This window comes from Brevibacterium sp. SMBL_HHYL_HB1, from assembly GCF_018208375.1.
Taxonomy (GTDB): Bacteria; Actinomycetota; Actinomycetes; order Actinomycetales; family Brevibacteriaceae; genus Brevibacterium; species Brevibacterium intestinavium.
Window position 1 is genome coordinate 3,564,493 of sequence record NZ_CP062936.1, and the last position, 461,373, is coordinate 4,025,865.

Consider the following 461,373-nt stretch of genomic DNA (forward strand, 5'->3'; position numbering starts at 1 on the left):
GAGCTGCGCTCCGACCTGAGGCAGGTCATCGGCGATCACGCCATCGAGCAGGCCTACAGCTTCGTCGGTCCCGTCTCAGTCGACTTCGCCCTCGCCGACGACCTCGACACGGGCATGTACCGCGTCGTGTCCTCGACCGAGCGCCCCGACGGCACCCCGGCTGCGCAGCCGGCCAACCGCGGCGGCTACGACCCCGCCTCCCGGGCCAATCCGATCGTCGGCGAGTCACCGAACTCCGGGGCCCGGCCCGCACCTGCCCGGCGCAGTCCCGAAACCGCGCGTTCGAGCCCGCCCTCACATCCGACCCCCACCGTCCGCCCGGCCGGATCCAGCCCGCCTGCGCGCCAGCGCACCATCGAGGCCAGTGTGAGCATCGACGGCCGCACGCAGACGCTGCGCCAGGGCACGAACACCTTCGGCCGCTCCTCGTCGAGCTCGGACTTCGTCATCGACGATCCGGGGGTCTCCCGGCGCCACTTCGAGATCATCGTCGAAGGCGATCACGCCGTGGCCAATGACCTCGGCTCGACGAACGGCACGCTCCTGCACGGACGCAAGCTCACCTCGGCGAACCTGTCCGACGGCGATGTCCTCCTCGCCGGTGAGGCCGAGATCCGCTACAGCGAGCGGGACGCCCAGTGAGCGAATTCACCGTCACCGTCTTCCGGCTGGCCTTCTTCGTCATCCTCTGGCTCTTCGTCCTCGGAGTCGCCGGAGTGCTGCGCCGGGACATCTTCGGTCCCCGACGCAGCCGCAAGTCCCGCCGAGGCGGCTCTCGGTCCGCACCCGCACCGGCCTCCCGGCCGGCTCCCGCGCCCCGTCCCGCCGCAGCCCCGGTCGCCCACGCCCATCCGGGCACCATCGCCGTCACCGACGGCCCGCTGGCCGGAACCTCCCTCATGCTGTCGGGGGCGCCGGTGACCTTCGGCCGAGCACCGGACAACACGATCGTCATCGACGACGACTTCGCCTCCAGCCACCACGCCCGGATCTCCGCCCAGCGCGGTGCATGGATGCTCGAGGACCTCGGTTCGACGAACGGCACCATCGTCGACGGCTCGCCCATGACCGGACCCGTCCAGCTGCGCATCGGCACCCGGATCACCATCGGACACACCACCTTGGAGACCCGCTCGTGACGACCGACGGCACCATCACACTCCGTTCGGCAGCCCGGTCTCACACGGGGCTGGTGCGTAAGAACAACCAGGACTCCGGCTATGCGGGTCCGAACTTCCTCCTCGTCGCCGACGGGATGGGCGGCCATGCCGGTGGAGACGTCGCCTCGGCGATCACCGTGTCCCGGCTGGCCGAACTCGACCGCGAACCCGCTGGTGACGACGCCCTCGAGCTGCTGCGCACCTCGATCCTCGACGCCAATGATCGGATCTGCCGCGGAGTCGGCGAACAGCCCGAGCTCGCGGGCATGGGCACCACGGTCACCGCGGTGCTGCGCGCGCCGGGCAACCGGTTCGCGCTCGCCCACATCGGCGATTCGCGCGGCTATGTGCTGCGCGACGACAAGCTGCAGCCCATCACCCACGACCACACCTTCGTGCAGATGCTCGTCGACGAGGGACGGATCACCGCCGAGGAGGCCGAGACCCACCCGCAGCGGTCGGTGGTGATGAAGGTCCTCGGCGATGTCGGTGCCTCCCCCGATCTCGATCTGTCCCTGCGCGAGGCCCAGGTCGGCGACCGCTGGATGCTCTGCTCCGACGGGCTGACCGGCTTCGCCGACTTCGACGACATCTCCCGTGTGCTCACCGAGGTGGCCGACCCCGACGAGGCCTGCCGTCAGCTCATCGACCTGGCCCTGGCCGGGGGCGGGGCCGACAATGTCACAGTCGTCGTCGGCGACGTGCTCGAAGGCGAGGTCGAGACCACCGCCGGCGTCTCCGTCGGCTCCGTCCATCTCAACCCCCGCTACGCCGCGATCGGGGCGAACCCCGAGACCGAGGCCCCCACCGACACCGTGCCCCTGCAGGCCGTGCCCGGAGACGAGGACGGCAAGACCGGACACGAGGACACCAAGCCCCTGCGGACCGGCTCCGGCGAGGGTGAGGAGGACGACGACCTCGGCGAAGAGGTCGGCAAAAGATCCTTCCTCGGCTGGATCATCACCGGGCTGGTCATCATCGCCCTGATCGTGGGGGGATTCTTCGCCTACAACTACGTGAGCAACCAGTACTACGTCGCCGACGACGACGGCAAGGTCTCGCTCTACCGCGGACTCGACACGACGCTGGGCCCGATCGAGCTCAGTCGTCTCGAGGACACCACGGACATCGAGGTCGGAAGCCTCAACAGCTATTCGCAGGACCGTCTGCGCGGGTCCATCCCCGCCGGCTCCCGCGATGAGGCCGACCGCATCATCGACAACCTGCGCAAGGAGGCCGAGCGCTCCACAGGGGTGACGGGCAATGTCGAGGACTCCACGAGCCCGACCGACCCTGCTCCCTCCCCGCCGAACTCGTCCTCGGCCGACCCCAGTGACGCCATCACCCGGGAGTCGCAGTGATGAACCAGGCTCAATCGCAGATCGCGCGCCCCAGACCGTACCGCCTGGCCGAGCTCGGTCTCCTGATCCTGGCCATTGCCGTGGCCACCAGCGCCTATGCGCTCGTCGGCCTCGGTGTCGAGGACACGATCCCAGCCAATGTCTACGGCTACGCCGGCTGGCTGGCGGCATTGGGCCTCATCCTCCACGTCGTCATCTGGATCAAGGCGAAGTACGCCGATCCCGTCCTCGTGCCGATCGCGGTCCTGCTCAACGGTCTCGGGCTGGCGATGATCTACCGCGTCGACCTCGGTCGCGATGAGTACCTCGGCTCCGGACTCACCCAGCTGATCTGGATGACGCTGGGAGTGGGCCTGGCCATCGCGGTCATCTTCGTCGTCAAGGACCACCGCTGGCTGCGCCGCTACACCTATGTGTCCGGGTTCGCCGCCCTGGTCTTCCTCCTGCTGCCGCTCATTCCCGGCATCGGCAAGACCATCAACGGCGCCCGCATCTGGATCGGCGTCGGACCTCTGTCCTTCCAGCCGGGTGAGATCGCGAAGATCCTGCTGGCGATCTTCTTCGCCGGCTATCTCGTCAGCTACAAGGACCAGCTCGTGGCCGCCGGGCCGAAGATCCTCGGCATCCGCTTCCCCCGCCTGCGCGACTTCGGCCCGATCGTCATCGCGTGGGTCGCCAGCGTCGGCATCCTCGTGTTCGAGAAGGACCTGGGCACCTCCCTGCTCTTCTTCGGCCTCTTCGTCGCGATGCTCTACGTCGCCACGTCCAAGGTCTCGTGGATCATCCTCGGACTCGGCTTCTTCGCCGCCGGGGCGGTCGCGGCGACCTTTCTGTTCTCCCACGTCGGACAGCGCGTGTCCGGGTGGCTCAACGCGCTCAGCCCCGAGGAGTACAACAAGACACCCGGCGGGTCCTACCAGCTGGTCCAAGGGCTGTTCGGCATGTCCAACGGCGGACTCGTGGGCACCGGCTTCGGCGAGGGCCGACCGAACATGGTCCCCTATGCGGAGTCCGACTTCATCTACGCGAGCTTCGGCGAGGAGATCGGCATGGCCGGGCTCTTCGTCATCCTGCTGTGCTACCTGTTCATCTTCCAGCGCGGCATCCGCACCGCCCAGCAGCTGCGCGACGGCTTCGGCACCCTGCTGGCCACGGGACTGTCCTTCACGATCGCCCTGCAGGTCTTCGTCGTCGTCGGCGGCGTCACCCGCCTCATCCCGCTGACGGGTCTGACCACGCCGTTCCTCGCCCAGGGCGGATCCTCTCTGATCGCGAACTGGATGATCATCGCCCTGCTGCTGCGGATCTCGGACAACGCCCGGCGACCCGTCGAGGACTTCCACACCGGAGTCCTCAAGATCACCGAGGACCCGGAGCCCTCGGGAGCGCCCGGGCGGGCGGAGACCTCCCGTACTGCGGACACGAGCGACGAGGAGGCGCCGACCACGACTCTCGGCCGCGCCGATGAGGAAGCACCGACTGACTACCTGGGACCTGCCGGAGGTGAACGATGAAGAAGCCATTGACGCATATCGCCGTCGTCGGATTCGTCATGTTCGCGCTCCTGTTCGGATCGACGAGCTGGGTCCAGTACGTCACCGCGGATTCCCTCAACCACAATCCGCTCAACAACCGGCAGGTCCTCGATCAGCTCGCCCGCGACCGCGGACCGATCCTCGTCGACGGCACCCCGATCGCCTATTCCGAACCCGTCGACGACAAGTACAAGTACCAGCGCAAGTACGGATCCGAGGGTCTCGACCCGCGCGCCTACGCCTCGCTCACCGGCTACTACTCGGTCGTGTCCGGGGCCTCGGGCATGGAACGCGCCGCCGGGGACTACCTCTCCGGTGACTCCGACGCCCTGTTCTACGACAAGGTCGGCAGCTTCTTCACCGGTGAGCAGCCCCGCGGTGCAGCCGTGGAGCTGACGGTCGATCCCGAGGTGCAGAAGGCGGCCTGGGACGGGCTGGGCAATCAGAACGGTGCTGCCGTAGCGCTCAACCCGAAGACCGGGAAGGTCCTGGCCATGGCCTCGACTCCCGGCTGGGACCCGAACGCCTTGGCCAGCCATGACGCGGGCGAGGCTCGCTCGGCCTTCGAGAATCTCGAATCCGCCGACGGCAAACCCGCCTACAACCGCGCCATCGGCGGCAACCTCTACCCGCCGGGATCGACCTTCAAGGTCCTCGTGGCCGCGGCCGCCCTCGAGTCCGGGGACTACACACCGGACTCCACCCTCAACGGCCCGGCGGCGCTGGACATGCCGCAGACGAACCTGCAGATCAAGAACTCCCATCCCGGGGCCTGTCGCAACGGCGGCCAGCCGACCCTGGCCGATTCGCTCGCCGAGTCCTGCAACACCTCCTTCGCCTCGTTGGGCATGGACCTCGGCGAGGACACGATCCACGAGCAGGCGGAGAAGTTCGGCTTCGGCAAGGACCTCGAGATCCCGCTGAACGTGACGCCCTCGACGTTCCCGACCGACCTCGACCCGCCGCAGCTCGCCTACTCCTCGATCGGACAGTACGACGTCAAGTCCACTCCGCTGCAGATGGCGATGATGACCGCGGGCATCGCCAACGGCGGAAAGATGATGAAGCCCCAGCTCGTCGACCGGGTGCTCAACGCGAACACCCTCGAACCGATCTCCGAGACCCGCCCCGAGGAGCTCTCCCGTCCCGTCTCCGGTGACACGGCCGAACAGCTGACCCAGATGATGACCGGAGTCGTCGACAACGGCACCGGCTCGGTGGCGAAGATCAACGGAATGAAGGTCGCGGCGAAGACCGGCACAGCTCAGCATGCCGAGGGCGCGGCGCCTCACGCCTGGTTCATCTCCTTCGCCCCGGCCGACGACCCCGAGGTGGCCGTCGCGGTTGTGGTCGAGAACGGCGGAAACGCGGGCAATGAAGCTTATGGTGCGACGGTCGCCGGGCCGATCGCCAAGAACATGATGGAAGCGGTGGTCGAGAAATGAGACCCGTTGAAGGCACCCTGTTGGGCAACCGATACAAACTCACCTCCCGAATCGCCGTCGGCGGCATGGGCGAGGTCTGGAAAGGTGTGGACTCCGTGCTCGGCCGTGAGGTCGCGGCGAAGATCCTCAAGGACGAATACCTGTCCGAGTCGACGTTCCTCGCCCGCTTCCGCGCCGAGGCGCAGAACATGGGGCGGGTCTCCGATCCCGGAATCGCCGGGGTCTACGACTACGGTGACGAACAGGGCTCGCCCTATCTGGTCATGGAGTACGTTCCCGGTGAGGCGCTGTCGGCCATCATCGAACGCAGCGCCCCCCTGTCCGAGACCGATACGCTGAGCATCGTCTCCCAGGCCGCTCAGGCGCTGGGGGCCGCGCACAAGGTCGGTGTCATCCACCGCGACATCAAGCCCGGAAACATCCTCATGACCCCGGACTTCCGGGTCAAGATCACGGACTTCGGCATCGCCCGGGTCACGGATCAGGCCCCGCTGACGAAGACCGGCCAGGTCATGGGCACCGCCCAGTATCTGGCTCCCGAACAGGCCACCGGCAAGGGCTCGGGCCCAGGTTCGGACCTCTACGCCCTGGGCATCATCGCCTATGAGGCCCTGGCCGGGCAGCGTCCGTTCACCGGCGATTCGCAGGTCGCGATCGCCATCGCCCAGGTCAATCAGCAGCATCCGCCGCTGCCGGACACGGTCTCCGAACCGCTGCGCCGCTTCGTCGACTGCCTGCTGGAGAAGAAGCCCGACCGCAGGCCCGCCGACGCCATGAAGGTGGCCAAGGCCGCCGAGGCGCTCTCGGCCGGTGATGTCGCCGGGGCCGAGGAGCTGCTGCCGCAGATGCGGCACGGCAATGCCGCCTCCGAGGCCCTGACCCAGGTCTTCAACAATCCCGAGCCCGTGCCCACGACGAAGGCGATGCCCGTCACCGCGTCCAATGACGCCACTCAGGTCTACCCGAACGGGGCCGAGGCCGCCGGGGCCGCAGGTGCCGGTGCGGCAGGCGACGGGGAGCTCGACCCGCAGAACCAGGACGTCGAGAACAAGGCGTCGAACAAGGGTCGGGTGCTCATCTGGATCCTCGCGATCATCGCCCTCATCGCCGTCGGCTCCCTGCTGTGGTACTTCCTCGGCGGGAACAATGCCGAACCCGAACCGGATCCATCCACCTCGGCGCCGACCTCGCAGGCCCCGAGCACGATCGAGATCGATCCGAACGACTACATCGGACTCACCGAGGCCTCGGCGACGCAGAACCTCGAGAACAAGGGACTCGAAGTCGATACCACGACCATCGACTCGGATCGTGCCGCCGGCACCGTCGCCGATGTCGGCGAGGGCGACAACGGCTACACCTTCGAAGAGGGCGACACCGTGACCCTCTACATCTCGGGCGGTCCCGTCGAGGCCCCGGAGGAGACCGGTTCGGACTCCGGATCCGATCCGGGTCTGGGCAATGACTCGGGATCGAACTCGGACTCCGACTCGGGATCGTCCGGTTCGTCGAGTTCGTCTTCGCAGGGCTCGGACTCCGGTTCCGAGGGCAGCCAGTCGAATTCCGGTTCGGACTCGGAGTCGGGAGGCTCCTCGGAGTCGGGAGGCTCCTCGGAGTCGGCGAACGAAGCCGATTCAGAGAGTTCCTCGGACTCGACCGGTTCGGACGCCGACAGCTCCGTGGGCCAGGATTCCGGCAGCGATTCCGGCTCGAACAGCGGTTCGAACGGCGGCGACACCGGGTCCGGAGGCGGTTCCGAATCGTCGAACAGTGCCAGCAACGCCGACGCCGGAGGTGGAGGCACGGACGGGAACAGCGGCGATGAATAGACCCTGAACGATCAGCCGAGAGTTTGAAATACTGAGACTCGACCCGGCGATGGGTGAGAATGAACCCAGCGGGTGAGATAAGCGGAGGACATCAATGACTGAACCCAAGGTGCTGTCGGGGCGTTACGAGATTCGTGCGCTCCTCGGCCGTGGGGGCATGGCAGAAGTGCACGAGGGCGTCGACAATCGGCTCGGCCGCCGGGTGGCGATCAAACTTCTGCGGTCCGATCTCGCCCGCGATCCCTCGTTCCACACCCGCCTCAAGCGGGAGGCCCAGTCCGCGGCCGGTCTCAACCATCCCGGCATCGTGGCCGTCTACGACTCCGGTGAGGAGGAGTTCGTCGAATCCGGCGGCTCGAGTGTGTCCGTGCCGTTCATCGTCATGGAGTACGTCGAGGGCCAGACCCTGCGCGAGGTGCTCAACGAGCACGGCACGCTCACCGTCGACGAGGCGCTCAACGTCATCGCCGGCGTCCTCGCCCCGCTCGAGTACTCCCACCGCAACGGCATCGTCCACCGCGATATCAAACCCGCGAACGTCATGCTCACACCCGAGGGCGACATCAAGGTCATGGACTTCGGCATCGCGCGGGCGCTCAAGGACAACTCGGGTCTGACGCAGACCCAGTCCGTGGTCGGCACCGCCCAGTACCTGTCCCCCGAACAGGCCCGCGGGGAGGTCGTCGACGCCCGCTCCGACCTCTATTCGACCGCCTGCCTGCTCTATGAGCTGCTGGCCGGACGGCCGCCCTTCGTCGGCGATTCCCAGCTGGCCGTGGCCTATCAGCACGTCGGAGAGACCCCGCAGCCGCCGAGCGCGTTCAACTCGACCATCCCGCCGGCCGTCGACCGTCTCGTCCTCCACGCCCTGCTCAAGGACCGCGACACCCGCTACCAGGACGCCTACACCTTCCGTGAGGACGTGCTCGCCGCCCGCGACGGTCGTCCCATGAGCTTCGAGGACGACGCGGACGCCACCCAGGCCTATCCGATGATGGCCCCGCCGATGACCGGGCAGACTCCCTATGCCTCCGACGCCGAGGCGGCCCCGGAGACCGGTCCCATGTCGACGATCATGGCCAAACAGGAGGAGAGGCCCCCGCAGAAGCGGTCCCGGGCCTGGATCTGGATCGGCAGCATCTTCGTCCTGCTGGCCCTGGCGGCCGTGGCCCTGTGGGTGTACGAGATCAACAAACCCGAACCGATCGTCCAGGTCGAGGTCACGGATGTGGCCGGCATGGACGCCGACGAGGCCGAGGACGCGCTCATCCAACAGGGGCTGAGAGTCGACACGGACGAGAAGTACAGCGCCGAGGTCGACGAGGGCAAGGCGATCGAAACAGATCCTCCCGGCGGTCAGAAGGTCGAGCAGGACAGCATCGTCAAACTCATCGTCTCCTCCGGCCCCGAATCCGTGAAGGTCCCCGACGTCTCCGGCAAGACCGAGGAGGAGGCGCGGAAGATCATCAACGACGCGAAGCTGCAGGCCGGCACCCATATCTCGCAGAACTCTCCGGATGTGGAGAAGGGCGTGGTCATCGAGACCAAGCCCGGTGACGGTCAGGAGGTCGATGTCGACTCGAACGTCGATCTCGTCGTCTCCTCCGGCATGGTCGAGGTTCCCGATGTCACGGGCAAGTCCGCCGACGAGGCCTGCAAGATCCTCGAAGGCGATGACTATCAGCTGAAGTGCAAGACCGAAAAGGTCGAGACCGACGACGAAGACGAGAAGAAGGTCTTCGAGCAGTCGGCCACCGGCGGCACAGAGGTCAAGCAGGGAACGGAGATCACCGTGAAGGTGGCGAAGAAGCCCTCGGAGCCCTCACCGACCATGCCGTCGGTGCCCGGCGGGATCCCGACGTCTCCTTCCGATGACGGCGGCAGCGACGACGACGGCAATGACGACGGCGACGAAGATGACAAGGACAAGGACACCGACTCGATGGGCGGCTCGGGCGGCCTGTTCGACGGCTGGGCAGATTCCGCGGGCAGGGACTGAGCCCGCAGCGCGTTCTCGGGAGTCGACAGGACGTCAGTCGAGGGTGAGGAAGAGATCCGTGCGCAGACTCGCCGGATCCGCCTCGGCGCCGGGCTCGGTGACATAGAGTTCGATGAACGGCAGACCCGGATGATGGCCGGCCTCGATGGCCGCCTCGAGCAGCTGCGCCCAGGCCTGTTCCAGACCGTCATAGCCGCCGATGTGACTGCGGACGGCCATCGATCCGGCGGGCAGCTCGGAGGGGATGACCAGCAGGCCGTGCGCGATCGGCTCCGCCCGGGTCAGGCCCTTCGAGATCGCGATCCCCACCTGCAGGTCGACGGTCTCGCTCGGCTGCCTCGTGTAGAGGGCGAACGCCGGCCCGGCGGGTTCGGCCCCGGCCTCGGTCAGGACCGGGAAGAGACCGGAGAAGGTGTGGTCGAACAGCCTCGGCAGGTCCTCCCAGGACACGTCCCGGGCCTCGACGACCGCGGCCGGACAGGCCGGCACCTCGAGGACGGTGAATTCGGAGAACGGGTCTTCTCGCAGATAGCTCGGTTCTGACATCGCGGGTCCTTCCCCAGTCAGCGCGGCTCCATCGGATGCGCGAACTGTGTGCCCCCGATTTTAGCGACCGGCGGCCTCGGGCAACACCCTTCGAGCGTCAGGAGATCGCTCTGGGCTCTCAGGAGATCGCGGAAGCCAAAGGGGACATCTGCGCGGCGGAGGCGGCCGCGCCTTCCAGCCCGCACACCTCGAGCCAGTTGCCGAGCATGAGATAGCCGCATTCGGTGAGCACGGACTCGGGGTGGAACTGGACGCCGAAGAGCGGCTTCTCGCGGTGCTCGATGGCCATGACGATGCCGTCCTCGGTGCGCGCGGTGACCTCGAACTTCTCGAGGTCGAGCGTCTCGTCGACGATCGCCAGCGAATGGTAGCGGGTCACCGTCAGCGGGTTCGGGCAGCCGAAGAAGAGGCCCTGCTCGTCGTGGGTGATGACCGATGTCTTGCCGTGCATGAGCACGGGCGAATGCGTCACCTGCGCGCCGAAGACCTCGCCGAGGGCCTGATGGCCCAGGCAGACGCCGAAGACGGGCAGATCGGCGGTCTCGGCCCAGGCCAGCAGGGACGGGCAGACGCCGGACTCGGCGGGGACACCGGGCCCCGGGGACAGGAGGACTCCGTCGTAGGCGCTCACGGTCTCGGGCACATCGACTGCCGGGATGTCGTCGTTGCGGACGACGTCGACCTGGGCCCCGAGCTGGCGCAGATAGGACACGAGCGTGTAGACGAAGCTGTCGTAGTTGTCGATGACGAGGATCTTGGTCATTGGCCACCATCGGTCACGGTTGCGTTGTTGAAGGGCATATAGGGCGCGATGACGGGGAACACGTACTGCATGAGCAGCAGCACGACCGCCGCGATGAGGATGAGGGCGAAGATGAGCTTGACGAACCAATTGCCGGGAAGCAGACGCCAGATGAATGCGTACATCCTATGCACCACCGTTCTCAGTGACCTTGTCGTATGCCTTCGAATCCTCGATGCTCTCCGGCGGTCCGTCCTGGGCGGGGGTCCAGTCGGTGAGTTCGGCGTAGGCGACGTAGCGCTCCCGGGCCGAGAACATCGGGTTGCACGCCGTCATCGTCAGGATCCGGTCCTTGCCCTTGTACTCGGGCTCATCGGGGACCGGCGAGAGCACTTCGACGGCATCGGGCAGGATGATGTCGAAGTTGCGGAAGGTGTAGGTGTAGAAGCCGTCCTTCGTCTGGACGATGATCTCATCGCCGGGGCGCAGCTCCGCGATCTGATTGAACGGTTTGCCGTAGGTCACGCGGTGACCGGCCACGGAGAAGTTGCCGACATCGCCGGGCATCGCCGAGTTCGGGTAGCGGCCCACGCCCATCCGGTTGAGCACGGGTTCGAGGTCGACGCCCTCGGCCACGGTGCGGTAGTAGTCGTCGCCGAAGCGCGGGATGTAGAAGATGCCGAAGGCGCTGTTCTTGTCCACCGGATCGGCGACCACGGGTTCGTCCGGGTCATCGGGAAGCTCGTTCGGGTCCTGGTTCGCCCAGTCCTGGGTCAGCTCGTCGGCGAGGACCTCGTTGTCACGGTTGGCCTGGATGTCCGTCCACCACAGCTGCCAGACGACGAAGAGGATGAGCACGAGGCCGGCGGTGATGCACAGTTCGCCGAAGGTCCGCACGGTTGCCCGGATCGGTCCCAGCCGCTCCCGCTGCGCGGGCCGGCGTCGCCGACGGCGACCGGATTCGTCAGGTCGGCCATCACCGAGGTGGCCCCCACCTGCCGCAGGCATCGCCTGGGAGGCTGCGGGCATCGCCTGGGTCGCCTGCTCGGCGTACATGGGCGGGGCATCGGAGTAGACGGCGGTCGGCCTGCCCTGGGCTGCGGCCGCCTCGGCCTCACGTCGGCGCAGTTCGCGTCGACTGGGCAGCGACTGCTGATCGTGGGCACCTGAGAGGTGGTCGGCACCGGGGTGGCCGGTGGAGTGAGAGGCGGGGCTCTGCCTCTGCGCAGGCCGAATGGTGGGTCGCGAAGGCGGATTCGCGCTCGGCTCGTCGGCCGAGGAGGAACTATTCACCACTGCTGCTCCGTGACTGTCACTGCATTGTCAGAGCCCGTCTCAGCGACAGGCGGGGACACCCCTATGCACTTTATCCTATGGGAATCACCGTTCGGGGCGCTCTCCGGCGGCTTTCAGGGTAGTCGGAGTTTTTCCCTGCGACCCCCGTCGGCAGTAGACTGGTCGCGATTGTCCCCAACCATTGACTCGGCGGCCCCTTCCGAGGTCGACCGTTAAAGGAGTACTCGTGGCCAAGTCCAAAGGACGGACCCAGCGCCCCCAGCGCACTTCTCGCACATCGGCTGCCAAGAGCAAGCAGTTCGAGTCCGGCGACGAGGTCGAGGCAGTCGAGACCGAAACAGTCGACACCGAGTCGGCAGACACCGAAGCCGCAGACACCCAGGCGGCGGAGGAGACCACGGCAGACGAGTCCGCAGCACAGAGGGCCGAGTCCGCCGAGGAAACCGACGCAGCCGAGTCCGGCGAGGACGAGAAGACCGAGTCGAAGGACTCCAAGGCTTCTGAGACGAAGGCCTCCGCGAAGTCGTCGAAGACCGCGAAGTCGTCGAAGGGCTCGGACTCCAAGTCCTCCGGGTCGAAGAGCTCAGGTTCCAAGTCCTCCAAGGGCGCAGGCTCGAAGGCGGGGACCGCCAAGCGCACCTCCCGTTCGGGCAATCCGGCCAAGCGGTCGAAGGGGCGCAAGACCGCGAGCTACACCTCGACCTCGGGGCAGCAGACGATCAAGCCGAATCCGAGCTGGTTCCTGCCCGTGCTCATCGGGCTCCTCCTCGTCGGTCTGATCTGGCTGGTCACCTTCTACGTCTCCCAGGGCGCATTCCCCGTCGAGGCCTGGGGCAACTGGAACATCCTCATCGGCTTCGCCTTCTTCGTGGCGGGGCTGATCATGTCCACACGCTGGCGGTAGCTGCAGCTATCCACAAGGCGCAAGTTATACCCAAGCCGGGTGCGTCTCCTGTGGATAAATTATTTTAAGGCTCTGACCAGGGTAAATACACCCGTGTAAGTTATCCACCATGTGGATAAGGCCTGTGGACAACTGTTTTTCCACCGCCGGATGCACACAAATCGCCCTGTGTCTGGTACAAATGGCCGGTTCGGTCAGGACTCTCAGTACCCCGCGCCGACCAGGCGCCATGCCCCGGCTGCCAGCATGAGGACGATCAGCCCCGCGGAGGCTGCCGCGAAGATCGCCGTCGACGCGACGGTCCTGACGGGACCGGTTCCGCGGATGCCGGCACTGCCAGCGCCGTCGTGCCGCCGCGGGACGAGCAGTGCCGCACAGCCGAGCACGAAGCCCGTGATCAGCCCGCCGAGGTGGGACTGCCAGGAGACTCCCTCGACGAGGAATCCGTAGCCGAAGTTGAGCGCCACGAAGGCCACGACCCCGGTGAGGTTGCGGTCGAGGCGCCGTGTGGGCACCAACAGGACCCCGATGATCGCGAACACCGCCCCCGAGGCCCCGATGTGGTTCGTCACCCAGTCGCGGCTGAAGGGCTCGGCGAGAAGCAGCACCATGGCCGAACCGCCCACCGTGCCGATGAGGTAGACGGTGAGGAACCGCCAGTGGCCCAGTGCCCGCTCGACGAAAGTGCCGAAGAAGAACAGCCCGATCATGTTCGCCAGCAGATGGAACGGTGAGGGCTGCGCATGGACGAGCGCCACGGTCAGCACCCGCCACGGCTGTTCGATCGCCAGAGCGGGAACGAAGCTGAGCCGGTGGAGCAGGTTGAGCCCAGGCACCAGCTCGACGAGGAAGGCCACGGCGGTGACGATGAGGATCGTGCGGGTGACCAGCGGCGGGGACACAGAAAGGGCCCGGCCGGTTTCCCGTGCCGAGCCCTTGTCCGGTGTGTCCATCACACCATGGTACTCATTCGGCGCCGATGCTCACCTCAGGGCGGTGCTCACTGCTGGGAGATGTCGACCTTTTCGATGACGACGGGCTCGGCCGGCTTGTCCATCGCGCCGGTGGGCACGCCCTCGATGGCGTCGACGACCTTCTGGCTCGCTTCATCGGCGACCTCGCCGAAGATGGTGTGCTTGCCGTTGAGCCACGGGGTCTCGGCGGTGGTGATGAAGAACTGCGAACCGTTGGTTCCGCGTCCCATCTGCTTGCCGGCGTTGGCCATGGCCAGCAGGTACTTGCGGTCGAACTGGAGCTCCGGGTGGATCTCATCGTCGAAGGTGTATCCGGGGCCGCCGGTGCCGGTGCCCAGCGGGCAGCCGCCCTGGATCATGAAGTTCGAGATGATGCGGTGGAAGCCGAGCCCGTCGTAGAAGGGACGCTTGGTCGGCTCGCCGGTCGACGGGTCCGTGAATTCGCGCTCGCCCTGGGCCAGCTCGACGAAGTTGGCCACGGTCTTCGGGGCGTGGTTGCCGAAGAGGTTGATGGTGATGTCACCGTGGTTGGTGTGCAGGACTGCTGTGTGCGTAGAGACTGTAGTCATAGGCTCATTCTTCCACGCCGAGACGGCGAATGCAGTTTCGCACCGGCCCGGACCCGAGTCTGTCAGGCTATCCGCAGACAATTCGATGACGACCGCCTCCCCTGCGCTTGCCCCGAGGCCGTAGACTGGACACGATCACTTGACCACCGAAATCTAAGGATTGGGAATGTTCATGTCGAAGAACCCAACTCGAGATCAGCTCACTTCGAAGCTCGATTCCGCGAAGCAGACGTCGCTCCGAGTCCTGGCCGATGCCAGCGAGACCGCGGCGCCCAAGCTGCGCGAGGCTGCGGACAGGGCACGCCCACAGGTCGAGGCGCTGGCCGGCAAGGCCGAAGAGTTCGCTGAGAAGGCTCGTCCCCAGGTCGAGGCTCTGGCCGATCGTGCCAACGATCAGGTCCATGAGTGGGCCGACAAGCTCGAGGCCTACCGCCCCGAGGCGACCGAGCGCGCCGGCAAGTTCGCATCGAACGCCGCGACCTCCCTGTCCACGGTCGAGACCCCGAAGCTCATCGACGATCTCGCCGTCCGTCTCACCGGCGACAAGAAGGCCATGAAGAAGGCCCGCAAGGCACTCGCCAGCGCCGGGAAGAAGATCGAGAAGGATACCGCTCGCAAGTCCGGTCGAGGCAAGACCGCGCTCGTGTGGACGCTGGTCATCGGATCGGCCGCCGGAGTCGGCTACTACGTGTGGAAGAAGGCGCAGCCGGTCGAGGATCCCTGGTCGACCCCGCTGCCGAACAACCGTCCGGCCGATGCCCGGCCCGTCGGTTCCACCCCGGCCTCGCGTCAGTCCACCACACCCCAGGTCTCGCAGACCGCGGTGCCCGAGTCCAAGTCCGAGGACGAGACCCCGGCTCCGAAGACAGCCGTCAAGCCCGCCGAGGCTCAGGCCGAACAGGCCGACGACGCCAAGCACTGAGCGAACCCATCATCCTGCGCCGAGGCGACCCACCGAAAGGGTGGGCCGCCTCGGCGCTTCTGTGCCCGGAATCCGATCGCGTGCTTGGAACCTAATCGTCTGCGTCGAGGATCTCGCGGGCGCCGGCTCCCCCGCGGCGGAAGCGACCGGCTCGGCGGGCGGCCAGCAGTCCCGTGATCGCAAAGGAGGCCGTGGCCGCGAACACGAGCAGCAGCGGTGCCGTCCACCCGGAGGTGGCGGTGTTGAGCCAGCCGGCGAACGGCGGGGCCAGGGTGGCGGCCAGATAGCCGCCGCCCTGCACTCTCGCCGAGGCGGAAGCGGTCTGGGCGTCGCTGCCGGCGGTGCGGGCGATGATCGAGAAGATCGCAGTGAAGCCGCCGCCCTGGGCGATGCCGCCGGTGATCGCCCACAGCCCATAGGCTCCCGGGGCCAGAAGCAGCCCCACCGGCAGGGACAGCCAGAGGAGCGCGACGATCGCCACGGGCGTCCAGGCCTTCGATTGCGCGGCCAGCAGCGGCACACCGAAGGCGCCGAGGAGCGCCGAGATCTGGAACAGGGAGGCCGTGGCCCCTGCCGAGGCCGAGGCCAGCCCGATCGTGTCGGCGAGGTAGCTCGGCAGCCACGTGGTCGTCACATAGTAGGCGATCGACTGCCCCGAGAACGTAACGACGAGCAGGGCGATGATGCCCCGGAAGGCCGCCGGCGCCTGGCTCCAGGGCTGCTCGGCCTCGGGCTCAGACGATGCCTCGGGGCCAGATGATGCCTCGGATGCCTCCTCGGCGCCTCGGACTGCCGCACCCTCCCGGCGCACACGGAAGCGGATGAGCACGATCCAGAAGCCGAGGCCGATGAGGGCGAGCACACCCCAGGTCGCCAGCGCCCAGCGCCAGCCGAGGGCCGCGGCCAGGGGTCCGGTGCCGATCAGGGTGGCCATCGACCCGATGTTCATCATCGCCGAGTACAGCCCGGTGACCATCGACACCTGTTCCCAGGGGACCTCACGGCGGATGATCACGGGCACGACGATATTGCCCAGCGTGATCGCCAGACCGATGATGCCCGTGCCCACGAGCACCAGCCAGGGCGGGCCGGCCGATCGCAGCACGGTTCCGGCCAGCACCCCCGACAGGCAGGCCAGCACCGTGGCCTCGGCGCCGAGGCGGGTGATGAAGCGACCGGCCACGGGGGTGGCGAGCGCGAAGAGGAACACCGGCAGTCCGGTGAGCAGGCCGAGTCCGGCGGAGCTGAAGCCCGTTCCCTCCTGGATCCGCGGCAGGATCGCGGTCGGCGCGATGATCGGGGCGCGCAGATTGAGTGCGAGGACGACGATGCCCAGAACGATCCAGGGCAGCATCCTCCGGGTGTGGGAGGAGATGCTCACATCCGTTCGGGGACGCGGATGCCGAGCACCCCGAGGCCGGTCTCGAGGACCTCGAGCACGATCGCCGACAGGCGCAGGCGGGAGTTCCGCAGCTGCGTGTCGGCGATGAGCACCGGGCACTGCTCATAGAACGAGGTGAAGGCCTGCGCGAGATCGAACAGGTAGGTGCACAGACGGTGCGGCTGGGAGCCGGCGGCCACCTCGGCGAGGACATCGGCGAACCCGAGGATCGACAGCGCGAGCTCGCGTTCGGCCGGCTGATCGAGGCTGATCGTCGCGGTTGCCAGCTCTGCGGCGCTGACGCCCTCGGCCTCGGCCTTGCGGCCGATGGAGCGGATGCGGGCGCCGGCGTACTGCAGGTAGGGGGCCGTGTTGCCGAAGGGGGCGAGCATCCGGTCGAGGTCGAAGGTGTAGGAGGTGTCGTGGGCGACGGAGAGATCGGCGTACTTGACCGCACCGATGCCGACGATGCGCGCGACCTCCTCGGCCTCCTCGGCGCTGAAGTCCGCGCTCGATTCCGCCAGCGTCGTCTTCGCCCGGGCCACGGCCTCCTCGAGGAGTTCGGCCAAACGCAGCGGGGCCCCGGAGCGGGTGCGCAGGATCTTGCCGTCGGAGCCGAGCACATTGCCGATCTTCACATGTTCGGCGCTGACGCCCTCGGGCAGCCAGCCGGCTTCGCGGGCGACGGTGAAGACCATCTCGAAGTGCATGGCCTGCGGAGTGCCGACGACGTAGAGGGCTCGGTCGACGCCGAGCCCCAACGCCCGGTTGCGGATGGCGGCGAGGTCGGTCGTGGCATAGCCGTAGCCGCCGTCGGATTTGCGGATGATCAGCGGCAGGGGTTCGCCCTCGCGTCCGGTGAAGCCTTCGGGGAACACGCACAGGGCGCCGTCCGAGATGCGGGCCAGTCCCTTGGCCTCGAGTTCGTCGCAGACCTCGGCGAGGACGTCGTTGTACGTGCTCTCACCTGCCAGGTCGGCATCACGCAGGGTGACGTCGAGGAGGGAGTAGATGCGGTTGAAGTAGGCGCGGGAGTATCCGACGAGCGTCGTCCACAGCTCAAGGGTCTGCTCGTCGCCGCCCTGGAGGCTGACGACGCGGGCGCGGGCGCGGGTGGCGAAGGCCTCGTCCGAGTCGAACTTCGCCCGGGCCGCCTGGTAGAAGGCGTTCGGGTTCTCGGAAACCTCGGCCGCGGCGGCGGAGTCGACGCCGACATCGAGGAGATGTTCGATGAGCATGCCGAAGGGGGTGCCCCAGTCACCGATGTGGTTCTGGCGGATGACCGTGTTGCCGAGGAATTCGTGGGTGCGGGCCAGGGCGTCGCCGACGACGGTGGTGCGCAGGTGGCCGACGTGCATCTCCTTGGCCACGTTCGGCGCCGAGTAGTCGATGGCCACCGTCTGTGACCCGGCGTCCTCGGGAGGTGCCGTCGCGTCTCCGGCTTCGAGGGTGCGGGCGAGGAATCCGGGCGTGAACTTCAGGTTGATGAACCCGGGTCCGGAGATCTCCGGCGGCTCGCACATATCGGTCAGGTCGAGGTTGTCGACGATCTTCGCGGCGATATCGCGCGGCTTCGACTTCAGCTCCTTGGCCAGCGGCAGGGCCACATTGGCCTGGAAGTCCGCGAACTGGCTGCTCCTGATCACCGGGTCGCGCCGGGCGAAGTCCTCACCGAAGGCATGAGTGAGGGCGGCGGCGAAACGAGCGCTGAGCAGTGAAGTCAAAGATGGCATGGGCCCATTCTATTGCCGCGTGCAAGTTGCCTGGGCATCGGTTCCGGGCTCCTGTGCCGCCGCATGATTGCTTGTAATGTGTCTCACGTGACTTATCTGCGCTATCCCCACGTCCATGCTGATCTCATCACCTTCACCGCAGACGACGATGTCTGGCTGGTCCCTTCCTCGGGAGGCCGTGCCTGGCGACTGACCTCGGACCATGTGCCGGTCCGCTCCCCGCGGTTCTCGCCGGACGGGACGCAGGTGGCGTTCGTGTCCTTCCGCACGGGGCAGCCCGAGCTGATGGTCGCCGAGGTGGCCACCGGTGCCCTGCGCCGGCTGACCTGGTTGGGTTCGACGACCATGACGATGCTCGGCTGGCAGGACTCGTCCCATGTCCTCGTGGCCTCGAACGCCGGTGAGTTCGAGATCCGCAACCAGGTCGTCAAGGCTGTGGGCCTCGACGGAGACGTCGAGCGGCTCCGGTTCGGACGCGCCTCGGGCCTGGCCAGGCACCATTCGGGGGTGACCGCGCTGACGACGCCGTTCTCCCGCCCGCCGGCGCACTGGAAGCGCTACCGCGGAGGCACCGCGCCGAGGCTGTGGCTCGACCGCGCCGGTGCCGACGATGGAACCGGGGCGCAGTGGCAGCGGGTGCTGCGCGAGGAGACGGCGCCGCTGACCGATCCGCTGTGGGTCGGCGATTCGCTCGTCTTCACCTCGGACCGGGCCGCGAGCTTCCCGCATCATGCCGAGCAGCAGGCGAACCTGTGGATCATCGACGGTCTGGCGACCTCCGAGGGCTTCGAACCCCGACGACTGACCGATCAGGGCGAGGCCGAGGGCTATGTCCGCGACGCCACCACCGACGGCACCCGCATCGTGTGGCATTCCCACGGTGAGATCAAGGTCCTCGACAGCCTCGACGCGCAGGTGCGCACCCTCGAGGTGACTCTGCCGGGCACGCAGGTGCAGCCGCTGAGTCTCGATCCGACGACCGGGATCAACCGCATCAGCCCTGATCGCGACGGCAACGCCTCGGTGGTCGAGTGGCGCGGGAAGACCTTCTGGCTGGCCCACCGCGAGGGCCCGGCCCGGGCCCTGTGCGCCGACTCGTCGATCCGCACCCGTGAACCGGTCGTCCTCGGAGCCACCGGGCAGGCCGCCTTCATCACCGATGTCGAGGGCGAGGACGCGATCGAGGTCGCGTCCCTGGCCGGGGACAGGCCGCCTCGGCGGATCGGGGCCGGGGCACTCGGCCGGGTCCTCGACCTGCGGGCGGACCCGGCGGGGAAGATGCTGGCCACGATCTCCCACGACGGGTCGATCAGGCTCGTCGAGGTCGGCAACGGCCGCACCCGGCTGGTCGGCCATTCGGGCTTCGGCGAGGCGCGTCACCCGCGGTTCTCCCCCGATGGGCGGTACCTCGTGTGGTCGCAGCCGACGCAGGGTGAGGAGCTGCTGGCTCAGCTGATGGTCGTCGATGTGAAGTCCGACAGGCAGGCCCAGCCGGTCACGACCGGCAAGTACAACGACTTCTGCCCGACGTTCACCCGCGACGGGAAGTACATCGCCTTCCTCTCCGACCGCACCTTCGACCCGGCCTACAACCAGCATGCGTTCGATCTGTCCTTCAACGGCGTCACCCGGCCCTGGCTGCTGCCGCTGACCGCCGACGAGCCCGCTCCCTTCGGCCCGAGCGCCACCGGCTGGGCGATCAGCGAGGCCGCCGAGGATCCGAAGTCCGAGCGGACGCGGGGTGAGAAGCCCGCGACCACCGCCGAGATCGAGTTCGACGGGGCCGAGGAGCGGATCGTGCCCTTCCCGGTCTCCTCGGGTGTCTTCCGCGATCTCGAGGCCGTCGAGGCCGGGCTGCTCTGGATGCGCGCGGGAGATGCCGAGGGCGGAGAGCTCGGTTCCAAGCATGCCGGCGATACCGGGGACAAACCCGCCGAGGTGATCCAGTTCTTCGACTTCGCCAAGCGCAAGCTCACCACAGTCGTCGAATCCGCCGATGACTACGAGGTCTCCGGCAACGGCAAGCACATCGTCGTGCGCAACGAGGGTGAGATCACCGTGGTCCCGGCCAACCGGAAGGTCGAGGCCGATGACGACGACAGCGTCTCCGTCGATGTGACCCGTCTGCGCTTCGAACTCGACCGGCGGGCGGAATGGCTGCAGATGTTCGAGGAGAACGCCCGGATCATGCGCGACCACTACTGGCGTGAGGACATGAACGGGGTGAACTGGGAGTCCGTGACCCTGCGCTGGCGGTCCGTGGCCGCGAAGGCGCTGACCCACGATGACCTCGTCGACATCCTGTGGGAGACGGTGGGCGAGCTCAACACCTCGCATGCCTATGTCATTCCGTCCACCGGCCCGGGTGATCAGTCGAAGAAGCTCGGCTTCCTCGGCGCGGATCTGGCCAAGACCGCGCAGGGGTGGACGATCACCCGCATCTTGCCCGGTGAGAGCAGCGACCCGGATGCCAGGTCGCCGCTGCGGCAGGCCGGGGTCGGTGCGCAGGCCGGCGATGTCATCGTCGCCGTGAATGGCCAGCCCGTCGATGCGGCGGTCGGACCGGCCGCCCAGCTGCAGGGGGCGGCGGACACGATCGTCGAGCTCACCCTGCGCCGCGGCCGCCGCAAGGACCGCACGGTCGCCGTCATCCCCCTGGCCAGCGAGGAGACGCTGCGCTACCAGGACTGGGTGCGATCACGGCGGGAGTACGTGGCCGAGAAGTCGGAGGGACGCATCGGCTACGTCCACATTCCCGATATGGCCTCCTCGGGCTGGGCACAGCTGCACCGCGACCTGCGTCAGGCGATGGGCTGCGAAGGCGTCATCGCCGATGTCCGGTTCAATCGGGGTGGGCACACGAGTGCGCTCGTGGCCGAGCGCTTCGCCGATCGGGTCGTCGGCTGGAACTCCGCCCGCAGCTACGACCGGATGATCCCCGATCCGGAGGACGCACCGCGCGGGCCAGTGGCCTTCGTGGCCAATGAGTTCTCCGGCTCCGACGGCGACATCATCAACGCCCGCGTCCAGGCCAAGGGGATCGGCCCGGTCATCGGCGTGCGCACCTGGGGCGGTGTCGTCGGCATCGACGGCCGCTACGAACTCATCGACGGCACCGAGGTCACCCAGCCCCGCTATGCATTCTGGCTCGAGGGCAAGGACTGGGGCGTGGAGAACTTCGGTGTCGAGCCCGATATCGAGGTCGAGCACGCTCCCGGGCAGCTCTTCGCCGAGGACGATCCGCAGCTCGATCGCGCCATCGCCGAGGTGTTCGCCCGTCTGGAGGCCAGTCCCGCCGCCCAGCCGCCGCAGTTCCCGCCTCCGCGAGTGCAATCGCTGAAGAGTCAGGAACCGCCGACGGAGGGATGAAACACCTGCACAGGGCTGAGGTTCACCTCGGCACGAGTGCCCACATCGCGAAGGCGAGCAGCACGAAGCCCGAGATCACTCCGCTGATCACCGGGATGAACGCCGGTGCCGCGGCGAAGAAGGCGATGAAACCGCCGATCCCGCAGAGTGTGACGACGGTGGCGAGCACGTGGAAGCGGTCGAGCCCGAATACCCTGCCGAGGGCGTAGAAGTGCGTGCCGACGACCACGGCCACCCAGGCCACCCCGAGCTCGGAGTGGCCGAGGGCCGAGAGCAGGCGTGCACCCGCGAAGAGGGCGATCGCCTCGATGGCGACGATGATCCAGTAGGCGCGACCGAACGGGGGCTGCCTTCGGTCGCGCTCGGCTGTTCTGACCGGCTGAGGTTCCTCGGCAGCGGCGACTCTGCGCTGCTGCATGAGGCCCCGCACGGCGAAGACCGCGATTCCTGCGAACGTGACGATGCCGAGGACGAGGACGACCGTGCGGCCCAGTGAGGAGAACTGCGTGCTGTTGATGATGAGGAACAGCAGCCCGAAGCCGGCGCCGATGAGCGCCCCGATCTCAGCCCCTTCGGCCGGCTGCTGTCGTGTCGGTCGCGGCGCGGATGGTTCCGGTTCTTCTGTGGTCATCGTTGTCCGTTCCTGATCATCGTCCGTTCCGGGCAGGGTTCGATGTGGCGCTGGTCGACGACTTCATTGTTGCACCGTCGTGCTGACGAAACCCAGCTCGGCGCCCGACCCGGACCGCCGGATCAGAACGGTGGTGGTTTGCCGGAGTCCCAGTCGATCGTGCCGACGTGCCTGCCCGACCAGGGGTCGATCGATTGCCCCGGCAGACCCGATCGGTTGGGCCCGCCCGCCTGCGCTGATCGACGACCCCGACGCCCGGACTGCTCCCCCGGTTTCGTTCGCCCTCCCGGGCGGTTCGGGCGCGGACGATTGCGGCCGGTGGGCGTGTTGTCGGGCCGGCTGGGTGGTTCGGGCGGGTGGTTCTCGGGCTTCCGGACAGCATCCGGCGGAGGACCGAGGTCCTCGAAGAGTTCGGCGTGCCGTGCGTTGATCGGATTGTCCGGCGGCAACACCTCGGTGGTCACATCATGGGAGAAGGCATACTCCACCGACCCGCCCGAGGTCTTCCGGACACTGAACTTCCGGTCCGTTTTCGCCTGGTGGTGTGGTCGGCACAGATTGTGCGTGTTCTCGAATGTGGTCTGCCCGCCGGCTGCCGGGCGATCATGGTCGAAGGGGATGATGTGGTCGACTTCGGCTTTTTCCGCACTGCGCGTGCAGCCGGGCATCGTGCATGCCTGCCACTTGGCCGTCAACGGCAGTCGCACATCTGCGGGGATGCGGTAGCTCCGGGCCCGCGCGTCCAGCGGAGTGCCGGTGACGGGGTCCGTCATGATCCGCGCCCAGGTCGAGCACTCTCCGGCGATCGAGCGGGCGACGGTGGCCGGGATCGGTGCACCGTCGGAGAAGATTCCGGGCAGATGCGACTGACCGGCCAGGGTCAGGAAGGGGACCGTGACCAGCATCTTCGCCTGTTCGCGGATCCACTGCCCGTGGGTGGGCATGACGAGTCTGATGACCGTCGAGATCTCCTCGCCGGCTTCTGCCTGCGCGGCGGTCGCCGCATCATTGACGATGTTGACGATTCGGGCCGCGGTCGGGACTCCCTGGTCGGGCAGCTTCACGGGGATCTCCTTGGCCGAAGGGGTCCCGCTCCCCTGCGCGGTGACCTCGACGGTCAGCTGCGGCGTCACCCGTGTCGCGATGTCGAACATCAGCGAGTTGATGCCGCCGCCCAACTCGCTGACGTCGACATCACCGGGGTCTGTGGCGGTCAGAGAAGCGAAGTTCCCGTGACTGATCGCCCGGGCGAAGGCCTCGAGGCGCTGATGGAAGGCTTTGAGCTCTGCGGCCGGGCCGGTGAAAGTCACCGAGGCAGTCCCGTCGTCATAGGTGGTGATCGACACCCGGCGGCGCTTCGACGCCAGAGCGGACCGATCGTCCTCGTCCTGCAGGGATGCGGCCTTCATAGCCAAGGACTTCTTGAAGGTGTCGATCGTGACATCGGCTCGGCGCCGTCCCAGGTACTTGTCGAGTTCGGGCAGCTCCTCGAAGGGGAGGTCCTTGGCCACCCTGGCTGCGGCGTGCACGTGTTCGATGGTGAATTCCTGGGCCTCGCAGCGCGCGAAGAACTGCGGCAGACCGTGCACGAGCGTGACGGCGATGATGATTCGGCTGAACGTACGGGTCGATGTCGAACCCAGAACTGTCGCCAGTTCGGCCACGTCCTCGGTCCGGGCCAGTTCGTGCACCCACGTGTCGAAGGTGCGCCCGAGGCGGAAGCGAGGAAAATCCGGCAGCGCTGCGAAGACCGCCTGCAGTGCGGCCTCGGTGCCGGGCTCGCCTGCCTCACCGGGCGCGCACGCCTCACCGGGCGCGGCGGACTCCTCGCTGCGGACCGGGGCTCCGCGCTGAGCCGTTCCGGCCTTTGCCGCCACAGCGGCTTCGTCAGCGGCGAGGAAGCGGTCGACGGTAGCGGCGAATGTGGCGTGCTGGTGGGCATCGCGACCGGAGGTCGAGCCGCCGTTGAGCTGCTCCACCACCTCGGCGAGGAAGGCCTTCGCGATGCTCTTGAGTTCGGCCAGCTGGACGGTCGTGCTCAGACTGAGCACCTTCGCCACCGAAGCCATGGGGGAACCGGGATCGATCGAGAGTCGCCTCGGCGAGTCGGGACCGATGCTCGACGGGCGCTGCACATAGCCGAACTGACCGGTGTCGAACGCCGGCTCGGAGGAAGAGGAGGAGGAATCGGACGCATCCGAGGCAGGGTCGAATTCATCGTCGTCGTTCGGACTCTGCTGATCCTTCACCGGTCCCACTGCCCTTCACGTCACTGTGAGTGCTTTCTCTTATTGTATTTCACATCTGCATTCATCGTCAATAGATTTTCGGGACTGAATCGAACAATTTTGACTTTGACAGTACTCCGCTGACCGATTTCCGAGCGACTGGCGTACCGAAAACACCCTCCCGATCCGTTCTTCCGCCCTGGCTCGACCGGCCCCTTGACCAGGCACAGACACAGACAAGCCAGGCACAGACACCGCAGGACGGACGGGGTCACAGACCTGCAGACAGAGTCATACACTGAAGGAGAAGCGAGCGAAGGGAGCAGTTCGAGGATGTCCGAGAAGAAGTCCACCGCACGGCATGTCACTGTCCGCCGCATCTACGACGAGGCGCAGAAGTCCGACGGGACCCGGATCCTCGTCGATAGGGTCTGGCCGCGTGGAGTGAGCAAGGACAAGGCCGAACTCGACGACTGGTTCAAGGCCGTCGCACCCTCGAGTGAACTGCGGAAATGGTATTCGCACGATCCCGAGAAGTTCGACGAGTTCTCGCGCCGCTATCGCAAGGAGCTCGAGGACGATGACGCCGCCGAGGCACTCGACGAGCTCCGCGACTATGCGAAGAAGGGCACGCTGACCCTGCTCACCGCCTCGAAGCGCGACGACATCAGCCAGGCCACGGTGCTGGCCGAGATCCTCAACGGCAGTGACACCAAGAGTGGCACCAAGACCAGCACAGACACCGAGAAGACAGGCAAGAGCAAGGACTCCGAGAGCGAGGACGACAGATGAGCGAGATCACCCCCGACACCCGCGATTGGGCCGATGTTCTCGAGGGCGGCTGCCCGGACTGCGGTTTCACCGGCACCGAGGACGTCACCGCTGTGCCCGCCACCATCACCGAGGCGGCCGAAACCTGGCAGAAGGTCCTGACCAGGGACGACGCCAGCACCCGACGGACGCCGGGCCGCTGGTCGGACCTCGAGTACGCCGCCCACATGCGCGATGTCCTCGATCTCTTCCACCGTCGCACCGAACTCATGCTCACCGAGACCGATCCGACGCTGGACAACTTCGATGGGGACGCCGTCGCCATCGCCTCCGACTACGAACATCGGAACCCCGCCGAGGTGGCCCGCGCCCTCCGTGCCGCCGCCGAGGCCTACGCCGGCCGCCTGTCCCAGGTCACCGGCGACGAGTGGAACCGTCGCGGCTACCGCTCCGACGGTCGGGAATTCACCGTCGCCTCTCTGACGCGGTACGGACTGCACGAAGTCCGGCACCACCTCGGCGACGTCGGGGCCTGAGCGATGTCACTCGAGTGGGAGCAGATCATCATCGATTCGCCCGATCCGCTCAGGCTCGGCCGCTGGTGGGCGCGGGCGCTGGACTGGGTGATCGTCGATGAGAACGACACGGAGATCGAGATCCGAGCCTCGGCCGACCGTCTGCCCGGCATCCTCATCGGCGTCGATCGGGAAGAGAAGGTCGTGAAGAATCGTCTCCACCTCGACTTCCGACCCGACGATCAGGCCGCCGAGGTGGCCCGCTTCCTCGAACTCGGGGCACGACACGTCGATGTGGGACAGACCGGGGACGGACCCTGGGTCGTCCTCGCCGATCCCGAGGGCAACGAATTCTGCATCCTCTCCTCGGCCGCCGACTGAGCCTGCGGACCGGCCGCCGACTGAGCCTGCGGACCGCCGGTGTCCGAACCATCGGACCGGCTGCGCGCGTCCCAGGGGTGGACACGAGTGTTGCGGAATGGCCGGAGACGATAGTTTGTTACAGGGCACAGATCGTCAATCCGTGAAAGGACGTTCCATGAGCAAGTTCGCTGTCACCAATGCCAACACCGGTGAGGTCGAGGAGGAGTTCGCCTCCGTTCCCGTCGAGGAGATTCCCGCGTACATCGACCGCGCCCATGAGGCGTTCCTGTCGTGGAAGGAGACGCCGCTGCACGAACGCGCGGCGATCCTGCGCAAGTTCGCCGACCTCGTCGACGCGAATGCCGATGAGATGACCGACATCATCGGTCGCGAGATGGGCAAGGTGAAGAAGCAGGGGTACGCCGAGGTGGACAAGGTCGCCCGCACGGCGCGCTGGATGGCGGACAATGCCGCAGCGAACCTGGCACCGACGCAGCTCGAAGCCGCCGGAGCCGCCAGCAGCTATGTCGAGCATCAGCCCCTGGGCGTGCTGCTGGGCATCATGCCGTGGAACTTCCCCTACAACCAGATCGCACGCTTCGCGCTGCCCAACCTCATGGTCGGCAACCCGATCATCATGAAGCAGGCCTCGATCTGCCCGAAGTCCTCCCAGTACTTCGAGGACCTCCTCACCGAGGCGGGTCTGCCGAAGGGCGTCTACCAGAACATCTACCTCGACAGCTCGAACGCCGAGGAAGTGCTCAAGGACTTCCGCGTCAAGGGCTTCTCGCTCACCGGCTCCGAGGGTGCCGGTGCCTCGGTGGCCGCGATCGCCGCGAAGTACTACAAGCGCGCCGTTCTCGAACTCGGCGGCAACGATCCGGCGGTCGTCCTCGACTCGAAGGACGTGCCGGCCCTGGCGAAGAAGCTCGTCGGTCTGCGTCTGGCCAATGCCGGGCAGGTCTGCACCTCGCCGAAGCGCTTCATCGTCGTCGACGACCTCTACGATGAGTTCCTCTCCGAGACGATCAAGGCCGTCGAGGCCACGAAGGTCTCGACCTTCGACGACCCCGAGGTCGGCATGGGACCGCTGTCGTCCGAAAGCGCTCGCGACGAGATCGTCGAGCGCATCCAGAAGGCCGTTTCCGACGGTGCGACCCTGCACACCGGCGGCGAGAAGCTCGACCGTCCCGGCTGGTTCATGTCGCCGGCCGTGCTGTCCGATATCGATCCGAAATCGGATCTCGGCTGCAATGAGCTCTTCGGTCCCGCCGTCATGGTCTACCGGGCCAAGGACGAAGAGGACGCTCTGCGCCTGGCCAACGACACCGAATACGGTCTGATGAGTTCGGTGTGGACCGATGACCTCGAGAAGGGGCAGGCGTTCGCGTCGAAGATCAATGCCGGCATGACGCTGATCAACGGGCACATGGAGTCCGGCCCCGAATACCCCTTCGGGGGCATCAACCGTTCCGGTTACGGCCGCGAGAACGCCAAGTGGGCCTTCCAGGCCTTCACCAACGAGCACCTCATCCGCGTGCACGCCTGAGGCAGGCGGCAGAGGCGCCCAGCCGAGGCGTGCTCAGTGCCTGAACAGTCGGCCGGTGACGATCGTCGCCGGCCGACTGCCGTTCATCGGTCATAGGTGATCAGCAGCTTGCCGCGTCCGAGGTCCTGGTCCCTCTGCAGCACCGTCGGCAGTGCGCCGAGGCCGACCTCCTGAGCGATCCGGGTATGCAGGAGCCCGTTTCGCAGATGCCCGAGAACGGGTTCGAACAGGGCCGGCAGCTGCGCACGCGGACAGGCATGGACGATGTCGCGGAGCCGGAACATCTCGACGCGCCGACCTTCACTCCGGTCGAAGCACTCGGCCGGGATCGGGCGACCTGAGAGAAGCCCGAAGTGCACGAGCACACCGCCGGGTCGGAGCAGCCGCATCAGAGATCGCGCCTGATCCCCGCCCACACTGTCGAAGATGACGTCAAAATCGCCTGTGGACGATCTCTGGCGCAGGCGCTGCGGCCAGGTCGGCTGGGATGTGCTGAGAACGTCGACCCACTTCTCGGGCCTCGTTGCTCTTCTGCCGGATACTCCACGCGTCAGGCCCACGGGTCGAATGCCCTGCTCAACGAGAAGCTCGGCAAGGTGTCCGGCGATCGTCGACGTCGCCGCTGTCACAGCGACGTGGCGTGTGTGCAGCGCTGAACCATCAGGAGCGCGGTGAGTGGATTGATGTAGGCGAAGCAGGCGAGGGTGTCAGGGATGTCGTCCGGCACCGGCACGCACCAGGAATGGGCGGTGCGCTTGATCTCCTGCTAGTTGCCCGCGGACCCGATCGGCAGTACGCGCTCGCCGATCGCGTTCGCGGGCACGCCGACGCCTTCGAAGCCCGGGACGAATGGGAATTCGGTGCGCGAGGCGTAGGCGCCGGAGACCGTGACGGCGTCAGAGGGATTGACTGTGCTGGCAGTCATTCGCACATCGATCTGACCTTCGCCCAAGGGCTGGGACCGAGTGATCTCTCGCTGAGTCAGCACTTCGCTGAGCTTCCCGGGTCGCGGTGCGACGATCGTCTTCACTGACATCCTCCCGCCGATCGCATGAGCTCATTCCTCTTCCGCACCGTCACGGTCAAGGCCCGCACCGTCAAGGTGCGATGAGAGGTATCGTCCGGTCAGACTTCCGCTCTGCCGGGCAACCGTGTGCGGGCTGCCGGTGGCGATGATGCGACCGCCGTCTGCCCCACCGCCGGGTCCCATGTCGATGACGTGATCGGCGTTGGCGATCAGATCGAGGTCGTGCTCGATCACCAGTACGGTCCCGCCCTGGTCGAGGAGTCGTTGGAAGACCCGGATGAGCACTCGGACGTCATCGGGGTGCAGTCCCACGGTCGGCTCGTCGAAGACGAACAGGGTGCGCTTCTGCGTCCTGTCGAGCTCATGGGCGAGTTTGAGACGCTGCGCCTCGCCGCCGGACAGCGCCGGTGTGGCCTCGCCGAGGGTGAGGTACCCCAGTCCTACGTTCTCGAGCGCCTCCAGGTGCGAGCGGACCTTGCGCATATCGGCCACGTGGGGAAGGGCTTCGGCGACGGTGAGGGCGAGCAGATCGGGAAGGCCGAGAGCGCCTTCGCCGGTCGCCGAGGGACGGAGATGCTCGTCCGCGTCGGAGGCGTAGCGGCGCCCGCCGCACTCTGTGCAGGGGATCTCGACATCGGGCAGGAACTGCACGTCGAGTCTGATCTCACCGGTTCCCTCGCAGCGGGGGCAGCGCAGAGTGCCGGTGTTGTAGGAGAAGTCGCCGGTGGTCAGCCCGGCCGCCCTCGCGGAGTCGAGTCTCGCGTAGGACCGGCGCAGATCGTCGAGCACTCCGCTGTAGGTCGCGACGGTCGAGCGGACGTTGGTGCCGATCGGTGTCGCGTCCACGACATTGACCTTCTCGATGCCGCCGGAGTCGATGCCGAGCACGTGCTGCGGCAGCGGCCGGTCCCCGGCCCGCAGCGCGGGCACGAGGCTGTCGAGCACCAGCGTGCTCTTGCCCGACCCCGAGACGCCGGTGACCACCGTGAGCCTGCCGCGCGGGATCGCGACCTCGGCCGGGTGCACGGTGTGGAGCTTCGCCGTGCGCAGACCGATCGTGCCGTGTGAGAACATCTCCGCCTCGGAGGCGGCCGAACGCACTCTCACCTGTTCGCGACCGGTGAGATACCCGCCGATCCGGGACTGCGGATGCGCGTCGACCTCGGCGACGGTGCCGGTGGCCACGACCCTGCCGCCCTCGCGCCCGGAACCGGGTCCGATCTCGATGAGGTGCTCGGCCTGCCGGAGCACGAGGGGGTCGTGGTCGACCATCACCACGGAGTTGCCTTCGTCGAGGAGGTCGGCGATGACGCCCTTGAGGCCGCGGATATTCGACGGGTGCAGTCCGATCGAGGGTTCGTCGAGGACATAGAGGACGCCGGTGGTCTCGTTGCGGACGGCGCGGGCGAGCTGCACACGCTGGCGCTCCCCGGTCGACAGTGTGGAACCGGCCCGGTCGAGTGCGAGGTAGCCGAGTCCCAGATCCAGCAGACGGCGGGCCATCCGAACAAGGGTATCGACGAGGCCGGCGGCCAGGGTGCGCATCTCCTCAGGCAGGGCGGCCGGCACCTCGGCGGCCCACTCCACAAGCTCCTCGAGCGTCTTCGCGGTCGCCTCGGCGAGGCCGATCCCGCCGATCCGCGGGGCCGCCGCGGCGGGCGAGAGCCGGGTGCCGTGACAGGCGGGGCAGACGCGTTCGCTGAGGAACCGGCTCACACGGGCCAGTCGCTTCTCGTCCTCGGCGCGCTTGAGCTCCTCGGTGACGGTCAGGCGGGCATTGCGAAAAGTGAAGTCGAGCTCGTGAACGCCCTTCTTCGAGGTGACCGCGATGTGCTTCTTCTCCTCGGGTCCGTTGAGCACGATCTCCTTCTCCCACCCGTGGAGATCCCGCCAGGGCACATCGGTGCGGACACCGAATTCGCGGGCGATCTGGGGTTGGACGTTGAAGCCGAACGTCTGCCATGGAAGGACCGTGCCGTCGTCGATGCTCTGGGCCTCGTCGCGGATGAGAACGGTGTCGTCGACCTCACGGACCGTGCCGGTTCCCTCGCAGTCCGGACAGGCACCGAGGGAGTTGAAGGCGAGCGCCTCCGCACCCGGTGGGTCGAAGCTCACCCCGCAGACCGGACAGACGATCGGCTCGCCGGCGGCGACTGCCAGCGTCGGCTCCTGCCGGTGCCCGTTCGAGCATAGGTGCGAAGCCAGCCGCGAGAACATCAGCCGGACGAGGTTGAGCAGTTCGGTCGACGTGCCGAAGGTGGACCGCACGCCGGGCACTCCCGGACGCTGTCGCAGTGCGAGCGCGGCGGGCACATGGCTGACTCGGTCGACATCGGCGCGTGCCGCCTGCCCCATGCGACGACGCGTGTAGGTCGACAGGGCTTCGATGTAGCGACGCGAGCCCTCGGCGTAGAGCACACCCATGGCCAGTGACGACTTACCCGAGCCCGAGACTCCGGCGATGGCGACGAGAGTGTCGAGGGGAACGTCGACATCGATGTCGGCCAGATTGTGGACGCGGGCTCCGCGCACCTCGATCGCCCGCGGGTGGGTTCCGCGCGTCGATTCGGCCGATTCGAGGGGCTGATCCCGTCTGACTTCGTGCACGGCGCTCACTCCGGTGCGTCGCCGGGTTCGGACCCGAGCAGACTGTGTGCCTGCTCGGTCGTCAGCGGGGGAATCGGCAGGGCGGAGGTGTCGGCGCGATGAGGACGCAGACCATCGAGGGCGACCCAGAGGCAGCGGCGGTAGAGTTCCGCGATGTCATCGCGGCCGTCGACGCTGCGATCCTGGAACGTCGCGGCGAGACCGGTCAGAGCCACTTGCAGGAAGATCAGGTCGGTGCCGACCACGTCCTCGCGCAGCAGACCCGCTTCCCGGGCACGATCCGCGACCCGATTGACCAAGGGGGCCAGCCGATCGCGGCTCCAATCGTATCTCTGCGGCTGAGTATGGCGGCCGGAGAGGATCTGTGCCATGCCCCGGTCCCTGGCCTGGATCGCCAGCGACCGTTCGAGGTAGGACACGACACCGTCCCACGGGTCCGGCTCAGCCAGTGCGTCATTGAGGATGGCCTCGAGCTCCTCGGCCTGCCGCACATGGATCGCGTCGATGAGCTCGTCCTTGTTGGAGAAGCGCCGGTAGGCGGTGCCGACCCCGACTCCGGCATGGTGGGCGACATCGTTGAGCGAGACCTCCAGCCCGTGCTGGGCGAACAGCTCACGACCGGCGACCAGCAGCCGCTCGCGATTGCGGGCGGCGTCCTTGCGAAGTTTCGGTTCCTCCATAGCGCCATCCTAGCAAGCGGATATCATCCATCCGAATATCTTCCGGTCTCGGGCTCACTCAGCGACGGAGACCACGCGGATGGCGTCGGCGGAGTCGAGTGCCAGCACGAGGTCCGCGCCGTCGATGGACACTGTGATCACCGAGGCGGCCGTGCTCACCGAGACCACGCGCAGTTCGGCCCCGATGACGATTCCGCGCTCGTGCAGATAACGCAGCAGCTCGGGTGACCGGTCGGAGACGCGCACGACCTCGATGACGGCCCCGGGCCGCGCCTCCCGCAGCGGCCGATCGGGATGATCCGCGGTGCGTCCCGCGGCATCGGGAATCGGATCCCCGTGGGGATCGCGGTCGGGGTGGCCGAGGGCGGCGTTCATCCTCTCGAGCACGAGATCCGAGACCGCGTGCTCGAGGCGGTCGGCCTCCGCGTGGACCTGGTCCCAGCTCAGCCCCAGCGCTTCCACGAGGTAGGTCTCGACGATCCGGTGACGTCGCACGATCTCGACGGCGATCGACCGCCCCTGCTCGGTCAGCGTGATCTGCCCATAGGGTTCGTAGTCGATGTACCCGTCGCGGGCGAGCTTCTTGAGGTTCGCCGACACCGTTGACGCGGTCACCGCCAGCCTTTCGGCCAGATCCGTGGTGGTGGGACGGCCGCCGGGCCATTCGTAGGCCTTCCAGATCAGGGTGACGTAGTCCTCGACCATGCGAGTCAGGGCGGGGCGCGGCATGATGGCCATTCTACGCACGCACCCGTGTCGCAGGGTCGCCACCGTCGGTAGGATCTCGGCCCACTGCGGAGCCCCGGACACCTGCGGCCTGGACGCCGCCTACGGCCGGCGACGGAGTCGCCCGGGCGAATGGGGCACGCAGCGTCGGGAGGATGTCGCGCCGGTGGACGATGAGGAAGACCAGTGCGAGGCCGGCTTGGATCGCGCAGAGCACATAGCGGCCCGAGGTGTCCGTGACGATGAACTGCAGGCCGAACAGGCCGGCCAGACCGAGCGCGGCCGCCCAATGGAAGCGCAGACTGAGGATGAGAGCCACGCCGAGGAGACTCTGAGTGGCCGTGAGCGCGAATTCCTCGATCTGCCGTCCGTCCAGGGGCAGACCGGTCCCGCCTCCGCCGAGCAGGTGAGCGATCGGCAGGGAGCCCACCAGCAGGCTCCACTGGTTCACCTTCGCCGCGATGAGGGTGCCGATGGCCGCACTGCCCATCCCGCGCAGGGCGAACATGGCGGCGATGATGAACTCGGGGGCCTCCGAGGCGGCCGGCGCCAGCCATTGGACGAGGAAGTAGCTGTCGATGCCCAGAGCCGAACCGGAGGCCACGAGCGCCTCGGAGAAGGGTTCGGCGCAGGCGAGGATGATTCCCGCCGAGACGGCGAACAGGACCACCACAGTGAACCGTCGGGCGGTTCGCGGCAGATCGGCGATGAGGGCGGCGGCACCGAGGAACTCCGCATCGTCGCCCACCTCGCTGCGTCCGGCCCGCCACAGATAGGCGACGAAGAACGCGACGAGGCCGATGCCCAGCCACAGGGGGATGCTACCGAGGACGGGGATGGCGAAGGCGATGATGCACAGGAGGACGAGGAAGCCGATGTCCAAACGGCTGCCTGGGTCCAGGCGCAGGGCCTCGACGGTTCGTGAGCTCTCCGGCGGAGCCGCGCGCCGGGCGCGCAGTGCGCAGATGATGACCACGAGCGGCCATCCGATACCCAGCAGGAGGCGGTTCGACCCGGTCATATTCGCCGCCGCGAAGTGGGCGTACTGGGCCTCCGAGCCGGAGCGGAAGGCGAAGTAGAAGTCGACGGCGTATTCGGGCAGCACCGCGATCAGCGCCAGGAGGGCGATGGCCAGTGCCCCGGAGATGTCCTTCTGGGCGGCCTCAGCGGCCCAGGCCAGGAGGAATGCGGCGGCCACGACGGCCGCACCGTAGGCGAGCAGCTCGATGACAGGTGCGAGCTCAACGTCGGCGATGCGCAGGGTGATCGCGGGCGCCGCAATGATCAGGCACACCACGACGCGACGGATGAGGGCAACGGGCATTCGGACTCCGGACGGCTTCTCGGCGGGAGGATTCCCCGCCCGCCAACCAGGCTTTCGGACACCCATCCGGTGTGTCTACGCACAACTGAGACTTGGACGTGCCCAACAATCGATCGAGCCCCGCCCAACCGCGTGATCATGCGGATGGACGGGGCTCGGATGGGCTGGACCGTGTCTCGGATCACCCGCGCAGAAGAGGCGGCTTCAGTCCCTCGGTGCCGTCTCGACCGGGTTGACCTCCTCGGCGGGGTGGTCCTCCTGATCCTCGGGCTTCTTGATGAGGAACGCGAGGACGACAGCGACCAAGGCGATGATCGCGGCCAGCAGGAAGGCGGACTGCGCTCCCGGCGCACCCGCCTCGACGACCGTCCGGCCGGCGGCCTGCCCGGAGTGCAGGGCTGCGGAGTAGATCGAGATGAGCAGGGCCGTCCCAGCCGCCCCGGCGACCTGCTGCAGAGTGTTCAGCGCCGCCGAACCGTGCGAGTACAGGTGTCGATCGAGCGAACCGAGCGAGGCCGAGAACAGCGGGGTGAACGAGGCGGCGAGACCGACGGACATCCCTGTCTGCACGACCACGAGCACCCAGGTGGGCGTGCTCGGCGAGACGATCGAATACGAGAACATCGCCGCAGCGATGAGGATCGTGCCCGGCACCAGCAGGGTCTTCGGGCCCTTCGCATCGTAGATGCGGCCCATCACCGGTCCGAGCAGACCCATGAGGACCGATCCCGGCAGGAGCACGAGACCGGATTGGGTCGCGTTGAGGCCGGCGACGTTCTGCAGGTACAGCGGCAGCAGCGAGAAGGTCCCGAACATCGCCAGCGCGACCACGGCCATGATGACGACGGCGATGACATAGTTTCGCGAGCTGAATATGCGCAGGTCGAGCAGGGCCCCGTCCCGGCGCTGCAGGATCAGCTGCCGCCAGACGAAGAGTCCGAGGACGACCACTCCGCCGGCGATCGCGGACCAGGCCAGTCCGGTCGCCGTGGAACCGGTCTCACCTCCGCTGCCGAACTGGCTGAGGCCGAAGACGATGCCGCCGAAGGCGAACGCCGAGAGGACGATCGAGAGGACGTCGATCGGAGAATGGGTCGACTCGCCGAGGTTGGTCATCCACTTCGCGCCGAGAGCGAGGGCGATGAGCCCGATCGGCAGGACGATGCCGAAGAGCCAGCGCCAGCCGAGGCTGTCGAGCACGATGCCCGACATCGTCGGCCCGATCGCCGGGGCCAGCGAGATGACGAGACCGACGCGGCCCATCATCCGTCCGCGCGAGTGCGGGGGCACGACGTTCATCATCGTCGTCATCAGCAGCGGCATCATGATGCCCGTGCCGCCGGCCTGCACGACGCGTCCGATGAGCAGCACGGTGAACCCGGGCGCGACCAGGCAGATGAGGGTGCCGGAGGTGAACAGGATCATCGCGGCCAGGAAGATCTGGCGCGTGGTGAAGCGCTGCAGGAGGAAGCCGGTGGTCGGGATCACCACCGCCATGGTGAGCATGAACGCACTCGTCATCCACTGACCGAGCTCCGGCGGGATGCCGAGTGAGGCGTTGAGTTCGGGGATGGCGATGGCCATCGTCGTCTCATTGAGGATCGCGACGAAGGCCGCCACCAGCAGCAGCCAGATGACCCGCATGCCGGCAGGGTCGATGGTCTCGGGCTGGCTGGGCTGTGCGCGTGAGTGTGAGCTGTCGCTGGACAAAGAGGAACTCCGATCGAAGAAGGTCTGCCATCGCCCCGGCGCGGGCGGAACTCCGTGCGCAGCAGCCGACGCTGCGCACGGACAGAGGGAACAACGAAGAACTACGCTAGCCTATTCCGCACTCGTGGGAACAGGGGGAGATCCCCACCATCCGACGTGCGCGATCTCAGCGCGGAAGTGCCGCCGAATGCGGCTGTCGCGATCGCTGATGTGTCGGGTCGGGCTGATCGTCCTGGTCCTGATCCGCCGATCAGCCCGAAGAGTACCAGCTGCTTCAAGACCACCGCGGCTGCCCATAGCGCGAACAGGCGCAATGCGTTCACGATGCTGCCCAGACGTCGATGATGACCAACGTCGTCATCGACAGCACCGCGACAGTGATCAGGACTCTCAGTCTGCTCCCTGTGGTCATGGGCTCGTATCTCCTCGGGGTTGTCGGTGTTCGGCAGCCCCTCGAGGGGACGAACTGCGGCCATTCCCAGCTGCCTCGCCGACTCCCGTGCTCTGCTGAAACAGCGGCGGCAGGCATCCTGCCCATGACGCTATCGCCCACTTGCGAGCCGAAGAAGGAACTGCTGGTTCACCCATCAGCAATACATTCCGAACGGTTCTTCGGCGCGGTTCAATGGAGAGGCTCCCGGACAGGATCGGCAGACCTCGCTGACCGACTGTCGCTGGAGTGACGACCGAAGAAGACGATCTGAGGAATCGGAATGACATCACGTTTGGGGCCGGCTCGGCCGTGGACGATCTGAGCGGCGCGGAGCTGACAGGCACGCCAGCGGATCGGGAGATCTCACCGGCAGCATCGGCTGCGGCAGACGGCACCGAAGATCCGCAGGCACCACGGCCGAACGACGGTTCGCTGCGAGTCGATGAGGATACTCCGTTGACCGCAGTGATGAGGGCAGACGAGTTCGAGGGCTTCGGGAATCTGATCTTTCCCGCGTCGGACCGCATCACCGAAGGCATGACGGTCTCGGACACCGCGAGATTGCTGCCCTTCCACAGCAACGTCAACCCGGCAGATGTCGCCAGGACCGTCGATCGCATGCTCATCGCGGTCCGATCAGGCCAGCTGACATTCCACCCCCTCTATTCAGAGGATCAGATCGCTGACGATCCTGACAAAGCCGTTGTCGGCCTCTTCTTCCGAGGAGGTACGAACGCACCGTTGTCGATCATCTCCGCTGGCGGCGGGTTCTCCTATGTCGGTTCGTTTCACGAGGGCTTCCCCCACGCCCAGACGATTGCCGACCACGGAGAGAATGCGTTCGTACTCAACTACCGGACCGGTTCGGGAGGCCGCCTCGCCGCCGAGGATCTCGCCGTCGCAATCGACTTCGCATTCGCAAACGCCCACGAGCTCGACGTGGATCCCACCGGGTATGCGCTGTGGGGAAGCAGCGCCGGAGCTCGGATGGCCGCCGTCCTGGGCAGTCACGGGACGATCGCCTTCGGTCAGGGCCACAGGCCACGACCAAGCGCTGTCATCATGGCCTACACCGGCCACTCCGATATTTCGGGCACAGTCCCGCCGACATTCGCCGTCGTCGGCAGCGATGACGTCATCGCTCCGTCATGGTTGGTGCGGCAGCACATCGATCGCCTGCGGCTGGCCGGAGTCAGGACTGAGTTCCACGCATTTCCGAATATCGGGCACGGCTTCGGCCTGGGCACAGGCACAGCCGCCGAAGGGTGGATCGATGATGCACTGGCCTTCTGGCGGACGAACCGGATTCAGCGGGGGTAGGAAACGACGCAGGCTCCGGACCGATCACGGTCCGGAGCCTGCGTGCACGAGTGCTGTCTCAGAGCTGCTCGAGTGGAGGTAAGGGGACTCGAACCCCTAACCCTCTGCTTGCAAAGCAGATGCGCTACCAATTGCGCCATACCCCCGTGCGGGTTCTCACCCTCACACCGAATCGGTGTGCTCGGACCATTCGGCCTGGGCGGCTTGGTTCCCATGCCGCCACCGGAAGAAGATTCCGAGTCCCACGAGCGTGAGGCCGCCCAGAATCCATCTCTTCATGATCCTCCTCGAAAGGAAGTGGGCCTACCTGGACTTGAACCAGGGACCTCTTCGTTATCAGCGAAGCGCTCTAACCGCCTGAGCTATAGGCCCTTATCAGGGTGAACCCGAAGTAAAACAATACCCAACCGTGCCAGCCGAAGACAAATCCGGCAGCTGTGACGCCCCTCACAGCCGCCGGATCGATATCAGTCGTCGGTCAGCGTGAGGCTGAAGCCGCCGGCGATGAGCGAGCCGATGTTGTATATGAACGCGGCCAGGGTCGACAGCGCCGTCATCAGCACGATGTTGATCACGGCGATGATGAAGCCGGCCGCCACGACCCGGCCGAAGCCGAAGATGCCGACGATCCGCTTGGCCGACTCGGCGCCGGCGAGTTCGCTCATGGTCGATTCGAGTCCGCTCATCACACCGGTCGCCTGCAGCACGATCCACAGCACGATGAAGGCGACGATGGTGGCGATGCCGATGGCCACGGACATGAGGAACGACATCTTCATCACCGACCACGGATCGACCGCGGAGACGGTGAGTCGGACGGTGCGGGGGCCCTTCTTCTTCTTGCCCTGACCGTTGTCGACCATGTTCTTCACGCCCATCTTCACGCCGCCGGAGCTGGCGCGGACGGTGTTCGCGGCATTGCCCATCACCGAGGTGGCCGTGCGATCACCGCCGGAGGACCGGCCGCCTCCCGATCCCTGGGAACCCGTGCCCTGGGAGCCGGCACCCGATCCCTGGGAACCCGTGCCCGATCCCTGGGAACCGGCGGAAGGTGCGCGGCTGGGCTTCGGCGAGGCCTTCGGGGCGGGAGGAGCGACGACGGTGGCCTTCTGCTCGGCCTGGCCGGATCCCTGGGAACCCGACTTCTGGCCCTGGCCGGTCGACTCCGCGGGCTTCGATTCGTTCTTCGACGATCCCGCCGTCAGACGGGTCGAGCCGCTCGACGTGCGTATGATCTTCCCTGAGCCTGGCTTCTTGCTATCGCTCACTCTTCCACATCCTCGCTGCCGGTCTGAGGCGCTTCGACCTCACCTTCCGGGACTTCGGCATCGTCTTCGTCTTCGACCTCCGCCTCGGGCCCACGGGTCACTGCGATAATACGGTCTTTCTTGTCCGGTTTCGCGAACACCACACCCATGGTGTTGCGTCCCTTCGCCGGAACCTCGTCGATACTCGACCGAACGATCTTACCCTTCTCCATGACGACGAGGACCTCTTCGCCGTCCTCGACGATGAGTCCTCCCACCAAGTCTCCGCGCTGCTCGGTGATCTTGGCAACCCGGATTCCCAGACCGCCGCGGCCCTGCAGACGGTATTCGTCGACGGGAGTGCGCTTGGCGTAGCCGGCCTCGGTGACGACGAAGACATAGGTATCGGGCTGGACGACGTCCATCGTCAGCAGCTCGTCGTCACCCTTGAACTTCATGCCGGTGACGCCTCCGGTGACCCGGCCCAGCGGTCGGATCGACTCGTCATCGGCGGCGAAGCGGATCGACATGCCCTTGCGCGAGATCATCAGCAGGTGATCATCGGATCCGACGATCCGGGCCGAGACGAGCTCATCGGGCTGTCCCTTGTACTCACGCAGGTTGATGGCGATGACGCCGCCGGTGCGATTCGAGTCGTATTCGCTCAGGCGCGTCTTCTTCACCACACCGGAGCGGGTGGCGAGGATGAGGAACTCCGCTTCCTCGTAGTCCCGGATGGACAGCACCTTCGCGATCGACTCACCGGGCTGGAGTGCGAGCAGATTCGCCACGTGCTGGCCCTTCGCGTCCCGCGTTCCCTCGGGCAGCTCATAGGCCTTGGCCCGGTAGACTCGACCGGTGTTCGTGAAGAACAGCAGCCAATTGTGGGTGGAGGTGACGAAGAACTGCTCGACGACGTCGTCGCCGCGAAGCGCGGCTCCCTTGATGCCCTTGCCGCCGCGGTGCTGGGCGCGGTAGAGGTTCGTCTGCGTCCGCTTCGCATAGCCTCCGCGGGTGATCGTGACGACGACCTCCTCTTCGGGGATGAGGTCCTCCATCGACACGTCCCCGTCGAAACCGGCGAGGATCTTCGTCCGACGCTCGTCCCCGTAGCGGTCGACGATCTCGTCGAGCTCCTCGGACACGATCTCGCGCTGCCGGGAGGGCGTGGCGAGGATGTGGTTGTATTCGGCGATGAGGGCCTCGATCTTCTCGGCCTCCTCCTGGATCTTCAGGCGCTCCAGGGCCGCGAGCCGGCGCAGCTGGAGATCGAGGATCGCATTCGCCTGGATCTCGTCGACTTCGAGCAGCTCCATCAGACCGGTCCGGGCCTCGTCCGACGACGGTGACCGGCGGATCAGGGCGATGACCTCGTCGAGGGCGTCGAGGGCCTTGAGGTAGCCGCGCAGGATGTGGGCGCGCTCCTCGGCCTTGCGCAGTCGGTACTGGGTGCGCCTGACGATGACCTCGATCTGGTGCTTGACCCACAGGCGCAGGAAGGAGTCGATGCTCAGCGTGCGCGGGACGCTGTCGACGAGCGCGAGCATGTTCGCGGAGAAGTTCTCCTGCAGCGAGGTGTGCTTGTAGAGGTTGTTGAGCACGACCTTGGCCACCGCATCGCGTTTGAGCACGATGACCAGACGCTGACCGGTCCGGCCCGAGGACTCATCGCGCAGATCCGCGATGCCCGCGACCTTGCCGTCCTTGACATAGGAGGCGATCTTCGCGGCCAGGGTGTCGGGGTTGACGAGGTAGGGCAGCTGGGTCACGACCAGGCAGGTCCGGCCCTGGATCTCCTCGACCTCGACGACGGCGCGCTGAGTGATCGAACCGCGCCCGGTGCGGTAGGCGTCCTCGATGCCCTTGCGGCCGAGGATCGTCGCACCCATCGGGAAGTCCGGTCCCTTGATGATGCCCAGCAGCGCCTCGAGGGCCTCCTCCTTGCTCGCATCGGGGTGGGCCAGCAGCCACTGCGCACCGGCGGCGATCTCACGCAGGTTGTGCGGGGGGATGTTCGTGGCCATGCCCACGGCGATGCCCGCGGAGCCGTTGACCAGCAGGTTCGGGAACCGCGAGGGCAGGACCATGGGCTCCTGGTTGCGCCCGTCGTAGTTGTCCTGGAAATCGACGGTGCCCTCTTCGATGTCCCGGACCATCTCCATGGCCAGGGGCGCCATCTTGCACTCGGTGTAACGGGGCGCGGCCGCACCGTCGTCACCGGGGGAACCGAAGTTGCCCTGGCCGGACACCAGCGGATAGCGCATCGTCCACGACTGCACGAGGCGGACCATCGCATCGTAGATCGCCGTATCGCCGTGCGGGTGGTACTGGCCCATGACGTCGCCGACGACGCGCGAGCACTTCGAGAAGTTGCGGTCGGGGCGGTAGCCGCCGTCGAACATCGCGTAGAGGACGCGGCGGTGAACGGGCTTGAGTCCGTCGCGGATGTCCGGCAGGGCGCGACCGACGATGACGCTCATCGCGTAATCGAGGTAGGACCGCTGCATCTCGAGGTTGAGATCAACCTGTTCGATCCGGCTGATTTCTGTTCCGATATCGTTCTCGTCGGCCAATGTGGGCTCTTCCCTTATGTCTTAACCGCGGCCGGCTGGGTCTCAGCCGGGTGCGGAGATTGGTCAGTTCAAAGAGTGCGGGTTCGTTCGATCCCGATCCACCGCCGAGGCGGGGCCTGGGTGCGGGTGGGATCAGATGTCGAGGAAGCGGACGTCCTTCGCGTTCTCCTGGATGAAGCGACGGCGCGAGTCCACGTCATCGCCCATGAGGACGGTGAAGATCTCGTCGGCGACGATCGCATCGTCGAGGGAGACCTGCTTGAGCAGACGATGGTCGGGATCCATCGTCGTCTCCCACAGCTCCTCGTAGTTCATCTCGCCCAGGCCCTTGTAGCGCTGGATCGCGAGGTCCTTGGGCAGGCGCTTGCCCTCTGCCCGTCCGGTCTCGAGCAGTCCGTCGCGCTCCTTGTCCGTATAGGCGAACTGGTGCGCGGCGTTCGACCACTTGATGCGGTAGAGCGGTGGGGTCGCCAGGTAGACGTAGCCGTGTTCGATCAGCGGTTTCATGTACCTGAAGATCAGGGTCAGCAGCAGGGTGGTGATGTGCTGACCGTCGACATCGGCGTCGGCCATGAGGACGATCTTGTGATAGCGCAGCTTGTCGAGGTCGAACTCCTCACCGATGCCGGTGCCGAACGCGGTGATCATGGCCTGGACCTCGTTGTTGCCCAGCGCCCGGTCGAGGCGGGCCTTCTCGACATTGAGGATCTTGCCGCGCAGCGGCAGGATCGCCTGGGTGTTCGGGTTGCGGCCCTGGGTCGCCGAACCGCCGGCCGAGTCGCCCTCGACGACGAACACCTCGGATATATAGGGGTCCTTCGACTGGCAGTCCTTGAGCTTGCCCGGCATGCCCGAGGACTCGAGCAGGCCCTTGCGGCGGGTCGCCTCACGGGCCTTGCGGGCGGCCATCCTCGCTTGTGAGGCCTGCAGGGCCTTGCGCACGACGTCCTTGGCCTGAGCCGGATTCGACTCGAACCAGTGTCCGAGTTCGTCGCGGACCACGCGCTGGACGAAGCCCTTGACCTCGGAGTTGCCGAGCTTCGTCTTCGTCTGGCCCTCGAACTGGGGATCGCCGAGCTTGACGGAGATCACCGCGGTCAGTCCCTCGCGGATGTCGTCGCCGGTGAGGTTCGGATCCTTGTCCCGCAACAGCTTCTGCTCTTTGGCGTAGTTGTTGACCAGGGAGGTCAGCGCGGTGCGGAAGCCCTCCTCGTGCGTGCCGCCCTCATGGGTGTTGATGACATTCGCGTAGGTGTGCACGGCTTCGCTGTAGGACGTCGTCCACTGCATCGCGATCTCCAGCGACAGCGTCTGCTCGCCCTCCTCGGCTTCGAACACGATGACCTCGGGATGGACGAGCTCGGCCTTCTTCGCCGAGTTGAGGTACTGGACGTAGTCGAGCAGACCGTGCTCGTACTCGTAGGTGACCGAGCGCGGCTTCCATTCCTGGTCCTCGTTCTCGTCGATCTGGACCTCATCGTCGTCGACTTCGTTGTGCCGCTCGTCGGTGAGGCTGATCTTCAGACCCTTGTTGAGGAAGGCCATCTGCTGGAACCGGGCCCGCAGGTACTCATAGGAGAAATCCGTAGTCTCGAAGATCGTCGAGTCCGGCCAGAACTTCACCGTCGTGCCGGTCTCCTCCGTCTGCTCACCGCGCTGGAGTTCACCGGTGGGCACACCGCGGAAGAAGTCCATCGTCCAGATGTAGCCGTCGCGCTTGACCTCGACCTCGAGGCGTTCGGACAGGGCATTGACGACGGTCGAACCCACACCGTGCAGGCCGCCGGCCACGGCGTATCCGCCGCCGCCGAACTTGCCGCCGGCGTGGAGGATGGTCAGGATCACCTCGACGGTCGGCTTGTTCTCCGTCGGGTGCATGGCCACGGGCATCCCGCGCCCGTCGTCGGAGACTTGGACGCCCCCGTCGGCCAGCAGCGTGACCTGGATGTGGTCGCAGTACCCGGCCATCGCCTCATCGACGGAGTTGTCGACGATCTCCTGCACGAGGTGGTGGAGACCGCGTTCCGAGGTCGAACCGATGTACATGCCGGGTCGTTTCCGGACTGCCTCGAGACCCTCGAGTACCGTGATGTCGCCGGCATCATAATGAGGCTGATCCTCGGTCGTCATGTGACTCCTTGTTCGGATGGTCGCTATCAGCTCCCCATTCTACCGCGCCGGAGCGTGAAATGCCCGTAAGCGGCCTGTGAAGGCGGATTTCCCGAATTTTCGAGCCGCAGATGTACCCCCGGGCACGAACGACAGCGGCTGTGGCCGTTTAAGGCCCTCTGTGTTCTTCCTGAAGATCCGCGTTCGTCTCGGAGATTCGCCGAGGCGGTCGGACCCGAGCTGAGGTCGTCCCTGCTCAGCCGAAGGTGTCCCTGGGCCCGCGGCCGGGCACCGAGCGCCGACCCCGCTTGAAGCTGCGTCCCTGCGGACCCCTGATCTCGATCTCCGTGATCGTGCGCGAGCCCAGACCTTCTTCGAGTCTGCGCAGGATCGTCGGTTTGAGCACCCGCAGTTGGGTCGCCCAGGTCGTCGAGTCCGCGGCGATGACCAGCAGCGGAGGTGAGAAATCGACCGGAGTGGCGTGCTGGGCGACCTGGTCTCCGACGAGTTCGGGCCACCGTCCGAGCACCTTGCCGATGTCGAGGGAGGAGGACCAGCCGCGATCGGAGATGAGCGAACCGAGCACCGTCGACACCGATTTCGGATCCCGGCTGTCACGGCCCGATCCCGAGTAGACGACCTCGCCGCGCAGGCGTGAGCGTCGTCGGCTGCGGACGAACTTCGCCTCGCTGGCCTCCATGCGGCGCACGCGGTCGAGGGCTTCGAGTGCGGCGACGGGAGTGGAGAAGTCCCGGATGATGCCGCTCATGATCCGGCCCCGGTCAGCAGCGTGGACTCGTCGATCCGGGTGCCCTCGAGTCCTTCGGGCAGGTCCGAGTCGACGGCGGCGGTGATGAAGACCTGTTCTGCGGCCGTGATCCGCGACGCCAGGCGGCTGCGCCTGCCGGTGTCGAGTTCGGCGAAGACGTCGTCGAGGACGAGCACCGGCTGTTCGGCTGCCGAGTCCGCATCGGCCGAGAGCAGATCCCAGCCGGCCAGCTGCATCGCCAGGGCCAGCGACCAGGTCTCCCCGTGGGAGGCATAGCCCTTGGCCGGGTGGGTGCCGATCATCAGCGACAGATCGTCCCGGCCCGGTCCGTGCAGGGTCAGTCCCCGTTCGATCTCCGTGGTCCGACGCCGGTCGAGGGCGGAAAGCAGCAGCTCCCGGCATTCGGCGGCGGATTCGGCCCCTTGGTAGTCGACGCGGGAATCGTAGGCGATGTTCGCCCCCTGCCGCTCGAGGCGGGCATCGGCGGCGATATAGGCGAAGTTCTCCTGCAGGGGACCGGCGATATCGGAAAGGATCCGCTGCCGGGCGAAGACGATCTCGGCCGCGGCATCGGCATAGGCCATGTTCCAGATGTCGAGGGTGGCCTCGAGGCCGGGATCGCGGTCCTCGCGCAGCCGTTTGAGCAGGGCGTTGCGCTGTTTCAGTGCCCGTTCGAAGTCGGTGATGACCGAGGAGTAGCGAGGATTGCGAGCCACGACGAGGGTGTCGATCCACGACCGCCGTTCGGCCGGTTCACCGCGGACGAGGCTGAGGTCCTCGGGGGCGAAGACGACGCAGGAGACGAGCCCGAGGATGTCCTTGAGCTTGACCGCATTGCGGTTGACGCGGGCCCGATTGGCGCCCTTGGCCTGGATGGTGACTTCGACCGTCGCATGCCGTTGGTCCCGGTTGACCAGGGCCGATACGGTCGCTGCCGGTCTGCCCTCGTGCACGAGCGGGGCGTCGAAGGCCACCCGGTGGGAACGCTGATGAGCGAGATATCCGATCGCCTCGACGATATTGGTCTTGCCGGTCCCGTTGTCGGCCACGAATGTGGTGATCCCGGGAGTGAACTCGAGGTCGAGCTCCGGATAGGACCGAAAGTCACGCAGGGAGAGTCGGGATATCCACATTCAGATGCGGGTGGGCATGAGCAGGTAGCGATACGACTCGTCGGCGGGAGCGTCGAGTTCCTTCTGCCCGGCGATGATGACCGGCTTCATCGGCTGGGTGAATGAGAAGTTGACATACGGGCTCTCGACCGCGGCGAGTCCCTCGGCGATGTAGTGCGGATTGAATCCGACGGTGATCTCCTCGCCCTGAAGGGTTGCCTCGACGGCCTCGGAGGCCTGTGCATCATCACCGGTTCCGGCGTGGAGGGTGAGCATGCCGTCGGTGACCTCGAACCGCAGCGGGGTGTTCCGCTCGGCCACGAGCGAGACTCGGCGCACGGCCTCGCGCAGCACCGCGGTCTCGACGATCGCATGGATCGGCACGGATTCGGGGAACAGCGAGCGGACCTTCGGGTATTCGCCCTCGACGAGCAGGGAGGTCGTCACCCGTCCGGCCGAAGTGAACGAGATGAGGTCCTTGCCGGCATCCGTGCTCAGGCCGATGGTCACGTCTCCGCCGAGCGACTTCGAGACATCGGACAGGGTGCGTCCACGCAGCAGGGCCACGGCCGAGACGTCCGGGCGTCCCGGGTTCCAGGTGAATTCGCGAACGGCCAGACGGTAGCGGTCGGTGGCCAGCAGTGTGACCTTCTCGCCCTCGATCTCGACGCGGACGCTGGTCAGGATCGGCAGCGTGTCGTCCTTCGAGGTCGCGATCGTGACCTGGGAGACGGCATTCTGGAACTCACCGGCGGACACCGTGCCGGAGTCCTCGGGCACCTGCGGCAGAGCCGGGTACTCGGCCACCGGCATGGTCATCAGCGAGAACCGGGAGGATCCGCAGGTGACGTCGACCTTCGCATCGATCTGCTCGAGGGTGACCTCTTGGTTCGGCAGGGCCTTGGAGATGTCGGCCAGCAGTCGTCCGGAGACGAGGACGGTCCCGGCGGAGACGACATCGGCGGCGATCTCCACGCGTGAGGAGACCTCGTAGTCGAAGACGGCCAAGCGCACGGTGCCGCCGGCCTCGGCGGTGATGAGGATTCCGGTGAGGACCGGAGCGGAAGGGCGGTTGGGCAGAGTCTTGGTTGCCCAGGTGACCGCGTCGGCGAGAACGTCGCGATTGACTTTGAACTTCAAGGGGGATGCTGATGCTTCCGCGTTCACTTTACTCCTTCGGGGTGGCCACCCGAACTGCTCAGGGCATCTGGCACAAGACTCCGGGTTTGGAAGGCACTGGCTCGATACTGCTCGGAAAACTTTACACAGCCTATCCGATTTCTGCCTAGCTCAGCAGGCCCGGGCGAAAAGGACGCGATGGACAGCGGATCTCGGATCCGAGAATCGTCCGAGATCCTGTGTTCGAATATCAGCAGGCTCGTCCGTCTGTGCTCGCTCCGAACTCAGTGCCTCCTCCACATCGAGCGAAGCAGTCGATGGCGGTCGCCCTCTTGAGAGTTGAATTCACTTGGCAGAAGTATCAGCACCTGTGGATATTGTGGACAAGTGCTGTCTACCTCTGAGTAATCAGGGGTTGCGGCCATCTGTGAGCATGTGGATGCCCTGTGCACCACGACGGGGGCGTCGGTGGGCGCTTGGGTAAGCACAAGCGTGTAGTTCACATTTTTCCACTCGCGCAGCCGCTCTGTCCACTGTTTCGTCCCCAGCTGTGGGCGATTGTCCCCAGGGTTATCCACAGATGTGCATGACGCGTTCTATAGGCGGTGCTGTTGTTTAATGCGGTTTGTGAGTTCGGTGACCTGGGTGTAGACGGCCCGTCGTTCGGCCATCTGAGTTCGAATCTTCTTGTTCGCATGCATCACGGTCGTGTGGTCGCGTCCGCCGAAGGCCTGGCCGATCTTCGGCAGGGACAGATCGGTGAGCTCACGGCACAGATACATCGCGATCTGCCGAGCCGTGGTCAGTGTCCGTGAGCGGGAGGTCCCGCACAGGTCGTCGAGGGTGAGGCTGAAGTAGGCAGCGGTCTGGCCCATGATGTCAGCGGCCGTCACAGCAGGAGTGTCGTCCTGGGTGATGAAGTCCTTGAGGACGGTCTCGGCCAGGGACGCGTCGATCTGCTGATCGTTGAGGTTCGCGAACGCGGTCACGCGGATCAGGGCGCCTTCGAGCTCCCGGATGTTCGACGACACCCGGGAGGCGATGTACTCGAGCACGTCGTCGGGGACGTCGAGGTGCTCGGCAGCGGCCTTGCGACGCAGAATCGCGAACCGCGTCTCCATGTCCGGCGGCTGCACGTCGGTGAGCAGACCCCATTCGAAGCGGGAGCGCAGCCTCTCCTCGAATCCCTTGAGCATCTTCGGCGGCTGGTCGGAGGTGATGACGACCTGCTTGGCCTCGTTGTGCAGGGCATTGAAGGTGTGGAAGAACTCCTCGACCGTGGCGTCCTTGCCCTGGAGGAACTGGATGTCGTCGATCATCAGGATGTCGACTTCACGGTAGCGGCGCTGGAACGCCGGGCGCAGCGCATTCGAGGTCTTCGAAGAGCCGATCGTGTTGATGAAGTCGTTGACGAACTCCTCGCTCGAGACGTACTTGACGCGGATCTCGGGGAACAGCTGTGTGGCGTAGTAGCCGATCGCGTGCAGCAGGTGGGTCTTGCCCAGTCCCGAATCGCCGTAGATGAACAGAGGGTTGTAGGCCTTGGCCGGAGCCTCGGCGACGGCGAAGGCCGCGGCATGGGCGAACCGGTTCGACGCACCGATGACGAAGGTGTCGAAGGTGTACTTCGGATTGAGCTGAGCCACGCCCGGGGCATCGACGGGCGGACCCATGGGGGCGGCGGTCGCCTCGGCGATCTTGAGCTCGCGCTCTGTCATCCGTGAGGTGGCCGGGGCGCTCGGTGCCTGGGCGGGGCTCTGCGACTGCGTCGGTGTCTCAGCGGCGGGGGCCGACGTGGGGCCGGGGTGGGCGGCCGGCGCCGGATCTCTCATCGGACCCGCCTCGGTGGGGGTGACCTGGCCCGTGCTCGCGGGATCGGCCGTGGGCTGCGGATTCGAATCGTGTCGCGGCGCCGTCGTCGAGGTGGAGGTGACCGGATCGATGGGCACCTGCGGTCCCGGGGTCGATTCCCCGATGAGGTCCTCGAAGCGGATGGGGACGTCGAGCTCGGGGTCGACGACGAACCCGAAGGTCACATCGAAACCGAGGACCTTCGAGAACTCCCTGGTCAGCGGCCCGAGTAGCCGGGTCTCGATGGTGCGGCGCGTGTGTTCGTCGCGCACGGCCAGCAGGACCAGGGCGTTGTCCACGAGCGCCTTGGGCACGGCGAGGGAGAGGAATCCCTTCTGATGGGCCGTGAGTTCCGGGTCCTGATCCAGGGTTGAGACCACCGTGCGCCAGCGGCTGATGAGCTCATTCTTGGAGTTCGACACCGTCACTTCTCCTCAACTTCCTTCGAAAACATTCTCGGCGTGATCCACACCTGTGCATGACTTCCACACAGTTTTCCACAGTTTGTGGACTCATGCCGACTCGGTCCAGCAATTCTCCACACTCGTGGATAAGCTTGTGGAAAACTACATGGGTGTGACTTGTGGATGAGGCTGTGTGGCGAGGATGTGGACAGCGGGCGATCTGCGGCCGGAGTGACGGGGGCCATGCCGACCGCGTTTGACCGGCGGGAACGGGCCTCGCTAAGATAGAGTGTCCTGTGTACCGGGCTTCATCCGATTATCCTGATCATCTTTAGGCTCTTATGCACAGGAGTGCTCGGCGGTCGAGACTCTCACCGCCGTTTTTTGTGAGAACGCACCGGCGTTCACCCGCAACCTAGAAATCGGAGACTGAAGTGAGCAAGCGTACATTCCAGCCCAGCAACCGCAAGCGCGCCAAGAAGCACGGCTTCCGTCTGCGTATGCGCACGCGTGCGGGCCGTTCGATCCTGGCCGCACGTCGTCGCAAGGGACGTTCCGAAGTTTCGGCCTGAGTGTGCTCACCGCAGCACACCGGATCCGCAGCGGCGAAGACTTCAGACGAGTCTTCCGCGCCGGCGTCCGGGTGCGCTCCGAGCATCTCATGGCCCACAGCCTGAGAGATCACGATGATGCCCACGCCACTCGCGTGGGTTTCATCGTATCCAAGGCCGTCGGCAATGCCGTGGTGCGCAACCGCACGAAGCGGCGCCTGCGCGAGATCATGAGAGTGCGACTGGATGAGCTGAGTGCGGGTGAGCTCTTCGTCCTCCGGGCGCTGCCGCAAGCGGCCGAAGCCGACTTCTCGACCCTCGAATCCGAAGTCGACGAGCTGATCGTCAAGGCACGGAAGAAGCTGGACCGCCGTGGACGCCGAGCATGATCTCAAGCACGTCTCCGAGGTGCCCCGGCGGCCGTCCGGATTCTGGCCGAGCCTCGGATGGATCCTGCGGATCGGGCCGAGGATGCCGTTCGTCTGGTTCATCCGGGCCTGGCGCATCGTTGTCTCACCGCTCTACGGCCAGGTCTGCCGCTACTATCCCAGCTGCTCCATGTACGGCCTCGAGGCCTTCGAGATTCACGGAGTTCTCAAGGGAATGGTGTTAACTGGATGGCGCATACTGCGATGCAACCCGCTCACGCACGGCGGGGTCGACCATGTGCCGGGTTCGGCGCGGGAAGCCAGATCGAAATCCATCCACCGCGGCGACGGCCGCAACTGAAGAACGTCAAGTGCACAGTCCCCGTCCGAGAGCGGATCGGCGGGCTGCCTCGGGGCACAGATGTCGTGTCGCGAAGACCTGTGAACAATGGCAAAATGAACGATCGTGAAAGATCGTTGTAACGAGGAGAACTGAATGGAATGGATCGACAACCTGCTCTACCCACTGCAGTGGGTAGTTGCTTGGATCCTCGCGATCTTCCACGAGATCTTTACCGCCGTCGGCCTGCCCGCGGCCAGCGGTTGGACCTGGGTGCTGTCGATCGCCGGACTGACCGTGGTCATCCGTGCTCTGCTGATCCCTCTCTTCGTCTACCAGATCAAGTCGCAGCGCAAGATGCAGCTGCTGCAGCCGGAGATCCAGCGCCTCCAGGCGAAGTACAAGGGTAAGAAGGACCAGTACTCGCGCCAGGCGATGGCCGAGGAGCAGATGGCGCTGTTCCGCGACAACAAGACGAGCCCATGGGCGTCCTGCCTGCCGCTGCTCGTGCAGATGCCGATCTTCTTTTCCCTCTTCCGCGTCATCCGCAATATGCCGCAGGTCGCCGATGGGTCGATGGACGCCATCGGCGGTTTCACGAGGGACCTCGCTGTCCAGGCCGAGCAGTCCTCGGTCTTCGGCATCCACCTGTCCGCGGTCTTCACCGACCCGGGGATCGGAGTCAAGCTCCTCACCGGTGTCCTCATCGTCATCATGGCCGGCACCATGTTCATCACGCAGAAGCAGATGATGGCGAAGAACATGTCGGAATCGGCCATGGCCAATCCGATGATGCAGTCGCAGAAGATGCTGCTCTACGTCATGCCGCTGATCTTCGGCTTCGGCGGCATCTACTTCCCGCTCGGTGTCCTCATCTACTGGCTGGTCTCGAACACCTGGACCATGGCCCAGCAGCACATGGTCATCCGGAACATGCCCGCTCCCGGTTCGAAGGCCGAGAAGGAGATGCTTGAGCGCAAGGCTCGCAAGGGCAAGCCCGTGAAGCAGGAGGAGATCAAGGGACAGACCGTCGCCGAGGAGGCCCCGAAGAAGAGCGGCCAACGGCAGCAGCCCGTGAGCAAGAACCGCAAGAAGAACAAGAAGCGCTGAGGACGATCATGACCGAAGAGAGAATCGAAGACACCGCCGAGCAGGCTCCGGAGGAGACCTCGACGAAGCCCAGCCGTGCCGAGATCCTCGAGGAAGAGGGTGAGATCGCCGCGGACTACCTCGAAGAGCTGTTGGATCTGGCCGATATCGACGGCGATATCGACATCGACGTCGCCGACGGTCGGGCACAGCTGTCCATCGTGTGTGAGGACGAGGACTCGAACCTGGGCACGCTGGTCGGCAAGGAGGGACGCACTCTCGGAGCCCTGCAGGAGCTCAGCCGCCTGGCCGTGCAGACCCAAACCGGGCAGCGGTCCTGGCTGATGCTCGACATCGACGGTTTCCGCGACAACCGCCGCGAAGAGCTGATCAAGAAGGCGAAGCGGGCGATCGAGCAGGTCAAGGTCGGAGGCGAGGAATTCGCCTTCAAGCCGATGAACAGCTTCGAACGCAAGATCATCCATGATCAGGCCGCCCGTGCCGGTCTGGTCTCGGAGTCCGAGGGTGAGGGCGACGGCCGTCATGTCGTCATCCGGCTCGCCGATGACTGATCTTCCAACAGGTCGTTCCGATCTGCCCGAGATCGAAACTCCCCCTGCCGGCACCGAGGCGTACTTCGGTGCCGCATTCCCCGTGGCTCAGCGCTACGCCGAGCACTTGGCCACCACCGGCATCGAGTGGGGACTGATCGGTCCGCGTGAGGTCGATCGTCTGTGGACCAGACACATCCTCAACTGTGCCGTGGTCGCCGAGTTCATCGGCGATGACGATGTCATCGGCGACGTCGGCAGCGGTGCCGGTCTGCCGGGCATTCCCATCGCGCTGCTGCGGCCGGAGGCGAAGATCGTGCTCATCGAACCGATGGAACGCCGCGTGGAGTGGCTGACCATGGTCGTCGAGGACCTCGGTCTGAAGAACGTGCGGATCGTGCGGGCTCGGGTCGAGGAACTCGTCGACGAGGAGATGTTCACCGTCATCACCGCACGGGCGGTCAAGGCGATGACGACGCTGATCGAATGGACACGCGACGTCATCAGCCCCGGCGGTCGGATCCTCGCGCTCAAGGGCGCCTCGGTCGAAGGCGAACTGGTCAAAGCGAAGAAGCTGCTCAAACGGTATCGCCTGTCTGCTCCGAAGATCTACGTCGTCGACGCGGGCGGCATCCTCGAAGTCCCGAGTCGTGTCGTCGAGATCGTGAAGAAATAGTACGAAGTAGAGTTGGTCTAGGCTGAATAGAGCTTTGTGAAACCGATGGAAGATGGAGTGCGCCCTATGCCGATCATGGATGAGTCGTCTCCCATTGGTGCCGCGATCGCACGGGACAACCGGCGTGCGGATCGACTGTCTCAGACGACGTTTCCTCGGCCGGACTCGACCCGCATCTTCACGATCGCGAACCAGAAGGGTGGTGTCGGAAAGACCACGACGGCGGTGAACATCGCAGCGGCGCTGGCCAATCAGGGCCTCAACGTTCTGCTCGTCGACATCGATCCACAGGGAAATGCGAGCACAGCCCTGGGCATCGACCACTATTCCGAAGTGACGAGCATCTACGACGTCCTCATCGATGATGTGCCGATGCGTGAGGCTGTGGCGCAGTGCCCGGACTTCGACACTCTCAGGTGCGTGCCCGCCACGATCGATCTGGCCGGTGCGGAGATCGAACTGGTCTCCCTGGTCGCACGCGAACAGCGTCTGCAGCGGGCACTGGGCATCTACCTCAGGGAAGAGGAGGAGGCCGGAGATCGAGTCGACTACGTCATCATCGACTGCCCGCCGAGTCTCGGCCTGCTCACCGTCAACGCCTTCGTCGCCGCACGCGAGGTCCTCATCCCCATCCAGTGCGAATACTATGCGCTCGAGGGTCTGAGTCAGCTGCTGAAGAACATCCAACTCATCCAGAAGCACCTCAATCCCGAACTGGCGATCACGACCATTCTGCTGACGATGTACGATGCGCGCACCAATCTCAGCGCTCAAGTGGCCGAGGACGTCCGTACGCATTTCCCGGGGCAGGCCCTCGGCACAGCGATCCCGCGCTCGGTGCGGATCTCCGAGGCCCCGAGCTACGGGCAGACCGTGATCTCATATGACCCACATTCCAGCGGCGCGCTGTCCTACCGCGAAGCCGCCGAGGAAATAGCGAATCGAGGAGTAAGTGGTGGCTGAACGCAAGAAACGGGGCCTGGGTCGAGGGCTCGGGGCATTGATCCCCGACGCGAACTCCACTGATCGTCCGGTCGATGTCTTCTTCTCCGGCAGCAACGCGGAAGAGGGCAAGGGTGAGGCCGAGAAGGAGAAGACCTCACGGGCGGCCCGCAATGATCCGGCCGCATCCATGCAGTCGTCCCGGCGACGCAAGACGAAGGCCGCGGCCTCGAACACGACGGCGGATGCACCAGAGGACAAGAACGCGACGGGCAAGGCGAGCGGATCGGCGTCGACGACGAAGAAGTCGACGACGCGGTCGACTGCGAACGGGACGAAGACTGGGAAGACCACCGGCTCCCGTGGGACGGCTGCGACGTCAGGTGCGCGGAAGAGCTCGGCTGCAACGGCTTCGACGAAGAAGTCCTCTCCCGCGAAATCGTCGGCCAGCAGGACGACAGTCGATGCGAAGAGCAAGGATACGAAGACTGCGGGCAGCAAGACCACAGCCGCCCGGGCCACCGAAACGACGCCTGCCGCGTCGCAGAGTTCGGGAACGAAGTCTGCGAAGAGCGGTCGATCGACGACCACTGCGGCTCAGTCCGGTGCTGGCGCCGAGTCGACGCCTGCGAGGAAGTCTCCTTCGTCGGCGAGTACGACAGATTCGTCGACCGGCCCGGCAACAGCTGCTGAGACCGAAACGTCGAGTGTGAAGACCTCCGCACCTGCAGAGGAGGCGACGTCCTCGGCGACGAATGTCAGTGAGTCGAAGCTGGAGACCGCTTCCGTCGCCGATGCGGCAGCGGCATCGTCTGAGGCTGGCAGCGCGGAAGTCAACGCCGAACGCGGGGTTGTCGAGGATCAGGCGGTGGGCGGCTCAGCGGCGTCCACGGTCACCGATGGTGGGAACCGGACTGAGAAGACTGATTCGTCACCGAGTGATGCTCGTGATCAGAGCGAAGACGTGCGTGAGACACACCCGGGGGTTTACACCTCCTCCGCATATGGGGATCAGGCTGAGACCGAAGTTCCGGGGAAAGCAGCGCAAGCAGATGACACTACCGATGTAGTTTCACCGTCACCGGAAGCCTCAAGCCGTGGTGATCACGACCATCAGACATCCGGACTGAGTGACAAGGCGTCGGCGACTGATGAAGAGACTGGCCAGGCGCAGGCATCTGCGACATCGTCTGAGGACACTGGCGACGAAGGCTCGGCTGCTTCGACGGCCGAGAAGGAATCGGACGAGGAATCCATTGACGAAGTCGAGTCGATTCCCGACACAGAGTTCGGCGAGATCCCTGTCGACCTCATCGATACCAATCCCCGTCAGCCCCGAACGGTCTTTGACGAGGATCTGCTCGCCGAACTCGTGCACAGCATTCGCGAGATCGGCGTACTTCAGCCGGTCGTCGTTCGGAAGAAGCCGAGTGATCGTTCTCGCTTCGAACTCATTATGGGTGAGCGTCGTCTGCGCGCCGCAAAAGACGCGGGATTGTCGACGATTCCTGCGATCATCCGTTATGTCGATGACACAGATCTTCTTCGCGACGCCCTACTTGAGAATCTCCATCGTGCAGAGCTCAACCCCTTGGAAGAGGCTGCGGCTTATGGGCAGCTGCTGGAGGACTTCGGCTGCACCCAGGAGGAGCTGTCGGAACGAATCGGTCGATCTCGTCCGCAGATTTCAAATACACTTCGACTGCTGCGTCTGCCTCCCTTGGTGCAGCGCCGTGTCGCAGCCGGAGTCATCTCAGCGGGACACGCCAGGGCGATCTTGGGTCTGCGCGATCCTGAGCAGATGGAAGTCCTGGCACAGAGGATCGTGGCCGAGGGTCTGTCGGTGCGCGCTTCCGAGGAAGCAGTTGTCCTCCTCAATCGCGGCGACTCGGTCAATGTTTCACGTGCAACGACGAAGGTTTCACCCAAGTTCCTCGCTGTTGCCGAGAGACTGGGCGATCGACTCGATACGAAGGTCAACATCTCCGTCGGAAAGCGAAAAGGCAAACTGAGCGTCGAGTTCGCTAACCAGGAAGATCTCGATCGCATTCTCGGTCTTCTCGGTATCGATGATCAGGACGGAATTTAGGATCGGGTTTCGATCTTCCGTACGTGACCGACAAAGGGGCCAGCGACAGCAGTCGTTGGCCTCGTCTTCTTAGCGGTGGAATTGATCCGCCACTGCTTATTGTCTGCGGCGCCAAAGGTCGGATTTGAGGCGGATTCCGGTCCATTTCCTACTCTCGAGTGCTCCGGAATTCACGTGGTGTGTGGGGATGATGTTCCGCGTGAAACGCTGTCATGTTCACCGATATTCAAATTTAGCCTGGCAACGCCACATCGAATCGCTGGGTACTAGGGGTCCAAAGATTGCTTGGGCTGGCTGAGTTGGCATATGACCGCTGGCCTGCGTTGGCTGATTCTGAAACCGAAACACGACTGCAGCGCGCTTCCGTGATTGTCCGGGTCTCGTCAGGGTCGAGTGAATTCCGGAGCCGAATCGGAGCACCGGACCATACCTTCGTTTGAAGGGGATCAGAGGAGAGTTGAGACACGTTGTCCAAACTGGCGCACTTTGAACTCCTATTTTGAGGCTAACCGGACTACATCATCATTCGGGGCTTACAGAGGACTACGCTGCGGGAGGTACCGTCACTCCGTGTGGATATGCAGACAGTCCGTTCCCGTCGTGGCCGGCGGCGTTGAAGGGTGCCGATATTTTGTTTCATGTGAAACATGTCGTGTGCACCTCTCCCAAACCGTAACATCATGCTTCAGCTCGAGGCATGTATGTTTCCATAAGCGGTCACGGGGCTCCACTGTTCGTTGTTCCACGTGAAACTGTTAACGGTCGGTCTGCATTGTGTCTCATGTGCTCCTCCTCGCTGCTGATCCGAGACCTTTGAACTTTGTGTTTCAGCCGGACACAGAGCTCGTCCCGTTTCATGTGAAACGCCCGGATAGAGGATAGGTGAACGAAACACGAATTGATCCCAAATTGGTATGTCGTTTGGGGCGTATTCGTCGCAGGGGTCATTGGTTTAGTCGTTCACGAAGATTTCTATTTCGCGCCGTTTGAGTTTGGTTCCAAATAGGCCGTTATTCTTGCCGCTATCTGTTCCAGTTGGGCCGGACGAGACCACTGGAGTGGATAGCAGTCGTCTTTGGAGATTCAAACAGGTGTTTCACGTGGTACGCAGAAGTTGGACCGCATCTAATTCGTGTTGGTCTGCTCAAGGGTTTCACATGGAACAATTTGCCGTTTGACCAACACGGCCTCGGCAGAAACGGCTAGATCACTCGTGAACAGCTCTGTAAAGGTTTTCGACCGAAGGGAGTCGAGGTACAGCCAATGATCGAGCGGAATAGGAGGAAGCGTGAATGGCACATGACAGCGCCCGGTGACGGAACGCAAGGGTTGCCCGACAGAGCGGCAGACACATCTTCCGATCGGTGGAATGAACTGTGGACGACTGTTTCACGTGAAACAGTTGACCCATCTTGGTTGCAACGATCGGTTGCACGATTGTCGTGCTCTGTCCGCTGCGCGTAGGAGACATATCCGGTCTTGAGCCCTGCGCCGATTTCAGCAGGCTTGATCGATGTCGTGTATCTATTCGTCCACACAGGGGTTTGTCATTGCCTCAACGATACTTCAAATCAGGTCGGCCCCGATAGTTCGATAGTGGGCTCACCACGAGGGATCGTCAAGAATGGGAGCCTGCGGGGCTTCCCTCTGATTGGGACCGGTGGCGCGGTCATCGCCTGTTCGGAGCATGAGTCAAAGCATTGTTGGTTGAAGAGGCCGGTCCGGGCCAACGGCCAGTGGCCAGATTGCGAAGTTTAGATACATGATTTGTGGCCCACAATATGTCGCGTTCCACGTGAAAGGCTTTCAATTCCACGTGGAGCAGCCGGGCTGTCACACGGCTGCACACGTGTCAGTGGTGGATAAATGTCTGGTGGGGCGTGGGCACGTCAATTCATTCGGACGGACGGATTTCGCCGGAATGGATTTCTGCAGATGCTTGAGGGAGACTCCCACTGGGCTGGGACTGCCGCAAATCCAACTCGTCAACCTGGTACCGGTTCCGTGGTGTCCGGGTGTGCGCGTCAATATGCTTCGTATAGCGGATGAATGATTCTTAGACCGTTTCATGTGAAACGCATTGCCTGAGGCCGTGAGAGTTCTTGGGCTGTACCTGACTTTAGGGCCGCAGGCCTTTCCGCAATGACGGAGCGCTGCCAACCCTCCACCATAGGAGACCAACCCTCCACCAGGGGACGAAGCCTTCATCGGAGGACGCGGATGAGGATCCGCCGCCTGTGTTGTTGGTAGATGCGTTCGGACTGTCTGTCCGGCCTACTAGGCGTTTCACATGAAACGGGGGAAGAGAAGCCCGAGATTGCCCGTAATACCCTGCCGGAGTGTGCTTCCTAAGGCTCACTGATTCCGAGTGTGTTCTTACTGTTGGTCCCCTTTTGTGGCGTTATGCGCCATGCGTTCACGATCATCGCCGTTCGATGTTGAGACTCGGTAAACCGTTACGTTGCTGACATTGGCTGGGAACTGAGTCATCACTTTGTCAGCACCCGTACCGATAGAAGTAAACGGCCTGTCGGAGACCGAGGCCGTGATGTAGGCAGGGTTGCCAACTGTCGACGTGCTGAAATGTGGGGGCCGTTCAGCTTCGTTTGCAGCTTGCCCGCGAGTGACGATCAAGGAGCGGTCCACTGTCACGCCTGAGCTTTGTCACGGCCGATTCGTTTCTCGTGGAACGGCGGCACGGAGGTGAAGTGAATATCGGCGGCTTCAGTGATCGTCGATAAGCGAGAAATCCCGGTACGATCCCAAAGTCACTCACTGAGCCATGCATCCGGACTCCATTTCGTCATCAGGTAGGCCCCTACTTTCGGATCGTGGTTCTGCCCGCTAACGTCGCTGAGGTCGGTGCGATATTCCTGTCGTGACGGTCAGAACCGGTCAGCATACCAACCTGGGCAATACACGGTCCCCGAGGGAGTTCGGATCTTGTTGATGGAGGCTCGTGAGCCCTCATCCGAGAGCTTTGATGGCCTCCAGGCTGAGTGTGCCGGTCTGCGGGTCCTTGTCTTCTCGGATGTAGAGGCGCTGCAAGCCCGCCGCGATTCCATCCGCGATAGCATTGCGAACGTAGGGATCCTGAAGGCTCTCTAGATCACTGGGATTCGTCAGGTATCCGGTCACGACGTGGACCTTCGGGGTCTTCAGCCGCTTCAACGACGACCAAGTACGAGCATGCGACCGGCAGTCGAGCATACCGGTGCGCGCAACCACCTCGCCCTGAATGAGTTCGGCGAGCTTCTGACCGGTCGGCGAGTTCATATCGGCGTTGTTCTCATGTCCGAAATAGAACGTCGCGACTCCATTGGCGTCTTTCGACTTGCTGACGTCCGCAGTCACAGTGATCACAGCGGAGGCACCGAGAGAGTCGGCACGATTGACCTCCACCGCGTCGCCTTCGAGCATGACGGCACCGGCGCCGATCGCTTCCAGGCGACCGACAAGGCGGCTTGCTATATCGAGTGTGAGCTGGCGTTCGAGAGCCGCCTGCTGCTCAGTCATCGGCAACGTCTCGAAATCTACAACTGTAGTGGCTGCTTCGATGATGAACGTCCGGCCGACGAGTGACGTCCCTGAGGCCGCGACTCGAGCGCGCTCCTGGAGCGCGAACAGGTTTCCGGTGTCCTGGTTGCGGTCGATGGCCTTGAGCCCACGCAATGTCTGCGGGCCAGTGATCCCGTCCACCTTGGTTCCCAGGCTCATCTGGAGCTCCTTGACGGCCGCCTCGGTGCGTGATGCGTATTCGGAGTCGATTCGGCCGGGATAGAACCCGAGGCCGGCGAGTTTGGTCTGCAGACGCATGACATCGTCGCCCGTGAGTACTCGGACGGGATCGAACCGGAGCACACGGTCGCCCAGCTGGTACCGCGCCTGCTCGAGTTCTGAAAGCGTCTCAGCGCCGAGGACACCGTCACAGAGAATGCCACGGTCCTGCTGGAACTGACGGACTCCGAGTTCGAACGGGCGGTCGAAGTCCGCTGATTCGGTGTCTCCGACTGCGAGCCCCAGTCGTGCCATCTGCGATTTGATGTTGGGCAGCATCTCAGAAATGTCGCCACGCGTGTAGCGCGGTTGGGTGGTGTTCGTCAATGCGGTGCCAATCTTCGGTGAAGCGAGTCGAGGGTCGGGTACATAGGTTCAGATACGTCTAAAGCGCCTGTTGATCCTACAACAGGCGCCTTAGAACTTGATCAGATGAACTCTGAGAGCTCTTCCTCGAGGGCAGGCTTCGGACGGGCACCGATGATGGTCTTGGCCACCTCGCCGTCCTTGAAGACGTACAGAGCCGGGATCGACGTGATGCCGTAGGTGCTCGCGGTCTCGAGATTCTCGTCAGTGTTGACCTTGACGACATTCAGCTTCTCCGCGTGCTCCTCCCCGATCTGGTCGACGATCGGGCTGACCATGCGGCAGGGTCCGCACCAGGGCGCCCAGAAGTCGACGAGCACCGGCTTGTCGGACTTCAACACGGTCTCTTCGAATGTGGCATCGGTGACTTCGGTCGACATGGGTAACCTTCTTTCGGAGCGGATTTCTCTGGCAGGAACAGTGGGACAGGGAGTTTCATTCCCCGCCCGCAAGTGGGCGGATGGTGCTTCAGGACGCGGCGGCTGCCACTTCGGCCGCTGCCGGTTTCGCAGCGGATTCGAGGTCGGCGATGTAGTGCTCGGCGTCGATGGCCGCAGAACAGCCGGAACCGGCTGCGGTGATGGCCTGGCGGTAAACCGGGTCGATGACATCGCCGGCGGCGAAGACTCCCTCGACGGAGGTCTTCGACGAGCGTCCCTCCACGGTGAGGTAGCCATCGGGGCGAAGTTCGAGCTGATCGGCGAACAGATCGGTCCTGGGGTCGGAGCCGATGGCCACGAACATTCCGGTCACGGGCAGTTCCGAGGTCTCCGAAGTGACGGTGTTGCGGATCGTCAGCCCGGTCAGCGAATCCTCGCCGTGGATCTCGGCCACCTCACTGTCGAGGAGGAACTCGAGCTTCTCGTCCGCGCGGGCGCGGTCCTGCATGGCCTGGGAGGCTCGCAGCTCCTGGCGGCGGTGGACGAGCGTGACCTTCGAAGCGAAACGGGTGAGGAACGTGGCTTCCTCGAGTGCCGAGTCGCCACCGCCGATGACGGCGATGTGCTGGTCGCGGAAGAAGAATCCATCACAGGTGGCGCACCAGCTCACACCGTGACCGGACAGCTGCTTCTCATTGGGCAGACCGAGCTCGCGATAGGCCGAACCGGTCGCCAGGATCACTGCCTTGGCCGTGTAACGGGCACCCAGGGCAGTTTCGATCTCATGGGCTCCGGGGTTGAGCTTGAGGTTGGAGACGTCGTCGTAGACGACCTCGGCACCGAACTTCTCAGCCTGCTCGCGCATGCTCTCCATCAGCTCAGGTCCCTGCACCCCCGTGGGGAAACCGGGGTAGTTCTCCACATCGGTGGTGTTCATGAGTTCGCCGCCTGCGGTCACGGAACCGGCGATGACGACCGGTGAGAGGTTCGCACGCGCTGCGTAGACAGCTGCGGTGTAACCGGCCGGACCCGACCCGATGATCACCAGTTGAGTATCAGTCATGTGAAAGGATTCCTGTTTCTGCTTGCTGTGGCCGACGCGTCACGGCGTGTCGCGCGGAATGACTTCGTACCTATAACCGTACGGTGCCGGAAACTATTCCGCACCCTTCGTGAACCGGGTCGTGCCTGTGATCGTGGATGATCGAACACGGTCGTCGGCCCATCGTGCCAGGCTCGGGACGGGCTATCCGAAGATGACGGAACTGATCGTGGCCTTGTACCCGCCCTCGCTCTGAGGCAGTTCGGTGACCCAGAGGATCAGTTTGTCGGTGGTGACGTCCTCATCGAATTCGATGGTGGCACCTTCATCGGCGTCGAAGACTCCCTCACCGATGACCTCGGCATCCTCAGGGTCGTCCCCATCGCGGATCTCGAACTTGCCTCCGGAGTTGCCGGACTTGACCTTGACCTTGCTGACGGTCGACTCGTCCTCGAACTCGATGAGCAGACCGACACCGGATTTGAGGTTGCCGAACTCCGCCGAGTTGTAGCGATCGGTGTTCCACGAACCCTCGGTCTTCGGAATCACGTTCTCGGTCTCGCTGTCGTGCTCCTCACCATCACCCTGTGGGTCGAGCGATTCGACGGATGCGATCTTCGGCGGCTCGGGCTTCGGCGTCTTCTTCGTCTCCGTCTCCGTCGGCTCCTGGCTCGGCGTGGGGGTCTCTGTCACCGGGGCGGACTCATCCTCGCCGGAGTTGAGGTTGCTGACCACGATGCCCACGACGATGGCGGCGACGATCACGAGACCGAGCACCAGCCACAGGAAGGGCTTGCGCGTGGCCGCGGGAACGCGATCGTCCGTACCCGCACCACCGGATGAACCGCTCCCGCCGGCAGCAGAACCGCCTCCGCCTCCGGAACCGGCCGCTGCGGCAGTGTCGGAACCGTTCGACGCTGCCGCAGCGCCGGCTGCGCCTGCCGCCCCGGCCTGGCCGGCCGCTGCTCCGGTCGCAGAGCCCGATCGCTTCGACGAGGTCGTCGTACGGGCCTCGCTGTGCTGCTGACGCGGGGTGCCAGCGGCCTTGCGCTCGGTCGGCCGGATCGGCTCCGAGCCGGCAGCCTCCTCGGTGGTCTGAGCGCTCTGGTCGTCGACTGTGTCGGGAGAGAGCCGACGCATCTCCTTCGGCGGGACGGCCTCATTGGCTTCCTGCTGTCTGGCAGCCGAACTCGCCTCGAAGGCGGCCAGACGCCTGCGCGCCTCTTCTTCCTTGGCCTTCGCGATGCGGCGCTCGCGTTCGTACTCTCGCCGCTGATGCTCTCGCTGCTGCTCAGTCGTTTCGAACATGCCCCCGAGGAACCAGGACCCGTCGTCGTCATCCTCGTCGTTGTCCATGATCACGCGCGTGTCGTTCTCATCGTCCTCGTCCTCGGGCACGATCTCGAGTGCCTGGGTATCGGGATCGGATTCGTCCTGCCGGCTCATGATCGGGGTCGTGGAGTTCATGTCATATTCGTGCGCGGCGTACTCCGAGTACTCGGAGTAGGTCTGCTCGGGCTCCCACTCGTCCCACTCCTGAGCGGCGTTGTCGAGCTCCTCCTTGGCGATGGGAAAGCTCGAGGCTTCCCGCATCTGCATCCGATCCGCGTAGCGTCCCGTTGTGTGCCCGACCACTCCGGCAGCCAGACCGCGGGTGCCGGGGCGGGTGATGCCGATGCGCACCAGAGCCGCCTGCACTTGGTCCTGGCTCGCGCTCTCGGTCTCCCCGGGCCCGCGCCCGATGGTATTCGACCGCGGGGTCGGCAGCCGGGTCGCTTCCTCGAAGCTGCGTGGTGACTGCTTGAACAGAGTCTCGTTCTCGGCCACGGGCGCGCGATTGACGTAGCGCAGCAGCTCCGGGTCCCAGGAGTCGATGTAGCCGAGGATCTCGGCCACCGAACCGGGACCGGGATCCGTGCCCGTGATGATTCCGCTGACGAAGTCATCGAGTTCGTCGGTGACCTCGGGGTTGAGCGTCTTGACCCGGGCGATCCGCGCATTCTCCTTCTGGGCAGCGGGAATGCCGTCGCAGGCCTCCTCCGCCGGCCAGTAACCGGTCAGAGCCGAATAGAAGAGCCGGATGAGATCGAGTGCGTCCTGACGCGAGGCCTTCGTCGGTGTGTATTCCTTCGGATCGATCAGTCCGGTGTCCAGCGCCAATGCGGCATCGATGCCGATGCCGGCGATGACCACCGCACCCTTCGAGGTCAGCCCCACGACGCTGGGGCGCAGGAACATGTGGAACAGTCCCCGCCTGGCCGAGGTCACCAGTGCGGATCCGACCTCGCCGACGAGCGCGCAGGCGGCGTCGACGGGCAGCGGCGAACGGGGCAGGATCTGATTGAACGGCGTGACTGCGATGCGCTTGATGACGATGTAGTCGAGACCGTTCGAATGACCGACGTCGAGGGTCGGAGCGATGCGCGCGTCACCGAGGATCGAGACGCGGCGGGCGGCCTCGAGCACGTCATTGGACCCACCGGCATCGGCGACGAGGATGAGCACGGGTTCGTCGAGGATCGCATCCAGACCCGTGCAGACGGCACCCACCTCGGGCTTCTCGGGCAGCCACCGGCGGTCGACGGACGATACGACGTAGCGGCCGGCCACCACCATGCCGGGTTCGATATCGATCAGGGCGACCACCTCCGGTGGGGATTCAAGGGCTCAGGCTGCTCTTCTCAGTTTTCCAGCAACCACGTCAATAATCGAATGCAACTCTCTGGCTCTGAGCAAATAACAAGCTCCGATGAAGAATACGAGCATCACGCTTCCGACGAGGGCCGTCGTCGCGAACGCCTGCCAGCGTCCGGCCAGAGCGAAGTCCGGGAAGAAGTAGAGCAGACCGCAGCCGGCCCCGCCGGCGACGATCGCGGCGAGGAGGAACTTCAGGTGCGCGGTGAGGATCTCCTTCAGATCGATCTCGCCGAGGCGCTTCTTGAGGATCGAGAACGACAGGATCATCGCGAACAGGTAACCCAGACTCATCACCAGGCCGATGATCGCCACCGTCACCGATTTCGGGAAGATCGATGCCGAGAGCACGGCCAGTGACTGAAAGATGATCTGCGGCAGCTGGATGAAGAAAGGGGTCTTCGCATCCTCATAGGCGTAGAAGACTCGTTGGGCCAGATAGTTCGCGCTGAAGGGGACGAGTCCGAAGACCATGGTGATGATGACCAGCCCGATCGCCATGGCCTGTTCCCGCCCGGTGCCGGCGATGACCATGGCCACCGGTGAGGCCAGCACGATGAGGGCGGCGGTGGCGAAGGCATTGATGAGGCCGACCATCCGCACACCCATGGAGAAGTCACCGATGACCGCCGCGGTGTCCTTTTCGGCAGCGTCTTTGGCCAGGGAGGTGAACAGCGCCGTGGCCAAGGACACGGCGATGAGCGAGTGGGGGAGCATGAACACGAGGTAGGCGTTCGTGTACGCGGCATTCGAGGCGTTTCCGTCCCCGGGAACCGAGGCGCCTGACGCGACCCTGGAGATGACGAGGAACCCGAGTTGGCCGATGAGCATGGCTGCAAAGGTCCAGAACGCGACCTTGCCGGCCGAAGCGAGACCGACGCCGCGGAAGCCGAAGGTCGGTTTGTACTTGAAGCCGATCCGCTTGAGCGGCCAGATGAGGATGAGGGCCTGGGCGGCCACGCCGAGGGTGGCGGTGCCGGCGATGAGTGCGATCTTGTCCGGGGTCCAGGTGGACAGTTCGTGGGGTGAGGCGTTGTTCGTGCCAAAGATGAGGATGAAGACCGCGAGCCCGCCGATCGCGACGATGTTGTTGAGCACCGGTGCCCACATGTACGGGCCGAAGGATGACTTCGCATTGAGCACCTGGCCGAGCAGCGTGTAGAGGCCGTAGAAGAACAGCTGCGGCAGGCACCAGTAGGCGAACGCCGTGGCCAAGGCCATCTGTTCGGGGCTCCACCCCGAGGAGTAGAGCCATACGAGCAGCGGTGCTGCGAGGGTTGCGAGGACGCTCACGGCGGCCAGGATCATGAACGACAGGGTGAGCAGGCGGTTTGTGAAGTCCTCACCGCCGTCCTCCCGTTTCGAAGCCCGCACGATCTGAGGGACGAGCACGGCATTGACCACACCGCCGGCGAGCAGCATGTACAGGGTGTTCGGCACCTTGTTCGCGATGTCGAAGGCATCGGCCTGGACGGCGGTCACACCGATCGCGGTGGCCAGCAGCGAGGCCTTGACGAGTCCGAGCACTCGCGAGGTCAGAGTGCCTGCGGTCATGATCGCCGAGGACTTGGCCAAGGAAGAGAAACTGGACAAGCGCTACCTCTTTTCGGGGTCGTCTGTCTGGGCACGAGCCATGGCGTCGGCCAACTGCTGTTCGGGGATCTTCGGTCGTCCGCGCGAGATGGTTTTGACCAACCCGATCACGAACACGGCGGCCAGAGCCAATCCGATCACGGCGGTGCCGATGTTCTCCCAATCGGCGCGGACCCTGACCATGAGCGACTCCTGCTTGGGCAGGACGACATCGTCGGCAGTGACCATTTCGATCGTGGTCGGCACATCGGCATTGGCCAGGCCCTCGACGGGAACGTCGACGCGCGTCGTCTCCTCGGCCGGCACCTGCACGGTCTCCGTGGTGTGCGCTCGCAGCTGCGGAGTGGCCGGTTTCATCCGGATGTGCAGGGTCGCCTCGGCGGGGGAATCATTGACGATCGTGACCGGGATCGTCGTCTCCTCCCCAGTGACGAGGAGGATCGATGACCCCTTGCGCAGGTGCAGGCTGTCCATGAGATCCCGACTCTGCTCGCGTGCGGCGTCCGCGCAGATGTTCGCGTTCCTGCCCAGGGTCCACGCCGCCGAAGTGCAGCTGAGCAGCTCCCGATCCAGGCGGATGTCGGCGGCTTCCTGATCGGTGAAGACGCTGTTGAAGTCCTCCTGGTCGGCACGGGTCTCGGCCAGGGACTTCACCGCCTTCGTCCGGATGTGCGGCGCATCGGAGGGCGTGTGCAGCAGTCCGCGGGATTCGACGGACGAGTCGAGGAGCTCATCGACCCCGGTCGGGTCGATCCAGGGTGCGGAGTTGAGCGCTTCGACCGTCTGCTCCCACCCCTCCGAGGCGGCCGCGCGCGGCAGAGGGACGAACAGGTGGCGCGAGCGGTAGGGAGCTTCGGATTGGATCGCGGCCGATTCGGCGACGAGCTCGGACAGCACCGAGGCGGGGTGATCCGAGGCGATCGCCTCGGCGCTCAGGTCCGTCAGAGTGGTATCGCTGACGAGGGTGTCGATCGTCGACTGACCGTCATCGGTCGTCGTCGTATTCGAGTGCGCGTCATCGTGGATGCCGCTCGTCGACGGCTGCTGCTCATCGCTGATGATCGCGGTGGTGTTGCCGGTCTTCGTCAGCGCCCGCAGCCCGCTCTTCGTGGCACTGCCGGCCACGGGCCAGGCGATGTCGGTGCGTGCCTCGGGGAACACGTCCTTGACGATTCCGCGCTGCTTCTGTGCGAATTCGGCCAGCCGGTCGATCTCGGTCCCGCGCAGGGCGCTGAGGTCCGGATCCCCGAAGGGCAGAGCGATGATCGTGTGCTTCTGGGCCGCGGAGACGAAGTCCTCGTACCAGGAATTCAGGCGTTTGCGCTGGTCCTCTTCGGCTTCGATCTCGGCTGCGCTGGCATCGTCGTCGCTGTCTGCGACCGCCGCCTGCGGCGTCTCGGTCCCCTCATCGCCGGGTCCCTCGGTGTCCTCGGGTTCCTGGCCATCGGCGGGCGGTTCGGCGACCGCGGCTTCGAAGGAGGCGATGACTCGGGGGTCGACGGCCAGTCCGAGTTCCTTGTTCTCGAGCAGCTTGCGGATCCGCGACAGCTCACCGCCTTCGCCGATGGCCTCGTCGAGCCGATCGGGGTCGATGATCCCGCCGGTGGAGTGGCCGGGCAGGGTGACGGGTGCGAGCATGCTGATCTTCGTCTGGTCGAATTCCGGGTCCGGATACCAGGTCGTGAAGCCGATCTCGGAGGCGCGCAGACCGGACTCGTCGCCGAGTTGGACCGCGAGGCCCCGCGGACCCCAGGAGTCCACGGGTGAGGACTTGCTCAGACCGAGGTCGTCGGCCGGAACGGTGAAGGTGAACTCATAGGAGGAGCCGGCGTCGATCCTGTCGTCGAAGGTCGCGTCCACGGCGGTGCCGGTCGACTCCTCGTCGTCGCCGTCCTCCTTCGCCTTCTTGCGCGCCTCAGGACCGTGGTCGTCGAGGTCGGCGATCGTCCGGTGCTGTGCCTGTCCCTTCTTCCAGGAGCTCAGGCGGGAGCCCGAGTCGAGTGTGCGCGTCGACAGCTCCAGATCCAGACTCGGTTTCTCGATCGGCTTCTCGGTCGGGTTCGAGATCAGCCCGCGGACCGTCAGCGTCCCCTTCTCATCGATCCACGGAGTCACCTCGTCGAGGGTGATCGACACGTCGTCCTGCCCGTCGTCGGCGGAGGCCGAGTCCGTCGTGGCCGCGGCTGCCGGGGCGGCCGAGAGTGCGAAAACCGGCCCTGCCAGCAGGAGGAGTGTGCTCAGCAGGGCGGTGATCAATCGCAGGCGGCGGATGGGAATGGCTTTCACGGCTCCAGTCGGGACACCATCGGAGATGCGGCGGCGACGATGCGACGTTCATTGGCGAACGACAGTCGCGAACGCAGGTCGGAAAAGGGCACCCACGCCGCATCGATCGCTTCTTGGTCAGGATCATTATCCACCGTCAGGGCCCCCGACTGTGCACGCAGGAGGAAATGGTGGACGAGTTTGTGGATCCGGATCCCGGCCACCGTGAACCAGTAGTCGACGGTGCCGAGCGGGCAGATGATGTGACCGCGGATGCCGGTCTCCTCCTCGATCTCACGGCGAGCCGCCTCGGCGGGGGTCTCCGTGCCCTCGAGGTGGCCTTTGGGCAGGCACCATTCGATCCGGCCGGCCCGATTGATGCGGGCGATGACCGCCACGGTCAGACCAGGATCCGAAAAATCGACGACGATGCCACCGGCGGAGATCTCCTCCACCGTGGTTCGGCGGGACGTGCGGGGTCCCGGCTTGGGCATCGGTGTGGTCATTCTCCCACCTTAGTAGGCGAAGCTTGGAAGTTCCGTGTCATCGGCTCCCGGTAGGCTTATGGAGGCCAGAACTTCCGCCTGCACCCGGGCGGAGCGTCAAGAGCAGAAATCTGGAAGAAGGAGCTCGGTGGATCCGCAGATCGCGCACACCCGACTGCACGACAAGCTCGATGAGCTCGAGCACATTCTCGGCCCCCTGGGTCAGAGGTTCTCGGACGCAGGCTTCGAGCTCGCCCTCGTCGGCGGTTCCGTCCGTGACGCGCTGCTCGGCCGGCCCATGCCCGATCTCGACTTCACAACGGATGCCCGGCCCGATGACATCCTCGATCTGATCTCGGACTGGGTCGACACGCACTGGGACATCGGGCGCGAGTTCGGGACCATCGGGGCCGTGAAATCCGGTGTGCAGATCGAGATCACGACCTATCGGGCCGAGGCCTATGAGGCGGATTCGCGCAAACCGGTCGTGCGCTTCGGCACGGACCTCGACGCCGACCTCGTCCGTCGCGACTTCACCATCGGGGCGATGGCGATCCGTCTGCCGGGCAAGACCTTCGTCGACCCGTACGGCGGTTTCGAGGACCTCATCGCCGGTCGCATCCGCACCCCCGGCGCGGCATCGGATTCGTTCTCCGACGATCCGCTGCGGATGATGCGGGCGGCCCGCTTCACCTCTCAGCTCGGACTCGACCCCGTCGCCGAGGTCGAGGAGGCGATGAGCGCGATGGCCGAGAGGATCGAGATCATCTCCGCCGAACGCGTCCAGGTCGAACTCGTCAAGCTCATGACCGGCATCGACCCGGCGGCCGGCATCGACCTGATCGTGCGCACGGGCATCGCCGACCATGTCCTGCCAGAGGTGTCCGGACTGCGCCTCGAGACCGACGAGCACCACCGCCACAAGGACGTCTACCAGCATTCGCTGACCGTGCTGCGCCAGGCCATCGACCTCGAAGACCGCTACGCCGCCGCGCAGCGCGAGGCCGGCATGGACGATGACGATCCGCAGCGTCTGATCGTCCCGGACTTCATCGTCCGCTTCGCCGCGCTCATGCACGATGTTGGCAAACCCGCGACCCGTCGCTTCCAGCCCGGTGGGGCGGTGACGTTCTACCATCACGACGCCGTGGGCGCGAAGCTCACGGCGAAGCGGATGAAGGCGCTGCGCTTCGACAAGGACACGACGAGGGCAGTTGGCCGCCTCGTCGAGCTCCACCTGCGCTTCTACGGCTACGGCGACGCGGGATGGACGGACTCGGCGGTGCGCCGTTACGTCACCGATGCCGGTTCCCTGCTGACCCGGCTGCACATCCTCACCCGCGCCGATGTGACCACGCGGAACAAGAAGAAGGCCGACCGCCTGGCCTTCGCCTACGACGATCTCGAAGAGCGCATCGAGGCCCTGGCCAAGCAGGAGGAGCTCGATTCGATCCGCCCGGATCTCGACGGCCGACAGATCATGGCGATCCTCGACATCGAACCATCACCCCTGGTGGGCAAGGCGTACAAACACCTGCTCGAGCTGCGGATGGAGCACGGACCGCTCGGTCCCGAACGCGCTGAGGCGGAACTGCGGGAATGGTGGGAAGCCCACGGACAGTGATGGGCCCTCGCTGGGCCGTGGGCCTCAGATGAGGGTCAACCGGGGTGGAGAGCCGTTCCTGAATTGTTAGTGAAAGTATTTCCGTAGTAATCTGTATTCGGCGGTAATCTGCCGATGACAATGAGCATTGTCGCTGTAGTAATTGAAATCTTCACTTTTGCAATGACCAGTTGACTGGGGAGACCTCTGTCTCCCCGCTGATCGTTTTGGAGAGAGTACATGGACGTACCATTCAGACGCGGACGCGTCGCCATCACCGCGGGGGCAGCCGCTCTGGCTCTCGTCGGTATGAGTGCCTCTTTCGCCCAGGCCGCTCCTGCCGACCTGCGCGAACAGTCGGCTCAGCAGCAGGTCGGCAGCCAGGCCTCCCCGGGCCAGAGCGCCGCCGATCTCACAGGCGGCCTCACCGCTGAAGGGCTCGTCGAACAGATCGTCGGCTCCGGAGTCGACGTTTCGAACGTGACCTACACCGGTGCCGATACTGCTGCCGGCACGGTCTCAGGTGTCACCGACCTCGGCATCGAATCGGGTGTGGCGCTGTCGTCGGGAGCCGTGAGCGGGGAGTACTCCTCACTGCTCGGCCCGAATTCCGATGATTCGATGTCGACCATCTCAGGCACCGCCGGAGATGCCGATCTCGATGCGATCGTCTCACCCAATTCGACGAACGACGCGGCGGTGCTCGAATTCGACTTCGTGCCCGAGACCGATCAGATCGCCTTCACCTATGTGTTCGGCTCCGAGGAGTACAACGAATACGTCGACAGCTCGTTCAACGATGTCTTCGGCTTCTTCGTCAACGGTGAGAACTGCGCCGTGACCGATTCAGGTGACCCGGTCACGGTCAACACCATCAACAACGAATCCAACGCCGGCCTCTACAATGACAATTCCCAGGAGGCCGACACCCCGTTCGACACCGAGCTCGACGGATTCACCGATCCGCTCGTCTGCGCAGCTGCGGTCACGGCCGGTGAAGCCAACCACATCAAGCTCGCCATCGCCGATACCTCCGACGAGATCCTTGACTCCGCTGTCGTGATCGAACAGGGCACGTTCAAGGCGAACACTGCTCCGGTGGCCGAGGACAGCGACTTCACGACGACGCTCGACACTCCCGTGGAAACGCCGCTGGATGCCAGTGACGTCGACGGCGACGCCCTGAGCTACACCGTCGTCGATGAACCTGCGAACGGCACGCTCACCGGCACCGGGGCCGATCTCACCTTCACCCCCGACTCGGGCTTCCTCGGCGAGACGAGTTTCACCTTCCGGGCCAATGATGGAGCCGCCGATTCGAACCTGGCCACGGTCACGGTCACGGTCGCCGAGGAGCCCACCGAGGCTCCGACGGACGAACCCACTGACGAGCCCACTGACGAGCCCACCGAAGCTCCGAGCGATGAACCCAGCGATGAACCGACCGAGACCCCGGGTGACGAGCCCAGCGATGAGCCCACGGACGAACCGACTCCCGGCGGTGAGCTCCCGCGCACCGGTGTGGACGCCGCGGTGACGATGGGAGCGGCCGGCCTGCTGCTGCTCCTCGGCGGTGCTGCAGTGTTCCTCACCCGCAGGAACCGTCGGAGCTGACCGAGTGACCTCGGCAGCGAACTGAGCGACCTCCATTACGGTCACTGACAAGGGCATCGGCCCCGGACGAATCCGGGAGCCGATGCCCTTGTCATCTGTGTGCGGCCGAAGAAATCCCACCCCGGCGGAAGTCGGATCAGACCGACTGGTAGATTCGATACCACAGACGAATGTGCCAGACATCACATGACGACACAGTCGGTGGCGTGGCCGATGACGTGAGGAGATCACAATGACAGTGACCGACGAGTTCAGGGCAGCCCGAGATCAGCTGATCGAGCTCCGCAGCGACTACGATGCCGCCCGCGAACAGTTCGAATGGCCGCGCTTCACCCACTTCAACTTCGCCCTCGACTGGTTCGACAAGGTCGCGGAGAACAATGACAGTCCCGCCCTGTGGATCGTCGAACAGGACGGTTCCGAGGGAAAGTGGTCCTTCGCCGAGCTCTCGGCCCGGTCGAACCAGGTCGCGAACTACTTCCGCCGGGCCGGGGTCAAGCGCGGCGATCACGTCATGGTCATGCTGAACAACCAGGTCGAGCTGTGGGAGACGATGCTCGCCGGCATCAAGCTCGGGGCCGTGCTCATGCCTGCGACCACACAGCTGGGTCCGATCGACCTCAGCGACCGAGTCGAGCGCGGTCGGGCCGAATTCGTCGTCGCCGGTCCCGACGATGCCGCGAAGTTCGACGAGGTCGAGTCCGAGGTCGTGCGCATCGTCGTCGGCGGTCAGGCCACCCGCCAGCAGGACTACACGTACTCGGAGTCCGCCGAGGAGTCCACCGAGTTCGACCCGCAGGGCAAGTCGCGGGCCGATGACCTGCTGCTGCTCTACTTCACTTCGGGCACGACCTCGAAGGCGAAGATGGTCGCCCACTCGCACGTGTCCTACCCCGTCGGCCATCTGTCGACGATGTACTGGATGGGACTGACGCCCGGCGACATCCACCTCAACGTCGCCTCTCCCGGCTGGGCCAAGCACGCCTGGTCGAACATCTTCACCCCGTGGATCGCCGAGGCCTGCGTCTTCCTCTACAACTACTCGCGCTTCGATGCGAACGCTCTGATGGAGACCATGGACCGGGTCGGAGTGACGAGCTTCTGCGCCCCGCCGACGGTGTGGCGCATGCTCATCCAGGCCGATCTCGGTCACCTCAAGACCCCGCCGACGAAGGCCCTGGGCGCGGGAGAGCCGCTCAATCCCGAGGTCATCGACCGTGTCAAGAGCGACTGGGGCGTGCTCATCCGCGACGGCTTCGGTCAGACCGAGTCGACTCTGCAGATCGGCAATCCGCCGGACCAGGAGCTCAAATACGGGTCGATGGGCAAGGCGCTGCCCGGCTTCGACGTCGTCCTCATCGATCCGGCCACCGGTGAGGAGGGCGATGAGGGTGAGATCTGCCTCCGACTCGATCCCCGTCCCATCGGTCTGACCAGCGGGTACTGGTCGAATGAGGAGAAGACGGCCGAGGCCTTCGCCGACGGCGTCTACCACACCGGTGATGTCGCCGAACGCGATGAGAACGGGTTCATCACCTATGTCGGTCGCGCCGATGATGTGTTCAAGGCCAGTGACTACCGTCTGTCCCCGTTCGAACTCGAGAGCGTGCTCATCGAGCACGAAGCCGTCGCCGAGGCCGCCGTGGTCCCCTCCCCGGACCCCCTGCGTCTGGCGGTGCCGAAGGCCTATGTCGTCGTGTCCGAGAAGTTCGCCGCCGATGCCGAGACGGCACGGTCGATCCTCGCCTACTGCCGGGAGAACCTCGCACCGTACAAGCGCATCCGCCGCCTCGAGTTCGCCGAGCTGCCGAAGACGATCTCGGGCAAGATCCGTCGGGTCGAGCTGCGGGCGCGCGAGGACCAGCTGCATCCCTTCTCCGGCGAACCGGTCGTCGAGGGCAACGAGTACGCGGACACGGACTTCGACCTCAAGGGCTGAGGGCGAGGCTACGCTCGTTCAAGCCGGTGGACTGTTGAATGTGAGCAAACACGCACCCGTCATAGTTGATTCTCATGTCGTGAATTAAAATTCCTGGTGAGATGCCGAATGCAGGGTTAGTCGGAGAACTATTCGGTAACCCGGCAAGTCTGCAGGGCCTCAGGCTCAGCACTTTTTCATCCTCTACTAATGAATGCGTGCGAAACTGATTGGCGTCTTTGACCTTTTTCGGACCTCGTCGCCACGCATTGCGGCAGGCTGACTGACCTGGAGGACCTTGGGTGGCTAAGGGACAACACACAGCCAAGAACATCGGCAGGAATACGAAGAATCTGCTCAACTACCCCAGAGCGGGTGTGAGTGGATGGACTCGCTTCCTGCCGAGCATTCGCATACTCGTCGTCGGCGGGCTCAGCCTCGTCATCGCCCTGTGCGTGGCATTCGCCGTCGGGTATGCCGCAACGGACATCCCCGAGCCCAACCTCGAGGCCACCGGTCAGACCTCGACGATCTACTACAACGACGGCAAGACGCCGATCGGTCAGTACAAGGTCGAGGACCGCAAGTCGGTGGACATCGAAGAGATCTCCAAACCGATGCAGAAGGCCGCGATCGCCGCCGAGGACACCTCGTTCTACGAGAACCGCGGCATCTCGATCAAGGGTCTCTCCCGCGCCGTCGTCGGTGTGGTCACGAACCAGTACGCGGGTGGCGGTTCGACGATCACCCAGCAGTACGTGAAGAACTTCTATCTCACGAACGAGCACTCGCTTGATCGCAAGATCAAGGAGATGTTCATCTCGCTCAAGATCGACCAGCAGCAGTCGAAGGACGAGATCCTCGCGAACTACCTCAACACGATCTACCTCGGCCGTCGTTCCTACGGTGTCGAAGTGGCAGCGCAGAACTACTTCGACAAGCCGGCCTCGGAACTCGACGTCAGCGAGTCCGCTCTGCTGGCCGCGATGATCCAGCGCCCAGGTGCCGCCGACCCCTCGGACAACCCGGAGATGTACGAAGACCGCTTCAACTACGTGGTCAAGAACATGGTCGACGAAGGTTTCATCACCGAGGAGCAGGCCGCGAAGGTCGAGATGCCCGAGGTGCGGAAGCAGAACAAGGAGTCCTCCCTGTCGGGTCAGAAGGGCTACATGTGGGACTTCGTCCGCCGTGAAGCTCTGCGCAAGCTTGATATCGACGAAGCTCAGCTCGACCGCGGAGGCTACAACATCGTCACCACATTCGACAAGGATCGGATGAAGGCTGCGGAAAAGGCGATCGAGACGCTCCCGCAGGATCAGCCGGAAGGCATGCAGGCCGGACTCGTCTCCATCGACCCGGATGACGGCGGAATCGAAGCCTTCTACGGTGGCAAGAACTACCTCGATCAGGCGTTCAACGCCTCGACGCAGAGCCATGTGCAGGCCGGTTCGACGTTCAAGCCCTTCGCGCTCGTCGCCGGTCTGGAGAACGGTGTGCGGCTGACCGATTCGTACCCGGGTGCCAGCCCGACGACGCTGAACAACGACGGCACTCCGTGGGAGGTCAACAACTTCGCCGGTACGAGCTACGGCCCCGTCAGCCTGCTCAAGGCGACGCAGTCCTCGATCAACACCGCTTACGCTGCACTCAATGTGCAGGTCGGGCCGGAGAAGACCGTCGACGTCGCAGAACGTGCGGGCCTGAGTCCGAACTGCACCGACAAGGAGAAAGCGTCCGGTGATACCGGCGGCTGCTCGATCGATCTGACCAAGAACCCCTCGAACGTGCTCGGTACCCCCAGCGTGAAACCCATCGACATGGCGTCGGCGTACGCGACATTCGCCGCGAACGGCGTCCACCACGAGACCCACTCGATCAAGAAGGTCACAAAGGGTGCCGAGGACGAGGAAGTCTACAAGGCCGAGACCAAGGGCAAGCGCGTCTTCGACAAGGCCGTTGGTGCTGAGACCTCGTACGCCCTGAGCCAGGTCGTTCAGGGCGGTTCGGGCAGCTACGCCCAGAACCTCGGACGCCCCGCGGCCGGTAAGACCGGTACTACGACGGGTAATACAGCGGCTTGGTTCTCCGGTTACACTCCGAACCTCGCGACATCTGTCGTGCTGTACCGCGAGGTCGACGGCAAGCAGACGTCGATCGGCGCGTATGGCGGTCGCGGCGAAGTCACCGGTGGTTCGTTCCCGGTCCAGGTCTGGACGGACTACATGCAGACGGCGCTCGAGGGAGAGAAAGTCGAACAGTTCCCGGCACGCGGCGAACTGCCCGACAAGCCCAAGCCGAAGAACTCGAACCCGGCTCCGGCTCCTAAGCCCGAACCCAAGGAAGAACCTGAGCCCGAGGCTCCCGCCGATAACAGCGACGGCGACGAGGGCAAGGAGACCGAGGCTCCGATCGAAACTCCGAAGGACGACGAGGACAAGGACAAGGATTCCGACGGAGACGAGAAGGGCAAGGAAGAAGGCTCGAAGGACGGATCGGACGATTCGAAGGACTCCGAAGGTTCGGCGGACGGATCGAACGACGATCCGCCGAAGGACGATCCGCCGAAGGATGATCCCCCTAAGGATGATCCCCCTGAGGATGATGGGGCGGAAGGGGGCCACCCCATCAAGCCACCGAAGTCGCCTGGTGACAACGGCTAGTAACCTCGAGTCATGCCCTCGAAGTCCAGCACCCGGATCGCCGAGCCACTGCTCGGCGGTCCGGTCGGCATTCACCTTGGTGCCGCCGGCCGCCGGTTCCGCAGCGCCCAAGCCTCTGTGCTGGCTGCGGTCCTCGGTGTCACCACCTTCCTCGCCCTGGCTCTGCAGGGTCCGTGCCTGAGCTCGGGATACGAACAGCCGTCCGCCTCGGCGAGGATGTGCGCAGGACCCCTGTCCACGGCGTTCCTCGGTGACACCAACCCCGAGGTGCTCGGCCGGTCACACGGCGGGGCGGCGGCCCTGGCCCCACTGGAAGCCCGCCTGGTCGACCTGTTCCACCTCTTCACCGACGACGTCTCCCTGTTCATGGTCGGCGTGCTCCTGCTCAACACCGCAGGCATCGCGGCACTCGGCGCCGGACTCCTCGTCCTCGCCCGCTTCCGCGGGTGGCTGGTCGCGCTGTTCGCCTCCCCGCTCATCCTCTTCACGCTCGGCTCGACTCTCGACCCGCTCGCCCTGGCCCTGGCGGTGTGGGCTGTGGTCCTCTTCGTCGGAACGCCTCCGCTGCGCCCGCGAGGGTGGTTGGCCGGTGTGCTGCTGGGCATCGCGACGTTCATCAATCCGCTCGCCCTCCTCGTCCTCGTGGCGCTGACCCTGGCCGGACCGAATCCGGCCCGGGGACTCAAATCCCGCAATCCGCGGATGATGCTCGCCGCGGCCACGATCACCTCGGCGCTGCTGCTCGTTGTCGACCTGACCGCGATCGACCGGATCATCCATTGGTACTCCGATGCCGTCGACGGCGGATCCTTCGCCTCGATCCTGGTCATGGCCGAGCTCGGAGACGTAGCCCTCTGGGCGCCGCTGTGGATCATCGCCAGCGGCGGGGTGACCCTGGCCGTTGCGGTCAGTCTGTACATGGTCCGAGCTTCCGGACTCGATCCGGCCGTGTCCGCCTGTCTGCTCATCGGCGGCTGCCTGCTGCTGGCTCCCGGCCTCATGCCCTGGGACAGCCTGTGGCTGCTGCCCTTCGCCGCCCTGGCCATCCGCCGCTGGTGGGTGCTCATCGTCTGGACCGTCGCCGAGGCGGTCTTCGCCATCGGCATCCAACTCGGAGACGTCTCCGGCTTCGAACCGTCGAAGGGGCTCGACCCCTCATTCGTCGCCCTCTTCGCCCTGCTGCGACTGCTCGCCCTCGTCCTCGTCGTGATCATGGCCGGTGAGAACCTCTACCGGCGACGGATCCGCGGTGTGCCGGCGTCGGCGGACCCGCCTCGGCAAGGGCAGGGCCACGGGATCGAACATGACAGCGCACGCACCGCTGGATTAGACTAGGGAGGTCTGTTTCCAATTCGTGACCGGCACGGAGTCGGAACGGGCATGCATATTCCCTCCTGCCATGGACCGACCATGGCCGCAGAGACCAGAGGAGGTGGGTGACATATGCGTCAATACGAGCTCATGCTCATTCTTGATAACGACCTCGAAGAACGGACGCTGGCTGACACCGTGAACAACCTGATCAAGGTTGTCCCGGCTGAGAACGGCACCGTCGACAACGTGGATATCTGGGGACGTCGTCGCTTCGCGTACGAGATCCAGAAGAAGACCGAGGGCTACTACGTCGTGGTCGATTTCCACGCCGAGCCTGCAACGACCAAGGAACTCGATCGTCAGCTCGGACTCAACGAGTCCGTTCTGCGCACGAAGATCCTCCGCCCGAACGCCAAGTAAGGCGCTTCAGCTACCTCGCTTCAAGGAGCATTCAATGGCAGGCGAAACAGTCATCACGGTCGTCGGGAACCTGACCAGCGATCCCGAACTGCGCTTCACACCCAACGGTGCGGCAGTCGCAAACTTCACCGTGGCCTCGACGCCGCGTATCTTCGACCGCCAGGCCGGCGAGTTCAAGGACGGGGAGACCCTGTTCCTGCGCTGCTCGGTGTGGCGTGAAATGGGAGAGAACGTCGCCGAATCCCTGCAGCGTGGTACTCGGGTCGTCGTTCAAGGGCGACTGAAGTCCCGGACCTTCGAAACCAAGGAAGGCGAGAAGCGCACCGTCATGGAACTGGACGTCGACGAAGTCGGCCCCAGCCTGCGACGCGCCACCGCCCAGGTGACGAAGAACACCCCCAGCGGTGGAGGATTCTCCGGCGGAGGCAACTTCGGCGGAGGCCAGGGCGGCCAGCAGGGCGGCTTCGGCAACCAGCAGTCCTCCGGGTGGGGCAACAACCCCCAGCAGGGCGGCCCCCAGGGCGGCCAGCGTCAGGGTGGTTACGGTCAGGGAGGCGGCGCACCTGCCAACGACCCGTGGGCATCATCGAATCCGCAGAGCGGAGGCGGCGGCTGGGGCAGCCCGGGCGCCGATGAACCCCCGTTCTGATCCACGTCTCAAGACATTTCGTTAACAGGAGATACTCATGGCAAAGCCAGAGATCCGGAAGCCTATCAAGAAGAAGGCTAATCCGCTCAAGAAGGGCGAAGCGGCGACCATCCACTACAAGGACACCGCTACGCTCCGCAAGTTCATTTCCGACCGCGGCAAGATTCGTGCACGTCGTGTCACCGGTGTGACCGTGCAGGAACAGCGCGTCATCGCAAAGGCTGTCAAGAACGCCCGCGAGATGGCACTTCTGCCCTACTCGAGCTCAGCTCGCTGATCGGAGGGAAAGAAACATGCCTAACCGCAAAGTGATTCTCAACCAGGAAGTCGACGGCCTCGGTGCCGCCGGCGATGTCGTCGAGGTTCGTGCCGGATACGCACGCAACCTGCTGCTGCCCCGTGGCTGGGCATCCGCATGGTCCGCAGGCGCGGAGAAGCACATCGAGGCTCTCCGCAAGACCCGCCGGGCCAAGCAGATCGCCGACCACGACGAGGCTGTGAAGGCCAAGAGCGAACTCGAGTCGACCACGGCTCGCATCGACATGAAGGCCGGCAAGAACGGTCGCCTCTTCGGCGCCGTCACCCCGGCTCTCGTGGCCGAGGCGCTGCACGAGGTCACCGGGCGCGATTTCGATCGCCGTCAGATCGCTCTGACCGGTCACGTCAAGACCCCCGGCAGCTACAGTGCTGTCGTGCGCGTCAGCGACGAGATCACCGCGAAGATCAAGTTCGAGGTCATCGGCAAGGCCTGATCCGGCCCCGATCACCTCACCATCGCCGAGGCGGCACCCGAGTTCGGGTGCCGCCTCGGCGCTTCTGCTCCGGGCGCCGGCGACACCCGGTTCAGTTCGCCGGGTAGGTGAGCATGCCGTCGGAGTCGACCGCGGCGCCTTCGCTCAGCTTCGCCGCATCGATATGACCGGGACCGAGCACATGGGACACCGGCAGCTGCTGGGCCAGCAGATGGTCGGCGATGAGCCGACGATGGCAGCGCCACCACACGGCTTCGGAGCACATGAGCGCACAGCGGGCGGTTCGGCTCCAGTCGATGACGGTGGCGAGGTCGGTCCGGAACTCCTCGGACAGGCAGTGGTCGGCATAGTTGTGGAAGCTGCGGTTCTGCCACCAGGCGTTGGTGTCGAAGGGAACTGTGCGGCTCACCGGCCGACGACCGGTCAGTCCGCCGAGGCGACGCAGCTCGATGCCGATTTCGTCGAGATCGGCTTCGAGCGCGTCGGCGTTGAACTGCGGATACCGATTCGAACCGGGCAGTCTGCGGACATCGACGACCACCTCGGTGCCGGTGTCCGTCAGCAGTTCGGTGAACTCGTTCAGTGATCGGTTCGAATGCCCGATCGTCAGCAGCCGCGGCAGTTCGTCGGCGTCCGGGCAGCTGCCTGCTGACGACGTCGATGCCGGAGAGCTGTCCGTCATCCTTCGTCGATCAGATGCAGGGCGCTGCCCTTGTGGGCGGCGATGTGATCGGTCTTGTCGCTCTTGATCTCGTACTGCGGTTCCTGCGCCGAAGCACGGCGACGGTGGCCCTTGTAGTCGAAGTCGGAGGTGTGGACCTTCGTGATGGTCCCCGAGACCTGCCCGGCCTCGGAGTTCCATCCCACATGGTCACCGACCGAGAATTCGCTCGCCATGATTCCTCCTCGTCGTCACGGATGCTCTGCTTCCATCCAAGCACGAAGGGACCAGGAGCGAAACCGGTCGGCTCCCGCCTCGGTGCGGCCGGGCTGTGCGGATCAGTCAGCGGACAGGTCGACGATGAGGGCGTCGATGAAGGATTCGCAGGCGGCGATCTGCTCGAGTTCGATGAACTCGTCGGGTGCGTGGGCCTGGGCGATGTCCCCGGGCCCGCAGACGACGGTCGGGATGCCTGCCTCGGAGAACAGACCCGCCTCGGTGCCGTAGGTGACCTTGTCATCGGTGGCGATGCCGCCCCAATTCGCAGCCAGGGACACGATCGCGGCGTCGTGCGGGGTCTCGCAGCCGGGGGCTTCGGCCTCGATGGCGAAATCGACTCTGGCATCGGCGTTCTCCGCGGCCATGGCCCGGCCCAGCCTTTCGGCCTCGGCGCGGAAACGGGCGATGAGGGACTGACGGTCGACCGAGCCAAGCGAGCGGAACTCGAACTGGACGCTCGCCTCGGCGGGGATCGTGTTGACGGCGATGCCGCCGGTGAACGTGTTCGCCGTGACCGTGGTGTAGGGCACGACATAGGCCTCGTCGAAGGGCCCTTCGGTCCGGAACTCGGCGGCGACCGCGTGGACGAAGGCGACGAACTCGGAGGCATAGGCGATGGCGTTGACGCCCTCGGGGGTCAGTGAGGAGTGGGCGGCGACGCCGTGGAAGTCGACGCGGAAGACGTTCATCGACTTGTGCCCGCGGATGACGCGCATGCTCGAAGGCTCGCCGACGATGCAGCCGCGGGGTGCGAGCTCGGCGGCGGTGATCGCCTTGACGAGGTCGATCGCGCCCACGCACCCGACCTCCTCGTCATAGGAGAAGGCGAGGTGGACGGGTTCGCGCAGCTTCGCGGCGGTCAGCTGTTCGAGGCGGGAGAGGATGACGCCGACGAAGGACTTCATGTCCGCGCTGCCGCGGGCGTAGTACCTGCCGTCGCGGATCTCGGGGATGAACGGATCCGAGGACCAGTCCTGGCCGTCGACGGGGACAACATCGGTGTGACCGGACAGCACGATTCCGCCGGTGGTGGTGCCGTCGGCGGCCGGGATGGTGGCGAGCAGATTCGCTTTGGTGCCCTCGAGGTTCGGGATCCGCTGAGAGGTGATGCCCGCCGCCTGGAGGCGGGATTCGACATGGTCGATGAGCGGGAGGTTCGAATCCCGGCTCGTGGTGTCGAAGGTGATGAGGTCGGTGACCTCGGCGAGGGTGGCCTCTGCGGGCTGAGCTGACACGACTGCTCCTGTTGGTCGGCTTTCTGTGGAGACGGTCCGGTCGCGTGGTCTGCGGGCAGTGCCGTGGACGGCCCGGTGGACGACGGCGGCGATCAGACGACTTCACTCTACTGTCCGGGTTCCGGGCGCATGTGCACCGGCCCGCTGTGCGAGACTGCAGCGGTGGTGACGACGGGCGGCCGGATGGCACAGCACTGTGGGCTCTGCCCCGTCCCAGCGATGCCCACGAGACGGTTGACAGCCTGGCTGAGCATTGGCGGACAGTATGGGACGCTGCGAACACGGGCGACGAGTCGGATCAGCCGTATGAGACCAACGGTGGGGGATGCTCAGCGCTCGGCGAGGATGAGCAGGGCTGAATTGGCGGCGTCGAGGCCAGCGGCAGGGATCTCGGAAGACATGTCCTCCCGCATGATCGCGCGTTTGACCGGATCCATCGTCAGCTGAGCCGAATAGGTGAAGACCATCGACAGCCAGTCGTCCCTCGAGTAACGGAGCTCTTCGACGAAAGTGGATTCGTGTGCGGTGAAGCCGGTGGCGCGCAGCTGAGTGAGAGCCGGATGCTCGACGGATGCGAACCTGTCCTCGGCCGCCGTGCCCAGACTCGCGGTCGTCCCCTCGGCGTGGTATCTGGCGGCGACCGCCGCGAGCCGAGTCTGCAGTTCACCCTGGGCCTCGATGTCGTTCCAGGCCAGGGCCAGACTTCCGCCGGGTTCGAGCAGGGTGTGGATGCGCGGCAGGGCGATCATCGGATCGACCCAGTGGAAGGACTGGCCGAAGCTGACGAGATCGAATGTGCGGCCGCGCCGGTCCCAGTTCTCGAAGGACGAGACCTCGACCTCGAGTCCTTTCGCTCGAGCCACGGCCGCCATCTCGGCATCTGGTTCGACCGCGAGGATCTTCGCACCCGCCTCCCTGAGCTGCGAGGCGAGAATACCGGTGCCCGAACCGACGTCGAGGATGCGCGGGACTCTGGCGTCGGGGTCGGTGCCAGTAACGGTGCCGGGGTCGGCATCGGTGCCCGTCCCGGAGTCCGTCGCGGCATTCGAGGAGGTCTGCGTCCGAGTTTCGGCAGCCGCCTCGGCGGCCTGCATGATCGCAGCGATCAGCGCGGCAGGATACCGCGGTCGATAGGCGTCGTAGTCGGAGGCGACCTCGCCGAAGGATTCCGCCCGCCGCCGATCGTCGAAGTACTCCATGGACCGAGCGTATCGTCCGCGACCGGCGTCTGCGGTCATTGTCAGCGACCGCTCGAGCGGGACTCCGGCCTGCCCAATGGAGCCGTCGCCCACTCCCGGTCAGCTGTGGCATGGGAGATCACCGCGGGGTCTCGCCCGGGCCCTGCTGAAATCTCAGCTGTGACCCGGGCCGCGAATGCAGGTCGAACGCCCGGATTTCGCTAGAGTCGGTGACCAGGGGGTAACGATGTCGATCGACAAAGCAGCATCCGTGCCGCACTTCGGCGGAGGCGGCACCGGAGGGCCCGGCGAACTCGGGCCGGAGGATCAGAAGCGCGCTCGCGGACTGAAGAAGATGCGCACGCTTGCGCTGTCCCTGCTCATCCTCGCCACGCTCATCTTCCTGTCCACCCACATCTTCACCGACAACACCGGTGTCTGGGGCTTCGTCTCCCGGGCCTCCGAGGCGGCCATGATCGGCGCGATCGCCGACTGGTTCGCCGTCACCGCGCTCTTCCGCCATCCTCTGGGGCTGCCGATCCCGCACACCGCGATCATTCCGCGCAAGAAGGACACGCTCGGCGCGAGCCTCTCGGCCTTCGTGGCCGCGAACTTCCTCCACGCCGAGGCGGTGTCGACGAAGATCCGATCCGTCGAAGTCTCTCATCGCGCGGGAGAGTGGCTGGCCAAACCCGGCAACAGGGACATCGTGGTCGAACGGGCTGCCGGCGGCTTGGAGTATGTGCTCGCCCGCATCGATGACGATTCCATCAAGGCGCTGACCAGGAACGTGATCGTGCCACGGCTCGTGGCCACGCGGAAGACCCCGGTTCTGGCACAGCTGCTGCGTCAGATCGTGCTCGACGGGGCCCATCACAGACTCGTCGATCTCGTCATTTCCGAGGCCCACACCTGGCTGCACGACAACCCGCAGGTCATCGATGAGATCGTCCACAACCGGGCGCCGTCCTGGGTGCCCGACTTCGTCAACGAACAGTTGGCGAACAGGCTGCAGCGCGAGGTGCTCGGATGGGTCGCCGATGTCCGCGACAACGAATACCACAAGGCGCGTCAGGCCCTCGACGCCTGGCTCGTCGACCTCTCCGACGACCTCGAGTCCGACTCATCGCTGTCCGCCCGAGCCGAGACCATCATCAACGACCTGCTCAGCCAGGAGGGAGTCGTCGATTCGGTGCTCGAGATCTGGACCTCGCTCAAGCAGCTGCTGCGCGAGGCCATCATCGACACCGACGGCGAGGTGCGCGCCCGCATCTGGCAGCTCATCGGCGAATTCGCCGAACGCCTGCAGACCGACTCGGACTTCTCCCGCCGCATCGACGACCGTATCGCCACCACAGCAGGTGATCTGGCCGAGAGCTTCGGCCCCGAGATCGCCAGCGTCATCTCAGATACGATCGAACGCTGGGACGCCAAAGAGGCCGCCGAGCGCATCGAACTCTATGTCGGCCGCGACCTCCAGTACATCCGCATCAACGGAACCGTCATCGGAGCTCTGGTCGGACTCGCGATCCACACCGTCATCGTGCTGCTGCCCGGGTGAGGAACGGCGCAGCAGTGCCGCTGCCCGGGTGAGGAGTGCTGTGGGTCGGGAGAACCCGGAACCGGCGCTGACTCAGGCCTCGGGCGGCTGGGCAGTGGCCTCGTCGACGTGGATGAGCTGGATGAGGTTGCCGACGGTGTCGTCGAGGATGGCCGTGGTGACCGGACCCATCGTCTTCGGCTCCTGAGTGAAGGCCACTCCCAGGGCGGTCAGCCGCTCGAATTCGGCCTGGACGTCATCGACGGCGAACTGGTTGAGCGGCACACCATCGGACTTCAGCGCGGCAGTGAAGTCATCTGCGGCAGGGTGTCCCTTCGGCTCGAGCACCACCTCGACACCATCGGGGTCCTCCGGCGAGACCACCGTCAGCCACCGGGCGTCGTCCCCGACGGGAACGTCGACCTTCGGGATGAATCCGAGCCGGTCTGTGTAGAACTTCAGAGCGCGAGCCTGATCATCGACGGGAATGCTGATCCACTGTGCTCTCATATTGACTCCTCGAAGAGTGAGGTGAACGGGTTGCGGGTTCTTGAGCATACGCGGGATTCGACTCCTGAGGAACCGAGAGGAGAAACCGAGGACCGATGTTGGGTTTTCCTCTCCCCGAACACCGGATGACTCCATGGTGCCTTGCTACTGTCTGCGCCACGATTGAGACATGACGACTTCTCAGCGCCCCGCAATCATCACCGCCCGGCACCTCGCCAAACACTACGGCCAGACCTACGCCCTGACCGGTGTGGACCTCGACATCGGCCACGGCGAATCCCTGGCCATCATGGGGCCCTCCGGATCGGGCAAGACGACCCTCCTGCACTGCCTGGCCGGGATCATCCGCCCCGATCAGGGCGAGATCCGCCTGAACGCCACCGATCGCACGAGCGCCGTCGACATCACCTCGCTGAAGGATTCAGGGCGCACCGCACTGCGCCGCGAGGTCTTCGGCTTCGTCTTCCAACAGGGTCTGCTCCTGCCGGAACTCACCGCGGTCGACAATGTCGCGCTTGCGGCCATGCTCGCCGGAGTGACTCGCGCTCAGGCCACGCAGCACGCCCACGCCTGGCTGCAGCGACTCGGCCTGACTGACCATCTCGACAAGCGCATCGGCCAACTCTCCGGCGGTCAGGCCCAGCGCGTGGCCATCGCCCGCGCCCAGGTCACGCAGCCCGTGGTGACCTTCGCCGACGAACCCACCGGCGCCCTCGACTCCCGCACCTCCACCGAGGTGCTCTCGGAACTGCTCAACTCCACGACGGGACGCGGGGCCACGCTCGTTCTCGTCACCCACGATGAGAGCGTGGCCGCGCGCTGTTCGCGTGTCGTGCGGCTCGCCGACGGGGCCATCATCGCCGATTCCGCCCAGGCTCCTGCGCATCAGGCGTCGGCAGCACAGGGCCAGGGGGCACACGCTGATCAGGTCCCGCCGCGTCCCGACCATCCGGCACCCACCCGCTTCGCAGCTGGGCCCGAGCACATGTCGATGGGCCGACCCGGGCCGAACGACCGGTGATGGACACCGGCCTCGCCCGGCAATCGCCTCCCGATATCCATCTCCAAGGAGTCCCTGTGACAACCGCAACTCGCGTCGTCCCGCTCGTCCTCGGGCGCCGAACGATCACCTCGGCCAGCGCACTGCTCGTCCTCAGCGCGTTCTTCGCCTGCACCACTCTCTTCCTCACCGTCGCCGCCGGCGCCTGGATGTTCTTCCAGACCCCGCCCTCGCCCGACCCCGATCTGCAGGGCATGGACGCGATGTACAAGTTCCTCGCGAGCTTCGCGACCATCCTCCTCATCATTCCCGCCAGCACACTGGCATCCGCCTCGGCGACGCTGTCGGCACGTCGGCAGGACGAACGGCTGTCGACGATGTCCCTGCTCGGAGCCAGGCGCTCGGCCATCGTGGCCCTCGCGGTGGCCGAACCTCTGGTCCCGGCCATCTGCGGAATCGTCCTCGGCGTGCTCGGATACCTGGGTCTGGCCTGGCCCGTGAGCTTCATCCACTTCATGGGTGAGCCCATCGGATATGCGAACATGCTCATGCCGGCCTGGCTCGTGGCCGCCGTCATCGTCTTCCTCATCCTCGTCTGCATCGCCTCGGCGCTCATCGGCCTGCGCAAGGTCGCGATCTCACCCTTGGGTGTGCGGACGAAGGCACTCGAGCGCAAGTTCCCGCTCGCACGAGTCATCATCGCCGTCCTGCTCATCCTCGCCCTGCCGGTGGCCCTGTCCGTCTCACAGGCCGGCGGCCTCGGCATCGGTATCGTTCTCTCCGCGATCGTCGTCGTCTTCGTCCTGGGACTTCTCGTCGTCGACCTCGTCGGCGGGCTGCTCATGCGATGGTTCGCCTACCTGAGCGGAAACCGTGCGGCGACACCCGCGAAGCTGATCGCCGCACGACTGGTCTCGGACGATCCGAAGCGCTTCTGGCGGCGGGTCTCCGGTGTGGCCATGACGGCCTTCGTCGCAGCGGTCGGCGGCACGGGCATCGCACTCATGCAGCTGGGAATGGACACCGCCGATGACCCCGAGGTCGCGATGGCGCCGGAGCAGATGCATCTGCTGCAGGACATCTTCACCGGAGTCCTGCTCGTCCTGGGCATCTCGATCCTGCTCATCGCGGTCTCCGCCCTGATCAACCAGGTCGCCGACATCTACGATCGGGCGGACACCTTCCAGGACCTCTATGCCGCAGGCATGGAGCCCGGCACCATGCACCGGGCCATGGTCCGCGCGGTGATCGGTCCCGTCATCTGGGTCTCGCTGCTGGCCGGCGGCCTCGGTCTCCTGCTCGTCCTGCCCTTGGCCGGAGCAGCGCTCGTGTTCAAGCCGGTCACCTTCCTCACGATCCTCGCCGCGGTCGTCCTCGGCGTCCTCATCATCCGACTCGGACTGCAGGTGGCGAAGCCGATCCTCGTCTCCGTGGCCACGGCGGGACGATCCCGGGACTGAGGGCGCCGATCGGCGCCCTGCCGGACCATCACCGAGGCGGCCCCGCAGATCCGCGGGGCCGCCTCGGCGGTGTCAGGAGCGTCTCCTATCCTTGTGTCGAAGACCCCGGCCCTGGTCCGGGTACAGTTGGAGGGCGCTGAAGGCGGATGACCGCGATCGCGGGTGAGTGCCGATGAGCTTGAAGGAAGAGGAACTTAAGTGAGCAACGATCAGGGCTATGACGGTCTGAGGACCCCGCCGCAGGACGTCGAGGCCGAGCAGAGCGTGCTCGGCGCGATGCTCCTGTCGAAGGACGCCATCGCCGACTGCGTCGAGTCGATGAAAGGCGATGACTTCTACAAGCCTGCTCACGAAACCATCTATGAGGCGATCCTCGACCTCTACTCCCGCGGTGAGCCCGCGGACTCGGTGACGGTGGCGAACTATCTGACGAAGACCGGCGACCTCGCCCGCATCGGCGGCGCCGCCTACCTGCACACCCTCATCTCCTCTGTGCCGACCGCGGCCAATGCCGGCTACTACGCCGCGATCGTCAGCGAGCAGGCGGTGCTGCGCCGCCTCGTCGAGGCCGGCACCCGCATCGTGCAGATGGGCTACGACGCCGAAGGCGACACCGACGATGTCGTGAATTCGGCACAGGCGGAGATCTACAAGGTCACCGAAACCCACACCACCGAGGACTACGTCGTCCTCTCTGACATCCTCGGCGAGGTGGCTCAGGAGATCGAACGCAACGGCAACATCGACGGCCAGACCGCGGGTGTGCCGACGGGGTTCATCGAATTCGACAACCTCACCAATGGTCTGCATCCGGGCACGATGATCGTCATCGCCGCCCGCCCGGGTGTGGGCAAGTCGACGCTGGCGCTGGACTTCATCCGTTCGGCGGCGATCCACAACGACAAGGCCGCCGTGTTCTTCTCCTTGGAGATGGGCAAGAACGAACTCGTCATGCGACTGCTGTCCGCCGAATCCGAGATCCCGCTGCAGAACCTGCGCCGGGGCGAGCTCAGCCCGCATGACTGGACGACTCTGGCGGCGACCGAGGCCCGCATCAACGGTGCCCCGCTGTTCGTCGACGATTCGCCGAACATGGCGCTGACGGAGATCCGTGCGAAGTGTCGCCGGCTCAAACAGCAGCACGATCTCAGCATGGTCTGCGTGGACTACCTGCAGCTGATGTCCTCGGGCAAGCGCGTCGAATCCCGTCAGCAGGAGGTCTCGGAGTTCTCCCGCTCGCTCAAGCTTCTGGCCAAGGAACTCGAGGTCCCGGTCATCGCCCTGTCCCAGCTCAACCGCGGCAGCGAGCAGCGCACGGACAAGCGTCCGATGATCTCCGACCTGCGTGAGTCCGGTTCGATCGAGCAGGATGCGGACCTGGTCCTGCTCATCCATCGTGAGGACATGTACGACAAGGAGCACGAGCGCGCCGGCGAGGCCGACATCATCGTCGCCAAGCACCGTGCGGGACCGACCATGGACATTCCCGTGGCGTTCCAGGGCGCGAAGTCCCGGTTCGTCAACATGCCGCAGTGAGTCAGCGCCTCGCCGGAGTTGCTCAGCCGAGATCGCACCATCAGGATGGGGTCATGGAGCCCTCTCGTGTCGAACTGACCGGCAAACTGTCCGGACGTCGCATCGTGCTGACAGCACAGCGGCGGGCCGAGCAGCTCGCGTCCGCACTTCAACGGCACGGCGCGTCGATCGTGCATGCGCCGACTCTGTCCGTCATCCCGCACATCGATGACCCCGAACTCATTGCCCGCACCCGCGCACTCATCAAGCACAGGCCCGATATCGTCGTGGTCACGACCGGTGTCGGATTCACCGGCTGGGGCGAGGTGGCCGAGGCTGCGGGTCTGCGCGAGGAATGGCATGAGATGCTCACCGGCGCTCGGATCATCGCTCGTGGCCCCAAGGCGCGAGGAGCGATTCAGGCGGCCGGACTCGTGCCCGAGTGGGTCGCCGAATCCGAGACCAGCGCCGAGATCGAGGAGGCCCTCCTCGGCGAGGGAGTGCGCGACCTGCGGATCGCGATGCAGCACCACGGTGCCGGCGCCGACGGCCTCGACGAGTCCTTTGCCGCCGCGGGTGCCGATGTCTGCTCGCTCGTGGTCTACCGGTGGACATCCGCTCCCGATCCGGAAGCTGTGGTCGCCGCGGTCCGCTCGGTTGCGGAACGTCGGTGCGACGCAGTGGCGTTCACTTCGGCTCCCGGGGCCGCCGCCTTCCTCGAGGCGGCTGCCGATGAGGATCTGCTTCCTCAGGTGATCGATGCGTTCACTGACGATGACGGCGGTGTGCTGGCGGCGGCGGTCGGCAGCGTCACGGCGAGGCCGCTGCAGGAGAAGGGGATCACTCCCGTGATCCCCGAACGGTTCCGCCTCGGTGCCCTTGCGCGCATTCTCATCCGTGAACTGGAGACAGCGCAGCCGAGCAGAGTCGACGACTGAGGACTTCACCCGCAGTCGCGGCCTCAGGCAGGGGCACCCCTCGCCGTCTGTCGGGAACGGCACCGCGGAACATCCCCGGAATGCGGGAGAAACGTCAGCGAAACATCGTCTCGGTACTCTGATCGCATGACCGTGACGCCACCGACCACCGCAGACACCCCTCGAACCGAGGGCATGAACTTCTATACCCGCAAATGGGTGCGGCCCGAGGATCTCAACGCCAATGGCACGCTCTTCGGCGGCAGTCTGTTGCGCTGGATCGATGAGGAGGCCGCGATCTACGCGATCATCCAACTCGGCAACCACCGGGTCGTGACGAAACTGATCTCTGAGATCGACTTCCGGTCCTCGGCACGGGAAGGCGACCTCATCGAGATGGGGCTCATCGCCACTCATTTCGGGCGCACTTCGCTGACGATGAAGGCGGTGGTGCGCAATATGATCACGCGCAAGTCCATCCTCAGCATCGACCGGATCGTCTTCGTCGGGGTCGACGAGCACGGCTGCGCGATTCCCCATGGCTACTCGACGATCACCTACGATCGGGACCGCATGCCCCAGCCGCGGTCCGAAGAGTGCGGTGCCGGCGCGGACACCTGAGCCCCTCGGTGCCGAATCCATTCCCCTGTGCGCTCGCCTTGACGTGATAGCCGACTTCCACATGAGGCCGGCCGTTGACGGCCTGCCAGGTCAGGCCGCAACCTGGCCCAAAGGGAACTGAGCACACGAACGGCACAGGCGAGACCGGGAGGCCAGCGGTATGGGACGGACGATGCAGATCAGCGACAGTGTGGTCATCAAGGCGGACGCGCAGTCGATCTGGGAGCAGGTCGCCGACCCGCAGCAGATGCCGCGGTGGAGTCCGGAGAACACCTCGGCTCGCACCCAGTCACCGGTCCGACCGCTCGAAGTCGGAGAGGACTTCGAGGGCAGCAACCGTCGGGGACCTGCGACGTGGGTGACCGAGTGCGTGGTCATCGAGTCGGAGCCGGGCCGACGGTTCGCCTTCACCGTGCGCAGGATCGGACCGCGCTCGCCGGTGCTCCAGGGCGGCATTGCCACCTGGTCCTATGAGCTCGAAGATCTCGGCTCGGAGACGCGAGTGACCGAGACCTGGACCGACGACCGCCGGAAGTGGCCCGATTGGACCGCGTGGCTCTTCGACCGCATCGTCACGCGGGGACGCAGCTTCGCGGACTTCCAGCGCCTGAACGTCCACCGGACCCTGATGGCGATGAAGGACGACTTCAAAGCCGGACGGTGATGCGTCCGGGCCGAGGCGAGATGGGCTCTCCCGCATGCAGGTCGACTATCCCCCGAGCAGACCGAGATCCCGGAGATCGCCGCGCAGCCTCGGCGCATCGGTGAAGACCAGTCCGAGGAAGCCGAGGGACCGAGCAGCCTCGACGTTCGCGGGCAGATCGTCGATGAAGACCGTCCGGACGGGATCGAGGCCGAAGCGTTCGCGGAGGATCTCGAAGATCGCGGGATCGGGTTTGATGAGCCCTTCACGCCCGGAGACGACGACGTCCTCGAGCTGTGTGATCGCCGGTGCGACCTGCGGCGCATGGTGGAAGGTCTCGGCTGACCAGTTCGACAGGCCCAGCAGCCGCGTTCCGGAGTCCTTGAGGTCGGTGACGACCTCGGCCATGCCCTCGATCGGGCCGGTCAACGATTTCTCGAAGCGTTCGAAGTAGAGGGAGACGATCTCTGCGTGCCGGGGATCGGTCGCGCCGGCCCGGGAGACCACCTCGGCGACGGGAACACCGCTGTCGGAGGCGGAATTGAGGGCGGCGAAATCGGCCTCCTCGGCGAAGGCGCGCCACTGTTCGGGACTCATGCGGTCGGCCAAGGGCCTCGTCTGGTCCCAGCCGATGAGGACGTTGCCGAGGTCGAAGACGACTGTCGTGGGGATGTCACCGGTGTGTGCGGTCATGGCACCTGCTTCTCTGAGGGGCGGATCGGTCAGAACCCACGCTACCTGGGCAATCGGCTTCCGGGCATGGAAACAGCGACCCTCCGCTGCGCACAGCCGGAGCGTCCGAAGTCTCGGACGCTGCCGGTGCGGAGCGAAGGGTCGCTGTGATTCTCAGAGGTCTCGGGTGAGACTCACCGAGGTCTCAGAGGCCGCGGACGCGAATCGCCTGCAGTCCCTTAGCACCCATCTCGGAGTCGAATTCGACATTCTGACCCTCGGTGAGCTCGCGGTAGCCGGTGGCTTCGATCGCGGAGAAGTGGGTGAAGACATCTGCCGAACCGTCGTCAGGCTGGATGAATCCGAAACCCTTTTCCGCGTTGAACCACTTCACGGTACCTGTAGCCATAATCTTTGTATCCTTATTTTTCAACTGACGACCGCATCAGCGGTCTTGATGGTCGGATCCGTGACCGGATCCGGCTTTCCCGTTGGATGGACTGAATCCTGGGACGCAGGTCCAACGAAAATCTGTGGGGGCACCGAGGCTGCCCGGACTTGAGCCGAGCACAGCGTGTGCTGGCGGGGAATCCATGGCGGAAGTGAAGACGGGAAACTCTCGGTATCGATGATGCACGCCGAGGTGCGGGATGGAGGTCGATGGGGAATTGGATGAAGAGAACGTGAGGGGCGCGGACGGTAGACACACACCAGTTGGGCAACAGCACAGCACCGAGCGAATCTACCTACGCCGTCGGCACCACGTGTTCGTTGATGATCAGAGGCACTGATCTCATGCACGAACACGATCAAGTCTAACAGAGCCTCGGGAGCTTCGGTGACCAGTCGAGAGGCCGGACGGGGTGACCGCGCACGGATCGGGCGAGTCGTCGTCGCGCCGCGTCGGGTGGAAGGCTCGCGATCTGAGCGTCTAGGATTGTATGCAATCTGCTCACGGCCCCGGATTCAGGAGCGAAGAAAGTTGGAGCACTCCCACGGCACAAAGCCGATCGGCCCGAGGCGGCGACGTCGGCTGGCAGCGAAGTACCGCAGGCGACGCACGGTCGTGGCCACCCTGGCGATCCTCGTCATCGCCGTGCCGGTGACCATCGTCGCGGCCGTCGACAACCTCAGCTCGAACATCTCCTCGGCCCCTCTGCGGGCCGGCACCGGCAGCGGTGTGCCCGAGAAGCTCACGGACGAGACCAACGTGCTCATCCTCGGCTCCGACACCAGGGACCTCGATTCCGGCGAGGACGAGGACTCCGCTGAAGGTGCGAGCCCCGCCGAGGGCGATGGCTCCGCCGAGGGCACGGATGCCGGGCCCGGCTACGGCAGTGCCGAAGGTGCGCGCAGCGATGCGATGATCCTCGCCCACGTCGCCGCCGACACCTCACGCATCGATGCCGTCCAGATCCCGCGTGACACGATCACGGACGTCCCGGCCTGCGACGACACCGGCCACGGGGCCTCGTCGGCGTTCCACGGCATGATCAACTCCGCTCTCAACGCCGGCCCGGCCTGTTCCGTCTCAGCCGTCGAGGAGCTCACCGGAGTGAGGCTCGACCACTTCATCGAGGTCGACTTCGACGGGTTCGCCACGATCGTCGACGCCCTCGACGGCATCCCCGTCGACCTCGACGAACCCCTTCACGACGACAAGGCGCAACTCGACCTCCCGGCCGGTGAGCAGGTACTCGACGGCACGGACGCCCTCGCGCTGGCCAGAACCCGCCATGCCGTCGGCGACGGCAGCGACATCTCCCGCATGGACAACCAGCAGATGGTCATGGAAGCCATCATCGACCGGGCGAAGAGCACCCGGACGCTGACCCGACCCGACAGGCTCTACGGCTTCCTCGACGCCGTCACCTCCTCACTGCGCGTCGATGAGGACCTCGACTCGGTCTCGGCGCTCGCCTCCTTGGCCTCGACAGTCTCCTCGGTGCCCGAAGACGAGATCAACTTCGAGATCATGCCCTGGGCTCCGGCGCCGGAGAACCCCAACCGCGTCGTCAGCGCCCCGGAGGCCGAGGACGTGTTCACCGCCATCATCGACGACGAGCCGATCGCCGACCTCGTAGACTGACCAGGTGACGGTCGACGAACTTATGCACTTCCTCCTCGGCGTCGTCGTGCTCGTGACTGCCGCCGTTGTCATCCTCAGGCTCGCCGAGGTGGGGCTCGGCTGGCTGCCGATCGTGGCGATCGTGCGCGCGATCGTCCAGCTGGCCCTCATCGCGCTCATCCTGCAGGGCGCGCTCAACGCCTGGTGGTCCGTGGCCGCCTTCATCGCGCTCATGCTCACCACCGCCTCGCTGACCTCTCTGCGACGCGCCCGAGATCTGCCGCGCGGGCCGGTCGGCGCCGTGGTGGGAGTCGTCGTCGGTGCGCTCGTGACCCTGACTCTGGTCCTGGCGCTCGGGCTCGTCGACCGGGAGTTCGAACGGGTCATCGCCATCGCCGGGATCGTGATCGGGAACTCGATGACGATCGCGACGCTGTCGATGCGCCGCTTCGCCGCCAACCTGCGCACGGGCGTCGGTGAGGTCGAGGCCTGGCTGTCCCTGGGCGCCCGTCCGCGACGGTCCGTGCAGCGTCTGCGGCAGGATTCGATCCGCGAGGCACTGCTGCCGGGCCTCGACCAGACGAAGAACACCGGTCTCGTCACCCTCCCGGGAGCATTCGTCGGCGCCCTCTTCGGAGGTGCCTCACCTCTCGAAGCCGCGGAATTCCAGATCGTCGTCCTCGCCGCGCTCGTACTGGCCGGAACCGTCACCGCCGTTCTATCGACCTCCTTCGCCGCCGGTGCCGGCCGGCTGCCGGCACCGGCGGCGGTGAGCCGCTGACCGCCGATCGGCAGGACCCCGTGTTCACGACTGTCCAGTGAGCACTCATCCGCACCCCCTAGACTGACCCGCATGTCTACGATCGAAATCACGCAAGACAACTTCGAGTCGACCATCAACGACAACGAAATCGTCCTCCTCGACTTCTGGGCCGATTGGTGCGGCCCGTGCAAGCAGTTCGCCCCCGTGTACGAACAGGCCGCCGAGGCCAACTCCGACATCGTCTTCGGCAAGATCGACACCGAAGCCCAGCAGCAGCTGGCCGGACTCTTCGCGATCTCGTCGATCCCCACCCTCGTCGCCTTCCGCCAGGGAATCGTCGTCTTCGCCCAGCCCGGCGCGCTGGCCGCACCCCAGCTCGAACAGGTCATCACCGCCGTCAAGGGCCTCGACATGGACGAGGTCCGCGCCGAACTGGCCAAACAGGAAGCCGCAGGCCCAGACACCGACGCGAACTCTCCCGATTCGATCCCGGACGATCCGAGCACCGAACAGTGAACGACGACACCGCGAAGGAAACAGCACAGAATACGGCCGAGGGAGTGCCGAACTCCGTCGCGGCCTGGGAGGAGCGCTACTCGGAGTCCGAGGACGCCGTATGGTCGGGCAACCCGAACGAGGCCCTCGTGGCCACCGTTGCCGAGATGACCCCCGGCCGCGTCCTCGACGTCGGCTGCGGAGAGGGCGCCGACGCCATCTGGCTGGCCGAGCACGGCTGGGACGTCACCGGCATCGACCTGTCGACAACGGCCATCGACCGTGCCCGCACGGCCGCTGAAGCCCGCGGAGTCCACCCGGAGTTCGCCGTCGGCGACGTCTCGACCTGGGAACCCGAGACGGCATCGGGCAGCGACGAGGCCCGAGGCGACTTCGACCTCGTCACCGCATTCTTCCTCCACACCCGTCTGCCCGACACCCGGGAGGAACTGCTGAGCCGAGTCGCCGCGCAAGTGGCACCCGGCGGTTCACTCCTGCTCGTCTCGCATGCGACCATGCCCCCATGGGCGGCCGAGCACGATGAGAAGTTCGACCACGGGATGGACCACCATCACGAGCGCGTGAGCCCGAACGGGGACTTCGCTCTGCTCATCGGGGCCAGTCCCGACCGGTGGGAGATCGAACTCGCCGAGATCCGCACCCGGCAGGTGACCTCGCCCGAGGGCGAACCCACCGAACTCGAGGACGCGGTCCTGCTTGCCCGCCGAGTCTGAGGTGCTCACCAGGTAAGGCACACCTAGGGCGTGTCTGATAAATTTCCCGGTGGGATTCTGAAACCCTGGAATCGTGTCTCGATTCCAACTACTCACTGATGACCAATGGGCTCTCATCGCCGACTACCTCCCGGCACCGACCGGCCGACGAGGCCGCCCGTTCTCCGATCCCAGACAGATGGTCGAGGGCATCATCTACCGCTACCGCACCGGTATCGCTTGGCGCGATCTGCCCGAGACCTTCGGCAAATGGCAGACCGTGTGGACCTGGCACCGCCGCCTCGCCGCCGACGGCACCTGGGATGCCATCCACCAGGCTCTGACTGTCCACGCGGCAAAGAATGACAAGGTCGACTTCACCGTCTCAGTCGACTCCACGATCGCTCGCGCACATCAACACGCGACGAACATCAGCCGCGTAAAAAAGGGACTCGTCGAATTACAAGGATCTACTGACAGAGTCGCCTGACCACGCTTTCGGCCGCTCGCGCGGAGGCTTGTCGACAAAGACTCATCAGCTCGTCGATGGCCACGGGCTGCCGCTGGTGTCGATCTGCACCGCTGGTCAGGACGGCGACAGCCCGATGCTCGCCCCTCTGTTGGACAACCTTCAGGTCGGTCGACGCACCCGCCCGGACGCCGTCCTTGGCGACAAGGCCTACTCATCGAGAGCGAACCGGTCACTGCTGCGGTCGCGGAAGATCGAGGCAGTCATCTCCGAACCGTCCGATCAGCAAGGCCATCGTCTCCGGCGAGGATCAAAGGGTGGCCGTCCACCGAAGTTCGACGCGATCAAGTACAAGGGTCGCAATGTCATCGAGCGCGGTTATGCCCGTTTGAAGCAGTGGCGAGGACTGGCCACTCGCTATGACAAACTCGCCGTCGTCTATCGAGCCGCTGTCGTGCTCAACGGTGTCATCGCTTGGTTACAGCATTTATCAGACACGCCCTAGTGCACATTCGGCGCACTTGGGTCTATGGTTGAGCCATGGCTCGGTTCAGCTTCCTCGAGTGGCCGGTGCTCCGGCAGCTCCGCACGTCCGACAGTACGGGCCGCGGAGAGTCAGTGGTGTCGCAGAAGACACGGGAGACCGCACCGCGGACCACCACGGCCGACAAGGTCGTCCAGTCCGTGTGCCCCTACTGTGCCGTCGGCTGCGGGCAGAAGGTCTTCGTCAAGGACGACAAGGTCGTCCAGATCGAAGGCGACCCGGACTCGCCGATCTCACGCGGTCGTCTGTGCCCGAAGGGCGCGGCGAGCGAACAGCTGGTCAACTCCCCCGGACGCGTCACCGATGTCCTCTACCGGGCCCCGAGGGCCAAGGACTGGACGAAGATCGACCGCGGCACCGCGATCGACATGATCGCCGACCGCTTCCTCGAAGCTCGTCGCAACCACTGGGAGGACGTCGACGAGCACGGCCATCCGCTGCGTCGGACGATGGGGATCGCCAGCCTCGGCGGGGCGACCATCGACAACGAGGAGAACTACCTCGCGAAGAAGCTCTACACGGCGGCCGGGGCGATCCAGATCGAGAACCAGGCGCGCATTTGACACTCCGCCACGGTTCCCAGTCTGGGAACCTCGTTCGGGCGAGGCGGCGCCACACAACCCGTCCAGGATCTGGCGAATGCGGACTGCATCATCATCCAGGGTTCCAATATGGCCGAGTGCCACCCCGTGGGCTTCCAATGGGTGACCGAGGCCAAGGCCCGAGGTGCCCGCATCATCCACGTCGATCCTCGTTTCACACGCACCACCGCGATCGCCGATAAGCACGTTCCCATCAGGGCGGGCTCGGACATCGTGCTGCTGGGCGCGCTCATCAACCGGGTGCTTTCCGAAGGCGAGCATTTCGACGAGTACGTGCGTGCCTATACGAACGCCGCGAATCTCATCAGCACCGACTACGTCGACACCGAGGACCTCGGCGGGCTGTTCTCCGGCTTCGACCCGGACACGAACTCGTACGACAACTCCACGTGGTCGTACCAGACCGACGAGAACGGTGCGCCGCTGACCGACCCGAGCCTGGAGGACCCGAACACCGTCTTCCAGATACTGGCGCGCCACTACTCGCGCTACACGCCCGAGGTGGTCGCGGACAGCTGCGGCATCAAGCCGGCCGACTTCGACTATCTGTACGAATCGGTCACGCAGAACTCCGGGCGGGAGAGGACGACGTGCTTCGCCTACGCGGTCGGGTGGACGCAGCACAGCCTCGGCGCGCAATTCATCCGCACTGCCTCGATCCTGCAGCTGCTGCTGGGCAATATGGGCCGCCCGGGCGGCGGAATCATGGCTCTGCGCGGGCATGCGACGATTCAGGGGTCGACCGATATCCCGACCCTGTTCAACCTGCTGCCCGGCTACCTGCCGATGCCCAGCGCAGGTGTCCACGACAGCTTCGACGACTACGTCGCCGCCGTCGGCACCCCGGAGACCCACAAGGGCTACTGGGCCAACGGCCGCGCCTATGCCACGAACCTGCTCAAGGCCTGGTGGGGTGATGCGGCGAACCAGGACAACGACTTCGCCTTCGACTATCTGCCGCGGATCAACGGCGCCCACGGCACCTACCAGACACAGGCGAGGATGCTCGCCGACGGCGTCGACGGCTACTTCCTGCTCGGGCAGAACCCGGCCGTGGGTTCGGCCAACGGGCGGATGCAGCGGATGGCGATGAGCCATCTCAAGTGGATGGTCGTGCGCGATTTCAGCCTCATCGAATCCGCCACCTGGTGGAAGGACGGGCCGGAGATCGCCACCGGCGAGATGAGGACCGAGGACATCGAGACCGAGATGTTCTTCCTCCCGGCTGCCAACCACACGGAGAAGGCCGGCACCTTCACCCAGACCCAGCGGCTCGTCCAGTGGCGGCACAAGGCGGTCGATCCGCCCGGCGACGCGCAGAGCGAACTCGACTTCTTCTTCGAACTCGGTCAGCGCATCCGCGAGAAGCTCGCCGACTCCGATGACCCCAGAGACCGTCCGCTGCTGGACCTGACCTGGGACTACCCGATCGACGAGGCCGGAGAAGTCGACGCCGAGGCCGTGCTGGCCGAGATCAACGGCTATTTCATCGGCGGTGAGCGCGACGGACAGCCGTTGGACAACTTCAACCAGATGACCTCCGACGGCACCACGGCCGGCGGCTGCTGGATCTACGCCGGCGTCTACTCCGGCGGTGAGAACATGGCCGCCCGCCGCAGACCGCGCACCGAACAGGACGAGACCGCTGCCGAATGGGCGTGGGCGTGGCCGGCCAACCGCCGCATCCTGTACAACCGCGCCTCGGCGGCCCCCGACGGCACCCCCTGGTCCGAACGCAAGAAGTTCGTCTGGTGGGATGAGGACGCCGGGAAGTGGACGGGCAAGGACGTGCCCGACTTCCCCATCGACCGTGCCCCGGCGGCGAGGTCGGACCAGGCCTACGGCGGTCCCGCACACCTCGACGGCGACGACCCGTTCATCATGCAGGCCGACGGCAAGGGCTGGCTGTTCGCACCCAGCGGCATGGTCGACGGACCGATGCCCACTCATTACGAGCCGCAGGAATCGGGCGTGCCGAATCCGCTGTACCCGCAGCAGAACAGCCCCAACCGGATGGTCATGCGCCGCGGGGACAACCTGTCCGCACCCGGCGCCGGCTTCCCGGGCTCCGAGGTCTACCCCTATGTGTTCACGACCTACCGGCTGACCGAGCATCACACCGCCGGCGGCATGTCCCGCTGGCTGCCGTACCTGTCCGAGCTGCAGCCGGAGATGTTCTGCGAGATCTCCCCGGAACTCGCCGCCGAGGTGGGGCTCGAACCCTACGGCTGGGCGACGCTGATCTCCCCGCGAGCGGCGATCGAGGCCCGGGTGCTCGTGACCCGGCGGATGACTCCGCTGACGATCGGCGGGAGGACGGTCCACCAGATCGGTCTGCCCTACCACTGGGGTGTCGGCGGCACCGGAGCCGTGATCGAGGGCGACTCGGCCAACGACCTGCTGGGCGTGACGATGGATCCGAACGTCTACATCCAGAACAGCAAGTACGTCGCCGGATCGATCATCCCCGGCCGACGTCCCCGCGGGGCCGAGCTCGTCGACTTCGTCGAGAAGTACCAGCGCGAGGCCGGTCTGACTCCGGAATCGGGCAATCAGCAGGTCACGGTGTCCGCCGAGGACCTCGCTGCCTCCCAGGGGACCAGCCACGGAACCAGCCGAGGAGGCCACGCCCATCGCGGAGGCGATTCGGCCGTCGGCGTCACCCCGGCACGCACCCACGGCGGGGATCCGGCAGACGACACGGCCGCCTCGGCGACGGTCGACAGTGCCGATGACCGCAGCGGCCGGGTCGATCTCGAGCCCGTCGAGACGGCAGTGGCCAACCGCGCCGACGACGGTGACCCGACCGACGGCGATCCCGATCACGGACGGCATGCCGACGGCAGCCCGATCACCGCCGCCGAGGTGGCGGCCGCGGAAGCACGCGCGATCGCCGCACGGGCGAGGTCGGTCGAGGCGGCATCCGAGGATGCGCGCAGCGAGACGGCCGAGGGCCGGCAGACGCAGGATGAGGAGAAGGAGGGCGACTGATGTCGACACCGACGATCGATGACGATGCGTTGGCCGATGGTCACTGGCACGATACGCAACACCATCGCAAGGGGTTCTTCACCGACACCTCGATCTGCATCGGCTGCAAGGCCTGCGAGGTCGCGTGCAAGGAATGGAACCACAACCCGCAGGACGGCACCTTCGAACTGCTGGAGTCCTCCTACGACAACACGGGCAGCCTGGGCGCGAACACCTGGCGCCATGTCGCCTTCATCGAACAGGATTCCGACCGGATCGAGCAGGCCCGGGAGTCCGGGCGCAAGCTCGTCAACCTCGGCATGCCGAAGGTGCGGCCCCGAACCGAGGAGTCCACCGACGGCGGGTCGCTCGACGGGGCGCTCGGTGCCGCCGCCGAAGGCAGGAGCAGCGCCGGACTGCCGACGACCCCGCAGATGGACGTCGATCTGCTGGCCCCCGGAGCGCTGGAGCCGACGGACCCCGATGACTTCACCGGCGTCGACACGACCCCGCCGGACACCGCGGACTTCCGCTGGCTGATGTCCTCGGACGTGTGCAAGCACTGCACTCATGCCGGCTGCCTCGACGTATGCCCGACGGGAGCGCTCTTCCGCACCGAATTCGACACCGTCGTCGTCCAGAACGATGTCTGCAACGGCTGCGGGACCTGCGTGGCCGGCTGCCCCTTCGGCGTCATCGAACGCCGCGACGACGGCACGATCAACACGCCCACCGACCGCGGGGATCGCAAGGCCGCGGACATGGACGTGCCGGATGCGGGCACCGCGAACAAGTGCACGCTCTGCTACGACCGCCTCGTCGATGGGCAGGAACCGGCCTGTGCGCAGACGTGTCCGACCCAGTCGATCAAATTCGGCGATCACGAGGACATGGTCGACCAGGCCCACGATCGCGTCGCCGAACTCCACGCCAAGGGGCTGACCGAGGCCCGGCTCTACGGAGCGAACCCGAACGACGGCGTCGGCGGCATCGGATCGGTCTTCCTCATCCTCGACGAGCCCGAGGTCTACGGTCTGCCTCCGGACCCGCGGGTGCCGACGAAGGACCTGCCCGGCATGTTCGCCCACGCCGGAGCCGCTGCTCTGGGCATGGTCGCCGCGGCCGGACTCGCGTTCCTCGGGAGCCGCCGTTGAGCACATCAGAATACGATTCCTACCGCCCACCCGAGCCCGAAGGCGGACGCCGGAAGCGTCGCCGAGGCGGTGGCCCGGGTGCCGGAGGCGGCCGACGCGGTGGTCGTCGGGGCGGGGGTTGGAAGAACCGCGGTGCCGAGGGCAATCGTGAGATGCCGATGGTCGAGGACGTCGAGTTCACGTCCTACTACGGCAGACCCATCGTCAAGGCCCCGCCCTGGGGTGATGAGATCGGGGCCTACCTGTTCCTCGGCGGCCTCGCCGGAGGTTCGTCCCTGCTGGGCCTCGGTGCGCAGATCAGCGACCGGCCCGGGCTGCGTATCGCGAGCCGGATGACGGCGATCACCGCGACCGCTGTCGGCGGAGCGGCACTTGTCGCCGACCTCGGCCGGCCCGAGCGCTTCCTCAACATGCTGCGGGTGTTCAAGGTCTCCTCACCGATGAGCCTGGGCACCTGGATCCTGTCCGGGTTCGGTGCCGGTTCGGGCGTGCTGGCCGCCATCGAAGTCGATCGCCTGACCGGAGAGAGGGTCCTGCCGCTGGGGCCGCTGCGCCGCGTGCTCCATGCCCTCGAAACACCTGCCGCCATCGAGTCCGCTGTCTTCGCCACACCTCTGGCCGCCTATACGGGAGCGCTGCTCGGCGATACCGCGGTTCCCACCTGGAACGCGGCCGGTCGCAACGGTCTGTCGTATGTGTTCGTGGCCTCGGCCTCCGTGGCCGCAGGGGGCGTGGGCATGGCCCTGGCTCCCATCGGTGAGACCGGACCGGCTCGACTGCTGGCGCTGACCGGTGCCGCCGGTGAGATGGTGGCGATGGATCGGATGAAGAAGGGCATGCATCCGGCCGAGGTCGACCCCCTCGAGGACGGCGAGCCCGGGCGCAAGCTCGACCGGGCGGACAAGCTGCTCATCGCCGGTGCTCTCGGCACCGCCGCCGTCGAGGTCGGGGCCAGAGTGTTCGCGAAGAAGCTCGGCGCTCGGGCCGGGGCTCCCGGCAAGCGCAGCTGGAAGACCCGAGCCGCGCTGCGCGGACTGTCCGTCGTCTCCGGTGCGGCACTCGCGGCCGCCTCGGCGTACACGCGCTTCGGCGTGCTCGAGGCCGGCATCGAATCGACGAAGGATCCGCGCCACGTGGTCGAACCGCAGCGCGCTCGCCTCGAGGAGCGTCGCGCGGCCGGCATCGTCGACGACTCGATCACCACCGGCCGGTAGGGTCGCTGCCGGTCAATCTCCCCCGCGGCACCGGGGCGCCGGCGTTCAGTGCTCGGCACGCCCCGGGCGCCCTGGCGGACGTCCTGCCATAACGCACCGGTGCAGCAGGTAGTTATGGCAGTCCGGGCGCGGGGTTGTGGCGGCACAGCTCGGTGAGGAAGTCGGTCGCCGAGGAGGAACGATCGCGGCGAATTCGCCAAGGCATGTTGCGGAATGCGACGTCTCGGGTAGCGTGAGAAACCTATGAAGAAGCTGCTCAGGGACCGTCAGAGCCTCAGAGAGGCCGTCATTGTGGCGATTCTCGTGCCCGTGATTCATATCGGCGTGAATCTGTTGGGCTGGGGCAACGGAATGTTCTCTTGGTGGGAGGTCCTGCTGGGCGCTCCTGTGGTGGGAGTCTTCTACTGGTTCTTCATGTCCAGCTTCCGCCAGTTCCGCGACGAAGAGATCACTCCCGGCTGAGCAGGGTCGGAGAAGCGGTCGGTGGCTGTCGCGGCCGTCCTCACCGCACATGCATGTCCACTCACCTCACGTGGACGCCCGAACCTGCGACGATCTCGCCGATGACCGGGTGACCGGGCAGCTCGCCGACGACGAGGAGGCCGCCGGAGGTCTGGGCATCGGCCAGGAGCAGCAGGTCCTCCTCGGTCACTGAGTCATCGGTAGTGAGATCGGGGCGCACCCAGTCGAGGTTGCGCCTCGTTCCGCCCGAGACGTATCCGGCGGCGATCGACTCGTCGACACCGTCGAGGCGGGGCACCGCGGCCGCGTCGATGACCGCCCCCACGCCTGAGGCCCGGGCCATCTTGAACAGGTGCCCGAGCAGACCGAAGCCGGTGACATCCGTGGCTGCACGGATCCCGGCGGCCACGGCGGCGCGCGCGGCTTCGGCGTTGAGCGAGGTCATCGTCGCCACAGCCTCCTCGAAGTCCTCGCCGGTGGCCTTGTGCCGGTTGTTGAGGATGCCCACACCGATCGGTTTGGTCAGAGTCAGGGGCAGGCCGGCCTCGGCGGCGTCATTGCGCATGAGTTCGTCCGGGTGGGCCACCCCGGTCACCGCCATTCCGTACTTCGGTTCGGGATCGTCGATCGAATGCCCGCCGGCGATCGGGCAGTTCGCGGCTGCGGCGACGTCGAGCCCGCCGCGCAGCACCTCGGTCAGCAGCTCCATCGGCAGCTTCTCCCGCGGCCATCCGACGAGGTTGATCGCCGTGACCGGAGTCCCGCCCATCGCGTAAACATCGGACAGCGCATTCGCCGCGGAGATCCGACCCCAGTCGTAGGCATCGTCGATGACCGGGGTGAAGAAGTCCGCGGTCGACAGCACTGCGAGGTCTTCGCGAACACGCACGGCCGAGGCGTCATCGCCGTCATCGAGGCCGACGAGGACATCGGGACCCGGCTGCCCGACCAGTCCGCGCACGGCGTCCTCGAGCTCGCCGGGCGGAATCTTGCAGGCGCACCCTCCACCGTGAGCGAATGAGGTCAAACGATCATGATTGTCAGTCATATCGTGAGACTAACACCGCGAGTCACGGGGCTGAAGAGCCATCCGAGTCATCATCGCCGCGATATTCTCGTTGCGGCATCAGTGCTTCCCGAATTTTCGGCCGACTCCACGGAGCCGTGCGACGCGGACGGTGCCGAGGCCGACGACGATGAGCAGAGCACCGAGAGCCGCGGTGAGCAGACCCGGGCCGCCAGTGCGCGGAAGGTCGCCGCCACCGTCTGAGGAGCCTGTAGAGTCTGCACCGCCGCCCGACGAGCCGTCGTTCGCAGTTGCCGAATCGGAGTCGCCGGAATCGTTGCCGGCACCTCCCGATGCGGCGTCGGACGAAGAGCCCCGACCCGCGTCAACTGTCGACCCACCGGACGATGAGGTGCCTCCGTCGTTTCCATTCGATCCGTCGTTTCCGTCCGCGGAATCGTCGCCGTCCTCGGTCGCTTCGGCCGAGGCATCCGACGAAGCTCCGTCCGCCCCGGTGTCTTCGTCCTCCCCGGTGGAGGCGCCGCCCTCATCGCCGCTGCTGTCCTCGGACCCATCGTCATCACCTGGTTCCGGCGGCGGTTCCTCACCAGTGACCTCGACAGTGGCCTTCGCGGTCTTGCCGTTGACGGTGACCTCGAGTGTTGCGGTCCCCGGGTTCTCGGCCGTGATCTCACCCGTTGACGGGTTGACCCGGACGACGTCGGACGCGGCCTCGGGGGCACCGGATGCAAGCGCCTGTGCACTGAGCTTCGCGCCCATCGCCTTCTGCATGTCCACCTCGGCGCCGGAGTCGATGACGACGCCCTCACCACCCCACTGAGCCGTGGCCGGCCACCCCACGGGGACGGTGCGATCGCCCTGCGTGAACTCGGCGGACACGTCCGCGGACTGGCCCGGCGCCAACGAGTCGGGCGCTTCCAGCGAGATCGAATCGACACGCGGCTTCGTCTCCGCGGCCAGCCAGCTGACCCGATCGGACGTGGTCGGATTGTCTCCGATCTTGCCCAGGCCGGGATCGACACCGAGCATCGTCCACCCGGTGAACCCGCCGGTTGCCGGGGTTCCGGCCGGATCCTTCCCGGAGTTGCCGTTGATGAGATAGGTGACGCCTTCGACCGCGGAGCCGTTGAACGCGCCCACGTGTCCGTTGATCACGGCCGCCGACTTACCGCTGTCCTTCCGGAATTCGCCGAGCTTCTTCTCAAGTTCTTCCGCCTCCCGCCTGTCGCCCAGCTGGCTCGTCTTAGAAGGCAGAGGATCCTGCGGTGGATGGTGGAAGAACACGGTGATGCCGGTCAGGTGAGCGCTGTCAGCCACCTCATCGAGGGCGTCTTCGAGCATATTCAGCTGTTCGTCGTCACTGCCGTTCAGCGTCCCGTCCGAGGAATTCAGGGTCACCATCTTCGTCCGTCCCACCGTGCGCTCACCCGTGGAGGCGCCGAATGCGGACTCGAAGTTATCGATCTCCCCGCCCATGATCTCGTGGTTTCCGGGCACATAGACGTAGGGGATCGACTCGTCCCATTCCTCGTCGAGGATCGTCTTCGCGAGTTCGAAGTCGGCTGTGGAGGCCTCGTCGACGAAGTCGCCGTTGATGACGAGCAGGTCCGGCTTCGCTGCTCGTATCTCGCTGAGTGTCCGACGTGCTCCCTCGACCGCCGCGGAGTCGGGATCTGTGGCGACGAACTGGGCATCGCTCATCACCGCGATCTTCTGCGGTCGATCTGCGACGGATCCGGTCGACAGCAATGCTGGATCATGACGTGCCGAGGTGGTCGGGTCTTCGATCTCGGGGGTCGAGATGGCGTTCAGGTCAGCGACTGAGACGTTGCCCTTGTACTTCTCGGCCGAACGGGTCTCCAGTATCCTGATCCGCTCGAGGGTGAGAGGCTGAGACAGTCCGTCGGGGACTTCGAAGCGGATCTTCTGCCACCCGTCGAAGGAGATGTGATCGCCGTCGATGTTCGTCACCGTGCCGTCGGCCGTGCTCACCTGCAGCCTGGGCCATGCGCCCGAACCGTCTCCGCGGACCTTCATCTCGAGGGCCAGGGTGTTCCCGTCGAGTTCCACCGGCTCCTTCGGGATGAGGTAGTATCCCCGCGTCGCCGAGGAGGTGGAGAAGTCGTAGTCGAGTTCGATGCTCGGCTGCCCCTCAGGTGTCGGTTCGCCGGCTGCGAATGAGCCCGTGGCGCGGTCCGCGCCATCGGTGAACGCCGAGGGGTCGGAGAAGTCGAGGACTTCGGTCGATTCCGTGCCGACGGTGACTGGGATGGACGTCGAGACGTCGCCGACCGTGAGCTTCACGTTCCCGGACGCGGGCCCCTCGTCAGTGGTCGCCTTCCGGTCGGTGGAGACGACGAGTTCGCCGAGGCCGTCGGTGTCGACGGTCAGACCGTCATCGGCCTCGACATCGATGTCGCCGGTTTCGATGAGTGAACGTCGGCCTTCGGAGTCGAAACCGGTCAGGGACACCGTTGCGGAGTCGTTCTCGTCCTCGAGGTTGATCGTTCGGGCACTCGGCCACAATCCGACCGGTTCTCCGAGGACATCGAGTTCGGTGCGCGCAGTGTGGCCTTCGACCTCATAGCTCACGCGGCCTTTGCCCGCAGCATCACCGGTGACGCGAGCGCTCGATTCGTCGAAGTCTTCGAGTGTCACCCCGTCATCGGCGGTGAACGTACCCGAGGCGGCCACCGGTTCGAGATTCGCGCCGAGGCCCGTGCCTTTCAGCGTGCGCGACAGTCCAGTGAGCACGGTGGTCTGATCATCGAGTTCCGGTTCGATCTGCGCATCGGTCAGTGTTTCGGCAGGTGCGTCGGAGTAGAAGACGAGGGCATTGGCGACAGTGCGCTGCTCGCCGTCGGACGGGTCGTTCTGCACTACGGGGGCATCCTTGCCGGCGGTGCGTGCCAGCATCGTTGTCGATCCGCCGCCGTCGAGGTTGACCGCGTTGTAGGCGCCGATGTCGGAGAAGAACTCGCCCATGTCCTTCAGGCTCATGCCGCCGGAGGATTCGCTGCGACCGTCGATGGTGGTCACGAACAGTTCCGAACCGTCCTTGCTGATTCCCACGGCCGTCCGCGGATGCGCCGTAGTCGAGAGATCGTCGTCGAGCGTCGGGACCTCACCGTCCTTGAGGATCTGGTGGCTGCCGGCGATACCGACATCGATGTCTTCGTTCGGTCCGATCTCGATGTCGACCTTATCGCCGACCTCGAGTTCGGACAGAGTCTTCGCTCCGGCATCGCGGCCCAGCAGAACCTGGCCGTCGGTGGGGATATCGGGATCGCCCGCCTCGTCGTCGAGACCGGAGACCTCTGTGACCGTGCCGTCGACGACGGTGGCCCGGGCGATTTCGGCGGCCATGTCGTCAGGACCGCCGACTGGACGGTTGAGGGTGTAGTCGCCCCACGCCTCGTTGTAGACGCCGATCTCGTCCGGACTCAGCTGGGGATTGTTCAGCCCCCCGAGCTCCGTCTCCTGGCCGTCGTGGGTGAGCGTTCCGGCGGCCGAGAGCATCGTCACGGCTGCCTTCTTATCGTCAAGGGTGAGCGCGGGTTTGGGCACTTGGGAGCCGATGCGCATCCCGTCCTCGGCCACCGAGGTGTAGATCGGCGCCCACGACTGGTTGATGTCGAAGAAGGTGCCGTTGACGGCGGCGACCGCGTTCTTCCCGTCGGCACCGCCCGCCATGATGTCGCCGGTGGTGCCACCGGCAGCGACCTTGCCTGTGTCGCGGACGTCAACCGACAGGGAATCCGTGGTGAGGTCGGCGGTGAGGACGTTGCCGTTGTTCCATCCGCCGTCCTCGAGACGGGAGAAGTTCGTCAGTTCGAGGCCCGGGGCGACGCGTTTGGTCTCCGAGGTGCGGAGGACCGAACCGTCCTTTCCGAGGTCTTCGTCGCTGGGCGGGGCGGCGAAGCCCGGCGACGAGGCACCCGGTGTTCCGGGGATCGCCCCCGTGGGCGCGATGAGGGCGGCGAGGACCGCCAGCGTGCTGAGGAATGCGCCGAAGCGAATGCGCGACCGGCGGAGCACAGAGGCATCGGGGCAGGGGTGTGACCAGTGATGATGGAACGATGACGGCATGACGACCTTCGACGATGTCGGCTGGGAACCTTGCCACCTTAAAGCGATCATGGAGAAGTATGAGTGAACGCTGATCAAACTCGGTTCGAAGATTCGGATCAGCCCTCTCCCGCCCCCGCCTTTCCCTGCTCGCGATAGGATTCTCAAGTGGAGGCGTCCGTGTCCTGGTGGGCGCCCCGGTCTTCAAAACCGGTGAGGCCGAGCATCTCGGTCTGGCGGGTTCGATTCCCGTCCGCCTCCGCCACCCACATCGGTTCCGTCACTGACACGGAACCACCGGCGAACCCGCACCGAGGAGGGGCCCATGGACGCATCCGATCCGCGACGGTCCATTCCGCGCACGGACCGTCTCCTTGCCCTTCCGGACGTCATCGCTGCAGGTGAGCACCTCAACCAGGCGACGATCAAGGCGCTCGTGAACGAGGTGCAGACCGCCGCCCGCACCGGCCGGATCCCCGTCGCCGAGGTGGTCCCCACTCTCGTCTCCAGGCTCGGCACCCGCACGGCGTCCTCCCTGACCCCGGTGCTCAACGCCACCGGCATCCTCGTCCACACGAACCTCGGCCGGGCCCCACTGTCACCGGCCGCGACCCGAGCCGTCACCGAGGCGGCCGGCTACGTCGACGTCGAGATGGACCTGGCTGCGGGCAAGCGCAGCAAGCGCGGAACCGGGGCGAAGGCCGCACTGTTGCGAGCCTGCCCGGCCGCCGAGGACGCCCTCGTCGTCAACAACGGTGCCGCGGGCCTGCTGCTGGCGGTCACGGCCCTGCGGGGCGCCGTCTCGGGCGGTGAGATCGTCGTCAGCCGCGGAGAGCTCATCGAGATCGGCGCCGGCTTCCGCCTCACCGACCTCATGACGACCACGGGAGCGCGCCTGCACGAGGTCGGAACGACGAACCGCACCCACCTGGCCGACTACGCCGAAGCCATCGGTGAGGACACATCGTGCCTGCTCAAAGTGCATACGAGCAACTTCCGCGTGGAGGGCTTCACCGCCTCGGTCGAGGTGTCCGAACTGTCCGGGCTCGCGACCGAGCACGATCTTCCGCTCATCGTCGACCTCGGCTCCGGACTCTTCACCCCCGATGAGGCGCTGCCCGACGAACCGGACATCGATGCCGCGCTGCGGGCCGGTGCCGATCTCGTCATCGTCTCCGGCGACAAGCTCCTCGGAGGTCCCCAGGCCGGAATCGTCCTCGGCCGCGCCGAGGCGGTGCAGACACTGGCCGAGCATCCACTGGCTCGGGCACTGCGCACGGACAAGCTCACCCTCGCCGCCCTCGAAGCGACGATCACCCACACCGCCAACCCGATCCACGACGCTCTCCATATCGACCCCGACCGGCTGCGGGCCCGCACCGAAGCCCTCGCCGAGGCGGCCGGTGCCGCCGTCGTCGCCCACGACGGTCGGGTCGGCGGCGGGGGAGCCCCGGGGGTGCCCCTGCCCGGCTGGGCGGTCGAACTGCCCGAGGACTGCGCGGCCGGGCTGCGGCACGGCGAACCGGCCGTCGTCGCCCGCGTCCACCAGGGCCGATGCCTCGTCGACTTGAGATGCGTGCCCGAGGCCGATGACGAGTCCATCGCCGCCGCCATCGCCCGGGTCCTGGACCGCCGCCATGACTGATACACCACCCAATGCGGCCACGCCCAACGCACCCGTACCGCCCGCGGCCCCGGGCACCTTCGTCATCGCCACCGCCGGACATGTCGATCACGGGAAGTCGACCCTGGTCAGCTCCCTGACCGGGATGGAACCCGACCGCTGGGCCGAGGAGCGGAAGCGCGGACTGACCATCGACCTCGGCTTCGCGTGGACGAGCCTGCCCTCGGGCCGCGAACTCGCCTTCGTCGACGTGCCCGGGCACGAGAAGTTCCTCGCGAACATGCTCGCCGGACTCGGCCCCGCCCCCATCGCCTGCTTCGTCATCGCCGCCGACAAGGGATGGCAGGCCCAGTCGAGCGATCACAGGGACGCGATCGCGGCCCTCGGAATCACCCACGGCCTCGTCGTCATCACCCGCGCCGACCTCGCCCCGGACACGATCGACGCCACAGAAGCCGAGGTCAGGGCGCATATGCGCGGCACGCCACTGGAGACTGCGCCCATCGTCACGGTCTCAGCCACGACCGGGGAGGGCCTCGACGAACTCATCACCGTCCTCGACGAGGTCACGGACGCGGCCCAGGCCCCGGACGCCTCGGCGCGGGTGCGCCTGTGGGTCGATCGGGCGTTCACCATCAGGGGCGCCGGCACCGTCGTGACCGGAACGCTGACCGCCGGCCGGCTGCGCACCGGTGAGACCGTCCGACTGCACGGTGAGAGCATCGACCGGACGGTGAGCGTGCGCGGCCTGCAGTCGCGGAACTCCTCCACCGCCGAGGTGGTCCCGCAGGCCCGCGTGGCCGTGAACCTCCGCGATGTGCCCGCCGAGGAGCTGCATCGCGGAGACGCTCTGCTCACCCCCGACGCCTGGCCGATCGTCGACGTCCTCGACGTCCGCCGCACCATGGGCCAGCCGCTGGACGCCGGCGTGGTCGAGCTCATGGCCCATATCGGCACGGCCGCCGTGCCCGTGCGCCTGCGCGCCTTCGACGCCGAACACGCCCGGCTGACACTCGCCAGACCACTGCCGCTGCAGGTCGGCGACCGGATCGTGCTGCGGGCACCGGGCAGTCGCAATGTCTTCGCCGGACTCCTCGTCCTCGACGTCGACCCGCCCGAACTCAGCCGTCGCGGCGACGGTGCCCGCCGCGGCCGGGAGCTGGCCGAGCGTCCGGCCACCGGCGACATCCTCGCCGAGGTGGCCCGCCGCGGCGCCGTCGAACGCTCAGTCCTCACCCGGTTCGGGCTGCCGGTGCCGAGCCGGTCGGTGCCCGAGACCGAGGCTCTGCCCGACGGGGTCGAGGCCGTGGACGGCTGGCTCGTCCACGCCCCCGGACTCGCCGTATGGGTCGAAGCGGCGAAGACCCTGGTCGCACGCGAACTCCAGGCACGGCCGATGGCCGCAGGAGTCCCCGTCAAGGCACTGAGCGAGGGCTCTGCGGCGGGGGAGCCCGCCCCTGCCCGAGGCTCAGAACGCGGACACCCGCCCCCTGCTGACACAGATCATCGCTCGTGCCGGACTCGAGACGACCGACGGCATGGTGAGACCGCCCGGCCACTCCGCCGATCTCGGCGCGGCCGAGGCCGGGGTCGCCGAGCTCGAAAGACGTCTGGCCGCCGCGCCGTTCTCGGCTCCCGAGGCTGATGTCCTGCGTGAACTCGGGCTCGGAGCGCGGGAGCTCGCGGTCGCCGAGCGAGCCGGTCGGCTGCTGCGCCTCGGCGACGGTATCGTCGTCTCTCCTCGCACGCCCGCCCAGGCGATGCGGATCCTCGCCGGGCTGGACCAGCCCTTCACGACCAGTCAGGCCCGGCAGGCGCTGGACACGACGCGAAGGACCGTCATCCCGCTGCTCGAACACCTCGACGGACGCGGGTGGACGCGGCGGATCGACACCGCGCATCGAGAGGTCGTGCGGTGAGCTCGCGCCCGCCTCGGCGATGGATCGCTGGGCCGATCCGGCCCCACGCGAGCAAATATTGTATTACAATCGAGGGTGACATGATCGTTCGCGTCCCTTCCGGGCGCTACCGTCGATGGCATGGGTGATAACTGACTGCGATGAATCCTCGACCGTCCAGGTGAGGATCGGCGATGCTGCCGCACATCGACGCCGCGGCCTCCGGCGATGCCTCACACGTTTCCCTTCCGCGAACACATTCTCGAACCCCGCGCGAGCCGCCGGGCACCACTGCCGCCGAGCTCGCGCCGATCTGCAAGGAGCTGCATTCCATGTCGAACTACCGTGTCCAGAACCCCGCCACCGGCGAGATCGTCGAAACCTTCCCCGAGGCGACCGATGCTGAGATCGAAAGCACCGTCGCCGCCGCTCACAGCACGTACCTGACCTGGAAGGACACAGATATCCAGGACCGCGCAGGAATCGTGCGCCGGGCCGCGGAGATCTTCCACGAGCGCAAGGACGAGCTGGCCAAGACGATCTCGACCGAGATGGGCAAGTCCTACGAGGAGTCCGTCGACGAGGTCGAATTCGCCGCCGACATCATCGAGTACTACGGCGTCCACGGACCCAGCCTGGCCACGGACTACCAGATCCCGTCCACGATTCCCGGCACCGCCCGCATCGAGGCCCTGCCCATCGGTGCGCTGCTCGGCGTCATGCCGTGGAACTTCCCGTACTACCAGGTGGCCCGCTTCGCGGCGCCGAACCTCGTGCTCGGCAACACGATCATGCTCAAGCACGCCGATGTCTGCGGTCGTTCGGCGCTGCTCATCGAGGAGATCTTCCGCGCCGCCGGTGTCCCCGACGGCGGTTACTCGCACCTGTTCGCCAACCACGACCAGATCGCTGCGCTCATCGCCGATGCGCGCGTGCAGGGTGTATCGCTGACCGGGTCCGAGCGGGCCGGAGCGATCATCGGCGCCCAGGCCGGTCAGAATCTCAAGAAGGCCGTGCTCGAACTCGGCGGCATCGACCCGATGGTCGTCCTCGATGCCGACGATGTCGCCGCCGTCGCCCGCGAGGCCTGGGAGTTCCGCGTCTACAACGCCGGCCAGGTGTGCAACTCGAACAAGCGCATGATCGTCATGGACGACATCTACGACGACTTCGTCGCCGAGCTCGTGCGTCTGGGCACCGGACTGAAGCCGGGCGACCCCCTGAACCTCGGTGAGGACGAATACGTGCCGCTGTCCTCACGGGCCGCGGCCGAGACCGTCGACGCCCAGGTGAAGAAGGCCGTATCCGCTGGAGCCCGGGTGCTCGTCGGCGGCGAACTCTCCGAGGGGCCTGCCGCGTACTATTCGCCGGCGGTGCTCGTCGACGTCCCGCGCGACTCCGAGTCCTATGGTGAGGAGATCTTCGGGCCCGTCGCCACTGTGTACAGGGTCAGCAGCGACGAGGAGGCCCTCGAGCTGGCCAATGACTGTGCACTCGGTCTGGGCGGATCGGTGTTCTCCACCGACGAGGCGCGTGCCGATCGTGTCGCGGCACGCCTCGAGGTCGGAATGACGCATGTGAACACCATCGCCGCCGAGGCCGCCGAGATCCCTTTCGGCGGGGTCAAGCGCTCCGGCTTCGGGCGTGAGATGGGCCCGATCGGCATGGGCGAGTTCGTCAACAAGCGCCTCCACTTCGTCGCGAAGTGAAGCTGCCGCGCCGTCCGCGGGTGCGGCCCGCGGGCGGAGCGCGTCTGCGGGATCGCGGTCTCCCGGGGTCGCGGTCTCGCGGGGTCGGTCAGGAGTAGGAGGGCTTGTCCACGCTGGTCACGGTGGTGAGCAGGAATACGCAGTCCTCCAGGGCCAGCACCGAGTGGCGCTCATGTGTGAGGATCCAGAGTTCGCCGGCCCCGAACTCCCCCTGCATCTCCTCATCGAGCTCGACCCGGATGCTTCCGGTCAGCACCTGGATGCTGGCCGCGGGCGGCGAGTTGTGAGCCGGAAGTCGCACACCGTCTGCCAGAGCGATCACGGTCTGGCGCAGTTCGCCGTCGTGGGCGACGAGTTCGGCGCTGCGGCCGTTCTCGTTCTCGCGTGCAAGCGCCAAGTGGGATTCGGTCAGTTCATTCAGGTCAGCCACGTCAGTCCTCACAATCGTCGGGATGCGATCCACGATACCCGAGCGGGCCCGCGCCGCGGGGTTCGCCGGTCAGCAGCCGCGTGAGCGTCTGAAAGCGGTCTGGCCCGTTCCTGCACGTGACCCGATGGGCCGTTCGAGACCCGCGTCACGGGCCCGTCCGGGCGCCGCTTGCCGCCGCGGGGAACTCAACGAACTCTGATCACATGCACACGCGTCCGTGACGATTCGTTGCGACGAGACGGAGCCACCTATCAGCCTCTCTGCATTGCACCGGCCCCTCGCGTCGGGGAGTGTGGTGTGGGGCGATTTCCGGTTCACCTCCTGTGCCGAAAGACAGGAGATCGCAGTGGACCGAGAACCCGGGCACGACTTCGCCCGGACCGCTCGCCCGACCCCAGAGGAAAGTGAGAACAGATGAGAAGCGTGCGCACACTTGCGGTGACCGCACTGTCGGCTGCCGTCATCGCTGGGGGCGTCACCCTGGCGACGGCGACCTCGGCCACGGCCGACCCGATGTCCGGGGGCGTCGACCAGACGAGCGAGAGTGCCTCGGGCACCGACCAGGGTGACGGCACGACCGGCGGCATCGACGACCCGGATGAGCTCAGCTCCGAACAGGTCGACAACGCCCGCACCATCATCGGCGTCGGCAAGGGCGCAGACCTGTCGAAGGACGCGCAGACGATCGCCGTGATGACCGCACTGCAGGAATCGAGCCTGCAGAATCTCGACGGCGGAGACCGCGATTCCGCCGGTGCGTTCCAGCAGCGACCCTCGATGAATTGGGGATCGGTCGACGAAGTCACCGATCCCGTGTACGCATCGAAGGCCTTCTACGGAGTCGACTCCGGAAGCGCCAATCCGGGCCTGACCCAGATCGACAACTGGGAGAGCATGGCCCCGGGCGATGCCGCACAGGACGTGCAGGCCTCGGCCTTCCCCGACGCATATGCGAAGTGGGAGCCGCTGGCCGAGCAGCTCGTCGACGAGAACCAGGACGTCGACGACATCGACTGAGCGGTCGGCCCGAACTCGAGCCGACCTCCACGGGAGCCGGTCCCCTCCTGTCCCTCTGCCGGCCCGGACTCAGGCCAGGGCGCCGGCGGCCAGCCGTCGAACCACCTCGGTGAGGTGACGCAGGCCGGAGACGAGGTCCTCGTCCTTCGTGAACTCGTCCAGACTGTGTGAGATCCCGTCCACGCTGGGGACGAAGAGCATGACGGTGGGCACCGTGTCCTTCATATTCGTCGAATCGTGCCCGGCCACGGTCATCACCCGCGCCGAGGTGAGCCCCAGGTCATCCGCGACTGTGCGGGCCAGCTCGACCCCCTCGGCCGAGTACGGGTTCCGATCCCAGCTGTGCTCGGCGACGATCTCGATCTCGACCCGGGCGTCCTGACACACCCGTGCGACCGTGGCCATGAGCGAATCATGGGCGTCGGCGATCACCTCGGCGCTGGGCGAGCGCAGGTCGAGCAGCAGACTGACCTCGCTGGCGACGACGACCGGCGAATTCGGGTAGACGGTGAGCTGGCCGCAGGCCGTGTGCAGCGCACCGGGCTCGAACTCGTCGGCCAGATCACGCGCGGCGACGACGAGGCGAGCGGCGCCGAGCAGCGCATCCTGACGGTCGGCCATGAGCGTCGACCCGCTGTGGGCCTGGGCTCCGGTGACCTTGAACTCGTACTTGTGGGCAGCCCAGGTCGCGTTCACCAGCCCGATGCTCACCCCGTCCTCTTCCATGCTGCGACCCTGCTGGACGTGGATCTCCGCATAGGAGGCGATGTCCGGGGGTGTGAAATCACCGCGCTCACCGAGGGCATCGAGTGCCTCGGCGACGGTGATCCCGGCGGCATCCTCCGTGGCCAGAGCCGCCTCGAGCTCGGCCTTGCCGGTGAAGACATTGCTGCCCATCATCGAGGGCTTGAACCGCGAGCCCTCTTCGTTGAACCAGTTGACCACGGCGAGGTTGAACCGCGCCTTCGTCGGATCCGCCCGCAGCTCATCGGCGACGGCGAAGCACGCGTGCGCCGCGGCCATCACCCCGTAGGCGCCGTCGAAGCGCCCGGCCGTGGGCTGCGAATCCAGATGCGAGCCGGTGAGCACATAGGGTGCGCCGGGCACGAGCTCGAGGAGTCCGAACTGGTTGCCGATGGCATCGCGTTCGACGCGGAAACCGTGCTCGGTCAGCAGCTCGGCGAACCACTTCCGCTGCTGACCGTCCGCCTGGCTCGCCGCCTGCCGGTCGACGCCGTTCGTGCCCTCGACCGCGCCGAAACGCGAGTGCACGGCCCAATCAGCGAGGAAGTCGGCTTCGCGATCAGCACTGGTCAGGAAGTCGGTCATGAAACGTCCTTTCGAGGGATGTGCCGCGGACGGAAGTTCCGCAGCGGTGGGGATGGTGGAGTGAGTCTCGTCCGCGGTCGCAGTCAGGACGTCTCGTCGGCGGCCGGCGGCATGGTCGCAGGATCGATGAGCACGTGGATGAGCGCCGGCCCGTCCGCGGCCAGAGCCCGGTCGAGCGCGGGCGCGAAGTCCTCGGTCGTCTCGACGCGCTCGCCGTGACCGGACACACCCGCTCCCACCGAGGCGGCCCCGTCGAACGCCCGCATCCACGTGGCGAAGTCCGGGTTGACCATCCGGGTGCCCGAGGGCCTGCCCGGATAGTGGTTCTCCTGATGGGACACGATCGTGGCGTACACACCGTTGTCGATGACGATGATGAGCGGAGTCGCACCGTGAGCGAAGGCCGTGGCGATCTCCTGACCGTTCATGAGGAAGTCCCCGTCGCCGCAGATCGCGACGGCACGCCGGTCCGGGAACGTCAGGGATGCGGCCACCGCTGCCGGGACGGCGAGTCCCATGGCCCCATTGCGCGCCCCGACGAGGCTGGCCGCCTGGTGGTGGCGGATGAACCGGTGCCCCCAGATCGTCGCATTGCCGGCGCCGTAGGTCAGGATCGCCTCTCCGGACAGGCGATCGTCGAGGATCCCGAACGCCACGCCGAGGTCGACCCCGCTCCGGGGTGTCTGTGTCGCTTCGGTCGGCGGCTGTGCCTCGGCGTCGGGCCGATGGGCGGCGAACCGGGCCTGTGCGGCAGAGCGCTCCTCCATCCATCCGTCTGAGCGCCCACCACGCAGCGCATCGGCATCAACACTGGTCAGCGCCTCGGTGAAGGTGCCCGGTGAGGCGAGGATGTGCTGGTCGATGCGCCCGGCGTGCTGAGTGGCCTCGGTGTCGAGGGAGACGAGCACGGTCTCGGCGCCGAAGCCGATGGTGAAGCCGTCACTGGCCACATCGGACCGGGTGCAGCCGATGAAGATCAGCAGGTCCGCCTCGGCGAATCCTCCGGCCACGGCATCGGCGCGACCGTAGCCGAGCCAACCGGACCAGGCCGGCGAGTCATGGGGCACGGCGTCATAGGCGCGCCAGTCGCAGAAGATCGGGATCCCGGACGCGGCGGCGAGGCCGGCGAGATCCGCTCCGGCCCCGGACTGCCAGCCGTCGCCGCCGAGGACGAACGCCGGACGTGAGGCGCCGGCGAGGCGGGCGGCCAGCGATTCGAGTTCGGCGGGGGCAGGCTTCGGTTCGGCCGCCTCGGCGAGGGTCGGGATGGGGGCCTCGGTGAGGCGGACGAGGACGTCCTCGGGCAGACCGACGACGACGGGACCGGACCGGCCGGCCGCGGCGATGCGCAGCGCTTCGGCGGTGAGCTCGCCGGCGCGGTGCTCGTCGTCGATGGTGATCACGCGTTTCGCGGTCGAGGAGAACCACTCGGGCAGGCTGAACTCCTGGAAGGATTCGCGCGCCCGGTCCGCGGTCGGCACGAGGCCGACGAAGAGGACGAGCGCCGTCGCGTCCTGCCAGGCGGTGTGGATGGAGATCATCGCATTCGCCGCACCCGGACCGCGCGTAACCATGGCGATGCCCGGACGCCCGGTCAGCCGGGCCTCGGCCAGGGCCATGAACCCGGCACCGCCCTCCTGACGGCAGACGATCGTGTCGATGGGGGAGTCGTAGAGTCCGTCGAGGACGTCGAGGTAGCTCTCACCGGGCACCGCGTAGACCCGTTCGATGCCCGCGGTCTCCAGGGTGGCGACGATGAGATGGCCGGCCGAACGCGGCATGATCGGGAGTCCTTTCGACAATGGGAGCGGAAGCGCGGTGGGACCCGGCTCAGTGCTTGAAGCCGGGCAGGTCGACGCTCAGCCGCGGGGCGACGAGGCCGGCGAAGGCGGTGAACAGCGACAGGAACGCGAGCATCGCGGCGGCCGGCCACCAGTGATCGCCGGCCGAGGCGACGAAGCCGGTGGCCAGCAGCGGGATGAAACCGGAGATCATGCCGGCCGCGTTCTGCGACATTCCCACACCGGTGTAGCGGGTGTTGGCGGGGAACAGACCGGTCATCACGGTGCCCGAGGCCGCGTACGGCAGTGAGAGCGTGCCCACCGCAAGAGTCATGGCGATCACGACGAGCACCGGTTGGCCGGACTCGAACAGGAGGAACGCGGGAACGGAGACCACCGCCGAGGCGACCCCGCCCCAGAGGATCACCCTGCTGGCCCCGTACCTGGCGCCGAGCATGCCGCCCCAGAGGAGGACGAAGATCTCGACGGCGGCGGCGACCATGCTGCCCAGCAGCAGGAGTGAATCGTCGTAGCCGAGGATGTTGACCCCGTACCAGACGCAGAATGCGGTCACGAGGTAGAAGCCGCCGACGCCGAGGAGGGCCGCGGCCATTCCCACGATGATCTGCTTCCAGGACTCGGTGAACGTCGTCCGGATCGGGCTCTTGGAGACCTCGCCGGACTCCTCGAGCTGACGGAAGACCGGTGATTCCTCGAGCCGGCTGCGGATGTAGACGGCGACGAGGAGGAGCGGGATGGCCACGAGGAAGGGGATCCTCCAGCCGAAGGAGTCGAAGTTCTCCTGCGAGAACAGCAGCGTCATGACGAAGAACCCGCCGGAGGACAGGATCGTGCCGATCGGTGAGCCGATCTGCGGGATGGCGGCGTAGCGGGCGCGCAGGTGGAGCGGGGCGTTCTCGACGACGAGGGTCATCGCGCCCGACCACTCTCCGCCGACGAACAGTCCCTGGAGGATGCGCATGAGCACGAGCAGGGCCGGTGCGGCGAAGCCGATCGCGGCGTAGGTCGGCAGGAGTCCGATGAGACCGGTGACGATGCCGATCCCGACGATCGTGATCAGCAGGACTCGGCGGCGACCGATCCTGTCGCCCATGCGGCCGAAGATGAGACCGCCGACCGGGCGGGCGGCCAGCCCCACTCCGAAGGTGGCGAAGGAGGCCAGCGCCGCGGCGGTGGCGTTCTCGTTCGTGAAGTACTGAACATTGAAGATGAGCGCGGCGGCGGCACTGAAGAGGAAGAAGTCGTACCATTCGAGTGCGGTGCCGATCAGCGCCCCGATGGCCACCTTGTTCGCGTCCTTGACGCTGAGTTCCTGGGTGGCACTGAACTCGGCTGCGGCGGTGGGGGCTCTTTCGCTCATTGTTGTCTCCGTCGCGGGTTGGGGACTCGGTGACGAGTCGGGAACTGGTCGAGTTGTTCAGGTCGCCTGATCGAAGGATCCGACCGGCATCCCATGACACTCATCCGATGACATTACAGAGTGTTCCAGGTCTCATTCCAGACGCATTTGTCGCCGAAGACAGGTGCGTGCTTGTGCATATGCACATATTCTGGGGTGATGGTTGACTTCCACGACCGTCAGCTGAGGGATCGGCCGCTGCCCGGGGACGAACGACGCTGGCTCGAACTCCTCGACTCCCTCGACCTCGACGAGCTGACCGAGAGGTTCATGACCCGCGTGGTCAGAGTACCCGGCTACGACCCGGCCCCGATCCCCGTCTCCGAGCTGCGGCGCACCGGACGGCTGTCCTTCACCACCCTCATCGAGGGACTCCGGGCAGGAGGCTTCGACGGGCCGGTGGCGATCTCGACCGAGGTCGGCGTCTCCCGGGCGCGGGCGGGCATTCCGCTGGAGGCGCTGATGACGGCGATCCGGCACGATTTCAATGTGCTCTGGGAGGTGCTGACCCGGGTGGCGGAGCCGACCGACGCCGAACTCGTCATCCGCCATACGGGCATTGTGCTCTCGACCGTCGACGAATACGTCTCGCAGGTGCAGCAGGCCTATACCGCCGAGCTGCAGAGGATGCGGGCCGAGGAGTCATCGGTGCGTGCCGGACTCATCGCGAGCCTGTTCCAAGATCCCGACCCGACAGACGAGCGTCTGGCCACGATCGCCTCCGGCCTCGGCCTCGACGTCGACGCCCCGCTCCTGGTCGTCGCCGCCACAGGTGACGACGTGCGGGCCCTGCGCGTGCTCATCTCCGACCACGTCCGGGCGGGTGGGACGATGTTCACGCACCACCTCGGCGAGGTGCTCATCGCCTTCACCCGCAGCTCGGACGCCCCTGGACACCCTGATGAGTCCCTCGAACGCGGAATCGCCGAGGCGCGGGTGGGGGTCGTGCACGCACCCGGTATCGGCTCCCTGCGGCGATCGGCGCTGACGGCCCGCGAGCTGGCCGAGGTCCTCACCGCCGATGAGGACTCGGCGATGACCTGGCGTCGCGGCTGGGCGCGGTTGGCGGCCCGGTCCCTCAACGCCGCAGGCAATCCGATCCTCGCCGATGTCGAGACCGCGCTGTCGGCCTGCGGCCCGGTCGAACGGCAGCGCCTGGTCGAGGCCGTGCAGGCGTACCTGGCCTCGGGCAGCATCGGCGCCAGCGCCGCCGAGCTGTTCTGCCACCGCAACACCGTGGCCAATCGACTGCGACGATTCTGCGAACTCACCGGAGTCGACCCGATGATCCCCGCCGAGGCGGCCCGACTGGTCGTCGGCTGGGCGTGAGATGTTGGCTGGGCGTGAGGCGACAGCCGATGACCGGGCGTGAGGCGTCGACCGGGCGTGATTTCGCCATTGCACCGCCTCGTTCAAGGCTGAGAGCGCGGCCGAGGCGTCGTTCAAGGCGGCGCTCAGATGTCGAATCGTGCACGTTTGCATATCTGCGCGGCCGCTTGAACGAGCCTTCCCGAGAGCGCAGGTGACCTCTCACGAGCGGTCGAGGTCTTCGTAGCTCTGCCCGTGCGGCCCGGTCAGCGCCTTCGCGACACCGTCCACGCTGAGGACGAAGCGTCCATCGGCGTCGACCCCGCGTGACTCGAGCTGAGCGAGCGTGCTGGGCAGGACGCCCGCGCCTTCGTTGCTCAACCACTTGACTTCCGGGTGGGCGTGCATGATGGCGGCGAATTCCTCCCGCTTTCGCGCATCGACATAGGCGAGGACCGCACTGTGGAAGACAACGATCTGCGAGTTTGCCGGCGCCTCGGTGATGAGGGACTCGACGCGTTCGCACAGGTCACCGGACACCAACCTGGGCGGGTCGGCGGCGACGAGCTCGGCTGCTGCGGTCAGCCGTTCGCGTCGGGCATCGTGTTCGGGCCAGACCAGGGAACGCAGCCAACTGCGCTGGTCGGACTCGGTGATGTCGATCGGGTTGAGATCGATCCCAGCTCGCCAGGCGACCTCGGGGATGTGCTCCGGCGCCGAGGTGTTTCTCAGTGCGCACTCGATGACGACACTGCTCGGACCCTCGGCCGGGTCGAGGGCGAGTGAACGCACCGATTCCGAGCCAGACGCAACGGTGTCCGCCCTCGGCCGGCCCGTTTCGGCGGTGCGGTACCGGTAGCTGTAGCGGTCGGGATAGAGACACAGCCCGGCGGATGCGCCGACCTCGATGAGCGAGAGTGGGCCGTCGAGTCGGGCCAGCTCCGGCAGGAGCACAGCGCACCGGCCGGCCTCGTTCGTTTGGGTGGACCGTTCGAGCATGAGGGCTCGTGTCGAGTCCCAGTGCTCGAGGAGCCACGCTCGCAGCTGTGCGAAAGTTCCGGTGCCGGAGCCGAGGTGGCGGGCGGCGGCGAACAGGAGATTGGCCTGGCGCTTCGATTGGGGCAGGTCGAGGAGGAGGTCGATGATCGCATCGTCGTCGGCGACGCCCTGCGCCCATTCGGCGTACACGGGGGAGGTGTCGGCGGCCTCGACGCGGGCGAATGTCCGGTAATAGCGGCGCAAGCGGTCGGCCTCGAGCTCGGACATCGGCTGCATATCGTCCTCCTCGGCGCGGTGGACTCATTGTAGCGAACCGTTGCCCGACGATGCTTCTGCCCCGTTCAAGCCGCCGCGCAGACGTCGAATCGTGCACGTTTGCATATCTGCGCGGCGGCTTGAACGAGCCTTCTGCGGCGGCGTCGCCTCCCGCGCTCGCCAACTCCCCGCCCGCCCGGTGCGGCCATGGTCGCCGCCGGCATCGTGACCCTCGTCCTCAAGGCCGCACCGGCTCCCGATAACCTGGAGCCGACGCTGAAATAGGGCAGAGGCACCTGCCGGTCGCCACGAAAGGCGCGACCACCGGCACCTGCCGACCATGCCGGCGTCGCCATCGATCCGAGGAGCACCAATGTCGAACCTTCCCACCGCCACGGATTCACCTGCCGAGGCAGTCGCACGCGAAGACGGCGTCCCCGTCTTCGACCCGGCGGCGCTCGCAGACCTGGGATCGCGCCTGAGCCCCGGCTCCCTGACGACGGACCCCGATGTCGTCGACGCGCATTCGAGCGACGAAGCTCTGTTCTGTCCGCGAGAGGGCGCGATCGCCCTGGTCAGAGCCGCCTCGACGGAGGACGTCCAAGAGGTCATGCGGTTCGCCACCGAGCATCGTGTGCCCGTCGTGCCGCAGGGCGCGCGGTCGGGAATCTCGGGCGGGGCGAACGCGGTGCCGGGAGCGATCCTGCTCAACGTGTCGAAGATGAAGGACATCGTCGCCGTCAACGAGGCCGAGCGCCTGGTCACCGTCCAGCCCGGCATCATCAACCAGGACCTCAAGGACCGCCTGGCCCCGTACGGTCTGTCCTATCCACCGGACCCTGGGTCGGTGGCGCTGTCATCGATCGGCGGCAACATCGCCACCAACGCGGGCGGACTGTGCTGCGTGAAATACGGGGTGACCAGGGATTATGTCCGATCGTTGAAGGTCGTCCTCGCCGACGGGACGCTCACCACCCTGGGGCCCGCGACCGCGAAGGGCGTGGCCGGGCTCGACATGCGTCACCTCTTCATCGGCTCCGAGGGCACGCTGGGCATCGTCGTCGAGGCGACCCTGCGCCTCATCCCGGCACTGCCCGATCCCTTCACCGCGATCGCGACCTTCCCCGACGAGCGCAGCGGACTCCAGACCGTGGCCGACTTCATGGCCGGAGGCGGCGTGCCCAGCCTGCTCGAATTCCTCGACGGATCGTCCCTGCGCATGCTCAACGACTACGGGGACTTCGGCCTCGACGCCGAGGCCGGAGCGATGCTCATCATGCAGGTCGATCAGTCCCCGACCGAATCGGAGGCGGCGATGGAGACCTTCGCCGAGGTGGCCCGCCGCTGCGGTGCCCTCGACGTCGCGTACTCCGACGACCCGACCGACTCCGCGGCGCTCATCACCGCCCGGCGGATGATCCAACCGGCGTATGAGAAGTTCGCGGGCGCCCACGGGGGAGGTCAGCTGCTCGACGATGTGTGCCTGCCGCGCACGGCCGTGCCCGAATTCTGCGACCGACTGAGCGCCCTGCGGGAATCCTCCGGACTCGAGATCGCGCTGGTGGCGCATGCCGGTGACGGGAACATGCACCCCTCGGTGTTCTTCGACGCCGGCGACGAGGCCGCGACGGCGACCGCGCAGGAGGTATTCGAGGAGATCATGCGCATCGGCATCGAACTCGGCGGCACGATCACCGGCGAGCACGGGGTCGGCTACCTCAAGCGCGCCTGGCTGCCGAACGAGCTCGACGAAGGATCCCGTCGAATCCAAATGGCGGTGAAGAACGCTCTCGACCCACTTGGCATCCTCAATCCCGGCAAGATGCTCGCGCAGGTCTGAGGGTTCTGCCCGCGAGGGCTCGGCCCCTGAGGACTCTGCCCTGGAGAGCTCGGCCCCGAGGGTTCAGCCCTCGGCCCTGCCCTGCCGCCAGTAGCCCATGAACGCGATCTGCTTGCGGTCGACCCCGACTTCCTGGACCAGGTAGCGGCGCAGGCGCTTGACCGGTCCCGCTTCGCCGGCGATCCAGGCATAGAACGGGCGGTCGTCCTTCTCCGTGGCAGTCGAACTGCCCTGGGCGGCCTGGGTCAGCGCGGCCGGCACGTCCCAGAGGATCTCCTCGTCGATGTTGACATCCTCGAGTTCACGGTCCGTGTCGGTCGGACCGGTTGGGCCGGCCCCCACCTCGGCGTGCACGCGGGTTTCGGCACGCACGGCCTCACGGACGGCCGGTTCGAGCAGCTCACCGAAATCCGCTCCGCCGCGCGGGAGCCACTGGATCTCGAAACCGACCGGAGCTGCGATGTCGATGATGTCCTCGGCCCGGGGGACTTCGAGGACGGCCTTGCCCTGAACCGAACGGTCCCGCAGCGAATCGAGGATCGACGCGATGGCGGGAACCGCCGTTTCGTCACCGGCCAACAGGATCTGGTCCGCCTCTCCCGGGGCGAACTCGATGCCTCCGGCGGGGCCGTCCGCATCACGAGCCGGCCCGATGAGATGCAGTCTGTGGCCGACCTCAGCCGATTCCGCCCACTGTGCCGCAGGGCCCGAGTGGCCCTCCTCATCGCTGTGCAGCACGAGGTCGACGACGAGCTCCCGATCGGCATCGCGCCACTGCCGCACGGTGTAGGTGCGCATGTGCCCCCGGACCTCCGGATTGACCTGGAGCCACGCCTGGTACCACGAGACTCCCGCTTCCTCCTGCTCGGCGAGGAAGCCCGGCAGGTCGAAATGAGGCTCAGCGGCCCCTGCCGGGGGGATGACGAGCTTGATGCGCAGATCGCGCGGATGGGCGCCGGGGCCGAAGTCCTGCAGTCCAGCCCCGCCGAAGGTCACGCGGCGGAAGGACGGGCTGAGGTCTTCGACGGCGAGGACCGTGGCTTCGAAGGCGCCGATGGGTGCTCGTGACACAGAGTCTCCTTCGTTTCCCGGACTCGTGAGTCTCAATGGGCTCGCGGGTCCGGGTGCGTGCCTCAGGTGAGGACGCGTCGGGTTCATGGGTTCAGCTGTCGACGATGATGGACCGTCTGCAGACCACCCTACGCCAAAATAGTAAGGCAAGCCTTTCCAAATAGTGTTAACGTGGTTGCGGCGTTGTTGACATCGATCACATGAGGACCGTGATCGGGCCGTCCGACAGGCCTGCCACCAGCGATTTCACTTTCCGGTCCCGGGCCGCCCGGAACAAGCAGCCCTGCGCTCATCTGGATCCGCGCAGCGGCGCCGGAAGCAGCGCCCACCTCGTCCCGCACCGAAACACGACCACTGAAAGGCTCTCGATGCGTCGCCGTCAGCTCCTCACTCTGTCCGTTCTCGCACCGTTCGCTCTCGTCGCCTGCGACGGCCGGCAATCCGAAGTCTCCGGCGGGCAGGCCGCGGCCCCGAACTTCACCTATTCGCCCGAAGGCTACGAGGGCGTGACGATCGAGCTCGACAGGCCCGTCGAGCGCATCGCCGCGGACTTCTACTCGGCGGCCGGTCTGGCGCAGTACGGAATCACACCGGTGGCGGTCTTCGGGTTCGGACAGAACGAATCGCCGGGGAAGGCGTTCGACTCAGAGGGCGTCGAGGTCGTCGGCACCGATATGGAGCTCGACATCGAAGCCCTCGCTGTCGCCGAACCGGACATCCTCGTCGCCTACGGCAATGAGAAGGGCGACGGATGGACCTGGTGGGATGAGAAGGTCACGAGCCAGGTCGCCGAACTCGTCGACTTCGTCCCGGTCAAGCTCGGCCAGAGCCCGGATGCGATGTTCGCCCAATATGCCGCCATCGCCCGTGCCCTGGGCAAGGACACCGAAACGGGCGAGATCGCGGACAAGGCCAAGGCCTTCGAGGACGCTCGCGAGCGGATCCGCGAGGTCACGGCGAAGAAGGACGGGCTGACCGTTCTGCTGGCGAACTTCAGTGCGGAGATGAACTACACCTCGAAGACCTCGGGGATCGCCGAGATGCTCAGCGAGGACGGACTCGAACTCGTCGGACCCGACTCGAGCGACGACAGCAGCTGGGCGGAGGTGTCCTGGGAGAAGATGTCCGACTATCCCGCCGATGTCATCCTCGTCCACGACGCCTCGGCCGATTTCGAGGACAACCCCGTCTACGAGAGCCTCCCCGCCGTCCGGGCCGGTCAGCTCGGCACCTGGGACGACAAGCGCGCCTACACCTACGACGGCTACGCCGCCTGGCTCGGCGAACTCGCCGAGGTGCTCGACGGGGCCCGGGAGATCGTCGAGAAGTGAGCCGCTGATCCGGCCCGGCTACCATCGGTCCATGACCGATCTTCCCTCCGACCTCGCCGACGACGAGCTCATCCGCTCGCTGGCCGAAGGCACACCGACGACATGGATCCGTTCCGCCGAGGCGGCCTTGCCCGAACTCGAGGACGTCATGGACTCCGCCGCGGCCCGGTTCGACCGCTTCGCCCCGTGGTTCGCCGAGACCTTCCCCGACACCGCGACGACGCAGCTCGGCGCCGCGGACGCCGGGGGCACGATCGAGTCGCCCCTGGTCGCGGCCCCGAGGGCCCGGCAGCGACTCGATGGCCTGTTCGGTGCCCGACTGCCGGGCAGGCTGTGGCTCAAACGCGATGATGAGCTTCCCGTGAGCGGATCGATCAAGGCCCGCGGAGGATTCCACGAGGTGCTCGAATACGCCGAGGCGGTCGCGGCCGAGAACGGCCTCGATGCCGCGGATCACTCTGCGTACTCGAGTGCGCAGTTCCGTGAGATCGCCGCCGCGCACCGGATCGTGGTCGGATCGACGGGCAACCTCGGACTGTCGATCGGGATCCTCGGCGCCGCCCTCGGGTTCGCCGTGACCGTGCACATGTCCGCCGACGCCCGTGAGTGGAAGAAGACGATGCTTTCCGACCACGGGGTCGACGTCATCGAACACACCGGTGACTTCGTCGCGGCCGTGGAGGCCGGCCGTGCCTCGGCGATGGGAGCCGAGCGCGCGCATTTCGTCGACGACGAGGACTCGGTCAGCCTCTTCGCCGGGTACTCGGTCGCCGCCCTGCGCCTCAAACGCCAGTTCGATGCGGCCGGGGTCAGGGTCGATGCGCAGAATCAGCTCGCCGTCTACCTCCCGTGCGGGATCGGCGGGGGACCCGGCGGTGTGGCCTTCGGGCTCAGACGCGTGTTCGGCGACAACGCCCACTGCGTGTTCGTCGAACCGAGTCAGGCACCGGCGATGTTCCTCGGCGTCCGCTCCGGACGGCATAGCGGCATCGCCGTCCAGGACATCGGACTCACCGGTCGGACCGCGGCCGACGGACTGGCCGTCGCCCGGCCCTCACGCTTCATCGGACCGGCCATCGGATCGCTGATCTCGGGCTTCGCCTCGGTGCCGGATGAGGTCATCCGGGCAGGGGTCGGGGTGCTGCGCGAGACCGAGGGCATCACTGTCGAACCCTCGGCGACCGCGGGACTGACGATCCCGTGGCGACTGGGTGCTGCCGAGTCCGATGATCGGCCGGCCGAAGCAGCGAGCCCCGAGCGGGCGGCGGTTCCGTGGTCGGATGCGGCCACGCACCTCATCTGGCTCACCGGCGGGGCGATGGTCCCCGCCGAGGAGCGGGCCCGCTGCGTCGACGAGGGGATCGACCTCATCGAACGCATCGCGAGCCCCGCCTCGGCGGTCTTCTCAGACTGAGACTCACCAGTCCCAGGGGTCGTCTTCGACGTTGATGACGACCTTGCCGTCGACGATCTCAGCCGTGCCGCTGAGCGAGATGGACACTGTGTCGTCGAAGGACTCGGTGTCATCGAACATCTCGTAGCTGCCGGTCACGAGTGCTTCGCCGGTGGTGTCCGAGGAGATCGGCCACGCCGGGCCCCCGTTGGGCCCGGTCGCGGACTCGGGATCCGCGTAGGGATCGGATCCGACCGCCTCGTCGGCGACGGTCACCGTCGGATACGACGAGATCGACCACTTGAGACCGGTGGCATCGTAGCTGTCGGCCAAGGAGGAACCGAACGGGCAGCCGTCGGGCTGGGCCGTGGTCTTCTTCGCACAGCTGTCGATGAGGGTCTTGACCTGGTTGTCGACTTCGGTGCGGAAGGCGTCCGAGGGCTGGGCGGTCAGCTGAGGAACGTCCTCGCCCTCCATATCCGCGTCGTCACCGAGGAAGGCGCGCACTTCGACGGGATCGGCACTGATGAGATCCGTCTTCTCGGCCAGCCCGATCGTGTAGAGGCCGGGGAAGGCCGGCAGCGCCAAGGACGAACCATCGGTGTCGACGTCGATCCCGTTGACCTTGACCGTGCTCAGTCCGGGGGTGTCGACGGCGAGGGTGAGCAGCTCGGGGGTCTGGAGCGCCCAGTCGTCGAAGAACAGCGCCTTCTTGCCGGCCTTGTGCAGCGTCAGGGTGCTGTTGCCCTTGGCTCCGCCGACGTCATAGGTCACGGCTACCGTGGCCGTATCGCCGGAGACCTCGGCCTCGTCGACGGTGACGTCGTCGGGCAGGGCCTTGGAAGCGCTGAGGACGTCATTGGTCAGCAGGGCGCGTGCCTCCTGCGGAACATCGACGTCGGCGACCTTGAGCGCACCCTCGGCATCGCCGTCGGAGAGTTCCGCGAAGTACTTCTCCACGGTCGCCTCGGGGCCGAACATCCGGCCATTGACCTGGTTGACGACGATGAGCGCGGCCACGAGGAGGATGACCGCCCCACCGGCGACGACCGTCACGAGCGTCGCCTTCTTCCGGTCGAAGGGCTTGACGGGACCGCCGTAGGGCTGCGTCGCGTCAGCGCCCGGCGCCGAAGCGTACTGCTGTGGGCCGGGTGTGCCCTGCGAGAAGGCATAGGCCTGCTGGCCGGTCGGGGTCGGTTGCGCCTGCTGGTCGGTCGGATGCGCCTGCGGCCCGACCGGGGCCGAGTACGCCTCCGCGCCCGGAAGCCCGGACGGCTGCTGGGCTCCCGGACCGGCAGAGCCCGGCTGACCGACAGCGGGCGGATTCGACCCCGATGCCGGATGCTGTGGTTGGGAACCCGGCTGCGGCTGCGAACCGGGCTGGGGCTGCGAACCGGGCTGCGGTTGCGAACCGGGCTGTGGCTGCGATCCCGATTGAAGCGGATGACCGGGCTGGCCCGGTTGCCCGGGGTCTCCCGGCTGGGCCTGCGGTCCGAATTGGCCGGGGGCAGGGGCGATGGGCGGAGCCGATTGGGCGGTGGCCCGAGTCAGATCGGGGTGGACGAAGGCGAAGCGCGGTTCGCTCATTCCCAGGTACGGACCCCAGTGCGGATGCACGGTCCGGCCGGCGGCAATCCGAGCGACGGCCGGGAAAGTGAGCACGAGCCTGGGTCCGAGCGTCCGGGACAGCACCTCGATGATCCCGCCCCACACGGCGAAGACGAGGAAGGTCCAGGCCAGCGGGCCGATCCCCAGGCGGGCGGCACCTGCTCCGCCGAAGATCATGGCCGCCTCGTCCGATCCCGACATCGACATCTGCATCGGAATGGTCAGAAGAGACAGGAGCCCCCACACCAGGCAGAAGGCCAGGGGCAGCTTCCAGGCGCTCGACCACTGCAGTTTGTCCTGTTCGAGCACGGTCCACGATGGGCGACGGGTGACCGTGGCGACGAAGGTCGAGATCAGCACCGCTGCCACGACCACGAGCAGACCCAGCCACAGCTGGCCCGGAGCGGTATGGCTGAAGAGGGTGAGGTTCTCGGAGAAGCTGTCCGAATAGAACCCGAGGTCTCCCTGCGCCGAGGCGCTGATCCCACCGAAGTGGCTCAGGGAGGTGAGGATGAGTCCCATGTTGATGAACATCAGCGGCACCAGCTGACCGGGCATGTCGATCGAGAACGGGAGGACGAAGAGTGCCACGATCGAGAACACACCGACACTGACGACGAGGTGGATCCACGTCACCAGCAGCGGGGGGACGGCCCAGCGCAGGAATGGTGCGCCGATCGCTTCGGTGCCCTTGAAGTGTCCGGCGACACGGCCGGCGATGCTCGTGATGAGGATGACGAGCAGGGGCAGGAAGAAGGACCTGGCCGTGATCGCCGAGAGTGAGAAGGTGAAGGTGCCTTCGTCCTCGAATGTGGAGAAGCGGGCGGCGAAGAGGAGCTGCAGGAAGAAGAGCACGAGGGTCATCGACAGTGTCGAGATGCCGATGCGAACCCATGTGGCGACGCGGTTGGGGGACGGGGATCTGAGTTCGCTGCGCTTCGTCAGCCACCACAGCAGACCGACGATGATGATCGTCACCACCAGCGGTGCCCCGACCATGAAGATGCTCAGCTGGGCGTCGAAGGCATCAGTGGCCTGGATGGACAGCCGCAGCACCGCCGACCCGAACAATGACAGCGCCAGGAGGATGAACGGCATGGCATAGCTGATGCCGTCGAGGCTGAAGCCGGTGTCCTCGGTCAGGGAGGTGAAGTCCGACATCGACGACACCAGCATCGTGAGGATGATGGATGCGACGATCCCGCCCAGGAGGGCGATTCCCGGTGGGATCAGAGCCGCTTTCCAGGTGGCGCCCTTCGCCAGCGCAGAGGTGAACTTCGACCTCGGACCGTGACCGGGCTGACCGGGCGCGGCCGGGTAGGGCATGGGGCCCGAACTCGGAGCATAAGCGCCGGCGCCAGGAGGGTAAGGGCCGGACGGTCCGGCTGCGGCGGAGGGGCCGGACCCCTGTGGGTAGGGGCCGGACTGCCCGTAGGGACCCGACTGATGGTAGGGGTCTGCCTGCTGGTAGGGACCTGGGCCCTGCGGGTGGGGGAATGAGGCCTGCCCGTAGGCGCCTGCCTGCGGATACGGACCCGAACCCTGCGGGTGGTGGCCCGCATCCTGTACGTAGGGGTCAGCGCTGGGAACATAACCACCGGCTGCCTGCGGATGGGGGCCTGAACCCTGTGGGTGGGCGCTCGTATCCGGTGGATAGGCATCGGCCGCAGAGGCGTGGTCCGCGGGGTCGGCGGATCCGTCTTCTGTCGGAGGCGCCCAGCGGGAGGGCTCTTCGCTCGGCTCGTCCGAAGCGTCGGCGTCGTCCGTGTCGGCCGCCTCCAGCCGTTCGGTCGGTGCTTCGGTCACCGGTTCGGTCACCGCCTCGGGTGCGGCTTCGCCCCGTGGTTCGGCCCCGGCTTCGCCCTGTGGCTCGGCCCCGGTGCCGTTCGGCTGTTCGGGGCCGCGGGCCTGCGGGTCCTCTGGCGCCTTCGGATTCGTCTCGTCGGATGCGTCGTTCATGCCCTGTCCTCAAATGCCGTGGCCCGACGGTCCCCGTCAAACGGTGCAGAATCCGAGGTTTTCCGGGGCGCATCAGGCCAGTTGTAGTACACAACTTATATTAAGCTGATAATGCAAGAGAAGTTTTCTTCGAGACTTTCGCTGAAATATTGCGTGATCGATCTGGAGTTGCGGATGAGTGCGAATCCTCCCGGGCGCGGAGATGACAACGAGTGGGACGTCAACGACCAGTCCGGCAGCCAATGGGCCGCGCAGCCCGGGCCGCAGTCGAATACCGGTTGGGGCCAGCAGCCAGGCCAGCCGCAACAGCCAGGCCAGCCGCCGTACCCACCGGGCCAACAGCACGGCCAGCCGCCCCGGCCTCCCTACCCGCAGAACGGGCAGCCCCACGCACAGGGCCAGCCGCCTCAGCAGCCTCATCCGCAGGCCCAGCCCTACCCGCAGGGTGCGGCCGGTTACGGGCAGCCGGCCGCAGCACCGAAGAGGCGCTGGGGACTGATCGCACTCTTCGCCGTGATCGTGATCGTCCTCGGCGTGGGCATCGGCTGGGGAGCGGCGACGCTGTTTCCGAAGGACTCGGACGATCAGACCACCGTCGCCTCCACCGAGGAGCCGAAGGATGAGGCAAGCGGAGGCGAGAGTTCGGCCGCCGCGAGTCAGTCCGCCGAGCCCACCGAGACCGAGTCCGAACTGCCCGACGATCCGAAGAAGGCACTCAAGCAGCTCGCCGCGACCGACGGCAAGGAGGTCAAGAGCGACCTCGACGGCAAGTGGGTGCCCCAGCTGAGCTCGAAGAAGCCCGGAATCGAAGCCGAAGGCAAGACCTGGGACGAAGAGGCGATCCTCGATGAGCATCAGGAGATGCGCGAGGAGTTCCCACGGGTCAAGCTCGTCTGGTCAGGTGACTTCGACAGCTTCAAGGAGGACAACTTCTGGGTCACGGTCGTCGGCATCGGCTACGACGATGCCGAGGATGCACTGTCCTGGTGCTCTTCGCACGGACTCGGCCCCGATTACTGCTACGCCAAGCAGCTCAACACCACCGGCGGCCACGAGGGAACCACCCGGCTGCAGGACTGAGGCACCCCGCCGAGGCGGGGCCCGGTGGAATGCCGACTCAGATCAGCGCCCGGTGCGCAACCTCCGCCGACACCTCACCGAGCACCGCGAGGGCGGCGGCGATGATCGGCTGTCCGCCTGAACCGCTGCGGATGCCGGTGAGGATCTTCCGCGAAGGCACCGGGTCCCCGCGCAGGGGAACCCGCACGACGTCGAAGCCGTCGGGCAGGCGGGCCAGACGCGGAATCAGCGCGACACCGAGCCCCGCCGAGACCAGTGCCGCTCCCGTCTCCCATTCCCGTGACTGATGCGCGTTCTCGGGTTGGAAACCGGCGGCCGCGCACGCGGTGCGGACCAATCGGTGATACGGGGAGCCGGGCCGGTCGAGGATCCAGGCCTCCTCGGCGGCGTCGCTCAAGGACACCGCCGACTTCTTCGCCAAGCTGTGGTTGGTGGGCACGAGCAGGTCGAGGCGGTCGCTGAAGAGCGCGGACTGCTCGAAGCGGGAATCACCCCGCGGAGGCAGCGGATCGGTGGCCACGACGACCGCGACATCGGCATGTTCGGACACGAGCAGATCGAAGCACTCCTCGGGCTCGGCCTCGATGATGGTCACCTCGGCGCCGGGGAAGTGCTCGGAGATGGCCAGAGCGGTCGGCGGCAGCAGGGTGGCGGCGGCCGTGGAGAAGCCGCACAGACGCAGCTGTCGTCGTCGCGGAGATGACCCGGAATCCAGCTCGTCGAGCTCACCGCGGATCTCCTCCCATCGGGTGAACAGCTCCTGGGAGCGGTCGAGCAGGAGCTGACCGGCCCGGGTGAGGACGAGGCCTCTGCCGCGCGGTTCGACGAGCCGGACGCCGAGATCCTTCGACAGGGTTCTCAACTGGTGCGAAACCGCTGACGGCGTGTATGCGAGACGGTGGGCGACCTCGGTGAGGGTGCCGACTTCGGCGAGGACGCGGAGGACCTGGAGGCGTGGATCGATCATGCAACATTATTGCATGATTCGGGTGAAGAAACTTCGCTTTTCTTCGTCAGCCCGGTGGCGGACACTGTGGGTACAGAGCACGTCCCTCGATTGCAGCTGAGGGGCGGCATCGGAGATCACGAAGAGGTGGTGGACGAATTGACCCTGGCACCAGAGAACCGCATCGCGGAGGGCGATCGCGAGACCAGAAACGAAATCGACCGGCTCATAGACGGCCGCCGTCCCGGTTACTCGCTCCCCTCGCCCTTCTACACCAGTCCGGACTTCTTCGCCCGCGACCTCGAGGCGATCTTCGCCTCGACGTGGATCTTCGCCGCCTCGGTGGCTGAGGTGCCCGAGGCCGGTGACTTCGTGACCGTCGACATCGGCACCTACTCGGTCATCATCATCCGCGACGATGACGGCGCGATCCGGGCCCATCACAATGTGTGCCGCCACCGGGGCACCCGGTTGCTCAACGACCTGACCGGCTCGGTGGGCAATATCGTCTGCGGCTACCACCAGTGGACCTACACCCCCGGCGGGGAACTCATCTCCGCAGGCGTCCAAGCCCCCGGATTCGATATGGCCTGCTTCTCCCTGCGCCCGGTCGAGGTGCGCGTGATCGGCGGTCTCATCTTCATCTGCCTCAGCCCCACACCGCCGGAGGACATCGACGAGGTCGCCGCCGTGATCGAGCCCTATATCGCAGGCCACGACATCGCCGGAGCCAAGGTGGCAGCCCAGAGCGACCTCATCGAGGACTCGAACTGGAAGCTCGTGATGGAGAACAATCGCGAGTGCTACCACTGCGAGGCCGGCCATCCGGAGCTGACCTGCACCTTCTTCCCCACCTACGGTTACGCACCCGAGGAGATCCCGAAACGGCTGCAGCCGGCATACCAGCGCTACCTCGACGCCGAGGAGCAGCTGCATGAGAACTGCGAACGCAACGGTCTGCCCTATGCCCTCGTCGAGGAGCTCAGCGGACGGCCCACCGGGTTCCGGATCGAGCGTGCCGCCCTCGACGGCAAGGGTGAGTCGTACACGATGGACGGCTCGGCCGCCTCGGCGAAGCTCCTCGGGGATCTCGACACCTTCGTCCTCGGTCGGGCATCTCTGCACGTGCAGCCGAACACGTGGTTCCATGCGATGGGCGACCACGTCGTGACCTTCAGTCTGCTCCCGCTGGCCGCGGATAAGACCCTGGTGCGCACCACGTGGCTCGTGGCCCCCGACGCCGAGGAGGGGGTCGACTACGACCTCGAGAACCTTACGACCGTGTGGATCAAGACGAACGAGCAGGATGCGCACTTCTGCGAACTCGCGCAATCGGGGGTGTCCTCGCCGGCCTATGAGCCCGGGCCCTATGCCCCGACCGAATCGCAGGTCGATGACTTCGTCACCTGGTACATCGAACGGCTCAAGGCCCACCGGGACGCGACTGACTCGAGGGGAGAGTGAAACAGCGATGAGGTACCGTCACTCGAATCTGCCGTCGGGAGACGCAGCGTCGGTCGCCGGAGCACCGCCGGCGGCGAAGGCGACATTCCGCGTGCCTGGGCGCGGCACTCACCCGAGGTCGGTGGCACAGCCGACAGCGTCGGCCGTGAGGTCTGCCGTGCCGACCTCATCTGCGGCGCAGTCGGCCGCGCCGACTGATCCTGCGGCGTCGGTCGACCCCGATCTGCTCACGGGACTGGTCGATGTCGTGGCCATCACCGAGGTGACCCACGACGTGAAGACCTTCGAGCTGCGGGCGGCCTGGATGACCTGCGTCGACTTCGAACCCGGCCAATACGTGACCATGCGCGTGCCCGAGCTCGGCCTCGAGCGGTGCTATTCGATCTCCTCGGCGCCGTTCGGGACGAATACGTTCACCATCACGGTCAAGCGCGTGGCCGGAGGACCGGTGTCGAACCACCTCCACGATGCCGTGGCCGTCGGCGACCGACTCCATGCCGATGGGCCGTACGGGCTCTTCAGCACCAGCTTCCACCCGGCGGAGAAGCACCTGTTCCTCTCGGCCGGCTCGGGCATCACACCGATCATGTCCATGGTCCGCAGCCTGCTGGCCCGACCGAGCGGCGAGGCCACCGATATCGTCTTCGTCTACAGCGCCTCCAGCCCCGCGGACATCATCTTCCGCCCCGAACTCGAGCAGCTGGCCCAGGTGCCGGGGGTCAGGGTCGAGATCCTGTGCTCCCGCGATTCGCCGATCGAGACCTGGCCTGGCCGACGCGGACGCATCACTGCCGAGACCCTCGCCGAGGTGGCCCCCGACCTTCGGGACCGCGAGACCTTCGTCTGCGGCCCGGGCGGGTACATGGATGCCGTCCGTTCCCTGTTGTTCGAGCTCGGTTCTGCGGGGGCGCATGAGGAATCATTCGTCTTCGCCACCGCACCCTCGGCCCGGCTGGCCCGGGCCTCGACGCAACAGGCGGGAACTGCGCATGCCATCGACTTCAGCGCCAGCGGCCGGACGGTCGTCTGTGAGCCGGGCTCCACGGTCCTCGAGGCCGCCCACCAGGCGGGACTGCCCGTCTCCTCCTCCTGTTCCGAGGGTATGTGCGGAACCTGCAAGTCCGGGCTGGTCAGCGGTGAGGTCGAGATGAATCATGCGGGCGGAATCCGCCCGAAGGAGATCGCGGCCGGCAAGTTCCTGCCCTGCTGCTCCACGCCGCTGACCGACCTCGTCGTCGACCGGTGAGCTCACAGGGAATGTTCAGCTTCACTCCACGGGAATCTTCAGGGACGTGGTGCCTATGGTCGAGACATGCCGAAGCTGAGAATAGAGATTGCTGCGACCGATCAGATCGAGGCGAAGCGGGTGCAGTCCGTGTACCAACGTGGGGGAGCGAGTCGTGACGCTCGATGCCGAAGCCACAGATGAAACGTGGAGAGCCGGATACACGCCCGTCGGCCGCCCGATCTTCGTCGGTCTGACCAATGGCGAACTGATCAGCTACCGCTTCGACGTTCCGGTCGATACATCGGCCCGGTAGCCTCCGCTCATCCCCGACCGACATGTGGAGAAGCCGCGGAATGGCGAGCCGCCGTCCGGACCCGACTCACCTCAGTACGAATCCGGGCACGAGGGGATCGTGCGGATCGACCTCGAAGTCCGTGCTCGCGACCCGGTGCGCGGTGCCCGCGATGATCGGCACGACTCCCTCGGCTGTGTCCTCGAGCACCCGGGCGAGGAAGCGCGTGCCGATGATCGACTCGTGGATGAGTGTCTGCCCCGGGGCGAGCTCGCCTGAGGAATGCAGCGCGGCGATGCGGGCGGCTGTGCCGGAACCGCACGGCGAGCGGTCGACCTGACCGTCGGCGAAGACCGCGACATTGCGCTGGTGCAGCTCACCGGTGTCCGCCGTGCCGAGGCGGTTGACGAAGATTGTGCCGTAGACCCCCGACAGGCGTTCGTCCTCCGGATGCACGGTCTGCGGATGGCCGGCCAGTGCCGCCTTGACCTCGCGCCCGAGGTCGATGAGCCGTCCGAGGCCCTCGGGCGCGACCTCGAGTCCGAGACCGTCGCCGTCGACGAGGGCATAGAGCGCCCCGCCCCAGGCGAGGTCGACGGCCAGCCGACCGCGGCTCGTGGACACCGTGATCGCCGTGGCGATGAGTCGGCTGGGCACATTGACGAAATCCACCGAGGTCACCCGTCCGGTCGACTCCGTGTGCACCTGCGCACGCACGCGCCCCGAGGGCACATCGATCGTGACCTCGGTGATCCCCGCAGGCTCGGGTGCCACGAGCCCGGATTCCACGGCCCATGCCCCCAGCGCCATCGTCCCGTGACCGCAGGCGGTCGAGAAGCCGTCCTTGTGCCAGAACAGCACCCCGAAATCGGCGCCGTCATCGTCGGGCGCGGTGATGAAGCCGCCGTACATGTCCGCATGACCGCGCGGTTCGAAGCACAGCAGCCGCCGCAGATCGTCGACGGCCGATCCCGGCACCGCACGGGCGCGCTTTTCGGCCACCGTGGCACCGGGGACCTCGGCCGGAGGGTCGGCGATGATGCGGAAGGGCTCACCGGCCGTGTGATAGTCCACGCTCGTGCAGATTCGACTGCCCGCCATCACAGTCCCATCCCCACCCGCAGCCCTTCGAGCACGGCCGCATGGACATTGCGAGAGGCGACGGCGTCCCCGATGCGATAGAGCCGGAACCCCGCATCCGATCCGTCATCGGGCTGCGCTCGCCCCCGCACCCACGCGTCGAGATCGGTCGCCCCGTGATTGCTCGACCGGGGTTTGAGCGCGAAGTAGACCTCATCGTTCGGCGCGGTCCCGAAGTCGACGACCACGGCATCGGTGGTCAGCTCCTCCACCCGATCCGAATACTCGTGGCGCAGGCGCGCCACGATCTGCGCACCGTCGATCCGCGGCTTCTCAGCCAATCGCTCGCCGAGGCGGACCTCGACCCCGAACTCGGAGAACACCTGCAGATAGGCCGGGGAATTCATCGACCCGACATCGATGCCGATCGTGCGTTCGGGACTGACATAGGTCACCTGCTGACCGGCCCGGGCCAGGCGTTCGACGGCGTCGAGGGCGGGATAGAACCCGTGATCGTCGAAGACGAGCACCCGCTGCTTCGACCGCAGTCGATCATCCATGACGTCCCAGACGTCGAAGGACGGGCCCTCCTCCCGGAAGGGATAGCCGGCGTCGGGGATCCCACCGGTGGCGACGATGACGACATCGGGTTCGAGATCGAGGATCTCGGCCGCCTCGGCGAAGGCATTCAGCCGCAGATCGACACCGTGCTTCTGACACTGCTGGACGCGCCAGTCGATGACGCCGATGAGATCGCGGCGGCGCTGCGAACGGGCGGCGATGCGAACCTGCCCGCCGGGAGCGTCATCGGCCTCGAGCAGCGTGACTCGGTGCCCGCGGAGGGCGGCGACCCTGGCGGCCTCGAGCCCGGCAGGTCCGGCACCGACGATGACGACGTGCTTGGGGCTCTCGCCGGCATCGTGGGGGACCTCCTGGGGCAGGTCGGCCTCCCTGCCGCTGGCGGGATTGTGGATGCAGGTCGCCGCTCCCGAGGTGTAGATGGAATCGAGGCACATGTTCGCGCCCACGCAGGGGCGGATGTCGTCCTCGCGCTTCTCCTCGATCTTTCTCACCAGATAGGGGTCGGCCAGCTGTGCCCGGGTCATGCCCACGAGATCGAGGCACCCGTCCTCGATGGCGAACCTGGCGGTCGCGGCATCGGAGATGCGGGCGGCGTGGAGGACGGGGATGTCGATGGCCTCACGGATCCGGCGGCAGGTCTCGAGCCACGGGGCCGAGGGAGTGCCCATGCCCGGTATCGCCTCGGCGAGTTCGCGGTCGGAGCTGATGGTGCCGACGTTGAGGTTGAGGAAGTCGATCCCATGCGCGGCATACTCACTCAGCGCCTCGACCGCGAGGTCCTCGGTCAGGCCGTCGTCGACCTGCTCGAGCACCGACATGCGCACGCCGAGGGCCATGCCGTCCGCCTCGGCGCGCATGGCGTCGATGATGCGCAGCGGGAAGCGCAGTCGGGCCGTGAGGTCGCCGTTGTACTCGTCCTCGCGGTCGTTGAACCGGGAGGCGAAGAAGTAGTCGATGAGGTGCCCGGTGTGGAGGAACTCGAGACCGTCGAATCCGGCGGCCCTGATCCTCGCCGTGGCCGCCGCGAAGTCGTCGACGACCCGCTCGATGTCGAAGTCCTCCATCGCCTTCGTGAAGGACCGGTGCGTGGGCTCGCGGTGGCGCCCGGCAGAGATGAGCGGCAGCCAGTCGGCGGTGAAGTTCGAGTTCCGCGGACCCAGGTGGGTCAGCTGGATCATCACGGCCGTCCCCTCCGCATGGCAGTCCTCGGCGATCGCCGACAGCCAGGGCACCACCTCGTCGGTGGATGCATCGACGTTGCCGAAGGCGGCGGGAGAGTCCTTCGACACGGTGGCCGAGCCGGCCGTCATGGTCAGGCCCACGCCGCCGCGCGCCTTCTCCCGGTGGTAGAGGCGGTAGCGGTCCTTGGGCATGCCGAGCTCGGTGTACGCGGGCTCATGGGCGGTGGAGACGATCCGGTTCTTCAAGTGCACCGGGCCCAGCGTGAACGGCTGGAGCAGCGGATCGTGGGACATGGGTTCCTCCTTCATCGCAGGAACGACAGGGTCAGCGGACCGACCACGACGGGTGCGACAGCCCCTCGGAGAGGGGTAGTCGATAACCGATTACTTCCCTCAAGCGTGAGACTTCGCGGTTATGCTGTCAATAGTCATTGAAGGAGAGAAGTGATCAGCAGCGAATCACCCGCCCGGACGAAGTCGGCATCGGCACCTTCGCGACCCGAGTCGACCCCGGCGAGACCCGAGTCGGCTCCGTCATTGAGGGAGCACGCCCTCGTGGTGATCCGACATGCGATCACCACCGGCGACCTCGACGAGGAGACGATCTACTCCGCGGCCGGATTGGCCAAGCAGCTGGGGATCTCGCTGAGCCCGGTCCGAGAGGCCATGATGTCGCTGGTCGCCGAGGGCACCGTCGAGGCCGTGCCGAACCGCGGGTTCCGCCTCGTGCCGGTCACGCGCGAGGATCTCGAGGAGATCGTCCACATCCGGGCGCTGCTGGCCGGGCCCGCGGTCGAGGCCCTGTGCGCTCGGGCCGTCGAGGACCCCGAGCGGCTGGCACCGCAGCTTGAGGATCTGCGCGGGCACGCCGAGGACGCCCTGGCCAGTGCCACCGATGACGACACGACCGGGTTCATGACCGCAGATCGTGTCTTCCACGAGCACCTGCTGGAGTTCGGCCTCGGCCGCCGGGCCGCTGAGATCAGCCTGCGGCTGCGCGACCAGTCCCGCGTCTTCGCCTCGCGTCAGGACGCCGCCGTCGTCGACGCCGAGTCGGCGCGCCAGCTCATCGACCTCGTCGATCTCATCGAGTCGGGTCGAACCGGTGAGGCGAGGGAGCTCGTTGTCGACAACCTCCACTACTTCAAGCGCGCCGAAGCCCGGGAGCCGTGACGACGGATCGAACTCCGGCAGCCGCGTTCGACCTCACGCGCCGTGGATGACCGGGATCGGCATCGTGTCCGGGTCGAGATCGGGGTTGTCGTCCTGCCCGGCCACGAGCTCGACGGCCTCCTCGCGCGTCTCTACCGTCGGGAAGGACCCGAGGAGCGGACGGCGGGCGGATTCCTTGATGAAGCACACGGCGATGAAGGCGATCACGGAGAAGAACATGATGTAGAACGCCGGCATGTACGAGTTGCCCGTGACATCGATGAGCGCCTGTGCGAACAGTGGGGTGGTGCCGCCGAACAGGGACACACCGAGGTTGAACGTCAGGCCCATCGCACCGTAGCGAGAGGCAGTCGGGAACAGCGCCGGCAGCGTCGAGGCGAGGCAGGCGATGTAGAAGCCGGCGGGGATCGCGACCATGAACAGGGCGATGATCACCGCTGTCATCGTGCCGATCTGCATGACCGCGAAGGCCGGGACGATGAGGACGATCGTCGCACCCGAGGCGACCATGAAGACGAACTTGCGGCCCATCCTGTCCGAGAGCCTGCCGATGAGCGGCAGGCAGAGCGACATGATGACGAGCACCGGGATCGTGGCCACGGCGGCCTGGACGTTCGAGACCTTGACGGTCTCCTCGAGATAGGTGGGCATGAAGCTCGTGAGCGCGTAGCCGACCGTCTGCGAACCGGCGACGATCGCGATGCCCAGCAGGATCTCCTTCCAGAAGTGGCGGACGACGCCGAGGAGGCCGTGACGGGCGTACTGGTCGGCCTTGTCCTTCGTGATGAGTCCCGCGTCCTCGTTGGCTTCGAAGCTCGGGGTCTCGGGGATCTTCAGGCGGAACCAGATCGCGACGGCACCGAGGGGGATGGCGACGAGGAACGGGATCCTCCAGCCGCCGTCGAGCATGGCGTTCTCGCCGGCGATGGACGTGGAGATGACGGTCGTGATGGCCACGGTTCCGGCACCGGCGGCGAAGCCGAGGTAGGAACCGACATCGAGCCACGAGGCCCAGTACCCGCGGGACTTGTCGGGCGCGAACTCCGAGACGTAGGTCGTGGCGCCGGCGTACTCGCCGCCGGTGGAGAAGCCCTGGATCATCTTGAGCAGGTAGAGCGGGACGATGACCCACAGGCCGACCTGTGCCGCGGTCGGCAGCACGCCGATGAGTGCGGTGGCGGTGGCCATGGTCGCCATCGTGAAGAACAGGACCTTCTGGCGGCCGACCTTGTCGCCGAGCGGTCCGAGCACCATGCCGCCGAGCGGGCGGACGAGGAAGGAGACGGCGAATCCGAGCAGGGTCACGAGCAGACCCATCTGACGGTCCATGCCTTCGGTGAAGACCGAGGTCATGGTCACGGCGAGGTAGCCGTAGACACCGAAATCGAACCACTCCATGAAGTTGCCGACGGTGGTTCCCCCGATCGCGGTGCGAATCGACTTGGGTTCGACGAGGATGCAGTGCTCCTCTTCGAGCCGCTTCTTCATCGCCTTCCGCGCTCTGCGCGAGGGCCTGTTGCCCTCCGCGGCGGGTTCAGCATGTTCAGTTGTCATGAGTGGGTCCTCATTTCGACAGATTCATGGCCTCCGAGACTGGCCCGAAGGCGAGGCGTTCGGTTTCGAACAGCGCGAAATATCCTTGCCTGATCGATCGGGCATGTCAATAAACTTCGTGATCGGCATCACAGAAATGAATATGGCAGACGAGCAGTCCTCCGGCGGACGGTGCAGCGAATTCTCAGGAACCGACGAAGCCGTTGTCCCCAGTCGGGACAACGGCCTGCGCGGGTGAACGCTGAGTGATCTCCGGGGCGCTCGACGGTGCGGTTCGTCGCCGACCGGCACCGCGGGAAGTCGTCAGAATTTCGTCACGCGGAAATGCTGTAATTCGGCGTCGGCGGACCCGCGGACATGACCCGAGGGGCTGGCGGCCACGGTCTGGAGGAAGTCGATGGTCTCGACGGTGATCTCCTCGCCGGGCAGAACATTGGGAATGCCCGGCGGGTAGGCAGCCAGCGAGCTGACGCTGACCCGACCGACCGCCTCGGCGGCGGGGACGAGTTCGGACTCGGCGAAATAGGCCGCGCGCGGCGTCAGCGCGAGCCGACCGGGGGTCGGCAGCGGCGGAAGCGAACTCGTGGTCCCGGCCTCGGCGTGGGCGGCGGTGTCGAGGCGCAGGGTCTCGAGGGCGTCGATGAGCCGTTCGATATCCGGGGACTTGCCGATGCCGATGAGGGCGACGAGCGTGGTGGCCGTCGACATCTCGGGGAAGATGTCGAAGTCCTCGGCCAGGCGTTTGCGCACCGTGTGCCCGTCGAGTCCCGTGGCGGTGATGTCGATGGGCAGGCGGAAGGGGTCGATGTCGACGACATCGGCATAGCCCAAGAACTCGCCCGAGAGCAGGTGGTAGCGTTCGGTGGCCTCGAGCTGGGCGCGGACGCAGCGGATGTTGTCCAGCGATTCGCTGATCGCCTCGCCCGAGGTCATGAGTGCGCGGCGGGCCAGATCGATCGAGGCCAGCAGGTGGGCGTTCTCACTGGTCGACGCCGTCATCATGAAGGCCTGGGCCAGCGCCGGCTCGAGCCGGTCGGCGAGTTCGGTGTCGCCGAGGTGGAGCACCGCCGACTGAGTGAGCGAACCGGCCAGCTTGTGCGTGCTCATGATGACGATGTCGGCCCCCTGGGTCACCGGGGAGGCGGGCAGGTCGGGGTGGAAGCCGAAGTGCGCCCCCCAGGCGGCGTCGACGATCAGCGCCGCACCGGCGGCGTGGGCCACCTCGGCGAGGGCCTCGACATCGGCGACGGCACCGAAATAGCTCGGGGTCACGAGGTAGACGGCGGTGACGGGCTCCGTATGGCTGCGGATGGCCCGATCCAGGGCTTCGGGGGTGACGCCGTGGGCGATGCCGTTGGCCTCGTCGACGTTCGGGCTGACGAAGGCGGGGTTGAGCCCGGCCAGCACGATGCCGTCGATGAAGCTCGAATGGGCGCTGCGCTGAGCGACGATGCCGCGGCCGAGGCCGGCGATGGCCAGGGCCGCCATGCGATTGCCCTGCGAGGAGCCGTTGGTGAGGAACCAGGTCCGCCGCGCGCCCCAAGCCTCGGCGGCCAGGTGCAGGGCTTCGTCCTTCGGGGTGTGTGAGCCGAGGTCGATGCCGTCGAAGAGCGGGGGGATGTCCAGGGAGAGGGTGTGCTCGCCGAAGAATTCGGCCTGACCTGCGGAGATTCCCTCATCCGTGCCTCCGTGTCCGGGCGTGGACAGGAACAGCGAATTGCGGTCGGCCGCGTGCGCCAGCGCTTCGGCGTAGGGGGCGCGGGACTGCGCCTCGGTGGGATGCGGCGCGGTTTCCGGGTGGGAGTGCGGGGCCGGGGTGAAGGGGAATCGTGGTGCACGGTCATGGTTCCACACTAGGGAGGCGAGCAGGGCGAGGAGAATAGCAACTTTCCTCGATTGCTCTATAGTCAGTATTGAACTGGAGAGGGGAGAGCAATGGAACCTCTGGACACTCGCGGGCTCACCGCTCTGCGCGCCGTCGCGTCGGCCGGATCCGTGGCCGCGGCGGCTGCGGACCTGCAGTGGAGCCAGCCGACGGTCAATCATCATCTGCGCAACCTCGAACGCAGCCTCGGCGCCACACTCATCGAACGCACTCCGCGCGGATCGCATCCGACGACCGTGGGCAGCCTCGTCGTCTCGCGAGCCGTGGAGATCCTCGGACTCTGCGAACGGCTCGGCACCGAGGTGGCCCTGTGGCGGGAGTCGCAGGCCGTGCCGGTCAGGATCGGCGCGGTGCCCACCGTCGGCGCCCGTGTGATCCCGCCCCTGCACGATCAGCTGCAGGTCCGCCCCCGCTGGCTCACCCGCGACGAGGCGGTCGCCGGTGAGGGGACCGAGGTGCTCACCGCGGCTCTGGACGTGACGATGGACGAGCATGCGAAGCTCGTGTCCCGGCTCGAGTCCGGTGACCTCGACCTCGCGCTGCTCGTCTCGACCGATATCGACCGGACCTGGATCCCGGCGACGCTGAGCGCTGACCATCTGTATTCCGAAGGGCTGTTCCTGTGCGCGCCGAAGTCCATCGGCCCCATCGCCGTCGACGCCCACGGACTGCCCGATCTCACCGCGCTTGTGTCCCAGACCTGGGCGTTCAGCATCGATCCCGGTGACGCCATCGACGAGGTGGTCCGGTCGTTCTGCCTCGCCGCGGGCTTCGAGCCGCGGGTGGGGATGCGGATGGACGACTATGCGGCCATCAACCGGATGATCTCGGCGGGTCTGGCCGTGGCGATGATCCCCGAGTCCTCGCTGTCGACCGATCCCGACATCGAGGTCATCCCGATGCCGCTGAGCGCCTGCCGCCGCGACGTGCTGCTCGTCTCCCGGTCCCAGCGTCCGTCCTCGTCCGACTCGCGGACCCGCCACGATCCGATCGTCGCCGCCCACGATTCCGCCATCGCCGAGGTGGTCGCCGACGTCGCCACGGTCACGCAGCGCTGGCGGTGACGCTGCGCGGCGGGGCGCGGCGGGGAGAAACCTGCGTTTGTGGTCACTCCACCGAGGGGAATTCGCTGATTTCCCGGATTCCCCTCGGCGGAGTGACCACAAACACGGGCTGTTGGCAAGATCCACGTCGGCCGGCCGTGGGCAGGCGGGCAGATCGCCAGGCCAGCAGGGCCGGCGGGAGGGGCCAGCGGCGGGCGGCTCAGAGGGCCAGCAGGGCCGGGACGGTGAGCACCGCGACGTAGTAGCCCATGAACTGGACCCCGGCGTGCATGCCGATCATCCGATTGAACAGGCCGCCGACGAGGCCGACGGTGATGGTCACGCCCAGGGCCAGCAGCCCGCCTTCGTAGAGGCAGATGACGCAGATGAGCGCCGCGAAGCCGGTGATGATCGCCTCGTGGGAGACCGACCGCATGACCCAGGTCGCTGCCCGGTGGGCATTGGTCATCACGAACGGGTAGGCGATCGCGATGGCGATGACGGCCGCGATGATGGAGAAGAGCGCGAACTGGCCGGTCGAGAGGAGATCGTGCAGGTTGTGGCTCGTGCCCGACTGGGAATCGAGGGTGTAGACCGGGGGAGCGTTGAACAGCGGCGCGGCCGGGCCTGCGGCCATGGGCGACAGCGGCAGACCGATCGCGATGAGCGGGATCAGGGTCTCGGCGATATAGGTCGACTCCGTGGTGCCGTTGCGCACGCTGATGACGGTCGTCAGTCGGTGATAGCCGTTCTTGATCCGGCTGCCGGCGATCTCACCCATGAGCACGGCCATGGCCACGGGGGAGAAGACGAAGGTCGCGCTCGTGATCGCGGCCGATCCTCCGGTGTAGGCCAGCTGCTTGCCGTCCAGGGCCCTGAACGGGTTCGGCAGCCCTCTGCCGCCTGCCGGTCGGACGTCCGGGGCGAGGTTGAACTCCCGTTTGCCCTCCTGCGCCATCGCCCGCCGTCCGACGGGCGAGAGGGCGGAGAAGAGGTCGAAGATGAGCGGGCCGGTGGCGATGCCGAGGAAGAAGGAGGTAGTGAACGTCGCTTCCTTCTGCTCCATGATGAATGCCTGCAGGCCGACGATGAGCAGAACGAACGGGATGAGCGCGGCGACCGCGGCGAGCTTGCCCTTCGAGGTGTAGGCGACGAGGACGGCTGCGGCGATGAAGATCCAGGGTGCGGCCGCGCCGATCGCCTCGGCGAAGGGGGTGAGCACCAGGGCGAAGATGATCGACAGCGGGATCGCGATGATCACGGACACCACTCCGCCGGAGATCGCCTTCTGCAGAGCGATGTGGGGAATGCCGAGCGAACGCAGCAGCTGGGCCTCACGCAGCATCGGCACCGCCGTGGTGTCGCCGGGTATGCCCAGCAGAGTGGTGGGCACGGCATGGGAGATGTGCTTGGAGATGATCGCGGCGAGGAAGAAGGCGATGACTCCGGCCGGCGGAACCCCGATGAGGATGACCAGCAGGGCCAGAGGCGCGACGATCGCGGTCTCATCGGTGCCGGAGATGAGGCCGATGCCGGTGAACAGCACCGCGGCCAACAGCGCCATTCCGATCGCCCAGAGAACGGGTTCGAGCAGTTCCGGACTCACTGGTGGCCGCCCTTCTCCCGCAGCCGGGTCTCGTGGTTGTCGACGAGGGCGTCGAAGAGCCCGAGGGCGCGGATCTCCTCCTGGGCCTTGGGTCCCAGCTCACGCGGATCGCCGAGGGGGCCGTATTCCTCGACGATCTCGTCGATGATCTCCTGCCGATTGCGCGTATCGGCGGCCGAGGTCGTGATCACTCGCTTGGGTTTGAACAGCACGCCTGCGATGACGGCGCCGAGGATGCATCCGACGATGCCGATGAGCAGGGCATAGGAATGCGACAGTGCTTCATCACCGCCGGAGGAGCTGAAGAGGTGATCGGAGATGAGGAACGCGGGAACGGCGATTCCGACGCCGATGGCGATCCCTCCGATGAGGTGCTTGGGGTCGACGGTGTCATTCCACACCTCGATCAGTTGCGGCATCCTTGCCTGCCTTCTTGTTGGTCGATTTCGGTCAGGGACGGACGGTCATGGTCCGACCGCAGGTCAGCGGCCGGTCACGGCGGCGGAGGTCGCGGAGGGCAAAGCGTGTCCGAGCTGTTCGCCCAGCCACTGACTGGTCGCCGCTACCGCGTCGATGTCGACTCCGGTCGAGATGCCCAGGCCGTCGAGCATCCACAGGAGGTCCTCGGTGGCGAGGTTCCCGGTCGCACTGCCCGCGAACGGGCATCCCCCGACTCCTCCGGCAGAGGCATCGAACTGACTGACTCCGCGCTGCAGTGCCGCATAGACGTTCGCCAGCGCTTGACCGTAGGTGTTGTGGGTGTGCAGGCAGAGACTCTCGATCGCAATCCCGGCGCCGACCAGGGTATCAAGGACGGTGGTCACATGCCCCGGGGTCGCGGTCCCGATGGTGTCGCCGAGCGAGATCGTCGTGCAGCCGGCATCGCGCAGCGCCCGTGCGGCGCCGGCGACGGTGTTCGGATCGACCGCCCCTTCCCAGGGGTCGCCGAAGACCATCGACAGGTACCCGCGCACGCGCAGCCCCGCCGCCGAGGCGGCCCGTGCCGTGTCGATGCCGCGCTGAGTGGTCTCGTCCAGCGATCCGCCGAGGTTGGCCTGCGAGAACGACTCCGTGACGCTGATGAACACGGAGACATCGGCCGCGCCCGCGGTCATGGCGTCCTCCAGCCCCCGTCTGTTCGGGACGAGGACGGGATAGGACACCGACGAGTCGAGATCGAGCCCGGCGAGGACGGAGGCCGTGTCGGCCATCTGCGGCACCGCCCGAGGCGAGACGAAGCTGCCGGCCTCGATGGAGCTCAGTCCCGCCTCGGCGAGGCGGCCGATGAGTTCGAGGCGCACGGGCACGGGAAGGGTCCGCGGTTCGGCCTGCAGCCCGTCGCGGGCGCTGACCTCGCAGATGCTGACCCGGGCGGGCAGAGCCGGGTTGAAGAACCGCTGCGGCAGGTCCGTCACCGGGCACCACCGGAGCGCAGTTCGGCCAGAAGGGACTCGGCGCGGTCGAACCGGAAGGCCTTCTCCTCGATCAGCCGGTCGACGATGATCTCTGCCTCCTCGGCGCTCGCCCCGACCGAGGCCGCGAGGTTCTTCGCGTGCAGGGACATGTGCCCGCGCTGCACGCCCTCGGTCGCGAGCACCCGCAGAGCCGCGAGGTTCTGAGCCAGACCCACGGCGACGATGATCTCGCCGAGATCCTGCGCCGTGGTCACCTCGGCGATCCGCAGGCCCGCGCGGGCGGCCGGGTGGACTTTCGTGGCGCCGCCGACGAGGCCGACGGGCATCGGCATCTCGAGGGTGCCGACGAGGTCGCCCGCGGCGTTCTTCTCGAACCTCGACAGGGACGAGTATCGACCGTCGACGACAGCGTGGGAGTGGGCGCCGGCCTCGACCGCGCGGGTGTCGTTGCCGGTGGCCAGGACGACGGCCGAGACCCCGTTCATGATGCCCTTGTTGTGCGTGGCCGCACGGTAGGGATCGGCGGCGGCGAGCTCATAGGCGTGGAGGATGTTGTCGACGACCTCCTCACCGCCGAGCAGCTCCTTGTCGAAGACAGCGCGGGCCCGGGCCAGACGACGGTCGGCCTTGTTCGTCAGGATCCGCAGGAGCGCATCGCCCTCGGCGATGGCGGCCACGGCCGACGACACGGCTTCGGCCATGGTGTTGACCGCGTTCGCCCCCATGGCGTCACGGACGTCGACGAGGAGATGGACGAGGACGTAGGTCGTCGACCGCGCCTCGACGAGGCGGACCTCGAGGTCGGTGACACCGCCGCCGACCTCGACGAGTTTGGGGTCGACGGCGTTGGCGAGATCGATGATCTCGGACTGACGCTCGAGGATCCGGGTGCGCGCGGCATGCGGGTCGGCGATGTTGATCAGTTGGATCTGGGCCTGCATGAGGGGGCGGGTCGAGCTGGTGGAGAAGCCGCCCTGCGGGCGTGCCATCCGGGCGGCATTGCTCGCGGCGGCGATGACCGAAGCCTCTTCGGTGGCCATGGGCACGAGCACATCGGTGCCGTTGATCGTGAAGTTCGTGGCCGCGCCCAGCGGCAGGGAGAACACTCCGAAGACGTTCTCGCTGAGGTCGGCGGCCGCCTCGGCGTCGAAGGCAGAGGCATCGACCTGGGCGAACAGCTCGGCCCCACAGCCGGTGGCATCGGTCAGGGCCGCTCTGCGGTCGGTGACCGACATGTTCCGGAAGCCTGTGATTCGGCTGTTCTCTGCCATCGTGTGTCTCCAGTCGGGTCGTCTTCGACCGACGAACGCCGTCGGTCTGGGTTCCTTCGCGGAGAACAGTCAATCATCGCGGCCCGGATGCCACCATGTCCGTTGCGGACATGATCATCCCCTGTCCATGGCTGTTTCGGACGTAGAGTTCAGATGGAGGATCGCAGCCGGTCGAGACGAAGTGCGACCTGGAGCCGAAAGGCGTGCTCGGGGGCTCTCCATCCGTGACCGAGCAGGCGGTCGACTCGCTCCAGACGCTGTTTGACGGTGTTGACGTGCACCGACATCCGGGCCGCCGTGCCCCGGATGCTGGTGCCCGAGTCGAAGTACTCCCGCACGGTGGCAAGCAGGTCGGCGGAGTGCAATCGGTCCCACTCACGGAGGTCGGCGAGCATGCGGTCCATGAATCCGGCCACCTGGTCCGGTGCGGTGCCGAACATCGCGGTATAGGGGGCGAAGTCCTCGATCGGGTGGATTCCCTCCTCGACGCCGAGGGAGTCGAGGATGCGGATGCACGACCACATCTCGTCTTCGAGGGTGCGCAGCCGGGTTCGCTGGCAATCGGTGTCGGAGATGACCGCCAGGCAGCCGGCGAGGGTCGGGGACTGCGCGAACAGGGTGGTCAGGGTCGGTCTCTGACGCAGCACCGAACTCGGGATGAGGACCGTGATCCCGGGTGAGCGCTGGGTCAGCAGGATCCGTGGTTCGATCCGCGCCAGGCGGGCGCCGATGCGGTCGTCGATGTCGGCATCGGCTCGGATCGTCATCAGCCGCCACGGGCCGCGGAGGCTGAAGTCGCCGGTGCGGGATCGGGCCTCGAGCTCGTCGAGGTCGCGGGTGCCGGCGATGATGTCGACGGCGAGCTCGCCGCGGACACGGTTCTCGGCGTCGGCGCGGGCCTGCTCATTCATCCGGATGAGGGCCAGTGACTGTGCCGCCTGGGCGACGATGTTCGCGTCCCCGTCGGCCGGATCGCCGTGGAAGCGCACGAACAGTCCGCTGTGCTGACGGCGGTGGGAGGCCACCGAGGCGACGAGCAGATTCCCCGCCTCGTCCACCTGTGCGCTGCGCCCGGTCTCTCGGCTCGAACTCAGTGCCGAGAGCACCTTCGCCCGGTCGAGTGCGATGCCGTCGAAGAAGCGCTCCTCGGCGGGAAAGTCCGGGGAGTCGAGGCGCCCACTGTCGACGACGAGCACTTCGGCATCGAGCATCTGCGAGATCGTGTCCTTGACCGCTGAGACGCCCTGACCCGTGAGGACCAGTTGCGTCAGCTGCTCCTCGACCTCGACGAGGCGCTGCAGCGTCGCGGCCTGAGCCGCGGCCGATTCCTCGGCTTCGGCGGAGGTCCGGGCCGCCTCGGCGAGGTCTGCCATCAGCCGTGCCGTCTTCAGCACCACGGAAGCGTGGTCGGCCAGTGCCGAGAGCAGGGTGATCTCGTCGGAGGTGAAGTCATGCGTGTAGCGGTTGGCGGCGAAGAGGGCGCCGAGGACCTCACCGTCGACGACCATCGGCACTCCGAGGAGCGATTCCATGCGCTCGGCCTTCACCGCCGAATCGACCCGCCTCTCGTGCGGCAGGGTCGTGAGATCGTAGTCGGAAGTCCAATGGGCGGCGCGGTCGGCCACGACCCGGCCGGCCAGACCGATGCCGGGAGGCACGCGCAGCCGTTCGAGAGTGGTCGAGATCGCGCCCCGACTGGCTTGGACCCGCAGATCATCGGTGGCCGGGTAGTACTGGGACAGATAGGCGATATCGCAGCCGATGAGCGTGCGGGCACGATCGACGAGCTTCTGCAGCAGCTTCTTCGTGTCCCTGACGCGGATGAGCTCGGAGGCGCTTTCGAGCAGCGCCGAACGCTCCCGGTCCTTCTGCTTCCACCGGATCATGGTCGCCGAGAGGTCGAAGAAGGAGTCGATGAGCTCCGGCTGGTCGCCGAGCCGCTGGGCGAGCTCGGCCCGGTCGATATCGATTCCGCGCGAGAGCGCTCCCACGATCTCGGCCACCGCCGCGGCCGATACGTCCCTGACTCCATCCTCGCGCTTCGCCATGGCACAAGTGTCTCAGGGATCCCCTGGCTTCGGCTCGGCCGACCCGCTCCTCGGTCGGCCGGGTTCGCCGAGTGCCCGCCTCGCTCGTTCCTCAGCCGGCCGCGGCGGAGCCCGACACCGCAGCAGAGCCCGGCACCGAGGCGGTCTCGCGCACGACGGGCAGCTCGCAGGTGGTCTTCGCGACCTGCCGGTAACCGGACAGGAAGGTGTCGAGCCGCTCGATCGCCTCGGTCAGCACCTCGACCGAGGGCAGGGTGACGAGGCGGAAGTGATCGGGGTTGGGCCAGTTGAAGGCCGTGCCGTGGGAGACGAGGATCTTCTGCTCGCGCAGCAGGTCGAGGGCGAACTGCTCGTCGTCGGTGATTCCGAACTTCTCGACATCGAGCTTCGCGAACATGTACAGAGCGCCGTCGGCACGATGGGCCGAGACCCCGTCGATCGAATTCAGCCCCTCATGGGCGAGCTCCATCTGCGCCCCGAGGCGACCGGTCGGCAGAACCAGGTCCTCGATCGACTGCTTCCCGCCCAGGGCCGCCTGGATCGCGTGCTGGGCGGGAACGTTCGAGCACATGCGCATGTTCGCCAGCAGTTTGATCCCCTCGAGGTAGCTGTGCGCCTCGGCCAGAGGGCCGGTGATGGCCAGCCAGCCGGAGCGGTAGCCGGCGATGCGGTAGGCCTTGGACAGGCCCGAGAAGGTCAGACACAGCACGTCGTCGCCGGTCAGGGTGGCCAGATTGGTCAGTTCGACCCCGTTGTAGGTGATCTTCTCGTAGATCTCGTCGGCGAAGACGATGAGGCCGTGACGGCGGGCGATATCGGCGATCTGCTTGAGCGTCTCCGGTGAGTACACCGCGCCCGTGGGGTTGTTCGGGTTGATGACGACGATGCCGCGGGTGCGTTCGGTGATGCGTGATTCGAGGTCGGCGAGGTCCGGCTGCCAGGCATCCTCCTCGGCGCAGCGGTAATGGACCGGGCTGCCGCCGGACAGCGCCACCGAGGCCGTCCACAGCGGATAGTCGGGTCCGGGCACGAGGATCTCGTCGCCGGGATTGCACAGTGCCTGCAGGCTCAGGGTGATGAGCTCGCTGACGCCGTTGCCGAGGAAGACCTCGTCGGTGCCGAGATTGTGGATCCCGCGGGTCTCGTAGTATTGGACGACCGCGCGGCGGGCCGAGAGGATCCCCCGCGAATCCGAATATCCCTGCGTCACCGGCAGGTGCTGGACCATGTCCTGGACGATCGCGTCGGGGGCTTCGAAACCGAAGGGAGCGGGGTTGCCGATGTTGAGCTTGAGGATCGTGTGTCCGGCGGCCTCCATGGCCTGGGCCTCTTCGAGGACGGGTCCTCGGATGTCGTAGAGGACATTGGCCAACTTCGACGACTGCCTGAACATGTGAATCGTGGAACCTTTCCGTACTGCGTCTGCTATACCCACGCTAAGACCCTCGCCGAGGTGGTCATGACCACACAGAGGCGCGTTTCGCGAACCTTTGGAATCTGCGGCGGATCGTTGTGCATACCTTTGGTGGCCCACGCCACGTTCGTCCTCGTCAGGCGGTCGGTCCTCACCCCTGCGCTGCTGGATGTCTGTGGGACCGGTCGAAATGGTCAGCGACTACAATGCACGAAAGGCATTCGTTGCCGGGAAGCGACCGAGGGCGTCGGCCGGTGAGCACATGGCCGACCCCCTCGCAGCGGCCTCTCGGCAGAACGCCGCCGTTACGAAGGGAGCGCAGTCATGGGTCGAATGGACGAAGTGCGGAAGAAGGCGCAGGAAGTCAACGAACGGCTCGATGAATTCGCGTCGCGGGCCAGCGGGCCCGATGTCTCCTACGGATCCACTCCGGGATACTCGGACGCCGACCCCGAGCAGGAGGCGCAGGAAGCCGCCGAGGCCGAAGGTGTGACTCTCTACCGCAACACCGACGGCTCCCACGAAGCGGTGGACGAGTCGAAGCTGCCCGAATCGAGTGAGGACGAGCCCGACAGCTGACGGGACGGACGACGGCAGGCTGGGCAGAGCGGGACGTCGACGCCCCGCAGGCTCACTCCGTGTCGAACCGCCGCGTCGCGGTCACCCACTGCTCGAGCTTGGCGGTGGCCCGGCCGTCGTCGATCGCGGCCGCGGCCTCGTCCAACGCCTCGCCGAGGCGCTGGATCAGGTTGCGCTGAGCCTGTGCGGGGTCCTGGAAGAGCCGGTAGGCGACGATCCCCGCGGCCGCGTTGAACAGCACGATATCGCGCACCGCGCCCTGCTCACCTGCCAGCGTGCGGCGCAGCACCTCGGCGTTGTGCTCCGGTGTGCCGCCGAGGAGGCTCTCGATGTTCGCGGTCGGCAGGCCGAGGTCGCTCGGGTGCACGTCGAACTCGTGCATGTCACCGTTGGTGATCTGCCAGATGCGGCTGTACCCGGTGGTGCTCAGCTCGTCGAGGCCGTCCTCGCCGCGGAAGACGAGCGCCGTCGCTCCGCGGGTGCGGAACACTCCGGTGATGAGCGGGATGCTCTCCGGCTGTGACACGCCCACCGCGTTGGCCTCGGCCCTGGCCGGGTTGACGAGCGGTCCCAGGTAGTTGAACACCGTCGCGACCCCGAGCTCGGCGCGCGTGCGTCCCGCGTGCTTGAACCCGGGGTGGAACGCCGCCGCCCATGCGAAGGTGATGCCGGCCTCCTCGAGCACGGCGGCGACCCGGTCCGGGGCCAGACCCAGCTCGATGCCGAGTGAGGCCAGGACGTCGGAGGAGCCGGACTTCGAGCTGGCGGCCCTGTTCCCGTGCTTGACGACGGGGATGCCCGTGGCCGCGATGACGATCGAGGCCATCGACGAGATGTTCACGGTGCCGAAGCGATCGCCTCCGGTGCCGACGATGTCGAGCACGTTCGGGTCGACCGGCAGCGGCACGGCGGCCTCGAGGATGGCATCGCGGAAGCCGATGATCTCCTCCACGGCCTCGCCCTTGGCGCGCAGGGCGAGCAGGAAGCCGCCCAGCTGCGCGTCCGTGACCTCACCCTCCATCACACGGCGCATCGCCCACGTGGCCTCGGAGACGCTGAGATCGCGTCCCGCGAGCACGGTGGTCAGGACATCGGGCCAGCTCAGCGAATCGGTCATGCGGCGATCTTAACCGTCATCCATCGATTCGAGCGACCGATCGTGACACGAGGCGCAACCTGGTCGGGAGATGTCTCTGCCGCGCCCGCGGGGCAGGCGCGGCAGCTAAGCTGAGGAGCATGGCCGAGTCAGCATCCGTTCCCCGCCGGCGGGGACGTCCGCACAAAGCGAGCAGCGGGGGATCGAGCCCGCCGAGGCGGATCTGCGGGCCACTCTTGTGCTCACCAAGATGGCCGGTGCGCTCATCATCCGCCACGTCCTCGAACTCGAGCCCCTCGTCTCGCTGTCGGCCGATGAGCTGACGGCCCGTCTGACGCCGGCGGTGCAGGGCCACCTCGACGGGGTCGCCGAGGGAACCGACGCCCCTCTCGCACAGCCGGGACATCACCGTTAGTCTTGACGCGCCCACTGCCCGGGTGTCTGATTCGTCATATGGTGAATAATGCGATCGTCACACGCGGCCTGCGGGTCCGCCGTGGTCGCGCGACCGTCATCGACGGACTCGACCTCGAGGTGCCGCAGGGGGCGATCGTGGGGTTGCTCGGGCCCAGCGGAAGCGGGAAGACGACGCTGATGCGCGCCTTCGTCGGAGTCCAGATCATCGCCGGCGGAAGCGTGCGGGTCTTGGGCGAGTCGGCCGGTTCGACGCCCCTGCGCCGGCGGGTCGGGTATATGACGCAGGCGGCCAGCATCTACGACGACCTCAGCGTGCGGGACAATCTGCGCTATTTCGCGCGGGTGCAGTCCGCGCCGATGGCCGATGTCGACCGCGTCCTCGAACGCACCGATCTCATGGGTCAGGCCGATCAGCTGGCGCGGACGCTCTCGGGCGGGCAGGCCAACCGGGTGTCCCTGGCCGCGGCGATGCTCGGATCTCCCGAGCTGCTCGTCCTCGACGAACCCACGGTGGGCCTCGACCCCGTGCTGCGGGCCGATCTGTGGGAGATCTTTCGCAGACTCGCCGACGACGGCACGACTCTGGTGGTCTCGAGCCATGTGATGGACGAGGCCACGCGCTGCGATCGTCTGCTGCTCATGCGCGAGGGCGCGGTGATCGCGGACACGACCCCTGAGGAGCTGCTGACGAGCACGGGGTCCGCCTCGGCGGAGGAGGCGTTCCTGCGGATCATCGAGAAGGACTCGCAGACCACCCGCTCAGGTCCGACGCATCTGCTCTCGCGGAAGGCAGGCCCGCTCTCGGAGAAGGCGGGCCCGCGCCCGCGGAAGGGAGGCCGGCGATGAGGCCGATGCAGACCCTTGCCACCGCGGGCCGGGTGCTGCATCAGATCCGCAACGACCCGCGCACGATCGCCCTGCTGCTCGTCGTGCCGAGCCTGCTCATCGGACTGGTGGCCTGGATCTTCGACGAGACCGATGTCTTCGCGAGCATTGGGCCGGCGATGCTCGCGCTCTTCCCCTTCATCGTCATGTTCCTCGTCACGAGCATCGCGACCCTGCGCGAACGACGCAGCGGCACTCTCGAGAGGCTGCTGTCGATGCCGATGGGACGCGGCGACTTCATCCTCGGCTACACCCTGGCCTTCGGCCTCCTGGCGATCGTGCAGACGGCCGTGGCCGTCGCCTACGCGACGCTGGTGTGCGGGCTGACGATCGAGGGATCGATCTGGCTGCTCTTCATCGTCGCGATCGCCGATGCCCTGCTCGGCACGGCTCTGGGCCTGCTGGCCAGCGCGTTTGCCCGCACGGAGTTCCAGGTCGTGCAGTTCATGCCGGTGTTCGTGTTTCCGCAGATCCTCCTCGGCGGGATCTTCCTTCCCCGCACGCAGCTGCCCGATGTGCTCGAGGTCATCGGCGACTGGTTGCCGCTGTCGCATGCGATCGATGCCCTGGACGCGGTCTCGACGGGGAACGAGGACGAGGCCTACATCTGGCTGCGCGTGCTGTTCATCGTCTGCTGGATCGTCGGGGCGATCATCGTCGGTTCGCTGACGCTGCGGCGGCGGACGCCGTGAGGAGCGGCAAGCTCGCGGACCGGGACGTCAGTTCCGTCCGGACCCCATGGGTTCGGTGCGGTCACTGAGCGGGTGCGGTCTGCGTCCCTCGCCGCGGACGAAGGCGAGGTAGCACAGCCACAGTGCCCCGACCCACAGCAGACCGACCCACAGGGCCGGTCGTGAGTCGGGGACGAGGCCGACCATGACGACCACGAAGAGGATGAACGCGACCGTGATCCATGAGCCCACCGGCCACATGGGCATGGGGAATTCGCTGGGAAGACGGGCCTCCTCGGCGATCACCCGTTTCATCCGGATATGGGAGACGAGGATGATTAGCCACACCAGCACCGTGGCGAAGGTGGCCAGAGCTCCGAGCAGGAACAGGGCCTGGTCGGGATAGAGGTAGTTGAGGACGACGCCCGCCAGCAGAGCGATGATCATCGTGACCACGGTCATCACAGGCACGCCGCTGCGCGAAGTGCGGGCGAAGGATCGCGGGGCCTGGACCTGTTCGGCCAGTCCGTGGAGCATCCGCCCCGCCCCGAAGATATCGGCGTTGATGGCCGACAGCGCCGCGGTGATGAGGACGACCTGGAGGATGGCGGCCGCTGCGGTGAAGCCGATGGAGTCGAAGATCGCGACGAAGGGGCTGATCTCGGAGGTGACCCGATTCCAGGGCAGGATGCACATGATCACGCCGAGGGTGAGCACATAGAAGAGGAGGATGCGCACCGGCACCGAGTTGATGGCGGCCGGCAGCACCTGCTTCGGGTTCTGCGCCTCGCCGGCGGTGACTCCGATGATCTCGATGCCGCCGAAGGCGAACATCACGATGGTGAACGATGAGAGCACACCCCAGAGACCGTGAGGGAAGAAGCCGCCGTGGTTCAGCAGCGCCTGCGGTCCCATCTGGTCGTGGTCGGCGATTCCGAAGCCGAAGATGATGATCGCAACACCGGCGGAGATGAGGGCGATGATCGCGATGATCTTGATCAGCGCGAACCAGAACTCCAGCTCGCCGAAGACCTTGACGCCGATCATATTGACAGCGGCGATGAAGAAGACGACGGCGAGCACCCAGATCCAGCGGGGCACGCCCGGGTACCAGAACCCCATGTACACGCCGATCGCGGTGGCGTCGAAGACGGCGACGAGGACCATCTCGAAGGCGAAGGTCCAACCGACGAGAAATCCCGCGAAGGGGTGGATGTAGCGGGAGGCGTACTGGCCGAAGGATCCCGAGACGGGGTGGCGGACGACGAGTTCTCCGAGGGCGCGCATCACCATGAACACAGCGGCACCGCCGATGATGTAGACGAGCAGCACTGCGGGTCCGGCCGCTTGGATCGACTCGGAGGAACCCATGAACAGACCCGTGCCGATGGCTGAGCCGAGAGCCATGAAACGGATATGGCGGGCGGTCAGGCCTCTGCGCAGGCCCGCATTCTCCTCGTGTGCGCGAACCTGTCCGTCGACGTGTTCGGTGTCGCGGTCGTCCGCGGGGAGCGCCTCTTTGCGGTCCTTGTCGGCTGGAGCCATCGGTGTTCTCTGTCCTCTTCTCTCGACCGCCCGTGGCCGCCTTCCTGCCCACACAATCGTCTGGTCCGGCGCCACGGCCACCTCAGACTCTCATGCCACAGGGGGACCGAAGTACGGGTGGCGGCACAAAGAGTCCGAGATCTCAGAAAATCGAGTCAGCTGGCTCAGGCGGTCTGCCGGTCGGTTGAGAGCATCCCGAAGATGAGGGTGTCGGTCCATTCGCCCTTCGACCACCAGTCCTTGCGCAGGTGCGCTTCCTGTCGCATCCCGATCCTCCGCGCCAATTTCGCCGAGGCGGTGTTCCGGGCGTCCATCTGCGCGACAACGCGGTGGAGTCCGTAATGGCCGAAGGCGACGCCCAGTACGGCGATGGCGGCCTCGGTGGCGAAGCCGTGACCGCCGGCGGCCGGATCGAGGGTCCACCCGATCTCTGCCTTCTGATCACCGATGTCCTCGAGCCAGAGACCGATGTCGCCGATGACCCGTGACCCTGCGATCGCATCGAGACCCTCGGCGGTCTCGATGACGAGCGCCAGGGCCCGGGATTCGGTCGCCAGACCGGTGCGTGGCAGGCGTTTGACGATCTCGGTCTCGGCCGCCTCGGCGGTCCACGGGTCCTTCAGGAGGTACCGGGCGACGTCCTCGCGGGAGTGGATCGGCAGGAGCGCCTCGGCGTCGGAGGTCCGATGCGGGCGCAGGCGCAGGCGCTCGGTGGTCAGGGGCAGTTCGAGCGATTCCATGGCGTCAGTCTGCCAGGTCGACCTGTGGGCACGACGGACGATGCCGGGCGCTTCGCTGGGAGCGTCCGGCATCGTCCGCGATCAGGCGGGGTGAGACAAGCGGTGCGCTGAAGCGCCGTGGCGGGTCACCCGGCAGTGGTCAGGCAGGGAGCACCCCGCGGCGCTTGGCCATGCGGACCAGAGCCGATCCGCCGATGATCGCGGCGACGCCGAAGAAGATCGCGGCACCGATCTCGACACCGGTGCGCGGCAGCATGCCGCCTCTGCCTCCGGCCAATCCGGGACCCTCATCGCCGCCGGACGAGCCATTGCCCTCTCCGCCCTCGGCGCCGCCGTTCGCGCCGGAGCCTCCGCCGGCTGCGTCGGCGTCGTTCGCGCCTGCGGAGTCGGCGGATCCCTCCGAGTCCTCGGAGCCGCCCGCATCGGACGAGCCATCGGACCCGTCCGTGTCCGAAGCGCCGTCCGCATCGTCGGCACCGCTCGAGTCGTCGTTGCCGTTGGCATCCTCGCCCGGGTCGCCGGGGATCTCGGCGTCGCGATCGAGACCGAGGCCGTCGGCGATCGTAAAGTGCATATCGGTCTGGTCGGTCAGCCCGACGACGTTCGCCGCTCCGGGACCGTAGGCGGCGATGCGGATCTGGGTGCCGGTGTGACCCTGCGACGCACCTTCGTCCGCTGTCGCATAGTTGACCGTCATATCGGTGCCGTCGGCGGTCGTCAGCGTCCGAGTCAGACCCGGAGTGTCGGAACCGGCAGAGACGATCTGGGAGGTGTGGGCGTGGTCGGCGGTGGTGATGACCAGCGTCTCACCGTCCTCCTTCGCGAAGTCGAGAGCGGCTTCGACCGCCTCGTCGAGGTCGACGGTCTCACCGATCTGCCCGCACGGGTTCGCCTCATGATCCTGCTTGTCGATGCTCGCGCCCTCGACCTGGAGGAAGAAGCCCTTGTCATTGTCGAGCAGATCGACGGCCTTGTCCGTCAGCGTGTCGAGGCTCGGAACCTCCGAAGTGCGCTCGGGGTTGTCCTCGCACTTCACGGCCGGTTCGGTGCCGCCTCCATGGGTGGCCTTCGGACCCTTCCAGCGGACGGGGAAGTTGCCCTCGGTGAAGAGACCGAGCACGGGCGAATCCTGATTCGCCTCGGTCACGGCGTCGAGCGAGTCGGCGTCGTCGACGAGCTGATAGCCGCGGTCTTCGGCCTGCTGGAGCAGCGTCTCGTCCTTCCAGTCACCGGCCGCGGCCGTCTGGTCGAAGGAAGCCGCACCGCCGCCCAGGGTCACATCGGGCCGCGCGTCGAGGATCTGCTCGCTGATCGAGCCGAGACCCTCGTTCTCCAGGGCCTCGTCCGAGCAGTCCTCGCTCGTCTCCTCCGGACCGTAGCAGCCGCGATCGCTGATGTGGGCCATCTGCGCGGCCGGAGTGGCGTCCTGGATCTCGGCAGTGGAGACGTTGCCCGTCTTCAGCCCCTTGGCCCGCGCCATCTCGAGCAGCGTCGTCTGCGGTGTGCCGTGCCGGTCGACGCCGATGGCGCCGTTGTACGACTTCGTCCCGGTCGACCAGCCGGTGGCGCTGGCCGCGGAGTCCGTGACGTAGTCGGGTTTGCCGCTGTCCTTGTCGAGCGCGTACGTCGTGTACTGCCCGGTCAGCGGCAGCTCGTCGAGTCCGGCGAAGCGACCATGAGCGCCCTTGGCGTAGTTGCGGGCTACTGTGATCTCCGAATCGCCCATACCGTCGCCGATGAGGAGGATGACGTTCTTCGCGCCGGAGTCCTCGACGGCCTCGCGGACGGCATCCGTGTGATCGCCGTCGAGCTGCCGGGCTCCTCCCGGCTCGTCGATTCCTGCCGCCGAGGCGGGTGCGGCGAACCCGAAGAGCGCGAGGCTGAGCGCTCCGGTCGCCGCGGCGAGACGCTGAGATCTCCTGGCCATGGACTGTCCTTTCGTCGAACTGGGCTATCAGACGACCCCAAGCTACTCAGTCTCTTCACAATGGAGGTGGAGGGAACGTGAAGGTTGGGTGAACTTGGCTCCGCCTTGACGCAGTGGTGACAAATGGCATCACCACTGCCGTTCGCGAGTGCTTAGCCTCATTCCGTGAGCACACAGACAGCACGCACGACCGCCTCGGCGCGGACCGACGACGCGGTTCCGCGCGCCGTCACTCTCAACCACCTGACCAAGAGCTTCGGCGAGCTCAGGGCCGTCGATGACATCGACCTGAGTATCCGCCCCGGCGAGGTCGTGGCCTTCCTCGGGCCCAACGGCGCCGGCAAGACCACAACCATCGACATGCTGCTGGGACTCTCCCGCCCCGACGCCGGAGGGGTCGAGATCTTCGGCATGCCGCCGAGGCAGGCCGTCGGCCGCGGACTCGTGTCCTCGGTCATGCAGACCGGCGGTCTCCTCGACGACCTCACGGTGGCCGAGACCGTGGAATACACCTCAGCGATCTTCGACTCCTCCCTCGACGTCGACCTCGTCCTCGAGCGTGCCGGCATCGCCGACATCGCCGGCTCCACGGTGAAGAAGTGCTCGGGCGGGCAGAAGCAGCGCCTGCGCTTCGCTATGGCGCTGCTGCCCGACCCGGCACTCAGCGTCCTCGACGAACCGACCACCGGCATGGACGTGACCGGCCGTCGCGACTTCTGGCACGAGATGCGTGTCGATGCCCTGACCGGGAAGACGATCCTCTTCGCCACCCACTACCTCGAGGAGGCCGACGAGTTCGCCGACCGCGTCATCCTCGTCGCAGGCGGCCGCATCGTCGCCGACGGTCCCGCCCACGAGATCCGAGCCATGGCGGCCGCGAAGACCGTGAGCGCGACCCTGCCGCTCTTCGATATGGCAACGGACACCGAAACCCCCGCCGAGGCGGCTCCCGGTGTCGCTGGGATCGTCGACCTCCTCGGCGGGCTGGCCGGAGTCGAATCCGTCGAGGTCCAGGGCAAGCGGCTGAAGATGCGGACCACCGATTCGGACACCGCCGCGAAGACCCTGTTCGACAATGCCTGCACCGACCTCGAGATCTCCTCGCATTCGCTCGAAGACGCCTTCATCAGCCTGACCTCGCAGGCGTGAGCGCGAGAACCGAAAGGACTCCGATATGACCGCGAAACCCGCAACCGATACGACGGCGCAACCGCCTGCCGCACCTCGGCCGGCGAGCACCGCCTCGGCGGACTTCCTGGCCTCCTTGGACGAGCGGCGAGCACCGAGCCTCGGCGGATTCTCCGCCACCCTGCTCCGCCTCGAACTCATCCGCAAGCTGCGCAACCGACGCACGCTCATCTTCACGATGATCATGCCCGCGGTCTTCTACCTCATCTTCGGTCTGACGAACAAGGGCCAGATGCTCGGAGACACCGACGCCGCGCTCTACATCTCCGTGTCACTGGCCGCCTACGGGGCGATGGTGGCCACGACCACCGGCGGCGCCCAGGTCGCGGTCGAACGCGCATTGGGCTGGAGCCGGCAGCTGGCGCTGACCCCACTGCACCCGGCCGCCTACATCCTCACCAAGGTGGTCGTGTCGATGGCCCTCGGAGCCGTGTCCGTCATCGTCGTCTTCGTCCTCGCCGCTCTCACGGGAGTCCACGCCCCACTGGGCACCCTGCTGCTGTCCGGTGCGCTCGTCATCCTCACCTCGGCGGTGTTCGCGGCCTTCGGTGTCATGCTCGGCTACCTGCTGCCGGCCGAGAACGCCATCCAGGTCTCGAGCATGGTGCTGGGCATCCTCTCCCTCATCGGCGGACTCTTCGTCCCACTCGAGATCTGGCCGGACACCCTGCAGGCAATCGCCCGATTCACCCCGGCCTACGGAGTCGGCGAGATCGCGCGTGCACCGCTGGGTGCGGGTTACGATCATTGGGCGATCGTCAGCGTCCTCGCCTGGCTCGCGATCTTCGTCGCCGGCTCGGCCTGGGCCCTGCGCCGTGACACCGGGAGAGTGTGAACCCGTACAGTGTCACCGACGAGCGAACGCAGCAGGAACACGGTGAACATTTCAGGAGCACAGTGAGCACGAACGGCACCAGCGGCCGGCCGACGGCAGAGCCCTCGACCGACGGGACGCGGCCGCTGAACTTCATGAGCTGGCTCTTTCCGTTCTTCTGGCTCGTCTTCCTCGCCTATCCGCTGGCGGCGGCGATCCGGCTCGACGGGGCGCCGCGCTTCTGGGGTGTGCTCCTCACGATCGCCTTCGCGGTGATCTTCTACATCGGCATGATCGTCGGCGGCATCGGCTTGGGCACCTTCGCCCGGACGATGCGCAACCCTCACGCTCACCGCACGCGCCGGACCCTGATCGTCGTCAATGCGGCGCTCATCGGCATGATCGCCATCGCCGTCGTGGCCATTCCCCTCGTCGGTGAGGAGGCGCTGTCGTACCTCGCCTACATCTCCGTGCTCGCGGTCGTGTCGGTGCGCCGGGTGATTCCCGGCCTCGTCATCGCGGCATCGACGCTCATCATCGCCGAGGCGACCCAACGGCTCGTGCCCGGCTGGAGCCATGATTGGTCCGCCACCTTCGGAATCTCGATCTCCGGGTTCGCCATGGTCATGGCGCTCATGGCCGGCGACCGGGCCCGCGCCGCGCGGGCCGCGGAAGAGGAGAACCGACGACTCGAACGGGAAGCCGAACGGCTGCGGCTGTCCCAGAACGTCCACGACGTGCTCGGCCATTCGCTCACGGTCATCGCCCTCAAAGCCCAGTTGGCGGCGAAGCTCCAGGCCGCCGGCGCCCCCGAGGCGGCCGACCACATCGGCGAGATCGAAACGCTCGCCCGTGGGGCCCTGGCCGATGTCCGCACCACCGTGCAGGGAGTGCGGCGGATCTCGTTGGCTGAGGAGCTCGTGGCCGCGACCCGCGCGCTGCGCTCGGCCGATATCGAGGTCGAGGCGCCCACCTCGGTCGATGCCGTTGACGGGCAGCTGCGCGAGCTCTTCGCCTGGAGCGTGCGCGAGGGCAGTACGAACATCCTCCGCCATGCGCGCGCCCGACGCTGCGTCATCTCACTCGACACGGACCGTCTCGAGATCCGCAACGACGGCTCGGGTCGCGGCTCCGATCTCGCTGCGCTGGGGGCGGGCACCGGTCTGCGCGGACTGCAGGAGAGAGCGGAGTCCGTCGGCGCCACGGTGCGCACGGAGAAGGCCGAGGACCGATTCGGCCTCATCATCAGCCGTGACCGGGCACCGGCAGACGGGGCCGGGGACGGCACTGAGTCCGGAGGCGACGGCACCGCACCCGAAGACGGGGCCCGGCCATGATCACGCTGCTCATCGCCGACGACCAGCGGATGGTGCGCGAGGCCCTTGCCGCACTGCTGGGGATGGAGACCGACCTCGAGGTCATCGCCCAATGCGCCGACGGCACCGAGGTGCTTCCTGCCGTGGATGACAAGCGCCCCGATGTCGCTCTGCTCGACGTCGACATGCCCGGACCCGACGGTCTCTCGGTCGCAGAGATGCTGGCTGAGAAGCACCCGCAGGTCAGGGTCATCATCGTCACCACCTACGGCCGTCCGGGCTGGGTCAAGAGGGCGATGGACTCAGGCGTCGACGGCTTCATGGTCAAGGACGCCCCGGTCGAACACCTCGCCGAGGGCATCCGCCGGGTGATGGCGGGGCTGCGCGTGATCGACCCGGAGCTCGTCGTCGAATCGGCGATGCACGGGGAGACTCCCCTGACCGAGCGGGAGACCGAAGTGCTCCGTGCGGCCGCCGACGGGGCGAGCGTCGGGGAGGTCGCCTCGGCGCTCTTCCTCTCCGCGGGCACGGTCCGCAACCGACTGTCAGCGACAATCGGGAAGACGAACGCCCGCAACCGCGCCGATGCCGCCCGCATCGCCCGCGAGAACGGCTGGCTGTAGCTCGCCGGGACTCCCTTTTCAGGATGAGGACTTCAGCGCCTGGCCCCACGACAGCTTCGGTCCCGAACGCAGGATCGAGCCCTCGAAGATCCGCGTGGCCAACAGCAGCGCCAGCAGCGTGGTGAGCATGAGGACGGCCAGCGAGACGAGCGGTTCCCACCATTCGATCGTGCCGAGGAAGACCCGCATCGGCACGGCCACGGCCGCCGAGAACGGGATGTAGGACAGCACGGCCATGACCGCTTCGTTCGAGGAGAAGATGATCACGCCCATATAGGGCAGGAAGATGAGCATCATGATCGGCATGCTCGTCGAGGCCAGATCCTCGGGGCGCGAGACCATCGAGGCGGCTGCCGCGTAGAGGGCGGCGACCATGACGAAGCCGACGACGAAGAGCGGGACGAACCACGCGATCGGTTCGGCCACCTTGCCGAGCACGAGGTCGTTTCCGCTGATGGCGGCCCCGGTCATCACCGCGACCGCGGTGAGCCCGATCTGTGCGAAGGCGAGGATCGTGCACGCGATGACCTTGCCGAACATGAGCACCCGCGCCGAGGTGGACGCGAGCAGGATCTCGACGATCCGCGACTGCTTCTCCTCGACCACCGAGGACGCGATCGTGTTCCCGAACGTCATGGCGGCCATGAAGAACACGAGCCCGAGCCCGAGACCGATGAAGGAGGTCAGCGTCGGATCCGGAGCGTCGGGATCGAGGAGTTCGACCTCGGGGGTCAGACTCAGCGAAGCGATGAGCGACTCCGGAGCCGAGCGCAGGGAGAGCACGGCGAGACCGGTCGGCGAGTCCGGGGACTCGACGACGGCCGCTTCGACCTCCTCGGCGGTGACCAGGGCCCTCGCCTCGTTCGCATCGTCGACGTCGACGGGTTCGATGTCATCGATGCCGGCCACGGCCTGCGCCGACGCCGAGGTGACCGCCACCCTGTCCGTGGACGAGAACAGGGACGGCAGCGCCCCCGAGACCCCGACGAGCACACCGAGGATGACGATGGAGAGGATCGTCGAGATCATGAAGGCCTTGGACTTGAGGCGGACCATGATCTCGCGTTCGATGACCAGGCCCATGGCGGTGGTGAACCCGGCCCTGTTCGTGACTGGCCGGCTCATGACTGTGTGACCTCCTGGAAGAGACGGTTGAGCGCAACTCTGTGCGGAGCGAAGGACGAAACCGATGTCAGGCTCAGCGCCCGGCGCAGGACCGCCTCGGCGGCACCGGCGTCCGGGGCCGTGAAGCGGACCCAGTTGCCGTCGAGTTCGACGACGGAGACATCGGGCATCTCGCGCACCCAGCCGAGATCGGAATCGGCCTGCAGAGTCCATTCGGGCAGGCTGCGCTGGCGACGCAGCTCGTCGGTGGTCCCGGTGGCCACGAGACGGCCCTCGTTGATGATGACGAGGTCGTCGACGAGGCGTTCGACGAGTTCGAGCTGGTGGCTGGAGAAGAGCACCGGGGCGCCGGAGGCGGCGAAGGAGGTGAGTACGTCGAGGGTGCGTTCGACGGCGGTTGGATCGAGGCCGGAGAACGGCTCGTCGAGGACGAGGGCCTGCGGGCCGTGGATGAGGGCGGCGGCGATCTGGACCTTCTGCTGGTTGCCGAGGCTGACCGATTCGAGGGTGTCGGTCGGTTCTCCCCTCAGCTCGAGCTGTTCGAGCAGCTCGAGACCGCGGGCCTTCGCCGCCTGTCGGGACAGGCCGTGGAAGCGGGCGAGGTAGACGAGCTGATCGATGATCGGCATCTTCGGGTAGAGGCCGCGCTCTTCGGGCATATAGCCGATCGCACTGCGATGGTCGGCGGTGATCGGTGCGCCGTCGACCGTGATCGTTCCGGAATCGGCGGTCAGCACCCCGAGCAGGATCCGCATCGTCGTGGTCTTGCCCGAACCGTTCGATCCGACGAACCCGGTCATCCGGCCGTCGCCGATGGAGAAGCTCAGGTCGTGCAGCACCTGCTTGTCACCGAAGCTGCGATTGATGTTCTCGAGGGTGATCATGCCTCCACGCTAGGCGCAGATCAGGGGAGGGGGATCAGCCTTGCGGGTGATCTTTCGACCCGCTGTGCGGGGGAGAGGATCGGGGGAGAGCATCCGGCGGGGCCGGTTCAGAGCGTGTCCTCGCGCCGGCCGATCGTGGCGATGCCGTGCTCGTAGGCCCAGATCACGGCGTGGATGCGGTCGCGGAGGTCGAGCTTCGTCAGCAGGTTCGACACATGGGTCTTGACCGTGGCCTCACCGACGAAGAGCCGCCCAGCGATCTCGGCATTGCTGGCACCGGTGGCCACGAGCTCGAGGACTTCGATCTCCCGTTCGGTGAGCTGATACAACTCGGCAGCGGCCGGAGCGGCGGGCTCGGGTTCTCTCACGGACCGTTCGATGACTCTGCGGGTGACCTCGGGGGACAGCAGCCCATCACCGGCGGCCAGGGCGGACACCGCATCGATGAGCTGCTCAGCCTCGGCAGTTTTGAGCAGGAATCCGCTGGCCCCGGCGGCCAGGGCGCGGAAGAGGAAGTCATCGCGGTCGAAGGTCGTGAGCATGAGCACGGCTCCGGCCGCGCCCCGCCGGACGATCTCCGCGGTCGATTCGAGGCCGTCCATGACCGGCATCTGCACATCCATGCAGATGACATCCGGGGACAGTTCGAGCGCCCGGTCGATGGCGATCTGGCCGTTCTCGGCCTCACCGACGACGGTGATGCCGTTTTCGCTCTCGAGGATCGTGCGGAAGCCGGTGCGGACCATGGACTGGTCGTCGACGAGGAGGACTCGGATCATCTCGATGCCTTCGTGGGGTTCTCGGGTGCTGGATGCTCGGACGCGGTGACGCCCGGGGTCTGGCCCGCCTCGGCGCTTCTGCGGGGATAGGGGATGCGGGCTCTGACCAGCCACCCGCCGCGAGACTTCGGTCCGGCTTCGAGGCTGCCGCCGAGCGCGCTCATGCGTTCCCTCATCCCGACGATGCCCAGCCCCAGGCCCTCTCCCGCAGGCAGGGAGCGGGCACCGGCCGGTCCGCTGTCAGGGCGGGAGTCACTGACCTCGACTTCGAGCTCGGTGGTGCCGTAGCGCAGCCGCACGGCGACCTCGGCGCCGGTTCCCGCGTAGCGCGAGCAGTTGGTCAGCGATTCCTGGACCACCCGGTAGATCGACATCTCGGTGATCGGGGTCAGCTCCCGCACAGAGCCGATCGTGCTGAACTCGACCGTCTGACCGAACCGGCGCGCGGATTCGATGAGTTCGGGCAGATCGCCGAGGCCGGGGTTGCCCTGAGTCGCGGTGTCTGCGCGGGCCGGATCGTTCGCCTCGGTCGAACCGTCGGCATCGGCCGAGGCGTTCCCGTCTGTCGAGGAGCCCGTGTCGCGGAGGGTGTAGACGAGGGCGCGGAGTTCGTCGACGGTCTCACGGGTCGAGGACTCGATGACCTGCAGCGATTCCTTGGCCTTGTCGGGATTCCTCTCGAGGCTGCGACGCGCGGCGGCGGCGTGGATGCCGACTCCGGCGATGTGGTGGGCGACGCCGTCGTGGAGCTCACGGGCGATGCGCACGCGTTCGAGCTCGAGTGCCTGCTTCGTCAGACGCTGCTCCTGTTCGCGGACCTCGGCATCGGCCGCCTGCAGTTCGGCCAGCAGGCGTCTCTGCGCGAACGCCCGGTTGCCGAAGAGCCAGGCGCCGCCGAAGAAGACGGCGTTGATGAGGAAGGTGACTCCGGTGGCGGCCGCGAACTGGACGAAGGTCATCTCCCCCAGATCTCGGAACTGGAGGGCCGCCGAGACGACGACATAGACGAAGATGGCCAGGCACAGCAGGCACCGGGAGTAGAACGCGACCCGATTGCTGCGCCGGAACGCACCGATCGCGTAGACGGAGATGAAGAGGATGATCTGCGAGACACCGGGCTCCATCACCTTGAGGATCTGTGCGGTGACATAGAGCGCGGTGATGAACCAGGCCACGAGATTCGGGAAGCGCCGCCTCCACAGCAGCGGAACGGCGATGACGATCGACAGCAGGCACGCGACCCACAGCGGAGCCTTGAACTCCCAGAACCCGCTGCCGGAATAGAGCACGGCGAAGACGATCGAGCCTGCGGCCAACGCCGCGACGAGCCAGACATCGGCCCGCTCGGGGTTCCGGTCCTCCGGGGTGAGGCCGCCGATATCGGCGGCCGCCGGCTCTTCACTGACACTCATCCCTCCAGCTTAGACACCGCGCGGGTGCGCGGGAATCCGCCGTGGAGCGGATTCGGTCGCCGGTTCATCCCGCTGGAGGCGGAGGGGCCTCGGCACTGACCACCGCGAGGTCACGATGGTGCCAGTGCACGCGGGTGGCAAGCCCCGCCTCGGCGAGCCAGTCCAGCTGCTCATCGAGCGCGCTGGGGGTGTCCTCGACCCCATCGATCGGGGTGACGACGTCGGTGGGATCGGCGGGGACGATGAGGTCGGCGAGGACGAACCGTCCGCCGGCGGGCAGGACCTCGGCGATGCGGGTGAACAGATCGGCCTTGCCCGGCCCGTCGAGGTGGTGGATCGCCAGCGTCGACATGACGAGGTCGAAGGGCCCGGGAGGCAGCGGATCCTCGAGCCGGCCGCGACGCAGCTCGGTCCGGTCGGGGTCGAGCGTCCGTGCGGCGGCTGCGAGCATCTGTTCGCTGGCGTCGATGCCGAGGGTGCGGGCTTCGGGCAGCGCCTCGGCGACCTTCTCCGCCGTCAGACCGCTGCCGACTCCGAGGTCGAGGACGGTCCGCGGCGGCCGATCGTGTGCGGCCACCGCGGCGGTCAGTTCGGCCTGCAGCCGTCGGTAGTCGGGGATCTCCTCGGCCATGAGCGCCAGGTAGGAATCCGGATCCCATGCGAATTCGGTCATCGGGTCTCCTGACCTACAGGTCGATCGCGACGATGGGGTCGCTGGTCGGCTGCTTCGACCCGCCCTCGGGTTCGACGGTGATGCCGAAGACGCTGCCTGCTGAGAAGTCCTCGTCGGAGATCGTCACGGGCTGAGCCGGCATGAGGCCGACGCTCTTCGGCCCTCCTGAGTCGATCACCCACATCTGCATCGATTTGCCCGAAGGGGCCGGCCCGACGTCGCGGGGACTGAAGCGGATGAGCTGCTGGCTCTCGGAGGAGAGCACGGTGACCGATCCGCCTTCGGGCAGATCGGCGGTGCTCGTGCGCAGGTCGTCGGCCTCCATCAGGCGAGTGGACTCGTCGAGCTGCTGCTGGGTCTGCTCGAGAGCGGCCTGCAGCTCGTTCTGCCGCTGATTCTGCTGCCAGATCGTCACTCCGAAACCGGCGATGACGATGAGGGCGGCCGCCGCAGCCACATAGGGCAGCCAGGACCGGCGTCCGGCCCTGCGGCCCCGGCGATCGGCCGATGGCGTGGGCTCGGCCAGGGGTTCAGGTGCGGTCGACGACTCAGGCTCGACCGAAGACGTGGTCTCGGTCGAGGCCTCGGCGTCGGTCTCCTGCTCATGGGTCTCGGGGATCCCGAGGATCGCCGCACGAGCCTCGGCGCTGATCTCGGCCGGTTCATCGGAGCCTGCCGCCTCCGCCATGACCTCGCCATAAGCGGCGACCTCGGCTCGGAAGTCCGGATCGGAGTCGGACAGGGCACGCGCTTCGGCTGCCTCGTCGTCGCTGAGCCCGCCCAGGGCCAGACCGGCGGCCAGATAGTCACGATCGGTGCTCATCGGCTCGCCTCCAACTCGTCTCGCAGCTTCTTCATTCCGTCTCTGATCCGTGACTTGATGGTACCCAGCGGCACCTTGAGATTCTCCGAGATCTCGGCGTGGGTCAGGCCCTGGTAGAAGGCCATGACGATCGGAGTGGACTGCTCCGGGGGAAGGACCTTCAGGGCGGTCACGGTGCGGTCCGACTCGGCCCGGTCGATGACTGTCTGTTCGACCTGGTCGCCTGTCTCCGCGGACGAGCGCAGACCGTCGGCGAGGTCGCGATCCTGCTGGGACTGAACGCTGCGCACACAGTCGATGGCTCGCCTGCGGCACAGTGTGATCAGCCACGCTCTGCCGGACCCGCGTTCGGGGTCGAACCCGGAGCACCGCGTCCACACCTCGGTGAAGCACTCCTGGAGAACCTCCTCGGCCAGTGACCGGCTCTTCACGATCCGGAGGATCACGGCCATGAGGATCCGGGACTGATCGGTGAACAGTCGCTCGAATGCGCTCCGGTCGCCTCCGGCGATGCGCATCAGGAGGTCGCCGCTGGGATCCGTCGGGGCGGTCGCTGTCTCTTCGCTGCCGGGTCGGCCGCCATGAGGTCGGCCGCCACTGGGCGGCCCGTGGGCCGAGGCCGAAGGATCATCTGAACTCATCGTCCAATCATGTCATCCGGTCGGCCGGCGACCCGCGACGAATCACAGGCGGAGCCGAAAAGCGCGGCCAGGGACCGAGCGGCATCTCGTCGATCGGTCCCTGGCCGCGGTCGCGATGCGGCGGTCACTTCTCCGGCATCATCACGGAATCGACCATGTACACCGTCGCATTGGCGGTCTTGACTCCGCCGCAGACGAGCTCGGCATCGTCGAATTTCATGTCTTCGCCTTCGCCGGACACATCGACCTTCGATCCTTCAACGGTCTCGTGTTCGCCGGAGACCTCCTCGGGCGAGAGCTGACCGGGGATGACGTGGTAGGTCAGGACCTTCGTGAGCTCGTCCGAGTCCTCGGTCAGAGCATCGAGGTCGTCCTTCGGCACGGCGTCGAAGGCGTCGTCGACCGGGGCGATGACCGTGAATTCGTCGCCGTTGAGCGTGTCGACGAGGTCGACATCAGGGCTGAGCTCGCCCGAGACGGCCTTGGTCAGGGTCGTGAGCATCGGATTGTTCGAAGCCGCTGTGGCCACCGGGTCCTGCGCCATGCCCTCGACGGAACCGGCACCGTCGGGATTCTGTTCGGCATAGGCGCTGCAGCCCGAACCGACGAGATCAGCGTCGTCCATCGACGCGTCGCCGGACTCATCGGGCATCTCGGACTCCCCGGAACCGGACTCGCCGGAGTCGGACTGGGACTCCGAGTTCTCGGACTCGGAACCTCCTGAGTCCGAGCCCATGCCCGAGCAGCCGCTCAGCGCCAGAAGTCCGATGGCGCCGGCTGAGATGAGAGTTGCGGTGCGGGTGCGAAGCTGGGTTTTCATCGTTGTGCTCCTTGAAAGCGGTGAACTGGTCGGCACAGCCGTGGAAGTCGCCTCCCGTGGATGCTGTGTACCCGGTATTCGCAGCCGAATCCGCATCGGATGGGTCTTCGGCGAGAATCCGGTACCGATCTCCGCGCCGGCGCCGGGCCGACGTGCTCATTCGGCCCGGAACTGGATGTGGTGGTGGCCGGTGGCGGAGTTCGGGATCGAGTCCCGACGTTTCGCCGTCTGCACGTTGCCGTCCTTGTCGGTCGCACGAACGGTCAGTGTGTGAGAACCGGGCTCCACCTCGGAGAAATCGGCCCGCCACTGCCGCCACGTATCGATGGTGACCTCCTCGGCGAGGGTGGCTTCGGTCCAGTCGCCGTCGTCGAGGCGGACCTCGACGCGTTCGATCCCCGATCGCTGTGCCCACGCCGTTCCACCGGCCCGGAGTTCCCCGGCCGAGACCGTCGCCAGGGGTTTCGGCACCTCGATCCGGGAGGCCACGAGGATGGGGGCCGAGGCATCCCATCCGCGGTCGGTCCAATAGGCGGTCTTCTCATCGAAGCGGGTGACTTCGAGCTCGGTCACCCATTTGGTGGCCGAGACGAAGCCGTAGAGTCCGGGCACGACGAGGCGGGCGGGAAAGCCGTGTTCGGGCGGCAGGGGCCCGCCATTCATCCCGACGGCCAGAAGCGCATCGCGGTCATCGGTCAGCGCCGGCAGGGGAGTCGAGGCGGTGAAGCCGTCGAAGGAGTGGGAGAGCACCATATCGGCCTCCCGGCGCGGGCGAGCGCGCCCGAGCAGTGCGCGGATCGGATAGCCCAACCACGTGGCCGTGCCGACGAGGTCGCCTCCGACGGGGTTCGACACGCAGGTGAGGGTGATGTGATGTTCCTCGAGGGGCAGGTCGAGGACATCGTCCATCGTCAGCGTGACCTCGTTGTCGACCATGCCGTGGATGCGCAGCGACCACTCGGCCGGCTCGATGGACGGGGGAGCGAGCACGGTGTCGATGCGATAGAAGTCGGTGCGATCGGTGACGAAGGGAACCACTCCGTCGACGTCGATGCTCGCCGAGGCCGGTATCGCCGCTGCCTTCCTCGCCGGTTCCGGCAGGACGAGCCTCGCGACCGCTGCTCCGGCGTCCTGGACCAGTGAGGCGACGGTCTGACCGGCGGCGACGGCGGTGGCACCGGCTGCCCCGATGAGGCCGGCGAGACGGAGGAATTGCCGCCGATCCGCCTGCCCGACAGGCCCGCCTGCGGCGGAGGTCGAGGCACCTGCAGAGGTCGGGGCACCCGCGGCGCGGGCCGGTCCGCCGGGCAGCGGCGATTTGCGCAGGGGTGGGCGGAGAAGCAGACGGAAGGCGATGAGGCCGAGCACGAGGCCGACGAGCGTGGGAACGGCATCGGCGGGCCGGGCATCCGGCTGCAGCAGCACCGCTGTGACGGGCACCAGACCCGCGATCGTCAGCAGCATCATCGCCAGGCGAGTTCGGCCGTGGGCCAGGCTGCCGAGGAGTCCGCCGAGTGCGAGTGCGGCCAGTCCCGTGCAGGCGATGAGGACGGGTTTGTCGTTGTGTCCGAGCAGATCGATGACCGGTCCGATGACCGCAGAGGGTGCCAGCGGGATCAGCGTCTGCCCGAGGGCGAGCAGCGGCGCTGCCGGAGGACCGACGGCACGGGCGAGCAGTTCGGCCGAGCCGAAGAGGAGGAGAGCGGCGGCGATACCGGCTGCTGCACCTCGGGCGCGGCGGCGGTCACGATGACGTCGAATCATGACGATGATTCGGAGCCGCGGGTTCGGCGGATGGGTCCGGCTGCGGCCGGTTGCCCGAGCCCCGCGGTCACGTTCCATTCACCGAAAGCACAGTGAACTTGTTGCGTGCCTGTCGTAGCATGGTGCAATGACTGAGAACCCCGGATACGCCCAACCGCAGGCTCCGAGCGGAGACTCGGACGAACCGAAGAGCCCGAGCGCTCCCATCTACACTGCCAAGGTCGAGAACCTCGGCGGCACCTCGGGCGAGGTGCGCGTCGATGACGGTCAGACCCTGCCCACGGCACCGACATCGAACGTCGATCAGGGCAACAACCCCGAACAGTTCCTCGCCATGGCCTGGTCCACCTGCCTCGGCGAGACGCTGAAGGTCGTGCTCGCCGTCAACGAGCTCGATGTCCTGTCCCGGGTGCGCGTCGAAGTCGAACTGCACCAGGAACCATCGGGCAACGGCTTCTACTTCGCGCCCCACGCCTTCATCTCCATCGACGGAGTCTCGGAGGCCGACGCTGAGAAGTACGCCGCCCGCGCCCACGCTCGCTGCCCGATCTCGAAGCTGCTCATGGGCAAGGGCACGCCGATCGTCGATATCGAACCGTACAAGAACCCGGACAACTTCCAGCTCAGCTGAGTCCGATCCGTCGGGAATGTCGGGAATCGGGGGCCGCGTGATGTGAGGAGTCGGTATGGAGGCGGATCTGCAGGAGATCATCTTCCTCGCCCTCGACCTCACCGGCACTTTCGTCTTCGCCGTGTCCGGAGTGCTGCTGGCCGCCCGACGCAACTTCGACATCACCGGTGGGCTGGTGCTCGGGATGCTGACCGGCATCGGCGGCGGGATGATCCGCGATGTGCTGCTCGACCGGACGCCCAACGCGCTCGGTCAGCCCCTCTATCTCGCGCCCGCGGTGATCGCGACGCTGCTCGTCTACATCATCGGATCGCACGTCTCCCGCGCCCGGATCTGGATCGTGGCCTTCGATGCGATGGGTCTGGCCCTCTTCAGCGTCACGGGCACGACGATCGCGCTGTCGGCCGATGCGAACTACCCGGCCGCGCTGCTCATGGGGGCGCTGACGGCCTGTGGCGGCGGGCTCATGCGCGACGCCGTGGCCAGCGAGGATCCGGCGATCTTCCGCGGCACCGACCTCTATCTCATCCCCGCCCTGTTCGGGTCCGGTCTGACGATCCTCGCCGAGGTGACCGGGCTGCTGGGCGGTGTCACCTCGCTGATCATCGCGGCCGCCGCCTTCGGCTTCCGCATGCTCGCCTGGAGGCTGCAGTGGAGGGTCCCGCAGCCGATGCGGCAGTGGTCGTACCGGGAGACCGGACGGAGGATGAAGAAGCTGCCCTCGGTGTTCCGGAAACCGGACTGAGACCATGCGACGATAGAGGACATGACCGTCCCACCGCCCGAGAGCCCTGAGCCGCCGGAGACCGAACCCGTTCCGACCTGGTCGCGTGACCTCCGGAGAGTGCTCGGCATCAGCCTTGTCGGTGCCCTGTTCATGTCTCTGTTCGTCTGGCTCGCCTCGACCGGACTGATGCTTGAGAAGGGCACACGCGACACGCTCGAGGCCGATGCGGTATGGGCCGGCATCTGTACCGGCGTGCTGGTCATCATGTTCCCGTTCCTGTTCTTCGAGACCAAACGGGTCGACAACGGGTTCCGGCGCCACGGGCTCGCCCCGCTGGTGCTTCTCGGCGTGATCGGCGGCGGGGTGATCATCACAGTGGTGATGATGATCTGGCCCGTCTTCCTCGGCGATCGGGCGCTTCCCGGCACTGTCGCGGCCGAACTGGGCGGTGACCCGGCCAGCATCTTCCTCGTGCTGTTCTTCGTCACCGCCGGCATGGCGTGGTGCCTGGCGTTGCTGCTGCCGATGATGGTCGGCGGGTACAAGGTCGCTCTGGCCCTTCTCCTGCCCTATCTGGGGACGATCTTCGTCTTTCCCTTCGCCGGGGTGAAGATCTTCGGGAACCCGCCGACTCCGGTGAGCACGGTCATGTGGGCCGGGCTCGCTCTGGCCGGGTTGGCGGTGCTGACGATTCTCGCAGGTCTGCGCAATGTCATCGACCGACCGAAGCCGCAGATGACCGAGGCCGAGCGGGCCGAGGCCCATCGGCGGTATCCGGAGCAGCGACACGGGTTCGGTCAGACGAACGGCGGCCACCTTTCGGGCATCGATGACCGGCAGTCGACGTCCAGTCAGCATCAGTCGCCCCCGCGCCCGCCGCAGCGACCCTCGCAGCCGTCACATCTGCCGCGCAGACCTCCGCACCCGCCTCGGTGGTGACGGCGGGGCTGCCTCGGGGAGGTGGAGCTCAGTCGCGGCGGACGGTGAAGTCGACGTTCGTGGGATGTTCGACGGTCCGCGAGACCGTGCAGTACTTGTCGTGGGAGAGCCCGACGAGCCTTTCGATGCGCGCATCGGCCTTGCGTCCGTCCTCGTCGTCGGGGAAGGCGAGATCGAAGTCGAGGTGGACGTCGTCCACGCGCGAGGCGCCGTCCTCAACGATCTTGTCGGCGGTCGCCGAGACGTCGAAGCGTGTCGGTTCGGTGTGTCGACTAGTGACGGTGTCGACGTCGATCGAGGAGCAGCCGGCGACGGCGGCCAGCAGCAGCTCGACCGGTGTCATCAGCCCCTCGCCGCGGCCGAATTCGATGCTCGCCCCGCTCGGAGCGGTGGCCCGGTAGTGGTTCTCGGCGATCCTGGTCAGTTCGATGCTGCGGGTGTCTTCACTCATGTCCCCATGATGCCAGGTGTCCGCGCAGTGCGCCGGGCGATGATCCGCCGATGCGCGCTGCACGGTCTCAGGCCGCCTCGGCGTCCTTCGGGGTGCGGCGTGCGGCGATGAACGAGCGGACGCCGGCGACGATGTAGGCGATGAGCAGGATGAAGGTGAGCGTGCTCGAGACGACAGCAAGGGGGACTTCGGCGGTGCCGGCGAACAGATCACCGAGCTGGAGGACTCGGGAGAACGTGCCGATGACGCCGAGGAGGGCGACGACGAGTGCGATGTGCACACCGATCTTCGGCCGCTTGATGCCGATCCACCCGCAGATGACGAGCACGATGCCGAGGATCGCCGGGATGAGTGCCGTCCAGCTGGCGAAGCCCGTGACGATCCAACCGATCACCCCGATGAGAATGAGGATGATTCCGATCCAGATGGTGGTCTTGGCCATGTCAGCCGTCCTTTGCGCAGAGGTGTCGCTCGTCAGAGAGTCGGTCGGCGGTGAACCAGTCATGATGGATCCAGTCGCCGGGGAATCGCGGTGGCGCCCTGCGCCGTCGAGGCCGCGACTCGTCGTCCATTGTAGTGAAACGGGTGCGTGGAAGGGGCCGAAGTGCTCAACCTCACAGCACCGAGACTTCGCCTGAGGGTTGCCTGCGGCAGTTCCACGAAGTCCTCATCGCTGCGTTGCGGTCGTCGACGACGATGAGGGCGGTGTGTGGGCCTGCGTGCCCCGCCTCGGCGAGGGTGTGAGAATGGGTGGGTGAGCGAGATTACCCCCGGTGTCGACGACGGATCGGCAGCCCCGCGTCGCTTCAGTGTGCTGCGCAGCTGGAAGACCGCACCGTACCTGGTCGGCTCCGGCATGGGGATGATGGGCGACAACATCGAGCACGTCATCACCTACTGGGTGCTGTGGCAGACGTTCGAGTCCCCGGCGCTCGTCGGATTCCAACTCATCAGCCACTGGCTGCCGTTCCTGCTCCTGTCCGTCTATGCGGGTTCCTTGGCGGAGAGGTTCGACTGCCGCAGGCTCATCCAGATCGGGCAGATCATGTTCATGGTCGTGTCCCTGTGCTGGGGCATACTGTTCCTCACCGATTCCCTGCAGCTGTGGCAGGCGTGCGTGCTCCTCGTCGTCCACGGCCTCGCCGGATGCCTGTGGGGCCCGGCGGAGCAGATGATGCTCCACGACTTCGTCGACCGTCGCGAACTGCCCAGCGCCGTGCGGCTCAACGCCACCTTTCGCAGCCTCGGCATCCTGTTCGGACCCGTCGTCGGTTCCGCCCTGCTGCTCGGGTTCGGCCCGACCTGGGGCATCTTCATCAACATCGTCTTCTACCTGCCGCTGACGCTCTTCCTCATCCGCACCCCCTTCACCGGTCATCTGCGCAGCGGAGGTGTGCGGACGGCCAGGACGACGCTGCTGGCATCGCTGAAGGTGCTCGTCGAGGTCCGCCACAACCGGTCGATCATCGGCATGCTCCTGCTCGCCGCGCTCGCCTCGATCACGATCGGCGCGGTGCTCCAGACCGCGATGCCGGTCTTCGGTGGGATCCTCACCCCGACCGGCGGGGACAGCGACTTCACCTACGGGGTGCTGCTCTTCGCCATGGGGGCCGGAGGGGTGCTCGGCGGGTTCGCCCTCGAGGCGACCGGGTGGATCAAGGCGGTTCCGTCCGCGGCGGCGGTGGCGGCCGCGGCCATGGGGCTGAGCGCGGTGCTCTTCGCTCTCACCGCGCAGCTGTGGTTGGCGATCATCATGCTCCTGCTGGCCGGGGTCTCGAAGATCACCGCCGAGTCGACCGAGATGGCGATCATCCAACTCGAGGCCCCCACCGCGATCCGCGGCCGTGTCATCGGGTCCTATGCGATGTTCGGGCCCGGCATGCAGACCTTCTCCGGAGTCACCGTCGGCGTGCTCGGCACGATCGCGACGATCCCGCAGGCCGTCGTCATCGGCGGCACCACCCTGGCCATCGGGGCCATGGCCATTGGCGCCTACGCCGTGACCGGAAGGAGCCGACCATGAGCGGGCAGAGCCTCGACGTCGTCTCGGTCGGGTTCACTCCGGTCAAGGGAACACGACACGTCCGGCAGCCGGAGACGCGGTTCGACGCGGAGGGGCCGATCGGCGATCGCCGCTACTGCCTCGTCGACGTCGCTCGGCGCCAGGTGCTCAAAACCGTGCAGAATCCGAGCCTGATCGGCATCACGGCTGAGCTGCGCGGCGAGGAACTGGCGCTGACGCTGCCCGACGGCCGGTCCGCCTGCGCCGTGCCCGAACCCGATGATGAGGTTCTCACCTGCGAATACTGGAAGCGCAGGACCGACCTCAACCTCACCGACGGTCCCCACTCCGCGTTGGTGTCGAGCTGGCTCGGGCGTCCCGTGCGTCTGGCCCGGGCCCCTCGCGGAGACGTCGTCTACGGCGCGCCGGCAACGATGATCGCCACGGCCTCACTCGCCGATCTCGCCGACCGTGCGGCTCGTCCCGAGCTGATCGCCGAGGCGGCCCGATTCCGCGCGACCTTCGTCATCGATACGGATCTTCCCTACGCCGAGGAGACTTGGCAGGGCCGTGAGATCATCCTCGGCGAGACCGGCCTCGGTGAGATCCGGGTGCGTGTCGGGGCGCCGGTGCCCAGGTGCGCGGTGATGGACCTCGATCCCGTGACCGGTGAGAGGAACGCCCGGGTGCTGGGGACACTCGCCGGTTACCGACCGACGAACGCCGCCGGAGAACCCGTCTTCGGCGTCTACGCCGAGATCGTCGGGTGATCCGGGACTCAGGTGGACCCGGAGCCGCGGTCGGGCAGTCCGCGACTCAGGTGACGGCGCCGCGGACCCTGTGCTCGGGGGCGTCCCAGAGACGGTTGTCGAGGATGTCGCGCAGGGCCTCGACGGTGTCCCAGACCTCGGTGAAGCCGATGTAGAGCGGGGTCAGCCCGAAGCGCAGGACCGACGGTTCGCGGTAGTCGCCGATGATGCCGCGTGCAATGAGCGCGCTCATCACCTCGTAGCCCTGAGGGTGGGCGATGGAGACCTGGGAGCCGCGGTGTTCGTGCTCACGCGGGGTGACGATCTCGATCGGGTGGTCGGACAGTCGGGACTCGACGAGGTCGATGAACAGGTCCGACAGTTCCAGCGATTTCGCGCGCACGGCGTCGATGTCCGCTCGGGCGGCGATGTCGAGTCCGACTTCCGCCACCGACATCGACAGGATGCCCTGCGTGCCGGTGAGGAATCGGCGGATCCCGTCGGCGGGTGTGTACTCCGGTGACATCTCGAAGGGCTCGGCATGCCCCATCCACCCCGACAGAGGCTGGCCGACGCGGTTCTGCAGCGCCTCGGCGACCCAGACGAACGCCGGTGAGCCCGGTCCGCCGTTGAGGAACTTGTAGGTGCAGCCCACGGCCATGTCCGCACCGGACCCGGCCAGATCGATCGGCACTGCTCCCGCCGTATGGCACAGGTCCCAGATGACCAGGGCGCCGCCGGCATGGATCGCCGAGGTGGTCGCGCCCATGTCGAAGAGGCGGCCGGTGCGATAGTTGACGTGGGTGAGCACGACGAGGGCGACCTCGTCGGTCAGCTCCGTCGGGAAGCCGGCGGTGACCTCGGCGTCGTCGACGAGGCGAACCTCGCAGCCGTCGCCGAGCTGCGCGGCCAGGCCTTCGAGCATGTAGATGTCGGAGGGGAAGTTCTCCCGCTGGGTGAGGATGACCCGGCGGCCGGGGGCGTCGGCGGCCTGGATCCTCAGCGCTGCCGAGGCGGCCTTGAACAGGTTGACCGAGGTCGTGTCCGTGACCACGGCGCTGCCGGATCCGCCGCCGATGATCTCGGAGACCGTCTGCCCGAGCCTGACCGGCAGGCCGAACCAGTCCGCGGTGTTCCACGACTTGATGAGCCCGGACCCCCACTCCTCGGCGATGACCTCCTGCGCACGTTCGGCCGCCCCCTTCGGTCGCGGTCCGAGTGAGTTCCCGTCGAGGTAGATCGTCTCCGGCGGCAGGAGGAACTCTTCGCGGAAGGCGCGCAGCGGATCGTTCGCATCGCGATTCTCACAGGCCGCGCGATCGATTCCGGTGGCTCCGACGGAGTCTGCGGAGCTGTCGGTGGTCGTCATCAGGTGGTCCTTTCGGTGGTGGATCTCAGTCCTGCAGGTCCGTCGTGATCCGGGGCTCGGAGTCAGCACCGCAGCACTCGCGCTTGGAACAGGCACACCACGGTGGCGCACAGCGCGGAGACGATGAGCGCCATCGCGCTGGCAGCGGCCGCTTCCCTGCCGACACAGTCATCACCTCTTCGCAGCTTCCTGTCGCATTCGTCGAGTTCGGGGCGCATCGCTTCTGATGATATTCGACGGCGCCGACCGTCACGCCCAGGACGCCGGACAGTCCCATGGGGCCGCGCAGGTCGGCTTGGCTGCCTCAACGTGTTCGGGCCGGCTGAAGGCCATGCGGGAACGGGGGATCATCACGGGCTTCCACGCCGATATCGACCTCGAAGCCCTGGGTGTGTACGTGTTCGGCATGATCTCGGTGCGGATGACGCCGGCGGGCACGTCGAAGATCGGTTCGATCACCATCGGGCCTGGGTCCCCGACATATGCCTCGGGAGTGCGACATCGTCGGAGTGCAGTTCGCGAGTGGGGCAGTGACCGTTCAGGCGGCGGGCCATCAGCCGACCTGCGACTCGAGCACCTCGAGCACGGCGGGCCCATAGCGGTCGAGCTTCTTCAGTCCCACCCCGCTGACCTGGCCGAGACGATCGATCGAACTCGGTTTGGCCTCGACGATGCCGTACAGCGTGGCATCGGGGAAGACGACATAGGCGGGCACACCCTGCTCCTTGGCCTGCTCGGCCCGCCAGGCGCGCAGGGCCTCGAACAGGGAGGCGTCGGCGGGGTCGAGTTCTGCCTCGGGCCCGCCTCGGCGACGGGATCCTGCCTTCTTGCCGCCGGACTTCTTGACCGGATCCACGCGCAGAGAGATCTCCTCCTCTCGACGCAGAACGGGACCGGCGTTCTCACCGACCACGAGCACACCGTAGTCGCCGTGGGATTCGAGCAGTCCGCGGGCCAGGGCCTGGCGGATCACGGTCTTCCACTGGCTCTCCGACAGATCGGCCCCGACGCCCCAGACGCTCAGGCTCTCATGGTCGGCCGCCCGGGAGCGGTCGTTGTCGTTGCCGCGCAGCACATCGATGACCTGGCCGGCGCCGAAGCGCTGCCCGCGTTCCCGGTCGAGCCGGATGACCGTCGACAGCAGCTTCTGCACGGCCACGGTCGCGTCCCAGGTCTCCGGCGGTGTCATGCACGTGTCGCAGTTGCCGCAGGGTTCGGATTCCTCGTCGAAGTAGCGCAGCAGCTGGACGCGGCGGCAGTCGACGGTCTCGCACAGGGCGAGCATCGAGTCGAGGTGGGTCATCGCCCGGCGCTTGAAGGCCTGATCGCCCTCACCGGATTCGATGAGGCGGCGCTGGGAGACGACATCGCCGAGGCCGTAGACCATCCAGGCGTCGGCAGGCAGTCCGTCGCGTCCGGCGCGACCGGTCTCCTGGTAGTAGCCCTCGACGGAGCGCGGCAGATCGAGGTGGGCGACGAAGCGGACATCGGGTTTGTCGATGCCCATGCCGAAGGCGATCGTGGCGACCATGACGATTCCGTCCTCGCGGAGGAACCGGGCCTGGTTCTCCGCGCGGACCTCGGCAGGCAGCCCAGCGTGATAGGGCAGGGCGGTGATGCCGCGGGCGGCGAGAGCCTCGGCGAGTTGGTCGACTCCCCGGCGGGAGAGGCAGTAGACGATGCCCGCGTCGCCGGGGTGCTCGGTGGTGATGAAGTTCAGCAGCTGGGACCGGGCCGAGGCCTTCGGCTCGATCCGGTAGGTGATGTTCGGCCGGTCGAAGCTGGCCACGAAGTGCTCGGCGCCCTGGAGGTGGAGCCGCTCGGTGAGTTCGGCGTGGGTGGCCGGAGTGGCGGTGGCGGTCAGAGCGATGCGCGGGACGTTGGGGAACCGTTCGGCCAGCACCCCGAGCCCGAGGTAGTCGCTGCGGAAGTCGTGGCCCCACTGGGACACGCAGTGGGCCTCGTCGATGGCGAACAGGGAGATCTGCGCCCGCTCGAGCAGAGCCATCGTGCGCGGCAGCACGAGTCGTTCGGGAGCGAGGTAGAGCAGATCGATCTCACCGGCCAGCAGCTGCTGCTCGACCTGCGCGGCGGTGTCGAGATCGAGGGAGGAGTTGAGGTAGGCGGCCCGCACTCCGAGGTTCTCCAGGGCCGCGACCTGATCGGCCATGAGCGCGATGAGCGGGGAGATGACCACGCCCGCCCCGGGCCTGACCAGGGCCGGGATCTGGTAGCACAGGGACTTCCCGCCGCCGGTGGGCATGAGCACGACAGCGTCTCCGCCGCCCACGACCTGGTCGACGATGGCCGCCTGCTGACCCCGGAACTCCTCATAGCCGAAGACATCGTGGAGGACATCGAGGGCGGAGGCCGTAGTTGCGGAGGTCATACCGCCACCCTAGTTCACTCGCCTGACACGAAGCTTCACGCGCCTGACACGAAGCGCGCAGAGGCGGGGACGGCCCCAGCTGCTCGGCTGCGCGACTGCTGGAGGCTGGGAGCTGCAGTCCAGGGCGCTGGAGGCTGCTGAAAGCGAGAGATGGTCGCAATCGGATACTTTGCGCCGAAGAAACTGTCCGAACGCGACCACTTCTCGCCGGGCACAACCCTCAGAGCCACCACTCAGCGGGCAGCGAACCGAGGGGCCGCGACGAGGCCGAGCACGCCGACGGCGGCGACTGCGAGCGCGAAGATCGTCGTCGCTGCGGCCAGCCCCACCTCGGCGGCGAGGAATCCGACACCGATGGCGGGCACGGACATGAACACATAGGCGAGGACGAAGTACGAAGTGGTCGCCTCGGTCCGTCGGTCGGGCTCGGTCGCCGCGGTGATCGCGCGCATCCCGGTCATGAACACGAGTCCCTGACCGGCACCGGCCAGCACCGCCGAGACGACGAGGATCGGCAGGGAGCTCAGCGTCAGGGCGAGCACGAGCGCGCCCATGCTCACGATCATCGTCAGCGTGCCGCCGATGATGAGCTGCCGATCGGTCTGCCCGCGAAAGAGCAGCTGCGCGGTCGCCGAGGCCCCGAAGAGGAGGAAGACGACGCTGCCGGTGACCGCCGTCGAGGTCAGGTGCAGGGACTGTCCGATGAAGCTCGGCGCGACCGCCGAATACAGGCCGCAGATCGCGAAACCGGTGACCGCCCCCGGCGAGGCGGCCAAGAAGATGCTCCTCGACTCAGGTGGGATTCCGGGCAGCTGCAGGCGCACGGCGGCCGGGTTGCCGCGAGTGCGATCGCGGACGAGCAGCAGGGCGGCACCGGCGATGACCAGCGTGATCGCATTGACGAGGAAGGGTGTGAATAGGGGCCCGGAGGCGAATCGGGCGAGGAACCCGGACATCATGATGCCCAGTCCCAGCCCGCCCATGTTCGCGGCCGTCGCCAGGGACCCGGCCAGCCGTTCGCGTCCGGGCGGGGCGTTCTCGAGCACGGTGACGGTGGCCGTGGAAGTGAAGATTCCCGCCGCCAGTCCGGACAGAACGCGCCCGACGAGCAGCAGGCCGACGTTCGACCCGATGAGGAACAGCACCGCCGAGGCGATCGAGAAGACCACACCGGCAGCGAGCACCGGCCGGCGGCCCAGTCCGTCGGAGAGGCGGCCGAAGAGCACGAGCGCGGCGATGACGCCGAGGGCGTAGATCGCGAAGAGCTGGGTGGTGAAGGCGGTGCCGAAGCCGAATCTGTCCTCGTAGAGGGGGTAGAGCGGTGTGGGCAGGGTCGTGCCCATCATCACGACGGTGAATACGTACGCCGAGGCGGCCAGGCCCCATCCCGTGGCGGCGCGTGGTTGCCCCCGGTCGGCCGTCTCATCGGACACTGTCTCTGTGCTCCTCTCCCGGCCCTGCGCGTTCGCCGAGGCGGCTGTGCGCGTCGAGCCGTGAGCGATTGTACGCTGGAACCCGGATATCCATGACCGGGTATCGGCATGGTGGATTGTGCGCACGCGCGAGAAGGAGCAGATTCCGATGGAGACGAGCCCGAGCAGCCCCGACACGGCACGACGGAGGGCGCCGCTGAGCCCCTCTCGGCGCGGAGCGATGAGAACCGCGGGTCTTGCCGGGACGGTGGCGGTCATCGGCTCCTCGGCGGCGGTCACCTCGGCGTGCTCATCAGGGGAGGAGGAGTCGGCGCCGACGGAGGACGCGAACCTTCCGGCGACCGATGTGCCGGTCGGATCGGGCACGGTCATCGAGGACACCTATGTCGTGACCCAGCCGAAGGAGGGGGAGTTCTTCGCCTTCTCCTCCGTGTGCACTCACCAGGGCTGCCAGGTCAAGACGGTCACCGAGGAGGCCATCATCTGCCCCTGCCATTCCTCGAACTTCTCGGCCACCACCGGTGAGGTGCTGTCCGGGCCGGCCGAGGAACCGCTGCCGCAGTACGAGGTCACCGAGGCCGATGGGACCCTGACGATCAAGGGCAAGTGAGGACTCCATCGGGAGGGTGGGGTGACCTGCTGCCCGTGATCATTCGGTGCGCTGGGCTCTCAGAGGAAGAGGCCGGGCACGACCATGGCCGCGGCGATGATGAGGGCGATCACGGCTGAGAATCCGAGCCCACCGGCCTCGCTGCGGCGGGTCTTCGCGTCCTCGGCCCGCCACGGCAGTTCGGGCCAGACGAGTGCCGCTCGGAAGACGGCGACGACGATGGCGGCCATGCCGACGAGCCAGACCCAGACGAACCAGTCGGCCCAGCCGCCGAAGGGTCCGACGAGGCGGATGAGCAGGACGAACATCGCGGCCGTGCCGATGCCGGACAGCAGACCCATCCGGGTGGCCGAGCGGCCGGTGCGCAGCGCTGCGAAGCCGGCCCAGACCACGATGACCGCGCCGATGATCGCTGAGACGAGTTCGGGATTCATGACTGTCCTCTCTGCTTCGGGCTGTTTGTGCTCTCGGCCGACTCTGCTTCGGCTGACCCCGCCTCGGCCGACTCCGACTCCGCCGGGTCGGAGATGAGCGAGGCGGCGGCGTCGACATCGTTCGCCGAATCGCTGACGACGATGACGCCGTGCCCGGTCTCCGCGGAGAAGCCGAGGAAGGACCGGTAGCCTCCGGTGCCGCCGTTGTGCCAGGTGAGGTTCGGGCTCCTGTCCTTCGTCGTGAACCAGGCCCAGCCGATGCGGTCGGAATCGTCGAAGTCGGTCCGGGGCCAGGCCGCCTCGGCGCCGGGAGCGGTTCCATCGCGCACGGCCTCCAGCCAGATCGCCATGTCATGGGCGCTCGAGCGGATCGCACCGGCCGGGGCGTGGCCGCCCATGACCCACGGCGCGGCCGGCAGGCCCGAGGCCGTGAACCCGTGGCCGAGTCCCTCGGGCGAGCCCGGCACGAACGTGTCGTCCATGCCCAGCGGTTCGGTGATCCGCGTCCGCACGAGCTCGGCATAGTCATGGCCGGTCACCTCGGCGAGGGCTTGACCGAGGACGGCGAAGCCGAAGTTCGAGTACTCGGGCTCCTCGTCGCCGAGCTCGACTGAGTCGAGGCCGGCCACGACGTCGGAGGGGGAGGCGCGGTAGGGGTCCGCGCGGACGTAGTTGGCCAGGATGGACGTGAGGCCCTCGGCGAACCCCGACCACGGCTTCTGTGCGGGCAGACCGGAGCGCTGCATGGCGATGGATTCGAGGCTCACCTCGGCGACTTTCCCCTCGAGATCCGGCCAGACCTCGCCGAGGCGGGTGTCCGCGTCGATTTCGCCGCGGTCGATGGCATCGGCGAAGAGGGCGGCGGTGAAGGTCTTCGTGATCGAGCCGATCTCGAACTCCGTGTGCTCATCGGCTCCGGTGCCGGCGAAGGCGACCTCGTCGCCGTCGACGCGGGCCGCGGCGATGTGCTGCCAGTGCTTGCCGCCCAGGGCCTGTTCGACCTCGGCCATGAGCTCGGCGTCTCCGGTGGGCGCGCCCTGGAAGCCGCGCGGCCACGGGGTGAGCGCGGCGAGGGCGACCGCCGTGAGTGCCGCGACGGCCAGCGCGACCGACCGTCGCCGAGGCGACCGCGCGGGTGGTTCGGAAGTGCGGTTGTGCATCGTTCCTCCTGGTGATCCGGCTGGGTGGTGGTCGCCGAGGTTTTCCGGTAGTCGTCAGTGCGTGCCGATGAGGACCAGCGTGAGCAGCGGGATGACCCGCGAGCTGGGGACTCTCCAATGCCCGCGACGGGCACTGGCAAGCCAGCCGGCCCCGGCAAGGGCGTGCACATGGTGGTAGATCTGCCCGGTCGTGCCGAAGCGCTCATCCTTGCTGAGCTCGGCCACCGTGGTCGTGCCCTCGTAGATCGCCTGGAGCAGCTGCAGCCGAACGGGGTGGCCGAGCGCGGCAAGGCCCCCGGCCGCCTCGGCGAAGTCGATCTCGTTGAGCCCCTCACTCGTCAGTCCCATCTGCCAGGCGACGGGCCCCTCAGCGCCCGGGGGAGTGGTGTAGCCGGTATAGGTCACCCCGCCCTCGGCGCCGAAGCGGTCGACGAGCCCGTGCAGGGCCCAGAAGGTGTCCGCGTCGTCGGGCAGGGCATCGGCCGCGGAGCCGACCGGCACCTGGGCAGGCGCAGCCTCGGTGGGAGCGGACTCGGTGCGGCCGGGTTCGACCTGCGTTTCGGCCGGAACTGCGGCTTCGGGGGCGGACTCGCCCGCCGCTTCGAGTTCGTCGACCCTGGCCTCGAGGGCGGCGAGGCGGTCTGCGAAGGACGATGAGGATTCCATACCCTCACAGTACAGAAAATACGTAATTACGTAAATACTGCAATAGCTACTGGTGCGGGGCTGTTCGGCCAGACTCAGGTGGGCCGCCTAGACTGGTGCCGTGATGAGTACCGAAGAACCGCGCACCGAATCCACGCCTCAGCGCTCCGAGTCGTCCCCGCAGGCCATCGCCGCGGCGAAACGGCTCGGCGCGCCCATGATCGTCCGCGGCATCCTCGGCGTCGCCTTCGGGCTCGTCACCGTCTTCTGGCCGCGCGATGACACGAACCCTGCGCAGCTGAGTCTGCCGACCGATGTCGTCGATCACCTCGCCATCGGCTATCTCATCCTCTTCGCGCTGGTCCTCGTCTTCCAGGCCGCACGCTCTCCGCTGAACGTGCGCACCGCGGTCTACGGTCAGGCCGTCATCGCGATTCCGGGCATCGTCTTCCTGTTCATGGCCGATCAGCCCGCCGAGCTGCGTGCCGCGCTGAGCATCTGGGCCCTGCTCCACGGCGCGCTCGAGTTCTACAGCTGGCGTCAGCTGCGGGCCCAGCCCATGGCCTCGGACTTCCTCATCGCCGCGGGCGTCCACGTTCTGCTGGGCATCATCCTCGTGTTCGGCGACGGCATGGAGGCCCTGTCGATCCTCGGCTTCACCGGTGCCGCGACCCTCATCGCCGGCGTGATCTTCATCATCGGCGGGTACTCCCGCCTGAGCAAGGCCCGCCAACTGGCCAAACGCGGTGAGCTGCCGGAGCAGATCGACCCCGAGGAGGCCGATCCCGCCGAGGCGGCCGGCCTGCCCGCCGGGGCAGCCGGGGCAGACCGGCCCGACGAGGCCGAGCCCACCGACGGCCCAGATGGAGCATCCGCACAGAAGAACGAGCCCTGACCGGCACTCAAGACACCCGAGGTGAGATGAGCACTGTCGAGCACGAGACCGCGACCCATTCCCGATCAGCCAGCATCGCCTCCTCGGTGAGGTCCTCCGAACTGCTGGGCGATCTGGCCGAAGCCAGCCGCGAACTCGACCAGGCGCTGTTCCGTCGTCTGTTCGAGCTCTCCCGGACCCCGTCCCTGCTGGTGGCCACCGATTACGACGGCACGATCGCCCCCATCGTCGAGGTGCCCAGCCAGGCCTTCCCGCTCGAGAGCTCGGTCGATTCGCTGCGCGCGCTCGCCCTGCTGCCGTCCACCTCGGCGGGGGTGATCTCCGGGCGCAGCCTGCGCGATCTCGCGGCGATGTCGCGCCTGCCCCGCGAAGTCCACCTCTTCGGTTCCCACGGCGGGGAGACGGACACCCTCACCATCGCCTCCCTCGACGAGACGCAGCGGGCGACCCTGGCCGACTTCCGCGCCGACCTCACCCGCGCCCTGCCCGGCGCGGTCATCGAGCACAAGACCACGGGCGCGGCCGTCCACCTGCGCGGCTTGGACGAGGTCGAGCGGCATCGGATCGAAGCGGCCGTCGACGCCCTCGCCGCCGCCCATCCGATCCACCCGACGCGCGGAAAGCAGGTCATCGACCTGTCCGTCGTGCCCTCGTCGAAGGCCGAGGCGCTGACTCGCCTGCGGGCCCGGACGGGCGTGGAGTCCGTGGTGTTCATCGGCGACGACACGGCCGACGAGGTTGCCCTCGGAACCCTCGGCGACGGCGATCTCGGCCTCAAGGTCGGCCAGGAATCGGTGCCGACCCATGCGGACTTCCGCCTGAGTTCCCCGGCCGAGGTCTCCGTGGTCCTCGGGGCGCTGTTCGAAATGCGCAAGGCCTGGCTCTTCGGCCGGCGGGCCATCCCGCTCCAGCGCCACAGTCTGCTGGGCAACGGGCAGTCGACGGCACTCGTCGACCCGGCCGGCAGCATCTGCTGGATGCCTCATCCGATGCCGCACTCGTCCTCGATGTTCTCCGAGATCCTCGGCACCGAGGCGGCCGGCTTCTTCGCCGTCGGACCCGCCTCGGGGGCGGCGCCCCTGACGCAGCGCTATCTGGGGAACTCGACTCTGCTCGAGACCCGATGGGCGGGGCTGAACTGCATCGACTACCTCGCCCCGGTCGACGGGTACAGCGATGACACGATCGTCATTCGCGTGCTCACAGGAGACGTGCCCACCCGGATCCGCTTCGCCCCCCGCCTCGACTATGCGACGGTGCCCACGCGCATGACCAGGACCGATGACGGCGTGCAGGTGCTCGGCACCTCGGAACCGATCGAGCTCCACGCCCCGGGCCTCGACTTCGAACTCGTCGAGGACGGCGACTCGCAGACCGCTGAGGCGACCGTCGTGCCCTCGGAGCAGCCCGGCGGCGCTGTCGTGCTCGTCCTCGCCTGCGGTTCGGGCACCGGTGACGCCGGCTACATCGCCGCCGGTGGGGAGCGCCATGTGCGCGAACGGGCGCTGAACTTCTGGACGAACTGGGTCGAATCGCTCGGCCTGCCCGGGCATCACCGCGAGGAGGTCATCCGTTCGGCGATCACCCTGCGCGCCCTGTGCCACGAGCCCACCGGGGGAGTCCTCGCCGCCCCCACGACCTCTCTGCCCGAGGGCATCGGCGGCGTCCGCAACTGGGACTACCGCTACACCTGGCTGCGCGACGGTTCGATGACGGTCCGAGCCCTCCTCGCGCTCGGATCGACCGGTGAGGCCGAGGGCTTCCTGTCCTGGCTGTCGGGGATCCTGTCCCGCACGGTCTCACCCGAACAGCTCCATCCCCTCTACGCCGTGGACGGTTCGGCCCTGACCACCGAGGCGGTGCTCGACCACCTGCCCGGCTATGCCGGTTCGCGTCCCGTGCGGGTCGGCAACGCGGCCGAGCATCAGGTGCAGCTGGACGTGTTCGGCCCGGTCACGGAGCTGCTCGACGAACTCAGCGACCACCTCGGCGAACTGCCCGACGACTATTGGCGGCTCACCTGTCAGATGGTCGAGGCCGTGGGAAAACGGTGGTTCGAGGCCGATCACGGGATCTGGGAGGCCAGGCGGGCGCCGAAGCACAATGTCTACACGCGGGTGATGTGCTGGGTGACGGTGGACCGGGCTCTGCGGATCGCCCGTCGCTTCGACCGGGAGCCGCCCGGTGCGTGGAGGCAGCTGCGCGAGGAGATCGCCCACGATGTGCTCACCCACGGCTACAGCGAGGAGGTCGGGGCCTTCACGGTCGCCTACGGTGAGACGGACCTCGATTCGGCGGCCCTGTTCGTCGGGCTCTCGGGCCTGGTGAGCGCCGACGATCCGCGCTTCATCTCCACCGTCGACGCGATCGAGAGGGAGCTGCGGGTCGGCCCCACGGTCTTCCGCTACCGCTACGAAGACGGGATGCCCGGTCTGGAGGGCGGATTCCACATCTGCACGACCTGGCTCATCGAGGCCTTCATCAAGGTCGGCCGGATCGACGACGCCTGGGATCTGTTCCGGCAGGTCGACAACCTGCTCGGGCCCACGGGGCTGCTGTCCGAGGAGTACGACCCCGTCGCCGAGACCCATCTGGGCAACCACCCCCAGGCCTATTCGCATCTCGGCTACATCCGGGTCGCGCAGCTGCTCGATGAGCACCGCCCGAACTGAGTGCGGCAGCCCCGGACGGGTCGAGTGCCGAAAGACAGGTGCGTGCCCCTGGCGACACCCGACCCGCGGGTCGCAGCCTCACTCGACGAGTGGCAGCCTCACTCGATGAGGAGGGTGACCACCTCGGCGATGCAGGCGGGGCGCTGCTCGCCCTCGATTTCGATGGTGTGGTTGAGGATGAGCTGGGTGCCCTTCTGCCCGCGGATGACGTCGCCCACCTCGACTCTCCCGCGCAGGCGCGAGCCGACGACGACGGGCTGGAGGAAGCGGACCTTGTTGAGTCCGTAGTTGATCTTCATCGACACGCCCTCGATGGCGAAGATCTCGGAGGAGAACTTCGGGATCAGAGCGAGGGTGAAGAAGCCGTGGACGATGGTCGCTCCGTAGGGGCCCTCTGCCGCGCGGGCCTCGTCGACGTGGATCCACTGGTGGTCATCGGTGACATCGGCGAAGGTGTTGATGGCATCCTGATCCATCGTCACCCACTCGGAGGAGCCGAGTTCGGTTCCGATGAGCGATTCGATCTCGTCGATGCCGTTGAGTGTGCGCATTCCGGTTCTCCTTTGATCCTGGCGACGTTCGGTGCCGACTGTGCCGCATCTCGCCGGTGCCGGGCCGCGACCTCGCCGAGCGCAACGACCGTGCCGGGCCGCTTCGACCGAGTCGGGCGCAGCGATCCGCCGGGCCGCTGAGCGGACAATCGATTGACAGAAGCTGTCTCTGGCATCATACGTGGCCCGCTGCTCGAGGCCACCCTCGCCATCCGGACTGTGAGCCGACGCTCGGCCGTCCGGCGCGTTAGGTTGGAGATATGGCCGATCCAGCGCGCGACTACCCCAAGACGCTCACCGATCCCCTCTCGCCGAGGTGGATCGAGCGCCCCGATGGCTACCGGAGCTTCGAATCCGCGTACTTCGTGGGACGCGGGCAGGACACCTTCGACCGCTGCGCCGAGGAGCTGCTGCACTGGGAGGTCAAGATCCGCAGCGGCTTCGACATCGAGGTCGGCGGCCGGGGCGAAACCCGGACCGGTGAGACCGGGAGCGAACCGCCCCGCGTCGAGGCAGGGCAGGAGCCGACGATCAGAGTCCGCCTCGGTCCCTTCGGACTGCCGGAGCCCTCACGCGTCATCGACGTGTTCGAGACGACGCGGCGGTGCGGGTTCACCTACGGCACGAAGCCGGGGCACCCGATCACGGGTGAGGAGTCGTTCATCCTCATCCGCACCCCCGACGACAGGGTCTTCCTCGTTCTGCGCTCGGTCTCGCGCGCAGGAGCGGGCATCTGGCGCCTCGGCGAACCCCTCGTCCGGCTGGCGCAGGTGATCTACCGGCGCCGCTACGGCCGGGCTCTGCGCGTCTGATCCCGCTTCTGCCGCGCAGCCGGCAGAGCACCGGTGCTGCGAGCTCAGTTGTCCTTGATCGACTTCCGGGCCGGAGTGTACTCCCAGTGCCAGGGCTCGTACATGCTCGACTTCGCCCAGCCCGGGTTCTCCCAACCGTATTCGTCACCGTGCTCGACCAGCCAGTCCCAGGCCCCTGACTTGCTTGCGACGCCGCCGCCGAGGTCGAGGGCGATGCCCCAGCCGTGCAGCGAGGTGCCGGGCTTGGCCGCCAGACCCGGTTTGCGGCCGGCCACGGAGAGCTGACCGCTCATGTCACGGTAGGAGTCGGTGATCTCGAGTTCCTTGCCGGTGTCCTTCTTGTAGGCCGCGTTCATCTTCGCGAAGGAGACCGCGGCGTCCGCGCGCAGCTGGTGATCCTCGATTCCCAGATCGCACAGCCACTCCTCCGGCAGCTCACCGTTGCTGACGGACTTGTCGAAGTCCTGCTCCGCATCGCAGCCGGGCAGGGCGCTCTTCTTGATGGAGCGGCTGGCGGCCTCGACGTTCTTCTGCTTCGCGCTCGGCGCACCGACCTCGACCGAGGACGAGCCCTTCGAGCCCGAGACCTGGGCGTCGACCTTCTCCGGGCTGACCGCCGCCGGCTGACCGGCGGCCGTGGGGTCGGTCTTGACCTCGGCTCCGGCACCGAGGCTGCTGGCCAGCAGAGACGCCGCGGTCGCGGCCCCTGCCACCGCCACGGCGGTCAGGGTCGACATCGTCCTGATCCTCTGCTTGCGCACGGAACGCAGCAGCGAGCCGTTCGATCCGCGTCCCCGCGCGACGCCGGCGCTGACCCTGCCGGTTTCCGCAGCGTCAAGGGGACCGAATGCTGAGGTCGAACGCGAACGCGCGGTCTCCGCTGCGGCGGCCTCGGCGGCCATGGCTGCCCGGCGCGGCGAAGGTGCCGCGGCGCGTTCCTCGGCGGCCATCGCCTCCCGCCGCGGCGACGGGGAGACGGCGGTCTGGGGCTGTCGGATCGGCCTCTTCGGTGCGTGTCCACGCGAAAGCAGAGACGACCGTCGCCTGTGCAGATCCCGTCGACGCACCGGTTCCGGTGTGGCCGAGGATGACTCTGACATAACTCTCCAGGTGTGCCGCTGACTCGCCGAGAGCGTCGGTCGTCCCGACGCCTCGATCACAACATCACAAAAGCGTAACGGCCATATATAGAAAATGTCATATTCAAGTGACGAATCGCACTTCTGCCCGGGCAGGCCCGGGCGGGAGCCGCCTCGGCGAGGTTATTCGGCCTTGCTCTCGATGTACTGCTTGAGGGCTCGGTCCTGTGCTTCCTCATCGGGGAAGATCGCCTCGGTGCGGGCGCCGCCGGTGACCGGGTCGTTGCTGAAGACGAGCGTGATGCCCAGCAGACGCGCCTGACCCTGGGCGATGACGAGGCCCAGGCCCATTCCGCCGCCGCCGGCGGAGACGAAGCGGGTCGGGCCGGTGTTGACGATATCGGGCGGGTAGCCGGGGCCGGAGTCGGTGATGATGATGCTGCGGGTGTTCGTCTCGAGCCGGATCGGGTCCCCGCCGTGCTTGATGGCGTTGACGAGCAGATTGGAGATGATGCGCTCGAATCGGCGGACATCGGTGACCAGCGTCGAATCCAGTGCCGCCAGCTGCGTGTCGATCGTGTGCCCGGCCAAGGCACCGGAAGCCTCCATGGTGCCCAGCAGCGAACGGACCGCCTGGTCGATATCGACTCGGGAGAACTCGGGATTCGCGCGTCCGGCGTCGAGGCGGGAGACCTCGAGGAGGTCCTCGACGAGGATCTGCATGCGCTGCACGCGGTCCTTGACGAGCTCGGCCGGTCGGGAATCCTCCTCGAGCAGGTTCGCCGCGTTGACCAGTCCCGTCAGCGGGGTCCGCATCTCATGGGCGAGATCGGCGGTGAAGCGCTGCTCGGAGTCGATGCGCTCGGTCAGTCGCGCCACCGCGGTATCCACGGCCGTGGCGAAGGCCCACACCTCCTGGTCGGATTCGTCGATGACATCGGCGATGCGGGTGGAGGTGTCCCCGCCGGCGATCTTCCGAGCCGCCTGCGCGCCGAGGGTCAGCCGCCGGGAGATGCGTCCGGCGACGATCGAGCCGACACCGCCGACGACGAGAGCCGAGCCGATCATGCCCACCAGCAGCGCCTGGTCGATGCGGCCGATGAGCTCCTGACTGTCCTTCGTCGAGGCGCGCACGGAGATCACCTCGGTGTAGGTGCCGACCTCGATCGGGGCGGCGGCCCACACGATCTCCTCTCCGTCGACCTCGGACCGGATCGTCACGCTCTGACCCTTGAGCGCCGAGCTGCGGGCATCATCGGGAAGCTGCGGATCGTCGATCCGGGCGTTGAGGGTGAGCACTCCGGTCTCGGAGAAGATGGCGGTGGCGTTCGTCAGCTGCTCGGTCACCGTTGAGCGCATCCGATCGTCTTCGGCCCGGGCCGCGGATTGGCGCAGCACGATCGAGCAGGAGAGGACGGCGATGATCACCGAGGCGACGATGAGCAGAGAGATCTTCCAGCGCAGTGACATGCGATCAGCCTGCGAAGCGGTAGCCGAATCCGCGAACGGTTTCGATCATGCTCGCCCCGATCTTCTTCCGCAGACGCTGGATGTGGACGTCGACGACACGCGAGTCGCCGGCCCATTCGTAGCCCCAGACGGTGAAGGCGATCTTCTCCCGGGAGTACACATGCTCGGGCTGCTCGGTCAGCAGCAGGAGGACCCGCAACTCGGTGGGGGTGAGGTGGACCTCCTCACCGTCGACCTCCACCGTCAGACGCCCCGTGTCGAGGACGAGAGAGCCGAGGCGGGTGCGGAAGGGCCCCAGCCCGCCGTCGCCGGTTCCCGCCTGCGCCGACGGGGCACCGTCGGGGCGCGGAGGGATCCCGGAGCCGCCGATGGCATCCTCGTCGTCGGCATCCTCGGGGCCGGTGGTGAACCTCCCGCCCGCGCCGAGGTAGGTGTCATCGGATTCGAGCTGGGCCCGCAGTCGATCCTGGGTGTCCATTCCGGGACTGGCGCCGAGCACCTCGGGGATGCCGTCGCCGGTGACCATGCCGCCGGGACCGATCACGGTCTCGTGCTCGTCGTCGGGGTCGGGGGCGGGCGAATAGCCGAGCTTGTCGGTGCCGGTGGTGATGAACCGGCGGACGACGGCGCGGATCCGAGCGTTGAGGACCTGCATGTCGAAGGGTTTGGTCAGGTAGTCGTCGGCTCCGGCCTCGAGAGCTTGGACGATGTCGATGGCATCGGAGCGGGCGGAGATGATGATGATCGGGATCGTCGAGCGCTCACGCACGGCACGGCAGATGGAGGCGCCGTTCATCGTCGGCAGCATGAGGTCGAGGAGGAGGACGTCGGCGCCGTTGGCGGAGACGAATTCGTATCCCTCGCGGCCGTCGGCGAAGGCCGAGACCGTGTAATCGAAGCGTTCGAGCCCGATCTGGGTCGTTTCCCGGATGACCTCGTCATCCTCGACCAGAACAATATGCATTACGTTTCTCCATTTAGCCGCGTGAAGCGTTGACCTGGTTCAAACCTACCGTCGTGCAGGCGGAAGACCTGCACCGACCATCCCGAGGGGCAGCAGGCATCGTCGCCATCGGCGAACATCGCCTCCTGCACCACCAGTGTCCCATTCTTGCCCGGACTGAGTGTGAGCTGATTGCCGGTGGCGATGAGCTCCAGCCGGGGTTTGCCGTCGTGCTTGCTGATCACCGCGCCCGCGATGACCTCGTCGCGCTGCTTCGGATTCGCCACCGTCACGACCTGGAACTTCTCGTCGTCGCTGAGGAAGGGTGTGGAGAACTTCAGGCACTTCTTGCAGTCGGCGACGACCTCCGCCGTCTCGCTGGCGCTGCCGGTGACCGCCACGCCGGAGGTGTCCTCGATCGTCCTGCGGATCTCCTTGAGGGAGAACGGTTCGTTCGGCGGACCGGCGTCGGTGCTGTCGGGGGCGAAGAGAGAGGGGGAGGGGTTGCTTTCGGGAGAGACCTTGAGGCCGCGATCGGGGCCGCACGCGGCGAGCGAGAACGTCATCATGGTGACGAGCAGCAGGGCCGCGAGGCTGCGCAGGCGGGTGCAGGCCGAGGCGACGCGGTCGGCGGCGTGAGCGCGCGGGAGGTCGGCATGAGGCCCCGCGGCAGGCTGGCCGGAGGCGGCGCGGGCGCAGTCTTCGCGACCAGGCCGGGTCGCCTGGCCGGTGCGAAATGGGCGCGACGCCTCCCCGGAGGCGTGTCGAGAGGGGGTGGACACACATTCATTTTTGCCTGTTCGGAGCCTGTAGTCCACCCGATCGATCGTGCAGGCGAGTCGGATCCCGCCCGTGCGGCCCGTGGTCGGGCGCTCTCCAGTGCCGTCAAGGCGACTTGCGCCAACCTCGGCGAGGGCGTCGCGACGCTTCGGCGGCGGTTGTGACCTCTGGCACCGTATGGGTCGGCTCTCAGCTCGGGCCGGTAGACTGGAGGCATGGCGCCAACGAACACACCGAAGAAGAAGTCCTCAGGCGGCAAGCCCACGAGCACCGTGTCGTACAAGGACGCGATCAAGGTCGGCGTCTTCTGCGGCATCGCGACCCTGGTCCTCGCGCTCATCGTCACCCGCTCCTGGCAGGACCCTCGAGCCTTCGGCTACGCATTCATCTATGCCGGCGCGGCCTTCGTGGTGGTCGCCGGCTTCGCAAGCTACCTCAACTGGGTGATGCGCAAGGACACGCAGAACAAGGACCAGTCCTACCCCGTCCTCAAGTAGCACCGTCCTAGTTCCCTCTCCGGAGGATTTCAAGGGAAAGGAGTGTAGGTTTCAGTGACGAAAACCTACACTCCTTTCCCTTGAAATGTCTCCAGCGGCGGAGGGCGGCCCGCCCGGAGCCCGCCTGAGCTGCCGGAGCCCCCTGAGCTGGCCCGGAGCCCGCTTGAGCTGGCTCGGGGGGTTCCGGAACCGGCCCGGTTCTACTCGAAGCGCAGGAGGCGGAGGCTGTTGAGGATGACGAAGACCGACGAGAAGGCCATGGCCGCCCCGGCGATCATCGGATCCAGCAGGCCCAGAGCCGCGATCGGAATCGCCGCCGTGTTGTAGGCGAAGGCCCAGAACAGGTTGCCCTTGATGAGGCTGAGGGTTCTGCGCGAGAGCCGGATGGCCTGTGGGATCTGCCGCGGATCGGACTTGACCATGGTGATGTCCGAGGCGGCCATCGCTGCGTCCGTGCCCGAACCCATCGCGATGCCGAGGTCGGCACCTGCCAGGGCCGCGGCATCGTTGATCCCGTCTCCGACCATCGCCACGGCCTTGCCCCTCTCCTGGAGCTCGGTGACCACGGAGACCTTGCCGTCGGGACGGACGTCCGCCCGCACCTCGGTGATCCCGAGTCTCTCGGCGACGACTTCGGCGGCTTGGGCGTTGTCCCCGGTCAGCAGCACGGTATCGAGGCCCAGCGAATGCAGCTCGGCGATCGCATCGGCCGCCGAGGGCTTGGCCTCGTCGGCGACGAAGCTCAGGCCCCGGAAACGGCCGTCGATCGCCAAGGCCACGATCGTGGCCCCGCGGTGGCCGGAGTCGTCGGGGGCGTGGACGTCGATGCCGTGCTCGCGCAGCAGGCCCGGGCGACCGGCGAGCACATCGGCCCCGTCGATCGTGGCCCGCAGACCGCCGCCGGCGATGTTCTCGAAGTTCGTGATCTCCGCAGACCCGGCCGGCGTGCTGTCAGAAGCCTTCGTCCCCGCCGTCGCGCCGACGATCTCGGGTGCGGCGGCGACGATGGCCCGGGCGATCGGGTGCTCGCTGCGGGACTCGAGTCGGGCCAGGACCTCGAAGTCCGGGGCCGACAGCTCGGTGCCGGCCAGGCTCATCACCCCTGTGGTCAGGGTGCCGGTCTTGTCGAGCACGACCGTGTCGATCGAGCGCGTCGACTCCAGCGCCTCGGGCCCGGAGACGAGGATGCCCAGTTGGGATCCGCGCCCGGACGAGACCGCCAACGCGGTCGGCGTGGCCAGACCCAGTGCGCAGGGGCAGGCGATGATGAGGACCGTGAGACCGGCGTGCAGGCCCATCGCCCAGCCGCCGGTGACCAGCCCCCAGACCAGGAGCGTGGCCACGGCGATGGCGAAGACGATCGGGACGAACACCGCCGAGATCCGATCGGCCAGGCGAGCCACGGCGGGCTTGCCGGTCTGCGCGCGGCTGACGAGATCGGCCATGGCCGCCAGCGTCGTATCCGCACCCACCCGTGTGGCCCTGACCTCGAGCACGCCCGAGGTGTTGATCGTGGCCCCGGTGACCGTGTCGCCGGGAGCGACCTCGACCGGCACGGATTCGCCGGTGAGCATCGCCTCGTCGATCGCCGAATGGCCGGTGAGCACCTCGCCGTCGGTGGCGATCTTCTCGCCGGGGCGGACGAGGAAGACATCGCCGACGACGAGCTCGTCGATCGGCACCTGCACCTCGGTGCGGGGGTCGTGCGCCGTCCCCGATCCCGACGCCGCGCCTGCGGGTCCGGACCCCTCCCGCAGCACGGTCGCGGACTTCGCCCCGAGGTCGAGCAGGGCCTTGAGCGCCGCGGTTGCGCGGGTCTTCGCCCTGTCCTCGGTGAGCTTGCCGATGAGCAGGAACACCGTGATCGCCGCGGCGGCTTCGAACCACACGTGGTACTCGGCGGGAATCGACCAGCCCCAGCCGTCGAGCACCGCACGGCCGAGGGTGACGTAGGAATACCCGCTGGCGACGATGATGCCGACGCTGACCAGGGTGTCCATGGTCGTCGACCCGCCTCGTGCGGCCTTGTGCGCCGCCGAGTGGAAGGGCCAGGCGCCCCAGGTCACCACGGGCAGGGCGAGGACGGCGACGATCCACTGCCAGCCGGCGAAGTGCCAGCCCATGACCATCGAGATCGCCACGATCGGCACGGCCAGGATCAGCGAGCCGATGAAGCGCGGCCGCAGGTGTCGCGGATCGTAGTCGACGATCTCCGGTCCCGGCCCGCTCGTCGAGGCCTCGCGCACCGTGGCCCCGTACCCGGCCTTTGCGACGGCGGCGGTGATGTCGTCATCGGACAGTTCGGAGTCGATGACAACGTGCGCGGTCTCGAGCGGCAGGTTGACCTCGGCGGAGACCCCGTCGAGGCGGCTGAGTCTCTTCTCGATCCGGGCCGAGCAGGATGCGCAGGTCATTCCCGTGATGTCGAGATCGACCTCGCGGGGCATCACTTCACCTCGTAGCCGGCCTCATCGACGGCGGCGCGGATGGCCTCCTCATCGAGCTCCTCCGCCGAGGTGATCGTCACCGGGGAATCGCCCCCGGCGTTGAGCTCGACGGCGACGTCGCTGACACCCGGCAGGCCGCCGAGCTCTTCCTTGACAGCGGCCTCGCAGTGTCCGCAGGTCATTCCCGTCACTGTGATGTTCGTGGTGGTCATTGCATTCTCCTATCAGCTGTGAATGGTGCCCGAATGCCGATCCCCAAGCGTCGTCCCACCCTTCGGGGCGGACGCGGCCGGGCGGTTCAGCTCTTGATGAGTCGGGCGATGGCGGCTGATGCCTCCTCGATCTTCTTCCGCGCGGCCTCGTCGTCGCCGGAGCCGGCGGCGTCGACCACGCAGTGAGCGATGTGCTCCTCGAGGAGGTTGATGGAGACCGCGTGCAGCGCGGCTGTCGCGGCGGAGACCTGGGTGAGGATGTCGATGCAGTACTTGTCGTCATCGATCATCTTCCCGATGCCGCGGACCTGGCCTTCGATCCGCTTCATCCTCCGCGCGAGGGCGTCCTTCTGCGGGGTGTATCCATGGTGCTCAGTCATGTTCACACGGTATACCCCTACAGGGTATGAGTCAATGGACCCCCGCCGAGGCGGCTGTGCGTTTGCTCTCATCGTGGGCCGGGCGTCTGCTGCGACTCCTACAATCGTAGGTATGCGTGTTGCCAGACTCTTCCGTTTCCCGGTGAAGGGCTTCCCCGCCGAGGAGCTCACCGAAGCGAGGGTGGTCAAGGACCGCGGGATCCGCGGTGACCGGGTCGCCGCGTTCACGAACGGCAGCCTCGACGTCCCCGATGATGCCTGGCACTCCTATTCGGCGTTCACGGTTCTCAAGAACGACACCGAGCTGCAGAAGTGGCGCGTGGCCGTCGCCCTCGCCGAGGCGGCCGACGTCGAATCCGCCACCGTGACCCTGACGGACCCGGCAGGGGAGTCGACGACGTTCGCCACCGACGATCGGGAGTCGAGGGCCGCCTCGGCGCGCTTCCTCTCCGAGCGCATACCCCCTCAGGGTGACTTCCCGCGAGGGCTGGCGGTCGCGGACCAGGGGATGTTCGACTCGCAGAAGTCGGGGATCTCGCTCATAAATCCGGCCACGGTCGCCGCGATCGCCGACACCGACGAGGGCCGGGCCGCTCTCGGCGCCGCCGCGGACGGTCTCGACCCGCTGCGCTTCCGCGGCAACGTTCTCCTCGACGGTCTCGAGCCCTTCGCGGAATTCGCGCTCGTGGGTTCGATCATCCGCCTCGGCGGGGTGCGGCTGGCGATCCGCTCGACGATCGAACGCTGCCCGGCGACGACGGTCAACCCCCGGACCACCGCCGTCGATGTCAACGTCCCGCGGGTGCTCAACTCCGCGTGCGGGCACCTGCACTGCGGGGTCTACGGTCAGATCCTCGAGACCGGCGAGGTCGCCGCCGGCGACGAGATCGTCATCGAGGGCCCGGCCCCGCGTGAACTGATCAAGGTCGCCCGCAGCCCGCGGTTCATGACCGTGGTCGGCCGGCAGAGGATCTGCAACGACATCGTCGAGGTGGCTCTGCGTGACGATCTCGGCTGGATCCGCGAATTCGACGAACCGGGTACGAATCTGCGCGTCCACCTCGACCTCGGCGCACCGTTCTGGCGGACCTATACGATCACCGAGGTGGACGACGACATCGTCCGCATCGCCGTGCGCACGCAGGGCAGAGGCTCACGGGCCGTGGCCGAGCTAGCGGCCGGCCAGCGCATCCTCACCTCCGGCCCGCACGGAACCATGACCGCCTCCCGCGTCTTCGGCGGGACGACGGCCCTGGTTACCGCCGGCATCGGCATCACCCCGAGCCTGGGACTGCTGCGGGCCGACGGGCTCGGGGAGCTGCCGGCCACCGACCGGATCCGACTCTTCCACGTCGACCGCGACCACCGGACCGCCTGCCTGTGGAACCGTCTGCAGGAGCGGGCCGGCGGTGGCAGCATCCCCGTCGAGGCCCACCACCGCGACACCGCGACCGCCGGAAGGCCCAGCCACCGGGAGCTCGTCGACTGGGTGGCCGGCTGCGACAACGTCATGGTCTGCGGACCCAGGGACTTCACCGCGGCCGTGCTCGCCGCCAGCGCCGAGGCCGGGGTCCCGGCCGTCCACCAGGAGACCTTCGCCTCCCCGAACACAGGGATGAGCGAGATCATCGCCGGCTGCTCGGCCGCCGAGGTGACGCTGGAGAACTCAGGGACGAGCTTCGTCTGGGAACCGAAGGAGGGCACCCTGCTCGAGTCCCTCGAAGCCCGCGGATTCGGCTCCCCGAGCTCGTGCCGGGGCGGGTCCTGCGGCACCTGCGCGGTGTCGCTGGCAGCGGGGTCCGTGCTCTACCCGATCGAACCGGCCGCCCGCGTCGGCGACGACGAGGTGCTCGTGTGCTCGGCGGTGCCGGCCGGGCCGATCCGCCTCGCGCTCTGACGGGCACCGGTGTCCGGTCCCGTGACCGGACCCGCGCCCGGGCTCTGATCTCGGTTCTCGACTCGGCCGCTGACCAGGGGAGATCCGGCCGCTGATCAAGGATGATCCGGCCCCTGACCAGGAGAGATTCGGTCCCGCCGAGGCGCGTTTCACAGGTGGCACAATGGGTTCCATGCCCAAGCAGAAGCGATCCATCATGTCGAAGGGACCCGCCGGACCGGTGGGACGCCTGAGCCGGTGGGTCCGCTTCGGGGTGGCCGGACGGATCATGTTCGCGAACTCGATCATGCTCGTGGGCATCATGGTCCTGACCACGAGCCTGCTCTACATTCAGCTCTCCCAGCTGAACACGAAGCGCGAACAGGACCTGATGGGTTCGGCCGCGGACAATATGTCGCTGTCCCTCGGGCTCGTCGGCACCGGTGAGGCCGGGCACGACGACTTCCTCGACGCCGAGTCCAGGACCGATGTCGAGACCATGCTCAACAACGTCATCAGCCAATACGGCTTCGATGTGGCCGCCGTCGTGCCCATCGACTTCCTGCTCACCCCGCCCACCCTCGGCTCACCGAATCGGCAGCAGACGTTCGACGAGAAGATCGTCTCGGCGAACTCCGGGAGGATCCCCGAGGACTCGATCGACCAGCTGGCGCAGTCCGTCGACGAACAGGCCCTGGAGAACGGTGAATCGCGCGTGAGCTTCATCGACGACGGCGGACCCGGCGACGGCACCATGTACGTCATCACCCCGGTCCACGCCGAGCACGTCGGCGCCGACGAGGTCAGGCGCGACACGGTGGTCGGCGCCGTGATCGTCGGCAGCTCGGCCGACTCGGTCCGCGAGGGCTTCATGGCGCAGAGCAAATGGCTCATCGGCATCGCCGTGCTCACCCTCGCCCTCGGCATCGGCTCGTCCTGGGTGACCTCGCGGGGACTGCGCAGAGTCACCGGCGACTACGGCGCCGACGAGCTGAGCAGCATGCTCGACTTCTACTCCTCGGTGCTCAAAGCCGTCTCCGAGGGCCTGCTGCTGGTCGACCGGTCAAGGGGGATCGTGCTCATCAACTCCGAGGCCAGGGAGCTGCTCGGCCTGACGGCGGGCGGGGACGATGCGGACCCGGCTCCCGCCTCGGCGGTGGATGCGCCTCCCACCGAGGCCGCGACGGTGGGCACCCCGCTGGACGAGCTCGACCTGCCCGGGGCCCTGCTCGATCTGCTCGCCTCCGGCCGCTGGGCCCGGGACGAGATCCACTACACCGACGATCGGGTCCTCGTGGTCAACCAGCAGCCCACCGAGGCCGCCAGCGACACCTGGGTCGTGACCATGCGCGACCACACGGAGCTGGCCGAACTCTCCGGCGAGCTCGTCTCCGTCCGCTCCTTCTCGGATTCCCTGCGGGCCCAGACCCACGAATACGCGAACCGGCTGCACATGGTCGTGTCCCTGCTCGAGACCGGGCACGTCGACGAGGCCATCGACTTCGCGGCCAAGGACCTCGACGATCTCAACCGGGTCAAGGGGGACGGGTCGATGACCTTCGACCATCCCGTCCTGTCGGCACTGCTGCTGTCGAAGATCGCCCAGGCCGCCGAGGAGGGCATCGAGATGACGGTCGACACCGCCGAACTCACGGGCCGCCTCAGCGGGGACGACCGTGATCTCGCGACGATCCTCGGCAACCTCATCGACAACGCTTTCGACGCGCTGAGCAGGCAGGACGTTCTGCCCGAGGACAAGAGGGTCCATGTCAGCCTGTCCGGATCCGGTGGTGCCGGGGGATTCACGGTCGAGGTCAGCGATGACGGGCCCGGGATCGACGAGGAGCACGTCGACGCGATCTTCGAGCGGGGCTGGTCGACGAAGCACGACGGGGTCGAGACCGACCAGGGGCAGGGCCATCAGCAGACGGGCACGCGCGGGGTCGGGCTGTCGCTGGTCGTCCAGGCGATCCGGCGGCTCGGGGGAGCCGTGGACGTGCAGGGCCGCGGTGAGGAAGGCGACCGATTCAAGGGCGCCGTGCTCACCGTCTGGCTGCCCGACGCCGATCGGGACGCTGACACCTGAGTCCGGACGCCCCCGCGCTTGGATTCGGCGCGCCCGCGCCTGGGTTTGGCACGCCCGCGCATGAGTCCGGCACGCCCGCGCATGAGTCCGGGGCACCCGCATCTGGGTCGACATGCCCGCGCATGAGTCGGGGACGTCCGCGCCGGGGTCTTGATGAATGAGAACGATCGCGGTCATCCGGTCGCGGCGACTTAGACTGCACCGAGGACAGACACGGCCGCAGGAGGCCGAGGAGTGGAGGAGCCATGGACCAGGACATCGTCGTTTGCGAGCCGCTGAGGACCCCGATCGGAGCCTTCGGCGGACAATTCCGGGACATCCCCGCCCACGAACTCTCCGCCACCGTCGTCCGAGAGCTGATGAGCCGGACCGGGCTCGACCCCGAACTCGTCGCCGACGTCATCATGGGTCAGGGCTACGCCACCTCGGAGGCCCCGTGCATCGGCCGAGTCACCGCACTCGACGCGGGACTGCCCGTGACCGTGCCCGGCAAGCAGGTCGACCGGCGCTGCGGTTCGGGTCTGCAGGCGGTCGTCGACGCGGCCATGGTCGTCGGCTCCGGCAACGGCGACTTCGTCATCGCCGGCGGTGTCGAATCCATGTCACACGCCCCGTTCTACAACGACACCATCCGGTGGGGCGTGCGCGGAGGCAACGCGGACTTCATCGACTCGCTCGGACGCGGACGGACCACTCCGGGCGGAAAGTTCCACCCCGTCGAGGGCGGAATGCTCGAGACCGCGGAGAATCTGCGCCGGCAGTACTCGATCGGCCGTGAGGAACAGGACGAACTGGCCTTCAACTCCCATCAGCGGGCGGCCGCGGCGGCAGCCGATGGGCGGTTCGCCGAGGAGATCGTGCCCGTGACGATCCCCGCCACCCGCAAGGTCGCCGAACACCAGGTCGAGACCGATGAGCACATCCGCCCCGACACCAGTCTCGACAAGCTCGCGAAGCTGCGCCCCATCCGCGGCAAGGTCGACGACGAGGCGACCGTGACCGCCGGCAACGCCTCCGGCCAGAACGACGGCGCATCGGCTGCCATCGTCACCACTCGTGCCGCCGCCGAGGCGAACGGCCTCAGACCGCTCGGCCGCCTGGTCAGCTGGGCCGTCGCCGGTGTGCCCCCGGAGACCATGGGCATCGGCCCGGTCCCGGCCACCGCCCGGGCGCTGGAGAAGGCCGGCCTCGAGCTGTCCGACATCGACCTCATCGAACTCAATGAAGCCTTCGCCGCGCAGGCGCTCGCCGTCACTCGCGAATGGGGCCTGGGCCAGGGCGACTTCGATCGACTCAATGTCAACGGTTCGGGCATCTCTCTCGGCCATCCCGTCGGCGCCACCGGCGGCCGGATCCTGGCCACCATGCTGCGCGAGATGGACCGCCGCCAGGCCCGCTACGGCCTCGAGACCATGTGCATCGGCGGCGGCCAGGGCATCGCGGCCGTCTTCGAACGCGTGTGAGTCACGCCGCGGTCTGTTTTCACGGCAGAAGAATGTAGAAATCCGGCCCGAAATCATACATTCTTCTGCCGGCAAATGTGCCTGCCCGGCTCGGCGTGGCGTGCTGCGGGCCCGTGCATGATGCCCCAGGCCCTGAGTGCTGCAGGGCCGCGCGTGTCCCAGGCCCGTGCGTGCCCCAGGCTCGTGAGTGCTGCAGGCCTGGGCCTGCCCCAGGCCCATGCGTGCCACAGGGCCGTGCGTGTGACAGGTCTGTGCCGCTGATGTGGCTGGGCTGGAACACGAACCGAGGAGCCACTGAGCGGGCTGAAGCTAGACTGACAGCATGTCCAACTCAACTGCGTCCGAATCGAGTATCGGTGTGCTCGTCGTCGAGGACGAGGCCGTTGCCGCCCGTGCTCACGCGAAGTATGTCGATCGTCTCGACGGCTATCACGTCGCGGGAGTGGCGAAGAACGCCACTCAGGCGATGGCCGCTCTGACGGGTCAGATCTACGGTCTCGAACCCGAGGGCATCCACCTCGTGCTCCTCGACATGAATCTGCCGGACGGACACGGGATCCAGGTCTGCCGGGCCATCCGCGGCCAGCGTGTCGACGTGGACATCATCGCCGTGACCGCGGCCAGGGACATGCAGATCGTGCAGGAGGCCCTGTCCTACGGTGTCGCCCAGTACATCATCAAGCCCTTCACCTTCCCCGTCTTCAAGTCGAAGCTCGAGGCGTACTCCTCCTTCCGCAATCGCCTCGGCGGGGACTCGAACGACGGCGAGGTCACGCAGACCGAGGTCGACAAGGCGATCTCGGCCCTGCGCACCCACACCGTGGCCGCCACCGCCAAAGGCGTGCCCGATGCCGTGCAGACGGAGGTCAGGACCCTGCTCGGTGAGAACCCGGGACAGTCCGCCGCCGAGGTGGCCGAAGGTCTCGGAGTCTCCCGGGTCACCGCTCGCCGCTACCTCGAATCCATGGCCGATGCCGGCATGCTCGAACGTCGCCCCCGCTACGGCGCCGCCGGTCGCCCCGTCCTCGAATACACCGTCGTCGCCGACGCGACCTGAGCCCGCCCGTCCCCTTCCGAACGGTCCATCGGGCCTGATCCCGTCCACGCCCGAGTCCGTCCACGCCCAAGGCCGCGCAGGTCGAGACCGCGCGTGGCAGACGTCGCGGAATGGACACGGCGGTCGCCTCGGCGCAGGATGGACTCATGTCGAAGAAGTCGCAGGTGTGGTTGTCCGTCTCGCTCGTTCTCGTCCTGCTCATCGGCGCGGGTGCCTTCGCCGTCTTCCGACTCCCGATGCTCAAGTCCACCGCCGCAGGGGAGGCCGCACGCGATCTCGCCGAGGGGCAGCTGTCCTCCGATATCTGGCATGACAGCGATCTGGCCCAGGGGCTGTTCGATCGGGTCACGAAGTCGCTGGGCAAACGGGTGGACCTGCGATCGGTCACCGTCGACGACATCACCGAAGCCGATGGCCAGACCGTGGCAGAACTCGACTGGACCTGGGCGAACCTCGACGGTGAGGCCTGGAGGTACAGCTCCGAACTGCCGTTGAAGAAGAACGGACTGTTCTGGTGGGCCGACCTCACCGAGGCGGCCCTCCACCCCGAGCTCGGCAGCGGTGGCAGCTTCGAGCTGCGCGCGAATCCCGGCCAGCGGGGGAAGATCCTCGGAGCCGATGATGCAGTGCTCATGGAAGAGGGCAGGGTCATCGACATCGGTGTCCACCCGAACCGCCTCGAACCCGACACCCTCGACTCGCTCGTGAGCGGCCTCAATTCCGGCGTCGACTCCCTCGACCTCGATGCCGACGAGCTGGAGGACGAGGTCGATGAGGCCGAAGGGGACCAGCTCGTGTCCGTCGTGACCCTGCGTGAGGACGACTATGAAGACGTCAAGGACAGCATCCACGACCTGCCCGGCGTCCTCTTCTCCGAAGACAGTCAGACGCTGACCCGCACCCGCGGATTCGCGCAGGCGACCCTCGGCTCGGCCGGACCGGCCAGCGCCGAGGACATCGAGAAGTCCCAGGGCGGGGTCATCGCCGGCGACATCGTCGGCCGCACCGGGCTGCAGAAGACCTTCAACGCCCGTCTCAGCGGTCCCGGCAGCGTCGAAGTCTTCGCCAAGGGGGACTCGAGCGACGACAGCGGCAAGACGAAGCTGACGAGCCTGCACTCCTTCGAGCAGAAGGACGGCGAGGACGTTGAGACCACCCTCGATGCGGAGATCCAGAATGCGGCGGACGAGGCGGCCGCGGCCGCGGAGAACCCGGCCGCCGTCGTCGCCATCCGCCCCAGCAGCGGTGACGTTCTGGCCGTGGCCAACCACGACCCGGACGGCGCTGCCTGGGACCGGGGTCTGACCGGCCAGTACGCCCCGGGATCGGTGTTCAAGATCGCCTCGGGCCTCGCACTCTCAGAGGCGGGAGTCTCACCGGGCGACGACATCGACTGCCCGAAGACGGTGACCGTCGGCGGCAAGGAATTCAAGAACGCCGAGGACGAGGTGCTCGGAGACATCAGCTTCGCGAAGAATTTCGCCCAGTCGTGCAACACGGCTTTCGTCTCCTCGGGCGAGGAGGTCACCGGCGACGAGGTGGCCGATGCGGCCGCCCAGCTCGGCATGACCGGCGCGCTCGGAATCGGGGCGAAGATGGCGTCGGTGCCCGCCGCAGACGACGAAGTCACCCACGCTGCACAGATGATCGGTCAGGGCAAGGTGCAGACCAGCCCCCTGTCCGTGGCGACGATGGCCGCTTCGGTGCAGGCCGGTGAGACGGTGACACCGCGACTCGTCCTCGGAGATGCGCTCGAGGACAGCGGTGCCGACGCGTCCGACGACGCGGCTGGCGACGACGAGGCCCCTGCCCTCGATGAGGACGCGGCGCAGGAGATCTCGGATATGATGCGCCGGGCCGTGACCGAGGGAACGGCGACGAAGCTCAAGGACGTGCCCGGCGACCCGGTGCACGGCAAGACGGGAACGGCCGAGTACGGGGATGAGATTCCGCCGCGCACGCACTCGTGGTTCGCCGGGTTCCAAGGCGACCTGGCTGTGGCCGTCCTCGTCGAGGACGGGGGATTCGGCGCCGAGGCGGCCGTGCCCGTGGCCAAGGAATTCTTCGACACCATCAACTGAGGCACAGGCGCGATCCCCGCCGAAGCAGTGGTCGCATCCGGATGCAAAACCGATCTCGTATCCGAACTCGATCACTTCCCACTTGAGGACGAGGGCTGATCTCGGCACTGGCACCCCTGCCGCAGCTATCGCATGCGCAGGGCCCGCATCACCGACAGCGCACCGGTCATGAGGGCTGCGAACCTCTCCTGATCGAGACCGCCCGAGGGTGCGATCGGGTGGAGTCGCTGCTCGGCGATCGTATGCGTGTGCATGAACTGGTGGATGCCCTCGATCCCGTGACGGTGGCCCAGCCCCGAGGCCTTGACTCCGCCGGCCGGTGCCGCAACCGAACCCCAGCTGGCCGGGTAGACCTCATTGACATTGACCATTCCCGCCGCCACGTTGCGGGCGGTCTCGCGCCCGCGGGAGCGCGAGTACACCGAAGCGCTCAAACCGTATTCGCTGTCATTGGCAGCGGCCACCGCCTCGGCGTCCGACGACACCGGGTAGACGGCCACGACCGGGCCGAAGGTCTCCGCCTCGTGCAGGTCGGCTGAAGCGGGAACATCGGTGAGCACGGTCGGGGCATAGAAGAAGGGGCCGCGCTCGGGCACGGTATGCCCGCCGGCGATGACCGTGGCACCGACCTCTCGGGCCTGCTCGACATGAGCGCTGACCCGTTCGAGCTGCTTCGGTCCGGCCAGAGTCCCCATCCCGGGGCCGAACGCGTAGTCGGCGCTCAGGCTCAGATTGCGGGCCGCCTCGGCGAAGTGGGCGCAGAAGACGGGGTAGAGGTCCTCATGGACGTAGATGCGCTCGATCGAAATGCACAGCTGCCCGGCCGAGGAGAAGCTGCCGCGGACGGCGCCCTCGACGGCGGCGGGCAGTTCGGCGTCCGAGAGCACGATCATGGGATTCTTCCCGCCGAGTTCGAGCGCGGTCGGCAGCAGCCGCTGTCCCGCCTCGGCGGCGATCGACCGGCCCGCGGCCGTCGAACCGGTGAATGAGAGCCCGTCGGCTCCGGCCATGAGCGCGGGCCCGACCTCGTCGACGGTGCCGGGCACGAGCTGCCACACCTCGGCGGGCAGGCCGGCGGCGATGGCGAGGCGGCGCATGAGGATCGCGGTCAGGCTCGTCTGCGAATCCGGTTTGTGGACGACGGCGTTGCCGGCGGCCAGGGCCGCGAACAGGTCGGTTGCGCCCAGGGTCAGCGGGTAGTTCCACGGCGTGATGAACCCGATCACGCCCAAGGGGGTGTGGGTGACCTCGGTGCGGGTGAGGACCGGGATCGCCCCGCGTCGCCGCTCGGGTCGGAGGTACCGAGGGGCCATCACCCCGTAGTGGCGCAGGACGTTGAAGGTGTCGAGGACCTCGTCATAGGCGTGGATGCGGGCCTTGCCGGTCTCGAACTGGATGATGTCGAGCAGCAGGGACTCGTGCCGGGACAGCGAGGCGTGCAGTCGCAGCAGCACCTTCGCCCGGTGCTCGGGCGACTGGGCGGCCCAGGCTCGGGCGGCGATGGCCGCGGTCGCATAGGCGGCCTCGACGTCGGCGGCGGTGTTCTGGGCGAAGCGATCGTGCTCCTGGGCGGTGAATGGTTCGGCGCTGCGGAATCGCGGGCCCGATCCCGAGGCCTCGGCATAGGGATCGGTGTCGAGGAAGTCACGCAGGGCCGCGGTGACGTGGGTGGAAGCGGATTCTGATCTCATCGGGTTCCTTCCCGCAGGCTCGGCTCGTCTGCGGATAGACTACCGAACATGGTTCCGAGTGATCTGCGTCTCGCGCTGGACGGAATCGGCGCCCCGACCGCCGTGATCGATCTCGCGGCCTTCGACTCCAATCTCGAGGCCCTGGCGAAGCGCGCCCGCGGGCTGCCGATCCGGGTGGCCACGAAGTCCCTGCGCACGCCGGCGGCGATCGAGCGGGCGCTGAGCCATCCCGCCTATTCGGGGGTGCTCGCCTATTCCGTGCCCGAGGCGCTCACCCTCCACGCGCGCGGCATCCGCGACATCGTCATCGGCTATCCGAGCCTCGACCGTGAGGGACTGGCCGAGCTCCTCGCCGACGCGGAGGCGCTGGGCGATATCACCGTGATGATCGACTCCGTGGCCCACCTCGACGTCATCGACGACGTCCGCAGGCAGATCGCCGAGGCGGGGGAGGGCGTCGCCGAGGCGGGGCGGTCCGCGCCCGCGCAGGATCGGGCACCCGCCGAGGCGGCTGCCTCGGTGCGGGTGTGCATCGACGTCGACTCGTCCTTCCGTCCGGCCGAGTCCTGGCTGGGCGATCGGATCCACATCGGGGCGCGGCGCTCGCCGATCCGGGAGGCGGACTCCGCCGTCGCGCTGGCCGAGCAGGTCGCCGCCCGGCCCGGTTTCTCACTCGTCGGCCTGATGTTCTACGAGGGGCAGATCGCTGGCACCGCCGATGCCGGCCGGTCGGCCAGGCAGGCAGTCGTCCGAGCCCTGCAGAGGGCATCGATGACCGAACTCGCCGAGCGTCGTGCCGCTGTCATCGCCGCCGTGCGCGAGGTCGCCGAACTCGAATTCGTCAACGGCGGCGGCACCGGCTCCTTCGAATCCAGCGCCGTCGAGGGCACTCTCACCGAACTCGCGGCGGGCTCCGGGCTCTTCTCCCCCGGGCTGTTCGACGGGTACACGCACTTCCGTCACACCCCCGCCGCCTACTTCGTCACGCCGGTCGTCCGTCGCCCGGCGCCGGGCTGGGTGACGGTGTTCAAGGGCGGCTACATCGCTTCGGGGGTGGCCGGGGCCGACCGAGTGCCGACCATCGCCTGGCCGCCGGGGCTCGAGTATTCGGGTCTCGAGGGAGCCGGGGAGGTGCAGACGCCGCTGACCGGGCCCGGAACCGAGGACCTGCGCATCGGCGACCTCGTGTGGTTCCGTCATGCGAAGGCCGGGGAACTGGCCGAACACTTCAACGGATTCCTCGTCGTGAAGGGATCGTCCATCGTCGAGACCTGGTCGACGTACCGGGGCGAAGGGCTGGTGCTGTGAGCATGGTGAGCAGAGACGGATCCAATCCGCGAGGCGGGGACCGGACCCGACGCGACGCGGGTTCGCGCGGTGGGAGCCGGCGCGACCGGCGCCGAGCCCGGCAGGCATTCAGGAACTGGTCGGGCCACGTCCACGCCCATCCGCACACCCTGGCAAGACCCGCCTCGGTCGAGGCGCTGTCCGACATCGTCGTTCGGGCATCGGTCGCCGGTGAGCGACTGCGCGTCGTCGGCGCCGGTCACTCCTTCACCCCGGTCGCCGCCGGGGGAGACGTCATGGTCAGCCTCGACGAGCTCAGCGGCATCGTCTCCGTCGACGAATCCCGTCGGCGGGTGCGCTTCCACGCGGGCACCCGGCTGCGCGACATCCCCGCCCTCTTGGAGCCCTTCGGCCTGGCCCTGGCCAATCAGGGCGACGTCAACCCGCAGTCGCTGGCCGGGGCGATCTCGACGAGCACCCACGGCACCGGGCTCGGGTTCACCGGGTTCGCCGGCACCGTGACCGGACTGTCGCTCATGGGACCCGATGGCAGCATCCGCGAACTGTCTGCGGAATCGGCCCCCGAGACCTTCGACCTGGCGCGGGTCAGCCTCGGCGTGCTCGGAGTCGTCACCGAGATCGAACTCCAATGCGCATCCGCCTTCGACCTCATCGCCGAGGAGCGGGTGGTCGGATTCGCCGAACTCCTCGATGGGCTGGTCGAGCGGATGAGCGAAGCCGACCACTTCGAGTTCTACTGGTTCCCCCACACCGATACGGCACTGACGAAGACGAACACCCGTGTGGCGCCGGGCGAGGCCGGGCCCGGACACCTGGCGGCGGCGAAGACGCGCAGCACGTGGATCACCCTGCTCGACAAGGAGATCGTGGAGAACCAGGCCCTGCGTCTGGCCGTCGAGCTCGGCGCCAGGGTGCCGGCCGTGGTGCCCGCGATCAACCGCACCGCCCAGGCCCTGGTCTCGGACCGGATGTACCGCGCGGCTGGCCATGATGTGTTCGTGACTCCGCGCCGAGTGCGATTCAACGAGATGGAGTACGCCCTGCCGTTCACCGCCGGCACCGAGGCGATTCGCGAGATCCGGGAGACGATCGAGGCGAAGGGCTGGTCGATCTCCTTCCCCATCGAGGTCAGATGCGCCGCCGCCGATGATGTGCCGCTGTCGACGGCGACGGGGCGGGAGACGATGTACATCGCCGTCCACCGGTTCATCAAGGAGGACTTCGACGAGTACTTCCGCGTCCTCGAAACGATCCTCCGCCGCCACGGAGGCCGACCCCATTGGGGGAAGATCCACAACCTCGCGGCCGCCGAGCTGCGCGAACTCTACCCGCGCTTCGACGACTTCTGCGCCCTGCGGGCACGCCTGGACCCGGAGGCGATGTTCGGCAACCGGTACACGGACTCGCTGTTCGGGCTCAGCCGCCGCTGACGGGACCGGGCGAAGGGAAGGGGTCTCGGCATCCGTCAGTGCCGCTGGTAGGCTCTGGCCATGACCGAGTTCGAGCGGAACCGTCCTGCCTCACCCGCCACGGGAGAGGACCGAAAGAGGGAGAGGGGCCGCCGCCGGTCGATGTTCGTCGCCGCCTTCGGCACCGTCGTTGAATGGTACGACTTCTCGATCTTCTTCTACGTCGCCACGACCCTGACGGTCGAATTCTTCGGCGATCAGACGGATTCGCTGCTGCTGACCCTCGGTGTGGGGGCGGCGGGATTCCTCTTCCGCCCCTTGGGCGCGATGGTCTTCGGCCACCTCGGCGATCGGATCGGACGCAGATCCACACTCATCATCTCCGCTGTGCTCATGGCGATCTCCATGCTCGGCATCGCCGTGATCCCGAACTACGAAGCGATCGGCATCTGGGCCGGCGTGCTCATGGTCACGCTGCGGTGCCTGTCGGGCTTCTCCGTCGGCGCCGAATACACCGGGATCATGGTCTTCCTCATGGAATCGGCCGGAGCGGGCAGACGCGGACTGGCGGCGAGCTGGGCGGCGGCCAACAGTGAGGTCGGCGCGCTGCTCGCGGTCGGTTCCGGTGCTCTGCTGGCCAACACTCTCAGCTCCGAGGCGATGGACTCCTGGGGCTGGCGACTGCTGTTCGTCCTCGGTGCTGTGCTCGCCGCGCTCATGGTGCCGCTGCGGTCGATGATGGAGGAGACCGACACGTTCAAACGGCTGCAGAGGGAGAAGGAGGAGAAGGAGGAGGAGAAGGACCGCTCTCTCGAGCGCTCGCCGCTTCTCACCGCCTGCCTCGAGCAGCCTCGGGCGATCATCGTCGCCTTCCTCATCTCCTCTATCGGCTCGGTCAGCTATTTCCTCAACATCACCTATGTGCCCACCTACATCGAAGAGGTCGCGAAGGTCCCGAACTCCGGTTCGCTGGCCCTGGGCACCGTGGCCGCCGTCGTGGCCATCGTCGTCACCCCCTTCTTCGGGCTGGCCTCGGACCGGTTCGGGCGGAAACCGGCACTGGCCGCGCTCATGGCCGTCTTCGTCTTCGCGACCATTCCCGCCTATGTGCTGCTGAGCAATCCCTCATCGGGCATCGCCGTCGCCGGCTCCGCCTTCCTCGCGATCCCCGCTGCCGGGTGGAGCGCGGTCGCCGCGGCCATGGTGCCCGAACAGTTCACCGGCACGAGCCGGTTCTCGGGCATGGCGATCGGCTACAACGTCGCCACCGTCCTCTTCGGCGGACTCTCACCGCTGATCGCCACCGCGCTCATGTCCTCGACCGGTGTGTCCCTGGCGCCGGCGATCTACGCCACCGCAGTCATCGTCATCGCCGGCATCCCAACCCTCCTGCTCGCCCGCAGCATGGGGCACAAGACCCTCGCCGAGGTGGACGAGGACCCACGTCTCGTCACCGCCTGAGCCCGGTGGGCTCGGCCGGTTGCTTCTGATCGATGACAGAGGTGTCAGTTCTGGCACACGCAGCGAACAAGCCGAGCCGCAAGCGCCCGTAGTTTGGATTCATGACAGGCATTCGGGGCACTGACTCCCGGGTGTGAGAATCCGAATTAGGAGCCACCATGAAACGCGCGAACCGTGCCGCATTCACCGCCGCCGCCCTGCTCAGCTGCACACTGACCTTCTCCGGCTGCTCCCTCATCAGCCAGGCCCTCCCGCAGCAGGACGGAACGGCCGGTGAACAGGCCGAGGCCGACGGACAGGATCAGGGGACCGGATCGACCGAGTCCGAACAGGCGGGCAGCGATGAGCCCGCATCGGACTCGGGCGCCTCGTCGGCCGATGAGGGCTCAGCCGCCTCGGAGGCGGGGACCACCTCGGATGAGGACGCGTCGGGCACGGACGATGGGGCCGGCGGCTCGGAGGAGGGGCAGTCCTCGGGCAGCCAGGCCGAGGTCAGCATCGGCGAAAGCTTCGAGGACCCGGAGATGCAGGACAAGATCGAGGTGCTCTCGGCCGTGCGGAACTTCGACTCGTCCAAAAAGGCCACATCCATCGAACTCGGCGGCGAAGTCGTCCTCCTCGAAGTCAAGATCACACCGGGGCAGAAATACAGCGGACTCATCCAATCGGGAGCCTTCAAGATCTCCGACGACGGGGGCGCCGACTACCGATACGACCAGACCAGCGGCGTCGAAGCCGAGATGAAGGCTGCCGGATACGACCCCTTTGAAGATGTGGCTCGCCGCGACGGCGGAACCCACCAGGGTTGGATCGCCTATGTTCCCGACGAGAAGCAGGACACCTACAAGATCAGGTACGAGCGCGGAGCCGGCAAGGTGATGGGGACCGATGAGAAGGTGCCGGAGTTCACAACGACCTTCGACATCCCCTCCGCCTGATTCGCGACAGGCGACGCCTTCCGAGGCTGGCGAGGTCGGTGGTTCGCGGCCATACGCATCGGGGCCGGTTTCCGAATTCGGAAACCGGCCCCGATGTCGTTGAGAGGATGCCGCTGATCAGGCTTCGCTGAAGGCCTTCCAGTCGGAGACCTCGGCTTCGGCCAGCTGCGCGGCCACACCGACATAGGTGGCCGGAGTCAGTGCCTTGAGCAGTTCCGCACGGTCCTCGGGCAGCCCGAGACCGGAGACGAATTCCTGCAGGTCGGCCTGGTCGATGCGCTTGCCGCGGGTGAGTTCCTTGAGCGTCTCATACGGGTTCTCCATCCCCGGCACACCCTGGAGACCGGCCGCGCGCATGACCGACTGGACGGCCTCGCCGAGGACCTCCCAGTTCGCATCGAGGTCGGCATTGAGCGCGTCCTCGTTGACGGCCAGGGACTTCAGACCCTTGACCAGGTTGTTCAGTGCCAGCACCGAGTGACCGAAGGCGACTCCGATGTTGCGCTGAGAGGTCGAGTCGGTCAGGTCACGCTGCATCCGCGAGGTCACGAGCGTCGACGCCAGGGAGTCGAGCAGGGCGCAGGAGAGTTCGAGGTTCGCCTCGGCGTTCTCGAATCGGATCGGGTTGACCTTGTGCGGCATCGTCGAGGACCCGGTCGCACCGGCCACGGGGATCTGCTTGAAGTAGTTCATCGAGATGTAGGTCCACATATCGGTGGCCAGATTGTGGGCGATGCGGTTGAACCGGGCGATGTCGGCGAAGAGCTCGGCATCCCAGTCATGCGACTCGATCTGCGTGGTCAGTGAGTTGAAGGTCAGGCCGAGGCGATCCTCGACGAAGGTGCGGGCGATCTGCGGCCAGTCCGCTCCCGGGACAGCGGCCAGATGCGCCGAATAGGTGCCCGTGGCCCCGTTGATCTTGCCGAGGAAATCGGTCGCGGCGATGCGTTCGTACTGTCGGCGCAGGCGGTGGATGAAGACCGCGAGCTCCTTGCCCATCGTCGTCGGGGTGGCCGGCTGACCGTGCGTGTGGGCGAGCATCGGAACCTCGGCCAGCGCCGAGGCGGATTCGGCCAGGGTGTCGATGAGCGCCTTCGCCCGCGGCAGCCACACCTGCTCGGTGGCGCCCTTGATCCCGAGCGCCCAGGACAGGTTGTTGATGTCCTCCGAAGTGCAGCAGAAGTGGACGAGCTCGCTCAGGTCATCGGCACCGATCTCGACTAGGGCCTCTTTGACTGTGTATTCGACGGCCTTGACGTCATGGACGGTGACGGCCTCGTGGGCGGCCAATGTGGCAATGGTCTCGGCATCGAAACCGGCGGCGAAGGCCCGCAGACCGTCGACCTCATCGGGAGTGAGGCGACGCACCGACTCGATCACGTGGTTCTGCGCGAGGTGGATGAACCACTCGATCTCCACGGTGATGCGATTGCGATTGAGGGCCGCCTCGGAGAGATGATCGACGAGGTCAGCGGTGTCTTTGCGGTAGCGACCGTCAAGCGGTCCGAGAGCGATGGCTGGCGTGATATCGGCAAGGGAAACAGTCGGCATGGACCCATTTTCTCATGAGCCGCCGCATGGGGCGGAACTCGACCGCTGGGGTGCGCGAGCGAAGCGCGATCGATTCGGGGGACTGCTGTGGTGCGAGCTCACTTGAGTGTGTTCGCCTGTGGAAACGACGGCGACTCCGACGCCTGCGCCCTGTGGACGCTCGAGGGCTGTCCCCAGCCCCCGGACCGGGCCTTCTCCTCCGGTTCGGACCCCGCCTACTCTCAGGGGCATCGCTGATCGGACATCCGGAATTCGGCATCCGGCCTCGGGGCGGGCAGACGTGTCGGGAGCCGAATCGGGGTGTGGGGAGCCGAATCGGGGCCAGCGGATGCGTCGGGTGACGTTCGGGGGCGAGGCGAAGGGGCCCGTGCCGATGCGAGCCGCAGCGGTGGGAGGTCCACCGGTGAGAGGGGAGAACGGTGATCACGGACGAGTTGGCGCGCAATCGCGAGCAGTGGCTGCGTCGAGCTCAGATGCTGCGCTCGCTTGCGCAGAGCTGCCGCGCGATCGACAGCTGGGACTCTCCGGCTGGGCATCTGCTCGAGGACAGAGTGCAGTCGTGCGCGGAGTCGATCGAGGCCCTCGCCGAATGTGCGGACGAACTCGCCGAGGCCTATGAGCTGCACCTGCAGGTCGTCTCGGTGGGAGGACGGATCCAACTGTGACTGTCGCGCCCGAACCCGCCGAGGGGATCGAGAAGTGGATCGTCGTCGACATCGAACGGATCCTCAGGCTGCCCGAGCGTCTGCGTCGCCTCTGGCCGCGCGAACTGCTGCCCCACACCGGCGACGGCAGCACCGGCCCAGCCTCGGCGAAGGACACGGGGCCCGGCCCTGCGGGTGGGGGAATCGCGGGCGACCTCGCTGCCGACGAACCCTCGCAGCGGGAGCTCGATGTGCTCACGGCCTGGGTCGCGGGCTTCGCCGCTGAACTCAACCGCGTCCATGCGCGCGTCACCGTCGTCGTGTCCTCGGGCACCGAGACCGTCCACCTCGCACTCTGCCTCGGCGGGGATTCAGGCCAGGCGGTGCTGGCGCTGCAGGGCGAGGGCTTCGAGACCTTCTCCGGCCATCAGCTTCTGCGCCGGATCGACTCTGGCCGGATCGGTCCCGTCGTCGAGAGGCTGGCGGGACTGATCGAACACGACTGCGTGCTCACACTCAGCTGGGCCGGACGCGAGGCGGCGACGGGACTCGAGTTCCTGCACCGCAGGGACGGGCGCTGGTACCGTCCGGTCATCGAACGTCGCGGCGGCGCCGTCACCGTCGAGACCGAGACCGCGGCCGGTGAGCCGGCTGTGCGGATGCTGGTGGCCGCTGTGCTCACTCGGGCGCTGAAGACGGGATCGCGGCGATGATCGACTCCCGCACCCGCGGCGGCGGGAGGATCACCGTCGACGAGCGCGCAGAGGCCAGCGGTGATGCGCTGGCCGGCGTGATCACCGATATCGGCGATCTGGCCGTCGACGCGGCTGTCGGCGATTTCGACCTCGCGACCCTGCTGACTCAGGTGCCCTCGCCCGTCACGGCGCTCAACCTCGACGCCCGCCGGATCCGCTTCCACCAGCAGCTGGCGGCTTGTCTGCTCGAACTCGAGGTCACGATGCTCGGCGCTCGGGCAGCGGCTTTGGCCTACCGGCAGGCGGAGAGAGGCCTCAGCGAGGTCTTCGGCGGACTGCTCGATGCCATCGGCTACGCCACCGGTCGGGCCATCGCCATCAGCCTGCCGGTGCTCGTCCCGGTCGCCCTGACGGTCGGGACCCAGATCGTCGTGGTGACGAAGATCCTCGACGTCACCGGAGCCGACGATGCCATCGAGAAGCGATTCGGCATCGACCTCGGCACGACCAAGGCGAAGGCCAAGGAGGCTCTGGTCGCGTTCGTGTTCGAGAACTCCGGTGCCTCAGGCGCGGTCATCGAACATGTGCTTCCGGGAATCGTCGTCGGCTTCATCGGGCTGCCGCCTGTCGTGCTGGACACCGACGCCGACCATGCCTTCTGGCCGCACGACTCGCAGTCGATGACGATGTGGCTGCTGGCGGGGGCGAATCGGTTCGGCCTTCTGCTTCCCTCCGATGTGGAGGTGTGGCAGGCCGATGGGCTGACCCCGCCGCATGAGGCGCCGCCGCGTGACCTCGAGGACCTCTACGTCCGCGAAGCGGACCGTCACAGCGGGGCCGACTCGGGACAGGTCCGCATCGAGGAGATCGTCGGCGCCGATGGGACGACCCGCTACATCGTCTACATCCCGGCGACCACCGACTGGTCCGCGAAATCCGGCGACAGCACCACCGATATGACGACGAACGTGCAGGGCATGGCCGGAAACGACACGGTGATGCGCGAAATGGTGCGCCAGGCCATCACCGATGCGGGGATCGGGTCGAACGCCGAGGTCATGCTCGTCGGCTATTCTCAAGGCGGCATCACCGCCGGGTCCCTGGCCGCGGATCCGGCGTTCCTAGCCGACGTCAACGTCACGGCGCTGATGACGGTGGGCGCACCGATCTCGGATTTCCCCGTCGACTCGGGTGTCGATGTGCTGTCCATCGAGCACGAACAGGATCTCGTGCCCGACCTCGACGGCAACGAGAACCCGGCATCCGACAACTGGTCGACGGTCACCGTCGACTACGACCCCGAACAGCTGCGTCGAGCTCCGAGCCTGTCCGATAAGTCCGAGGCCGAACTCGACGACATGTTCGCCTCGGCCGGGGCCGCCCATTCGTCTGCGGCCTATGCCGCCTCGATCGGTCTGCTGCTGCGGGCGGGAAATCCGGCCTTCAACCGCTTCACTGCGAACCATTCGGGGTTCTTCACCGGAGACCTCAAGGACACACGTGACTACCAGGGCAGACGCAAGCACACGTGATCGGCGAAGTGCTCGGACGTGCGTTGGTCGGACGATGGAGCAACTCGGCGAAGACCGACAATTGTCCTCTTGGGCGTTTGGATCTGGACCACATGTGTCGAACTTGGGTCATAGTCTGTTCCTGACCTGCACTTTTGATACTCAAGCCGCTGGGTGAGAGTGGAAAGCAGTGAGTGGATTCGGTATCGTTGGATCACCTGTGAATCAGATCACTCGAGGGCGAGTTCTCACATCCGAGGGCCTGCCTGACGGACACGGTCCACCACTGGTCACCTCCGGTGAAGATGGACCTCGAACAAAGGAGAACTGAAATGACCTCCAACATTTCAGTGGGAACCGGCGCTGGCCACAGTCAGTCCGCGGAGCCCAGAATGATCCAGATGCTCACCGAAGACGGAAATCGCGTCGAATCGGGTGAGTACGATGCCTTCGCCGCAGAACTCACCGACGAGGATCTGCGCGGGTTCTACCGGGACATGGTCCTGGTGCGACGCATCGACGCCGAGGGTGCCGCACTGCAGCGTCAGGGACAGCTGGGCCTGTGGGCGCCGCTGTTCGGACAGGAAGCGGCTCAGATCGGCATGGGGCGGGCTGCCCGTCCCCAGGACTTCGTCTTCCCCACCTACCGCGAACACGGACTGGCCTACACCCGCGGTGTCGAACCCGAAACTCTGCTCGGCATCTTCCGCGGACAGAACCACGGCGGATGGGACCCGCAGGACCACCGGTTCCACACCTACACGATCGTCATCGGCTCCCAGACCCTGCACGCCACCGGCTACGCCATGGGTGTGGCCATGGACGGCGATGTCGGCACCGGCGACATCGACCGCGACACCGTGGCCATCGCCTGCTTCGGCGACGGCGCCACCTCGCAGGGCGATGTCTCCGAGGCGCTGACCTTCGCCGGCGCCTTCCACGCCCCGGTGCTGTTCTTCTGCCAGAACAACCAGTGGGCCATCTCCGAGCCGACCCACGTCCAGACCGCGGCACCCCTGTGCAAGCGCGGCGAGGGCTTCGGTGTGCCCGGAATCCGCGTCGACGGCAACGACATCATCGCGATGTACTCCGTCGCCCGCGCCAGCCTCGATTCGGTGCGCGCAGGCCACGGCCCGATGCTCATCGAGGCCTTCACCTACCGCCGCGGCGCCCACACCACCGCCGATGATCCGACGAAGTACCGTGACAAGGCCGAAGAGGAGATCTGGGAGGATCGGGACCCGGTCACCCGTCTCAAGGCCTACCTCGACAAGCACACCGATACGAGTGACGACTTCTTCGCCGAGGTCGACGCCGAGGCCGACACCCTGGCCGCGCGGATCCGCCACAACTGCATGTCGATGGAAGATCCCGACGGCGTCGAGATGTTCGCCCACGTCACCTCCGAGCCCCACTCCCTCGTCGACGAGGAGCGCGCCGGATTCCTGGCGTACCAGGCCTCGTTCGCCGATGCGGGTGAGGCCTGATGGAGAAGCTTCCCCTCTCAAAGGCGATCACCGCCGGAATGCGCAAGGCCATGGAGGACGACCCGAAGGTCGTCCTCATCGGCGAGGACATCGGCAAGCTCGGCGGTGTCTTCCGCGTCACCGAAGGTCTGCAGAAGGACTTCGGTCCGCAGCGAGTCATCGATGCCCCGCTGGCCGAGTCCGGCATCGTCGGCACCTCGATCGGCATGGCCATCCGCGGCTACCGCCCGGTCATCGAGATCCAGTTCGACGCCTTCATCTTCCCGGCCTACGACCAGATCGTCACCCAGGTCGCGAAGCTGTACAACCGCACCTTGGGCAAGGAACGCATCCCGATGGTCATCCGGGTGCCCTACGGCGGCGGGATCGGCTCGCCGGAGCACCATTCGGAGAGTCCCGAGACCGTCTTCGCCCATCACGCCGGACTCAAGCTGGTCTCACCGTCGAACGCCCATGACGCCTACTGGATGATCCAGGACGCGATCAGGAGCGACGACCCGGTGATGTTTTTCGAACCCAAGCGCCGTTACTGGCTGCGCGGGGACGTCGACACCGCCGACCGCGGTGGGAAGGGTCTGCATGACGCCGGCATCCTGTCCGAAGGCACCGACGTGACCCTCGTCGCCTACGGTCCTCTGGTGCCGACGGCGCAGGACGTGGTCGCCGCGGCAGCCGAGGAGGGCAAGAGCATCGAGCTCATCGATCTGCGCAGTCTCAACCCGATCGACTTCACCACGATCGAGCGCTCAGTGGCCAAGACCGGCCGCCTCGTCGTCGCGCATGAGGCCCCCACCTTCCTGGGGCTGGGTTCAGAGATCGCCGCGCGCATCACCGAACGCTGCTTCTTCACCCTCGAGGCCCCGGTCATCCGCGTCGGCGGATACCACACGCCGTACCCGGGCTCACGCATGGAAGAGCACTATCTGCCCGACCTCGATCGCATCTTCGACGGTGTCGATCGGGCCCTGTCCTACTGACCTGAGGAGAGTCAAGAATGTCATTCGAGTTCCCTCTTCCCGACGTCGGTGAGGGCTTGACCGAAGCCGATATCGTCGCGTGGAAGGTCGCCGCCGGCGACACCGTGACCGTCAATCAGATCCTCGTCGAGATCGAGACCGCGAAGTCGCTCGTCGAGCTGCCCAGCCCGCAGGCCGGCACCATCGACGCGCTGCTGGTCGACGAGGGCCAGACCATCGAGGTCGGCACACCGATCATCCGCTTCAGTGGAGGTGAATCCGGCGCCGAGGCGGGCTCGGACGGTGCGTCCGAGACCGGCGGTTCCGGGTCCGACTCGGGCGGGCCCGCCGAGGCGACCAGCACAGAGGATGCCGACGGCGGTGCCACTCTGGTCGGCTACGGTGCGAGGACGACCTCGTCGAAGCGCCGCCCGCGCAAGGGCGCTCCTGTGCCCTCCCCGTCGGCCGCATCCGCTGAGTCGGCTTCGGCTCCCGCCGAGTCGGCTCCGGGCGCGTCATCTGTGTCGACGGAGGCGACGAGCCCGTCCCCAGCGGCGAGCACCGGTCAGCCCGGGCCTGCTGGCCCAGCGGCCGTCCCCGCCGGCGCGGCCAAGCCATTGGCGAAGCCGCCTGTGCGCAAGCTCGCGAAGGACCTCGGCGTCGATCTCTCCCAGGTGGTGGCGACCGGCCCCCACGGTGACGTGACGCGCGACGACGTCCGCGGTGCCGCCGACCAGGTGTCCGCCCCGACGTCGGGTGCGACGGCGACGTCGGCCGCCTCGGCGAGTGAGCGAGGCGAAGACGAGGAGCGGATCCCGTTCAAGGGTGTGACGAAGATGATGGCCAAGGCCATGGTCGATTCGGCGTTCACGATGCCGCACGTCACCGAGTTCCTCGACGTCGATGTCACCGAGACGATGGCGATGGTCCGCCGGCTGAAGTCGACGAAGTTCCTCGGCGAGGACGTCAAGGTCTCGCCGCTGCTCATCGTGGCCAAGGCTGTGGCCTGGGCTGTAGGACGCAATCCGCGGATCAATGCATGCCTCGACGGCGACGAGATCGTGGTCAAGAAGTACGTCAACCTCGGAATCGCAGCTGCCACCCCGCGCGGGCTCATCGTGCCGAACATCAAGAACGCCCACAGCATGGGTCTGGGCGAACTGGCCCAGGGGATCCAGGACCTGACGGCGCTGGCGCGGTCGGGCAAGACCCCGCCTGCCGATCAGGCCGGGGGAACCATCACCATCACGAACGTCGGCGTGTTCGGCGTCGATGCCGGCACTCCGATCATCAACCCGGGTGAGGCAGCGATCCTCGCCTTCGGACAGGTGCGGAAGAAGCCGTGGGTCGTCGACGATGAGATCGTGCCGCGAGAGATCACCACGCTGTCGGTCAGTGCCGACCATCGTGTCGTCGACGGCGAGATCATCTCGAGGTTCCTCGCCGACGTCGGGCGCGGTTTGGAGGACCCCACCCTGATGCTGGCCTGAGGGCCTTGGAGGGCCCCACCGTGATGCTGGGGTGAGGGCCGACTGGTGGCTTCAGCGCGGGGATCGCGGCGCGGTTCGCGGGTGGGGCCCGTCAGACAGCCTGAAGTCTGCCAGGTCGAAACAACTACGGAGCGCCGAGACCATTGCGCACGCGGTATATTTCAAGCTGTTTGTGACAGCTCGGTGTTTTCTGGGCTATTGATGCCGGCGTGGGTCGGTGGGCCAGCGGCTATGGGGCTGGTGTGGAATCGTTCCGGATGCGCGCAGTGACGGGCCTCCAGAGTGGCTTGGCGACGGGCCCGGACAAGCTCGGTACGTCCGTGATGGACATCGTTGGGAGTGTAATAATTCAGGCCGCTGTGGCGGTGGTTCGCGTTGTAGTCAGCAATGAACGCGGCCATGTAGTCACGAGCATGATCGATGGATTCGAACCGGGTGGGAAAGTCCAAGTGGTACTTGATGGTCTTGAACGTCGATTCACTAAACGCGTTGTCATTCGACACTCTGGGCCGGGAAAAGGACAGCTTGATCCCCAGCGACTGAGCGAACTGGACAGTCGTTGCCGCGCGCATGGGAGCCCCGTTATCGGCGTGTAGCACGGTCGGGTACTGCTGGTTAGTTGCCACAGCCTGATCGATCATGGTCTGAGCATGGACGGATTTCTCGGAAGTCTCGACCCGGTGGCCAACGATCTTGCGGGAGAAAACGTCCATGATGGCATAGAGGCGATAGATGACCTTGCCGGGACCGCGCAGCATCGTGATGTCCCAACTCCACAGTTGGTTCGGTGCGCAGGCAGCGTGGACCGGCTTAGGCCGTTTGGGCTGGTTACCACGGCGCTGGGCGCGACGGTCTCCGTTCTGCCCGTGTGCGGCCACCACTCGGTGAGCCGTCGACGCGGAGAATGGCACCTGCCCGGCATCGAGCATCCGCCAATACGCCTGGGTGACAGACAGGCTCTCATAGTCTTCAGAGTTCAACAGCGCCATGAACGCATCGGCCTCGGCGGTGGTGATCCGACTCGGGTAGTCGCGTTCCTTCTGCGGCACCTGCACCCCGGCCGGGACCGCCGGATTCTGGTGACGGTACCAACTCGTACGATGCACACCCATCAACTCGCAGGCCGCCGTGATCGACCAGCCGACCCTGATCAGATCGCCGATGAACCTGAACCCGATTGCCTTTACTGTGGCGGGCTCATCCAGTCCGGCCTGGTCGCCTCGACCTCGGGCAGCGTCGGGTCTGTCGCGGTCGCGCTCTTGGACATCGCTTCCAAGAGCGCGGACGCTTTTCCCAAGATATCGACCGCAGCTTCAGACTTGGCCAGTTTGGCCTTCAACGCTTCGTTCTCGGCCTGCAGCTGTGTGAGTTGCTTCTTCTCAGCGGCTTTGAGCTTGTTGTCACTGGGATTGCCATTCAACCGATCCGATCGCGAGGTCAGGCAACCATTTTCGGCTCATCGTAATTGAGAGTGTAGAACCGGTCTGAAGCCACCGGACTCGAGCAGACACCTCGCGATGTAATGCGTGAGGTTGCGGAATCCCAGCGCGGACCCGCGTAGATGCTCGAGTCTGCCGTTGATCGCTTCAGTGGGACCGTTCGACGTTCCCGGTCGGGTGAAGAATGCGAGCACATCAGCAGCTCGACGCTTCAACGTTCGTCCTAACCGTTTGAGCTCGACAAGTTCGGGTGGCAGATTCGTTGTCAGGGCGTCGATGACCGTTTGCAAGAGTCTCTTGCCCTCTTTGCAGTCCGCGGTTCGGTAGGCGCTGACAATGTCTTGGTAGACAGCCCAGGTGACTTCGACTTCGGTGAAGTTCGGGTCAGCGAAGAGGTTCGCGATTCTTTCCTGCTGCTTGGTCGTGAGTAAGCTGCTGCCCGTGTGAAGAGTTCTTCTTGCCCGGTACAACGGGTCCTTTGCTCGTCCGCGATGGCCGGTTGTCTCCTGCTGAACTCGGCGACGTACCTCGTCGAGGGCATCACCGGCGAGTTTGACGACGTGGAAGGGGTCCATGACTTCCACAGCGTCGGGCAGCTCCTCAGCTGAGGCTGTTTTGAAGCCGGAGAATCCGTCCATCGCGACGACGTCGATGCCCTCACGCCATTCTTTCGGTCGGTCTTTCAACCATTGTTTGAACACCTGCTTCGAACGGCCAGCCACCATGTCGAGCAGACGTGCCGAGCCTGTTCCCTCGCTGATCGGGGTGAGGTCGATGATGACGGTGACGTACTTGTCACCACGCCGGGTGTGCCGCCATACATGCTCGTCGACACCAATGACGCTGACCCCGTCGAAACGGGTCGGGTCGTTGATCAACAACCGCTTACCTTCAGCGAGGACGGCGGAGTTCGCGGTGTGCCAGGACACGGCGAGTTTCGCAGCGATGACGGACACGGTGTCGTGATCGATCACGAGGGCACGCAACGCCCAGTCGAGGCCGGTTCGCGAGATCTTCGCTCGTGGTGGCGCCGCAGCTGTGGTGTCTTGACGCCAGACGCGGCCACACTCGACGCATTTGTAACGGCGGAGGCGAATGTGAAGCGTGGTTGGTCGGTGGCCGAAAGGTTCGTGGGCCAGCTGGCGGACGACGGTGTCGCGAATGATCCCGTGGCCGCCGCACCGTCGGCACCAGTCATCTGCCGTGTTTGGCCGGCATTCCAGGATGGCCTTTTGCCCGGTGATGTTTTGGCCGGTGCAGGTCAGATCGAGGGTGTCGAGTCGGCAGAATGTCGTGAGGTCAGGGGTTGAGAAAGTAGGCTTGGCCACGTCGAGGTCTTTCGGATGGACTGTGTGAGAACTTCCATCATCGGAAGACCTCGACGTCTATCCGCGCAGCGACGCGCCGTGTCCTGGAATCACCGATCTACACTCTCTTTTACGAAGAGCCCCATTTTCTCTGTCCACGAACCACTGATAGATCGTTCTGGGATTGACCCCGACAGTCCGAGCCAACTGGGCTTTAGAACCCATCTCGATACATTTGTCATATTCGTCCAGGATCTCGAGTTTCTGGGCCGTGGTGAAATGCCCGCGGCTCGAGGAACGGGACGGAACTTCAAAAGACATAACAGACTTCTCTCCCCGCCAATATTGTCAGATAACTGTCACAAGACAGCCTGACACAGAGGGCACGCACAGTGGTCTCGGCGCTCCATCGTTGTGTCGACGACTGGGCCTGCGACGGCTGGGCAGGGTAGGCGGGGCCGTCATTCACTGGAGAACAGTCGCTGACGGTCCCGTGTGCCCTTCGATGCCGGAGAATCCGCGTCTGGAAGCCGCGAGCAGACGCTGTTTGAAACTCTCAACCGGCTTAGGCAGAGGTGCCTCGGCGAAATGGGTGAGGACCAGTTCTCTTTCAACGACAGGGGAGATCGGAACTTCTACGAGATTCGTGAAGTTCATCAGGGGCACGACGAGTCGAGGCACAGCGGTGATGCCCATACCTGCAGCGACCATTCCTCCCACGGCAGGGATGCTGTCAGCGGTCTGCACCTCGTCGGGCTCGACTCCGGAGTGTGCCAATGCCCGAGTCAGCAACGGCGCGATACTCGTCACCGAGTTGAAGCCGACGAATCTCTCACCATGGAAATCCTTCCACTCCAGCGACGGTCGTAAGGCGAGGGCATGATCAGCAGGAAGGATAGCGACAAAGGGATCAGAGAGAAGATGAGCCACTTCCAAGCCTGGAAGCAGTGATTGAGTGAAGGCGACGAGGCCGATGTCGACCGTCCCCTCGGCGACCATCGGAACGACCTGATTCTGCGCAGCATCGTGGATGAAGAGCTCGACCCTCGGAAACTCGCGACGAAACGACGACACAACCCCGGGTAGGACGGTGGCGGCCAGCGACGGCAGACAGGCGATTCTAACCTGGCCCGAACTTCCGCTGACGAAGCCGGAGATGCGCGAGAGCGCGGAATCGAACGAGCGAACTGCATGCGCCGCGTACAGCGCCACTTCGTTGCCCGTCGCGGTAGCGGCGACTTTGCGTGTGGTCCGTGCGAACAGCGCTGATCCGATGCGTCGCTCTGCCTCGGCGATGGTTCTGCTGAGAGCGGGCTGACTGACCGCAATCTCCTCGGCCGCTCGAGTGAAGCTCTCCGTGCGATGCACGGCCTCGATCGCTCGGAGGTGGTGCATCGACAGATTGATAACCATGAGTCATAAGTGTAGCCGCAAGAGGTATTGGACGAATGCACTCATGCTCAGAAACGATGAATATGTTCATCGAGAAGGGAATCAAAGATGCTTTCACTGATCGGCTATTTCACGATGCTCGTCATATTGACACTTCTGCTCATGCAGAAGGTCTCTCCGGTCGTCGCGTTGGCAGGAGTGCCTCTCGTAGCGGCACTCATTGCAGGAGAATCGCTGTCCGATATCAGCGAATACGTCTCATCCGGAATCGCCGGTGTTGCCGACGTCGTCGTCATGTTCATATTCGCAATCGTCTTCTTCGGGATCCTGCGCAATGCCAAGTTCTTCGATCCGATCATCGACAGGATCATCAGGTTCGGAGGTTCTTCGCCCCGCACGGTTGCGGTGGCGACGACGCTCCTGGCCTGTGTGGTGCATCTCGACGGTGCCGGTGCCACGACCTTTCTGGTCACGATCCCGGCAATGCTTCCGCTCTATCAGCGGCTTGGAATGAGCCGACTGACACTCTCGACATGTGTAGCGTTGGGAGCGGGAGTGATGAATATGCTCCCCTGGGGTGGACCGACAGCTCGAGCAGCAGCCACGATCAAGGCGGATCCGAACGAATTGTGGGTACCGTTGATTCCCGCCCAAATCGCAGGAATCATTGCGGCCTTGGTGGTGGCCTGGTACGTCGGCCACCGCGAAGCGAAGCGACTGGATCGGCTGCCCGTCGTGAGTTCGCCGGAGGTGAGCACCGTTGACTCGGTAGGCCGTGTCGCCGGCCCCAAACGAAATGTGGCCGGCGCCGGAGCACCAGATGAAGCTCCGATGTCCGGAGACTCGGGCGCGGGTGCCTTCGGTGATGTTTCCTCAGCCGGCGCTGGTGGTGGCCGGTTTCATGAAGCTGATGCCGCTGTTGAAGGCGAGGAGGCCTCGGAAGAGCCGGGCCCGTCGACGCTGTCGCTGGTCCTCAATGGTGCCGTGCTTATCGCCGCGCTGGGCACGATGATGTCAGGAGTGATCTCTCCTGCCCTGACATTCATGGTTGCGACTATTCTGGCCCTGCTGATCAATCATCGCGGTATGGCGGGGCAATCCGAGCAGTTCGACCTCAATGCCAAATCCTGCATGCTCATGGCTAGCACTTTGCTCGCAGCAGGCGTGTTGCTGGGCGTGCTGGATGAAAGCGGCATGATCGAAGCTATGGCTACCTCAGCTACGGCGGTCCTTCCCGCGGGAATGATGCCGCTCCTACCAATTGTCGTCGCGGTGCTCGGTGTTCCTCTGAGCCTCTTGTTCGGGCCCGACGCCTATTATTTCGGGCTGCTGCCTGTGCTGGTAAGTGTTGGCAGCACCTATGGGATCGACCCGACCGTGCTCGGTCAGGCCTCGATCATCGGTCAGGAGACACTGGGCTTTCCCATCAGTCCGCTGACTGGGTCCTTCTACCTGCTGGTGGGATTGGCTGGTGTGCCGATCGGCAGGCACATCGTCCGCGCCACCGGGTGGCTGTGGCTGGTCAGTATCGTCGTCAGCATTGTTGCAGTTGTAATAGGAGTGATTCCACTGTGGGTATCATGAAAGCCCAGGATCTCGGTTCCGGGGCCAGAGAAGCCGAACATCCTGCTCCCGGTGTGGTGCGCATCGGCTCCGGCGCCGGCTTTGCAGGAGACCGCCTTGACCCCGCCCTCGAGCTTGCTCAGTTCGGACACCTGGACTTTCTCGTGTTCGAACTGCTCGGCGAGCGGACGGTTGCGAACGCGCAGAAGGCGCGCCTGCACGACCCATCGGGTGGCTTTGATCCGACTCTGGTCGAGCGGATCAGACTAACCGCACCGCATTGTGCAGCACAGGGGATCCGGATCGTCACCAACGGTGGTGCGGCGAACCCGGTGGCAGCCGGCCACGCAGTCCTCACAGCGCTCGACGAAATGGGGATCGATATGGCGGTGGCCGTCGTCACTGGTGACGATGTGCTCGAGGAGGTGCGGGCAGAGAACCCGATGACTTGGGAGGACTCGCTTCCTGCCGTCGACGTCGGGGGGAAGCTCACATCTGCGAACGCGTATCTTGGGGCGGCCGGAATCAGGGAAGCGCTGGGTGGGGGCGCTCAGATCGTTATCACCGGCAGAGTGGCTGACCCCTCACTCTATGTAGGTCCTCTGAGCCATGCCTTCGGATGGTCCGATGACGACCAGCGTCTCACCGGTAAGGCGACTGCCATTGGTCATCTCCTAGAATGCGGCGGTCAGGTCACCGGAGGCTACTTCGCCGATCCAGGGACGAAACCGATCGAAGGCCTGGACCGATTGGGTTTCCCGTTCGCTGACGTTGCAGAGGATGGATATGCTGTCATCGGCAAGCTTCCGGGAACGGGAGGTGCCGTCACCGTTCGTTCGTGTACGGAGCAGCTGCTGTACGAGGTGGCGAACCCAGGCGCCTATATCACCCCAGACGTAGTCGCAGACTTCAGCGGAATCTGCTTTGAAGAGATCGGACCCGACCGGATTGCGGTGGATGGTGGGGACGGCACTGCAAGACCAGCTGAGCTCAAAGTGACATTGGGTTATCTCGACGGTTGGGAAGCCGAAGGGCTGATCACCTATGCAGGACCCCGCGCCCTGGCGCGTGCACAGTTGGCGGCGGACATCGTCACCCGGCGACTGGAGCGCGTCCATGGCATCTCAGGATCGGTGCTTTCTGTTGAATTCATCGGTGCGGGAGCCAGTTTCAGAGGACTGAGCCAGGCGGCAGAACCGTTTGAAGTAAGGCTGCGAGTCGCCGGTCGTGTGCCCAGCGAAGAGCTCGCAGTTGCCATCGGGGCGGAAGTCGAAGCGCTCTACACCAATGGCCCCGCTGGCGGCGGAGGAGCGAGAACAATGGTCAGGGAGAGTCTTGGTATCAAGTCGTGTTCTCTTTCTCGCCAATTGGTCGACACCGTCGTCATTGACTCGGAGACTCTTCAGGCATACCGGAGCCAGGACGAAGCGATCAACGAGTCAGACGATGTTGACCAGACAGACGGACGGGGAGATCTCAGATGACCGCGCATTATGGAGCCGGAATCGAAGTCGACGATATCGCTACGGTGAGAACCGGAGACAAAGGTGACACGCTGATCGTCGGAGTAGTCGCACGAGAAGGCATCGGATTTGCCGAACTCGCCAGTGCGATAACCGAAGAAGCAGTAGCGTCCCACTTCGGGCTGCCTGTCTCCCGGGTCAGTAGGAAGTTGTTGCCGGACCTTCATGCGATGAGCTTCGAACTCAGAGGGATGTTAGGGCAGGGAGTGACCGGTCTGGGCCACCACGATGGTCATGGCAAGACGCTGAGCTATCACCTGCTGGCCATGCCGGTGGCTCACAGATCACCTGCCCATGCCCCCGCTGCCCGCTGAGTCTCTCAGCTGTCAGATCGAAACAACTACGGAGCGCCGAGACCATTGCGCACGCACAGTGGTATCGGCGCTCCGTAGTTGTATCGGGGACTGAGGTGCTTGATGCTCGGACGGGCACAGTGGTCTCGGCGCTCCACCGTTGTCTCGACGACTGGGCCTGAGAGAGGGAGCTTGTCTCGTCATCGGCAATGTGTCGAGGGCCTGCTGGTTGCTTGCCTGATCCAATTGGGTCGTGTCTGATCCAGGTTGGGCGTGCCGGACCTGCTGGGGTCGCGGTTGAGTCATCTGCGGCGAGCGTTTGTGGTCACCGCGCCGAGGGAGAATGATCGATTCGGCGATTCCGCCTCGGTGCGGTGACCACAGATCGCGGAAGTTTGATGCGGTGACCTCGGTGCGGTGACCACAGATCGCGGCAGAGGAGTGGGCTCGCGGAAGAGGGGTGGGCCCAGGCGTTCAGCTGTCGAGGTAGGCGCTGTTGTCCTTCGGGCTGCCGTGCTTGACCAGCCGCTTGGCCAGGCAGTGGTCGCGGTCGAGACCCCAGGATCGGCATTGGTCGAGAGCCGGTTCCGGATCGCTGTAGCCGGTGTCGACGACCGTGACCCAGTAGCTTCCGTCCTGATAGGACGCCCAGTCGCCGCTCTGGATGAGGATCGCTCCCGGATACTTGACCTTATTGGCCTCGTATTCGTTGAGGATGTCTTCCACGGTCCAGGTCTTGCCATCGGCTTCGAGGCCGACGTTCTTCGCGCTCACCTGGGTCACCCACTGACCTTCGAGGTCGGCGGCGCGCTCGGTGCCCTCCTCCGTGTAGGCATTCAGCTTCTCCCGGGGACTCTGTGACGGTTGGACGAGGTTCTCGGACGAGCTGGGCGAGGGCGGAGCGGATTCTTTCGTGCCGACATCGACGGGCACGGTGCCCGAAGAGGGGGCGAGCCAGCGGATGCCGAAGAACGCCACGAGTGCCAGGACCATGATCATGGCGATGATGACGGCAGTGACCTTCAGCCACCTGCGGGGCTTGGCCTCCCCTTGGGCCAGGGCACTGGGAGGAAACTGCGGAGGAGGAGGGGGGGGGAGTCGGCGACCCCGGACCAGCAGAGACACCTGCGCTTCGAGTGTTCGCGGGGACTGGTACTGGTGGCGGCCTGCGTACTGCTGTGGGTGTGCGGGCTGAGAGCGGTCGTCGAAGGGGGAGCACCCTGCAGGAGCGAAAACATTGCCCGACCGCGACTTCGCAGGCGACTGTTCCCCGGTGTGCCGCTCGAGGTATTCGTAATACGTCGAGTTGTCGAACTCGGCAGGCGAAGACCCCGCCTCATTCCCGTACGACGGGTTCTGACCAGCGGAATCCCTGTGATCCTTCTGCCAATCGTCGCTTGTCGCCGGACGAATGCGCGGCCTCTGTGGAACGTCGCTCATCAGTCCTCCTGAGTGCCATATGTCGTGGCAATCATCTACTAACCTTGGCACGAGTCAGGCGGGCGTTCAACACGATCGCAGGCAGGACACGTTGCCGACGAAAGCCTACTGGTGCGACGTGAGGTCGCACACCATGAGCGCAGCGCTCCCTGGGACGGGAGCGCTGCCAGTACTGTGAAGTACGTACTGACCACCGGTCGACATGCGTTGGGAGCAATCCCGGGGTGTGAAGCTCGACGACAACAACCCCAAGGCCTCCGGCTCGCCAGGAGGTACAGGGATGGTGGTAGATCGGACGGGTGAGCGCAAGCGAACCAATCGATGAGATCTCGTGACTTTCGAGGTAAGCCGGCGATAACCAACGCGGCACCTTTAGCAGCCAGAGGCGGAAGGGCCTCAAGCGGATGCGTGACTCCAGTTGAATCGCATTACTTCACCGCTGCTGCCGGGACAGAGATGGCACCCACCCCGATCGCACCTCAGGTGTGCGGAACACGGAAACCCCGTACAGGTCCGCACATCTGCCCAGATGTGCGGTAGTGCGCTGCGCAAGCGGCGTGCAACCCCTGTGCGGGAACAGGATGACAGAAGAAGCAAACGCCGATGGGTCGAAAGGCCACGGGAAAGCGTGCACATATGGAGGTCCCACTCCGCGCACGTATAACCGATCGGATAGCCAGGGTCTCCTGGCCAGCGAAAGCTAAGCCAACGTCTGTCAGGTGAGCCTGCAAAGAGGGCTCTGAATCAATCAACGACAACATCATCTGGGAGTTAGACGATGCTACCTACGGAGAACAAGGGCCCCGGTCCTGAAGCTCCTGCGGGAGCTTCGAATGAACAGATGAGCGACTCGCAGCAATGGGCCTCAGTCAACTGGGGCAAGGAGCAGCGAACCGTTCAGCGATTGAGGCAGCGCATCTTTGCGGCGTCTCAGGCAGGCGACCTCAAGCGACTGAGGCGCCTGCAGAAGCTGGCCCTGCGAAGCAGGTCGGTCGTCCTCGTGGCGACTCGACGTGTGACACAGGACAGCACGGGCCGCATGACAGCTGGTCTCGACGGTGAAACCGCGCTGACACCCACCGCCAGGTGGAGGTTGGCAATGGAGGTCCTCAACGACATCCAAGGTAACACTGTCGGTGGAAAGGCCAAGCCAGTCAGGCGTGTGTACATTCCGAAGAGCAACGGGAAGCAGCGCCCACTCGGGATCCCGGTCATCCGTGATCGGGTACTCCAGGCCGTCGCCAAGACTGCACTGGAACCAGAATGGGAAGCGAAGTTCGAGCCGAATTCGTATGGGTTCAGGCCCGGACGGAGCGCGCATGATGCGATCGGGCAGCTTTGGCTGTCAACCAGCAAGGGCGCCAAGCGTCGCTGGGTACTGGACGCGGACCTTAAGGCCGCGTTTGATCACGTCAACCATGACTTCCTGCTGGACGCCCTCGGTACCTTCCCAGGCAAGACCTGGGTTGCTGAGTGGCTGAAGGCCGGTGTCGTGGAACGTGGGATGAGAGCTCGCACTGAGGAGGGAACTCCCCAGGGCGGTGTCATCAGCCCACTGCTGCTGAACATCGTGTTGCATGGTCTGGAATCTGCTGCCGGAGTGCGTACCTTCGCGGAAAAGGTGAAGGGTAAGACCCACATCAAGACCGCAAGAGACGCACCGGTGCTGGTCCGCTACGCCGACGACTTCGTTGTGCTCGCGCACACGAAGGAAGACGCGGAACGGATCAGAGACGACATCCGGAAATGGCTGAAACCTCGGGGTCTGATCATCAACGAGGAAAAGACTTCGATCAGGCGGCTTGAGGACGGGTTCGACTTCTTGGGCTTCACAGTCCGGTCGTTCCCTAATGGGAGCTGCTACATCAAGCCATCTAGGGACGCTGTCAAGCGGATCAAACGTAGGATCACGGAGATCGTACGAGCCCACCGGGGCTCGAACGCACTTCGGCTGATCAAGGCCTTGAACCCGGTTCTCCGGGGATGGGCCAACTACTACCGGACCATCGTGGCCCAGAAAACCTTCGCGGAAATCGACGACCACGTGTGGAAACGCGTGTGGTGGTGGGCCAAACGGCAACACCCGAAGAAGACCCGGAAGTGGGTCGCAAGACACTACTTCGGAAAGTTCGACCCGACCAGGAACGATCGATGGATCTTCGGGGACAAGCCCTCGGGCGGATTCCTCACGAAGATGGCATGGATCAAGATCCAGAGGCACGTCAAGGTCTACTACCGGAACTCTCCGGACGACCCCGCGCTGACGGACTACTGGACGGACCGCCGGAAGAAGGGCGACTCGGGACTGTCCAAGTGGCAGAACCGATTGGCATGGAAACAGCAGGGACTCTGCACCCTGTGCAACCAGCCCCTACTCGACCCCGCTGACGCCCCGGACCTGAAGGCTGAACGAACACGATGGTTGAACGCGGCCCGTAAGGGTCTCCACGTTCACCACTACATGGTGTTCAGGAAGCACGGAGGGAACGACTCCGACGCGAACTGCCGCCTTGTGCACAACACGTGCCACAAGGGACTGCTGAAGGTTTGGTTGACTCCGGGGTTTATGCCGCCAGAGCGACGACCTTGTGGTGAACAAGCTCGTATTCAACCGGGGTCAGTTTACCCAAACGTCGCTGTCGACGCTTCCGGTGATAGGTCCGCTCGACCCAGTGCACGATCACCTTCCGCAACCTCGCTCGCGTGTCCCAACGGCCTCTATCGAGGACGTTCTTCTGCAACACGGCGAAGAACGATTCCATCGCCGCGTTGTCGCCAGCAGCACCAACCCTTCCCATCGATCCGACGAGCCCATAGTGCCGTAAAGCGTGCTGGAATTTGCGGGAACGAAATTGCGACCCGCGGTCCGAATGCACCACGCAACCGGCCACAACGCCAGCCCCGCCGCGGCGGGCTACAGCATCGTCAATCGCTGCTACGGCCAGGCGCGACTTCATTCTCGAGTCGATGGCATAGCCGACGATTCTGTTGCTGAACACGTCCTTGACCGCGCACATGTACAGCTTGCCCTCACCGGTGTGATGCTCCGTGACGTCGGTCAGCCACAATTCGTTGATTGCCTTGGCCGTGAAGTCTCGTTTGACAAGGTCATCACACACTGGCGGGCCGGGCTTCTTCCCATGTTTCCGAGCTCGTTTGATCGTGTTCGAGAACAGCTCTTGCTGCGAGCACAATCGCCACACACGACGCTCTGACGCTTGCAGACCTGCGGCGTGGAGTTCATCGGCGATGAAACGGTATCCGAACTCGGGATCGTCCGTATGGACATCATGGGCGGCATTGATCAGGTGCGCCTCCTCGAGATCCCGGTCAGAGATAGGTTTCGCGCACCACTTGTAGAACCCCTGCTTGGTGAAGCCGAGCACCCGACAGGTCACTGCCACCGGCACCCCGGTGGCAGCAAGGTCGAGGACCAGCGGGTACATCATTTTGGGTGATGGCCACCGAGCTTCAAGTTCGCTTGCGAGAGGTAGGCGGCAGCCTCACGGAGGATCTTGTTCTCCCTCTCGAGCTCGCGAATGCGTTTCAGCGCTGCCGCCTGGGCGCGTGACTCCTCGGCATCACGGGAGGGCTCGAGTCCGTGCTCGCGTAGCCGCGAGTCACGGACCCAGGCTTGTAGGGCTGATTTCGAGATGCCGAGGTCGGCGCAGACCTGCTTCTGGGTCATCCCGTCGTTGATGAGATCGAGCGCTGATTGCTTGAACTCATCGGTGTAGATCTTTGGCATGACTTCTATCCTTCCTGGAATTTATCCAGTCGTGAAGTCAACCAAACCTTCAGCAGTCCCGATCGAGCGGGAACGGTGCACAGCACCTACTACCAAACGAAAGGAGGAAAGCCGGGATGAACACCCCAATGGGCCTGCTTGAGCCGGATGCCGCGAAAGTGGCACGTCCGGTTCTGAGGGGGCCGGGGTGTGGCAACACACCCCGGCTACCCGACCGGAATTCCCCGAGTTGCCTTGACCCCAGCTGGGAAAGTCCGTGTGACGGTACGATTCCACCTACGGCGGCGCCATTTAGCGCGCGATTCCGCGTCCGACGGTGCAAGCCGCCGCCGCTGATGCGCGCACGAATCCGCGTCCGATCGCGTACGCCGGCAAGCAGCGTTGCACACACGGTGGTGCTGGCCGGCGAGCAGCGTTGCGCACACGGTGGTGCTGGCCGTAGCGACGCTCCCACACGACGGTGTGGCCGGTGTGCAGCCCCCAAGCAACCCGCCGAGGCGCTGATGCCCTTGAATGAGGCGATGAATTTGCCCAGATGGCCGGAGCCTCAGTAAGATTGATTCCTGTTGTGTCGTACCAGAGACGTCGCTGATCGATCTGCTATGACTGACATGGTGCTCACCCACCGCTGCACTCCAGCTTCGGCCATCTCTCACAGGCTACGGCTTCAGCGCTGGTGAGACATCTCGCCCGAACGGGCAAACCTGTTTTGGCGTACACAATTTTCACGGCGAGCGACGCGCACCGGGTCAGACCGGCGGCGAGTCGGAGGAGAGTCGGCTCAGTCCGGCTCGACAACGACCGTGGTCGGGCACGCTCGACCAGGTGGCTTTCGCGAGAATTTGTTGATGTCTTCCGACATCGGCGCAAGCGATCGGGGAACAGCGATTTCCCGCACCAGCTTGTTTCGAGAGTCGGTAACTTGTGAACTGGAGGAGAGACATGGCAGCAACCTGCCAGGTAACCGGGGCCGTTCCCGGTTTCGGACACAATGTGTCCCACTCGAAGCGCCGCACGAAGCGTCGCTTCAACCCGAATATTCAGAAGAAGCGGTACTACGTTCCGTCTCTGCGCCGCAACGTCACCCTGACTGTGTCCGCCAAGGGCATCAAGGTCATCGACGCGCGTGGAATCGACGCCGTGGTCAACGAACTGATCGCTAAGGGAGTGAAGCTCTGATGGCCAAGGCCCAGGATATTCGTCCCATCATCAAGCTCAAGTCGACCGCCGGCACCGGGTACACCTACGTGACCCGCAAGAACCGCCGCAACAGCCCGGACCGCATCGTGCTCAAGAAGTACGATCCCGTCATCCGCAAGCACGTCGATTTCCGAGAGGAGCGCTGAGCGCACGTGGCTAAGAAGTCCAAGATCGCACGCGACAAGCAGCGTCGCGTCATCGTTGAACGCTATGCAGAGCGCCGCGCAGCTCTCAAGCGTCAGCTGACCCACCCCGATTCCACCGATGAGCAGCGCGAGGAGGCGCGCCTGGCACTGCAGAAGCTGCCGCGCGATGCCTCTCCCGTTCGCGTTCGCAATCGGGACCAGGTCGATGGTCGTCCGCGTGGTTACCTCCGGAAGTTCGGGCTCTCGCGAGTTCGATTCCGCGAAATGGCTCACAACGGCGAGTTGCCCGGAATCACTAAGTCCAGCTGGTAATCTCGAGGAAGTTCGTCATCGGAAAAACGGACCGATGACCTACCGACCTGTCCTAAGGAGGACACTTTTATGGCTAAGAACCGCAGTGAGCTCGTTGCAGAAGTTGCCGAGAATTCCGGCCTGACCCAGAAGCAGGTCTCGGATGTCCTCGATGGTGTCTTCGATGTCTTCTCCGATGTCGTGGCCAAGGGCGAAAAGCTCACCATCCCCGGCTGGCTCTCCGTTGAGCGCACCGAGCGTGCCGCTCGCAAGGGTCGCAACCCGCAGACCGGTGAAGAGATCCAGATCAAGGCCGGCTACTCCGTCAAGCTGTCCGCTGGTTCGAAGCTGAAGGGTGCCGCTGGCAGCCCGAAGTGATCTACGCAGCAGCGTCGAATGGCCCGGACCCCTAGGTCCGGGCCATTTGCTTTTCCCGGGTGGTCCGCGCCTGCGAAGCCACCCCACCCCCGCCGAGGCTGCCCCGAGATCTCGGCCACTGCGCGGTCTTCTGACTGGCTGAGTCCATCGGGCGAGCGATATCCTATGAATCATGTCAGAAGGGGTGGTCCGCGCGCAGTGAGTTCTCCAGTCTTCGAGCCGATCACTCGTTTCACCCAGAGGGCCGCCGTTCCCATCGTGGTCCTCCTCGGCTTCTGCGTCGGCGTGGCCGCACTGTTCTTCACCGGTGCCGCGAACCCCACTCTGCTCAACGATCCCGGAACCGTCGTCCGCTTCGGCCTGCCCGCGGCGAAGTTCCTGTTCAACATCGCGATGTCGCTGACGGTCGGGGCGCTCATGTTCGCCGTGCTCATCCTGCCGCGCACGGCCGGCGGGCGCGATCGCCGGCATAGGACCGAGGCCGAGGACCTGCCGCTCGATCCGCTGTGGACGAAAGCGCTTAGGATCGCCGAATACTCCTCTGTGGTGTGGACTCTGGCCGCGGCCTCCGTCCTCGTCTTCTCCTTCGTCGACACCGTCGGCGCCCAGGCCTATCTCGACTTCTCGAACCAGCTCGGCGTCTTCGTCACCCAGATCGCCTACGGTCAGCTGTGGGTGCTCATCGTCGTCCTCATCGCGATCGTGTCGACGCTGTGCTTCGGCACCCGCTCGCACATCGCCATCGCCGTCGCCGGAGTCCTCGGCGTCGGAGTCATGATCCCGCTGGCGCTCATGGGCCACTCGGCCGAAGCCTCCGGGCACACGCAGGCCGTCAACAGCCTCGGGCTCCACATCTTCGGTGCGACGATCTGGCTGGGCGGACTCCTCGTCATCGCCCTGCTCGGAGGACGACTGGCGGAGTCGAAGAACCTCAGATCGGTCGTCGAGCGCTATTCGACGATCGCGCTCGTCGCCTTCGGCCTCGTCGTCTTCTCCGGAATCGTCAACGCGGCCCTGCGCGTGCACGACCTCGACGATCTCATGACTGCCTACGGGGAGGTCATCGTCGCGAAAGCGGTCGCGACGGTTCTGCTGGGCCTCATCGGATTCTGGCATCGTCGCTTCGTCATCGCACGATTGGGCACGGCCGCCTCGGCGACGGTGGAGTTCTGGCGCCTCATCATCGTCGAGTTCATCGTGTTCGGTGCGACCATGGGACTGGCGGTGGCGCTGGCCAGGTCACAGCCGCCGGTGCCGCAGGAACCCGTGGGCAACCCCACGCCGGCCGAGATACTGACCGGCGATCCGCTCCCGCCGAAGCCCGACTTCGCACGCTTCTTCACCGAATGGGCGATCGATCCGCTGTGGATCGCGATCGCTGTGGGGACCTCGATCGCCTATATCGTCGCCTTCGTCGATCTCCGCCGCCGAGGCGACCGGTGGCCCGTGCTGCGCCTGATCAGCTGGCTGATCGGGATGGTCTTCCTCATCTACGTGACCTCGGGCGGACCTCGGGTCTACGGTGAGGTGCAGTTCTCCTCGCACATGATCGAGCACATGCTGCTGGTCATGCTCGTGCCCCTGCCGATGGTCCTGGGCGCGCCGATCACCATGCTCATGCGCGCGACGAAGGCCCGGCGCGATGGCTCGGCCGGTGTGCGCGAATGGGTGCTCTGGCTCGTCCACACCCCGTACCTGCGCTTCTTCGCCCATCCGATCGTGGCCAGTGTGAACTTCGCCGGCTCCCTCATCGTCTTCTACTACTCGGGCATCATGTACTACGCCCTGGACACTCACATCGGGCACGAACTGATGATCGCGCACTTCCTCGGTGCTGGGTATCTCTTCGCTCAGGCGCTCATCGGCATCGACCCCGGGGTCAAGCGTCCCGCCTATCCTCTGCGGCTGGTGATGCTGCTGGTGACCATGGCCTTCCACGCCTTCTTCGGCATCTCGCTGATGAGCTCGAACGTGCTCATCGCCGGCGACTGGTTCGGCAATATCGGAGCCGATTGGGGCTATACCGCGATCGAGGACCAGCAGCTCGGTGGGGGCATCGCGTGGGGCATCGGCGAGTTCCCGACCCTGTTCGTGGCGATCATGGTCGCCGTGCAGTGGGCGAAGTCCTCGGATCGGGAGGCCAAGCGCATCGACCGCCGCGAGAACCGCACCGATGACGCCGAGCTGCGAGCCTACAACGAGATGCTCGCCTCGATGGCCGAGCGCGACTCGAAGCTCGACCACCGCCGGCGCTGAGCTCTGCCTGCTGCCGGTGCCGCTGGTCGGCGGCGCGCGGCCTCGCAGACGCACAACGGGTGTGCGCGAATGTGCAGCGAAAATTCTCGGATCATGCCCAGGAACTTCCCAAAAGACTGTAATGTGACGCACACTGATGCTTGGGCCAGAAGTGTCCGGGCAGCCGAAGTGCCGAGGACCGTCCCGGTGCCTTCAGCCGCATCGAAGCGGTCGGTGATGCCCGGGCCGAGCGGCCGTCGGACCACGTGCCAGGCAATTCGCGCAATCAAAGGTGACGCGGATTGTGGAATCGAAGGAGTCTCATGAGTTCCCAGAACAGCACCGAGAAGAAGGCGATCCGCGCTCAGCTGCGCAAGGTCGTCGTCGCCTCGATGGCCGGAACGGTCGTCGAGTGGTACGAGTTCTTCCTCTACGCAACCGCAGCCACATTGGTGTTCCACGTTCTGTTCCCGCCCTCGGACGATCCGCTGACGCCGATTCTCGCCGGCTTCGCCACCTATGCGGTCGGTTTCATCGCCCGTCCGGTCGGCGGAATCGTCTTCGGTCACTTCGGTGACAAGTACGGGCGCAAGAAGCTGCTGCAGATCTCGATCATCCTCGTCGGTGTCGCCACCTTCCTCATGGGCTGCCTGCCGACCTATGCGGCGATCGGCGCCCTGGCACCGATCCTGCTCGTGCTGCTGCGCATCGTCCAGGGATTCGCCGTCGGCGGCGAGTGGGGCGGTGCCGTCCTGCTCGTGGCCGAGCACTCGCCGAACAGGGAGCGCGGTTTCTGGGCATCGTTCCCGCAGTCCGGCGTTCCCCTGGGCAACCTGCTCGCCACAGGAGTTCTCCTCGCGCTCAATTCGATGCTGAGCAATGCCCAGTTCGAATCCTGGGGCTGGCGGGTCGCCTTCTGGCTCTCAGCCGTCATCGTCCTCATCGGCTATTACATCCGCACCCGTGTCTCCGACGCCCCGATCTTCGACGAAGTCCAGTCCGAGGAGATCGAGGAAGGCGTCGATTACGGCGTCAAGGCCGTGTTCAAGCGCTACCCGCGTGAGGTCTTCTCCGCCATGGGGCTGCGCTTCGTGGAGAACATCCACTACTACCTCGTGGTGACGTTCTCGATCACGTACCTGTCGACCCAGGCCCACATCGAATCCGGCGAGATCCTCGGCCTGCTGCTCGGCGCCCATGCGATCCACGCGGTCCTCGTGCCGCTGGTCGGCGCGGCCACCGACCGGATCGGCCGCAGAATGCCCTACGGCGTGGGCATCGTGCTCACCGCCACATGGGGCTTCTTCGCGTTCCCGATGTACGACACCGGCCAAGCCGGTCCGATCTTCATCGCACTGCTGCTGGGTCTGGTCTTCCACGCGCTCATGTACGCCGGACAGCCGGCGATCATGGCCGAGATGTTCCCGACCCGGATGCGCAACTCCGGTGTCTCGACCGGCTACCAGGTGACCGCGATCGTCGCCGGATCGTTCGCCCCCTTCATCGCCACCGCGCTGCTGCAGGGATTCGACTCCTCGGTGCCCATTGCGATCTACCTGGCCGCCGCCGCGGCCGTCTCGTTCATCGCCCTCCTGTTCACCCGCGAGACGAAGGGCATCGACCTGCGCTCGCTCGACCACGCCGACAAGGTTCGTCGCGGAGTCGCCTGACCGCTCGGCGATGACATCGCTCGGGTGCCCGTTTCCGATCGAAGGCGGCGACACCACCGGCACCGCTCGGCTGCGTTGTCGGGTGCATGATGGAACCGCACCGCTGATCTGAATCATGAAAGGGACATCTCATGGCAGAACTTGCGAACCGCCGCGCACTCGTCACCGGAGGCGCCTCCGGACTCGGCAAGGCGATCAGCCGCGCCTTCGCCGACGCCGGCGCCCAGGTCGTCGTCGCCGATGTCGACGCGGAGTCCGCGGAGGCCGTGGCCGCCGAGATCGGAGGTCAGTCCTGGACGGTCAACCTCGCGGACACCTCGGCGCTGGACGGGGTCGACCTCGACGTCGACATCCTCGTCAACAATGCCGGCATCCAGAGGATCCACCCGATCACCGAGTTCCCGATCGAGGACTGGCGGCTGATCAACACGCTCATGCTCGAGGCGCCGTTCGTGCTCACCAAGGCCGCACTGCCGAAGATGTGCGAACGCGGCTGGGGTCGCATCATCAACCTCTCGTCCATCCACGGGCTGCGCGCCTCGCCGAACAAATCAGCCTATGTCGCGGCCAAGCACGGACTCATGGGGCTGACGAAGGCGACCGCGCTCGAGGCCGGTCCGCACGGAGTGACCTGCAACGCGATCAACCCGGGATATGTGCTCACACCCCTGGTCAAGGGGCAGATCGCCGATCAGGCCACGGCGAACGGCATCAGCGAGGACGAGGTGCTCGATCAGGTCTTCCTCGGACATTCCGCGGTGCCCAAGCTCGCCGAACCCGATGACATCGCGGCGATCGCGCTCTTCCTCGCCGGTGAGCACGCCGCCGTCGTCAACGGCAGCGCCCACAGCATCGACGGAGGCTGGTCCGCCGCCTGAACCCTGCCCGGTCGTGGCCCGGCACCCGGGCAGGGGCTGGCATCCGGCCGCGGCCCGGCATCCGGGCGTGGCCCGGCACCCAAGGCGTGCGCCGGCACCCAGACGCGGGTCAGAGGACCTCGAGCACGCTGCGGACGCCGGAATTGCGCAGCGACTCGTGACGGACCGAGGCCCAGTACGAGACCGGTTTCGAGAACTGCTCGGGCAGCACCGGCAGCAGGCGCGAATTGTCGCGGGCGAGGAAATCGGGCAGGATTCCGATCCCGACCCCCTCGGAGGTGGCGAGCACATGCGCATGCACCGAGGTGGAACGGAAGAAGCCGTTCCCACGGGGCAGGGCATCGGCCACCTCGTCGAGATCATCGACCTGCAGCGAGTTCTCGATGTAGTAGATCATCCGATGTTCGGCCAGGCCTTCGAGGGTCCGCGGCATGCTGTGCGCAGCGATGTAGTCCTGTGAGGCGTAGAGCTGGAGCCGGTAGTCGCGGATGTGCTTGGCGACGGACCGCGGGGCATCCGGGCGGCCCACGACGACCTCGATGTCGACGCCGGACCGATACTGGCGGGCTCTCTGCGTGGCGGTGATGAGTTCGACCTGCAGTCCCGGATGCCGCTGCTGCAGCGAGGTCAGCGCCGGGACCGCGTACTCGAGGGCGAAGGCCTGCGGACAGGCCAGGCGAATCGTGCCGGCCAGGGCGGAGCTCGCATGCGCATCGATCCGACCGAGTGCCGCCTCGATGTCCTCGGCGATCGGCAGGAGCTGACGCCCGGCGGCGTTGAGCTCCCAACCGTCGGGGGAGGCCACGAGCACGCGCTCGCCATAGGCCTTCTCGAGCGCAGTGATGCGTCGCGAGACGGTCGTGTGATTGAGGCCGAGGCTGTGGGCGGCGGCCGTGAACTTCCCCAGACGAGCGACGGCGAGCAGAGTCAGCAGATCCTCCGGGGCGATCTGCTGACCGGATCCGCCTGGTGCATATGAGGCCATAGACGTCCCATTCTATCTGCGTACGTGCACATAACCGGTGCGGAATAGGTGAGCGCCTCAGCGGATCGCTGCGTCCTGACTGGCGTAGTGTGAGAGAGAACACTGTGTTAGAGACGAACATGATGCGAGGAGGCATACTATGTCGACGATCGGATGGGTGGGCCTGGGCAATATGGGCCGCCCGATGACTGCGAACCTGGTCGAGGCCGGTCACACCGTCAACGGATATGATCTCGTGCCCGAGGCCGTGGCCGCGGCCGCGAAGAACGGCGTCAACCCCGTGGGATCGATCGCCGAGGCGGTCGCCGGTGCCGATATCGTCTTCACCATGCTGCCCAAGGGAGAGCACGCCCGCACGGCCTACCTCGAACCCGACGGCGTCCTGGCCCATGCGGACACCAAGACCCTCCTCGTCGACTCCTCGACGATCGACTTCGACTCCGCCCGCGTCCTCCACGCCGAGGCGGTCAAGGCCGGTTTCCGTCTCATCGACGGCCCGGTCTCCGGGGGCGTCAGCGGCGCCGAGGCGGGCACCCTGACCTTCATGCTCGGCGGAACCGACGAGGACGTCGCCGAGGCCCGCCCCGTCATCGAGGCGATGGCCGGCAATATCTTCCACGCCGGTGGTGAGGCCGCCGGCCAGGCCGCGAAGATCGTCAACAACATGATGCTCTCGATCAGCCTCCAAGGCGTCGTCGAAGGGGCCGTGCTGGCTGACCGGTTCGGCCTCGATCAGAAGGTCTTCTACGACATCGCGAAGGTGTCCTCGGGTGATTCGTGGCCGCTGCGCACCTGGTACCCGGTGCCCGGCGTGACCGAGACCGCCGCGGCGAACAACGACTTCAAGGCCGGCTTCGCCGCGGCCCTCATGTACAAGGACGTCGGGCTCGCGCTCGCCGGTGCCGAGACTCAGGGAGTCGACCTTCCCGCGGCCGCCCTCGTCCACGCCCAGCTGCAGAAGCTCGTGGATGACGACCTCGGCGGCCTCGACACCTCGGCGCTGATCAAGAACATCGACCCGAACGCCGAGGGCCTGCCGAAATAGCCCGTGCCCGGCCGAGCCGCCGGCCGCTCCCACGTGCCCGCATCCGATGCTTCCTGGGTGTCTGCGGCACAGGGACGTTCGAACTCCGGTAGATCCGTGTCGAAATTCCGGACGTCTGTCGACACGGATCTACCGCTGTTCGTCGAGGAGCGATCAGATCGACTCCGGAATCACCCCCAGCCGACGGTCCTGATGCCTGGAGGGCACACCGCATCTGAAACTTCTGCGGGCTCGTGGAAGACTGGAGGCATGAGTACGCCTGATTCGACCCTTACGCTGTCCCCGGACGACATCACCGCCATCACCGGCAACCTCGACGAGGTGGCCGAACGCGCCCGAGCCGCCGCCGAGGCGAGCGGCCGCGACGGTGACGCGGTGAAGGTGATGCTGGCGACGAAGACGCAGCCGGCCGAGAAGATCCGAGTGGCCCTCGACCACGGATTCACGCTCATCGGCGAGAACAAGGTGCAGGAGATCGTCGGCAAGGCCGAGGCGTTGGCCGACCTGGCCCCGGAGACCCACCTCATCGGGCCCCTGCAGAGGAACAAGGTCAACCACACCCTGCGTCACGCCAGCTGCATCCAGTCGGTCGACAACCTCGCGCTCGCCGAGAAGATCAGCAACCGCCTCGAGGTGATCGACGAGACCGTCGAATACTTCGTCCAGGTCAACACCTCACGCGAGGACTCGAAGTTCGGAGTCGCCCCCGAAGACGCCGAGGCCCTCATCGCCGAGACCCGCGAGCTCGAACGGATGCGGCTGCGCGGGCTGATGACCATCGGCCTGCCCGGCAGCAGCGCCGAGGAGATCCGCCCCAGCTACGCCGATCTGCGCGAACTGAGCGAACGGCTGCGGGAGAAGGGCGTCATGCCCGCCGAGGCGACCGAACTGTCGATGGGCATGAGCGGGGACTTCGAGCTCGCGATCTCCGAGGGAGCGACCATGGTCCGCGTCGGCTCGAGCGTGTTTGGGGCCCGCGACTACTCGTAAGCGGTCGGGCGCGGTACCTGTCGCGCCCGGCCCCAGCCGGGACCGGACCAGCCGGGACCGGCCGTCCCGAGCCCGGGCCGGTCACACGATGACACCGGGGAGGCCGCCTCGGCGCAGGATCTGCGATCATGGAGTCATGACCAGCAGCCCGGAAGAATCCACCCCGACCGCCGCCTCGGCGGGCACCAGCGCAACCGCGACGCAGACGAAGTCCTCGACGCATGACGTCAAGGTCCGCGCCCCCGAACTCATCGGCCGCCGGTGGATGAACTCCGGTGGCAAGGAGCTGACCCTGGCGGACCTGCGCGGCAAGGTCGTCCTGTTGGACTTCTGGACCTTCTGCTGCATCAACTGCCTTCACGTCCTCGACGAGCTGCGCCCGCTCGAGGAGAAGTACGCCAAGGAACTCGTCATCATCGGCGTCCACTCCCCGAAGTTCGAGTTCGAACGCACCGTCGAGGCCGTCGACCAGGCCGTGGAGCGCTACCAGGTCGAACACCTCGTCCTCGACGACCCCGACCTCATCACCTGGCAGGCCTACACCGCCCGAGCTTGGCCGACACTGGCCGTGATCGACCCCGAGGGCTACCTCGTGGCGACGATGTCGGGCGAGGGCCACGCCGCCGGGCTGACCGAGATCATCGAGGGCCTCATCTCCGAGCATTCGGCCAAGGGCACCCTCCACTCCGGGGACGGCCCCTATGTCCCGCCGCCGGCCCCGGAGACTGACCTGTTCTACCCGGGCAAGACCGCGAGGCTGCCCTCGGGGCACCTGCTCGTGGCCGACTCCGGTCACCACAGCCTCGTCGAATACGACGCCGACGGCGCCGCGATCATCCGCCGCATCGGCTCCGGCGCCCGCGGGTGGGTCGACGGGGACTTCGCCTCGGCGGCCTTCAGCGAACCTGGCGGCATCACGGTGCTGCCCGATGACCTTGCCGAGCAGGTCGGCTACCAGCTCGTCGTCGCCGACACCGTCAACCACACACTGCGCGGGATCGACCTCGAAACCGAGACCGTGACGACGATCGCCGGCACCGGGCAGCAGCACATGGTCGGTGCCGTCGACAACGTCCGCGGCAAGCACGGTGAGCTGGGACGATACGACGGACCCGCGCGTGACGTGAAGCTGTCCTCGCCGTGGGACGTCCTCTTCGTCCCCGCCACCGCCGAGGTGGTCGTGGCGATGGCCGGCAACCACACCATCTGGTCCTTCCGCCCCCAGGACGGCACGATCCGTCTGCTCTCGGGCACGATGAATGAGGGGCTGACCGACGGAGACGGCGAGAGCGCCTGGTACGCCCAGTCCTCCGGTCTCGATCTCGCCCCCGACGGCAGGGTGCTCGTGGCCGACTCCGAGACCTCGGCGATCCGACGCCTCGACCCCGCCACCGGAGAGGTCGCGACACTCGTCGGCGTCGGCCTCTTCGACTTCGGCTTCCGCGACGGCCCGGCCGACCAAGCCCGCCTCCAGCATCCGCTGGGTGTGCGCAGCCTGCCCGACGGGTCGATCGCGATCGCTGACACCTACAACGGCGCCATCCGCCGCTTCGACCCGACCACCGACGAGGTCACGACGCTGGCCCGAGGGCTGCGCGAACCCTCGGACATCCTCGTCATCGACGCCGGTGCGACCAGCGGGGCAGAGGGCTCACGCGAGGCCGAACTCCTCGTCGTCGAATCCGCGGCCCACGCGCTGACCAGGGTGAAACTGCCCAAGGACGCGCAGAAGGTCGACGAAGGCGCCCTGACGACGAAGCGGCCGTCGACCGAGATCGCCTCCGGGCCGGTGACGATCGGCGTGAGCTTCACCGTTCCGGCCGGTCAGAAACTCGACGATCGGTGGGGCGATCCCACCTTCCTGCAGGTCTCCGCCACACCACCGGAACTTCTCGTCTCCGGCGACGGGGGAGCCGAAGGGCTCAGCCGCGACATCGTCATCAACCGCGACCTCGACGGCGGCGTGCTCCATGTGACCGCTCGCGCCGCCGCCTGTGACGGTGAGCCCGGCGGAGAGATCCCGCTCCACGCGGCCTGCCATCTCTACCAGCAGGACTGGGGCATCCCCGTCGAGCTCAAGGACTCGGCGCCGAGGGAGCTCCACCTCGACCTCCGCGGAGCCTGAGGCGTCCCGCACGGTCCCGCGGCCTCCGGAGCGCCCCCGTTTGTGGTCACTGCGCCGAGGTGAATTCGACGAATCGAGCTGCTCGCCTCGGCGCAGCGACCACAAGCGGGCGTCGGCCCGCGCTCACACGACCGAGATGTCGCCCATGCGTCGCGGTTCGAAGCTGACCTGGGAGGACTTGACGACGACCGAGCCGCCGAGGACGAAGGAGAGCTTCTCGTCGAGATCGTGCTCGGCCGCGGTGACGATGTCCCGGTAGCGCCCCTTGACCCGGACCTCCACGGTCGAAGGAGTGAGCTCGAGGTCGTTGCCTGAGGAAGTGAGGCTGATCTCCGGTCTGCGCTCGAGCGACCAGGAGATGTCGCCGATGATCTCGTTGTCGGTGTCGTAGCCGAAGACACAGCCCGCGGGCATGAGCGTCTTCGCTTTCACACAGTCCTCGAGATGCTCGGTGACCTGCTCGGTCACGGTGTCTTCGAGCTTGGCCGTCGGCTCGGGCGAGAGCTTGACGGTGGGGGAGTCGCCGGGGGCGGTCACCTCGGCGCGTTCGGATTTCGATTTGAGGTAGGTCGCGTCGAAGCCGACGAGGTAGCTGGCCGGAAACAGCACGGGAACGGAGCCGGCGCTGACGCCGTAGCCGTTGACCGTCGCCGTCGACGAGCCCGAGACGTCGAGGGCCAGGGTCGGCCATTCCTTCTGCTCGATGGCCCAGCGGTCGAAGAGGCCTGCGCTCGCAGGCAATTTGACCATGGTCAGATCGATGGTCCGCTCCTGCGAGGACAGGTTGTAGCTGAGGCGGACCTTCGCCTGTTCGCCGTCGACGGAGACGGTCTCGGCTTCGGGCTCCCGCGGCAGGTCGGGCGCGGCCGAGAGCACCTCGCTGCTCAGCGCCAACGTCGATGACGGAGTCGGCGCGGACAGATAGGAGAAGGCCCGTTGGGCGTCCCCGTCCTCAAGCGCGTCGATATAGGCCTCAGCGGCCCTGGCCGGAGTGTAGACGGTGAGGTTGATGAGGGGAACCGCCGCGACCGTGAGGACGATGATCGTCAGCGCCGAGATCAGAAGCTTGCGCGAGGTTCGCATGGCTCTCCTGATTCGGTCGGGGACGGAGCAGTGTCAAGTGTATCCGCCGGACCTCACTCAACCGAGTAGGCATGCAGCGCTGAGGTGTCGACCTCGACGAAGACATGGGTGCCGACCCGGACGTTGGCGCGCAGCTGCGCGATCGTCGAGCCCAGCCCCGGATGGATCACTCCGAACCCGGCCTCGGTGCTGCCGCCGGTGACCCCGGCGAGATCGGCCAGGTCGACATCGAGGGCGAGCCCCATCTCGGTGTCGACCGGGGACAGTTTCGCCTGCAGGCAGGAACCGCGATCGCGCAGCCCGGTCACGATCGCTTCGAACACCGTCGCCGAGGTGAACGCCGGGTCGTGCTCATCCAACGACAGCCGCGCGGCGCGCCAACCGAGGGTGACGAAGACCTTCCCGTCGAGTTCGGTGCGGGCGCGCACGGCCGAATGGCCGATGGACAGCCAGCCCTTGCGCGCCAGCCCCGAATAGACGTTGACGCCGCTGAGTTCGGCCGGCAGCGATCCTCGGGGCTCACTGACGACCTGCTCCAAGGAGCCGAGGGCGACGAGCTGGTCCTTCTCGATATCGGCCACGCCCGCCTCGGCGATGGTGTGGTCGGTGAGAGAGTTCGAGCTGAACACGACACCGCGTCCGTCGTGAGCGACGAGTTCGGCGAAGCGATTGCGCAGCCCCGTGCGCAGGTGCCCCGGCACCGAGGCGAACGGATCGATGAGCGTCAGCCACTTCGCGCCGCTCGCCCAGGCCGCGGCCAGACGAAGACGGGCCCGGTCGACGGAATCGAGATCGTCGATGCGTCGCCGCAGAATCTCCGGCCGCAGCCCGAAGGTCGTCAGCGCGGTCGATTCGGCCATAGCAGCCGCCGATGCCGCCTCCCCAGATCCGGCATCGGCGTGGCGAAGATAGCTGTTCATCCACCTGCGCACACGCAGACGACCCGACCGGCGTCCGGTCGGGAAGCGTGGCGGTGGTGCGACGTGGGGCAGGGCGGCCACGGACAGCACCACCGAGGTGGTGCTGTCCGGGCTGCCCATGATCCCGAGCATTGTCCCTGCTCGCAGACGTCCGAGGTCGATCTCGCGTCTGTCGAGCTGCAGCCCCGCGAGGGACAATTCATCGTTCAATTCAGTTTAGAACTCCGCCGGGTCGTCGGTGGCGTTCATCCGCCGACGGGTGATGATGACTGCTGCCGCACCGACGGCGAGCAGACCGACGCCCAGCGCCAGTCCTGTCATCTCGGCACCGGTGCGCGGCAGATCGCTGCCGGCGGAATCCGAGCCGTTGCCGTCCTCGTCGACCGCGGTGCCGTTGGTCAGCACCGTGAAGCTTCCGCCCTGGGGCTCGTCGAAGCTCTCGGCCTGGGCGCGGACGTTGTAGGTTCCGAGCACGGCCTTGACCTTGGCCTGGACACCGAAGGTGGCCTTGCCCTCGGAATCGGCTTCCTTGGTCATCGTGTAGCGATCGACCTTGCCCTGGGCATGCTCGACCGTGATCGTGATCTTCTCACCGGGCTGGGCGCCGGTGACGCCGAGTTTGATGCCCTCGTTGAGGAAGTCCTCGGAGCTGATCTCGGTCGGATCGATGGACAGAGCCTGCTTGGCAGCGGCCGGTTCCTTCTTGTCCTCGGATCCGGGGCTGGCCGGCCCGGTGGACTCGGACGACTGGCCTTCGGACTGTTCGTCCTCGGAAGCGCCGGAGTCCTCGGTGTCCTCGTCGGTCTCCGGAGCCTTGCCCTCGGGTGTCTCGGCCTTGTCGTCGTCTTCGGCGTTCGCGTCATCATCGGACTTCGCGTCGTTGTCAGACGAGCCTTCGTCGTCGGCCTTGGCGTCGTCGTCAGACGCGCCCTCGTCATCGGACTTGGCGTCATCGCCCGTGGGCTGCTTGGCCGGGCCCGGGTTGAGGCGCCTGGCGCGGTCCTTGTCGTCGTCGGTCTTCGACGGACTCGGAGTGCTCGATTCCGAAGGCTTCTCGGTTTCGGTCTCCGTGGGCTTCGACGTGTCGGTCTCGGAAGGAGTCTCCGACGGCGTCTCGGAATCCGACGGTGTTTCGGAAGGAGTCTCCGACGCCGACTCCGAGGAATCTCCATCGTCGGCCGGCGCGGTGGTCGTCTCACAGTCGTCATTGCCGGCCGGATCGTCGACTTCGGAGTCGTCGGAGACGACCTCGAAGGTCACCTTCGAGGAGTCGGTCTCGGACTTGAGGTCGGTGAGGTAGAGCGAGTACTTCCCGACGGGGACCTTGGCGTCCTCGGTCACGGAGAAGTAGTACGTGCCGGACACTTGACCCTTCTCATCGACCGTGAGCTTCTGCTCCGGCGAGTATTCGGTGCCATCGGTGCCGACAACGGTGACAGTGGCCTTCTGGTCCGGGGAGAATCCGGTTCCGGAGAAGCCGATTCCCTCCTTCTTGTTCGCGATGTCGGTCCGGGTCACCTGCGACTGCTCAAGGGTCGCCTGTGGATCCGACTCGTCGGGAACCGAAGAATCCGATTCGGAGTCTTCGGAGTCGCTCGATGACTGCTCGCCGCTTTGGGCGCAGACCGATGTCGGAGATACCGAAGCGGTGGACTCAGTGGCTGCGAACGCCGGGGCGCTCGCAAGGCCTGTCATTGCAACGGCTACTGCGGGGGCAAGCACAAGACGCGAGGTCTTCACAGTAATGCCTTTCGATTGTTGTCTACCCACGAAAGGCGATGGGACTCCCGGCATTCCTTGGCTTAAGAAGGGGAAGGCACCATCGTGCGCGGGTCCGTACAGCTCATCACTCTAAAGCATTCACCAGTCGCTGTGGGGCGACACACGGGGAAAAACCAGCATAAAATGCCGGAATCGTTATCAGTTTGTGATCTTGTTTGGGCGTGTCGCTTGTTTGATCGCTTCCTCGGCCGCTGCCTGACTGATTGCCTGACCGCCTTCTCGACCGCGTGCCCACCCGTCCGAGCGAGTGCCCTCTCCCACGCCTCCTCGGGCACCCTCGCCGCCGCCCGCCGTGCAACGACGCGCCCGTGGATCGGCCTCGGCGGGTTCCGAGGCACTGCGGGGATGGTGATTCGAGCGTGCGGGCGGCGGAACGGCTACCATCGGATACGTGACTCTGCTTTCCGACCGCGACATCCGCGCCGAGCTCGACTCCGGCCGCATCGGTCTCGATCCCTATGACCCGTCGCTGATCCAGCCGGCCAGCGTCGATGTCTGCCTGGACCGGTACTTCCGGCTGTTCGACAATCACAAATACCCCGTCATCGATCCCAGCCTCGAGCAGCCCGAACTCACGCGTTACGTCGAGGCCGCTCCCGGTGAGCCGTTCGTCCTCCACCCCGGCGAGTTCGTCCTCGCCTCCAGCCACGAGCTCGTGACCCTGCCCGATGACGTGGCCGCCCGCCTCGAGGGCAAGTCGTCGCTGGGTCGGCTCGGCCTGCTCACGCACTCGACCGCCGGCTTCATCGATCCCGGGTTCAGCGGACACGTCACTCTGGAGCTGTCCAATGTCGCGACCCTTCCGATCACACTGTGGCCGGGAATGAAGATCGGACAGCTGTGCTTCTTCCGTCTCAGCTCCTCGGCGGTCCACCCCTACGGTTCGCAGGCCACGGGCAACCGGTACCAGGGTCAGCGCGGTCCGACCGCCTCCCGTTCGCATCTCAACTTCTACCGGAGGGGCATGTGATCACCCGCCGCGAACTGCGGCTGCAACGTGAAGCCGCCGAACGCGCCGCCCGCGAACAGTCCACCGGCGCAGGCTCATCGGCCGCTCCCGAGGCCACCGCCACCGGTCGCCGCCGGACCGGGATGCCGTCGACCGGCAGACCCGGATACGGCGGGCACGGGGCCTCTGTTCCGGTCGAGACCCCCACCTCGGCGGATCTGCGGGGATTCCACCTGCTCCTCCTCGACGACGGGGTCGAGGTCTCCGATGTCCTCGCGCTCATCCACAACAAGCTGCCGGATCTGCCCCCGCGACTGGACGGGCACGGACAGATGCGGTTGAGCCGGCACTCCCGGCTGAGCGCCGGCGTCGCCCTCGAGCCCGCCGACGCCGCCGCGCTCGAGGTCCCCGACTGGGCCCGTCACGCCCTCGTGCTCGACTGCCCCCGCGATCGCCAGCCCGTCCCGCCTCCGGAATGGTTCGCCGATGCCGACGGACTCCACAAGGCCTTCCCGGCCGGAATGCCCGAACGGGAGGAGGAGCGGATGCTCAGCCTCATGCTCTCGATCGCCTCCCGCCTGCACACCGGTGTCCGCCTGGCCGATGAGCCCGAGATGTCCACACGTGTGATCGTCCCCGACCCCGATGCGAAGGTCGACCTCTACATCTACTCGCCCTACTGGCTGGAGCCGAACGTGGCGCTGGACTTCGTGCGTCGGCACGCCCCACACGCCTTCCAGCAGGCGCTGCCGACCCCCGACGAGGATGTGCTGGCGCAGGTGAGCATCGACGACCCGCTCTTCGATCCCTCCGCCCCCGTCATCCTCGACGGCTATGCCCTCCTCGTCCCTCTCGGGGAGATCTCCGAGGCCGCCGGCGGCCTCGAGATCCGGGTGATGGAGGCCGAATGGGTGCCGCCGATCATCGCTGCCCACTCGAACTCTCCGCAGATCGAATACCACGTGCATTGGATGGACACCGAGTCCCGTCGCTACATGCCGGGTCTGGGGCGCCGGTTCCGGCGGATGCGAGGCGAGGTCGCTCGACTGACCGACGCGATCGGTGCCGAACTCCTCGTCGGCTGCGATGGGGTGGGCCTGGACGAGAACGGTTTCCTGGTGACCAGTCGGCAGCTGCGCGAATAGCCCGGCCCGCCGTCTTCGCAAAATCAATCCGCAGACGGTCTCAGGCCCGCCATGACGGGCGAGGAGGCTTCTTACCAGAGCTTGCCTGATTGGGGAAACGAGTCCTGCTCGTGCAAAAATAAGGCTACGAACCTTTTCCAGGCAAATGACGGAGGTGGCTGCCGGTGATAGCCATGACAGGTGCCTTCTTCGGCGCTTCTGTCATAGCCTACCCCTTGGTTCGCCTCCTCGGCCGCAGCGGCTTCTTCCTCCTCGCCCTCGTCCCGTTGACCGGACTGCTCTACAGCCTGTCGACGATCCCCGACCTCTTCAGTCCGCACGCGCAGCCCCTCGTCGAGAGCCTCGACTGGCTGCCGGCGCTCGGCCTCGAGGGAGTCTTCCGCCTCGACGTGCTCTCCTGGATCATGACGCTGCTCGTGACCGGCATCGGAGCACTCGTCTTCGTCTACTGCGCTCGCTACTTCCCGCCCGACGAACCCGGCCTGGCCCGGTTCGCCGGCATCTTCATGGCCTTCGCCGCCATGATGTACGGTCTCGTCATCGCCGACGAGCTGCTCATGCTCTACCTGTTCTGGGAAGGCACCACCGTCTTCTCCTACCTGCTCATCGGCCACAGCCAATCACGACGCCGCTCCCGCCAGGCGGCTCTGCAGGCGCTGATCGTCACCACCGCCGGCGGCCTGGCCATGCTCGTGGGCATGGTCCTGCTCATCACCGCCACGGGCACCGGACGCATCTCGGCGCTGGTCGACCGCGCCCAGCTGGGCATGGACACCGGTCCGGTCATCATCTCCGCGATCATCCTCATCCTCATCGGCGCGATCTCGAAGTCCGCGCTCATGCCCTTCCACTTCTGGCTGCCGGGCGCGATGGCCGCCCCCACCCCGGTCAGTGCCTACCTTCACGCCGCGGCCATGGTCAAGGCCGGAATCTACCTGGTGCTGCGTCTGGCGCCGGGCTACAACAACCTTCCCGGCTGGTCGGAGGTGCTGCTGACGCTGGGCCTGCTGACCATGTTCATCGGCGGCTGGCAGGCCCTGAAGCAGACCGACCTCAAACTGCTGCTGGCCTTCGGCACGGTCTCCCAGCTGGGCTTCCTCACCACCATGGCCTCCTTCGGCACCCCCGACATCACGAAAGCGGCGCTGGGCCTGCTCATCGCCCACGCCCTGTTCAAGTCCTGCCTGTTCCTGTGCGTGGGCATCATCGACCACCGCGCCGGCACCCGCGACCTGACGAAGCTCTCCGGCGGTTGGAAGGCTTTCCCCGTCGTGGCCGTGTGCGCGACGATCGCGGCCGCCTCGATGGCGGGGCTGCCCCCGATGTTCGGCTTCGTCGCGAAGGAAGCCGTGTACTCGACCCTGCTGACGTCTCCGGACAAGGCCACGGTCATCGCCTTCATCGGCATCATGATCGGTTCGATCCTCACCGTCGCCTACTCGGCCCGCTTCGTCTGGGGCGCCTTCTCCTCGAAGCCCGGCGTCGACGACATCGCCCGCCGCGACGAGAAGCTCACGCTCGTGATCTCCCCGCTGCTCCTCACCGTGCTCACCCTGGCCCTGGGCCCGGGGGCCGGACTCCTCGACGGCTACTTCACCGCTTGGACCTCCGCGCTGCCGGCCGTGGACGTCGGGGACGGCAGCTACCACCTGGCGCTGTGGCACGGACTCGAACCGGCGCTGGCGTTCTCGGCCGTGACGATCGTCGCCGGTGTCGCGCTCTTCATCTTCCGCCGACCGTTCGCCAGGGTGCAGACGACCCTGCCGTCGGGAATCGACTTCCACGAGCTGTACCGGAAGATGATCGGCTGGATGGAAGCGCTGGCCCTGTGGGTCACCGCACGCACCCAGCGCGGTTCCCTGCCCTTCTACCAGGGCGTGGTCTACCTCGTCCTGGTCGCCGGGATCGGGCTGGCCGTGATCGTCAACGACACCTGGAACATCGAGTTCCGACTGGCCGACACCCCGCTCGACCTCATCGTCGCCACCGTCCTCATCATCGTCGCGATCGCGGCGACCAGGGCGAAGAAGCGCTTCACCGCCGTCGTCGTCACCGGCATCTCCGGCTATGCCATGGTCGCCTACTTCGCCTTCGTCGGCTCCCCCGATCTGGCCCTGACACAGGTGCTGGTCGAGACCATCACGATCGTCGTCTTCGTCCTCGTCCTCCGCCGCCTGCCGGCCCGCATCGGCGAGTCCACCGGCCGCTTCACCCCGGCCTGGCGGGCGATCATCGGCGGAGCCGTGGGGATCACGATGATGCTCGTGGTCCTCATCGCCGCGGGAGTGCGCGTGGCCGATCCCGTCTCGACGGACTTCGGCCAGCTCGCCTACGAGATCGGCCACGGCAAGAACATCGTCAACGTCACCCTCGTCGACATCCGCGCCTGGGACACCATGGGCGAGATCTCCGTGCTCGTGGCCGCCGGCACCGGAGTCGCCGGACTCATCTTCGTCCGCGGACGCGAGGGGCACCTGCACCGATTCGAGCGGAAGAGGGACGGCACCGAGGCGGCCGGCCGGATCCGCTTCCAGCCCGTGTCCGAGGAGGTCGCCGACCTCCACCACCCCGAGCGCGAGGACCTGTCGCAGAAGCGCGTGTCCTGGCTCATCGCCGGCCGGACCCTGGCCCCGCGCAACCGGTCCATCATCCTCGAGGTCACCGCGCGCCTGATCTTCCACGCCGTCGTCGTCTTCTCCGTCTACCTCCTCTTCGCCGGCCACAACGATCCCGGCGGCGGCTTCGCGGGCGGCCTCGTCGCCGGCCTCGCCCTCGTCGTGCGCTATCTGGCCGGAGGCAAGTACGAACTCGCCGAGGCGGCCCCGTTCACTCCCTCGGCGATGCTCGGCACCGGTCTCGTCACCGCCATCGGCACCGTCATCTGCGGTTGGGTGTGGGGAGATACGGTCTTCGATTCCGCCTACATCGAAGGCGATGTGCCGCTCCTGGGACACCTGTCGTTCGGCACCTCGACCTTCTTCGACATCGGCGTCTACCTCATCGTCATCGGCCTCATGCTCGACATCCTCCGCTCCCTGGGCGCCGAGGTCGATCTGCATCAGGAACGCGACGAGATGATGCTGGCCCACCGCATCCACGACAACATCAACTTCTCCGAGAACTTGGGCTCCACCGCCGAACACCGCGCCGTGTCCGAGATCATGGACCGGGTCAATGAGCTCGACGTCGACAACGGTGCGGAAGGGGGCCGACTGTGAGCATGCCCTTCATCATGGTCCTGGCCATGGGCGTCCTCTTCGCCTCCGGCATCTACCTCATGCTCGAACGCTCACTGACCCGGGTCCTGCTCGGCTTCATCCTGCTCGGCAACGGTGTGAACCTGCTCATCATCCTCACCGCCGGCCGCGGTTCGGCACCGTTGACCGATGGGAAGGACCTGTCGACCGAGGGCATGTCCGATCCTCTGCCGCATGCGCTCATCCTCACCGCCATCGTCATCACCTTCGCCGTGACCGCGTTCCTGCTGGCGATGATCTACCGCTCCTGGAGGCTCATGCGCGCCGATTCGCTGCAGGACGACGACACCGACCTCCAGGTCGCGATCACGAAGGTCATCGACTCCGAGGCGGAGGCGAGCACGGACTACGACGACACCGAGTTCGGTGATGAAGCCGAATCGCCGATCATCGGCGCCATGGACCTCGACGACGACGGCACTCCCGCGGAGAGGGAGGACACCGCCGACGAGATCGACGAGGCAGCGACTCGGACCGAGGCCGATTCCATCGCCGAGGCGGCCGTGGACGCCCAGACCCGGGCGCACAGCGCCGACGAGGCCGAGGAAGCCGAGGAGGCCCAGGACGCGAAGCGACCGGAGGAGACCGACGACCCAGGGGAGCAGGGGGACCGACCGTGATCGATCTCCTGCCCGTCCTGGTTCCCCTGCCCGTGCTCCTGCCGCTCATCGGCGCCGGCATCGCACTCATCCTGTCGAAGAACACGCGCGCCCAGAACATCGTCTCGGTCGGCATCCTGTGCGCGGTCATGGTCATCGCCACGCTCATCCTCATCGGCACCGACGCGAACGGGCCGCAGGTGGTCGCCATCGGCGGCTGGCAGCCGCCGGCCGGCATCGTGCTCGTGGCCGACAGGCTCTCGTCCCTCATGCTCATCGTGTCCTCTCTGGTGACCCTGTGCGTGCTCGTCTACGCACTGAGCCAGGACGCCAACGATGACTCGAACGAGACGCCGATCTCCGTGTTCAACCCCAGCTATCTGGTGCTGTGCGCGGGCATCGCGAACTCCTTCCTCGCCGGGGATCTGTTCAACCTCTATGTCGGCTTCGAGATGTTCCTCGTCGCCTCCTATGTGCTGCTGACCCTCGGCGCCACGGCCGAGCGGATCCGGGCGGGCGTGACCTATGTGATCATCTCGCTGGTGTCCTCGGTCATCTTCCTCGCCGCCATCGGCATCATCTACGCGGCGACCGGCACGGTGAACATGGCGCAGCTGGCGGAGCGTCTGAGTGAGCTGCCGGCCGATGTGCAGATGATCCTCCACGTCATGCTCCTGCTCGGATTCGGCATCAAGGCGGCGATCTTCCCGCTGTCGTTCTGGCTGCCGGACTCCTATCCGACGGCCCCGGCCCCGGTCACCGCGGTGTTCGCGGGACTGCTGACGAAGGTCGGCATCTACGCGATCATCCGCACGGAGACGCTGCTGTTCGCCGAGTCCTCTCTGCGCGTGCCCCTGCTCATCGCCGCAGGTCTGACGATGCTCGTGGGCATCCTCGGCGCCATCGCGCAGTCGGAGATCAAGAGGATCGTGTCCTTCACCCTGGTCTCCCACATCGGCTACATGCTCTTCGGCGTGGCCCTGGGCACGAATGTGGGACTGTCGGCGGCGATCTACTACACCGTCCACCACATCATCGTCCAGACCGCCCTGTTCCTGGCCATCGGACTCGTGGAGATGCGGGGAGGGTCCACCTCGACGAGGTCGCTGGGCGGTCTCATGGTGCTGTCTCCCGTGCTCACGATCATCTTCTTCATCCCGGCCCTCAACCTCTCGGGCATCCCGCCGTTCTCCGGGTTCATCGGCAAGGTCGCGCTCTTCCTCGCCGGCTTCGACGACCATGCGTGGCTGCCCACCGTGCTCATCGTCGCGGGCACCGTGACGAGCCTGCTCACGCTCTATGTCATCGGCCGTACCTTCAACCTCGCGTTCTGGCGCGACCCGGCCGATGTCGAGGAGCCGAACGCGGATCTCGTCGACGAGTTCTCCGAGCGGAAGAAGACGCTGCTGGCCGGGAGGAAGTGGACCTCTCAGATCGGGGTGCCGCCTGCTATGGTGGTGGCCACCTCGGTGGTCGTCATCGCCTCCATCGCGCTCACGCTCGGGGCGGAACCGCTGTGGGGGATGGCGAATCGGGCCGCCGAGAATCTGCAGACCCCGGTCGACTACATCACGAACGTGCTCGGAGATGAGGACCGATGAGTGTGAACCGACCGCGTATGACGCGGGGCAGAAGCTTCGTCCAGCAGCTCGTGCTGCTGGCCTCCCTCGTCCTGCTGTGGCTGATGCTGTGGGATTCGGTGACCGTATTCACCATTCTGTCCGGCATCGCCATCGCCTTCCTCGTCACTCGCGTGTTCTACCTGCCGCCCGTGGTGCTCTCCGGCCGCTTCAACGTCTGGCATGCGGCCGTCTACGGCGTGTGGTTCCTCTATTCGGTCCTCCGCGCATCCATCGAAGTCGCCTGGTTCGCCTTCCGCAAGCGCGCCGTCGGCGCCGGTTCGGTCATCGCCTGCGACCTGCGCACGAGCTCGGACCTCGTGCTCACGCTCATCGCCGACACCGCCAGCCTCATCCCGGGCTCGATCATCATCGACAGCGACCGGGCGATGGGCATCCTCTACCTGCACTTCCTCGACTGCGACTCCGAGGAGAAGCTGCTCCGTGCCAAGGCGCAGGTCTATCACATCGAGGAGCTGCTCATCCGCACGCTCGGTTCGCATCGTGATCTGGCCGCACTGCGGGCCCGACCCGATCCGCTGAATGAGACCGAGGGAGGTCGCGCATGAGTCAGATCGTCATCGACGTCCTCATCGTCGCCGGTTCGGTGCTGCTGGCCGCCTCGGTGATCATCGCGCTCTACCGGATCGTGCGCGGACCGTCGATCCTCGACCGCATGATCGGCACCGATGTGGTGCTGGCGTCGATCATGTGCGGCCTCGGCGGCTATATGGCCATGTCCGACCGCACCGATCTGCTGCCCGTGCTCATCGTGCTCGCCATGCTCGGCTTCGTCGGATCGGTCAGCGTGTCCCGGTACGTGTCGAAGTCCGATTCGATGACGCCCGGTGCCGAGGCGGGCGCTCTGTCCGACTTCTCCAACTCCGATTGGCACATGCCGCAGGAAGCGAAGGAGGAGGGCCCCGCCGAGGCCGCTCCCGCCTCCGCGTCCGTCTCCACGGTCGATGAGGTCACCGAGAGCGAGGAGCCGTCGTTCGATCCGCACGCCGATGCCGCCGGTGAGGGGCTGGGCACCGGGCCCGATCCGGGGCCCGACGACGCCGAGCACAAGGGGACGGCGACCTCGGACGAGGAAGGGGAGAACAATGGTTCTTGACATCATCTCGGCCGTGCTCTTCTTCCTCGGCGCGCTCCTGTCGCTGGCGGCCGCGGTCGGTCTGGCGCGCTTCGGGGATCTGCTGTCGCGGATGCACGCGAGTGCGAAGCCGCAGGTGCTGGGGCTGATCCTCATCGCCGTGGCGATCGCCATCCAGTTCCCGACCTGGGCGACGGTGACGACTCTGGCGATCATCATCTCCTTCCAGCTGGTGACGATCCCCGTGGCCACGCACATGGTCGGACGCGCCGGCTATCGCACCAAGCACCTGCGTCGTTCTATGCTGTACCGAGACGAACTCGCCGAGGCTGTTGAGCGTGCCGAGGCCCGAGAGATCGCTTGGGAGAGGCAGAGAGGAATCGGAACTGACCGCCATGACGGCTGATAATCACAACGAGCCCCAACCGCTCGTCCTCGTCGCCGACGATGAGCCCGACGTGCTCGGGGCCGTGGTGCCCTTCCTCGAACGTTCCGGATTCCGGGTGCTGCCCGCCAGTGACGGACTGCTGGCCCTCGACGAGATCCACCGTCACGGTCCCGATGTCTGCGTGCTCGATGTGCTCATGCCCGGTGCCGATGGTCGACAGGTGCTCAGGCGCCTGCGGCAGGAGGAGAACTGGGTGCCGGTGCTGCTGCTGACCCAGGTCGGCGAGGGGGTCGAGAGGGCGATGGCGCTCGAAGAGGGCGCCGACGACTACCTCAACAAACCCTTCGACCCGCACGAGCTCGTCGCTCGGATCCGGGCCGTGCTGCGCCGGACCCGCAACGACGGTCCGCCCCTGGCCACGGCACCGGTGCTGGTGTCGAGCTTCGGTCTGCGCGTCGACCGAGTCGGCAGGCGGGCGTGGCTGGGCCAGCGGGAGCTCGTCATCACTCCGAAGGGCTTGACCCTGCTCGAGTACCTCATGGTGCACAAGGATGAGCTCATCGAACGCTCCCGACTGCTCGAGGTGCTGTGGGGGTTCGAGGAGGCCGTGGGCACCCGCGCCGTCGACTCGCGCGTGGCCGAGCTGCGCCGTGTGCTCGGCGAGGACGCCGCCGAACCGCGGTGGATCGCCACCGTGCAGGGCCGCGGATACCGCTTCGTCGGTGAGGTCCGCGGTGAGGACGGCCAGAGGCGCATATGACGAACTTCCTTGTCATCGAGGTCCAGGTCTGGCTGTTCCTGCTGCTCCTCGTCCTCGTGCTCGCCGGCCTGGCCGCGGGCGCGTGGTTCGGGTGGAGGCATCTGAAGAAGCGCGAGGCGCAGCTGCGGGAGTCCGTCGAGACCGCCGCGGCCGAGGATTCGATGACCAAGCGCAATCGGATGCTCATCCGCCTCGATCATGAACTGAAGAACCCGCTGACCGCACTGCGCACCTCGGCGGCGAGCATCCGTGAAGTCGTCCGCGACGGCGGCACGCTCGCCGAGGTGGAGCCTGCGGCCAAACAGGTCGATGTCTCCTCCCGCAGGGTGGCCCGACTGCTGGCGGATCTGCGCAGGCTCGCCGATGTCGAGACCCGCATCATCGAATACGCCCGCGTCGACCTCGATGCGCTCATCCACCAGGCCGTCGAGGACGCGTCGACGGCACCGGGAGCCGAGGACCGGATGATCGTGGCCACTGTGGCCCGCGCGCCGTGGCGGCTGCCCGATGTCGCCGGTGAGGAGGACCTGCTGCTTACCGCGATCCTCAACCTGCTCGGCAATGCGCTCAAGTACTCCTCGCCGGCCGAGGTCGTCGAGCTGCGGGCCAATGAGCAGATCATCGACGGCCACCGCTGGGTCGTCGTCGAGGTCGCTGACACCGGCAGCGGCATCCCGCTGGCTGAGCAGGAGGCCGTGTGGGACGAGCTCTCCCGCGGCTCCCGAGTGCGCGCGGTCGCCGGCTCCGGTATGGGCCTGTCGCTCGTGCGTGCCATCGTGACTCGTCATGGCGGATCGGTGCAGCTGCTCAGCCAGGAGGGGGTGGGCACCTCCGTGCGCATGGTCCTGCCGGTGCTGGCCGACGCCGCGCCCGTGACCGTTCCGCAGGTATCCGATCACATGGACCGGGTGGCCGCAGGTTCGCGGGCCGTGCAGCCGACACAGCAGGGGGACTCGCGACAGGGGCCGGGGTTCCTCCCGCCGCGGCAGCCCAACGAGGCCGAGATGCAGGGACGGATCCTCGGCACGCCGCGACGAACCTCGAAACGACGCCTCGAAAGGGTCGACGGTGCCCTCATCAACCGCGCGACCGGCGAATCCGTCTCCGGAGGTCTGCCGCCGGACTCCGGTCAGCACTCACAGTTCAAACCGCCCAAGGCCGGGCCGGGCGCCGGGGGACAGGGCAGTGCCGGATCGGGCGCAGGTCCGGGCGCCGGTCAGCCACCCGCGGGAAGCCAGCCCGGGCCCCAGAACTACGGCCCACCGGGACCGCAGAGCTACGGTCAGCCGGCTCCTGGGGCGGGCCAGGCACCTGCCGGCAGTCAGCCGGGACCGCAGCATTACGGCCAGCCGCCCGTCGGCAGCCAGCCGAGCAGCGGTCCGCACCAGCCGAGCAGCGGTTCGTACCAGCCCGAGCAGCAGGCTCGACCGAGCCACCCGCAGCCGCCGGGCACGGACTCGCAGCACCCGAGCAGGCGCAATCTGAGGGACCGGCAGTGACCCCTCCACCGTCGCGGAGACGGGCGTCGGCGAGTGCCTCGGCGGCGTTCCACGACTCGAGGCTCTCACCCGCCCCAAAGAGGCTCGCCGCAGCCGTCGGAGCATTCGCGGTGATCGTCTTCCTCAGCGGGTGCTCGGTCCTGCAGATCCGCACCGAGGACAAGGAGGCGGGTCCGGCACGGATCGCGGTGGAGAAGACCGCGGGTGCGCAGCCCACCGCCGATCCCACCGATGCGGGCATTCCCGAGGGGATGACGAAGAAGGCGATCAGCTTCGGCGACGGCTGTCCTGTGGACGTCAGCTTCGCCCTCGGCGAGGACTGGACCGAGGGCAGCGGAAGCACGAGCAAGTTCCATGTCTTCACCCGCGGCACCGACAGCACCGACTCCGATGTGGTCTTGGCCAGCTGCTCGGACGAATACGGCAGCAGCGCGCAGGAAGTCGTCGATGCGAAACGGCGGTACAACTTCTCCGAGCAGGACTCTCAAGTGCTGTCGGAGAGGACCGGATCACTCGACGCCGGTGAGTACTGGAGCTTCCAAGGCGAGCTGGGACCGACCGAGATCCTGGCCATCAACAGCGAACCCACCCTCATGTACGGGGTGCAGACCGGATACAAGATCAACGGACGCCTCGTCAATCTCTCCATCGAAATGCGCGCCCTGAAAACGCATGCGAAGGCCGCCGAGGAACTCGAGAAGATGCTGACGACGGTGACGATCGACGGCCAAAGGGTCCCGACGCCGAACTTCAGATAGTCCTCCGGGACGCAGGGCAGTTTCCCCACCTCTCCGGTACGCGGGGCATCTTCCCTGCTCCGATGGGGCGCCGGGCAGTTTCCCCACCGGGTCCGTCCCAGACTCCCGGTTGAGAACTAGGATGGAGGAATGACGACCCACGACGCTGTGACCCGACTCCTCGACGCCCGCCGCCTGCAAGGTCTCCTGACGAATCAGAGCGGTCGCGTCATCGCCCAGTACTCCCTCCTCAACTCCGAGGGGAACTCCTACCTCACGCATCTCGCCGACATCAGCGGTGAGCGGCCCCGCCGCATCACCCGCGGTGACCAGTCCATCGGCCCCGTGGCCCTGGCCGAGAACGGCACCATCGTCTTCGCCGCCAAACGCCGAGGCGAGGACGGCAAGGACGCCGAGAGCCCTGGCCTGTGGGCTCTGCCGGACAACGGGGAAGCCCGCAAGCTCGCCGATCATGACGGCGGCTTCTCCAGAATCGAGATCAAGGGCGACACCCTCATCGTCGAATTCCCCGTGCATACGTGGGCCGCCGACGAGAACGACCACCAGGAGTTCAGCGCCGAACGCAGCGAGGCGAAGGTCAGCGGCATCCTCCACACCGGCTTCCCCATCCGCCGCTGGGACCATGACCTGGGACCGGGCACACAGACCCTGGCCGTGGCCAGACTCGACGAGGCCGTGTCCGAGTTCCCCGAGGTCTCCGACGAACTCAGCCGTCCGACCGGACTCGACTTCCGGTACCTGTCCCTGCCCTCGGGCCGCCTCGTCGACTGGGCCGTCGACGACGAGGCCCGCTTCGTTCTCGTGCAGCTCGAGAAGCCGATTCCCGGCCAGCTCGAGGCCAGTGAGATCTGGCGCATCGACCTCGACGGCGAACCCGAACTCCGCCGCCTGACGAAACCGGCCGCAGACCACGGATTCGGCATCGAAGCCATCAGCCCCGATGGGACCAGAGCCCTGGTCAGCCGTGAGCAGTTCTGGACCGCGGAGACCAACCTCGCCGTCGAACTCATGGTCCTCGACCTCGAGACGGCGGCCCTGGAACCCGTCTGGCCCGAAGCCGATTTCTGGTTCTGTCCGATCTGGGCCGATGATACGACGATCGTGGCCAGTGCCGACGACCACGGTCGCGGCAGCGTCTTCATCGGCGCGCTCGGTGACGCGCGACCTCGGCGCCTCGTCGGAGGCGAGGGGCAGAAGTACTCGTTCTCCGGCCTGCGACTGCGCGGGGACACGGTCGTCGCGACCGCCTCGGCGATCGATGTCGCACCCCTGCCGGTCTCGATCGACCTGGGCTCCGGCGTCATCAGCGAACTCGCGAACCCGGCGACCGTCCTCGAGGAGGAGGGCACGCTGACCGAAGTGGAGACCCGCGCCGAGGACGGAACCCCGATCCGCGCATGGCTGGTCCTGCCCGACGGGGAGGGACCGCACCCGCTCGTCGTCTTCGCCCACGGCGGGCCGTGGGGATCGTGGAACGCCTGGACCTATCGATGGAACCCCGGGCCCTTCGCCGCCGCCGGCTACGCCGTGCTGCTGCCGGACCCGGCGATCTCCACCGGATACGGGCAGGCCATGATCGACCGCGGTCAGCAGCAGCTCGGCGGCAGGCCCTTCACCGACATCATGGCACTGACCGAGGCCGCGGGGGCGCGCGCGGACATCGACGAGGAGCACATCGGCCTGGCCGGCGGCTCCTACGGCGGCTATATGGCCAACTGGGTCGCCGGACACACGGGCAGCACATTCAAGTGCATCGTCACCCACGCCTCCCTGTGGAACACCACCTCGATGGGCCGGACCACGGACAACTCCTCCTGGGATCAGGCGATGCGGAAGCAGTCGGCCGAGTACTCCCCGCACCGCTTCGCCGCCGAGATCGAGGTCCCCCTGCTCGTCATCCACGGCGACAAGGACTACCGGGTGCCGATCGGGCAGGGCCAGGAGCTGTGGCTCGACCTGCTCACCCAGGCGAAGACGCCGCTCGACGGGGACGGCGACACGCAGCACCGGTTCCTCTACTTCCCGGACGAGGGCCACTGGATCCTGGGCCGCGGCAACGCCGAGGTCTGGTACCGCACCGTGCTGGCCTTCCTGGACGCGCATGTGCTCGGAATCGATGCGAACCGGGTCCGGACACTGGGGTGAGCCCCGACGCGATCCGCTGGAACCTGCCCGAGCCGATGGGAGAGCACCGATGACGCAGCCCGCACAGCCACCGAGCGCCGTGTGCGCAGCCGACCTCGCCCGCACCGAGGCGATCGTCCACGATGCCTCCATCCTCGACGGGGATCCCGCGGACCATTCGGAGAAATCCGCGGACACGTGGATCGCCGTATCCGGCGAGACGGTCATCGCACGAGGGCGCGGGCACGGCTGGAAGGATCTGGCCGCCTCGGCGAGTGTCGAGGTCATCGACGGCGCGGGCGGATACCTCGCGCCGGCCTTCGTCGACATCCACTGCCATGGTGCCGGCGGAGCCAGCGCCGAGGACGGCCGTGCGGGGCTGGACACGATCCTCGCCGTGCACCGACGGCACGGCACGCGCGCGCTCGCGCTGTCGTACGTCTCGGACACGATCGACGGTCTCTGTCGGTCGCTGACCGCCGGCGCCGAGCTCGTCCGGGACCGATCCGAGGTCATCGGCCTGCACGCGGAGGGCCCGTTCCTGGCCCCGGATTTCAAGGGCGCGCACGCAGCCGAGGTGCTCACGGCACCCACCCCCGAGGCGGTCGAGGCGATCCTCGCCGCCGCCGATGGGACGCTGGCCCAGATCACCATCGCCGCCGAACTGCCCGGTGCGCTCGATGCGATCGCGCGATTCACCTCGGCGGGGGTGCGCGTCGCCCTCGGCCACACCGCCGCCGACTACGACCAGGCCGCCGCCGCATTCGACGCCGGCGCGAGCATCCTCACCCATGCCTTCAACGCCATGCCCGGCATCCACCACCGTGCTCCGGGCCCGATCCTCGCCGCCCGCGAGGCCGAGCATGTCACCGTCGAGCTCATCAACGACGGCGTGCACGTCGTGGCCCCGGCCGCGCGGATGCTGCGTGAGCTGGTGCCGGGGCGCATCGCCCTGATCACCGACGCCATGGCCGCGACGGGGACGAGCGACGGTGACTACATGCTCGGATCGCTGCCGGTGAGGGTCGAGGACTCCGTGGCCCGGCTCGTGACCGCGGACGGATCGGTCGGCGCCATCGCCGGATCGACTCTGACCATGGGGGAGGCGGTCAGACGCGCCGTGACCGAGGTGGGAATGAGTCCCAGCGAAGCCGTGCAGGCGGCCGGTCTCGTGCCTCTCCGGGCCCTCGGCCTGACGGCCGGGCAGGCGGCGGGGCCGACGGACGGGCCCGCCGCAGACTCACTCCTGGCCCCGGGCATGCCGGCCGACCTCCTCCTGCTCGATCGCGATATGAGCATTCGCCGGACCTGGTACAGCCACTGACGACGCGGTGCGAGCACGGGCCCGCTTCGTCTGCGCTCGCCGGCCATGGCACGATTGGGGTATGGATGCCCTGCTCCTCATCGACACCGACGACGCCAGCTACCCCAATGATGACGCCATGGAGACCCTCGGTGAGATCGTCACCCGGACTCGCACCGTGGGCGGCGTGCTCATCTTCGCCTCGACGAAGGAGAGCCTCGCGGACACCCCGGACGAGGAGCTGAGCGTATTCGTGCCCGACGAGGAGGACCTCGTCCTGCGCTCGGACAATCCCGACATCTTCGAGGGCATCAACGACCTCGCTCCCGGTCTGCACGACATGGCCGTCGACCGCATCGTCATCGCCGGCGCCGACGATGCGCCCGGCGCCGTCTACGCCTCGGCGATGGCGGCGCTCGTGTGCAACTTCGACGTCATCGTCCTCTCCGACTCCACCACCGACCTCGACGGCGAGCCCGTCGACTGGATGGACGCCGCGGAGGAGGCCGGAGCCATGGTCAAGAAGACCGCCGACACCTGGCTGCGGATGTAGGCTCAGGCGCTCATCCACGCTCACGCGGGCCTGTGACTCGCCGTTTGTGGTCACCGCACCGAGGCGCAGCGGCCGAAAAGTCGGATTCGCCTCGGTGCGGTGACCACAAAATGCTCGTGCGCCGGGGCGATTTGCGCCGCCCCTGTGCCGGGCTCGAGGCCCCTCCACCGGGACCGGAGGTCCGCCGGGTTCGATGCCCACCCGCGGGGTCCGGAGGTCCGCCGGGTTCGATGCCCACCCGCGGGGTCCGGGATCCGGGGCTGACCGTCACAGAGAGAGGCCGGCATGTTCGAGATGACTGCGGATCTGCCGCTCGAGCATGCGCCGATCGGTGCGCGACGTGACCCTGATGAGTGCCCAGCCTTCGTGCTCAAGCGCGTTCTCTCGGTCGATGTCCATATTCCACTGCCGCCTGTCGGTACGGTGGAAATCGCTTTCGTACTCTATCGCCAACCGTGCAGCCGCATAGCCGAGATCCGGCCGAATCGTTGTGCTCAACTGCTGGCAGAAGATCTGGGGGTGGATTTCGGGCTCGGGCAGACCGACCGACATGATCCACAGCCTCAGCTCGGTCTCCCTGGGGGAATCCACGTCGGGTCGAATGAGAACAAGAGCGTCCTCGACTCCGCGTCGGTTCTTCACCGACTTCCGCGATGAGAAGTGGTCCGTCAGCTGCGGGAGAGTGCACAGCCGCGGGCCATGCCAGCTGCCGATCATCGCGTCCCCGACCATGACCAACGAAAGGAGATCGAGGGAAGCGGCGAATTGCAGGAACAGCGAGGGAGCAGTCATCAACTGGTGGCCGAGCACATTCGTCCACTGGAAATCAGCGACGCGGTGCAGGACGACTCCGGGACGGCGGATCCGCAGATTCCGATCAGCGGTGGACACGTGCAGCTGTCCATCCTTGCAGTCGCCGGGAAGCGGCAGCCCATAGAGCACCCCGGCCGACGCGTGGCTGGCCGCGACCTGCGGGTACTTCAACTGGAGGGCGCGGAGCATGAACCCCGTGCGGTCCCATTCGGTGTCCGCCCACTCGGGCGCGACCCTTGTGACCGGACGACTCGGGTCTGCGCGGACTCCGTACGTCACTCGCTCGGTCGGTTCGGGGGCTCGGAGCCTCCATTCGCTGATCCCGTGGTCTGCCGCATCGCCGGACAGGAAGAGCAGGGGTGCGGAGCGTTTGTCCTGATATCCATTCATCCTCGCATCATCACGATCGTGGTTCCCGGATGGAAAGGCCGACCGGAGAGGCTGTGGACGAAATCCGGCGTCCGGTGGGACTGTGGATGCGAGTGAGCCGAGCCGCTGTGCCGGCAATGAGGAAACGAGCCCGATGCCGCATTCCGCGTGAAGCCGGTGCTGTTTGGCACCTGACGAGGGGTGATGGACCCGGCAGTAGCCTCAGACATGGTCACCGCGCCGAGGCGAGAACGCCAGAACCGTGTTTTCGCCTCGGCGCAGTGACCACAAACAGGTCGGATGCTGTGGACAGGGAGCGCATGAGTCGGTTCGGGCGAGCGTCAGAAGAGCGGCTGCGGCAGCGCATTCTCCCACTCGAGCAGTCGGCGCTTGGTTTCGAGCTCATGCCCGGGCAGGCCACCGGAGTAGCCGCCGAGGCTGTCACCTGCGATGACTCGGTGGCAGGGAACGATGATCGGAATCGGGTTGAGGCCCATGATCCCGCCGACGGCACGGGCCGGAATTCCGGTGCCGCTGGCCTCGGCGAGTTCGCCGTAGGTGACGGTGGTCCCGGCCTCGACGGTCTCGGACAGAGTCGTGAGCACCGCTTTTGCGACATCCGAGATCGGTCCGAAGGCGACCGGGAGGTCGAAATCGCCGAGGCGGCCGTCGAAGTAGGCGCGCAGCTGAGCGATCGCCTCGACGAGGATGGGATCCATGCGGCCGTCCGTCGCCTGACCCCGATCGAGATCGCGAGCGCCGGCCGAGTGATCGCGGTCGGGTTCGCCACCGGCCGCGTCGGCGGGGGAGGAGCGCCATTCGAGCCCGACGACGCTCCGTCCGTCGCTGCTCACGGTGATGGGGCCGACCGGGGTCTCAAACGTGCCGATCGCGCGGTCGGAGGTGCCCAACGCCCGGCCCCTTTCACCAGTGAGGAGTTCGCGGCCGCCGCGAGTGCTCGGCGGCGACCGCTGTGAGTGTATCGGATCAGCCTGCGAGATCGCCGGCGCGGTAGTCGTCGACGAAGTCCGGGTTGTCATCGAGCCATTCGGCGACGGCGTCTTCCAGGTTCTCTCCGTTGTACTCGTCCTCGGAGAACATCAGCGCTTCGAGGTCAGCGAGCTGTTCTTCGGACATGGCGAAGTTCTTCACTGCCTGTGCCACGTACGGGAACTTCTCCGTGGAGTCCTTGTTGCCCACGTTGTAGAGGATCTCCTTCTCGCCGAGCGAGTTCGTCGGATCCTCGAGGTCGCGCATGGGGAACTTGTTGTAGGCCCAGTGCGGGTGCCAGAGTGTGACCGCGATGTTCTGGTCGGCATCGGTGGACTTCTTCACCTGTGCGAGCATCGCCGGAGTCGACGAGATCTTGTATTCGAGCTGCTCCAGGCCGTAGTCGGGGATGACGTTGTCCTTGACAGCCTTCGTCAGTCCCGCTCCTGCCTCGATGCCATAGAGGGTGTTGTCGTATTCATCGGCCATGTCCTTGAGATCTTCGATCGACTGCGCCGGGGAGTCCTCATTGACGGCGATGGTGTTCTGTGCCGCACCGTACCAGCAGCCCAGGACATCGATGTCGTCCTTGACCGAATCATAGTAGGAAGCATGAGTGGTCGGCATCATCATGTCGGTGTGGAAGTCGATGTCACCGACGGAGACTGCCTGGTAGGCGGGTCCGGCTTCCAGCTCCTGGATGTCGACGGTGTATCCGTCCCTCTCCAGGAGATTCGTCAGTGTGTAAACGCTCGCGTACGTCTCGTCCCAGCCGTTGAAGACGGCGAAGGTGACGTTCTTGTCGTCGTCAGGGTCGAGGGAGTCCAGGTCCTCGGAGTCAGATCCGGGCTCGCATGCGGTCCAGTCCCTGTCGCCGGCCGCCGAGGCCGAGTCGTCTCCCGAACTGCCTCCGCTGTTGCTCACTCCGCAGGCTGAGAGGGTGAGCACAGAGGCCGCCGCGAGGCTGCCGAGCTTGAGAATCGTTGAACGTACCGTTTCATTCCCTTTCGGTGATTCGTTCCGGAATCGAGAATTCCCCATTCCAGAACATATGTGATCACAATCGGTTGCGAAAAGTAAGGAGGGTGTGCGGCAAACTTTCGTTCGCGGCACACCCTCCTCACTGGTTGCGCTGTATCCTTCTTTCGTCAGCGGCAGTCGATGACGTTCGTCTCAGTGGCGAACCTCATCGGTGTGCCGAGCCCGTCGGCTCGGTCTCGGTCACTTGGCGAGTTCGCCCTTCTTCCACTGGTCGACGAAGTCCGGGTTCTCTTCCAGCCAGTCGGCAACGGCCTTCTCGTGGTTGTCGCCGCCGTAGTTCTCATCGGAGAACATGAGGTTCTCGAGGCTGGCCAGATGGTCATCGTCGAGGACGAGGTTCTGCAGAAGCTGCGCGACGTAGGGGTGCTCCTCGGCAGCTTCCTCACCCGAGAAGCTGAAGATGCGCTCGGCATCGCCCATGGCACCCTTCGGGTCCTCGAGGTCGCGAACCGGGAAGGCGTCATAGGCCCAGTGCGGACGCCACAGGGTCACTGCGACGTTCTCTCCAGCGTCTGTCGACTTCTTCAGCTGTGCGAGCATCGCCGGAGTCGAGGAGATCTTGAAGTCAAGGTTGTCGAGCCCGTATTCCGGGATCGCCTTATCCTGTGTGGTCTTCGTCAGACCGGCACCGGCGTCGATTCCGTACAGCGTGTTGTTGTACTCATCGCCCATGTCCTTGAGATCGCCGATCTCCTGCGCCGGCGAGTCTTCGTTCACGGCGATGGTCAGCTTGGCGTTGTCGTACCAGCAGCCGTGATCGACGAGCTTGTCGCCGTACTGCTCGATGTAGCTCTCGTGCGTCAGCGGCAGCCAGCCATCGGTGAAGAAGTCGATGTCGCCCTGCGCCACACCGGTGAACATCGGTCCGGCGTCGAGCTCCTCGGTCTTGACCGTGTAGCCGTCCTCTTCGAGAACGTTCTTGATCAGGTAGACGGTGGCGTAGGACTCGTCCCAGCCGTTGAAGATGCCCAGAGACACGTCCTTCTCATCGTCCTCGAGGTCCGCGACGTCCTCCGACCCGTCACCGGGTGTGCACTGCGACCAGTCCTGGCCGCCGGCATTCGTGTCGTCGTCACCGCCGCCGGCGGGCTCGCCGCCGGTGTTCGATGCTCCGCACGCCGTGAGGGCAAGCGCACTGGCGGCGAGGATGCCTCCCAACTTGGTCAAGGTTGTCGATTTCATGTGACTCTCCTTTGTTGCTTGAATCGAATGGTTCGGGGTTACGCGGCCGCAGCCTTGTGGGCGCGTTCGATCGGAGTCTTCTTGCCGAGGGCGGCAGTGACGCGGTCGAGGAAGATCGCAACGACGACCACTGCCAGGCCGGCTTCGACGGCGAGCGGGACATCGAGCTGGCTGATGCCGCCGACGACTGCGCCACCGAGGCCGCCGGCGCCGACCATGCCGGCGAGGACGACCATCGACAGGGCGAGCATGATCACCTGGTTGATGCCGGCCATGATGGTGGGCATCGCCAGAGGGATCTGGATCTTCGACAGAATGTGACCCGGACTGGCGCCGAAGGCCTGACCGGCCTCGACGACCTCGGTGTTGACCTGGCGAATGGCGAGTTCGGTCAGCCGCACGCCCGGAGGCAGGGAGAAGATGATCGTTGCGATCGCGCCCGGAGTCTGGCCGATGCCGAACATCAGAATCGCCGGAACCAGGTAGGCCAGAGCCGGCATCGACTGCATGAAGTCGAGGATCGGTTTGACCACGGTCGACACCCAGCTCACCTTGGCGGCGAGGATGCCGAGCGGAACGGCGATGATCAGCGCGACGAGGACTGCGACGATGACCAGAGCCAGGGTCGACATCGTGTTGTCCCATTGGTCGAGGGCACGGACGAAGTAGAACCCGATGAGGGTGAAGAGGGCGACTTTCCATCCGGCGGTGAAGTACGCGATCACAGCCAGAATGACGATCATGATCAGGTAGACCGGCGAGGAGAAGATCAGGTAGAGGAAGTCGTACAGGCCGCCGAGGACGAGGTTGATGAAGCTGAGCAGCCCCTGGAATGCGGACGTGAACCAGGTGAGGAAGTCATTGACCCAGTCACCGAGCGGCAGCCGCGGATTCATGAAGTCCATCAGTGCTTACCTCCTTCTCTGTCGGCCGCGTCCCCTGTGGTGGCGCCGGCTCCTTGATCCGCTTCACTGCCGGTGGCGGTGCCTTTGGAGACCGGGGCCCCCGCTGCTGCCGGTGTCGACTGCTCGTCGGTGAACGCGGCACCGTTCGCGCTGTCGGCCTCGGCCGCACTCGGTGAGACGAGCATCGGTTCGGACTCCTCCTTGACCGGCGGGATCTCGCCGGTGGCCGGGCCCGGATCGGCCATGGAGTTGAGCAGGGCCACGCGCGGGACGATTCCGAGCAGACGCCGGTTCTCATCGACGACGGTCAGCGGAACCTTGGCCGTGGAGCTGGGGGCGAAGAGTTCGGAGATCGGGGTCTCCGGGCTGACCGTGAACAGGTCCGACTTCTCCACGATGTCGGTGATCGTGTGCTTTCCCTCGCGGGCGGCCTTGACCACCCTGCGGTCGCTGACGAGTCCGACGACCGTGCGGTTCTCGTCGAGGACGAGCAGACCGGAGGAGTTGTTGTCCTCCAGGGTCTTCATGGCCAGGCGCGGTCCGGCCTCGATGCTGATCGTGGCTTCGGTCTCGCGCATGATCGACGACGCAGTCAGCACTCGCGTGCGGTCGACGTCCTGGACGAATTCGGCGATGTAGTCATCGGCCGGCTGCGTCAGGATCTCCTCGGAGGTTCCGATCTGGACGATGCGGCCATCACGCATGACAGCGATCCGATCGCCGAGGAACATCGCCTCGTTGAGGTCGTGGGTGATGAAGATGATGGTCTTGTTCAGCTTCGACTGCAGCTCGACGAGCTGCTCCTGCATCTCGCGACGGATCAGCGGGTCGAGTGCGGAGAACGCCTCGTCCATGAGCAGGATGTCGGTCTCTGCCGCGAGCGCTCGCGCCAGACCGACGCGCTGCTGCATACCGCCGGAAAGCTGCTGCGGGTACTTGTCTCCCCAACCGTCGAGACCGACGGTCTTGAGCCATTCCTCCGCCTTCTCCAAACGCTCGGCCTTCGACACACCCTGGACCTCCAGGGAGTAGGCGGCGTTCTCTCGCACCGTGCGGTGCGGCAGCAGTGCGAAGTGCTGGAACACCATCGACACATGCTTGCCGCGGACCTGCCGCAGGGCGGAGGAATCCGCCTTCGAGATGTCGGTTCCCAGGACCTCGACGGTCCCCGCTGTGGGCGCCCACAGCCCGTTGAGCGTACGGATCAGGGTCGACTTACCCGAACCCGACAGGCCCATGACGACGAAGATCTCGCCCTCTTCGACCTCGAAGCTCGCGTCGATGACGGCAGCCATACCCATTTTGGTGAGGTCGTTTCGGTCGGCACCTTCCTCGAGCCGTTTGATCACTTCATTCGGCCGTTTGCCGAAGACTTTGTAGACATGTGATGCCTTGACGACAACGCTCATGTGCTTCCTCCTTGCATTCTTGGCTCTCCGCAAGAACGAGAGGCTTCACCCCCGTTTGCACGGTTCGGTGAACGTCGATCCGATTGGCTCGATTGCGCACAGGCCTCACCGCACACGGATATCTGATCCATCATTGTAGGTTTGTTCAGTAACTTCGGCAGAGATTCTTTCCCAGATATCCGGCGCGGCGCTCTTGACTAGGGGTCTGACCTGGGACGATATACCACCGTGCGTTACTTGATTGTTATAATCGGCAGTTGGAACAGATAGATGTTCCGTTAATGGGTTTGCTACCGAATGAGATTTTTTGTTGCAGGAAGCGGCCTTGGGCTCAGGCGGGACTCGGCATCGCCGAGGACAGGAATCGGACGATGGCAGGGGTGACCACTTCGGCGAACTCCTCGAAGAAGCCATGGCGGCCCTCGGGCAAGATGAGCATCCGGGAGCCGGCGATGCGCTCGTGGAGGATGCGGGCATTGCCGACCGGATTCATCCGGTCCTCGTCGCCGTGGACGATGAGCGTGGGGGCCTGGATCTCGGGCAGCCGGTCCCAGGCATCGTGGTTGGCGCTGATGCGCAGGTGAGCGGCTGACTCGGCGGCCGTCATCGTGCCATCGCCGAGCAGCTTGCTGTGCGTCGGCGACACCGTCCAGTTCGGAGTGTAGAAGAGATCGAACAGATAGCGAATGTGCTCGGCCCCGCGCAGGCGGGCCAGGGACTGACCGACCTCGCGCGGACGTCTGATCGCATGCTTCCCGCCCGGGGACGTGCATCCGAGTACGAGCGCGCTGACCCGTTCGGGGAAGTCCAGGGCGAGCATCTGCGCGACGCGTCCGCCCATGGACGTGCCGTAGACGGCGGCCCGATCCACGCCGAGGCGGTCGAGCACCTCGGCGGCGTCGGCGGCGAAGCTCGCGGTCGACAGCTCGTCGAGCCCACCGCGGCTGCCGCCCGTGCCTCGGTAGTCGAAGGTGATGGTGCGCAGCGCCGGTTCGAAGTCCTCGCGCAGACCGTCCCACCATTCGTGGGAGTTCGCCTGTCCCTGGAGCAGGAGGAGCGCGGGAGCATCGTCGGGACCGCTGACCTGGATCGTGAGCGGGAAGCCATCGCGTGTGCGGATCCTGTGAGCGTTCCTCGTCTCCACCCGTGCTCTCCTGCCTGTTTTCGATCTGCGCCTACGCTTGTGGCATGAAGCCACTGCCATTTCTCAATCCTGCCGCAGGAACGCCCGCCGTGCGCAATCCTGCCCGACCGGCCGTGATCGTTCCGACTCAGGCCGTCGACGCCGATGAGCTCGCCGCCGAGTGCGCGGCGGCGGAAGCCACGGGCGTCGTCGATGTCATCGAATGGCGCGTCGATCCGCTGCTCGCCCGTTCGCTGGGCGCTGAGGGAGCCCCCGGTGTTGGGAATTCGCCCGCCGAGGCGGTTCTCGACCTGCTTCCGGCCGCCGCCGGGGCCGGCCTGCCGGTTCTGGTGACCGTCCGGACCGCGTTCGAAGGCGGGCTCGTCGATATCGGCGAGAGCGATTACGCGGAGGTGATGCGGGGTCTGATCGCCGGACTGACCGGGGGCCCGGTGCCCTTGGCCGTCGACGTCGAGATCGACCGGGCGGAGGCGCCGGGACTCATCGCCTCGGCACGGGAAGCCGGAATCGCGGTCATCGCCTCACACCACAGCTTCGAGTCCACGGACTCATATGAGTCGCTGCTCGCGACGTTCCGCGCCATGGGTGAGGCCGGTGCGGATGTGGCCAAGGTGGCGATGATGCCGCAGAACCCGGCCGAGGTCGCGCGACTGCTGGCCGCGACTGACGAGGCCGATTCTTCGCTGAGTGTGTCCGTGCTCGGCATCTCGATGGGCCCCGCGGGGCGGGCCAGTCGGATCATGGGGGCGGATTTCGGCAGCTGCGCGACATTCGCGCAGGTCGGCCGGGCCTCGGCGCCGGGCCAGATCGACGCCGTCCGGCTGGCCGAGATCCTCGACCGCGTCTGCGACTGACGGGCAGCGGCAGACGCGGTCGACGGCGGCCTCTCGTGGCCGCTGAGTCGGTCAGTCGGAGATCTCTTCGGCCTGCTTGCGGAACTTCTTCGGCAGGGCCTCTTCGCCGAAGCTGTTGCGGACGGTGTTCGCGGCGATGCGCTGCACGACGAGCTGAGCCACGGCCACCCCGACGCCCGAGACGATCGTCCAGGCCAGGGCCTCGGACATCGAGACCTCGTCATCGACGGGGTTCGACGGCGCCGGCCGCTTCGTCGACTTCTCCCATGCGAAGGTCAGGGTCTTGCGAGCGACGAATGCGGCTGCGATGGGCGCTCCCACGCCGATGATCTGCCAAGCGAGCTTTCCCATGCTCGTGTCCTTTCCTGTGAAGCGAGGTCCCTTGGCGACGCTGCGCCAGGGGAGACGTGTTCCGTCGCAGTCAACACTAACGCAGGACGCGGCGACGCAGGTCCAGCGGCACAGCGGTGGGCCGGGTCCGGCAGCGCAGCGGCGAGGCTGCCGGTCGAGACGGGCCCATCTCATACTTTCGGGGGATGTGCTCGCGGGCGCGGCGGGATAGCGTGGTGTCACGCTTCGGTCGCAGTCGGACGCGGGCAGTCGGGCACGACCGGCCCCGAGGCGCATCAGAGAAAGGCCCGTCATGGGAAAGAAGTGGAAGACGAGGATCGTCGTCGGGCTGTTCGTCTGCGGTGGGCTCGGATTCGTCCTGGCGCTGCTGCCGGGACTCTCGAGCATCTTCTGGCTGCTGTGGCTGACCGGCTGCGCGGCCTGCATCCTCGGCCTCGTGCTCGCCGTCACGCTCCCGGCATCGCCGACCTCCGAGGCCCTGCCCCGTCGCTGAGCCGCCCGGGTCGCGACAGAGCCGCCCGCCTCGAGGGCGCGCCGCCCCTGCGGTTCGCCGCGAACGTCAGCCTGCTCGGATGATCGTCTGGAACCTCTCGGTGAGCACCTCGTCGACGGCGATCGCGTTGCCGTCGAGCTCGCGCAGCGCCACGGCCGTGCGCATCGATGACACGTACCATGCGCCGTCGGCGGTCTTGACGTCCTCGAGGCTGAGATCGGCGTATTCCGCCCGCAGTCCGAGTTCATCGGCGTGGTCGAAGATCAGCCGCTGCGTCGTGCCCGAGAGCAGGCCTGCGTCGGGATCGGGAGTGAGCAGGCGGTCGCCTCGGCGAATGATGAGATTCGAGGTCGGTCCCTCGAGGACGATGCCGTCGTGGGAGACGAACAGGGCCTCATCGGCATCGTGGGCTCCGGCATAGCGACCGGCGGCCTGATTGACCGCATAGGACAGCGTCTTGGCGCCGAGGAGCAGCCAGGGAGCCTTGCTTCCGATATAGGCGTCATAGCCGCGGTCGAGGCTGACAGCGGTGATGCCTCGTGTGCGGATGGTGAGGATGTGCTCGTCCACGGGCACGGGGAACGCCCAGCCGCGGGGGCGGGTCTCGCCGTCGTCGTTCTGGCTCCCGCGTGACATCGCATAGCGGATCCCGAACTCGGTGATCGACGGATCGGCCGCGGTCACCTCGGCGATCACCGCGGCGATCACCCGATCCCACAGCTGTGGGTCGGGTTCGGGCAGATCCAGCGCCGAGGCGGAGTCGCAGAACCGTCGGAAGTGACGGTCGCGCGAGACGATGGTGGGTTCGTCCCCATGCAGGCTGACCAGCACGGTTTCGAAGATTCCGTCTCCGCGATGGGCCGAGAGATCGGTGACCGGCAGCTGAGCGGCGGTCAGTTCGGTGAGTTCGTACGTCGACGCGGTGGGGTCGACGAGGATGAGCGTGTCGGTCATGCAGTGCCTCCGAAGAGCAGTCCCAATGCGTAGGTCACGGCCGCGGCCCCGAAGCCGATGCCGAGCTGGCGCAGCGCGCGCGGTCCCGGCGACTTGCCCGAGAGCAGTCCGACGATGCCGCCGGTGATCAGCAGGGCGATGCCCACCAGTCCGGCGGAGAGGAAGACCGCGGCCAGTCCGGACATGCCGAAGATGTAGGGCAGGATCGGGATAAGCGCGCCGGAGGAGAAGAAGCAGAAGCTCGACACGGAGGCACCGAGGCCTGTGCCGAGCTCATCGCGGTCGACCCCGGGATCGAGGGCCGGCAGCCTCGGTGCCTTCCGGTTCTTCGCCGCGGCGATCGTCCGGTTCGCGCGGGCCTCGGCGTCGCGGGGTTCCATCCCCCGGGCGCGGAAGACGAGGGCGAGCTCATTGGCGTCGATGTTGAGATCGGCCAGGGCGTGCCGGGACTCGGGGTCCGGGGTCGAGGCCTCGAGCAGTTCGCGCTGCGATCGCACGGAGATGTACTCCCCGGCGCCCATCGACAGGGCGCCGGCGAGCAGCCCGGACACGCCGGTCAGCAGGATGACCGAGTTCGACACCCCCGCCGCACCGACGCCGAGGACGAGTGCGAGGTTGGAGACCAGGCCGTCATTGGCGCCGAAGACGGCGGCGCGGAAGTTGCCCGACAGCCGGGCGCGGGACCGGGCGGCCAGGGCCCGGACCACCTCGGCGTGGATGCGTTCGTCGGCGGCCATCTCGGCCGAGGCCGCCTCGTCGTCCTCGTAGGGCGAGCTCGTCTCGGACTGCTGTGCCAGCGCGAGGACGAAGACGGAGCCGAACATGCGACCGAGGAAGGCCAGGCAACGGGTGACGAGGTCTGCGGAGCGGCGCTTGTCAGCGTGTTCGCCCAGAAGTGAGATCCAGTGCTCCTGATGGCGTGACTCGGCGGTGGCCAGTGCCAAGAGGATCTCCCTGTCCTCTCCCGAGCGGCGCTCGGCGAGATCGCGATACACCCGCTCCTCGAGCCGTTCATTGGCGAGGTAGCGCTGCCAGCGGCGAATGGTTCGTCTGTCGGGCGAGGCGGGCTGGGCCCCTCCGACGGATTCGTTGGTCGTCACTGGTCCAAGTCTAATCGGCCCGGGTGACTTCGGCATCAGGGTGCCGGTCGGGGCGGGTCGGTTCCGCAGGTGCGAAACCATTCGGTGACCGGTTGTTATCAATTCGTGATATTAAACCTCTCGGATGTGGGTTAGATTAAAGCCCAATGTGAGTTGTGTCACCGTTTCGTTATAGAGGAATCGATTCGTTACCAATGACGAGTCGTGGCGGAACGTCAGAATCGAGCTTCCCCACAGCGCAGTCGACAGGGCCGACGCCGGTGTGAAAGGCCACACCGCGGCGGTCGGTTCCGGCGCGTGCCTCCCATGTGATTCTGCGGCACGAACGAGGAGCGAAAGGAACTCCATGAAGTTGCGCACGAAGGCCTGGCTGGCGGCCACCGCCGCGGCCGGCATGGTCCTGGGCGGGGTGAATCCGGCCGCGGCGGCGGGAACCGCCGGACCGACCGAACACACTGATATGGGCGTCACCGGCGGTGCCGTGATGGAGCATCTGCAGAAGATCTCCGATATCTCCACCTCCCATGCCGACGAGGGCTTCAGGTCCTTGGGCACTCCCGGCTACGAAGAGGCCGTGGAGTACGTCGAGTCGACCCTCGAGGCCACCGGCGCCTTCGACGTCGAGCGGCAGGCCTTCGAGGTCGAACAGCAGACGTTCGACACCGTCGAGGTCAGCGTCGACGGCCAGGAGCTCGAGGTCACTCCGGCCAGCCTGACGGAGGGCACCACCGAGCCGCTGACCGATCTGCCCGTGGTGCTGCCGGTCGATGACGACTACGGCGATCTGGCCGGCGGGCAGCTCGGCTGCGAGGCCGCGGACTACGACGAGTCCGCCGAGGGCGCGCTCGTGCTCGCCGTCCGCGGGACCTGCTCCTTCGGTGAGAAGACCCAGGCCGCCACCGATGCCGGGGCCGCCGGAGTCATCATCTACAACAATGACACCGACAATCCCGACGAGGAGCTCAACGCCACCCTCGGCGAGCGGATCGAGAACGGCGCCCCGACTGTGACCGCCACCTACAACGTCGGCAACGACCTGCTCACCGAGGTCGAAGAGGCGGCCGAGGGTGAGGTCCCGACGGCCGACTTCACCCTGGAGACCGAGTTCGTCACCTCGACGACCTGGAACGTCATCGCCGAAACCAAGGCCGGCGACCATGACAATGTGCAGATGTTCGGCGCCCATCTCGACGGTGTGGCAGAAGGGCCCGGGGTCAATGACAACGGTTCCGGCTCGGCGGCCCTCCTGGCCTCGGCCGAGGCCCTGGCCGAACAGCCGACCGAGGTCGACGATGCCATCCGCTTCGGCTGGTGGGGTGCTGAAGAGGTCGGTCTCGTGGGCTCGACGGAATACGTCGAAGGCCTCAGCGAGGCCGAGCTGGGCAAGATCAAGGCCTATATGAACTTCGACATGATCGGTTCGGACAACTTCATCGTCGGCACGCTCGACTCCGATGGGTCCGACGTTCCGATCCCCGATGACGTCAACGTCCCCGAGGGCTCGGCCGAGCTCGAGAAGGTCTTCACCGACTACTTCGCCGACATCGACCAGCCGAACGTCGGCACGGACTTCTCCGGACGCTCGGATTACCAGGCGTTCATCGACAACGGCGTTCCCGCCAGCGGCCTGTTCTCCGGTGCCGACGGCACGAAGACCGCCGAGGAGGCCGAGATGTTCGGCGGCACGGTCGGTGAGAAGCACGATACGAACTACCACCAGCCGACCGACACGATCGACAACGTCAGTCAGGAGTCCCTCGACATCTTCGCTCCGGCGATCGGGTTCGCCGTCCACACACTGGCCTACGAACTCGTCGATGAGCCGACGGACCCGCCGACCGAACCGACGACTCCTCCCACGGACCCCACCGATCCGCCCACGGAGACGCCGACAGAAACTCCTGACGAACGAGCACTGAGCATCGATCCGAAGACGATCGAAGCTCCGGACTTCGTCGGTGACAAGGGCGTTGAGGTCACAGCCACCGGCTGCACCGCCGACACCACGGCGACGATGACCGTCGACCCGCAGAACGGGAAGATCGAGAAGTTCGAGCAGACCGCTGAGGTCGGCGAGGACTCCACGGCCCGATTCGGAGTCCGCGGCCTCGATGACTCGAAGGTCGAGTCCTATATCGGCGCTTACGAGGTCGCCGTCGACTGCGAGGGCGGAGATCCGCTGACCGGATCCTTCGAGGTCGTCGCCGCCGACGAAGGCCCCGGGGCCGGTGACGGCGGAGGCGGAGACCTGCCGCGCACCGGCAACGAGGCGCTGCCTCTCGTCCTCTCGGCCGGAGCGCTCATCGTGCTCGGTGTCGTGATGACCCTGGGCTCGCGCCGCCGGCAGAAGAGCTGAGCCGAACGGCCGACGGGCACGACCCGTCGAGCCTGAGGCGCCGTGATCCGCGCGGGCCGGTGAACAACGACGTTCACCGGCCCGCGTCGCTCTGCGCACCTCTCGCCGGCCCTCAGGGGCCGTTCACCTTGTCCGGGCACAATGGTCTTTCGTGACTCCCAAAAGCTTCTTCAAGTTCTTCGCCATCGCCGAGACCGTCACCTGGTCGCTGCTCATCCTCGGCATGATCCTCAAATACGTCACCCACACCACCGAGGTGGGCGTGCGCATCGGCGGAGGCATCCACGGCTTCGTCTTCATCTGCTTCGTCATCGCCGTCATCGGCGTCGGGACCTCGCAGCAGTGGAGCAAGCGCCGCATCGCCATCGGACTGGGGTCGGCGATCATCCCGTATGCCACGATTCCCTTCGAACGCTCCGTGGAGAAGACCGGGTCCCTCGAGGGCGACTGGGGTCTGGGCCGGGACGGACGCACGCCTCAGGGCTGGTTCGAAGAGCTCACCGCCTGGTGCATCCGCTCGCCCTGGTCGGCCATCGGTCTGGGGCTCATCTTCGTCATCCTCGTCTTCTCGGGCCTGCTGCTGGCCGGCCCTCCCGGCGAATGGGGCAAGTGAGCCGCGGGCCCGCCTCGGCGCGGGGAGGGTGAGCCGGCACCGGGCTCGCCCTGATCACGGTCGGCAGCCTCGGCGAGGGTGATCTCTATGCGGGGTCGGTGTGCTCGCATAGGATGAGCACGACAGGGTCGGTGCCGCGCACCGACTCACGTGCACCAGCTCAAACGATGAAAGGCCCACTGATGGACCTGCTCTTCGGCGTCGGAGGAATCGGCGTCCTCATTGTCATCATCCTGATCGCGCTGATCGTCATCCTGCGCTCCTACAAGATCGCCGCGCCCTCGGAGGCGCTGATCATCACCGGGCGCAATGCGTCCGGGGCGCCGGGGTCGGGGCGGATCGTCATCGGCGGGCGCGCAGTCGTCTATCCGATCGTGCAGAAGGCGTTTATCCTCTCGCTGTCGTCGCGGCAGATCCAGGTCGAGATCGACGGCATCTCGATCAACGGCATCGCGCTGCGCCTCAAGGGAGTCGCGCAGGTCAAGGTCGGCGGCACCGAGGACGATGTGCGCAAGGCCGCGCAGCGCTTCCTCGACCAGCAGGAGCAGATCGACCACTATTCGAAGGAGATCCTCTCCGGCACCCTGCGCGCGGTCGTCGGCACGCTCACGGTCGAGCAGATCATCCAGGACCGCGCTTCCTTCGCCGCGCAGGTGCAGGAGGAATCCGCGCACTCGATGAACAACCAGGGTCTGATCATCGACACCTTCCAGATCTCGGCCGTCGAGGACGAGGGCAGCTACCTGCGCGACTGGGGTCGTCCCCAGGCCGCCGAGGTGGCCAAGAACGCCGCCATCGCCGAGGCGAACGCCGGGCGTGCCTCGGCCGTCGAGGAGGCCCAGCAGAACGAGGAGACCCAGAAGCAGCAGGCGCTGACCGACCAGGCCATCGCCGAACAGCAGCAGCAGCTGGCACTGCGCCGTGCGGCGCTGAAGGAGGAAGCCGATCAGCGGCAGGCGACCGCGGACAATGCCGGCCCCCTGGCCACCGCGGCCGAGAAGCAGAAGCTGCTCGAGAAGGACCGTGTCGTGGCCAAGGAGGCCGCAGAGCTGCGCGCCGAGCAGCTCGACGCCGAGGTCAGGCGCCCGGCCGATGCCGAACGCTACCGGCAGCAGGCCGAAGCCGACGCCCGCGCCTACGAGATCGAGGCGCAGGGTCGGGCCGAGGCCGCGGCCGAGCTGCATCGTCGTTCGAAGGACGCCGAGGCGATCCGGCTCGAGGGCGAGGCCCAGGCCGATGCGATCAAGGCCCGCGGTGAGGCCGAGGCCGAGGCGCTGCGGGCGCAGGCCGAGGCCTACAAGCAGTTCAACGATGCGGCCGTGCTGTCGAAGGTGCTCGAGGCGCTGCCGACCGTCGCCGGTGAGCTCGTCGCTCCCTATGCGAACATCAAGGACCTGTCGATCGTGTCCACCGATGGTGAGTCGAAGCTCGCGAACTCGGTGTCGAACAACCTCGCGCAGGTCCTCGAGGTGGTGCGCGGCACGACGGGCGTCGACCTCTCCGATCTCGTGGCCAAGGCGAAGGGCCCCGGTGGGGCCGGATCGTCCGGGTCCGGCGGGGCAGGCTCGTCGGGACCGGGCGGATCCGACCGACCCGACGGGAGCGGGTCGGCCGGGCCAGGCGGCGGTTCGGTTCGCACGGGCGACGCATCAGCCGTGGGATCGGGCGAGATCGTCGACGGGGTCGTGTCCAACGACTCGGCGTCGACGGCGGATCGGACGCGTTTCGATCCGAAGGCGTTCCTCGACGACAGCGGCATCGACCTCGACCAGATCGGCGATGAGGTGAAGAAGGCCACCGGGTTCGACGTGCAGTCCTACATCGACGAGGCCAAGCGCCGCCTGGACGATCGAGACGCGGCCCGCGGCGAGTCGGGCGCCGAGGGCTCCGATTCTCCGCGGGGCGAGCGCGGCGGCGACGTCGAGGACGGCGACGACGAGGACGGTCGGGAATCCGACGACTGACAACCCAGGGCGTCCCCTCCGGGCACGGCCACCCCTGCGGGTGCGGCCGCCCCATGGGCTCGCCACACACCTACGGGTACGGAACCCGTACGGGGCGCCCATGCGATGCATGCACCGATCGTCGGGGGACCGCCTCGGCGACCGGTGTCGTCGTCTTACCGGACCCGCAGGAAACTCCGTCACGCTCTCATGCGGGGTGTGCCCCGCGATAATCCATATATACATGAACATATGTTAATATGAACGGGTCAGGAGGCAATCATGGCTCATGATCATTCGCATGGATCGGGGTCGCGGCGGCAGCTGGCCATCGTGTTCGCCATCGTCACCACGATCTTCGTCTTCCAGCTCATCGGCTCCGTCGTCACCGGCAGTCTCGCGCTGCTCATCGACACCGGCCACAACGCCGTCGACCTCATCGGCATCGGCATCGCACTCTTCGCGGCGACACTCGTCCACAAGCCGGCCGGCGGTCAGAAGACCTGGGGGTTCCGGCGCGCCGAGGTCCTGGCGGCCGGGGCTCAGGCGACCCTGCTGCTCGGGCTCGGCGTCTACAGTCTCATCGAAGGCATCCGCCGTTTCTTCGTTCCGCCCGAGGTGCCGGGGCCGGGTCTGCTCCTCTTCGGCGCCATCGGCCTGGTCGGCAACCTCGTCTCGATCGCCATCCTGAGTTCGTCGAAGGAGGACTCGCTCAACCTCAGGGCCGCCTTCCTCGAGGTGATCGCCGATGCCCTCGGGTCCGTGGCGGTCATCCTCGCCGCTCTGGCGATCTGGCTGTTCGGGTGGGAGCGCGCCGATGCGGTGGCGGCACTGTTCATCGCGGCGCTCATCGTGCCCCGCGCCTTCTCGATTCTTCGGGAGACCGGCTCCATCCTGCTCGAGGCGGCGCCGAAGGAGCTCGACCTCGAAAAGGTCATCGCCCACATCGAGTCGGTCGAGCATGTGCAGGAAGTCCACGATCTCCACGTCACCCGCATCGATTCGAACCTGCCCGTGCTCACCGCCCATGTGGTGCTCGCCGACGAGTGCTTCTATGACGGTCATGCCCCGCGGATACTCAAGGCCCTGCAGGAATGCCTGACCGAGCACTTCGAGATCGCGATCGAGCACTCGACCTTCCAGTTCGACCGGGCCGAGGATGCCGCTGAGGAGACCCACACCCACGGCTGAGGGTCGGTGCGGCACAATCACCCTGCCGCCACAGGCAGAAATCCCGTCCGCCACCACCGCCCGGACAGGACCTCGCCTGAACCGGTCACTGCCCGGGCAGGATCTCCACTGAATCCGTCCGGAAGCGCTCGAGCTTCTCGGGATCGATCGAGACGCCGAAGCCGACGCCGGTGGGCACGTCGACCTTGCCGTCGTGCATGACGATCTCCTCGGTGATGTCCTCGTGGAAGAACCGATTCGATCCGGAGATGTCGCCGGGCAGGGTGAACCCCGGAAGCGAGGCCATGGCCGCATTCGCCGCGCGCCCCAGCCCGGTCTCGACCATGCCTCCGTGCCAGACGGCGACACCGTGCGCGGCGGCCAGATCATGGATCTTCTTCGCTTCGATGAAACCGCCCACCCGTCCGGGCTTGATGTTGATCACCGAGGTGGCTCCGAGCATGATCGCATCGGCGGCCGCCTCGGCGGAGACGATCGACTCATCGAGGCACATCGGGGTGTCCATGAGCTTCGCGAGTTCCGCGTGCTGTCGTATATCGGCCTCACCGAGCGGCTGTTCGATGAGCAGCAGACCATAGTCGTCGAGTCGTCGCAGGTGGGCGGCGTCGACGAGGGTGTAGGCGGCATTCGCATCGACCTGGAATCCGAAGTCGTCGCCGAAGGCCCGGCGCACCGCCGCGACCGGCTCGATGTCCTTGCCGGGCTTGATCTTGAGCTTGATCCGGGCGTAGCCCTCTTCGAGGTAGCCGCCGATGACCTTCACGGTCTCCTCGACGGAGTCCTGGATGCCCACCGAGACCCCGGAGGGCACCGAATCGACGACCCCGCCCAGGTAGTCCTTGAACGACTGGTTGTTGAGCTTGAGCTGAGCCTCGATCACCGCCATCTCCAGAGCCGACTTCGCCATCGGGTGGCCGATGACATGACGCAGGTGCCAGCCGACGGTCTCAGCGGTGAGATTCTCGACGTCGAAGAGCAGCGGTGCCAGCCAGCGTCGGGTGACGTCGATCCCGGCGGCCACATATTCGGAGGAGTAGAGCGGGGAGATCATCGCCACGGACTCGCCCCACCCGGTGATCTGCCCCTGCGGAGTGTCGAAGACCGCCTCGACGAGGTAGCAGTCCTTCTCCGTCTCCCGCATGAACGAGGTCTCGAACGGAGTGACCAATGGGATCGAGACCTGGTGGAGGGTGACTGAGGTGAGTTTCATGCCTGGCTCCTGCTTCGCAACGTGGCGGATGGTTCGTCGCCCTCAAGCTTAGGCCAGCACCCTGGAGCGGGGGCGCCGCGGTTGATAGAGTTAACAAAAGTCTTCCTGTCGGCAAGGGGGTCAAAAGTCATGAACGACTACCTGCGGACTCGCACAGCGCGCAGACAGTCCTGGTTCGGGCTCAAGCTCCCGGTCAAGACCGCTCTGGCCCAGCCCTACCTCCACCCCCTGCTGCGCTCGATCGCACCGCGCGTCAAGGGCCTCAAGATCGGGCGTCTGCCCGCCCCGATCGCGCTCACCGAGGTCCGAGGCCGAGTCGGCGGTGCCGACTTCTACCTCGTCGAGCCCTTCCGCTGCGAGATCGCCAAGGAGTTCTACTGGGGCCGCGGACGACGCACCGAGCCCGAGGACGCCTTCGCTCTCGACCTCATGGTCGATCTCAGCACCGACGCCGAGGTGTTCCTCGACATCGGCGCCTACACCGGGGTGTTCACGGTGGCCGTCCTCGCGGCGAACCCGCGGGTGCGCGCCCACGCCTTCGAGATCATCCCCGCCGTGGTCTCCGGCCTGCAGAAGAATCTCGACCGCAACGGGCTCACCCACCGCGTCACCGTCCACCCCACCGGCGTCGGCAGTCCCGACACCTGGATGCGGGTGCCGCTCGGCGACGGGGGTTCGGCCCTGCCCTCGTTCTACTCCGCCGATATGGACTTCGACTCCGACGCCGAGGTGCGCTTCACCTCGCTCGACGCCCTCCTGCCCGAGGTGCTGGAGGACATCCCCGACCCGGCTGAGGATGCCGGCGAGCCCCGTCCGCGAGTGACCGTCAAGATCGACGTCGAAGGCGGCGAGAACGACGTCTTCGCCCACGGGCGGACATTCCTCGACACGCTGCGCCCGGACATCCTCTGCGAGGTCCTCGACGACCGAGCGAAACCGGCCGAACTCATGGGCCACCTCGGCGGGTGCGGCTATCACTACTATCTCGTCGGGGAGGACCGGCTGTTCGCGCGCAAGACGATCAGACCCGATGCGCATCTGCGCGATTGGCTGTTCACGACGAGGACCCCGACCCAGATGCGCGAGGCCGGATACCCCGTGCAGTCGTGAGACGGTGTCAGCCCTGCAGCTGGTCGGCGATGAGCGCGGCCAGCAGCGCCGTCCGCGGGGCGATCTCGGCGATGACGGCATGCTCGTGTTCGGCGTGGGCACCGTCACCGACGGCGCCGAGGCCGTCGAGGGTGGGAATGCCGTCACCGGCGGTGAAGTTGCCGTCCGAGGCCCCGCCGACGGACACGCCCTCCGGGGCGGGCAGTCCCAGCTCAGCCGCCAACGAGGTGGCCCGAGCGAACAGTGCCGCCGACTGCTCCGGTTCGAACGGGGGACGGTTGATCCCACCGAGCACCGTGGTCGTCGAGCCCTCCACCTGAGGATTCTCCGCCAAGGCACGGATCTGTTCGTCGACGCGGTCGAGTTCGGCGGCAGTGCGCGCCCGCACGTCGATGTCGACGCGGGCCTCGGCGGGCACGGTGTTCGAGGTCGTGCCCGCACTGATCACGGTCGGCACCACCGTCGTGCCGGCTGATGCATCGGCGAGGGCCGCCACCTGCGGCAGAGTCAGGGCCAGGGCCATGCCCGCGTTGATCCCCTTCTCCGGCTCGAGCCCGGCATGGGAGGCCCTGCCCGAGAAGACGAGGACGTAGTTGCTCGTGCCCTTGCGCTCGAGCTTGAGCGCACCGCCGGCGCTCGCCTCCATGACGAACACGGCGCTCGCCTCGGCCGCCTCGGCGCGGATGAGCTCGGAGGAGGACAGGGAGCCGATCTCCTCATCGCCGGTGACGAGGATCGACAGGCCTTCGAGACCCGCCTCGCCGAGGTGGTCGCGCAGGATCGCGGTCGCGTGCACACTCATGATCGCCCCGGTGAGCATGTCGAAGCTGCCCGGCCCGCGCAGGATGCCGTCGTCGGTGGAGAAGGGGATGCGCTCGAGCGTTCCGTGCGGCCACACCGTGTCCTGGTGGTTGAGGAGGACGACGCGGGCCGGGCCGGTCCCGAAGCGCAGGCGCAGATGGGTGGTGCCCTCGATCTCGAGCAGCTCGGCTTCGGCCCCGAGGCGCTCGCGCAGCAGTGCGGCGAAGTCCCGTGCGCCGGCGGCGACGGCTTCTCTGTCGCTCGACGGGGTCTCGGCCGAGATCACGCGCTCGATATCGGCGAGGATGTCGGGCAGACGCTCAGAGGCCTGTTGTACGAGGTGGGAGGGCTGCAAGTCGGTCGATGTCGGTGAGGTCATGGCCCGAGTCTACGGAGGTTGGGCCACCGGGGCCGGGCCGTCCGGATGGTGCGACCGCGATTGCAGCCGAAGAAGAGACCGGAGAGAACCGCGCGCAAACCGCGCCGTCTGTGGTTTGCTTGTCCTATGGGTGAGGAAGTCAACTCGAAGCGGTACACGCCGGAGGAGCGCACACTTTATCGGGAGAAGCTCGCGGAGAACCTCGAGCTGTTCGATACCTACCTCCGCCATGCGGAATTCAAATCCGCAGGCACCATCGGGCTCGAACTCGAGCTCAACCTCGTCGACGGTGAGAACCAGCCGAGCCTGCGCAACAAGGATGTGCTCGCCCGCCTCGACGACGAATACCAGTCGGAGATCGGCGGATTCAACCTCGAGCTCAACCATCCGGTGCTGCAGGTCGCCGGGCGCGGGCTGAAGACGCTCGAGGCCGGCGTCGCCCATCGCTTGGAGAGGGTCCAGCGGGCCGCCGAGGCGGACGGGCTCAAGGCGGTGTCGATCGGGACCCTGCCGACGCTGACCACGCGGTTCCTCACCGACGAGAAGTGGATGACCGAGGAGAACCGCTACGAGGCGCTGAGCAACTCGATCGTCGACGCGCGGGGAGAGTACGTGCAGATCGAGCTCGGTCGCGACGAACGGTATGCGGCGGAGTTCGCAGATATCGCCCCCGAGTCCTCGTGCACGTCGATGCAGCTGCACCTGCAGGTGGCGCCGAACAGGTTCGCCGATGCGTGGAACGCCTCGCAGGCGATCGCCGGCGCACAGGTGGCGATGGCAGCGAATTCGCCGCTGTTCGTCGGCCGCAGGCTGTGGCACGAATCCAGGATCCCGGTGTTCTCGCAGTCCATCGACACCCGCACTCCGGAGCTGGTCAACCAGGGTGTGCGCCCGCGTGTGTGGTTCGGCGAGCGCTGGATCACCAGCGTGTTCGATCTGTTCGAGGAGAACGTCCGCTACTTCCCGCCGCTGCTGCCCGAGATCAAGGACTTCGTCGAGTTCCGTGCCGCCGACGCGCCGAAGCTGTTCGAACTCAACCTGCACAACGGCACGGTGTGGCGGTGGAACCGTCCGATCTACAACTCCGGTGACAGCGGCGCACACATCCGTGTGGAGAATCGCCTGCTGCCGGCCGGGCCGACCCCGGTCGACATGGTCGCCGACGCCGCCTTCTACTACGGCCTGGCCGAGTTCCTCGTCGGAGAGAACCGCCCCGTGTGGTCGCGGATGTCCTTCGCCGAGGCGGAGGAGAACTTCAACGCCTGCGCCAAGGACGGAATCGAGGCGCGAGTGACCTGGCCGAAGATCGGACGGATCGGCGTGGCCGACCTCGTCACCGATGTGCTCGCACCGCAGGCCAGGCGCGGGCTGGCCCGGCTGAACATCGACAAGGACGTCATCGACGAGTACATGTCGATCATCGAGGGCCGGGCGGCCAGCCGCATCAATGGGGCGACCTGGCAGCTGCGGACGCTCGAGAGTCTCGCGCCGGGCAGCCGCCCGGATTCGTCGGAACGCAGCGAGGGCCTCAAAGCGATGATGGACGCCTATCTGGCCAACCAGATCTCGGGCGCACCCGTCCACACCTGGCAGGTTCCGTCCTAGGCGGGACGCCCGCCTGGGTCTCGGCCCGCTCGATTGGGTCTCGGCTTGCTCGATTGGGTCTCGGCCCGCTCGATTGGGTCTCGACTCGCTCGATTGGGTCTCGGCTTGCTCGACTGCTTCCTGCGGGTGGATCCACCACGATCTCGTGCTGGATTTCGAAGTGGATCCACCCGCAGGAGACATCTCGGGACTGGGGCGCCTCTGTCCCTCAGGCGGCGGACCAGCAGGTCAGAGGCGCTCGATTTCGACGAAGACGACATCATCGGTGCCGTCGGGGTTCGAGATCTCGTGCTCGGCTCCGGCCGCCCGCGTGTAGCTGACACCGGCCTTCAGGTCGGCGACCGTCGAGCTGCCGTCGGCATTGCGCACGTGCATCGAATCGGTGACCATCGGGACGACGACATACGCGTAGTCATGGCGGTGCATGGGGATGACGCCGTCGGGTTCGATCGTCCACCGGGTAACCCGGAAGATGCCGTTGTCGAGCTGGACCTCACTGGTCGAGCCTGTGTTCTCAGCGTTCATCGCTTCGCTCCTTCGCCGATCGTGCGCTGTCCGTCTCACCATAGCCACCAACGTCGCGCTCGCCCAGCCCTTGACCCGCACACATCTGCCCGGCCCGTGCGCCCACGTCGGCTGGCCACCTGCACAACCCGTGCGCTCATGTCGGCTGGCCACCTGCACAACCCGTGCGCTCACGTCGGCTGGCCACCTGCACAACCCGTGCGCTCACGTCGGCTGTGGCCCTGCGCCCCATCTCTGCCGCCGCCGGCGCTCTTCGACTCTTCCGTGACCCACTGCACACCTGCGGGTGAGCGACTACTACGATGAGGGCTATGCGCTACCCACCTGCTGATCTCGCCGACGTCGACGATGACATCCGCGCTCAGATCCTCGAAGTGGCCGACAAGTCCGGCTTCGTCCCCAACGTCTTCCTCGCCCTGGCCCGCCGACCGGCCGAGTTCCGCGCCTTCTTCGCCTACTATGACGCGCTCATGGAGAAGGAGTCCGGGAACCTGACCAAGGCCGACCGAGAGATGATCGTCGTGGCCACCTCGGCGATCAACAGATGCCTCTACTGCGTGGTCGCGCACGGGGCGATGCTGCGGATCTTCCAGAAGGACCCCTATATCGCCGATGTGGTGGCCACGAACTACCGCCAGGCCGACATCAGCGCCCGTCAGAGAGCGATGCTCGACTTCGCCGTCAAGGTCTGCGAGGAGCCGTGGGCCGTCGACGAGAGCGACCACGCCGAGCTGGCCGAACACGGACTCGACGACGAAGACGCCTGGGACATCGCCGCGATCACGGGGTTCTTCGGCCTGTCCAACCGCATGGCCCACATCTCCGGGATGATCCCGAATCCGGAGTTCCACCTGCTCGGCCGCGTGCCGCACGAGAAGAAGTGAGACGATGACTGCCCACACCCCTGTCGCCTCCGCCCGATCCGGCCTCGTCAGGCCCTTTGCCGCGATGGGCATCGTCGCCGAGGTCGGACGGATGCAACGAGCCGGTCGCAACACCATCGCCATGTGCCTGGGCGAACCGACCCAAGGAGCTCCCACGCCCGTGCTGCGCCGGGCCGCCGAAGTCACCCGGGACGGAACCGGCCTCGGGTACTCACCGATCTTCGGCATCCCCGAACTGCGGGAGGCGATCGCCGGACACTATCGGAACTGGTACGGCCTGACGGTCCCGCCCGAGCGCATCGCAGTGACCACAGGATCCTCGGGCGCCTTCCAGACGACGTTCCTCACCTGCTTCGACGTCGGCGACCGAGTGGCCCTGGCCCGGCCCGGCTACGGAGCGTACAAGAACATCCTCGCCGCACTCGGCTGCGAGGTCGTCGAACTCGACTGCGGCCCGGACGAGGGCTTCCAGCCCACCGTCGAACTGCTCGAGGAAGCTCACGCCCAGGCCTCGCTGAAGGGCCTCATGCTCGCTTCACCGGCGAACCCGACGGGAACGATGATCGGCGCCGGGGCGCTCGGGGAGCTCGTGGACTGGTGTCGTGAGCACGGGGTGCAGGTGATCTCCGACGAGATCTACCACGGCATCAGCTACATCGGCACCCGCGGAGAATGCGCCCTGGCCCACGACGACGATGCGATCGTCATCTCGTCGTTCTCCAAGTACTGGGGCATGACGGGCTGGCGCCTCGGCTGGGCGATCCTGCCCGAGCCGCTGGTGGCGCCGGCGCAGAACGTCACGGGCAACCTGTCTCTGTGCGCCCCGGTCCCGGCCCAGTACGCGGCAGTGGCGGGGTTCACCGAGGAGTCCTATGCCGAATGCGAAGCGGCCGTGGCCTCCTTCGCCGGTGCTCGCGAGCACGTGCTCTCGGCCAGCCGCGATCTGGGCTTCGGCGAGATGGCTCCGCCCGACGGCGCCTTCTACATGTATACGAAGATCGACGAGATCCTGGACCGCGCCGGCCTCGAGACCTCCGGCCAGTGGTGTGAGCAGGTGCTCGACGCCACGGGCGTCGCGCTGGCCCCGGGCGATGATTTCGATTCCGTCGACGGCTCCCGAGCGGTGCGCCTGTCGCTGGCCGTCGGGGCCGATCGCACCGCCGAGGCCATCGACCGCATCCTCGACTGGTTGGAATGAGCCCCGCCGAGGCGAACGGGGGCCGGTCGAGCCCCGCTCCGCAGGCCCTGCCGGTCCTCGGCGTCATCGTGGCCGCAGTCCTGCTCGGATCGGCCGGACTGTTCGTCATCCTCGCCGAGGCGACCGCCCCCACCGCCGCCTTCCTCCGGTGCTGGATCGCCGTGGCCGTCCTGGCGCCCTTGGCCGTGCGCGAGATCCGCCGGCACGGGGCGGTGCCGACCAAGGCCCTCATCATCGCCGCAATCTCGGGAGCGGCCCTGGGGTTGGACTATGTGCTCTGGGCCCAGAGTGTGCTCGACGCCGGGCTCGGAGTCTCCACCGTGCTCATCAGCGTCCAGGTCATCGTGTTCCCCGCCCTCGTGTGGATCTTCGGCGGCAGCCGTCCCGGGTGGCTGTTCATCGGCTGCGTGCCGGTCATGATCATCGGCATGCTGCTGACCGGGGGAGTGTTCGGCGCCGATGAGACGGCGGCGAACCCGACTCGGGGAGCGATCTTCGGTGTCCTCTCCGGTGTCCTCTACGGCGTCTACATCTTCGGCATCCACCATTGCCGCCGCCTGGCTCCGCAGTTCGTCGTCGCCCCCGTCGAGATCGGCACCGTCGCGGCCGGGGTGATGACGGCGGTGGCCGGTCTGGGCCTCGGCGGTCTCGACTTCGACCTCGGCTGGGACGGCTGGGCGTGGATGATCGCTCTGGCCGTCTGCGGCCAGGCGCTGTCCTGGGTGCTGCTGAGCATCTCGAGCCCGCTCGTGCCCGTCCCCACGACCGCGGCCCTGATGCTGCTGCAGCCGCTGTCGGCCGTGGTGCTCGGATCGCTCATCGCCGGTGAACGGCTGCAGCCGGCCCAATGGGTGGGGGCAGTGCTGGTCGCCGTGATCGTGTGGGTCGTCGGCGGAGGTCCGGAGGCTCTGATCCGGAGCCGCCGGCGCTGAGCCGGAGGCACCGAACCGGGACCGGGCGGGCTGAAACACTGTGGTTCGCCCCGGCCGGCCGCCTCGGCGAGGTCAGTGCTCGTGGGCCTCGATCGTGTGGGCGATGGCATCGAGGATGATGTGGGCGACGTGGTCGTCCTTGAGTGAGTAGTACGCTTCGCGGCCGATCCGATTGACCCCGACGAGGTGGAGGCCGCGGAGGAACTTCAGGTGCTGGGACACCAGCGGTTGGGACAGACCGGTCGAATCGACGATGTGCGTCACCGTCGCCTCACCATGGGTGAGGACGAGCAGCATCTTCAGTCGTGAGGGCGTGGCCAATGCCTTGAAGAGGTCGGCGGTCTCGGTGATGGCCTCGAGGTTGTCCTCGGGATTGAGCAGGAGCTGCTCGACCTCGTCGTCGACTTGTTCGGAATCGGGAGTGGACGCCATGAGTGCAGATTACCGGACAATCGGCCGGGACCCACCGACGCCGGACCCGAGTGAGGCCGGACCCACCGACGCCGGACCCGAGTGAGGCCGGACCCGAGTGAGGCCGGGATCGAGGTCGCAGTGGTTCAGTCGAGGGCTTCGACGTCGGTCTGCGAGCCGAGGAGCTCGTCGGCGAGCGTCTCCCACTGCTCGTAGGCGTCGGGCAGGGCCGAGCGCTGCACCGACTGTGCCGCTTCGGTCGGTGACATCGTGGTCCAGCCCTCGATCTGGTCGAGTCCGGGATTCTCGACCTCGGGATTGATGCCGTAGAACGCCTTCGCGGCGTAGATGGGATCGGCCAGCTTCTCCGGTTCGCCCCAGCCCTGAGACGGCCGCTGCTGGAACAGGCCGACCGAGTCGCGGTCTCCGGACTCGAGGTTGCGCAGCGAGGACTCCTGCAGTGCGGTCATGAGGGCGATGCGGATCGCCCGGTCCTCGAAGTCGCCGCCGCGGCCGACGCCGATGATGAGGCGGGCGTTGTCGATCTGCTGCTGACTGAGTTGGTTGACCGAAGCCATCTGCATCTGCCTGATCTTCGTGGAACCGAATGAGAACGGTGCATTGACGATGATGACAGCCGCCACGACCAGTGCCATCACAGCTGCTCCGAGCCCGAGCAGGGCACCAACGAGCACGGACCGGCGGCTCCTGCGGTGTCGAGTCGGTTGAGGCATGAATATAACGATAATGCAACAAACTGAGGACCTCATGAGTCCACGCTGTGCCGTTTGTCACAGGAAGGTCACGAATTGGCGGGGTGCCGACGAGGTGGGCGGGATGGCTTCGCGTGTTCCGATCCTGCACCATCCGTGCCTGCGAGGGTTCGGGAAGGACAGCGGGACCTTAAGATCATGGCATGGCGAATTTCATACAACGCAACCGGCGCCTGCCGCTGCTGGGCTGCATGATCATGGTGGTCGTCTTCGCCGTCGTCGGGGTGATTGTGCTCGTGGGAGTCGTTGTCACAGTCCTCGTCGCCGGCGACGACTCCTCGTCGACCAGCGGAGTCGAGACCACCCCCGGGTCGAGCACCACTGCTCCGGTGACCGGCGGGTGGTCGGAAGCGGGATAGAGACATCGGGCGGACGGCTGCGCCTGCGGTGTTTGACCTTGACATAGTGTGAAGGTCTTCACTGAGGGGCAGGAGGTGGAGAACATGACCGATCCACAGAAGCAACTCGTCCCCGCGCTCTCGGCGCCCAACCCGCAGCAGCGCCTCCAGGCTGGCCTGGACATCGGAATCAGAGCCGATCGCCGCGATCTCGACGCCCTCGTGCGCAGATGCGCGGTCGAACCGGACTTCTTCGTCCGCGACATGCTCACCTGGGCGCTGACCCGCCTGCCGGCCGATGAGACCGTGCCCCGACTGGTCGCTGCGCTCGACTCGTCCGTGCCGCAGGAGCTCGCCCAGGCACTGCACACCCTGTCGAAAATCGGCGACCGGCGCGGCTGGCGGGCCCAGGACCCGAGCCGCATCGGCGATCGGCTCATCGCTCACCCGGACACCGAGGTGGCCCGCAGCGCCTGGCGCTGCGCCGTCGCGCTCGTACCCGCTGACGACCGCGACGATCTGGCAGACGTCCTGGTCACGCAGCTGGGACGCGGCGATGTCGAGACCCAGAAGAGCCTCAGCCGGGCCATCCTCGCACTGGGAGAGGATCTCGTGTCAGTGCTCGATGAGAAGCTTCTGTCAGAGGGCGACACAGTGCGGGCGCACGCGATGGCGACCCGGGAGATGTTCGCAGATCCCGACGCCGGCTTCGCCCACGCCTTGGACGCAGCCAAACGGGTGGTCGCACTGGGGTCCGGAACCAGGGCATAGATCGGCTGAGGGAAGGGACGATCGTCCGTGTGCCCGTCGGGTGGGGCAAGCTCGACGGCGCACGGCCCCGGTCCCGGGCTCTTTCCTCCGGCGAGGATGCGCAGGCGATGAGACGGGAAGCGAGGCGGAGATGCTCATCGGCGAGGTGGCTCGGCGCTCCGGTGTGAGCGCGCGAATGCTGCGACACTACGAATCCATCGGGCTGCTCGCGCCCACCGAGCGGACAGCCGTCGGATACCGCGAATACTCGGACGCCGACATCGGGCGCATCTTCCACATCGAGGGGCTGCGCAAGCTCGGAATGTCCCTGGCCGAGGTCAGCGACGTGCTGGCCGATCCGAACTTCGACACCGGGGGACTGCTGCGTGATCTCATCGCGCAGACTCGTCGGCGCATCGGCTCCGAACAGCGCCTGCTCGACCACCTCGAGCGGGTCGAGCGACTGGGACGGACCGACGCCGGGGCGCTTCTGTGGACCGTCGACCTCATGCGGTCGCTCGAATCCGCCGATGCCGTCCAGCGTCACAAGGCGGCCCTGGGCGGCGGAGTCGACGGAAGTGTGCCGGTCGAGGTGCTCTCAGCCGCCGTCCTCGACGAACCCGTGCTCAATGCGGCCGGGGCCATGCGGTGGGCGCTCGCCCAGGCCGGACCAGCCGCGATCGACCATCTCGTGACCGGAGCCGATGACGAATCCGCCGAGGTCCGGCAGAGAGCGATCCGCGCCCTCGACGAGGTTCGCCGCACGACCGGCCCCGACGAGCTCGGGTCCGAGGCCGAGGGCCGGATCCGAGATGCCCTCCGGGCGCGGCTGGACGATGAGGACGACGAGGTCAGGAGTCTATCCGCCTTCGCTCTGACCGGCCTCGGCGATCCGGCGGCCGTGCCCGAGCTGCTGGGCATCGCGATGACCGGGCCTCGCGACATCGAGGCGGCCGAGGCGCTCGCGGATTTCGTCATCGGCGGCTCCGACGCCGCGGAGGAGATCATGGCCCGGCTGCGCCGGGCCGCGGGCTCGCCGCGGATGATCGAGCGCTTTCGGGCCCTGCAGGTCCTCATGGAGATCCCCGATGGGCACCTCGGAGCGGTGACGGATCTGCTCGTGCGACTGGCGCACGACGAGAATCCGGAAGTGGCGGCCACGGCGGCTGCGGAGCTGCGACGCCGTAGGGATGGGCCACCTCGGCGGTGAGGGCTCGGGTTCTGGGCATTCTGACGGAAGAGGCCGTTTCATTACACTGTCGTCCATGACCTCAGGAGGCACTGCGGACGAATCGGGCGCGGCGGTCGAGCAGAAGCGTCGGCTCAAACAGCCGTTCGTCTTCCGGCGACACCATTTCACCCCCACCGGGGTGCTCGACTACCTGTTCTTCCTCTTCGGCGGGGCGGCGTCGACCTGGCTGGCCCTGCTGATCCTGCTCAAGGGGTTCAGCCTCGGGTGGTGGCAGGTGCTGACCCTGCTCGTGTTCTGGGGTGTCGTATCGTACCTCGCTCTCCCACGACTCCACCGCATTCTGTCGCAGATCTACGTGCCGAACTACTTCATCGGTCGCACTCGCACGTCCGACGGTCTGCTCGGCGACCCGGTCAACCTCGCCTGGCGCGGTGAGGAAGCTCAGATCCATCATGCGATGAGGGCGGCGGGCTGGATCCTCGCCGACAGCATCACTCCGGCCTCGACCTGGGAGATCATCCGTTCGACGGTGATGAAGCGCAGCTATCCGCAGGCGCCGGTGTCCCCGCTGCTGCTGTTCGGCAGGCGTCAGGACTTCGCCTATCAGCAGGAGATCGACGGCGACCCCGGCCAGCGCCACCATGTGCGCTTCTGGAAGTGTCCGCGCGGGTGGCTGCTGCCCGGCGGTCATCAGGCCGATTGGCTGGCTGCCGGCACCTATGACAAGGCCGTCGGAATCTCCCTGTTCACTCTCCAGTTCACCCACAAGATCGAGGAGAACACCGACGTCGAACGCGACCACATCGTCAAGACCGTGACCACCACCGACGAGCCGATCACGGTGAATAGGATCAAGGACTTCTCGACCGGCTACCACTCGCGCAACGGCGGCGGGGACGCGATCGTCACCGACGGCCACCTGCCGATCATCGACGTCAATCAGGTGGTCGCCGATGACGAGGACCACCCGGAGCGGTTGGAACTGGCTCTGGACGCCACGCAGATCTACGCGGAATCACGGTCCGTGTCCGAGGTGACGAAGACCTTGTGGCGGCGGCGACCGCTGCAGACGGTCATCGGAGCCGCACTCGTGCTCGTGCTGCTCATCTTCCAGGCCTGGGATGTGCTCGGCACGCTCCTCGACTGGGACGGGCTGCGCTCAGAGGTCACCGACTACAGCTCCGACATCGCTGCGCTCAGCGATGATATGGCCACACGCATCGCCGCCGGGGTGCTCGTCGGGCTCAGCCTCCTCATCGGGTGCCTGCAGGTGATCGCCTCGACGGCCGTGTTCCGCGGCAGCAATCGGGCCCGGCTGTGGATCCTCACCCTGTCGACGATCTCCGTGATCGTGTCGATGACGAACTACTTCACCGGAGATCGGGATCTCGCAACGAACATGTATGCGCTGATGACGATCGCCATGCAGGTCGCCGTGCTGCTCAGCCTCTCCAGCGATTCCTCGCGAATGTTCACTCGGTTCAGCACGGCCGCGCTGCGCGCCGAGCGGCAGGACCGCGCGCTCGAGGACTGAAGCGCCGACCATGCCCGGTGGGCGGGGTCGACACTGCAGGTGACCGGCTGAGAATGTGTATGCTGACAGAGTCTGATCATTGCCGACCAGGACCGGCCAGTCGGCCAGGGTCCGTCAGCCGGCTAGGAGCCGTCAGCCCGCCAGGAGCCGTCAGTCGGCCAGGAGCGCCGGCTGAGGGCGGACCGTCGGCCGGGCCCGAGAGCATGCGAGAAGGTGGAGCATCATGACCGAACCGTCCCCTGATCCCTCAGTCTTCGATTCGATCGACCCCGCTCTCAAGGTGGTCAGCACCGAGATCGATGTCGAGGCACCCGCCGAGGCGGTGTTCGAACTCATCGCCGATCCCGGCCGGCAGCCGGAATGGGACGGCAACGACAACCTCGGGTCCGCCCCCGAGGGGCAGAGGGTGAGGGGGACCGGCGGTTCCTTCGTCACGACGCTGACCAAGGGCGTCGATCGCGAGAACCATATCGTCGACTTCGCTGAAGGCCGGCTCATCGCCTGGAAGCCCTCCGAGGTCGGAGGAGAGCCCTTCGGGCAGAAGTGGGTATGGGAGATCGAGCCGACCGGAGAGGGCGCCTGCCTCGTCCGTCACACCTATGACTGGACTCAGCTGCGCGACCCGCAGCGTCTGTCGCGGGCGCAGGCGACGACGGTCGCGAACCTTCTGGCCTCGCTCAAGCGGCTCAAGCAGCTCGCCGAGAGCTGATCATTTCGGCCAGGCGTCGGCCAAGCGCTTCAGCAGTGAGGCCAGCTGCGCCTTCTCCTCCTCGGTGAAACCGCTCAGGGCCTGATCGACGCTGTCCCTCTGGGCGCCGCGGAACCGGTTGATGATCGCACGGCCCTTGTCCGTGAGCGCGATGAGCGTCCTCCGGGCATCGTCGGGGTCGGCCTCACGCCGCAGCAGCCCGAGCTCGACGCCTTGGGTGACCAGACGCGACGCCCGCGGCTGATCGACGCCGATCGCCTCCCCGAGGGCGCTGACCCCCAGTGCCGAGCCGGCCTGCACGAGTGAGGTCAGCAGGCGCAGCAGAGCGCGTCCGCGACCGTGCCCGCCCCGCCCCATTCCGGGATGGCGCCTGCCGCCGAACGGGAACTCCTCCGAGTGCCGCGGACCGCCGAAGCCATGTTCGCCGAACCCTCGCTCACCCGGGCCACGGTGCTCTCCCGGGCCTCCGCGCTCGTCGAATCCGGGGAAGGGGCCGAAGCCGCGAGGACCCCCAGGTCCGCGCCGCCACTGCAGACGGGTGAGTGCCTCGGCGATCGTCTGGATGTCATCGTTCGAACTCATACTCCGATTTTACATGTTACTTGACATGCAATGAGAATACATGTCATTCTGCATGCACATGTCAGATGACAACTAAGGAGATGACATGACTTCAGACAATGACTTCAACGACGATGACAACGACTTCGAGAACTCCGCCGACGATCCCGCTGACAAGACGGGCGAAGCTTCGGGCGGATTCTCCGATGCTCCAGGCTCGTCCGAAGCCGATGACGGCTCGAGCGGTGCTGACGACGACCAGGCCGGCGGCCGGGGCCCGAGCATCGACCGTGCGGGTGACGACGATGGCACAGCCGACGGCAGCGGTCCGGCCGATTCCGGTGACCGGGCCGATGTCGATCTGCCGCAGCTGCTGAGGCAGGTCCGCCACGTGCTGGGCCGCGAATTCCGCGCAGCAGCGGCCGACGGCGGCTTCGATCCCCGCGACTTCGGTCGCGGTCGACGAGGTCGCCGAGGCTGGGACCACGATGAGGCGGTCGTCGACGGCGCCCCGGTGCCGGAGGAACCGGTGAGCTGGGGGCCGGCCTGGGGCCGCGGCGGACGAGGACCGATCGGAGACGTGAGCCCGGAGGAGTTCCGGCGGCGGATGCGAGACCTGCGTGACGGCATCGGCTCCAAGGTCGAGGAAGTGCTGTCCTCAGAGGAATTCGAGGAGCTCAAGGCCTCGCTGTCGAAGATCGTCGATGCCTTCGGCCCGGACCGGTGCGGAGGCGAGTCGGATGGGCACGATCACGGGGCCCGGCACGACCGCCCGGGACCTCGCGGCCAGGGCCGGCGTGATGAGGATCCGCGCGACCGGTCCGATCGTGACGGCCGGCCGTCAGGCGGCGGTCGCGGTGACCACCACGGCGGCGGTCGCGGACGGCGCGGCTTCGGACCGGGGTTCGGTGCGGGCCGGCGCGGCTTCGACCCCTTCGGTTGGGGCGATGATCGTCGCAGCCGGGAGCGAGAGGTCCAGGAGGCCTTCGAGCGCGGGTTCGCGGCCGGGTTCGAACAGGGGCGCAACGCCTGAAGCCTCGCCGCTCCCGCCGCAAGAGCCGCCGCGGCCGCCGATCAGGGCGGTCGCGGCGGCCTTTTGCGGTCTCAATGACGGACGAGCACGGATTCGAGGTCGTCCAGGACCGCGCGATCTTCGATCGTCGACGGCACCGCCGGGCTCTCGACGCCATCGGCGAGTTCTCGCATCGTCTTGCGCAGGATCTTGCCCGACCGGGTCTTCGGCAGTCCGGGGACGATGTCGACGCGTCTGAACGCGGCGACCGGTCCGATTTCCCTGCGCACCAGGGCGACGAGTTCGTCGATGACAGTGTCCGGATCGGCCGCCTCGGCGGAGTCGCCGAGAACGACGAGGGCGCGGGGGATCTGGCCCTTGACCTCGTCATGGACCCCGATGACGGCGGTCTCGGCCACAGCCGGGTGGGAGGCGACGACGGCCTCGATGATGCCGGTCGACAGGCGGTGACCGGCGACGTTGATGACATCGTCGGTGCGCCCCATGACGTAGACGTAGCCGTCCTCGTCGAGGTAGCCGGAGTCGCCGGTGAGGTAGTAGCCGTCGAAGGCGGCCAGGTACGAGGAGATGAAGCGAGAGTCATCGCCCCATACCGTTGCCATGGTTCCCGGCGGCAGTGGCAGCCGCATGACGATGAGGCCCTCCTTTCCGGCGGGCACGGGTGTGCCGTTCGGGTCGAGGATCTCCACCTGATAGCCGGGCACCGGTTTGGTGGGGGAGCCGGGCTTGAGAGGGAACCTGGTCAGGCCGAGCGGGTTCGCCGCGATCGGCCACCCGGTCTCGGTCTGCCACCAGTTGTCGATCACGGGGATGTCGCGTCCGGTCGCCTCGGCCAGCGTCTGCTTCGTCCATTCGAACGTGTCCGGATCGAGCCGCTCGCCGGCGAGGAACTCCGCCCGCAGGCTGGACAGGTCGTACTTCTTCATCAGCTCGCCGTCCGGATCCTCCTTGCGCACGACGCGCATGGCCGTCGGGGCGGTGAAGTGGACGTTGACCCCGTGCTGCTCGATGGCGCGGAAGAAGGCGCCGGCGTCCGGGGTGCCCACGGGTTTGCCCTCGTAGAGCACCGAGGTGACTCCCGCCAGCAGCGGTGCGTAGACGATGTAGGTGTGTCCGACGACCCAGCCGACGTCCGAGGCGGTGAACATCGTATCCCCCGGGTGCAGTCCGAAGATCGCCGGCATCGAGAAGGCCCCGGCCACGGCGTAGCCGCCGGAGTCGCGGACGATGCCCTTCGGCTTGCCGGTCGTTCCGGAGGTGTAGAGGACGTAGAGCTCGTCGGTGGCCTTGACGGTGACCGGGTCGATGCCCTCTGGGGTGCGGGCGAGCAGTTCGGCGTAGTCGACGTCCCTGTCTCCCATCTCGCAGCGATGCTCGTCGCGTTGGACGATGACGGAGAACTCCGGTTTGTTCTCGGCGATGTCGATGGCCTCATCGAGCATCGGCTTGTACTCGAGGACGCGGTTCTTCTCGACTCCGCAGGACGTGGAGATGACGGCCGTCGGTGCGGTGTCGTCGATGCGCACGGCCAGCTCGTTCGGGGCGAACCCGCCGAAGACGACGGAGTGGATGGCGCCGAGGCGGGCGCAGGCGAGCATGGCCACGGCCGCCTCGGGGATCATCGGCATGTAGATGACCACGCGGTCTCCCTTGGCCACTCCCCGGTCGGACAGGGCTCGAGCGAAGCGCGAGACCTCGTCCTGCAGCTGCGTGTAGGTGATCGTGCGGACGGTGTCGGTCACGGGTGAGTCGTAGATGATGGCCGCCTGGTCCCCGCGGCCGTTCTCGACGTGCCGGTCGACGGCGTTGTAGCAGACGTTGAGCTCGCCGTCGGGGTACCACCGGTAGATCGGGGCATTCGAGTCGTCGACGGCTCGTGTCGGCTCGGTGACCCAGTCGATGAGGTTCGCTGCCTGTTCGAGCCAGAAGCCCGGTGCGTCGTCTGCGATGCGGGCCACGACTTCGTCATAGCTGGGGGCGGTGTTCTCGGCGTTGATATCCATGACTCCATTGTGGCCCATGACACAGGATCGTGCGGAGTGCGGGTGGGCTCCGGTTGATGGGATCCGCATCGTGCGGGGACGGAAGCGGCACGCAAGTCACCCAATTCTCCTGCAGTCGGCCCGTGAGAGGGCACAATGGGGATATGAGATTCCTGGTTGCATTGATCCTGGGCCTGGCTGTCATGTTCGGACTCAACGTCGCAGTCGACTTCTTTGCGATGGAGCGACCGTGGGGTTCGATCCTCATGGGCGTGACAGTCGGTGTCACCATGCTGATCGTCCTTCTCGTCTGGGAGGCCGTCCGCCCGACCCCGTCGAAGGGGGATTCGGCGAAGTCGCAGCGAAGCGAAGAGGACCGTGCGAAGGCGCGAGCCGAACGACGCGCACGGCTGGCCGCCGAGGCGGGTGTGAGCCTCGAAGGCGTCGAAGGGGCGCTGCCGGGATCATCCGCGAGCCCTGCCGAGGCGGACTCGGCCGAGACCGGGGATGCAGCCGAGAAGTCGGGTGCGTCCGAGGCGGGGGATGCATCCGAGGGATCGGATCCGCCCGAGGTCCGGGAGGCGGACGGAGCCGAAGCCTCTGAGACCGAGGCGGCCTCTGAGGCCGACGCGTCCGATGCCGACGCCTCTGCCACCGGCGCGGAGGCGGGTGCCGACGGGCCCGACACGGATGAGAAGGCATCCGGCCTGGAAGAGCCGGTGGATGCCGATGAGAAGTCACCGGTCGAGGACTTCAATGAACCAGAGCGGGCCGAGGCCGAGGACTCGGCCGAGATCGAGGACGCCGACTCCACCCGTTCGGCACCGGTCGTGCCCGAGTCCGGAACACCTGCGACGACGGACCTGCCGGCTCCTCCGCCGATGCCGCCGACACTTCCCCCGCGTCCCGACACCGCTCCGGACGCTGCTCGGGACGACGCAGCCGTCCGGACCGACAGTCATGAGACCGCCGACGAGGCGAAGGACGCGCCCGAATCGGAGACGGGGCCGCAGATCGCGGACGATCCGGCCACGCTGGATCCCGAGGACTTCGACGAAACGGCAGGCGGGTCCTCACTCGAGAATCCTCCGGCCGGAGAGCCCGGAATGTCGGCCGACGCCCTCGAAGGACACGAACCGGAGGAGGCCGACGAGACCGATGAAGCGGCCGAAGCCTCCCCGCAGTCGGAGCAGAAGGACTCCTCGACCGACGGCAAAGACCAGTACCGGCTCTGAGCCGGTCCCGCAGTCAGGTCCGCGATCAGGCGTAATGCGCCGCGAGGATCTCCAGGCCCTCTTCGATGCTGATCCGGGGAGTCCAACCCAGCACCTCCTGCGTCCGCCGCTGATCGAACCAGTGAGCGGTCGAGAGCTGCTCGGCGAGGAAGCGCGTCAGCGGAGGTTCGTCGTCATGGTCGCCCAGTCCCCACACCTTCTCCACCAGCGTTCCGGCCGCCAGCGCAGGAGCCACGGGAATTCGCAGCTTCGGCTGTGCGGCGCCTCCGGCAATCGCGATGCGCGACATCAGCTCACCGATCGGCCGCGGCTGACCGTTCGTGACCACAAGCGACTCGCCGTGAGTCGAATCGACCGCGGACACAGCGGCGACGATCGCCTCGACGGCATTGTCCACGAACAGGGTGTCGACGAGCGCGGCCCCCGATCCGAGCACCGGCATCCGGCCCGAGCGGGCGCGGTCGATGACCCTCTCCGTCAGCTGGGTGTCGCCGGGGCCCCACATCAGGTGCGGACGGAGGACGAGCACTCGCAGATCCGATGAGTCCGCGCCCAGTGCGATGCGCTCCCCGGCGCCCTTCGTGCGGGCGTACTCGCCGCGGGCGAATTCCGGAGAGGCCGGTTCGGCCCGGTCCCCGATGATCGAGTCCCCGGTATGGGCCACCGACGGTGAGGAGATGTGGACGAGGCGCGGCACCCCGGCGGCCAGGGCCGCGTCGACGAGGGTGCGGGTGCCGCCGATGTTCACGGCTTCGAAGTCCTTCGGATCGCCCATCATGGACACCTTCGCGGCCAGGTGCACGACCGCCTCGGTGCCGTCGACGGCCCGCCCGACCGCGTCCGCATCGGTCACCGAACCCAGGACATCGGCGGCATGCTCGACCCCGGAGGGCCGGCGCTGCAGAGTCGTGACCTCGTGCCCGGCCGAGACGAGGGCGCGCGTGACGGACGAACCGAGCAGCCCGGAGGCTCCGGTGACGGTGATTCTCACTTCAGCTCCTCAGACTCTTGCCCGCACCGGCCCGCCGGCCAGGACACTGTCGGCCCAGACCGCGAGCCGGGAGCGGTCGATCTTCGAATTGTGGCGGATGTCGGTGGGGAACTGCGGGGCGACGAGCACCGCAGCGAGGTCGAAGCCGGCCTCTCGCGCCTGCTCACGCAATCGGGCGGTCAGCTCCAGGGGTGCCAGCCCGGGGGAGAGCGACGTCCCCTCGGAGTCGAGCACGGCCACCAGGGCCTGAGTCCCGACGGGGCCGATGCCGACGACGGCGCTGCGGCTGACCTCGGCGTCGGCATCGATGAGCGCCTCGAGGCCGCCGGGGCCCACAGGGCCGGCGGCGGTCGTGACCACGTGCTGCAGTCGGCCCTCGAGCCAGACGCGACCGGCATCGTCGATGTGGCCGATGTCGTTCGTCCGGTGCCAGTTCAGGCCCTTGAGGCTGTCGCGAGCGGAATCGGCGGTGGTCCGCCACAGGTTGTCGTAGCCGGATTTGATGTGGGCGGCGCTGACGACGAACTCGCCCAGTCGGCCCTGCGCCTGCGGCCCCTGGACCAGCTCGTCGGCGGAGCCGCCGTTCGCGTCGATCGGGGCCAGTGCGAGCTCGACCCCGTCGATCGGTCGGCCCACGCACACCCCGAGTCCGCCGGTGGCATCGGCCTCGGCCACGCCGGCCCGGTCGATGTCGGTGAGCAGGAGCCCTTCGGTCATGCCGTAGGGGGAGTGGATGCTCGCATTGGGGAACACCTCGGCGATGGAGTCCATCAGCTCGAGGGGCACCGGGGCACCGGCTGAGAGCACGAGTTCGACCCGGTCGCAGGCGGCACGCTGATCGGCATCCAGCGCCGAGGCGGTCGCGGCGACGTTCCTGTAGGCGGCGGGGGAGGCGAAGACCATGGTCGCCCGTCCGGCGATGATCGCATCGGCGATCGCGCTCGCGGTCAGAGTCTTCGGTTTCGTCACGGACATGTCCGGCGTCACCGAGGTGGCCCCGATCGCCGGTCCGAGCAGTGCGAAGGGCGGGAAGCCGGCCACGAGTCCCGTGCCCTCACGGACATCGAACACCCGAGCCAGCACGGCTGCCAGTGCGGAGATATCCGCGTGGGTGTAGCGCACGCCCTTGGCCGGGCCGGTCGAGCCCGAGGTGAAGAGGATCGCCGCGTCGGCTTCGGCCGCCGGAGCGGGCAGTTCGGCCCGGTGGTCGGTGCGGGACAGTTCCGTCAGGCTCGTCTCGACCGAGAACAGGCGCGAGCGGACGGGCCCGAGCGGGCTGACGGAGATCCGCCTGCCCGGCCAGCCGTATGCGCGGGCCAGTGCGAGGCCGGGCAGTCCACCGATGATCCACTGCGGATCCGCCGAGGTGATCGCCCGAGTCATCCCCCGCGGGCCGAGTCCGGCATCGGCGACGACGGCGACCGCACCGATCTTCAGGCAGGCGTAGAGGGCGGCGGTGAGGTTGTTGCCCGGCGGCACCAGCATGGACACACGGTCACCGGGACGCACGCCGAGGTCGAGCAGACCGTTCGCGATCGACGTCGTGACCTCGAACAGGTGGCGCCAGGTGATCTGCTGGGCGGGGTTCTGCGCGAAGTCCACCGAGGCGATCGACTCGTCCTGACTCCGGGCGTCGAGGATCGCGGTGATCGGTCGCACGCCAGCCGAATCGGATTTCGCCGAGGTGCTCGCATCCGCCCGCACGCCGGCCGGGGCGGCCTCGGTGCGACTGTGCTCGTCGGCGCGACTGTGTTCGTCGTCGCGGTGCGCATGTGCGGTGGTGTCGAATCGGGCACCGAGCCAGTCGAGGACGAGCCCGGCGCCGTCGTGGTCTTCGCTGACGAGGTGCGAGGCCGTTTCGAAGCGGTGCACATCGGCCTGCGGCAGGCGCTGGCGCAGATCCCGCAGATAGCGTTCGACGAACACCGGGTCCTTCGGCCCCCACACCAGCAGGGCGGGGCGGTCGAAGGCGGCGATGTCCTCGCCGATGCGCTGCAGCTCGGGATCGGATGCGTGGTTGTCATCGACCGGGATGTCGGCGACGAAGCCGCCGATCGCCCACCGGTCCTGCGCGGTGGCGTACGGGGCGCGGAACGCGGCCCTGGTCTTCGCATCGAGGTCGCCGAGGCGCAGCGTCACGCGCAGGAACCAATCGGTGGCCACGGTCGCCGTGGGCAGCATGGGGCCGGCCAGAGTGGCGCGCAGAGGAGCGGGCACCGGTGCGTCCTCGGGCTGGTGGACGGCGGTGTTGAGGCTGATCGCGGCGTCCACGATGTCGGTGTTGCGCGCCGCCCACCCCAAGGAGAGCACACCGCCCCAATCGTGGCCGATCGTCACGATCGGGTGTTTCTGACCGGTCGCCTCGGTGTCGGTCGTCGTCGCCGAGGTCACGGCCGCGTCGGCACTTCCGGCCGCCTCGGCGAAGAGAGTCCTGACGACGGCGTCGAAATCAGCGATGCGATCGCGGATCCGGCGCACCTCGGCGGACTTCGGGGTCGGCATCGCCTCGTGGGCGAGTCGTTCGGAGAAGCCCATCTCGAGCTGGTCGGGGGCGATGAGCCGCCAGACCCGGCCCCCGGAGCGGGCGGCGTCGACGGTCTCGCGGGCCAGGCGCCTCCACAGGTACGACCAGGTCGGATTTCCGTGGAGGGCGACGATCGTGCCCTCGGGCTCGAGACCGGCCGCGCGCAGGGTCGGCAGTGTGTCGAGGACGTGGAATGCGTGCGTCCCGTCGGAACTCTGTGCCTCGACGATCCGGGACCAGGCGGGGTCCCACTCGGGCAGCTGCGGGGGAATCGTGGCCGGCCGTGCAGGAAATCTCATTGAAGCTTCTACCACTCTATTTCGGTCATGGCGGTGTTGAGGCCGGAACCGACACCCATGCACAGGATGCGGTCGCCCGGCTGGAGGCTCGCGGCCTCACGGGACAGGGTGATGGGCAGGGAGGCGGGGCCGACGTTGCCGAGCTCCGGGTAGCTCACGGGGATCCGGTCCGGATCGAGGTTCGCGGCCTTGGTGATCGAATTCGTGTGCACATCGGAGACCTGGTGCATGACGTAGCGGTCCATCTCCCGCCAGTCCCAGCCGGTCTCGTGGGCTTCCTCCCAGGCGGCGACGACGAGTTCCATGCCGCCGGAGAGCAGGCCCTTGGTGTCGGTGAACATGCCGTTGTGGTCGCCGACGCACAGTTCGTGGTGCTGGGTCGCCGCCCGGGTGATTCCGCCGAGGACGCGGTGACCTTCCGGGTGCTTGTCGGCCGGTCCGAGGACGGCGGCCGCGGCGCCGGAGCCCAGGGTCAGGGAGGCGAACTCGTTGAGGTACTCCTCGCGGGTGATCTGCGGACGGTTGAGTCGGGCCAGGGTGGCCTCCTGGACCCGGGAGGCGTCTTCGCCGGCGATGATGAGGGCGTATTCGATCTGTCCGGCGTCGATCATGTTCGCGGCCAGGGTCATGCCGTTGACGAAGCCGAGGCAGGCATTGGCGATGTCGAAGTTCATCGCCTGCGGGCCCAGGCCGATGCCGGCATGGACGCCGACGGCCACGGACGGTTCCAGGTGCTCACGCGTGACCGAGGTGTTGACCATCAGGCCGATCGCCTCGGCGGGGACGCCCGACTCGGCGAGGGCCTGCCTTCCCGCGGTGATCGCGCCTTCGGCGAACTGATGGGGCTGATCCCAGTTGCGGCGCGCGTAGACGCCGGCGACACGCTGGAGCAGGCCCTGCGGCAGCCCGAGGGAGGACAGCGTATCGGCGAGGCGTTCGTCGAATTCCTGAGAGGTCACTTCGTTCGGGGCCAGCGTCTCGGTCAGGCCGAGCAGGGCCACGTTCGAGTGCCGAAATGTTGCGTTGCCGTTCGCCAATTGAGGTACTCATCCCTTTTCGGGTAGTTCGTCGAGGTCAGTCTGGGCCGCAGGGACGCGCGCGGGGCACGACACGACGGGAGAATTCCGGATCTATACTAGCGCCCGGTTGCTGAGATCTTCATCAGCGTGTGAACCAGGTGAAGCCGTCGTAGAGCATTCCGGTGGCCGCCAGGACGGCGATGATTCCGAGAACGATCGAGGTCACGGTGTGTGAGACCTTCGATGTCTGGAAGCGCACGGCACGCGAATAGGACATCGGCCGATCGGTGACGAAATGCCCGAACTGGGCGAAGATCCGCCAGTCCATGACGTCGATGAGAGACTTCGCGGCCAGGGTGACGACGATGACGCAGCCGATGCCCATGAACAGCAGGAAGACGAAGCCGAAGAAGCCGAAGTCCTGGAAGAAGGTCACGACCCGATCTCCGATGGCCATGGCGAACCCGGAGAACCCTTCGCTGAAGGGAAGCGGGGCGAAGGAGTCGGTGATGGAGTTCAGGCTCGTGCCATCGCGCTGGGTCTGCACGGCACCGATGTACATGAAGATCGAGGCCGCCAGGGCCACGAGGAGGTTGATGATGGTGATCGTCGCATTGTCGGGCCAGAAGTCCAGCGATTTGAGCGTGTAGGTCGCCGACAGCGCCACGCAGATGATCGCTCCGGTCAGGGCACCGATGGTGGCCGGGAGCAGGAGGTTGTTGAAGAACACGAAGGCGACGACGGCGATGAGCGCGGCGCCGAAGATGTAGGTGAACACCGCGAGGGTGTCACCGTTGGAGGAGGTCGCGGCCCGCCGGTTCGCTTCGATCATCTGGCCCGAGTACTGGATGTTCTGAGCCAGTTCGGCCTTCGTCGCCCGAGGCGGGGCGGCATCGCGGTCGTCGTAGCCGCGGTCGTCGTAGCCGCGCGCATCGGCCGGCAGAACGCGGGTCTCGTCCTCGCTGCTCCAGGCGCGTGTGGGCTGGTTGTATCCGCCCTGGCCGTACCCGCCCTGGTTCTGCGGGGCTCGGCCGTGTCCGGCACCCGGTCCGCCGGGCTGGGACCGTGGCTGCCATCGTCCGAGCTTCGCCGCGATGAGGTAGATGACGAAGACGACGAGTGCTGCGAGGACTCCGATGGAGATTCCGGCGCCGAGCTCGTTCATAAGCGTGACTTCCTGGGACTGGACAACGATGGTCGTTCGTTCAGTCTATGGACTCTTGGCGCTCGGGGCACGTTCTCGCGCTGACGGCGGGTGTCCTTCCCGGCCGCCGACCGGCGCTGCTCCATGGGTATGGTGGGAGTGGGTCCGCCGGATCCGCCCACCGACGTTCGAAGGAGACACGCGATGAGCAACGCCCAGGCTTTCACTTCCGAGGCCCTGCCCCTGAGCGAGCAGGTCGTCCTCGTGACCGGCTCCGGGCGCGGTCTGGGAGCAGCGATCGCGAAGGCCTTCGCCCCCGAGGAGTCGGCGCTGGTCATCAACTACCGATACTCCGCGGAGACCGTGGAGGAGCTCGCCGAGGCCGTCCGTGCTCGCGGCGGACGTGCCATGGCCGTCGAAGCCGATGTCACCGACTCCCGCGCCGTCGACGCGATGTTCGAGGCCGCGGTCGCCGAATTCGGGGCGCCGGTGTCCACGGTGGTCAACAATGCGCTCGTCGACTTCTCGTTCAACGGTGACGAACGGCAGCCGGCCGACGAGATCGACTACTCGGACTTCGCCGACCAGTTCCGCGGTTCGGTCGAAGGGGCGGTCAATACGATCCAGGCCGCCATGCACGGATTCCGCGAGATCGGTTCCGGACGGGTCATCAACATCGGGACCAACCTGTTCCAGGACCCGATCGTGCCCTACCACGACTACACCGCTGCCAAGGCCGCTCTGCTGTCGCTGACGAGGACGTTCGCCAAGGACCTCGGACCAGCAGGAGTGAGGGTGAACATGGTCTCCGGCGGTCTGCTGCGGACCACGGACGCCTCATCGGCGACTCCCGAGGACGTCTTCGACCAGATCGCGGAGGCCAGCGCCCTGCGGCGCGTGACCACCCCGGAGGATTTCGCGTCCGCCGTGGTCTTCTTCGCCTCACCCGCCTCCCGGGCGGTCACTGGACAGAATCTCATCGTCGACAACGGCCTCGTCATGGGCTGAACCGCCCGGCGGAAGTCGCCGAGCGGACCCCTCAGCGCCGAGCGGACCGGTTGCACCCTCTGTGTCAGGCTGTCTTGTGACAGTTATCTGACAATATTGGCGGGGAGAGAAGTCTGTTATGTCTTTTGAAGTTCCGTCCCGTTCCTCGAGCCGCGGGCATTTCACCACGGCCCAGAAACTCGAGATCCTGGACGAATATGACAAATGTATCGAGATGGGTTCTAAAGCCCAGTTGGCTCGGACTGTCGGGGTCAATCCCAGAACGATCTATCAGTGGTTCGTGGACAGAGAAAATGGTTGCCTGACCTCGCGATCGGATCGGTTGAATGGCAATCCCAGTGACAACAAGCTCAAAGCCGCTGAGAAGAAGCAACTCACACAGCTGCAGGCCGAGAACGAAGCGTTGAAGGCCAAACTGGCCAAGTCTGAAGCTGCGGTCGATATCTTGGGAAAAGCGTCCGCGCTCTTGGAAGCGATGTCCAAGAGCGCGACCGCGACAGACCCGACGCTGCCCGAGGTCGAGGCGACCAGGCCGGACTGGATGAGCCCGCCACAGTAAAGGCAATCGGGTTCAGGTTCATCGGCGATCTGATCAGGGTCGGCTGGTCGATCACGGCGGCCTGCGAGTTGATGGGTGTGCATCGTACGAGTTGGTACCGTCACCAGAATCCGGCGGTCCCGGCCGGGGTGCAGGTGCCGCAGAAGGAACGCGACTACCCGAGTCGGATCACCACCGCCGAGGCCGATGCGTTCATGGCGCTGTTGAACTCTGAAGACTATGAGAGCCTGTCTGTCACCCAGGCGTATTGGCGGATGCTCGATGCCGGGCAGGTGCCATTCTCCGCGTCGACGGCTCACCGAGTGGTGGCCGCACACGGGCAGAACGGAGACCGTCGCGCCCAGCGCCGTGGTAACCAGCCCAAACGGCCTAAGCCGGTCCACGCTGCCTGCGCACCGAACCAACTGTGGAGTTGGGACATCACGATGCTGCGCGGTCCCGGCAAGGTCATCTATCGCCTCTATGCCATCATGGACGTTTTCTCCCGCAAGATCGTTGGCCACCGGGTCGAGACTTCCGAGAAATCCGTCCATGCTCAGACCATGATCGATCAGGCTGTGGCAACTAACCAGCAGTACCCGACCGTGCTACACGCCGATAACGGGGCTCCCATGCGCGCGGCAACGACTGTCCAGTTCGCTCAGTCGCTGGGGATCAAGCTGTCCTTTTCCCGGCCCAGAGTGTCGAATGACAACGCGTTTAGTGAATCGACGTTCAAGACCATCAAGTACCACTTGGACTTTCCCACCCGGTTCGAATCCATCGATCATGCTCGTGACTACATGGCCGCGTTCATTGCTGACTACAACGCGAACCACCGCCACAGCGGCCTGAATTATTACACTCCCAACGATGTCCATCACGGACGTACCGAGCTTGTCCGGGCCCGTCGCCAAGCCACTCTGGAGGCCCGTCACTGCGCGCATCCGGAACGATTCCACACCAGCCCCATAGCCGCTGGCCCACCGACCCACGCCGGCATCAATAGCCCAGAAAACACCGAGCTGTCACAAACAGCTTGAAATATACCGTGCACGGGGTCCGCTCGCGGCCAAAGGGTCCGCTCGGCCGCGGCTGGGCTCGGCCGCGGCTGGGCTCGACCGAGCCCGGCTCAGCCGAGGACTGACAGGGCGCGCTCGTAGAGGAGCCGGGCACTGTCCTCCCGATAGTCGGGGGTCGTGGGATCGCTGAACAGGTGCGTGTTCCCGGGATAGAGGAAGCTCTCGGCATGGGCGCCGGCCCGAGCCGCCGACTCCATGAGGGTCTCGATGGTGCCGGGGCTGCGCCATTCGTCGTCGACGGAGAAGTGGGCCTGCACCGGCACCTGTGCCTGCCACCGCGTCGGTTTCGGGAAGCCGCCGCCGTGGAAGAGCAGGACGCCGCGAGCTCGCGGATCGTTCTTGCCCATCTGCTGTGCGATCGCAGCGCCGAGGGAGAACCCGCCGAAGACGATCTCCTCACCCAGGTCCGCACAGGCGTCCTTCACCCGGTCCACGAGTGTCGGGAACCCGACCTCCTGGGAATGGCCGACTCCGGCCTCGGCGGTGGTGAAGGTCCTGCCGTCATAGAAGTCGGGGATGTGGACGGTGTGGCCGGCAGCGGTGAAGCGTTCGGCGATGGCATCCATGCCGGGGGTCCGGCCCAGGGCGGAGTGCAGCAGTACGAGGGTGCTCATGGGAAATCCTCACAGCAGTCGGATTCAGCGGCTGTGGCCGTGCGGGATGGTGAAGGAGTCGGCGCGGGCGGTCGACCAATCCTCCGCCCACTCCTCGGGGGCGTCTTCGAGCAGCTCGCCGGGCTTCAGCCAGTCGTAGATTCGGGCATAGGACCACGAATCGGACTCGGAGACGTTGCGGCGCAGCATGGTCGGCTCCAGATCCTCGGGGCTGGACGCGCCCATCGACGCCATCAGCCGGGCGGCCTCGGCGACGACGGCATCGTGGTAGTTCTTCACCCGCTCGGACTTGTCGGGCACATCGATCGCGCGGGCCCGCCTGGGGTTCTGGGTGGCCACTCCCACCGGGCACTTGCCGGTGTGGCAGACCTGGGCCTGGATGCAGCCGACGGCCATCATCATCGCCCGCGCCGAGTTCGTGAAGTCCGCGCCCTGGATGAGGCGTTTGACGATATCGGTGCCGGTGGCGATCTTGCCCGAGGCACCGACCTTGATCTTCTTGCGCAGTCCGGCGCCGACCAGCGCGTTGTGCACGATCATCAGTCCCTGGGTCAGCGGCAGTCCCACATTGTCCTCGAACTCCAGCGGAGCCGCTCCGGTGCCGCCTTCGGACCCGTCGACGATGATGAAGTCCGGCAGGATCTCGGTCTCGACCATGGCCTTGACGATCGAGAGGAACTCCGTGCGCGAACCCACGCAGAGCTTGAAGCCGGCCGGTTTCCCGCCTGAGAGCTCGCGCATCCTCCGAACGAACTGGAGCAGTTCGATCGGGGTCGAGAACACGCTGTGACCGGGAGGGCTGATGCAGGTCTTGCCCACGGGGATGCCGCGGATCTCGGCGATCTCCTCCGTGACCTTCGGCCCCGGCAGCACACCGCCGATGCCCGGCTTCGCACCCTGGGACAGTTTGAGGGAGACCATTTTGACCTGCGGGTCCTTCGCCTTCTCGGCGAACACCTCGGGGTCGAACCTGCCTTCGGGGGTGCGGGCGCCGAAGTACGCGGTGCCGAGTTCCCAGATGAGGTCACCGCCGTGTTCGCGGTGGTAGGGCGAGATCGAGCCCTCGCCGGTGTCGTGGGCGAATCCGCCCATCGCCGCACCCTTGTTCAGGGCGCGGACGGCGTTGTCGCTCAGCGAGCCGAAGCTCATCGCCGAGACGTTGAGCAGCGAGATGTCATAGGGCTGAGTGCATTCGTCTCCGCCGATGCGCACACGCGGTGGCCGGGCAGGGTTCGCGATCGGTCGGTTCGAGTGCATGAGCGCTTCGTAGCCGGGCCGGTTGACATCGCGTTCGGTGCCGAAGGCGTGTTCGGAGTGCGTTCCCTTGGCGCGTTCGTAGATGGTGGTCCGGGTGTCCCGGTTGAAAGGGCGACCGTCCCAGTTGCGTTCGATGAAGTACTGCTGGATCTCCGGCCGGATCGATTCCAGCAGGAACCGGGCGTGTCCGGCAACGGGATAATTGCGCAGGATCGAATGCTTCCTCTGCGCCAGATCCCATGCCGCGAGGGCGCCGAGTCCCAGCGCCGAGGCAGCCGCCGCCACTCCCGCGACCTGCTTGCCTGCCGAGTCACCACTGACCATCCGGACAATGGGGAATTGCCTTCTCATCGTGCCTCCTTGAACTGTCCTGTTCCCGAGCCTAGACCGGGGAGGCGCAGATTTCAGGAAAGGCAGACCTGAGAAGGCTCAGACGATCGAGTTCAGCAGCCTCACGATCACCTCATCGAGCTGCATCGAATAGGCGATGATGATGGTCAGGCCGGTGGCGATCCAGGCGATCTCCCGATCCGTCTCGAAACCGCGCAGCGGTCGCCGCTGGCAGCGGAGCCCGCCGGCCAGAACGATGACGAGGTCGACGATCCACCAGATCCCCAGACCGCCGAGGCTGAGCAGCTTGAGAGCACCCGTGAGGTACCGCCCGGTGTAGAACCGGTCGAGTCCGAGGAAGCCCAGGAGCAGGGACAGCAGCCAGGTGAGAACGAACGACCTGTTCCGCGCCTGCCCCGTGTCCTCGGGCGCGGTCGTCGGCGAGACGACGGGAAGCTCGCTGGTCCGGCAGAGCGCAGGCATCTCGGTCGTCCGGGAGACCACGGGGATCTCGGTGGTCGCGGACATCGCTGTGGCCTCCCATTCGCTGTTCGCAGCCGGCGGGGATCCGACCTCGGCGGGCACCGCCCACGGGTCGGGTTCCAGCACCGCCGCCGGGTCGGGTTCCAGCCTAGGAGGCGGGGCCCGCCTCGGCGATGGGGTTATCCTCCGCATGAGCGCGGTGTCCGGACTCACACGGTCAGGGCCGGGGAATCGTTTGAGGCCGCGGGGTGTGCAGGCATAGCGTTGGTCCCATGAGCACTGGGGAGCCGAGTCTGACGAGCACTCGGCGAACCGTCGCGGCGGTCTTCCTCGCCGGAGTCGCCGTCTTCCTCGTCCTCTACGAGACCCAGGGTCTCCTGCCGGCCATCCGTGAGGCCTATGGCATCGACGGGCCGACGGCGAGCCTGACGGTGTCGGCGACGAACGTGGCCATGGCCGTCTTCCTCATCCCGTTCTCGATGCTGGCCGGGCGCATCGGGCATGCGCGTCAGATCGGCGCAGGCGTGATCGTGGCCGCGATCCTCGCCCTCATCCTGCCCTTCACTCCGACCCCGGAACTGCTCATCGCCGTCCGGTTCCTCCAGGGCGTGGCCATCGCCTCGGTGCCGGCGACGGCCATGGCCTACCTCTCCCTGCGGCTGCCGTCTCAGGCCCTGCCCGGCGCGATCGGGGTCTACATCGCCGGCAACACGATCGGCGGACTGTGCTCGCGGCTGCTGACCGGACTGGCCGCCGAACTGCTGGGCTGGCACGGCGGACTCGCCTTCACCGCGACCGTCTCCCTGGTCTTCGGTCTCATCGTCGTCTGGCTGCTGCGCCACGACCTCTTCTCCACGTCCCGCAGTCGGTCCGCCCGCGAAGTCGTGCCGACCGGCGCCGAGGCGGCCGATCCGGTGGGTCAGGAGCCGGCCGAGGCTCGGCCGCCTCGGCGAATGATTCCGCTGCGCGGGGGTCTGTGGCGGATCTACCTCACCGGATTCCTGTGCATGATCGTCTTCGGCGGTTCCTTCACCATGCTCGGCACCCGCCTGCAGCACGACCCGTGGCGGCTGAGCGAGGGCGCGGTCGCACTGTTCTTCCTCATCTACCTCGTCGGCACCGTCGTGACCACCTACTACGGTCGTCTGGCCACGAAGTTCCCGCGCACCCGGATCACGCTTGTCGGCATGGTCGTCGCGCTCGCCGGTGCGGGCCTGACGCTGATCAATTCGCTGCCGGCCATCATCGGCGGCATGTCGCTGCTGACCGCCGGCTTCTTCCTCGGCCACACCGGCGCGTCCGCGGCCGCCAGCGCCTCGCGCCCCGGAGTCGATTCGACCCGTGCGGCCGCCATCTACCTCACCGTCTACTATCTCGGCACGAGCCTCGGCGCGTGGCTGTCGGCGGTCCTCTTCGTCGACTTCGCCTGGCCCGGGGTCGTGGGGATGTGCGCGGTCTCCCTCATCGCGGTCCTGGTCTTGACGCTGACCGAAGCTCCGATAGGCTTCAAGAAACGTAACTGATCGGTAGTTCAGGCCCCCTGGCGAAAGGTCCGCCCATGTCCCAGACCACGCACTCGACCGTTGAGTATTCGATCGCCGACGGCATCGCCCATGTCGAGATCGACCGCGCCGAGAAACTCAATTCGCTCACCCGTGAGGTCTTCGAAGACCTCGTCGAGGCGGGCCTGGCGCTCCAGGAAGCGACCGAGGTCAAGGCCGTGGTCCTGTCCGGTCGGGGCCGCGCCTTCAGCGCCGGGCTCGACTTCACCGAACTCTCGCGCATCGCCGAGGACGGAGCCGTCGAGCTCGGAGCCCGGCTCGGCTCCGCCCGCGCACTGGCGCAGAAGGCCGTCCACATCTGGTCACTGGTCGAGGTCCCGGTCATCGCCGCGATTCGCGGAGCAGCGCTCGGCGGGGGGATGCAGATCGCCCTGGGGGCGGACATGCGGGTGGCCGCCCCCGATGCGAAGCTGTCGCTGATGGAGCTCAAGTGGGGCATCATCCCCGATATGTGCGGCACCCAGCTGCTGCCGCGGCTGGTCGGTCCCGCTCAGGCGAAGAAGCTCATCGTCACGGCCGAGGCGATCGGCGCCGAGGAGGCCCTGCGCATCGGAGTGGTCGAGGAGATCGTCGAGGACCCGGTCGCCCGAGCCCGCGAACTGGCCGGACAGATCGCCGGGCAGTCCCGATCGGCGCTCGTGTGGGCGAAGCGGCTGGTCGACCTCTCCTATGACTCCGAGCTCAGCGCCGGACTCGATGCCGAGCAGGAGGCTCTGTCCCAGCTGCTGGGCACCGATGAGCAGAAGCAGGTCGTGGCCCAGCGCCTGGCCGCGATGAAGTCCCGAGCGAAGAGCTGAGCCGCTCCTGGACCGTGTTCATCTCCCGCGCGAAGAGGGACGCTCCGGACGGGCGGGGTCGATGGACCGTTCGGCCCGCAGCGCCTCGGCGACGCTGCTGTAGTCGACGAGCTCACGCAGCAGCACGAACGTTGGACGCATGAGCTTGAGCCGACCGTCGTCCTCGGCGTTGAGGATCCCGGTCACCGACCGCCATTCGCTCGTATGGGCCTCGGTCGTCCGATGCTGAGCGGAGGAGAGTTCGCCGGCCGCAGTCGTATAGAAGTAGGTGTCGAAGCGCTTGGGCATGCCCACCGGCGTCACCCAGTTCGCCCACGGGGTGAGCCCGGCCGGATCGAGCACCGCGCTCGTCTCCTCCTCGACCTCGCGCACCGCGGTGGCGAGCAGTACACGCCAGCCCTCGGCCTCCTCGGCGATGGTCGAACGCGACCAGGCGGAGGTGTGCACAGCGGGGTCGGGGACGGCGATCGACGGGGCGGTGTCGAAGTCGACGGGGTCGACCCGCCCGCCGGGGAAGACGACGACGTCGGCGGCGAAGTCCATCGTCGAGACCCGATGCTGGATGAAGACCTCGAGGCCGTCGCTGCCGTCGCGGAGCATGATGACGCTGACGGCGGGTCGGACCGGAACCGCCTCGGGGTCGGCGACACGGCGGCCCCGGCTGGCGCTGTCGGCCAGGTCCGAATGATCGCGGCCCTCGGGGTTGATGTCTCGGATCACGCTCGCTGCCTTCGGTCTCGTTCTGGTCTGCTGTCGTTGTCTCCCAGTATGCCCACGAGCGTGTGAACCAGCGACGGCGGGGTGGTTCCGATCACGTCCGCGTTACCGGTCGAGACGGTTCTCGCCGAGGTGCGGCAGGGGCGGAAGAACGATGATGTCCGTGGTCAGAGGGCATGGCGGTGGGTGTGCGCGAGACCCGGCAGGATACGATGGAACGCGATGAAATCTTCAACGTGAAGCGAAGAACCCAACCGATGACGAACAAGGGCGGGGCTGAACGGGCAAACTATGAGCAACTTCGGGATCTATCCGTTCTTCGCGATCGACCAGGCGTGGCCGAATTGGCTGATCTTCGTTCTCCTGCTGGTCGACCTCGTGATCCGCATCGTCGCGCTCGGATGGATTCCGCACAACCGCCGGCCCTCGGTGGCTCTCGGCTGGCTGCTGGCGATCTTCCTCATTCCCTATGTGGGCATCTTGGTCTTCGTGCTGCTGGGTTCGGCGAAGCTGCCCAAGCGCCGGAGAGACAAGCAGTCGCAGATCAACGATCTCATCCGGGACCAGCTGCGCAATCGGGCGATCATCGGGCAGAGGGACCATATGCCCGAACCGCTGAGCACCGCCGCGCAGCTGAACTTCGACCTCGGTGCTCTGCCGATGACGCACGGCAACGGCTTCGAACTCCACGTCGACAATCACGCCTGCATGGAGGCGATGGCCGATGCCGTCGACCGGGCGAAGAGGTTCGTGCACTTCGAGTTCTACATCGTCGCCATCGATGACACGACGCGGCGGCTGCTCGAATCGCTGCTGGCCGCCCACCGGCGCGGAGTCAGCGTGCGCATCCTCATCGACCACGTCGGATCGCTGGGATATCCGGGCTATTCGGATCTGGTCAAACGGCTCGACGCCTCGGGCGTCAGCTGGCGCCGTGCGCTGCCGATCCGCCCCTGGCGCGGGGAGTACCAGCGGCCCGATCTGCGCAATCACCGCAAGATCCTCGTCGTCGACGGCGATGTCGCGTTCACGGGATCGCAGAACATCATCGACCGCTCGTACAACAAGCGCCGCAACCTGCGCAAGGGCTTCCAGTGGAAGGATCTGTCCCTCGAGTGCACGGGGCCGGTCGTCGAGGAGCTCGATGCCGTGTTCCTCACCGACTGGTACTCGGAGACCGACGAGATCGTCGAGGAGCCCGACGGCTTCGACCTCGAGGCTCCCGACTCCGGGGGCATCCAGGCCCAGGTCGTGCCCTCCGGTCCGGGGTTCGAGGACGAGAACAACCTGCGCCTGTTCAACCACCTCATCTACAACGCGAACCGCAGCGTGGTCGTGTGCTCGCCGTACTTCGTGCCCGATGAATCGCTGCTGCACGCCCTGACCACCGAGGCCCGGTCGGGGGTCGAGGTGCGTCTCTACGTGGGTGAGACCAGCGATCATTGGCTGACCCACAGGGCGCAGCAGTCCTATTACGACGAGCTCGTCCGGGCCGGGGTGCGGATCTTCATGTACCACGCACCCACGGTGCTGCACTCGAAGTTCCTCATCATCGACGACGAGGTCTCGATCATCGGCTCGTCGAACATGGACGAGCGCTCGTTCGCGATGAACCTCGAGGTCACGATGTTCATCGTCAGCAAGGACTTCACGCAGCGCATGTACGAGCTCGAGGCCCAGCGCTACGCCCCGAACTCCGTCGAGCTCGACGTCGAGGATTGGGCCGACCGCTCCCTGTTGAAGAAGTATGTGGAGAACGTGGCACGACTGACGAGCTCGCTGCTCTGAGCGCCTCGCGGCTCAGTCGACCGGTGCAGCCAAGGTCCGGTGCAGACACCGTCCGGTGCAGATTCCTCGTGCGAACGGTTCGTTCGCACGACTCGTTCAGTCGTCGTCGGCGACTCCGCCGGGCCCCTCGTCGTCGAGATGCCGTTCCGGATCACCGACCGCGTCGCGAGCCTTGGGCGAGGGCTTGTGCTCGGGCTTCGCCGAGGCGGCCTCGTCTGCCGACGCCGGCGCCGCGTTCGTCCCGTCCTCGTCGCCGTCGGACTCGGAGGCCGGCGCGTCCGCTTCTGCAGCGGCGTTGACCTTGTCGGCGGCGGACTGCACGGCCCCGGCGGCGGTCTGCATGGCATCGGCGACGGCCGGGGACCTCTCCCGCAGGGACTGGTTGGCCTTCTCCACGGTGTCCTGGACACGCGGGTCGGTCCACAGATCCTGGGCCTGCGCCTTGAGCCGTTCGTAGCTCTGGCGTCCGGTGCGTGATCCGAGAATGTATCCGACTCCGAGACCGGCCAGGAGAATCAATCTCTTCTTCATTGTCCTGCTCCTCTTCGCAGCTTGCCGTCACTGTCACCCGCATTGCGTGACACAGATCCGGGCATCGGGTGGGATCAGCGCACGGGCACTGTGTCCTGCCTCACCAGCTTATACCGTGTCGTGGCCCGACGGGTACGATCGCGGCCCGACGGGTACGATCGTGGCCCGACGGGTACGATCGCGGCCTGTGGGTCCGGCCGGGCGGAGGCGGCGGCCGGTCGCCGGGCGAGAGAGCTGAGGCCTGCGCTCAGCCCACGCTCGGCTGCTGCTGGGTGATGCAGTGGATCCCACCGCCGCGGGCGTAGAGTTCGCGGGCATCGACCCCGACGACCTTCCGGCCCGGATACACGCGCTCGAGCACGGCGGCGGCCTCGGCGTCCATGGGATCGTCGAAGGTGCACGCGATGACCCCGCCGTTGGTGACGAGATGATTGACATAGGAGTAGTCGACGAAGCCCTCGTCGTCGCGCAGCACCTCGGGGGCGGGGATCGGCACGACGTCGAAGGGCACGCCGTCGGCGGTGGTCTCGGCGGCGAAGAGCTCCTTGAGCTCGCGACTGAATTCGAAGTCAGGATGCTCCGGATTGCGCTGATCGTGGACGAGGACGACCCCTGGGCTGGGCATCGTGGCGACGATGTCGACGTGGCCGCGCGTGCCGTAGGTCTGGTTGTCCCGGTGCAGCCCGTGGTCGAGCCAGATGACCTTCTTCGCCCCGATGGTGCGGGCGAATTCGGCTTCGACCTCGTCCTCGCTGATGCCCGGATTGCGGCCGGGATCGAGCTGCACGCTGCGGGTGGCCAGCACCGTGCCCTTCCCGTCGACGTGGAACCCTCCGCCCTCGTTGCGCAGCTGCGAGGACACCACGGGCGTGCCCGTCAGCTCGGCGACGAAGCCTCCGATGTGCTCATCGTGGTCCCATTTCGCCCACTCCTGAGCGCCCCAGCCGTTGAATACCCAGTCCACCGCGCGCAGGCCGCCCGCCTCGTCGACGACGAAGCTCGGCCCGATGTCGCGCATCCACGCATCGTCGAGGTCGGCGTTGACCACGGTGATCGGGTGGCGGAGCCCCTCGCCGAGGTGGCGCTCGGCATGCTCGGTCTGAGTGCGAGTGACGACGACCGTCACCGGAGTGAATTCGCTGGTGGCGCGCGCGACGGCGGCCCAGGTGGCGCGCGCGGCCTCGGCCTGCGACTCCGTGTCGCCGAGCGCGTAGCCAGACGACGGGAACGCCATCCAGACGCGATCCTGGGCGGCGGTCTCGGCGGGCATGTGCAACGTCATCGTTCGTCCCTTCGACGGTTCCCGGTCAGCCGCGGCCGATCGCGGCTGACCGGGGGAGGTGTTCGAGTGAGCACAGACGAGTCTAGCCAGAGGCGCGCCGAGGCGGACGACGGAAACCGTCGCCGGCCGGGCACGGATCGCCTCGCCGGGCACGGATTGCGCTGCCTGCCCGGCACGGATTGCACTGCCGGTCCTGGGGGTGCGGGGCGCAATCCGCTGCGTGTTCGCCATTCGCGGCGACCCCAGCGGGCGGAGGCGGCCGGCGAGTCCGTATAGTCTGCCTCAGGACAGGCAGATCGATCGTGCCAAGGGAGGCATCAGGTGTCAGCAGCGGACGCAGTGGAACCATTCGGTCGTCGGGGGACGGGACCTTTGGCCGGCACGATCGTCGCCGACTTCTCCCGCGTGCTCGCCGGACCGTATGCGACGATGATGCTCGCCGACCTCGGGGCCACGGTCATCAAGGTCGAGGGCAGAACGGGCGACGATACGCGTCACTGGGCGCCGCCTCGGCGAGGGGACGATGCCACGTACTTCCTCACGGCGAACCGGAACAAGCATTCGGTCGTCCTCGACTTCAAGGACCCCGAGGACCTCGAATACGCCCAGCGGCTGGCCGCGCGCGCCGACGTCCTCGTCGAGAACTTCAAGGCCGGGGGACTGGCGAAGTACGGACTCGACTATGAGACGGTCAAGGCGGCCAACCCGGGCATCGTCTACGCTTCGGTGACCGGCTTCGGCCGGGACAATCCGCTGCCCGGCTACGACCTGCTCATCCAGGGCCTGTCCGGGTTCATGTCCGTCACCGGCACGCAGGAATCGGGCCCGGTCAAGGCCGGGGTCGCCGTTGTCGACGTGTTCACCGGACTGCACACCGCGGTGGGCATCCTCGCCGCGCTCGCCCACCGCAAGGACACCGGCGACGGTCAGCTGGTCGAGACGAATCTGCTGTCCTCGGCGCTCTCCGGCCTGGCGAACCAGACCTCGGCCTATGTGGCCGGCGACGTGGTGCCGACGGCGATGGGCAACGCGCATCCGAGCCTCTACCCCTACCAGCCGATGCCCACGGCCGAGGGCCAGATCATCATCGCCTGCGGCAACGACAGCCAGTTCGCCCGGCTCGCCGAGATCCTCGGGCACCCGGAATGGGCCGCCGACGCCCGCTTCGCGAACTTCGCCGACCGCAACGTCCACCGGGACGAGCTCGAGCCCGAACTCATCGAGGCGCTGAGTGAGAAGACGAACCAGGAATGGTTCGACATCCTCACCGAGGCGGGTCTGCCCTGTGCGCCGATCAACTCGATCGCACAGGGAGTGGACCTGGCGGCATCGCTGGGACTCGACCCCGTTGCCGAGGCGGGGGACGGCGACCGCGTCATCCCCACCGTGGCCAATCCGATCCGGCTGTCGTCGACCCCGGCCAGCTACGATCTGGCCCCGCCGACCCTGGGGGAGAGCACCGAGGCGGTCAAGGACTGGCTGCGTTCGGTCGACCCGCTTGATCGCTGAAGTAGTCTTGATCTTGTGTGCTGTCGATGGTGCCGCGGCCAGGCCAGATGCGCCCGCGTCGCGGGGTAGACAGCCGTCATATTCGTCGAGGAGAATCCGGAGCCCAGATGGACAACGAGCCGACCGAGGACACGCCTCGACCGCGTTCGGCGGTGAAGCGGATCCTCATGGTCATCGCCATGGCGATCACGGCCTTCCACCTTTTCGCCAGCTTCCTGTGGATCGCCCCTGCTTCGACGATGCGGGAGGTGATTCCCGGCGATCTGCTCAGCAAGTACATGATCCCGATGTGGGGACAGTCGTGGAGCGTGTTCGCCCCCGAGCCGATCAACGGAGACTACTACTTCGACGTCCGCGCGGTGATCACGACCGACACCGGCGAGAAGACCACCGAGTGGGTCAGGGCCACCGATGTCGAACTCGACCACTCCACCTACAAGCTGTTCCCACCACGGTCGGCGGGCCTGGGCATCGGAGTGGCTTCAGACATCAAGGGCTCCTGGGAGGACCTGCCCGACGATCAGAAGGCGATCGTCGAGCTCGACTACTTCAAGGGCGATGATTCGGTCGACCGGCTGGAGAACAAGCTCGAGGAGTACGACGATCCGGAGAACACGGTCCCCGGCTACCTGGAGAGCGAGCACACGGCCACGGCCTATGCGACCCAGGTGGCGAAGGCCGTCTGGGGTGATGACGTGCAGCGCGTCCAGTTCAAGGCGGCCCGCCAGAACGTCGTGCCCTTCTCCGATCGCAACGACAAGAGCGCCGAACGCCCGAACATCCAACCCGTCCCGGTGGGCTGGCGCGCGCTCGTCGTCGAAGACCATCAGTCGCAAGAGGAGTTCACGAAGTACTTCTGCTCCTCCGACGAAGTGAGGTGCGTCAGTGAGCTGTGACGAGACGACCCCGCACGAGGGGCAGGACATGACATCGTCACGGGGCGGAGCGGACACCGCGACCGAGGTGGGCCGCTCCGGTCCGGCCGCCTCGACGGGCGACGGCGGAACCGACCCATCGGCGAACTCCGCGAGCGACGCCGGGCTGGTGCCGCTGACCACGTTGGTGCGCACGAAGCTCGCGCGCGGCTGGAACTGGCTCGAGGAGATGCTCACCGGCCGCTATCACGCGACCTACGGGCTGGCGGTGACGAGGATCCTCATCGGCCTGACCGGACTCGGCCTCATCCTCACGAACTTCAACGCTCGGCACTACGCCTTCGGCGTCGGGGCCGCCTGGAACGGAGAGATCGCCGAGCCGAAGAGCGACTTCCCGAACATCTGGCTGTTCTCGCTCTTCCACCGGGCGGTGACGACGCCGCCGCTGTTCACCGCGATGATGATCGGTCTGGCGCTGCTGGCCGTCGTCATCATCCTCGGCTGGCGGACGCGGATCGTCCTGCCGGTCTACTTCGTGCTGTGGGTGAGCTTCATCGAACTCAACGACGGGGCCGGCGACCAGGGCGACAACGCCTACCGCATGTTCATGATCGCCCTGCTCTTCGCCGACACCACGAGGAGGTGGTCGCTCGACGCGCGCCGACGTCGCCGGGCCGGCCGGTTCCCCGAAACCGACGGCGGATCGTGGCGGTGGGCGCTGATCATGGCCAACAACCTCGCCATCGTCGTGCTCGCCTTCCAAGTGTGCGCGATCTACATGTCCGGCGGACTGTACAAGGCCGGCGGCACCGCCTGGCAGCATGGGTTCGCCGTGTACAACCCGCTGCACACGCAGCAGTTCGGCACATGGCCGGTGCTCTCGGACCTGGTGACGGCCTGGGGCCCGATGGTGGTGGCGATCTCGTGGGGGTCGATCCTCTTCCAGTGCGCCTTCCCGTTCATGCTGTTCAACCGCTACACCCGGATCGTCGCGCTGCTCGGCATCCTCTCCTTCCACCTGGGGATCGCGCTGCTCATGGGACTGCCCTGGTTCTCACTGACGATGATCGCCGTCGACGCGATCTTCATCCGCGACCGCAGCTTCGCGAAGCTCAGCGCCTACCTGCGGCACTGGTGGGCGTCCTCGGCCCCGCGCCCGGACGCAGCGCAGTCCGGTCCCCCGGCTGCCTCAGGGGACAAGAGCCGCCCGGACGCCGCGAAGTCGCGCTCCTGAAACGCCGACGGCTCGACGCCAGGCTACTGAAACGCCGACAGCTCGACCTGCGACTGAAAGCTCTGGTTGCATACCGAGCTCTGTGTCGCAGGTCGAGCTGTCGGCGGAGGTCCCGCTTCACGGGGCTGTCGGCGGAGGTCCCGGGTCACCGCTTCGGGCGCAGCTCCAGGCCTTTGGCCTCGGGATCCTCGGGCAGGTCGACCACGACGGTGTCACCGTCGACGACGTCACCGGCCAGCAGCGCGCGGGCCAGCTTGTCGCCGATCTCGCGCTGGACCAGGCGACGCAGCGGTCGGGCGCCGAAGGCCGGATCGTAGCCTTCGAGGGCCAGCCAGTCCTCGGCCCCCTGAGTGACCTCGAGTGAGATCCGACGATCGGAGAGCCGCTGGGACATGTGCTCGATCTGCAGATCGACGATCGAGGCGAGTTCGGCCTGGTCGAGTGCGTCGAAGAGCACGATGTCATCGAGGCGGTTGAGGAACTCGGGTTTGAACGTCGAGTGCACGATGTCCAGCACCTTCTCCCGCTGTTCCTCATGCGACAGCGATTTGTCGACGAGGAACTGCGAACCCAGGTTCGAGGTCAGGATCAGGAGGGTGTTCCTGAAGTCGACCGTGCGCCCCTGACCGTCGGTGAGCCGACCGTCGTCGAGGACCTGCAGCAGGATGTCGAAGACGGAAGGGTGGGCCTTCTCCACCTCGTCGAGCAGGACGACGGAGTACGGGCGACGACGGACCGCCTCGGTGAGCTGGCCGCCTTCGTCGTAGCCGACGTAGCCGGGAGGGGCACCGACGAGGCGGGAGACCGTGTGCTTCTCACCGTACTCGCTCATATCGATCCTGATCAGGGCCTTCTCGTCGTCGAAGAGGAAGTCCGCGAGCGACTTCGCCAGCTCCGTCTTGCCCACACCGGTGGGACCGAGGAACAGGAACGAGCCCGTGGGACGATCCGGATCGGCGACACCGGCCCTCGAGCGGCGGATGGCGTCGGAGACCGCGGCGACGGCGGTCTTCTGCCCGATCAGCCGCTGACCGAGGACGCCCTCCGCCCCGAGCAGCTTCTCGACCTCGCCCTGCATGAGCCGGCCGGCGGGAATGCCCGTCCAGGACGAGACCACCTCGGCGATGTCATTGCCGGAGACCTTGTCCGAGACCATCGGATCCGAGTTCTGACCGGCTTCGGCCTGAGCCTCTTCGGCTTCGGCCTCGGCGATCTCCTTCTGCACGGCCGGGATCTCGCCGTAGAGCAGACGGGACGCGGTCTCGAGGTCCGTGTCGCGCTGGGCCCGCTCGGCGGCAGACCGCAGCTCGTCGAGCTTGGTCTTGAGCTCACCGACCCGGTTGAGGCCGGCGCGCTGGGACTCCCAGGTCGCCTCGAGGCTGCGCAGCTGCTCCTCCTTGTCGGCGAGATCGGCGCGCAGGGCGCCGAGGCGCTCGAGCGAGGCAGAGTCCGTCTCCTTCGCCAGGGCCATGTCCTCCATCTTCAGGCGGTCGACGGCGCGGCGGAGCTCATCGATCTCGACCGGAGCCGAGTCGATCTCCATCCGCAGCCGGCTGGCCGCCTCGTCGACGAGGTCGATGGCCTTGTCGGGCAGCTGCCTGCCGGTGATGTAGCGGTTCGACATCGTGGCCGCGGCCACGAGGGCGCCGTCATTGATCGAGACCTTGTGGTGGGCCTCGTAGCGCTCCTTGAGTCCGCGGAGGATCGCGATCGTGTCCTCGACGCTCGGCTCGCCGACGAACACCTGCTGGAACCGGCGCTCGAGGGCAGGGTCCTTCTCGATGTTCTCTCGGTATTCGTCGAGGGTCGTGGCACCGATCATCCGCAGCTCACCGCGGGCGAGCATCGGCTTGAGCATATTGCCGGCATCCATCGAGGAGTCGCCTCCGGATCCGGCGCCGACGATCGTGTGGAGCTCATCGATGAACGTGATGATCTGGCCATCGGCGTTCTTGATCTCCTCGAGCACGGCCTTGAGCCGTTCCTCGAACTCGCCGCGGTACTTCGCCCCGGCGACCATGGCCGACAGGTCGAGGCTGATGAGCGTCTTGTCCCGCAGGGATTCGGGCACGTCTCCGGCGACGATCCGCTGGGCGAGGCCTTCGACGACGGCGGTCTTGCCGACGCCGGGATCACCGATGAGGACCGGGTTGTTCTTCGTTCGGCGGGAGAGCACCTGCACGACGCGGCGCACCTCCTTGTCACGGCCGATCACCGGGTCGAGCTTGCCCTCGCGTGCGGTGGCGGTGAGGTCGATGCCGAACTTCTCGAGCGACTGCATGGTCTCCTCGGGGTTCTCCGAGGTGACCTTCTTGCCCCCGCGCAGATCCGGCAGGGCGGCGGCCAGGGCATCACGGGAGGCGCCGGCCGAGCGCAGAGCGTCGCCGGCACCGTCCTTCCCGGCGGCCGCGGCCAGCAGCAGGTGCTCGGTGGAGACGAACTGGTCTCCCAGTGTCGTCATCTCCTCCTGCGCGAGGTTCATCATCTCGAGCCCGGCCCGTGACAGGCTGGGTTGGCTGACCGAGGTGCCGCTGACGGTGGGGAACCCGCCGATCACGGATTCGATCGCCGTCAGCACCGCCTGCGGGTCCGCGCCGACCTTGGTCAGCAGGCTCGAGGCGAGCGAGTCGGGCTGCTTCAGCAGAGCGGCGACGAGGTGGGCGGGCTCGACCTGGTTGTTGTGCCGAGCCACGACATCGTTGACCGCCGTCTGCAGGGCCTCCCTGGATTTGGTTGTCATCTGTGCGTCCATACGCATCTCCTTCTTGAGAAAGTTTCGCTGGAATCAGCTCTCGAAGAGAACAACACCGACAAAGTTGAGTCTATTCCACTCAACTTTGAATTCGGAAGTCACCGGTTCGGAAGTCACCGGCACGGTCGCGGTCGTTCTAGCGGATGATCACGGACTGGAGATCGAAGCGGCGCAGCACCCGATCGGCGATCTCCGGGTCCGTGCCGCGTTCACGGCGGGCGCGCAGCACCTCGGCGCGGGCGGACTGCATCGCCCGCTTCTGCACCGCGATCATCAGCTTCCGGTTCTCCTTGAACGAGGCGGCCTGTTCGGAGCTGACCTGGTCATCGGTCGTACCGGCGAGCTGGTCGTGGAGGCTCTTGAATCGGGTGCGCAGCGGTTCGACGACCTCGTCCGGCAGGGACTCATCGGACCTGATCTCACGCATCGCGGCCCGGTAGGCGCGCAGAGCGATCTCCTTGGTCGCCTCCCGTTCCTTCTCCGCCTCGTCATCGATGCCGAGTCCGTTGACCACGGCGGGGAAGGTCAGGCCCGCGAGGACGAGGGTGACGAGCAGGACGATGACGGCCGCGACGACGATGGACGACCGTCCGGGGAAGGGTTCGCCGGTGGCGGTGGTCGCCGGAATGGACAGGGCCAGGGCGATCGTCGCGAGCCCGCGCATCCCGCCCCAGGTCATGAGCGTGGCGTCGCGGACATTCAGCGGAGCGGCATCGGGGTCCTCCTCGCGGCGCCTGCGTTCGAGGAGGGTGCCCAGCAGCAGCCAGGCGAAGCGGACGGCGATGACGACTGCGGCGATGATGAGCCCCACGCCGGCGGCTCGGCCGAGGTTCGCGTGCTCGGATTCGATGATCATGCGCAGATCGAGCCCGATGAGTCCGAAGGCGATGCCGGTGATGAGCATCTCGAGGACCTGCCAGGTCGAGTTCTGGGTCACGCGCTCGGCGGAGTTGCCCTCGACGTCGCGGCGCCGGACCTCGAGGGCGGCGACGACGACGGCGATGACCCCGCTGGCGTGGAAGTGCTCGGCGATGAGGTAGACGCCGAAGGGCAGCATGAGCATGAGGGAGGAGCGGGCGATCGTGTGGTCGATCTTCTCCATCACCGACCAGACGATGAAGACGACGATGAGGCCGATCGCGACCGCGACCACAGCGGAGATGAGGAAGGACAGGATCAGTTCGGTGAAGTCCACCTCGGTGCCGGACAGGGTCGCAGCCATTGCGGTCTGGAAGATCACGAGGGAGGCGGCGTCGTTGAACAGTCCCTCGCTCTGCAGGGTCGACATGATCCGGCGGGGGATCGACACCGTGCCCGCCACCGCATCGACGGCCACGGGGTCGGGCGGGGCGAGCATCGCACCGAGCGCGATCGCCGCGGAGATGGTGATCCCGGGGATGAGGAGCAGAGCCGATCCCGCAACCGCCGCGGCTGTCACGCCGACGAGGGCCACTGCCATGCCGAGGATCGTGCGCCAGCGGATGGCGAAGAGCGCCCACGAGGTCTTCTGGGCCGCGGCGAAGAGCAGCGGGGGCAGGAACAGCGGCAGGATGAGCTCGGGTTCGATGGTGATGTCGGCGAAGTTCGGGATGAAGGCGCCGGCGATGCCGATGAGCACCATGAGCGCCGGCCAGGGCAGCCGGAGCCTCTGCCCCAGACCGACCACCACCGAGGTGGCCGCTCCGAATCCGATGATCATCAGCAGCGTGGTCATCTTCGTCTCCCTCGCGTTTGGCCCGTCTGAACTGGGTCGATGAGGTTCACGGGCAATTCGGAGACATAGGTTCCGCCGCGCAGGGGCAGCCCTTTGACAGAATGTGACTATGTCCGAGTCAATTGTAGTCGCCCCGCTCGACGACGGTGTCGTGGCGGTGACGATCGATGCAGCCGAAACCCGCAACGCCCTGTCCCGTCACATCATGCGCTCGCTCATCGACACCCTCGCCGAGGTGGGGCGGGACACCGATGTGCGCGCGGTGATCCTCCGCACGGCCGGTCACGTGTTCAGTTCCGGCCACGACCTCAAGGAGATCCGCGGGGCCGATCCGGACGACCAGCAGGAGCTCTTCGCCATCTGCTCCGAGCTCATGCAGCTGATCCAGCGGATCCCGCAGCCGGTCATCGCCCAGGTTCAGGGGGTGGCCACGGCCGCCGGATGCCAGCTCGTGGCCAGCTGCGATCTCGCGGTTGCGGCCGCCTCGGCGAGATTCGCGACGCCCGGGGTGAGGATCGGCCTGTTCTGCTCGACGCCGATGGTGGCGCTGTCGCGTTCGGTGCCGGCGAAGACGGCGATGCGGATGCTGCTGACCGGAGATTTCCTCGCCGCCGATCAGGCCCTGAACTTCGGTCTCGTCTCCGACGTCGTCGACGACGACGAGCTCGAAGACGCCACCGAGGCCCTGGCCCATCGGGTCGCGTCGGTCTCGTCGGCTACAGTTGCCATAGGGAAGTCGGCATTCTACGAGCAGCGGGAACTGCCTGTGGACGAGGCCTATGAGCGGATGTCGCAGGTGATGGCGCACAATGCGGTCACCGTCGACGCGCAGGAGGGGATCGACGCGTTCCTGAGCAAGCGCGAACCTCGGTGGCGGCACCGGGGTGCGGATGCCGGCGCTTGAGAAGGATGCCGGCGATTGAGAAGAGAGAGGGACAGTCGTGGCGGTGATTGTGACCGGAGCCAGCGGCTTCATCGGTGGGGCCATCGCACGTGCCTTCGCCGACCGGGAGGAGCCGGTCTATGCGCTGTGTCGTCGTGACCCGCAGATCCCGGGAGTCAGCCACCAGCACTGGGACATCACTCAGCCGGCACCGGCAGCCGTCCAATCATTGGCGGGCAAGGCCACAGCGGTCTTCCACTGTGCGGGCGTGGCCTCGGTCAGCGCCGATGACGACGAACTCTACGGCGTGCGCGTGACCGGGACCAGGAACGTCCTCGACGCGTTCCCCCAGGCTCGCATCGTCCACCTGTCCTCGACGGCAGTGTACTCGATGGCCGACACCGAGACCGAACTGTGGGAAGAGGCCGGCCCGAAGGACCCCACGGAATTCCCCGATGCGTACTCCCGGACCCACGCCCTGGCCGAGCTGCTTGTGGCACGGATTCGCCCGGATGCCGCGATTCTGCGTCCGGCCGCGGTCTACGGCCCCGGTGAGACGATGTTCATGCCGTATCTGGCGAGCCTGGTGAAGAAGGGCGTGCTGCGGCTGCCCGGCGGGGGACGGCAGAAGCTGACGCTGACGCATGTCGACAATGTCGTGCGGGCCGCGCTCGCCTGTCTCGACGTGTCCTCGGCGGCGGGCCCGTTCAACATCGGCGACCCCACCCCGTACCGACTCAAGGACGCCGTGGTCACGCATTTCGCTCGGATGGGCTACGAGCAGGTCGTCATCGACACAGTGGCGAAGGACAAGGCGCTGGTCACGGCGAGGCTCGGACTCAGGGTCAAGCGCGTGTTCAAGCGCGGGAACCGGACCAGGCTCGCCCTCGTCGAGTTCCTCCAGCACGACCGGACCTTCAACCTCTCACGCCAGCAGAGGGTGCTCGGCATCTCGACGACCCAGCACCTCATCCCCTCCCGGTTCCAGTAGCCGGATTCCCGGTCCCGCCGCAGACGGTCGTGCCGCAGACGGTCGCGCCGGACGCGGCCTCTGGGAGCGCGGGTTCCCGCCCCGGCGGCCGCGGACTCAGCGTCGGAGGCCGTGCTGGGCGGCCACGATCTTCGACATCAGTCCGCGGGGAAGGATCCTTTTGAGCAGGAACGGCAGCGGTGCACGGCTGCCGACGGCGTAGAGCTCCCGCGGCCGGGGCGAGATGACGGCATCGACGATCGTGGCCGCCACTGTCTCGGGTGCGATCCCGTCGCGCTCATTGCGGTCGAGATGCTCGAGCATCGTGGACACATCGGTGGCATAGACCGAACCCTCATCGAGGTACTTCGTCCGCCGCAGCCCGATCCCGGTCGCGATCGATCCGGGCTCGACGACGCTGATCCACACGCCGAAGGGGCTGAGCTCCTGACGGGCGGCCGTGGCGAAACCGGCCAGCGCCGCCTTCGACGCCGCATAGGAGCTGCGGTGGGCCAGCGGGAAGCTCGCCAGCATCGATCCGACCATGATGATGCGGCCGTGTCCTCGCCTGCGCATGCCGGGAAGGACGAGCTGGCTCAGACGCACGGGTCCGAAGACATTGGTCTGGAACAGGCGGTCGATGGCGGCGCTCGGCAGCTCCTCGAACGGACCCGATTGGCTCTCGCCGGCATTGTTGATGAGCACATCGACCGCGCCGATCTCCTCGCCGAGCTCCTCTGCCAGTGCGTCCGGCCCATCCGGGTCGGACAGATCGAGTCGCAGATAGCGGACACCGGACACGCGCTGCTCCGGGGCAAGACGCTCGGGGTCACGGCTGGTCGTGATCACCGTGCAGCCCTTGGCCGCCAGGGCTGCGACAACGGCCCGTCCGATGCCCGAGGTGCCGCCGGTGACGAGGGCGGTGAGATCGGTCTGTGCCATCTCAGGTCTCCTTTCGTGTCGACGCCGAGGACGCGAGGAAGCGACCGACCCGCAGACCGGAGAAGATGCACCCGCCCAGGAACGTTCCCTCCAGCGCGTTGTAGCCGTGCATGCCGCCTCCGCCGAAGCCGGTGACCTCACCGGCGGCGAAGAGCCCGGGGATCGGTGCCCCTCCTGCCCCGATGACCTGACCGTCGAGGTTCGTCTCGAGCCCGCCGAGGGTCTTGCGCGAGAGCAGACTCAACCGCACCGCGATCAGCGGCCCGTGCGCCGGATCGAGGATCCGGTGGGGTCTGACCGCTCGGACGACCTTGTCGCCGAGGTAGGCCCGGGCATTGTGGATCGCCTGGACCTGCGCGTCCTTGGAGAAGGCGTGGTCGGTCTGCCGGTCGCGCTGCCTGATCTGGCAGATGAGCCGATCGTGATCGATGACCGGTCCGCGGGAGCGCTCATTCATCCCTGCCACGAGCTCCTCGGTCGTCTCGGCCACGACGAAGTCGGGCCCGTAGTCCTTGAACGCCTCGATCGGCGCCGGGGCGTCGGAGGAGCGCACCCGATCGAGTGTGATGCGGATGTCCTTCTCCGTGAGGTCCGGGTTCTGCTCCGAGCCCGAGAGCGCGAACTCCTTGCGGATGATCGACTCGTTGAGCACGAACCACGAATAGTCGTAGCCGGTCCGAAGGATCGCGGCCATGGTGCGGTTGGTGTCGAACCCGGGGTAGTTCGGGGCCGGGAAGCGGTTGCCCTCGGCGTCGAACCACATCGACGACGGTCCCGGGATGATGCGGATCCCGTGGTCCGGCCAGATCGGATTCCAGTTCTCGATGCCCTCCGTGTACGCCCAGATCCGGTCGCGGTTGATCAGGTTGGCTCCGGCGTCTTCGGAGATCTGCAGCATCCGCCCGTCGACGTGGGCGGGAACACCGGCGAGCATCCTGTCCGGGAACCGGCCGAGGCGCTCGGTCGGCCAGTGCTTCTCCATGAGTTCGAAGTTGTGTCCGATCCCGCCGCTGGTGACGATGACGGCCGGAGCCCGCAGTTCGAAGTCCGCGACCTCCTCCCGGTTCGAGGCGACTCCTCGTCCCGTGTGGCTGGCCGCGAGCACCCGTCCGCGGACGCCGACCACGGCACCGTCCTCGGTGATCAGCTCGTCCACGCGGTGGCGGAAGGCGAAGTGGACCAGCCCGGCGGCCTCGGCGGCCTCGACGGGTTCGCGGAAGACCCGCACCACCTCGGGGCCGGTGCCCCAGGTGAGGTGGAAGCGGGGTACGGAATTGCCGTGCTCTCCGGCCCCGGAGCCACCGCGTTCGGCCCAGCCGACGATCGGAGTCAGGCGCAGGCCCAGGTCGCGCAGGTACTGCCGCTTCTCGCCTGCGGCGAATTCGAGGTACGCCTCGGCCCACGCCCGCGGCCAGCGGTCCTCGTCGCGGTCGAATCCCGCCGAGGTGGCCCAGTCGGCCGAGGCCAGTTCGAGGGAGTCGCGGACGCCGAGGCGGCGCTGCTCGGGGGAGTCGATGAGGAAGAGCCCGCCGAGTGACCAGAACGCCTGCCCGCCGAGGTTGGCGCGGTTCTCCTGGTCGATCACGAGGACGCGCCTGCCGGCCCGGGTCAGTTCATGCGCGGCGACGAGTCCGGCGAGTCCGGCGCCGACGATGATCGTGTCGGGGCGGGTGCGGTCCCGGTCTGCGGACGAATGATCGCTGCCCTGGGGTGCGCTGCCATTGGAACTCATCACCGACTCCTCTGTCGCTGTCGCCGGCGCATGGGCCGGCTCATCGTGCGCATATGCCCGACGGCCTCGAGCCGATCAGACATACGCGCAGTTACCTGCCAGTACAGGCCAGTATCGCAGATTCTGCGCGGAATCGGCTCGCGGCGCAGCGTGCGGAGGCTCAGCCGTTGAGGGGCCGACTCACGGCGAAGGGGGCGGATGCTCAGCCGTTGAGCGTGTGCTCCAGCCAGTCGGCGGCGGCCGAGAACGACTCGTCCGTGGTCGTCGGATCGATCGGCACGAGCTCACCGTCGGCGCTCGGGTAGCTGCCGAGGAAGGACAGTTTGAGTGCCGCTCGGTGGACGCCCTGCAGCGCTTCGGCCATCCGGGATTCGCGGATGTGGCCGAGCAGGTCGATGGAGAACTGGTAGAGGCCCAGCCCGTTGCCGGTGGGGCGGGACTCGATGCGGGACATGTTGATGCCGCGGCTGGAGAACTGTTCGAGCAGTTCGAGCAGCGAACCGGCCCGGTCCGAACGCAGCGCGGCCACGACGGTGGTCTTGTCGGCCCCTGTGGGGGCCGGGATGGGGCCCGGACGGGTGACGACGACGAAGCGGGTCACGGCATCCTGACGGTCTCCGATGTCTTCGGCGACGACCTTGAGGCCATAGCGTTCGGCTGCCAGCGCCGGGCAGACGGCTGCCACATGATCGCCGGCGTCGTTGGCCAGATCGCGGGCGGCCGCGGCCGTCGAGGATGTCGGAATGTAGACGGCGGTGGGGAAGTTCTCGGACATGAAGGTCCGCACCTGGGCCTCGCCGTGAGGATGGGAGCCGAAGGAGGTGACCTGCTCCCGGGAGGTTCCCGGCTTCACGGCCAGCACGAAGCGCACGGGCACGAGCACCTCGGCGATGATCTGGAGGCGACCGTGTTCGGTCAGCGCATCGATCGTCGCCGGCACACCGCCTTCGACCGAGTTCTCGATCGGGACGACGGCGGCGTCGCAGTCGCCTTCGGCGACCGCGTCGAGCGCCGAGGGGGCGTTGCGCATCGGCTGCGTCGAGGCGGTGTCCCGCAGTCCCTGCGAGTCGAGATATTTGAGCAGGGCCGCCTCGGTGAAGGTGGCCTCCGGGCCGAGATAGCCGAATCGCCTCGGACTCACTTGCCACCCTCTTTCCTGTCGTGATCGGTGCGCTCGGACTGCGGTCCGGCCGTGCCGGACCGCTGCGGTCCCGGCCCGGTTGCCCCGGACCGATTGGCCCGGAGGCGGCGAACGAGGAGAGCGCGGGCGACATCGCGGTACTGGGCGGCCCGGTGCAGCTGCGCTCTGAGGTCGCGGCCGGTGACCCGGTGGTGGAGATCGCATTCGACCTCGGTCACTCGCAGTCCGGCGTTGACGACATCGATGGTCATGGCTGCCTCGACGCCCCAGCCGGCGGCGAAGGGCAGGGCGGCGTCGAAGGCCTCCCGTGTCAGGCAGCGCATGCCCGACAGCGGCTGGGTCGCCTCGAAGCCGCTGAGCTCGGCGATGCCCTTCTTCGCCAGCCCGACGACGAAGCCGAACCCTCCGCCCCTGCGCTTCTGCGCGGGCAGGATCGCGATCGTCATATCGGCCTGCCCGGCCAGGACCGGATCGGTCAGAGGCGCAGTGCCGACCGCGGAGTCCTCGAGGTCGCCGTCGATGAACAGCAGCGCTCGATGGTTCGGATCGGCACCGAGATCGGCATCGGAGATCTCCCGGTTGCGCAGAGCGAAGGCCCCGGTCATCATGGCCGCTGCCTTGCCCTTGTTCTTCGGGTGGGTGACGACCTCGGCCCCGGCCCGCCGGGCCAGGGTGCCCGTGTCATCGCTCGATCCGTCGTCGACGACCATGACGATGTCGGCCCCGGGGATCCGCTTGGCCGCGGTCACGGTCGCGCCGATGCGCTCGGCCTCGTTCATCGCGGGGATGATGGCGGCGACCGCCTCGGGGGCGGGGTTCGGATGTGCACTCATGCGTTCTCCTGTCCGACGCGTACGCCGGCCAGGGCAGGGCCACGGTGCGCTCCGTGACTCAGCCCGCCGACGCGCGAGTCGCGGATGTCAGTGGATGGTCAGCTGGCGGGACACGATGCCTGAGCGGACGCGGCGGGCCTCGGTGCTCATCGGCTCGGTGGTGTTCAGCGCCTCGTCCATGCGCTCGCCGAATGCGGCGATGGGCTCTTCGACGTCGTCGACCGGGGTGCCGAACTCGAGTTCCCAGACCGGGATGATGATGCCGTGGGCGCGGAAGTAGCCGAGGAAGGAACCGATGCCGCCGAGGTCGTTGGCGTTCTCGGCCTGCAGTCGGGCCATGGCGTCGACGATGCGGTCCTCACCCTCGGGGCGAGCCCAGCGGACGTAGGTGCGTCCGGACATCTCGGTCCAGTAGGCGGAGGCAACCGAGGCGAGCTTCTCCGTCGGGGCGACCGAATCGTTGGCCTGCTGGAGGGCGGCGGCGACGTCCGGATCGGTCTCGGCCTCGGGCAGCGCCCAGTAGTCGAAGTTCTCGAGCACGCGGACGTCGAAGGGGTGCGAGGTGTCGAGGATGTCCTGCAGGCGCGGGCCCTCACCGGGTTCGGTCGTCGATTCGATCGAGGTCCCGGGGGCGGCCTCGACGGCGGCGAGGATTCCGCGGGCGACGTCACGGGAGGCATCGGTCGAGGACACGGGCACCTGCATGCCGGCCAGGATCCGGCCGTCGTCACGGTGCCAGGCCTGCCAGGCGGCGGGCAGGAGCGAGGCGATCGTGACCTCGTGGCCGCCGTAGGCCCCGGTCAGCTTCGCGGTCGCAGTGGCCGCGGGCACGAGTTCGCGCAGGCAGATGATGTCCGCCTCGAACGGCAGGTCCGCGAACGGACGCGCGACGAAAGCCGTGGCCTGGGCCCGCGCGAGGCGTTTGGCGATGAGTTCTTCCTTGGAGCGCTTCGACTTCTTTCCCATGGGAGGCAAGTCTAGTCGGTGGCCCGCTCTCCGCGCGGATCGGTTCAGCCTTCGCGGGAGACCGGGATGAAGTACCGCGTGGTGTTCGACTCATCCATGCGCACCTGCAGCTTGTCGCCCGGGTGCGGGAAGGCCGAGCGCTCGGGGTTGTCGGGGGTCAGCCCGAGCGTCTCGAGACGGATGATCCCGTGCCGGCCCACCTCGTCGGCGGCGAGGACATAGGAATGGTTGAGCTCGCGGATCGTGACCTCGATGGCCGGGTCGGTGGGCTCCTCCACCTCGGCGAAGGACCGCAGGGGTGCGGCATTGCCCAGACCCAAGTAGGCGCCGACGTCATCGGCGATGTAGCCGGCCACGGAATCGGCCTGGGCCAGGAGTCCGGAGAGGATGACCGAGAGCCGCTCCTGCTGCGGATCCGATTTCAGGGCCTGGCCGGGCTTGAACAGGTGCTCCTCGGCCAGCACGCACCAGGCGTCCTGCAGGATCGTGCGCAGCTGGAGTTCGACGAGCACCGAGGGCTCGGCTTCGAAGGGGACTTCGACGATGAGATGCCGACCCCGGTAGCCGGAGGGCTTCGGAGTCGCGGAGTAGTCGCGGACCTCGGCGATGGAGAGGTTGGTGTCGTCGCCCTCGGTGAGCAGGTCCCACAGGGCCGTCTGCTCGCGTTCGGTGCGACACACGACGCGAGCGCCGACGACATCGATGACCTGGTTCTCGACTTCGACGGATTCGTGGATCTCGTCATTGGAGTCGGCGAGCTTGCGGCGCAGCTTCTCACCGGTGCGCATCCGATCCTTGATCCGCCCCTCGACCACTCGCACACGGTCACCGGACAGCAGGGGCGAAGGAGTGCGGACGGACTCGACCCAGTCGTTGACCGTCTCGAGCGCGGCTCTCCAGGTGGACTCACGTCGGTCGTAGGCTTCGTCGACCAGTTCGCGGACAGTTGCTGACATCCTCGTCACCTTCCTAGCTCCTGATTCAACTTCACCAGAAGACCGGGGAGATGTCCATGCTTGGAGCGCGGATGTTGCCGACGAGCGTCGAAGGGTGAGACGGGCGCCGAGGCGCCGGGCGAACCGGCGGTGTTCAGAGTGCGTAGTCGACGATGACCGGGGCGTGGTCGGAAGCGCCCTTGCCCTTACGCTCCTCCCGGTCGATCGACCCGGACGCCGCGGTCTTCGCCAGAGCCTCCGAGGCGAGTTGGAAGTCGATGCGCATGCCCTGCTTCTTCGGGAACCGCAGCTTCTGGTAGTCCCAGAAGGTGTAGACCCCGGGCCCGGGCGTGAACTGACGCGTCACTTCGGTCAGGCCCGCGCCGAGCAGGTCGTCGAAGGACCGGCGTTCGGCATCGGAGACATGAGTGGCGCCATCGAACTCGGCCATGTCCCAGACGTCCTCGTCCAGCGGGGCGACATTGAAGTCCCCGCACAGGACGAGCTTCTTCTCCGGCTCGGCGGTCAGCTTGGCGGCGATGTCGGCCGTCAGCGCCCGATACCACTCGAGCTTGTAGTCGTAATGGGGGTGGTCGAGTTCGCGGCCGTTGGGCACATAGAGCGAGTAGACGCGCACACCGTTGCAGGTCGCCGACAGTGCGCGGGCCTCGACGACGGGATCCTCCGTGCCGAAGGCGGGAATGTTCGCGAAACCGATCTCGGGCTCTGTCAGCCCGACGCGGGAGGCGATGGCCACGCCGTTCCACTGGTTGAGCCCATGGAAGCTCACCTCATAACCGCGGTCGGTGAACAGCTCCTGGGGGAACTGCGCGTCCTTGCACTTGAGCTCCTGGATGGCCAGGACATCGACATCTGAGCGATCCAGCCAGGCCCCGATGCGATCGTGGCGGGCGCGGATCGAGTTCACATTCCACGTAGCGATTCTCACCCTCCCACCCTAAGCTGTCGGCCCCCGCGGAGAAAGCGCGGCCCGCATCGCCCCGCACCCCTGCGGGCCCGCCCCAGTTGCGTGCGGCCCGACCCGCCCCAGTTGCGTGCGAACCCCGCCCCCGGGCACATGGGCGGGGTCGATAGGCTGGTGCCATGTCTGACGCTGCCAACAACCACCTCGGCCACGACGGTGGAACCTACCCCGACTCCTACTATGTGCGACTGGGCGAGGACCGTCTGGTCTCGACTCTGCACAGTCAGGGAGCCTGGCAGCCGGGAGAGCAGCACCTGGCCCCGGCCTCGGGCCTGGTGCTCGCCGAGATCGAGCGCCGCCTGCCCAGTGACAAACTCGTCTCCCGGGCGACCTTCGACGTCCTCGGCGTCATCCACTCCGGAGAGTTCACCATCGACGTCGAGGTCATCCGTCCCGGTCGCACCATCGAGCTCGTCGCGGCCCATATGCGGCACGGAGACCGCACGAGCGTCACCGCCCGGGTATGGCGACTGCAGGCCTCGGAGACCGAGCCCGTCGCCGGCGACGAATGGCCGACGCTGCCGCCGGCGACCGAACTGCCGGCGAGCCCGTTCACGGACCGCTGGGGCGGAGGCTACATCGCCTCGCTCGAAGGCCGACAGTGCGATGATGCCCGCCCCGGCTGCGCCCGGTCGTGGCTGCGCAGCCCCTATCCGCTCGTCGACGGGGAGACCGATCCGCCGACCGCGGCCTTCGTCAAATTCGTCGACACCGCCAACGGTCTGGCCGTGCGCGCGGACCCGAAGACGACGTTCTTCGCGAACGTCGACCTCTCCGTCCACCTCACCCGTGTGCCCGAAGCCGGCTGGATCGGCTTCGACACGAAGGTGGCCTTCGGTCCGACGGGGCTGGGCGAGACCAGCAGCGTGATCAGCGACAGCAGAGGCCCGATCGGCACCGCCGCGCAGTCGCTGACCGTCCGCAGAGGCCGCGGCGCCGTATGAGCCGCGGACTCCCGCACTCGTCGCGTACCGCGCCCGGGCACCGGGACGGCGCCTCGCCGAGGCGGGACCCGGCCCCCGGGCCGCGTGCCCTCATCACCGGGGCGAGCTCCGGTCTGGGGCGCGGCTATGCGCGCACGCTGGCCTCGCAGGGCTATGACCTCGTGCTCGTCGCACGCGACGAGACCCGACTGCGGGAGCTGGCCGAGCGGCTGCGCACCACCCGGGACACCCGCGTCGAGGTGGTCGCGGCGGACCTGTCGACCCCGGACGGCATCGACGCCATCCGTCAGGTCATCGACTCCGAGACCGTCGATGTGCTCATCAACAATGCCGGCTACGGGCTGCGCGGCCGCCTGCTGGAGACGGACATCGCCGAGCTCAACGACCAGGATCGGGTGTTGACCGGGGCGGTCAGAGAGCTGTCCCTGGCCGCGGCCCGGAGGATGGACGCCCGCGGCCGAGGCGGAATCGTCAACGTCTCCTCGCTGGCCGCGGTGACGACGATGGGCCAGTACGCGGCCTCGAAGGCCTCGACGCTGGTGTTCACCGAGGCGCTCGCCGGGGAGCTGCGCAGCAGCCCGGTGACCGTGACCGCCGTCCTGCCGGGTTTCGTCCGCACGGAGTTCCATGACCGCCTCGGCGTGGATCGTCCCGGGCCCGCAGGGATCTGGCTGAGCGTCGACCAGGTCGTCGAGCAGTCGCTGCGCGATGCCCGGGCGGGCAGGGTCGTGTCGGTGCCCGGGCGCATGTATTCGCTGGTCGCGCTGGCCGCGCCGCTGGTTCCCCGGCCATTGATGCGCTGGGGGTCGAGCGGGTTCTCCTTCGCGCGCGAGCGGGGACGCTGATCGGGTCCCGGACGGGGGACGCTCACCGGTGGCTTCGGAGCACGGTCCGGGCGCGATCCGCAGGGCTTCGGCGAGCGGAACTGATGATTCGACTGTCTCGCAGTGAGCCTGTCACCAGGGATTCTATTTCCTCGGAATCTGTGTTAGAGGGCCTCTCGGAGAATAAGATGGTCGCTGAGATTCTTTACAAGCGACACGAAAGTGTGGTCAAATTAATGGTGTTCGCCCGGTGGGGATCGGGTGGACACAACGGACGTATGGGGATGCGTCCGGGTACTCGAGGGGAGTGCTGCGAGGACCCCGGGATGTCGCGATCACGCGCCCCGGGGTCTTTGTCATTCACCCGGGCTCCTCGTCAGCGATGAGCGTCCGCGCCCCGGTCGCCGGCCCGGGACAGAAGAAGCGGGCCCGCGCAGATGCTGCGGACCCGCTTTGGGTGAGTGGGGACTCAGTGCGTGTGCACTCAGGCGGTCTTCTTCTTCGACCGTCCGGTGATGAGGCCCCAGATGATGAGCACGATGAGCGAACCGCCGATCGCGCACAGCCAGGTCGACAGCGAGAAGAACTCATTCATCTCGGCATTGAAGATGGCCCCTCCGAGCCAGCCGCCGAGCATGGCTCCGATGACACCGATGATGAGCGTGGCGAAGATCCCGCCGCCCTGCTTGCCGGGAAGGATCGCCTTGGCGATGGCTCCCGCGATGAGTCCGAGGATCAGATATGCGATGAAACCCATGATGCTCATGTCCCTTCTGAATCTGGTGACCGGCTCTGGAGCGGCCCTTCCGGCCATGGTAAAACAGCCGCACGCGGTTTGAGTCAAGATGTGTTGATTCTTTATGACATCGGTACGCAGGTCCGGAACTGGGACCGGGCTGAATGGTCGCCCGACCGCCTCCGACTAGACTGGAGGCCATGACCGACAGCGCAGACACTCGCCGACAACTGCTCGACCTCATCGACGAACTTGCCGTGGTGCGCGGCAAGGTGACTCTCTCCTCGGGCAGGGAGGCCGACTACTACCTCGATCTGCGCCGAGTCACCCTCGATCACCGCTCCGCACCGCTCATCGGCGACGTCGTCCTCGACCTGCTCGAGTCCGAGGGGCTGCTGGGTGGCATCGACGCCGTCGGAGGCCTGACGATGGGCGCCGATCCCGTCGGCACCGCGGTCATGCACCGCTCGGTCGTGCGCGGCCGGCCCCTTGACTCCTTCGTCGTCCGCAAGGAGGCGAAGAAGCACGGCATGTCCCGTCGGGTCGAAGGCCCCGAGGTCAAGGGCAAGCGGGTCATCGCCGTCGAGGACACCTCGACGACGGGCGGATCCGTGCTCACCGCGGTCGACGCGCTCAGGGAAGCCGGCGCCGAGGTGGTTGCCGTGGCCGTGGTCATGGACCGTGACACCGGCGCCAAGGAACGAGTCGAGGCGACCGGAATCCCCTACCTGACCGCATTGACGACCGCGGATCTCGGGCTTGACTGAGACCCGCCTCGGCGAGGGCCGGGTCCGGTCGCTCGCCTGCGTGCGGGGCCGGATTCGAGCGCCTTCGCGGGGTCGATGCGGACCCACCGATCACGACCTGGGACTCGACTGGCAATTCGGTCGAAATCGAGGTCGTGGTTTGAAACACGTCTCTGATTTCAACACGATAGATGAGACACTCCCACAGTATTGCCTGATGCAACAGTAAGGATGACGCGTGCTCACACTGAGAGAGATTTCCCTGCGCAAGGGAAAGCGGACGTATCTGGACGAGGTGAGTTTCACCGCCGAGGCGGGCCGGATCACCGCGATCGTGGGAACCCGTTCGGCGGGGAGGACCGAACTGGTTCGCGTCATCATGGGTCTGATCACCGCCGATGAGGGAAGCGTCGAGCTCGAGGACTTCGAGCTCGACTTCGGCGATCGGCAGAACTTCGGCTACCTGCCTGCCGAGCGCGGCGGCTATCCGAACATGCGCGTCATCGATCAGATCGTCTACCTCGCGCGCCTGCACGGGATCACGCTGGGCGCGGCCGAACGCAATGCGCTGACCCTGCTGTCGCATCTCGAGCTCGCCGATCGCGGCTATGCGCCGCTGAAGAACCTCTCGGGCGCGGAGATCGCGCGCGTCGACATCGCCGCGACCCTGGCCGCCGACCCCGATGTCGTCGTCATCGACGACGCCTTCGCCGGACTCGATGCGGAATCGCTCAGGCTCGTCATGTCCCTGCTGCGTGCGCACGCGTCCTCGGGAGTGCCCGTCGTCCTGGCCACCAACGACTGGGAGGCCGCGCAGACATTCGCCGATGACGTCATCATCCTGAGTCAGGGCAGGGTGACCGCCTCGGGCAGCGTCGAGAAGCTCCTCGGCGGTCCCCGCTACCGGATCGAGGCCGACGACGCCGAGGCGGCCCGCAGCGCGCTCGAATCCCGCCAGGGCATCAGCGACGTGACCGCTGCCGACCGTGATGAGACGGTGATCAGCTTCCGCGCCGATGATGCGAAGACCGCCGCCGCCGGTGCGGCGGCGATCGACGGACTGAAGAACTTCGAAAGTGTCCGCCCGACACTGGCCGAGCAGTACAAGGAGGCTCTGTAATGGCACGCAAGGACAAGGGTGCGAACGAGGAGTCCCCTGAACCGCTCGTGTCGAAGGGCACGGCCGGTGAGGGCATCGACGACCTCGGCGCCCCCATCGATGACGAGCACGACGTGATCGAGGACGAGACCGGTCAGGACTCGACCGATGCGGATTCCGCAGGCGCGGCCGAAGCGGACTCGGCCGCCTCGGCGAAGAGTGAGTCGGCGAAGGCGGATGCGACCGCCGGGCTCGACGACGTTCCCTTCGAGCTCGCCGAGGACACCCCCGACCCCGATGAGCTGCCGGAGACCGGGCTGGTCTCGGAATTCGTCGATGTCGGCAATCGGCAGGCCTCATGGCTGGTGTCGAACCGGGAGAGCACCGCTGCCCTGCGCAGTCCCTACTTCCTCGTCACCGCCGCCGTGATCATCCTCGGCGTCCTCGCCGCGATCGTCACCGGCATCGTCACCGACGCGCAGAAGGACTCGGGCACGCCGTCCATGGCGATGGTCGGCGTGGGCGACCAGGCCCAGATGTACGAACAGCAGCTGGGTGTGGAGATCACCGACGCCGAGGACACGACCGAGGCCGAGAAGCTGGTGCGCGAGGGCAAGGTCGATGCGGCATTCATCCAGGACCCCAGCGGCCAGGGACAGCCGACGATCATCGCGCTCGACAAGCAGCCGGAACAGCTGCTGGAGAAGCTCGCGCCGGAGACCGAGGCCACGCTGCTGCAGACTCCGGCCGTGGAGGAATCGGTGGCCACACCGCTGCTGTGGGCCATGGTCGCCTTCTCCCTGCTCGTCGTCGCCACGCTCGGCACGGCGCTGTACCAGAACCTGCGCCTGGAGAAGCGCAACCGGATCACCGAGATCATCGCGGCCACGATTCCGCCCCGGGCCTCGGCCTCGGGTCGGATCACGGGCACCCTGTCGCTGGTCGTCATCCACCTGGTGGCGGCCGCGGTCGTGACCGAACTCGGGCTGTCGCTGTCGGGCAAGACCTCCCTGGCCTTCGCCATGCTGCCGGGTCTGGGCTGGTTCGCTCTGACGCTGCTGCTGACCGCGTGGTCGGTCTTCGCGCTCCTGGTCTGGGCATCGACCGTGGTCGGGTCCAAGGCCCGGACGACCTTCCTCACGATCATCGGAGTCATCACCGTCGGCGGGTTCTTCGCCCCGGTCATCATCGGGGCATCCGGCCTGACCGCGAAGATCCTGTCCTGGACGCCATTCACCTCGCCGCTGGGCATCGCCGGACGATTCTTCGGCGGGCAGGCCGAATGGTGGGAGGGCCTCGTCGCCGCCGGCATCGCTCTGGTCCTCGCCGTCATCCTCCACGCCCTGGCCTCGGGCGCCTATGTGCGCTCGGTGCTGCGCGGCGGCGGACGCGCGGGCAAGAAGGTCAAGATGAGCAAGCGCGCGCAGAAGGCCGGCGCCGCCTCGGGCAAGGCCGACGCGAAGTCTGCCGACGCGGGCGCCGAATCCGCGGCTGACAGCGCCGACGCGGAGGCCGACAGCGCCGATGGGGAGGCCGCCTCGGCGCAGGACTCCGAAGACGTGAAGGACGAAGAGGACGCGAAGTCGGCGGATGATTCCCGCGACGAGAAGTGACCGACAGCGCTGAACCGCAGGTGGGGGTCGGTCCGTGGACCGGCCCCTGGCCTGTGGGCGAGCACTTCGATCCGGAGCTGCTGCGCGAGGGCGATCGACGCAATGTCGTCGACCGGTACCGGTACTGGAAGCACGACGCGATCGTGGCCGATCTCGACAGCTGCCGCCACGACTTCCATGTGGGCGTCGAGAACTGGCAGCACGATCTCAACATCGGTTCGGTGGTGCGCACCGCCAATGCCTTCAACGCTGCGGCCGTGCACATCGTCGGCAAGCGCCGATGGAACCGTCGCGGGGCGATGGTCACGGACAAGTACCAGCACATCATCCACCATCCGAGCGTGGACGAGCTGCTGTCCTGGTGCGCGGCCAACGACATGCCGCTGCTGGGCATCGACAACTTTCCCGACTCCGTGCCGCTGGAGACCTACGATCTGCCCAGACGCTGCCTGCTGCTGTTCGGACAGGAGGGCCCCGGGCTGAGCGAGGAGGCGCACCTGGCCAGTCGGGCCGTGCTGTCCATCGCCCAGTACGGTTCGACGCGGTCGATGAACGCCGCTGCCGCCGCCGCGATCACCATGCACTCCTGGGTCCGCCGCCACGTCTATGACCAGCCGGTGAACTGACGAGCCGCGCTTCCGCTCCGGTTCTTCCGCGCCGGTTCTGTCTCCTGCGGGTGGATCCGCCGCGATTCGCGCTGGGATTTCGCGACGGATCCGCCCGTAGGAGACACGGCTGTCAACGGGACCGGTGCGAGGAAGCCGCCGCATCCGTGGAGACGAAGAAGCGCCGAGGCGGCACGACCAGGATCGTGCCGCCTCGGCGCTACTCGTTGGCTGGGCCCTGGTGGCGCGGGCCCTCGTCGAGCGGTCGCGAGCCTCAGCTGAGGTCGGCTGCGTGGGGCTCGATGAGTCCTCCGAGCTCGGCCAGTTCGGCGGTCAGGGAATCCGCATCGTCGAAGGTGCGAGCCATGACCGTCAGGCGCTTGGCGTAGTGACCGATGGGGTATTCCATGGTCATGCCGATGCCGCCGTGCATCTGAATCGATTCCTGACTGATGTTGCGGGCGGCCCGGTCGACGACGATCTTCGCGGCGATGACGTCGCGATGACGGTCCTTCTCCGCGCCGACGGCCTCGGAAGTCACGGCCAGGCGCGAATACATGGCCATGCTGCGGGCATATTCGAGTTCGGCGTAGAGGTCGGCGGCACGGTGCTGCAGTGCCTGATTCACGCCGATGGGGGCACCGAACTGCTCGCGCGTCTTGAGGTACTCCGCGGTCATCGTCAGGGAGGCCTCGAGTGCGCCGACGGCCTCGGCCATGATCGCGGCGTTGCCCAGGTCGATGACCTCGGTGAGGACCTCGCGGGCGTCGGCGGCGTCGAGTCGCTGACCGGGGGTGTTCTCGAGTTTGAGGTTCGCGCTGCCGAGGCCGTCGGCCTGGCGATGAGCGACCCGAGTCAGGCCCTCGGCATCGGCGGCGACCAGGTACAGGCCGAGGTCGCCGTTCTGCGAGGCGGTGACGATGAAGTGATCGGCGACGTCGCCGCCGAGCACGTTGTTCTTCTCGCCGCTGAGGGTGACTGCGCCATCGGCGGCCGCCGTGGCGGTCGTTTCGGGGGTGTCGACGGCATAGCGCAGACTCGGCTCGAGCGCGGCCAGGGCGAGGAAGGTCTGTCCTTCGCACACTCCCGGCAGGATGGCCTGCTTCTGCTCCTCGTTGCCGGCGAGCAGGAGAGCATTCGTCCCGAGCACCGCGGTGGCGAGGAAGGGCTCGAGCACCAGGGAGCGGCCGAACGCCTCGGCGACCACGGCCACCTCGTTGAAGGTCATGTCCGCACCGCCGTAGCTCTCGGGCACGGACAGGCCCAGCAGGCCCATCTCGGCGAAGGCCTGCCACTTCTGTCGTGAGATGCCCTCGTCGCTGCGGAGGATCTCCTCGCGCTGGGCGGCGTCGTACTCGCTGCGCAGGTACTTGTGCAGTGTGCTGGCGAGTTCCTGTTGAATGTCGTTGAGTTCAAGATCCATGAGTTGTCCTCTTTAAGAAATCGTATGAGCGCCGGTATCTCAGAGACCGAGCAGCGCCTTCGAGATGATTCCGCGCTGCACCTCGGACGAACCGCCGTAGATGGTGACCTTGCGGGTGTTGAAGTAGGAGGGGAGGGCATCGACGGCACCGTGGGGCAGATCCGACAGACCCTGGCCCTGGACGCGGTCGGAGACGAAGTCGAGACCCTGCGGACCGAGGACATCGACGAGGAGCTCGGAGATGTCCTCCTGCAGCTGGGAGCCCTTGAGCTTGAGCACCGACGAGCGAGGATCCGGCTTGTCCGAACCGGTCGCCTGGGTCGACAGGATCCGCAGCTGAGTCATCTCGAGGGCGGTGAGTTCGGTTTCGATCCGCGTCAGACGAGCCGAGAACAGGGGATCGTCGAGCAGAGTGCCCCGTGCCGTCTTCGTCACCGCGGCATAGGCCTTGGCGCGGGCGAGGTTGACCTTCGAGGCGCCGATGCGAGCGATGCCGGTGCGCTCATTGCCGAGCAGGAACTTCGCGTACGTCCAGCCCTTGTTCTCCTCGCCGACGAGGTTCTCGACGGGGACCTCGACGTTGTCGAAGAAGATCTCGTTGACCTCGTGGCCGCCGTCGATGAGCTGGATCGGGCGGACGGTGACACCGGGTGACTTCATGTCGATGAGCAGGAACGAGATGCCCGCCTGCTTCTTCACGTCCGGGTCGGTGCGCACGAGGTTGAACATCCAGTCGCCGTACTGGCCCAGAGTCGTCCAGGTCTTCTGGCCGTTGACGATGTACTTGTCGCCATCGCGAACGGCCGACGTCTTCAGTGAGGCGAGATCCGAGCCGGCGTTGGGCTCGGAGAAGCCCTGAGACCACCAGATGTCGATGTTGGCCGTGGCCGGGAGGAAACGCTCCTTGAGCTCTTGGCTGCCGAAGGTGGCGATGACCGGGCCGACCATCGAGACATTGAAGGGCAGCGGCTGGGGCACGCAGGCCAGCTGCATCTCCTCGAGCCAGATGTGGCGCTGGACGGGGGTCCAGTCCTGTCCGCCCCATTCGACGGGCCAGTCCGGGACCGCGTAGCCGTGCTGATTGAGGATGCGCTGCGAGGTGACGATGTCATCCTTGCTCAGCTCCTGGCCGGTGGCGACCTTGAACCGAAGCTCCTCGGGGATCTCCTTGCGGTAGAACTGACGCATCTGCTGCGCGAATTCGCGCTCTTCAGCATTCAGTAGGGTGTCCATGCGAACTCCTTATAGATCGTTCAGTAACTTGTCTCCCATGGTACGGTCCGGTGTTCGGGGTCACAAGTGGCGCGCGGGGGAGAGGGGTCCCGAGTGGCGCGCGGGAGAGGGTTTCCGACTCGTCAGGGGAGAGGGGCCCCGACTCGTCGGGGGAGACGGTGCCCGGTGCGCGGGGAGCCTCCGGCGGCCGCGACCGCCGCGGTTTTCGAAGATCACGGAAATGTGTACCCGCATCACGATTCACTAACTATATTTCGGAATCGTGTTACTACATCTATCGCGGGTGATATGACAAAGGCAGACCTCGGATCGGAATGGTCCGATTCCAGAGCACATCTTCGTCAACCCCCGCCTGGATGTGCTTCCCCTTCCCTGCAGTATTCATCCCCAGGGGGCACGGAAAGCTGTGCATTTTGTCAGGTCAGGTGACGCGGACGATGCAGGCGCCGCGATCGCGACGCCTCTTCGGCTATGGGACGGAACTCGCGACGATCGTCGACGCGCTCTGTGATGCTGAGCGTGCAGGCGCCCTCATCATCGGCCCCGCCGGAGTCGGGAAGACGACAGTGCTCAACGCCGCGCTCTCGCGTCTGGACCCGAGCCTGTCGATCACCCGCCTGCGCGGTTCGAACAGTGCGCGAGCACGCAATCTCGGGATCTTCGAGATCCTCCTGTCCCAGCAGGGGATCGACACCGACCTCGCTCCCGGACGATCGCTGTCGGTGATCGGCGAACTCTTCGAACGGCGATCGGCGGGAGCCGAATCCCTCGTCGTCGTCGACAATGCCGACCTCGTCGACGATCATTCCGTGGCCGTCCTCGCGCAGCTGGCGGCCGCACGTCGGGTCCGTCTGCTCATCGCCGCCGAATCGGCGCGACCCCCGATCGACCTGATCGTCGGGCTGTGGATGGACGGACGCCTGGTCAGGGTCGACCTCGACGGAATCGACGAGGCGGACGCGATCGCGATGATCAGCAGCGTCGGTCTGATGGAGACCGAGACGCGATCGGTCTCGGAACTCTGCGGTCTCGCCCACGGCAACCCCCGACTGCTCGAGAGGCTTCTCTACGGTCGCAGCCGGACCAGCGGAGTCGAGTCCGCGATCGCCGGAGCCGATGAGCTCAGCAGATCGATCATCGAAATCGTCTCCCTCGCCGAGGCGGTGCCCCATGACAGCCTCATCGGACTGGCCGACCCGCAGACCATCGACACCCTGACGGAGAACGGTCTGCTGACGATCGCCAAGGGCCGTGGCGGGGAGGTGAGCATGCACGAACCCGTGACCACTGAGAACGTTCGCGCGGCGATCCCTCCCTCGCGCAGCCTCGAGCTCCTCACGCGCTTCGACTCCGTGATCGACTCGGCCGTGCTGCGCGACCGATCGCTGTTCGGCTATGTCGGGTGGGCGATCTCGCTGGGCAGGGTGCCGAGTCGGGACCAGGTCCTCGGCGCCGTCACCTGGGGCAACGCGCGCGGCAGATACCTCGAGGCGGCGGACATCATCCGCACGAGCGGGTACCGCGGGAACGAACTCGACCTCGAGCTCGCCCGCTGCGAATGGGGTGCCGGGCGGCTGCAGGCGGCGAAGGAGATCATCGAACCGCTCATCGCCCAGGCGTGCGCACACCCCGATGAGGGCGGAGACGAGTACCTGTCCCGGCTCGCCTCGATCGAGGTGAGGCTGGCGGATCCGAGGCGACCGGAGAGCCTGCGGCTGGACTGGGTCCGCGATCGACTGACGCTGCCCCTCGACCTCGGCCGCCTCGACGCCACCCGAGCCCGATTCGAACTCAAGGGCGGACGGCTCTCCACCACCTGCGCGCTGGCCGAAGCCGTCTACCTCGATCATGCGTGCTCGGTGCGGCACCGCCTGCGCGCCTGCGCCTTCCTCGGCGTCGCCGAGGTGATGGCGGGACGGATCGAGGTGGGGCTGAGCTACATCGACCAGGCACGTTTGATGTTCGAACTGCCCGGGCCCGGAGCCTTCGAACGCGAGGATGCCCTCCCGCAGTTCTTCGCGGCCCACTACATCGCCGGAGACTGGTCCCGTGCGCGGGACGCAATGGACGGCCTGACCTCGAGCAGGCGCGTCATTCGCCTCGCCAACGCGCTCATCGACCTGCGCACCGGCAGAGTGTCGAACGCCCACAGGGTCCTCGACAGCCTGCAGCTGGCCGATGAAGCCGCTGACATCGTCGACCTCTCCGGCGTCGCCCGATCGGCCCAGAACCTGGCGGCGGTGCTGACCGACCGGCCTTCGGGCATCGTCTCCGTCTCCACCGCCGAATCGAGCGACGCCAGTCGGCATTCCTGGTGGGCCTCGTTCGAGGCCAGGCTGTTCGATCTCCAGGCACTCGCGCAGACCTCCCCGACGGTCGCCGCCGGCGAACTCTACGACCTCGGAGTCGCCGCCGAAGAGCAGGGAGCGTACACGCTGACCGCTCTGGCCTGGCTCGAGTCCGCACAGCTCGGCCATCCGCAGGCGCTGACACGATTTCCGTCGGCCGCAGTCGAAGTCGACGGGGCCCTCGGACGGCTCCTGCAGTCCGTGGCCCATGCCCTCGACACCGACGACCTCGACGCTCTCCTCTCGGCAGCACGCGAGGCGCAGTCGTTCGGTGCGATCGTCCTCTGCTCCCAACTGGCCGCGAAGGCCCGTAAGGCCGCGATCGCCGACAGGAACGCCGCCGCGACGAAGGAGGCCCGCCTCCTCCACGGCCGCAGCCTGCGCGTGATCGACTTCGACGCCGACGGCGACCGACTCCAGGACACTCTCAACGAACTCGAAAGAACCCTGATCGACGGTGTCGTCGCAGGCCGCACGAGCGCAGAGCTCGGCACGGGCCTGCACCTGTCGACGCGGACGGTCGAATGGCACCTCGGGCGCATCTACCGTCGCCTGCACGTGGCCAACCGGCAGGAGCTGAGAGAGGTGGTGATGGCGTGGAGAGGCAGGTGAACTCAGCACCCCGACACCCGAGGATCTTCGGACGGGTCGCCGAACTCGAGCTGATCCATCGCTCCCTGAGGTGCTCGGAGTGCTCCGGCATCCTCATCGAGGGCGAGATCGGCGTCGGCAAGACCATGCTGGCGACACAGGCGTTCCGCGACAGAGGCGCAGACGGGATCTGGATCCGCGGCGATCGGGTGCATCAGGGCGTCGACTTCGGCGCCTTCGGCCTCCTCGTCGACCTCGACGACGATCCCGCCACGCTGCTGGGCCGCATCGTCTCGATGCTCACCTCGACCCGCACCCCGCAGGTGGTCTTCGTCGACGACGCGCATCTGCTCGACTCGCGATCGCAGGGCGTCCTGTCCGAACTGGCCAGCGCCGGATCGATCCGACTCGCCGTCCTCGCCCGGTCCAAGACGGCCGACGGATACATCCCCTTCTCGTCTCTCGTCGAGGACAGGGTCCTCCAGCATCTCGTCCTCGACGTGCTGCCACCGGAGGACTACCGGGCCATGATCGAGCACAGGCTCGGCGGCATCGTGTCCCAGGCGGTCGTCGACATCGTCGACTTCCACTCCGGACGCAATCCGGGAAAACTGCTCGAACTGCTCGAGTACACCTCCCGGCGGGGGCGATTCCTCAAGCGCAGAGGAGTCTGGATCCTCGACGGGCTCGACGTCGACTACGACGAACGCGCCCGGGACTACACGAGGATCGGACTGCTCGACTACTCGGCGAAGGAGAGAGAGGCCCTCGAGCTGATCGTCCTCGCCGGAGAGGTGGATCTGGCCACCCTGCTCGAGGCGGGTCTCGGTGAGGCCGCTGATGCGCTGGTGGCGTCCGGGGAGCTGCGACTCGATGCGCGAGCCGAACACAGATACCAAGCGGTGGAGAACCATGCCGCGGACACCATCCGCTACACGACCCCGGTGGGCCAAAGCAGGGCATGGTTCGATTTCATCGAGGCCCGCGGCGACACCCCGTCTGACTGGGCAAAGATGATCAGAGCGGAATGGGGGCTGGTCTGCGGAGCGGAGATCTCCGAGGCCCGGACGATCGACGCGGCACGGATCGCCACCGGCCTCGGGGACTGGCATCGGGCGATGCGTCTGCTCGCCGAGGTCCCGATGGAGCGGATGGACCCGCACGACCTGTTCGAGGTCGCCCGCCTCTACTGCGCGTGCAACAAGATCCCTCTCGGCCTCGACGTCCTCGCCCACGCCGTGCGCACCGCCTGCTGTGCTCAGCTGGTCATCGATTCGCTCGTGGTCTGGATGGGGCGAGCGTTCGGCAATTCCTCCCCTGCGCTGAGGCTTGCGGACTTCCGCACCGCGCTCGAACGACTGCAGGAGGACGGGGACGACCACCCCGGAGAGGGAGTGGAGGCCGAGCTCGGTGTCGAACTCCTCGACCGGGTGAGCACGGCCGTCGTCGAGCATCGTCCGATCCACCGGTCCGTCTTCGCCGATCTGTCGAGGCAGAACGCACTGACGAGCACCTTCCACGTGCTCGACACGAGTCTCCATGTCATGGACATGCTCGACTCGGGCAGCACGCACGAAGCGCTCGCCCTGCTCGGGGCCACGCTGATCGAATGCCGCGCGGACAGTTCGGCCGTGTTGCGTCTGACCGTGCTGCAGGTCAGGGCACTGCTGCAGCTGGGACGCATCGACGAGGCGAAATCGCTGATGGCTGATCCGCCGAGCCATGACATCGCCTTCCTCTCGGCTCGGTCGGGGCCGATGGATCTGCTGTGGGCCCAGGTCCACCTCATCGAAGGCGATCTGCCGGGGGCGATGATGGCGCTGCGCGCCGCGATCGAGGGACTCGAATACTGGAATCAGACGACTCAGCTGGCCATCGCCCTGGCCGAGGCCGAATATGCGATCTCACGAGTCGGAACACCCGAAGAGGCCGACGACCTGCATGAGCGCTTCGAGGCGCTGCCCTTCCCGGGGCTCTACCATGACTACCGCAGGGCGCTGGTCCTGCGCACCGCCGCGCGAGCGATCCGCACCTCGGACCCTTCCTACCTGAGCGAACTGAGACGGATGCTGGCCGAGGCCGAAGAGGACGGGGCAGCGGCGATCGTCGTCCTCATCCGCCTGCTCCTCTTCCGTCACTTCGACGAGATCGAACCGGAGGAGCTGTGCCGGGCCGCCGGGCGGGGGACGGGGCGCGAATTCGAACTGGTCGGCCGCCTCGGCGCGGCACTGCGGGACAAGGATCCGCAGGCCCTGTCAGCGATCGCCGAGGCCTACGGGCCCTCGATGCCCGATCTCGCCGGCAGGTGCACGGCCTTGGCCGCTCGCTTCGGAGCCCAGGGGCACCACCGTGAGGCAGGGAGTGAGGGACACGGCGAGCTGACTGCCCGGGAGAGGCAGATCAGTGCGCTCATCGTCGCCGGTCGATCCAATGCCGAGATCGCACGTGAACTGGGCGTGCGAGTGCGCACGGTCGAGGGCCACACCTATCGGCTCTTCCGCAAACTCGGCATCACCCGCAGAGAGCAGGTCGCCGAGGCGATGCGAGGCACCGAAGGTCGGCTTCGGGCCTAGGGCGTGTCTGATAAATGCTGTAACCAAGCGATGACACCGTTGAGCACGACAGCGGCTCGATAGACGACGGCGAGTTTGTCATAGCGAGTGGCCAGTCCTCGCCACTGCTTCAAACGGGCATAACCGCGCTCGATGACATTGCGACCCTTGTACTTGATCGCGTCGAACTTCGGTGGACGGCCACCCTTTGATCCTCGCCGGAGACGATGGCCTTGCTGATCGGACGGTTCGGAGATGACTGCCTCGATCTTCCGCGACCGCAGCAGTGACCGGTTCGCTCTCGATGAGTAGGCCTTGTCGCCAAGGACGGCGTCCGGGCGGGTGCGTCGACCGACCTGAAGGTTGTCCAACAGAGGGGCGAGCATCGGGCTGTCGCCGTCCTGACCAGCGGTGCAGATCGACACCAGCGGCAGCCCGTGGCCATCGACGAGCTGATGAGTCTTTGTCGACAAGCCTCCGCGCGAGCGGCCGAAAGCGTGGTCAGGCGACTCTGTCAGTAGATCCTTGTAATTCGACGAGTCCCTTTTTTACGCGGCTGATGTTCGTCGCGTGTTGATGTGCGCGAGCGATCGTGGAGTCGACTGAGACGGTGAAGTCGACCTTGTCATTCTTTGCCGCGTGGACAGTCAGAGCCTGGTGGATGGCATCCCAGGTGCCGTCGGCGGCGAGGCGGCGGTGCCAGGTCCACACGGTCTGCCATTTGCCGAAGGTCTCGGGCAGATCGCGCCAAGCGATACCGGTGCGGTAGCGGTAGATGATGCCCTCGACCATCTGTCTGGGATCGGAGAACGGGCGGCCTCGTCGGCCGGTCGGTGCCGGGAGGTAGTCGGCGATGAGAGCCCATTGGTCATCAGTGAGTAGTTGGAATCGAGACACGATTCCAGGGTTTCAGAATCCCACCGGGAAATTTATCAGACACGCCCTAGACCGCACCGAGTATCGGCTGTTGCGGGAATTCGGGCACAAGCGAGTATGCATCCAGGGGCTCGGGCAGTGACCGAGCGGTGACCGAGTAGTGACCTGGCGCATACTCCAGTGTCGACCACCTGGTCCCGGGCCGTCGTGATCGACCAGCATCGATGGTATGGACAGCATTCTGCGGCCGTTCAGGCCATCGACGCCTCTCAGCGCACCCGCTCCGGCTGCCGCGACCCGGTGGACGTCCGCAGTCGAAATGAAGGGGATGAGATCATGCGCCCGGTGATTCGTCGCAAGGAACTCGGTGACCTCCGCACTCTGCTCTCACGGCATCATTCCGTGGCGCTCACCGGCGGCATCGGGACCGGCAGACGGTCACTTCTGCGTGCCCTCGAGGCCGACTGGGAGGGAATCGCCGTCCGGGTGCCGTCCAGTCCGCTCGACGCGCAGATCGCCTATTCCGGCATCGACGGTCTGCTCACCGCCGTCGGAGCACCGGTCGACGATGTCGCGATCCCCGCGGAGCGCACTCTCGACGAGGTGGCCTTGAGCGCGCTGACGGCCCTTGATGCGCTGCCGGAGGAGAAGAACATGCTCGTCCTCGTCCCCAACGCCGATGAGATGGACCTCGACTCCCAGCGGGTGCTCGGACGGATCCTCCGCCGCCGGCGGACCGGTCCGCTGAGCATCGTCATCACCGCACGGTCGGTCAGCGATGACGGTCCGTTCGCGTCGGTGCCCGAGATCGCACTGTCGGATCTCAGCATCGCCGAGCTGGTCGACCTCGCCCACGAGCTCAGCGCCGTGCGGTTCGGACACCTGACGCTCGCCGAGGAGGCGGCACTGGTGGCCGCCCATGCGGCATCGGGACGGCCGCTGGCGCTCAGCCGCATTCTCGACGAGATGGCACTGAGCGAGATCCGCGGAGAGATCGCGCTGACTCTGCCGGTCAGGGTGGGACCGGCCAGCCACCCGATGATCGCCGAGCTCGTCGATGGGACGAGTCCCGATTCCGAAGAGATACTCAGATGCCTGTCCCTGGCCCCGCTGACGCCCGTTCGTCCGCTGGCCGATCGGATGCCCGGGTTCTGGGAGGCCATCGACGAACTCGAGTCCCGCGGAGCGATCGAACGCCGTGGAGCATTCCTGCGCATCCCGCATGGGCTCGTCCGAGCCTCGGTCCAGCAGTCGATGTCAGCCGGTCAGAGGCGCCGGACGCACCTCGACCTGGCGCAGGACTGCGCCGAGACCTGGCCGCAGGTCGAAGCCTGGCACACCTCGTTCGTCGCCCCGGACGAGGAGACGCCCGAGCTCCTGACCGCGCACGCGACAGGACTGATCCGGCAGGGATTCGTCGCCTGCGGCATCGAATTCGTCGAGCGGGCCCTCAAGGTCAGTGCCGCCCCTGAGCGGCTCCACGAGCGGATTCTCGATGTGGCCGAAGCGCTTGCCGACCGTGGTCAGTTCGTCTTCGCACGCCGCTATTCGACACTCGCCTCACGTTCTTCTCACCCCGGCATCGCCGTCCGCGCACGGACGCTCGATGTGCGCAATGAGTTCGTCAGGACGCAGACGCTGCCCTCCTCACTGCTGATGCCGTGGAGCAGACGTGAAGCGGCGGAGGCTCCCGCCGAAGTCGCCCGCCTGCAGCTGACGCTGGCACTCTGCCACTGCGAACGAGGCGAGTATGCCGACGCGCAGGAACTGGTGGAGCTGGCCGAAGCAGCGCAGGATTCCTTCCACGACGGTGAGCGACAGCTCGCCCAGGCCGTGCGGATCCTGCTCGAGAGCAATCGCGGAGACGATGCCTCGGCGCTGCGGGGATTCATCGCGTTGCAGGAGGAGCAGGAAGCGTTCGAACCGACCTTCGGTCTGGCAGTCGCCTCCGGACTGATGCTGACCGAGCACTATGATCGTGCCTCCGCCGTGCTCGATCGGGTCCGCATGGACTGCGAGCCGTCCCGGACCTGGCGGCGACAGGCGGACTGTCTGCGGGCTGAGCTGGAGATCCGTCTCGGGCGCATTCGCCGCGCCAGCGATGTCATCGACCGGATCACCGCCGCCTCCGAGAGCGAGGCGAGCAGAGGCTCCGGGCTCATCCGGCAGGACCGTCTGCTGCTGCTGCGCTGCTGGCACCTGTTCATGAGCGGACGCCCAGGTGATGCCGGCACGGTGGAGGAAGAGGCCGCAGCACTGGCCATGACCACGGGCAACCGCAGTCTCCTCGCCGAGCTCAACGCCGTCCAGGGGCGCTATCTGCTGAGCGTGGACTGTCCGGCCGAAGCCGTCGATCATCTGCGTCGCTGCGCCGAGCTCTCGGGAGCCGAGGTCAACCCCAATGTGCGCCGTTTCGAAGGCGACCTGATCGAGGCGCTGGTGAGACTGGGCCGAAGGGAACACGCCTCGGTGATGCTCCAGCAGCTGCGCAGGCGGGCCGACCGCTGCCCCTCTCGCTGGACCGAGCTGGCGGTGAGCAGGAGCGAAGCGATGCTGGCCGCCGGGACGACGTGCACCGAACTGTTCGGGCGTGCTCTGCGCGAAGCGAGCTCACCCGAATTCGCTTTCGAGAAGGCGCTGACCCATGCGGCATTCGCGTCGCGCCTGGCCGACAACGGGGCCGGGATGAAGGCACGCGAACAGCGAACAGCGGCCGCGGCCCTGCTGCACGAGGCCGGGGCCGAACGATTGGCCGAGCAGCTGCTCGCCGGTCGGACCGAAGCTGCCGAAATCGAGGCTCTGCCCGACCTGCCGCGTCTGGGCGAGCTCAGCGATGAGGAACGCAAGGTCGTCGAACTGGTCCGGATGGGGCTGAAGAACCGGGAGATCGCCGAACGCATCTTCGTCTCCCTGCGGACGGTCGAACTCCGGCTCACCGCCGTCTACCGCAAACTCGACGTCGGGTCACGGACGGAACTCGTGTCCCGCCTGGCCGGCAATCCTCGCCTCGCCGCCGTCTGAGAAGGACCCGGCCGAAGATCGTGGCACTCCGCACGGTGCCGGTCGTGGCACTCCGCACGGTGGCCGCGGATGACCGCACTCCCTCCTCCGCAAGCGGCTGAACAGGAGCTCGGCAGCCATAGCGTGAACTCGACGCATTCCGCAGTGGGAATCGCAGCACCGCCGGAGTCCTCGGGCGGTGGCCGGCCGCTCGGCCGGGATCGTCGAGTATGGGAGATCGCTATGACTGTGTCAGAACACCCGGATCCGCTCACCCGGACAGGCGCTTCCGCAGCCCCACCGATGGCGGCCGCGACAGCGGCGTGGCCGGCGAGACTGGCGATGCGGGTCTGGAGGAACAAGACCGGTCTGCAGCTGCTGTTCGACGTCTCGGCTTGGATCCTCGCCGGTCTGCTCGCCGCGACGGTCATGAGCGGCGGCATCGCGACGGTCGAGCTGGGCATCGCCCTCGCCGCTTCAGTGGCTCTGCAGTTGGTTCTTGGACTGCTCATCGGTGTGTACAGGAGCCGATTCCACTACGGCAGCTTCTCCGAATACGGCGGGATCGCGATCATCTCTCTCGTCATCGCGTGCGCCCTCATGGCCGTCACGTTCGGGAACTCTCCATTCGTTCTGCTGACCGTGCTGTCCGCTGTCATCCTCATGACCGGCAGCCGCTACGTCGTCCGCTGGTCCCACCAGATCGCCACTCGGCCGCTGCAGGGTCAGCGGGTGCTCGTCGTCGGTGCCGGCGCCGCCGCCGAGTCGCTGATCCGACAGATGCTGTCCGACCCCGACGGCGCCTATCTGCCCGTCGGGCTCATCGACGACGATCCGCGCAAGCGGCACCTGAGCATCCACGGGGTGCGTGTGCGGGGCACGAGCGAGGACATCGCCGAGGTGGTCGAATGGCTCAACGTCGCCGGTGTCATCGTCGCCATCGCCGATTCCGAGGCGGGATTCCTCCACGCCTGCCGAGATCGTCTGCAGACGTCCGGGACGTGGCTGCGAACGATCTCGCCGCTGGCGGAGATGGTCAACCGAAAGGTCGAGATCGCCGATATCCGCGACCTCAAGGTCGAGGACCTGATCGGACGCAGCCCCATCCGCACCGACCTGGATGAGATCGCCGAGGCGGTGGCGGGCAAGCGAGTGCTGGTCACCGGTGCGGGAGGGTCGATCGGCAGCGAACTCTGTCGTCAGATCTTCTCCCTCAACCCCGAAAGCCTCGTCATGCTCGACCGGGACGAGACCTCTCTGCACGGAGTCGAACTCTCCCTGTTCGGCTCGGCCCTGCTGATGTCGCCGAACACCGTGCTCGCCGACATCCGCGATCGGGCGGCGCTGAACCGGATATTCGCCGAGGCGAGGCCCCAGATCGTCTTCCACGCCGCGGCGCTCAAGCACCTGCCGATGCTGCAGAGATTCCCCGAAGAGGCCTGGAAGACCAACGTCCACGGCACCCTCAACGTCCTCGATGCCGCTCACGCGGTCGGGGTCGAGACCTTCGTCAACGTCTCGACCGACAAAGCGGCTTCCCCGACGAGCGAACTGGGTCGCAGCAAGCGCATTGCGGAGCAGCTGGTCAGCGGGTTCGCCGCGAAGTCGCCGGGGACCTACCTCTCCGTCCGCTTCGGCAACGTGCTGGGCTCCCGTGGCTCGGTGCTGATGTCCTTCCAGGAGCAGATCAGGCGAGGAGACCCGATCACCGTCACCGATCCCGAAGTCCGTCGATACTTCATGACGATTCCCGAAGCCTGTCAGCTGTTGCTGCAAGCGGCGACGATCGGAGAGGACGGCTACGTCATGGTCCTCGACATGGGGGAGCCGGTGCGCATCGTCGACATCGCCCGAAGTCTGGTCGCGATGTCGAACCAGAACACCGAGATCGTCTACACCGGTCTGCGCGAGGGAGAGAAGCTCGACGAAGAGCTCTTCGGCGACTACGAGGGGACTGTCGTGCGGATCCACGACAAGATCAGCCGCGTGGAGGCTCCGGTGATCGAACCGGCCGACCTGCCCGTCGTCATGGCCGAGCGGGACATCATCGATCAGTTCTGCAGCCGCAACTGCCGTCCGGTGACGGCGATCGGCCATGAGCTCGGCGCACCGGTCGATCGTGAGCCGGGCGCACAGAAGATCGAGACCGAGACCGTCCACCTGTCCGCGACCGCGGGTCTGGTCCCGGAGCGCGTGAGCCGAGAGCCGATCTGAGCGCAGAGACGAATCCACCACTGGCTCGTGCCTCCGTTGGAGCCGACAGAGCCTGCCTCGAGAAGAAGGGAAGGTCAGGATATGCCCCTGTCCGGCACAACACCGAGCTCACAGCGCACCGCATCCGCCGACGAGAGGATCCTGCTGTCCACCCCGGACGTCGGACCGGTGGAGGAGGAATTCCTCCTCCGGGCCTTCCGCGGCGGCTGGATCGCCCCCATCGGTCCCGACCTCAGGGCGTTCGAGGACGAACTCGCGGCGGAAGTCGGAGTTCGGCACGCGGTGGGACTCTCATCCGGAACGGCGGCCCTGCACATGGGGCTGCTCGGTCTCGGCGTTCGCCCCGGCGATGCTGTCGTGACATCGACGATGACTTTCGCCGCGACAGCGAACGCCATCACCTACTGCGGTGCTCGGCCGCATTTCGTCGACTGCGCATCTGACGGAAACATGGATCCGGCGCTGCTGCACCGAGTGCTCAAGGAACTGGCCGCCGAGGGCAGGGCCCCGGCCGCGATCGTTCCCGTCGATCTGCTCGGACGTCCCGCCGACTATGGACGGATCCTGCCGATCGCCGCCGAGTTCGAGGTTCCCGTCCTCATCGATGCGGCCGAATCGCTGGGCTCGGCATACGGGCAGGAGCCATGCGGCAGCTTCGGGCAGGCCGCGGCTGTTTCATTCAACGGCAACAAGATCATGACGACGTCGGGAGGGGGCGCGCTCCTGACCGATGACGACCGTCTCGCCGAATACGCCGCTTACCTCTCCGCTCAGGCACGGGAGCCGGTGGCCCACTACGAGCACAGAGAGATCGGCTTCAACTATCGCCTGAGCAATCTGCTGGCCGCTCTCGGTCGGGCGCAGCTGACCAGGCTCCACGGCATGATCGACAGGCGAAGGGCGATTCGTCAGCGGTACGACGACTCGATCGTCTCGCCTTGGGAGGGGATCACCCTCTTCGGAGCGGACAACCCTCATCGGGACAACGCTTGGCTGTCAGCGATCCTCGTCGATGAGCAGCGGGCAGGCTTCAGCGCCGGTGATTTGGGCGCATGGCTGGCGGCGCACAGCATCGAGACGAGATCCCTGTGGAAGCCGATGCATCTGCAGCCGGTCTTCACCGCCGCACCCATGCACGGCGGGCAGGTGTCCGAATTCCTGTTCGCCTCCGGTCTGACAATGCCCAGCGGCTCGGCCCTGAGCGAGACCGATGTCGATCGGATCATCGAGACGGTCATCGACTTCATCAGCTGTCCGAAGCCGCAGTTCGATCGCATCGCATGATAGCCCGACCGCAGTCCACGCCGCTCGACCCCCGATCCCGCGAGCCTGCGGCGCAGACGCCCGCTGCCGTGGGGGCTCGGTCGGCTTTCCGCACACTCGATGCGGTCCGCCGCAGGCAACATGACTTTCCCATTACTGCCCTCGGTCACGGCTATAGCCTGAGATTCGGATCGGCCGAAGCGGAGGACACGGAAATGAACATCAGGAATGCCTCCGGGCTCTCGCGTCGATCCGAGACCGGGAGCCCGCGAGGACGCTTCGATCGGGTTCTCCTGCAACCCGTGACTTCGAGGTGACCGACCATGGCTGCGTTTGAGAACCCGCCGGAGACGAGGAAAGGTCTGACATCCATGGAACTGCGTGACTATCTGCGGATCCTTCGCAAGAAATGGCTGCTTGTCACCGTGATGACAGCGCTGGGAATCGGCGCCGGGTTCGTCCCCGTGATGCTCATGCCCCCGACCTATGAGGCCAACACGCAGCTGTACGTGTCCGTCCGGTCGGAGGTCGGGACCACGGGCGACCTCATGCAGGGCAACAGCTTCGCCCGTGAGGTCGTCAGCAGCTACGCGGACGTGGTGGGCACCAGCGTGGTCCTGCAGCCTGTGATCGATGAGCTGGAGCTCGACACCACCGTCTCCGAACTGGCGGAGAAGGTTCAGGCCAGCACCCCGGAGGAGTCTGTCCTCATCGACATCGCGGCCGAAGACACAGATCCGGGCCAGGCCTCAGCGATCGCCGAGGCGGTCGGGGAGAGTCTCAAGCAGGCAGTGCAGGATCGACTGGAACCGGCTCGGGCGGACGGCGAGAGTTCGATCAGCCTCACCACCACTCAGCAGGCGCTGACCGACGAGGACCCGGTGAGTCCGCGCGCCGAACTCCTTCTGCCGCTGGGATTGCTCGTCGGCCTGTTCGCCGGTCTCGGTCTTGCCATCCTCACCGCTGTGCTCGACACCAGGGTCCACTCCGTTCGCGACATCAAACAGATCACGGCGGTTCCGGTCGTCGGCAGGATCCCGCACGATCCGACGATCGACAGCGACCCTCTCGTCGCGCGCAGTCATCCTCACAGTTCGACGACCGAGGCGTTCAGGGCGCTTCGCACCAGTTTGGATTTCCTCGTGATCGGGCAGCGGAATCGAGTCCTCACGGTCACCTCGTCGAGCGTGCAGGAGGGAAAGTCGATCACAGCGGCGAACCTGTCGATCGTCCTCGCCGAGGCGGGGATGCGAGTGGTCCTCGTCGACTGCGACCTCCGTCGGCCCAGAGTCGCCGAGTACCTGGGCATCGAGGGCGGGGCCGGCCTCAGCGATGTTCTGGTGGGACGAGCGGAGCTCGACGATGTGCTGCAGTACTGGGGCGAAAACGGGCTCCACGCTCTTCCTTCGGGTCGCATCCCACCCAACCCGAGCGAACTGCTCGGTTCGGAAGCCATGGACCTCGTGTTGGAGACCCTCAGCGCAGAATTCGACTTCGTGATTCTGGACGCCCCTCCCGCGCTGGCCGTGACGGATTCTGCCGTCATCGGGAAGAAGGCCACGGGCACACTCGTCGTGGCCGCGGCACAGAGCAGCAGGAAGCCGGCGGTGCTCGAAGCCATCAGCATGCATGAAGACGTCGGCGCACACGTATCCGGGATCATCGTCACGAAACTGCCGCCCAACGGTGACGACCTGTACGTCTACGGCAGTCGGGCCTCCTACGGCACACCCCCGACTGCCGACGAACAGCTTGGGGGACCGGACCACGCTTTCGTGTCCGATCGCGGTTCCGAGCTCAGCGGGTCCGCTCGGCCGGAACATGAAGTCCATGACGAACCAGCCGTGCAGATCGACACGAGCAGTGCGGACCGCCCGACGAGTTCGGCGCTGTCATTGGTGCACGCCTCTCGGGCGGAGGCGAAGAGCGCCTCGAGGGAGGTGTCCTGACGTGCCCGATCAATTCGCGATTCTCACGGTGTGCACCGGCAACATCTGCCGGTCGCCGTTGGCAGAGGCGGTGCTCAGGCAGCGATTCGTCGACGACTCGGAGATCCTGGTCGGCTCGGCGGGCACCCAGCCCGCGCTCGGGCGGCTGATGACCAAACAGACTCGCGAGATCGCCTACTACCTGGGTACCACCGATGCCCGTGGCCACCGGGCCAGGAAGGTCACCGTCGACCTGCTGCGCGAGGCCGACCTCGTCCTGGCCATGACCCGCGAGCACAGACGGAAACTCGTCGAGCTCAGTCCGAGCACCATCCGCCGCACCTTCACCATGCGGGAGTTCGCACGCCTGGCAGCGACGACACGGGACTCGGACATCGTCAGGGAAGGGGCCTTGGACGTCGACGATCGTGCGGGAAGGCTGCGAACCGCCGTCGCCGCGGTGGCTCGAGGGCGGAGTCGTCAACGCCGACCGCAGTTCCCTTCCGATGATGACGTGCTCGATCCCTTCGGCGGTGACCACGGGGTCTACACGCATTCGGCGATCCAGCTCGTTCCCGCAGTGGAGGGAGTGGCCCTGCTGCTGCAGAGGGCGCTGAGCCTCGATGAGGAGGACCGATGGGCGGTCAATGCTCTCGGCATGCCGATCTCCTGACGCGGAATCCCACTCTCCTGCTTCTGAGGAGGCGATCCTACGACTTCACCAAGCGAGCCGTGGATCTGTGTCTGGGAGCAGTGGGACTCATCGCAACCGCTCCTGTGCAGGCGGGCATCGCCGTCGCAGTCCTGCTCACTCTCGGCCGGCCGATCCTCTTCCGCCAACGACGCCCGGGACGGGACGGCGAGATCTTCGAACTGCTGAAGTTCAGGACGATGCGACACCCGGAGACGGAGCACGATACGGACGAACAGAGGCTGACCTCGATCGGGAAGCTCCTGCGGGCATCCAGCCTCGACGAGCTGCCCTCACTGTGGAATGTGCTGCGCGGTGACATGAGTCTGGTCGGCCCCCGGCCTCTGCTGGTGGAGTATCTGGATCTGTACACCCACGAGCAGGCCAGGCGGCACGAGGTGCGGCCCGGCATCACCGGGCTGGCGCAGGTCCGCGGTCGTAACGAACTCGATTGGCAGGACAAGTTCGACCTCGACGTGGACTACGTCGACCGACGGTGCCTGCTCCTGGACCTGACCATTCTTCTGCAGACCGTGCACACCGTGGCGATGAGAAGAGGGATCAGTCGGTCCGGATACGCAACGGTGCCCGTCTTCTCCGGTCGGGAAGGAGACGATGATGGCGAACGCTGATGAGTCGGCACGAGTCCGTGTGGCCGCCGGTGTCTTGGTCGGAGCCCAGATCGTGGCCGCCGGAGGCGCGGTCGCCATGAATCTGCTGGCCGCGGTCGTTCTCGACCCTTCGGCCCGAGGGGATCTGGCGTTCGCGCTGCAACTGGTCTACTTCCTGTCCGTGTTCGCGATCATGGGCCTCGAACGACCCTTCATCGCCACGCGCTTCGGCGGCTTCGGCGACGAATATCGGCGATTCGCACGGCTGGTGCTGCCCGGCACCGTGGCGATCCTCCCGATCGCCGTGCTCGCCACGACCGTGGCTCCTTTCAGCACGAGATGGCTGTGGGCCGGCGCCATCGCAATCGGCGGATACGTCGCCCTGAACTCGCTGGTGCATGCGGTGAGGGTCGCCTATGTCTGCAGTCGGGAATGGAAATGGTTCGCACTCAATGCCATCGCCACACAGGTGATCATCGTGGCGGGCGCTCTCAGCCTGGTGCTGCTCGGCGTCGATGACCCTGTGATCTGGATGTGGGTCTACGTGGGTTCGACGATTCCTGCCGTCCTCATCCTGATCTTCTCACCCCGCACCGGTGTCCCGTCGCCGGCGCTGTCCCGCACCGGTGTCTCGTCGCCGCTGACCGGGGAGGGTGCGTCGTCGCAGCTGACTCGCGCCGAGGCCCGCGGGCTGCGTCGCCGAGGGTGGATACTGCTGCCGTCCGAGTTCAGCAACTCCGCGATGCTCCACTCCGATCGTCTGCTGCTGCCGATGCTGAGCAGCTCGGCGGAACTGGGCCTCTACGTCACCGTCGCCACTGTGCTCGAAATGGCCACATGGCCCATTCAGCAGTGGGTTGACGCCTCGCTGCGCGGCTGGTCGAAGGCGTTTCGGTCGCGACGGTTCCCGATCGCCAAGCTGTTCGCTCAGTGCGTGGCGCTGCTGATCGGCATTGTGACCGTGCTGGGAGCCGCCGCCTACGCGATGATCGTATTCGTCCTTCCCGACTCCTACCTTCCTGCCACCGTGGCGATTCCCGCTCTGGCTGTGTCCGCGGTGGTCTTCGGCGTCACGCGAGTCCAACAGGGGCTCTTCATCGCAGCGGATGCCCCGGGCACCGTGTCGACCATCGAAGTCTTCGGCACTGCTGCGGCGCTGATCGCCTATGTTCTGCTGATCCCGCAGTTCGGGATGCTGGGCGCGGCCTACGGCTCGATCATCGGCTATTCGCTCTGCGCCGTCGTGGGCGCCATCGCCTTGCGACGGGTCAGGAGGAAGAGGAGGCCCAGCGAAGTCGATGGGTCCGAAGACGGAGACGACTGCACCGGGGCCCGCACGAGCGGCCTGTGCGCCAACGAGCCGGGAGATGTTGTCGAGGCTGCGGGCCGATCCGCGGACAGAACGAAGGAATGAGAAGATGGACGTGCTGATGATCGCGCAATTCGCGGACGTAGCGGGAAACTCGAACAACCGATTCAACACCGTGGCGAGCGTGCTCGGTCGCCTCGGCGCCGATGTGGAATTGGTGACCTCGTCGTTCTCCCATACGGTCAAGCGGCAGAGACCTGCGCCCACTGCCCGGAACCCTCTCTATCGGACGACCTGTGTGCGGGAACCCGGATATCCGACGAACGTCTCGATCCGCCGGATCCTCAGTCATCGTGCCCTGGGACGCAACCTCACAGACTACCTGCACAGACGGCGTCGGCCCGACGTCATCTACTGCGCCGTACCGTCGCTCGACGTCGCGGACGCGGCTCGGACTTACGCGAAGCGGCATGGAGTCAAGTTCATCATCGATGTGCAGGACCTATGGCCCGAGGCCTTCGAGATGGTGCTCAGGCCCAAGCGGGCGGCACATTACGCCCTCGCCCCGCTGCGCAGCAGGGCACAGCGGATCTATCGGGCCGCGGACGCAGCGGTCACGGTCTCCGAAACGTACTCGAGGCGGGTGGCGGAGGCCCGAGACGATGAGGCGAGCGTGTCCACCGTGTATCTGGGCACCGACCTCGAACGCTTCGACGGCTTCACCGCGAAGCGTCCGCCTGAGGCTGGGTACCGCGAACTCGTCTACATCGGAACTCTGGGTCACAGCTATGATCTGCCGGCGGTGTTCGACGCCCTGCGGATCCTGAGGCACCGGGGACAGCGCATGCGTCTGCACCTGATGGGCACGGGACCGTTCGAGGACCAGTGGCGCCGCGACACCGCAGACCTGCGCGATGAGGTGATCTTCCACGGCGCGCTCGACTACCCGGAGATGGTCTCACGTCTGCGAGGCTGCGATATCGCGGTCAACCCCATCGTCGCGGGAGCCGCACAGAGCATCACGAACAAGGTCGGTGACTACGCGGCCGCCGGGCTGCCGGTGGTCAACTCGCAGGAGTGTGAGGAATATCGGACCCTGCTGGACGCCTACGGTGCAGGGATCAGCTGCGATGCCGGTGCCCGCTCCATAGCCTCGGCGCTGGAGAAGCTGGCCTCGGACGACAGACTTCCGGAGCGGGCGAAGGGCTCGCGGCTGATGGCCGAAGAGCACTTCGACCGCGGGGTGACCTACAGGCGTCTCGGTGAGCTGATCCTCGATGTCGGATGAGACGATGCGGACACGGCCTCTGAGCAGCCGGCGTCGGTTCCATCCGGGAACCGGCACGATCCTGCTCACGCTCATCGTGGTGGCGATCGTGCCGGTCACAGTGGTGCAGGTGATCGGAGTCCCCGTCCCTTTCACAGCTGCCGTCGCGGCCGGGTACGCGGTCCAGACGGGCATCGTCGTGTTCGTGGCGTCGCGCTGGCGGATCCAGCCGCGCGATCCGTGGATCTGGATCGCGCTGGTGTACGGCATCCTCCAGCTGGCGACCCTGCTGTCCGTGGGGTTCCGATACGGAACCTACGATCTTATGGACCTCATGGGTGCGGTCGCCGGAACGGTCGGCATCGTGGTCTACGCCGGACTGGTGCAGGCGATGCGGCCGGATGAGGCAGACCTGCGGAAGTTCCTGACCGGATTCCTGTGGCTGACGCTGGCCGCCATCATCGTCAATTCGGTGCTGCACGCCCAGGACATCCCGCAGCTTCTGAATGCGAGTTCGAGCTATCAGTTCGAACTCAGCAGCTTCTTCGCCAATCGCAACCAGTTCGGGTACTTCCTGTTCCTGAGCATCGTTGCGCATGCGCTCTGCCTGGCGGGCAGACGTCCTCGACTGCACAATGTCGGGCTGTTCGGCCTGCAGATCGTCTCGCTGCTCCTGACCATGTCCAGGGGCTCGATCGCCGCCACGATCATCTTCGCAGTCGTGTTCGCCCTGCTTCAGCTGCGCACGAGAGCCAGATACTTCATCGCCACCGTCATGGCGGCGGCGACCGCGGGGACGATCATGCTGCTGACGGACATCGGAAGCACTGTCCGGGATCTCGTCCTGCGCCCGAGTGCCGCGCTGGCCGGACGGGACGTCGTCTGGGGCATCGGACTCGACATCTGGAGGGAGCACGGAATCCTCTTGGGCAGCGGGGGGTTCCGCGGCGTCACCCTCGCCCAAGAGCACGGGATGCAGTTCTCGGAATTCCACAGCTTCCTCATCGAGACGCTCGTCAGCGGTGGACTGGCGGAACTGCTGTTCCTGTTCGCGGTCCTCGCTCTGGTCTGGACGCGAGTGGTGAAGTCGTCCCTCGACAGTCGTCGTCGACACGTCCTGTTCGCCTCGGCGGTCGGAGTCGCGGGGCTGTCATGCGTGGAGAGCGTATCGCTGTTCACGATCGGACTGGTCGGGACGATCTTCACCATCTTCTTCATCTCGCTGCCGCTTCTCTGCGCTGAGCTGGCGCCTCCGACCGACAGGAACCGCCGCTCACTTCCGGCCGGAAGCACTCGTCCGCTTCCCGCCGGACGTCACCGTCGTCCGCTTCCAGCGAAGGAATACCGATGACTCGTTCCCAGAATCTGAAGATCGTCATAGCCTCCGCGGGCCACCGGGCCCACTACCTGGACTGGTTCAGAACCGCCCTGCGGTCACAGGGACTTCCCGGCGAAGTCATCGCCTTCGAATACCGCGAATCCGCCCCGTCGTTCGCCAGTGCGGACCGCAGCGTGGTCGTCCCGGCCTACAACGCACCGGTCTATCGCGAGACGATCGCGAACTGGGTGAGCAGGGAATCGCCCGACCTGTTCATCTCACTCAACGACTACGAACTCCAGGTCCTGTCGACCGGTCTTGCCGACGAGCTGCGGAGAACCGGGTGCATCGTCGCCGCTCTCGAATCCGGTGCGCAGACCATCGTCTTGGACAAACACCTCATGGCCTCCGCGCTCACACAACGGGGACTTCCCTCCCCTGCCACGTGGCTCGGCAGTGAAGTCGACAGCGTTCGAGCAGCGAACCCGAACGGACGGTTCATCGTCAAACACCGTTTCGGCAGCGGTTCGACAGGTCTCTGCTTCGCCTCCGCAGCGGATCTCGGCGACGCCGTATCCGAATCCGCGAAATCCGCGAAGGGCGGCGACGGAAGAGCGAGCTCGAACGGCCTCGACGCCGTGGTCGTGCAGGAACTCCTGCCGGGGGCCGAATACGGTGTCGATGGAGTGTACCCACTCGATGGGGAGGGGAGTCTGCTCGGTGTTCTGGCTCGGCGCAAGGACCGCATGAGGGGTGGGGACACCGATGTCGCAACCACTGTCGCCCCCGGGGTCTTCACCGCCTCCATGGCAGCACTCGGCGATCTCCTCAAGCCGGTGGGCCCGATCGACGTCGACTTCCGAGAGAGTGCCGACGGCACACCGCTGATCATCGATGTCAACCCACGGTTCGGTGGGGGATACCCGTTCTGCCATCTCGCCGGGGCGGATCTGCCGGCGCACATGGTTCGATCATTGGCTGGGCTGGACCACGACCCAAGCTTGCTGAGCTGCCGGATCGGCATCATGTCCGCCCGGCGCGAGGAATTCTCGATCCTCGACAGCGCCCCGACGCTGTGCCCGACGGCGCCCGAACCGCACCCGTTCCGATCGTCTGCGCCCGAACCGCAGGCGTTCTGACCCCGCAGCCGCCTCGGCCGGCAGCGCGGACCTTGAGCGACGCGAGGGGCTTTCACCCCTCAGTGTGGGCTGGAACCGGTTCGGGCAGCGCTGCTTCGGTCCAGGTGCTTCCCCGCAGGTAGTCGTCCGTCGTCCCTTTGCGGCGGACGAGATCCACCGAATCCCCGCGTCGCACATAGACGGCCGGCGGGGACTCGATGAAGGGAGACTGATAGGACATGGTGTAGGCGCCCACGCGGTAGAAGACGATGCGGTCGCCTTCCTTCAGTTCTTGAGCGTCTTTCAGCACGGTGAGTCTGTCGTCCTCCATGCAGGTGAATCCGCAGATCACCTGCTCTGGGCACTTCCGAGACGGAGCGGTCGCCTCGCCGGCGGGGTCGACTCGGATCGCGAAGTTCCTCTTCCGACGGAAGAGAGGATCGATATCCGTCCTGCTGGCGTCGGTCACGATGTACCGCTGGTCTCCGATGTCTTTGACGTCGATGACCTGAGCATGGAACTCGATGGGAACGGCGATCAGCGAACCGCCCGGTTCGACGATCAGCTGAGTGCGATCGATGTCGACGGTTCCGGCGAGCTCATCGCGGATGACGGATACGTACTGATCGAAAGTCGGATCGCCGCTGGGACTGCCGAAGAAGCCCCCGCCGATGTCGATCCAGTCGAGGTCGAGGCCCATGGATGAGATGAGCTCGGCCGCCACCGACGCTGAGGCCTTGTAGACCTCCAGGCTCTGGGTCAGGGAATTCCGATGCATGTGGAGCCCGGCGACGCGGACCCCGGCCGCTTCCAGCGCAGAGATCGCATCGCCGAGTTCGCCATTGTCGGGGCTGAACCCGAATCGACTGCTGTCGGTGCGCATGGTGCTTTCGCCCGGAACCCGCGCCTCGAGGCCCCAGTTGACTCTCAGCCCCACAGCCAGGACCGAGTCCGGTCTCTCGGCGGCCAGTTCGGCGGTCCAACGCACTTCTCGTTTGGAGTCCAGATTGATGAGAGACCCTCCGCACAGTGCTTCGCGCAGGCAGTCGCGGCTCTTGACCGGTCCGTTGAACACGATCTGCTCGGGTGCGTAACCCACTGCGAGTGCCAGACGATATTCGAAATCCGAGACGACTTCGGCCCAGACACCCCGCTTTTCCATGAACGAGAGCAGCCAGGGCAATGAATTGGTCTTAAAAGAATAGGACAGAATCGAATTCGGCCAATGCGTGTCCAGGGCCCGGCGAAAACGCTCGACAAACTCTTCGAGAATCGAATGGTCGATGACGAATGCGGGCGTTGGAGGCCCCTGCTGTTGGATTCCCGGCTGCAGCACCACGATCCCTCTCCTAGTGACGATGAGTCCGGAATCGACCGAACGGAACCGCTCCGCTGCGCAGCTTTCCGGCCACCGCTGTCGCTCAATCGTCCGACATCGTCGTCCAGTTCGATCGATATTTCGATTCGAGGTTCTGAACGAAGGCTGAAGCCTCGACTCCATTTCGTCTGTCTATACTCTAATATAAAATGGACAACAGGTGGGATCGAATCGAGCGGATTTGTGTGAATCCGCTTTCTGCGCCTTGTTCCGATCGATATCCGCGACATCCGAACCGGTGACGAACGACTTCAGGAGGACTGCTTGACTTCGAAGGAAGCGACGGTCGTGATCAGTTCCGCCGGCAGGCGGCTGTACCTGATCGATTGGTTCCGTGAAGCGTTCGAGGCACTCGGAATCGACGGTCGCGTGGTCGTGGCGGAGAACGATGCGACAAGCTCATCGGCGTCCTATGGTGATGTGGCCAGGCATCTGCCGAGATACACGGACTCCGATTACGGGCCCGAACTCCTCCGGTTGGCCGATGAACTGGATGCGAAGATATTCATCTCGCTCAACGACTACGAGCTCATGCACATTCACGTCAATACCGGGCTCGCGGAATCGCTTCGCCGGCGAGGGGTCCTCGTCCCCGGTGTCTCGCCCGCATGGCAGACAGGGTGCGCCGACAAGCTGCAGATGGCTCGGCTGCTTGATTCCGTCGGAGTGCCGACGCCGTCCACGGTCGCCGGCGGTGACGAGGCCGGGCTCGCCGAACTGACCTCCCGAGCCGATGAGTTCGTCGTCAAGCACAGATTCGGAAGCGGCTCGTCGGGACTCGAACTCGTGACGGGAAGCCACATCAACCAAGCCGTGACCAAATCCCTGCTGTCTGCCCCCGCCACAGGTCGGGCACCCACTGCCGACGATGTGGTGGTGCAGCCGAAGCTTCCAGGAGTCGAACACGGGGTGGACATCGTCGCCAGCCTCAGAGACCGCGGTTCGCTCACAGCTCTGCTGGCCCGACGCAAGATTCGGATGAGATCCGGAGAGACCGACAAAGCCGTCACGGTGGACCGCGGCCCGTTCATGCGCGCCTCGGAGCTGATCGCTCGTGCCGCCGATCTCACGGGCCTGATCGACGTCGACATGTTCCTCGACGCAGCTGGCCACGTCTCGGTGATCGACATCAACCCGCGCTTCGGCGGGGGATACCCCTTCGTGCATCTCGCCGGTGCGAACGTGCCCCTCTACTACCTGGCGCAGGCCCTCGACCTCGATATCGATCAGGGTTGGAGCCGATACGACTCCGATGTCGTGTCCGCCAAATATGAAAGCATCCGTGTGACCGGGCCGAATCCCCGCTGAGGTCCGTGCCCGTCGGGGCACTCCGATCACCCGGCGCGCCCGCGTCTTCCGTCCGGCGTTCCCCACCGTCATCCCCGCTCGCCGAGGCGAGCCGCGGGTGAGGGCTTTCGTGCATCCGCACTCCGCTGGCGGACAACCGCAGATCAGGTTCGGACGAGCACGAATGCTCACCGAAGCCGGGCACAGTGGAGGCGAGGACAACACTGTCAGCTGCGCGCGGACAGGACCGGACAGCGAAGATCGTCAGGAGGAATCGACGTGTTCGTCGATGAACGCGACGCGGGCTTGATCCGCCGAGGTGGAGGACTGGTGACCATGGGCTCGAACGCCGACGGCGGGGTGGGGGACCCCCGCCGCAGTCTTGAAGACTTCGCGGCCGAGCTCGGGTTCTTCGATATGGATCCCGTCGATGCCGATCTGTGCGGCCGACTCTGGACGGCCTGCGCCGGCCGTGCTCGCTTCGCGGAGTCGGTGCTCAGGGCCGCGGCCGATGCCGGGGTCACCGTCGATCCGGATTCGGCGTCCTTCTCCGATTGGGTCGTCGGACTGTGCCCACGAGTGTCGCTGTCGCTCGGCCCCGGCGACGAGGCGGCGGCAGCGGTCCTCGCCCAGCTCAGCGCCGTGACCGAGACGACCGCGCTGCAGGCTCTGACCGCAGTCGCCGACGACCTCCTCGGCGGACTCGGCATCAGCGACCCCGAGGGAGTGATCGACAGGCTGTGCTCCAGCGGGGTGGTCACCGTCGTCGAGGACGAGGTCCGCGGCACGCTGCTGAAGGTTCCGACGCTTCTGGCCGCCAAGCTCCGCCGCGACCTCGACTCCGCCGCCGGTCCCGTCGTCGCTTCGCTGCTCGACGTGCTCATCGAGCACATGGAGTCGACGGGGACTCTCGAGGCCGAACTCCTCGGCGATGTCCTGCTTCTGGCCAGGAGCGGAGGGCACTGGTCGCAGCTGCTGCGGATCGCCGAGGCGGTGGGGATCCCGATGTTTCTGCTCGCTCCCCGCTCGTCCTGCACGGCGTTCCGCCTGCTGCCGCCCAGGGCACGGGCAACCGGGCCGGGACTCGAATTCTTCGGAACCCTGGCCGAGGACATCGCCTCCAGCGCCGACGGCTGCGGCGCCGACGGGATTCGGGCCGCCGCGGTGGCACAGACCGGTCCGGGGCTGCTGCGCTCGCGACTGCCCGGCGCCGGTGCCGGGATCGACTCCGTCGACAGCATCGCCGACGTGGTCGGACGCTGGGAACAGCGAGGCGAAAGCCTCATTGCGATCCGCTCGATGATCGGACTCGCCGACGCCGGTCGTCATGTCGAGGCGGCCTCGGTGGGGATGACGGCGGCCCCGATGGTCCGGAGTGTGCGAGCCCGCTCGGTCATCAGGCTCCTCACCGCGATCGCTCTCCACCACGCAGCTGAGCATCGGCGAGCTCTGTCGATCCTCAACGAGATCGAAGGGCCCGCCAGGTCAGGGCATGTCGCCGGCGATTTCCTTCTGCCGGCGATCATGGCCTGGACCGCACTGATCTCCGCGGTCAGCGGCGACCACGAACGTGCCGATGCGCACCTGTCGGCGATCGCCGAATCCTCGGCTTCAGCCTCGGCGGCGGAACCGAACACCATCGTCGACGAGCTGGTCCGTCCGGCCAGGTGCATCGCCTCGGCGCTGCGGGCTCTCGACCGGCTCGACCTCGACCGTGCCGAACTCGCGCTCGAGGCGCTGGCCGCCTATCCGGAGAAGCGGACTCTGTGGGTCTACCTGCCCTTCATTGCACGGACCATTGCGATCCTGTCGGCCGAGGGGGAGTCGGGACTGCTGTTCGTCAATGACGATGCGGAACGGTTCCGCGCCTCGGGTGTCCTGTCGGAAGCGGAGCGGGATCTGCTGGCGCGGGGACGGAGCATGGTCTTCATCGCGCTCGGGCAGCTGCGCTGGGCGGAGATCGAGCGGGAACGGCTCTCATCGTCATGCGATGCCCGCATCGTCCTCGACGTCAGGTCGAAGCTCATCGCCGGCCGCAGCGCCGAGGCGATCTCGTGTGCGGACACCTGGTTCTACCACCGTTCGCTCAGCCCGCACGGGCGGGCAGAACTGGTTGCGATCAGGGCGGCGGCGCAGCTGCGCGGCGGGGACGAGGACGCGGCAAGGACCGATTTCTCCATAGCCGTGAGCCTCTCGGCCTGGGTGAGCTCCCTGCTGCCGCTCGCGCTCCTGCCGCAGGCCGACCGCCACCGCCTCATCGACCTCATCGCCGACTCTCCCGTCTGGGCCGAGGCGACGGCCGAGTTCTCCCGCTCCTTCGACTCGCCTGCCGCCCTCATCGCCGGACTGCGGAGCATCGGTCCCGTCTCAGTGGACGTGGCCGCGATGCCGCAGCTGAGCGCGGGGGAGGCGCAGCTCATCGACTGCTTGGCGCGCGGACTGTCCGTGGCCGAGATCGCGGTCGAGCTCCAACAGGTCACCGGTACGGTGAAGAATCGGCTGTCGGCCCTCTACCGCAGATTCGGAGTGTCGAATCGGGCCGATGCGCTCAGCCGCGCCCGGTCCTTCGGCTATCTCTCGGGATCCTAGGAGCGCTCGCAGGTCGGAGAGGATTCGAGGGGAAAGAAGCACGCGTGTCAGTGCACGGACGGCAGCCGTTCATCGCCTGCGGCCCACGCACTGCCCCTCATGCCGTGACCAGGTCGCGCCTGCGGAACCCGATCGCTGCCAGTCCCACGAGCACCGCGGCGGCCGCGAGGAACACCAGCGTCGCCGGGGCGGACAGGTCCTCGGCCGGGTACTGCCCGATATGCGTGAAGATCGAGGCATCGATAACCGCCTCGTCGAGCTGGAGCATCTGCCCGAACAGGGCGAGCACCGCGGATCCTGCGAACACGATCCAGCTCAGACCCATCAGCCGCGGGGCGAGGCCGTAGAGCAGAAAGGACAGCCCCAGCAGGGCCCAGATCGAGGCCGTCTGCGCGAGGTGTCCGACCACGGTGGGCCAGAGCAGGCTCCAGTCGTCCATCGACGCCGCGCCGCCGATTCCGTCGCCGAGACCGGCCAGAAGCATCAGCCAGGCCGAGCCGACAAGAGTCACCGTCGCCCACGCGGTCAGCCAGCCCCCGCGCGAGACGGCGGTCGCGAGCACCGGCTCGGAGCGGTTGCCCGACTCCTCGGCCCGCAGTCCGCCGGCGGCGATGATCGCATAGGCGCTGACGATCATCGCGAAGTACAGAGCCATGTATCCGAGGTAGCCGTCGACGAGGCCGGACCGGCCGCCCATGACCTGCAGGATCTCCTCGGGCATATCGGCTGCGCTCTCGTCCATGGCTCCGGTGAATGAGCCGAACACGACCCCCATGAGGAGGACCCCGAGCGACCACCACATGAGGTTCGTGCGCTGCAGACGGAACGCGAGGGCCAGCGGCGTCGACAGTCTCGGTCCCGCATGCGCACGCCCGAGACGTTCGGCGACGATTCCGGCCCCGAGATCGCGTCGTGATTGGAGGATCAGCGAAAGCGCCACGAGGACCGCGAACAGCCCTGCCGAGTACAGCAGCGGCCACCAGCGGTCGAGAGTGAACGGGGCGGTCTGCTGCGCCCAGCCCAGGGGCGAGAACCACGACAGTCGCTCGAGCCCGCCGCCTGACACCGACGACATGTCTCCGATCCCACGGACGACGAAGCTCACGGCCAGCACGGCCCCGGCCATGCCCGAGGCGGCCCTGGCGAAGGGGCTCAGCTGTGCGGTGACGGCGGCCACGGCGGCGAAGACGCACCCGAGAGTCCCGATGCCGATAGTGAACAGAAAGGTCGACGACAGCGGTTCGGGGGCGGCCTCCGAGAAGTGGAAGACCGCAGCCATGCATGCGCTGAGCAGGAGGTTCATGAACACGGTGAGCACGAGAGCGGCGATGAGCTGGGTGTGCCGACCGGTGACGTTCGCCCGCACGAGTTCGGCCCGTCCGGTCTGCTCCTCGGTGCGGGTGTGCCTCGAGATCGTGAGGATCGACATCAGGGCTGCGCCGAGCATGAGGAACACGCCGTACATGCCGACGACGAACCGCGGGACGGTCGCCTCGTCGAGGCCGTAGCCGGGGCCGGTGATGAGCGCCATGACGGGGTTCTTCGCCAGCACCGTCATCGCATGCAGGGAATCGCCGTCCATGACGACGGCGATCGCATTCGCGAAGTACGCCGTCAGCGCCGCCAGCGAGAGCACCCAGATCGGCAGCCACAGCCGGTCCCGCCGGAGCATGAAGATCAGCAGGTGGCCCAGCCCCGTCAGGTCCCCCTCGCCGAGGCGGCCGTGGCGTTGCCGTTCGTGTGCACCTCGACGGCGCTTGGACCTCGGCGCTTTCGGGGTGCCGCCGTCGACGGGCCGATCCCCGTCGTCTGTGTGCGCGGCCAGCAGATTCATGACCCGTCCTCCTTGCCGTAATGGCGCAGCAGCAGCTGTTCGAGCGTCGGCGGGGTCGCCGTGAGCGACTCGATGTCGTGCTCGCCGAGTGCCCGCATGATCTCGGGAAGATGCGCGGTGTCGGCACTGAAGTGAAGCCGGGAGCCCTCGCGCACGAGATCGTGGACGCCTGACATCCGCGTCAGCGTGGGGACATCGCGTTCGAGACCGACCGTGATGGTCGTGCGCGCCAGATGCCGCAGCTCTCCCAGAGCCCCGGTTTCGACGATGCGGCCGGACCGGATGATCGACACGCGATCGGCCAGCGCCTCGACCTGGGCGAGGATGTGGCTCGACAGCAGCACCGTTCGGCCCGCCTGCTTCGCCTCCCTGATGCAGTCCTGGAACACCGCTTCCATGATCGGGTCGAGCCCGGCGGTCGGTTCGTCGAGGAGCAGCAGTTCGACATCCGAGGCCAGAGCGGAGATGAGCGCGACCTTCTGGCGGTTGCCCTTCGAATAGGTCCGTCCCTTCTTGCGGGGGTCGAGGTCGAAGGCCTCGATGAGTTCATCGCGTCTGCGCTCGTCGACCCCGCCGCGCAGCCGAGCGAACAGGTCGATCGCCTCGCCGCCGGTCAGCCCCGGCCACAGTTCCACGTCGCCGGGGACATAGGCCAGGCGGCGGTGCAGACTCACCGCACGCGACCATGGGTCCTCGCCGAGGAGGCGGACCGTTCCCGCATCATGGGCCAGGATGCCCAGCAGGATCCGGATCGTCGTCGACTTGCCGGCGCCGTTGGGGCCGAGGAAGCCGTGGACCTCGCCGCGGGCGACCTCGAGATCGAGCCCGTCGAGAGCGCGGACTCGGCCATAGGACTTCACGACCTCGCGCATCGAGATCGCCGCCGAGGCGGTTGTGCGTCGCTTGTCTGTGCGGGTGCGGGACAGCGTGCTCATGGTTCCTCTTCTCCTGGGGGCGGGTCGTCGGTGTCCTCCGGCGGGACGGTTTCGAGCACACCGTGCTGATAGAGATCGAGCAGATGCGGCGCGAGCCTGGTCATCGTCCCGGTGGTGTCGGTGGTGCCGAGGTTGGCTTGCAGCCGTTTGTCGAGCATCGAGGGGGCCAAGGCCATGACCGCGAGGGTCGCGGCCTGCCCGCGGGCGTCCTCACTCTGCCGGAAGGTGTATCCGGCGAAGCCCGCGGCGATGTAGCTTTCGACGACGTCGACATAGTGGTCGAAGTAGCGCTGACCGTGTTCGCTGGGATCGAGCAGGGACTTGACGAGATAGTCCACGGCGGTGCTCATCTCCGGGTCGTCGAACATCATCTGCACCGCCATCGACTTGTATCCGGCGTTCTGTGCCTTCGACTCCGTGATCCGTTCGAACACATGGTCGTCGCAGGCGCTGCGCAGATCTTCCTTCGATCCGAAGTGGTGGATGACGCTGCCGGGCGAGACTCCGGCGGTGGTGGCGATGCTGCGAACCGTCGTCTTCGTGAATCCGTGCTCGGCGAACTCGGCGACGGCCGCAGAGAGGATCTTCTGTGCGGTCTCCGGCGAGGAGTGCGGCGAACGGGTGGACGATGCCTCAGACTTCTTTGAACGCATGTTTAATATTAAACGCGTGTTCAATCGCTGATGTCAAGGCCCCACGGTCTCTGCACAGGGGCAGGACAATTCAGCGCGTGCAGTCCAATTCAGTGGGAGTAGGGCAGCTCAGCGGGCTCAGCACGGTTCGACTGGCCCGACACGATTCGGCGGGAGATGAATGTTGGTTTCTGCTTACCCGCTACGATTTCGCGGGAGATGACTGTTGGTTTTTCGCCTTGGGTTCAAGGGTTCGTTGCAACACCCCTCGAAATGGGGGAAGTAGCAATGAGAGGTCGCAATCAGCCACCGACTAAACCTTGATCCACCGATCGGTATGGGAGCCGTGGTGTGAATCCGGTTCCCGCAAAATGTCGACAAATGGGCAGGGAACATCGTCCCGGTCTCTCACCAGTCTGATTCCACTTTTCAGTTCCCGTAGGCCTCCTCCCCGGGCCCCGGTCTTCACGCCCGCTCGGGCTGATCGGTCATGTCAACGCACGTTGGGGAGGGCTCAACGCGGCCTGCCACAAACGAGCGAATTCCTCGGCCCATGGCCAGTCTCTGGGCAGATTCAGGATCAATCTCCTCGCTCGGTGGGCAATCCGGGCCGGGACGAGGATGATACGCGTCCTCAGTGTTTGTGCACGCGCCTTGCTCATTCGGCCACCCATGAGCCCAGCAGCTGCCCGCAGTAGGTTATGAGTCATCGCCGCGATCGTCACCCACGCTGCGTTGGCATCGAAGGCCCCTGAGGGCATATGCGCCAGTGCACCGTTTTTCAATTCCGCATTGATCTGCTCGATGATTGCGTGCTTCCGGTGGATCTGGTCCGCCAGAACAGTGTCGAAGCGCTCCTGATCGAGGGTGGTGAAGAAGGCGTGGTATCGGTACAAGTCGAATAACGGGTCCTGCCCGGCAGACCGCTTCTTCTCGTTGAGCTCGGGGACTCGTCGCACGATCAACCGGCCTGGCACCTGCAGAGCCTTCTTCTTCGACGTGAACGCGGTAAAGGCGACTTCAGCGACTTCAGCCTTGCTGATCCACGTTTTGGTCTCTTCGTCGAAGATCGCTTCCGGGTACTGGATGCCGGTCCACGCATCATCGTCGATGGTGGAGATCGCTGTTTTGACCTTCTTGTCCATACGCACCGTCACCGACACCTCGGCCCCAGCACCGCGGGCGGCTTTGGTCATTGTCGACGAGTAGTAGGCGGAATCAGCACGCACCAGCACCGGGGCCTGACCGGAATTGATGCGTCGAGTGGTGGCCAGGGCGTCAGAGACGAACTTGTCGGCACCCCGAGCTGATGAGGTAGAGCCCTTCCGGAGACGCTGACCGACGATGACCTGACTGGAGGTGCTTGTCGATGCAGTCGCCAAGAGCGCGTTGAGTCCCCGACTGCCTTGATACCCGAATCCGGCTCCTTGTTTCCTTGCGGAATGGACGTCGATGACGGTGTCGTCGACGTCAACGAAGACCATTGACGACTGCGGTGTTGTCGGACTGGTGGCCAGCAGGCGTATGTGCTGGTCGAAGCCGGTCAGAAGACGGGCGCTGATGGCATCGAGCTGTCTGACGTGGCCGAAGGAGAACGAGCGCAGAAACGATCCCAAAGTCGATGGGGCGTAGACACGGTCGAAGAGTCTGTTCATGCCGCCGTGGCGCAGGATGTTCATATCATCGATCGAATCGGCGCCGGCGGCCATGCCCGCGATCAGGGTGGACAGTTTCGCGCCCGGGTTCGCGCCCTTATCGGCTCCGGTCGTCGTCACGGTCAAACGCTGCTCGGCGAGGTCGAGCAGGCCTGCCTGGTGGGCCAGACGCATGATCGGGACCAGGCCGGTAGGACTGACGAGGTTCGTGTCGTTGAAGGAGTAGGACGCTGCCGTGGGTGTGTGATTGAATAGCACCTGAGAGGTGCCCCTTTCTTGAACGGGAATGTTGACGTTAGACATCATCATTTTCCCAGTTCAGGAGGGGCATTTCCATTTCACACGCGGCTTTGAACAGCTACCCGCATCGGTGGATCAAGGCTAAACCCACGAAGTTCGCGGTCGAATTCTGGGACCAGATCCGAGCCGGCCGCGATATCGAAGAAGCCGCCAGGGCCCTGGGCGCGTCGATATCGACGTGTCGTAATTGGTTCCGCCATCGTGGAGGTGTGAAACCACCACACAGCTACGGACGCTCTCGTCGCTACCTCACGTTCGATGAACGCGAGGACATCGCGATGTCCCGAGTCCAGGGCCTCGGCGTGCGGGATATCGCCAGGCGTCTCAACAGAGACCCCGCGACGATCAGTCGTGAGCTGCGTCGCGCGCCTCGTAACCCTCAGGACGTACGACCCAGCCGGCCCTCGTATTTGGCCAGTGTCTGCCAGTCTGATGCCGACCGGAAACGCACTCGTCACCGACCCGGGAAGCTCGCGACGAACCTTGCCCTGCGCCGAGAGGTCCAGGCACGATTGAAGCTCAAGCACAGTCCCGAGCAGATCGCTCACCGACTGCGCGAGGACTACCCGAATACTCCGGAGATGTGGGTGTCGCACGAAACGATCTATCAGGCCCTGTACGTCCAGGGACGCGGCGGACTCAAACGTGAGTTGGTCACGCATCTGCGGACCGGTCGCAGGTTGCGCAAGCCGCATCGTAGGACCGACGAACGGCGAGGGCGGATCCCGAACATGGTCAATATTTCCCAGCGCCCCAAGTCCGTAGAAGACAGGGCTGTTCCTGGCAACTGGGAGGGTGATCTCATCCTCGGCTCGACAGCGTCAGGATCAGCGATTGGGACGCTGGTCGAGCGCACCACGAGGTTCACGATGTTGTTGCATCTGCCAGGCAAACACGGGGCCGAGGACGTCGCTGACGCCATGATCGCCAAGATCGCCGAGTTGCCCGAAGCGTTGAAGCGGTCACTGACATGGGATCAGGGACACGAGATGTGCGACCACGAAGAGATCAGCAAGGTCACTGGTCTTGATATCTACTTCTGTGATCCTCACAGTCCGTGGCAGCGGGGCACGAATGAGAACACGAACGGTCTGCTGCGCCAGTACTTCCCGAAGGGGTCGGACCTCAGTCAGTGGGGGCCAGGTTATCTGGACATGGTCGCGGCTGAACTCAACAGCAGGCCCCGTAAGACCCTAAGCTGGGCGACGCCGGCCGAGGCCCTGGATAAGCTGTTGTCTGAACACGATCAATCACCGGGTGTTGCAACGACCGCTTGAAACCGCCCGCGAAAAACCAACAATAGGTTCCCGCGAAATCGTGCGGAGACACCTGCGCAGGCACCCGGCGGGCAGGTACCCGGCGCACCAGGTGCCCTGCGGGCGGACGGCGGGCAGGCACCCGGCGGAGGGAAACGGCAGCAGTGCCTGTGCGAGTCGGTGTCAGTCGGGGCGTCTGCCCGCGGCGGCAGGGATCCGTGCCCGGCCTGCGGCAGGGATTCATGATCGCAGGCCGGCCGCCGAGCGCTTGAGAGCCTCAAGGCGTGACTTCGCGGCCGCGTAGACGGGCATTGCTCGGGTCGCGGCAGCGTAGGCGCGGGGAGCGATCGGAAGCTCCCATGCCCCCATGTATTCGTGAGCGTCGGCACCCATCTCGGTTTTGAACCGGACCAAACCGCTTGCGCTGGTCTCGAGGTCGAGGCAGTCCTTGACCCCTCCCAGATCGTAGGTCTTGGCTCCCTCGGAGAGAAGCTGACGGATAGTTGCCAAGTAGAGCGCATTCGACGGCTTCACTCGCGGTTTGGACGTGTCGGTGGCTGTATGGATGCATTCGGCAGTCGAGGACACGCGTACTGTGGTCGTGGCTCCGAGCAGCTCGCCCTCGAAGCGGGCGAAGTGCGTGGTGAACCGACCGGGCAGTCCTTGACCGAGGTGGGTCCACATGGTTCTGAAGAAGTCGGTGGACAGGGTTGGGAATCCGTTTCTGTCTCCGGTCGAAGTGAACAGACGTTGAAAATCGCCGACCTCGGAGATGGTTGCCAAATCGATCTCTATGCCCTCACGTGAGGCCTTCTTCGCGTTGTATCGCCAGGTCTTGTGCATTCCGGCCAGAACCTCGTCTTCGGTGCGATCCTCGAGGTTCATCCGGAAATTGAACAGGCCGTAGTCGATGCGGGTCTCCTGGGGAACGGACTTCTCGATCCACCCGGAGTCACGCATGATCGCCTTCAGGCGGAGCGCCGTGGGATTGGTGCGATCTGGGGCGAGGTCACGGAAGTGTCTTGCTGTGGGCTCGCGGAGTCCGGCTCGCACCGTCGCATTGTCCCAGCGGTGCAGACTGATATAGGGGAGCATGCGGACGCCGATGACATTCTTCGATTCGAGATAGGTGCGCAATGCCGCGAGCTGCTCGCCGATGTCCGCGTTGTCCCAGTCGATCAGCGGGCCGTAGGGGATGAAGGCGAAGCGCTTTGTCGTACCGGGGATCCGCCGGTAGCGGATGATCGCGACTGAGATCGGATCAGGGTCGTCAGCGTACCAGCCCACCGATGCGAATTCGGGCCAGTCCGCTCTCCGCGCTTCCGCCCAGAACGGAGTCTGCTGGAAGCTGACGTAGTCGAACTTCTGCAGGCTGCTGAGGAACTGGTCGGTCGTTATCTCACGGATGACAGTCATAGTGGGACCGTATTGAGGGGTCCGCGGCGGGACAATCCATATCAGGCCGGGCTGCGGCTTACCGCAGGCAGTTTGCGGTGATCTCCTGCCGGCCGCGAACGACGATCCTGCCGGCTCGATGTGCGCGGAGTAGGCTGAGGTCTGAAACGAGACGAGCATCGAACGCACTGTGCGGTGGGTGCGGAGAGGAGGCCGCGTGGCCGAGTTCTGTCGACGCGCAGGCCTCCCCGGGCTGGAGGCCCGGCGGTCGTGTCGGGAGAACACCTGCTACAGACCTCATGCACACGATTCATTCTCGATCGGTGCCGTCGACACAGGTTCCTCGGTGCTGACAGGCCCCCTTGACGGGAAGACGCGTCTGGAGCCGGGCGATGTCATCGTCATCCCCGCTGGTCAGGTTCATGCCTGCAACCCGGATCACGGCCAGTGGCGCTATCAGATGATCCACGTGGATCAGGATTGGGCGACCTGCCTCATGCAGGGCAGAATCTCGAGTCCCCTTCTCGACGGAATCAGAGTGCTGCGCCACCCCGATCTGCACTCCCGGGTCAGTGCGCTCAACGACGCGATCTTCACCGATGGGGCCCTTGAGACGATCACCTCGCAGTTCGCGCTCCTGTTCACCGAACTCGAAGGCGCCGCCCCTGAACATGCCGCGGCGGCCGAGGCGGATTCGGACCTTCTCGTTCGCCTCGCCCCGGTCCTGCAGAGACTGCGCACGGACTTGTCGAACCCGGCCCTGACCGAGTTGGCCGAATCGATCGGTATGACGAAGTATCAGCTCATCCGTGCGATGCGCCGTGCCACAGGGCTCTCTCCGCTGGCATGGCGACAGAACGCCCGCATCGTCAGAGCGCGGCACATGCTGCGACAGGGCCGGCCGATCGCCGAGACTGCGCACATGCTGGGCTTTTCCGACCAGAGCCACTTCCATCGCGTCTTCCGCGCACATGTCGCTGCCTCACCCGGCTCCTACAGGGAGTGAAGCAAGAACGTACAAGACGACGGATCCGACGCCCCGGATGCTTGACAGGTCGACTGTCATACATCAAGGGGAGATATGGAACAGTTTCTCGCGGTCGCCGCGGCCCACTTCTTGGCACTGCTGATTCCCGGTGTTGACTTCTTCCTCATCGCGCGCACATCGATGTCGAGCGGATGGCGCAATGCCTCCGGTGTCTGTCTGGGCATCGCCGCCGCGAACGGAGTGTTCATCGCCGCAGCGTTCTCGGGTGTCTCCCTGATCTCATACGCACCGCTGCAGAACGCCATCCAGCTCGTCCGCGGCGGATTCCTGATCGTCATCGGCCTCACGTTCCTCAGGTCACGAACACGAATCGATGTCGACCGGATCCCGAGGGCGCAGGCCACGACCTGGATGAGGAACTTCGGTCTCGGCCTCGCCTCCGGCCTGCTCAACCCGAAGAACGCACTGTTCTACCTCAGTCTTGCGTCCGCGATCGGAACGGCCTCATCCGTGACACTCGCGCTCTACGGGACATGGATGTTCTTCATCGTCTTGGTCTGGGACGTCTTCGTCGCTGTCGTGCTCGGCTCCCGTTCCGCGCTCGCTCGCCTGGATTGCGTCCTGCCGTGGCTGACAGGGATCGCAGGGGCGTTCCTGGTCCTCTTCGGCTGCGGCATGGTCATCTCGCTGGCAGCGCACCACCTGGGGTGATGCGCTCTGCGACTGTGCGCTGAGACCGCGGCGGAGCGGAGTGCCCAGACAACTGCGGAGCGCCGAGGCCACGGCTGTGCACCCAGGCCACGCCGGAGCGCCCAGACCTCGGCGGGACGCCCAGACTACGCCGGAGCGTCCAGACCACCATGCACGCGCAGTGGCCCCGGCGCTCCACCGTGGTCTCGGACACGGGCGACGGCAGCTACCCCTGCATTGAGCGGCGCGGGGCGTCCGGGCGGACCGGGATGATGAGGGCCAGACCGATGGCGAGGACGAGGAGGATCCCCAGGGTTCCGGCCCGCTGGAAGCCGAAGACCATGATCGCGCCCGCGAACATCGCCGGTCCCAGGAAGCTCACCGCGCGACCGGTGGTGGCGTAGAGGCCGAAGTTCTCACCGGCGGACTCGGGCGGGGTGATCCGGGCGAGGAACGACCGGCTCGAGGCCTGCACCGGACCGACGCAGAAGCTCAGGATCAGGGCGCAGACCCAGAACACGGCCGCCTCGGCGCTGAAGAGGATCGGCAGCCCGCCGATGATGATGATCACGAGGCCTGCGATGATGACGGGTTTGGGGCCGAGCCGGTCGTCGAACCAGCCGGCGATCATCGCGCCGGCCCCGGCCGAGACATTGGCGGCCACACCGAGGACGATGATCTCTGAGGGGGAGAAGCCGTAGCTGCCGGCGGCGAGCACACCGGCGAAGGAGAAGATCGCAGCCAACCCGTCGCGGAAGACCGCCGAGGCGATGAAGAAGCGCAGGGTCTGATGCTCGGTCGACCACATCCGCACCAAGCGGCGCACGAGACCCGCATAGTCGGCGAGGAAGACGCGGACCGGATGCCCGCCCGAGGTTCCCCTGACCTTCGCCCCGGGAGCGGAGAACAGGACGGGGAGGGCGAAGATCGCGAACCACACTGCGGCCAGGACGGCGACGATGCGGAACCGCAGCCCTTCCTCGTCGCTGGCGCCGAAGATGCCGACCTCGGGCTGGATGACGAGCACGAGCAGGAGGACGAGGAGGACCAGTCCGCCCACGTATCCCATGCCCCAGCCGAATCCCGAGACCCTGCCGACGTTGCCGGAGTCGGTGATGCGGACCATGATGCCGTTGTAGGACACCTCGGCGAATTCGAAGAACACGCTGCCCGTGGCCAGAAGCAGCAGCCCCAGCCAGAGGTGATCCGGGGAGTCGCGGACGAAGAAGAGCCCGAGCATGGTGAGCACGACGACGGAAGTGTGCACGCCCAGCCACAGCCGATGCCGACCCCCGGAGTCGGCTCGAGTGCCGGCGGCGGGAGCGACGACGGCGATGACGAAGCCGGCGGCGGCCATCGACCAGCCCAGGGCCGAGGACCCGGCTTCCTCGGTGGCGGCCACGGACTTCGTCAGATACGGGGCGAACACGAAGGTGATGATGACGGCGTTGAAAGCGGCCGAACCCCAATCCCACAGGGCCCAGCTGAGGATGCGGAACCGGCTGCCGGAACCGGAGTCTTTCGTCGTCGAGGCCATGACGCCACTGTACTGAATGCGATGCTCGCACAGGCGCGGTTGCCGCCGTCGGACGGCGGTGAAGCTGAAGAGCGGTTTGAAGGCGCCTGAAGAATACGGCAGAGTGGATAGCTGGATATGTACCCGATGAGGAGACGCAATGAGCGAACCCCACACCGACGAGAGCTCTAGGAGCGACCTCGAGCTGGGGCCGGACGAGCAGTTTCTGTTCGGTGAACCCGACCCCGTTGAACTCCATCTGCCGGAGAAGCTGCACATCGGTGAGAGCGATACCGATGAAGCGATCACCGAGAAGTTGCGTCGCCAGGGCGTGAACCTCGGCAAGGGTCTGATCGCCCCGCGCGTCTTCTGGCCCGCTCTCATCGTCATCGTCGGCATCGTCGTCCTCTCGGTCGCGATTCCCGAGGGCACGGGCAATGTCATCTTGAACATCCAGAACTGGATCGTCGACAACCTCGGCTGGTACTACATGCTCGTCGTCGGTCTCTTCGTCGCCTTCGCGATCGTCGTCGGCTTCTCGAAGTTCGGCAAGATCAGACTCGGCAAGGACGATGACAAACCCGAGTTCGGAGTCCTGTCGTGGTTCGCGATGCTCTTCGCCGCAGGCATGGGCATCGGACTGGTCTTCTACGGAGTCGCGGAACCGCTGACCTATGCGACCACCGGTCCGAAACCCGGCTGGGCCGGCGGTGAGGTCGAGAATGCGCAGATGGGCATGGCCCAGACCTTCGTCCACTGGGGACTGCACCCCTGGGCCCTCTATGCCGTCCTTGGTATGGCCCTGGCCTACGCCATCCACCGCCGCGGACGCCCGCTGTCGATCCGGTGGGCTCTCGAGCCGCTGCTGGGCAACAGGGTCAAGGGATGGGCCGGTGACCTCATCGACGTCATCGCGATCTTCGGTACGGTCTTCGGCATCGCCACCTCGCTGGGCCTCGGCGTCCAGCAGATCTCGGCCGGACTCAAGCACATCGGAGTCGTCGGCGACTACGACAACACGTTCCTCATCATCCTCATCGTCATCATCACCTTCCTCGCCACCGCCTCGGTGGTCTCGGGCGTGGGTGCGGGCATCAAGTGGCTGTCGAACATCAACCTCACGATGGCCGGTGTCCTTCTCGTCACCGTGCTCGTGCTCGGGCCGACGCTCTTCCTGTTCCAGAACTTCGTCGAATCCCTCGGCGTCTGGCTGGCCAACGTGCTCGATATGACCTTCGACATCGGTGCCTACACAGGAGACGAGGGCAATGAGTGGAACTCGACCTGGACACTGTTCTACTGGGGCTGGTGGATCTCCTGGGCACCCTTCGTGGGAGTCTTCATCGCCCGCATCTCCCGCGGGCGTACGGTGCGCGAGTTCATCGCCGGTGTCCTGCTGGTGCCCTCGATCGTCGGATTCTTCTGGTTCTCCGTCCTCGGCGGCACGGGCATCCACACGCAGCTCTTCGGCTCCGGCGACCTGGTCGATCCGGACGAGGGGGTTGTGGCCGAACGGGTCCTCTTCGACGTCCTCGGCGCGCTGCCGCTGGGCTCGATCCTCTCGGTCTTCGCGATCATCCTCGTGGCGATCTTCTTCATCACGTCGTCGGACTCCGGTTCGCTCGTCGTCGATATGCTCGCTTCCGGCGGACATCCGAATCCGCCGATGTGGTCGCGTGTGCTGTGGGCCCTGCTCGAGGGTGCCATCGCGATCGCGCTCCTCGTCGCCGGTGGGCTCGACGCCCTGCAGGCGGGGTCGCTGATGACAGCGCTGCCGTTCAGCGTGGTTCTCATCCTCATCTGCGTCTCCACGCTCAAGGCCTTCGGCAAGGAGGCCAAGCGCACTGCCGCGATCGATCGGGCCGCCCGGTTCCGTCAGGTCGGTGAGCATCTGGCCGATGACTTCGACGAGTACCTCGGCGAGAAGGTCGACGAGCGCATCGACTACCGGCTCACAGCCAGCCAGGGGATCCTGGGCAAGCAGAGGGCGAAGGCTGCCCGCCGCAAGGGCTCGGCTGCCCAGACGCAGTCGACGACCGAAGGCTCCTCGCGGCCCGACGGTCCCACGGACACTGACGACTGATCCGGTTTCGCCGCCATCAGGGGCGCCGCTGTTCGGATGATCCGAACGACGGCGCCCCTGGTGTCTTTCGTGCCCCTCCCAGGGCTGTGCCTCTTTCGGCAGCAGATCCCCCAGGGGTGTGCCTCTCTCCGGGACGGTGGCGAACTCGGCCAGTGGACGGTCGCCTCGGCGCGGGCGAGTGCATCGGCGGAATCGCCTGCCACCATCGGGGTGGAACGAGTAGGCTGGTGACAGCAGATATGGCTGACCCCACGACCAAGGAGTTCATATGCCCATCGCCAGCCCCGAAGTGTATGCCGAGATGATCAACCGGGCGAAGACCCAGGGCTTCGCCTACCCGGCGATCAACTGCACCTCCTCGCAGACGATCAACGCCGCCATCCGCGGTTTCGCCGAGGCCGGATCCGACGGCATCGTGCAGATCTCCACCGGTGGTGCCGAATACATCTCCGGCCCCACGGTCAAGGACCGCGTGCGTGGGGCCATCGCCTTCTCCCTCTTCGCCGCCGAGGTGGCCAAGAGCTACGACGTCAACATCGCCCTGCACACCGACCACGCCCCGAAGCAGGCGGTCGAGGAGTGGGTCAAGCCGCTGCTGGCGGCCTCGACCGAACGGGTGAAGAACGGCGGCGAGCCCTACTTCCAGTCGCACATGTGGGACGGTTCAGCGGTCCCGCTGGACGAGAATCTCGTCCTCGCCGAGGAGCTGCTCGAGCTCTCGGCGGCCGCGCACTCCATCCTCGAGATCGAGGTCGGCGTCGTCGGCGGTGAAGAGGACGGCGTGGAGAACGCGATCAACGACAAGCTCTACACCACCGTCGCCGACGGTCTGGCCACCGCGCGTGCGCTGGGCACCGGCGAGAAGGGCCGCTACCTCACCGCGCTGACCTTCGGAAACGTCCACGGCGTCTACAAGCCCGGCAATGTCCGGCTCCGGCCCGAACTGCTCGGTGAGATCCAGACCGAGGTCGGCGCTCAGGTCGGCAAGGACAAGCCGTTCGACCTCGTCTTCCACGGCGGCTCGGGATCGAGCCCGGAGGAGATCGCCGAGGCTGTCGGCCACGGAGTGGTGAAGATGAACATCGACACCGACACCCAGTACGCGTTCACCCGTCCGATCGTCGAGCACATGTTCCGCAACTACGACGGCGTGCTCAAGATCGACGGCGAAGTCGGCAACAAGAAGCTCTACGATCCGCGCTCCTTCGGCAAGGCCGCGGAGCAGGGCATGGCCGAACGCGTCGTCGAGGCCTGCCAGAACCTCGGTTCGGCAGGGACCAGCATGAAGAACTGAGGCCGGCACACAGACTGTGGTCTGAGTCCGAGCACTCGCAGCAGCGGCCGTCGTCCGGCTCCGGGCGGCGGCCGCTGCCTGTGCAGATCCGGTTCGCTCCGAGGCCGTGGTGAATCAGTTCATCGCGTACGAAGGTGTGAAGTCCTGGGACTTCTCAGGCGTTCGAGCACAGAGAACCGCGCAGACGAGTCGTGTGCAGGGCGGTGGCGCCTCGGGAGGCGTGTGTGCTGGGTAGTGGCGCCTCGGGACGTGTGTGCAGGGGACTCGGGGTGCAGGGGTGCCGTGAGACTCCGGGTGCAGAGATGCCGCGAGGTCCAGGCGCAAGGGGTCGCGAGAGGGTCCGCGAGTGACGACGGCCGGGACAGCGCCGTGAATGGCTCGAGGCCCGGGACGCCATTGTCCCGGACCTCGTCATTCACTCTTACCTCGTTCCGCTGCGCGGAGGCGGCTGACCGTCAGCCCTCAGGCCGACCGATGCCGGGCCTCAGGCCGGGCGGCCGACACTCCGTTCAGCCCTCCGGGACCGCATCGCCGGCCTTGAGGCGGGCGACCCGCTGATCCCAGAAGTCGGCGTTGCGGACGCCGATCTTCTCGGGTTCGAACACCGGGTCCAGGCCGAGCTTCATCTGGCGCTCGAAGTCGCGCAGGAGCTTGAATGCCGGCTGCTGCAGGATGAGGATGCCGATGATGTTCAGCCAGGCCATGAGGCCCACGCCGATGTCACCGAGCGCCCACGTGCTGCCCGAGGCCGAGATCGCACCGACGGCGACGGCGACGAGGATGAGCAGCTGCAGCACGCGCTTGCCGATCGCGAGCACCACGGTGTTCCTGGCCCGCCCGAGCAGGTGCACGAGGTTCGTCTCCGCCATGTAGTAGTAGGCGACCATCGTCGTCAGCGCGAAGAGGAAGATCGAGATCGCGATGAACCCGGCACCGAAGCCGTGGATCATCGAGTCCAGCCCCGCCTGCGGCCACTTCTCGCCCGGGGTCGCGGCGATCGCTTCGACCATCTGTCCGCGCCCGGTGCCGATGATGGTCTCGCCGTCGGCGTCGAAGACCCGGTACATGCCGGTCGAGAGGATCATGAATGCCGTCGCCGAGCACACGAAGAGCGTGTCGATGTAGACCGAACCGGCCTGGACGAGTCCCTGCTTGGACGGGTGGGAGACCTCGGCGGCCGAGGCCGCGTGCGGTCCCGTGCCCTGCCCGGCCTCGTTCGAGTAGATGCCGCGCTGGACGCCCCACTGCACGGCCATGCCGATGATGCCGCCGAAGGCCGCCTCCTGGCCGGCGTCCATGCCGAAGGCCGACCTGAACATGAGCTCGAAGACCGGAACGATCTGGTCGGCGTTGATGAAGGTCACGGCGATGGCGGCGATGATGTAGATGACGGCCATGAACGGCACGGCCATCGAGGCGAAGTGAGCGATGCGCTTGATCCCTCCGATGACGATGAAGCCCATGATGATGACAAGCGCGATCGCGGTGGCCCAGGTGGGCACGTTCCAGGCGTTCTCGATCGCGCCGGAGATCGCATTGGACTGGATGCCCGGCAGCATGAAGGACATGGCCAGGACGGTCACGGCCGCGAACACCATGCCGTAGACCTTGAACAGCCCCTTGGCCTTCGTGTGCCGGTAGGCCTTCTCGATGTAGAAGGCGGGCCCGCCGCGGTACTCACCGGTGCGGGGATCCTGCTCCTTGAAGACCTGGCCGAGGGTGGACTCGACATAGGACGTCGAGGCGCCCAGCAGGGCCGAGATCCACATCCACACCACGGCACCGGGTCCGCCGAAGCCGATGGCGGTGGCGACGCCGGCGATGTTGCCGACTCCGACGCGGCCGGCCAGCGAGATCGCCAGCGCCTGGAAGGACGAGACTCCCTCATTGGAGCTCTTGCCGCGGAACATCTGGGTGAAGATGGCAGGGATCTGTCGGATCTGCACCGCGCGTGAGCGGATCGTGAAGTAGACACCGGCGCCGAGGCACAGGTAGACGAGGGCAGATGACCACACAACCCCGTTGAGCCAGTCGATGAAAGCGGACACGGTTCTCCATTCGTAGTCGCCGAGCCGGGATCGCCGCCTCGGTGCGGGAAAGTCTGCGCCACTGCGCTGACCGTCGCGTCAACGGCCAGGTTCTCGAGAGTTCCTCGGGAATCGCCTGTGATGCACCTCATAAGTGAAGCCCATTGTGACGTGTGACGCAAGTCGCCGTCTTCTGCTGCTTCGTCCGAATTATTGCGATGTCATTGCGAAGTGCGTCACTGCATATGATGCAGTTCACTATTTGGGATGGGATACGTATGATGTGGTGCGGATCTCTTCGAGCAAAGACGACACGAAGAGCACACTTGGAAATGACAGGAACACCATGAAACGACGCACTGGTGCAATGGCCGTGGCCATCGCCGCGGCCGGCGCTCTGCTCCTCTCCGCCTGCTCGACCTCGACGACCGGAGGAAGCGGCGGAGACGGCGAAGGCGGCACGCTCACGGTCGGAACGACGGACAAGGTTGTCGCGCTCGACCCGGCAGGTGCCTATGACAACGGCAGCTCTCTCGTCGAGCAGCAGGTCTACCCGTTCATCCTCGCCTACAAACCCGGCACCGCCGAGCTCAACCCCTCGATCGCCGAGTCCGCGGACTTCACCGAGCCGACGAAGTACGAGGTCAAGCTCAAGGAGGGCATGAAGTTCGCCAACGGCAACGATCTGACCTCCTCGGACGTGAAGTTCTCCTTCGACCGCCAGGTGAAGATCCAGGATCCGAACGGTCCGTCCTCCCTGCTCGGCGGTCTCGAATCGGTCGAGACGCCGGACGAGCAGACGGTGATCTTCAACCTCAAGCGTGAGAACGATCAGACCTGGCCGGGCGTGCTCGCCAGCGCCGCGGGCCCGATCGTCGACGAGGACGTCTTCGACGCCGATGCCATCACGGACAATCAGGACATCGTGGACGGCGAGGCCTTCGCCGGCCCCTATTCGATCGCCGGCTTCGACTTCAACAAGCTGATCACGTACGAGGCCTACGACGGCTACCAGGGCTACCTGGATCCGGCAAAGACCGAGACCGTGCAGATGAAGTACTACTCGGATGCGAACAACATGAAGCTCGACATCCAGGAGAACAAGATCGACGTCGCCTGGCGGTCGCTGTCGGCCACCGACATCGAGGATCTCGGCGAGAAGGAGAACCTCACGGTCCACAAGGGACCCGGCGGCGAGATCCGCTACATCGTGTTCAACCTCGACACCATGCCCTTCGGCGCGAAGACCGATGAGGCCGATGAGGACAAGGCACTCGCGGTCCGGCAGGCCATGGCCGATTCGGTCGACCGGCAGGCCGTGGCCTCCCAGGTCTACAAGGACACCTTCACCCCGCTGTACTCGCACGTTCCCGACGGTCTGCCGGCCTCGAGCGAGCCGCTGAAGTCCGAATACGGAGACGGCGAGGGCGGACCCGATGTGGCCAAGGCCAAGAAGACCCTCGAGGACGCGGGAGTCGAGACCCCGGTCAAGCTCAACCTGCAGTACAACCCGGACCACTACGGTCCGTCCTCGGGAGATGAGTACGCACTCATCAAGGACCAGCTGGACAAGACCGAGCTGTTCGACGTCAACCTCCAGTCGACCGAATGGGTCCAGTACAACAAGGACCGCACCGACGACGCCTACCCGCTGTATCAGCTGGGCTGGTTCCCGGACTACTCCGACGCCGACAACTACCTGGTCCCCTTCTTCTATGACACGGACGAGACCCCGGCCTTCCTGGGCAATCACTACCGTGACAAGACGATGAACGAGGAGCTGGATGCTCAGTCGTCCATCGACGATGAGGACAAGCGGGCGGAAGCGCTGCAGAAGATCCAGGGTCAGCTGGCCGATGAGCTGCCGACCCTGCCCCTGCTGCAGGGCAGCCAGATCGCGATCTCAGGCAATGACGTCAAGGGAGTCGACGACACCCTCGACCCCGCGTTCCAGTTCCGACTGGCACTGCTGAGCAAGTGAGCACTCGCACGAGGTGCAGGTGAGCCGACCGGGCCGCCTGCACCTCGTGGCGCGTTCGCTCCGAGGGGCCGTCGCGATCCGACGCGCCCCTGCGTCCGCACGTGCCCACAGGCATTGAAACGAACACTGCGAAGGAACACATGTCTGCAGCCATCAGCGAACCAGGGGCGGAAGCAGCCGAGACCTCGACCTCGGTGAAGAAGCCCACCGGGGGCGGATTGGGGCGCTACGTCCTCATCCGCTTCCTCCTCATCATTCCCACCATCTTCATCCTCACCACCCTCGTCTTCTTCCTCATGCGCATCACCGGTGATCCGATCACCGCTTCGATGGGCGGACGGCTGACTCCCGACCAGCTGGCCGAGCGCATCCACGCGGCCGGCTACGATCGACCGCTGATCATCCAGTACTTCGAATACATGGGCGATCTGCTCAAGGGCGACTTCGGCACGGCGGTCTCCGACGGCCAGCCCGTCTCGCACATCCTGATGACCTACGGGACCGCGACCGTCGAGCTCGTCTTCTACGCCCTCATCGTGGCGTTCATCCTCGGCATCCCGCTGGGCATGCTCGCCGCCTACCACCGCGACAAGGCCCCGGACGCCGCCCTGCGTGTGCTCGCCATCCTCGGCTATGCCACCCCCGTGTTCTTCGCCGGCATGATCCTCAAACTCCTCTTCGGAGTGTTCCTGCCCATCCTGCCCGTGTCCGGACGCGGGACCACGCAGACCGAATACATCATGTCCGGCGTCGTCGATCCGACCGGGATCTACCTCATCGACGCGCTGCGGATCGGCAACTTCTCCGTGCTGTCCGATGTGCTCTCCCACGCGGTGCTGCCGGCGATCGCGCTCGGCGTGCTCACGGCCGGCGTGTTCCTCCGACTCGTGCGCACGAACCTCATCGGCACGCTCGAACAGCAGTACATCGATTCGGGTCGGTCCCGCGGCATCTCCGAATACCGCTTGGTGACCAAGCACGCCTACCGTCCGGCGCTGATCCCGATCGTCACCGTCATGGGCATGCAGATCGCCCTCATGCTCGCCGGCGCCGTGCTCACGGAGACGACCTTCGGATGGCAGGGGCTCGGCTTCAAGCTCGCCGAATACCTCACCGCCCGCGACTTCGTGGCCGTGCAGGGAATCGTCGTGTTCCTCGCCGTCATCGTCGCGATCACGAACTTCATCGTCGACGTCCTCGCCGCCTTCATCGATCCCCGAGTGAGGTACTGATGTCCACTGCAGAGAATCCACATTCGACCGATTCCCCCGCCGAGGCGGCCCCGGATCCGGTGCCCCCGCCCTCGCCTTCGACGACAGGGCCAAGAAGTCCTGGTTCTCGCGGCTGCCGATCATCTCCCATCTGCGGCAGTCGGTCGGCCTGCAGCGCGGCATGCTCATCACCGGGCTCGTGCTGTGCGCGATCGTGCTCATCTGCGCGATCTTCGCCCCGCTCATCGCCCCCTACGGCTTCAACCAGCTCGGCACCTCCGAAGGCAACTTCGGTTCGAAGCTGCCTCCCGGCGGCACCCATATCTGGGGCACCACGGTCGGCGGCTACGATGTCTTCTCCCGCGTCGTCTGGGGTGCCCAGACCGCTGTGGCCGTCATCGTCGTGGCCGTCGTGATGTCGATCTTCGCCGGTGTCATCCTCGGACTCATCTCCGGCTACCTCGGCGGCTGGCTCGACCGCATCCTCGTCGTCATCGCCGATGCCGTCTACGCGTTCCCGACCCTGCTGCTGGCACTGGTCATGTCGATCGCGATCTCCGGCGGGCAGTCGAGCGCGTGGGGCGGCATCGCCGCTGCCGCGTTCTCGATCACCGTGGTCTTCATCCCGCAGTACTTCCGCGTGGTGCGCGCGGAGACCCTGCGGCTCAAGGCCGAGCCCTTCGTCGAATCGGCGATCGTCCTCGGCGCCTCGAAGGCGCGGATCATCTCCAAGCACATCTTCCGCAACGCCACGCGCACGCTGCCGCTGATCTTCACGCTCAACTCCTCCGAGGCGATCCTGACCCTGGCCGGGCTCGGGTTCCTGGGATTCGGCATCGAACCCACCTCGGCGTCGGAATGGGGATACGACCTCAACAAGGCGCTGCCGGACGTGACGTCCGGGGTGTGGTGGACCTCGGTGTTCCCGGGCCTGGCCATCGTGCTCACGGTGCTCGGCATCACCCTGGTCGGTGAGTCGATGAACGACCTCAACGACCCGCGCCTGCGCGTGCGGCGCAAGGCCAAGACGAAGAACGCCACATCTGCGGAGGTCAAGGCATGAGCAAGCAGACACACGATTCGGCTGCCTCCGCCACCGGCAGCATCCTCGACGTCGAGGGCCTCGATGTCACCTTCTCCACCGACGGCGGCGATGTGCACGCGGTCAAGGATGTCTCGCTGTCGGTCTCGCCCGGTGAGGTGCTCGCCATCGTCGGCGAGTCGGGGTCGGGCAAGACCGTGACCGCGCGGTCCATCCTCGGTCTGCTGCCGGAGACAGCGCAGCGGTCGGGGGCCGTGGTCATCTCCGGCAAGAACGTGCTCAGCGTCTCCGCCGAGCAGCTGCGCGCCATGCGCGGGTCCGATGTGGCGATGGTCTTCCAGGAGCCTTCGACCGCCCTCAACCCGGTCTTCACCGTGGGTTGGCAGATCGCCGAGGGGCTGCGGGCCCACGATAAGAAGGCGAGCAAGGCCGAGCTCAAGACCCGCGTCGTGGCCGCGATGGAGCAGGTCGGCATCCCCGATGCCCAAAATCGCTTCGACTACTACCCGCACCAGTTCTCGGGCGGCCAGAAGCAGCGCATCGTCATCGCCATGGCGCTCGCCCTAGGGGCGAAGCTCATCGTCGCCGACGAGCCGACCACGGCCCTCGACGTCACCGTGCAGGCCGAGATCCTCGATCTGCTGCGTCAGCTGCGTGATGAGACGGGCACGGCCATCGTGCTCATCACCCACAATATGGGCGTCGTCGCCGATCTCGCCGATCGGGTGGCCGTGATGTTCCGCGGCGACCTCGTCGAGGTCTCCTCGGTCGAGCGGCTCTTCAGCGACCCGAAGGAGGAGTACACGCGCGAACTGCTCGCGGCCGTGCCGCGCCTCGGCTCGACCGTGGCAGGAAGCCGCAAGGCGGCGGCCGCCGAGGCGGGTCGGGGATCCGGTGCGTCGGCGGCGGACTCCGGTGCGTCGGGTGCCGCCTCGGCGGGGGAGCCCTCGGCCGGCGCCACCGAGGCGGGTCAGTCCGCCGCCGAGGCAGGCCAGGGGCAGGTGCGGGAGTCGATCGTGACCGCGCGCGACCTCGACATCGTCTACCCGGGCGGATTCGGCCGCGCCGACTTCCACGCGGTGAAGAAGGTCAGCTTCGACATCAGGGCCGGGGAGGTGTACGGCCTCGTCGGCGAATCCGGCTCGGGCAAGACCACGATCGGTCGCGCGATCGCCGGCCTGACCAGGGCCAGCGGCGGCAGCCTCAGTGTGCTCGGACATGAGATGGTCGGCTTCAAGGAGCGTGAGTTCTCGACGATCCGGCGCAGGATCGGATTCGTCTTCCAGGACCCGGCGGCCTCATTCAACCCGCATCTGACGATCGGAGAATGCATCGCCGAGCCCTTCGCGATCCATCGTCGGCAGATGAGTGCGGCGGATCGGTCGAAGCAGGTGCTCGAGCTGCTCGATTCCGTGCAGCTGCCGAGCGCCTATGCAGCACGCTACCCGCACGAGCTCTCGGGCGGGCAGCGGCAGAGGGCCTCCTTGGCGCGCGGGTTGGCGCTCGGTCCGGAGCTGCTCATCGCCGATGAGCCGACCTCGGCGCTCGATGTCTCGGTCCAGGCCAAGGTGCTCGAGCTGTTCGTCGACCTGCAGAACCGCTTCGACTTCGCGGCCCTGTTCATCAGCCACGACCTCGCCGTGGTCGATATGCTCTCCGATCGCATCGGGGTGCTCTTCCAAGGGGAGCTGCTCGAGGAGGGCACGGGGGAGCAGGTGCTCGGAGAGCCGGAGGCCGACTACACGAAGCGGCTGATCGCCTCCCTGCCGGTGCCCGACCCGGCCGAGCAGGCCGAGCGTCGCGAACTCGCCCGCAGTCTCCGCTCGTCCGCCGGCTGAGATCGCGAACCACCTGACGCCGGGCCCAGCGGCGAGCTGGGACTCCGGCCGTTGGGCTCGCGTGCGGTTGTCGGCCGGGCCGCGGGCGGTTTGTGGTCGCTGCGCCGAAGCGTGATCGCTCATTTCGCGGATTCGCCTCGGCGCAGCGACCACAAACGCGTGGGCGAGCAGGGCTGCGGCTGGCAGGACTGCGGCGACCCAGACGCCTCATGCGAGGGCACTGGGCCGCCGTTCGGTGGTGCGAGGGGCGCTATTTCCCGTCGGCGGAGATGAAGTCGAGCATGCCCGCCTGGTTGACGGGCAGGGCGAGCAGACGGTCGAGTTCTTCTCCGGAGGGGTCGATGCCGAGGATGCGCAGCGTGTACTGAGTGAAGTCGCGCTCGATGTCGTCCGGGGTCAGGTCCCCCGTCGGGCGATACCAGAGTGAGAGCGAATTGCAGATCGAGTGGATCGCACGTGTGGCCAGGGCCGCGCTGTCGACGTGGAAGTGACCCGCATCGATGCCGGCCTGGACGATATCGCCCATGACCTCGCGGGCCTCCCGTTGGAGGTCCTTGACTCGGGTGGCGTTGTCTCCCGTGAGCCGTTCGGTGTCCCTCAACAGCACGGTGGAGACCGAGACGTTCTCCATCCGGTAGCGGGCGAGATAGCGCACCGCCACGGTCAGCTGATCGACCGGATCATCGTCGACCTCGGCGATCACGGCGCGGCTGTGCTCGATGTACCACGAGTACGCGGTGTGGACGAGTTCGTACAGCGCTTCCTGCTTCGAGGGGAAGTAGTAGTAGAGTGCAGAGAGGCTCAGCCCCGCTGTCTGCGCGATGTCGCGGATGGACGCACCGTCGAATCCCTTGTCCGCGAAGGTGTCCCGTGCCGAGCGGAGGATGTTGTTGCGGCCGTTGGTTGATCGCACGATGACCGGACTCCTTGCCTAGATTTCCGTCGCAGAGAACTGTTCTATCGAACAGTCTTTCACTTGCCCCACGACTTTACACGACACCCACCTCGGCCGGTCCCGTCATTTCGGTGGAGGCGGACGACCGTCGCGGTCGTTCGACGATTCCCGCGGGTGGTCCCGCGACGCTGTGGGCCAGCAGCCCCATGATGCTTTGCGCGAATGGCCACCGCGAGGCGCTCCGCCGACTGCCCAGGACCCTCTGCGCCGACAGCCCCACTGGGTCTCGTTGTGATCGGAGTCACGGCACCGGTCAGGAATGATTGACCGTTCAACCAGGTTCGTCGTTATGAGGCGCGCAGCACCGCGATGCTCGCCCGCACGGCCGATCCCACTCGGTCGATCCCGACAACCGACATTAGGACGAATATGCTCAACATTGCCATCATTCCCGGAACCTCGCGTCCGCAGGCGCTCAACCCGCAGATCGTCGCCTGGGTCAACGACCAGCTGTCGGCCAATGATGACGTGCGCGCCGAGGTCGTCGACTTCGGCGACTTCGATCTGCCGCTGCTCGACGAGGTCGTCCCCGCCGGTGCCAAGATGTACGCCAATGACCATACGAAGGCCTGGGGTGCGAAGCTCGACGAGTTCGACGCCTTCATCTTCGTCACCCCCGAATACAACCACTCGATCTCCGGTTCGCTGAAGAACGCGCTGGACTTCGTGGCCACCGAGTTCAATCACAAGGTCGCCGGCATCGTCAACTACGGTGCTGACAAGGGCGTGCGCGCCGCCGAGCACCTGCGCCACATCCTCGCGAACTACAAGCTCGCCGTCGTCCGCGACCAGGCCTCGTTCTCGATCTTCACCGACGTCGCCGACGGCACCTTCGCCCCGACCGGGGTCTCGGCGGCTCCGTTCGCCTCGATGGTCGATGACCTCGTCAGCTGGGGCGAGGCCCTCAAGTCCGTCCGTGAATCCGCCGCCGAGGAGCAGGCCGCCTGAGTGCTGACGTCAGCATGAAGTGGTCCCCGACGGGATCGCCGACCGAACAGGACCCGTCGAACCGAGCGCACACTGAACAGGGCCCGCCGGCCGACCGACCGGCGGGCCCTGCCGCCGTCTGCGAGTCGCTCGCCCGCTCGTTCAATGGCGAATCCGGTTTTCGCTGCTGTCCCGCAGCGACAATCTGACTCCACGTTGACTCAGGTGCATTCAGCCAGGCTGAGCGAGGGTGAACAGGAAGGTGACCGGTCCCACACGCCTGGGTTAGAGTCGCTTCGACAGAACGTTCACTCAAATGAAGCGAGGAACACCCATGGACCTGCAGAACACAGTCGCGCTCGTCACCGGCGGAGCCTCCGGACTCGGCCGAGCCACCACCGAACGTCTCCTGGCCGCCGGTGCCCAGGTCGTCATGGTCGACCTCAACGCCGAGGCGGGTCAGCAGGCTGCGGCCGAACTCGGCGAGTCCGCGCACTTCGTCACCGCGGACGTCACGAACGAGGAACAGGTGCAGGCGGCCGTCGACACGGCCACCGGCCTCGGCCCCCTGCGCGTCGTCGTCAACTGCGCGGGAGTCGCCACACCGGGCAAGCTCGTCTCGAGGAAGGGACCGCTGCCCCTCGAGACCTTCCAGAAGGTGCTGGGCATCAACATCGTCGGCACCGTCAACGTCTGCCGTCTGGCCGCTGCCGCCATGCAGGACCAGGAGGCGGTCGGCGAAGAGCGCGGGATCATCATCAACACAGCCTCGGTGGCGGCCTTCGACGGTCAGATCGGCCAGATCGCCTACTCGGCGTCCAAGGGCGCCGTCGCCTCGGTGACCCTGCCGATGGCCCGTGAGCTCGCGGCCTCCCTCATCCGTGTCGTCACCATCGCCCCGGGCATCTTCGAGACGCCGATGATGGCGGGTCTGCCCGCCGAGGCGCAGGAGTCCCTCGGCAAGTCCGTGCCCCATCCGGCGCGGTTGGGCAAACCCGCCGAATACGCTCAGCTCGTCGAATCGATCGTGGCGAACCCGATGCTCAACGGAGAGACGATCCGCCTCGACGGTGCGATCCGCATGGCTCCGAAATGATCAGAGATGATCCGGATGAGCCGCCGGGATCCAGGGGCGCGACGTAGACTGACTCCATGACTTCGCGTTCGAGAAAGCTGGAGCGCAAGCAGGCGCTGCAGGCCCGGACCCGGAGTGCGAAGAGACTGCTGGTCATCGCCTTCGTCTGCATCGGCCTCGGCGTGCTCGGGGCGGTGGTGATGGCTGCCCTGTCCTTCCTGATGCAGATCAGCGCCGTGCCCGTGCTGTCCGGGCCGATCGCGCTGCTGTCGTTGACCGCTTTCGCCGTGTTGCTGCGGCGTGAAGCACTCGTCCCGCGGAAGACCGGTTTCCTCGGACGCTGTGCGATAGTCGGACTGTCCGTCTGCGGAGCGACCATGGGCACCTCACAGGTGCTGAGCTGGACGGGAACCGACGGCGCCTCACTGGCGGCCCTGCTCACCCTCGTGCCCGCCCTCCTCAGCCTCGTCTTTTCCGGATCGTGGGCACTGAGGAATGTGAATGCCGAGGGCGTGAGCACATCGAGCATCATGAACACGATCACCTCGTCGCATTCGTGACGGCACCGATGGCTCCGGTCACCACCGCGCTTGGTTGACGAGCAGGGCGAGCTGAACTCGGGTGCTGACATCGAGTTTGTCGAAGATCCGGGCCAGATGCGTCTTCACCGTCGCGGTCGAGACGAACAGGGTCCGGGCCACCTGCGCATTCGTCATTCCCTGTGCGACTGCCTCGGCGATCTCCCGTTCCCGGTCCGACAGCGGAGCGAGCGGATCGGGACCCTCCGCCGCAGTCGCCGGCCGCGCGGTGATCAGCGTCTCCAGGGCGGCCGCCGAGAGTGTGCGCGTACCGTCGGCTGCGGCCCGGACGGCATTGATCAGCTCCTCGGGCGGGGTGTCTTTGAGGATGTAGCCGGCGGCGCCGGACTGCAGTGCGCGGTGGACGAAATCGTCGGTGCCGAAGGCCGTGAGCATGAGGATCTGGGGGTGGTCCGGCTCGCTCAGCAGTCTCTGCGCCGCCTCGAGCCCGTCGATGACGGGCATCCGGAAGTCCATGAGGACGAGATCGGGACCCAGCCGGCGGGTCAGGTCGATGGCCTCGGCCCCATCGGCCGCCTCGGCGATGATCTCGATGTCGTCCGCGGCCCCGAGCAGGAGGCGCAGTCCCGAACGCATGAGCGACTCGTCATCGGCGATGATCATGCGGATCGTCATCGCGTCCTCTCCTGCGAGCCAGCGGAGCGCGAGCCATCAGATGAGCGCCGCGAACCGCTGACCTGCGAGCCGGTCGACGGTCGCGCCGCACCGGCCTCTGCGGACTCGCCGTCCCCGCTCGTGATCACGGACGCATCGACGGGCAGGCGGGCTCGCAGAGTGAACTCGGGAGTCGTGGTCACCGTGAGGTCTCCGCCCATGGCCTCCATCCTCTCCCGCAGACCGAGCAGGCCGAGACCGGACCCGGTCACGAGCTGCTGCGCCCCGGCACGGAACGCCGGCGCCAGGCCGGCATGCGGGTTGCTGGCCACGAGCACGATGGTGCTCGACGCCTCATCGAAGGACAGCCGCAGGCTCACCTTCTGGCCGGGCGCGTGCTTGACGGCGTTCGTGATGGCCTCCTGGACGAACCGGAAGATCGTCGTCCGTTCCAGAGCCCCGCACCGGCGGAGCACCTCCGCGCTGAGCGGTTCGATGTATCTGAGCTCGGCGGTCTCCCCACGTCCGGCCACGAGGCGGTCGAGGTCAGGATCGATGACCGTGCCCTGGTCGTCGCTGCGCAGCATGGTGAGCACCTCGCGCAGTTCCACCCCGGATCGTCGGGCACTGTCGGCGATGAGCCTGGCAGTGGTCCTGACATCCTCCGGGTCGAGGTCCTTGCGCACGGACAGAGCACCGGAGTACGTGGCGATGACCGACAGGTGGTGCGACAGCGAATCGTGCATGTCGCGGGCGATGCCGCGGCGGACCTCGCCGATGGCACGATCCTGGCGGGACCGTTCGCGCAGCAGGGTCTGCGCGGCGGTGTCGATGAACCCCTGTTCGCGGGAGCCGCGGATGACGCCGATGATGACGAGCACGGCGAAGGCGGTGCTGTTGACGAGGAACAGCGGCAGTTCGAAGGAGCCGACGGTCTGCGGGGTCAGCACGTACGCCGCGGCCTGAGAGGCGATGGCGGTGGCGAGGCAGACGAAGTCGAGGGTCCAGCTGCGCCTGGCCGAGAGCGAGACGAGGATGATGGCGGCGGCGGGTGCGCCGAGGGCGCTGACGGTGCCGAAGAGGATTCCGGCGAGCCCGATCGTGATCGGCACCCAGCCTCCGGGTCGGCGCTGGAGGGATTCGACCGAACCGTCGGCGGCGAGGAACTCCTCCCCGCCACGGCCGCCGCTCGCGAGGTGCTCACGCAGCTTCTCCGCGGCCAGGACCTGAGGGTGCAGCTGCCGACGCGGGACCCGCCGCCCGTCGCGGATGAGAACGAACGGCAGGCAGACGAGGGTGAGCACGCCCAAGCCGATGTGCAGATACAGCTCCGCACTCAGCGCGCCGACATCTGCTCCGGCGGCCGCGATATCCGGCCATTCGGCGGCGACGACGGTCAGGAGCAGCAGCACCCCGAAGAGCAGGGCGATGCCGGTCCAGATGAGAGCCCGGATGATCGGATGGCGGTTGGGGCGCGAGGTCACGGTTCGACACTACCCGCCCGCGATGGGCGAGATCGTCACCCGAAAGGATGAATTCCCGACCTCCCGCTCCTCCCGCGACTCCGCCCCGGGCTCGTTCTCAGGCGGTGAAGCGCACCGCTGTGAACTCCTTGCGCCACGCGGCCACCTCGGCGGCGATCTCAGCCAGGGCCGCCTGATCCCGACCGGTCTCGAGGGCGCGGGACATGAGTTCGGCCAGCCGCGGCATGTCCTCGGCGCTCATGCCCCGACGCACGATCTCGGGAGTGCCCACGCGGATGCCGTTCTGCTCACCGGGCACTTCGGGGGCGGGCAGGCCGATGCCCGAGGTGAGGAAGCCGGCGGCCTCGAGGATCCGCGCCCCCGCGCTCCCGCCGCCGAAGGGGCCGGCGAGCAGGGCGAACTGGTGCGAATCGGTGAAACCGGCCTCACAGGCGAAGGGTTCGACCCCGCGATCGGACAGCTCACCCGCCAGCCTCGACGCACAGGCGCGCATCTGGGCGGCATAGTCCTCGCCGCAGGCGATCCAGTCGGCCAGGGTCACTCCGAGCGCAGCCACGGCGCCGGCATCGAAGTTCGCGGTCATCCCGGGGAAGGCGATGGCGTCGATGCGCTCGGACAGGCGGTCGTCGTTGCTCAGCAGCAGGCCGTGCGAGGGCCCGCCGAGGCTCTTGTACGTGCTCATCGACATCAGGTGCGCGCCTTCGTCGAGCGGGTTCGCCCACTGCCTGCCGGCGATCATCCCGCAGACGTGGGCGGCGTCGAAGAGCAGGTGGGCCCCGACCTCATCGGCGATCTCGCGGACCTTCGCCACGGGGTGTTCGAACAGGTTGAGCGAGCCGCCCATGGTGATCAGGCTGGGTCGGACTTCGCGGGCGAGGGCGGCCAGCGCATCGAGGTCGCAGCTGTAGGCTCCGCTGTCGACGGGGGCCTCGACGGTGGTCAGACCGTAGAGACCGGCCGCACCGGCGGCGTGGTGAGTGATGTGCCCGCCGATCGTCTCCGGCGAGGCGATGATGGTCTGACCGGGACGGCTCGTGGCCATGAACGCGAAGAGGTTGGCCATCGCCCCCGACGGCACCCGCACCTCGGCGAAGGAGGCGTTGAACACTCGCGCCGCGAGCTCGGCGGTGATCACCTCGACCTGTTCGATGTGCTCGAGCCCCATCTCGTACTTCGCGCCCGCATAGCCCAGCGAGGTCCGTGGGCCCGCGCCGCTGGCCAGCAGGGCCGCCGCCCGCGGGTTGAGCACATTCGAGGCGGGGTTGAGGTTGAACGCCTCCTCATCGTGGAGCCGATCGGAGGCGGCGATGAGGGATTCGATCCCGGCGACGGTCTCGGCCATCGTCGTCCCCGCGCCGAGGTGTTCCTCCGCGATCTCGGTGATGCGGGCCCGGCTGCCGGCCGGGACCCAGGACTGTGGTGACTGGTGCATCGGTGACTCCTTCGTCGTTGGTGTGCGGGCTTCAGGTCTGCGGTTCGGACGGGGGACGCCCGTCGGTCTCGAGCAGCCGGTCGAGGAGCTCGTCGGCCGTGATGCCCTCGGCGCGTGCGGCGGCCTCGAGGCGGTGGAGCGAGGCCGCCGACGGGCCCGGGGAGGCGATCGACTGTGTCGCGGAGGCGTGCGGGACGGTGCCCTCTTGAGTGGCAGCGGTCGGCTTCGTCCCCGTTTTCAGCAGCAGTGAGGACAGGGGCACGACGACGACTCCGAGGGCGGCGAGGATCCACACGATTCCGTTGACCCGGGTCAGCCAGTCGTACTCCCAGGCTGTTTCCACCCAGATCGTGATGAGGGTCAGAGCGGTGCCGAGCGCGAGCAGACCGAGCGTGAGAGCCAACGCGATCCGCACCGTCCACGATCTGGTCGAGGCCAGGAGGAGGATGAGCGAGCAGACCGAGGCCACGGCGGTGACGACGATGAGCGAGTAGAGCACCTGGTCGAGGACGTCGGTGAAGGAGGTGCTGAAAGGGTCCGCGTAGGGATCGCCCCAGAGGAACCACAGGCTCAGCGCCAGCGTGATCGCCGCGAGGCCGATGGTGACGGCGCCGAACCACTGCCCCCTCCGGCCGAGGAGCGTGGCTCCGCAGAAGGCAGCGACGCTGGAGGCCCCGGTCAGGGCCGTGGTGGAGACCACCTGGAACGTCGTCTCCGACCCGATGTCCACGAGCAGGACGATGATTCCTCCCGCCGCGGCCGAGCTGAAGGCCACGACGATGATGATGGCGATGACGCGGCGGAGGACGCGGACGGTCGGCCCCGGCTGTCGACGTGTCGGTGTCTGCGATGGTGCCATCGAGTCTGTCCTTTGCGAGAGGGGCTCTGATCAGCACCGCCAGTATGTCATCGACCCGCCCGCCTCTCTTCGGTTCTCGGTCCGCGGGCCTGACCGCCTCAGTCCGTGGGCAGTGTCGCCCGGACCTCGAAGCCGCCGGGCGACCTCGGCCCCACCTGCAGGGACCCGCCCAGGACTTCGACGCGTTCGCGCATTCCCCTGAGTCCGAAGCCGCCGCCGAGGGGATTCTTCGCAGCCGCGGGGGTGGGACCGGCCGCCTCGGCGGGGCCGTTGATCACGGTGATCTCGAGGAACTGTCCGCTGGCGGTGACAGTGACGCTCACGGGGGCGCCGGCGGCGTGCCGCAGAGCATTCGACAGGCTCTCCTGGACGATGCGGAAGGCGGTCAGGCTCGCCGTCGGCGTCAGTTCGACGGGCTCGGCAGGCAGGTCGAGGTCGACGCTCGCCCCCGACCCCCGGGTGATGTCGACGAGCGCCGGAATGTCGTCGATGGTCGGCTGCGGGGCCAGATCGGCATCACGGCCGCCGCGGAGGATCGCGAGCAGGCCGCGCATCTCGGTCAGCGCCTGCCGGGACGATGCGGCCATCGAATCGAACTCGCCGAGGCTGCGCTCATCGAGTCCGGGCAGCCGGTACTTCGCCGTCGTCGCCTGCACGCTGATGACCGACATGCTGTGGGCGACGACATCATGGAGTTCCTGGGCGATGCGGTTGCGCTCCTCGAGTTCGTGTCGTTTGGCCAGCTCCGTCGCGCTGAGTTCGCGTTCGGTGGCCAGCTGCCGGCGACCGCTGATGAACAGTCTGCCGGTGACGCCGATGATGCCGGCGCCGGCTGTGAGCGAGACCGTGGTGATGACATTGGCCAGTGCCCCGGAGAGGTCTCCCGCATGCGGGGCGAAGAGACTGAGAGCGCCGAGTGCAGAGCTGGCGCCCCACAGGATGATCAGGTAGAGCCAGCTGTGGCGCATGCCCACGATGAGATGCAGGAACAGCAGTGCCAGTATCGACGTCGCGGTCCAGGGCCAGACCAGGCCGGTCGAATCCGAAGTCGCATAGATGCCGACCGCCGATGACATGACACCGAGGACGATCGCCGCGGCGGGCATGCGGACAGCCAAGACGAGCGACGCGCTTTGACCGATCGCAACCTGCATCGCGGTCACCGTCCACACTCCGTAGAGCCCAGCAGTCACTGGCCACGAGACGGCCAGCAGCACTGTGCCGACGAAGATGCTCAGCAGCCAGAACCAGCCCTCACCGTCGCCACGCGTGAGAAGAGCGCTGACACGGGAATCGTGTTCGAGGCCGGGGGCGGCCGCGTCTGTGAACCCGCCCTCGACAGGGGCCGCAGACAACTCGCCGGTGCGAGCCTGCTCGGGCGAGAGAACCCCGTTGGGTCCGGGTGCCAGCCCGGCCTTGATCGTCGCGATCTCCAGCAGGGCCATGGCGTGCAGTACGAAGGGGAATGAGAGGAGGAGGACGATGCCCGCGGCGAACTGGAAGGTCGCCTCGGCGGTGAAACCGAGGTCGGTGACCGGTGAGTCCGTCACCCAGGCGACGACCCAATCGACCGTGTCGCCGCCGCCTTCGGGCAGGAACCGGCCCCAGAAGAAGAAACTGGCTCCGCCGAGACCGGCGAAGAACCATGAGGCGGTGACGGAGAAGGTGAGCAGGCGGATCGGCAGGGCGAACACGGCTTCGAAGAGCAGGTCCAGCCAGGCGCGGGCGTCGGTGGCCGGGGCCAGCAGGCCGCGGAGCCCCTGACCCTGCGGACGGGCGGCCACCTCGGCGATGGGAGCACCCCATGCCCGGGCACGGGCCCGCGACAGGCTCCCGAAGGCGCGGGCGATGGTCAGGGTCAGGGGCAGGAGGAGGAGACCGACCCAGATGATGACGGTGGCGATCGAGGCCGCGAACAGGGTCACCAGCGTCGGCACCGCGATGGCGGAGATGACCAGACCGGGCGCGATCAGGACGGAGTCACGGCCCAGGTTGTGCCACAGTCGGGCCCACCGGAATCGACCGGTCTGCGGGGGCTCTGCTGGACGTGGCACCTCCTCAGCGTACGGGTTTCCGGTCCCGGACGCACCGGTCGGAGCAGGGACGGTCGGGGCTGCGGGGGAGGGGTTCATGAGCGGGTTCCTTGCTGCAGGGTCTCAGAGGCGGCGCTCGCCTCGGTGATCGAGACGCTCGCCTCGGCGGTGGGAGTCCGGGAGGCGAGGACGGTGGGGTGGAAGCGCGAGAGCATCCACACCCCGCCCGCACCCACCGCCGCCGAGGCGAGCAGACCGGCGGTCGCGGCGGCGGTCAGACCCGTGTACTCACCGAAGAAGGCCGCACCGATGATCACGGTCACGATCGGGTCGATGACCGTCAGCCCGGCCAGCACCGTCTCGGCCGGACCGCGGGCATAGGCGGTCTGGACGAGCCAGAACCCCGCGACGGAGGCCAGCCCCACCGCGCCGAGCAGAATCCACCACCGCACTCCCAGAGGCACGAGCCCGGGCAGCCCGGCCACGATGACCGAGCGGGCGAGCACATGGACGGCCGCGGCCACCGTGCCGAAGACGATGCCGGTCATGACCACGCGCGGGATGTGGCCGGCCGAACCGATGGAGAACGCGCCGGCGAAGAGGCTGAGTGCGACGAGGACGGCGAGCAGCCAGGTCACCGACTGCTCGCTGACGACGAGCTCGTGGGAGAACCTCGCCGAGGTGGCCACGAACGCGAAGATCCCGACCAGCGTCACCGCGATGCCGGCGAGCATGGGCGCGGCGAGGCGCAGCCCGAAGAAGCGTCGGCTGATGAGCGCGGCGAAGACGAGGGACACTGCGCCGATGGGCTGGACGATCGAGACCGGCCCGAGCCCGAGGGCGATGACGTTGAGCACCGTGACCAGGCCCATGAGGCCGAGACCGGCGACCCAGGTGGAGCGGCGTCTGAGCCCGGGCGGCAGGGCGGCCACGGCGTGCCTCTGCAGGTGAGTGCCCAGCGCCAGACAGAGAGCGGCGGCGGTTGCGAGGACGATGGCGGTGATGATCATGGCCGACACACTAAGGAGGAAGTCGGTGCCGGCACATGATACGAACGGGTGATTCTGCCTCGTCCGGGACCCTACGCGAGGATGAAATCCGCTCAACCGCGGTGCTCAGAGGACATGTTCTCGCGATTCTCCCGGGTGCTGGGCCGGCCCCTCCGGTAGCGTGGAACCATGCCGGGAATCGGGGAATCGGGGGACGTGAACGACAGGGCCGCCTCGGCGGGGGTGCCTCCACCGTCGTCGACGACGATCCGTGTGGCCATCGTCGACGATCAGGCCATGGTCCGGCAGGGCTTCGGGGCCCTGCTCGACGCGCAGACGGACATGCAGGTCGTCGGCAGCGCCGAGGACGGATCGGCCGTCGTCGACCTCGTCCGCCGCACCGCCCCCGACGTCATCCTCATGGACATTCGGATGCCGGGCCTCAACGGCCTCGACGCCACCCGCGCGGTCTTCTCGATGCCCGGCGACCACCCGCGGATCGTCATGCTCACGACCTTCGACGCCGACGAATACGTCTTCTCCGCCCTGCGCGCCGGTGCCAGCGGATTCCTCCTCAAGGACGCCACCGCCGAGGACCTCATCACCGCCGTGCGCGTGGTCGCCGGCGGCGATTCGCTGCTGGCCCCCTCGGTCACCCGGCGACTCATCGCCGAATACGTGGCCGGACCCTCCGTGGTCAAGGACACCGCCGTGCTCGGGCAGCTGACCGACCGGGAGATCGACGTCATGAGGCTGGTGGCCAAAGGCCATGCCAACGCCGAGGTGGCCCAGCAGCTCTTCCTCGCCGAACAGACGGTGAAGACGCACGTGTCCCGGATCCTGTCGAAGCTGGGTCTGCGCGACCGCACCCAGATCGTCGTCGCCGCCTACGAATCGGGCCTGGTCGTCGCCGGCAGCTGAGACCGGGGGTCGGCGGAACGGCGAGCGGGTCTGGGCGAGCGGGGTCTGGCGGAAGGGCGAGCGGGTCTGGCCGATCGGGGTCTGGCGGAAGGGCGGAGCCGACGCTCATACTGGGAGGCACGGCGAAGACGTGGCTGTCCATCACCGTCGAACCGCTCTGAGGGCGCGGTCAGCGCCTGTGGCCGCGCGGTGCGAATCAGTCGCGCCGTGGGAATAGGCCGCGCCGTGGGAATCGGCCGCCGAGGTCCTTGACGATCGTCTCCGCCGAACCCTCGGCAGCATTGCGATGCCCGGTTCCGGCCCACAGGTGCAGGCCGTGCGGGTCGTCGGCCTTCTTCGACTCCGCCCGGAACTCCTTCGTCAGATGGTGCACTGCCGGGTAGGCATCGACGGCCACCGGATCGAATTCGCGCACGAAGTCGTTGACCAGCGCCCGGGCGGGCCGACCGGTGAAGGCCCTGGTCAGTCGGGTCTCCGAGAATTCCTCGGAGACCAGTGCGGCACGGTGGACGGGTGAGGTGCCTGCCTCATCGGAGCGCAGCAGCAGAGTGCCGACGATGACGGCATCAGCGCCCGCATCCAGCAGCTCTGCGACGGCATCGGGCCCGTCGACTCCGCCGCCTGCGGCCACGGGCAGGTCCACCTCGGCGAGGATGTCGCGGACGAGGTCGGTCGTGGCACGGTCCTCGATGGTCCGTGTCGGGTCCGCGGTGCCGGAGTGCCCGCCGGCGCGAGGCCCCTGGACGATGAGGCCGTCGACTCCGCGTTCGGCCGCGGCGCGAGCCTCGGCTGCGGTCGTCACCGTGGCGACGACCTGGGTGCCGACGGCGTGGAGGCGGTCGACCGCCTCGGAAGTGGGCAGGTTGAAGGTCGTCGAGACCAAAGGGACCGGATGGGCGATGAGCCAGTCGAGTTTGTCATCGTAGTGATCATCGTCGTCGACGGGCTCGGGATCGAGTGAGAGGCCTCGCTCGGCGGCGGCCGGGGTCAGCGCTGCGACGAAGGAATCGAATGCCACGCGGTCGATGGGCACGGGATTCGGGGCGAAGAGGTTGACGCCGAAGATGTCGGTGGTCTCGCGCATCCGGTCGACCTGCGCAGCCATGGCCTCGGCGGTGAGATAGCCGCCGGCGACGAAGGGGAATCCACCGGCGCGGGCGACGGCCTCGGTGAGTTCGGCGGTCGTCGTGCCTCCGGCCATGGGCGCTGCGATGATCGGCAGCTCGGTCTTCTCGAAGGCGATCGTCACGGTCTTCTCCCATCCTCACGACTGCGGCATGGCTGCATGCCCCCTGCCATTCTTGCACTCGACTCAGGTGGGCCGACGAAGTGTCCGTCCAGACGGGCACCCGCGCGGAAGGTGCTGTGCGGTTGCGCGGCAGGGCGCTCGCGCGGAGAGTGCTGCGCGGTTGCGCGACAGGGTGCCGGCGAGGGTTTTGGGGTGCGAGGTGCTGCGCAACGCCGGGGTATGAGCATCGGCCCGATTTTGCGGGAGAGGAATGTTGGTTGCGGCGCGTGAGACCAACAGTTCTCTCCCCTTGGGTTCAAGGGTTCGTTGCAACACCCCTCGAAATGGGGGAAGTAGCAATGAGAGGTCGCAATCAGCCACCGACTAAACCCACGAAGTTCGCGGTCGAATTCTGGGACCAGATCCGAGCCGGCCGCGATATCGAAGAAGCCGCCAGGGCCCTGGGCGCGTCGATAACGACGTGTCGTAATTGGTTCCGCCATCGTGGAGGTGTGAAACCACCACACAGCTACGGACGCTCTCGTCGCTACCTCACGTTCGATGAACGCGAGGACATCGCGATGTACCGAGTCCAGGGCCTCGGCGTGCGGGATATCGCCAGGCGTCTCAACAGAGACCCCGGGACGATCAGTCGTGAGCTGCGTCGCGCGCCTCGTAACCCTCAGGACGTACGACCCAGCCGGCCCTCGTATTTGGCCAGTGTCTGCCAGTCTGATGCCGACCGGAAACGCACTCGTCACCGACCCGGGAAGCTCGCGACGAATCTTGCCCTGCGCCGAGAGGTCCAGGCACGATTGAAGCTCAAGCACAGTCCCGAGCAGATCGCTCACCGTTTGCGCGAGGACTACCCGAATACTCCGGAGATGTGGGTGTCGCACGAAACGATCTATCAGGCCCTGTACGTCCAGGGACGCGGCGGACTCAAACGTGAGTTGGTCACGCATCTGCGGACCGGTCGCAGGTTGCGCAAGCCGCATCGTAGGACCGACGAACGGCGAGGGCGGATCCCGAACATGGTCAATATTTCCCAGCGCCCCAAGTCCGTAGAAGACAGGGCTGTTCCTGGCAACTGGGAGGGTGATCTCATCCTCGGCTCGACAGCGTCAGGATCAGCGATTGGGACGCTGGTCGAGCGCACCACGAGGTTCACGATGTTGTTGCATCTGCCAGGCAAACACGGGGCCGAGGACGTCGCTGACGCCATGATCGCCAAGATCGCCGAGTTGCCCGAAGCGTTGAAGCGGTCACTGACATGGGATCAGGGACACGAGATGTGCGACCACGAAGAGATCAGCAAGGTCACTGGTCTTGATATCTACTTCTGTGATCCTCACAGTCCGTGGCAGCGGGGTACGAATGAGAACACGAACGGTCTGCTGCGCCAGTACTTCCCGAAGGGGTCGGACCTCAGTCAGTGGGGGCCGGGTTATCTGGACATGGTCGCGGCTGAACTCAACAGCAGGCCGCGTAAGACCTTAAGCTGGGCGACGCCGGCCGAGGCCCTGGATAAGCTGTTGTCTGAACACGATCAATCACCGGGTGTTGCAACGACCGCTTGAAACCGCCCCCGCGAAACCAACATTCCTCTCCCGCGAAATCAGCTCTTCGGCTACGGCCAGCCGTGATCCCTCGGACTTCGCCGCTTCGGTACGTGCCTGCGGCCAGCCGACAGCCCGGCACACGCCTGCGGGCAGCTGTGAGCCCGGCGCCCGCCTGCGGGCACGGCGGTGAGCTTGCGGTAGGGGCGTGGGTGAGCGGAGGGGCAACCGAAAGTATCGGTTCGGTGGCCGCGAGTGGAGACTCCATGGTGATGTGCGCATGCGAACCCGGCTCCTAGCTTCGAGGCAGTCATTGACCGCAGAATCGTCCCAGGAGCTCCCATGTCCCTCATCCTCGAAGGCCCGTCAGCAGCTGCAACCACCCCACAACCGGCCACGAGCGGCCCGCCGCCAGCCCGCTCCCACGCGGCGGCGCCCACATCCTCCGGCTCCGCATCCCTCAAGACCCCTGTCTCCCCGCCGCTCTCATCCTCCCGCCCGACCACACGCGCCGGGTCGCGCCGAGACCCCGCCATCGACCTCGTCCGCTTCGCCTGCCTCGTCGTGGTGGTCGTCCTCCACTCGCTGATGAGTGCGGCCGTGCTCGGCCCCGACGGCAGCGTGGTGCCCACGGTCGCGCTGTCGCACACCACCGGGTTCGCCGCCGCCTCCTGGCTCTTCCAGATCATGCCCCTGTTCTTCGTCATCGGCGGATGTGCCGGCATCATCAGTTGGCGCCGCATCCGCGCCGAAGGCGGCAGCTGGGGCGACTACCTCCGCGCTCGCCTGCGTCGACTCGTCGTCCCGGTCACCGTGCTCATCGGCTTCACCGGCCTCGGCCTGTCCGTGGCCTCGGGGCTCGGCGCCCCGTCCGAACTCGTCACCGAGGCCAGCCACCGCATCGGCCAACCGCTGTGGTTCCTCGCCGTCTACGTCGGCCTCACCGCATTGGTGCCGCTGGCGGTGCATTTTCACGAAAGAGCGCCGAGGCGATCCCTCGCAGTCCTGACCGCTGCCGTCATCGTCGTCGACGGTCTGGTCGCTGTGACAGGAGTCCACGGGCTCGCCTACGTCAACTTCGTTCTCGTCTGGCCCCTCGTCCAACAGCTCGGGTTCTTCTACGCGGATGCTCTCGACCGTCCCGTGCGCAGGCTCCACGTGTGGTTGGGGCTGGCGACCGCGCTGTCACTTCTGGTCGGCCTCGTCGCCGCCGGGGTCTACAGCCCGAACATGCTCGTCAACCTCAATCCTCCCACCGGCGCTCTCGTCCTGCTCGGAGTGGTGCAGATCTGTGGGCTCCGGCTGGTCCACAGAAGGCTGACCGCGATGCTCACCGGAGCAGGCGGCAGTGCTGCCGAGACCGGCCCCGAGATCGGTCCCGGCGCCGAGGCGGTGCCCGCAGTCCGAATTCTCCGCGCACAGTTCTGGCGTCGGCTCATCGCTTGGGGCAACCGGTTCGGAATGCAGGTCTATCTGTGGCACATGAGTGTCGTCATCGTCCTCATCGGCGGGCTCGGATGGCTGGCACAGGCGGTGTCCGGCGTCCCGCATCTGGCCGAATTCGTTCTGCCCGCAGTCGGTTCGGGCTGGTGGTGGGTCTCCAGGCCGATATGGCTGCTCGTGGTGATGGGGCTGTCGGCCGCGGTCGCCATGGCGGCGGCATGGATCCCATTTCCCTCCGAGCCGCGTCTGGCCGCCGCAGGTTCGGCGATCGCCGGATTCGTCCGTGAGCTGCGCGGGAACAGGAACGGCACACGCCTCGGTGCGGCAGTGAATGAGAGGGCACGCGTTGCAGTCATGCGTCCTCAGGCCCGCGCAGTCATCGCGGTGGGAGCCGCCACCGTCGGCATCGCCATCGCGCTTCTCGCCGGTGTCGCACCGTTGGTCTGGACGCTGATCGCGATCGGTCTGCTGATGGGCTCGCTCACCGTCTCGGCCGGACTCGACTCATGAGCTGAGCTCCTCGAACCATCCGACTGCTCAACGACTGCGGCCGGGCAGTCCGGTTCGAGGGAGCGGACAGAGGACCTGCGGGGGCGAATATGACGGTGAGTGACGGAACTTATGAGAAAATATTGTTGAGCAATACCGTTTGGTGCTACGGTGAATGGCGTCAACAGAACACGGCATCACTTCAGCAGAGGGCATGATGATCGCATACAAGAATTCGCAGACCTGGGCACTGTCCGCACGGTTCGAAGCTCTTGATTGTCGCCCGATGATGCCGATGCTTCCGCCGGAAAGCGGCCGCTGAGACCGCCAGTTCGGCCGGCTGGCAGGGCGGGAGCCGAGGAGGATCTCCTCGCGCTCGAAGCGCCCGCGGCATGCAGATGACGGCTTCGCGCTGAGTTCGACGACCATCTTCTTTGTTGAGCAATAAGCGTTCATGTGGCGGCCGTCCGGCAGACGTTCGGCTGACTCGGGGCTCGCCTCGGACCTGAGCGACTCGCTTCGACGGCACTCGGACCACTGCCTCGCCCCTGTTCCCGGCGCCGAGGCGGTCGCCTCGGCTGCCGGCCCCGGAGGTGACAGCCTCGATCCCGCGGCCGTCTGCGGTCCGAGACCTGCCCCCGCGGCCTCCAGTTCGAGACCCGCGGCCTCCAGTTCGAGACCCGCGGCCTTCAGCGAAACCCCGCCCCGCCGTCTTCAGCGAAAACACCGCCGGTCGCCGCCGACTCGACAGCGCCGCCCGCTGCTTTCGACCCGAGAGCTTCGCCCGACTCGACAACGCCTCGCCGCTGCCCCAGGCACCCGAGCCCGTCGTCGCGGCATCGGCGCCCGCGCTGCCCCACCCATTCCAACCACTGACCTCAGGACACTCATGACCAGCTCCAGCCTGCCCACCACCGATTCGCCTCATCCAGCCGGCACCACGCCTCTCCCGCAGCGACGCACCCGCTTCGCCCTCGCCATGCTGGCGGCGGGTTCCCTGTTCCTCGCCGGCTGCTCGGATTCGGCCGAAGCCGGGACGGATGAGGCAGGCACGCCGCAGCAGGGAGGGATCCTCAAGGTCGCCTACGACACCGACCCGCAGTGCCTCGACGGTCAGCAGGTCGGCTACAACGTCACCCTCAACATCACCCGCCAGATCACGGACTCCCTGACCGATCAGGACCCGGAGACCGGCGAGATCGAACCCTGGCTGGCCGAGTCCTGGGACGTGTCCGAGGACGCGAAGACCTTCACCTTCCACCTGCGCGAGGGAGTGAAGTTCCAGGACGGGACCGACTTCACCTCCGCCTCTGTGAAGGAGAACTTCGAGGCGATCGAGGAGCTCGGGGCCAAGGCTTCGATCGGCCAGACCTACATCGACGGGCTGAAGGAGATCGAGACTCCCGATGAGCGGACGGTGACGTTCACCTTCGACAGACCCAACGCCCAGTTCCTGCAGGCGACCTCGACGATGAACCTCGGCTTCTACTCCTCGAAGACCCTCGAGCAGAGCCCCGAACAGCGCTGCACCGGCGACCTCGTGGGCACCGGACCGTTCGAGCTCACCTCCGTCGAACACAACAAGGCGATCGAGCTGACGCGTTATGACGACTACGACTGGCCGTCCTCGCTGGCCGACCACGACGGACCTGCACACCTCGCCGGGATCGAATTCTCCATCGTTCCCGAGGCCTCGGTGCGCAACGGCTCTCTGCTGTCGGGCCAGGTCGACGTCGACACCTCCGTCCAGTCCCAGGACGAGGCGAGCCTCGAGGCCCAGGGACTGAACATCGTCTCCCGGGCCAACCCGGGCGTCGTGTACAACCTCGTGCCCAAGACCACGGGAGACATCGCCTCGGACAGAGCCGTGCGCAAAGCCCTGAACAAGGGCATCGACCGGCAGCAGCTGACGACGGTCATCTCCGACCATCAGTCCCCGGCCACCTCGGTGCTGGCCGAATCGACGCCGCAGTACGAAGACCTCTCCGATCTGCTCGCCTACGACCCCGAAGGGGCGAAGAGGCTGCTCGACGACGCCGGTTGGAAGACCGGTGCCGACGGAATCCGGACCAAGGACGGCAAGGAGCTGTCGACGACGCTGACCTATTGGCAGGACGCTCCGTTCCTCGAACTGGTCCAGCAGCAGCTGCGCGCCATCGGCTTCGATCTGCAGCTGGAGAAGAAGACGATCGCCGAGGTCACCGCCCTCCAAGCCGAAGGCGAGGAGGAGTTCACCTTCGGCAACCTGACCCGCTCGGACGCCGATATCCTGCGCAACTACTTCGGGGCCGAAGAGCAGAACTCGAACGACCGCGAACCGGGCAGGATCGACTCGGTGCTCGCCCGCACCACCGAAACGCTCGACGAGGACAAACGGAAGGCCGACTTCACCCAGGCGGCGACGCTCATCCTCGACGAGGGCTATTCGATCCCGATCGTCGAACTCGCCGGCATCGTGGGCACCGGCAAGAACGTCCACGACTTCGAGTTCGAAGCCTCCTCGCGCTACCAGCTCTACGACACCTGGCTCGGCGGTGAGCAGTGATGAGTCCGCGCTACCTCGTCTCCCGCCTGGCACAGGGCCTGCTCGTGCTGTGGATCGCGTTCACGCTCAGCTTCTTCCTGCTCTACTGGCTGCCCGGCGACCCGGTCATCACCATGCTCGGCGCCGGGGGAGAGCTGCAGTCCTTCGACCCCGCCGAGGTGGCCCGACTGAGAGCCGAATTCCACCTCGACGAGCCGCTCATCATCCAATACCTCCTCGCCCTCGGCGACCTCGTCCGCTTCGACCTGGGCACCTCGATCCAGGCCGGAACCCCCGTCACCGAGGCGATCGCCGCCGCCCTGCCCTCGACGCTCGCGCTCGCTGCCCTGGCACTGGCGATCGCCCTGGTGACCGGGATCGTCATCGCCGTGGCCGCGACCCTGACCCGCCGTGCCTGGCTGCGCGATATCCTGGCCGGGCTGCCCGGGCTCGGGGTCGCACTGCCGACCTTCTGGGTCGGGCTGATGCTGCTGCAGATCTTCTCCTTCCGCCTCCCGCTGTTCCCCGCTGTGGGCACTGGCACCCCGGCCGCGGTCGTCCTGCCGGCCGTGACCCTGGCCATCCCGCTGGCGGCGATCATCGCCCAGGTCCTGTTCCGTTCGCTGCAGAACGCCTGGGTCCAGCCCTTCGTCACGACCTTCCACGCCTCCGGCTACACCCGGCTGCGGCTGCTGCTGCGACAGGCGCTGCCCGTGGCGCTGCTGCCGACGCTGACGATGGGCGGGGTCCTGTTCGGTCAGGCTCTGGCCGGGTCCGTCGTGGTCGAGAACGTGTTCTCCCGTCAGGGGCTCGGGCGCCTGGCCCAGACCGCGGTGACCGGTCAGGACATCCCACTCGTCCAAGGCATCGTGCTCTTCGCCGCGGCCGTGTTCGTCCTCGTCAACCTCGTCACCGATCTGGCCTACCCGCTGCTCGATCCGCGGCTGCGGGCGGCGACGCGCACGCTCGAGTCCAGAACCGCGACCGCCCCCGCCGAGGCGGCCGACAGCGAAGGCGGATCCGCGAGCCCTGCCGCGTCGACCGTCCGAGGCGAAGGAGTGCGCGCATGAGCCTGGCCACCGAAATCCAGAAGCACTCCCAGGGTGCGACCGGCACGGTCGGGGCCCGGACCGAAACCGGCCCGGGAGCGAACGGCGATCGAGTCTCCGGGATCCTTCGCCGCCTCACCTCGACCGCGTCGCGGCTCGGCCCCATCGGGGCCGTCGCCGTCCTCGCCCTCGCCGCTGCCGCGGCCCTGTGGCCCGGACTGCTCACCGGTCTCGATCCGCTCACCGGCAATCCTGCCGAGCGGTTGCTGCCACCGAGCGCCGACCACCTCTTCGGCACCGACCAGCTCGGCCGCGACGTCTTTGCCCGCACCGTCCACGGTTCGGCCCAGACACTGTCGGCCAGCCTCATCGCCGTGCTCATCGGTGTCGGTGCCGGGGTGCTCATCGGCCTGGTCTCGGGCTTCTTCACCCGGGCCGTCGACGCCATCTTCATGCGCACCGTCGACGTCCTCCAGGCCGTCCCCGGACTGCTGCTGTCGATGGCGGTGATCACCGCGCTGGGCTTCGGCACTCTCAACGTCGCTCTGGCCGTCGGCGTCGCGGCCGTGCCCTCGTTCGCACGACTCACCCGCGCCGAGGTGAGCCGGTGGCGGACGACCGAATTCGTCCGGGCCGCTCGCGCCGACGGGCTCTCCGCCGCCGCTGTCCTCGCCCGGCACGTCCTCCCGCAGGTCAGAGGCCCGATCCTCGCGCTCGTCGCACTCGAATTCGGTTCCGCCGTGCTCGCCGTGTCGGCGCTGAGCTTCCTCGGCTTCGGCGCCCCGCCCCCGCAGCCCGAATGGGGACTGCTCGTGTCCGAGGGCCGCGACTTCCTCGCCGCCGCCTGGTGGATGACGACCCTGCCCGGACTCGTCGTCGCCGCCGTGGTGCTGGCCGCCAATCGTGTCTCACACGCCGTCAACTCCGAGAGGGAATTCCGATGATCCACACCGATCTCCTCGCCTGGCCCTCGGCCGGTGCCGGCACCGAGCTGCTCGACCAGTCTCCGGGCCCCGAGGGCCCGATGTCTGCCGCCCCTGACCCCGGTCCTGCCCCAGCGGCCCCTGTTCCCGCCGCCGAACCCGCCTCCGTCGAGCCCGCCCGTCCGACCGCTGCGGGCCGACGCCGACCGGTCCTCGAGGTCGCGGGACTCAGCGTGACCTACCCGGCCGCGACCGCCCCGGCGGTCGAAGACGTCGACCTGAGCCTGGCGCCCGGGGCCACACTCGCGATCGTCGGCGAATCCGGTTCGGGCAAATCGACCACGGCCGCCGCACTGACGGGACTGCTCCCAACCGGAACGACGGTCGAGGCACGGAGGCAGAGCCACCTCGGCGAGGATCTGATCGGGGCGAAGCCGCGCACCTGGCATCGCATCCTCGGCACCGGGATCGCCTATGTGCCGCAGGACGCGGGCGCCGGACTCAACCCCGTGCGCACGATCGCTTCCGCCCTGACCGAGACCCTGAGCGTCAACGGATTCGCGAAGGCCCAGATCCCAGGCCGCATCGCCGAGGTGCTCACCGCCGTGGGACTGGACCCGGACGTCCACGGGCGGCGCCACCCGCACGAACTCTCCGGCGGGCAGCGTCAGCGGGTGCTCATCGCCAATGCCATCGCCGCCCGCCCCGCGCTCATCATCGCCGACGAACCGACCTCGGCTCTCGACGCGACCGTGGCCAAGCAGGTCCTCGATGTGCTCAGCGGCCTCGTCGCCGAATTCTCGACCGCGCTCATCCTCATCACCCACGACCTCGGGGTGGCGAAGGAGCGCGCCGACGACCTCCTGGTCATGCAGCGCGGCCGCATCGTCGAAACCGGTGAGACCGAACGCGTCCTCGCTCACCCGCGGCACGCCTGCACCCGGGCGCTGCTGGCCGCGGCCCCGCACCTCGGACGGGGCCGTCTGCGACCTCGCCGCGAGGCCGTGCCCACCGGCGACGCGAACCCGGCGACCACGACCGGGACCGATTCGGTGCAGGAATCCGACACAGGATCGGCGCGGGAGTCCGGCACCGCCTCGGCGAGCGGCCCCGCTGCGGTTCTCACCGGCCGCGGACTCGTGCGCGACTTCGGCGGTCAGCGGCCGGCCGTCGACGGTCTCGACATCACGCTGCGGGCCGGTGAGACCGTCGGCATCGTCGGCGAATCCGGGTCGGGCAAGACCACCTCGGCGAGGATCCTGCTCGGGGCCGAGACCGCCGACGGCGGGGAGGTCGCACTCCGCGGCCGGACGCTGGGCGACTTCCGCCGCAAGGACCTCGGGCGCCGGATTCGGTACGTCCACCAGGACTCGAGCGCCGCACTCGATCCGCACTACACGGTCGAGCGGATCCTGACCGAACCCCTGCGCGGCCACCGCATCGGCACCCGAGGGCAGCGGCCGGCGCGGGTGCGCGAGCTGCTCGAGGCCGTCGCACTCGACCACCGGCTGCTCGGCCGGACTCCGCGCGAACTCTCCGGAGGCCAGCGGCAGAGGCTCGCGATCGCCCGGGCGCTGGCCGTCGAACCCGAGGTGGTCATCCTCGACGAGCCGGTCTCCGCCCTCGACGTCGGCGTGCAGGCACAGATCCTCCAGCTGCTCGTCGACCTGCAGGCCCGCCTCGGCGTCGCCTATCTGTTCATCTCCCACGACCTCGCCGTGATCGAACAGATCGCCGACGACGTCATCGTGATGAAGGACGGACGCGTCGTCGAATCCGGACCGACCGCCCGCGTCCTCCACGACAGCCGCCACGCCTATACGCGGGCCCTGATCGAAGCGGTGCCCTGCTTCGACGACTCGGCCGTTCGCCTGACCGCGACCGACCACCCCACCGGTCCCGACCACCCCACCGACGGGCCCGGCACCGCGCTGCCGCACCCCACCGAAACGATCCTGACAGGAGCACACCATGCCTGAGAACCACCCACATCTGCCCGGGCAGCCGCGACAGGTCCACTTGGCCGCCCACTTCCCGGGCGTGAACAACACGACCGTATGGACCGATCCTGCCTCGGGCAGCCACATCGAATTCGACTCCTTCGCCCACCTGGCGAAGACCGCCGAGGCGGGCCTGTTCGACTTCTTCTTCCTCGCCGAAGGCCTGCGCCTGCGCGAACACCAGGGCAGGATCTTCGACCTCGACGTCGTCGGCCGACCCAACACCACGGCCGTGCTCTCCGCGCTCGCCGCCGTCACGCAGCGCATCGGCCTGGCCGGGACGCTGAGCTCCACGTACAACGAACCCTTCGACATCGCCCGCCGGCTGGCCACCATCGACCACCTCTCGAACGGCCGTGCCGCCTGGAACGTCGTCACCACCTCGGACGCCTTCACCGGTGAGAACTTCCGTCGCGGCGGCTACCTCGACCACGCCGACCGCTACCGCCGCGCCGAGGACTTCATCGACGTCGCCCGCACCCTCTGGGACACCGCCGAAGGCGACGGAACCTTCGCCCACAGCAGCGACTTCTTCGACATCGCCGGCAGGTTCCCCACCGAGTCACTGCCCAGCGGCCACCCCGTGATCTTCCAGGCCGGCGATTCGGACTCCGGCCGCGATTTCGCCACCGGATCGGCCGACGTCGTCTTCACCCGACACTCCGACCCCGAATCGGGGCGTAGATTCTACGCGGACGTGAAGTCCCGGCTCGCCCGCTACGGCCGGGCCGAGGACGAGCTGAAGATCTATCCGGGCGTGTCCGTCATCCTCGGCGACACCCCCGCCGAGGCGGCCGAGCACTCCCGCGAGATCGCCGCCGCGCAGGTCAGCGAGGCCGGCGCCATGGCCTTCCTCGAACGCGTCTGGGGCCGTGACCTGTCCGGATTCGACCCGAACGGGCCCCTGCCCGATGTGCCGCCGGCCGGGGAGTCGATCTCCCAGGGCCGGGTCAAGCACATCAAGGACACCGAAGCCACGATCGCGGCCTGGCGCGAACTCGCCGAGGCGGAGAAGCTGACCGCCCGCGAACTGGTCATCCGGGTCTCGCACCGGCACTCCTTCGTCGGCACCCCGCGCCAGGTCGCCCTCGACCTCGCCGAGGCGGTGCGGACGAAGGCCGCCGACGGCTATATCCTCGTCCCCCACCTCACCCCGGGCGGACTCGACGAGGTCGTGGCCCGGGTCGTCCCCGAACTCCAGGAACTCGGGGTCTACCGCACCGAATACCCGGAAGGCTCCCTGCGGGAGAACCTCGGACTGCGACACGCCCGCTCGGCCGCGGACTGGGCCGCGGCGCGGGCCCGGGCCCGGGCGACCGGACCTGCGGCCGAGCTGAAGGAGGTGGGCTGAGATGGCGAACGTGGTTCTGATCTCGGCCAGCCCCGCGGAGCCCTCGAAGACCGAGGCGCTGCTGGAATTCGTCGCACTCCGGCTAAACCAGCACGGTCACCGCACGGAATTCCTCAAGCTGCGGCACCTGCCCGCCGGCCCGCTGCTGGCCGGGGACGCGAACGCGGACCTCATCGCCTCGGCGCGGGCGACCGTCACCGACGCCGATGCCGTCGTCGTCGGGTCTCCGGTGTTCAAGGCCACCTACACCGGCCTGCTCAAGGTCTTCATCGACCTGCTGCCGATGGACGCCCTGCGCGGCAAACCCGTGCTGCCGCTGCTGACCGGCGGATCGGCCGCCCACATCCTCGCCCTCGACTTCGGCCTCAAACCGCTGCTGGCCACGCTCGGGGCCAGCTCGATCGGCCGGGGCCGCTTCGTGAACTCGAACGCCATCCTCCCGGCCACCGAATCGACCCGGCCGCGGATCGACGAAACCGTCGAACTCGACGTCGTCGACGCCATCGACAGGTTCGACTCCGAACTGAGCATCCGGTCCCGGCTCTGCTCCCACGCCGAGGCGGGCGACCCCGCCTCCGTCCTCTCCACACCGACCACGACCGACAGGAACCCCTCATGAGCGTGCTCATCGCCACCACTCTGACCCCCGACCTCCGGACCGGTCCGGCTGCGGCGAAGACCCTCGACGGGCATGCGGACTTCGCGCTCGTCCCCGACGGCTTCGACGGTCTCGACGGCCTCGAATTCGCCTCCTGGCTGGGGCCGCTGACCACGCACCTCGGTCTCGTTCCCGAGGTGCGTGTCACCCACCTGGAGCCCTTCCACACGGCGACGGCCTCGGCGACGCTCGACTATGCGGCCCGCTCACGTGCGGGACTGGCCGTCGGCATCTCCCACACCGCGGCCGAGGCGGAGCTCTTCGGCCGCCGCGAACCCGCCCCAGCTCTCGCCGCTTGGGCCGAAGCCGGTGCGATCATCGACGTCATCCGCCGCCTCTGGGACTCCTGGGACGACGACGCGATCATCCGCGACCAGGCCACTGGCCGCTACATCGACCGCGACCGGCTCCACCGCGTCGGGGCGCAGCTGGAGGACTCGACCGGCACCGAGTACTCGGTGCTCGGGCCCTCGATCACGCCCCGCCCGCCGCAGGGACACCCGCCGATCGCCGTCCGGGCCGAACCGGGCAACGAAGCCGCCCGCGCCGCCGCCGACATCGTCCTCGTCGACGAGGCCGCCGGTGAGATCTCGCTCGAGGACCTGCGCTCCGGACTCGATCCCGCCGTGGCGGTGCTCACCGTTCTGCCCGCGCCCAGGACCCGCGCCGAGGTGGCCGAACTCGTCGGCTCCGTGCGGATCCTCACCGGTCGCGGCGCCTCCGGGATCCTCCTGAGCGTGCCGGCCGACGAGCAGCTCGAGATCAGCGTCCGCCTGGTCTCCGAGATCCTTCCGGCCCTGCAGGCGGCGGGGCTGCGCGAGACCCCGGCGCAGCTGGCCCCCGCCCAGCCGGATCTGCGCACCCGCCTCGGGCTGGGACCGGCCGAGAGCCTCTATGCGCAGGCGTGAGACTCCCGGCGTGGGCGACCACCGCGCCGACCTGAGCTTCATCGGCGCCGGGCCGAAGACCCTGGGCATCCTGCTCGCGATCGCCGCCGGCCAGGACGCCGGGGCCGGGCTGCGGATCCACCTCATCGACCCCTATCCGGCGGGGCCCGGGCGGATCTGGCGAACCGATCAGTCACCGCATCTGTGGATGAACTCGCGCACCGAGGACATCACGATCTTCCCCGATGAGACCTGCCGCCTCGAGCGGCCCGGCATCGAGGGGCCGACCCTGGACGAGTGGATCCACGGGCCCGGCCGGGACCGACTCGCCGCGGCCGGGTTGGGCGCGGAGGCCGCACGACTGGACTCCCAGTCCTTCGCCAGCCGCCGGATCCAAGGCCACTACCTGTCCGCGGCCTTCGAGACCGCGCTCGACCGGCTCGCGGCGGAAGTGGAGATCCACACGGCCCGCGCCGAGGCGGTGCGGCGCAGTGACGACGGGATCGGTTTCGAGGTCACCACGTCCACCGGCACGGTGATCTCCACACGGGTCCTCGTCTCGGCACAGGGACACCTCGACATGCATCCGGCCGCGGAGGACGCCGACCTTGCGGCGCGGGCTGCGGAGTCGGTGCCAGCGGCCGCCTCGGAGGGGGAGCAGGGGACGGCGACCGGCCTTCACTATCAGGCCCCCGGCTACACCGCGGACCTCGACTTCAGCGGAATCCCCGCCGGCGCCGAGGTGCTCACCCGCGGTTTCGGGCTCGCCTTCCTCGACTTCATGGTCATGGTCACCGAGGGCCGCGGCGGTCGGTTCGCGCCGGCGGGCGACGACCTCGTCTACCGCCCCTCGGGCGAGGAGCCCGTGCTGTGGGTCGGGTCCTCGCGCGGCATCTCGTACTGTCCCAAACTCGGCTACAGCCGAGCCGATGTGCCCGGCGCACCCACCGTCGAGCTGCGGTATCTGCGGCACGACCGCCTCGGCGAGGGGGCCCGCCCCGTGGGGGATCGGGCCGGTTCAGGGGACCGAGTCATCGACTTCCGGACGGTGCTCGGCCCGCTGTTCGAACTCGAACTCACCTATGCCCACTACCGACATCTGCTGTGGAAGCGCGACATCGACGCACCCGGTCTGCTCGCCCGCATCGACGAAACGGCCGAGCAGGTGCTTGCGGCCCGGCCGGGGGTCGAAGTCTCGACGGTCCGTGACGCGATCACCGCCTGCGCCCGGGAGGTCGTGACCGATCCGGCCGACCTGTTCGATCTGTCCCGGATCGACCGCCCCTTGGACGATCTGGTCTGCGCGGACCTCGCCACCGCCGAGGCGAAGGTGGCCGAACACATCGAGGACCGTCTGCGACGCAGCGCGGATATGGGCCACTCGGCCGACCTCGCCGTGTTCGAAGCCCTGGTCAAGGCCTATGTCCAGGTGCGTTCCCTGGTCCGCGCCGGAGCCGTGAGCGTCCGCGATCGCACGGAGTTCGTCGAAGCCGGGCTCCACTCGCTGTTCTCCTTCATCGGCAGCGGTCCGCCGCCCTTCCGGGTCAAGCAGATCCTCGCCCTCCACGAGGCGGGGCTCGTCCGCTTCCTCGGCCCCGGACTGAGCATCGAGACGAGCGCCTCCGGATTCACCGCGCGGTCGACGGCCCACCCGCAGGCAAGGACCTTCACTCACCTCGTCGATGCCCGTCTGGCCCGCCAGAGCGCCGAGCGCGCAGCGGACCCGGCCTTGGAATCCCTGCGGGCGAACGGAGGCCTGCGGCTGGAGGATTCGGCGCATGCGAAGCTGCGCACGGACGGCGTCGGGCACGCCCTCGACGCCGAGGGCGCGGTGCAGACCGATCTGTTCCTGCTCGGACCCGCGGTCTCGGGAGCGACGGCCGAGGCATTCAGCCGACCGCGCACAGGTGCCGCGGTCTTCGCCGACAACGAGAGGATCGCCTCGGCGATCCTGGCTTCGGTGATGTCCTCGGCGACGGCGTCAACAACGACGTCAGCGAGGCACGCGGCGACGGCCGGGGCCGCGCAGCGGCAGCTGTTGGCCGGCTGAGACACGGCCGCCTCGGCGGGCCGGGCACCCGCCTCGGCGGGGTGGAAGGGCCGTTTGCGACGAAAGATGACAGCGATCGACGTCATATGACATGCGGTGACCGCGCGTGTCGACCGGCGTGCGCGGGCTGCCGTGGGCGAAGGAGACTGATTCCACCGCAAATGATGCGGTGACCATCAGTGAAGGAAGGATCCGCCGTGAGTTCACCTCGCTTCGAACCCACCACCCCCGCCGGAATCTCGACCCGATCGGTGCATTCGGGAGCCATGCCCGAATCCCACACCGGTTCGGTCGTCGCCCCGATCTTCCAGACCTCGACCTTCATGATGGACACCCCGGGAGACACTCGCGCCGGCTTCGACTACGCGCGCACGGGCACCCCGAACCGCAGCGATCTCGAAGATGCCCTGTGCGAATTGGAGAACGCCTCCTTCGCGGCCGCGGTGAATTCGGGCACCTCGGCCGAGGTCGCGGTGTTCTCGGCGCTGCTGGGCCCCGGTGACGAGATCATCATCCCCCGCGACGTCTACGGCGGCACTTTCCGGCTGCTGAAGAACGAGTACGAACGCTGGGGAGTCCGGATCCGCACCGTCGATCTCACCGACACCTCGGCGCTGGCGGAGGCCATCAATGAGCGGACCGCGATCGTGTGGGTCGAGACCCCGAGCAACCCGGGACTCGACATCGTCGACATCGCGGCCACGGCCCGGCTCGCACACGAAGCGAACGCCGTGCTCGCCGTCGACTCGACCTTCGCCACCCCGATCCTGCAGCGGCCCATCGACCTCGGTGCCGATCTCGTCATCCACTCGACGACGAAGTTCATCAACGGCCACTCCGATGTCATCGGCGGTGCCGTGCTCGCCGGTGACGGCACGAGCTGTGCCCGTGCCGCCGAGGTGATCGAACGGCTCGAGAGCCACCTCGCCTCCGTGGGACTGGGGATCTCGCCCTTCGACGCGTGGCTGACCAGGCGCGGGATCAAGACCCTGCCGGTGCGGATGGCCAAGCACAGTGAGAACGCGCAGACGGTGGCCGAGTGGCTCGAAGGCCGCGACGAGATCGCCGAGGTGATCTACCCGGGTCTGCCCTCGCACCCCGGACACGAAGTGGCGAAGCGGCAGATGAGCGGCTTCGGGGGAGTGGTCTCCCTGCGCACCGACACCGAGGCCAGGGCACTGGCGCTGGTGGCGAACACGAAGCTGATCACCCTGGCCGAATCCCTCGGGGGCGTGGAGTCGCTGATCGACCACCCGGCGACGATGACGCATCTGGCCGTGGCCGACAGCGAACTGAGCATCTCAGGCACGTTCATCCGCCTCTCGGTCGGCATCGAGGACATCGACGACATCCTCGCCGACCTCGACCAGGCGCTCGCCGCCACGGCCGACACCGTCGGCGGCGCGGACTCCAGTGCGGCTGAGGACTCGCGTCGACAAGCACCGGCAGCGCCGCGACCCACCGTTGCTTCGGTGTGATTCGCCAGTAACGGGGTGCTCAGGCAGCACCGCTGCGTGATGCTTCGACGTGATGCGTCGAGTGGGCGCGGTCACTGCCTGTGGGGAAAACCCGACGCAGGCTCGGAGGTCTTCGTGCTGTCAGCGCGAGCGCGACTCCCGTAGCGTAATTGCTATGAGTGAGAACACCCCCGGGAACCCGCAGGATCAGCAGCCGCACGGCGCCGATCCGCTGGAGGCTCAGACGCCCGAGGCCGAGGCGGCTGCCGAGCCCCCGGACCGCGAAGAGTCCTTCAGTGCCGCAGCGATCGTCAACGCCCCGCCGACCACCGAGACCGAAGCCGGTTCGGACCGACCGACACACCACTCGTCGTCACAGACACCGTCGGACGAGGCGCAGTCGCCGACGCGTGCCTACGGGCAGCCGCCCGCCTCGAGTGCCTCCGCATCCCCAGCCGGACAGGACATCCCCGCTGCATCCGGTCCCCAGCCCGGGCAGGACATCCCCGCTGCCCCTGAGCACAACCCCGATGCGCCCGTCGCCGCGACCGGCTCCGGACCGGCCACCCATCGCGCCCCCGGTGCCTACCCCACGGCGGGAGCCCAGCCGGCATACGCGCCCCAGCCCGCGCCCGGACATCCCGCAAGCAGCCCTGGCCCCCAACCGCCCCACGCCGGTCAGCCCGCTCCCGGCCCCCACGCGAACCCCGGCCCCCAAGCGAACAGCCCCGGACCCCCAATCCCGGGCACCCCAGCGCCGGATCCCCAACCCCGGGCACCCCAGCGCCGGATACTCTGCCCCCGGGCACCCGGCCGCCGGCCCCGGACCCCAGCCGGGAATGGCGATGCCGAATCCACGGCCGCCTCGGCGGAAGAAGCCACGCACCGAACCGGTCGCCTACGCTCCGGTCACCGGGTCACTGCCGCTGAGCCGGGATGACGTCACCGAGATCCCGGCCGACGGCCCGATCACCTGGCCCAAGCGCTCCACCGGCATCATCGGGGTCGCGAACCTCGTGGCCTCGGCCGTGCTCGCCGTGATCTGGGCGTGGATCCCGCTGGGCCTGCTCTTCACCGGCATCGGCGGAATCTTCGCCCTCGGACTCGGAGTGCTCGCCCTTCTCGTCTGGGTCCTCGTCCAGCAGGGCGCGAACATCGTCGAACGCTACCGATCCGAACTCGTCTACGCGGACAGGATCCCTGTGCCGAAGATCGAGAGCAGCAACCGCGAACCCGGGTTCGGCCGGTTCCTCCACAACCGCTGGCTGCAGGTGAAGTCCGGAGCCTTCTGGAGGTCGACGGCCCATCACTACATCAAGATGGCCTTCGCCGCGATCATCGTCGGCGGGACACTGGCAGGCATCTGCGGATCGATCCTCGGCATCTTCGCCGCCGTCAACCCGCACGGCGTCAACACCTTCTTCATCGGCGACAACATCGCCGAATCCGCCCGACTCGGAGTGGCCATCGGCTCGGTCATCGTCCTGGCCAGCTCCGTGGCCATCCTCTGGTTCGCCCCGATCCTCGATCGAGCCCTGGACCGTGCGCTCCTGTCGCCGGCGCGCACCGTCGCCCTCCAGGCCGAGGTGACCGAGCTCGATCGGGCTCGGATGGCCGGCATCGAGGCCGCGGCCGCCGAACGGCTGCGCATCGAACGCGACCTCCACGACGGAGCCCAGCCCCGCCTCGTGGCCCTGACGATGACCTTGGGGATGGCGAAGTCGAAGGTCGACTCCGACCCCGAACGCGCCAAGGAACTCGTCTCCGAGGCCCACGCCGAGGCCAAGGGCATCGTCACCGAACTGCGTCAGCTCGCCCGTGGCATCCACCCGGCCGTGCTCACCGACCGCGGACTCGACGCCGCCGTCTCCGCCCTGGCCGGCCGGTCGACCATTCCCATCGACGTCGACGTCCGGCTCGAGGGACGGATCGGGCGGGAGGCCGAAGCCGTGTCCTACTTCGTCGTCGCCGAGTGCCTGACGAACATCGCCAAGCACTCCGGAGCCACCCGCGCCAGCGTCTTCATCGCCCCGATCGAGACCGGCGTCCAGATCGTCGTCACCGACAACGGCCAGGGCGGGGCACGCGTGGACCGGACCGGTCGGCACACCGGCATCGCCGGGCTCATCGACCGCGTCGAGGCCGCCCGTGGCACACTGAACCTGACCAGCCCCGCAGGTGGGCCGACGACCGTAGTTGTGGAGGTGCCATGCGCATCGTAATCGCTGAAGACTCTGCCGTTCTGCGTGCCGGACTCGAACGGCTCCTGACCGATGCCGGGCACGAGATCATCGCCGCCGTTCCCGACGCCAACGAACTGCTGGCCACGGTGCACAACGATCCTCCGGATCTCGCGGTCATCGACGTGCGCATGCCCCCGACGTTCACCGACGAGGGCATCCGCGCAGCGGTCCTCATCCGCAAACAGAACCCCGACGTCAAGGTCCTCGTGTTCAGCCAATACGTGGAAGAGCAGTACGCCTCCGAACTCATCGCCGAGAACACCGGCGGATTCGGCTACCTGCTCAAGGACCGAGTCGCCGATGTCGAGGACTTCCTCGACGCCGTCGACGAGGTCGCAGGCGGCGGCACCGTGCTCGACCCCGAGGTCGTGTCCCAGATCCTCGTCCGGACCCGGAAGAAGGACGGGCTGTCGACCCTGAGCCCACGTGAGCTCGAAGTCCTCCAGCTCATGGCCGAAGGCAAGTCCAACGCCGCGATCGCCAGAATCCTCTACCTCAGCGCCGGAGCCGTTGAGAAGCACATCAGCTCGGTGTTCACGAAGCTCGGCCTCACCGCCGACACCTCGGACAATCGCCGAGTCCTCGCCGTCCTCACATTCCTCGGAGCCTAGAATGCCTGCCACAGTTCGCATCAGCGAAACCGCTCGACTCGGTCTGCGCTCGGTCCTCATCATCCTCGCCGCTGTCGTCCTCCTCGTGCCCATCATCGTCACCACCGCCCACGGGGCCTCCCGCCTCGACTACGGCAGGGTCGAGGCGAACGAGGCGCTGCCGAAGGCGATGAAGGAACTGAAGATGAAGCTCAACGGGGGCGCCGCCGTCGACATCAAGACCGCCGATGTCGACGAACCCACCGTGAAGCTCACCGCCACCGGCCCGCGCGACAGCTCCCCCGGCCTCAAGGTCGGCAGCAGGGGCGAGACCGCCGAGGTGACCGTGGGCGAGCGGACGAAGCTCGAGAACACGCGGATCACCGTCACCGTGCCCGCGGCCGTCTCCAACGATCTCACGCTCGACTTCGCCGGCGACTACGGCACATTCGACGTCGACGGCGACTTCGCCGGGATCACCGCCGACACCGACGGAGGAACCCTGAACATCGACGGCTCGGCCGAACAGGTGCGGACCTCCACCGACTGGGGCGCAACCTACCTCCGGGGCACCTTCGGCACCGTGGAGTCGACGACCGAGGTCGGTGCGCTCGAGGGCGAGGCGCTCACCATCGACGACCGCATCGATGCGGTGACCACGACCGGGACACTCGAACTCGACTTCACCAATGATGCGATCCCCGCCGGCGGCATCGTCGCCAAGACCGAGGAGGGCCCGATCGAGCTGAGCCTGCCGAACCTCGACATCGCGCAGGAGAACATGGCCGCCGAGGCGAAAGAAGGCGACGGAGAGACGGAGGAGGTCGAGGACTTCTTCTACCGGATCAACGCGAAGTCGAATGACGGCAGCGTCGACCTGGCCTCCGACCTCGACGAATACGATGCGGCCAAGAACCCGCAGGAGGCCGAGGGCAAGAAGCTGGTTCCGGTCTCGGCCACGGCCGACACTGGTATGGTCACCATCACCCAGAACTGAGCTGTGACCGGCGCACGGGTGGGCTCGACGTCGGGTCCACCCGTGCGGCGTGTGAGAGGACGTGCGCCATGCAGATCACCGTCTACGGAGCCACCGGAACCTTCGGCCGCCGACTCGTATCCCAGCTGCACGAGCGCGGGCACACGACCATCGCCGCACATCGCGGCAGCGGGGTCGACACCGTGACCGGCGAGGGCGTCGCCGAGGCGGCCGAGGGCAGCGATGTCCTCGTCGACTGCGTCAACCGGATGACGATGGGAGCGGACCGGGCCATCGACTTCTTCTCCCGCAGCTCGCGATCGATTGCCCTGGCCGCGGCCGACCTGCCGGAGGCCTCTCTGGCCTGCCTGTCGATCGCCTTCCGCCCCGAGGTCGGTGAGTCGAAGCTGCTCGGCTACTACCAGGCCAAGGCCATGCAGGAGCGCATCTACCGTCGCCTCGTCCCGGCCGATCGGCTGCTGATGTTCCGCTCCGCCCAATGGTTCGAACTCGTCGACTCGATGACGTTCGCGCTCGGTCCGCTGCGCTTCGTGCCGAAGATGCGCGTACAGGCGCTGGCCGCGGCCGAGGCGGCCCGGATGATGGCCGAGGCCATCGACGCCGGCGAACACGGAACCATCGAGGCAGCCGGTGCCGAGATCAGCGACTTCGCCGCGATCGCCGAAAGGATCGCCCGGGAACGGGCCAGGGCGGCAGGGGATGCGAAGGCCCCGAAGGTCATCGGCGTGCCGCTGCCCGGACCGACCGCCGGCGACGGGCTGATCCCCGATTCGCCGCGTGTGTCCGAGACCGGCCTCGACGACTGGCTGCGCACACCCTGAGCCCGGTCGGACTCCACGCGGTATCCTCCAATACGGAGGTGCACATGGATTGGATGGAATACGGCCTCAACGGAGCCGACGCGATCAGAGTCGTGATCTCCTGCATCGCCTTCTACTTCGGAATCATTCTGCTGCTGCGCATCTTCGGCCAGCGCACCCTGGCGAGCCTCTCGAGTTTCGACCTGGCCGCGATCATCGCCATGGGGGCGATCATCGGCCGCGCCATCCTCGGTGACACACCGACCCTCGGCGCGGGAACTCTGGGCCTGGCGACCCTGCTCATCCTGCAGGCGCTGAGCGGGGTCGGTCGTCGCTTCGGAGTGATCCGCGCCGTCGTCAACTCCCCGGCTGTCGTGCTCATGGCCGGTCGGGAGATCCTGTCCGACAACCTGTCGCGGACCCACGTCGACCACGCCGAGGTCATCGCGAAGCTGCGCTCGGCCGGGATCCGCAACCGCGACGAGGTCGCCTGCGTGATCCTCGAATCGACGGGTCAGATCAGCGTCATCCGGCGGGGTGCGCCCATCGCCGAGGAGATGCTGACCGGAGTCATCGGAGCCGAACGGGTCCCTCGCGAGGGCTGAGCCCCGACCACGATTCAGCCGAGGCCGAGCAGCTTCGCCCCATTGGTCCACAGCACCGAACGCATCCAGTCGTCGCCGAGGCCCAGACCGGCCAGACCCGAGATCTGATCGACATACGGGTAGGGGATGTTCGGGAAGTCCGAGCCGAGGATGATCCGATCCTCGAGCCGGGCCAAGCGTGCACGGTAGGCCGGCCCCACCTCGGCGGGGGAGCTGAAGTACCCGGAGGCGAACATGGTCGTGTCGAGGTGGACGTGATCGTAGGCCTCGACGAGATCGGCGAAGGCATCGTATTCGGGCATGCCCATATGGGCGATGACCAACCTGAGGTCGGGGAAGCGCTCGAGGACGTTCGCCACCGCCTGCGGGCCGGTGTGCTTGCCCGGCAGAGGCGCGGAGCCGGCATGGATGACGATGGGCGCCCGCGCCCCTTCGAGCGCCTCCCAGGCGGGGTCGAGCACCCGATCATCGGGAGAGAAGGCCCCGACCTGGACGTGGACCTTGAACAGCTGAGCTCCGGCGGCCAGGGCGGCGGGCACGTAGTCGGCGGATTCGGGCTCGGCGTAGAGGGTCCCGCAGTGGATGACGTCGTCGTGGGCGGCGGCGAACTCGGCGTTCCAGTCGTTCAGCCATGCGGCCATGCCGGGTCTGTGCGGGTAGGTCAGCGCCGGGATCGCGCGGATGCCGAGCTCGCGGACGATGCGCAGCCGCGTGTCAGTGTCGAACCGATAGGTGATCGGCCAGTCCCGGCCGTAGTTCTTCGCGGCATCGTCGAAGTACGCCCAGACCTTGTCGAGCACGTTCTGCGGGAGGAAGTGCACGTGGATGTCGGCCAGCCCCGGCAGACCGAGGGCCTCCAGGTAGGCGGGGATCTGCGCGTCCGAGCGCGGGGGAGCGGTCATCGCGGCGGCATCGTCGGAGTCGATCATGGTCCCACTCTATGACTCAACCCCGGGCACGGGCGGGGCGAATCGGATCGAGGACGGTCGGACCGAGGCCGATCGGTCCGAATCGGACCGAGGCCGAGCCGGTGACGGTTCCGTCTTCAGCGCGCGTGGATGACTGCGGCATAGACTGCCCGCATGACGCTGAGCGATCCGTACCCGATCACCACCCCGGCCGAGGTCGCGCCCGTGGGCCGAGGGCCGTTCTGGCAGCCCGGCGACATCGTGACCTGGACGTTTCGGCGCTTCGACTTCGACCGCGACCTCGCCGAGGTGACCCGGCCGATGCGTGTCATCACCGACGGTCCCGACGGTGCCGCCCTGTGGTTGGCCGGCGGTGCCCGGACCGGGGAGACGCGCATCGTCGGATGGGAGGGGACCGACCCGCACGATGTTCCGCTCAGGGCCCGGTTCCGTCCCCTCGCCGAGGCACCGACGCGGATCAGGGTCGACGGGGCCTGGCGCGGACGCGGGGTGCTCAAGATCGTCCCTGCCGAGGTCCCGTTCTCCGTGTGGGTGCTGCTCAAGGACGACGCTCCGGGCCCGAGCGGACCGGGCGGACCGAGCGGACCGAGCGGCGCAGGCGCGAGGCCCTCAGGCGTGCGCGCCGAATGGTACGTCAACCTCGAGGCCACGCACCGCCGCACCCGGGACGCACTGTTCACCAGCGACCACATCCTCGACATCACCTTCCCCGTGCCCACGTTGCCTCTGCACGCCGCGGACGGTGGGCTCGATGCCAGCGGTGCGGTGTTCAAGGATGTCGACGAACTCGCCGCGGCCGCGAACTTCGGGGCCTGGCCGGTCGAATGGTCGGAGACCATCAGAGCCAACGGCGCCCATCTGCTCGAGCACCTGGACGACTACAGCTGGGCGTTCGACCCCGCGTGGGAGACCACGGCCCGTGCCCTGGCCGATGAGGCCCCGCCCGATACAGCCCAGCCCGAAGAAGCCCAGGGCGATCGGGAGGCCCCCGCAAGCGTGCGGCAGGAGGCGCAGAATTCGGGCCATCGGGAACATCGTTCGATCCCGAGCGGTTGCTATGACAGACAGTTCCGATGATCCGAAGACCCGGACCGGCGAGGCCGGCCCCGCACCGAACGCAGAAGAGCCGATGAAAGGAACCGTGCCATGACGACCAACCACAGGATCCGCCTGAATTCCCGCCCCGTGGGCGCGCCCACCGAGGAGAACTACCTGCTCGACGAGGTGCCCGTGCCCTCCCCGGGCGAGGGCCAGGTGCTGCTGCGCACTCTCTACCTCTCACTCGATCCGTACATGCGCGGACGGATGTCGGATGCGAAGTCCTATGCCGCACCCGTCGAGGTCGGCGATGTCATGGTCGGAGCCACCGTGTCCGAAGTCGTCGAATCGAACGCACACGACTTCTCCACCGGCGACATCGTCCTCGGCTACGGCGGTTGGCAGGAGTACTCGGTGGAGACGACCGGGCACCTGCGCAGGATCGATCCCGAGCTCGCACCGATCAGCACTCACCTCGGCGTGCTCGGCATGCCCGGCTTCACCGCCTATGCGGGACTGCTCGAGATCGGCCGGCCCCAGCCCGGCGAGACCGTGGCCGTAGCCGCCGCCACCGGTCCCGTCGGCTCCGTCGTCGGCCAGATCGCGAAGATCAGGGGTGCGACCGCGGTCGGCATCGCCGGCGGCCCGGACAAGGTCGCCCACCTGCGTGAACTCGGTTTCGACGTCGCCCTGGACCACCGAACGGGCAACCTGCGGCAGGAGCTGAAGGAGGCGGTGCCCCAAGGCATCGACGTCTATTACGAGAACGTCGGCGGGGACGTCTTCAACGCCGTGCTGCCGCGGCTGAACACCTTCGCTCGCGTGCCGGTGTGCGGACTCGTCGCCAACTACAACCTCACCGAACTGCCCGAGGGGCCCGACCGCTCGGGTGCGCTCATGGGTCACATCCTCACGAAGTCGCTGCTGGTCAGAGGCTTCATCCAGACCGAATTCGCCGGTCGGCTCACCGATCAGTTCCTCACCGATATGAGCGGCTGGCTCAAGGAGGGCAAGGTCCGCTACCGCGAGGACATCCGCCCCGGTCTGGACAGGGCTCCCGAATATTTCAACGACCTGCTCACCGGCGGCAACTTCGGCAAGATGGTCGTCGCCGTCGGCGCGGAGGGCTGAGGGGCGGCGATCCCTCAGCTCCCCGCGGGCTCGAGACTCGGAGTCAGGCCCAGTCGAGGCCAATCGCTGAGGTCCCGCAGGAGCTGACGGTCGTGAGTCGAAGCCACCACCGCCGCCGAGGTGGCCCGCAGCGCCTCGGTGAGCTCGTCGACCAATGAGATCGACAGATGGTTCGTCGGCTCGTCGAGGAGCAGCAGGTGCGGCCGCGCGGACAGCGCCAGTGCCAGATCCAGGCGTCTGCGACGACCTGACCGACGGTCCGCCGATCGGTCGTCGACATCTCCTGTTCGGCGATGCCGAGTGTGCCGATTCTGCTCACCTGCCCCTCATCGGGCGGCAGGGCCCGGACAGGATGTGCAGAAGGGTTGATTTGCCGCGGCCGTTCTCGCCGACGACGGCGATCCGCGAGGTGGGGGTGGTGGGCACGGTGGTGTTCCTCTGATGCGGCGTGCCGGTTCGCACCACCGGCGAGGTGGTGTGAGCACGCGGAAGCGGTGGCCCGTGAGGCCATGACGACGTGACCACCGCAGCCTCGTCAAGCGCAGTCGACGAGGGGCGGCGGTTCGTGGTCGCCCTCAGAGGAAGAACAGATGCATATCGTGATCATATCAAGGCCGCATTCGTCGGAGCAGGGCTCTCGCCCGTGCCCGCCGAGTGCGGAGAGTACTCGACGACGGGGAACGAATTCCGCACGATGGTCCGCAGATCCGACAGGCTCGCGTCGGGGGAGACCTCACCGACCGCGCGGGCTTGGATGAGGAGGTTGCCGATGGCGGTCGCCTCGACGGGTCCGGCGATGACCGTCCGGCCCGTGCGCTGGGCCGTCAGCCGACATAGAAGTGCGTTCTGGGAACCTCCGCCGACGATGTGGATGGTCTCGACGCTCACCCCCGTCAGCGCCTCGGCGGCGTCGATGGTCTGCCGGTAGGCCTCGGCCAGGGACTCGAGGATGCTGCGGACGACCTCCGCCTGTGCCGTCGGCGGGCGCAGACCGTGCTCGCGGCACCAGTCGGCGATGCGGCCGGGCATATCGCCGGGCGGGGTGAAGCGCTCATCGGAGGGGTCGAAGATCGGCACTTGACCGGTGACGGCCTCGGCCTCGACGAGCAGAGTCTGCAGGTCCGCGCTGCGCTGGGCATCGGTGGCGTTGTGGTGCCAGTGGCGCATCGATTCGCTCAGCAGCCACAGCCCGGAGACGTTCTTGAGGAAGCGGACGGTCCCGTCGACGCCGCCCTCATTGGTGAAGTTCGCCTCCCGGGCCGCGTCGGTGACGACCGGTTCATCGAGTTCGAGGCCGACCAGGGACCAGGTTCCGCTCGAGATGAACGCGGAGTCCTTCGAAGCGAAGGGGACGGCCACCACCGCCGAGGCGGTGTCATGGCTGCCGACGGCCGTGACCTTCACCGGCCTGTCGGCTCCCAGACGCTGAGTCGCCGAGGCGGTGAGTTCACCGATCGTCTGGCCCGGTTCGACGAGTTCTGCCAGCTGGCAGCGATCGGTGCCGGCCAGTTCGAGCAGCTGCCGATCCCATGTTCTCCGGTCCAGACCGAGCAGTCCGGTGGTCGAGGCATTGGTCGCCTCGGTGCGGGCGGTGCCCGTGAGCCAGTAGGCGATGAGGTCGGGGACGAGCAGGATCCGGTCGGCCGCGTCGAGGAGACCGGACTCGGACTCGGCGGCGAGCTGGAACACCGTGTTGAAGTCGAGGTGCTGCAGACCGTTGCGGGCGAACAGTTCGGCCGGGTCGATGCGCTCGTGGACGAGAGCGACCCCGCGTGCGGTCCGCCGGTCACGGTAGTGGTGCGGCAGTCCGATGAGCCGCCCGGCCCGCAGCATCCCGTAGTCGACGGCCCAGGAGTCGATGCCGATGCTGCGCAGTTCGGCAGCGCTGCGCACCGCCTCCCGCAGTCCGTCCTCGAGCGCGGCATAGAGCGCCGTGATGTTCCAGTACAATCCCTCGGCGGGAGCACTCTCAGCCGCGCTGTCGCGGTCCGTGGGCGCTGCCTCGGTGAGGTGGAGCGGAGCATTGGGGAACCGGGCGATGTGCTTCATCTTCAGCACGCCGCCGTCGACTCCGCCGAGGATCACCCTCCCGCTCGTCGCTCCCAGATCGACAGCGGCGAGGGTCAGCGGTGATTTCGTCGTGTCCATCATGACCTCCTGCTGCGGCTCTTCGTCCGTCACCGGAGGAACGCCGCTGCGACGCCGGCGTCGACGGGCACGTGCAGGCCGGTCGTGTGCGAGAAGTCATCGGTGCACAGGGCATAGACGGCGTTCGCGACGTTCTCCGGCACCACTTCGCGGCCGAGGATGGTGCGCTGGGCGTAGAACTTGCCGAGGTCCTCCTCGTCGATGCCGTAGGTCTTCGCCCGCTGGGCGCCCCACCCTCCGGCGAAGATGCCCGAACCCCGGACGACCCCGTCGGGGTTGATCCCGTTGACCCGGATGCCGTGCTCACCGAGTTCGGCGGCGAGCAGTCTGACCTGGTGGGCCTGATCGGCCTTGGTCGCGGAATAGGCGATGTTGTTCGGTCCCGCGAAGACGGAGTTCTTCGAGGAGATGTAGACGATGTCTCCGCCGAGACCCTGGTCGACGAGGATCCTCGCGGCGTTCTTCGACACCAGGAAGGAGCCCTTGGCCATGACGTCGTGCTGGAGGTCCCAATCGGCCTCCGTCGTCTCGAACAGGGACTTCGACAGGGACAGTCCGGCGTTGTTGACGACGAGGTCGAGGCCGCCGAAGGCGAGCACCGCCTCGGTCAGCGCCGCCCGCACACCGGATTCGTCGGAGACATCGGCCGCGACCCCGATCGCGACATCGGTCGAACCGAGCTCTGCGGCCACGGACCGGGCCTTGTCCCGGTCGAGATCGGCGATGACGACGCAGGCGCCCTCCGCGGCCAGACGGGTGGCGATGGCCTTGCCGATGCCGCTGGCGGCCCCGGTGACCAAGGCGACGCGGGAGCTCAGCGGCTTCGGTGCGGGCTTGCGCTTGAGCTTGGCCTCCTCGAGCGCCCAGTACTCGATCCGGAACTTCTCGGCCTCGGAGATCGGGGCATAGGTCGACAGCGCTTCGGCGCCGCGGATGACGTTGATCGCGTTGAGGTAGAACTCGCCGGCTACGCGCGCGGTCTGCTTATCGGCTCCATAGGAGAACATGCCCACGCCGGGGACGAGGATGATGGCCGGGTCGGCTCCGCGCATCGCCGGTGAGTCCGACTGCGCGTGACGCTGGTAGTAGGCGGCGTAATCGGCCCGGTAGGACTCGTGGAGTTCGGGCAGGGCGGCGATGATCTCCTCGGCCGGTGTATCCGCGGGCAGGTCGATGACCAGGGGTTTGACCTTCGTGCGCAGGAAGTGGTCGGGGCAGCTCGTGCCGAGTTCGGCCAGTTCGGTCAGCTTCTCTCCGGCGAGGAATTCCAACACCGCCTCGTCGTCGGTGAAGTGACCGACCATCGCTCGGTCCCTCGAGGCGAGACCGCGCAGATGCGGTGCCAGGGCCGCGGCCTTCGTGCGGCGCTGCGCCTCCGGGAGGGCGGAATAGTCGGCACGCGCGGCGCCGAAGGGCTCCGGGCGGCCGTGCTGGACGATGTAGTCGGCCGCGGTGTCGATGATCCAGCGGGAGTTGGCTTCGGACTCCGCCGAGGTGGCTCCCCAGGCGGTGATCCCGTGACCGCCGAGGATGGTGCCGACGGCCTGCGGGTTCTCCCGTCTGATCGCTGCGATGTCGAGACCGAGCTGGAAGCCGGGCCGGCGCCAGGGGACCCAGACCACCTTGTCGCCGAAGATCTGCTTCGTCAGTTCCTCACCGTCGGCGGCCGTGGCGATCGCGATGCCGGAATCGGGGTGGAGATGGTCGACGTGGGCGGCGTCGACGAGGCCGTGCATGGCGGTGTCGATGGACGGGGCGGCTCCGCCCTTGCCGTGCAGGGTGTAGTCGAAGGCCGCGACCATCTCGTCCTCCCGGTCCACACCCGGGTACGTCCTCTCCATCGCCCGCAGCCGGTCGAGCCTGAGCACGGCCAGCCCTTCAGGGGTGAGGGTGCCGAGGTCGCCTCCGGAGCCCTTGACCCACAGCAGGGCGACGTCCTCACCGGTCACCGGGTCGACATCGGTGCCCTTGGCCGAGGTGTTGCCTCCGGCGTAGTTCGTGTTGCGGCGGTCGGCACCCAGCGAGTTCGAGCGGGTGATGAGTTCGTGCACTGTCGGATTGATCATGGTTCTCCTCGGGGCTGAGACGGTTGGCGAAGTGGGAGCGGGAACCGAGCCGAGCGTCGGCTCGCCGGCGGCGCGGGGCGGGTGCCCGCGGGGCAGGGCAGGCGCCCGAAGCTGGGGTCAGGCGCCCGCGGCAGGGGCGACTGGCTCAGGCGCCCCAGCCGGCCTGGGTGCCGCCGATGCGGTCGGCGGCGATCCGTTCCTGGTATCCGGAGTCGCGGAAGGCGTGGATGGGATCGGCCGGCAGACCGCGTGCGGCTCTCCACTCGGACAGATCGCGGCGGACATCGGTGTAGAAGGCATCCATGAAGATGTCGTTGGCGGCGATGACATCGCCGGCTCGCTGTGCCGCTGTCAGGGCCTCGGTGTCGAGCAGAAGGGCCCGCGCGGTCATCTCCTGGACATTGAGCACCGATCGGATCTGGCCTTCGATCTTGTTCTCCACGTTGTGGCACTGGTCGAGCATGAACGCGATATCGGGGCTGTTGAGGCCGCCTCCGCGAATCACCTCGTGAATGATGCGGAAGAGCTGGAACGGATCGGCGGCCCCGACGATGAGGTCATCGTCGGCATAGAACCGGGAATTGAAGTCGAAGGAGCCGAGCTTGCCCAAGCGCAGCAGCTGCATGACGATGAACTCGATGTTCGTGCCCGGAGCGTGGTGGCCGGTGTCGAGGCACACCAGAGCCCTGTCGCCGAGCGCCGCGACCTGGGCATAGCTCGTGCCCCAATCGGGCACATCCGTGTGATAGAACGAGGGCTCGAAGAACTTGTACTCGAGCACCATCCGCTGGTTCTCGCCGAGGCGGTCGTAGATGGTGCGAAGCGAGTCGTTCAGTCGGTCCTGGCGTCCCCGCATATCGGCCTGGCCGGGATAGTTCGATCCCTCGGCCACCCAGATCTTGAGGTCGCGGGATCCGGTGCGGTCCATGACGTCGATGCATTCGAGATGATGCTCGATGGCTTTGGTGCGGATGCGCTCGTCCTCATGGGTGAGCGCCCCGAACTTGAAGTCATCGTCCTGGAAGGTGTTCGAGTTGATGGTGCCCAGGCGCACACCGAGGCCGCGCGCGTGGGCATCCAGTTCGGCGAAGTCGCACAGGTCCCACGGGATGTGGAGAGCCACCTGCGGAGCGAGTCCGGTGAGCTCGTGGACCTTGGCGGCGTCGGCGATCTTCTCGAAGGGATCGCGCGGCGTGCCCGGCGTGCCGAAGACCTTGAACCTGGTCCCGGAGTTGCCGAAGGCCCAGGACGGCAGTTCGATCTCCTGCGCCGCGAGCTGATCGGTGATGTCTGCGAAGGTGCGGGAGGTGCTCATGGCTGTGAGTGTTTCCTTACTGTTGCGGTGGTGCTGTTCGTGTGCGGTGCGGCGCGGTCGCGAGTTGGTCCTCGAGGTGAAAGACTTCGCGCAGTCGCTCGGGGCCTTCGTCGAAGGACCCTCCGGCGGCGAAGTACGGTGACATCGACTGCTGCCAGGCGGCATTGATCTCGGTGCGGTCCATTCCGCGCTGGGCGGCCTCGTAGTCTTCGGTTTCGAGGTAGCCGATGATCATTCCCGCGGAGTCGGCGAACAGGGAGTAGTTGGTCCAGCCGGTCGACTCGAGTGCCGTGAGCATCTCCGGCCACACCTGGCGGTGGGCGGCGATGTACTCATCGATGCGGGCCGGATCGACCTGCATGCGGAAGCAGACGCGCTCCATCTCAGGACTCCCTGACCGCGGGGGTTCCGTCCGTGCGGAGGTTGCCCTCGGCCACCTCGGTGGCGTGGTCGGCGTCGAGGAGACGTCCGTACCGTTCGATCTCGATCTCCTCGAGCGTCTTGTTCTGTGTCTTCGGGGCCCAGATCATGCCGATGAGCAGGGCCGCGACGAGGAGGCCGAGGATGAGGACGCCGACGCCGTGCATACCGGTCTTCTCGAGCATGAGGGGGAACCACAGCGAGAGCACGCCGACCATGACGCGCACGATCATGAACATGAAACCCTGGGCCGAGGCGCGGTAGCGGGTGGCGAAGAGCTCGGCCGCCCACAGACCGTAGAAGGCCTGGGCGCCCAGTCCCGAGGAGATGCCCCAGCCGATGGCGAAGGTCAGCAGCGAGAACCAGCCGGCGGGACCGTAGATGAGCACGGCCCAGGCGACGATGCCGAGTCCGGCGCCGAATCCATAGAGCCAGCGACGTGAGACCTTGTCGCCGTAGCGCATGAAACCGAAGAAGGTGGCGGCGCTGGTCAGTCCCCAGACGAGGACCTGCAGGAGGTATTGGGAACGGGCGTCAGTGAGACCGGTGGCCTCGTAAATGCGGGGCTGGAAGATGCCGGCCTGTCCGGCCACGGTGTTCCAGAGTCCGTAGACGCCGATGAGGAAGAGCAGTGCGGTGATGTTCTTCTTCTTGGTGAACATCTCGAAGATGCCGCGGTAGGTGCCGACCGTGCGCGGATTCGACTGCTTCTGACTCCAGCGCCGCGATTCGCTCAGTCCGCGACGGACCCACCAGGTGATGAAGGCGATGACGAACAGATGGGCGAAGATGATCCGCGAGCCCAGCAGTCCCATGGGCTCGAGCAGGGCGGCCAGCAGGAAGCCGATCATCGGGCCGATCGACCAGGCCAATTGGGCGACTCCGACGTGTCCGGCGCGGCGGCCGTCGGGGGCTTCCTCGGCGATGTAGGTCCACGCGGCCGTGACACCGGCGCCCACCGCGATTCCCGTGAGCACGAAGCCGAGGAGCAGTGAGCCGAAGTTGAACGCGAAGACGGCGAAGAGCGTGCCGAACATGTAGAGGATCAGGTCATAGGTGTAGATGAATTTGCGGCCGTAGCGATCGCAGAGCGGTCCGCCGATGGCGGCTCCGATGGCGGCGCCGAAGGCATTGGCGCTCAGGGCGGACAGCAGGCCGACGGCGATGCTGTCGAGTCCGAACTCGGTCTGCCACAGGCTGATGCTGGTGGCGATCGCGATGATCGAACCGGCCTCGATGTAGTTCGACATCGCCACGGCGACCGTGGCTTTCCATTTGGACGACGTCGTTGTGTCCTTCATGAGTTCCTCCGAAGGGATCGGTGATCGCGACGCAGCGATCGGTCTCTGGTGACTTCGTGGGCGGTGTGGTGAAAGCTTCGTTTCCGATGATGGATTGAAACGTTTCAATATTGCTGGTGGGGACACTACCATGTAGTCGAGATCACATCAAGAGATGCCGATGGACGGCGGCTCCAGCGGCGAGTGAGGTCAGCGGCAGGAGGCACGAGCGGCGAGCGAGGCGACCGTGCCGGGCATTTCGGGCACAATGAGACATGTTCCCGCTCCCGGTGGTCGACGGCCCGGGCACTGATGACGAAGGAGACTCATGGCCAAGGTGAGTATGCGCGAAGTCGCCGAGCGCGCCGGAGTCTCGGTGGGGACCGTCTCCCACGTGGTCAACGGTTCGTCGAAGGTCGCCGAGGCGACCGCGCAGAAGGTCAATGAGGCGATCGACGAGCTCGGCTTCGTGCGCAATGCCGCAGCGAGGCAGCTGAGATCCGGTCACAGCAGCAGCCTCGGTCTCGTCGTGCTCGACTCCGCGAACCCGTTCTTCGCTTCGGTCGCCCACGGTGCCGGACACGCCTGTGACGAGGCCGGTCTGTCACTGCTCATCGGAGACTCGGGCACCGACGAGAAACGGGAGTCGAAGTATCTCGAGCTCTTCGCCGAACACCGGGTCAATGGGCTGCTCGTGACGCCGACGGGCGCCGACCTGTCCGAACTCGAATCCATCGCCGCCCGCGGCACTCCGGTGATGCTCGTCGACCGGGCCTCGACCGGATACGCGCTGTCGTCGGTGACGGTGGACAATGTCGCCGGCGGCCGGATGGCGCTCGACCACATCATCGCGGGCGGCTGCGCATCCCCGGTGTTCATCGGCGGTCCGCGGTCTCTGCCGCAGGTTGCCGACCGCCTGGCCGGAGCACGAGAGCGGGCCGAGGCCTCGGGGCTCACGCTGCCGGTGTACGAGACCGAGCAGCTGACCATTCTGGCTGGTCGGGACGTCGGGAGGACGATCGTCGGGCTGCCCGAGGACCAGCGGCCCGATGCCGTGTTCTGCGCCAACGACCTGCTGGCCGTCGGGTTCATGCAGGCGGTCCTCATGTTCAGCGACCTGCGCGTTCCCGCCGACATCGCGATCGTCGGCTACGACGACATCGACTATGCGTTCTCGACCATTGTTCCGCTGACCTCGGTGCGCCAGCCGGCCGAGCTGCTGGGCCGGACGGCCGTCGAAACCCTGCTGCAGGAGAACGCCTCGACCTCGGACGTCCACCACGACCGCGAATTCACGCCCGAGCTCGTCGTCCGGGAATCGACCCGGCCGGTGCGGACGGATCCGGCAAACGGATCGGCGCCCCCGGTGGACGAGTAGGCGTCTCCGGCGGACGAGCCAGCGTCTCATGCGAAGTGAGCGAACACCTCGGCGGGGTCGAGTCCGAAGCTCAGGGCCAGGGTGAGCACGATGCGTGCCTTGCGGGCGTCGAGGATTCCGGCCGGGACGAGTCCGGCCTCGAGCAGACCGATCTCGCCGCCGGGATAGCCGTAGGTGCGTTTCAGGCTCGCCCCGGACCCCGTTCGGGAGGCGAGGACCACCGGCATCGCCTCGGCCAGGCGGGTCACGGCGGGCAGCAGGGACTCGGGCACGTGACCGCCGCCGACTCCCGAGATCACGGCACCGGCGAATCCGGACCCGGCGATGAGCTCGAGCGTCTGCTCGGGCTCGCCCATCCCCACCTCGACGAGGGCGATGTCTTTCAGCCGTTCGGGCCGGGGCAGGCCCGCGAACGGCGAGGGCGAGGTCTGCGGTGCGTGGGGGAGGTGGAGCGTGTTCTCGCTCAGCCAGCCGATCGCTCCGAGCACCGGGCCGGAGGAGAACGCGGCCGTCGAGGTCGCATGCGATTTCGTGACGAACCGCGGGTCGTGGACCTCGTCATCGAACACGAGGCTCGCCGGCAGGTCGCCGACTCGGTCCGACAGTGCCGTCAGCGCCGCGGCTCTGACGTTCGCCGGTCCATCGGCCCCGGGCAGGGTGGGGTTGCGCATGGCACCGGTGGCGGCGATGTGCACGTCTGAGTCATTGAGCAGCCAGAGACCGAACGCGGACTCCTCGAGGGTGTCGGTGCCCTGAGTGAGCACGAGACCGTCGGCGGCGGAGCTGCGGGCGAGGTCGACGACGTCGAAGAGCATCTCGAGGGTGACATTGGCACTCGAGACCTGAGCCACCTGGGTGAAGTCGGCCTGCAGATCCGGCCAGATCCCATCGAGACCGGCCGCCGCGGCCAGCTCGGCACCCCCGAGCGCCGGGGCCACCCCGCCGGTGGCGTTCGCCGTCGATGCGATGGTCCCGCCGAGGGCGGTCAGAAGCAGGTGAGGGGCGGTGTGCGATGAGCTCTCAGGCATGGGACGAGTTTAACGTCAGCGCCGTTTGCTAGTCTCCACGCATGGACCCCGACACCGTGCTCCGCGTGGCCCACGAACAGGCCATGAAGTACCCCTCTGTCGCGGTCGGTCATCCGTTCGGACCGGAGTACACGGTGTACAAGGTGCGCGGCAAGATGTTCATGATGGCCTATGAGCTGCGGGGGACTCCGAGCCTCAACCTCAAGATCGATCCGCTCGACGGCGAGGTGCTGCGGGACGCCTATGCCGAGATCACGCCCGGCTACCACATGAACAAGCTGCACTGGATCACGGTGGCCGGTGCCTCGACGGATGCCGGGGTCGGGAAGGGTGCCGGTGCCTCGACGACTGCCGGCGGCACGAGCGACGGGGTCCGCCTCGATGCCGAGCTGCTCCATGATCTCGTGCTCGAGTCCTACTGCCTCGTGGTGGCGAAGCTGCCGCGGAAGGATCGGCCGGTGGACCCGGTGAGCTTCGGCGGAAGGGACCGCGAGGAGTGAGCGACAGTGGCGCCTGAGAACACGACCGGACCGCCCCCGCCGCGTCCCGGCCCGCCGCGGCCGGACGCGCGACAGCAGCCGGACGCGCCGCCTCTGCGCCGTCACCAGGGCGAGGCGCTGGAGGCTCTGTATGCATCGGCCGAGACCGGGCAGCGCCGTTCGTGGATCGTCCTGCCTCCGGGAGCGGGCAAGACCCGAGTCGGAATCGACCACGCCGAGCACCTGCTGACGCAGGGTCTGGTCGAACAGGTCGTCGCCTTCGGTCCGAATACCGCGATCCAAGGGCAGTGGGCATCGACGTGGGACCGGCTCGCCGGCGACTGGGGCCGGGCGGGCACGAGCCGAGACCTCGACGGCGTCTTCACCGCTCTGACCTATCAATCGCTGGCCGTCTTCGACGAGGACCGCGAACCCGGCGGCAGTCTGCTGAGCGAACTCGCGCCCGGCGGGAGGGACCTCGTCGACGGACTCGTCGCCGGCGGCCCGATGCTGCTCATCCTCGACGAATGTCACCACCTGCTCGAAGTCTGGGGTCGACTGCTGTCCGACCTGCTCGAACTGCTCCCCGATGTCTGGGTGCTGGGACTGACCGCCACCCCGCCGGCGACGATGACCGCGCAGCAGCGAGACCTCGTCTCCGAGCTCTTCTCCGCCGTCCGCTACTCCGCCGCCATCCCGGCCCTGGTCAAAGAAGGCGACCTGGTTCCGTTCGCCGACCTCGTATGGGTGACCGAGCCGACCCGGGCCGAAGACGGCTGGCTGTCGGCCCAGGCCGAACGCCACACCGAGTTCATCACCGGAATCCTCGACCCCGAGCAGGGCTCGATCGGGTTCCTCGAATGGATGGACCGCAGGTTCCTCGGCGCCCGCGCCGAGGCCGTGAGCTGGCAGACCCTGAGCAGGCAGCGACCCGAACTCTGCGATGCGGCGCTGCGACTCCACCACGCCGATCTGCTGCGTCTGCCGCCCGGGGCCCGCCTGAGCGAACAGCACCGCCGCGACCCCGATGCCGATGACTGGGCCCGACTGATCGAGGACTGGATGCGCCACCACCTTCTGGTCTCCGAGGAACCGTCGGATCGCGAACTCGCCGAGGCGATCCGCCGAACACTGCCCGCGATCGGCTGCCGATGGACCCGCAACGGGATCGCACCGGGCCGCTGCCCGACCGACCGCGTGCTGGCGCGTTCGGCGTCGAAGCCGCTCGCCTGCGTCGACATCGTCTCCGCCGAGGCCGCCGCCCTCGGCCAGCACCTGCGCACACTCATCCTCTGCGACTTCGAATCGGTCACGGCGACACTGTCCGCCGATGTCCGAACGGTGCTCGACGAACGCTCCGGCTCGGCGCTGCTCACCCTCGAAACCCTCCTCGCCGACCCGACCACGGCCGCTCTGGGACCGCTGCTCGTCTCCGGCCGCACCGTGGCCGGTGCCCCAGAGGTCCTGGAAGAGCTGAGGGAGACGGTCGCCGCCGCGGACGAGGCGCTGGCCTCCCGCCTGAACATCACCGATCCCGTGGCCGGTGTCAGCCGCCTCGACGGGGGCTGGACCAGCCGGACCTGGGTGCCGTACGTGACCGAGTTCTTCGACTCCGGAGCCTCCCACGTGCTCATCGGGACCCGCGCACTGCTCGGCGAGGGATGGGACGCACCGGCCGTGACCGGACTCATCGACCTCACGACCGCGACGACCCCGACCGCCGTGACCCAGACCCGCGGCCGCGCGCTGCGCGAGGACCCGAACTGGGCGGACAAGGTCGCGCTCAACTGGACCGTCGTATGCATCAGCCCCGACCATCCGCGAGGCGACCGGGACTGGGACCGGCTCGTCCGCAAACACGACGGCTTCTTCGGCACCGATGCCGAAGGGGAGATCGTCGACGGCGTCGCCCATATCGACCCCGCATTCTCGGCCTTCCACCCGCCCGAGGACGACATCGACGCGATCAACGCCCGGATGACCACCCGATCCCAGGCCCGCGCCGAGGTGGCCCGCCGATGGGAGGTGGGAGCCGACTACCGCGATGAGACCCTGCGGTCGGTGCGCATCGTCGGGTCCGGTTCGCCGCATGCCCTCGCCGAGGCGGGTGAGGAGACCGAGGGGATCAGCCCGACACCGCGCAACCGCGACGGCGACCCCGGCGCTTTTCTTCCCTTCTCCCTGCGACCGGCGACGATCGTCGGCTGGTCGACAGTCGGCCTGCTGGCGGTCGTGGCCGCGGTCCTCTCCTCGGGGGCGGCGTTGTGGGTCTTCGCCGCCGTCGCCGCCGGACTGCTGGCGGCCCTGCCGATCGTCCTGAGCATCGTCGGCGAGCGGCGGCACCGCCGCTACGGAAACACCCCGACCGTCGCGCAGATCGGGTCCGCCATCGCCGAGGCGCTGCACGCACTCGATCTGAGCACGGCGGGCGCCGATGCGGTGCGGATGCGCATCGACGCCCGCGGCGACCTGCGGTGTCATCTCGATGCGGACCCCGCCTCGGCGGAGGTCTTCGCCCACGCCTTCGATGAAGCGGTGTCACCGATCGCCGATCCCCGCTACCTCCTGCCGTGCTGGCGGCTGCCCGCTCAGCCGCCGGGCCTGCGCGGCTGGTGGACCCGGATGCGGTGGGGCACCGGTTCGGCTCACCGGACCGCACCGAACTGGGTGCCCGTGCCCAGCGTGCTGGGCACGAAGAAGGCCAGAGCGGTGGCCTTCGCTGCCGTCTGGGACACCTGGATCGGAGGAGGCGATCCCGTCTACACCCGCAATCCCGAAGGAGCGGGAACGCTGGCGGCCGTGCGCGGCAGCGACCCCTGGGGGCTGACATCGGTGCTGCGCCTGCGCTGGCGCTGACCGGCGAGTTGGCACGGCGGTGCCTCGGCGCAGAGAATGGTCCGTATGTCAGCCCTGTCTTCCGCGCTCGCCTACCGGCGGCTGCTCGAGTCGAATGCCACTCTGCGCATGCTCAGGGCCGACAACCTCGCGGTCATGGCCGGGACCCTCGACGCCCACCTGGGACGGCCCGGGACGCGGATGAGCACCGAGGACCTGCACGAGAGCATCGACGCCGACCTCGAGGAGCTGCGTGACCACTTCGACCTCTCGCTGCGGACGGCGAAGGCCTACTGTGACGATTGGCGGCGGGCGGAGATCCTCGTCCGGCGGCCGGCCACCTCGGCCAGAGGCGAGACCTATGAGCTCTCAGCGGCCGGCTTCGACGCCATCCGCATGCTCGAGCAGCTGCGCACCCCACCCCAGACTGCCACCGAGTCCCGGCTGGTCAGCCTCGCCCAATCCGTGCGTCAGCTGGCCATCGACACCGACCCCGACAGCTCGCGCAGGCTGGCCGCTCTGCGCGCCGAACGCGACCGCATCGACGCCGAGATCGCCCGTGTCAGACGCGGTGACCCGCGCTCGGTGGTCCTCGACCGGAGGCGGGCGAACGAACGTGTGAACGACATCCTCCAGCAGGCGCAGGGCCTGCCGGCCGACTTCGCCCGGGTGCGCGCCCGGTTCGAGGAACTCAACCAGGAGCTGCGGATCTCGATCCTCGCCGCCGAGGATTCCCAGTCCCAGGTCCTCGACGAGGTCTTCCGGGGCGTCGACCTCATCGAATCCTCCGATGAGGGGCGCACGTTCTCGGCCTTCTCAGCCCTCGTCCGCGATCCCGAACAGTCCGCGGCCTTCGACGACGACATCGCCGCCATCCTCGACCGCGACTTCTCCGCCACCCTGTCGCTTGCCACCCGCCGCTCGCTGCGCACCCTGATGCGGCAGATGAAGGACGGCTCCCACGAGGTCTCGGACATCCTCACCGAATTCGCCCGTGGTCTGCGCCGCTACGTCCACTCCCACGAATTCCAGCGTGATCGCGTGATGCGCACCCTCCTGCAGGAGGGGCTGGCCGCGGCCGCGCCCGTCGCCCAAGTGCGCAGACCCTATGACGAGATCGGCGTCGACCTCGAACTCTCGAGTGTGTCTCTGGGCAGCATCGGCGAGGTCATCCTCCATGACCCGGATGAGTTCGACGCCGGTGCCGAACTGAACGAGGCAGCCGAGTCCGAAGTCGACTTCGCCGAACTCGTCGCCGTGGCCCGCGAGTCCGAGATCGACTTCGCCGAACTCACCGAGAACATCAACTCCGTCGTCTCCACCGCCGCCGAGGCCTCCGTCGCCGAGGTGCTCGACCGGTTCCCCGCCACTCAGGGGCTGGCCAGCGTCGTCGGTCTGCTGTCCCTGGCCGGCACGTACGGGCAGGTCGACGGGGGCCGGGTCGAAACCCTGATCTGGTCCGGTGTCGACGGGGTTGCCCGCACCGCCACGATCCGCCGCCACTACTTCACTGAAGGCATCACCCTATGAGCCGCACCGATCACACCGAAGCGACCGCCTCCGAGACTTCTGCCGCGCCGGTCGAGGCCGGCGTCGAGCACAATCCCAGCGCCCTCTGGTTCGGCGATACCGGGACACTGGGGGAGCGGACCCGACGAGTGCTGCTCGAACTGCTCAAGGGCCCCTATGTCTCCGGGGTGCAGAGTCCCCAGCTGTGGTCGGCTCTGATTGCCGACGAAGGACTCGTCCGGTCCCGACTCCACGAGCTGTTCCTCGACCTCGTCATCGACCCGGTCGACGAATTCGCCTTCACCCGCAAGATCGTCACCGATGAGATCGAAGCACCGGCGGCCGTGCGCAGCGAACGCCTGACCTTCCTCGACACGGCCATGCTCCTCGTGCTGCGCCAGCTGCTGCTGGCCGCTCCCGGGGAGAAGCGCGTCATCGTCGACCGCGAGGAGGTCTATGAGCGGCTGGCGATCTACCGCACCGGCGACGAGTCGACGTTCCAGCGCAACCTCAACGGCTCCTGGTCCCGGATGAGCAACCGGCTGCGCGTCCTCCACAAGGCCGGTGAGGACCGCTTCGAGATCTCACCGATGGTGAAGTTCCTCATCGACGAGGACCGGGTGCGCGAACTCATCGACGTCTACGAGCGCATCGCCTCAAGTCAGTCCGACGCAGGTGAGGCCGACACCGCAGCCGATGCGGGCGAGACCGGCGCTGAGACCGATGCCGGTGAGGCCGACGCGCCGGAGGAGACCACCGGAGAGGAGGAAGCGTGACCGAGGCGCTCTTCCCGCTCGATGCCGCATTCGTCGCCGATCAGGCGCGTGCCCGCGGTGCGAACCGACCCGATGTGGGCAGCCAGTGGCGGCTGTCGGAGATCCAGATCGCGAACTGGGGCACCTTCGACGCCGATATCCACCGCATCCCCGTCTCCCACAAGGGCCACCTCATCACCGGACCGTCCGGATCGGGCAAATCCTCGCTCCTCGACGGCATCGCCGCGGTCCTGACCCCGGACAAATGGCTGCGCTTCAACGTCGCCGCGCAGACGGCGGGTGCTCGCCTCGACCAACGCAGCCTCGTCAGCTATGTCCGAGGAGCGTGGACGCGGACGGCCGACTCCGAAGAGGACAGGGTCGTCAGCAAGTATCTGCGCCCGCGCGCCACGTGGAGCGGGATCATCCTCCGCTACGACAACGGCAGCGGCCGACCGCTGTCGCTGGCCCGGCTGTTCTTCATCAAGGGATCGGGGACGAAGACGAGCGACCTGTCCGACGCGTGCGTGTGGGAACGGGCCGAACTCGACCTCGCCGACCTCCAGCACTACGCCCGGTCGGGTCTGGAGACCCGCAAGCTCAAGGCCGACCACCCCGATGCGGTGGTCACCTCGAACGGCTCCCACGGGAAGTTCTACGCCCGGATGCGCAAGACCTTCGGCATGGCCGATGAGTCCGCGCTCCAACTGCTGCACAAGACGCAGTCGGCCAAGAGCCTCGACAGCCTCGACCGGCTCTTCCGCGACCACATGCTCGAGACTCCGGTGACCTTCGACCTCGCCGAGACCGCCGTCGCCCAGTTCGGCGACCTCAAGGACGCCCACGACCATGTCGTGCAGCTGCGCAAACAGCGCGATCATCTGCTGCAGCTGCGGGAGGCGGCGTCCGGTTTCGAGACCGCCAATGACATCGCGGCGAAAGCGATCGCCCTGAGCGAGTCCCTGCTGCCGTATCAGAAGCGGCGCGAACTGAGCATCCTCCGGTCTGATCTTTCGGCTCTGACCCGGCAGATCGTCGAACTCGAGGTCACCGCCGACCGGGCGAGGCGCGACTATGACGCCGCGGTCGACGAATACGACCTGGCCAGACGCGCGACGCTCGAGCTCGGCGGTTCGGAGGCCGAGCACCTCCAGCAGCGCATCTCCGCCGCCGAGACCGAACGCCGAGCCATCGCCGAGCGCTGGGCCGGGCTGGCTCGCCAACTCGAACAGGCCGGCATCGACTCCGCCCCGACCACGGCCGCGGAATTCGCCGAACTCCAGGCCCAGATCGCGACCAGCCTCGACGACGACACCCAGGTCGCCGGACCCAGCCACGCCGATCACGATCGCTTCTCGACCGCCCGCGCCCGGGTCCGGGAGCTCGAGGGTGAGATCGAGTCGCTGCGCCGTTCGGGGTCGACCGTGCCGAATAACCTCATGGCGATCCGGGCCGAGCTCGCCGCCGGCACCGGACTGAGCGAGAAAGCGCTGCCCTTCGCCGCCGAACTCATCGAGGTCGATCCCGATCAGGCCCGGTGGACCGGCGCGATCGAGCGGGTGCTGCGTCCCATGGCCCTGACCGTCCTCGTCCGCGCGGAGAATCTCACCGCCGTGCGCACCTGGGTCGACGCCCACCGAATCCGCGGTCGCCTCGTCTTTGAGGAGATCCCACACCAGGTGCCTTCTCCGCGCCCCGTCGGCAGTGAGAAGTCCCTGGTCAACAAGGTGCGCGTGTCCGACACCGGGTTCGGCGACTGGGTGCGGGCGACCCTGTCCGAACGCTTCGACTTCGCCTGCGTCGATCACCCCGACGAACTCGACGACCACCCGCGTGCCGTGACCGTCAAGGGCCAGGTCAAGACCTCGCGGACACGGTATGAGAAGGACGACCGCAGGCGCCTCGACGATCGCAGCCAATGGGTCCTCGGCGACCGTGAGGCCAAGCTCGAAGCCCTCATCGACTCCCTCAAGCAGGCCCAGACGGAACTGGCCGCCGCCGAGCAGATCGTGGCCGCCGCCGATGCCGAAGCCGCTCAGGTCCACCGCCGCCGAGGCATCCTCGCCGGCATCCGCGAACAGTCCTGGAGGGACGTCGACCGGGTGGGGGCCGCCGAACTGGTCGAGACCCTGGAGCGGCAGCTGGCCGAACTCGAGGCCGCCGACGGTGACCTCCAGCAGGCGATCGGAGCCGAACGCGAGGCGAAGGCGGCCAAGGACGCCGCCGAGGCCGCACGCACCGAAGCCGACTACGTCCTGCGCCGGGCGGGTGAGGAATCGGCGAGCCTGCGGTCGGGCATCGATCGGCTCGACGACGATGTCAGCGCCGGCCGGATCCCCGAGGTCGAGGACGACCTCGTCCGGCAGCTGGACGAGAGGTTCCGGAAGATCCAACGCAGCATCCGACGCGAGAACCTCGCCGAGGTGGGCCAGCAGGTGTCCCAGGCGCTGCAGGAGGAGAAGGACCGGGCCCAGGCGGAGGCGAGCCGGGCCGGACAGTCCGTGACCCGTCTGGCCGCGGAGTTCAAGGCCGCATGGCCGTCGGTGTCGTCCCAGCTCACGGCCGAGGTCGAGGACCGGCGGGCGTATCTGGCGATGCTCGATGAGATCGAAGCCCATGGTCTTCCCGATCACGAGAACCGGTTCCGGCAGCTGCTGCAGCAGCGCTCCCGCGACCTCATCGGCGAACTGCTCAACGAGATCCACGCCGCCCCACGCGAGATCGAGGACCGGGTCGCCCCGATCAACTCCTCCCTGCTGCGGTCCCAGTTCGACGAGGACCGCTATCTGCGGCTCAAGGTCAAGACTCGACGATCGGAGACCGTCAACGCCTTCATCGCCGATCTGCGCCTCGTCGCCGCCGGCAGCTGGGGCGAGGACGATATGGACACCGCGGAGCAGAAGTACGACACCCTGGCCGAGGTGATGCGCCGGTTCGCCTCCAGCGAGCACGTCGACAAGGTGTGGAAGACCCAGTGCCTGGACACGCGCCTGCATGTGTCATTCCTCGCCGAGGAGATCGACGATCACGGCCGGGCCCATGCCACCTACGATTCGGGTGCGGCGATGTCCGGCGGTCAGCAGCAGAAGCTCGTGATCTTCTGCCTGGCCGCGGCGCTGCGCTATCAGCTCGCGGACCCGGACGAGGCGATCTCGAAGTACGGCACGATCATCCTCGACGAGGCCTTCGACAAGGCCGATACCCGATACACGCGGATGGCGCTGGACATCTTCATCGAATTCGGATTCCACATGGTGCTTGCCACCCCGCAGAAGCTGCTGCAGACCATCGAACCCTATGTGGGCGCGGCCACCTCGATCGAGAACCCGAGCCGGCAGAAGACCCTGACCTCGACGATGGTCTGGGACGAGTCGGAACGCAGTCGGGCCGATGATGAGCAGAGTCCGGCCGAGGAGTTCGTCGAGCGATGACCATGCTCTCCGTCGCCGAGGCTCGAGCGAGGGCACGCAAGCGTCTGAACTCATCCATGGCCGCCTGGGCCGCGGACGCCGTGGACGAGGTGCGACTCGAGATCGCGCTCAGACCGCCGGCGGAGAAGCAGGTGCTCGCCGACCAGACAGCCGCCGCCGACTGGGCAGCGAGCTGGCGGGCCGTCGACGAGACGGCGACGACTGCGGGCCTCGAGATCGACTGGCAGGACCGCAGTTGGACCCGCATCGGCCGTCAACGCATCCCGATCCGACTGCGCCTGACCACCCCCGACGAGGCGGCCGCCTTCGCCGGGGGCGACACGGCCCGAGACTGGGCGAGGCTGCGTGACCGGGCCGCCGTGATCCGGCTGCGGCTCGGAGACGGGGCGAACGCGACTGCACCTGTGGATGCCGAGGACGCGACCGGCATCGGCGGTGACCGAACCGGAGACGGCGCAACCGGCATCGGCGGTGACCGAACCGGAGACGGCGCAACCGGCGACTCCGTCGATTGCGAGGTAGACCCTCTGGCGGCGGCAATCCGATCGCAGGCGAAGCGGATACTCTCTCTGTCCGCACCAGGATTCGACACCGTCATCGCCGTGGTCGACTGGCTGCGCGGCCACCGACTCGGATCGCTGCGCCCACGGCAGCTGCCCATCCGCGGGGTCGACTCGAAATGGTTCGAAACCCACAGAGGTCTCGTCACCGCGCTGCTCAACGGGATCGGGCACGCCGACGCCGTGAGCGTCCTCGATGCCGAACCCCGGATGCGGCTGCGCATCCTCGACCCGGCCATGAGCACCGACCGGTCCGGACTCGACGACATCACCGCGCCGATCTCCCAGCTCAGCCGCCTGCCGGTCTCTCCGAGGCTCGTATTCGTCTTCGAGAACCTCGAGACCGTGCTGGCCATGCCGGTCTGGCCGTCCGCCGTGGCCGTCCACGGCTCCGGCTACGCCGTCGACGCGGTGGCGCAGCTGGCCTGGATCGGGGGCGCCCGGGTGATCTACTGGGGAGACCTCGACTCACACGGGTTCGCGATCCTCAACCGCCTGCGCACCCACCTGCCCGATGTCGAGTCCGTGCTCATGGACGAAGCCACCCTGCTCGCTCACGAGGACCTGTGGGTGCCCGAGCCGAAACCCAGCTCCGGCACGTTCCGGGAACTGACCGGTTCGGAGACCCGCGCCCTCGAACGCATCCGGGCCGAGGGGGACGTCCGCCTCGAACAGGAGCGGATCCCCTGGGACACGGCTCTGGCCCGGCTGACCGCCGCGGTCGGGGAGCCGAGGTGGGGCCGCCTCGGCGAGGGACGGGGCCGCAGGCGGGGACCGGACCGAATGGGGTCGATGACGACCGATCGGCCGCGCGGGGGACTGGCCGCGCTGTGTCTGGCGGAGCTGGTCTGCTGGGGCCTGCTCTACTATTCGCTGCCGGTGGCGGTGACTCCGATCTCGGCGGACATGGGGTGGTCCCACACGACGGTGACGGCGGCACTGACGCTCGGACTCATCGTCTCCGCGCTGATGGGACCCGGTGTCGGGCGGATGCTCGATGCGCACGGTCCCAGGCTGATCATGGGTGCGGCCACGGCCATCGGCGTCCTCGCCCTGGCACTCGTGGCCATCGCCCCGAACCTCTTCGTCTTCTTCCTCGCCTGGGTCCTCGCCGGATTCGCGCAGGCAGGGACCCTGTATCCGCCGGCCTTCGCCGTCGTCACCCGCTGGTACGGCGCCGAGCGGACGAAGCCGCTGACGACGATCACGCTCGTCGGTGGGCTGGCCTCGACGGTGTTCGCCCCGATCATCGCCTGGCTCATCGACGAGACGGGCTGGCGGGCGACCTATTTCATCTTGGCCGGGCTGCTCGCCGTGGTGGTACTGCCGCTGAACCTGGGCTTCCTCAACCGGAGGTGGACCGACGAGGCGGCCGCACGCGAACAGAAGCCGAGTCGGGCCGAGCTGCGCCGGGTCACGCGTGCCCCGCGCTTCCTCATCCTCCAGGCAGCGGTCGCCATCGCCACGTTCACCCTCTTCGCGGTGACGATCAACATCATCCCGCTCATCATCGAACGCGGCGCCGGGTACGGTCTGGCCGCCGTGGCGCTCGGACTCGTCGGCTTCGGCCAGGTGGCCGGACGGTTCGGGTATCCGAGCCTTGAGCGGCACACGAGCACCCGCCTGCGCACGGTCATCCTCTTCGCCGCCGGGGCGGTCGGCCTGTGGCTGCTGGCCCTCGTCCCGGGGCCGACCTGGCTGCTCATCGGCATCGGCATGGTCGCCGGGGCGGTTCGCGGGTGCATGACTCTGCTGCAGGCCACCGCGGTCTCCGACCGTTGGGGGACGAAGAACTTCGGCGCAGTCAACGGGGTCTTCGTCGCCCCGATCACTGCCGGGACCGCCCTGGCACCGGTGGCCGGGCCGGCCCTGGCCGGGGTGCTCGGCGGCTACCCGATGATGGCGGTGGCCATGGCCGGTCTGCTCAGCCTTGCGACGCTGCTCTCGGCCCGGACATGAGGGGCCCGCACGTGAGGGGTCCGGAGACGAGGGATCGTGCGTGGGGGCTGGCCGCCTCGGGCAGCGTATTCCCGCACGGGAGCGTGAGGAATCGGACAGCCTCGGCGCGGGAATCCGGGGCTAGACTGAAGAAGCGGTCAAGGCCTCGCCTCGAGGCGACCCCTGCCGGGGTTCGCACCAGCGCATCCCTGGCGTTCGTGTTTCAACGGAAGGAATCGCATGCCCACCGTAGCCAGGAACATCGTCGATACCCTCGTGGCCAGCGGAGTCGAACGCGTCTACGGCATCCCCGGAGATTCGCTCAACGGCTTCACCGACGCGCTGCGGGTCAACCCGCAGCTCGAATGGGTCCATGTCCGCCACGAGGAGGCCGCCTCCTTCGCAGCCAGCGGTGAGGCAGCACTGACCGGCGAGCTCGCCGTGTGTGCCGGCAGCTGCGGACCGGGCAACCTCCACCTCATCAACGGCCTCTACGACGCTCAGCGCTCCCGTGTCCCGGTGCTCGCCATCGCCGCGCACATCCCCAGCGACGAGATCGGCTCGGACTACTTCCAGGAGACCCACCCGACGGATGTCTTCCGCGAGTGCAGCGTCTACGTCGAGCACGTCGCCAACCCCCAGCAGATGCCCCGACTGCTGCGCATCGCCATGCGGGAGGCCATCGAGAAGCGCGGCGTCGCCGTCCTCGTCATCCCCGGCGATATCGGACTGAGCGAGATCGATGCCGCCGCCGAGGTGGTCAAGTCCTATCCCTCCCGTGTGATCCCCGCCGATTCCCAGATCGAGGCCGCGGCGAAGGCGCTGAACAAGGGCAAGAAGACCACGATCCTCGCCGGTGCCGGCACCGAAGGCGCCCATGACGAACTGCTCGCCATCGCCGATAAGCTGCAGGCCCCGATCGTCCACTCCCTGCGCGGCAAGGAGTTCGTCGAATACGACAACCCCTATGACGTGGGCATGACCGGGCTGCTCGGCTTCTCCTCCGGCTATGCCGCGCTCAAGGACTGCGACACCCTGCTCATGCTCGGCACCGACCTGCCCTACCAGCAGTTCTATCCCGAGAACGCGACCGTCATCCAGGTCGATGTCCGCGGCTCCCAGATCGGGCGCCGCACCCCTGTCGACATCGGGCTGGTCGGCACGGTCGCCGATACCGTCGAGGCCCTGCTGCCGAAGATCGCTGCGAACCGCAGCAGCTCTCACCTCAAGGCGCTGACCAAGCACTATGCGAAGACCCGCAAGGACCTCGACGAGCTGGCCACGCCCTCGAAGCGCACGATCCACCCGCAGTACCTGACCCGGCTCATTGACGAGATGGCCGATGACGACGCGGTCTTCGTCCCCGATGTCGGCTCACCGGTCGTCTGGGCGTCTCGGTACCTGACGATGAACGGCAAGCGTCGGCTCATCGGCTCCTTCAGCCACGGTTCCATGGCCAACGCCCTGTCCCAGAGCGTCGGGGTGTCCTCGGCGTTCGGGGATCGGCAGACCATCGCCATGGCCGGCGACGGAGGTCTGGCCATGCTTCTCGGTGAGCTCATCACGCTCACTCAGAACAAGCTGCCGGTGAAGACGGTCGTCTACAACAACTCCTCGCTCAACTTCGTCGAGCTCGAGATGAAGGCCGCCGGCTTCGTCACCTTCGGCACCGACCTGGCCAACCCCGACTTCTCCACGATCGCCGAGGCGGTCGGCATCAAGGGCTTCCGCGTCGAGAAGTCCAAGGACCTGCCGAAGGTGGTGAAGGAGTTCCTCGCCTATGACGGTCCCGCCGTCCTCGATGTGGTCACCGAACGTCAGGAGCTGTCGATGCCGCCGTCGATCACCGTCGAGCAGGCCAAGGGCTTCGCCCTCTACGCCATCCGCACTGTGCTCTCGGGCAAGGGCGACGAGCTCATCGACCTTGCCAGGACGAACATCCGTCAGCTGTTCTGACCCGGAGTCCGGCGGATGCGGCAGCGAGTCTGCGGCCGCGTGGGCGAGCCTGCGGCTGCCTGCCTCCGCGAGAGTCTGCCTCCGCGAGAGTCTGCGTCCGCGAATGTCTCCTGCGGGCGGATCCGCGTGGAAAAGCGGGACCTTATCAAGCTGGATCCGCCCGCAGGAGACACGTACGGCACAGTACAGGCTGACGCAGCCGTCTCAGAGCCGAACAGTGGTCGCGATCGGACACTTCTGAGGCACGGAAGTGTCCGATCGCGACCACTGCTCGGCGCCGGTGTCCGAAGGCGACCACTGTTCGGCGGCCGGAATCGCCCGCCGCTCAGACCACCGGGTAGTCCGCCAGCGCCTGGGCGGTGACGAGGGCGGCGGTCATGGCCTCGTGCCCCTTGTCCTCCTGAGAGCCTTCGAGTCCGGCCCGGTCGAGTCCCTGCTGTTCGGTGTCGCAGGTGAGCACGCCGAAGCCCACGGGCTTGCGCGTGTCGATGGCGACCCGGTTGAGTCCGTCGGTGGCGGCCTGGCAGACATAGTCGAAGTGCGGGGTGCCGCCGCGGATGACGACACCGAGGGCGACGACCGCGTCGAAGTGCGGGGCCAGCCGGGCCGCGGCGACAGGCAGTTCGAAGCTGCCCGGCACACGGACGAGCGTGGCGTCGGCTCCGGCGTCGGCGGCGGCGCGCTGGGCTCCGTCGACCAGGCCGTCCATGATCTGCGTGTGCCAGGAGGCGGCGATGATGGCGATGCGCAGTTCGGCGGCGTCGACGGTGAGTTCGGGTGCTCCGGAGTGGGCCATGTTCTGTCCTTCTTTCAGGTCTCTGGTGAGTCGGCTTGCTGGTCTCTGGTGAGCCGGGTTCGTTCATGAGCGGTCCGCGACCGCGGCGCTGGCCGAGGCTCGCGGCGGCCGCGCCCGAGAGTCGTGGCCGCGCCCGAGACTCGCAGTGCTGACCGAGGTCCGCGGCGGCCGCGCCCCCGGTTCAGCTGGCGACGGCTCCGGCGGAGTCGGCGCCGGAGGCGGGGGTGCCCGTGACCGCCGGCAGCGTCAGCGAGTGGTGCATGCGCTCGCGCTTCGTGGTCAGGTAGTGCGTGTTCTCGGGCCGAGCCGCGACCTCGAGCGGCACGACCGCTTCGACCGTGATGCCCAGCTTCTCCAGGGACGCGGTCTTGACCGGGTTGTTCGTCAGCAGCCGGATGCGGTCGAGTCCGAGTGTGCGGAGGATCGTCGCCGCGGCGCGGTAGTCGCGGGCGTCATCGGTGAATCCGAGCTCCCGATTCGCATCCACGGTGTCCCACCCCTGATCCTGGAGCGCATAGGCCCGCAGCTTGTTGCTCAGCCCGATACCGCGTCCCTCGTGACCGGTCAGGTAGATCACCGCCCCACCCTGCTCGGCGATGAGATCGAGCGCCTGGTTCAGCTGTTCACCGCAGTCGCACCGGTGGGAACCGAACACGTCCCCGGTCAGGCACTCCGAATGCACCCGCACCAGCGGCGCCGGACCGGCCGGGGCCGGATCGAGGGAACCCGCGAACACGCCGAGGTGGTCGTGCCCGTCGATCGTGAATGCGCGGGCCCGCAGACTCCCGTGCTCCGTCGGCAGCGGCACCTCCTCGGTCGAGCGCAGCGACTGCGTCGCCGCCACCGGATCGGCGCTCGTCGCCACCGAGGGGGCCGACGGCACCTCGGCACCGGCAGCCGCATCGCGCTCATCGAGGTAGGCGATGAGCTGTTCGATCGAGACCATCACGAGTCCGTTGGCATCGGCGAAGTCGCGCACCGCATCGAAGCGCATCATCGAACCGTCGTCGTGGACGACTTCGCCGATCATCGCCACCGGCTGGGCGCCGGCCAGGCGTGCGAACTCGACCCCGGCCTCGGTGTGGCCGGGACGCTGCCGCACGCCACCGGCCTTCGCGATCAGCGGGAAGACGTGGCCGGGCCGTGAGATCGCGGCGGGATCCGGTTCTGCCGCCGCCAGGACGCGGCCGGTCAGTCCGCGTTCGGCGGCGCTGATGCCGGTGGTCACGCCCACCGCATCGCAGCTGACCGTATAGGCGGTGCCCTTCGGGTCCTCGTTGTCGGCGACCATGGGCGGCAGCCGCAGGGCCTCGGCCCGGTCGGCGGTCATCGGGGCGCAGATGACGCCCGAGGTGTAGCGGACGAAGAAGCCCATGGCGGCGTCGTCGGCGAATTCGGCGGCGATGATGAGGTCGCCTTCGTTCTCCCGGTCCTCATCGTCGACGACGAGGATCGGCCGCCCCGCGGCGACGGCGGAGATGGCCTCTTCGATCGAATCGAGACGACTGGCATGGGCGAGAGAATCAGTCATGAGCGACTCCTTGATCTGTGTTCGGGTGTGCACCCGCCGAGGCGGGGCCGGGGTGGGTCGGTGCGTCGTCGGCCATGCGGAAGGACAGCAGGCGGGCGGTGTACTTCGCGAGCACATCGACTTCGATGTTCACGGCCGCTCCGATCTCGAGCTCGCCGAAGGTCGTGTGCTTCAGCGTCGCCGGGATCAGACCGACCTCGACCCAGGCGGTGGGCTCGTCGGGTTCGGACACGGCGGTCAGGGTCAGCGACACCCCGTTGAGGGCGATGGACCCCTTGACCGCGGTCAGCGGTGCGAGTTCGGCGGGGATCGCGATGCGCAGGGTCGACCATTCGGGCCGGTCGGTGCGGTCGATGAGTTCGCCGCGGCCGTCGACATGGCCCTGGACGACGTGTCCGTCGAAGCGCC

Annotated in this window: 380 protein-coding genes, 3 tRNA genes and 4 pseudogenes (2 of these 387 cut by a window edge); 213 read left to right on the forward strand and 174 right to left on the reverse strand. The window is 66.9% G+C overall.

Translation table 11 applies throughout. The features are described from left to right. The 7 genes from IG171_RS16345 to pknB all read left to right on the forward strand — a co-directional run. Positions 1 to 642 carry the 3' portion of a DUF3662 and FHA domain-containing protein gene (locus tag IG171_RS16345; protein WP_212128406.1) on the forward strand. 225 nt of this gene lie to the left of the window's left edge, so the window shows 642 of its 867 coding nt (coding positions 226-867); its start codon lies beyond the left edge, outside the window; it ends in the stop codon at positions 640 to 642. Next, positions 639 to 1,139 carry an FHA domain-containing protein gene (locus IG171_RS16350; protein WP_212128407.1) on the forward strand — a complete coding sequence of 167 codons (501 nt, stop codon included), beginning with the start codon at positions 639 to 641 and terminating at the stop codon, positions 1,137 to 1,139. Before IG171_RS16345 ends, IG171_RS16350 begins: the two co-directional genes overlap by 4 nt. A 53-nt stretch (positions 1,140 to 1,192) precedes the next feature. Further along, the gene (locus IG171_RS16355) at positions 1,193 to 2,521 is read left to right on the forward strand and encodes a protein phosphatase 2C domain-containing protein (protein WP_249203756.1); all 1,329 of its coding nucleotides are present in this window, start codon (positions 1,193 to 1,195) and stop codon (positions 2,519 to 2,521) included. Beyond that, positions 2,521 to 4,035 (forward strand): FtsW/RodA/SpoVE family cell cycle protein, encoded by a 1,515-nt coding sequence (locus IG171_RS16360; RefSeq protein WP_212128409.1) that lies wholly within the window; start codon positions 2,521 to 2,523, stop codon positions 4,033 to 4,035. The genes IG171_RS16355 and IG171_RS16360 overlap by 1 nt, the downstream gene beginning before the upstream one ends. Further along, complete coding sequence (locus IG171_RS16365; protein WP_212128410.1) at positions 4,032 to 5,501, forward strand: penicillin-binding protein 2; 1,470 nt, start codon at positions 4,032 to 4,034, stop codon at positions 5,499 to 5,501. The genes IG171_RS16360 and IG171_RS16365 overlap by 4 nt, the downstream gene beginning before the upstream one ends. Further along, a complete protein-coding gene (locus IG171_RS16370; protein ID WP_212128411.1) occupies positions 5,498 to 7,330 on the forward strand; it encodes a protein kinase in 1,833 nt (610 codons plus the stop codon). The genes IG171_RS16365 and IG171_RS16370 overlap by 4 nt, the downstream gene beginning before the upstream one ends. Positions 7,331 to 7,424: 94 nt before the next feature. Next, entirely contained in the window at positions 7,425 to 9,329 is a 1,905-nt protein-coding gene (gene pknB / locus IG171_RS16375; protein WP_212128412.1) for a Stk1 family PASTA domain-containing Ser/Thr kinase, read from the forward strand. A gap of 33 nt (positions 9,330 to 9,362) precedes the next feature. Here pknB and IG171_RS16380 read toward each other — a convergent pair whose 3' ends face one another. The 4 genes from IG171_RS16380 to IG171_RS16395 all read right to left on the reverse strand — a co-directional run bounded on the left by IG171_RS16380 (position 9,363) and on the right by IG171_RS16395 (position 11,913). Beyond that, a complete protein-coding gene (locus IG171_RS16380; RefSeq protein WP_212128413.1) occupies positions 9,363 to 9,875 on the reverse strand; it encodes a GyrI-like domain-containing protein in 513 nt (170 codons plus the stop codon). Positions 9,876 to 9,993: 118 nt separating this feature from the next. Next, the gene (locus tag IG171_RS16385; RefSeq protein WP_212128414.1) at positions 9,994 to 10,638 is read right to left on the reverse strand and encodes an aminodeoxychorismate/anthranilate synthase component II; all 645 of its coding nucleotides are present in this window, start codon (positions 10,636 to 10,638) and stop codon (positions 9,994 to 9,996) included. Then, positions 10,635 to 10,802 (reverse strand): hypothetical protein, encoded by a 168-nt coding sequence (locus IG171_RS16390; RefSeq protein WP_166968632.1) that lies wholly within the window; start codon positions 10,800 to 10,802, stop codon positions 10,635 to 10,637. The genes IG171_RS16385 and IG171_RS16390 overlap by 4 nt, the downstream gene beginning before the upstream one ends. A gap of 1 nt (position 10,803) precedes the next feature. Further along, positions 10,804 to 11,913: a class E sortase gene (locus IG171_RS16395; protein ID WP_249203757.1), complete on the reverse strand. Its 1,110-nt coding sequence runs from the start codon at positions 11,911 to 11,913 to the stop codon at positions 10,804 to 10,806. Positions 11,914 to 12,139: 226 nt separating this feature from the next. On the opposite strand from IG171_RS16395, the gene IG171_RS16400 reads away from it, so the two are divergent. After that, positions 12,140 to 12,817, forward strand: a complete 678-nt coding sequence (locus IG171_RS16400) for a cell division protein CrgA (RefSeq protein WP_212128415.1) — start codon at positions 12,140 to 12,142, stop codon at positions 12,815 to 12,817. A gap of 203 nt (positions 12,818 to 13,020) precedes the next feature. On the opposite strand, the gene IG171_RS16405 is transcribed toward IG171_RS16400, so the two are convergent. Beyond that, on the reverse strand, positions 13,021 to 13,770 hold the full coding sequence (locus IG171_RS16405; RefSeq protein WP_212128416.1) for a rhomboid family intramembrane serine protease: 750 nt from the start codon (positions 13,768 to 13,770) through the stop codon (positions 13,021 to 13,023). Between the two features lie 47 nt (positions 13,771 to 13,817). Beyond that, positions 13,818 to 14,360 (reverse strand): peptidylprolyl isomerase, encoded by a 543-nt coding sequence (locus tag IG171_RS16410; protein WP_212128417.1) that lies wholly within the window; start codon positions 14,358 to 14,360, stop codon positions 13,818 to 13,820. A 172-nt stretch (positions 14,361 to 14,532) separates the two neighbouring features. Here IG171_RS16410 and IG171_RS16415 point away from each other — a divergent pair, with 172 nt between their 5' ends. After that, on the forward strand, positions 14,533 to 15,282 hold the full coding sequence (locus IG171_RS16415) for a hypothetical protein (RefSeq protein ID WP_249203758.1): 750 nt from the start codon (positions 14,533 to 14,535) through the stop codon (positions 15,280 to 15,282). A gap of 91 nt (positions 15,283 to 15,373) precedes the next feature. On the opposite strand, the gene IG171_RS16420 is transcribed toward IG171_RS16415, so the two are convergent. After that, entirely contained in the window at positions 15,374 to 16,663 is a 1,290-nt protein-coding gene (locus IG171_RS16420; RefSeq protein ID WP_349252125.1) for an MFS transporter, read from the reverse strand. Next, entirely contained in the window at positions 16,660 to 18,396 is a 1,737-nt protein-coding gene (argS, locus tag IG171_RS16425; protein WP_212128419.1) for an arginine--tRNA ligase, read from the reverse strand. Before argS ends, IG171_RS16420 begins: the two co-directional genes overlap by 4 nt. 87 nt (positions 18,397 to 18,483) lie before the next feature. Here argS and IG171_RS16430 point away from each other — a divergent pair, with 87 nt between their 5' ends. After that, complete coding sequence (locus tag IG171_RS16430) at positions 18,484 to 21,765, forward strand: S41 family peptidase (RefSeq protein WP_249203759.1); 3,282 nt, start codon at positions 18,484 to 18,486, stop codon at positions 21,763 to 21,765. A 22-nt stretch (positions 21,766 to 21,787) separates the two neighbouring features. On the opposite strand, the gene IG171_RS16435 is transcribed toward IG171_RS16430, so the two are convergent. Together IG171_RS16435 and IG171_RS16440 are read right to left on the reverse strand one after the other, a co-directional pair. After that, positions 21,788 to 22,396: a hypothetical protein gene (locus tag IG171_RS16435; RefSeq protein WP_212128421.1), complete on the reverse strand. Its 609-nt coding sequence runs from the start codon at positions 22,394 to 22,396 to the stop codon at positions 21,788 to 21,790. 122 nt (positions 22,397 to 22,518) lie between these two features. Next, the gene (locus tag IG171_RS16440; protein WP_212128422.1) at positions 22,519 to 24,645 is read right to left on the reverse strand and encodes an HNH endonuclease signature motif containing protein; all 2,127 of its coding nucleotides are present in this window, start codon (positions 24,643 to 24,645) and stop codon (positions 22,519 to 22,521) included. 312 nt (positions 24,646 to 24,957) lie between these two features. Here IG171_RS16440 and IG171_RS16445 point away from each other — a divergent pair, with 312 nt between their 5' ends. The 4 genes from IG171_RS16445 to IG171_RS16460 all read left to right on the forward strand — a co-directional run bounded on the left by IG171_RS16445 (position 24,958) and on the right by IG171_RS16460 (position 27,822). Beyond that, positions 24,958 to 25,416 carry a DUF488 family protein gene (locus tag IG171_RS16445; RefSeq protein WP_212128423.1) on the forward strand — a complete coding sequence of 153 codons (459 nt, stop codon included), beginning with the start codon at positions 24,958 to 24,960 and terminating at the stop codon, positions 25,414 to 25,416. Then, positions 25,413 to 25,931 (forward strand): DinB family protein, encoded by a 519-nt coding sequence (locus IG171_RS16450; RefSeq protein WP_212128424.1) that lies wholly within the window; start codon positions 25,413 to 25,415, stop codon positions 25,929 to 25,931. The genes IG171_RS16445 and IG171_RS16450 overlap by 4 nt, the downstream gene beginning before the upstream one ends. 3 nt (positions 25,932 to 25,934) lie before the next feature. Next, positions 25,935 to 26,291 carry a VOC family protein gene (locus IG171_RS16455; RefSeq protein WP_212128425.1) on the forward strand — a complete coding sequence of 119 codons (357 nt, stop codon included), beginning with the start codon at positions 25,935 to 25,937 and terminating at the stop codon, positions 26,289 to 26,291. A gap of 157 nt (positions 26,292 to 26,448) precedes the next feature. Further along, a complete protein-coding gene (locus IG171_RS16460; protein ID WP_212128426.1) occupies positions 26,449 to 27,822 on the forward strand; it encodes an NAD-dependent succinate-semialdehyde dehydrogenase in 1,374 nt (457 codons plus the stop codon). An 83-nt stretch (positions 27,823 to 27,905) separates the two neighbouring features. Here the strand turns inward: IG171_RS16460 and IG171_RS16465 are convergent, their stop codons facing one another. The 7 genes from IG171_RS16465 to IG171_RS16495 all read right to left on the reverse strand — a co-directional run bounded on the left by IG171_RS16465 (position 27,906) and on the right by IG171_RS16495 (position 35,830). Further along, on the reverse strand, positions 27,906 to 28,106 hold the full coding sequence (locus IG171_RS16465; RefSeq protein ID WP_212128427.1) for a hypothetical protein: 201 nt from the start codon (positions 28,104 to 28,106) through the stop codon (positions 27,906 to 27,908). Positions 28,107 to 28,588: 482 nt separating this feature from the next. After that, positions 28,589 to 28,747: a hypothetical protein gene (locus IG171_RS16470; RefSeq protein ID WP_212128428.1), complete on the reverse strand. Its 159-nt coding sequence runs from the start codon at positions 28,745 to 28,747 to the stop codon at positions 28,589 to 28,591. Positions 28,748 to 28,879: 132 nt separating this feature from the next. Next, a complete protein-coding gene (locus IG171_RS16475; protein ID WP_249203760.1) occupies positions 28,880 to 31,456 on the reverse strand; it encodes an excinuclease ABC subunit UvrA in 2,577 nt (858 codons plus the stop codon). Positions 31,457 to 31,461: 5 nt separating this feature from the next. After that, on the reverse strand, positions 31,462 to 32,136 hold the full coding sequence (locus IG171_RS16480; RefSeq protein WP_212128429.1) for a TetR/AcrR family transcriptional regulator: 675 nt from the start codon (positions 32,134 to 32,136) through the stop codon (positions 31,462 to 31,464). A gap of 54 nt (positions 32,137 to 32,190) precedes the next feature. Next, complete coding sequence (locus IG171_RS16485; protein WP_212128430.1) at positions 32,191 to 32,865, reverse strand: metal-dependent transcriptional regulator; 675 nt, start codon at positions 32,863 to 32,865, stop codon at positions 32,191 to 32,193. 10 nt (positions 32,866 to 32,875) lie between these two features. Further along, positions 32,876 to 34,186, reverse strand: a complete 1,311-nt coding sequence (locus IG171_RS16490) for a sodium:proton exchanger (protein ID WP_212128431.1) — start codon at positions 34,184 to 34,186, stop codon at positions 32,876 to 32,878. 204 nt (positions 34,187 to 34,390) lie between these two features. After that, positions 34,391 to 35,830 (reverse strand): DHA2 family efflux MFS transporter permease subunit, encoded by a 1,440-nt coding sequence (locus IG171_RS16495; RefSeq protein WP_212131744.1) that lies wholly within the window; start codon positions 35,828 to 35,830, stop codon positions 34,391 to 34,393. Positions 35,831 to 36,794: 964 nt separating this feature from the next. Here IG171_RS16495 and IG171_RS16500 point away from each other — a divergent pair. After that, complete coding sequence (locus IG171_RS16500; RefSeq protein WP_349252158.1) at positions 36,795 to 37,649, forward strand: alpha/beta hydrolase; 855 nt, start codon at positions 36,795 to 36,797, stop codon at positions 37,647 to 37,649. 73 nt (positions 37,650 to 37,722) lie between these two features. On the opposite strand, the gene IG171_RS16505 is transcribed toward IG171_RS16500, so the two are convergent. From IG171_RS16505 to dnaA, 9 genes are all read right to left on the reverse strand, one after another. Further along, a tRNA-Ala gene (locus tag IG171_RS16505) sits at positions 37,723 to 37,795 on the reverse strand. Between the two features lie 152 nt (positions 37,796 to 37,947). Then, positions 37,948 to 38,021: transfer RNA gene (locus IG171_RS16510), tRNA-Ile, on the reverse strand. Positions 38,022 to 38,116: 95 nt separating this feature from the next. Continuing rightward, positions 38,117 to 38,917 carry a DUF3566 domain-containing protein gene (locus IG171_RS19180; protein WP_249203761.1) on the reverse strand — a complete coding sequence of 267 codons (801 nt, stop codon included), beginning with the start codon at positions 38,915 to 38,917 and terminating at the stop codon, positions 38,117 to 38,119. Beyond that, positions 38,914 to 41,469 carry a DNA gyrase subunit A gene (gyrA, locus tag IG171_RS16520; protein WP_212128433.1) on the reverse strand — a complete coding sequence of 852 codons (2,556 nt, stop codon included), beginning with the start codon at positions 41,467 to 41,469 and terminating at the stop codon, positions 38,914 to 38,916. Before gyrA ends, IG171_RS19180 begins: the two co-directional genes overlap by 4 nt. A gap of 132 nt (positions 41,470 to 41,601) precedes the next feature. After that, positions 41,602 to 43,599 (reverse strand): DNA topoisomerase (ATP-hydrolyzing) subunit B, encoded by a 1,998-nt coding sequence (gene gyrB, locus IG171_RS16525; protein WP_212128434.1) that lies wholly within the window; start codon positions 43,597 to 43,599, stop codon positions 41,602 to 41,604. Between the two features lie 235 nt (positions 43,600 to 43,834). Then, positions 43,835 to 44,347, reverse strand: a complete 513-nt coding sequence (locus IG171_RS16530) for a DciA family protein (RefSeq protein WP_212128435.1) — start codon at positions 44,345 to 44,347, stop codon at positions 43,835 to 43,837. Beyond that, the gene (recF, locus tag IG171_RS16535) at positions 44,344 to 45,480 is read right to left on the reverse strand and encodes a DNA replication/repair protein RecF (protein ID WP_212128436.1); all 1,137 of its coding nucleotides are present in this window, start codon (positions 45,478 to 45,480) and stop codon (positions 44,344 to 44,346) included. Before recF ends, IG171_RS16530 begins: the two co-directional genes overlap by 4 nt. Next, positions 45,481 to 46,626, reverse strand: coding sequence for a DNA polymerase III subunit beta (dnaN, locus tag IG171_RS16540; protein WP_212128437.1), 1,146 nt, complete (start codon positions 46,624 to 46,626; stop codon positions 45,481 to 45,483). A 548-nt stretch (positions 46,627 to 47,174) separates the two neighbouring features. Then, a complete protein-coding gene (dnaA, locus tag IG171_RS16545; RefSeq protein ID WP_212128438.1) occupies positions 47,175 to 48,851 on the reverse strand; it encodes a chromosomal replication initiator protein DnaA in 1,677 nt (558 codons plus the stop codon). A 416-nt stretch (positions 48,852 to 49,267) separates the two neighbouring features. Between dnaA and rpmH the strand changes: the two genes are divergently transcribed. The 7 genes from rpmH (at position 49,268) to IG171_RS16580 (ending at position 53,371) form a co-directional block, all read left to right on the forward strand. Continuing rightward, on the forward strand, positions 49,268 to 49,405 hold the full coding sequence (gene rpmH / locus IG171_RS16550; protein ID WP_212128439.1) for a 50S ribosomal protein L34: 138 nt from the start codon (positions 49,268 to 49,270) through the stop codon (positions 49,403 to 49,405). Between the two features lie 2 nt (positions 49,406 to 49,407). Then, positions 49,408 to 49,773, forward strand: a complete 366-nt coding sequence (gene rnpA, locus IG171_RS16555) for a ribonuclease P protein component (RefSeq protein WP_212128440.1) — start codon at positions 49,408 to 49,410, stop codon at positions 49,771 to 49,773. Next, positions 49,757 to 50,113, forward strand: a complete 357-nt coding sequence (yidD, locus tag IG171_RS16560; protein ID WP_212128441.1) for a membrane protein insertion efficiency factor YidD — start codon at positions 49,757 to 49,759, stop codon at positions 50,111 to 50,113. Before rnpA ends, yidD begins: the two co-directional genes overlap by 17 nt. A gap of 135 nt (positions 50,114 to 50,248) precedes the next feature. Next, positions 50,249 to 51,202, forward strand: coding sequence for a membrane protein insertase YidC (gene yidC / locus IG171_RS16565; protein WP_212128442.1), 954 nt, complete (start codon positions 50,249 to 50,251; stop codon positions 51,200 to 51,202). Between the two features lie 8 nt (positions 51,203 to 51,210). Further along, positions 51,211 to 51,753, forward strand: a complete 543-nt coding sequence (locus IG171_RS16570) for a R3H domain-containing nucleic acid-binding protein (protein WP_212128443.1) — start codon at positions 51,211 to 51,213, stop codon at positions 51,751 to 51,753. Continuing rightward, positions 51,746 to 52,408: a 16S rRNA (guanine(527)-N(7))-methyltransferase RsmG gene (gene rsmG / locus IG171_RS16575; RefSeq protein WP_212128444.1), complete on the forward strand. Its 663-nt coding sequence runs from the start codon at positions 51,746 to 51,748 to the stop codon at positions 52,406 to 52,408. The genes IG171_RS16570 and rsmG overlap by 8 nt, the downstream gene beginning before the upstream one ends. A 66-nt stretch (positions 52,409 to 52,474) precedes the next feature. Beyond that, positions 52,475 to 53,371: an AAA family ATPase gene (locus IG171_RS16580; RefSeq protein ID WP_249203762.1), complete on the forward strand. Its 897-nt coding sequence runs from the start codon at positions 52,475 to 52,477 to the stop codon at positions 53,369 to 53,371. Here the strand turns inward: IG171_RS16580 and IG171_RS19185 are convergent. Beyond that, complete coding sequence (locus IG171_RS19185) at positions 53,288 to 53,872, reverse strand: hypothetical protein (protein ID WP_249203763.1); 585 nt, start codon at positions 53,870 to 53,872, stop codon at positions 53,288 to 53,290. The genes IG171_RS16580 and IG171_RS19185 overlap by 84 nt on opposite strands. A 187-nt stretch (positions 53,873 to 54,059) precedes the next feature. On the opposite strand from IG171_RS19185, the gene IG171_RS16585 reads away from it, so the two are divergent. Continuing rightward, positions 54,060 to 55,439 carry a ParB/RepB/Spo0J family partition protein gene (locus IG171_RS16585; protein WP_249203764.1) on the forward strand — a complete coding sequence of 460 codons (1,380 nt, stop codon included), beginning with the start codon at positions 54,060 to 54,062 and terminating at the stop codon, positions 55,437 to 55,439. Between the two features lie 2,967 nt (positions 55,440 to 58,406). Here the strand turns inward: IG171_RS16585 and IG171_RS16590 are convergent. The 8 genes and pseudogenes from IG171_RS16590 to IG171_RS16620 form a co-directional block, all read right to left on the reverse strand. Then, on the reverse strand, positions 58,407 to 59,156 hold the full coding sequence (locus tag IG171_RS16590) for an N-acetylmuramoyl-L-alanine amidase (protein WP_249204362.1): 750 nt from the start codon (positions 59,154 to 59,156) through the stop codon (positions 58,407 to 58,409). Between the two features lie 9 nt (positions 59,157 to 59,165). Next, positions 59,166 to 59,495 (reverse strand): annotated as a pseudogene (locus IG171_RS19190) (peptidoglycan-binding protein); the annotation flags it as partial. A 149-nt stretch (positions 59,496 to 59,644) separates the two neighbouring features. Next, on the reverse strand, positions 59,645 to 59,962 hold the full coding sequence (trxA, locus tag IG171_RS16595; RefSeq protein ID WP_212128445.1) for a thioredoxin: 318 nt from the start codon (positions 59,960 to 59,962) through the stop codon (positions 59,645 to 59,647). Between the two features lie 88 nt (positions 59,963 to 60,050). Further along, positions 60,051 to 61,025: a thioredoxin-disulfide reductase gene (gene trxB, locus IG171_RS16600; protein ID WP_212128446.1), complete on the reverse strand. Its 975-nt coding sequence runs from the start codon at positions 61,023 to 61,025 to the stop codon at positions 60,051 to 60,053. A gap of 183 nt (positions 61,026 to 61,208) precedes the next feature. Then, the gene (locus tag IG171_RS16605; protein ID WP_212128447.1) at positions 61,209 to 63,650 is read right to left on the reverse strand and encodes a virulence factor MviN; all 2,442 of its coding nucleotides are present in this window, start codon (positions 63,648 to 63,650) and stop codon (positions 61,209 to 61,211) included. 21 nt (positions 63,651 to 63,671) lie between these two features. Further along, on the reverse strand, positions 63,672 to 65,291 hold the full coding sequence (gene murJ, locus IG171_RS16610; RefSeq protein ID WP_212128448.1) for a murein biosynthesis integral membrane protein MurJ: 1,620 nt from the start codon (positions 65,289 to 65,291) through the stop codon (positions 63,672 to 63,674). Between the two features lie 3 nt (positions 65,292 to 65,294). Next, positions 65,295 to 67,577, reverse strand: coding sequence for a DUF6049 family protein (locus tag IG171_RS16615; protein WP_249203765.1), 2,283 nt, complete (start codon positions 67,575 to 67,577; stop codon positions 65,295 to 65,297). Further along, positions 67,574 to 68,062 (reverse strand): NUDIX hydrolase, encoded by a 489-nt coding sequence (locus IG171_RS16620; RefSeq protein ID WP_212128449.1) that lies wholly within the window; start codon positions 68,060 to 68,062, stop codon positions 67,574 to 67,576. The genes IG171_RS16615 and IG171_RS16620 overlap by 4 nt, the downstream gene beginning before the upstream one ends. 127 nt (positions 68,063 to 68,189) lie before the next feature. Between IG171_RS16620 and IG171_RS16625 the strand changes: the two genes are divergently transcribed. The 9 genes from IG171_RS16625 to rplI all read left to right on the forward strand — a co-directional run bounded on the left by IG171_RS16625 (position 68,190) and on the right by rplI (position 78,974). Continuing rightward, the gene (locus IG171_RS16625) at positions 68,190 to 69,665 is read left to right on the forward strand and encodes a CCA tRNA nucleotidyltransferase (RefSeq protein WP_249203766.1); all 1,476 of its coding nucleotides are present in this window, start codon (positions 68,190 to 68,192) and stop codon (positions 69,663 to 69,665) included. Positions 69,666 to 69,884: 219 nt separating this feature from the next. Then, entirely contained in the window at positions 69,885 to 71,258 is a 1,374-nt protein-coding gene (locus IG171_RS19195) for a choice-of-anchor L domain-containing protein (protein ID WP_249203767.1), read from the forward strand. A gap of 232 nt (positions 71,259 to 71,490) precedes the next feature. Further along, positions 71,491 to 73,197 (forward strand): AMP-binding protein, encoded by a 1,707-nt coding sequence (locus IG171_RS16635; protein ID WP_212128451.1) that lies wholly within the window; start codon positions 71,491 to 71,493, stop codon positions 73,195 to 73,197. A gap of 281 nt (positions 73,198 to 73,478) precedes the next feature. Beyond that, on the forward strand, positions 73,479 to 75,839 hold the full coding sequence (locus tag IG171_RS16640; protein ID WP_249203768.1) for a transglycosylase domain-containing protein: 2,361 nt from the start codon (positions 73,479 to 73,481) through the stop codon (positions 75,837 to 75,839). Positions 75,840 to 75,851: 12 nt separating this feature from the next. Further along, positions 75,852 to 77,174 (forward strand): hypothetical protein, encoded by a 1,323-nt coding sequence (locus IG171_RS16645; protein WP_212128452.1) that lies wholly within the window; start codon positions 75,852 to 75,854, stop codon positions 77,172 to 77,174. 108 nt (positions 77,175 to 77,282) lie between these two features. Continuing rightward, positions 77,283 to 77,573 carry a 30S ribosomal protein S6 gene (rpsF, locus tag IG171_RS16650; protein ID WP_212128453.1) on the forward strand — a complete coding sequence of 97 codons (291 nt, stop codon included), beginning with the start codon at positions 77,283 to 77,285 and terminating at the stop codon, positions 77,571 to 77,573. A 34-nt stretch (positions 77,574 to 77,607) separates the two neighbouring features. Continuing rightward, complete coding sequence (locus IG171_RS16655) at positions 77,608 to 78,222, forward strand: single-stranded DNA-binding protein (protein WP_212128454.1); 615 nt, start codon at positions 77,608 to 77,610, stop codon at positions 78,220 to 78,222. 37 nt (positions 78,223 to 78,259) lie between these two features. After that, the gene (gene rpsR, locus IG171_RS16660; RefSeq protein ID WP_135537718.1) at positions 78,260 to 78,499 is read left to right on the forward strand and encodes a 30S ribosomal protein S18; all 240 of its coding nucleotides are present in this window, start codon (positions 78,260 to 78,262) and stop codon (positions 78,497 to 78,499) included. A gap of 16 nt (positions 78,500 to 78,515) precedes the next feature. Continuing rightward, the gene (gene rplI / locus IG171_RS16665; RefSeq protein ID WP_212128455.1) at positions 78,516 to 78,974 is read left to right on the forward strand and encodes a 50S ribosomal protein L9; all 459 of its coding nucleotides are present in this window, start codon (positions 78,516 to 78,518) and stop codon (positions 78,972 to 78,974) included. Positions 78,975 to 79,065: 91 nt separating this feature from the next. Here the strand turns inward: rplI and IG171_RS16670 are convergent, their stop codons facing one another. The 4 genes from IG171_RS16670 to IG171_RS16685 form a co-directional block, all read right to left on the reverse strand. Continuing rightward, on the reverse strand, positions 79,066 to 79,656 hold the full coding sequence (locus tag IG171_RS16670) for a DUF488 domain-containing protein (protein ID WP_212128456.1): 591 nt from the start codon (positions 79,654 to 79,656) through the stop codon (positions 79,066 to 79,068). Beyond that, positions 79,653 to 79,871: a DUF2945 domain-containing protein gene (locus tag IG171_RS16675; protein WP_212128457.1), complete on the reverse strand. Its 219-nt coding sequence runs from the start codon at positions 79,869 to 79,871 to the stop codon at positions 79,653 to 79,655. Before IG171_RS16675 ends, IG171_RS16670 begins: the two co-directional genes overlap by 4 nt. A 102-nt stretch (positions 79,872 to 79,973) precedes the next feature. Next, positions 79,974 to 81,149: an acetylornithine deacetylase gene (gene argE, locus IG171_RS16680; protein WP_212128458.1), complete on the reverse strand. Its 1,176-nt coding sequence runs from the start codon at positions 81,147 to 81,149 to the stop codon at positions 79,974 to 79,976. A 329-nt stretch (positions 81,150 to 81,478) separates the two neighbouring features. Further along, complete coding sequence (locus tag IG171_RS16685) at positions 81,479 to 82,348, reverse strand: class I SAM-dependent methyltransferase (RefSeq protein WP_212128459.1); 870 nt, start codon at positions 82,346 to 82,348, stop codon at positions 81,479 to 81,481. A 226-nt stretch (positions 82,349 to 82,574) separates the two neighbouring features. Here IG171_RS16685 and IG171_RS16690 point away from each other — a divergent pair, with 226 nt between their 5' ends. Beyond that, a complete protein-coding gene (locus IG171_RS16690; protein ID WP_212128460.1) occupies positions 82,575 to 83,888 on the forward strand; it encodes a DUF445 domain-containing protein in 1,314 nt (437 codons plus the stop codon). 72 nt (positions 83,889 to 83,960) lie between these two features. Here IG171_RS16690 and IG171_RS16695 read toward each other — a convergent pair whose 3' ends face one another. Beyond that, on the reverse strand, positions 83,961 to 84,377 hold the full coding sequence (locus IG171_RS16695; RefSeq protein WP_212128461.1) for a VOC family protein: 417 nt from the start codon (positions 84,375 to 84,377) through the stop codon (positions 83,961 to 83,963). A gap of 169 nt (positions 84,378 to 84,546) precedes the next feature. Here IG171_RS16695 and IG171_RS16700 point away from each other — a divergent pair, with 169 nt between their 5' ends. The 6 genes from IG171_RS16700 (at position 84,547) to IG171_RS16725 (ending at position 90,554) form a co-directional block, all read left to right on the forward strand. Further along, entirely contained in the window at positions 84,547 to 85,398 is an 852-nt protein-coding gene (locus IG171_RS16700; RefSeq protein ID WP_212128462.1) for an ABC transporter ATP-binding protein, read from the forward strand. 56 nt (positions 85,399 to 85,454) lie between these two features. Beyond that, positions 85,455 to 86,837, forward strand: a complete 1,383-nt coding sequence (locus tag IG171_RS16705) for an FtsX-like permease family protein (RefSeq protein WP_212128463.1) — start codon at positions 85,455 to 85,457, stop codon at positions 86,835 to 86,837. 198 nt (positions 86,838 to 87,035) lie between these two features. Then, positions 87,036 to 88,373: a replicative DNA helicase gene (gene dnaB / locus IG171_RS16710; RefSeq protein ID WP_212128464.1), complete on the forward strand. Its 1,338-nt coding sequence runs from the start codon at positions 87,036 to 87,038 to the stop codon at positions 88,371 to 88,373. Positions 88,374 to 88,426: 53 nt separating this feature from the next. After that, positions 88,427 to 89,290 (forward strand): uroporphyrinogen-III synthase, encoded by an 864-nt coding sequence (locus IG171_RS16715; protein WP_212128465.1) that lies wholly within the window; start codon positions 88,427 to 88,429, stop codon positions 89,288 to 89,290. 126 nt (positions 89,291 to 89,416) lie between these two features. After that, positions 89,417 to 89,890 (forward strand): hotdog domain-containing protein, encoded by a 474-nt coding sequence (locus IG171_RS16720; RefSeq protein WP_249203769.1) that lies wholly within the window; start codon positions 89,417 to 89,419, stop codon positions 89,888 to 89,890. Between the two features lie 160 nt (positions 89,891 to 90,050). Continuing rightward, positions 90,051 to 90,554 carry an SRPBCC family protein gene (locus IG171_RS16725; protein ID WP_212128466.1) on the forward strand — a complete coding sequence of 168 codons (504 nt, stop codon included), beginning with the start codon at positions 90,051 to 90,053 and terminating at the stop codon, positions 90,552 to 90,554. Between the two features lie 45 nt (positions 90,555 to 90,599). Here the strand turns inward: IG171_RS16725 and IG171_RS16730 are convergent, their stop codons facing one another. Further along, positions 90,600 to 91,226, reverse strand: coding sequence for an HAD family phosphatase (locus IG171_RS16730; RefSeq protein WP_212128467.1), 627 nt, complete (start codon positions 91,224 to 91,226; stop codon positions 90,600 to 90,602). A 184-nt stretch (positions 91,227 to 91,410) separates the two neighbouring features. Further along, on the reverse strand, positions 91,411 to 91,614 hold the full coding sequence (locus tag IG171_RS16735; protein WP_212128468.1) for a cold-shock protein: 204 nt from the start codon (positions 91,612 to 91,614) through the stop codon (positions 91,411 to 91,413). A gap of 573 nt (positions 91,615 to 92,187) precedes the next feature. Between IG171_RS16735 and IG171_RS16740 the strand changes: the two genes are divergently transcribed. From IG171_RS16740 to IG171_RS16785, 9 genes and pseudogenes are all read left to right on the forward strand, one after another. Continuing rightward, on the forward strand, positions 92,188 to 93,294 hold the full coding sequence (locus IG171_RS16740) for an LCP family protein (RefSeq protein ID WP_249203770.1): 1,107 nt from the start codon (positions 92,188 to 92,190) through the stop codon (positions 93,292 to 93,294). A gap of 4 nt (positions 93,295 to 93,298) precedes the next feature. After that, positions 93,299 to 94,054, forward strand: coding sequence for an ABC transporter permease (locus tag IG171_RS16745; protein WP_212128469.1), 756 nt, complete (start codon positions 93,299 to 93,301; stop codon positions 94,052 to 94,054). 72 nt (positions 94,055 to 94,126) lie between these two features. After that, positions 94,127 to 94,552 carry a thioredoxin gene (gene trxA / locus IG171_RS16750; protein WP_212128470.1) on the forward strand — a complete coding sequence of 142 codons (426 nt, stop codon included), beginning with the start codon at positions 94,127 to 94,129 and terminating at the stop codon, positions 94,550 to 94,552. Next, the gene (locus IG171_RS16755; RefSeq protein ID WP_212128471.1) at positions 94,549 to 95,265 is read left to right on the forward strand and encodes a class I SAM-dependent methyltransferase; all 717 of its coding nucleotides are present in this window, start codon (positions 94,549 to 94,551) and stop codon (positions 95,263 to 95,265) included. Before trxA (IG171_RS16750) ends, IG171_RS16755 begins: the two co-directional genes overlap by 4 nt. Positions 95,266 to 95,338: 73 nt before the next feature. Then, a protein-coding gene (locus IG171_RS16760; protein ID WP_212127312.1) for an IS5 family transposase occupies positions 95,339 to 96,218 on the forward strand; the annotation gives its coding sequence in 2 pieces (ribosomal slippage) (positions 95,339 to 95,695 and positions 95,697 to 96,218; 879 coding nt in all). A 35-nt stretch (positions 96,219 to 96,253) separates the two neighbouring features. Beyond that, positions 96,254 to 99,424, forward strand: a pseudogene (fdnG, locus tag IG171_RS16770) (formate dehydrogenase-N subunit alpha); the annotation flags it as partial. 425 nt (positions 99,425 to 99,849) lie between these two features. Further along, entirely contained in the window at positions 99,850 to 100,983 is a 1,134-nt protein-coding gene (locus IG171_RS16775) for a 4Fe-4S dicluster domain-containing protein (protein WP_212128473.1), read from the forward strand. Then, positions 100,980 to 102,197, forward strand: a complete 1,218-nt coding sequence (gene nrfD / locus IG171_RS16780; protein WP_212128474.1) for an NrfD/PsrC family molybdoenzyme membrane anchor subunit — start codon at positions 100,980 to 100,982, stop codon at positions 102,195 to 102,197. The genes IG171_RS16775 and nrfD overlap by 4 nt, the downstream gene beginning before the upstream one ends. 243 nt (positions 102,198 to 102,440) lie before the next feature. After that, the gene (locus IG171_RS16785; protein ID WP_212128475.1) at positions 102,441 to 102,659 is read left to right on the forward strand and encodes a hypothetical protein; all 219 of its coding nucleotides are present in this window, start codon (positions 102,441 to 102,443) and stop codon (positions 102,657 to 102,659) included. Between the two features lie 61 nt (positions 102,660 to 102,720). On the opposite strand, the gene selD is transcribed toward IG171_RS16785, so the two are convergent. Both selD and IG171_RS16795 read right to left on the reverse strand, forming a co-directional pair. After that, a complete protein-coding gene (gene selD, locus IG171_RS16790; protein WP_212128476.1) occupies positions 102,721 to 103,707 on the reverse strand; it encodes a selenide, water dikinase SelD in 987 nt (328 codons plus the stop codon). A gap of 78 nt (positions 103,708 to 103,785) precedes the next feature. After that, positions 103,786 to 107,826 carry a phosphodiester glycosidase family protein gene (locus tag IG171_RS16795; RefSeq protein WP_212128477.1) on the reverse strand — a complete coding sequence of 1,347 codons (4,041 nt, stop codon included), beginning with the start codon at positions 107,824 to 107,826 and terminating at the stop codon, positions 103,786 to 103,788. 98 nt (positions 107,827 to 107,924) lie between these two features. On the opposite strand from IG171_RS16795, the gene IG171_RS16800 reads away from it, so the two are divergent. The 5 genes from IG171_RS16800 to IG171_RS16815 all read left to right on the forward strand — a co-directional run bounded on the left by IG171_RS16800 (position 107,925) and on the right by IG171_RS16815 (position 112,985). Then, positions 107,925 to 108,019 (forward strand) — tRNA-Sec (locus IG171_RS16800). Between the two features lie 60 nt (positions 108,020 to 108,079). After that, positions 108,080 to 109,399, forward strand: coding sequence for an L-seryl-tRNA(Sec) selenium transferase (gene selA, locus IG171_RS16805; protein WP_212128478.1), 1,320 nt, complete (start codon positions 108,080 to 108,082; stop codon positions 109,397 to 109,399). Beyond that, entirely contained in the window at positions 109,392 to 111,023 is a 1,632-nt protein-coding gene (selB, locus tag IG171_RS16810; protein WP_349252126.1) for a selenocysteine-specific translation elongation factor, read from the forward strand. The genes selA and selB overlap by 8 nt, the downstream gene beginning before the upstream one ends. Further along, the gene (locus IG171_RS19380; RefSeq protein ID WP_349252127.1) at positions 110,917 to 111,297 is read left to right on the forward strand and encodes a SelB C-terminal domain-containing protein; all 381 of its coding nucleotides are present in this window, start codon (positions 110,917 to 110,919) and stop codon (positions 111,295 to 111,297) included. Before selB ends, IG171_RS19380 begins: the two co-directional genes overlap by 107 nt. Before the next feature lie 311 nt (positions 111,298 to 111,608). Continuing rightward, on the forward strand, positions 111,609 to 112,985 hold the full coding sequence (locus tag IG171_RS16815; protein WP_212128479.1) for an NAD-dependent succinate-semialdehyde dehydrogenase: 1,377 nt from the start codon (positions 111,609 to 111,611) through the stop codon (positions 112,983 to 112,985). 88 nt (positions 112,986 to 113,073) lie between these two features. Here the strand turns inward: IG171_RS16815 and IG171_RS16820 are convergent, their stop codons facing one another. Continuing rightward, entirely contained in the window at positions 113,074 to 113,415 is a 342-nt protein-coding gene (locus tag IG171_RS16820; RefSeq protein ID WP_212128480.1) for a cupin, read from the reverse strand. Positions 113,416 to 113,829: 414 nt separating this feature from the next. Between IG171_RS16820 and IG171_RS16825 the strand changes: the two genes are divergently transcribed. After that, on the forward strand, positions 113,830 to 114,432 hold the full coding sequence (locus tag IG171_RS16825) for a hypothetical protein (RefSeq protein ID WP_212128481.1): 603 nt from the start codon (positions 113,830 to 113,832) through the stop codon (positions 114,430 to 114,432). A gap of 69 nt (positions 114,433 to 114,501) precedes the next feature. On the opposite strand, the gene IG171_RS16830 is transcribed toward IG171_RS16825, so the two are convergent. The 3 genes from IG171_RS16830 to IG171_RS16840 all read right to left on the reverse strand — a co-directional run bounded on the left by IG171_RS16830 (position 114,502) and on the right by IG171_RS16840 (position 118,923). Continuing rightward, the gene (locus IG171_RS16830; RefSeq protein ID WP_212128482.1) at positions 114,502 to 115,761 is read right to left on the reverse strand and encodes a M20 family metallo-hydrolase; all 1,260 of its coding nucleotides are present in this window, start codon (positions 115,759 to 115,761) and stop codon (positions 114,502 to 114,504) included. Positions 115,762 to 115,844: 83 nt separating this feature from the next. Continuing rightward, positions 115,845 to 117,542, reverse strand: a complete 1,698-nt coding sequence (locus tag IG171_RS16835) for a thiamine pyrophosphate-dependent enzyme (protein WP_212128483.1) — start codon at positions 117,540 to 117,542, stop codon at positions 115,845 to 115,847. Positions 117,543 to 117,591: 49 nt separating this feature from the next. Beyond that, positions 117,592 to 118,923 carry an MFS transporter gene (locus tag IG171_RS16840; RefSeq protein ID WP_212128484.1) on the reverse strand — a complete coding sequence of 444 codons (1,332 nt, stop codon included), beginning with the start codon at positions 118,921 to 118,923 and terminating at the stop codon, positions 117,592 to 117,594. A 198-nt stretch (positions 118,924 to 119,121) separates the two neighbouring features. Between IG171_RS16840 and IG171_RS16845 the strand changes: the two genes are divergently transcribed. Beyond that, positions 119,122 to 120,291, forward strand: coding sequence for a helix-turn-helix domain-containing protein (locus IG171_RS16845; RefSeq protein ID WP_212128485.1), 1,170 nt, complete (start codon positions 119,122 to 119,124; stop codon positions 120,289 to 120,291). Between the two features lie 201 nt (positions 120,292 to 120,492). On the opposite strand, the gene IG171_RS16850 is transcribed toward IG171_RS16845, so the two are convergent. Then, a complete protein-coding gene (locus IG171_RS16850; RefSeq protein WP_212128486.1) occupies positions 120,493 to 121,545 on the reverse strand; it encodes a DUF2332 domain-containing protein in 1,053 nt (350 codons plus the stop codon). A gap of 352 nt (positions 121,546 to 121,897) precedes the next feature. Here IG171_RS16850 and IG171_RS16855 point away from each other — a divergent pair, with 352 nt between their 5' ends. Continuing rightward, positions 121,898 to 123,364: an FAD-linked oxidase C-terminal domain-containing protein gene (locus IG171_RS16855; RefSeq protein WP_212128487.1), complete on the forward strand. Its 1,467-nt coding sequence runs from the start codon at positions 121,898 to 121,900 to the stop codon at positions 123,362 to 123,364. A 63-nt stretch (positions 123,365 to 123,427) separates the two neighbouring features. On the opposite strand, the gene IG171_RS16860 is transcribed toward IG171_RS16855, so the two are convergent. Next, entirely contained in the window at positions 123,428 to 124,435 is a 1,008-nt protein-coding gene (locus IG171_RS16860) for a siderophore-interacting protein (RefSeq protein ID WP_249203771.1), read from the reverse strand. A gap of 200 nt (positions 124,436 to 124,635) precedes the next feature. On the opposite strand from IG171_RS16860, the gene IG171_RS19200 reads away from it, so the two are divergent. Then, positions 124,636 to 125,766: an ABC transporter substrate-binding protein gene (locus IG171_RS19200; protein ID WP_249203772.1), complete on the forward strand. Its 1,131-nt coding sequence runs from the start codon at positions 124,636 to 124,638 to the stop codon at positions 125,764 to 125,766. A 31-nt stretch (positions 125,767 to 125,797) separates the two neighbouring features. Beyond that, entirely contained in the window at positions 125,798 to 127,180 is a 1,383-nt protein-coding gene (locus tag IG171_RS16865; protein WP_249203773.1) for a D-serine ammonia-lyase, read from the forward strand. Positions 127,181 to 127,183: 3 nt separating this feature from the next. Here IG171_RS16865 and IG171_RS16870 read toward each other — a convergent pair whose 3' ends face one another. Continuing rightward, the gene (locus IG171_RS16870; RefSeq protein WP_249203774.1) at positions 127,184 to 130,726 is read right to left on the reverse strand and encodes a hypothetical protein; all 3,543 of its coding nucleotides are present in this window, start codon (positions 130,724 to 130,726) and stop codon (positions 127,184 to 127,186) included. Positions 130,727 to 130,900: 174 nt separating this feature from the next. Here IG171_RS16870 and IG171_RS19205 point away from each other — a divergent pair, with 174 nt between their 5' ends. Then, complete coding sequence (locus IG171_RS19205; RefSeq protein ID WP_249203775.1) at positions 130,901 to 131,806, forward strand: hypothetical protein; 906 nt, start codon at positions 130,901 to 130,903, stop codon at positions 131,804 to 131,806. A gap of 37 nt (positions 131,807 to 131,843) precedes the next feature. Here the strand turns inward: IG171_RS19205 and IG171_RS16880 are convergent, their stop codons facing one another. Further along, positions 131,844 to 132,773, reverse strand: coding sequence for a LysR family transcriptional regulator (locus IG171_RS16880; protein ID WP_212128490.1), 930 nt, complete (start codon positions 132,771 to 132,773; stop codon positions 131,844 to 131,846). Between the two features lie 129 nt (positions 132,774 to 132,902). Here IG171_RS16880 and IG171_RS16885 point away from each other — a divergent pair, with 129 nt between their 5' ends. The 3 genes from IG171_RS16885 (at position 132,903) to IG171_RS16895 (ending at position 135,757) form a co-directional block, all read left to right on the forward strand. Continuing rightward, positions 132,903 to 134,216 (forward strand): aromatic ring-hydroxylating dioxygenase subunit alpha, encoded by a 1,314-nt coding sequence (locus IG171_RS16885; protein WP_349252128.1) that lies wholly within the window; start codon positions 132,903 to 132,905, stop codon positions 134,214 to 134,216. A 157-nt stretch (positions 134,217 to 134,373) separates the two neighbouring features. Further along, entirely contained in the window at positions 134,374 to 135,462 is a 1,089-nt protein-coding gene (locus IG171_RS16890) for a hybrid-cluster NAD(P)-dependent oxidoreductase (RefSeq protein ID WP_249203776.1), read from the forward strand. Positions 135,463 to 135,616: 154 nt separating this feature from the next. After that, positions 135,617 to 135,757, forward strand: a complete 141-nt coding sequence (locus IG171_RS16895) for a hypothetical protein (RefSeq protein ID WP_212128492.1) — start codon at positions 135,617 to 135,619, stop codon at positions 135,755 to 135,757. 66 nt (positions 135,758 to 135,823) lie between these two features. Here the strand turns inward: IG171_RS16895 and IG171_RS16900 are convergent, their stop codons facing one another. Both IG171_RS16900 and IG171_RS16905 read right to left on the reverse strand, forming a co-directional pair. Next, entirely contained in the window at positions 135,824 to 136,810 is a 987-nt protein-coding gene (locus tag IG171_RS16900; RefSeq protein ID WP_349252129.1) for a proline racemase family protein, read from the reverse strand. 26 nt (positions 136,811 to 136,836) lie between these two features. Then, complete coding sequence (locus IG171_RS16905) at positions 136,837 to 138,873, reverse strand: FAD-dependent oxidoreductase (protein WP_212128494.1); 2,037 nt, start codon at positions 138,871 to 138,873, stop codon at positions 136,837 to 136,839. 261 nt (positions 138,874 to 139,134) lie between these two features. Between IG171_RS16905 and IG171_RS16910 the strand changes: the two genes are divergently transcribed. Then, the gene (locus IG171_RS16910) at positions 139,135 to 139,752 is read left to right on the forward strand and encodes a GntR family transcriptional regulator (protein WP_249203777.1); all 618 of its coding nucleotides are present in this window, start codon (positions 139,135 to 139,137) and stop codon (positions 139,750 to 139,752) included. A gap of 33 nt (positions 139,753 to 139,785) precedes the next feature. Here the strand turns inward: IG171_RS16910 and IG171_RS16915 are convergent, their stop codons facing one another. Together IG171_RS16915 and IG171_RS16920 are read right to left on the reverse strand one after the other, a co-directional pair. Continuing rightward, a complete protein-coding gene (locus IG171_RS16915) occupies positions 139,786 to 141,306 on the reverse strand; it encodes an MFS transporter (protein WP_249203778.1) in 1,521 nt (506 codons plus the stop codon). A 303-nt stretch (positions 141,307 to 141,609) separates the two neighbouring features. Next, on the reverse strand, positions 141,610 to 143,160 hold the full coding sequence (locus tag IG171_RS16920; protein WP_249203779.1) for an aminotransferase class V-fold PLP-dependent enzyme: 1,551 nt from the start codon (positions 143,158 to 143,160) through the stop codon (positions 141,610 to 141,612). Between the two features lie 81 nt (positions 143,161 to 143,241). Between IG171_RS16920 and IG171_RS16925 the strand changes: the two genes are divergently transcribed. Then, a complete protein-coding gene (locus IG171_RS16925) occupies positions 143,242 to 144,255 on the forward strand; it encodes a LysR family transcriptional regulator (RefSeq protein WP_212128496.1) in 1,014 nt (337 codons plus the stop codon). A 199-nt stretch (positions 144,256 to 144,454) separates the two neighbouring features. Here the strand turns inward: IG171_RS16925 and IG171_RS16930 are convergent, their stop codons facing one another. From IG171_RS16930 to IG171_RS16955, 6 genes are all read right to left on the reverse strand, one after another. Beyond that, positions 144,455 to 145,840: a tripartite tricarboxylate transporter permease gene (locus IG171_RS16930; protein ID WP_249203780.1), complete on the reverse strand. Its 1,386-nt coding sequence runs from the start codon at positions 145,838 to 145,840 to the stop codon at positions 144,455 to 144,457. Continuing rightward, the gene (locus tag IG171_RS16935; RefSeq protein WP_212128497.1) at positions 145,837 to 146,259 is read right to left on the reverse strand and encodes a hypothetical protein; all 423 of its coding nucleotides are present in this window, start codon (positions 146,257 to 146,259) and stop codon (positions 145,837 to 145,839) included. The genes IG171_RS16930 and IG171_RS16935 overlap by 4 nt, the downstream gene beginning before the upstream one ends. Positions 146,260 to 146,322: 63 nt before the next feature. Next, the gene (locus IG171_RS16940) at positions 146,323 to 147,255 is read right to left on the reverse strand and encodes a hydroxymethylglutaryl-CoA lyase (protein WP_249203781.1); all 933 of its coding nucleotides are present in this window, start codon (positions 147,253 to 147,255) and stop codon (positions 146,323 to 146,325) included. Beyond that, positions 147,252 to 148,490, reverse strand: a complete 1,239-nt coding sequence (locus IG171_RS16945) for a hydroxymethylglutaryl-CoA reductase, degradative (protein ID WP_249203782.1) — start codon at positions 148,488 to 148,490, stop codon at positions 147,252 to 147,254. The genes IG171_RS16940 and IG171_RS16945 overlap by 4 nt, the downstream gene beginning before the upstream one ends. 185 nt (positions 148,491 to 148,675) lie before the next feature. Next, a complete protein-coding gene (locus IG171_RS16950; protein ID WP_212128499.1) occupies positions 148,676 to 150,574 on the reverse strand; it encodes a helix-turn-helix domain-containing protein in 1,899 nt (632 codons plus the stop codon). Positions 150,575 to 150,665: 91 nt separating this feature from the next. Beyond that, positions 150,666 to 151,973, reverse strand: coding sequence for a pyridoxal phosphate-dependent aminotransferase (locus tag IG171_RS16955; protein ID WP_283091857.1), 1,308 nt, complete (start codon positions 151,971 to 151,973; stop codon positions 150,666 to 150,668). Positions 151,974 to 152,312: 339 nt separating this feature from the next. Here IG171_RS16955 and IG171_RS16960 point away from each other — a divergent pair, with 339 nt between their 5' ends. Continuing rightward, positions 152,313 to 152,567 (forward strand): hypothetical protein, encoded by a 255-nt coding sequence (locus IG171_RS16960; protein ID WP_212128501.1) that lies wholly within the window; start codon positions 152,313 to 152,315, stop codon positions 152,565 to 152,567. Between the two features lie 52 nt (positions 152,568 to 152,619). Here the strand turns inward: IG171_RS16960 and trpD are convergent, their stop codons facing one another. Beyond that, the gene (trpD, locus tag IG171_RS16965; protein ID WP_212128502.1) at positions 152,620 to 153,684 is read right to left on the reverse strand and encodes an anthranilate phosphoribosyltransferase; all 1,065 of its coding nucleotides are present in this window, start codon (positions 153,682 to 153,684) and stop codon (positions 152,620 to 152,622) included. Between the two features lie 217 nt (positions 153,685 to 153,901). Between trpD and IG171_RS16970 the strand changes: the two genes are divergently transcribed. The 3 genes from IG171_RS16970 to IG171_RS16980 are packed head-to-tail and all read left to right on the forward strand — an operon-like array spanning position 153,902 to position 155,657. Further along, on the forward strand, positions 153,902 to 154,078 hold the full coding sequence (locus IG171_RS16970; protein ID WP_212128503.1) for a hypothetical protein: 177 nt from the start codon (positions 153,902 to 153,904) through the stop codon (positions 154,076 to 154,078). A gap of 38 nt (positions 154,079 to 154,116) precedes the next feature. Continuing rightward, positions 154,117 to 154,926: an ABC transporter ATP-binding protein gene (locus tag IG171_RS16975; RefSeq protein ID WP_212128504.1), complete on the forward strand. Its 810-nt coding sequence runs from the start codon at positions 154,117 to 154,119 to the stop codon at positions 154,924 to 154,926. Then, positions 154,923 to 155,657 (forward strand): ABC transporter permease, encoded by a 735-nt coding sequence (locus IG171_RS16980; protein WP_212128505.1) that lies wholly within the window; start codon positions 154,923 to 154,925, stop codon positions 155,655 to 155,657. The genes IG171_RS16975 and IG171_RS16980 overlap by 4 nt, the downstream gene beginning before the upstream one ends. A 27-nt stretch (positions 155,658 to 155,684) precedes the next feature. Here the strand turns inward: IG171_RS16980 and IG171_RS16985 are convergent, their stop codons facing one another. From IG171_RS16985 to phoA, 3 genes are all read right to left on the reverse strand, one after another. Next, positions 155,685 to 157,043: an amino acid permease gene (locus IG171_RS16985; RefSeq protein WP_249204364.1), complete on the reverse strand. Its 1,359-nt coding sequence runs from the start codon at positions 157,041 to 157,043 to the stop codon at positions 155,685 to 155,687. 302 nt (positions 157,044 to 157,345) lie between these two features. Then, complete coding sequence (locus IG171_RS16990) at positions 157,346 to 157,921, reverse strand: GNAT family N-acetyltransferase (RefSeq protein WP_212128507.1); 576 nt, start codon at positions 157,919 to 157,921, stop codon at positions 157,346 to 157,348. 139 nt (positions 157,922 to 158,060) lie between these two features. Next, the gene (gene phoA / locus IG171_RS16995; RefSeq protein WP_212128508.1) at positions 158,061 to 159,848 is read right to left on the reverse strand and encodes an alkaline phosphatase; all 1,788 of its coding nucleotides are present in this window, start codon (positions 159,846 to 159,848) and stop codon (positions 158,061 to 158,063) included. A gap of 165 nt (positions 159,849 to 160,013) precedes the next feature. Here phoA and IG171_RS17000 point away from each other — a divergent pair, with 165 nt between their 5' ends. The 4 genes from IG171_RS17000 (at position 160,014) to IG171_RS17015 (ending at position 163,789) form a co-directional block, all read left to right on the forward strand. Then, on the forward strand, positions 160,014 to 160,997 hold the full coding sequence (locus tag IG171_RS17000) for an ABC transporter ATP-binding protein (RefSeq protein WP_212128509.1): 984 nt from the start codon (positions 160,014 to 160,016) through the stop codon (positions 160,995 to 160,997). A 25-nt stretch (positions 160,998 to 161,022) separates the two neighbouring features. After that, positions 161,023 to 161,871 carry an ABC transporter permease gene (locus IG171_RS17005; RefSeq protein WP_212128510.1) on the forward strand — a complete coding sequence of 283 codons (849 nt, stop codon included), beginning with the start codon at positions 161,023 to 161,025 and terminating at the stop codon, positions 161,869 to 161,871. 62 nt (positions 161,872 to 161,933) lie between these two features. Then, positions 161,934 to 163,187, forward strand: a complete 1,254-nt coding sequence (locus tag IG171_RS17010) for a histidine kinase (protein WP_212128511.1) — start codon at positions 161,934 to 161,936, stop codon at positions 163,185 to 163,187. Then, the gene (locus IG171_RS17015) at positions 163,184 to 163,789 is read left to right on the forward strand and encodes a response regulator transcription factor (protein ID WP_212128512.1); all 606 of its coding nucleotides are present in this window, start codon (positions 163,184 to 163,186) and stop codon (positions 163,787 to 163,789) included. Before IG171_RS17010 ends, IG171_RS17015 begins: the two co-directional genes overlap by 4 nt. Before the next feature lie 18 nt (positions 163,790 to 163,807). Here the strand turns inward: IG171_RS17015 and IG171_RS17020 are convergent, their stop codons facing one another. From IG171_RS17020 to IG171_RS17060, 9 genes are all read right to left on the reverse strand, one after another. Next, positions 163,808 to 164,914: an ABC transporter permease gene (locus IG171_RS17020; RefSeq protein ID WP_212128513.1), complete on the reverse strand. Its 1,107-nt coding sequence runs from the start codon at positions 164,912 to 164,914 to the stop codon at positions 163,808 to 163,810. After that, positions 164,911 to 165,798: an ATP-binding cassette domain-containing protein gene (locus tag IG171_RS17025; protein ID WP_212128514.1), complete on the reverse strand. Its 888-nt coding sequence runs from the start codon at positions 165,796 to 165,798 to the stop codon at positions 164,911 to 164,913. Before IG171_RS17025 ends, IG171_RS17020 begins: the two co-directional genes overlap by 4 nt. Before the next feature lie 107 nt (positions 165,799 to 165,905). Further along, complete coding sequence (locus IG171_RS17030; protein WP_212128515.1) at positions 165,906 to 166,577, reverse strand: response regulator transcription factor; 672 nt, start codon at positions 166,575 to 166,577, stop codon at positions 165,906 to 165,908. After that, complete coding sequence (locus IG171_RS17035) at positions 166,574 to 167,989, reverse strand: sensor histidine kinase (protein WP_212128516.1); 1,416 nt, start codon at positions 167,987 to 167,989, stop codon at positions 166,574 to 166,576. Before IG171_RS17035 ends, IG171_RS17030 begins: the two co-directional genes overlap by 4 nt. A gap of 64 nt (positions 167,990 to 168,053) precedes the next feature. Further along, positions 168,054 to 168,662, reverse strand: coding sequence for a class I SAM-dependent methyltransferase (locus tag IG171_RS17040; RefSeq protein WP_212128517.1), 609 nt, complete (start codon positions 168,660 to 168,662; stop codon positions 168,054 to 168,056). A gap of 13 nt (positions 168,663 to 168,675) precedes the next feature. After that, positions 168,676 to 169,485, reverse strand: a complete 810-nt coding sequence (locus IG171_RS17045; RefSeq protein WP_212128518.1) for an anti-sigma factor — start codon at positions 169,483 to 169,485, stop codon at positions 168,676 to 168,678. Further along, on the reverse strand, positions 169,482 to 170,126 hold the full coding sequence (locus IG171_RS17050) for a sigma-70 family RNA polymerase sigma factor (RefSeq protein ID WP_212128519.1): 645 nt from the start codon (positions 170,124 to 170,126) through the stop codon (positions 169,482 to 169,484). Before IG171_RS17050 ends, IG171_RS17045 begins: the two co-directional genes overlap by 4 nt. A 124-nt stretch (positions 170,127 to 170,250) precedes the next feature. Beyond that, entirely contained in the window at positions 170,251 to 170,946 is a 696-nt protein-coding gene (locus tag IG171_RS17055; protein WP_212128520.1) for a fasciclin domain-containing protein, read from the reverse strand. 156 nt (positions 170,947 to 171,102) lie between these two features. Then, the gene (locus tag IG171_RS17060; RefSeq protein WP_212128521.1) at positions 171,103 to 172,710 is read right to left on the reverse strand and encodes a molybdopterin-dependent oxidoreductase; all 1,608 of its coding nucleotides are present in this window, start codon (positions 172,708 to 172,710) and stop codon (positions 171,103 to 171,105) included. Positions 172,711 to 172,837: 127 nt separating this feature from the next. Between IG171_RS17060 and IG171_RS17065 the strand changes: the two genes are divergently transcribed. The 3 genes from IG171_RS17065 to IG171_RS17075 are packed head-to-tail and all read left to right on the forward strand — an operon-like array spanning position 172,838 to position 175,007. Further along, positions 172,838 to 173,341: an OsmC family protein gene (locus tag IG171_RS17065; RefSeq protein ID WP_212128522.1), complete on the forward strand. Its 504-nt coding sequence runs from the start codon at positions 172,838 to 172,840 to the stop codon at positions 173,339 to 173,341. A 55-nt stretch (positions 173,342 to 173,396) separates the two neighbouring features. Continuing rightward, positions 173,397 to 174,086, forward strand: a complete 690-nt coding sequence (locus tag IG171_RS17070) for a trimeric intracellular cation channel family protein (RefSeq protein ID WP_212128523.1) — start codon at positions 173,397 to 173,399, stop codon at positions 174,084 to 174,086. A gap of 21 nt (positions 174,087 to 174,107) precedes the next feature. Further along, on the forward strand, positions 174,108 to 175,007 hold the full coding sequence (locus IG171_RS17075) for a hypothetical protein (protein WP_212128524.1): 900 nt from the start codon (positions 174,108 to 174,110) through the stop codon (positions 175,005 to 175,007). A 28-nt stretch (positions 175,008 to 175,035) separates the two neighbouring features. On the opposite strand, the gene IG171_RS17080 is transcribed toward IG171_RS17075, so the two are convergent. Together IG171_RS17080 and IG171_RS17085 are read right to left on the reverse strand one after the other, a co-directional pair. Continuing rightward, complete coding sequence (locus IG171_RS17080) at positions 175,036 to 175,458, reverse strand: OsmC family protein (RefSeq protein WP_212128525.1); 423 nt, start codon at positions 175,456 to 175,458, stop codon at positions 175,036 to 175,038. A gap of 67 nt (positions 175,459 to 175,525) precedes the next feature. Next, complete coding sequence (locus IG171_RS17085; RefSeq protein ID WP_212128526.1) at positions 175,526 to 175,900, reverse strand: hypothetical protein; 375 nt, start codon at positions 175,898 to 175,900, stop codon at positions 175,526 to 175,528. Positions 175,901 to 176,212: 312 nt separating this feature from the next. On the opposite strand from IG171_RS17085, the gene IG171_RS17090 reads away from it, so the two are divergent. Beyond that, positions 176,213 to 177,481 carry an MFS transporter gene (locus IG171_RS17090; RefSeq protein WP_212128527.1) on the forward strand — a complete coding sequence of 423 codons (1,269 nt, stop codon included), beginning with the start codon at positions 176,213 to 176,215 and terminating at the stop codon, positions 177,479 to 177,481. Further along, a complete protein-coding gene (locus tag IG171_RS17095; protein WP_212128528.1) occupies positions 177,478 to 178,230 on the forward strand; it encodes an MOSC N-terminal beta barrel domain-containing protein in 753 nt (250 codons plus the stop codon). The genes IG171_RS17090 and IG171_RS17095 overlap by 4 nt, the downstream gene beginning before the upstream one ends. Before the next feature lie 46 nt (positions 178,231 to 178,276). Here the strand turns inward: IG171_RS17095 and kynU are convergent, their stop codons facing one another. The 5 genes from kynU to IG171_RS17120 form a co-directional block, all read right to left on the reverse strand. Beyond that, a complete protein-coding gene (gene kynU, locus IG171_RS17100) occupies positions 178,277 to 179,578 on the reverse strand; it encodes a kynureninase (protein WP_212128529.1) in 1,302 nt (433 codons plus the stop codon). 62 nt (positions 179,579 to 179,640) lie between these two features. Next, complete coding sequence (locus IG171_RS17105; protein ID WP_212128530.1) at positions 179,641 to 179,796, reverse strand: hypothetical protein; 156 nt, start codon at positions 179,794 to 179,796, stop codon at positions 179,641 to 179,643. A gap of 31 nt (positions 179,797 to 179,827) precedes the next feature. Continuing rightward, positions 179,828 to 180,040: a hypothetical protein gene (locus IG171_RS17110; RefSeq protein ID WP_212128531.1), complete on the reverse strand. Its 213-nt coding sequence runs from the start codon at positions 180,038 to 180,040 to the stop codon at positions 179,828 to 179,830. A gap of 91 nt (positions 180,041 to 180,131) precedes the next feature. After that, positions 180,132 to 181,967: a DNA helicase RecQ gene (recQ, locus tag IG171_RS17115; protein ID WP_212128532.1), complete on the reverse strand. Its 1,836-nt coding sequence runs from the start codon at positions 181,965 to 181,967 to the stop codon at positions 180,132 to 180,134. A gap of 233 nt (positions 181,968 to 182,200) precedes the next feature. Further along, positions 182,201 to 183,400, reverse strand: coding sequence for an MFS transporter (locus IG171_RS17120; protein ID WP_212128533.1), 1,200 nt, complete (start codon positions 183,398 to 183,400; stop codon positions 182,201 to 182,203). A gap of 148 nt (positions 183,401 to 183,548) precedes the next feature. On the opposite strand from IG171_RS17120, the gene IG171_RS17125 reads away from it, so the two are divergent. Further along, entirely contained in the window at positions 183,549 to 184,010 is a 462-nt protein-coding gene (locus IG171_RS17125) for a Rieske (2Fe-2S) protein (RefSeq protein ID WP_249203783.1), read from the forward strand. Between the two features lie 59 nt (positions 184,011 to 184,069). Here IG171_RS17125 and IG171_RS17130 read toward each other — a convergent pair whose 3' ends face one another. Genes IG171_RS17130 through IG171_RS17140 form a run of 3 tightly spaced genes read right to left on the reverse strand, consistent with a single transcriptional unit; the run spans position 184,070 to position 186,270 of the window. Continuing rightward, on the reverse strand, positions 184,070 to 184,444 hold the full coding sequence (locus IG171_RS17130) for a hypothetical protein (RefSeq protein ID WP_212128534.1): 375 nt from the start codon (positions 184,442 to 184,444) through the stop codon (positions 184,070 to 184,072). After that, positions 184,441 to 185,604 carry a serine hydrolase domain-containing protein gene (locus IG171_RS17135; RefSeq protein WP_212128535.1) on the reverse strand — a complete coding sequence of 388 codons (1,164 nt, stop codon included), beginning with the start codon at positions 185,602 to 185,604 and terminating at the stop codon, positions 184,441 to 184,443. Before IG171_RS17135 ends, IG171_RS17130 begins: the two co-directional genes overlap by 4 nt. Positions 185,605 to 185,658: 54 nt before the next feature. Then, a complete protein-coding gene (locus IG171_RS17140) occupies positions 185,659 to 186,270 on the reverse strand; it encodes a winged helix-turn-helix domain-containing protein (RefSeq protein WP_212128536.1) in 612 nt (203 codons plus the stop codon). 103 nt (positions 186,271 to 186,373) lie between these two features. Between IG171_RS17140 and IG171_RS17145 the strand changes: the two genes are divergently transcribed. Both IG171_RS17145 and otsB read left to right on the forward strand, forming a co-directional pair. Further along, positions 186,374 to 187,144, forward strand: a complete 771-nt coding sequence (locus tag IG171_RS17145; RefSeq protein WP_212128537.1) for a hypothetical protein — start codon at positions 186,374 to 186,376, stop codon at positions 187,142 to 187,144. A gap of 26 nt (positions 187,145 to 187,170) precedes the next feature. Beyond that, the gene (gene otsB / locus IG171_RS17150; RefSeq protein WP_212128538.1) at positions 187,171 to 189,816 is read left to right on the forward strand and encodes a trehalose-phosphatase; all 2,646 of its coding nucleotides are present in this window, start codon (positions 187,171 to 187,173) and stop codon (positions 189,814 to 189,816) included. 98 nt (positions 189,817 to 189,914) lie between these two features. Here the strand turns inward: otsB and IG171_RS17155 are convergent, their stop codons facing one another. Then, positions 189,915 to 190,367, reverse strand: coding sequence for a MaoC family dehydratase (locus IG171_RS17155; protein ID WP_212128539.1), 453 nt, complete (start codon positions 190,365 to 190,367; stop codon positions 189,915 to 189,917). Between the two features lie 260 nt (positions 190,368 to 190,627). On the opposite strand from IG171_RS17155, the gene IG171_RS17160 reads away from it, so the two are divergent. Continuing rightward, positions 190,628 to 191,179 (forward strand): DUF1990 domain-containing protein, encoded by a 552-nt coding sequence (locus IG171_RS17160; RefSeq protein ID WP_212128540.1) that lies wholly within the window; start codon positions 190,628 to 190,630, stop codon positions 191,177 to 191,179. Positions 191,180 to 191,223: 44 nt separating this feature from the next. Here the strand turns inward: IG171_RS17160 and IG171_RS17165 are convergent, their stop codons facing one another. From IG171_RS17165 to IG171_RS17180, 4 genes are all read right to left on the reverse strand, one after another. Next, positions 191,224 to 192,129, reverse strand: coding sequence for a M15 family metallopeptidase (locus IG171_RS17165; RefSeq protein ID WP_212128541.1), 906 nt, complete (start codon positions 192,127 to 192,129; stop codon positions 191,224 to 191,226). Positions 192,130 to 192,441: 312 nt separating this feature from the next. After that, a complete protein-coding gene (locus IG171_RS17170) occupies positions 192,442 to 193,728 on the reverse strand; it encodes a sensor histidine kinase (RefSeq protein WP_212128542.1) in 1,287 nt (428 codons plus the stop codon). Positions 193,729 to 193,732: 4 nt separating this feature from the next. Beyond that, entirely contained in the window at positions 193,733 to 194,692 is a 960-nt protein-coding gene (locus tag IG171_RS17175) for a response regulator transcription factor (RefSeq protein WP_212128543.1), read from the reverse strand. Then, positions 194,692 to 195,489: a hypothetical protein gene (locus IG171_RS17180; RefSeq protein WP_249203784.1), complete on the reverse strand. Its 798-nt coding sequence runs from the start codon at positions 195,487 to 195,489 to the stop codon at positions 194,692 to 194,694. Before IG171_RS17180 ends, IG171_RS17175 begins: the two co-directional genes overlap by 1 nt. A 177-nt stretch (positions 195,490 to 195,666) precedes the next feature. Here IG171_RS17180 and IG171_RS17185 point away from each other — a divergent pair, with 177 nt between their 5' ends. Further along, complete coding sequence (locus IG171_RS17185) at positions 195,667 to 195,948, forward strand: hypothetical protein (RefSeq protein ID WP_212128544.1); 282 nt, start codon at positions 195,667 to 195,669, stop codon at positions 195,946 to 195,948. Between the two features lie 200 nt (positions 195,949 to 196,148). On the opposite strand, the gene IG171_RS17190 is transcribed toward IG171_RS17185, so the two are convergent. The 3 genes from IG171_RS17190 to IG171_RS17200 all read right to left on the reverse strand — a co-directional run bounded on the left by IG171_RS17190 (position 196,149) and on the right by IG171_RS17200 (position 198,987). After that, the gene (locus IG171_RS17190) at positions 196,149 to 198,395 is read right to left on the reverse strand and encodes a cation-translocating P-type ATPase (RefSeq protein ID WP_212128545.1); all 2,247 of its coding nucleotides are present in this window, start codon (positions 198,393 to 198,395) and stop codon (positions 196,149 to 196,151) included. Further along, positions 198,395 to 198,607 carry a heavy-metal-associated domain-containing protein gene (locus IG171_RS17195; RefSeq protein WP_212128546.1) on the reverse strand — a complete coding sequence of 71 codons (213 nt, stop codon included), beginning with the start codon at positions 198,605 to 198,607 and terminating at the stop codon, positions 198,395 to 198,397. Before IG171_RS17195 ends, IG171_RS17190 begins: the two co-directional genes overlap by 1 nt. Before the next feature lie 86 nt (positions 198,608 to 198,693). Further along, a complete protein-coding gene (locus tag IG171_RS17200; protein WP_212128547.1) occupies positions 198,694 to 198,987 on the reverse strand; it encodes a metal-sensitive transcriptional regulator in 294 nt (97 codons plus the stop codon). Between the two features lie 112 nt (positions 198,988 to 199,099). Between IG171_RS17200 and IG171_RS17205 the strand changes: the two genes are divergently transcribed. The 5 genes from IG171_RS17205 (at position 199,100) to IG171_RS17225 (ending at position 207,550) form a co-directional block, all read left to right on the forward strand. Then, positions 199,100 to 200,884 (forward strand): 2Fe-2S iron-sulfur cluster-binding protein, encoded by a 1,785-nt coding sequence (locus IG171_RS17205; protein ID WP_212128548.1) that lies wholly within the window; start codon positions 199,100 to 199,102, stop codon positions 200,882 to 200,884. A gap of 172 nt (positions 200,885 to 201,056) precedes the next feature. After that, positions 201,057 to 202,949 carry an ATP-binding protein gene (locus IG171_RS17210; RefSeq protein WP_212128549.1) on the forward strand — a complete coding sequence of 631 codons (1,893 nt, stop codon included), beginning with the start codon at positions 201,057 to 201,059 and terminating at the stop codon, positions 202,947 to 202,949. 245 nt (positions 202,950 to 203,194) lie between these two features. Then, a complete protein-coding gene (locus IG171_RS17215) occupies positions 203,195 to 204,412 on the forward strand; it encodes an acetyl-CoA C-acetyltransferase (RefSeq protein ID WP_212128550.1) in 1,218 nt (405 codons plus the stop codon). 322 nt (positions 204,413 to 204,734) lie between these two features. After that, complete coding sequence (locus IG171_RS17220; RefSeq protein ID WP_212128551.1) at positions 204,735 to 205,469, forward strand: response regulator; 735 nt, start codon at positions 204,735 to 204,737, stop codon at positions 205,467 to 205,469. Between the two features lie 146 nt (positions 205,470 to 205,615). Further along, positions 205,616 to 207,550, forward strand: coding sequence for a penicillin-binding transpeptidase domain-containing protein (locus tag IG171_RS17225; RefSeq protein ID WP_212128552.1), 1,935 nt, complete (start codon positions 205,616 to 205,618; stop codon positions 207,548 to 207,550). Positions 207,551 to 207,675: 125 nt separating this feature from the next. On the opposite strand, the gene IG171_RS17230 is transcribed toward IG171_RS17225, so the two are convergent. After that, entirely contained in the window at positions 207,676 to 209,241 is a 1,566-nt protein-coding gene (locus IG171_RS17230; protein WP_212128553.1) for a succinic semialdehyde dehydrogenase, read from the reverse strand. Positions 209,242 to 209,289: 48 nt separating this feature from the next. Here IG171_RS17230 and IG171_RS17235 point away from each other — a divergent pair, with 48 nt between their 5' ends. The 4 genes from IG171_RS17235 (at position 209,290) to IG171_RS17250 (ending at position 214,357) form a co-directional block, all read left to right on the forward strand. Beyond that, positions 209,290 to 210,549, forward strand: a complete 1,260-nt coding sequence (locus IG171_RS17235) for an amino acid deaminase/aldolase (RefSeq protein WP_212128554.1) — start codon at positions 209,290 to 209,292, stop codon at positions 210,547 to 210,549. 2 nt (positions 210,550 to 210,551) lie between these two features. Continuing rightward, positions 210,552 to 211,979 (forward strand): D-arabinono-1,4-lactone oxidase, encoded by a 1,428-nt coding sequence (locus IG171_RS17240; protein WP_212128555.1) that lies wholly within the window; start codon positions 210,552 to 210,554, stop codon positions 211,977 to 211,979. Between the two features lie 60 nt (positions 211,980 to 212,039). Beyond that, on the forward strand, positions 212,040 to 213,419 hold the full coding sequence (locus tag IG171_RS17245) for an MFS transporter (protein ID WP_212128556.1): 1,380 nt from the start codon (positions 212,040 to 212,042) through the stop codon (positions 213,417 to 213,419). Between the two features lie 158 nt (positions 213,420 to 213,577). Then, on the forward strand, positions 213,578 to 214,357 hold the full coding sequence (locus IG171_RS17250) for a transcriptional regulator (protein ID WP_212128557.1): 780 nt from the start codon (positions 213,578 to 213,580) through the stop codon (positions 214,355 to 214,357). A 117-nt stretch (positions 214,358 to 214,474) separates the two neighbouring features. On the opposite strand, the gene purB is transcribed toward IG171_RS17250, so the two are convergent. Beyond that, positions 214,475 to 215,908, reverse strand: a complete 1,434-nt coding sequence (gene purB / locus IG171_RS17255) for an adenylosuccinate lyase (RefSeq protein ID WP_212128558.1) — start codon at positions 215,906 to 215,908, stop codon at positions 214,475 to 214,477. Between the two features lie 419 nt (positions 215,909 to 216,327). Between purB and IG171_RS17260 the strand changes: the two genes are divergently transcribed. The 6 genes from IG171_RS17260 to IG171_RS17285 all read left to right on the forward strand — a co-directional run bounded on the left by IG171_RS17260 (position 216,328) and on the right by IG171_RS17285 (position 222,691). Then, positions 216,328 to 216,573: a hypothetical protein gene (locus IG171_RS17260; RefSeq protein WP_212128559.1), complete on the forward strand. Its 246-nt coding sequence runs from the start codon at positions 216,328 to 216,330 to the stop codon at positions 216,571 to 216,573. Next, positions 216,570 to 217,265, forward strand: a complete 696-nt coding sequence (locus IG171_RS17265; protein WP_212128560.1) for a hypothetical protein — start codon at positions 216,570 to 216,572, stop codon at positions 217,263 to 217,265. Before IG171_RS17260 ends, IG171_RS17265 begins: the two co-directional genes overlap by 4 nt. Further along, positions 217,262 to 218,779 carry a hypothetical protein gene (locus IG171_RS17270; protein WP_212128561.1) on the forward strand — a complete coding sequence of 506 codons (1,518 nt, stop codon included), beginning with the start codon at positions 217,262 to 217,264 and terminating at the stop codon, positions 218,777 to 218,779. The genes IG171_RS17265 and IG171_RS17270 overlap by 4 nt, the downstream gene beginning before the upstream one ends. Before the next feature lie 311 nt (positions 218,780 to 219,090). Next, the gene (gene pdhA / locus IG171_RS17275) at positions 219,091 to 220,245 is read left to right on the forward strand and encodes a pyruvate dehydrogenase (acetyl-transferring) E1 component subunit alpha (protein ID WP_212128562.1); all 1,155 of its coding nucleotides are present in this window, start codon (positions 219,091 to 219,093) and stop codon (positions 220,243 to 220,245) included. After that, entirely contained in the window at positions 220,245 to 221,222 is a 978-nt protein-coding gene (locus IG171_RS17280; protein WP_212128563.1) for an alpha-ketoacid dehydrogenase subunit beta, read from the forward strand. Before pdhA ends, IG171_RS17280 begins: the two co-directional genes overlap by 1 nt. Positions 221,223 to 221,239: 17 nt before the next feature. Continuing rightward, positions 221,240 to 222,691 carry a dihydrolipoamide acetyltransferase family protein gene (locus IG171_RS17285; protein WP_212128564.1) on the forward strand — a complete coding sequence of 484 codons (1,452 nt, stop codon included), beginning with the start codon at positions 221,240 to 221,242 and terminating at the stop codon, positions 222,689 to 222,691. Between the two features lie 161 nt (positions 222,692 to 222,852). Here the strand turns inward: IG171_RS17285 and IG171_RS17290 are convergent, their stop codons facing one another. The 4 genes from IG171_RS17290 to IG171_RS17305 all read right to left on the reverse strand — a co-directional run bounded on the left by IG171_RS17290 (position 222,853) and on the right by IG171_RS17305 (position 226,649). Beyond that, positions 222,853 to 223,803, reverse strand: a complete 951-nt coding sequence (locus IG171_RS17290; protein WP_249203629.1) for an IS3 family transposase — start codon at positions 223,801 to 223,803, stop codon at positions 222,853 to 222,855. Between the two features lie 71 nt (positions 223,804 to 223,874). Continuing rightward, positions 223,875 to 224,111, reverse strand: coding sequence for a hypothetical protein (locus IG171_RS17295; protein WP_212128565.1), 237 nt, complete (start codon positions 224,109 to 224,111; stop codon positions 223,875 to 223,877). A 36-nt stretch (positions 224,112 to 224,147) separates the two neighbouring features. Further along, positions 224,148 to 225,458, reverse strand: coding sequence for an ISL3 family transposase (locus IG171_RS17300; protein ID WP_212128018.1), 1,311 nt, complete (start codon positions 225,456 to 225,458; stop codon positions 224,148 to 224,150). A 444-nt stretch (positions 225,459 to 225,902) separates the two neighbouring features. Further along, a complete protein-coding gene (locus IG171_RS17305) occupies positions 225,903 to 226,649 on the reverse strand; it encodes a LysR substrate-binding domain-containing protein (protein ID WP_249203785.1) in 747 nt (248 codons plus the stop codon). Between the two features lie 288 nt (positions 226,650 to 226,937). On the opposite strand from IG171_RS17305, the gene IG171_RS17310 reads away from it, so the two are divergent. The 3 genes from IG171_RS17310 to IG171_RS17320 are packed head-to-tail and all read left to right on the forward strand — an operon-like array spanning position 226,938 to position 230,229. After that, positions 226,938 to 228,413 (forward strand): SLC13 family permease, encoded by a 1,476-nt coding sequence (locus IG171_RS17310; RefSeq protein WP_249203786.1) that lies wholly within the window; start codon positions 226,938 to 226,940, stop codon positions 228,411 to 228,413. Next, positions 228,410 to 229,876, forward strand: a complete 1,467-nt coding sequence (locus IG171_RS17315; protein ID WP_212131765.1) for an acyclic terpene utilization AtuA family protein — start codon at positions 228,410 to 228,412, stop codon at positions 229,874 to 229,876. The genes IG171_RS17310 and IG171_RS17315 overlap by 4 nt, the downstream gene beginning before the upstream one ends. Next, positions 229,873 to 230,229 carry a hypothetical protein gene (locus tag IG171_RS17320; protein ID WP_249203787.1) on the forward strand — a complete coding sequence of 119 codons (357 nt, stop codon included), beginning with the start codon at positions 229,873 to 229,875 and terminating at the stop codon, positions 230,227 to 230,229. The genes IG171_RS17315 and IG171_RS17320 overlap by 4 nt, the downstream gene beginning before the upstream one ends. Positions 230,230 to 230,682: 453 nt before the next feature. Here the strand turns inward: IG171_RS17320 and IG171_RS19210 are convergent, their stop codons facing one another. From IG171_RS19210 to IG171_RS17335, 3 genes and pseudogenes are all read right to left on the reverse strand, one after another. Then, complete coding sequence (locus IG171_RS19210) at positions 230,683 to 231,207, reverse strand: hypothetical protein (protein WP_249203788.1); 525 nt, start codon at positions 231,205 to 231,207, stop codon at positions 230,683 to 230,685. A 1,786-nt stretch (positions 231,208 to 232,993) separates the two neighbouring features. Further along, positions 232,994 to 233,692: a hypothetical protein gene (locus tag IG171_RS17330; RefSeq protein WP_212131801.1), complete on the reverse strand. Its 699-nt coding sequence runs from the start codon at positions 233,690 to 233,692 to the stop codon at positions 232,994 to 232,996. A gap of 520 nt (positions 233,693 to 234,212) precedes the next feature. Beyond that, positions 234,213 to 235,396 (reverse strand): annotated as a pseudogene (locus tag IG171_RS17335) (IS3 family transposase). 942 nt (positions 235,397 to 236,338) lie between these two features. Here IG171_RS17335 and rpmB point away from each other — a divergent pair. The 7 genes from rpmB to IG171_RS17370 all read left to right on the forward strand — a co-directional run bounded on the left by rpmB (position 236,339) and on the right by IG171_RS17370 (position 242,194). Then, positions 236,339 to 236,575 (forward strand): 50S ribosomal protein L28, encoded by a 237-nt coding sequence (rpmB, locus tag IG171_RS17340; RefSeq protein WP_212128568.1) that lies wholly within the window; start codon positions 236,339 to 236,341, stop codon positions 236,573 to 236,575. After that, positions 236,572 to 236,742 (forward strand): 50S ribosomal protein L33, encoded by a 171-nt coding sequence (rpmG, locus tag IG171_RS17345; RefSeq protein ID WP_208085601.1) that lies wholly within the window; start codon positions 236,572 to 236,574, stop codon positions 236,740 to 236,742. Before rpmB ends, rpmG begins: the two co-directional genes overlap by 4 nt. A gap of 6 nt (positions 236,743 to 236,748) precedes the next feature. Then, positions 236,749 to 237,054, forward strand: a complete 306-nt coding sequence (gene rpsN / locus IG171_RS17350) for a 30S ribosomal protein S14 (protein ID WP_166974885.1) — start codon at positions 236,749 to 236,751, stop codon at positions 237,052 to 237,054. 69 nt (positions 237,055 to 237,123) lie between these two features. Further along, the gene (locus tag IG171_RS17355; RefSeq protein WP_209324294.1) at positions 237,124 to 237,411 is read left to right on the forward strand and encodes an HU family DNA-binding protein; all 288 of its coding nucleotides are present in this window, start codon (positions 237,124 to 237,126) and stop codon (positions 237,409 to 237,411) included. A 198-nt stretch (positions 237,412 to 237,609) separates the two neighbouring features. Next, positions 237,610 to 239,667 carry a cytochrome c oxidase assembly protein gene (locus IG171_RS17360; RefSeq protein ID WP_212128569.1) on the forward strand — a complete coding sequence of 686 codons (2,058 nt, stop codon included), beginning with the start codon at positions 237,610 to 237,612 and terminating at the stop codon, positions 239,665 to 239,667. A 302-nt stretch (positions 239,668 to 239,969) separates the two neighbouring features. Beyond that, positions 239,970 to 241,316: an MFS transporter gene (locus IG171_RS17365; protein ID WP_283091835.1), complete on the forward strand. Its 1,347-nt coding sequence runs from the start codon at positions 239,970 to 239,972 to the stop codon at positions 241,314 to 241,316. Positions 241,317 to 241,447: 131 nt separating this feature from the next. Beyond that, positions 241,448 to 242,194, forward strand: a complete 747-nt coding sequence (locus IG171_RS17370) for a 3-hydroxybutyrate dehydrogenase (protein ID WP_212128570.1) — start codon at positions 241,448 to 241,450, stop codon at positions 242,192 to 242,194. Positions 242,195 to 242,303: 109 nt separating this feature from the next. On the opposite strand, the gene IG171_RS17375 is transcribed toward IG171_RS17370, so the two are convergent. After that, positions 242,304 to 243,179, reverse strand: coding sequence for a LysR family transcriptional regulator (locus IG171_RS17375; protein ID WP_212128571.1), 876 nt, complete (start codon positions 243,177 to 243,179; stop codon positions 242,304 to 242,306). Between the two features lie 124 nt (positions 243,180 to 243,303). On the opposite strand from IG171_RS17375, the pseudogene mmsB reads away from it, so the two are divergent. From mmsB to IG171_RS17390, 3 genes and pseudogenes are all read left to right on the forward strand, one after another. Next, a pseudogene (gene mmsB / locus IG171_RS17380) lies at positions 243,304 to 244,224 on the forward strand (3-hydroxyisobutyrate dehydrogenase); the annotation flags it as partial. 249 nt (positions 244,225 to 244,473) lie between these two features. Further along, positions 244,474 to 245,214, forward strand: coding sequence for a YggS family pyridoxal phosphate-dependent enzyme (locus tag IG171_RS17385; protein WP_212128573.1), 741 nt, complete (start codon positions 244,474 to 244,476; stop codon positions 245,212 to 245,214). A 136-nt stretch (positions 245,215 to 245,350) separates the two neighbouring features. Further along, positions 245,351 to 247,339 (forward strand): NHL domain-containing thioredoxin family protein, encoded by a 1,989-nt coding sequence (locus IG171_RS17390; RefSeq protein ID WP_212128574.1) that lies wholly within the window; start codon positions 245,351 to 245,353, stop codon positions 247,337 to 247,339. Between the two features lie 123 nt (positions 247,340 to 247,462). Here IG171_RS17390 and IG171_RS17395 read toward each other — a convergent pair whose 3' ends face one another. Genes IG171_RS17395 through IG171_RS17405 form a run of 3 tightly spaced genes read right to left on the reverse strand, consistent with a single transcriptional unit; the run spans position 247,463 to position 250,860 of the window. Next, a complete protein-coding gene (locus IG171_RS17395; RefSeq protein WP_212128575.1) occupies positions 247,463 to 248,422 on the reverse strand; it encodes a hypothetical protein in 960 nt (319 codons plus the stop codon). A 53-nt stretch (positions 248,423 to 248,475) separates the two neighbouring features. Further along, entirely contained in the window at positions 248,476 to 249,552 is a 1,077-nt protein-coding gene (locus IG171_RS17400; RefSeq protein ID WP_212128576.1) for an ABC transporter, read from the reverse strand. A 6-nt stretch (positions 249,553 to 249,558) separates the two neighbouring features. Next, positions 249,559 to 250,860, reverse strand: a complete 1,302-nt coding sequence (locus IG171_RS17405) for an LPXTG cell wall anchor domain-containing protein (RefSeq protein WP_212128577.1) — start codon at positions 250,858 to 250,860, stop codon at positions 249,559 to 249,561. Positions 250,861 to 251,515: 655 nt separating this feature from the next. Here IG171_RS17405 and dcd point away from each other — a divergent pair. From dcd to IG171_RS17475, 14 genes are all read left to right on the forward strand, one after another. After that, entirely contained in the window at positions 251,516 to 252,094 is a 579-nt protein-coding gene (dcd, locus tag IG171_RS17410) for a dCTP deaminase (RefSeq protein ID WP_212128578.1), read from the forward strand. Then, a complete protein-coding gene (locus IG171_RS17415) occupies positions 252,091 to 253,218 on the forward strand; it encodes a hypothetical protein (RefSeq protein ID WP_249203789.1) in 1,128 nt (375 codons plus the stop codon). Before dcd ends, IG171_RS17415 begins: the two co-directional genes overlap by 4 nt. A gap of 173 nt (positions 253,219 to 253,391) precedes the next feature. Then, complete coding sequence (locus IG171_RS17420) at positions 253,392 to 256,436, forward strand: Na+/H+ antiporter subunit A (protein ID WP_212131768.1); 3,045 nt, start codon at positions 253,392 to 253,394, stop codon at positions 256,434 to 256,436. A 2-nt stretch (positions 256,437 to 256,438) separates the two neighbouring features. Further along, positions 256,439 to 257,095: a Na(+)/H(+) antiporter subunit C gene (locus IG171_RS17425; RefSeq protein ID WP_349252159.1), complete on the forward strand. Its 657-nt coding sequence runs from the start codon at positions 256,439 to 256,441 to the stop codon at positions 257,093 to 257,095. Next, positions 257,092 to 258,675, forward strand: a complete 1,584-nt coding sequence (locus tag IG171_RS17430) for a Na+/H+ antiporter subunit D (RefSeq protein WP_212128580.1) — start codon at positions 257,092 to 257,094, stop codon at positions 258,673 to 258,675. The genes IG171_RS17425 and IG171_RS17430 overlap by 4 nt, the downstream gene beginning before the upstream one ends. Further along, positions 258,672 to 259,262: a Na+/H+ antiporter subunit E gene (locus IG171_RS17435; RefSeq protein ID WP_212128581.1), complete on the forward strand. Its 591-nt coding sequence runs from the start codon at positions 258,672 to 258,674 to the stop codon at positions 259,260 to 259,262. The genes IG171_RS17430 and IG171_RS17435 overlap by 4 nt, the downstream gene beginning before the upstream one ends. Next, positions 259,259 to 259,810: a monovalent cation/H+ antiporter complex subunit F gene (locus IG171_RS17440; RefSeq protein ID WP_212128582.1), complete on the forward strand. Its 552-nt coding sequence runs from the start codon at positions 259,259 to 259,261 to the stop codon at positions 259,808 to 259,810. The genes IG171_RS17435 and IG171_RS17440 overlap by 4 nt, the downstream gene beginning before the upstream one ends. Next, on the forward strand, positions 259,800 to 260,195 hold the full coding sequence (gene mnhG, locus IG171_RS17445) for a monovalent cation/H(+) antiporter subunit G (RefSeq protein ID WP_212128583.1): 396 nt from the start codon (positions 259,800 to 259,802) through the stop codon (positions 260,193 to 260,195). Before IG171_RS17440 ends, mnhG begins: the two co-directional genes overlap by 11 nt. Then, positions 260,185 to 260,937, forward strand: a complete 753-nt coding sequence (locus IG171_RS17450) for a response regulator transcription factor (RefSeq protein ID WP_212128584.1) — start codon at positions 260,185 to 260,187, stop codon at positions 260,935 to 260,937. The genes mnhG and IG171_RS17450 overlap by 11 nt, the downstream gene beginning before the upstream one ends. Next, positions 260,934 to 262,436, forward strand: a complete 1,503-nt coding sequence (locus IG171_RS17455) for a HAMP domain-containing sensor histidine kinase (protein ID WP_212128585.1) — start codon at positions 260,934 to 260,936, stop codon at positions 262,434 to 262,436. Before IG171_RS17450 ends, IG171_RS17455 begins: the two co-directional genes overlap by 4 nt. Further along, positions 262,433 to 263,194, forward strand: coding sequence for a hypothetical protein (locus IG171_RS17460; protein ID WP_249203790.1), 762 nt, complete (start codon positions 262,433 to 262,435; stop codon positions 263,192 to 263,194). Before IG171_RS17455 ends, IG171_RS17460 begins: the two co-directional genes overlap by 4 nt. Positions 263,195 to 263,323: 129 nt before the next feature. Beyond that, positions 263,324 to 265,339, forward strand: a complete 2,016-nt coding sequence (locus IG171_RS17465) for a prolyl oligopeptidase family serine peptidase (RefSeq protein WP_212128586.1) — start codon at positions 263,324 to 263,326, stop codon at positions 265,337 to 265,339. A gap of 49 nt (positions 265,340 to 265,388) precedes the next feature. Next, the gene (locus tag IG171_RS17470; RefSeq protein WP_212128587.1) at positions 265,389 to 266,642 is read left to right on the forward strand and encodes an amidohydrolase family protein; all 1,254 of its coding nucleotides are present in this window, start codon (positions 265,389 to 265,391) and stop codon (positions 266,640 to 266,642) included. A gap of 61 nt (positions 266,643 to 266,703) precedes the next feature. Then, positions 266,704 to 267,174 (forward strand): isochorismatase family protein, encoded by a 471-nt coding sequence (locus tag IG171_RS17475; RefSeq protein WP_212128588.1) that lies wholly within the window; start codon positions 266,704 to 266,706, stop codon positions 267,172 to 267,174. Between the two features lie 267 nt (positions 267,175 to 267,441). Here IG171_RS17475 and IG171_RS17480 read toward each other — a convergent pair whose 3' ends face one another. The 7 genes from IG171_RS17480 to IG171_RS17510 all read right to left on the reverse strand — a co-directional run bounded on the left by IG171_RS17480 (position 267,442) and on the right by IG171_RS17510 (position 275,027). Further along, positions 267,442 to 268,377 carry a hypothetical protein gene (locus tag IG171_RS17480; protein ID WP_212128589.1) on the reverse strand — a complete coding sequence of 312 codons (936 nt, stop codon included), beginning with the start codon at positions 268,375 to 268,377 and terminating at the stop codon, positions 267,442 to 267,444. 320 nt (positions 268,378 to 268,697) lie between these two features. Beyond that, complete coding sequence (locus IG171_RS17485; RefSeq protein WP_249203791.1) at positions 268,698 to 269,267, reverse strand: methylated-DNA--[protein]-cysteine S-methyltransferase; 570 nt, start codon at positions 269,265 to 269,267, stop codon at positions 268,698 to 268,700. Positions 269,268 to 269,343: 76 nt separating this feature from the next. Further along, positions 269,344 to 270,270 (reverse strand): glycine betaine ABC transporter substrate-binding protein, encoded by a 927-nt coding sequence (locus tag IG171_RS17490; protein ID WP_249203792.1) that lies wholly within the window; start codon positions 270,268 to 270,270, stop codon positions 269,344 to 269,346. A gap of 297 nt (positions 270,271 to 270,567) precedes the next feature. After that, the gene (locus IG171_RS17495) at positions 270,568 to 271,569 is read right to left on the reverse strand and encodes a glycine betaine ABC transporter substrate-binding protein (RefSeq protein WP_212128592.1); all 1,002 of its coding nucleotides are present in this window, start codon (positions 271,567 to 271,569) and stop codon (positions 270,568 to 270,570) included. A gap of 38 nt (positions 271,570 to 271,607) precedes the next feature. Continuing rightward, positions 271,608 to 272,474, reverse strand: a complete 867-nt coding sequence (locus IG171_RS17500; RefSeq protein ID WP_249203793.1) for an ABC transporter permease subunit — start codon at positions 272,472 to 272,474, stop codon at positions 271,608 to 271,610. Next, a complete protein-coding gene (locus IG171_RS17505; RefSeq protein WP_212128593.1) occupies positions 272,474 to 273,883 on the reverse strand; it encodes a glycine betaine/L-proline ABC transporter ATP-binding protein in 1,410 nt (469 codons plus the stop codon). The genes IG171_RS17500 and IG171_RS17505 overlap by 1 nt, the downstream gene beginning before the upstream one ends. A gap of 331 nt (positions 273,884 to 274,214) precedes the next feature. Then, positions 274,215 to 275,027 carry an alpha/beta hydrolase gene (locus IG171_RS17510; RefSeq protein WP_212128594.1) on the reverse strand — a complete coding sequence of 271 codons (813 nt, stop codon included), beginning with the start codon at positions 275,025 to 275,027 and terminating at the stop codon, positions 274,215 to 274,217. Between the two features lie 44 nt (positions 275,028 to 275,071). Between IG171_RS17510 and aroD the strand changes: the two genes are divergently transcribed. Continuing rightward, positions 275,072 to 275,881, forward strand: a complete 810-nt coding sequence (gene aroD / locus IG171_RS17515) for a type I 3-dehydroquinate dehydratase (RefSeq protein WP_212128595.1) — start codon at positions 275,072 to 275,074, stop codon at positions 275,879 to 275,881. 51 nt (positions 275,882 to 275,932) lie between these two features. Here the strand turns inward: aroD and IG171_RS17520 are convergent, their stop codons facing one another. Next, positions 275,933 to 276,232, reverse strand: a complete 300-nt coding sequence (locus IG171_RS17520; protein ID WP_212128596.1) for a DUF4235 domain-containing protein — start codon at positions 276,230 to 276,232, stop codon at positions 275,933 to 275,935. Between the two features lie 292 nt (positions 276,233 to 276,524). On the opposite strand from IG171_RS17520, the gene IG171_RS17525 reads away from it, so the two are divergent. Continuing rightward, positions 276,525 to 276,725 carry a hypothetical protein gene (locus IG171_RS17525; protein WP_212128597.1) on the forward strand — a complete coding sequence of 67 codons (201 nt, stop codon included), beginning with the start codon at positions 276,525 to 276,527 and terminating at the stop codon, positions 276,723 to 276,725. A gap of 66 nt (positions 276,726 to 276,791) precedes the next feature. Here the strand turns inward: IG171_RS17525 and IG171_RS17530 are convergent, their stop codons facing one another. Continuing rightward, on the reverse strand, positions 276,792 to 277,679 hold the full coding sequence (locus tag IG171_RS17530) for an aminotransferase class IV (protein ID WP_212128598.1): 888 nt from the start codon (positions 277,677 to 277,679) through the stop codon (positions 276,792 to 276,794). Then, positions 277,676 to 278,779 carry a VIT1/CCC1 transporter family protein gene (locus IG171_RS17535; protein ID WP_249203794.1) on the reverse strand — a complete coding sequence of 368 codons (1,104 nt, stop codon included), beginning with the start codon at positions 278,777 to 278,779 and terminating at the stop codon, positions 277,676 to 277,678. The genes IG171_RS17530 and IG171_RS17535 overlap by 4 nt, the downstream gene beginning before the upstream one ends. Before the next feature lie 346 nt (positions 278,780 to 279,125). Between IG171_RS17535 and IG171_RS17540 the strand changes: the two genes are divergently transcribed. The 4 genes from IG171_RS17540 to IG171_RS17555 all read left to right on the forward strand — a co-directional run bounded on the left by IG171_RS17540 (position 279,126) and on the right by IG171_RS17555 (position 284,882). Beyond that, entirely contained in the window at positions 279,126 to 281,135 is a 2,010-nt protein-coding gene (locus IG171_RS17540; protein ID WP_212128600.1) for a M28 family peptidase, read from the forward strand. Positions 281,136 to 281,286: 151 nt separating this feature from the next. After that, a complete protein-coding gene (locus tag IG171_RS17545; protein ID WP_212128601.1) occupies positions 281,287 to 281,748 on the forward strand; it encodes a DUF3817 domain-containing protein in 462 nt (153 codons plus the stop codon). A gap of 182 nt (positions 281,749 to 281,930) precedes the next feature. After that, on the forward strand, positions 281,931 to 283,712 hold the full coding sequence (locus IG171_RS17550) for an SPFH domain-containing protein (RefSeq protein ID WP_212128602.1): 1,782 nt from the start codon (positions 281,931 to 281,933) through the stop codon (positions 283,710 to 283,712). Between the two features lie 261 nt (positions 283,713 to 283,973). After that, complete coding sequence (locus IG171_RS17555) at positions 283,974 to 284,882, forward strand: cation diffusion facilitator family transporter (RefSeq protein ID WP_212128603.1); 909 nt, start codon at positions 283,974 to 283,976, stop codon at positions 284,880 to 284,882. Between the two features lie 85 nt (positions 284,883 to 284,967). Here the strand turns inward: IG171_RS17555 and menC are convergent, their stop codons facing one another. Then, positions 284,968 to 286,092 carry an o-succinylbenzoate synthase gene (gene menC, locus IG171_RS17560; protein WP_212128604.1) on the reverse strand — a complete coding sequence of 375 codons (1,125 nt, stop codon included), beginning with the start codon at positions 286,090 to 286,092 and terminating at the stop codon, positions 284,968 to 284,970. Between the two features lie 129 nt (positions 286,093 to 286,221). Between menC and IG171_RS17565 the strand changes: the two genes are divergently transcribed. After that, entirely contained in the window at positions 286,222 to 287,202 is a 981-nt protein-coding gene (locus IG171_RS17565; RefSeq protein WP_212128605.1) for an FkbM family methyltransferase, read from the forward strand. 7 nt (positions 287,203 to 287,209) lie between these two features. On the opposite strand, the gene IG171_RS17570 is transcribed toward IG171_RS17565, so the two are convergent. Continuing rightward, positions 287,210 to 288,382: a M20 family metallopeptidase gene (locus IG171_RS17570; RefSeq protein ID WP_212128606.1), complete on the reverse strand. Its 1,173-nt coding sequence runs from the start codon at positions 288,380 to 288,382 to the stop codon at positions 287,210 to 287,212. Between the two features lie 126 nt (positions 288,383 to 288,508). Between IG171_RS17570 and IG171_RS17575 the strand changes: the two genes are divergently transcribed. Next, positions 288,509 to 289,987: a glutamate-cysteine ligase family protein gene (locus tag IG171_RS17575; protein WP_212128607.1), complete on the forward strand. Its 1,479-nt coding sequence runs from the start codon at positions 288,509 to 288,511 to the stop codon at positions 289,985 to 289,987. A 228-nt stretch (positions 289,988 to 290,215) separates the two neighbouring features. Here IG171_RS17575 and IG171_RS17580 read toward each other — a convergent pair whose 3' ends face one another. Next, entirely contained in the window at positions 290,216 to 290,512 is a 297-nt protein-coding gene (locus IG171_RS17580) for a cupin (RefSeq protein WP_212128608.1), read from the reverse strand. A 311-nt stretch (positions 290,513 to 290,823) separates the two neighbouring features. Here IG171_RS17580 and IG171_RS17585 point away from each other — a divergent pair, with 311 nt between their 5' ends. The 3 genes from IG171_RS17585 to IG171_RS17595 are packed head-to-tail and all read left to right on the forward strand — an operon-like array spanning position 290,824 to position 293,526. Then, positions 290,824 to 291,396: a peroxidase-related enzyme gene (locus IG171_RS17585; RefSeq protein ID WP_212128609.1), complete on the forward strand. Its 573-nt coding sequence runs from the start codon at positions 290,824 to 290,826 to the stop codon at positions 291,394 to 291,396. 4 nt (positions 291,397 to 291,400) lie between these two features. Then, positions 291,401 to 292,594, forward strand: a complete 1,194-nt coding sequence (locus IG171_RS17590; RefSeq protein WP_212128610.1) for an aminotransferase class I/II-fold pyridoxal phosphate-dependent enzyme — start codon at positions 291,401 to 291,403, stop codon at positions 292,592 to 292,594. After that, positions 292,591 to 293,526, forward strand: coding sequence for a DMT family transporter (locus tag IG171_RS17595; protein WP_212128611.1), 936 nt, complete (start codon positions 292,591 to 292,593; stop codon positions 293,524 to 293,526). The genes IG171_RS17590 and IG171_RS17595 overlap by 4 nt, the downstream gene beginning before the upstream one ends. Before the next feature lie 72 nt (positions 293,527 to 293,598). Here the strand turns inward: IG171_RS17595 and IG171_RS17600 are convergent, their stop codons facing one another. Both IG171_RS17600 and IG171_RS17605 read right to left on the reverse strand, forming a co-directional pair. Further along, positions 293,599 to 293,958 carry a metalloregulator ArsR/SmtB family transcription factor gene (locus tag IG171_RS17600; RefSeq protein WP_212128612.1) on the reverse strand — a complete coding sequence of 120 codons (360 nt, stop codon included), beginning with the start codon at positions 293,956 to 293,958 and terminating at the stop codon, positions 293,599 to 293,601. Positions 293,959 to 294,083: 125 nt separating this feature from the next. Beyond that, positions 294,084 to 294,671: a peptidoglycan-binding protein gene (locus IG171_RS17605; protein ID WP_249203795.1), complete on the reverse strand. Its 588-nt coding sequence runs from the start codon at positions 294,669 to 294,671 to the stop codon at positions 294,084 to 294,086. Positions 294,672 to 294,853: 182 nt separating this feature from the next. Here IG171_RS17605 and IG171_RS17610 point away from each other — a divergent pair, with 182 nt between their 5' ends. From IG171_RS17610 to IG171_RS17630, 5 genes are all read left to right on the forward strand, one after another. Next, the gene (locus tag IG171_RS17610; RefSeq protein WP_212128613.1) at positions 294,854 to 295,069 is read left to right on the forward strand and encodes a hypothetical protein; all 216 of its coding nucleotides are present in this window, start codon (positions 294,854 to 294,856) and stop codon (positions 295,067 to 295,069) included. 84 nt (positions 295,070 to 295,153) lie between these two features. Further along, positions 295,154 to 295,819: a HEAT repeat domain-containing protein gene (locus IG171_RS17615; RefSeq protein ID WP_212128614.1), complete on the forward strand. Its 666-nt coding sequence runs from the start codon at positions 295,154 to 295,156 to the stop codon at positions 295,817 to 295,819. A 175-nt stretch (positions 295,820 to 295,994) separates the two neighbouring features. Then, a complete protein-coding gene (locus tag IG171_RS17620; protein WP_249203796.1) occupies positions 295,995 to 297,008 on the forward strand; it encodes a HEAT repeat domain-containing protein in 1,014 nt (337 codons plus the stop codon). Between the two features lie 55 nt (positions 297,009 to 297,063). Further along, entirely contained in the window at positions 297,064 to 298,524 is a 1,461-nt protein-coding gene (locus IG171_RS17625; RefSeq protein WP_212128616.1) for an LssY C-terminal domain-containing protein, read from the forward strand. Between the two features lie 223 nt (positions 298,525 to 298,747). After that, positions 298,748 to 299,233 carry an SRPBCC family protein gene (locus IG171_RS17630; protein ID WP_212128617.1) on the forward strand — a complete coding sequence of 162 codons (486 nt, stop codon included), beginning with the start codon at positions 298,748 to 298,750 and terminating at the stop codon, positions 299,231 to 299,233. Here the strand turns inward: IG171_RS17630 and IG171_RS19215 are convergent, their stop codons facing one another. Beyond that, positions 299,234 to 299,815 carry a MarR family winged helix-turn-helix transcriptional regulator gene (locus IG171_RS19215; RefSeq protein WP_249203797.1) on the reverse strand — a complete coding sequence of 194 codons (582 nt, stop codon included), beginning with the start codon at positions 299,813 to 299,815 and terminating at the stop codon, positions 299,234 to 299,236. 85 nt (positions 299,816 to 299,900) lie between these two features. Here IG171_RS19215 and IG171_RS17640 point away from each other — a divergent pair, with 85 nt between their 5' ends. Further along, complete coding sequence (locus IG171_RS17640; protein ID WP_212128618.1) at positions 299,901 to 300,827, forward strand: hypothetical protein; 927 nt, start codon at positions 299,901 to 299,903, stop codon at positions 300,825 to 300,827. A 71-nt stretch (positions 300,828 to 300,898) separates the two neighbouring features. Here IG171_RS17640 and IG171_RS17645 read toward each other — a convergent pair whose 3' ends face one another. After that, a complete protein-coding gene (locus IG171_RS17645; protein ID WP_212128619.1) occupies positions 300,899 to 302,830 on the reverse strand; it encodes an acetate--CoA ligase in 1,932 nt (643 codons plus the stop codon). A 143-nt stretch (positions 302,831 to 302,973) separates the two neighbouring features. Between IG171_RS17645 and IG171_RS17650 the strand changes: the two genes are divergently transcribed. Beyond that, positions 302,974 to 304,044 (forward strand): hypothetical protein, encoded by a 1,071-nt coding sequence (locus IG171_RS17650; protein WP_212128620.1) that lies wholly within the window; start codon positions 302,974 to 302,976, stop codon positions 304,042 to 304,044. Positions 304,045 to 304,069: 25 nt separating this feature from the next. On the opposite strand, the gene IG171_RS17655 is transcribed toward IG171_RS17650, so the two are convergent. From IG171_RS17655 to IG171_RS17670, 4 genes are all read right to left on the reverse strand, one after another. After that, on the reverse strand, positions 304,070 to 305,035 hold the full coding sequence (locus tag IG171_RS17655; RefSeq protein WP_212128621.1) for an NAD-dependent epimerase/dehydratase family protein: 966 nt from the start codon (positions 305,033 to 305,035) through the stop codon (positions 304,070 to 304,072). A gap of 9 nt (positions 305,036 to 305,044) precedes the next feature. Further along, positions 305,045 to 307,858: an alpha/beta fold hydrolase gene (locus IG171_RS17660; protein ID WP_212128622.1), complete on the reverse strand. Its 2,814-nt coding sequence runs from the start codon at positions 307,856 to 307,858 to the stop codon at positions 305,045 to 305,047. Positions 307,859 to 307,866: 8 nt separating this feature from the next. After that, entirely contained in the window at positions 307,867 to 308,895 is a 1,029-nt protein-coding gene (locus IG171_RS17665) for a 3-oxoacyl-ACP synthase III (RefSeq protein WP_212128623.1), read from the reverse strand. Positions 308,896 to 309,019: 124 nt separating this feature from the next. Further along, entirely contained in the window at positions 309,020 to 310,042 is a 1,023-nt protein-coding gene (locus IG171_RS17670) for a hypothetical protein (RefSeq protein WP_212128624.1), read from the reverse strand. A gap of 183 nt (positions 310,043 to 310,225) precedes the next feature. Between IG171_RS17670 and IG171_RS17675 the strand changes: the two genes are divergently transcribed. From IG171_RS17675 to IG171_RS17685, 3 genes are all read left to right on the forward strand, one after another. Continuing rightward, positions 310,226 to 311,029, forward strand: a complete 804-nt coding sequence (locus IG171_RS17675; RefSeq protein WP_212128625.1) for a 3-oxoacyl-ACP reductase — start codon at positions 310,226 to 310,228, stop codon at positions 311,027 to 311,029. A gap of 118 nt (positions 311,030 to 311,147) precedes the next feature. After that, on the forward strand, positions 311,148 to 311,588 hold the full coding sequence (locus IG171_RS17680) for a transposase (RefSeq protein WP_212127466.1): 441 nt from the start codon (positions 311,148 to 311,150) through the stop codon (positions 311,586 to 311,588). Between the two features lie 71 nt (positions 311,589 to 311,659). Further along, complete coding sequence (locus tag IG171_RS17685; protein WP_249203629.1) at positions 311,660 to 312,610, forward strand: IS3 family transposase; 951 nt, start codon at positions 311,660 to 311,662, stop codon at positions 312,608 to 312,610. Positions 312,611 to 312,699: 89 nt separating this feature from the next. Here IG171_RS17685 and IG171_RS17690 read toward each other — a convergent pair whose 3' ends face one another. The 3 genes from IG171_RS17690 to IG171_RS17700 form a co-directional block, all read right to left on the reverse strand. Beyond that, positions 312,700 to 313,263: a dienelactone hydrolase family protein gene (locus IG171_RS17690; RefSeq protein ID WP_212128626.1), complete on the reverse strand. Its 564-nt coding sequence runs from the start codon at positions 313,261 to 313,263 to the stop codon at positions 312,700 to 312,702. A gap of 24 nt (positions 313,264 to 313,287) precedes the next feature. After that, positions 313,288 to 314,871, reverse strand: coding sequence for an FMN-binding glutamate synthase family protein (locus IG171_RS17695; RefSeq protein WP_212128627.1), 1,584 nt, complete (start codon positions 314,869 to 314,871; stop codon positions 313,288 to 313,290). A 78-nt stretch (positions 314,872 to 314,949) separates the two neighbouring features. Further along, positions 314,950 to 315,459 (reverse strand): NINE protein, encoded by a 510-nt coding sequence (locus tag IG171_RS17700; RefSeq protein ID WP_212128628.1) that lies wholly within the window; start codon positions 315,457 to 315,459, stop codon positions 314,950 to 314,952. A gap of 146 nt (positions 315,460 to 315,605) precedes the next feature. On the opposite strand from IG171_RS17700, the gene IG171_RS17705 reads away from it, so the two are divergent. Next, complete coding sequence (locus IG171_RS17705; RefSeq protein ID WP_212128629.1) at positions 315,606 to 316,856, forward strand: MFS transporter; 1,251 nt, start codon at positions 315,606 to 315,608, stop codon at positions 316,854 to 316,856. A 35-nt stretch (positions 316,857 to 316,891) separates the two neighbouring features. Then, the gene (locus tag IG171_RS17710) at positions 316,892 to 317,692 is read left to right on the forward strand and encodes a crotonase/enoyl-CoA hydratase family protein (protein WP_212128630.1); all 801 of its coding nucleotides are present in this window, start codon (positions 316,892 to 316,894) and stop codon (positions 317,690 to 317,692) included. An 18-nt stretch (positions 317,693 to 317,710) separates the two neighbouring features. Here IG171_RS17710 and IG171_RS17715 read toward each other — a convergent pair whose 3' ends face one another. Next, positions 317,711 to 318,412, reverse strand: a complete 702-nt coding sequence (locus IG171_RS17715) for an NUDIX hydrolase (protein WP_212128631.1) — start codon at positions 318,410 to 318,412, stop codon at positions 317,711 to 317,713. Between the two features lie 288 nt (positions 318,413 to 318,700). On the opposite strand from IG171_RS17715, the gene cls reads away from it, so the two are divergent. After that, entirely contained in the window at positions 318,701 to 320,197 is a 1,497-nt protein-coding gene (cls, locus tag IG171_RS17720; RefSeq protein ID WP_212128632.1) for a cardiolipin synthase, read from the forward strand. A gap of 96 nt (positions 320,198 to 320,293) precedes the next feature. Here cls and IG171_RS17725 read toward each other — a convergent pair whose 3' ends face one another. Further along, positions 320,294 to 320,728: a YtxH domain-containing protein gene (locus tag IG171_RS17725; RefSeq protein ID WP_212128633.1), complete on the reverse strand. Its 435-nt coding sequence runs from the start codon at positions 320,726 to 320,728 to the stop codon at positions 320,294 to 320,296. Between the two features lie 247 nt (positions 320,729 to 320,975). Further along, the gene (locus IG171_RS17730) at positions 320,976 to 321,998 is read right to left on the reverse strand and encodes an agmatine deiminase family protein (protein ID WP_212131773.1); all 1,023 of its coding nucleotides are present in this window, start codon (positions 321,996 to 321,998) and stop codon (positions 320,976 to 320,978) included. A gap of 384 nt (positions 321,999 to 322,382) precedes the next feature. On the opposite strand from IG171_RS17730, the gene IG171_RS17735 reads away from it, so the two are divergent. From IG171_RS17735 to IG171_RS17745, 3 genes are all read left to right on the forward strand, one after another. Then, positions 322,383 to 323,519, forward strand: coding sequence for a CoA transferase (locus IG171_RS17735; RefSeq protein ID WP_249203799.1), 1,137 nt, complete (start codon positions 322,383 to 322,385; stop codon positions 323,517 to 323,519). Between the two features lie 107 nt (positions 323,520 to 323,626). Continuing rightward, a complete protein-coding gene (locus IG171_RS17740) occupies positions 323,627 to 324,415 on the forward strand; it encodes a DUF5819 family protein (RefSeq protein WP_212128635.1) in 789 nt (262 codons plus the stop codon). 28 nt (positions 324,416 to 324,443) lie between these two features. Beyond that, on the forward strand, positions 324,444 to 325,628 hold the full coding sequence (locus IG171_RS17745; protein ID WP_249203801.1) for an HTTM domain-containing protein: 1,185 nt from the start codon (positions 324,444 to 324,446) through the stop codon (positions 325,626 to 325,628). Positions 325,629 to 325,773: 145 nt separating this feature from the next. Here the strand turns inward: IG171_RS17745 and clpB are convergent, their stop codons facing one another. Together clpB and IG171_RS17755 are read right to left on the reverse strand one after the other, a co-directional pair. Beyond that, a complete protein-coding gene (gene clpB, locus IG171_RS17750; RefSeq protein WP_212128636.1) occupies positions 325,774 to 328,380 on the reverse strand; it encodes an ATP-dependent chaperone ClpB in 2,607 nt (868 codons plus the stop codon). A 136-nt stretch (positions 328,381 to 328,516) separates the two neighbouring features. Beyond that, positions 328,517 to 330,094, reverse strand: coding sequence for a Na+/H+ antiporter (locus tag IG171_RS17755; protein ID WP_212128637.1), 1,578 nt, complete (start codon positions 330,092 to 330,094; stop codon positions 328,517 to 328,519). A gap of 109 nt (positions 330,095 to 330,203) precedes the next feature. On the opposite strand from IG171_RS17755, the gene IG171_RS17760 reads away from it, so the two are divergent. Both IG171_RS17760 and IG171_RS17765 read left to right on the forward strand, forming a co-directional pair. Next, positions 330,204 to 330,998 carry an enoyl-CoA hydratase gene (locus tag IG171_RS17760; RefSeq protein ID WP_212128638.1) on the forward strand — a complete coding sequence of 265 codons (795 nt, stop codon included), beginning with the start codon at positions 330,204 to 330,206 and terminating at the stop codon, positions 330,996 to 330,998. A 37-nt stretch (positions 330,999 to 331,035) separates the two neighbouring features. Beyond that, on the forward strand, positions 331,036 to 331,968 hold the full coding sequence (locus IG171_RS17765; protein ID WP_212128639.1) for an NAD(P)-dependent oxidoreductase: 933 nt from the start codon (positions 331,036 to 331,038) through the stop codon (positions 331,966 to 331,968). Between the two features lie 96 nt (positions 331,969 to 332,064). Here IG171_RS17765 and IG171_RS17770 read toward each other — a convergent pair whose 3' ends face one another. The 7 genes from IG171_RS17770 to IG171_RS17800 form a co-directional block, all read right to left on the reverse strand. Beyond that, positions 332,065 to 332,889 carry an SDR family oxidoreductase gene (locus IG171_RS17770; RefSeq protein ID WP_212128640.1) on the reverse strand — a complete coding sequence of 275 codons (825 nt, stop codon included), beginning with the start codon at positions 332,887 to 332,889 and terminating at the stop codon, positions 332,065 to 332,067. Between the two features lies 1 nt (position 332,890). Next, a complete protein-coding gene (locus tag IG171_RS17775) occupies positions 332,891 to 334,621 on the reverse strand; it encodes an FAD-binding dehydrogenase (protein WP_212128641.1) in 1,731 nt (576 codons plus the stop codon). Positions 334,622 to 334,823: 202 nt separating this feature from the next. Next, positions 334,824 to 335,762, reverse strand: a complete 939-nt coding sequence (gene pheA / locus IG171_RS17780; RefSeq protein WP_212128642.1) for a prephenate dehydratase — start codon at positions 335,760 to 335,762, stop codon at positions 334,824 to 334,826. Beyond that, positions 335,759 to 336,595, reverse strand: coding sequence for a glycosyltransferase family 2 protein (locus tag IG171_RS17785; protein WP_212128643.1), 837 nt, complete (start codon positions 336,593 to 336,595; stop codon positions 335,759 to 335,761). The genes pheA and IG171_RS17785 overlap by 4 nt, the downstream gene beginning before the upstream one ends. Before the next feature lie 87 nt (positions 336,596 to 336,682). Beyond that, positions 336,683 to 337,561 carry a DUF5926 family protein gene (locus tag IG171_RS17790; RefSeq protein ID WP_212128644.1) on the reverse strand — a complete coding sequence of 293 codons (879 nt, stop codon included), beginning with the start codon at positions 337,559 to 337,561 and terminating at the stop codon, positions 336,683 to 336,685. 44 nt (positions 337,562 to 337,605) lie between these two features. Beyond that, positions 337,606 to 338,517, reverse strand: coding sequence for a RelA/SpoT domain-containing protein (locus tag IG171_RS17795; RefSeq protein WP_212128645.1), 912 nt, complete (start codon positions 338,515 to 338,517; stop codon positions 337,606 to 337,608). 133 nt (positions 338,518 to 338,650) lie between these two features. Then, positions 338,651 to 339,445: an exodeoxyribonuclease III gene (locus IG171_RS17800; RefSeq protein ID WP_212128646.1), complete on the reverse strand. Its 795-nt coding sequence runs from the start codon at positions 339,443 to 339,445 to the stop codon at positions 338,651 to 338,653. A gap of 155 nt (positions 339,446 to 339,600) precedes the next feature. On the opposite strand from IG171_RS17800, the gene IG171_RS17805 reads away from it, so the two are divergent. Next, positions 339,601 to 340,425: a thioesterase family protein gene (locus IG171_RS17805; protein WP_212128647.1), complete on the forward strand. Its 825-nt coding sequence runs from the start codon at positions 339,601 to 339,603 to the stop codon at positions 340,423 to 340,425. Continuing rightward, on the forward strand, positions 340,422 to 341,270 hold the full coding sequence (locus IG171_RS17810) for an SDR family NAD(P)-dependent oxidoreductase (protein WP_212128648.1): 849 nt from the start codon (positions 340,422 to 340,424) through the stop codon (positions 341,268 to 341,270). The genes IG171_RS17805 and IG171_RS17810 overlap by 4 nt, the downstream gene beginning before the upstream one ends. A gap of 463 nt (positions 341,271 to 341,733) precedes the next feature. Here the strand turns inward: IG171_RS17810 and IG171_RS17815 are convergent, their stop codons facing one another. Then, complete coding sequence (locus IG171_RS17815) at positions 341,734 to 342,006, reverse strand: GlsB/YeaQ/YmgE family stress response membrane protein (RefSeq protein ID WP_212128649.1); 273 nt, start codon at positions 342,004 to 342,006, stop codon at positions 341,734 to 341,736. Positions 342,007 to 342,185: 179 nt separating this feature from the next. On the opposite strand from IG171_RS17815, the gene pyrE reads away from it, so the two are divergent. From pyrE to IG171_RS17835, 4 genes are all read left to right on the forward strand, one after another. Further along, the gene (pyrE, locus tag IG171_RS17820) at positions 342,186 to 342,752 is read left to right on the forward strand and encodes an orotate phosphoribosyltransferase (protein ID WP_212128650.1); all 567 of its coding nucleotides are present in this window, start codon (positions 342,186 to 342,188) and stop codon (positions 342,750 to 342,752) included. Positions 342,753 to 342,969: 217 nt separating this feature from the next. After that, positions 342,970 to 343,851: an ATP-binding cassette domain-containing protein gene (locus tag IG171_RS17825; RefSeq protein ID WP_212128651.1), complete on the forward strand. Its 882-nt coding sequence runs from the start codon at positions 342,970 to 342,972 to the stop codon at positions 343,849 to 343,851. After that, positions 343,851 to 345,443: an ABC transporter permease gene (locus IG171_RS17830; RefSeq protein WP_212128652.1), complete on the forward strand. Its 1,593-nt coding sequence runs from the start codon at positions 343,851 to 343,853 to the stop codon at positions 345,441 to 345,443. The genes IG171_RS17825 and IG171_RS17830 overlap by 1 nt, the downstream gene beginning before the upstream one ends. Further along, complete coding sequence (locus IG171_RS17835; protein ID WP_212128653.1) at positions 345,440 to 346,069, forward strand: TrmH family RNA methyltransferase; 630 nt, start codon at positions 345,440 to 345,442, stop codon at positions 346,067 to 346,069. Before IG171_RS17830 ends, IG171_RS17835 begins: the two co-directional genes overlap by 4 nt. Before the next feature lie 253 nt (positions 346,070 to 346,322). Here IG171_RS17835 and IG171_RS17840 read toward each other — a convergent pair whose 3' ends face one another. Both IG171_RS17840 and IG171_RS17845 read right to left on the reverse strand, forming a co-directional pair. Beyond that, positions 346,323 to 347,471, reverse strand: a complete 1,149-nt coding sequence (locus IG171_RS17840) for an acyl-CoA dehydrogenase family protein (RefSeq protein ID WP_212128654.1) — start codon at positions 347,469 to 347,471, stop codon at positions 346,323 to 346,325. Between the two features lie 39 nt (positions 347,472 to 347,510). After that, the gene (locus IG171_RS17845; protein WP_212128655.1) at positions 347,511 to 348,704 is read right to left on the reverse strand and encodes an acyl-CoA dehydrogenase family protein; all 1,194 of its coding nucleotides are present in this window, start codon (positions 348,702 to 348,704) and stop codon (positions 347,511 to 347,513) included. 437 nt (positions 348,705 to 349,141) lie between these two features. Here IG171_RS17845 and IG171_RS17850 point away from each other — a divergent pair, with 437 nt between their 5' ends. Further along, complete coding sequence (locus tag IG171_RS17850; protein ID WP_212128656.1) at positions 349,142 to 351,664, forward strand: LuxR C-terminal-related transcriptional regulator; 2,523 nt, start codon at positions 349,142 to 349,144, stop codon at positions 351,662 to 351,664. Continuing rightward, positions 351,661 to 354,216 carry a LuxR C-terminal-related transcriptional regulator gene (locus tag IG171_RS19285; RefSeq protein ID WP_283091837.1) on the forward strand — a complete coding sequence of 852 codons (2,556 nt, stop codon included), beginning with the start codon at positions 351,661 to 351,663 and terminating at the stop codon, positions 354,214 to 354,216. The genes IG171_RS17850 and IG171_RS19285 overlap by 4 nt, the downstream gene beginning before the upstream one ends. Here IG171_RS19285 and IG171_RS17860 read toward each other — a convergent pair. Beyond that, positions 354,213 to 355,092, reverse strand: a protein-coding gene (locus IG171_RS17860; protein WP_212127312.1) for an IS5 family transposase whose coding sequence is annotated in 2 segments (ribosomal slippage) — positions 354,213 to 354,734 and positions 354,736 to 355,092 — 879 coding nt in all. Because the reading frame shifts where the segments join, the coding sequence is not laid out codon by codon here. The genes IG171_RS19285 and IG171_RS17860 overlap by 4 nt on opposite strands. A 315-nt stretch (positions 355,093 to 355,407) precedes the next feature. On the opposite strand from IG171_RS17860, the gene IG171_RS17865 reads away from it, so the two are divergent. From IG171_RS17865 to IG171_RS17910, 10 genes are all read left to right on the forward strand, one after another. Further along, positions 355,408 to 358,092 carry a LuxR C-terminal-related transcriptional regulator gene (locus IG171_RS17865; RefSeq protein WP_212128657.1) on the forward strand — a complete coding sequence of 895 codons (2,685 nt, stop codon included), beginning with the start codon at positions 355,408 to 355,410 and terminating at the stop codon, positions 358,090 to 358,092. 222 nt (positions 358,093 to 358,314) lie between these two features. Continuing rightward, positions 358,315 to 360,285 (forward strand): nucleoside-diphosphate sugar epimerase/dehydratase, encoded by a 1,971-nt coding sequence (locus IG171_RS17870; protein ID WP_212128658.1) that lies wholly within the window; start codon positions 358,315 to 358,317, stop codon positions 360,283 to 360,285. Positions 360,286 to 360,366: 81 nt separating this feature from the next. Continuing rightward, positions 360,367 to 361,569, forward strand: a complete 1,203-nt coding sequence (locus IG171_RS17875; RefSeq protein ID WP_212128659.1) for an aminotransferase class I/II-fold pyridoxal phosphate-dependent enzyme — start codon at positions 360,367 to 360,369, stop codon at positions 361,567 to 361,569. Positions 361,570 to 361,919: 350 nt separating this feature from the next. Next, on the forward strand, positions 361,920 to 363,497 hold the full coding sequence (locus IG171_RS17880) for a polysaccharide biosynthesis tyrosine autokinase (RefSeq protein WP_212128660.1): 1,578 nt from the start codon (positions 361,920 to 361,922) through the stop codon (positions 363,495 to 363,497). A gap of 1 nt (position 363,498) precedes the next feature. Next, a complete protein-coding gene (locus IG171_RS17885; RefSeq protein ID WP_212128661.1) occupies positions 363,499 to 364,149 on the forward strand; it encodes a low molecular weight phosphatase family protein in 651 nt (216 codons plus the stop codon). A gap of 80 nt (positions 364,150 to 364,229) precedes the next feature. After that, on the forward strand, positions 364,230 to 364,799 hold the full coding sequence (locus IG171_RS17890; protein ID WP_249203802.1) for a sugar transferase: 570 nt from the start codon (positions 364,230 to 364,232) through the stop codon (positions 364,797 to 364,799). Next, positions 364,783 to 366,192, forward strand: coding sequence for a polysaccharide biosynthesis C-terminal domain-containing protein (locus tag IG171_RS17895; RefSeq protein WP_212128663.1), 1,410 nt, complete (start codon positions 364,783 to 364,785; stop codon positions 366,190 to 366,192). Before IG171_RS17890 ends, IG171_RS17895 begins: the two co-directional genes overlap by 17 nt. A 4-nt stretch (positions 366,193 to 366,196) precedes the next feature. Then, the gene (locus IG171_RS17900) at positions 366,197 to 367,375 is read left to right on the forward strand and encodes a glycosyltransferase family 4 protein (RefSeq protein WP_212128664.1); all 1,179 of its coding nucleotides are present in this window, start codon (positions 366,197 to 366,199) and stop codon (positions 367,373 to 367,375) included. A gap of 4 nt (positions 367,376 to 367,379) precedes the next feature. Continuing rightward, a complete protein-coding gene (locus tag IG171_RS17905; protein WP_212128665.1) occupies positions 367,380 to 368,705 on the forward strand; it encodes an O-antigen ligase family protein in 1,326 nt (441 codons plus the stop codon). Further along, on the forward strand, positions 368,702 to 369,811 hold the full coding sequence (locus tag IG171_RS17910) for an ATP-grasp domain-containing protein (RefSeq protein WP_212128666.1): 1,110 nt from the start codon (positions 368,702 to 368,704) through the stop codon (positions 369,809 to 369,811). The genes IG171_RS17905 and IG171_RS17910 overlap by 4 nt, the downstream gene beginning before the upstream one ends. 52 nt (positions 369,812 to 369,863) lie before the next feature. Here IG171_RS17910 and IG171_RS17915 read toward each other — a convergent pair whose 3' ends face one another. Continuing rightward, positions 369,864 to 371,129, reverse strand: a complete 1,266-nt coding sequence (locus IG171_RS17915) for a hypothetical protein (protein ID WP_249203806.1) — start codon at positions 371,127 to 371,129, stop codon at positions 369,864 to 369,866. Positions 371,130 to 371,432: 303 nt separating this feature from the next. Between IG171_RS17915 and IG171_RS17920 the strand changes: the two genes are divergently transcribed. After that, positions 371,433 to 372,476, forward strand: coding sequence for an ATP-grasp domain-containing protein (locus IG171_RS17920; RefSeq protein WP_212128668.1), 1,044 nt, complete (start codon positions 371,433 to 371,435; stop codon positions 372,474 to 372,476). A gap of 258 nt (positions 372,477 to 372,734) precedes the next feature. Next, positions 372,735 to 375,044, forward strand: a complete 2,310-nt coding sequence (locus IG171_RS17925; RefSeq protein WP_212128669.1) for a helix-turn-helix transcriptional regulator — start codon at positions 372,735 to 372,737, stop codon at positions 375,042 to 375,044. Positions 375,045 to 375,141: 97 nt separating this feature from the next. On the opposite strand, the gene IG171_RS17930 is transcribed toward IG171_RS17925, so the two are convergent. From IG171_RS17930 to IG171_RS17945, 4 genes are all read right to left on the reverse strand, one after another. After that, on the reverse strand, positions 375,142 to 376,878 hold the full coding sequence (locus tag IG171_RS17930) for an ABC transporter permease (protein WP_212128670.1): 1,737 nt from the start codon (positions 376,876 to 376,878) through the stop codon (positions 375,142 to 375,144). After that, complete coding sequence (locus IG171_RS17935) at positions 376,875 to 377,813, reverse strand: ABC transporter ATP-binding protein (RefSeq protein ID WP_212128671.1); 939 nt, start codon at positions 377,811 to 377,813, stop codon at positions 376,875 to 376,877. The genes IG171_RS17930 and IG171_RS17935 overlap by 4 nt, the downstream gene beginning before the upstream one ends. Next, a complete protein-coding gene (locus IG171_RS17940; protein WP_212128672.1) occupies positions 377,810 to 378,466 on the reverse strand; it encodes a TetR family transcriptional regulator in 657 nt (218 codons plus the stop codon). The genes IG171_RS17935 and IG171_RS17940 overlap by 4 nt, the downstream gene beginning before the upstream one ends. Positions 378,467 to 378,933: 467 nt before the next feature. Beyond that, positions 378,934 to 380,358 carry an IS1380 family transposase gene (locus IG171_RS17945; RefSeq protein WP_135542801.1) on the reverse strand — a complete coding sequence of 475 codons (1,425 nt, stop codon included), beginning with the start codon at positions 380,356 to 380,358 and terminating at the stop codon, positions 378,934 to 378,936. A 251-nt stretch (positions 380,359 to 380,609) separates the two neighbouring features. On the opposite strand from IG171_RS17945, the gene IG171_RS17950 reads away from it, so the two are divergent. Beyond that, positions 380,610 to 381,677 (forward strand): IS30 family transposase, encoded by a 1,068-nt coding sequence (locus IG171_RS17950; protein WP_212131775.1) that lies wholly within the window; start codon positions 380,610 to 380,612, stop codon positions 381,675 to 381,677. A 219-nt stretch (positions 381,678 to 381,896) separates the two neighbouring features. On the opposite strand, the gene IG171_RS17955 is transcribed toward IG171_RS17950, so the two are convergent. Next, complete coding sequence (locus tag IG171_RS17955) at positions 381,897 to 383,072, reverse strand: peptidoglycan bridge formation glycyltransferase FemA/FemB family protein (protein WP_212128673.1); 1,176 nt, start codon at positions 383,070 to 383,072, stop codon at positions 381,897 to 381,899. 196 nt (positions 383,073 to 383,268) lie between these two features. Here IG171_RS17955 and IG171_RS17960 point away from each other — a divergent pair, with 196 nt between their 5' ends. Both IG171_RS17960 and IG171_RS17965 read left to right on the forward strand, forming a co-directional pair. Further along, positions 383,269 to 384,057 (forward strand): AraC family transcriptional regulator, encoded by a 789-nt coding sequence (locus IG171_RS17960; protein WP_212128674.1) that lies wholly within the window; start codon positions 383,269 to 383,271, stop codon positions 384,055 to 384,057. A 75-nt stretch (positions 384,058 to 384,132) separates the two neighbouring features. Then, entirely contained in the window at positions 384,133 to 384,750 is a 618-nt protein-coding gene (locus tag IG171_RS17965; RefSeq protein ID WP_212128675.1) for a LysE family translocator, read from the forward strand. Between the two features lie 205 nt (positions 384,751 to 384,955). Here IG171_RS17965 and IG171_RS17970 read toward each other — a convergent pair whose 3' ends face one another. Further along, entirely contained in the window at positions 384,956 to 386,266 is a 1,311-nt protein-coding gene (locus IG171_RS17970) for an MFS transporter (RefSeq protein WP_212128676.1), read from the reverse strand. Between the two features lie 139 nt (positions 386,267 to 386,405). Between IG171_RS17970 and IG171_RS17975 the strand changes: the two genes are divergently transcribed. Together IG171_RS17975 and fbaA are read left to right on the forward strand one after the other, a co-directional pair. Continuing rightward, complete coding sequence (locus tag IG171_RS17975; protein ID WP_212128677.1) at positions 386,406 to 388,328, forward strand: BCCT family transporter; 1,923 nt, start codon at positions 386,406 to 386,408, stop codon at positions 388,326 to 388,328. A gap of 268 nt (positions 388,329 to 388,596) precedes the next feature. Next, positions 388,597 to 389,622 carry a class II fructose-bisphosphate aldolase gene (fbaA, locus tag IG171_RS17980; protein ID WP_212128678.1) on the forward strand — a complete coding sequence of 342 codons (1,026 nt, stop codon included), beginning with the start codon at positions 388,597 to 388,599 and terminating at the stop codon, positions 389,620 to 389,622. Between the two features lie 509 nt (positions 389,623 to 390,131). Here the strand turns inward: fbaA and IG171_RS17985 are convergent. Then, on the reverse strand, positions 390,132 to 391,670 hold the full coding sequence (locus IG171_RS17985; RefSeq protein ID WP_212128679.1) for an alanine/glycine:cation symporter family protein: 1,539 nt from the start codon (positions 391,668 to 391,670) through the stop codon (positions 390,132 to 390,134). Positions 391,671 to 391,995: 325 nt separating this feature from the next. On the opposite strand from IG171_RS17985, the gene IG171_RS17990 reads away from it, so the two are divergent. The 4 genes from IG171_RS17990 to IG171_RS18005 all read left to right on the forward strand — a co-directional run bounded on the left by IG171_RS17990 (position 391,996) and on the right by IG171_RS18005 (position 397,721). Next, a complete protein-coding gene (locus tag IG171_RS17990; RefSeq protein WP_212128680.1) occupies positions 391,996 to 393,630 on the forward strand; it encodes an ABC transporter substrate-binding protein in 1,635 nt (544 codons plus the stop codon). A 140-nt stretch (positions 393,631 to 393,770) separates the two neighbouring features. Next, entirely contained in the window at positions 393,771 to 394,862 is a 1,092-nt protein-coding gene (locus IG171_RS17995; protein ID WP_212128681.1) for an ABC transporter permease, read from the forward strand. Positions 394,863 to 394,974: 112 nt separating this feature from the next. Continuing rightward, positions 394,975 to 395,904 carry an ABC transporter permease gene (locus IG171_RS18000; protein WP_212131776.1) on the forward strand — a complete coding sequence of 310 codons (930 nt, stop codon included), beginning with the start codon at positions 394,975 to 394,977 and terminating at the stop codon, positions 395,902 to 395,904. Further along, the gene (locus IG171_RS18005) at positions 395,901 to 397,721 is read left to right on the forward strand and encodes an ABC transporter ATP-binding protein (protein ID WP_212128682.1); all 1,821 of its coding nucleotides are present in this window, start codon (positions 395,901 to 395,903) and stop codon (positions 397,719 to 397,721) included. Before IG171_RS18000 ends, IG171_RS18005 begins: the two co-directional genes overlap by 4 nt. A 250-nt stretch (positions 397,722 to 397,971) precedes the next feature. Here IG171_RS18005 and IG171_RS18010 read toward each other — a convergent pair whose 3' ends face one another. After that, positions 397,972 to 398,634: a TetR/AcrR family transcriptional regulator gene (locus IG171_RS18010; protein WP_212128683.1), complete on the reverse strand. Its 663-nt coding sequence runs from the start codon at positions 398,632 to 398,634 to the stop codon at positions 397,972 to 397,974. Positions 398,635 to 399,045: 411 nt separating this feature from the next. Between IG171_RS18010 and IG171_RS18015 the strand changes: the two genes are divergently transcribed. The 3 genes from IG171_RS18015 (at position 399,046) to IG171_RS18025 (ending at position 401,238) form a co-directional block, all read left to right on the forward strand. Beyond that, positions 399,046 to 399,624: an NAD(P)H-dependent oxidoreductase gene (locus tag IG171_RS18015; protein ID WP_212128684.1), complete on the forward strand. Its 579-nt coding sequence runs from the start codon at positions 399,046 to 399,048 to the stop codon at positions 399,622 to 399,624. A 313-nt stretch (positions 399,625 to 399,937) separates the two neighbouring features. Then, a complete protein-coding gene (locus IG171_RS18020) occupies positions 399,938 to 400,699 on the forward strand; it encodes an SDR family NAD(P)-dependent oxidoreductase (protein WP_212128685.1) in 762 nt (253 codons plus the stop codon). A 56-nt stretch (positions 400,700 to 400,755) separates the two neighbouring features. Continuing rightward, positions 400,756 to 401,238, forward strand: a complete 483-nt coding sequence (locus IG171_RS18025) for a hypothetical protein (protein WP_212128686.1) — start codon at positions 400,756 to 400,758, stop codon at positions 401,236 to 401,238. An 18-nt stretch (positions 401,239 to 401,256) separates the two neighbouring features. Here the strand turns inward: IG171_RS18025 and IG171_RS18030 are convergent, their stop codons facing one another. The 6 genes from IG171_RS18030 to IG171_RS18055 form a co-directional block, all read right to left on the reverse strand. Continuing rightward, positions 401,257 to 401,892, reverse strand: a complete 636-nt coding sequence (locus IG171_RS18030; protein WP_212128687.1) for a response regulator transcription factor — start codon at positions 401,890 to 401,892, stop codon at positions 401,257 to 401,259. Continuing rightward, positions 401,889 to 403,355, reverse strand: a complete 1,467-nt coding sequence (locus IG171_RS18035) for a histidine kinase (RefSeq protein WP_212128688.1) — start codon at positions 403,353 to 403,355, stop codon at positions 401,889 to 401,891. The genes IG171_RS18030 and IG171_RS18035 overlap by 4 nt, the downstream gene beginning before the upstream one ends. A 97-nt stretch (positions 403,356 to 403,452) precedes the next feature. Continuing rightward, positions 403,453 to 404,787 carry a beta-eliminating lyase-related protein gene (locus IG171_RS18040; RefSeq protein WP_212128689.1) on the reverse strand — a complete coding sequence of 445 codons (1,335 nt, stop codon included), beginning with the start codon at positions 404,785 to 404,787 and terminating at the stop codon, positions 403,453 to 403,455. A 31-nt stretch (positions 404,788 to 404,818) separates the two neighbouring features. Continuing rightward, positions 404,819 to 405,646, reverse strand: a complete 828-nt coding sequence (locus tag IG171_RS18045) for a hypothetical protein (RefSeq protein ID WP_212128690.1) — start codon at positions 405,644 to 405,646, stop codon at positions 404,819 to 404,821. Between the two features lie 98 nt (positions 405,647 to 405,744). Next, positions 405,745 to 407,700 (reverse strand): sensor histidine kinase, encoded by a 1,956-nt coding sequence (locus tag IG171_RS18050; protein WP_212128691.1) that lies wholly within the window; start codon positions 407,698 to 407,700, stop codon positions 405,745 to 405,747. A gap of 74 nt (positions 407,701 to 407,774) precedes the next feature. Next, entirely contained in the window at positions 407,775 to 408,689 is a 915-nt protein-coding gene (locus IG171_RS18055; RefSeq protein ID WP_212128692.1) for a hypothetical protein, read from the reverse strand. Positions 408,690 to 408,965: 276 nt separating this feature from the next. On the opposite strand from IG171_RS18055, the gene IG171_RS18060 reads away from it, so the two are divergent. Further along, positions 408,966 to 409,589 (forward strand): response regulator transcription factor, encoded by a 624-nt coding sequence (locus IG171_RS18060; RefSeq protein WP_249204365.1) that lies wholly within the window; start codon positions 408,966 to 408,968, stop codon positions 409,587 to 409,589. A gap of 196 nt (positions 409,590 to 409,785) precedes the next feature. Here the strand turns inward: IG171_RS18060 and IG171_RS18065 are convergent, their stop codons facing one another. Next, entirely contained in the window at positions 409,786 to 410,838 is a 1,053-nt protein-coding gene (locus IG171_RS18065) for a nitronate monooxygenase (RefSeq protein ID WP_212128693.1), read from the reverse strand. A 323-nt stretch (positions 410,839 to 411,161) separates the two neighbouring features. On the opposite strand from IG171_RS18065, the gene IG171_RS18070 reads away from it, so the two are divergent. The 17 genes from IG171_RS18070 (at position 411,162) to IG171_RS18150 (ending at position 432,442) form a co-directional block, all read left to right on the forward strand. Further along, a complete protein-coding gene (locus IG171_RS18070; RefSeq protein WP_212128694.1) occupies positions 411,162 to 412,397 on the forward strand; it encodes an IS30 family transposase in 1,236 nt (411 codons plus the stop codon). Between the two features lie 321 nt (positions 412,398 to 412,718). Further along, on the forward strand, positions 412,719 to 414,329 hold the full coding sequence (locus IG171_RS18075) for an acyltransferase (RefSeq protein ID WP_212128695.1): 1,611 nt from the start codon (positions 412,719 to 412,721) through the stop codon (positions 414,327 to 414,329). Between the two features lie 868 nt (positions 414,330 to 415,197). Next, positions 415,198 to 416,853, forward strand: a complete 1,656-nt coding sequence (locus IG171_RS18080; RefSeq protein WP_212128696.1) for an ABC transporter substrate-binding protein — start codon at positions 415,198 to 415,200, stop codon at positions 416,851 to 416,853. Next, complete coding sequence (locus IG171_RS18085) at positions 416,853 to 417,902, forward strand: ABC transporter permease (protein ID WP_212128697.1); 1,050 nt, start codon at positions 416,853 to 416,855, stop codon at positions 417,900 to 417,902. Before IG171_RS18080 ends, IG171_RS18085 begins: the two co-directional genes overlap by 1 nt. Further along, positions 417,899 to 418,825, forward strand: a complete 927-nt coding sequence (locus IG171_RS18090) for an ABC transporter permease (RefSeq protein WP_212128698.1) — start codon at positions 417,899 to 417,901, stop codon at positions 418,823 to 418,825. The genes IG171_RS18085 and IG171_RS18090 overlap by 4 nt, the downstream gene beginning before the upstream one ends. Then, positions 418,822 to 420,783 (forward strand): ABC transporter ATP-binding protein, encoded by a 1,962-nt coding sequence (locus tag IG171_RS18095; protein ID WP_249203809.1) that lies wholly within the window; start codon positions 418,822 to 418,824, stop codon positions 420,781 to 420,783. Before IG171_RS18090 ends, IG171_RS18095 begins: the two co-directional genes overlap by 4 nt. Next, on the forward strand, positions 420,776 to 422,155 hold the full coding sequence (locus tag IG171_RS18100; protein WP_212128699.1) for an NtaA/DmoA family FMN-dependent monooxygenase: 1,380 nt from the start codon (positions 420,776 to 420,778) through the stop codon (positions 422,153 to 422,155). Before IG171_RS18095 ends, IG171_RS18100 begins: the two co-directional genes overlap by 8 nt. A 1-nt stretch (position 422,156) precedes the next feature. Further along, the gene (gene ssuE, locus IG171_RS18105) at positions 422,157 to 422,774 is read left to right on the forward strand and encodes an NADPH-dependent FMN reductase (protein WP_212128700.1); all 618 of its coding nucleotides are present in this window, start codon (positions 422,157 to 422,159) and stop codon (positions 422,772 to 422,774) included. After that, positions 422,771 to 423,721 carry an LLM class flavin-dependent oxidoreductase gene (locus IG171_RS18110; RefSeq protein ID WP_212128701.1) on the forward strand — a complete coding sequence of 317 codons (951 nt, stop codon included), beginning with the start codon at positions 422,771 to 422,773 and terminating at the stop codon, positions 423,719 to 423,721. The genes ssuE and IG171_RS18110 overlap by 4 nt, the downstream gene beginning before the upstream one ends. A 10-nt stretch (positions 423,722 to 423,731) precedes the next feature. Further along, on the forward strand, positions 423,732 to 425,750 hold the full coding sequence (locus tag IG171_RS18115; RefSeq protein ID WP_212128702.1) for an FAD/NAD(P)-binding protein: 2,019 nt from the start codon (positions 423,732 to 423,734) through the stop codon (positions 425,748 to 425,750). Between the two features lie 266 nt (positions 425,751 to 426,016). Further along, the gene (locus IG171_RS18120) at positions 426,017 to 427,228 is read left to right on the forward strand and encodes an aminotransferase class V-fold PLP-dependent enzyme (protein WP_212131779.1); all 1,212 of its coding nucleotides are present in this window, start codon (positions 426,017 to 426,019) and stop codon (positions 427,226 to 427,228) included. A gap of 154 nt (positions 427,229 to 427,382) precedes the next feature. After that, positions 427,383 to 428,147: a hypothetical protein gene (locus tag IG171_RS18125; protein WP_212128703.1), complete on the forward strand. Its 765-nt coding sequence runs from the start codon at positions 427,383 to 427,385 to the stop codon at positions 428,145 to 428,147. Further along, on the forward strand, positions 428,053 to 429,429 hold the full coding sequence (locus tag IG171_RS18130; protein ID WP_249203811.1) for a histidine kinase: 1,377 nt from the start codon (positions 428,053 to 428,055) through the stop codon (positions 429,427 to 429,429). The genes IG171_RS18125 and IG171_RS18130 overlap by 95 nt, the downstream gene beginning before the upstream one ends. After that, complete coding sequence (locus IG171_RS18135) at positions 429,417 to 430,061, forward strand: response regulator transcription factor (protein WP_212128704.1); 645 nt, start codon at positions 429,417 to 429,419, stop codon at positions 430,059 to 430,061. Before IG171_RS18130 ends, IG171_RS18135 begins: the two co-directional genes overlap by 13 nt. A 1-nt stretch (position 430,062) precedes the next feature. Then, positions 430,063 to 431,037 (forward strand): DUF4097 family beta strand repeat-containing protein, encoded by a 975-nt coding sequence (locus tag IG171_RS18140; RefSeq protein WP_212128705.1) that lies wholly within the window; start codon positions 430,063 to 430,065, stop codon positions 431,035 to 431,037. Positions 431,038 to 431,105: 68 nt separating this feature from the next. Beyond that, positions 431,106 to 431,858: a hypothetical protein gene (locus IG171_RS18145; RefSeq protein ID WP_212128706.1), complete on the forward strand. Its 753-nt coding sequence runs from the start codon at positions 431,106 to 431,108 to the stop codon at positions 431,856 to 431,858. A 44-nt stretch (positions 431,859 to 431,902) separates the two neighbouring features. Beyond that, positions 431,903 to 432,442 (forward strand): YetF domain-containing protein, encoded by a 540-nt coding sequence (locus tag IG171_RS18150; RefSeq protein WP_212128707.1) that lies wholly within the window; start codon positions 431,903 to 431,905, stop codon positions 432,440 to 432,442. 14 nt (positions 432,443 to 432,456) lie between these two features. Here the strand turns inward: IG171_RS18150 and IG171_RS18155 are convergent, their stop codons facing one another. Then, positions 432,457 to 433,371, reverse strand: coding sequence for an amidohydrolase family protein (locus tag IG171_RS18155; RefSeq protein ID WP_249203813.1), 915 nt, complete (start codon positions 433,369 to 433,371; stop codon positions 432,457 to 432,459). Between the two features lie 153 nt (positions 433,372 to 433,524). On the opposite strand from IG171_RS18155, the gene IG171_RS18160 reads away from it, so the two are divergent. Together IG171_RS18160 and IG171_RS18165 are read left to right on the forward strand one after the other, a co-directional pair. After that, the gene (locus IG171_RS18160) at positions 433,525 to 434,448 is read left to right on the forward strand and encodes a DUF402 domain-containing protein (protein ID WP_212128708.1); all 924 of its coding nucleotides are present in this window, start codon (positions 433,525 to 433,527) and stop codon (positions 434,446 to 434,448) included. Between the two features lie 69 nt (positions 434,449 to 434,517). Continuing rightward, the gene (locus IG171_RS18165; RefSeq protein ID WP_212128709.1) at positions 434,518 to 435,540 is read left to right on the forward strand and encodes an NADP-dependent oxidoreductase; all 1,023 of its coding nucleotides are present in this window, start codon (positions 434,518 to 434,520) and stop codon (positions 435,538 to 435,540) included. Positions 435,541 to 435,554: 14 nt separating this feature from the next. Here the strand turns inward: IG171_RS18165 and IG171_RS19225 are convergent, their stop codons facing one another. The 7 genes from IG171_RS19225 to IG171_RS18195 all read right to left on the reverse strand — a co-directional run bounded on the left by IG171_RS19225 (position 435,555) and on the right by IG171_RS18195 (position 442,790). Then, positions 435,555 to 435,773 (reverse strand): AAA family ATPase, encoded by a 219-nt coding sequence (locus IG171_RS19225; protein WP_349252160.1) that lies wholly within the window; start codon positions 435,771 to 435,773, stop codon positions 435,555 to 435,557. Positions 435,774 to 435,855: 82 nt separating this feature from the next. Next, positions 435,856 to 435,966 (reverse strand): ATP-binding cassette domain-containing protein, encoded by a 111-nt coding sequence (locus IG171_RS19230; protein WP_249203814.1) that lies wholly within the window; start codon positions 435,964 to 435,966, stop codon positions 435,856 to 435,858. Positions 435,967 to 436,143: 177 nt separating this feature from the next. Next, positions 436,144 to 437,691 (reverse strand): rhamnulokinase family protein, encoded by a 1,548-nt coding sequence (locus tag IG171_RS18175; protein WP_212128710.1) that lies wholly within the window; start codon positions 437,689 to 437,691, stop codon positions 436,144 to 436,146. A 26-nt stretch (positions 437,692 to 437,717) separates the two neighbouring features. Continuing rightward, on the reverse strand, positions 437,718 to 439,754 hold the full coding sequence (locus IG171_RS18180; protein WP_212128711.1) for a bifunctional aldolase/short-chain dehydrogenase: 2,037 nt from the start codon (positions 439,752 to 439,754) through the stop codon (positions 437,718 to 437,720). A 145-nt stretch (positions 439,755 to 439,899) separates the two neighbouring features. After that, positions 439,900 to 441,069, reverse strand: coding sequence for an L-rhamnose isomerase (gene rhaI, locus IG171_RS18185; protein WP_212128712.1), 1,170 nt, complete (start codon positions 441,067 to 441,069; stop codon positions 439,900 to 439,902). Between the two features lie 16 nt (positions 441,070 to 441,085). Continuing rightward, entirely contained in the window at positions 441,086 to 441,451 is a 366-nt protein-coding gene (locus tag IG171_RS18190) for an L-rhamnose mutarotase (RefSeq protein WP_212128713.1), read from the reverse strand. A 1-nt stretch (position 441,452) separates the two neighbouring features. Beyond that, on the reverse strand, positions 441,453 to 442,790 hold the full coding sequence (locus IG171_RS18195; RefSeq protein WP_212128714.1) for an MFS transporter: 1,338 nt from the start codon (positions 442,788 to 442,790) through the stop codon (positions 441,453 to 441,455). 307 nt (positions 442,791 to 443,097) lie between these two features. Here IG171_RS18195 and IG171_RS18200 point away from each other — a divergent pair, with 307 nt between their 5' ends. Next, the gene (locus IG171_RS18200; RefSeq protein WP_212128715.1) at positions 443,098 to 444,147 is read left to right on the forward strand and encodes a LacI family DNA-binding transcriptional regulator; all 1,050 of its coding nucleotides are present in this window, start codon (positions 443,098 to 443,100) and stop codon (positions 444,145 to 444,147) included. 26 nt (positions 444,148 to 444,173) lie between these two features. Here IG171_RS18200 and IG171_RS18205 read toward each other — a convergent pair whose 3' ends face one another. Further along, entirely contained in the window at positions 444,174 to 445,175 is a 1,002-nt protein-coding gene (locus IG171_RS18205; RefSeq protein WP_212128716.1) for an asparaginase, read from the reverse strand. Positions 445,176 to 445,216: 41 nt separating this feature from the next. Between IG171_RS18205 and IG171_RS18210 the strand changes: the two genes are divergently transcribed. The 7 genes from IG171_RS18210 to poxB all read left to right on the forward strand — a co-directional run bounded on the left by IG171_RS18210 (position 445,217) and on the right by poxB (position 458,638). Next, positions 445,217 to 445,675: an MmcQ/YjbR family DNA-binding protein gene (locus IG171_RS18210; RefSeq protein WP_212128717.1), complete on the forward strand. Its 459-nt coding sequence runs from the start codon at positions 445,217 to 445,219 to the stop codon at positions 445,673 to 445,675. A gap of 6 nt (positions 445,676 to 445,681) precedes the next feature. Continuing rightward, the gene (locus IG171_RS18215) at positions 445,682 to 448,510 is read left to right on the forward strand and encodes a DEAD/DEAH box helicase family protein (RefSeq protein ID WP_212128718.1); all 2,829 of its coding nucleotides are present in this window, start codon (positions 445,682 to 445,684) and stop codon (positions 448,508 to 448,510) included. A 45-nt stretch (positions 448,511 to 448,555) separates the two neighbouring features. Next, positions 448,556 to 450,019, forward strand: coding sequence for a DUF3375 domain-containing protein (locus IG171_RS18220; protein ID WP_212128719.1), 1,464 nt, complete (start codon positions 448,556 to 448,558; stop codon positions 450,017 to 450,019). Next, positions 450,016 to 450,774 carry a DUF4194 domain-containing protein gene (locus IG171_RS18225; RefSeq protein ID WP_212128720.1) on the forward strand — a complete coding sequence of 253 codons (759 nt, stop codon included), beginning with the start codon at positions 450,016 to 450,018 and terminating at the stop codon, positions 450,772 to 450,774. Before IG171_RS18220 ends, IG171_RS18225 begins: the two co-directional genes overlap by 4 nt. Then, positions 450,771 to 454,184 (forward strand): ATP-binding protein, encoded by a 3,414-nt coding sequence (locus IG171_RS18230; RefSeq protein ID WP_212128721.1) that lies wholly within the window; start codon positions 450,771 to 450,773, stop codon positions 454,182 to 454,184. Before IG171_RS18225 ends, IG171_RS18230 begins: the two co-directional genes overlap by 4 nt. Beyond that, on the forward strand, positions 454,181 to 456,703 hold the full coding sequence (locus IG171_RS19235; RefSeq protein ID WP_249203816.1) for an MFS transporter: 2,523 nt from the start codon (positions 454,181 to 454,183) through the stop codon (positions 456,701 to 456,703). Before IG171_RS18230 ends, IG171_RS19235 begins: the two co-directional genes overlap by 4 nt. Before the next feature lie 219 nt (positions 456,704 to 456,922). Further along, complete coding sequence (gene poxB / locus IG171_RS18245) at positions 456,923 to 458,638, forward strand: ubiquinone-dependent pyruvate dehydrogenase (protein WP_212128723.1); 1,716 nt, start codon at positions 456,923 to 456,925, stop codon at positions 458,636 to 458,638. Between the two features lie 325 nt (positions 458,639 to 458,963). Here the strand turns inward: poxB and ribH are convergent, their stop codons facing one another. From ribH to IG171_RS18260, 3 genes are all read right to left on the reverse strand, one after another. Continuing rightward, on the reverse strand, positions 458,964 to 459,434 hold the full coding sequence (gene ribH / locus IG171_RS18250; RefSeq protein WP_212128725.1) for a 6,7-dimethyl-8-ribityllumazine synthase: 471 nt from the start codon (positions 459,432 to 459,434) through the stop codon (positions 458,964 to 458,966). A gap of 181 nt (positions 459,435 to 459,615) precedes the next feature. Beyond that, positions 459,616 to 460,965 carry a GTP cyclohydrolase II gene (ribA, locus tag IG171_RS18255; RefSeq protein WP_212128727.1) on the reverse strand — a complete coding sequence of 450 codons (1,350 nt, stop codon included), beginning with the start codon at positions 460,963 to 460,965 and terminating at the stop codon, positions 459,616 to 459,618. Then, positions 460,958 to 461,373, reverse strand: the 3' portion of a protein-coding gene (locus IG171_RS18260) for a riboflavin synthase (protein WP_212128729.1). 283 nt of this gene lie beyond the right edge of the window; only the last 416 of its 699 coding nucleotides appear in the window; its start codon lies off the right edge, out of view — the gene reads right to left on this strand; it ends in the stop codon at positions 460,958 to 460,960. The genes ribA and IG171_RS18260 overlap by 8 nt, the downstream gene beginning before the upstream one ends.

Bases quoted from the DNA above. Each gene is read 5' to 3' on its own strand.
- IG171_RS16360 (WP_212128409.1), top strand. From the start codon at position 2,521: ATGAACCAGGCTCAATCGCAGATCGCGCGCCCCAGACCGTACCGCCTG.
- IG171_RS16365 (WP_212128410.1), top strand. From the start codon at position 4,032: ATGAAGAAGCCATTGACGCATATCGCCGTCGTCGGATTCGTCATGTTC.
- IG171_RS16370 (WP_212128411.1), top strand. From the start codon at position 5,498: ATGAGACCCGTTGAAGGCACCCTGTTGGGCAACCGATACAAACTCACC.
- pknB (WP_212128412.1), top strand. From the start codon at position 7,425: ATGACTGAACCCAAGGTGCTGTCGGGGCGTTACGAGATTCGTGCGCTC.
- IG171_RS16380 (WP_212128413.1), bottom strand. From the start codon at position 9,875: ATGTCAGAACCGAGCTATCTGCGAGAAGACCCGTTCTCCGAATTCACC.
- IG171_RS16385 (WP_212128414.1), bottom strand. From the start codon at position 10,638: ATGACCAAGATCCTCGTCATCGACAACTACGACAGCTTCGTCTACACG.
- IG171_RS16390 (WP_166968632.1), bottom strand. From the start codon at position 10,802: ATGTACGCATTCATCTGGCGTCTGCTTCCCGGCAATTGGTTCGTCAAG.
- IG171_RS16405 (WP_212128416.1), bottom strand. From the start codon at position 13,770: ATGGACACACCGGACAAGGGCTCGGCACGGGAAACCGGCCGGGCCCTT.
- IG171_RS16410 (WP_212128417.1), bottom strand. From the start codon at position 14,360: ATGACTACAGTCTCTACGCACACAGCAGTCCTGCACACCAACCACGGT.
- IG171_RS16415 (WP_249203758.1), top strand. From the start codon at position 14,533: ATGTCGAAGAACCCAACTCGAGATCAGCTCACTTCGAAGCTCGATTCC.
- argS (WP_212128419.1), bottom strand. From the start codon at position 18,396: ATGCCATCTTTGACTTCACTGCTCAGCGCTCGTTTCGCCGCCGCCCTC.
- IG171_RS16435 (WP_212128421.1), bottom strand. From the start codon at position 22,396: ATGACCACAGAAGAACCGGAACCATCCGCGCCGCGACCGACACGACAG.
- IG171_RS16445 (WP_212128423.1), top strand. From the start codon at position 24,958: ATGTCCGAGAAGAAGTCCACCGCACGGCATGTCACTGTCCGCCGCATC.
- IG171_RS16450 (WP_212128424.1), top strand. From the start codon at position 25,413: ATGAGCGAGATCACCCCCGACACCCGCGATTGGGCCGATGTTCTCGAG.
- IG171_RS16455 (WP_212128425.1), top strand. From the start codon at position 25,935: ATGTCACTCGAGTGGGAGCAGATCATCATCGATTCGCCCGATCCGCTC.
- IG171_RS16460 (WP_212128426.1), top strand. From the start codon at position 26,449: ATGAGCAAGTTCGCTGTCACCAATGCCAACACCGGTGAGGTCGAGGAG.
- IG171_RS16465 (WP_212128427.1), bottom strand. From the start codon at position 28,106: ATGTTCCGGCTCCGCGACATCGTCCATGCCTGTCCGCGTGCGCAGCTG.
- IG171_RS16470 (WP_212128428.1), bottom strand. From the start codon at position 28,747: ATGACTGCCAGCACAGTCAATCCCTCTGACGCCGTCACGGTCTCCGGC.
- IG171_RS16480 (WP_212128429.1), bottom strand. From the start codon at position 32,136: ATGGAGGAACCGAAACTTCGCAAGGACGCCGCCCGCAATCGCGAGCGG.
- IG171_RS16485 (WP_212128430.1), bottom strand. From the start codon at position 32,865: ATGCCGCGCCCCGCCCTGACTCGCATGGTCGAGGACTACGTCACCCTG.
- IG171_RS16490 (WP_212128431.1), bottom strand. From the start codon at position 34,186: ATGCCCGTTGCCCTCATCCGTCGCGTCGTGGTGTGCCTGATCATTGCG.
- IG171_RS16495 (WP_212131744.1), bottom strand. From the start codon at position 35,830: ATGCGGGTCATCTGGCTGCTGCTGGTGGCGGCCTTCGTCGCGATCCTC.
- gyrB (WP_212128434.1), bottom strand. From the start codon at position 43,599: ATGACGACCGAGGATCAGCCTCATTATGATGCCGGCGACATCACGGTA.
- IG171_RS16530 (WP_212128435.1), bottom strand. From the start codon at position 44,347: ATGAGCGGCATCATCCGGGACTTCTCCACTCCCGTCGCCGCACTCGAA.
- recF (WP_212128436.1), bottom strand. From the start codon at position 45,480: ATGTGGATATCCCGACTCTCCCTGCGTGACTTTCGGTCCTATCCGGAG.
- yidC (WP_212128442.1), top strand. From the start codon at position 50,249: ATGGAATGGATCGACAACCTGCTCTACCCACTGCAGTGGGTAGTTGCT.
- IG171_RS16570 (WP_212128443.1), top strand. From the start codon at position 51,211: ATGACCGAAGAGAGAATCGAAGACACCGCCGAGCAGGCTCCGGAGGAG.
- rsmG (WP_212128444.1), top strand. From the start codon at position 51,746: ATGACTGATCTTCCAACAGGTCGTTCCGATCTGCCCGAGATCGAAACT.
- IG171_RS16580 (WP_249203762.1), top strand. From the start codon at position 52,475: ATGCCGATCATGGATGAGTCGTCTCCCATTGGTGCCGCGATCGCACGG.
- IG171_RS16590 (WP_249204362.1), bottom strand. From the start codon at position 59,156: ATGAGCCTGGGAACCAAGGTGGACGGGATCACTGGCCCGCAGACATTG.
- trxA (WP_212128445.1), bottom strand. From the start codon at position 59,962: ATGTCGACCGAAGTCACCGATGCCACATTCGAAGAGACCGTGTTGAAG.
- trxB (WP_212128446.1), bottom strand. From the start codon at position 61,025: ATGACTGATACTCAACTGGTGATCATCGGGTCGGGTCCGGCCGGTTAC.
- IG171_RS16620 (WP_212128449.1), bottom strand. From the start codon at position 68,062: ATGACCACACCGATGCCCAAGCCGGGACCCCGCACGTCCCGCCGAACC.
- IG171_RS19195 (WP_249203767.1), top strand. From the start codon at position 69,885: ATGGACGTACCATTCAGACGCGGACGCGTCGCCATCACCGCGGGGGCA.
- IG171_RS16635 (WP_212128451.1), top strand. From the start codon at position 71,491: ATGACAGTGACCGACGAGTTCAGGGCAGCCCGAGATCAGCTGATCGAG.
- IG171_RS16645 (WP_212128452.1), top strand. From the start codon at position 75,852: ATGCCCTCGAAGTCCAGCACCCGGATCGCCGAGCCACTGCTCGGCGGT.
- rpsF (WP_212128453.1), top strand. From the start codon at position 77,283: ATGCGTCAATACGAGCTCATGCTCATTCTTGATAACGACCTCGAAGAA.
- IG171_RS16655 (WP_212128454.1), top strand. From the start codon at position 77,608: ATGGCAGGCGAAACAGTCATCACGGTCGTCGGGAACCTGACCAGCGAT.
- rpsR (WP_135537718.1), top strand. From the start codon at position 78,260: ATGGCAAAGCCAGAGATCCGGAAGCCTATCAAGAAGAAGGCTAATCCG.
- rplI (WP_212128455.1), top strand. From the start codon at position 78,516: ATGCCTAACCGCAAAGTGATTCTCAACCAGGAAGTCGACGGCCTCGGT.
- IG171_RS16670 (WP_212128456.1), bottom strand. From the start codon at position 79,656: ATGACGGACAGCTCTCCGGCATCGACGTCGTCAGCAGGCAGCTGCCCG.
- IG171_RS16675 (WP_212128457.1), bottom strand. From the start codon at position 79,871: ATGGCGAGCGAATTCTCGGTCGGTGACCATGTGGGATGGAACTCCGAG.
- IG171_RS16685 (WP_212128459.1), bottom strand. From the start codon at position 82,348: ATGGAGTACTTCGACGATCGGCGGCGGGCGGAATCCTTCGGCGAGGTC.
- IG171_RS16690 (WP_212128460.1), top strand. From the start codon at position 82,575: ATGTCGATCGACAAAGCAGCATCCGTGCCGCACTTCGGCGGAGGCGGC.
- IG171_RS16695 (WP_212128461.1), bottom strand. From the start codon at position 84,377: ATGAGAGCACAGTGGATCAGCATTCCCGTCGATGATCAGGCTCGCGCT.
- IG171_RS16700 (WP_212128462.1), top strand. From the start codon at position 84,547: ATGACGACTTCTCAGCGCCCCGCAATCATCACCGCCCGGCACCTCGCC.
- IG171_RS16715 (WP_212128465.1), top strand. From the start codon at position 88,427: ATGGAGCCCTCTCGTGTCGAACTGACCGGCAAACTGTCCGGACGTCGC.
- IG171_RS16720 (WP_249203769.1), top strand. From the start codon at position 89,417: ATGACCGTGACGCCACCGACCACCGCAGACACCCCTCGAACCGAGGGC.
- IG171_RS16725 (WP_212128466.1), top strand. From the start codon at position 90,051: ATGGGACGGACGATGCAGATCAGCGACAGTGTGGTCATCAAGGCGGAC.
- IG171_RS16730 (WP_212128467.1), bottom strand. From the start codon at position 91,226: ATGACCGCACACACCGGTGACATCCCCACGACAGTCGTCTTCGACCTC.
- IG171_RS16735 (WP_212128468.1), bottom strand. From the start codon at position 91,614: ATGGCTACAGGTACCGTGAAGTGGTTCAACGCGGAAAAGGGTTTCGGA.
- trxA (WP_212128470.1), top strand. From the start codon at position 94,127: ATGTCTACGATCGAAATCACGCAAGACAACTTCGAGTCGACCATCAAC.
- IG171_RS16775 (WP_212128473.1), top strand. From the start codon at position 99,850: ATGTCGACACCGACGATCGATGACGATGCGTTGGCCGATGGTCACTGG.
- IG171_RS16785 (WP_212128475.1), top strand. From the start codon at position 102,441: ATGAAGAAGCTGCTCAGGGACCGTCAGAGCCTCAGAGAGGCCGTCATT.
- selD (WP_212128476.1), bottom strand. From the start codon at position 103,707: ATGACTGACAATCATGATCGTTTGACCTCATTCGCTCACGGTGGAGGG.
- IG171_RS16795 (WP_212128477.1), bottom strand. From the start codon at position 107,826: ATGATCGCTTTAAGGTGGCAAGGTTCCCAGCCGACATCGTCGAAGGTC.
- selA (WP_212128478.1), top strand. From the start codon at position 108,080: ATGGACGCATCCGATCCGCGACGGTCCATTCCGCGCACGGACCGTCTC.
- selB (WP_349252126.1), top strand. From the start codon at position 109,392: ATGACTGATACACCACCCAATGCGGCCACGCCCAACGCACCCGTACCG.
- IG171_RS19380 (WP_349252127.1), top strand. From the start codon at position 110,917: ATGGTGAGACCGCCCGGCCACTCCGCCGATCTCGGCGCGGCCGAGGCC.
- IG171_RS16815 (WP_212128479.1), top strand. From the start codon at position 111,609: ATGTCGAACTACCGTGTCCAGAACCCCGCCACCGGCGAGATCGTCGAA.
- IG171_RS16825 (WP_212128481.1), top strand. From the start codon at position 113,830: ATGAGAAGCGTGCGCACACTTGCGGTGACCGCACTGTCGGCTGCCGTC.
- IG171_RS16830 (WP_212128482.1), bottom strand. From the start codon at position 115,761: ATGACCGACTTCCTGACCAGTGCTGATCGCGAAGCCGACTTCCTCGCT.
- IG171_RS16835 (WP_212128483.1), bottom strand. From the start codon at position 117,542: ATGCCGCGTTCGGCCGGCCATCTCATCGTCGCCACCCTGGAGACCGCG.
- IG171_RS16840 (WP_212128484.1), bottom strand. From the start codon at position 118,923: ATGAGCGAAAGAGCCCCCACCGCCGCAGCCGAGTTCAGTGCCACCCAG.
- IG171_RS16845 (WP_212128485.1), top strand. From the start codon at position 119,122: ATGGTTGACTTCCACGACCGTCAGCTGAGGGATCGGCCGCTGCCCGGG.
- IG171_RS16850 (WP_212128486.1), bottom strand. From the start codon at position 121,545: ATGCAGCCGATGTCCGAGCTCGAGGCCGACCGCTTGCGCCGCTATTAC.
- IG171_RS16855 (WP_212128487.1), top strand. From the start codon at position 121,898: ATGTCGAACCTTCCCACCGCCACGGATTCACCTGCCGAGGCAGTCGCA.
- IG171_RS19200 (WP_249203772.1), top strand. From the start codon at position 124,636: ATGAGGACCGTGATCGGGCCGTCCGACAGGCCTGCCACCAGCGATTTC.
- IG171_RS16865 (WP_249203773.1), top strand. From the start codon at position 125,798: ATGACCGATCTTCCCTCCGACCTCGCCGACGACGAGCTCATCCGCTCG.
- IG171_RS16870 (WP_249203774.1), bottom strand. From the start codon at position 130,726: ATGAACGACGCATCCGACGAGACGAATCCGAAGGCGCCAGAGGACCCG.
- IG171_RS19205 (WP_249203775.1), top strand. From the start codon at position 130,901: ATGAGTGCGAATCCTCCCGGGCGCGGAGATGACAACGAGTGGGACGTC.
- IG171_RS16880 (WP_212128490.1), bottom strand. From the start codon at position 132,773: ATGATCGATCCACGCCTCCAGGTCCTCCGCGTCCTCGCCGAAGTCGGC.
- IG171_RS16905 (WP_212128494.1), bottom strand. From the start codon at position 138,873: ATGTCCCACGATCCGCTGCTCCAGCCGTTCACGCTGGGCCCGGTGCAC.
- IG171_RS16915 (WP_249203778.1), bottom strand. From the start codon at position 141,306: ATGACAACTGAACATGCTGAACCCGCCGCGGAGGGCAACAGGCCCTCG.
- IG171_RS16925 (WP_212128496.1), top strand. From the start codon at position 143,242: ATGGAACCTCTGGACACTCGCGGGCTCACCGCTCTGCGCGCCGTCGCG.
- IG171_RS16935 (WP_212128497.1), bottom strand. From the start codon at position 146,259: ATGCCGCAACTGATCGAGGTGTGGAATGACACCGTCGACCCCAAGCAC.
- IG171_RS16945 (WP_249203782.1), bottom strand. From the start codon at position 148,490: ATGTCGGTCACCGACCGCAGAGCGGCCCTGACCGATGCCACCGGCTGT.
- IG171_RS16950 (WP_212128499.1), bottom strand. From the start codon at position 150,574: ATGGCGAAGCGCGAGGATGGAGTCAGGGACGTATCGGCCGCGGCGGTG.
- IG171_RS16960 (WP_212128501.1), top strand. From the start codon at position 152,313: ATGGGTCGAATGGACGAAGTGCGGAAGAAGGCGCAGGAAGTCAACGAA.
- trpD (WP_212128502.1), bottom strand. From the start codon at position 153,684: ATGACCGATTCGCTGAGCTGGCCCGATGTCCTGACCACCGTGCTCGCG.
- IG171_RS16975 (WP_212128504.1), top strand. From the start codon at position 154,117: ATGGTGAATAATGCGATCGTCACACGCGGCCTGCGGGTCCGCCGTGGT.
- IG171_RS16980 (WP_212128505.1), top strand. From the start codon at position 154,923: ATGAGGCCGATGCAGACCCTTGCCACCGCGGGCCGGGTGCTGCATCAG.
- IG171_RS16985 (WP_249204364.1), bottom strand. From the start codon at position 157,043: ATGGCTCTCGGCTCAGCCATCGGCACGGGTCTGTTCATGGGTTCCTCC.
- IG171_RS16990 (WP_212128507.1), bottom strand. From the start codon at position 157,921: ATGGAATCGCTCGAACTGCCCCTGACCACCGAGCGCCTGCGCCTGCGC.
- phoA (WP_212128508.1), bottom strand. From the start codon at position 159,848: ATGGCCAGGAGATCTCAGCGTCTCGCCGCGGCGACCGGAGCGCTCAGC.
- IG171_RS17005 (WP_212128510.1), top strand. From the start codon at position 161,023: ATGACCGCGAAACCCGCAACCGATACGACGGCGCAACCGCCTGCCGCA.
- IG171_RS17015 (WP_212128512.1), top strand. From the start codon at position 163,184: ATGATCACGCTGCTCATCGCCGACGACCAGCGGATGGTGCGCGAGGCC.
- IG171_RS17020 (WP_212128513.1), bottom strand. From the start codon at position 164,914: ATGAGCCGGCCAGTCACGAACAGGGCCGGGTTCACCACCGCCATGGGC.
- IG171_RS17025 (WP_212128514.1), bottom strand. From the start codon at position 165,798: ATGATCACCCTCGAGAACATCAATCGCAGCTTCGGTGACAAGCAGGTG.
- IG171_RS17030 (WP_212128515.1), bottom strand. From the start codon at position 166,577: ATGATCCGAGTCCTCCTCGTCGACGACCAGTCCATGGTCCGCACCGGC.
- IG171_RS17035 (WP_212128516.1), bottom strand. From the start codon at position 167,989: ATGAGTGTCAGTGAAGAGCCGGCGGCCGCCGATATCGGCGGCCTCACC.
- IG171_RS17040 (WP_212128517.1), bottom strand. From the start codon at position 168,662: ATGACCGAATTCGCATGGGATCCGGATTCCTACCTGGCGCTCATGGCC.
- IG171_RS17045 (WP_212128518.1), bottom strand. From the start codon at position 169,485: ATGAGCACCGATCGTGACTATCTGGCCGCCGGTCTGGCCCTGGGCGGG.
- IG171_RS17050 (WP_212128519.1), bottom strand. From the start codon at position 170,126: ATGAGTTCAGATGATCCTTCGGCCTCGGCCCACGGGCCGCCCAGTGGC.
- IG171_RS17055 (WP_212128520.1), bottom strand. From the start codon at position 170,946: ATGAAAACCCAGCTTCGCACCCGCACCGCAACTCTCATCTCAGCCGGC.
- IG171_RS17060 (WP_212128521.1), bottom strand. From the start codon at position 172,710: ATGATTCGACGTCATCGTGACCGCCGCCGCGCCCGAGGTGCAGCAGCC.
- IG171_RS17065 (WP_212128522.1), top strand. From the start codon at position 172,838: ATGACTGAGAACCCCGGATACGCCCAACCGCAGGCTCCGAGCGGAGAC.
- IG171_RS17070 (WP_212128523.1), top strand. From the start codon at position 173,397: ATGGAGGCGGATCTGCAGGAGATCATCTTCCTCGCCCTCGACCTCACC.
- IG171_RS17075 (WP_212128524.1), top strand. From the start codon at position 174,108: ATGACCGTCCCACCGCCCGAGAGCCCTGAGCCGCCGGAGACCGAACCC.
- IG171_RS17080 (WP_212128525.1), bottom strand. From the start codon at position 175,458: ATGAGTGAAGACACCCGCAGCATCGAACTGACCAGGATCGCCGAGAAC.
- IG171_RS17085 (WP_212128526.1), bottom strand. From the start codon at position 175,900: ATGGCCAAGACCACCATCTGGATCGGAATCATCCTCATTCTCATCGGG.
- IG171_RS17095 (WP_212128528.1), top strand. From the start codon at position 177,478: ATGAGCGGGCAGAGCCTCGACGTCGTCTCGGTCGGGTTCACTCCGGTC.
- kynU (WP_212128529.1), bottom strand. From the start codon at position 179,578: ATGACGACCACCGACAGCTCCGCAGACTCCGTCGGAGCCACCGGAATC.
- IG171_RS17105 (WP_212128530.1), bottom strand. From the start codon at position 179,796: ATGCGCCCCGAACTCGACGAATGCGACAGGAAGCTGCGAAGAGGTGAT.
- IG171_RS17110 (WP_212128531.1), bottom strand. From the start codon at position 180,040: ATGGTGATCGAACCGATCTTCGACGTGCCCGCCGGCGTCATCCGCACC.
- recQ (WP_212128532.1), bottom strand. From the start codon at position 181,967: ATGACCTCCGCAACTACGGCCTCCGCCCTCGATGTCCTCCACGATGTC.
- IG171_RS17125 (WP_249203783.1), top strand. From the start codon at position 183,549: ATGGAGACGAGCCCGAGCAGCCCCGACACGGCACGACGGAGGGCGCCG.
- IG171_RS17130 (WP_212128534.1), bottom strand. From the start codon at position 184,444: ATGAATCCCGAACTCGTCTCAGCGATCATCGGCGCGGTCATCGTGGTC.
- IG171_RS17135 (WP_212128535.1), bottom strand. From the start codon at position 185,604: ATGCACAACCGCACTTCCGAACCACCCGCGCGGTCGCCTCGGCGACGG.
- IG171_RS17140 (WP_212128536.1), bottom strand. From the start codon at position 186,270: ATGGAATCCTCATCGTCCTTCGCAGACCGCCTCGCCGCCCTCGAGGCC.
- IG171_RS17145 (WP_212128537.1), top strand. From the start codon at position 186,374: ATGAGTACCGAAGAACCGCGCACCGAATCCACGCCTCAGCGCTCCGAG.
- otsB (WP_212128538.1), top strand. From the start codon at position 187,171: ATGAGCACTGTCGAGCACGAGACCGCGACCCATTCCCGATCAGCCAGC.
- IG171_RS17155 (WP_212128539.1), bottom strand. From the start codon at position 190,367: ATGCGCACACTCAACGGCATCGACGAGATCGAATCGCTCATCGGAACC.
- IG171_RS17160 (WP_212128540.1), top strand. From the start codon at position 190,628: ATGGCCGATCCAGCGCGCGACTACCCCAAGACGCTCACCGATCCCCTC.
- IG171_RS17165 (WP_212128541.1), bottom strand. From the start codon at position 192,129: ATGGCCGCCGAGGAACGCGCCGCGGCACCTTCGCCGCGCCGGGCAGCC.
- IG171_RS17170 (WP_212128542.1), bottom strand. From the start codon at position 193,728: ATGTCACTGCGCTGGAAGATCTCTCTGCTCATCGTCGCCTCGGTGATC.
- IG171_RS17175 (WP_212128543.1), bottom strand. From the start codon at position 194,692: ATGCATATTGTTCTGGTCGAGGATGACGAGGTCATCCGGGAAACGACC.
- IG171_RS17185 (WP_212128544.1), top strand. From the start codon at position 195,667: ATGGCGCCAACGAACACACCGAAGAAGAAGTCCTCAGGCGGCAAGCCC.
- IG171_RS17190 (WP_212128545.1), bottom strand. From the start codon at position 198,395: ATGCCCCGCGAGGTCGATCTCGACATCACGGGAATGACCTGCGCATCC.
- IG171_RS17195 (WP_212128546.1), bottom strand. From the start codon at position 198,607: ATGACCACCACGAACATCACAGTGACGGGAATGACCTGCGGACACTGC.
- IG171_RS17200 (WP_212128547.1), bottom strand. From the start codon at position 198,987: ATGACTGAGCACCATGGATACACCCCGCAGAAGGACGCCCTCGCGCGG.
- IG171_RS17205 (WP_212128548.1), top strand. From the start codon at position 199,100: ATGCGTGTTGCCAGACTCTTCCGTTTCCCGGTGAAGGGCTTCCCCGCC.
- IG171_RS17210 (WP_212128549.1), top strand. From the start codon at position 201,057: ATGCCCAAGCAGAAGCGATCCATCATGTCGAAGGGACCCGCCGGACCG.
- IG171_RS17215 (WP_212128550.1), top strand. From the start codon at position 203,195: ATGGACCAGGACATCGTCGTTTGCGAGCCGCTGAGGACCCCGATCGGA.
- IG171_RS17220 (WP_212128551.1), top strand. From the start codon at position 204,735: ATGTCCAACTCAACTGCGTCCGAATCGAGTATCGGTGTGCTCGTCGTC.
- IG171_RS17225 (WP_212128552.1), top strand. From the start codon at position 205,616: ATGTCGAAGAAGTCGCAGGTGTGGTTGTCCGTCTCGCTCGTTCTCGTC.
- IG171_RS17230 (WP_212128553.1), bottom strand. From the start codon at position 209,241: ATGAGATCAGAATCCGCTTCCACCCACGTCACCGCGGCCCTGCGTGAC.
- IG171_RS17235 (WP_212128554.1), top strand. From the start codon at position 209,290: ATGGTTCCGAGTGATCTGCGTCTCGCGCTGGACGGAATCGGCGCCCCG.
- IG171_RS17240 (WP_212128555.1), top strand. From the start codon at position 210,552: ATGGTGAGCAGAGACGGATCCAATCCGCGAGGCGGGGACCGGACCCGA.
- IG171_RS17245 (WP_212128556.1), top strand. From the start codon at position 212,040: ATGACCGAGTTCGAGCGGAACCGTCCTGCCTCACCCGCCACGGGAGAG.
- IG171_RS17250 (WP_212128557.1), top strand. From the start codon at position 213,578: ATGAAACGCGCGAACCGTGCCGCATTCACCGCCGCCGCCCTGCTCAGC.
- purB (WP_212128558.1), bottom strand. From the start codon at position 215,908: ATGCCGACTGTTTCCCTTGCCGATATCACGCCAGCCATCGCTCTCGGA.
- IG171_RS17270 (WP_212128561.1), top strand. From the start codon at position 217,262: ATGATCGACTCCCGCACCCGCGGCGGCGGGAGGATCACCGTCGACGAG.
- pdhA (WP_212128562.1), top strand. From the start codon at position 219,091: ATGACCTCCAACATTTCAGTGGGAACCGGCGCTGGCCACAGTCAGTCC.
- IG171_RS17280 (WP_212128563.1), top strand. From the start codon at position 220,245: ATGGAGAAGCTTCCCCTCTCAAAGGCGATCACCGCCGGAATGCGCAAG.
- IG171_RS17285 (WP_212128564.1), top strand. From the start codon at position 221,240: ATGTCATTCGAGTTCCCTCTTCCCGACGTCGGTGAGGGCTTGACCGAA.
- IG171_RS17290 (WP_249203629.1), bottom strand. From the start codon at position 223,803: ATGGGTGTGCATCGTACGAGTTGGTACCGTCACCAGAATCCGGCGGTC.
- IG171_RS17310 (WP_249203786.1), top strand. From the start codon at position 226,938: ATGCTTTCACTGATCGGCTATTTCACGATGCTCGTCATATTGACACTT.
- IG171_RS17315 (WP_212131765.1), top strand. From the start codon at position 228,410: ATGAAAGCCCAGGATCTCGGTTCCGGGGCCAGAGAAGCCGAACATCCT.
- IG171_RS17320 (WP_249203787.1), top strand. From the start codon at position 229,873: ATGACCGCGCATTATGGAGCCGGAATCGAAGTCGACGATATCGCTACG.
- IG171_RS19210 (WP_249203788.1), bottom strand. From the start codon at position 231,207: ATGATCATGGTCCTGGCACTCGTGGCGTTCTTCGGCATCCGCTGGCTC.
- rpmB (WP_212128568.1), top strand. From the start codon at position 236,339: ATGGCAGCAACCTGCCAGGTAACCGGGGCCGTTCCCGGTTTCGGACAC.
- IG171_RS17355 (WP_209324294.1), top strand. From the start codon at position 237,124: ATGGCTAAGAACCGCAGTGAGCTCGTTGCAGAAGTTGCCGAGAATTCC.
- IG171_RS17365 (WP_283091835.1), top strand. From the start codon at position 239,970: ATGAGTTCCCAGAACAGCACCGAGAAGAAGGCGATCCGCGCTCAGCTG.
- IG171_RS17370 (WP_212128570.1), top strand. From the start codon at position 241,448: ATGGCAGAACTTGCGAACCGCCGCGCACTCGTCACCGGAGGCGCCTCC.
- IG171_RS17375 (WP_212128571.1), bottom strand. From the start codon at position 243,179: ATGGCCTCATATGCACCAGGCGGATCCGGTCAGCAGATCGCCCCGGAG.
- IG171_RS17385 (WP_212128573.1), top strand. From the start codon at position 244,474: ATGAGTACGCCTGATTCGACCCTTACGCTGTCCCCGGACGACATCACC.
- IG171_RS17390 (WP_212128574.1), top strand. From the start codon at position 245,351: ATGACCAGCAGCCCGGAAGAATCCACCCCGACCGCCGCCTCGGCGGGC.
- IG171_RS17395 (WP_212128575.1), bottom strand. From the start codon at position 248,422: ATGCGAACCTCGCGCAAGCTTCTGATCTCGGCGCTGACGATCATCGTC.
- IG171_RS17420 (WP_212131768.1), top strand. From the start codon at position 253,392: ATGACAGGTGCCTTCTTCGGCGCTTCTGTCATAGCCTACCCCTTGGTT.
- IG171_RS17425 (WP_349252159.1), top strand. From the start codon at position 256,439: ATGCCCTTCATCATGGTCCTGGCCATGGGCGTCCTCTTCGCCTCCGGC.
- IG171_RS17435 (WP_212128581.1), top strand. From the start codon at position 258,672: ATGAGTGTGAACCGACCGCGTATGACGCGGGGCAGAAGCTTCGTCCAG.
- IG171_RS17440 (WP_212128582.1), top strand. From the start codon at position 259,259: ATGAGTCAGATCGTCATCGACGTCCTCATCGTCGCCGGTTCGGTGCTG.
- mnhG (WP_212128583.1), top strand. From the start codon at position 259,800: ATGGTTCTTGACATCATCTCGGCCGTGCTCTTCTTCCTCGGCGCGCTC.
- IG171_RS17450 (WP_212128584.1), top strand. From the start codon at position 260,185: ATGACGGCTGATAATCACAACGAGCCCCAACCGCTCGTCCTCGTCGCC.
- IG171_RS17455 (WP_212128585.1), top strand. From the start codon at position 260,934: ATGACGAACTTCCTTGTCATCGAGGTCCAGGTCTGGCTGTTCCTGCTG.
- IG171_RS17465 (WP_212128586.1), top strand. From the start codon at position 263,324: ATGACGACCCACGACGCTGTGACCCGACTCCTCGACGCCCGCCGCCTG.
- IG171_RS17470 (WP_212128587.1), top strand. From the start codon at position 265,389: ATGACGCAGCCCGCACAGCCACCGAGCGCCGTGTGCGCAGCCGACCTC.
- IG171_RS17475 (WP_212128588.1), top strand. From the start codon at position 266,704: ATGGATGCCCTGCTCCTCATCGACACCGACGACGCCAGCTACCCCAAT.
- IG171_RS17480 (WP_212128589.1), bottom strand. From the start codon at position 268,377: ATGAATGGATATCAGGACAAACGCTCCGCACCCCTGCTCTTCCTGTCC.
- IG171_RS17495 (WP_212128592.1), bottom strand. From the start codon at position 271,569: ATGAAATCGACAACCTTGACCAAGTTGGGAGGCATCCTCGCCGCCAGT.
- IG171_RS17500 (WP_249203793.1), bottom strand. From the start codon at position 272,474: ATGGACTTCATGAATCCGCGGCTGCCGCTCGGTGACTGGGTCAATGAC.
- IG171_RS17505 (WP_212128593.1), bottom strand. From the start codon at position 273,883: ATGAGCGTTGTCGTCAAGGCATCACATGTCTACAAAGTCTTCGGCAAA.
- aroD (WP_212128595.1), top strand. From the start codon at position 275,072: ATGAAGCCACTGCCATTTCTCAATCCTGCCGCAGGAACGCCCGCCGTG.
- IG171_RS17520 (WP_212128596.1), bottom strand. From the start codon at position 276,232: ATGGGAAAGCTCGCTTGGCAGATCATCGGCGTGGGAGCGCCCATCGCA.
- IG171_RS17525 (WP_212128597.1), top strand. From the start codon at position 276,525: ATGGGAAAGAAGTGGAAGACGAGGATCGTCGTCGGGCTGTTCGTCTGC.
- IG171_RS17530 (WP_212128598.1), bottom strand. From the start codon at position 277,679: ATGACCGACACGCTCATCCTCGTCGACCCCACCGCGTCGACGTACGAA.
- IG171_RS17540 (WP_212128600.1), top strand. From the start codon at position 279,126: ATGAAGTTGCGCACGAAGGCCTGGCTGGCGGCCACCGCCGCGGCCGGC.
- IG171_RS17550 (WP_212128602.1), top strand. From the start codon at position 281,931: ATGGACCTGCTCTTCGGCGTCGGAGGAATCGGCGTCCTCATTGTCATC.
- IG171_RS17555 (WP_212128603.1), top strand. From the start codon at position 283,974: ATGGCTCATGATCATTCGCATGGATCGGGGTCGCGGCGGCAGCTGGCC.
- menC (WP_212128604.1), bottom strand. From the start codon at position 286,092: ATGAAACTCACCTCAGTCACCCTCCACCAGGTCTCGATCCCATTGGTC.
- IG171_RS17565 (WP_212128605.1), top strand. From the start codon at position 286,222: ATGAACGACTACCTGCGGACTCGCACAGCGCGCAGACAGTCCTGGTTC.
- IG171_RS17570 (WP_212128606.1), bottom strand. From the start codon at position 288,382: ATGACCTCACCGACATCGACCGACTTGCAGCCCTCCCACCTCGTACAA.
- IG171_RS17575 (WP_212128607.1), top strand. From the start codon at position 288,509: ATGGGTGAGGAAGTCAACTCGAAGCGGTACACGCCGGAGGAGCGCACA.
- IG171_RS17580 (WP_212128608.1), bottom strand. From the start codon at position 290,512: ATGAACGCTGAGAACACAGGCTCGACCAGTGAGGTCCAGCTCGACAAC.
- IG171_RS17585 (WP_212128609.1), top strand. From the start codon at position 290,824: ATGCGCTACCCACCTGCTGATCTCGCCGACGTCGACGATGACATCCGC.
- IG171_RS17590 (WP_212128610.1), top strand. From the start codon at position 291,401: ATGACTGCCCACACCCCTGTCGCCTCCGCCCGATCCGGCCTCGTCAGG.
- IG171_RS17595 (WP_212128611.1), top strand. From the start codon at position 292,591: ATGAGCCCCGCCGAGGCGAACGGGGGCCGGTCGAGCCCCGCTCCGCAG.
- IG171_RS17600 (WP_212128612.1), bottom strand. From the start codon at position 293,958: ATGGCGTCCACTCCCGATTCCGAACAAGTCGACGACGAGGTCGAGCAG.
- IG171_RS17605 (WP_249203795.1), bottom strand. From the start codon at position 294,671: ATGCCTCAACCGACTCGACACCGCAGGAGCCGCCGGTCCGTGCTCGTT.
- IG171_RS17610 (WP_212128613.1), top strand. From the start codon at position 294,854: ATGGCGAATTTCATACAACGCAACCGGCGCCTGCCGCTGCTGGGCTGC.
- IG171_RS17615 (WP_212128614.1), top strand. From the start codon at position 295,154: ATGACCGATCCACAGAAGCAACTCGTCCCCGCGCTCTCGGCGCCCAAC.
- IG171_RS17620 (WP_249203796.1), top strand. From the start codon at position 295,995: ATGCTGCGACACTACGAATCCATCGGGCTGCTCGCGCCCACCGAGCGG.
- IG171_RS17625 (WP_212128616.1), top strand. From the start codon at position 297,064: ATGACCTCAGGAGGCACTGCGGACGAATCGGGCGCGGCGGTCGAGCAG.
- IG171_RS17630 (WP_212128617.1), top strand. From the start codon at position 298,748: ATGACCGAACCGTCCCCTGATCCCTCAGTCTTCGATTCGATCGACCCC.
- IG171_RS19215 (WP_249203797.1), bottom strand. From the start codon at position 299,815: ATGAGTTCGAACGATGACATCCAGACGATCGCCGAGGCACTCACCCGT.
- IG171_RS17640 (WP_212128618.1), top strand. From the start codon at position 299,901: ATGACTTCAGACAATGACTTCAACGACGATGACAACGACTTCGAGAAC.
- IG171_RS17645 (WP_212128619.1), bottom strand. From the start codon at position 302,830: ATGGATATCAACGCCGAGAACACCGCCCCCAGCTATGACGAAGTCGTG.
- IG171_RS17650 (WP_212128620.1), top strand. From the start codon at position 302,974: ATGAGATTCCTGGTTGCATTGATCCTGGGCCTGGCTGTCATGTTCGGA.
- IG171_RS17660 (WP_212128622.1), bottom strand. From the start codon at position 307,858: ATGAGATTTCCTGCACGGCCGGCCACGATTCCCCCGCAGCTGCCCGAG.
- IG171_RS17670 (WP_212128624.1), bottom strand. From the start codon at position 310,042: ATGAACGAGCTCGGCGCCGGAATCTCCATCGGAGTCCTCGCAGCACTC.
- IG171_RS17675 (WP_212128625.1), top strand. From the start codon at position 310,226: ATGAGCAACGCCCAGGCTTTCACTTCCGAGGCCCTGCCCCTGAGCGAG.
- IG171_RS17680 (WP_212127466.1), top strand. From the start codon at position 311,148: ATGTCTTTTGAAGTTCCGTCCCGTTCCTCGAGCCGCGGGCATTTCACC.
- IG171_RS17685 (WP_249203629.1), top strand. From the start codon at position 311,660: ATGGGTGTGCATCGTACGAGTTGGTACCGTCACCAGAATCCGGCGGTC.
- IG171_RS17690 (WP_212128626.1), bottom strand. From the start codon at position 313,263: ATGAGCACCCTCGTACTGCTGCACTCCGCCCTGGGCCGGACCCCCGGC.
- IG171_RS17695 (WP_212128627.1), bottom strand. From the start codon at position 314,871: ATGAGAAGGCAATTCCCCATTGTCCGGATGGTCAGTGGTGACTCGGCA.
- IG171_RS17705 (WP_212128629.1), top strand. From the start codon at position 315,606: ATGAGCACTGGGGAGCCGAGTCTGACGAGCACTCGGCGAACCGTCGCG.
- IG171_RS17710 (WP_212128630.1), top strand. From the start codon at position 316,892: ATGTCCCAGACCACGCACTCGACCGTTGAGTATTCGATCGCCGACGGC.
- cls (WP_212128632.1), top strand. From the start codon at position 318,701: ATGAGCAACTTCGGGATCTATCCGTTCTTCGCGATCGACCAGGCGTGG.
- IG171_RS17725 (WP_212128633.1), bottom strand. From the start codon at position 320,728: ATGAAGAAGAGATTGATTCTCCTGGCCGGTCTCGGAGTCGGATACATT.
- IG171_RS17730 (WP_212131773.1), bottom strand. From the start codon at position 321,998: ATGCCCGCCGAGACCGCCGCCCAGGATCGCGTCTGGATGGCGTTCCCG.
- IG171_RS17740 (WP_212128635.1), top strand. From the start codon at position 323,627: ATGGACAACGAGCCGACCGAGGACACGCCTCGACCGCGTTCGGCGGTG.
- IG171_RS17745 (WP_249203801.1), top strand. From the start codon at position 324,444: ATGACATCGTCACGGGGCGGAGCGGACACCGCGACCGAGGTGGGCCGC.
- clpB (WP_212128636.1), bottom strand. From the start codon at position 328,380: ATGGACGCACAGATGACAACCAAATCCAGGGAGGCCCTGCAGACGGCG.
- IG171_RS17755 (WP_212128637.1), bottom strand. From the start codon at position 330,094: ATGACCACGCTGCTGATGATCATCGGATTCGGAGCGGCCACCTCGGTG.
- IG171_RS17760 (WP_212128638.1), top strand. From the start codon at position 330,204: ATGTCCGAGTCAATTGTAGTCGCCCCGCTCGACGACGGTGTCGTGGCG.
- IG171_RS17770 (WP_212128640.1), bottom strand. From the start codon at position 332,889: ATGGCACAGACCGATCTCACCGCCCTCGTCACCGGCGGCACCTCGGGC.
- IG171_RS17775 (WP_212128641.1), bottom strand. From the start codon at position 334,621: ATGAGTTCCAATGGCAGCGCACCCCAGGGCAGCGATCATTCGTCCGCA.
- IG171_RS17785 (WP_212128643.1), bottom strand. From the start codon at position 336,595: ATGAGTGCACATCCGAACCCCGCCCCCGAGGCGGTCGCCGCCATCATC.
- IG171_RS17790 (WP_212128644.1), bottom strand. From the start codon at position 337,561: ATGGGAAAGAAGTCGAAGCGCTCCAAGGAAGAACTCATCGCCAAACGC.
- IG171_RS17795 (WP_212128645.1), bottom strand. From the start codon at position 338,517: ATGTCAGCAACTGTCCGCGAACTGGTCGACGAAGCCTACGACCGACGT.
- IG171_RS17805 (WP_212128647.1), top strand. From the start codon at position 339,601: ATGTCTGACGCTGCCAACAACCACCTCGGCCACGACGGTGGAACCTAC.
- IG171_RS17810 (WP_212128648.1), top strand. From the start codon at position 340,422: ATGAGCCGCGGACTCCCGCACTCGTCGCGTACCGCGCCCGGGCACCGG.
- IG171_RS17815 (WP_212128649.1), bottom strand. From the start codon at position 342,006: ATGGGTTTCATCGCATATCTGATCCTCGGACTCATCGCGGGAGCCATC.
- pyrE (WP_212128650.1), top strand. From the start codon at position 342,186: ATGACCGACAGCGCAGACACTCGCCGACAACTGCTCGACCTCATCGAC.
- IG171_RS17830 (WP_212128652.1), top strand. From the start codon at position 343,851: ATGGCACGCAAGGACAAGGGTGCGAACGAGGAGTCCCCTGAACCGCTC.
- IG171_RS17840 (WP_212128654.1), bottom strand. From the start codon at position 347,471: ATGGATCTTGAACTCAACGACATTCAACAGGAACTCGCCAGCACACTG.
- IG171_RS17845 (WP_212128655.1), bottom strand. From the start codon at position 348,704: ATGGACACCCTACTGAATGCTGAAGAGCGCGAATTCGCGCAGCAGATG.
- IG171_RS17850 (WP_212128656.1), top strand. From the start codon at position 349,142: ATGCAGGCGCCGCGATCGCGACGCCTCTTCGGCTATGGGACGGAACTC.
- IG171_RS17865 (WP_212128657.1), top strand. From the start codon at position 355,408: ATGCGCCCGGTGATTCGTCGCAAGGAACTCGGTGACCTCCGCACTCTG.
- IG171_RS17870 (WP_212128658.1), top strand. From the start codon at position 358,315: ATGACTGTGTCAGAACACCCGGATCCGCTCACCCGGACAGGCGCTTCC.
- IG171_RS17875 (WP_212128659.1), top strand. From the start codon at position 360,367: ATGCCCCTGTCCGGCACAACACCGAGCTCACAGCGCACCGCATCCGCC.
- IG171_RS17880 (WP_212128660.1), top strand. From the start codon at position 361,920: ATGGAACTGCGTGACTATCTGCGGATCCTTCGCAAGAAATGGCTGCTT.
- IG171_RS17895 (WP_212128663.1), top strand. From the start codon at position 364,783: ATGATGGCGAACGCTGATGAGTCGGCACGAGTCCGTGTGGCCGCCGGT.
- IG171_RS17900 (WP_212128664.1), top strand. From the start codon at position 366,197: ATGGACGTGCTGATGATCGCGCAATTCGCGGACGTAGCGGGAAACTCG.
- IG171_RS17905 (WP_212128665.1), top strand. From the start codon at position 367,380: ATGCGGACACGGCCTCTGAGCAGCCGGCGTCGGTTCCATCCGGGAACC.
- IG171_RS17910 (WP_212128666.1), top strand. From the start codon at position 368,702: ATGACTCGTTCCCAGAATCTGAAGATCGTCATAGCCTCCGCGGGCCAC.
- IG171_RS17930 (WP_212128670.1), bottom strand. From the start codon at position 376,878: ATGAATCTGCTGGCCGCGCACACAGACGACGGGGATCGGCCCGTCGAC.
- IG171_RS17935 (WP_212128671.1), bottom strand. From the start codon at position 377,813: ATGAGCACGCTGTCCCGCACCCGCACAGACAAGCGACGCACAACCGCC.
- IG171_RS17940 (WP_212128672.1), bottom strand. From the start codon at position 378,466: ATGCGTTCAAAGAAGTCTGAGGCATCGTCCACCCGTTCGCCGCACTCC.
- IG171_RS17955 (WP_212128673.1), bottom strand. From the start codon at position 383,072: ATGACTGTCATCCGTGAGATAACGACCGACCAGTTCCTCAGCAGCCTG.
- IG171_RS17965 (WP_212128675.1), top strand. From the start codon at position 384,133: ATGGAACAGTTTCTCGCGGTCGCCGCGGCCCACTTCTTGGCACTGCTG.
- IG171_RS17970 (WP_212128676.1), bottom strand. From the start codon at position 386,266: ATGGCCTCGACGACGAAAGACTCCGGTTCCGGCAGCCGGTTCCGCATC.
- IG171_RS17975 (WP_212128677.1), top strand. From the start codon at position 386,406: ATGAGCGAACCCCACACCGACGAGAGCTCTAGGAGCGACCTCGAGCTG.
- fbaA (WP_212128678.1), top strand. From the start codon at position 388,597: ATGCCCATCGCCAGCCCCGAAGTGTATGCCGAGATGATCAACCGGGCG.
- IG171_RS17990 (WP_212128680.1), top strand. From the start codon at position 391,996: ATGAAACGACGCACTGGTGCAATGGCCGTGGCCATCGCCGCGGCCGGC.
- IG171_RS17995 (WP_212128681.1), top strand. From the start codon at position 393,771: ATGTCTGCAGCCATCAGCGAACCAGGGGCGGAAGCAGCCGAGACCTCG.
- IG171_RS18005 (WP_212128682.1), top strand. From the start codon at position 395,901: ATGAGCAAGCAGACACACGATTCGGCTGCCTCCGCCACCGGCAGCATC.
- IG171_RS18015 (WP_212128684.1), top strand. From the start codon at position 399,046: ATGCTCAACATTGCCATCATTCCCGGAACCTCGCGTCCGCAGGCGCTC.
- IG171_RS18020 (WP_212128685.1), top strand. From the start codon at position 399,938: ATGGACCTGCAGAACACAGTCGCGCTCGTCACCGGCGGAGCCTCCGGA.
- IG171_RS18025 (WP_212128686.1), top strand. From the start codon at position 400,756: ATGACTTCGCGTTCGAGAAAGCTGGAGCGCAAGCAGGCGCTGCAGGCC.
- IG171_RS18030 (WP_212128687.1), bottom strand. From the start codon at position 401,892: ATGACGATCCGCATGATCATCGCCGATGACGAGTCGCTCATGCGTTCG.
- IG171_RS18040 (WP_212128689.1), bottom strand. From the start codon at position 404,787: ATGCACCAGTCACCACAGTCCTGGGTCCCGGCCGGCAGCCGGGCCCGC.
- IG171_RS18045 (WP_212128690.1), bottom strand. From the start codon at position 405,646: ATGGCACCATCGCAGACACCGACACGTCGACAGCCGGGGCCGACCGTC.
- IG171_RS18055 (WP_212128692.1), bottom strand. From the start codon at position 408,689: ATGATCATCACCGCCATCGTCCTCGCAACCGCCGCCGCTCTCTGTCTG.
- IG171_RS18060 (WP_249204365.1), top strand. From the start codon at position 408,966: ATGGTCCGGCAGGGCTTCGGGGCCCTGCTCGACGCGCAGACGGACATG.
- IG171_RS18070 (WP_212128694.1), top strand. From the start codon at position 411,162: ATGGGGGAAGTAGCAATGAGAGGTCGCAATCAGCCACCGACTAAACCC.
- IG171_RS18075 (WP_212128695.1), top strand. From the start codon at position 412,719: ATGTCCCTCATCCTCGAAGGCCCGTCAGCAGCTGCAACCACCCCACAA.
- IG171_RS18080 (WP_212128696.1), top strand. From the start codon at position 415,198: ATGACCAGCTCCAGCCTGCCCACCACCGATTCGCCTCATCCAGCCGGC.
- IG171_RS18085 (WP_212128697.1), top strand. From the start codon at position 416,853: ATGAGTCCGCGCTACCTCGTCTCCCGCCTGGCACAGGGCCTGCTCGTG.
- IG171_RS18090 (WP_212128698.1), top strand. From the start codon at position 417,899: ATGAGCCTGGCCACCGAAATCCAGAAGCACTCCCAGGGTGCGACCGGC.
- IG171_RS18095 (WP_249203809.1), top strand. From the start codon at position 418,822: ATGATCCACACCGATCTCCTCGCCTGGCCCTCGGCCGGTGCCGGCACC.
- IG171_RS18100 (WP_212128699.1), top strand. From the start codon at position 420,776: ATGCCTGAGAACCACCCACATCTGCCCGGGCAGCCGCGACAGGTCCAC.
- ssuE (WP_212128700.1), top strand. From the start codon at position 422,157: ATGGCGAACGTGGTTCTGATCTCGGCCAGCCCCGCGGAGCCCTCGAAG.
- IG171_RS18110 (WP_212128701.1), top strand. From the start codon at position 422,771: ATGAGCGTGCTCATCGCCACCACTCTGACCCCCGACCTCCGGACCGGT.
- IG171_RS18120 (WP_212131779.1), top strand. From the start codon at position 426,017: ATGCCCGAATCCCACACCGGTTCGGTCGTCGCCCCGATCTTCCAGACC.
- IG171_RS18125 (WP_212128703.1), top strand. From the start codon at position 427,383: ATGAGTGAGAACACCCCCGGGAACCCGCAGGATCAGCAGCCGCACGGC.
- IG171_RS18130 (WP_249203811.1), top strand. From the start codon at position 428,053: ATGCCGAATCCACGGCCGCCTCGGCGGAAGAAGCCACGCACCGAACCG.
- IG171_RS18135 (WP_212128704.1), top strand. From the start codon at position 429,417: ATGCGCATCGTAATCGCTGAAGACTCTGCCGTTCTGCGTGCCGGACTC.
- IG171_RS18140 (WP_212128705.1), top strand. From the start codon at position 430,063: ATGCCTGCCACAGTTCGCATCAGCGAAACCGCTCGACTCGGTCTGCGC.
- IG171_RS18145 (WP_212128706.1), top strand. From the start codon at position 431,106: ATGCAGATCACCGTCTACGGAGCCACCGGAACCTTCGGCCGCCGACTC.
- IG171_RS18150 (WP_212128707.1), top strand. From the start codon at position 431,903: ATGGATTGGATGGAATACGGCCTCAACGGAGCCGACGCGATCAGAGTC.
- IG171_RS18155 (WP_249203813.1), bottom strand. From the start codon at position 433,371: ATGATCGACTCCGACGATGCCGCCGCGATGACCGCTCCCCCGCGCTCG.
- IG171_RS18160 (WP_212128708.1), top strand. From the start codon at position 433,525: ATGACGCTGAGCGATCCGTACCCGATCACCACCCCGGCCGAGGTCGCG.
- IG171_RS18165 (WP_212128709.1), top strand. From the start codon at position 434,518: ATGACGACCAACCACAGGATCCGCCTGAATTCCCGCCCCGTGGGCGCG.
- IG171_RS18175 (WP_212128710.1), bottom strand. From the start codon at position 437,691: ATGATGGACACGACGAAATCACCGCTGACCCTCGCCGCTGTCGATCTG.
- IG171_RS18180 (WP_212128711.1), bottom strand. From the start codon at position 439,754: ATGATCAATCCGACAGTGCACGAACTCATCACCCGCTCGAACTCGCTG.
- rhaI (WP_212128712.1), bottom strand. From the start codon at position 441,069: ATGAGCACCTCCCGCACCTTCGCAGACATCACCGATCAGCTCGCGGCG.
- IG171_RS18190 (WP_212128713.1), bottom strand. From the start codon at position 441,451: ATGGAGCGCGTCTGCTTCCGCATGCAGGTCGATCCGGCCCGCATCGAT.
- IG171_RS18195 (WP_212128714.1), bottom strand. From the start codon at position 442,790: ATGAAGGACACAACGACGTCGTCCAAATGGAAAGCCACGGTCGCCGTG.
- IG171_RS18200 (WP_212128715.1), top strand. From the start codon at position 443,098: ATGGCCAAGGTGAGTATGCGCGAAGTCGCCGAGCGCGCCGGAGTCTCG.
- IG171_RS18205 (WP_212128716.1), bottom strand. From the start codon at position 445,175: ATGCCTGAGAGCTCATCGCACACCGCCCCTCACCTGCTTCTGACCGCC.
- IG171_RS18210 (WP_212128717.1), top strand. From the start codon at position 445,217: ATGGACCCCGACACCGTGCTCCGCGTGGCCCACGAACAGGCCATGAAG.
- IG171_RS18220 (WP_212128719.1), top strand. From the start codon at position 448,556: ATGTCAGCCCTGTCTTCCGCGCTCGCCTACCGGCGGCTGCTCGAGTCG.
- IG171_RS18225 (WP_212128720.1), top strand. From the start codon at position 450,016: ATGAGCCGCACCGATCACACCGAAGCGACCGCCTCCGAGACTTCTGCC.
- IG171_RS19235 (WP_249203816.1), top strand. From the start codon at position 454,181: ATGACCATGCTCTCCGTCGCCGAGGCTCGAGCGAGGGCACGCAAGCGT.
- poxB (WP_212128723.1), top strand. From the start codon at position 456,923: ATGCCCACCGTAGCCAGGAACATCGTCGATACCCTCGTGGCCAGCGGA.
- ribH (WP_212128725.1), bottom strand. From the start codon at position 459,434: ATGGCCCACTCCGGAGCACCCGAACTCACCGTCGACGCCGCCGAACTG.
- ribA (WP_212128727.1), bottom strand. From the start codon at position 460,965: ATGACTGATTCTCTCGCCCATGCCAGTCGTCTCGATTCGATCGAAGAG.